Origin of the sequence: Stutzerimonas stutzeri, from assembly GCF_018138085.1 — a bacterium.
GTDB lineage: Bacteria > Pseudomonadota > Gammaproteobacteria > Pseudomonadales > Pseudomonadaceae > Stutzerimonas > Stutzerimonas stutzeri_AI.
Window position 1 is genome coordinate 4,496,629 of the sequence record NZ_CP073105.1, and the last position, 458,878, is coordinate 4,955,506.

At 63.4% G+C, this 458,878-nt stretch carries 406 protein-coding genes, 3 tRNA genes, 1 other RNA gene and 12 pseudogenes (2 of these 422 running past the window's edge); 222 read left to right on the forward strand and 200 right to left on the reverse strand.

Going from position 1 to position 458,878, the window contains the following annotated elements:
• The 4 genes from KCX70_RS20600 to KCX70_RS20615 all read left to right on the forward strand — a co-directional run.
• On the forward strand, window positions 1-132 hold the end of the coding sequence (locus KCX70_RS20600; RefSeq protein WP_212618662.1) for a twin-arginine translocation pathway signal protein. 405 nt of this gene lie to the left of the window's left edge; only the last 132 of its 537 coding nucleotides appear in the window; its start codon lies off the left edge, out of view; its stop codon occupies window positions 130-132.
• Window positions 133-172: 40 nt separating this feature from the next.
• Complete coding sequence (locus KCX70_RS20605; RefSeq protein ID WP_212618663.1) at window positions 173-1,768, forward strand: GMC family oxidoreductase; 1,596 nt, start codon at window positions 173-175, stop codon at window positions 1,766-1,768.
• A 98-nt stretch (window positions 1,769-1,866) separates the two neighbouring features.
• Window positions 1,867-2,349, forward strand: a complete 483-nt coding sequence (coaD, locus tag KCX70_RS20610) for a pantetheine-phosphate adenylyltransferase (protein ID WP_102846855.1) — start codon at window positions 1,867-1,869, stop codon at window positions 2,347-2,349.
• A 137-nt stretch (window positions 2,350-2,486) separates the two neighbouring features.
• Entirely contained in the window at window positions 2,487-2,738 is a 252-nt protein-coding gene (locus tag KCX70_RS20615; RefSeq protein WP_021206077.1) for a YfhL family 4Fe-4S dicluster ferredoxin, read from the forward strand.
• Window positions 2,739-2,974: 236 nt separating this feature from the next.
• On the opposite strand, the gene KCX70_RS20620 is transcribed toward KCX70_RS20615, so the two are convergent.
• Together KCX70_RS20620 and mutM are read right to left on the reverse strand one after the other, a co-directional pair.
• Window positions 2,975-3,316, reverse strand: a complete 342-nt coding sequence (locus KCX70_RS20620) for a hypothetical protein (protein WP_021206078.1) — start codon at window positions 3,314-3,316, stop codon at window positions 2,975-2,977.
• Window positions 3,317-3,429: 113 nt separating this feature from the next.
• The gene (gene mutM, locus KCX70_RS20625) at window positions 3,430-4,242 is read right to left on the reverse strand and encodes a bifunctional DNA-formamidopyrimidine glycosylase/DNA-(apurinic or apyrimidinic site) lyase (protein WP_212618664.1); all 813 of its coding nucleotides are present in this window, start codon (window positions 4,240-4,242) and stop codon (window positions 3,430-3,432) included.
• 263 nt (window positions 4,243-4,505) lie between these two features.
• Between mutM and KCX70_RS20630 the strand changes: the two genes are divergently transcribed.
• The 5 genes from KCX70_RS20630 (at window position 4,506) to KCX70_RS20650 (ending at window position 12,952) form a co-directional block, all read left to right on the forward strand.
• Window positions 4,506-5,045, forward strand: coding sequence for a type 1 glutamine amidotransferase domain-containing protein (locus KCX70_RS20630; protein WP_212618665.1), 540 nt, complete (start codon window positions 4,506-4,508; stop codon window positions 5,043-5,045).
• Between the two features lie 304 nt (window positions 5,046-5,349).
• The gene (locus KCX70_RS20635) at window positions 5,350-6,546 is read left to right on the forward strand and encodes a class I SAM-dependent rRNA methyltransferase (protein ID WP_212618666.1); all 1,197 of its coding nucleotides are present in this window, start codon (window positions 5,350-5,352) and stop codon (window positions 6,544-6,546) included.
• A 366-nt stretch (window positions 6,547-6,912) separates the two neighbouring features.
• On the forward strand, window positions 6,913-8,751 hold the full coding sequence (gene ilvD / locus KCX70_RS20640; RefSeq protein ID WP_102852503.1) for a dihydroxy-acid dehydratase: 1,839 nt from the start codon (window positions 6,913-6,915) through the stop codon (window positions 8,749-8,751).
• A gap of 1,051 nt (window positions 8,752-9,802) precedes the next feature.
• Window positions 9,803-11,338, forward strand: coding sequence for a nucleobase:cation symporter-2 family protein (locus KCX70_RS20645; protein WP_212618667.1), 1,536 nt, complete (start codon window positions 9,803-9,805; stop codon window positions 11,336-11,338).
• 222 nt (window positions 11,339-11,560) lie between these two features.
• The gene (locus KCX70_RS20650) at window positions 11,561-12,952 is read left to right on the forward strand and encodes a nucleobase:cation symporter-2 family protein (RefSeq protein WP_212618668.1); all 1,392 of its coding nucleotides are present in this window, start codon (window positions 11,561-11,563) and stop codon (window positions 12,950-12,952) included.
• Here KCX70_RS20650 and KCX70_RS20655 read toward each other — a convergent pair whose 3' ends face one another.
• On the reverse strand, window positions 12,953-14,071 hold the full coding sequence (locus tag KCX70_RS20655) for an NAD(P)/FAD-dependent oxidoreductase (RefSeq protein WP_212618669.1): 1,119 nt from the start codon (window positions 14,069-14,071) through the stop codon (window positions 12,953-12,955). It abuts the gene before it with no gap.
• 104 nt (window positions 14,072-14,175) lie between these two features.
• Here KCX70_RS20655 and KCX70_RS20660 point away from each other — a divergent pair, with 104 nt between their 5' ends.
• The gene (locus KCX70_RS20660; protein ID WP_021206086.1) at window positions 14,176-14,631 is read left to right on the forward strand and encodes a metallophosphoesterase family protein; all 456 of its coding nucleotides are present in this window, start codon (window positions 14,176-14,178) and stop codon (window positions 14,629-14,631) included.
• Between the two features lie 3 nt (window positions 14,632-14,634).
• Here KCX70_RS20660 and KCX70_RS20665 read toward each other — a convergent pair whose 3' ends face one another.
• The gene (locus KCX70_RS20665) at window positions 14,635-15,288 is read right to left on the reverse strand and encodes a YitT family protein (protein ID WP_212618670.1); all 654 of its coding nucleotides are present in this window, start codon (window positions 15,286-15,288) and stop codon (window positions 14,635-14,637) included.
• Between the two features lie 93 nt (window positions 15,289-15,381).
• Window positions 15,382-15,897, reverse strand: a complete 516-nt coding sequence (folA, locus tag KCX70_RS20670) for a type 3 dihydrofolate reductase (RefSeq protein ID WP_212618671.1) — start codon at window positions 15,895-15,897, stop codon at window positions 15,382-15,384.
• A gap of 153 nt (window positions 15,898-16,050) precedes the next feature.
• On the opposite strand from folA, the gene KCX70_RS20675 reads away from it, so the two are divergent.
• The gene (locus KCX70_RS20675; protein ID WP_212618672.1) at window positions 16,051-17,163 is read left to right on the forward strand and encodes a glycerophosphodiester phosphodiesterase; all 1,113 of its coding nucleotides are present in this window, start codon (window positions 16,051-16,053) and stop codon (window positions 17,161-17,163) included.
• Between the two features lie 83 nt (window positions 17,164-17,246).
• Here the strand turns inward: KCX70_RS20675 and KCX70_RS20680 are convergent, their stop codons facing one another.
• Entirely contained in the window at window positions 17,247-18,440 is a 1,194-nt protein-coding gene (locus tag KCX70_RS20680; protein WP_021206090.1) for a CaiB/BaiF CoA transferase family protein, read from the reverse strand.
• 246 nt (window positions 18,441-18,686) lie between these two features.
• On the opposite strand from KCX70_RS20680, the gene KCX70_RS20685 reads away from it, so the two are divergent.
• The 5 genes from KCX70_RS20685 (at window position 18,687) to KCX70_RS20705 (ending at window position 24,826) form a co-directional block, all read left to right on the forward strand.
• Complete coding sequence (locus KCX70_RS20685) at window positions 18,687-19,664, forward strand: Bug family tripartite tricarboxylate transporter substrate binding protein (protein ID WP_249121675.1); 978 nt, start codon at window positions 18,687-18,689, stop codon at window positions 19,662-19,664.
• Window positions 19,665-19,677: 13 nt separating this feature from the next.
• A complete protein-coding gene (locus tag KCX70_RS20690) occupies window positions 19,678-20,175 on the forward strand; it encodes a tripartite tricarboxylate transporter TctB family protein (RefSeq protein ID WP_212618673.1) in 498 nt (165 codons plus the stop codon).
• A gap of 24 nt (window positions 20,176-20,199) precedes the next feature.
• Complete coding sequence (locus tag KCX70_RS20695) at window positions 20,200-21,678, forward strand: tripartite tricarboxylate transporter permease (RefSeq protein ID WP_212618674.1); 1,479 nt, start codon at window positions 20,200-20,202, stop codon at window positions 21,676-21,678.
• A 274-nt stretch (window positions 21,679-21,952) separates the two neighbouring features.
• Entirely contained in the window at window positions 21,953-23,377 is a 1,425-nt protein-coding gene (locus KCX70_RS20700; protein WP_249121676.1) for a DUF2868 domain-containing protein, read from the forward strand.
• 75 nt (window positions 23,378-23,452) lie between these two features.
• A complete protein-coding gene (locus KCX70_RS20705) occupies window positions 23,453-24,826 on the forward strand; it encodes a GTPase/DUF3482 domain-containing protein (protein WP_212618675.1) in 1,374 nt (457 codons plus the stop codon).
• An 84-nt stretch (window positions 24,827-24,910) separates the two neighbouring features.
• On the opposite strand, the gene KCX70_RS20710 is transcribed toward KCX70_RS20705, so the two are convergent.
• Window positions 24,911-25,831, reverse strand: coding sequence for a DMT family transporter (locus tag KCX70_RS20710; protein ID WP_212618676.1), 921 nt, complete (start codon window positions 25,829-25,831; stop codon window positions 24,911-24,913).
• A gap of 84 nt (window positions 25,832-25,915) precedes the next feature.
• On the opposite strand from KCX70_RS20710, the gene KCX70_RS20715 reads away from it, so the two are divergent.
• The gene (locus tag KCX70_RS20715; protein ID WP_031310636.1) at window positions 25,916-26,830 is read left to right on the forward strand and encodes a LysR family transcriptional regulator; all 915 of its coding nucleotides are present in this window, start codon (window positions 25,916-25,918) and stop codon (window positions 26,828-26,830) included.
• 32 nt (window positions 26,831-26,862) lie between these two features.
• Here KCX70_RS20715 and phoU read toward each other — a convergent pair whose 3' ends face one another.
• From phoU to KCX70_RS20740, 5 genes are all read right to left on the reverse strand, one after another.
• Complete coding sequence (gene phoU / locus KCX70_RS20720; protein WP_021206099.1) at window positions 26,863-27,585, reverse strand: phosphate signaling complex protein PhoU; 723 nt, start codon at window positions 27,583-27,585, stop codon at window positions 26,863-26,865.
• A 106-nt stretch (window positions 27,586-27,691) separates the two neighbouring features.
• Entirely contained in the window at window positions 27,692-28,522 is an 831-nt protein-coding gene (pstB, locus tag KCX70_RS20725) for a phosphate ABC transporter ATP-binding protein PstB (RefSeq protein ID WP_021206100.1), read from the reverse strand.
• 97 nt (window positions 28,523-28,619) lie between these two features.
• Entirely contained in the window at window positions 28,620-30,290 is a 1,671-nt protein-coding gene (gene pstA / locus KCX70_RS20730; protein WP_102846842.1) for a phosphate ABC transporter permease PstA, read from the reverse strand.
• A gap of 75 nt (window positions 30,291-30,365) precedes the next feature.
• Complete coding sequence (locus KCX70_RS20735; RefSeq protein WP_212618677.1) at window positions 30,366-32,642, reverse strand: ABC transporter permease subunit; 2,277 nt, start codon at window positions 32,640-32,642, stop codon at window positions 30,366-30,368.
• A gap of 217 nt (window positions 32,643-32,859) precedes the next feature.
• Window positions 32,860-33,831, reverse strand: a complete 972-nt coding sequence (locus tag KCX70_RS20740; RefSeq protein WP_021206103.1) for a PstS family phosphate ABC transporter substrate-binding protein — start codon at window positions 33,829-33,831, stop codon at window positions 32,860-32,862.
• A 218-nt stretch (window positions 33,832-34,049) separates the two neighbouring features.
• On the opposite strand from KCX70_RS20740, the gene KCX70_RS20745 reads away from it, so the two are divergent.
• Window positions 34,050-34,451 (forward strand): acyl-CoA thioesterase, encoded by a 402-nt coding sequence (locus KCX70_RS20745; protein ID WP_102846839.1) that lies wholly within the window; start codon window positions 34,050-34,052, stop codon window positions 34,449-34,451.
• Window positions 34,452-34,468: 17 nt separating this feature from the next.
• Here the strand turns inward: KCX70_RS20745 and KCX70_RS20750 are convergent, their stop codons facing one another.
• Window positions 34,469-35,653, reverse strand: a complete 1,185-nt coding sequence (locus KCX70_RS20750) for a GGDEF domain-containing protein (protein WP_212618678.1) — start codon at window positions 35,651-35,653, stop codon at window positions 34,469-34,471.
• A 163-nt stretch (window positions 35,654-35,816) separates the two neighbouring features.
• Here KCX70_RS20750 and KCX70_RS20755 point away from each other — a divergent pair, with 163 nt between their 5' ends.
• Window positions 35,817-36,734, forward strand: a complete 918-nt coding sequence (locus KCX70_RS20755; RefSeq protein ID WP_180984038.1) for an AEC family transporter — start codon at window positions 35,817-35,819, stop codon at window positions 36,732-36,734.
• 75 nt (window positions 36,735-36,809) lie between these two features.
• Here the strand turns inward: KCX70_RS20755 and KCX70_RS20760 are convergent, their stop codons facing one another.
• From KCX70_RS20760 to recC, 4 genes are all read right to left on the reverse strand, one after another.
• Entirely contained in the window at window positions 36,810-37,595 is a 786-nt protein-coding gene (locus KCX70_RS20760; RefSeq protein WP_212620402.1) for a substrate-binding periplasmic protein, read from the reverse strand.
• A 121-nt stretch (window positions 37,596-37,716) separates the two neighbouring features.
• Window positions 37,717-39,564, reverse strand: a complete 1,848-nt coding sequence (recD, locus tag KCX70_RS20765; protein WP_212618679.1) for an exodeoxyribonuclease V subunit alpha — start codon at window positions 39,562-39,564, stop codon at window positions 37,717-37,719.
• A 403-nt stretch (window positions 39,565-39,967) separates the two neighbouring features.
• Window positions 39,968-43,516, reverse strand: a complete 3,549-nt coding sequence (gene recB / locus KCX70_RS20770; protein WP_212618680.1) for an exodeoxyribonuclease V subunit beta — start codon at window positions 43,514-43,516, stop codon at window positions 39,968-39,970.
• A complete protein-coding gene (gene recC, locus KCX70_RS20775; protein ID WP_212618681.1) occupies window positions 43,513-46,824 on the reverse strand; it encodes an exodeoxyribonuclease V subunit gamma in 3,312 nt (1,103 codons plus the stop codon). The genes recB and recC overlap by 4 nt, the downstream gene beginning before the upstream one ends.
• Window positions 46,825-47,048: 224 nt before the next feature.
• Here recC and KCX70_RS20780 point away from each other — a divergent pair, with 224 nt between their 5' ends.
• Together KCX70_RS20780 and KCX70_RS20785 are read left to right on the forward strand one after the other, a co-directional pair.
• The gene (locus tag KCX70_RS20780) at window positions 47,049-47,936 is read left to right on the forward strand and encodes a cache domain-containing protein (protein WP_102846833.1); all 888 of its coding nucleotides are present in this window, start codon (window positions 47,049-47,051) and stop codon (window positions 47,934-47,936) included.
• A gap of 156 nt (window positions 47,937-48,092) precedes the next feature.
• On the forward strand, window positions 48,093-49,787 hold the full coding sequence (locus KCX70_RS20785) for a Na/Pi cotransporter family protein (RefSeq protein ID WP_102846832.1): 1,695 nt from the start codon (window positions 48,093-48,095) through the stop codon (window positions 49,785-49,787).
• Between the two features lie 109 nt (window positions 49,788-49,896).
• Here KCX70_RS20785 and KCX70_RS20790 read toward each other — a convergent pair whose 3' ends face one another.
• Together KCX70_RS20790 and KCX70_RS20795 are read right to left on the reverse strand one after the other, a co-directional pair.
• Window positions 49,897-52,449 (reverse strand): TRAP transporter permease, encoded by a 2,553-nt coding sequence (locus KCX70_RS20790; protein WP_212618682.1) that lies wholly within the window; start codon window positions 52,447-52,449, stop codon window positions 49,897-49,899.
• 123 nt (window positions 52,450-52,572) lie between these two features.
• Window positions 52,573-53,538: a TAXI family TRAP transporter solute-binding subunit gene (locus tag KCX70_RS20795; RefSeq protein ID WP_212618683.1), complete on the reverse strand. Its 966-nt coding sequence runs from the start codon at window positions 53,536-53,538 to the stop codon at window positions 52,573-52,575.
• A gap of 371 nt (window positions 53,539-53,909) precedes the next feature.
• On the opposite strand from KCX70_RS20795, the gene KCX70_RS20800 reads away from it, so the two are divergent.
• Complete coding sequence (locus KCX70_RS20800; protein WP_249121677.1) at window positions 53,910-55,805, forward strand: sensor domain-containing diguanylate cyclase; 1,896 nt, start codon at window positions 53,910-53,912, stop codon at window positions 55,803-55,805.
• Window position 55,806: 1 nt separating this feature from the next.
• Here KCX70_RS20800 and KCX70_RS20805 read toward each other — a convergent pair whose 3' ends face one another.
• Window positions 55,807-57,213 (reverse strand): sensor histidine kinase, encoded by a 1,407-nt coding sequence (locus KCX70_RS20805; RefSeq protein WP_021206117.1) that lies wholly within the window; start codon window positions 57,211-57,213, stop codon window positions 55,807-55,809.
• A complete protein-coding gene (locus tag KCX70_RS20810; protein WP_212618684.1) occupies window positions 57,206-57,877 on the reverse strand; it encodes a response regulator in 672 nt (223 codons plus the stop codon). The genes KCX70_RS20805 and KCX70_RS20810 overlap by 8 nt, the downstream gene beginning before the upstream one ends.
• Window positions 57,878-58,055: 178 nt before the next feature.
• Between KCX70_RS20810 and KCX70_RS20815 the strand changes: the two genes are divergently transcribed.
• The 5 genes from KCX70_RS20815 (at window position 58,056) to KCX70_RS20835 (ending at window position 63,376) form a co-directional block, all read left to right on the forward strand.
• On the forward strand, window positions 58,056-59,318 hold the full coding sequence (locus tag KCX70_RS20815; RefSeq protein WP_212618685.1) for an OprD family porin: 1,263 nt from the start codon (window positions 58,056-58,058) through the stop codon (window positions 59,316-59,318).
• 35 nt (window positions 59,319-59,353) lie between these two features.
• A complete protein-coding gene (locus tag KCX70_RS20820) occupies window positions 59,354-60,328 on the forward strand; it encodes a Bug family tripartite tricarboxylate transporter substrate binding protein (RefSeq protein ID WP_212618686.1) in 975 nt (324 codons plus the stop codon).
• Between the two features lie 63 nt (window positions 60,329-60,391).
• Entirely contained in the window at window positions 60,392-60,835 is a 444-nt protein-coding gene (locus KCX70_RS20825) for a tripartite tricarboxylate transporter TctB family protein (RefSeq protein WP_021206121.1), read from the forward strand.
• Window positions 60,836-60,837: 2 nt separating this feature from the next.
• Window positions 60,838-62,352: a tripartite tricarboxylate transporter permease gene (locus KCX70_RS20830; protein ID WP_102852531.1), complete on the forward strand. Its 1,515-nt coding sequence runs from the start codon at window positions 60,838-60,840 to the stop codon at window positions 62,350-62,352.
• A 1-nt stretch (window position 62,353) separates the two neighbouring features.
• Entirely contained in the window at window positions 62,354-63,376 is a 1,023-nt protein-coding gene (locus tag KCX70_RS20835; RefSeq protein WP_212618687.1) for an AbrB family transcriptional regulator, read from the forward strand.
• A 76-nt stretch (window positions 63,377-63,452) separates the two neighbouring features.
• Here the strand turns inward: KCX70_RS20835 and KCX70_RS20840 are convergent, their stop codons facing one another.
• The 4 genes from KCX70_RS20840 to KCX70_RS20855 all read right to left on the reverse strand — a co-directional run bounded on the left by KCX70_RS20840 (window position 63,453) and on the right by KCX70_RS20855 (window position 66,256).
• On the reverse strand, window positions 63,453-64,682 hold the full coding sequence (locus tag KCX70_RS20840; RefSeq protein WP_102852533.1) for a nucleoside recognition domain-containing protein: 1,230 nt from the start codon (window positions 64,680-64,682) through the stop codon (window positions 63,453-63,455).
• 467 nt (window positions 64,683-65,149) lie between these two features.
• Window positions 65,150-65,320, reverse strand: coding sequence for a DUF1328 domain-containing protein (locus KCX70_RS20845; protein ID WP_003282841.1), 171 nt, complete (start codon window positions 65,318-65,320; stop codon window positions 65,150-65,152).
• Window positions 65,321-65,394: 74 nt separating this feature from the next.
• Window positions 65,395-65,631: a hypothetical protein gene (locus KCX70_RS20850; RefSeq protein ID WP_021206125.1), complete on the reverse strand. Its 237-nt coding sequence runs from the start codon at window positions 65,629-65,631 to the stop codon at window positions 65,395-65,397.
• Window positions 65,632-65,812: 181 nt separating this feature from the next.
• Window positions 65,813-66,256 carry a ferritin-like domain-containing protein gene (locus KCX70_RS20855; RefSeq protein WP_102852534.1) on the reverse strand — a complete coding sequence of 148 codons (444 nt, stop codon included), beginning with the start codon at window positions 66,254-66,256 and terminating at the stop codon, window positions 65,813-65,815.
• Between the two features lie 295 nt (window positions 66,257-66,551).
• Here KCX70_RS20855 and algB point away from each other — a divergent pair, with 295 nt between their 5' ends.
• From algB to KCX70_RS20870, 3 genes are read left to right on the forward strand one after another with little or no spacing between them, the layout of a single operon-like run.
• Window positions 66,552-67,898 (forward strand): sigma-54-dependent response regulator transcription factor AlgB, encoded by a 1,347-nt coding sequence (gene algB / locus KCX70_RS20860; RefSeq protein ID WP_212618688.1) that lies wholly within the window; start codon window positions 66,552-66,554, stop codon window positions 67,896-67,898.
• Window positions 67,895-69,682, forward strand: a complete 1,788-nt coding sequence (locus KCX70_RS20865; RefSeq protein WP_102852535.1) for a KinB sensor domain-containing domain — start codon at window positions 67,895-67,897, stop codon at window positions 69,680-69,682. Before algB ends, KCX70_RS20865 begins: the two co-directional genes overlap by 4 nt.
• Before the next feature lie 34 nt (window positions 69,683-69,716).
• Window positions 69,717-70,124 carry a DUF1330 domain-containing protein gene (locus KCX70_RS20870; RefSeq protein ID WP_212618689.1) on the forward strand — a complete coding sequence of 136 codons (408 nt, stop codon included), beginning with the start codon at window positions 69,717-69,719 and terminating at the stop codon, window positions 70,122-70,124.
• A gap of 7 nt (window positions 70,125-70,131) precedes the next feature.
• Here KCX70_RS20870 and KCX70_RS20875 read toward each other — a convergent pair whose 3' ends face one another.
• The 5 genes from KCX70_RS20875 to KCX70_RS20895 form a co-directional block, all read right to left on the reverse strand.
• Window positions 70,132-70,905, reverse strand: a complete 774-nt coding sequence (locus tag KCX70_RS20875) for an N-acetylmuramoyl-L-alanine amidase (RefSeq protein ID WP_102852537.1) — start codon at window positions 70,903-70,905, stop codon at window positions 70,132-70,134.
• Between the two features lie 143 nt (window positions 70,906-71,048).
• Entirely contained in the window at window positions 71,049-72,902 is a 1,854-nt protein-coding gene (locus KCX70_RS20880) for a GGDEF domain-containing protein (RefSeq protein ID WP_212618690.1), read from the reverse strand.
• Window positions 72,902-73,768, reverse strand: coding sequence for an endonuclease/exonuclease/phosphatase family protein (locus KCX70_RS20885; RefSeq protein WP_102852539.1), 867 nt, complete (start codon window positions 73,766-73,768; stop codon window positions 72,902-72,904). Before KCX70_RS20885 ends, KCX70_RS20880 begins: the two co-directional genes overlap by 1 nt.
• Window positions 73,769-73,772: 4 nt before the next feature.
• Window positions 73,773-74,402, reverse strand: a complete 630-nt coding sequence (locus tag KCX70_RS20890; protein WP_212618691.1) for a thiol:disulfide interchange protein DsbA/DsbL — start codon at window positions 74,400-74,402, stop codon at window positions 73,773-73,775.
• Window positions 74,403-74,585: 183 nt separating this feature from the next.
• Window positions 74,586-75,218 (reverse strand): c-type cytochrome, encoded by a 633-nt coding sequence (locus KCX70_RS20895; RefSeq protein ID WP_102852541.1) that lies wholly within the window; start codon window positions 75,216-75,218, stop codon window positions 74,586-74,588.
• A gap of 264 nt (window positions 75,219-75,482) precedes the next feature.
• On the opposite strand from KCX70_RS20895, the gene yihA reads away from it, so the two are divergent.
• Entirely contained in the window at window positions 75,483-76,121 is a 639-nt protein-coding gene (yihA, locus tag KCX70_RS20900; RefSeq protein ID WP_212618692.1) for a ribosome biogenesis GTP-binding protein YihA/YsxC, read from the forward strand.
• Window positions 76,122-76,316: 195 nt separating this feature from the next.
• Here yihA and gcvP read toward each other — a convergent pair whose 3' ends face one another.
• The 9 genes from gcvP to KCX70_RS20945 form a co-directional block, all read right to left on the reverse strand.
• Window positions 76,317-79,193: an aminomethyl-transferring glycine dehydrogenase gene (gene gcvP, locus KCX70_RS20905; RefSeq protein ID WP_212618693.1), complete on the reverse strand. Its 2,877-nt coding sequence runs from the start codon at window positions 79,191-79,193 to the stop codon at window positions 76,317-76,319.
• Window positions 79,194-79,298: 105 nt separating this feature from the next.
• Window positions 79,299-79,688, reverse strand: coding sequence for a glycine cleavage system protein GcvH (gene gcvH / locus KCX70_RS20910; RefSeq protein WP_021206137.1), 390 nt, complete (start codon window positions 79,686-79,688; stop codon window positions 79,299-79,301).
• An 83-nt stretch (window positions 79,689-79,771) separates the two neighbouring features.
• Entirely contained in the window at window positions 79,772-80,854 is a 1,083-nt protein-coding gene (gene gcvT / locus KCX70_RS20915; RefSeq protein WP_212618694.1) for a glycine cleavage system aminomethyltransferase GcvT, read from the reverse strand.
• Between the two features lie 139 nt (window positions 80,855-80,993).
• Window positions 80,994-82,610, reverse strand: coding sequence for an ABC transporter permease (locus KCX70_RS20920; protein ID WP_212618695.1), 1,617 nt, complete (start codon window positions 82,608-82,610; stop codon window positions 80,994-80,996).
• A 271-nt stretch (window positions 82,611-82,881) separates the two neighbouring features.
• Window positions 82,882-83,883, reverse strand: a complete 1,002-nt coding sequence (locus KCX70_RS20925) for an extracellular solute-binding protein (RefSeq protein ID WP_212618696.1) — start codon at window positions 83,881-83,883, stop codon at window positions 82,882-82,884.
• 100 nt (window positions 83,884-83,983) lie between these two features.
• Entirely contained in the window at window positions 83,984-85,204 is a 1,221-nt protein-coding gene (locus tag KCX70_RS20930; protein ID WP_212618697.1) for a 2-octaprenyl-3-methyl-6-methoxy-1,4-benzoquinol hydroxylase, read from the reverse strand.
• Window positions 85,205-85,278: 74 nt separating this feature from the next.
• A complete protein-coding gene (gene ubiH, locus KCX70_RS20935; protein ID WP_212618698.1) occupies window positions 85,279-86,457 on the reverse strand; it encodes a 2-octaprenyl-6-methoxyphenyl hydroxylase in 1,179 nt (392 codons plus the stop codon).
• A 1-nt stretch (window position 86,458) separates the two neighbouring features.
• A complete protein-coding gene (pepP, locus tag KCX70_RS20940) occupies window positions 86,459-87,790 on the reverse strand; it encodes a Xaa-Pro aminopeptidase (protein WP_212618699.1) in 1,332 nt (443 codons plus the stop codon).
• 13 nt (window positions 87,791-87,803) lie between these two features.
• Entirely contained in the window at window positions 87,804-88,358 is a 555-nt protein-coding gene (locus tag KCX70_RS20945; RefSeq protein ID WP_212618700.1) for a YecA family protein, read from the reverse strand.
• Between the two features lie 123 nt (window positions 88,359-88,481).
• On the opposite strand from KCX70_RS20945, the gene KCX70_RS20950 reads away from it, so the two are divergent.
• The 4 genes from KCX70_RS20950 (at window position 88,482) to KCX70_RS20965 (ending at window position 89,823) form a co-directional block, all read left to right on the forward strand.
• Entirely contained in the window at window positions 88,482-88,691 is a 210-nt protein-coding gene (locus KCX70_RS20950; RefSeq protein ID WP_021206145.1) for a TIGR02449 family protein, read from the forward strand.
• Window positions 88,688-89,002 (forward strand): cell division protein ZapA, encoded by a 315-nt coding sequence (locus KCX70_RS20955; protein ID WP_021206146.1) that lies wholly within the window; start codon window positions 88,688-88,690, stop codon window positions 89,000-89,002. Before KCX70_RS20950 ends, KCX70_RS20955 begins: the two co-directional genes overlap by 4 nt.
• A gap of 33 nt (window positions 89,003-89,035) precedes the next feature.
• A non-coding RNA gene (gene ssrS / locus KCX70_RS20960) (6S RNA) lies at window positions 89,036-89,214 on the forward strand.
• A 6-nt stretch (window positions 89,215-89,220) separates the two neighbouring features.
• Window positions 89,221-89,823, forward strand: coding sequence for a 5-formyltetrahydrofolate cyclo-ligase (locus KCX70_RS20965; protein WP_212618701.1), 603 nt, complete (start codon window positions 89,221-89,223; stop codon window positions 89,821-89,823).
• Between the two features lie 44 nt (window positions 89,824-89,867).
• Here KCX70_RS20965 and KCX70_RS20970 read toward each other — a convergent pair whose 3' ends face one another.
• The gene (locus KCX70_RS20970) at window positions 89,868-90,017 is read right to left on the reverse strand and encodes a hypothetical protein (RefSeq protein WP_165788501.1); all 150 of its coding nucleotides are present in this window, start codon (window positions 90,015-90,017) and stop codon (window positions 89,868-89,870) included.
• A gap of 198 nt (window positions 90,018-90,215) precedes the next feature.
• Here KCX70_RS20970 and KCX70_RS20975 point away from each other — a divergent pair, with 198 nt between their 5' ends.
• Window positions 90,216-90,665, forward strand: a complete 450-nt coding sequence (locus KCX70_RS20975) for an EVE domain-containing protein (RefSeq protein ID WP_212618702.1) — start codon at window positions 90,216-90,218, stop codon at window positions 90,663-90,665.
• Between the two features lie 18 nt (window positions 90,666-90,683).
• Here KCX70_RS20975 and KCX70_RS20980 read toward each other — a convergent pair whose 3' ends face one another.
• Entirely contained in the window at window positions 90,684-91,088 is a 405-nt protein-coding gene (locus KCX70_RS20980; protein ID WP_021206149.1) for a flagellar basal body-associated protein FliL, read from the reverse strand.
• 179 nt (window positions 91,089-91,267) lie between these two features.
• Between KCX70_RS20980 and KCX70_RS20985 the strand changes: the two genes are divergently transcribed.
• On the forward strand, window positions 91,268-92,245 hold the full coding sequence (locus KCX70_RS20985) for an NADPH:quinone oxidoreductase family protein (protein ID WP_212618703.1): 978 nt from the start codon (window positions 91,268-91,270) through the stop codon (window positions 92,243-92,245).
• 77 nt (window positions 92,246-92,322) lie between these two features.
• Here KCX70_RS20985 and secB read toward each other — a convergent pair whose 3' ends face one another.
• The 3 genes from secB to KCX70_RS21000 form a co-directional block, all read right to left on the reverse strand.
• On the reverse strand, window positions 92,323-92,817 hold the full coding sequence (secB, locus tag KCX70_RS20990) for a protein-export chaperone SecB (protein ID WP_021206151.1): 495 nt from the start codon (window positions 92,815-92,817) through the stop codon (window positions 92,323-92,325).
• Window positions 92,818-92,904: 87 nt separating this feature from the next.
• Window positions 92,905-93,159: a glutaredoxin 3 gene (gene grxC / locus KCX70_RS20995; protein ID WP_102852556.1), complete on the reverse strand. Its 255-nt coding sequence runs from the start codon at window positions 93,157-93,159 to the stop codon at window positions 92,905-92,907.
• Between the two features lie 2 nt (window positions 93,160-93,161).
• The gene (locus KCX70_RS21000) at window positions 93,162-93,575 is read right to left on the reverse strand and encodes a rhodanese-like domain-containing protein (protein ID WP_021206153.1); all 414 of its coding nucleotides are present in this window, start codon (window positions 93,573-93,575) and stop codon (window positions 93,162-93,164) included.
• A 143-nt stretch (window positions 93,576-93,718) separates the two neighbouring features.
• Between KCX70_RS21000 and gpmI the strand changes: the two genes are divergently transcribed.
• The 4 genes from gpmI (at window position 93,719) to KCX70_RS21020 (ending at window position 98,801) form a co-directional block, all read left to right on the forward strand.
• On the forward strand, window positions 93,719-95,254 hold the full coding sequence (gene gpmI / locus KCX70_RS21005; protein ID WP_212618704.1) for a 2,3-bisphosphoglycerate-independent phosphoglycerate mutase: 1,536 nt from the start codon (window positions 93,719-93,721) through the stop codon (window positions 95,252-95,254).
• Between the two features lie 107 nt (window positions 95,255-95,361).
• Window positions 95,362-96,615, forward strand: a complete 1,254-nt coding sequence (locus tag KCX70_RS21010) for a murein hydrolase activator EnvC family protein (protein ID WP_212618705.1) — start codon at window positions 95,362-95,364, stop codon at window positions 96,613-96,615.
• 35 nt (window positions 96,616-96,650) lie between these two features.
• Window positions 96,651-97,988 carry a S41 family peptidase gene (locus KCX70_RS21015; RefSeq protein WP_212618706.1) on the forward strand — a complete coding sequence of 446 codons (1,338 nt, stop codon included), beginning with the start codon at window positions 96,651-96,653 and terminating at the stop codon, window positions 97,986-97,988.
• Between the two features lie 117 nt (window positions 97,989-98,105).
• A complete protein-coding gene (locus KCX70_RS21020) occupies window positions 98,106-98,801 on the forward strand; it encodes a divergent polysaccharide deacetylase family protein (RefSeq protein ID WP_102852758.1) in 696 nt (231 codons plus the stop codon).
• A 9-nt stretch (window positions 98,802-98,810) separates the two neighbouring features.
• On the opposite strand, the gene KCX70_RS21025 is transcribed toward KCX70_RS21020, so the two are convergent.
• The 7 genes from KCX70_RS21025 to hisB all read right to left on the reverse strand — a co-directional run bounded on the left by KCX70_RS21025 (window position 98,811) and on the right by hisB (window position 103,812).
• Window positions 98,811-99,557, reverse strand: a complete 747-nt coding sequence (locus KCX70_RS21025; RefSeq protein ID WP_102852560.1) for a substrate-binding periplasmic protein — start codon at window positions 99,555-99,557, stop codon at window positions 98,811-98,813.
• 294 nt (window positions 99,558-99,851) lie between these two features.
• Window positions 99,852-100,598, reverse strand: a complete 747-nt coding sequence (locus KCX70_RS21030) for a substrate-binding periplasmic protein (RefSeq protein WP_212618707.1) — start codon at window positions 100,596-100,598, stop codon at window positions 99,852-99,854.
• Between the two features lie 81 nt (window positions 100,599-100,679).
• The gene (gene hisF, locus KCX70_RS21035; RefSeq protein WP_021206160.1) at window positions 100,680-101,450 is read right to left on the reverse strand and encodes an imidazole glycerol phosphate synthase subunit HisF; all 771 of its coding nucleotides are present in this window, start codon (window positions 101,448-101,450) and stop codon (window positions 100,680-100,682) included.
• 91 nt (window positions 101,451-101,541) lie between these two features.
• Window positions 101,542-102,285: a 1-(5-phosphoribosyl)-5-[(5-phosphoribosylamino)methylideneamino]imidazole-4-carboxamide isomerase gene (gene hisA / locus KCX70_RS21040; protein ID WP_021206161.1), complete on the reverse strand. Its 744-nt coding sequence runs from the start codon at window positions 102,283-102,285 to the stop codon at window positions 101,542-101,544.
• 35 nt (window positions 102,286-102,320) lie between these two features.
• On the reverse strand, window positions 102,321-102,581 hold the full coding sequence (locus tag KCX70_RS21045; protein WP_212618708.1) for a DUF2164 domain-containing protein: 261 nt from the start codon (window positions 102,579-102,581) through the stop codon (window positions 102,321-102,323).
• Window positions 102,581-103,219, reverse strand: coding sequence for an imidazole glycerol phosphate synthase subunit HisH (gene hisH / locus KCX70_RS21050; RefSeq protein WP_021206163.1), 639 nt, complete (start codon window positions 103,217-103,219; stop codon window positions 102,581-102,583). The genes KCX70_RS21045 and hisH overlap by 1 nt, the downstream gene beginning before the upstream one ends.
• Window positions 103,219-103,812 carry an imidazoleglycerol-phosphate dehydratase HisB gene (gene hisB, locus KCX70_RS21055; protein ID WP_019341947.1) on the reverse strand — a complete coding sequence of 198 codons (594 nt, stop codon included), beginning with the start codon at window positions 103,810-103,812 and terminating at the stop codon, window positions 103,219-103,221. The genes hisH and hisB overlap by 1 nt, the downstream gene beginning before the upstream one ends.
• A gap of 186 nt (window positions 103,813-103,998) precedes the next feature.
• On the opposite strand from hisB, the gene panM reads away from it, so the two are divergent.
• The 18 genes from panM to KCX70_RS21145 all read left to right on the forward strand — a co-directional run bounded on the left by panM (window position 103,999) and on the right by KCX70_RS21145 (window position 123,589).
• Window positions 103,999-104,397, forward strand: coding sequence for an aspartate 1-decarboxylase autocleavage activator PanM (gene panM / locus KCX70_RS21060; protein WP_212618709.1), 399 nt, complete (start codon window positions 103,999-104,001; stop codon window positions 104,395-104,397).
• A 148-nt stretch (window positions 104,398-104,545) separates the two neighbouring features.
• Window positions 104,546-106,768, forward strand: coding sequence for an AsmA family protein (locus tag KCX70_RS21065; RefSeq protein WP_212618710.1), 2,223 nt, complete (start codon window positions 104,546-104,548; stop codon window positions 106,766-106,768).
• Window positions 106,769-106,779: 11 nt separating this feature from the next.
• Complete coding sequence (gene mutY / locus KCX70_RS21070; RefSeq protein WP_212618711.1) at window positions 106,780-107,847, forward strand: A/G-specific adenine glycosylase; 1,068 nt, start codon at window positions 106,780-106,782, stop codon at window positions 107,845-107,847.
• Window positions 107,844-108,116 carry an oxidative damage protection protein gene (locus tag KCX70_RS21075; protein WP_021206168.1) on the forward strand — a complete coding sequence of 91 codons (273 nt, stop codon included), beginning with the start codon at window positions 107,844-107,846 and terminating at the stop codon, window positions 108,114-108,116. The genes mutY and KCX70_RS21075 overlap by 4 nt, the downstream gene beginning before the upstream one ends.
• A gap of 170 nt (window positions 108,117-108,286) precedes the next feature.
• Window positions 108,287-108,362 (forward strand) — tRNA-Phe (locus tag KCX70_RS21080).
• Window positions 108,363-108,476: 114 nt separating this feature from the next.
• Window positions 108,477-109,931 (forward strand): N-6 DNA methylase, encoded by a 1,455-nt coding sequence (locus KCX70_RS21085; RefSeq protein WP_212618712.1) that lies wholly within the window; start codon window positions 108,477-108,479, stop codon window positions 109,929-109,931.
• The gene (locus KCX70_RS21090; protein WP_212618713.1) at window positions 109,928-111,130 is read left to right on the forward strand and encodes a restriction endonuclease subunit S; all 1,203 of its coding nucleotides are present in this window, start codon (window positions 109,928-109,930) and stop codon (window positions 111,128-111,130) included. The genes KCX70_RS21085 and KCX70_RS21090 overlap by 4 nt, the downstream gene beginning before the upstream one ends.
• 24 nt (window positions 111,131-111,154) lie before the next feature.
• Window positions 111,155-112,147, forward strand: a complete 993-nt coding sequence (gene rhuM, locus KCX70_RS21095) for a virulence protein RhuM/Fic/DOC family protein (protein ID WP_212618714.1) — start codon at window positions 111,155-111,157, stop codon at window positions 112,145-112,147.
• A gap of 65 nt (window positions 112,148-112,212) precedes the next feature.
• Complete coding sequence (hsdR, locus tag KCX70_RS21100) at window positions 112,213-114,546, forward strand: EcoAI/FtnUII family type I restriction enzme subunit R (RefSeq protein ID WP_212618715.1); 2,334 nt, start codon at window positions 112,213-112,215, stop codon at window positions 114,544-114,546.
• Window positions 114,524-114,823 carry a DUF3325 family protein gene (locus tag KCX70_RS21105; protein WP_212620404.1) on the forward strand — a complete coding sequence of 100 codons (300 nt, stop codon included), beginning with the start codon at window positions 114,524-114,526 and terminating at the stop codon, window positions 114,821-114,823. The genes hsdR and KCX70_RS21105 overlap by 23 nt, the downstream gene beginning before the upstream one ends.
• Before the next feature lie 140 nt (window positions 114,824-114,963).
• Window positions 114,964-115,731 carry a substrate-binding periplasmic protein gene (locus tag KCX70_RS21110; protein WP_249121679.1) on the forward strand — a complete coding sequence of 256 codons (768 nt, stop codon included), beginning with the start codon at window positions 114,964-114,966 and terminating at the stop codon, window positions 115,729-115,731.
• 224 nt (window positions 115,732-115,955) lie between these two features.
• A complete protein-coding gene (locus KCX70_RS21115; protein ID WP_212618717.1) occupies window positions 115,956-118,013 on the forward strand; it encodes a BCCT family transporter in 2,058 nt (685 codons plus the stop codon).
• 248 nt (window positions 118,014-118,261) lie between these two features.
• On the forward strand, window positions 118,262-119,035 hold the full coding sequence (locus KCX70_RS21120; RefSeq protein ID WP_212618718.1) for an ABC transporter ATP-binding protein: 774 nt from the start codon (window positions 118,262-118,264) through the stop codon (window positions 119,033-119,035).
• A gap of 14 nt (window positions 119,036-119,049) precedes the next feature.
• The gene (locus KCX70_RS21125) at window positions 119,050-119,805 is read left to right on the forward strand and encodes an ABC transporter substrate-binding protein (protein ID WP_212618719.1); all 756 of its coding nucleotides are present in this window, start codon (window positions 119,050-119,052) and stop codon (window positions 119,803-119,805) included.
• 61 nt (window positions 119,806-119,866) lie between these two features.
• Window positions 119,867-120,562, forward strand: coding sequence for an ABC transporter permease (locus tag KCX70_RS21130; protein WP_212618720.1), 696 nt, complete (start codon window positions 119,867-119,869; stop codon window positions 120,560-120,562).
• Window positions 120,559-121,248, forward strand: a complete 690-nt coding sequence (locus KCX70_RS21135) for an ABC transporter permease (RefSeq protein WP_021206176.1) — start codon at window positions 120,559-120,561, stop codon at window positions 121,246-121,248. The genes KCX70_RS21130 and KCX70_RS21135 overlap by 4 nt, the downstream gene beginning before the upstream one ends.
• Before the next feature lie 151 nt (window positions 121,249-121,399).
• Complete coding sequence (locus KCX70_RS21140) at window positions 121,400-122,287, forward strand: D-hexose-6-phosphate mutarotase (RefSeq protein WP_021206177.1); 888 nt, start codon at window positions 121,400-121,402, stop codon at window positions 122,285-122,287.
• A 222-nt stretch (window positions 122,288-122,509) separates the two neighbouring features.
• Window positions 122,510-123,589 (forward strand): FAD-dependent oxidoreductase, encoded by a 1,080-nt coding sequence (locus tag KCX70_RS21145; protein WP_212618721.1) that lies wholly within the window; start codon window positions 122,510-122,512, stop codon window positions 123,587-123,589.
• A gap of 5 nt (window positions 123,590-123,594) precedes the next feature.
• Here the strand turns inward: KCX70_RS21145 and KCX70_RS21150 are convergent, their stop codons facing one another.
• The 5 genes from KCX70_RS21150 to purE all read right to left on the reverse strand — a co-directional run bounded on the left by KCX70_RS21150 (window position 123,595) and on the right by purE (window position 126,797).
• A complete protein-coding gene (locus KCX70_RS21150) occupies window positions 123,595-124,299 on the reverse strand; it encodes a uracil-DNA glycosylase family protein (RefSeq protein ID WP_212618722.1) in 705 nt (234 codons plus the stop codon).
• A complete protein-coding gene (locus KCX70_RS21155) occupies window positions 124,283-124,813 on the reverse strand; it encodes a DUF3299 domain-containing protein (RefSeq protein ID WP_212618723.1) in 531 nt (176 codons plus the stop codon). The genes KCX70_RS21150 and KCX70_RS21155 overlap by 17 nt, the downstream gene beginning before the upstream one ends.
• A gap of 53 nt (window positions 124,814-124,866) precedes the next feature.
• Window positions 124,867-125,118 carry a GlsB/YeaQ/YmgE family stress response membrane protein gene (locus KCX70_RS21160; protein WP_025243550.1) on the reverse strand — a complete coding sequence of 84 codons (252 nt, stop codon included), beginning with the start codon at window positions 125,116-125,118 and terminating at the stop codon, window positions 124,867-124,869.
• A 101-nt stretch (window positions 125,119-125,219) separates the two neighbouring features.
• Window positions 125,220-126,305 (reverse strand): 5-(carboxyamino)imidazole ribonucleotide synthase, encoded by a 1,086-nt coding sequence (locus KCX70_RS21165; protein ID WP_212618724.1) that lies wholly within the window; start codon window positions 126,303-126,305, stop codon window positions 125,220-125,222.
• The gene (gene purE / locus KCX70_RS21170) at window positions 126,306-126,797 is read right to left on the reverse strand and encodes a 5-(carboxyamino)imidazole ribonucleotide mutase (RefSeq protein WP_021206183.1); all 492 of its coding nucleotides are present in this window, start codon (window positions 126,795-126,797) and stop codon (window positions 126,306-126,308) included.
• A gap of 252 nt (window positions 126,798-127,049) precedes the next feature.
• On the opposite strand from purE, the gene adhP reads away from it, so the two are divergent.
• The gene (gene adhP, locus KCX70_RS21175; protein WP_212618725.1) at window positions 127,050-128,072 is read left to right on the forward strand and encodes an alcohol dehydrogenase AdhP; all 1,023 of its coding nucleotides are present in this window, start codon (window positions 127,050-127,052) and stop codon (window positions 128,070-128,072) included.
• Window positions 128,073-128,106: 34 nt separating this feature from the next.
• Here adhP and KCX70_RS21180 read toward each other — a convergent pair whose 3' ends face one another.
• Window positions 128,107-129,033: a LysR substrate-binding domain-containing protein gene (locus KCX70_RS21180; protein ID WP_212618726.1), complete on the reverse strand. Its 927-nt coding sequence runs from the start codon at window positions 129,031-129,033 to the stop codon at window positions 128,107-128,109.
• A gap of 191 nt (window positions 129,034-129,224) precedes the next feature.
• On the opposite strand from KCX70_RS21180, the gene aspA reads away from it, so the two are divergent.
• Complete coding sequence (gene aspA, locus KCX70_RS21185) at window positions 129,225-130,649, forward strand: aspartate ammonia-lyase (RefSeq protein ID WP_021206186.1); 1,425 nt, start codon at window positions 129,225-129,227, stop codon at window positions 130,647-130,649.
• Window positions 130,650-130,691: 42 nt separating this feature from the next.
• On the opposite strand, the pseudogene KCX70_RS21190 reads toward aspA, so the two are convergent.
• A pseudogene (locus tag KCX70_RS21190) lies at window positions 130,692-132,147 on the reverse strand (PLP-dependent aminotransferase family protein).
• A gap of 95 nt (window positions 132,148-132,242) precedes the next feature.
• Between KCX70_RS21190 and KCX70_RS21195 the strand changes: the two are divergent.
• Genes KCX70_RS21195 through KCX70_RS21205 form a run of 3 tightly spaced genes read left to right on the forward strand, consistent with a single transcriptional unit; the run spans window position 132,243 to window position 134,034 of the window.
• Window positions 132,243-132,902: an FMN-binding negative transcriptional regulator gene (locus KCX70_RS21195; RefSeq protein WP_212618727.1), complete on the forward strand. Its 660-nt coding sequence runs from the start codon at window positions 132,243-132,245 to the stop codon at window positions 132,900-132,902.
• A complete protein-coding gene (locus KCX70_RS21200; protein WP_212618728.1) occupies window positions 132,892-133,335 on the forward strand; it encodes a GNAT family N-acetyltransferase in 444 nt (147 codons plus the stop codon). The genes KCX70_RS21195 and KCX70_RS21200 overlap by 11 nt, the downstream gene beginning before the upstream one ends.
• A 12-nt stretch (window positions 133,336-133,347) precedes the next feature.
• Window positions 133,348-134,034 carry a GNAT family N-acetyltransferase gene (locus tag KCX70_RS21205; RefSeq protein WP_212618729.1) on the forward strand — a complete coding sequence of 229 codons (687 nt, stop codon included), beginning with the start codon at window positions 133,348-133,350 and terminating at the stop codon, window positions 134,032-134,034.
• A gap of 3 nt (window positions 134,035-134,037) precedes the next feature.
• On the opposite strand, the gene KCX70_RS21210 is transcribed toward KCX70_RS21205, so the two are convergent.
• Complete coding sequence (locus tag KCX70_RS21210; RefSeq protein ID WP_021206191.1) at window positions 134,038-134,859, reverse strand: helix-turn-helix domain-containing protein; 822 nt, start codon at window positions 134,857-134,859, stop codon at window positions 134,038-134,040.
• 152 nt (window positions 134,860-135,011) lie between these two features.
• On the opposite strand from KCX70_RS21210, the gene KCX70_RS21215 reads away from it, so the two are divergent.
• Both KCX70_RS21215 and KCX70_RS21220 read left to right on the forward strand, forming a co-directional pair.
• Window positions 135,012-136,457: an alanine/glycine:cation symporter family protein gene (locus KCX70_RS21215; protein ID WP_212618730.1), complete on the forward strand. Its 1,446-nt coding sequence runs from the start codon at window positions 135,012-135,014 to the stop codon at window positions 136,455-136,457.
• 69 nt (window positions 136,458-136,526) lie between these two features.
• The gene (locus KCX70_RS21220; protein WP_212618731.1) at window positions 136,527-137,519 is read left to right on the forward strand and encodes an asparaginase; all 993 of its coding nucleotides are present in this window, start codon (window positions 136,527-136,529) and stop codon (window positions 137,517-137,519) included.
• Between the two features lie 181 nt (window positions 137,520-137,700).
• Here KCX70_RS21220 and KCX70_RS21225 read toward each other — a convergent pair whose 3' ends face one another.
• The 3 genes from KCX70_RS21225 to nudE form a co-directional block, all read right to left on the reverse strand.
• Window positions 137,701-140,568 (reverse strand): ATP-binding protein, encoded by a 2,868-nt coding sequence (locus KCX70_RS21225; protein WP_212618732.1) that lies wholly within the window; start codon window positions 140,566-140,568, stop codon window positions 137,701-137,703.
• Window positions 140,569-140,691: 123 nt separating this feature from the next.
• Complete coding sequence (cysQ, locus tag KCX70_RS21230; RefSeq protein ID WP_021206194.1) at window positions 140,692-141,507, reverse strand: 3'(2'),5'-bisphosphate nucleotidase CysQ; 816 nt, start codon at window positions 141,505-141,507, stop codon at window positions 140,692-140,694.
• Entirely contained in the window at window positions 141,504-142,070 is a 567-nt protein-coding gene (nudE, locus tag KCX70_RS21235) for an ADP compounds hydrolase NudE (protein WP_212618733.1), read from the reverse strand. The genes cysQ and nudE overlap by 4 nt, the downstream gene beginning before the upstream one ends.
• A gap of 120 nt (window positions 142,071-142,190) precedes the next feature.
• Between nudE and yrfG the strand changes: the two genes are divergently transcribed.
• Together yrfG and KCX70_RS21245 are read left to right on the forward strand one after the other, a co-directional pair.
• Complete coding sequence (gene yrfG / locus KCX70_RS21240; RefSeq protein WP_102846813.1) at window positions 142,191-142,871, forward strand: GMP/IMP nucleotidase; 681 nt, start codon at window positions 142,191-142,193, stop codon at window positions 142,869-142,871.
• 201 nt (window positions 142,872-143,072) lie between these two features.
• A complete protein-coding gene (locus tag KCX70_RS21245; protein ID WP_212618734.1) occupies window positions 143,073-145,166 on the forward strand; it encodes a PAS domain-containing protein in 2,094 nt (697 codons plus the stop codon).
• Window positions 145,167-145,276: 110 nt separating this feature from the next.
• Here KCX70_RS21245 and fdhD read toward each other — a convergent pair whose 3' ends face one another.
• From fdhD to KCX70_RS21270, 5 genes are all read right to left on the reverse strand, one after another.
• On the reverse strand, window positions 145,277-146,101 hold the full coding sequence (fdhD, locus tag KCX70_RS21250; protein ID WP_212618735.1) for a formate dehydrogenase accessory sulfurtransferase FdhD: 825 nt from the start codon (window positions 146,099-146,101) through the stop codon (window positions 145,277-145,279).
• Between the two features lie 40 nt (window positions 146,102-146,141).
• On the reverse strand, window positions 146,142-146,381 hold the full coding sequence (locus KCX70_RS21255; protein WP_249121680.1) for a formate dehydrogenase subunit delta: 240 nt from the start codon (window positions 146,379-146,381) through the stop codon (window positions 146,142-146,144).
• Window positions 146,382-146,456: 75 nt separating this feature from the next.
• Window positions 146,457-149,300 (reverse strand): formate dehydrogenase subunit alpha, encoded by a 2,844-nt coding sequence (gene fdhF, locus KCX70_RS21260; protein WP_212618737.1) that lies wholly within the window; start codon window positions 149,298-149,300, stop codon window positions 146,457-146,459.
• Between the two features lie 15 nt (window positions 149,301-149,315).
• Window positions 149,316-150,878 (reverse strand): formate dehydrogenase beta subunit, encoded by a 1,563-nt coding sequence (locus tag KCX70_RS21265; RefSeq protein ID WP_212618738.1) that lies wholly within the window; start codon window positions 150,876-150,878, stop codon window positions 149,316-149,318.
• Complete coding sequence (locus KCX70_RS21270) at window positions 150,875-151,369, reverse strand: formate dehydrogenase subunit gamma (RefSeq protein ID WP_212618739.1); 495 nt, start codon at window positions 151,367-151,369, stop codon at window positions 150,875-150,877. The genes KCX70_RS21265 and KCX70_RS21270 overlap by 4 nt, the downstream gene beginning before the upstream one ends.
• Window positions 151,370-151,708: 339 nt before the next feature.
• On the opposite strand from KCX70_RS21270, the gene KCX70_RS21275 reads away from it, so the two are divergent.
• Both KCX70_RS21275 and KCX70_RS21280 read left to right on the forward strand, forming a co-directional pair.
• Window positions 151,709-152,797 (forward strand): substrate-binding domain-containing protein, encoded by a 1,089-nt coding sequence (locus tag KCX70_RS21275; protein WP_212618740.1) that lies wholly within the window; start codon window positions 151,709-151,711, stop codon window positions 152,795-152,797.
• Window positions 152,798-152,941: 144 nt separating this feature from the next.
• The gene (locus KCX70_RS21280; protein WP_243391823.1) at window positions 152,942-153,394 is read left to right on the forward strand and encodes a hypothetical protein; all 453 of its coding nucleotides are present in this window, start codon (window positions 152,942-152,944) and stop codon (window positions 153,392-153,394) included.
• Between the two features lie 102 nt (window positions 153,395-153,496).
• Here the strand turns inward: KCX70_RS21280 and KCX70_RS21285 are convergent, their stop codons facing one another.
• The 4 genes from KCX70_RS21285 to KCX70_RS21300 all read right to left on the reverse strand — a co-directional run bounded on the left by KCX70_RS21285 (window position 153,497) and on the right by KCX70_RS21300 (window position 158,439).
• The gene (locus KCX70_RS21285; protein WP_212618741.1) at window positions 153,497-153,940 is read right to left on the reverse strand and encodes an acyl-CoA thioesterase; all 444 of its coding nucleotides are present in this window, start codon (window positions 153,938-153,940) and stop codon (window positions 153,497-153,499) included.
• A 58-nt stretch (window positions 153,941-153,998) separates the two neighbouring features.
• Window positions 153,999-155,162: an iron-containing alcohol dehydrogenase gene (locus tag KCX70_RS21290; protein WP_212618742.1), complete on the reverse strand. Its 1,164-nt coding sequence runs from the start codon at window positions 155,160-155,162 to the stop codon at window positions 153,999-154,001.
• A gap of 245 nt (window positions 155,163-155,407) precedes the next feature.
• Window positions 155,408-157,198 (reverse strand): acyl-CoA dehydrogenase C-terminal domain-containing protein, encoded by a 1,791-nt coding sequence (locus KCX70_RS21295; RefSeq protein ID WP_212618743.1) that lies wholly within the window; start codon window positions 157,196-157,198, stop codon window positions 155,408-155,410.
• 2 nt (window positions 157,199-157,200) lie between these two features.
• A complete protein-coding gene (locus KCX70_RS21300; RefSeq protein WP_212618744.1) occupies window positions 157,201-158,439 on the reverse strand; it encodes a 3-hydroxyacyl-CoA dehydrogenase in 1,239 nt (412 codons plus the stop codon).
• A 102-nt stretch (window positions 158,440-158,541) separates the two neighbouring features.
• Between KCX70_RS21300 and KCX70_RS21305 the strand changes: the two genes are divergently transcribed.
• Window positions 158,542-159,453, forward strand: a complete 912-nt coding sequence (locus KCX70_RS21305) for a LysR family transcriptional regulator (RefSeq protein ID WP_212618745.1) — start codon at window positions 158,542-158,544, stop codon at window positions 159,451-159,453.
• Window positions 159,454-159,749: 296 nt separating this feature from the next.
• Here KCX70_RS21305 and KCX70_RS21310 read toward each other — a convergent pair whose 3' ends face one another.
• The 6 genes from KCX70_RS21310 to KCX70_RS21335 all read right to left on the reverse strand — a co-directional run bounded on the left by KCX70_RS21310 (window position 159,750) and on the right by KCX70_RS21335 (window position 164,891).
• Window positions 159,750-160,625: an alpha/beta fold hydrolase gene (locus KCX70_RS21310; protein WP_249121681.1), complete on the reverse strand. Its 876-nt coding sequence runs from the start codon at window positions 160,623-160,625 to the stop codon at window positions 159,750-159,752.
• Window positions 160,626-161,345: 720 nt separating this feature from the next.
• Window positions 161,346-162,557, reverse strand: a complete 1,212-nt coding sequence (locus KCX70_RS21315; protein ID WP_212618747.1) for an aldose 1-epimerase family protein — start codon at window positions 162,555-162,557, stop codon at window positions 161,346-161,348.
• A 144-nt stretch (window positions 162,558-162,701) separates the two neighbouring features.
• A complete protein-coding gene (locus KCX70_RS21320; protein ID WP_212618748.1) occupies window positions 162,702-163,265 on the reverse strand; it encodes a histidine phosphatase family protein in 564 nt (187 codons plus the stop codon).
• 131 nt (window positions 163,266-163,396) lie between these two features.
• Window positions 163,397-163,819, reverse strand: a complete 423-nt coding sequence (locus tag KCX70_RS21325) for an HPF/RaiA family ribosome-associated protein (protein ID WP_021206214.1) — start codon at window positions 163,817-163,819, stop codon at window positions 163,397-163,399.
• 181 nt (window positions 163,820-164,000) lie between these two features.
• Window positions 164,001-164,582, reverse strand: a complete 582-nt coding sequence (locus tag KCX70_RS21330) for an Sbal_3080 family lipoprotein (RefSeq protein ID WP_212618749.1) — start codon at window positions 164,580-164,582, stop codon at window positions 164,001-164,003.
• Window positions 164,583-164,666: 84 nt separating this feature from the next.
• Window positions 164,667-164,891, reverse strand: coding sequence for a hypothetical protein (locus tag KCX70_RS21335; RefSeq protein ID WP_212618750.1), 225 nt, complete (start codon window positions 164,889-164,891; stop codon window positions 164,667-164,669).
• 237 nt (window positions 164,892-165,128) lie between these two features.
• On the opposite strand from KCX70_RS21335, the gene KCX70_RS21340 reads away from it, so the two are divergent.
• Complete coding sequence (locus KCX70_RS21340) at window positions 165,129-165,296, forward strand: hypothetical protein (protein WP_212618751.1); 168 nt, start codon at window positions 165,129-165,131, stop codon at window positions 165,294-165,296.
• Window positions 165,297-165,337: 41 nt separating this feature from the next.
• On the opposite strand, the gene KCX70_RS21345 is transcribed toward KCX70_RS21340, so the two are convergent.
• Entirely contained in the window at window positions 165,338-166,972 is a 1,635-nt protein-coding gene (locus KCX70_RS21345; RefSeq protein WP_212618752.1) for a methyl-accepting chemotaxis protein, read from the reverse strand.
• A 307-nt stretch (window positions 166,973-167,279) separates the two neighbouring features.
• Between KCX70_RS21345 and KCX70_RS21350 the strand changes: the two genes are divergently transcribed.
• Window positions 167,280-169,301, forward strand: a complete 2,022-nt coding sequence (locus tag KCX70_RS21350) for a methyl-accepting chemotaxis protein (protein WP_212618753.1) — start codon at window positions 167,280-167,282, stop codon at window positions 169,299-169,301.
• Here KCX70_RS21350 and KCX70_RS21355 read toward each other — a convergent pair.
• From KCX70_RS21355 to KCX70_RS21375, 5 genes are all read right to left on the reverse strand, one after another.
• A complete protein-coding gene (locus KCX70_RS21355; RefSeq protein ID WP_212618754.1) occupies window positions 169,298-171,223 on the reverse strand; it encodes a RecQ family ATP-dependent DNA helicase in 1,926 nt (641 codons plus the stop codon). The two genes, KCX70_RS21350 and KCX70_RS21355, sit on opposite strands and share 4 nt — an antisense overlap.
• A 337-nt stretch (window positions 171,224-171,560) precedes the next feature.
• Window positions 171,561-172,163: a nitroreductase family protein gene (locus KCX70_RS21360; RefSeq protein ID WP_212618755.1), complete on the reverse strand. Its 603-nt coding sequence runs from the start codon at window positions 172,161-172,163 to the stop codon at window positions 171,561-171,563.
• A 236-nt stretch (window positions 172,164-172,399) separates the two neighbouring features.
• The gene (locus KCX70_RS21365) at window positions 172,400-173,941 is read right to left on the reverse strand and encodes a phosphoenolpyruvate carboxykinase (RefSeq protein WP_212618756.1); all 1,542 of its coding nucleotides are present in this window, start codon (window positions 173,939-173,941) and stop codon (window positions 172,400-172,402) included.
• Between the two features lie 156 nt (window positions 173,942-174,097).
• Window positions 174,098-174,991: an Hsp33 family molecular chaperone HslO gene (hslO, locus tag KCX70_RS21370; RefSeq protein WP_212618757.1), complete on the reverse strand. Its 894-nt coding sequence runs from the start codon at window positions 174,989-174,991 to the stop codon at window positions 174,098-174,100.
• 123 nt (window positions 174,992-175,114) lie between these two features.
• Complete coding sequence (locus KCX70_RS21375) at window positions 175,115-175,510, reverse strand: RNA-binding S4 domain-containing protein (protein WP_021206225.1); 396 nt, start codon at window positions 175,508-175,510, stop codon at window positions 175,115-175,117.
• Window positions 175,511-175,612: 102 nt separating this feature from the next.
• On the opposite strand from KCX70_RS21375, the gene KCX70_RS21380 reads away from it, so the two are divergent.
• Both KCX70_RS21380 and rimK read left to right on the forward strand, forming a co-directional pair.
• Window positions 175,613-176,080: an ATP-dependent zinc protease gene (locus KCX70_RS21380; RefSeq protein WP_021206226.1), complete on the forward strand. Its 468-nt coding sequence runs from the start codon at window positions 175,613-175,615 to the stop codon at window positions 176,078-176,080.
• On the forward strand, window positions 176,077-176,982 hold the full coding sequence (gene rimK / locus KCX70_RS21385) for a 30S ribosomal protein S6--L-glutamate ligase (protein WP_021206227.1): 906 nt from the start codon (window positions 176,077-176,079) through the stop codon (window positions 176,980-176,982). Before KCX70_RS21380 ends, rimK begins: the two co-directional genes overlap by 4 nt.
• A 100-nt stretch (window positions 176,983-177,082) precedes the next feature.
• On the opposite strand, the gene KCX70_RS21390 is transcribed toward rimK, so the two are convergent.
• The 5 genes from KCX70_RS21390 to KCX70_RS21410 all read right to left on the reverse strand — a co-directional run bounded on the left by KCX70_RS21390 (window position 177,083) and on the right by KCX70_RS21410 (window position 184,238).
• Window positions 177,083-178,402, reverse strand: coding sequence for an ATP-binding protein (locus KCX70_RS21390; protein WP_212618758.1), 1,320 nt, complete (start codon window positions 178,400-178,402; stop codon window positions 177,083-177,085).
• 91 nt (window positions 178,403-178,493) lie between these two features.
• Window positions 178,494-179,231: a two-component system response regulator OmpR gene (gene ompR, locus KCX70_RS21395; RefSeq protein WP_212618759.1), complete on the reverse strand. Its 738-nt coding sequence runs from the start codon at window positions 179,229-179,231 to the stop codon at window positions 178,494-178,496.
• A 103-nt stretch (window positions 179,232-179,334) separates the two neighbouring features.
• A complete protein-coding gene (locus KCX70_RS21400; RefSeq protein WP_212620405.1) occupies window positions 179,335-180,690 on the reverse strand; it encodes an HlyD family type I secretion periplasmic adaptor subunit in 1,356 nt (451 codons plus the stop codon).
• A gap of 4 nt (window positions 180,691-180,694) precedes the next feature.
• Window positions 180,695-182,866: a type I secretion system permease/ATPase gene (locus KCX70_RS21405; RefSeq protein ID WP_212618760.1), complete on the reverse strand. Its 2,172-nt coding sequence runs from the start codon at window positions 182,864-182,866 to the stop codon at window positions 180,695-180,697.
• A gap of 22 nt (window positions 182,867-182,888) precedes the next feature.
• The gene (locus KCX70_RS21410; protein ID WP_212618761.1) at window positions 182,889-184,238 is read right to left on the reverse strand and encodes a TolC family outer membrane protein; all 1,350 of its coding nucleotides are present in this window, start codon (window positions 184,236-184,238) and stop codon (window positions 182,889-182,891) included.
• 298 nt (window positions 184,239-184,536) lie between these two features.
• Here KCX70_RS21410 and KCX70_RS21415 point away from each other — a divergent pair, with 298 nt between their 5' ends.
• A complete protein-coding gene (locus KCX70_RS21415; protein WP_212618762.1) occupies window positions 184,537-197,808 on the forward strand; it encodes a retention module-containing protein in 13,272 nt (4,423 codons plus the stop codon).
• 69 nt (window positions 197,809-197,877) lie between these two features.
• Window positions 197,878-198,207: a tryptophan synthase subunit beta gene (locus tag KCX70_RS21420; RefSeq protein ID WP_212618763.1), complete on the forward strand. Its 330-nt coding sequence runs from the start codon at window positions 197,878-197,880 to the stop codon at window positions 198,205-198,207.
• Here the strand turns inward: KCX70_RS21420 and KCX70_RS21425 are convergent.
• Together KCX70_RS21425 and lapG are read right to left on the reverse strand one after the other, a co-directional pair.
• Window positions 198,172-200,154, reverse strand: coding sequence for an EAL domain-containing protein (locus KCX70_RS21425; protein WP_102846796.1), 1,983 nt, complete (start codon window positions 200,152-200,154; stop codon window positions 198,172-198,174). The two genes, KCX70_RS21420 and KCX70_RS21425, sit on opposite strands and share 36 nt — an antisense overlap.
• A gap of 9 nt (window positions 200,155-200,163) precedes the next feature.
• Window positions 200,164-200,859, reverse strand: a complete 696-nt coding sequence (lapG, locus tag KCX70_RS21430; protein ID WP_212620406.1) for a cysteine protease LapG — start codon at window positions 200,857-200,859, stop codon at window positions 200,164-200,166.
• Between the two features lie 228 nt (window positions 200,860-201,087).
• Here lapG and KCX70_RS21435 point away from each other — a divergent pair, with 228 nt between their 5' ends.
• From KCX70_RS21435 to gshA, 3 genes are all read left to right on the forward strand, one after another.
• Window positions 201,088-203,409 (forward strand): Tex family protein, encoded by a 2,322-nt coding sequence (locus KCX70_RS21435; RefSeq protein ID WP_212618764.1) that lies wholly within the window; start codon window positions 201,088-201,090, stop codon window positions 203,407-203,409.
• Window positions 203,410-203,412: 3 nt separating this feature from the next.
• Window positions 203,413-203,802 (forward strand): PaaI family thioesterase, encoded by a 390-nt coding sequence (locus KCX70_RS21440; protein ID WP_102852621.1) that lies wholly within the window; start codon window positions 203,413-203,415, stop codon window positions 203,800-203,802.
• 117 nt (window positions 203,803-203,919) lie between these two features.
• Window positions 203,920-205,500 (forward strand): glutamate--cysteine ligase, encoded by a 1,581-nt coding sequence (gshA, locus tag KCX70_RS21445; RefSeq protein WP_212618765.1) that lies wholly within the window; start codon window positions 203,920-203,922, stop codon window positions 205,498-205,500.
• Between the two features lie 868 nt (window positions 205,501-206,368).
• Here gshA and argA read toward each other — a convergent pair.
• From argA to KCX70_RS21465, 4 genes are all read right to left on the reverse strand, one after another.
• The gene (argA, locus tag KCX70_RS21450; RefSeq protein ID WP_212618766.1) at window positions 206,369-207,670 is read right to left on the reverse strand and encodes an amino-acid N-acetyltransferase; all 1,302 of its coding nucleotides are present in this window, start codon (window positions 207,668-207,670) and stop codon (window positions 206,369-206,371) included.
• Window positions 207,671-207,767: 97 nt separating this feature from the next.
• Entirely contained in the window at window positions 207,768-208,922 is a 1,155-nt protein-coding gene (gene argE / locus KCX70_RS21455; RefSeq protein WP_212618767.1) for an acetylornithine deacetylase, read from the reverse strand.
• 99 nt (window positions 208,923-209,021) lie between these two features.
• Window positions 209,022-210,287 carry an inorganic phosphate transporter gene (locus tag KCX70_RS21460; RefSeq protein WP_212618768.1) on the reverse strand — a complete coding sequence of 422 codons (1,266 nt, stop codon included), beginning with the start codon at window positions 210,285-210,287 and terminating at the stop codon, window positions 209,022-209,024.
• 38 nt (window positions 210,288-210,325) lie between these two features.
• Window positions 210,326-211,003, reverse strand: a complete 678-nt coding sequence (locus KCX70_RS21465) for a TIGR00153 family protein (RefSeq protein ID WP_102846792.1) — start codon at window positions 211,001-211,003, stop codon at window positions 210,326-210,328.
• 104 nt (window positions 211,004-211,107) lie between these two features.
• Here KCX70_RS21465 and KCX70_RS21470 point away from each other — a divergent pair, with 104 nt between their 5' ends.
• Window positions 211,108-212,472, forward strand: coding sequence for an inorganic triphosphatase (locus KCX70_RS21470; protein ID WP_212618769.1), 1,365 nt, complete (start codon window positions 211,108-211,110; stop codon window positions 212,470-212,472).
• A gap of 810 nt (window positions 212,473-213,282) precedes the next feature.
• Window positions 213,283-215,082 (forward strand): GspE/PulE family protein, encoded by a 1,800-nt coding sequence (locus KCX70_RS21475; RefSeq protein WP_212618770.1) that lies wholly within the window; start codon window positions 213,283-213,285, stop codon window positions 215,080-215,082.
• Between the two features lie 228 nt (window positions 215,083-215,310).
• On the opposite strand, the gene KCX70_RS21480 is transcribed toward KCX70_RS21475, so the two are convergent.
• Window positions 215,311-216,018, reverse strand: a complete 708-nt coding sequence (locus KCX70_RS21480) for a murein L,D-transpeptidase catalytic domain family protein (protein ID WP_021208730.1) — start codon at window positions 216,016-216,018, stop codon at window positions 215,311-215,313.
• A 221-nt stretch (window positions 216,019-216,239) separates the two neighbouring features.
• On the opposite strand from KCX70_RS21480, the gene KCX70_RS21485 reads away from it, so the two are divergent.
• From KCX70_RS21485 to KCX70_RS21500, 4 genes are all read left to right on the forward strand, one after another.
• Window positions 216,240-217,904, forward strand: a complete 1,665-nt coding sequence (locus tag KCX70_RS21485) for a L,D-transpeptidase family protein (protein WP_212618771.1) — start codon at window positions 216,240-216,242, stop codon at window positions 217,902-217,904.
• 211 nt (window positions 217,905-218,115) lie between these two features.
• Window positions 218,116-222,486: a PAS domain S-box protein gene (locus KCX70_RS21490; protein ID WP_212618772.1), complete on the forward strand. Its 4,371-nt coding sequence runs from the start codon at window positions 218,116-218,118 to the stop codon at window positions 222,484-222,486.
• A 62-nt stretch (window positions 222,487-222,548) separates the two neighbouring features.
• A complete protein-coding gene (locus tag KCX70_RS21495; protein WP_102852631.1) occupies window positions 222,549-222,860 on the forward strand; it encodes a DUF2388 domain-containing protein in 312 nt (103 codons plus the stop codon).
• 86 nt (window positions 222,861-222,946) lie between these two features.
• Window positions 222,947-223,372: an OsmC family protein gene (locus KCX70_RS21500; protein WP_021208734.1), complete on the forward strand. Its 426-nt coding sequence runs from the start codon at window positions 222,947-222,949 to the stop codon at window positions 223,370-223,372.
• Between the two features lie 70 nt (window positions 223,373-223,442).
• On the opposite strand, the gene KCX70_RS21505 is transcribed toward KCX70_RS21500, so the two are convergent.
• Window positions 223,443-224,546 (reverse strand): TRAP transporter substrate-binding protein, encoded by a 1,104-nt coding sequence (locus KCX70_RS21505; protein WP_102852632.1) that lies wholly within the window; start codon window positions 224,544-224,546, stop codon window positions 223,443-223,445.
• A 195-nt stretch (window positions 224,547-224,741) separates the two neighbouring features.
• Between KCX70_RS21505 and KCX70_RS21510 the strand changes: the two genes are divergently transcribed.
• The 4 genes from KCX70_RS21510 to KCX70_RS21525 all read left to right on the forward strand — a co-directional run bounded on the left by KCX70_RS21510 (window position 224,742) and on the right by KCX70_RS21525 (window position 228,130).
• A complete protein-coding gene (locus tag KCX70_RS21510; RefSeq protein WP_212618773.1) occupies window positions 224,742-225,287 on the forward strand; it encodes a TRAP transporter small permease subunit in 546 nt (181 codons plus the stop codon).
• Window positions 225,280-226,656, forward strand: coding sequence for a TRAP transporter large permease (locus tag KCX70_RS21515; protein ID WP_212618774.1), 1,377 nt, complete (start codon window positions 225,280-225,282; stop codon window positions 226,654-226,656). The genes KCX70_RS21510 and KCX70_RS21515 overlap by 8 nt, the downstream gene beginning before the upstream one ends.
• A gap of 60 nt (window positions 226,657-226,716) precedes the next feature.
• Complete coding sequence (locus KCX70_RS21520; protein ID WP_392602943.1) at window positions 226,717-227,979, forward strand: methyltransferase; 1,263 nt, start codon at window positions 226,717-226,719, stop codon at window positions 227,977-227,979.
• Between the two features lie 75 nt (window positions 227,980-228,054).
• Window positions 228,055-228,130, forward strand: a tRNA-Thr gene (locus KCX70_RS21525).
• 929 nt (window positions 228,131-229,059) lie between these two features.
• On the opposite strand, the gene KCX70_RS21530 is transcribed toward KCX70_RS21525, so the two are convergent.
• Entirely contained in the window at window positions 229,060-230,118 is a 1,059-nt protein-coding gene (locus tag KCX70_RS21530) for a phage portal protein (protein WP_212618775.1), read from the reverse strand.
• Window positions 230,118-231,872 (reverse strand): terminase ATPase subunit family protein, encoded by a 1,755-nt coding sequence (locus KCX70_RS21535; RefSeq protein ID WP_212618776.1) that lies wholly within the window; start codon window positions 231,870-231,872, stop codon window positions 230,118-230,120. Before KCX70_RS21535 ends, KCX70_RS21530 begins: the two co-directional genes overlap by 1 nt.
• 149 nt (window positions 231,873-232,021) lie before the next feature.
• Between KCX70_RS21535 and KCX70_RS21540 the strand changes: the two genes are divergently transcribed.
• From KCX70_RS21540 to KCX70_RS21660, 26 genes and pseudogenes are all read left to right on the forward strand, one after another.
• Entirely contained in the window at window positions 232,022-232,882 is an 861-nt protein-coding gene (locus KCX70_RS21540; protein ID WP_212618777.1) for a GPO family capsid scaffolding protein, read from the forward strand.
• A 30-nt stretch (window positions 232,883-232,912) separates the two neighbouring features.
• Window positions 232,913-233,920 carry a phage major capsid protein, P2 family gene (locus tag KCX70_RS21545; RefSeq protein ID WP_212618778.1) on the forward strand — a complete coding sequence of 336 codons (1,008 nt, stop codon included), beginning with the start codon at window positions 232,913-232,915 and terminating at the stop codon, window positions 233,918-233,920.
• Window positions 233,921-233,923: 3 nt separating this feature from the next.
• Window positions 233,924-234,631, forward strand: a pseudogene (gene gpM, locus KCX70_RS21550) (phage terminase small subunit); the annotation flags it as partial.
• 228 nt (window positions 234,632-234,859) lie between these two features.
• Complete coding sequence (locus KCX70_RS21555; protein WP_212618780.1) at window positions 234,860-235,324, forward strand: head completion/stabilization protein; 465 nt, start codon at window positions 234,860-234,862, stop codon at window positions 235,322-235,324.
• A complete protein-coding gene (locus KCX70_RS21560; protein WP_045158032.1) occupies window positions 235,324-235,533 on the forward strand; it encodes a tail protein X in 210 nt (69 codons plus the stop codon). The genes KCX70_RS21555 and KCX70_RS21560 overlap by 1 nt, the downstream gene beginning before the upstream one ends.
• Complete coding sequence (locus tag KCX70_RS21565) at window positions 235,524-235,982, forward strand: hypothetical protein (RefSeq protein ID WP_212618781.1); 459 nt, start codon at window positions 235,524-235,526, stop codon at window positions 235,980-235,982. The genes KCX70_RS21560 and KCX70_RS21565 overlap by 10 nt, the downstream gene beginning before the upstream one ends.
• Window positions 235,966-236,289: a phage holin, lambda family gene (locus tag KCX70_RS21570; RefSeq protein WP_207619083.1), complete on the forward strand. Its 324-nt coding sequence runs from the start codon at window positions 235,966-235,968 to the stop codon at window positions 236,287-236,289. Before KCX70_RS21565 ends, KCX70_RS21570 begins: the two co-directional genes overlap by 17 nt.
• Window positions 236,286-237,101, forward strand: a complete 816-nt coding sequence (locus KCX70_RS21575) for an N-acetylmuramidase domain-containing protein (protein ID WP_212618782.1) — start codon at window positions 236,286-236,288, stop codon at window positions 237,099-237,101. Before KCX70_RS21570 ends, KCX70_RS21575 begins: the two co-directional genes overlap by 4 nt.
• A complete protein-coding gene (gene lysB / locus KCX70_RS21580; RefSeq protein WP_212618783.1) occupies window positions 237,098-237,541 on the forward strand; it encodes an Rz-like lysis system protein LysB in 444 nt (147 codons plus the stop codon). The genes KCX70_RS21575 and lysB overlap by 4 nt, the downstream gene beginning before the upstream one ends.
• Window positions 237,456-237,647, forward strand: a pseudogene (gene lysC, locus KCX70_RS23365) (Rz1-like lysis system protein LysC); the annotation flags it as partial. The gene lysB and the pseudogene lysC, both read left to right, overlap by 86 nt.
• Window positions 237,644-238,132: a phage tail protein gene (locus KCX70_RS21585; RefSeq protein WP_212618784.1), complete on the forward strand. Its 489-nt coding sequence runs from the start codon at window positions 237,644-237,646 to the stop codon at window positions 238,130-238,132. The pseudogene lysC and the gene KCX70_RS21585, both read left to right, overlap by 4 nt.
• The gene (locus tag KCX70_RS21590; protein WP_045158161.1) at window positions 238,129-238,581 is read left to right on the forward strand and encodes a phage virion morphogenesis protein; all 453 of its coding nucleotides are present in this window, start codon (window positions 238,129-238,131) and stop codon (window positions 238,579-238,581) included. Before KCX70_RS21585 ends, KCX70_RS21590 begins: the two co-directional genes overlap by 4 nt.
• Before the next feature lie 74 nt (window positions 238,582-238,655).
• Window positions 238,656-239,189: a phage baseplate assembly protein V gene (locus KCX70_RS21595; RefSeq protein WP_212618785.1), complete on the forward strand. Its 534-nt coding sequence runs from the start codon at window positions 238,656-238,658 to the stop codon at window positions 239,187-239,189.
• Window positions 239,186-239,539 (forward strand): GPW/gp25 family protein, encoded by a 354-nt coding sequence (locus KCX70_RS21600; RefSeq protein ID WP_212618786.1) that lies wholly within the window; start codon window positions 239,186-239,188, stop codon window positions 239,537-239,539. Before KCX70_RS21595 ends, KCX70_RS21600 begins: the two co-directional genes overlap by 4 nt.
• Window positions 239,536-240,447 carry a baseplate J/gp47 family protein gene (locus KCX70_RS21605; protein ID WP_212618787.1) on the forward strand — a complete coding sequence of 304 codons (912 nt, stop codon included), beginning with the start codon at window positions 239,536-239,538 and terminating at the stop codon, window positions 240,445-240,447. Before KCX70_RS21600 ends, KCX70_RS21605 begins: the two co-directional genes overlap by 4 nt.
• Window positions 240,447-241,061 (forward strand): phage tail protein I, encoded by a 615-nt coding sequence (locus KCX70_RS21610; protein ID WP_212618788.1) that lies wholly within the window; start codon window positions 240,447-240,449, stop codon window positions 241,059-241,061. The genes KCX70_RS21605 and KCX70_RS21610 overlap by 1 nt, the downstream gene beginning before the upstream one ends.
• A gap of 1 nt (window position 241,062) precedes the next feature.
• The gene (locus KCX70_RS21615; protein ID WP_212618789.1) at window positions 241,063-242,811 is read left to right on the forward strand and encodes a phage tail protein; all 1,749 of its coding nucleotides are present in this window, start codon (window positions 241,063-241,065) and stop codon (window positions 242,809-242,811) included.
• Window positions 242,812-242,824: 13 nt separating this feature from the next.
• Entirely contained in the window at window positions 242,825-243,412 is a 588-nt protein-coding gene (locus KCX70_RS21620; RefSeq protein ID WP_212618790.1) for a phage tail protein, read from the forward strand.
• A 152-nt stretch (window positions 243,413-243,564) separates the two neighbouring features.
• On the forward strand, window positions 243,565-244,755 hold the full coding sequence (locus tag KCX70_RS21625; RefSeq protein ID WP_212618791.1) for a phage tail sheath protein: 1,191 nt from the start codon (window positions 243,565-243,567) through the stop codon (window positions 244,753-244,755).
• Between the two features lie 47 nt (window positions 244,756-244,802).
• Complete coding sequence (locus KCX70_RS21630; RefSeq protein ID WP_045158052.1) at window positions 244,803-245,318, forward strand: phage major tail tube protein; 516 nt, start codon at window positions 244,803-244,805, stop codon at window positions 245,316-245,318.
• Between the two features lie 84 nt (window positions 245,319-245,402).
• Window positions 245,403-245,732 carry a phage tail assembly protein gene (locus KCX70_RS21635; protein WP_212618792.1) on the forward strand — a complete coding sequence of 110 codons (330 nt, stop codon included), beginning with the start codon at window positions 245,403-245,405 and terminating at the stop codon, window positions 245,730-245,732.
• An 8-nt stretch (window positions 245,733-245,740) separates the two neighbouring features.
• Window positions 245,741-245,863: a GpE family phage tail protein gene (locus KCX70_RS21640; RefSeq protein ID WP_045158054.1), complete on the forward strand. Its 123-nt coding sequence runs from the start codon at window positions 245,741-245,743 to the stop codon at window positions 245,861-245,863.
• Window positions 245,853-248,438 carry a phage tail tape measure protein gene (locus KCX70_RS21645; RefSeq protein ID WP_212618793.1) on the forward strand — a complete coding sequence of 862 codons (2,586 nt, stop codon included), beginning with the start codon at window positions 245,853-245,855 and terminating at the stop codon, window positions 248,436-248,438. The genes KCX70_RS21640 and KCX70_RS21645 overlap by 11 nt, the downstream gene beginning before the upstream one ends.
• A 6-nt stretch (window positions 248,439-248,444) precedes the next feature.
• A complete protein-coding gene (locus KCX70_RS21650; RefSeq protein ID WP_125864933.1) occupies window positions 248,445-248,885 on the forward strand; it encodes a phage tail protein in 441 nt (146 codons plus the stop codon).
• Window positions 248,882-250,135, forward strand: coding sequence for a phage late control D family protein (locus tag KCX70_RS21655; RefSeq protein WP_212618794.1), 1,254 nt, complete (start codon window positions 248,882-248,884; stop codon window positions 250,133-250,135). Before KCX70_RS21650 ends, KCX70_RS21655 begins: the two co-directional genes overlap by 4 nt.
• A 32-nt stretch (window positions 250,136-250,167) precedes the next feature.
• Window positions 250,168-250,398, forward strand: coding sequence for a hypothetical protein (locus KCX70_RS21660; RefSeq protein ID WP_212618795.1), 231 nt, complete (start codon window positions 250,168-250,170; stop codon window positions 250,396-250,398).
• Window positions 250,399-250,461: 63 nt separating this feature from the next.
• Here KCX70_RS21660 and KCX70_RS21665 read toward each other — a convergent pair whose 3' ends face one another.
• From KCX70_RS21665 to KCX70_RS21680, 4 genes are read right to left on the reverse strand one after another with little or no spacing between them, the layout of a single operon-like run.
• The gene (locus KCX70_RS21665) at window positions 250,462-251,298 is read right to left on the reverse strand and encodes a DUF3037 domain-containing protein (RefSeq protein ID WP_212618796.1); all 837 of its coding nucleotides are present in this window, start codon (window positions 251,296-251,298) and stop codon (window positions 250,462-250,464) included.
• Window positions 251,298-252,038, reverse strand: coding sequence for a HipA family kinase (locus tag KCX70_RS21670; protein ID WP_212618797.1), 741 nt, complete (start codon window positions 252,036-252,038; stop codon window positions 251,298-251,300). Before KCX70_RS21670 ends, KCX70_RS21665 begins: the two co-directional genes overlap by 1 nt.
• Before the next feature lie 54 nt (window positions 252,039-252,092).
• Window positions 252,093-252,737: a BRCT domain-containing protein gene (locus KCX70_RS21675; protein ID WP_212618798.1), complete on the reverse strand. Its 645-nt coding sequence runs from the start codon at window positions 252,735-252,737 to the stop codon at window positions 252,093-252,095.
• A gap of 57 nt (window positions 252,738-252,794) precedes the next feature.
• A complete protein-coding gene (locus KCX70_RS21680) occupies window positions 252,795-253,142 on the reverse strand; it encodes a helix-turn-helix domain-containing protein (protein WP_212618799.1) in 348 nt (115 codons plus the stop codon).
• An 84-nt stretch (window positions 253,143-253,226) separates the two neighbouring features.
• On the opposite strand from KCX70_RS21680, the gene KCX70_RS21685 reads away from it, so the two are divergent.
• The 20 genes from KCX70_RS21685 to KCX70_RS21780 all read left to right on the forward strand — a co-directional run bounded on the left by KCX70_RS21685 (window position 253,227) and on the right by KCX70_RS21780 (window position 267,130).
• Window positions 253,227-253,490 (forward strand): DNA-binding protein, encoded by a 264-nt coding sequence (locus tag KCX70_RS21685; protein WP_212618800.1) that lies wholly within the window; start codon window positions 253,227-253,229, stop codon window positions 253,488-253,490.
• A 29-nt stretch (window positions 253,491-253,519) separates the two neighbouring features.
• A complete protein-coding gene (locus KCX70_RS21690; RefSeq protein ID WP_212618801.1) occupies window positions 253,520-253,993 on the forward strand; it encodes a YmfL family putative regulatory protein in 474 nt (157 codons plus the stop codon).
• 82 nt (window positions 253,994-254,075) lie between these two features.
• Window positions 254,076-254,333: a transcriptional regulator gene (locus KCX70_RS21695; protein WP_045158062.1), complete on the forward strand. Its 258-nt coding sequence runs from the start codon at window positions 254,076-254,078 to the stop codon at window positions 254,331-254,333.
• Window positions 254,330-254,686 carry a hypothetical protein gene (locus tag KCX70_RS21700; protein ID WP_125875864.1) on the forward strand — a complete coding sequence of 119 codons (357 nt, stop codon included), beginning with the start codon at window positions 254,330-254,332 and terminating at the stop codon, window positions 254,684-254,686. Before KCX70_RS21695 ends, KCX70_RS21700 begins: the two co-directional genes overlap by 4 nt.
• A gap of 83 nt (window positions 254,687-254,769) precedes the next feature.
• Window positions 254,770-255,003: a hypothetical protein gene (locus KCX70_RS21705; RefSeq protein WP_033996905.1), complete on the forward strand. Its 234-nt coding sequence runs from the start codon at window positions 254,770-254,772 to the stop codon at window positions 255,001-255,003.
• A 19-nt stretch (window positions 255,004-255,022) separates the two neighbouring features.
• Window positions 255,023-257,740, forward strand: a complete 2,718-nt coding sequence (locus tag KCX70_RS21710) for a toprim domain-containing protein (protein ID WP_212620408.1) — start codon at window positions 255,023-255,025, stop codon at window positions 257,738-257,740.
• A gap of 44 nt (window positions 257,741-257,784) precedes the next feature.
• A complete protein-coding gene (locus KCX70_RS21715) occupies window positions 257,785-257,928 on the forward strand; it encodes a hypothetical protein (RefSeq protein WP_155397245.1) in 144 nt (47 codons plus the stop codon).
• 50 nt (window positions 257,929-257,978) lie between these two features.
• Window positions 257,979-258,251: a hypothetical protein gene (locus KCX70_RS21720; RefSeq protein ID WP_102839363.1), complete on the forward strand. Its 273-nt coding sequence runs from the start codon at window positions 257,979-257,981 to the stop codon at window positions 258,249-258,251.
• Between the two features lie 11 nt (window positions 258,252-258,262).
• Complete coding sequence (locus KCX70_RS21725) at window positions 258,263-258,655, forward strand: hypothetical protein (RefSeq protein WP_212618802.1); 393 nt, start codon at window positions 258,263-258,265, stop codon at window positions 258,653-258,655.
• Window positions 258,656-258,729: 74 nt separating this feature from the next.
• A complete protein-coding gene (locus KCX70_RS21730; protein ID WP_212618803.1) occupies window positions 258,730-259,170 on the forward strand; it encodes a hypothetical protein in 441 nt (146 codons plus the stop codon).
• Window positions 259,167-259,340, forward strand: coding sequence for a hypothetical protein (locus KCX70_RS21735; protein WP_197861484.1), 174 nt, complete (start codon window positions 259,167-259,169; stop codon window positions 259,338-259,340). The genes KCX70_RS21730 and KCX70_RS21735 overlap by 4 nt, the downstream gene beginning before the upstream one ends.
• On the forward strand, window positions 259,337-259,540 hold the full coding sequence (locus KCX70_RS21740) for a hypothetical protein (protein ID WP_197861483.1): 204 nt from the start codon (window positions 259,337-259,339) through the stop codon (window positions 259,538-259,540). Before KCX70_RS21735 ends, KCX70_RS21740 begins: the two co-directional genes overlap by 4 nt.
• Window positions 259,530-259,748 (forward strand): hypothetical protein, encoded by a 219-nt coding sequence (locus KCX70_RS21745; RefSeq protein ID WP_197861482.1) that lies wholly within the window; start codon window positions 259,530-259,532, stop codon window positions 259,746-259,748. Before KCX70_RS21740 ends, KCX70_RS21745 begins: the two co-directional genes overlap by 11 nt.
• On the forward strand, window positions 259,745-260,986 hold the full coding sequence (locus KCX70_RS21750) for a phosphoadenosine phosphosulfate reductase family protein (protein ID WP_212618804.1): 1,242 nt from the start codon (window positions 259,745-259,747) through the stop codon (window positions 260,984-260,986). Before KCX70_RS21745 ends, KCX70_RS21750 begins: the two co-directional genes overlap by 4 nt.
• Window positions 260,979-261,185, forward strand: a complete 207-nt coding sequence (locus KCX70_RS21755) for a DUF7696 family protein (RefSeq protein WP_197861480.1) — start codon at window positions 260,979-260,981, stop codon at window positions 261,183-261,185. Before KCX70_RS21750 ends, KCX70_RS21755 begins: the two co-directional genes overlap by 8 nt.
• 78 nt (window positions 261,186-261,263) lie before the next feature.
• Window positions 261,264-261,473 carry a DUF4224 domain-containing protein gene (locus tag KCX70_RS21760; protein WP_197861479.1) on the forward strand — a complete coding sequence of 70 codons (210 nt, stop codon included), beginning with the start codon at window positions 261,264-261,266 and terminating at the stop codon, window positions 261,471-261,473.
• On the forward strand, window positions 261,470-262,612 hold the full coding sequence (locus KCX70_RS21765) for a site-specific integrase (protein WP_045158070.1): 1,143 nt from the start codon (window positions 261,470-261,472) through the stop codon (window positions 262,610-262,612). Before KCX70_RS21760 ends, KCX70_RS21765 begins: the two co-directional genes overlap by 4 nt.
• Before the next feature lie 944 nt (window positions 262,613-263,556).
• Window positions 263,557-264,885, forward strand: a complete 1,329-nt coding sequence (locus KCX70_RS21770) for a flippase (protein WP_212618805.1) — start codon at window positions 263,557-263,559, stop codon at window positions 264,883-264,885.
• Entirely contained in the window at window positions 264,882-265,937 is a 1,056-nt protein-coding gene (locus KCX70_RS21775; protein WP_212618806.1) for a nitroreductase family protein, read from the forward strand. The genes KCX70_RS21770 and KCX70_RS21775 overlap by 4 nt, the downstream gene beginning before the upstream one ends.
• An 8-nt stretch (window positions 265,938-265,945) precedes the next feature.
• Window positions 265,946-267,130, forward strand: a complete 1,185-nt coding sequence (locus tag KCX70_RS21780; RefSeq protein WP_212618807.1) for a polysaccharide pyruvyl transferase family protein — start codon at window positions 265,946-265,948, stop codon at window positions 267,128-267,130.
• A 214-nt stretch (window positions 267,131-267,344) separates the two neighbouring features.
• Here KCX70_RS21780 and KCX70_RS21785 read toward each other — a convergent pair whose 3' ends face one another.
• From KCX70_RS21785 to coxB, 6 genes are read right to left on the reverse strand one after another with little or no spacing between them, the layout of a single operon-like run.
• The gene (locus KCX70_RS21785; RefSeq protein ID WP_021206981.1) at window positions 267,345-267,950 is read right to left on the reverse strand and encodes a DedA family protein; all 606 of its coding nucleotides are present in this window, start codon (window positions 267,948-267,950) and stop codon (window positions 267,345-267,347) included.
• 3 nt (window positions 267,951-267,953) lie between these two features.
• Complete coding sequence (locus KCX70_RS21790; RefSeq protein WP_212618808.1) at window positions 267,954-269,234, reverse strand: c-type cytochrome; 1,281 nt, start codon at window positions 269,232-269,234, stop codon at window positions 267,954-267,956.
• Window positions 269,215-269,844 carry a cytochrome c oxidase assembly protein gene (locus KCX70_RS21795; RefSeq protein ID WP_212618809.1) on the reverse strand — a complete coding sequence of 210 codons (630 nt, stop codon included), beginning with the start codon at window positions 269,842-269,844 and terminating at the stop codon, window positions 269,215-269,217. Before KCX70_RS21795 ends, KCX70_RS21790 begins: the two co-directional genes overlap by 20 nt.
• Entirely contained in the window at window positions 269,841-270,266 is a 426-nt protein-coding gene (locus KCX70_RS21800) for a hypothetical protein (protein WP_021206978.1), read from the reverse strand. Before KCX70_RS21800 ends, KCX70_RS21795 begins: the two co-directional genes overlap by 4 nt.
• Window positions 270,263-272,791: a cytochrome c oxidase subunit I gene (gene ctaD, locus KCX70_RS21805; RefSeq protein WP_212618810.1), complete on the reverse strand. Its 2,529-nt coding sequence runs from the start codon at window positions 272,789-272,791 to the stop codon at window positions 270,263-270,265. Before ctaD ends, KCX70_RS21800 begins: the two co-directional genes overlap by 4 nt.
• Window positions 272,788-273,795 carry a cytochrome c oxidase subunit II gene (coxB, locus tag KCX70_RS21810; protein ID WP_102846782.1) on the reverse strand — a complete coding sequence of 336 codons (1,008 nt, stop codon included), beginning with the start codon at window positions 273,793-273,795 and terminating at the stop codon, window positions 272,788-272,790. The genes ctaD and coxB overlap by 4 nt, the downstream gene beginning before the upstream one ends.
• Window positions 273,796-273,920: 125 nt before the next feature.
• Here coxB and KCX70_RS21815 point away from each other — a divergent pair, with 125 nt between their 5' ends.
• Window positions 273,921-274,607, forward strand: coding sequence for a DUF2238 domain-containing protein (locus KCX70_RS21815; protein ID WP_249121683.1), 687 nt, complete (start codon window positions 273,921-273,923; stop codon window positions 274,605-274,607).
• A gap of 1 nt (window position 274,608) precedes the next feature.
• On the opposite strand, the gene KCX70_RS21820 is transcribed toward KCX70_RS21815, so the two are convergent.
• On the reverse strand, window positions 274,609-275,016 hold the full coding sequence (locus KCX70_RS21820; RefSeq protein WP_021206974.1) for a VanZ family protein: 408 nt from the start codon (window positions 275,014-275,016) through the stop codon (window positions 274,609-274,611).
• A gap of 367 nt (window positions 275,017-275,383) precedes the next feature.
• On the opposite strand from KCX70_RS21820, the gene KCX70_RS21825 reads away from it, so the two are divergent.
• The 7 genes from KCX70_RS21825 (at window position 275,384) to KCX70_RS21855 (ending at window position 283,918) form a co-directional block, all read left to right on the forward strand.
• Entirely contained in the window at window positions 275,384-276,505 is a 1,122-nt protein-coding gene (locus tag KCX70_RS21825) for an ABC transporter permease (protein ID WP_249121748.1), read from the forward strand.
• Window positions 276,502-277,290: an ABC transporter ATP-binding protein gene (locus tag KCX70_RS21830; RefSeq protein ID WP_102846781.1), complete on the forward strand. Its 789-nt coding sequence runs from the start codon at window positions 276,502-276,504 to the stop codon at window positions 277,288-277,290. The genes KCX70_RS21825 and KCX70_RS21830 overlap by 4 nt, the downstream gene beginning before the upstream one ends.
• 1 nt (window position 277,291) lies before the next feature.
• Window positions 277,292-278,230 carry an MlaD family protein gene (locus tag KCX70_RS21835; protein ID WP_212618812.1) on the forward strand — a complete coding sequence of 313 codons (939 nt, stop codon included), beginning with the start codon at window positions 277,292-277,294 and terminating at the stop codon, window positions 278,228-278,230.
• Window positions 278,227-278,850, forward strand: coding sequence for an ABC-type transport auxiliary lipoprotein family protein (locus KCX70_RS21840; RefSeq protein ID WP_212618813.1), 624 nt, complete (start codon window positions 278,227-278,229; stop codon window positions 278,848-278,850). Before KCX70_RS21835 ends, KCX70_RS21840 begins: the two co-directional genes overlap by 4 nt.
• A 115-nt stretch (window positions 278,851-278,965) precedes the next feature.
• Window positions 278,966-280,042, forward strand: coding sequence for an HlyD family secretion protein (locus KCX70_RS21845; protein WP_212618814.1), 1,077 nt, complete (start codon window positions 278,966-278,968; stop codon window positions 280,040-280,042).
• Window positions 280,039-282,789: a ribosome-associated ATPase/putative transporter RbbA gene (gene rbbA / locus KCX70_RS21850; protein WP_212618815.1), complete on the forward strand. Its 2,751-nt coding sequence runs from the start codon at window positions 280,039-280,041 to the stop codon at window positions 282,787-282,789. The genes KCX70_RS21845 and rbbA overlap by 4 nt, the downstream gene beginning before the upstream one ends.
• 1 nt (window position 282,790) lies before the next feature.
• Window positions 282,791-283,918 (forward strand): ABC transporter permease, encoded by a 1,128-nt coding sequence (locus KCX70_RS21855; RefSeq protein WP_212618816.1) that lies wholly within the window; start codon window positions 282,791-282,793, stop codon window positions 283,916-283,918.
• Here the strand turns inward: KCX70_RS21855 and KCX70_RS21860 are convergent.
• The gene (locus KCX70_RS21860) at window positions 283,915-284,175 is read right to left on the reverse strand and encodes a hypothetical protein (protein ID WP_212618817.1); all 261 of its coding nucleotides are present in this window, start codon (window positions 284,173-284,175) and stop codon (window positions 283,915-283,917) included. The two genes, KCX70_RS21855 and KCX70_RS21860, sit on opposite strands and share 4 nt — an antisense overlap.
• A gap of 329 nt (window positions 284,176-284,504) precedes the next feature.
• Between KCX70_RS21860 and rfbB the strand changes: the two genes are divergently transcribed.
• From rfbB to dctM, 9 genes are all read left to right on the forward strand, one after another.
• Complete coding sequence (gene rfbB / locus KCX70_RS21865; RefSeq protein WP_212618818.1) at window positions 284,505-285,575, forward strand: dTDP-glucose 4,6-dehydratase; 1,071 nt, start codon at window positions 284,505-284,507, stop codon at window positions 285,573-285,575.
• Window positions 285,572-286,444: a glucose-1-phosphate thymidylyltransferase RfbA gene (gene rfbA / locus KCX70_RS21870; protein ID WP_102852652.1), complete on the forward strand. Its 873-nt coding sequence runs from the start codon at window positions 285,572-285,574 to the stop codon at window positions 286,442-286,444. Before rfbB ends, rfbA begins: the two co-directional genes overlap by 4 nt.
• A complete protein-coding gene (rfbC, locus tag KCX70_RS21875; protein WP_021206963.1) occupies window positions 286,441-286,986 on the forward strand; it encodes a dTDP-4-dehydrorhamnose 3,5-epimerase in 546 nt (181 codons plus the stop codon). Before rfbA ends, rfbC begins: the two co-directional genes overlap by 4 nt.
• Entirely contained in the window at window positions 286,983-287,894 is a 912-nt protein-coding gene (gene rfbD, locus KCX70_RS21880) for a dTDP-4-dehydrorhamnose reductase (protein WP_102846772.1), read from the forward strand. The genes rfbC and rfbD overlap by 4 nt, the downstream gene beginning before the upstream one ends.
• Window positions 287,895-287,981: 87 nt before the next feature.
• A complete protein-coding gene (locus tag KCX70_RS21885; protein ID WP_102852654.1) occupies window positions 287,982-289,781 on the forward strand; it encodes a sensor histidine kinase in 1,800 nt (599 codons plus the stop codon).
• A gap of 1 nt (window position 289,782) precedes the next feature.
• A complete protein-coding gene (locus KCX70_RS21890; RefSeq protein WP_212618819.1) occupies window positions 289,783-291,174 on the forward strand; it encodes a sigma-54-dependent transcriptional regulator in 1,392 nt (463 codons plus the stop codon).
• A gap of 533 nt (window positions 291,175-291,707) precedes the next feature.
• Window positions 291,708-292,703: a C4-dicarboxylate TRAP substrate-binding protein DctP gene (dctP, locus tag KCX70_RS21895; RefSeq protein WP_102846770.1), complete on the forward strand. Its 996-nt coding sequence runs from the start codon at window positions 291,708-291,710 to the stop codon at window positions 292,701-292,703.
• Between the two features lie 217 nt (window positions 292,704-292,920).
• Window positions 292,921-293,547, forward strand: coding sequence for a TRAP transporter small permease (locus KCX70_RS21900; protein ID WP_102846769.1), 627 nt, complete (start codon window positions 292,921-292,923; stop codon window positions 293,545-293,547).
• Window positions 293,547-294,827 carry a C4-dicarboxylate TRAP transporter large permease protein DctM gene (dctM, locus tag KCX70_RS21905; protein ID WP_102852656.1) on the forward strand — a complete coding sequence of 427 codons (1,281 nt, stop codon included), beginning with the start codon at window positions 293,547-293,549 and terminating at the stop codon, window positions 294,825-294,827. Before KCX70_RS21900 ends, dctM begins: the two co-directional genes overlap by 1 nt.
• 73 nt (window positions 294,828-294,900) lie before the next feature.
• Here dctM and KCX70_RS21910 read toward each other — a convergent pair whose 3' ends face one another.
• The gene (locus KCX70_RS21910; protein ID WP_102852657.1) at window positions 294,901-295,509 is read right to left on the reverse strand and encodes a 2OG-Fe(II) oxygenase; all 609 of its coding nucleotides are present in this window, start codon (window positions 295,507-295,509) and stop codon (window positions 294,901-294,903) included.
• A gap of 149 nt (window positions 295,510-295,658) precedes the next feature.
• Here KCX70_RS21910 and KCX70_RS21915 point away from each other — a divergent pair, with 149 nt between their 5' ends.
• On the forward strand, window positions 295,659-296,435 hold the full coding sequence (locus KCX70_RS21915) for a DUF2059 domain-containing protein (protein ID WP_212618820.1): 777 nt from the start codon (window positions 295,659-295,661) through the stop codon (window positions 296,433-296,435).
• On the opposite strand, the gene KCX70_RS21920 is transcribed toward KCX70_RS21915, so the two are convergent.
• Window positions 296,432-297,370 (reverse strand): alpha/beta hydrolase, encoded by a 939-nt coding sequence (locus KCX70_RS21920; protein WP_212618821.1) that lies wholly within the window; start codon window positions 297,368-297,370, stop codon window positions 296,432-296,434. The two genes, KCX70_RS21915 and KCX70_RS21920, sit on opposite strands and share 4 nt — an antisense overlap.
• 86 nt (window positions 297,371-297,456) lie before the next feature.
• Between KCX70_RS21920 and KCX70_RS21925 the strand changes: the two genes are divergently transcribed.
• Complete coding sequence (locus KCX70_RS21925) at window positions 297,457-298,038, forward strand: DUF6436 domain-containing protein (protein ID WP_212618822.1); 582 nt, start codon at window positions 297,457-297,459, stop codon at window positions 298,036-298,038.
• A gap of 36 nt (window positions 298,039-298,074) precedes the next feature.
• Here the strand turns inward: KCX70_RS21925 and KCX70_RS21930 are convergent, their stop codons facing one another.
• The 9 genes from KCX70_RS21930 to KCX70_RS21970 form a co-directional block, all read right to left on the reverse strand.
• Complete coding sequence (locus tag KCX70_RS21930) at window positions 298,075-298,971, reverse strand: ABC transporter permease subunit (RefSeq protein ID WP_212618823.1); 897 nt, start codon at window positions 298,969-298,971, stop codon at window positions 298,075-298,077.
• A gap of 76 nt (window positions 298,972-299,047) precedes the next feature.
• The gene (locus KCX70_RS21935) at window positions 299,048-299,944 is read right to left on the reverse strand and encodes an ABC transporter permease subunit (RefSeq protein WP_212618824.1); all 897 of its coding nucleotides are present in this window, start codon (window positions 299,942-299,944) and stop codon (window positions 299,048-299,050) included.
• Window positions 299,941-301,092 (reverse strand): polyamine ABC transporter ATP-binding protein, encoded by a 1,152-nt coding sequence (gene potA, locus KCX70_RS21940; RefSeq protein WP_212618825.1) that lies wholly within the window; start codon window positions 301,090-301,092, stop codon window positions 299,941-299,943. The genes KCX70_RS21935 and potA overlap by 4 nt, the downstream gene beginning before the upstream one ends.
• 102 nt (window positions 301,093-301,194) lie before the next feature.
• On the reverse strand, window positions 301,195-302,280 hold the full coding sequence (locus tag KCX70_RS21945) for a polyamine ABC transporter substrate-binding protein (RefSeq protein WP_212618826.1): 1,086 nt from the start codon (window positions 302,278-302,280) through the stop codon (window positions 301,195-301,197).
• Window positions 302,281-302,534: 254 nt separating this feature from the next.
• Window positions 302,535-303,632 carry a polyamine ABC transporter substrate-binding protein gene (locus tag KCX70_RS21950; protein ID WP_021206948.1) on the reverse strand — a complete coding sequence of 366 codons (1,098 nt, stop codon included), beginning with the start codon at window positions 303,630-303,632 and terminating at the stop codon, window positions 302,535-302,537.
• A 93-nt stretch (window positions 303,633-303,725) separates the two neighbouring features.
• Window positions 303,726-303,896, reverse strand: coding sequence for a hypothetical protein (locus tag KCX70_RS21955; RefSeq protein ID WP_212618827.1), 171 nt, complete (start codon window positions 303,894-303,896; stop codon window positions 303,726-303,728).
• Window positions 303,896-305,254: an aspartate aminotransferase family protein gene (locus KCX70_RS21960; protein WP_212618828.1), complete on the reverse strand. Its 1,359-nt coding sequence runs from the start codon at window positions 305,252-305,254 to the stop codon at window positions 303,896-303,898. The genes KCX70_RS21955 and KCX70_RS21960 overlap by 1 nt, the downstream gene beginning before the upstream one ends.
• Before the next feature lie 72 nt (window positions 305,255-305,326).
• On the reverse strand, window positions 305,327-306,685 hold the full coding sequence (locus KCX70_RS21965) for a glutamine synthetase family protein (RefSeq protein ID WP_021206945.1): 1,359 nt from the start codon (window positions 306,683-306,685) through the stop codon (window positions 305,327-305,329).
• A gap of 45 nt (window positions 306,686-306,730) precedes the next feature.
• Entirely contained in the window at window positions 306,731-307,477 is a 747-nt protein-coding gene (locus KCX70_RS21970; protein WP_102852662.1) for a gamma-glutamyl-gamma-aminobutyrate hydrolase family protein, read from the reverse strand.
• Between the two features lie 251 nt (window positions 307,478-307,728).
• Here KCX70_RS21970 and KCX70_RS21975 point away from each other — a divergent pair, with 251 nt between their 5' ends.
• Window positions 307,729-309,105 carry a glutamine synthetase family protein gene (locus KCX70_RS21975; protein ID WP_212618829.1) on the forward strand — a complete coding sequence of 459 codons (1,377 nt, stop codon included), beginning with the start codon at window positions 307,729-307,731 and terminating at the stop codon, window positions 309,103-309,105.
• Window positions 309,106-309,176: 71 nt separating this feature from the next.
• Here the strand turns inward: KCX70_RS21975 and KCX70_RS21980 are convergent, their stop codons facing one another.
• Together KCX70_RS21980 and KCX70_RS21985 are read right to left on the reverse strand one after the other, a co-directional pair.
• The gene (locus KCX70_RS21980) at window positions 309,177-309,527 is read right to left on the reverse strand and encodes a VOC family protein (protein ID WP_212618830.1); all 351 of its coding nucleotides are present in this window, start codon (window positions 309,525-309,527) and stop codon (window positions 309,177-309,179) included.
• Window positions 309,528-309,871: 344 nt separating this feature from the next.
• Window positions 309,872-310,414 (reverse strand): DinB family protein, encoded by a 543-nt coding sequence (locus tag KCX70_RS21985; RefSeq protein ID WP_212618831.1) that lies wholly within the window; start codon window positions 310,412-310,414, stop codon window positions 309,872-309,874.
• Window positions 310,415-310,674: 260 nt separating this feature from the next.
• On the opposite strand from KCX70_RS21985, the gene KCX70_RS21990 reads away from it, so the two are divergent.
• Together KCX70_RS21990 and aguA are read left to right on the forward strand one after the other, a co-directional pair.
• The gene (locus KCX70_RS21990) at window positions 310,675-311,331 is read left to right on the forward strand and encodes a TetR/AcrR family transcriptional regulator (protein ID WP_212618832.1); all 657 of its coding nucleotides are present in this window, start codon (window positions 310,675-310,677) and stop codon (window positions 311,329-311,331) included.
• 357 nt (window positions 311,332-311,688) lie between these two features.
• A complete protein-coding gene (aguA, locus tag KCX70_RS21995) occupies window positions 311,689-312,804 on the forward strand; it encodes an agmatine deiminase (RefSeq protein WP_212618833.1) in 1,116 nt (371 codons plus the stop codon).
• A 186-nt stretch (window positions 312,805-312,990) separates the two neighbouring features.
• On the opposite strand, the gene KCX70_RS22000 is transcribed toward aguA, so the two are convergent.
• The gene (locus tag KCX70_RS22000) at window positions 312,991-313,989 is read right to left on the reverse strand and encodes a GGDEF domain-containing protein (protein ID WP_212618834.1); all 999 of its coding nucleotides are present in this window, start codon (window positions 313,987-313,989) and stop codon (window positions 312,991-312,993) included.
• 141 nt (window positions 313,990-314,130) lie between these two features.
• A complete protein-coding gene (desA, locus tag KCX70_RS22005; RefSeq protein WP_212618835.1) occupies window positions 314,131-315,321 on the reverse strand; it encodes a delta-9 fatty acid desaturase DesA in 1,191 nt (396 codons plus the stop codon).
• 446 nt (window positions 315,322-315,767) lie between these two features.
• Between desA and KCX70_RS22010 the strand changes: the two genes are divergently transcribed.
• The 9 genes from KCX70_RS22010 (at window position 315,768) to KCX70_RS22050 (ending at window position 327,664) form a co-directional block, all read left to right on the forward strand.
• Entirely contained in the window at window positions 315,768-316,154 is a 387-nt protein-coding gene (locus tag KCX70_RS22010; protein WP_021206935.1) for a response regulator, read from the forward strand.
• A 43-nt stretch (window positions 316,155-316,197) separates the two neighbouring features.
• Window positions 316,198-318,600 (forward strand): PAS domain S-box protein, encoded by a 2,403-nt coding sequence (locus KCX70_RS22015; RefSeq protein WP_212618836.1) that lies wholly within the window; start codon window positions 316,198-316,200, stop codon window positions 318,598-318,600.
• Complete coding sequence (locus KCX70_RS22020) at window positions 318,597-318,986, forward strand: response regulator (protein ID WP_021206933.1); 390 nt, start codon at window positions 318,597-318,599, stop codon at window positions 318,984-318,986. Before KCX70_RS22015 ends, KCX70_RS22020 begins: the two co-directional genes overlap by 4 nt.
• Window positions 318,979-320,619 (forward strand): diguanylate cyclase, encoded by a 1,641-nt coding sequence (locus tag KCX70_RS22025; RefSeq protein ID WP_212618837.1) that lies wholly within the window; start codon window positions 318,979-318,981, stop codon window positions 320,617-320,619. The genes KCX70_RS22020 and KCX70_RS22025 overlap by 8 nt, the downstream gene beginning before the upstream one ends.
• 150 nt (window positions 320,620-320,769) lie before the next feature.
• Window positions 320,770-323,637: an ATP-binding protein gene (locus KCX70_RS22030; RefSeq protein WP_212618838.1), complete on the forward strand. Its 2,868-nt coding sequence runs from the start codon at window positions 320,770-320,772 to the stop codon at window positions 323,635-323,637.
• Window positions 323,634-324,023 carry a response regulator transcription factor gene (locus KCX70_RS22035; protein WP_021206930.1) on the forward strand — a complete coding sequence of 130 codons (390 nt, stop codon included), beginning with the start codon at window positions 323,634-323,636 and terminating at the stop codon, window positions 324,021-324,023. The genes KCX70_RS22030 and KCX70_RS22035 overlap by 4 nt, the downstream gene beginning before the upstream one ends.
• Window positions 324,020-325,159, forward strand: a complete 1,140-nt coding sequence (locus KCX70_RS22040; RefSeq protein ID WP_212618839.1) for a YaiO family outer membrane beta-barrel protein — start codon at window positions 324,020-324,022, stop codon at window positions 325,157-325,159. The genes KCX70_RS22035 and KCX70_RS22040 overlap by 4 nt, the downstream gene beginning before the upstream one ends.
• Window positions 325,149-326,267 carry a HEAT repeat domain-containing protein gene (locus tag KCX70_RS22045; RefSeq protein ID WP_212618840.1) on the forward strand — a complete coding sequence of 373 codons (1,119 nt, stop codon included), beginning with the start codon at window positions 325,149-325,151 and terminating at the stop codon, window positions 326,265-326,267. The genes KCX70_RS22040 and KCX70_RS22045 overlap by 11 nt, the downstream gene beginning before the upstream one ends.
• Window positions 326,264-327,664, forward strand: coding sequence for a glycosyltransferase family 2 protein (locus KCX70_RS22050; RefSeq protein ID WP_021206927.1), 1,401 nt, complete (start codon window positions 326,264-326,266; stop codon window positions 327,662-327,664). Before KCX70_RS22045 ends, KCX70_RS22050 begins: the two co-directional genes overlap by 4 nt.
• A 157-nt stretch (window positions 327,665-327,821) precedes the next feature.
• Here the strand turns inward: KCX70_RS22050 and KCX70_RS22055 are convergent, their stop codons facing one another.
• On the reverse strand, window positions 327,822-329,315 hold the full coding sequence (locus tag KCX70_RS22055; RefSeq protein WP_021206926.1) for an aldehyde dehydrogenase: 1,494 nt from the start codon (window positions 329,313-329,315) through the stop codon (window positions 327,822-327,824).
• A 203-nt stretch (window positions 329,316-329,518) separates the two neighbouring features.
• On the opposite strand from KCX70_RS22055, the gene KCX70_RS22060 reads away from it, so the two are divergent.
• A complete protein-coding gene (locus KCX70_RS22060) occupies window positions 329,519-330,829 on the forward strand; it encodes an aspartate aminotransferase family protein (RefSeq protein ID WP_212618841.1) in 1,311 nt (436 codons plus the stop codon).
• A gap of 61 nt (window positions 330,830-330,890) precedes the next feature.
• Here the strand turns inward: KCX70_RS22060 and rpmG are convergent, their stop codons facing one another.
• Window positions 330,891-331,046 (reverse strand): 50S ribosomal protein L33, encoded by a 156-nt coding sequence (gene rpmG / locus KCX70_RS22065; RefSeq protein ID WP_014854577.1) that lies wholly within the window; start codon window positions 331,044-331,046, stop codon window positions 330,891-330,893.
• An 11-nt stretch (window positions 331,047-331,057) separates the two neighbouring features.
• Window positions 331,058-331,294, reverse strand: a complete 237-nt coding sequence (gene rpmB / locus KCX70_RS22070) for a 50S ribosomal protein L28 (protein ID WP_019339373.1) — start codon at window positions 331,292-331,294, stop codon at window positions 331,058-331,060.
• A 602-nt stretch (window positions 331,295-331,896) separates the two neighbouring features.
• Here rpmB and KCX70_RS22075 point away from each other — a divergent pair.
• Complete coding sequence (locus KCX70_RS22075) at window positions 331,897-332,682, forward strand: IclR family transcriptional regulator (protein ID WP_392604265.1); 786 nt, start codon at window positions 331,897-331,899, stop codon at window positions 332,680-332,682.
• Between the two features lie 87 nt (window positions 332,683-332,769).
• Here KCX70_RS22075 and KCX70_RS22080 read toward each other — a convergent pair whose 3' ends face one another.
• Window positions 332,770-333,351, reverse strand: coding sequence for a TetR/AcrR family transcriptional regulator (locus KCX70_RS22080; RefSeq protein ID WP_102852681.1), 582 nt, complete (start codon window positions 333,349-333,351; stop codon window positions 332,770-332,772).
• A 100-nt stretch (window positions 333,352-333,451) separates the two neighbouring features.
• Between KCX70_RS22080 and KCX70_RS22085 the strand changes: the two genes are divergently transcribed.
• Window positions 333,452-334,366, forward strand: a complete 915-nt coding sequence (locus KCX70_RS22085; RefSeq protein WP_212618842.1) for an alpha/beta fold hydrolase — start codon at window positions 333,452-333,454, stop codon at window positions 334,364-334,366.
• Between the two features lie 409 nt (window positions 334,367-334,775).
• Here the strand turns inward: KCX70_RS22085 and KCX70_RS22090 are convergent, their stop codons facing one another.
• The 4 genes from KCX70_RS22090 to gabD all read right to left on the reverse strand — a co-directional run bounded on the left by KCX70_RS22090 (window position 334,776) and on the right by gabD (window position 341,081).
• On the reverse strand, window positions 334,776-335,918 hold the full coding sequence (locus tag KCX70_RS22090) for an acyl-CoA dehydrogenase family protein (RefSeq protein ID WP_212618843.1): 1,143 nt from the start codon (window positions 335,916-335,918) through the stop codon (window positions 334,776-334,778).
• 12 nt (window positions 335,919-335,930) lie between these two features.
• A complete protein-coding gene (locus KCX70_RS22095) occupies window positions 335,931-337,127 on the reverse strand; it encodes an acyl-CoA dehydrogenase family protein (RefSeq protein WP_212618844.1) in 1,197 nt (398 codons plus the stop codon).
• Window positions 337,128-337,173: 46 nt separating this feature from the next.
• Window positions 337,174-339,279, reverse strand: a complete 2,106-nt coding sequence (locus KCX70_RS22100; protein WP_212618845.1) for a 3-hydroxyacyl-CoA dehydrogenase NAD-binding domain-containing protein — start codon at window positions 339,277-339,279, stop codon at window positions 337,174-337,176.
• A 353-nt stretch (window positions 339,280-339,632) separates the two neighbouring features.
• Window positions 339,633-341,081 (reverse strand): NADP-dependent succinate-semialdehyde dehydrogenase, encoded by a 1,449-nt coding sequence (gene gabD / locus KCX70_RS22105; RefSeq protein ID WP_212618846.1) that lies wholly within the window; start codon window positions 341,079-341,081, stop codon window positions 339,633-339,635.
• 327 nt (window positions 341,082-341,408) lie between these two features.
• Between gabD and KCX70_RS22110 the strand changes: the two genes are divergently transcribed.
• Window positions 341,409-341,485, forward strand: a tRNA-Arg gene (locus KCX70_RS22110).
• A 68-nt stretch (window positions 341,486-341,553) separates the two neighbouring features.
• Here KCX70_RS22110 and KCX70_RS22115 read toward each other — a convergent pair.
• The 3 genes from KCX70_RS22115 to KCX70_RS22125 form a co-directional block, all read right to left on the reverse strand.
• On the reverse strand, window positions 341,554-342,861 hold the full coding sequence (locus KCX70_RS22115) for a CitMHS family transporter (RefSeq protein ID WP_212618847.1): 1,308 nt from the start codon (window positions 342,859-342,861) through the stop codon (window positions 341,554-341,556).
• A gap of 76 nt (window positions 342,862-342,937) precedes the next feature.
• Complete coding sequence (locus tag KCX70_RS22120) at window positions 342,938-343,267, reverse strand: AtuA-related protein (RefSeq protein ID WP_212618848.1); 330 nt, start codon at window positions 343,265-343,267, stop codon at window positions 342,938-342,940.
• Entirely contained in the window at window positions 343,267-344,619 is a 1,353-nt protein-coding gene (locus KCX70_RS22125; protein ID WP_212618849.1) for an acyclic terpene utilization AtuA family protein, read from the reverse strand. The genes KCX70_RS22120 and KCX70_RS22125 overlap by 1 nt, the downstream gene beginning before the upstream one ends.
• A gap of 100 nt (window positions 344,620-344,719) precedes the next feature.
• Here KCX70_RS22125 and KCX70_RS22130 point away from each other — a divergent pair, with 100 nt between their 5' ends.
• Both KCX70_RS22130 and KCX70_RS22135 read left to right on the forward strand, forming a co-directional pair.
• On the forward strand, window positions 344,720-345,592 hold the full coding sequence (locus KCX70_RS22130) for a LysR family transcriptional regulator (protein ID WP_212618850.1): 873 nt from the start codon (window positions 344,720-344,722) through the stop codon (window positions 345,590-345,592).
• Window positions 345,593-345,752: 160 nt separating this feature from the next.
• The gene (locus KCX70_RS22135; RefSeq protein WP_102852704.1) at window positions 345,753-346,121 is read left to right on the forward strand and encodes a PH domain-containing protein; all 369 of its coding nucleotides are present in this window, start codon (window positions 345,753-345,755) and stop codon (window positions 346,119-346,121) included.
• Between the two features lie 171 nt (window positions 346,122-346,292).
• Here the strand turns inward: KCX70_RS22135 and KCX70_RS22140 are convergent, their stop codons facing one another.
• Both KCX70_RS22140 and KCX70_RS22145 read right to left on the reverse strand, forming a co-directional pair.
• Window positions 346,293-346,682: a response regulator gene (locus tag KCX70_RS22140; protein ID WP_212618851.1), complete on the reverse strand. Its 390-nt coding sequence runs from the start codon at window positions 346,680-346,682 to the stop codon at window positions 346,293-346,295.
• Entirely contained in the window at window positions 346,679-348,853 is a 2,175-nt protein-coding gene (locus KCX70_RS22145) for a PAS domain-containing sensor histidine kinase (protein ID WP_212618852.1), read from the reverse strand. The genes KCX70_RS22140 and KCX70_RS22145 overlap by 4 nt, the downstream gene beginning before the upstream one ends.
• 332 nt (window positions 348,854-349,185) lie before the next feature.
• Between KCX70_RS22145 and KCX70_RS22150 the strand changes: the two genes are divergently transcribed.
• Window positions 349,186-349,581, forward strand: coding sequence for a PH domain-containing protein (locus KCX70_RS22150; protein ID WP_212618853.1), 396 nt, complete (start codon window positions 349,186-349,188; stop codon window positions 349,579-349,581).
• Between the two features lie 319 nt (window positions 349,582-349,900).
• Here KCX70_RS22150 and KCX70_RS22155 read toward each other — a convergent pair whose 3' ends face one another.
• The 10 genes and pseudogenes from KCX70_RS22155 to KCX70_RS22200 all read right to left on the reverse strand — a co-directional run bounded on the left by KCX70_RS22155 (window position 349,901) and on the right by KCX70_RS22200 (window position 361,251).
• Window positions 349,901-350,626, reverse strand: coding sequence for a DUF4198 domain-containing protein (locus tag KCX70_RS22155; RefSeq protein WP_212618854.1), 726 nt, complete (start codon window positions 350,624-350,626; stop codon window positions 349,901-349,903).
• A gap of 23 nt (window positions 350,627-350,649) precedes the next feature.
• A pseudogene (locus tag KCX70_RS22160) lies at window positions 350,650-352,775 on the reverse strand (TonB-dependent siderophore receptor).
• Window positions 352,776-353,315: 540 nt separating this feature from the next.
• Entirely contained in the window at window positions 353,316-353,774 is a 459-nt protein-coding gene (locus KCX70_RS22165) for a heme-binding protein (RefSeq protein ID WP_249121684.1), read from the reverse strand.
• 25 nt (window positions 353,775-353,799) lie between these two features.
• Window positions 353,800-354,972, reverse strand: coding sequence for an alpha-hydroxy acid oxidase (locus tag KCX70_RS22170; RefSeq protein ID WP_212618855.1), 1,173 nt, complete (start codon window positions 354,970-354,972; stop codon window positions 353,800-353,802).
• Entirely contained in the window at window positions 354,962-355,975 is a 1,014-nt protein-coding gene (locus KCX70_RS22175) for a 2-hydroxyacid dehydrogenase (protein ID WP_212618856.1), read from the reverse strand. The genes KCX70_RS22170 and KCX70_RS22175 overlap by 11 nt, the downstream gene beginning before the upstream one ends.
• A gap of 12 nt (window positions 355,976-355,987) precedes the next feature.
• Entirely contained in the window at window positions 355,988-356,908 is a 921-nt protein-coding gene (locus KCX70_RS22180) for a dihydrodipicolinate synthase family protein (RefSeq protein WP_212618857.1), read from the reverse strand.
• Between the two features lie 58 nt (window positions 356,909-356,966).
• Window positions 356,967-358,475 (reverse strand): tripartite tricarboxylate transporter permease, encoded by a 1,509-nt coding sequence (locus KCX70_RS22185; RefSeq protein ID WP_212618858.1) that lies wholly within the window; start codon window positions 358,473-358,475, stop codon window positions 356,967-356,969.
• A 33-nt stretch (window positions 358,476-358,508) separates the two neighbouring features.
• Window positions 358,509-358,976, reverse strand: a complete 468-nt coding sequence (locus tag KCX70_RS22190; protein ID WP_212618859.1) for a tripartite tricarboxylate transporter TctB family protein — start codon at window positions 358,974-358,976, stop codon at window positions 358,509-358,511.
• A gap of 34 nt (window positions 358,977-359,010) precedes the next feature.
• Window positions 359,011-359,988, reverse strand: coding sequence for a Bug family tripartite tricarboxylate transporter substrate binding protein (locus tag KCX70_RS22195; RefSeq protein WP_212618860.1), 978 nt, complete (start codon window positions 359,986-359,988; stop codon window positions 359,011-359,013).
• A 111-nt stretch (window positions 359,989-360,099) separates the two neighbouring features.
• Window positions 360,100-361,251 carry a mandelate racemase/muconate lactonizing enzyme family protein gene (locus KCX70_RS22200; RefSeq protein WP_212618861.1) on the reverse strand — a complete coding sequence of 384 codons (1,152 nt, stop codon included), beginning with the start codon at window positions 361,249-361,251 and terminating at the stop codon, window positions 360,100-360,102.
• Between the two features lie 225 nt (window positions 361,252-361,476).
• Here KCX70_RS22200 and KCX70_RS22205 point away from each other — a divergent pair, with 225 nt between their 5' ends.
• From KCX70_RS22205 to KCX70_RS22230, 6 genes are all read left to right on the forward strand, one after another.
• Window positions 361,477-362,523, forward strand: a complete 1,047-nt coding sequence (locus tag KCX70_RS22205; RefSeq protein ID WP_212618862.1) for a LacI family DNA-binding transcriptional regulator — start codon at window positions 361,477-361,479, stop codon at window positions 362,521-362,523.
• Between the two features lie 114 nt (window positions 362,524-362,637).
• A complete protein-coding gene (locus KCX70_RS22210) occupies window positions 362,638-364,347 on the forward strand; it encodes an IlvD/Edd family dehydratase (protein WP_336512535.1) in 1,710 nt (569 codons plus the stop codon).
• 60 nt (window positions 364,348-364,407) lie between these two features.
• Window positions 364,408-365,109, forward strand: coding sequence for a fumarylacetoacetate hydrolase family protein (locus tag KCX70_RS22215; RefSeq protein ID WP_249121685.1), 702 nt, complete (start codon window positions 364,408-364,410; stop codon window positions 365,107-365,109).
• A gap of 108 nt (window positions 365,110-365,217) precedes the next feature.
• Window positions 365,218-366,381, forward strand: a complete 1,164-nt coding sequence (gene ampC / locus KCX70_RS22220) for a class C beta-lactamase (protein ID WP_212618864.1) — start codon at window positions 365,218-365,220, stop codon at window positions 366,379-366,381.
• A 141-nt stretch (window positions 366,382-366,522) separates the two neighbouring features.
• Window positions 366,523-366,753 carry a hypothetical protein gene (locus KCX70_RS22225; protein WP_212618865.1) on the forward strand — a complete coding sequence of 77 codons (231 nt, stop codon included), beginning with the start codon at window positions 366,523-366,525 and terminating at the stop codon, window positions 366,751-366,753.
• Between the two features lie 278 nt (window positions 366,754-367,031).
• Window positions 367,032-367,862, forward strand: coding sequence for a phosphatase PAP2 family protein (locus tag KCX70_RS22230; RefSeq protein ID WP_212618866.1), 831 nt, complete (start codon window positions 367,032-367,034; stop codon window positions 367,860-367,862).
• A 64-nt stretch (window positions 367,863-367,926) separates the two neighbouring features.
• Here the strand turns inward: KCX70_RS22230 and KCX70_RS22235 are convergent, their stop codons facing one another.
• From KCX70_RS22235 to KCX70_RS22245, 3 genes are all read right to left on the reverse strand, one after another.
• Window positions 367,927-368,364: a YqaA family protein gene (locus KCX70_RS22235; protein ID WP_212618867.1), complete on the reverse strand. Its 438-nt coding sequence runs from the start codon at window positions 368,362-368,364 to the stop codon at window positions 367,927-367,929.
• 212 nt (window positions 368,365-368,576) lie between these two features.
• Window positions 368,577-368,819: a hypothetical protein gene (locus KCX70_RS22240; RefSeq protein WP_021206911.1), complete on the reverse strand. Its 243-nt coding sequence runs from the start codon at window positions 368,817-368,819 to the stop codon at window positions 368,577-368,579.
• A gap of 99 nt (window positions 368,820-368,918) precedes the next feature.
• On the reverse strand, window positions 368,919-369,347 hold the full coding sequence (locus KCX70_RS22245; RefSeq protein ID WP_212618868.1) for a DNA methylase: 429 nt from the start codon (window positions 369,345-369,347) through the stop codon (window positions 368,919-368,921).
• Between the two features lie 377 nt (window positions 369,348-369,724).
• Between KCX70_RS22245 and KCX70_RS22250 the strand changes: the two genes are divergently transcribed.
• The 3 genes from KCX70_RS22250 (at window position 369,725) to KCX70_RS22260 (ending at window position 373,279) form a co-directional block, all read left to right on the forward strand.
• Window positions 369,725-370,678: a TAXI family TRAP transporter solute-binding subunit gene (locus tag KCX70_RS22250; protein ID WP_212618869.1), complete on the forward strand. Its 954-nt coding sequence runs from the start codon at window positions 369,725-369,727 to the stop codon at window positions 370,676-370,678.
• Window positions 370,679-370,847: 169 nt separating this feature from the next.
• On the forward strand, window positions 370,848-372,881 hold the full coding sequence (locus tag KCX70_RS22255) for a TRAP transporter permease (protein ID WP_212618870.1): 2,034 nt from the start codon (window positions 370,848-370,850) through the stop codon (window positions 372,879-372,881).
• Complete coding sequence (locus KCX70_RS22260; protein WP_212618871.1) at window positions 372,878-373,279, forward strand: DUF1850 domain-containing protein; 402 nt, start codon at window positions 372,878-372,880, stop codon at window positions 373,277-373,279. The genes KCX70_RS22255 and KCX70_RS22260 overlap by 4 nt, the downstream gene beginning before the upstream one ends.
• A gap of 113 nt (window positions 373,280-373,392) precedes the next feature.
• Here KCX70_RS22260 and KCX70_RS22265 read toward each other — a convergent pair whose 3' ends face one another.
• The 4 genes from KCX70_RS22265 to KCX70_RS22280 all read right to left on the reverse strand — a co-directional run bounded on the left by KCX70_RS22265 (window position 373,393) and on the right by KCX70_RS22280 (window position 378,694).
• Window positions 373,393-374,577 carry a PepSY-associated TM helix domain-containing protein gene (locus tag KCX70_RS22265; RefSeq protein ID WP_212618872.1) on the reverse strand — a complete coding sequence of 395 codons (1,185 nt, stop codon included), beginning with the start codon at window positions 374,575-374,577 and terminating at the stop codon, window positions 373,393-373,395.
• A gap of 66 nt (window positions 374,578-374,643) precedes the next feature.
• Window positions 374,644-377,118 (reverse strand): TonB-dependent siderophore receptor, encoded by a 2,475-nt coding sequence (locus KCX70_RS22270; RefSeq protein WP_212618873.1) that lies wholly within the window; start codon window positions 377,116-377,118, stop codon window positions 374,644-374,646.
• Between the two features lie 119 nt (window positions 377,119-377,237).
• Window positions 377,238-378,179 (reverse strand): FecR domain-containing protein, encoded by a 942-nt coding sequence (locus tag KCX70_RS22275; RefSeq protein ID WP_212618874.1) that lies wholly within the window; start codon window positions 378,177-378,179, stop codon window positions 377,238-377,240.
• Window positions 378,176-378,694, reverse strand: coding sequence for a sigma-70 family RNA polymerase sigma factor (locus KCX70_RS22280; protein ID WP_212618875.1), 519 nt, complete (start codon window positions 378,692-378,694; stop codon window positions 378,176-378,178). The genes KCX70_RS22275 and KCX70_RS22280 overlap by 4 nt, the downstream gene beginning before the upstream one ends.
• Window positions 378,695-378,845: 151 nt before the next feature.
• Here KCX70_RS22280 and KCX70_RS22285 point away from each other — a divergent pair, with 151 nt between their 5' ends.
• On the forward strand, window positions 378,846-379,370 hold the full coding sequence (locus tag KCX70_RS22285; RefSeq protein ID WP_212618876.1) for a DUF3617 domain-containing protein: 525 nt from the start codon (window positions 378,846-378,848) through the stop codon (window positions 379,368-379,370).
• Between the two features lie 41 nt (window positions 379,371-379,411).
• Here the strand turns inward: KCX70_RS22285 and KCX70_RS22290 are convergent, their stop codons facing one another.
• Window positions 379,412-379,768 (reverse strand): NADH:ubiquinone oxidoreductase, encoded by a 357-nt coding sequence (locus KCX70_RS22290; RefSeq protein WP_102852728.1) that lies wholly within the window; start codon window positions 379,766-379,768, stop codon window positions 379,412-379,414.
• 92 nt (window positions 379,769-379,860) lie between these two features.
• Between KCX70_RS22290 and KCX70_RS22295 the strand changes: the two genes are divergently transcribed.
• The gene (locus KCX70_RS22295; protein WP_212620411.1) at window positions 379,861-380,826 is read left to right on the forward strand and encodes a CobW family GTP-binding protein; all 966 of its coding nucleotides are present in this window, start codon (window positions 379,861-379,863) and stop codon (window positions 380,824-380,826) included.
• Window positions 380,827-380,833: 7 nt separating this feature from the next.
• Here the strand turns inward: KCX70_RS22295 and KCX70_RS22300 are convergent, their stop codons facing one another.
• The gene (locus KCX70_RS22300; protein ID WP_021206899.1) at window positions 380,834-381,208 is read right to left on the reverse strand and encodes a DUF3301 domain-containing protein; all 375 of its coding nucleotides are present in this window, start codon (window positions 381,206-381,208) and stop codon (window positions 380,834-380,836) included.
• Between the two features lie 88 nt (window positions 381,209-381,296).
• Window positions 381,297-381,704 carry an SMI1/KNR4 family protein gene (locus tag KCX70_RS22305; RefSeq protein ID WP_021206898.1) on the reverse strand — a complete coding sequence of 136 codons (408 nt, stop codon included), beginning with the start codon at window positions 381,702-381,704 and terminating at the stop codon, window positions 381,297-381,299.
• A gap of 206 nt (window positions 381,705-381,910) precedes the next feature.
• Between KCX70_RS22305 and KCX70_RS22310 the strand changes: the two genes are divergently transcribed.
• The 5 genes from KCX70_RS22310 (at window position 381,911) to KCX70_RS22330 (ending at window position 388,982) form a co-directional block, all read left to right on the forward strand.
• Window positions 381,911-384,166, forward strand: coding sequence for an ATP-binding protein (locus tag KCX70_RS22310; RefSeq protein WP_392604268.1), 2,256 nt, complete (start codon window positions 381,911-381,913; stop codon window positions 384,164-384,166).
• Between the two features lie 13 nt (window positions 384,167-384,179).
• The gene (locus KCX70_RS22315) at window positions 384,180-384,668 is read left to right on the forward strand and encodes a response regulator (protein WP_102852732.1); all 489 of its coding nucleotides are present in this window, start codon (window positions 384,180-384,182) and stop codon (window positions 384,666-384,668) included.
• Between the two features lie 67 nt (window positions 384,669-384,735).
• Complete coding sequence (locus tag KCX70_RS22320; protein WP_212618878.1) at window positions 384,736-387,135, forward strand: response regulator; 2,400 nt, start codon at window positions 384,736-384,738, stop codon at window positions 387,133-387,135.
• Entirely contained in the window at window positions 387,135-387,698 is a 564-nt protein-coding gene (locus KCX70_RS22325; protein WP_212618879.1) for a biliverdin-producing heme oxygenase, read from the forward strand. The genes KCX70_RS22320 and KCX70_RS22325 overlap by 1 nt, the downstream gene beginning before the upstream one ends.
• Window positions 387,699-388,178: 480 nt before the next feature.
• Complete coding sequence (locus KCX70_RS22330; RefSeq protein WP_003118436.1) at window positions 388,179-388,982, forward strand: inositol monophosphatase family protein; 804 nt, start codon at window positions 388,179-388,181, stop codon at window positions 388,980-388,982.
• Between the two features lie 174 nt (window positions 388,983-389,156).
• Here KCX70_RS22330 and KCX70_RS22335 read toward each other — a convergent pair whose 3' ends face one another.
• The 6 genes from KCX70_RS22335 to dsbD all read right to left on the reverse strand — a co-directional run bounded on the left by KCX70_RS22335 (window position 389,157) and on the right by dsbD (window position 396,147).
• Window positions 389,157-390,869: a hypothetical protein gene (locus KCX70_RS22335; protein WP_064481052.1), complete on the reverse strand. Its 1,713-nt coding sequence runs from the start codon at window positions 390,867-390,869 to the stop codon at window positions 389,157-389,159.
• A 325-nt stretch (window positions 390,870-391,194) separates the two neighbouring features.
• A complete protein-coding gene (locus KCX70_RS22340) occupies window positions 391,195-392,112 on the reverse strand; it encodes a c-type cytochrome (protein ID WP_003289353.1) in 918 nt (305 codons plus the stop codon).
• Window positions 392,109-392,756 carry a c-type cytochrome gene (locus KCX70_RS22345; protein WP_003289355.1) on the reverse strand — a complete coding sequence of 216 codons (648 nt, stop codon included), beginning with the start codon at window positions 392,754-392,756 and terminating at the stop codon, window positions 392,109-392,111. The genes KCX70_RS22340 and KCX70_RS22345 overlap by 4 nt, the downstream gene beginning before the upstream one ends.
• 57 nt (window positions 392,757-392,813) lie before the next feature.
• On the reverse strand, window positions 392,814-393,590 hold the full coding sequence (gene dsbG, locus KCX70_RS22350; RefSeq protein WP_003289357.1) for a thiol:disulfide interchange protein DsbG: 777 nt from the start codon (window positions 393,588-393,590) through the stop codon (window positions 392,814-392,816).
• A complete protein-coding gene (locus KCX70_RS22355) occupies window positions 393,587-394,402 on the reverse strand; it encodes a TlpA family protein disulfide reductase (protein WP_023444733.1) in 816 nt (271 codons plus the stop codon). The genes dsbG and KCX70_RS22355 overlap by 4 nt, the downstream gene beginning before the upstream one ends.
• Entirely contained in the window at window positions 394,402-396,147 is a 1,746-nt protein-coding gene (gene dsbD / locus KCX70_RS22360) for a protein-disulfide reductase DsbD (protein WP_023444732.1), read from the reverse strand. The genes KCX70_RS22355 and dsbD overlap by 1 nt, the downstream gene beginning before the upstream one ends.
• Window positions 396,148-396,335: 188 nt before the next feature.
• Between dsbD and KCX70_RS22365 the strand changes: the two genes are divergently transcribed.
• The 3 genes from KCX70_RS22365 (at window position 396,336) to KCX70_RS22375 (ending at window position 399,840) form a co-directional block, all read left to right on the forward strand.
• Window positions 396,336-397,031 carry a response regulator gene (locus tag KCX70_RS22365; protein WP_003289360.1) on the forward strand — a complete coding sequence of 232 codons (696 nt, stop codon included), beginning with the start codon at window positions 396,336-396,338 and terminating at the stop codon, window positions 397,029-397,031.
• Complete coding sequence (locus tag KCX70_RS22370; protein WP_003289361.1) at window positions 397,028-398,362, forward strand: sensor histidine kinase; 1,335 nt, start codon at window positions 397,028-397,030, stop codon at window positions 398,360-398,362. The genes KCX70_RS22365 and KCX70_RS22370 overlap by 4 nt, the downstream gene beginning before the upstream one ends.
• 89 nt (window positions 398,363-398,451) lie before the next feature.
• Window positions 398,452-399,840: an MBL fold metallo-hydrolase gene (locus KCX70_RS22375; protein WP_023444731.1), complete on the forward strand. Its 1,389-nt coding sequence runs from the start codon at window positions 398,452-398,454 to the stop codon at window positions 399,838-399,840.
• Window positions 399,841-399,895: 55 nt separating this feature from the next.
• Here KCX70_RS22375 and KCX70_RS22380 read toward each other — a convergent pair whose 3' ends face one another.
• Genes KCX70_RS22380 through KCX70_RS22395 form a run of 4 tightly spaced genes read right to left on the reverse strand, consistent with a single transcriptional unit; the run spans window position 399,896 to window position 401,934 of the window.
• Window positions 399,896-400,678: a sulfite exporter TauE/SafE family protein gene (locus KCX70_RS22380; RefSeq protein ID WP_003289367.1), complete on the reverse strand. Its 783-nt coding sequence runs from the start codon at window positions 400,676-400,678 to the stop codon at window positions 399,896-399,898.
• Window positions 400,679-400,732: 54 nt separating this feature from the next.
• Window positions 400,733-401,158 (reverse strand): YeeE/YedE family protein, encoded by a 426-nt coding sequence (locus KCX70_RS22385; RefSeq protein WP_003289368.1) that lies wholly within the window; start codon window positions 401,156-401,158, stop codon window positions 400,733-400,735.
• Window positions 401,159-401,167: 9 nt separating this feature from the next.
• Window positions 401,168-401,599 (reverse strand): YeeE/YedE family protein, encoded by a 432-nt coding sequence (locus KCX70_RS22390; RefSeq protein WP_003289369.1) that lies wholly within the window; start codon window positions 401,597-401,599, stop codon window positions 401,168-401,170.
• Window positions 401,596-401,934 (reverse strand): ArsR/SmtB family transcription factor, encoded by a 339-nt coding sequence (locus KCX70_RS22395; protein WP_003289371.1) that lies wholly within the window; start codon window positions 401,932-401,934, stop codon window positions 401,596-401,598. Before KCX70_RS22395 ends, KCX70_RS22390 begins: the two co-directional genes overlap by 4 nt.
• Window positions 401,935-402,121: 187 nt before the next feature.
• On the opposite strand from KCX70_RS22395, the gene KCX70_RS22400 reads away from it, so the two are divergent.
• Window positions 402,122-402,571, forward strand: a complete 450-nt coding sequence (locus KCX70_RS22400) for a hypothetical protein (protein ID WP_003289372.1) — start codon at window positions 402,122-402,124, stop codon at window positions 402,569-402,571.
• Window positions 402,568-403,317 (forward strand): MBL fold metallo-hydrolase, encoded by a 750-nt coding sequence (locus KCX70_RS22405; RefSeq protein WP_003289374.1) that lies wholly within the window; start codon window positions 402,568-402,570, stop codon window positions 403,315-403,317. Before KCX70_RS22400 ends, KCX70_RS22405 begins: the two co-directional genes overlap by 4 nt.
• Before the next feature lie 510 nt (window positions 403,318-403,827).
• Here the strand turns inward: KCX70_RS22405 and KCX70_RS22410 are convergent.
• A pseudogene (locus KCX70_RS22410) lies at window positions 403,828-404,133 on the reverse strand (tyrosine-type recombinase/integrase); the annotation flags it as partial.
• On the opposite strand from KCX70_RS22410, the pseudogene tcmP reads away from it, so the two are divergent.
• Both tcmP and KCX70_RS22420 read left to right on the forward strand, forming a co-directional pair.
• A pseudogene (gene tcmP / locus KCX70_RS22415) lies at window positions 404,131-404,934 on the forward strand (three-Cys-motif partner protein TcmP); the annotation flags it as partial. The pseudogenes KCX70_RS22410 and tcmP sit on opposite strands and share 3 nt — an antisense overlap.
• Window positions 404,935-404,991: 57 nt before the next feature.
• A complete protein-coding gene (locus KCX70_RS22420) occupies window positions 404,992-405,624 on the forward strand; it encodes an HAD family hydrolase (RefSeq protein WP_003292660.1) in 633 nt (210 codons plus the stop codon).
• Between the two features lie 86 nt (window positions 405,625-405,710).
• Here KCX70_RS22420 and KCX70_RS22425 read toward each other — a convergent pair whose 3' ends face one another.
• On the reverse strand, window positions 405,711-406,601 hold the full coding sequence (locus KCX70_RS22425; RefSeq protein ID WP_003292661.1) for a cation transporter: 891 nt from the start codon (window positions 406,599-406,601) through the stop codon (window positions 405,711-405,713).
• A 92-nt stretch (window positions 406,602-406,693) separates the two neighbouring features.
• Here KCX70_RS22425 and cadR point away from each other — a divergent pair, with 92 nt between their 5' ends.
• Window positions 406,694-407,098, forward strand: coding sequence for a Cd(II)/Pb(II)-responsive transcriptional regulator (gene cadR, locus KCX70_RS22430; protein ID WP_003292662.1), 405 nt, complete (start codon window positions 406,694-406,696; stop codon window positions 407,096-407,098).
• Between the two features lie 122 nt (window positions 407,099-407,220).
• Here the strand turns inward: cadR and KCX70_RS22435 are convergent, their stop codons facing one another.
• The 3 genes from KCX70_RS22435 to KCX70_RS22445 form a co-directional block, all read right to left on the reverse strand.
• Window positions 407,221-408,594, reverse strand: a complete 1,374-nt coding sequence (locus tag KCX70_RS22435; RefSeq protein ID WP_003292663.1) for a heavy metal sensor histidine kinase — start codon at window positions 408,592-408,594, stop codon at window positions 407,221-407,223.
• Window positions 408,591-409,265, reverse strand: a complete 675-nt coding sequence (locus KCX70_RS22440) for a heavy metal response regulator transcription factor (RefSeq protein ID WP_008569962.1) — start codon at window positions 409,263-409,265, stop codon at window positions 408,591-408,593. The genes KCX70_RS22435 and KCX70_RS22440 overlap by 4 nt, the downstream gene beginning before the upstream one ends.
• Window positions 409,266-409,585: 320 nt before the next feature.
• On the reverse strand, window positions 409,586-410,905 hold the full coding sequence (locus KCX70_RS22445; RefSeq protein WP_014822255.1) for an OprD family porin: 1,320 nt from the start codon (window positions 410,903-410,905) through the stop codon (window positions 409,586-409,588).
• Window positions 410,906-411,744: 839 nt separating this feature from the next.
• Between KCX70_RS22445 and KCX70_RS22450 the strand changes: the two genes are divergently transcribed.
• Genes KCX70_RS22450 through KCX70_RS22460 form a run of 3 tightly spaced genes read left to right on the forward strand, consistent with a single transcriptional unit; the run spans window position 411,745 to window position 417,595 of the window.
• Entirely contained in the window at window positions 411,745-413,052 is a 1,308-nt protein-coding gene (locus KCX70_RS22450; RefSeq protein ID WP_008569960.1) for a TolC family protein, read from the forward strand.
• A gap of 8 nt (window positions 413,053-413,060) precedes the next feature.
• On the forward strand, window positions 413,061-414,407 hold the full coding sequence (locus KCX70_RS22455) for an efflux RND transporter periplasmic adaptor subunit (protein ID WP_015275575.1): 1,347 nt from the start codon (window positions 413,061-413,063) through the stop codon (window positions 414,405-414,407).
• A gap of 17 nt (window positions 414,408-414,424) precedes the next feature.
• Entirely contained in the window at window positions 414,425-417,595 is a 3,171-nt protein-coding gene (locus KCX70_RS22460) for a CusA/CzcA family heavy metal efflux RND transporter (RefSeq protein WP_015275576.1), read from the forward strand.
• A 638-nt stretch (window positions 417,596-418,233) separates the two neighbouring features.
• Here KCX70_RS22460 and KCX70_RS22470 read toward each other — a convergent pair.
• A complete protein-coding gene (locus KCX70_RS22470) occupies window positions 418,234-418,563 on the reverse strand; it encodes a hypothetical protein (protein WP_023444715.1) in 330 nt (109 codons plus the stop codon).
• A 377-nt stretch (window positions 418,564-418,940) separates the two neighbouring features.
• Here KCX70_RS22470 and KCX70_RS22475 point away from each other — a divergent pair, with 377 nt between their 5' ends.
• Window positions 418,941-419,861, forward strand: a complete 921-nt coding sequence (locus KCX70_RS22475; RefSeq protein ID WP_008569956.1) for a cation diffusion facilitator family transporter — start codon at window positions 418,941-418,943, stop codon at window positions 419,859-419,861.
• Between the two features lie 214 nt (window positions 419,862-420,075).
• Here the strand turns inward: KCX70_RS22475 and KCX70_RS22480 are convergent, their stop codons facing one another.
• The 3 genes from KCX70_RS22480 to KCX70_RS22490 are packed head-to-tail and all read right to left on the reverse strand — an operon-like array spanning window position 420,076 to window position 421,653.
• Window positions 420,076-420,537 (reverse strand): methyltransferase family protein, encoded by a 462-nt coding sequence (locus tag KCX70_RS22480; RefSeq protein WP_003292672.1) that lies wholly within the window; start codon window positions 420,535-420,537, stop codon window positions 420,076-420,078.
• A gap of 4 nt (window positions 420,538-420,541) precedes the next feature.
• Window positions 420,542-421,222 (reverse strand): DsbA family protein, encoded by a 681-nt coding sequence (locus KCX70_RS22485; RefSeq protein ID WP_008569955.1) that lies wholly within the window; start codon window positions 421,220-421,222, stop codon window positions 420,542-420,544.
• Complete coding sequence (locus KCX70_RS22490; protein ID WP_003292674.1) at window positions 421,219-421,653, reverse strand: disulfide bond formation protein B; 435 nt, start codon at window positions 421,651-421,653, stop codon at window positions 421,219-421,221. Before KCX70_RS22490 ends, KCX70_RS22485 begins: the two co-directional genes overlap by 4 nt.
• 209 nt (window positions 421,654-421,862) lie before the next feature.
• Here KCX70_RS22490 and KCX70_RS22495 point away from each other — a divergent pair, with 209 nt between their 5' ends.
• Window positions 421,863-422,822, forward strand: a complete 960-nt coding sequence (locus KCX70_RS22495) for an arsenic resistance protein (RefSeq protein WP_003292675.1) — start codon at window positions 421,863-421,865, stop codon at window positions 422,820-422,822.
• Window positions 422,823-422,847: 25 nt separating this feature from the next.
• On the opposite strand, the gene tnpC is transcribed toward KCX70_RS22495, so the two are convergent.
• Together tnpC and KCX70_RS22505 are read right to left on the reverse strand one after the other, a co-directional pair.
• Window positions 422,848-423,210: a Tn3 family transposase post-transcriptional regulator TnpC gene (tnpC, locus tag KCX70_RS22500; protein ID WP_003292676.1), complete on the reverse strand. Its 363-nt coding sequence runs from the start codon at window positions 423,208-423,210 to the stop codon at window positions 422,848-422,850.
• Window positions 423,207-423,383 (reverse strand): hypothetical protein, encoded by a 177-nt coding sequence (locus KCX70_RS22505; protein ID WP_003292677.1) that lies wholly within the window; start codon window positions 423,381-423,383, stop codon window positions 423,207-423,209. Before KCX70_RS22505 ends, tnpC begins: the two co-directional genes overlap by 4 nt.
• Window positions 423,384-423,446: 63 nt before the next feature.
• Here KCX70_RS22505 and KCX70_RS22510 point away from each other — a divergent pair, with 63 nt between their 5' ends.
• Window positions 423,447-423,695: a hypothetical protein gene (locus KCX70_RS22510; protein ID WP_101153433.1), complete on the forward strand. Its 249-nt coding sequence runs from the start codon at window positions 423,447-423,449 to the stop codon at window positions 423,693-423,695.
• A 158-nt stretch (window positions 423,696-423,853) separates the two neighbouring features.
• On the opposite strand, the pseudogene KCX70_RS22515 reads toward KCX70_RS22510, so the two are convergent.
• Window positions 423,854-424,192: pseudogene (locus tag KCX70_RS22515) on the reverse strand (tyrosine-type recombinase/integrase); the annotation flags it as partial.
• A 272-nt stretch (window positions 424,193-424,464) separates the two neighbouring features.
• Between KCX70_RS22515 and phnC the strand changes: the two are divergent.
• From phnC to KCX70_RS23485, 7 genes and pseudogenes are all read left to right on the forward strand, one after another.
• Window positions 424,465-425,292: a phosphonate ABC transporter ATP-binding protein gene (phnC, locus tag KCX70_RS22520; RefSeq protein WP_003118432.1), complete on the forward strand. Its 828-nt coding sequence runs from the start codon at window positions 424,465-424,467 to the stop codon at window positions 425,290-425,292.
• Window positions 425,289-426,152 carry a phosphate/phosphite/phosphonate ABC transporter substrate-binding protein gene (gene phnD / locus KCX70_RS22525; RefSeq protein ID WP_010466255.1) on the forward strand — a complete coding sequence of 288 codons (864 nt, stop codon included), beginning with the start codon at window positions 425,289-425,291 and terminating at the stop codon, window positions 426,150-426,152. Before phnC ends, phnD begins: the two co-directional genes overlap by 4 nt.
• A gap of 8 nt (window positions 426,153-426,160) precedes the next feature.
• Window positions 426,161-426,988 carry a phosphonate ABC transporter, permease protein PhnE gene (gene phnE, locus KCX70_RS22530; RefSeq protein WP_010466252.1) on the forward strand — a complete coding sequence of 276 codons (828 nt, stop codon included), beginning with the start codon at window positions 426,161-426,163 and terminating at the stop codon, window positions 426,986-426,988.
• An 8-nt stretch (window positions 426,989-426,996) separates the two neighbouring features.
• Window positions 426,997-428,007, forward strand: a complete 1,011-nt coding sequence (ptxD, locus tag KCX70_RS22535) for a phosphonate dehydrogenase PtxD (RefSeq protein WP_003118429.1) — start codon at window positions 426,997-426,999, stop codon at window positions 428,005-428,007.
• Entirely contained in the window at window positions 428,001-428,870 is an 870-nt protein-coding gene (locus KCX70_RS22540; protein ID WP_003118428.1) for a LysR family transcriptional regulator, read from the forward strand. The genes ptxD and KCX70_RS22540 overlap by 7 nt, the downstream gene beginning before the upstream one ends.
• A gap of 107 nt (window positions 428,871-428,977) precedes the next feature.
• Window positions 428,978-429,283 (forward strand): annotated as a pseudogene (locus KCX70_RS22545) (IS5/IS1182 family transposase); the annotation flags it as partial.
• A gap of 33 nt (window positions 429,284-429,316) precedes the next feature.
• Window positions 429,317-429,739: an MBL fold metallo-hydrolase gene (locus tag KCX70_RS23485; RefSeq protein WP_336512536.1), complete on the forward strand. Its 423-nt coding sequence runs from the start codon at window positions 429,317-429,319 to the stop codon at window positions 429,737-429,739.
• Here KCX70_RS23485 and KCX70_RS23370 read toward each other — a convergent pair.
• Window positions 429,732-429,920 carry a hypothetical protein gene (locus tag KCX70_RS23370; protein WP_225030852.1) on the reverse strand — a complete coding sequence of 63 codons (189 nt, stop codon included), beginning with the start codon at window positions 429,918-429,920 and terminating at the stop codon, window positions 429,732-429,734. The two genes, KCX70_RS23485 and KCX70_RS23370, sit on opposite strands and share 8 nt — an antisense overlap.
• A 189-nt stretch (window positions 429,921-430,109) precedes the next feature.
• The gene (locus KCX70_RS22555; RefSeq protein ID WP_034064884.1) at window positions 430,110-431,705 is read right to left on the reverse strand and encodes a 2Fe-2S iron-sulfur cluster-binding protein; all 1,596 of its coding nucleotides are present in this window, start codon (window positions 431,703-431,705) and stop codon (window positions 430,110-430,112) included.
• A 140-nt stretch (window positions 431,706-431,845) separates the two neighbouring features.
• Here KCX70_RS22555 and KCX70_RS22560 point away from each other — a divergent pair, with 140 nt between their 5' ends.
• The 6 genes from KCX70_RS22560 (at window position 431,846) to KCX70_RS22585 (ending at window position 434,956) form a co-directional block, all read left to right on the forward strand.
• Complete coding sequence (locus tag KCX70_RS22560; RefSeq protein WP_034064865.1) at window positions 431,846-432,253, forward strand: DUF1924 domain-containing protein; 408 nt, start codon at window positions 431,846-431,848, stop codon at window positions 432,251-432,253.
• A 10-nt stretch (window positions 432,254-432,263) separates the two neighbouring features.
• Window positions 432,264-432,788, forward strand: coding sequence for a diheme cytochrome c (locus tag KCX70_RS22565; protein WP_003302071.1), 525 nt, complete (start codon window positions 432,264-432,266; stop codon window positions 432,786-432,788).
• A gap of 150 nt (window positions 432,789-432,938) precedes the next feature.
• Complete coding sequence (locus KCX70_RS22570) at window positions 432,939-433,499, forward strand: RNA polymerase sigma factor (protein WP_003302070.1); 561 nt, start codon at window positions 432,939-432,941, stop codon at window positions 433,497-433,499.
• Window positions 433,492-433,920 (forward strand): anti-sigma factor family protein, encoded by a 429-nt coding sequence (locus KCX70_RS22575; RefSeq protein WP_003302068.1) that lies wholly within the window; start codon window positions 433,492-433,494, stop codon window positions 433,918-433,920. The genes KCX70_RS22570 and KCX70_RS22575 overlap by 8 nt, the downstream gene beginning before the upstream one ends.
• On the forward strand, window positions 433,917-434,381 hold the full coding sequence (locus tag KCX70_RS22580; protein ID WP_003302067.1) for a periplasmic heavy metal sensor: 465 nt from the start codon (window positions 433,917-433,919) through the stop codon (window positions 434,379-434,381). Before KCX70_RS22575 ends, KCX70_RS22580 begins: the two co-directional genes overlap by 4 nt.
• A 92-nt stretch (window positions 434,382-434,473) precedes the next feature.
• Entirely contained in the window at window positions 434,474-434,956 is a 483-nt protein-coding gene (locus KCX70_RS22585; protein WP_033937765.1) for a hypothetical protein, read from the forward strand.
• A gap of 13 nt (window positions 434,957-434,969) precedes the next feature.
• Here KCX70_RS22585 and KCX70_RS22590 read toward each other — a convergent pair whose 3' ends face one another.
• From KCX70_RS22590 to KCX70_RS22600, 3 genes and pseudogenes are all read right to left on the reverse strand, one after another.
• Window positions 434,970-436,685 carry an LTA synthase family protein gene (locus tag KCX70_RS22590; RefSeq protein WP_234455018.1) on the reverse strand — a complete coding sequence of 572 codons (1,716 nt, stop codon included), beginning with the start codon at window positions 436,683-436,685 and terminating at the stop codon, window positions 434,970-434,972.
• Between the two features lie 231 nt (window positions 436,686-436,916).
• Window positions 436,917-437,351: pseudogene (gene istB, locus KCX70_RS22595) on the reverse strand (IS21-like element ISPst3 family helper ATPase IstB); the annotation flags it as partial.
• Window positions 437,350-437,553, reverse strand: a pseudogene (locus tag KCX70_RS22600) (integrase); the annotation flags it as partial. The pseudogenes istB and KCX70_RS22600, both read right to left, overlap by 2 nt.
• 380 nt (window positions 437,554-437,933) lie before the next feature.
• Between KCX70_RS22600 and KCX70_RS22605 the strand changes: the two are divergent.
• From KCX70_RS22605 to KCX70_RS22620, 5 genes and pseudogenes are all read left to right on the forward strand, one after another.
• On the forward strand, window positions 437,934-438,194 hold the full coding sequence (locus tag KCX70_RS22605) for a hypothetical protein (RefSeq protein WP_152987112.1): 261 nt from the start codon (window positions 437,934-437,936) through the stop codon (window positions 438,192-438,194).
• 26 nt (window positions 438,195-438,220) lie between these two features.
• Window positions 438,221-438,466, forward strand: coding sequence for a hypothetical protein (locus tag KCX70_RS22610; protein ID WP_152987111.1), 246 nt, complete (start codon window positions 438,221-438,223; stop codon window positions 438,464-438,466).
• An 81-nt stretch (window positions 438,467-438,547) separates the two neighbouring features.
• Window positions 438,548-439,768, forward strand: a complete 1,221-nt coding sequence (locus tag KCX70_RS22615; RefSeq protein ID WP_058076430.1) for a hypothetical protein — start codon at window positions 438,548-438,550, stop codon at window positions 439,766-439,768.
• A gap of 284 nt (window positions 439,769-440,052) precedes the next feature.
• Window positions 440,053-440,323: pseudogene (locus KCX70_RS23375) on the forward strand (integrase); the annotation flags it as partial.
• Window positions 440,278-440,826, forward strand: coding sequence for a nitroreductase family protein (locus KCX70_RS22620; protein WP_235569949.1), 549 nt, complete (start codon window positions 440,278-440,280; stop codon window positions 440,824-440,826). The pseudogene KCX70_RS23375 and the gene KCX70_RS22620, both read left to right, overlap by 46 nt.
• 231 nt (window positions 440,827-441,057) lie before the next feature.
• Here KCX70_RS22620 and KCX70_RS22625 read toward each other — a convergent pair whose 3' ends face one another.
• The 15 genes and pseudogenes from KCX70_RS22625 to KCX70_RS22690 all read right to left on the reverse strand — a co-directional run.
• The gene (locus tag KCX70_RS22625; RefSeq protein WP_249121686.1) at window positions 441,058-441,858 is read right to left on the reverse strand and encodes an MBL fold metallo-hydrolase; all 801 of its coding nucleotides are present in this window, start codon (window positions 441,856-441,858) and stop codon (window positions 441,058-441,060) included.
• Between the two features lie 8 nt (window positions 441,859-441,866).
• A complete protein-coding gene (locus KCX70_RS22630; protein WP_023082831.1) occupies window positions 441,867-442,688 on the reverse strand; it encodes a sulfite exporter TauE/SafE family protein in 822 nt (273 codons plus the stop codon).
• Window positions 442,689-442,795: 107 nt separating this feature from the next.
• Window positions 442,796-443,245, reverse strand: a complete 450-nt coding sequence (gene cynS / locus KCX70_RS22635) for a cyanase (RefSeq protein ID WP_004350204.1) — start codon at window positions 443,243-443,245, stop codon at window positions 442,796-442,798.
• A 25-nt stretch (window positions 443,246-443,270) separates the two neighbouring features.
• Complete coding sequence (locus tag KCX70_RS22640) at window positions 443,271-444,176, reverse strand: ABC transporter ATP-binding protein (protein ID WP_023082833.1); 906 nt, start codon at window positions 444,174-444,176, stop codon at window positions 443,271-443,273.
• A complete protein-coding gene (ntrB, locus tag KCX70_RS22645; protein ID WP_004350202.1) occupies window positions 444,166-445,017 on the reverse strand; it encodes a nitrate ABC transporter permease in 852 nt (283 codons plus the stop codon). The genes KCX70_RS22640 and ntrB overlap by 11 nt, the downstream gene beginning before the upstream one ends.
• On the reverse strand, window positions 445,014-446,420 hold the full coding sequence (locus tag KCX70_RS22650; protein WP_042924922.1) for an ABC transporter substrate-binding protein: 1,407 nt from the start codon (window positions 446,418-446,420) through the stop codon (window positions 445,014-445,016). The genes ntrB and KCX70_RS22650 overlap by 4 nt, the downstream gene beginning before the upstream one ends.
• A 27-nt stretch (window positions 446,421-446,447) precedes the next feature.
• Window positions 446,448-447,785 carry an FAD-dependent oxidoreductase gene (locus tag KCX70_RS22655; RefSeq protein WP_023082835.1) on the reverse strand — a complete coding sequence of 446 codons (1,338 nt, stop codon included), beginning with the start codon at window positions 447,783-447,785 and terminating at the stop codon, window positions 446,448-446,450.
• Window positions 447,782-448,921, reverse strand: coding sequence for an acyl-CoA dehydrogenase family protein (locus KCX70_RS22660; protein ID WP_023082836.1), 1,140 nt, complete (start codon window positions 448,919-448,921; stop codon window positions 447,782-447,784). The genes KCX70_RS22655 and KCX70_RS22660 overlap by 4 nt, the downstream gene beginning before the upstream one ends.
• Before the next feature lie 22 nt (window positions 448,922-448,943).
• The gene (locus KCX70_RS22665) at window positions 448,944-449,492 is read right to left on the reverse strand and encodes an OsmC family protein (protein WP_023082837.1); all 549 of its coding nucleotides are present in this window, start codon (window positions 449,490-449,492) and stop codon (window positions 448,944-448,946) included.
• 213 nt (window positions 449,493-449,705) lie between these two features.
• Window positions 449,706-451,298 (reverse strand): sigma-54 interaction domain-containing protein, encoded by a 1,593-nt coding sequence (locus KCX70_RS22670; protein ID WP_031668848.1) that lies wholly within the window; start codon window positions 451,296-451,298, stop codon window positions 449,706-449,708.
• A gap of 119 nt (window positions 451,299-451,417) precedes the next feature.
• Window positions 451,418-451,531: pseudogene (locus KCX70_RS23385) on the reverse strand (GlxA family transcriptional regulator); the annotation flags it as partial.
• A gap of 458 nt (window positions 451,532-451,989) precedes the next feature.
• Window positions 451,990-453,684 (reverse strand): TniQ family protein, encoded by a 1,695-nt coding sequence (locus KCX70_RS22675; RefSeq protein WP_023121733.1) that lies wholly within the window; start codon window positions 453,682-453,684, stop codon window positions 451,990-451,992.
• 294 nt (window positions 453,685-453,978) lie between these two features.
• The gene (locus KCX70_RS22680; RefSeq protein WP_023121734.1) at window positions 453,979-455,643 is read right to left on the reverse strand and encodes a TnsD family Tn7-like transposition protein; all 1,665 of its coding nucleotides are present in this window, start codon (window positions 455,641-455,643) and stop codon (window positions 453,979-453,981) included.
• Window positions 455,644-455,658: 15 nt separating this feature from the next.
• Window positions 455,659-457,119, reverse strand: coding sequence for an AAA family ATPase (locus KCX70_RS22685; RefSeq protein ID WP_003118400.1), 1,461 nt, complete (start codon window positions 457,117-457,119; stop codon window positions 455,659-455,661).
• On the reverse strand, window positions 457,116-458,878 hold the 3' portion of the coding sequence (locus KCX70_RS22690; RefSeq protein WP_003290891.1) for a Mu transposase C-terminal domain-containing protein. The gene runs 406 nt beyond the window's last position; the window shows 1,763 of its 2,169 coding nt (coding positions 407-2,169); its start codon lies beyond the right edge, outside the window; the stop codon is at window positions 457,116-457,118. Before KCX70_RS22690 ends, KCX70_RS22685 begins: the two co-directional genes overlap by 4 nt.

The window sequence follows — 458,878 nt, forward strand, 5'->3', positions numbered from 1 at the left end:
CGCTGGGAAAACAGCTCGATCGACCTGTTCAAGCAGGGACATGCCTCACTTCAGCAGATGATCCTGATGGCCTGGTATGGCCGTCCGGAATCCTGGGCGCGCTGCGGTTATCCCGGCCCGCCGACCGTCTAGATCGAACAGCTGCCAACGCCGCCCGCATCAAGGAGAACAGATGCCCGTTTCCGACCCGATCGCCGAAGGTATCGCCCGCGGCTGGAAGACCCATGACGGTTCGCGACTCGAGCACGACGCCACGCTCGAAGCTGACATCGCCATCGTTGGCAGCGGTGCCGGCGGCGGCACCAGCGCCGAAATACTCAGCGCGGCTGGCTACCGGGTACTGCTGATCGAAGAAGGTCCGCTGCGCAGCAGCCGTGACTTCGACATGCAGGAACCGACCGCCTATGCCTCGCTCTATCAGGAAGCCATCGGCCGCACCAGCCGCGACGGTGCCATCACCATTCTTCAGGGCCGCGCAGTGGGCGGGTCGACCCTGGTGAACTGGACCTCCAGCTTTCGCACGCCACCGGCCACGCTCGAGCACTGGGCCCGCGAGCACGACGTCCGAGGGCTCTCCGAGCAGGACCTGGCGCCCTGGTTCGAACGAATGGAGCGCCGCCTGGGTGTCGAGCACTGGCAGTTGCCACCCAACGCCAACAACCAGGTGATCCGCGACGGCTGCGAAGCCCTCGGCTACAGCTGGGCGGTGATCCCACGCAACGTGCGCGGCTGCTGGAACCTGGGCTACTGCGGCATGGGCTGTCCGACCAACGCCAAGCAATCGATGCTGGTGACCACCATTCCCGCGATGCTCGAGAGCGGCGGCGAACTGCTCTACCTGACCCGCGCCGAACGCCTGGTGGTCGAGCGTGATCGCGTGACCGCGCTGGAATGCGTGGCCATGGACCCGCTGTGCGTCAGCCCGAGCGGACGGCGGATCAGGGTCCGCGCGCGGCACTACATCCTGGCCGGCGGTGGCATCAACACGCCCGCCATCCTGCTGCGCTCGGATGCGCCCGACCCGCATCATCGGCTCGGCAAACGCACCTTCCTGCACCCGGTAAATTTTTCTGCCGCGCAATTCGAGACGGTGATCAACCCGTTCTACGGCGCGCCACAGTCGGTCTATTCCGATCACTTCCAGTGGCGCGACGGCGCTGGCGGACGGATGTCCTACAAACTCGAGGTGCCGCCCGTGCATCCGGCCCTGGCGGCGACGCTGCTCGGACGCTTCGGCGTAGACAATGCCCTGCGGATGGAGCAGCTGCCACACACCAACGCGATGATCGCCCTGATGCGCGACGGCTTTCATCCGGACAGCGCCGAAGGCCAGGTCCAGCTGCGCAACGACGGCTCGCCGACGCTCGATTATCGAATGACCGACTACACCTGGGACGGCATCCGCCGTGCCTATCACAGCATGGCCGAGATTCAGTTCGCGGCCGGCGCCAAGGCGGTCCTGCCGTTGCACAGCGACGCCGACTACGTGACCCGCCCGGAGCAGGCGCGCCAGTTGATCGACGGCCTGAAGCTGGAACGCTATCGCACCCGACTCGGCAGCGCCCACGTCATGGGAGGCTGCGCCATGGGTGAAGATCCGCGCCAGGCGGTGGTCGATAGTCTCGGGCGGCACCATCAATTGGCCAACCTGTCGATTCATGACGGCTCGCTGTTCCCCACCAGCATCGGTGCCAACCCGCAGCTGTCCATCTACGGACTGGCCGCAAAGCTCTCGAGTCAACTGGCCGAACGATTGAAAAATCCGTGAACGGCAGTGCTACGGCGGCATCCGGCGGTGATCCGCTTTGACGCTGCCGTGACCGAGCCGCTACCATCCACCCCCCACGCATGCGTCAGGACGCCGCGATGAATCGAGTGCTGTATCCGGGAACCTTCGATCCGATCACCATGGGCCACACCGACTTGGTCGAGCGCGCGTCGCGCCTGTTCGATGAGGTCATCATTGCGGTCGCTGCCAGTCCTAACAAGAATCCCTTGTTTCCGCTCGAACAGCGTGTAGCTCTGGCACAGGAAGTCACCTCGCACTTGCCGAACGTGAAGGTGCTGGGCTTCTCCACGCTGCTGGCGCATTTCGTCATCGAGCAGAAGGCCAACGTGCTACTACGCGGTCTGCGCGCAGTGTCCGATTTCGAATACGAATTCCAGCTGGCGAACATGAACCGGCAACTGGCGCCCAACGTCGAAAGCCTGTTCCTGACGCCCTCAGAAAAGTTTTCCTATATTTCCTCGACCCTGGTCCGCGAGATCGCGCGTCTTGGTGGCGATGTCTCCAAGTTCGTTCACCCCTCGGTGATGAAGGCGCTGACCGAGCGCTACGCCTCGCGCTAACGCCTCGGCGGCAGCGCCGAGGGCAACCGCTGGCCGGAGCGTATGCACTGTCGCGTGCACCGGCCGGACGGATGCGGCAAAATTGGCGCGTCGTTCTTACCTGCGCTGCGGCCGACGCCGCAGCTGGAGTTAGCTGGATGTCCCTGATAATCACCGATGACTGCATCAACTGCGACGTGTGCGAGCCCGAGTGCCCGAACAGCGCGATTTCCCAGGGTGAGGAAATCTACGTCATCGATCCCAACCTGTGCACCGAATGTGTCGGTCACTACGATGAGCCGCAATGCCAGCAGGTCTGCCCGGTCGATTGCATACCGCTGGACGCGAACAACGTCGAGAGCAAGGACGAGCTGATGCAAAAGTACCTGATCATCACCGGCAAGGCCTGACCGGCCAACCCGCACCCGCCCGACGCCCGGCCGACGCCCGGCCAGAGCGGCATCGTTCCTATCGCATACGCAGCACGCCGGTGACACCAGGTCCCGGAAGTCCGAGCCGCTGCCGCCTGCGCGCGTCACGCCCTAGCCCGTATCCGAAAGGAACCTCAGAAACGACACGGCTCCGCACGCGGTAACGCGGCGGAGCCGTGGGTGGACGGATCGCGATGCGATCGTCGAAGCCTGGATCAGTCCTGGCGGTTGTAGCCGACGCGGGTGCAACCCAGGCAGCGGGCGAAGGCCGCGGCGCCGGGCTCGACGACCAGCGCCTTGCCGGTTTCCTTGATGCCGCCGCCCATGGCGCTGAACGGCAGGCTGACCACGAACAGGCCGGCGCCGATGGCCGTTGCCGCGATCAGCAACGGGCGCGCGATGAACAGATCGCCGACGATGGAAAACGCCTTCGGCGCCTCGACGGTGTACATCGGATCGCCGCTGGCATTCTGCTGCACCGACTGCGCCTGAGCGGGAATCGCCAGCAGACCGGTGGTCAGGGCCAAGACAACAGCGGTGGAGCGAAACAGATTCATGATGTGGTCCTTCAGCTGGGCGGAACGAGGCAGATGATTGTTGTGCCGGTCACTATAGCAGCGGCCGCCACTTATTGATCGTGAACGCCGTCAATGCCTGCGCAGTGGCCGCATCAACGCTGGCAGCGGCCGCAATAGACACTGGCCCGCTGCCCCAGGCGAATGTCGCGCAGGGTCGAACCGCACTGTCTGCAGAATTCGCCGGCCCGCCCGTAGACGAACAGCTCCTGCTGAAAATAACCGGGCTTGCCGTCGCCACCGACGAAATCACGCAGTGTGGTGCCGCCGCGCTCGATGGCATACGCCAGGATGCGCTTGATCTCGGCCGCCAGCTTCAAATAACGCGCCCGCGACACCGCACCGGCAGCCCGTCGGGGATCGATCCCCGCCGCGAACAGCGCCTCGCTCGCATAAATGTTGCCGACACCGACCACCACTGCGTTGTCCATGATGAACGGCTTGATCGCCATGCTCCGCCCGCGCGACAGCTGGTACAGGCGTTCGCCATCGAAGGCATCACTGAGCGGCTCCGGGCCCAGGTTGGCCAGCAGCACGTGGCTCAGCGGGTCCTCGCTCCAGAGCAGCGCGCCGAAACGGCGGGGATCGGTGTAGCGCAGCGCCATTCCCGATTCGAGCACGATGTCCACGTGCTCGTGCTTGGCCGCCGGCAGATCCGCCGGTACCAGCCGCAGGCTCCCGGACATGCCGAGATGGGCGATCAGGGTGCCCACTTCAGCTTTGATCAGCAGGTATTTGGCGCGCCGCTCCACGACCACGATGCGCTGCCCCGACAGGCGCGCATCGAGATCGTCCGGAATCGGCCAGCGCAGGCGTCGTTCGCGGACGATGACGCGGCTGACACGCTGGTCGACCAGATGGGCTTCGATCCCGCGGCGGGTGGTTTCGACTTCAGGAAGTTCAGGCATGGGAGCTATCGGACAATGAACCGGAGATGACCTTATCAGCACTGGCAACACGCCGTCAGGCTGCTTCCGGCTCGCCGTGGTCGTCTGTTACCCGGCGGGGTCGAGCGGCGGTTACGCGCGGCGGCCGGGCAAGGCCCCGGCCGAAGCAGGCGGCAACGGTGAGCAGATCGCCAGGGCCAAAGGCGGCGAACTTTGGCCGAGAACATGGTCGGATTTCAAGTAGCGCCAATCTGGACCGCTATCGAAATTACGAGGAGGACGAAATGGCAGAGTCACTTAAAGGCAAGCACATTGCGGCGCTGGTAACCGACGGATTCGAGCAGGTGGAATTGACCGGACCCAAGGAAGCACTGGAGAAAAATGGCGCCACCGTCCACATCGTGTCGGCGAAGAATGGCGAAGTGACCGGCTGGAACCATACGACGCCAGCGACCAAGTTCCACGTCGACAAAACCTTCGACACCGTTCACATGGAAGACTATGACGCCGTGCTGCTCCCCGGCGGCGTGGTCAACTCCGATACCATCCGCACCGACGACATGGCCCAGGAGCTTGTGCGTGACGCCGCCCGCGCGAACAAGACCATCGCGGTCATTTGCCACGGCGCCTGGCTGCTGGCCTCGGCGGACCTGGTCAAGGGCAAGAAGATGACCAGTTGGCCCTCGCTGACCGACGACCTGAAGAACGCTGGTGCCGATTGGGTCGACGAGCAGGTGGTGGTCGACGGCCATCTGATCAGCAGCCGCAAACCGGACGACATCCCAGCCTTCAGCGAGGCGCTGATCAAGGCATTGACGGCGTAGAAGCGGCCGTAGGCTTCACGCCCGTGTAGGAGCAGGTTCTACCTGCGACCGGACAGCGCTCCTGCGTCACGCTGGTCGCAGGCAGGGCCTGCTCCTACAGGTGGGCTTCAGGCGGCAGGCAAGCCCGAAGCCCGAAGCCCGAAGCCCGAAGCCCGAAGCTAGCGTAGGTGGCGTCCTTTACCTGGGACCGGCTCGATCATCTTTTTTACAAACCCACGATCACAGGCCCGTCCAGCCTCAAGCCTCCAGCGCTTTTATCGGCTTTTCTCCCTATAATCCCGCCCTTTTACCCGGAGCCCTCCCGATGACCCTGCCCAGCCTGCGCCTCAAAGCCAACGCCGATCGCCGACTGCGCGCCGGTCACCTGTGGGTCTACAGCAACGAGGTGGACACCGCCGCCACTCCGCTGAGCGGTTTCGCCGCCGGCGACCAGGCGATCCTCGAAGCCGCGGGTGGCAAGCCACTGGGCATCGTCGGGGTTTCACCGAACAACCTGATCTGCGCGCGCCTGCTGTCGCGCGATCTGAAGCACAGCCTGGACAAGTCGCTGCTGGTGCATCGCATCCAGGTGGCCCTGTCGCTGCGCGATCGCCTGTTCGATCAGCCTTGCTACCGCCTGATCTACGGTGACTCGGACCTCCTACCAGGCCTGGTGGTGGACCGTTTCCATGATCACCTGGTGGTGCAGTTGGCCTCGGCGACCATGGAGCGCAACAAGGATGCCGTGCTCGAAGCGCTGGTGCAGGTGCTCAAGCCCCGCGGCGTACTGTGGAAGAACGACTCCAGTGCGCGCGACGCCGAAGGCCTGGAACGCTACGTCGATACCGCCTTTGGTGTGGTCCCGGAATGGGTCGCGCTGGAAGAGAACGGCGTGAAGTTCGAGGCCCCCGTCCTGCAGGGTCAGAAGACCGGCTGGTTCTACGACCACCGCATGAACCGCGCGCGCCTGGCGCCCTACGTCAAGGGCAAGCGCGTGCTCGACCTGTTCAGCTACATCGGCGGCTGGGGCGTGCAAGCCGCGGCGTTCGGCGCCAGTGAAGTGTTCTGCGTCGATGCCTCGGCCTTCGCGCTGGATGGCGTCGAGCGCAATGCCGCGCTCAATGGCGTCGCGGAGAAAATGACCTGCGTCGAGGGCGACGCCTTCGAGGCGATGAGGGAGCTGAAGAACGCCGAGGAGCGTTTCGACGTGGTGATCACCGACCCGCCGGCCTTCATCAAGCGCAAGAAGGACATCAAGAATGGCGAAGCCGCGTACCGTCGCCTCAACGAAAACGCCATGCGCCTGCTGAACAAGGACGGCATCCTGGTCAGCGCTTCGTGCTCGATGCACCTGGAAGAAGACAACCTGCAAAACATCCTGCTCGGCAGCGCACGGCATCTGGATCGCAATATCCAGCTGCTGGAGCGCGGCAGCCAGGGACCGGATCACCCGGTCCACCCGGCTATTCCCGAGACGCGCTATATCAAGAGCATCACCTGCCGGATTCTGCCGAACAGTTGACCGGCGGAGCGGACCTCAAGTGGTGGATGTAAACAGCGACATCCACCCTACGTCACCTTTCCGCCGCGCCGTGCATGCGTAGGGTGGATGGCCACCCGTGGAAGATCGCGAGGCGTCATCGGTCGAGGCCACCACACCGCCAACCGCCGAAGCCCGACCATCAGCCTTCCCCGACTCCGCAACCGCGCGTAGAATCGGGCCATTCCTCGCCAGCATCCCCCGGCGGGCCCATGAGCCCAGGCCGCCCGAGCGATACCCCGCCTCGATCCGGCCCCTCCGCACGCACGGTCACCTACCGTTGCACGCGGCACAGGTGACGCTCACCATAAGCACTACTCGACCAGCTGATTAGCCGCAGGAACCGTCATGCCCGATTACCGCTCGAAAACCTCCACGCACGGCCGCAACATGGCCGGTGCCCGCGCGCTGTGGCGCGCCACCGGCATGAAGGACGAAGACTTCAAGAAGCCGATCATCGCCATCGCCAACTCCTTCACCCAGTTCGTGCCCGGCCACGTGCACCTGAAGGATCTGGGCCAGCTGGTCGCCCGCGAGATCGAGAAACACGGCGGTGTGGCCAAGGAATTCAACACCATCGCGGTCGACGACGGCATCGCCATGGGCCACGACGGCATGCTCTATTCGCTGCCCTCGCGCGAGATCATCGCCGACTCGGTGGAGTACATGGTCAACGCGCACTGCGCCGACGCCATCGTTTGCATCTCCAACTGCGACAAGATCACTCCCGGCATGCTGATGGCCGCGCTACGCCTGAACATCCCGGTGGTGTTCGTCTCCGGCGGCCCGATGGAAGCCGGCAAGACCAAGCTCGCCAGCCACGGCCTGGACCTGGTCGATGCCATGGTCATCGCCGCCGACGAAAGCGCCTCGGACGAGAAGGTCGCCGAATACGAGCGCAGCGCCTGCCCGACCTGCGGCAGCTGCTCCGGCATGTTTACCGCCAACTCCATGAACTGCCTGGCCGAGGCCCTGGGCCTTGCCCTGCCGGGTAACGGCTCGACGCTCGCCACCCACAGCGACCGTGAGCAGCTGTTCCTGCGCGCCGGCCGCACCGCGGTCGAGCTGTGCCAGCGCTACTACGGCGAAGGCGACGAGTCGGTGCTGCCGCGTAACATCGCCAGCCGCCGCGCGTTCGAGAACGCCATGACCCTCGACATCGCCATGGGCGGCTCGACCAACACCATCCTGCACCTGCTGGCTGCCGCTCAGGAAGCCGAGGTCGATTTCGACCTGCGCGCCATCGACGCGCTGTCGCGCAAGGTGCCGCAACTGTGCAAGGTCGCGCCGAACATCCAGAAGTACCACATGGAAGACGTGCACCGCGCCGGCGGTATCTTCTCCATCCTTGGCGAACTGGCGCGCGGCGGTCTACTGCACACTGACGTGCCCACGGTGCACAGTCGCAGCATGGAAGAAGCCATCGCCCAGTGGGACATCACCCAGACGAGCGACGAGGCTGTGCACACCTTCTTCAAAGCCGGTCCGGCCGGTATCCCGACGCAAACGGCGTTCAGCCAGTCGACCCGCTGGGACACCCTGGATCTCGATCGTGCCGAAGGCTGCATCCGGAGCGTCGAGCACGCCTATTCCCAGGAGGGCGGCCTCGCCGTGCTCTACGGCAACATCGCCCTGGATGGCTGCGTGGTGAAAACCGCCGGCGTGGACGAATCCATCCACGTCTTCGAAGGCACGGCGAAGATCTTCGAAAGCCAGGACAGCGCCGTGAAGGGCATCCTCAATGACGAAGTGAAGGCCGGCGACATCGTCATCATCCGCTACGAAGGCCCAAAAGGCGGCCCGGGCATGCAGGAAATGCTCTACCCGACCTCGTACCTGAAGTCCAAAGGCCTGGGCAAGGCCTGCGCCCTGCTCACCGACGGCCGCTTCTCCGGCGGCACCTCGGGCCTGTCCATCGGCCATGCCTCGCCGGAAGCGGCTGCGGGCGGTGCCATTGGTCTGGTGCAGGACGGCGACAAGATCCTCATCGACATCCCCAACCGCAGCATCCAGCTGCAGGTCAGTGATGAAGAGCTGTCCCACCGCCGCATCGAGCAGGACAAGAAAGGCTGGAAGCCGGCTCAGCCGCGCGCGCGCAAGGTGACCACGGCGCTCAAGGCCTACGCCCTGCTCGCCACCAGCGCCGATAAGGGCGCAGTACGCAACAAGGCCATGCTCGAAGGCTGACCGGTCCCCTCCTTCGTGTGCGCGGCCTCCGCTCGGAGGCCGCGCACACGAATCGCAAACCGAATCCCATCCGCTGGGGACGGCCGAACGGCGCGCTAGCCGAGGAGCCGTGCCCCTTCGCGGTCAAGACCGCTCCCACGGTTCCGGTGGAATGCCCGACCTGTAGGAGCGGTCTTGACCGCGAAAAGGGCCGCTCATGGCTGCGGAGTTCCTGATAGTTCGCCGCGCTCTGCCTGGACAAGCCTGCCTCTCCGGCTGGAGACGGCCGAACAGCGCGCCAGCCGAGGAGCCGTGCCTATTCGCGATCGAGACTAGGCGTCCCCAACCGCTCCCACGCTTCCGGTGGAACGCCTGACCTGTGGGAGCGGTCTTGACCGCGAAAAGAACCCACTCATCGCTGCGGTGTTCTCGATGGTTCGCCGCGCTCTGCCTGGACAAGCCTGCCTCCACCGGCTGGGGGCGGACGAACGGCACGCTAGCCGATGAGCCGTGCCTATTCGCGGTCGAGACCGCTCCCACATTATCCGGTGGAACGCCTGACCTGTAGGAGCGGTCTTGACCGCGAAAAGAACCCACTCATCGCTGCGGTGTTCTTGTTGGTTCGCTGCGTTTCGCCTGGACAAACCTACCTCTCCGGCTGGGGGTCGCCGAACGGCGCGCTGGCCGAGGAGCCGTGCCTATTCGCGGTCTAGATTAGGCGTCCCCAACCGCTCCCACGCTTCCGGTGGAACGCCTGACCTGTGGGAGCGGTCTTGACCGCGAATAAAAGGCGCGTTCGTGGCTTTTGATCGCCCCACTCGCTCCAGCATTTCACGCAGCACCGCCCCGCCTTAGCCGACAAAAACGTGAACCACGTCACAACCGGTCGTCGGTTCGTGGCCCTCGTTTTGAATTCCTAAAAGGCCGCCGACCGCCCTGGTTAGCGCCTTAGCGGAGTTGACTGCACCTGCGAAGAAACGTCGGGGATAAAAATGTATACAAAGTGGTAGTCAATCTTTAACGCAATTGTCTACATTAGTCGCACAAGAACAACAGCGAGAAAGGGATCGACATGACAGCCTCATCCGCAAAACCATCATCTCCTGAAAAGCGTCCGGAAGATGAGAACCTGGGTATCGGCGCCAATCTGGCCTACGGTCTGCAGCATGTGCTGACCATGTATGGCGGTATCGTCGCGGTGCCCCTGATCATCGGCCAGGCGGCCGGTCTGGCCCCGGCGGACATCGGCCTGCTGATCGCCGCCTCGCTGTTCGCCGGCGGGCTCGCGACCCTTCTGCAAACCCTCGGCCTACCGTTTTTCGGCTGCCAGCTGCCGCTGGTACAGGGCGTCTCCTTCGCCGGCGTGGCGACCATGATCGCCATCATCGGCAGCGATGGCGCCGGTGGGATTCCCGCCGTGCTCGGCGCCGTGATCGCCGCCTCGCTGATCGGCCTGATGATTACCCCGATCTTCTCGAGAATCACCAAATTCTTCCCACCGCTGGTCACCGGAATCGTCATCACGATCATTGGCCTGACGCTGATGCCAGTCGCAGCGCGCTGGGCGATGGGCGGCAACAGCCAGTCGCCCGAGTTCGGCAGCACGGCCAACATCGGCCTGGCCGCCTTCACGCTGGCAACCGTGCTACTGCTTTCCAAGCTCGGCAGCGCCAGCATCTCCCGACTGTCGATCCTTCTGGCGATGGTGATCGGCACCCTGGTAGCGGCCTTCCTCGGCATGACGGACTTTTCCGGCGTGCTCGTAGGGCCGATGGTCGCGATGCCTCAACCGCTGCACTTCGGCATGCCGGAGTTTCACGTGGCGGCGATCCTGTCGATGCTGATCGTGATCATCGTGACCCTGGTGGAAACCTCGGCGGACATTCTCGCGGTGGGCGAGATCATCGGCACCAAGGTCGACTCCAAGCGGCTAGGCAACGGCCTGCGCGCCGACATGATTTCCAGCAGCCTGGCACCCTTCTTCGGCTCCTTTACCCAGAGCGCCTTCGCACAGAACGTCGGCCTGGTGGCGGTAACCGGCGTGAAGAGCCGCTACGTGGTCGCCACGGCCGGACTGATCCTGGTGACGCTGGGCCTGTTGCCGGTGATGGGTCGGCTGATCGCCGCCGTTCCCACTGCAGTGCTCGGCGGCGCGGGCATCGTGCTGTTCGGCACCGTCGCGGCGGCCGGCATCCGGACGCTGGCGCAGGTGGAATATCGCAACAACATGAACCTGATCATCGTCGCCACGTCGATCGGTTTCGGCATGATTCCCATTGCCGCACCGACCTTCTATCACCAGTTTCCGGCCTGGTTCGAAACCATCTTCCATTCCGGGATCAGCTCGGCGGCGATCATGGCCATCTTGCTGAACCTGATCTTCAACCACCTGAAGGCCGGCAACTCGAATCAGCAGTCCGTCTTCGTCGCCGCCAGCGAACGCACACTGCGCTACCAGGACATCGCCAAGCTCCACGACGGTGATTACTTCCGCGACGGCAGGCTGTTCGATGCGCAAGGCAACGAAGTGCCAGTACTGGGCACCGGCAACCATGGCGACGCCACCGCACCAGCCACCGGGGCAGTGAAGAGTCCGGCAGGTCACTGACCAGGCCGCATCGCCACGCCCAGCCGATCTGGAGGATGCCCGCGCAATGCGGGCATCCTGCTGCACAGCGATGGTTCCTGTGCGCCCCGTAGCAACCCTCTCTGGGCGTACCTCGGCCCGCAACCTCAACGCACGGCAATCCCGCTGCTCCAGACGCAGCGGGCACTGTCCGTGCATCGTTGCAGTCAGTAAACTCGCGCGTTTTCCCCGCCAAGGACGATCATGAACGCCCTCGACCCGCGCCCTGCCAGCGGCACCCCGACCGATCTGCTGTACCGACTCGATGATCGTCCCAAACCCTGGATCGCCTTTCTCGCCGCGTTGCAGCATCTGCTGGCGATCATCGTGCCGATCGTCACGCCCGGCCTGCTGATCTGCCAGGCCATCGGCGTGTCACCGCGCGACACCAACATCATCGTGTCCATGTCGCTGGTAATTTCCGGCATCGCCACCTTTCTGCAATGCAAGCGCTTCGGCCCGCTCGGCGCCGGGCTGCTGATCGTGCAGGGCACCAGCTTCAACTTCGTCGGCCCGCTGATCGGCGGCGGCGTGTTGCTGGTCAAGCAGGGCACGCCGGTCGAAGGCGTGATGGCTGCGATCTTCGGCGTGGTGATCGCCGGCTCGTTCATCGAAATGGGCGTCTCGCGCGTGCTGCCGTTCGTCAAGCGGCTGATCACACCGCTGGTGACCGGCATCGTGGTCTTGATGATCGGCCTGACGCTGATCAAGGTCGGCCTGATCAGCATGGGCGGCGGCTTCGCGGCCATGGGCGACGGCACCTTCGCCAGCCGCGAAAACCTGCTGCTGTCCGGCGTGGTGCTGGCCGCCATCGTCGTGCTCAACCGCGTGCCGGTGGTGTGGATGCGCAGCTGCGCGATCATCATCGCGCTGGCCATCGGCTATACGCTGGCCGCTTACCTGGGCCGCCTGAACTTCGCCGGCATGCACGAGGCCGCATTGTTCCAGGTGCCGATGCCGCTGCATTTCGGCCTCGGCTTTTCCTGGAGCCTGTTCATTCCCATGGTGGTGATCTACCTGGTGACCTCGCTGGAAGCCATCGGTGATATCACCGCCACCAGCAAGATCTCGGGCCAGCCGGTCGAGGGGCCGGTATGGATGCAGCGGATCAAGGGCGGCGTGCTGGTCAACGGCGCCAACTCGCTCTTGGCCGGCCTGTTCAACACCTTCCCCAGCTCGGTATTCGCGCAGAACAACGGCATCATCCAGCTGACCGGCATCGCCAGCCGCTACGTCGGCCTATGGATTGCCGCGATGCTGGTGGTACTCGGGCTGTTCCCGGCCGTCGCCGGCGTGTTGCAGGCGGTGCCCGAGCCGGTGCTCGGCGGCGCCGCGCTGGTGATGTTCGGTGCAGTGGCCGCGGCCGGCATCAACATCATAGCCGGTGTGCGGCTGGATCGCCGTGCCCTGCTGATCATCTCGGTTTCGCTGGCGCTGGGACTGGGCGTTTCCCAGGTGCCGGAATTCCTGGCGAACCTGCCGGCGGCGCTGCGCAACGTGCTCGAATCCGGCGTCGCCACCGGCGGTATCTGCGCGCTGCTGATGAACTGGTTCCTGCCCGAATCGCCGCCGAACGAGGAGCAGGAGCCGGTCTGATCAACCGCTTCGCGCATCCTCGGCGAGGCGCTGGCAGACCTCGTCGGCAATCGCCAGGGCGGCAGTCAGCCCCGGCGATTCGATGCCGAACAGATTCACCAGGCCGGCCACGCCATGCGTCGCCGGCCCGTCGATACGGAAGTCCGCCGCCGGCTCGCCGGGGCCGCTGATCTTCGGCCGAATGCCGGTATAGGCCGGCTGCAACGCACCGTCCGGCAGCCCCGGCCAGTAGCGGCGGATGGCGGCGTAGAAACCTTCGGCGCGCTTCTCATCCATCGCGTAATCGAGACTGTCGACCCACTCGACATCCGGGCCGAAGCGCGCCTGGCCGCCGAGATCAAGGGTCAGGTGCACGCCCAGTCCGCCGGGCTCGGGCAGCGGGTAGACCAGGTGGCGAAACGGCGTGGCGGCCGCCAGGCTGAAATAGCTGCCTTTGGCGAAATAGCGCGACGGCACGCAATCGGCCGCCAGCCCCTCGGTGCGGGCAGCAATCACCGGTGCCGCATTCCCGGCGCAGTTGATCACGCTGGTGGCGAGCAGCGTCATGGGCTCGTCGCCGCCGACCTCGACGCGCAGCCCCGCCTCCGTCACGACCATCGCCGCGACCGGCGCATGCAGCGCCAGCAACGCCCCGGCGGCCTCGGCATCGCCCTGCAGCGCCAGCATCAGTGCGTGACTGTCGACAATACCGGTGCTCGGCGAGAGCAGCCCGGCGACGGCGTTGAGCTGCGGCTCCAGCGCCTGTAGCTGTGCGCCGTCGAGGCGTTGCAGATCGTCCACACCATTTGCCTGTGCATGGGCCTGCAGCGTCTCGAGGCCGGCCAGCTGCGACTCGTCCGTGGCGACGATGAGTTTTCCGCAGCGGCGATAGGGCACGCCGTGGCTGTCACAGAAGGCATAGAGCGCATCGCGTCCGGCCACGCACAGCCGCGCCTTCAGCGAGCCTTGCGGATAGTAGATACCGGCGTGGATCACTTCGCTGTTGCGCGAACTGGTGCCTGTGCCGATAGCGGCCTCGGCCTCCAGAATCACCACTTCACGTCCGGCCTGCGCCAGCGCCCGCGCCACCGCGAGCCCCACCACACCGGCACCGATAACCACGCAATCGACCCGCTCCATTGACTCGCTCCTCTCGTTCGGCGGTCGCCAGCCTGCCGCAATATCGAACCGCCGCCAAGCCTCGCTTGCCTATAGTCAGGTATCCAATCGACACCGGAGGCTCCATGCGCATCGGCGTGATATCCGACACCCACGGCCTGCTGCGGCCCGAAGCGCTGGCGGCTCTGCGCGGCTGCGAGCGCATCATCCACGCCGGCGATATCGGCAAACCCGAGGTGCTGGATGCGTTGCGCGCCCTGGCACCGCTCGATGCGATACGCGGCAATGTCGACAGCGGCGACTGGGCCGCGTCGGTTCCAGAGCACCTCGACCTGGAAATCGGCGGGCTGCGCATCCACGTGACCCACGACGTCAAGGCGATGGGCGTCGACCCGATTGCAGCGCGGGTCGACGTCGTCATCGCCGGGCATTCGCACCAGCCGAAGATCGAAGAGGTCGATGCGGTGCTCTACCTCAACCCCGGCAGTGCAGGCCGTCGGCGTTTCAAGCTGCCGATAAGCCTGGCCTTGCTGGACATCGAAGACGGCCAGCCGCGTGCGCAGCTGGTGACCCTGGGCTGAGCGTCAGCTGACGCCCATGTAGCGATCGGCGCGGTGGTTGACCGCCAGCACCAGGTTCAGGGCCACGGCGCCGAGCACCGACAGGGCGACCTTCTCCGGCGGCACGATGAACACGGCAGCGAGCACGATCAACGCATCGATGGCCATCTGAAAGGTGCCGGCGCGCAGGCCGATACGCGCCTGCAGAAAGAGCGCCAGAATGTTCAACCCACCCAGGCTGGCCTTGTGCCGGAACAGCATCAGCAGCCCGACGCCCATGGCGAAGCCGCCGAACAGCGCGGCGTAGTAGATGTTCAGTTCGGCGAAGCGGATCCACTGCGGGGTCAGCTCCGCCAGCAGCGACACCAGCCCCACGGCGATCACCGTGCGCAGGGTGAAGCCCCAGCCCATGCGCCAGATCGCCAGCAGATAGAAGGGGATGTTCAGGGTGAAGAACACCAGCCCGAAGGACCAGCCGGCGAAATACTTGAGTAAAAAGGCCAGCCCGACCGTGCCGCCGGTGAGCAGGCCGGCGTGGCTGTAGAAGGCGATGCCGAGCGCCACCATGGCGGTGCCGAGCAGCATCGCCAGCGCATCCTCCCAAAGCGGATGGCGCACGAAGATCGCGGCGATGCGCTCGGCATCGGCCGGCAGCGCGTCGGTTCTGGGGTTCTGCATGTGATCGGTCTCGTGGCGAGCGGAGGGAAAGCATAGGCGCTGGCGCCAGGTGAAGACTTGGCGCCGGTCAAGATCAGCGTGGGGGAGCCGGGCTCAGCGCCGCTGCCAGGTCTCGAAGCGGTACGCCGGCGCATCGCCCTCGGCCGGGTGGGCCTGGCTGTCGACGCGCTCCCATTCGGCTTGGTCATAGTCCGGGAAGAAGGCATCACCCTCGGGACTGGCTTCGATGCGGGTCAGGTAGAGCCGCTGCGCCTGGGGCAGCGCCTGGGCATAGAGCTGCGCGCCGCCAATCAGCATTAGCTCGTCGACGCCCTGCTCGCGCGCCCATTGCTCGGCGCGAGTCAGCGCCGAGTCGAGATCGGTGAAGGTTTCGGCACCCTCGAGTTGCAGGTCAGGCTGACGGCTGACCACCAGATTCAGGCGACCTGGCAGCGGGCGACCGAGTGAATCCCAGGTCTTGCGGCCCATGATGATCGGCTTGCCGAGGGTCATGGCCTTGAAATGCTTGAGATCGGCCGGCAGGTGCCAGGGCATCCTGTTGTCGAGCCCAATCACATGGTTGTCGGCAAGCGCCGCGATCATCGCGAGGGGAAGAGTGGTCTGATTCATGGCGGCGAGAATAACAGAGCATCCGAGGGGCAGTCAGCGCCGTCAGATACACGTCAGCATCATCGAACGGTCACAACTGCTTTACCGAAGCGTCAATCGGTCGTCATCGTCAGGCTTCAGGCTTACCGCTCCCCTTCCATGGAGACGCCCGCAATGGCCCGCCACAGCCGCACTACACTGCGCCACCTGTTCGCCGCCTGCAGCCTGCTGCTGCCGATCGCCGCCTTCGCCGCCACGCCCGACGCCTCGGTCGCAGCGCAGAACGGCCGCGGCGAGCCCCATCCGCTGATCATCGCCCACCGCGGCGCGAGCGGCTACGTGCCGGAGCACACGCTCGCCTCCTACGCGCTGGCGATCCTGCAGGGTGCCGACTACATCGAACCTGATCTGGTGATGACTCGCGACGGCCAGCTGGTCGCCCGTCACGACAATGAACTGGGGCTGACCACCGATGTGTCGCAACATCCCGAGTTCGCCGACCGCAAGCGCACGCAGATGGTCGACGGCGTGGCGCTCACCGGCTGGTTCAGCGAAGACTTCACCCTGGCAGAACTGAAAACGCTGCGCGCTATCGAGCGCATCCCGGCGATTCGCCCCGGAAATGCCCGGCTGGACGGGAGCCTGGAGATCCCGACCCTCCAGGAGATCATCGATCTGGTGAAAACCCTGCAGCTGAGCGAGCACCGCCGCATCGGGCTGTACCCGGAAACCAAACATCCGACGCACTTCCAGAAGCTCGGCCTGGCGATGGAAAAACCGCTGGTGCGTATCCTCCATCGCAACGGGTACGCCGGCCGCAACGCGCCGGTGTTCATCCAGTCGTTCGAAGTGGAAAACCTCAAGACGCTCCGCGGCATGACGCAACTGCGGCTGGTCCAGCTGTTCGGCGGCGGTCAGCCCTACGACCAGCAAGTGCGCGGCAGCGACCTGACCTATGCGCAGATGGCCACCGCCAGCGGGCTCAAGGCGATCTCGCGTTACGCGGCGGGCGTCGGCCCGGAAAAAGGCTACATCATCCCGCGCGACGCCAACGGCAACCTCGGCCAACCTACCGACTTCGTACCGAACGCCCATGCGGCAGGCCTGAAAGTGCACCCGTACACCTTCCGTGCCGAGAACGCGTTCCTGCCGACCGACCTGCGCAAGGGCGACTCGCCCGCCGCGCGCGGCAATGTCGAGGCCGACATCCAGGCCTTCCTCGACGCTGGCATCGACGGGCTGTTCATCGATCAGCCGGACATCGCGGTGAAAATGCGCGGGCAATAGCACCAGCGGTATCCGCCCGGCCAGGACGGCCGGGCATCGTTGCATCCGGGCGATATTCGTAATGATTGGCGCTGCCGAGCCCGTCAGCCGATCACGCCCGCCTGGCGCAGCCCGGCCAGTTCCGCTTCGCTCTTGCCGAGCACACGGCTGAGCACGCTGTCGGTGTGCTGGCCGTGCAGCGGCGGTGCGGTCGGCGTCACCGTCGGGGTGCGCGACAGCCGCAGCGGGCTGCGCACCATGCGCACCTCGCCGGCCAGCGGATGCTCGGCGCTGATGACCAGATCGCGGTAGCGCGCCGGTTCGGAGTCGAACGCCTGCGCCACGGTCTTGACCTCCCCCACCGGAATACCTCGCTCGCGTAGCGCGGCGATCAGCGTCGCGCTGGTCCAGCCCTTGAACGCGGCCTGCAACAGCGGCAGCAGCGCATCGCGATGCTCGGTGCGACCCCGGTTCTGAGTGAAACGGGGATCGTCATAGAGCTCCGGACGGTCGAGCACGTCCTGACAGAGCCGCCGGTATTGCTCGTCGTTGCCCACCGCCAGGGCGATGCGCCCGTCAGCGGTGTTGAACAGCTGGTAGGGCACGATGCTGGGGTGCGCATTGCCGAAGCGCTGCGGCACCTTGCCGGTGTTCAGGTAACCGGTGGCGATGTTGGCGAGAAAATGCATCGCGCTGTCGGACAGCGCCACGTCCACCGCCTGGCCGCGGCCGGATTTCTCCCGCTCGTACAGCGCGGCCAGGATGCCCTGCACCGCATTCATGCCGGTGACCAGATCGATGAAGGCCACCCCGAGGCGCATCGGCTCGCCGTCCTTTTCACCGGTGATGGACATGAAGCCGCTCTCGGCCTGGATGATGAAGTCGTAGCCCGGACGATTCTCCAGCGGATTGTTCTGACCGTAGCCGGTGATCGAGCAGTGGATCAGCCGCGGGTTGATCGCCGACAGCGCCTCGTAGTCGAGCCCCAGCCGCTTGAGGCTGGCCGGAAGGAAGTTGTCCACCACGACGTCGGCCTCGGCGGCGAGATCGAGGATCAATTGCCGGCCCGCGGGGGTGCGCAGGTCGACCGCAAGGCTCTGCTTGTTGCGGTTGGCGGTGAGGTAATAGGTCGAGATGCCCTGCACGGCTGGCGGCATCCAGCTGCGGGTGTCGTCACCACCGTCCAGGCTCTCGATCTTCCAGACTTCCGCACCGAGATCGGCCAGCGCCATGGTCGACCAGGGCCCGGCGAGGATACGTGTGAGATCGAGAACCTTGATGCCTTGCAGAACGCTCACCGGCGTCTCCTTTTCCTGTTGATCGGACGCAGCCGAAGGTGGCCCAAGCCAATCCAAACCACAACCGCCGGCCCCCAACCTAGTGTTCGATTACCGCACAGGATTTGGTGCGCAGCGGTAACCAAGGCAACGCCATCCTTTAAGGTGCTGGTGTCCGAACCGGCGGTCGATCGACCGGAGCTGATGTCCCGCCGTTCACCTTGCCGCTCGCGGCCCCAAAACAATTACAAAACGGAAGGATTTTCCATGACCTCGATGTTCAAGCGCGCCGTTTGCCTGCTGGCGCTGAGCGCCACGCTCCCACTCGCCTCCCTCACCCATGCCGCGGACTGGCCGACCGATAACGTCCGTCTGGTGGTGCCCTACGCGCCCGGCGGCACCACCGACATCCTGTCGCGCAAGGTCGCCGATCTGCTGCAGAAGGAGATCGGCACCGTGGTGGTCGAGAACCGTGCCGGCGCCGGCTCGACCATGGCCACCGGGCAACTGGCCCGCGGCGGCCGCGGCTCCGACCACACCATTCTCATGGCCTCGCCCGGGCACACCATCGGCCCGGTGATCTACAAGAACCTGCCCTACGATCCGGTGAAGGATTTCACCTTCATCCGCAACGTCATCGAGATCCCCAACGTGATGGTGGTGCCGGCCGACAGCCCCTATCACTCGGTAAAAGAGTTCATCGATGCCGCCAAGAACAAGGAGATGACCTTCAGCTCCTCCGGCGTCGGCAGCTCGATCCACATGTCCGGCGAGCTGTTCAAGACCATGACCGGCACCAAGATGACCCACGTGCCTTTCCGTGGCAGCGGTGAAGCCCTGCCGGCACTGCTCAGCGGCGATGTCGACGTCTCCTTCGAGAACATGCCCACCGTGCTGCCGCACATCAAGTCCGGCAAGCTGCGTGCGCTGGCGGTGACCTCGGCCGAGCCCTCGCCCTACCTGCCCGGCGTCGAGCCGCTGTCGAAGCTCGGCGCCGACATGGGCCTCGGCGATTTCGTCACCACCGCCTGGTTCGGCCTGATCGGCGATGACAGCCTGCCGGATGATGCGGTCAAGACGCTGCAGACCGCTCTCGACAAGGTGCTCGACGACCAGAGCTTCAAGGATTTCGTCGCGCAGATCGGCGGCGAGACGGCCAGCGAAGAAGGCGACGCCTTCCGCGATTATGTCGCCAAGGACGTCGAACGCTGGCAGCGCGTCGCCAGCCAGGCCGAACTCAAGTAAGGCGGAGAAGACAATGACTGCTGCCGCCGCCAGCCGCCCGCGCTGGGCCAACGTCAACACCCTGCTCGGCGCATTCTGGCTCGCGGCCGCGCTGGTGTTCCTGTTCTACCTGGTGCCGAACTTCATCGAGGAGGCGCCGATGGTCGACAACCCCATGCAGTCGCCCCGCTGGCTGCCCAGCGTGGCCGGCTGGCTGGTGGCGGTGCTGTCGCTGGCGTTGATCGTAGAGGGTTGCCTGCGGCCGCCACGGCCAGTGCCAGACCAGGCCAGCGAACGGGCGCCGGCCTGGCGCCCGCTCTTGATGCTGGCCGGGCTGGCCGTCTACTGGCTGCTGTTCGAGCCGCTGGGCGCCATCGTTGCCGGCATCCTCGGCACCCTGCTCCTGTTCATCGCGCACCCGGTGCGCAAGCCCTGGCTGTATGTGCTGGCCATCGCCCTGCCGTGGCTGGTCAGCCTGCTGTTCATCCACGTGCTCAACGTCCCGCTGCCCTCCGGCACGCTCTGGGACTGATCCGCCCCTTTCGCGAGTGACCGCATGGAACACTTTTCCGAAGTCCTGAGTCTGTTCCTCAGCGTCGACAACTTCATCGCGATCGGCATCGGTGTGCTGATCGGCGTGGTGGTCGGCGCAATTCCCGGTTTGACCGCCACCATGGCCGTGGCCCTGGCGCTGCCCTTCACCTTTTCGCTCGAGCCGGTGACCGCCATCCTGCTGCTCGTGGGCATCTACAAGGGCGGCATGTACGGCGGCTCGATCACCGCCATTCTGATCCACACGCCCGGTTCGCCCGCGGCAGCCTGCACCCTGCTCGACGGCTACCCGTTGGCGCAGCAGGGCAAGGCGAAGAAGGCGCTGCAGATGGCGCTCTACTCGTCATGCATCGCCGACGTGCTGTCGAACCTCGCGCTGATCCTGTTCGCCTCCTACCTGGCGAAGATCGCCCTGAACTTCGGCCCGCCTGAGTTCTTCTGGCTGATCTGCTTCTCGCTGACCATCATCATCTCGATTGCCGGCGAGTCGGCGATCAAGGGCCTGATCGCCGCCGCGCTGGGCGTGATCGTGGCCTCCATCGGCATGGACGTGGTCTACGGCAGCCAGCGGCTGACCTTCGGCAACTACAACCTGATGGACCGGGTCAATTTCGTGCCGTTGCTGATCGGCCTGTTCGCCGTGCCAGAGGTCATCGACTTCTACCTGAAGAAGGCGGCACCGCACATCAAGGCAGCATCGAGCGGCGCCGGTCTGACCCTCAAGGAGCTCAAGGCCAGCCTGAAAACCATCGTCCGTGGCTCGTTCATCGGCGTGATCATCGGCGCCGTGCCCGGCACCGGCGCGACCGCCGCGGCATTCATTTCCTACAGCGAGGCCAAGCGCCGCTCGCCCAACCGCGGCAATTTCGGCAAAGGCGAGCTGGAGGGCGTGGCAGCCTCGGAGTCGGGCAACAACGGCGTGGCCGGCGCCACACTGATCCCGCTGCTGTCGCTGGGCATTCCGGGTGATGTGATCACGGCGATCATCCTCGGCGCCTTCATGATCCACGGCCTGACACCGGGTCCGGTGCTGTTCCAGGAAAACCTGACGCTGGTCTACGCGCTGTTCTGCGGAATCATGCTGAGTTCGGCAGTGCTGCTGCTCGTCGGCCATGGCGTGATCAAGTACTTCTCGCTGGTCGCCGACATTCCCAAGGCGATCCTGCTGCCGATCGTGCTGATGTTCTGCGTCTACGGCGCGTTCGCGGTGAACAACAGCACCTTCGATATCGGCTTGATGCTGCTGTTCGGCGTGGTTGGCTACGTCTTCAACCGCACCGGCTTCGCCACCGCCCCCTTCCTGCTCGGTTTCATCCTCGGGCCGATGTTCGAGGACAACCTCCGGCGCACCCTGCTGATCGGCCGCGGCGACCCGATGATCTTCTTCCGCGGGCCGATCACCTGGCTCTTTATCGTGCTCACGGCGCTGTCGTTGATCTTCGCCGTGCGCCGCTACTGGCAGGAGCGCATCAAGACCGACTGACCGCGGGCGGTCGGTTCACACCTAAGCGGGGCGGCACGCCGGCCGCTCCCTGGCGGTTGGCGATGACCTGCAGCGTCTCGCTGACGTTGAACGGTACGATCAGCAGCTCGCACCAGCCCCGCAAGCCGTCAGGCCACCGAGCCAGTAGGAATATTGATCTTCGACATTGGCCTGGAGTCCAAGAGAAAGACACCGCGCAAGCGCGGGCTCGGACGTTCACGCGTCCGACCGGCAGCGGTTATGCTCTGAACCGAGCCCCTTGACGAGAATCCGCGTGCCCCAAGCTCCCCTGCCGCCGCTTGACCCTCTCGACCGCCTCTGGCTGACCGAAGCCGTGCGTCTGCGTGAAGAACATGCCGGCCCCTTGGACGATGCCGAAGCCAATCGCCAGGCGCGCGCGCAAGGCGGCGAGCTGCCCGCGCTGATCGAGCATCGCGCGCTATGGCTGGCGCGCCGTGACGGGCTGGCCGAAGCGCTGCGGCACTGGCGGCAAGGGGCGAAGCTGGCGGGCATCGCGCTGGTGCTGCTGGCACTGTTCACCGGTGCCGGGCTGGCACTGGCGGCACTGGGCGACGGTGTGCGGTCGGTCAACGTGTTCTGGGCGCTGGGCAGCCTGCTCGGGCTGAACCTGCTGACCTTGCTCGGCTGGCTGCTGGGATTTTTCCTCGCCGGTGACAGTGGCGCCGCACTGGGACGATTGTGGCTGTGGCTCAGCCAGAAGCTCGCTCGCGACGCCCGTGCCGTGCAGCTGGCGCCGGCGTTGCTGGCGGTGCTCGACCAGCGCCGCCTGGGCCGCTGGCTGCTGGGCCTCGGCGTCCACGGGCTGTGGCTGGTGGCCATGGGCAGCGCCCTGCTGACGCTGCTGGCTCTGCTCGCCACGCGGCGCTACGGCTTCGTCTGGGAAACCACCATTCTGGGCGACAGCACCTTTATCAACCTGACCCAGACGCTCGGCACGCTGCCCTCGCTACTGGGTTTCAGCGTGCCGGACATCGAACAGATCCGCGCCAGTGGGGCGCTCGACAGCGGCGCCCTGGCCGGCACCGCCTCGGCCGGTGGCACCGAGACCGCCCGGCAAAGTTGGGCCGGCTGGCTGGTCGGCGTGGTGCTGGTCTATGGCCTGTTGCCGCGCCTGCTGCTGGCAATCCTGTGCCTGTGGCGCTGGCGGCGCGGCCGTGCCCGGCTGCGCCTGGATTTGCAATTGCCGGCCTATCGCCTGCTGCGTGAACGCCTGCAACCGCCTAGTGAGCGCCTCGGGGTCAGCGATGCGGCGCCGCAGCAGTTGCACGCACCCAGCGCCGGTGCGCAACTGGACGGCAGCGAGGGCGCCGTGCTGGTGGCCATCGAGCTGGACCCGAGCCACCCCTGGCCACCCAAGCTGCCGAAGACCGTGGCCGATGCCGGCGTGCTGGACGATCGCGAACAACGCCGCCGACTGCTGGAGCAACTCACCCGCTTTCCGCCCCAGCGCCTGGCCATCGCCTGTGATCCGCGCCGTTCGCCGGACCGCGGCACGCTGGCGCTGATCGGCGAACTGAGCCGTTGCGCGGCGCAAAGTCGCGTCTGGCTGCTGCAACCGCCCGCGGGCGAAGCGCTGGACAGCCATCGACTGCAAGACTGGCACCAGGCACTGGACAGCGTTGGACTGCCTCATTCGGGCAGCGCACCCATGACCTGGCTGGAGACTGGCCATGATTGATCAGCTTGGTTCGATTGCAGAAGGCGCCGCTCAGCGCATCTGCCGCCTCGCAGACGTTAAAGCGGAGTCGCAGTCATGAGCACACCGCTGAAACTCGCCCTGGTCGGCCACACCAATGTCGGCAAGACCTCGCTGCTGCGCACCCTGACCCGGGATGTCGGCTTTGGCGAGGTGTCCCACCGGCCGAGCACCACCCGTCACGTCGAAGGCGCACGGCTGTCGGTCGACGGCGAACCGCTGCTCGAACTCTACGACACGCCCGGCCTGGAAGACGCCATCGCCCTGCTCGACCATCTGGAGCGAATCGAACGGCCCGGCGAGCGGCTCGACGGCCCGGCCCGTACCGCGCGGTTTCTCGATGGCAGCGAGGCGCGCCAGCGTTTCGAGCAGGAAGCCAAGGTACTGCGTCAGCTGCTGGCCAGCGACGCCGGGCTTTACGTGATCGACGCACGCGAGCCGGTACTGGCCAAGTACAAGGACGAGCTGGCGGTGCTGGCCGGCTGCGGCAAACCCCTGCTGCCGGTGCTCAACTTCGTCGCGCAACCCGGGCATCGAGAGGAACAGTGGCGTGAGGCATTGGCGCGGCTGGGCCTGCACGCGCTGGTGCGCTTCGACAGCGTGGCACCACCGATCGATGGCGAACGCCGGCTGTATGAAAGCCTGGCGCTACTCCTTGAGCAGTCGCGGCCCAAGCTGCAGCGGTTGATCGACGACCATGAAGCCCAGGCCGCGGCGCGGCTGGCCGAAGGTCACCGGCTGATCGCCGAGCTGCTGGTCGACGTCGCCGCCTGCCGCCGTAGCGTTGCGGCGCAGCCCGACCTCGAGCGCGGCGCCATCCGTGAGCTGCACGACGCCGTGCGGTCCCGCGAGCAACGCTGCGTCGAATCCTTGCTGCGGCTCTATGGCTTCCGCCCACAAGATGCGGCGGCTGCCGATCTGCCGCTGCTCGACGGCCGCTGGGGTGACGACCTGTTCAACCCCGAGACGCTCAAGCAGCTCGGGGTGAAGATCGGCGGCGGGATGGCGGCCGGCGCGGCGGCTGGTGCCGGGGTCGACCTGATGGTTGGCGGCATCACGATGGGCGCGGCGGCGCTGCTTGGGGCGCTCGCGGGCGGTGGTGCGCAGACCGCCAGGCATTACGGCAACCGCCTTCTAGGGAAGCTCAAGGGCCAGCGCGAACTCACCGTCGATGATGCCGTGCTGCGGCTGCTTGCCCTGCGCCAGCGGCGGTTGCTGATTGCCCTCGCCGCCCGAGGGCATGCCGCGATGGAGGCGATCCGCCTGGAAGCGCCGGACGACAAGGCCTGGCGTGAGGGCAGGCTGCCCGAGGCGTTGCATCGTTGTCGCGCCCATCCGCAATGGTCGTCGCTGAACCCCGGCGCCCGTCCCGAGCAGGCCGAGCGGCAGCAGCAATTGGCAGAGCTGATCATCAGTTTGCAGAAGAGCTAGCCAACAACCGCAGCTTGGAGGGTGGGTTCGTAGCTCATCCGGCCACTGCAAGAACTCGCCTTGATCGGTGCCCGCAGCCGGCGATCAGCTGCGTGCCGGCAGCCCGCTTTCGGCTGCGACCGGTGCCTCCGAACGGCCGAACAGTAAGGTCCCCAGTGTCGCGATCATGATCAACAGCCCGCCGATCCAGCCCTGCACGTCTAGCCGTTCGCCCAGCCAGAGCCCGGCAATGAGGGCGCCGAACAGCGGCTCCGAGCCCATCAGCAGCGACACCCGCGTCGCGCTGGTACGGCCCAGCGCCAGGTTCTGCACGTAGAGCGCAAACAGCGTGGCGAAGCCGACCAGATACAAGGTCGCCGCCCAGAACGCCGGACTCTGCGGCAGTGCCGGCAGGCCTCCCGGTAGCGCCAGGCCCAGCAGCAGGCAGCCCGACGCCACCACTGCGCTCTGTACCGCCGTCAAAGCCAGCGGCGGCACCTCGAGACCGGCCGTCAGACGTCGCGTTAGGCAGACCAGCACGGCACGCAACAGCGCCGCCGCAAGCATCAGTCCATCCCCCAGATTGAGCGCTATCGCCGCCCCGCCTGTCAGCAGCCAGACGCCAGCCAGCGATAGCGCGCAGGCGGCAAACAGCAGGTTGCTCGGCCGCTGGCGCAACATCGCCCATTCGACGAACGGGGTGAACACGACGCACAGGCTGATGAGGAAGGCCGCATTGCTGGCCGTCGTGAGCATCACGCCCCAGGTCTCGCAGAGAAAGATGCACAGCATCACCAGGCCCAACGGCAGGCCCGGACGAATCGCGCGCCGCCCGTCTCCGCGCAACTGGGGCAGCAGCACAATGAACGTCAGCCCGAAGCGAATCGCCAGAAAACCCAGCACCGGATAGAACCACAGCGCCTGCTTGGCCACCGCATAACTGCTGCCCCAGATAACCGCCACCATCAGCAACATGGCATCGGCCAGCCAGAGCTTGCGTCGCACCGCACCTTGCCAATCTCTCATGCCGAACTCCTATCCGAATGCACGGATTGTCCACTGATGTGCTGCGGTCGATAATCCAGCAATACGGAAAAGGACTTGTTCGGCATGAGAACAAATGAGAGGGCTTCGTTGTTACCCGGTATGGCGGTGTTCGTGCGGGTGGTCGAGGCTGGGAGCTTCTCCGCGGCGGCCCGTCAGCTGGGAACGACCGCCTCCGCGGTCAGTCGCCAGGTGGCGCGCCTGGAGCAGGAGCTGTCGCTACGACTGATGGAGCGCACCACGCGGCAATTGCGGCTCAACGAAGCCGGCAGCGAGTTCTACGGCCATTGCCGCTCGATGCTGGATGCCGCCGACCAGGCTCTGGCCATCGGCGAGCGCCTGATGAGTAGCCCGCGCGGGCTGGTGCGCCTGAGCGTGCCCAAGGCCTACGGCAAGTTCGTGATCAGCCCGCTGATACCGGGCTTCCTGCGCCGCTATGCCGACGTAGACGTGCATTTGCAGATCAGCGACCAGAGCCCGGACCTGATCGAAGACGGCTTCGACCTGCTGGTGAAAGTCACCGATCAACCGCCCGAAGACCTGGTCGGCAAGCCGCTCGGGGCGGTGCGTCAGCTGCTGTGCGCGAGTCCGGCCTACCTGGACCGGCAGGGCACGCCGCAGCATCCACAGGAATTGCTCCGCCACAATTGTGTTTACCTGGGCGAGCACGCGGGCGACAACCGCTGGCATTTCAGCGATGGCGAGCGGCAGGAGATGGTGACGGTGCGCGGTCGCTATGTCTGCAATCACAGCGAAGCGAGACTGGAAGCGGCGCTGGCCGATATCGGCGTCACGGTGCTGCCACATTTCACTGCGGCCCAGGCCTTGGCCGACGGACGCTTGCGCGAGGTGCTGCCGCACTGGCGCTACACCGGATCCTATCAGGGCGCGGCCTGGCTGCTGTGGCGGCAGAACCAGCACCTGCCGCCGAAGCAACGGGTGCTGATCGATTACCTGAGCGAGGCGCTGGCATCCTGCTGACCAGGAGCTGTAGAACCAGGCCTCGACGCTGGTCAGTCGCGCTTGGCGACTTCCTCGGCCATCCGGGTCAGGCCCAGGTGGCGGACGTCGGTGCCGCGCACCAGGTAGATCACCATCTCGGCGATGTTGCGGGCGTGGTCGCCGATTCGCTCCAGCGAACGCAGCACCCAGATCACGCTGAGCACGCGTGAGATCGAACGCGGATCTTCCATCATGTAGGTGACCAGCTCACGCAGCGCGGTCTTGTATTCGCGGTCGACGGTCTTGTCGTACTGCGCCACCGACAACGCCAGATCGGCGTCGAAGCGGGCGAACGCATCCAGCGCCTCCTGCACCATACGGCGAACCTGATCGCCGATATGGCGGACCTCGACGTAGCCGCGCGGCGATTCGCCGTCTTCGCACAGCTCGATGGCGCGGCGGGCGATCTTTGTCGCTTCGTCGCCGATGCGCTCCAGGTCGATCACCGACTTGGAGATGCTGATGATCAGACGCAGGTCCGAGGCCGCTGGCTGGCGTCGAGCAAGGATGCGAATGCACTCCTCGTCGATGTCACGCTCCATGTGATTGATCTGATCGTCGACGTCACGCACCTGCTGCGCCAGCCCGGAATCGGCTTCGATCAGCGCGGTGACCGCATCGTTGACCTGCTTCTCCACCAGGCCACCCATGGCCAGAAGATGGCTGCGCACCTCTTCCAGCTCGGCGTTGAACTGCTGGGAAATGTGCTGGGTGTGGCTGTCTTTACTGATCATCTCAAGCTCCTAAAAGCCGCTGGAGGCTAAAGGCTGAGGGCTGAACGATACGGAGTCGCCTGTCGTCCAGCCTTCAGCCTCGAGCGCTGTTGTCGTCTGTCGACCGTTAGCCATAACGACCGGTGATGTAGTCTTCCGTCTGCTTCTTGTCGGGATTGGTGAACAACGTATCGGTGTCGCCGTACTCGATCAGCTTGCCCATGTACATGAACGCCGTGTAGTCGGAGACCCGCGCGGCCTGCTGCATGTTGTGGGTCACGATGACGATGGTGTACTTGGCCTTGAGCTCATAGATCAGCTCTTCGACCTTCAACGAGGAGATCGGGTCGAGCGCCGAGCTTGGTTCATCGAGCAGCAGCACTTCGGGTTGCACGGCGATGGTCCGGGCGATGACCAGACGCTGCTGCTGACCACCGGAAAGGCCCAGTGCGGACTCGTGCAGGCGGTCCTTCACCTCGTCCCACAGTGCCGCGCCCTTGAGCGCCCACTCGACGGTTTCATCGAGCACGCGCTTCTGCTTGATGCCCTGGATGCGCAGGCCGTAGACGACGTTCTCGTAGATGCTCTTGGGGAACGGGTTTGGCTTCTGGAACACCATGCCGACGCGACGACGCAGGTCGGCCACGTCTTCGCCCTTGCGGTAGATGTTGTGGCCGTCGAGGTTGATGGCGCCCTCGATGCGGCAGCCGTCGACCAGGTCGTTCATGCGGTTGAAGCAGCGCAGCAGCGTGGACTTACCGCAACCGGACGGACCGATGAAGGCCGTCACGCGCTGACGCGGGATGTTCATGCTGACGTTGTAGAGCGCCTGCTTTTCGCCGTAATAGAGGCTCAGGTCGGGCACTTCGATGGCCACGGCTTCGCTGGCCAGGCTCAGCGCGCGCTTGTCGCGACCCAGCGCCGAGATGTCGATGGAATGCGTCTTTGCTTGTGACATGGGTGTCTCCGTAGTCGCTGGAGGCCAGAGGCTCGAGGCTGGACGCGGTCGGTGCCGCATGTCGTCCAGCGTCTGGCCTCCAGCGCTTTATCGGGCGTTAATGATCAAGCGCTTTGTATTTTTCGCGCAGGTGATTACGAATCACCACCGCACTGAGGTTCAGCGTCGCGATGACCAGCACCAGCAGCAGCGCCGTCGCGTATACCAGTGGCCGCGCCGCCTCGACGTTGGGGCTCTGGAAGCCGACGTCATAGATGTGAAAGCCCAGGTGCATGATCTTCTGATCGAGGTGCAGGTAGGGGTAGTTGCCGTTGAGTGGCAGGGTCGGCGCCAGCTTGACCACGCCCACCAGCATCAGTGGAGCGACTTCGCCGGCGGCACGCGCCACCGCGAGAATCAGGCCGGTCATCATGGCCGGGCTGGCCATCGGTAGCACTACCTTCCATAGCGTTTCGGACTTGGTCGCACCGAGCGCCAGCGAGCCTTCGCGCAGGATCCGCGGAATCCGCGCCAGGCCTTCCTCGGTGGCGACGATGACCACCGGCAACGTGAGGATTGCCAGGGTCAGCGAGGCCCACATCAGGCCGGGCGTACCGAATACCGGCGCCGGCGCCGCTTCGGGATAGAAGATGCGGTCGAGCGAGCCGCCCAGCACGTAGACGAAGAAGCCCAGGCCGAACACGCCGTAGACGATCGACGGCACGCCGGCGAGGTTGTTCACCGCGATGCGGATGATCCGGGTCAGCACGCCCTGCTTGGCATATTCACGCAGATAGACCGCGGCGATGACACCGAACGGGGTCACGATCACTGCCATGATCAGGGTCATCAGCACGGTGCCGAAGATCGCCGGGAAGATGCCACCTTCGGTATTCGCCTCACGCGGCTCGTCGCTGACGAATTCCCAGACCTTGGCGAAGTAGAAACCGATCTTGTCCGGCAACGACATGGCATTCGGACGATAGGCACGGACGATCTTGCCGAGGCTGAATTCGCGCTGCTGACCATCCATGGTGCGCATGGTGATGCTGTCGCGGTTGAAGTCGCTATGCAGGGCGCGTAGCCGGCCCTCCAGCGCCTGGTAGTCGGCGTCCCAGCGAGCTCGCTCGGCATCCAGTTCGGCCTGGGCATTGGCGTCGAGCTCGTCATCGAGTTCCAGCTTGCGAGTCTTCAGGCGCAGACGCTCGAGGCCATGGTTGATGTGGCCGATGTCGACCTTTTCCAGCCGTGCGATCTGAGCGTAGAGGTCATCGACGCGGTCGATGCGCTGCTGCAGTTCGTTCCAGGCATCCGCGCCCTGGGCGATCAGTCGGCCGCTCTCCTTGATGTTCAGCAGTTCGCCGTAGAAATTGCCCCATTCGCGGCGCTCCAGCACCACCAGATCGGCCGGTTTGCGCGACTGGCTCAGCCACTCGCCGATCACCCAGGAAAAGTCGGCGCCATAGACATCGCGGTTTCCGACCTTGAGCAGTTCGCGCGTCATGAACTCGCCGCCCTCGACATTCACCGGCAAGCCACTGGCGGCCAGACGTGCGCGCGGCACCTCCTCGGCCTGTACCACCTCCCCGGCGACCAGCCGCGGCTCACTGCCAGGCACTTGGTAATCGGCGACGATGACGTCAGCCGGCCAGAAGTGCTCCAGACCGCGCACGGCGATCACAGCCAGCAGGCCGAGGGTCATGATCACGGCGATGGACACGGCGCCGGCGTTCATCCAGACCCAGGGAGTGCCGCTCTTGATCCAGGTGTTCAGCGAATCCTTTTTCACGGATCGATACCTTTGTCGAAATCTTGTCGCAGCCGTCACCGGCTGCGTCTCTGCGCGTCCTTGGACGCGCTTGCATTAAAGGCTGGCGTACTTGCGCCGCAAACGCTGGCGGATCAGCTCGGCCAGGGTGTTCATCACGAAGGTGAACATCAGCAGCACCATGGCGGCGAGGAACAGCACGCGATAGTGGGTGCTGCCCACTTCCGACTCGGACATTTCCACCGCGACGTTGGCCGCCAGGGTGCGCATGCCTTCGAAGATGTTGGCTTCCATGATCGGCGTGTTGCCGGTGGCCATCAGCACGATCATCGTCTCGCCCACCGCGCGGCCCATGCCGATCATCAGGGCTGAGAAGATGCCCGGGCTGGCCGTGAGCAGCACCACGCGAGTGAGTGTCTGCCAGGGTGTCGCGCCCAGCGCCAGGGAGCCCAGGGTGAGGCTTTTCGGCACGCTGAACACGGCATCCTCGGCGATCGAATAGATTGTCGGGATCACCGCGAAGCCCATCGCCAGCCCGATCACCAGGGCATTGCGCTGATCGAAGGGAATGCCCATCTCATGCGACAGCCAGTGGCGCATGTCGCCGGCGAACAGCCAGTTCTCCAGATGCCCGCTGATGGCCAGCGAACCCCAGCCCACCAGCAGGATCACCGGAATCAGCAACACCGCTTCCCAGCCATCCGGTACGCTCAGGCGGATGCGCTCGGGCAGCCGGCTCCAGAACCAGCCGGCCAGCAGGATGCCCACCGGCGTCAGCAGCAGCAGGCTGAAGATGCCGGGCAGGTGGCTTTCCAGATAAGGCGCGAGGAACAGACCGGCGAAGAAGCCGAGGATGACCGTCGGCAGCGCCTCCATCAGCTCGATCACCGGCTTGACCTTGCGGCGCAACGTCGGTGCCATGAAGTAGGCGGTGTAGAAGGCCGCGCAGATCGCCAGCGGTGCTGCCAGCAGCATCGCGTAGAAGGCCGCCTTGAGGGTTCCGAAGGCCAGCGGTGACAGGCTCAGCTTGGGCTCGAAATCGCCGGTCGCCGAGGTCGACTGCCAGACGTAGTCGGGTTCGGGATAGCTCTCATACCAGACCTTGCCCCACAACGCGCTCCAGGAAATCTCCGGGTGCGGGTTATCGATCACGAAGCGTTGCAGCTGGTTGCCGGACTCGACCAGCAAACGTGTGGCGCGCGGCGACATTGCCGCGACTGCCGCACCCTCGGCGACCTGCTGGGTCAGCAGGGTGCGATGCGCCGTGCTGTGGAAGACGCCGAGCTTGCCGCTGGCATCGAGCGCGAGAAAGCCCTTGCGCCGTTCTTCCGGAATGATCTGCCGGATCGGCTGATCACCGAGCTGGAAGTTACGCACGTTCTTCAGCTCGGCCTGCCCGTCGGCGCCGCGCACCATGAACCATTGGCCGATACCGCCGGACGAATCGCCGACCATTAGCGAAATGCCACCCAACAGCCACGAGACGGTCGTGATCTCACCCTTGCCAGCGAGCAATTTGTAGCGTCCGTTGAGCTGCTTGCGGCGCAGATCGAACACGTCGATGCTGGCGTTGCCGCTGAGCGCGAACAGCCACATGTGGCGCGGGTCAATGCGCAGCGCCTTGATCGGCTCGGACAATTGCGGCAATTGCAGACGCTGTTGCTCGAGGCTGGTTTCACCCGTCAGCAGGTTCTCCGTGGCGGCGATCCGCAGGGCCTGCAGCTCACCCTCGGTGGAGCCTGCGACGATCAGGGTCTTGCCGTTCAGGCTGATCGCCGCGTGGGTGATCGGGCGGCCCTGCGGATCGAGCTGCAGCGGCGCCTCGCCGAAGGGATAGTCGAGCTGCGGCGTGATGGTCTTCTGGCCGTTCGGATAGCTGACCTTGTAGTTGTGTTCAGCGACCAGTACCTGGCCATTGTCCAGGCCGAGCACGATCCGGCGATTGCCCGGCGTATCTTGCCCCGCCGAAACGATATGACTGCCGGCCGGGACGGGTAGCTCGACACTGCGCAGCAGTTCGCCGGTCTGGACGCTGAAGAAGCGAGCCTGACCGTCGTTGCCCAGGCGCAATGCAACCTGGTTCTGTTCCTCCACTGCCAGCAGCAGCGGCTCTCCCGCCGTGGCCAGCCAGGCGGGCTGTTGCGCCTTGCGGGCCTCGAGTTCGGCGCCCTGGAACATGGGCGCCACCACCTGGGCGAGATAGAAGAAGATCAGCGTGATGGCGCCGAGCACGGCGAGCCCACCGATGGAGACGTACCAACGCGCCAGGTTGTCTTTCAGCGCACGGATGCGACGCTTGCGTTGCAGCGCCGGGGTATTGAAATCCAGCCGTTGCACATCGGAATTCGCGCTCATGGTCTCACTATCGTTCATGCGAAGGTCCCTGGCCGCTAAGGCCGCTTAACTGCGCCGCGCCCGGGGCGCGAGTCGTTTTCACTGGCTGCCGAGGGCTCGGTCGGGCGCCTAATCTAATCAAGCTGTGTGACAGAAAAATTACAGCGAGGTGACGCGACAACGCCCACCAGCGCAAATTGCGTGGCGGGCGTCCTGCTAGGCTGACGGTGAGCGCCGTCAGTCCGGCAAAGGGGTCTTAGCCTTCCAGACCCAGATCTTTCAGCGTCTTGTCGATGACTTTCTTCGGCAGCGGGATGTAGCCGTCCTTGACCACCACTTCCTGACCCTGCTTGGACAGCACCAGCTTGAGGAACTCGGTGTCGAGCGGGCTCAGCGGCTTGTTCGGCGCCTTGTTAACGTAGACGTAGAAGAAGCGAGCCAGCGGGAACTTGCCAGCCAGTGCGTTCGCTTCGTTGGCCTCGAAGGCCTCGCCGCCCTTGGACAGCGGTACGGCACGGACGCTGGAGGTCTTGTAACCGATGCCCGAGTAGCCGATGGCGTTCAGGGTGCTGGAAATCGACTGTACCACCGAGGCCGAACCCGGCTGCTCGTTGACGTTGGACTTGTAGTCACCCTTGCACAGCGCTTCTTCCTTGAAGTAGCCGTAGGTGCCGGATACCGAGTTGCGACCGAACAGCTGGATCGGCTTGCTCGCCCATTCGCCGGTCAGACCGAGGTCGCCCCAGGTGGTGATGTCCTTCTCGCCACCGCACAGACGCGTGCTGGAGAAGATGGCATCGACCTGCTCGATGTCGAGGCTCTTGATCGGGTTGTCCTTGTGCACGAACACGGCCAGGGCGTCGATGGCGACCGGAACCGCAGTCGGCTTGTAGCCGTATTTTTCTTCGAAGGCCTGGATCTCGTTGTCCTTCATCGGACGGCTCATCGGGCCCAGGTTGGCGGTGCCTTCGGTGAGCGCTGGCGGCGCAGTGGAAGAACCGGCAGCCTGGATCTGGATATTGACGTTCGGGTAGTTACGCTTGAAGTCTTCGGCCCACAGGGTCATCAGGTTGGCCAGGGAGTCGGAACCGACGCTGGACAGGTTGCCGGAAACGCCAGAGGTTTTTTCGTAGCTCGGCAGCGCCGGGTCGACCGCGGCGATTGCATTCGCAGCCCCTACACCAGCGGCAACGAAGGTCAAGGCCGCCATCAAACGATTCAGTTTCATTCCATGCTCCTAGCAGGGGGTGTGTCAGTGTTTGCAACGGAGGCCATTGTCTGGAGGCCGTGTGAACACTCTATGAACTGAATATGACAATCTGGTGACGAAACTGAACTTTAGACCAGCTTGGTCGCTGCCACCCTCGACAGCCGTTATACTCGCCCCGGCCCGCACTACCGCGGACCTTTCGCGCTAGAACAACAAACGCGCCGCGAGTCGACCCGATGAAAGAATACGAACAGGAAGATCCGATACCCCAGGGCGACCTGGCCCTGCAGCTTACCGCCCTGCCGCGCGAAACCAATGGCTTCGGCGACATTTTCGGTGGCTGGCTGGTCTCGCAGATGGATCTGGCCGGCACGGCCATGGCCAGTCGCGTGGCCGCCGGCCGCGTCGCGACCGTGTCCATCGACCGCATGGCCTTCATGGTGCCGGTGGCGGTCGGAGCCCAACTTTCGTTCTATACCCAGACGCTGGAAGTCGGACGCAGCTCGATTCGCATGCTGGTGGAGGTCTGGAGCGATGACCCCCTGTCCAGCGAATGGCGCAAGGTCACCGAAGCGGTATTCGTCTTCGTCGCCATCGACGGCAGCGGCCGCACCCGTCCGGTGACGCCGCGCCGCTGAGCCTCGCGCCTACCTGGTTACCGGGCGAGCAGGTAGCCGTTCTTGCCGGCCTGCTTGGCTTCGTACAGGGCCGCGTCGGCGACCTGATACAACTGCTCGGCATTCTGCCCTGACCGCCACATGGCAATTCCGATGCTGGTGGTGACATAAGCGCTCCGGGGCGATGCCGGGTGCGGCACCGCACGCTCGGCGAGGGCCGCCAGGATCTGCCCGGCAATGGCCTGCGCCGCCTGTGCATCGCAATCGAGCAACAGCAGTGCGAACTCCTCCCCGCCCACGCGCGCTGCCAGATCCATCGGCCGTCGCGAGAAGCGGCCCAGCACTTCAGCAAAGACGCGGATCAGCGCATCACCGGCCGGATGGCCAAGGCTGTCGTTGTAGGCCTTGAAGTTGTCCAGGTCGAGGAGCAGCAATGCCAGCGGCTGACCATCACGGCGCGCCTGCAACAGCGTCTGCCTGAGTGCGGCATCGAAGCTGCGACGGTTGGCCAGGCCGGTCAACGAATCGTGCTGCGCGACCCAGCCGAGCAGTTGTCGAACCAGGAACTGCTCGCGCTGCGAGTACTCATGGACATAGCGGCTGATGGCACCGATCGCCAGCAGCAGCAGGTAATAGCTGACGGAGATCCAGTGCACCCTCATCTCGTCAGACGAGAGAATCAGCGCGGCCATCAGCACATCGATCAGCACGATGGCGGTGGCACTGGCCAGCGCTCGCCAGAAGGTGATGCCCAGAAAGAAGAATGAACAGACGATCAGCAGACCGGCGCCATAACGAAAGGCCATGGCCGGCTGCATGATCTCGTACTGGATGTCGATGCGCGCCGCGACGGTCCCGACCATGACCAGGAACAACGGAAACAGCCGATTGGCGACGACGCGCAAGCGCCTGTGGAACAGCGATATGGCGAGTACGGCGATACCCGGCAGCATCTCCAGCAAGCGCAGCAGGGTGAGCTCGCGCAGCCAGCCCGCGTCCGGCTGGGCCAGCAGGTGCCGCTCGGCATACAGATAACCGCCGACCACCATGATCAGCAGAAAGGCGCCCAGCCGCTGCGCCAACCGTGCCTGGCGATGCAGATAGCGACGAAATTCCCGCTCCAGATCCGGCACGAACAGCAGACGGCGAAACCCCACCAGCAGTTGCCTGCCATAGGGCGTATCGCGGAAATCCTCGGCGGATTGCTGTTCTAGGTTTTGCATCGTGGTCGCTCATGTGCCGGCAAGCCATGATATCACTTGGACATCACTGCAACCGATTTCCCGATGAACGCGAAGGGCAGTGGACTCATCCTGGCGCCGCAGCCAACGGCTCGCTTGCCGATGCCGCCGGGAGGCTCCACTATCGGTTCACCTACACAGTTGGATGTATCGCGTGACTGCTCTATTGCTCGCCCTCTGGCCCCTGTTCGCCCTGATCATTGCCGGCTATTTCCTGCGCCTGCGGGAGTTCCCGAGCGAGGCCTTCTGGCCTGGAGCCGAACGGATCAACTACTTCGTTCTGTTTCCGGCGTTGCTGTTCAGCAGCCTGGCCACCGCGCCGCTGGGCAACCCCGCACTGCCGCGCCTGGCCGGCGCGGTCATGCTCGGGCTGGGCCTCGCGTGGGTGGGCTTGCTGCTCTTGCGGCGCCTGCGCGGCTGGCCCGCGGCGCGCTTCGGCGCTTTCGCCCAAGGCGCCCTGCGCTTCAACACCTATTTGGGCCTCGCGGCGGTGGGCAGCCTGTTCGGCAAGGAGGGCCTGGCCATGGCGGCGCTGATGCTGGCGCTGATGGTGCCGACCGTGAACGTGATGTCGGTCTGGGCGCTGACCGCCGAGCGTGGCGTCAGCGTACGCGGCCTGCTGCTGCCGATCGTGAAGAATCCATTGATCCTGGCTTGCGTGGCCGGCGCCCTGGTCAACCTCTCCGGTCTGGGCCTGCCTGGCGGCACCGACCGCCTGCTCGGTCTGCTCGCGGCCGCCAGCCTGCCGCTGGGCCTGCTCTGCGTCGGCGCGGCGCTGAAGCCCAAGGAACTCGGTGGCGAAGTCCCGGCACTGGGCTGGAACAGCGCCGCGCGCCTGCTGGGCGTTCCGCTGCTGGCGTATGGCGTGGCGCGACTCATCGGCCTGCCCGGGATGGAGACGACCATCCTGGTGCTGTTCTTTGCCCTGCCCACCGCGCCGACCGCCTACGTACTGACCCGTCAGCTGGGCGGCGACAGCCACCTGATGGCGGGCATCATCACTCTGCAAACCTTGCTGGCCGCTGCCAGCCTGCCGCTGATCCTGACGTTGCTCGACGGCTGACCATCACACCCGCACGGCAGCCAGGCGACCAGCATCCAAGTCATGCCGACAGCTGCTCGGCAGACAGGGTCGCTGCTAGCGGACCTTCTCGGGCGGCGGCACCTCTGCCAGCGCGTCGTCGGTCAGGATGGAGTCGATCAGCCGCTGATAGTCCCCGCTGGCCCGCAAGGTCGCCAAGCCCTGGTTGAATCGCTCGATCAAGGCTTCGGCACCCGCGCGGCTGCGCGGAACGATGAGATGCATCGTCTGCCGGCCCAGGACCGAGCGAGAGATGTGGAAACGTTGGAGAGGGGCGCCGGTCGCCAACAGCGCGTAACGCCCCAACAGCAGATCCGCTACGAACAGGTCGTCACGACCGAGCAGCAACAGCTGTGCGCACTCGGCCAGGCCAGGCGGCGAATGGCGTATCAACAGGCCCTGCTCGACCTGCGTCTGCAGGTCTCCAGGCAGTTGCCAACCCAGCGGGTGGCACAGCCTCAACCGACCGCTATGGGCGAGCTGCTCCAGCTCGAGCGCATCGTCCGCCCGGCTGAACAGGCGTTGCTCGGATACATAAAGGGGCGCTGAGTAGAGAAAATCGCGCTCGCGCTGCTCGGCTCGGATATAGGGGAAAGTGGCGTCGTATTCGCCGCGATGGGTCATCAGATAGCCCCGCTTCCAAGGTTGCCAGGCAAGCGACGAGGGCATTCCGCTCTGGGCGAAGGCCGCCTGCACCACCTCGGACAGCACGCCGGCCCCCGCGAGCGACTTTCCGGTGAGCGGAGCATAGTCATCGCCAGTCACCAGCTGCACCTCTGCGCCATGAGCGCCGACGCTGAGTGCCAGGCTCAGCAGCACCCCAAGGCTCCAGTGTCCCGTCATCGACACGATCGATCTCCCTCTGAGCGGCTGACGCACCCTACCCGAATCAATCTCATACGTCTGCACAGCCGATGCCAAGTTTGAAGGACGCGGCGGTGCCGGCCTCGAGCAGCTGCGTTCATCAGAACAGGCTGAGCTGATCACCTGCTGGCACGCTGATGGATGCCGGTGTGCCAGGCGCCGTGGTCGCGCGCTTCTCATCGCCCAAGCTTAGTCGCTCGGCAAGGCCGGCGGCACGCTCGGCACGGGTGCTTACGGCCTCGGCCAACCGCGCCGGCAATGCCCAGATTTCCACCTTGCGCTTGGCCCGGGTGATCCCCGTGTAGAACAGCGAGCGTGTCAGCAGCGGGCTGGGTTGTTCCGGTAGCGCCAGCAACACCTCGGCGAATTCCGACCCCTGGCTCTTGTGCACGGTCATGGCGAAGGCGCTGTCGTGGCTGGGCAACCGCGCCGGGGCGAAGCCGCGGTAACCCTCGTCGCCCTCGAAGAACACCCGCAGGCCCTGCGCGGTTTTCAGGCACAGGCCGATGTCGCCGTTGAACAGGCCCAGCGCGTAGTCGTTCTGCCTGACCATCACCGCTCGCCCTGGATACCAGCGTTCCCGTGCCGGCACGCCAAGGCGCCGTTTGAAGCGCGCTTCCAGCGCCTCGTTGATGCCGGTCACACCAAACGCGCCTTCGCGCTGGGCGGTCAGTGCACGAAAGCCGTTGAAGGCGTCGAAAGCGGCCGCCGGTTCACCCTGCCGTGCGGCCTGCAGATAGGGCGCGTAGCCCTTTTCCAGTCGTTCGATCAGCGCCGCGGAGCTGGGCGTTGCATTCCAGGCAAGATCGGCGCGGTTCTCCTGCAGCAGCGCGACCGTGCCCTTGGCGTCGCCGCCGTTGATGCGCCGCGCCAACTCGCCGATACCGCTTTCGCCGGCGAAGCGGTGGCTGTGAGTGAGCAGCACCACCGCATCGCCAAGCCGCGAGTTCGGCATTTCGGCGGGCACGGGCTGACCGGTGATGCGCTCCAGATCGGCCGCCGCCTCGGCATCGAAACCGCGCCCTTCGCAGAGTTCGGCGAACACCGCGCCGGCTTCCACGGCGGCCAGCTGGTCCTTGTCGCCCAGCAGGATCAGGCGCGCCTTGGATGGCAGCGCGGCGACCAGCTTGGCCATCAACGCCAGATCGACCATCGAGGCTTCGTCCACCACCAGCACGTCCAGCGCCAGCGGGTTGGCCGCGTCGTGCCGCACGCGCGGGCTGTCGCCGCGACTGCCGAGCAGGCGATGCAGCGTGCGCGCCTCGTCCGGCAGGGCTTGCTTGATCGCTTCGCTGACCGGCAGCTCGGCCTTGGCGTTACGGATCGCTTCGGCCATGCGCGCCGCGGCCTTGCCGGTAGGTGCGGCAAGGCCGATGGCCAGGCGCTCGCCGCCGGGCTGCTCGAGCAATGCCGCCAGCAGGCGCACCACGGTAGTGGTCTTGCCGGTGCCGGGGCCGCCGGAGATCACGGCAAGGCGTCGGCGAACAGCCTGCGCGGCGGCCAGGCGCTGCCAGTCCGGGCTCTGTTGATTGAAGGCGAACAAGCGTGCCAGGCTGTCGCTCAGCTGAACTTCATCGACCTCAGGCGCATCCGCCGCCCGAGCCAATAGCTGCTCGGCCAGTTGCTGTTCATAGGCCTGATAACGGGCCATATAGAGTCGATTGCCGACCAGGGTGAGCGGCGCATAGTCACCTGGCGCACCGATAAGCGAGGAGGCCCCCAGCTGCGCTCGCCAGGTAGAAAGCGGCGGCAGGCTCACATCCTGTTCCGGCCATGGGCGTTTGCCCGCCAACCGTTCAAGCGGCAGGCAGACATCGCCATTGGCCAGCGCCTCGCAGCACAGCGCAGCGGCAAGCAGCACCGGTTCGGACGCCTCCGGTTCGAGGCGCTGCAGGCTGGCGACGAAGGCGCGTTCCAGTGGGCCGAGCGGCACATCGGTGAAGGTCATCGGGTGCTCCTGATAAATGCTGCGGCTGTCCGCAAGTCCGATTCGCGGTCAAGACCGCTCCCACGAAAGCATGGCCGCGAAACCACCGCACCCACCCCGTGGGAGCGGTCTTGTCCGCGAAAAAACACCATCACCGCCCACCCCAACCAATCAGCCCAGTCGCGCACAGCCAGCCCACCACACGCACCCTGTGGGAGCAGTCTCGCCCGCGAAAAAGCGCCACCACCGCGTTCCAAACCATCAGCCCAATCGCCCATAGCCAACCAACCACATGCTCCTTGTGGGAGCGGTCTCGACCGCGAAAAAGCGCCACCACCGCGCTCCCAACCAATCAACCCAGTCGCCCACAGCCAGCCCACCACACGCACCCCGTGGGAGCGGTCTTGACCGCGAATAAGCGACATCACCGCCCCACCTCGAACAACCGATCCAGTGCATCGAGCAACGCATCGTCCGGCCGTGCGAAATACACGCCGGCTTCGGGCATGCCGCGCAGGAACAGGTAGAAGGCACCGCCCAGCTGCGCGTCGCGGAAATCCGCCAGGCGCTGGCGCAGGAAGCGCCGCAGTGCGACCAGATAAATCAGGTATTGCAGGTAGTAATGCTCACCGGCGAGCGCCTGCAGCAGCCGCCCGCCGCCGTAGTAACTGGCGTCCGGGCCGAGCCAGTTGGACTTGTAGTCGGCGATGTACCAGCGGCCGTCGTGCTCGAAGGTCAGGTCGATAAAACCCTTGAGAAAGCCCTTGAGGCTGTCGAACTCCAACCGCGCCGCCGCCTCGCGCAGAGGCTCGGAGAGGCCGTTGGCCGGATCGGTCAATAGGTTGCGCAGCCGCGCCACGTCCAGGTCCTGCACCGGAAAGGTAAAGCCCAGCTCGGGCAACCGCCTGGCCGATTGCAGCGCGGCGAGGGTCAGTCCGGCGCCGTCCAGATCGGTTTCGAGCACCTTTTTCAAATGGCTCGTGGCGATCTCCCTCCACTCCAGCGGCAGGCCGTAGGCCTGCAATGCGGGCTCGACCAGCGCCTCTAGTTCGCCCTTGCCGCGCGCCCAGTCTTCGAGGATGGCGTGCAGGCAGGTACCCGCCCGCGCACCACGGGGAAAGGCAAAGAAACCGCTGCCCGGCTCGCCGGCATCGGGGATGGCCAGGGCGTCGCGGTCCGGTGCCTCCATATGCATGCCGGCCGCCAGACCCGAGAAGCTGCCGATGCGCCAGGCGCTATAGAGATTGCGGTTGAGCTGCGACAGCCGCTCGGGCGGCGCCGCCCGTCCCGGTCCCTGGGCGCTGGCCTCGCGCGATTCCAGCGGCAGGCAGGCCATATGGCCGCCGCCCCCCTGCACCAGCCGTTCGATGGCCAGGCGCAGGCTGCCGCCGTTGAGGTCGGCCAGATGACTACCCAACTCGCTCAACGGTTGCTCACCCGGCAGTTCGCGACCGTGCAGCAGCCAGGCCAGTGCGCTGGTGTGCAAACCTTCCTCAGCCAGGCTGCCGTCCTTCTTCGGCTTGCACAGATTCACAGGCCCCCAGTGCAACCAGAGCCGATCGCGGGCGCGGGTCAGGGCGACATAGGCCAGGCGCAGCTGCTCGGCGAAGACCTCTTCCCGGGCACGTTCGAGATTGTCTTCCAGAGCGTCGCTGCCCAGGTCCAGCAGCGGCTGGCCGCTCGCATCGTGGCAACGGGCACTGTCGCGGTTCTTGCCGAGCAGCTTGCCGTCCCATAGGAACGGGCAGAACACCAACGGGTATTCCAGGCCCTTGCTGGTGTGGATGGTGACGATCTGCACCCGCTCGGCATCGCTTTCCAGGCGCAGCAGGGCCTCCTCGCCGGCGCCTTCGCTGCCGCGCTGGGCATTGAACCAGGCAAGCAGCGGCTCCAGCCCCGGCCGTAGCAGGCTCTCAGCCTGCAACAATTCGCCCAGATGCAGCAGATTGGTAAGCCGCCGCTCACCATCCACCCGCGCCAGCAGCCGCTCAGCCACCGCCTGCTCGTCGAGCCAGGCGCGAAACACGCGCATGAAACCCTGCTGCTGCCAGAGCTGGTGATAGCGTTCAGCGGCTTCGCGTTCGGCGTCCCACTGTTGCTGATCGTCCTGGCAGCGAGCGAGATCGGCAGCGCTGCGGCCCAGCAGGCGTGTGGCCAACGCATAGCGCAGCAATCCTTCGCGACCGGGTTCTGCATAGGCGGCGAGCACTGCGGCCAGTTCGCTGGCTTCTTCGCTGCGCCAGACGCTGTCGCGGCCCCGACGCACGCTGGGCACGCCGCGCGCGGCCAGCTCTTCGGCAATCATCCCGGCCTGCCGATGACTGGCCACCAGTACGGCGATATCGCCGCCCTTGAGCGGGACGAACTGGCCATCCTCGTCGAAGCCTGATTGACCTTCGGCGGCGCCCGCCAGTTGCAGGGCAATACGCCGCGCGGTGTCGCTCGCGGCCAACTGTGCGGCCTCGCCCTTGCCCAGCGGATCGTCACCGAGCCAGACCAGCGACAGCGGCGCCGCCTCGCCCTCATCCACCAAGCGCAGTTGCGCGCGCGATTTTTGTGCGGCGCCCACCGGCGGGTACCGCAGATCGCCCTGCGCGAACGGCTGCGGATGGTCGAACAGCTGGTTCAGTGCGGCGATCAGCTCGGGCGTGGAGCGGTAGTTGGTCGGCAGGTTGAAGGGCTCGCGATCGGCCTGCAGCTTGGCCGTCATATAGGTCGCCAGGTCCGCGCCGCGGAAGGCATAGATCGCCTGCTTGGGGTCACCGACGAAGCACAGCGACGCCTCGCTGGCCTTGGCATAGATGCGGTTGAAGATGGCGTACTGGATCGGATCGGTGTCCTGGAATTCGTCGATCAGCGCCAGCGGATAGGTGGCGCGCAGCGAGGCCGCGAGGTCTTCACCGACCGGGCCCTGCAGCGCCTGATCGAGGCGATTGAGCAGATCGTCGAAGGCCAGCAGCCGCTGCGCCGCCTTGCGCTCGGGCAGCTCACGGTTGAGCCGCTCCAGCAGCGCAACCTGCAAGGCGATCAGCCGTTGCTTGCCGGCCGGCAGCGCCTCGGCGACCTGATCGGCCAGTTCGTCCAGCGCATGGGCCAGCTCGCAGACGGGCGCGTCATGGCCCTTCTTGCAGGCCTTGCTCAAGGCCCGCACGCCGAACTTGGCCGCGCCCTCGGGCAGGTCGAACATCACCGCCGGGTCGGCAAAATAGGCATCCAGCTCCGCCTGCCAGGGCGCGAACTTGATGGACTTGTGCGTGCTCTGGCTGAGCCCGCCGTGGGCCAGCAATTCGCCGACCCAGGCGGTGCCCGCGCTTTTCCATAAATCAGCGGCACGTTGCCAGGCGGCTTCAACCGGACGCAAATCGGCGGCGACCGGCGCCCCCTGTGGCTCGACCCGCAGGTAGGGCTTGCCCAGGTGGCTACGCAGGCGCTGGCGCAACCACACGGGCGTGATGCGGCTCTTGGCGAGGAAGCGCGCCCAGGCCGGATCGGCGTCGGCCAGTTCGCTGCGCCAGGCATCGGCCAGCAGCGCATCGATGATCTCGCGGTCGTCGGCGGTCAGCTCGCTGTCGAAATCGCCACCGGCCTCGAAGGCCGCGTCCTGCAGAGCGCGCTGGCAGAAGCCGTGGATGGTGAAGATCGCCGCCTCGTCGAAGCCATGCACGGCCAGCAGCAGGCGTCGGCGCGAGGCTTCGTCCGGGTAGCGCGCATGCAGGCGATTGAGGAAGTCATCATCGCTCGGCGTACCGTCATAGACCGCCAGCAGATCGGCCAAACGCGCACGAATGCGTTCGCGCAGCTCGGCTGTCGCGGCGGTGGTATAGGTGACCACGAGGATCTGTCCCACCGACAGCCGCCGTTCCAGCAGCAGACGCGCGTAGAGCGCGGTGAGCGTCCAGGTCTTGCCGGTGCCGGCGCTGGCCTCGATCAGCGAGCGACCATCGAAGGGCGAGTCGAGCAGGTCGAGTTTCATGCTTCCTCCTCTTCCTCAGCCAACGCGTCCAGCGCCGGGCCGATCAATTCCTGAGCCAGCGTTTCAAAGCGCTCGTCCAGCGGATCGCGATCACGGAAGGCCAATGCATTCCAGGGGTCCACAGATTCGGCGGCGATGGGGCTGAATTCGGCGCCGAGCCAGGCTTCGCGGGCGCGCTTGCGGGCGCAGTCGAGCGGCTCACTGCCACGGCTCGGCTTGCGATAGCCGCGGGCAAAGGCATGACTGCTGCGCGGTAACAGCGGCAGCGGCTCGCGGATGGCGCAGCGATAGGCCGCGAGCCAGGGTTCGAGCAGCTCGGCGGCATTGGCCAGCGGCCCGAGTTGCCAGTCGCCGGCCGGCGACAGCATCAGGCTGTGGCGCTCGATACCGGGCGTCGCGGACAGGTTGAGCAGCAGGTGACGCAGCCAGAACGGCGGCAGGTCCCATTCGCCGAGCTTGCCGAGCTTCCAACTGAACAGCCCGGCCGGGGTCACGCCGTCGAGCCAACCATGAATGCGCACGCCCGCCAAGGTGATGTCCACTGGCAGCGGCTCAGGCACCGCCTCGGGGCGCAGTTCAAACAGCCGCGGCGCGAACGCCCGCACCGGCCCGCGCAGCTTTCCCCACAGCGCCTGACCCAATTCGCCCGTCGGCAACCAGCCGGCGGCACAGGCCATTCGGCGTTCATTTTCATCGCTCCAGCCGTGCTCCATGGCTTGCAGCGACAGACGTCGCAGGCCATTCCAGGCGGGCATTTCCAGATCGAACGGCTCGTCGCTGGCGAGCGATTCCTGATCGTCGGCCAGGCGCAGACCGAGGCGCTGCTCGAGCAGGAAGCGCGGCGGATGGCGGAAGCATTGCAAAAGCTGTGAGGGTTCGATGGTCAGCCAGGCTTCGTCAGGCTCGGCGAGCAGGCTGGCGAATGGCTGCGGCTGGGTCAGCGGCGGTTCGGCCAGGCGCTGGGCGGCGCGGAACCAGGGCAGCGAGAACCCGGCGCAGGGCGCGTCGCCGAAGTTGCGCGGCGAGAACGGCTGTAACGGATGCGCGACGAGAATCTTCTCGCTGGCCTTGGGCTGTTTCGGCTGCGAGGCATCGGTGCTGGCAGGATCGCGGGCAAGCCCGCTCCCGCAGACGGCAGTCAGGTCGACGGCTTCCAGCACTTCGCTGAGCAGCACCGATGGCGGCAGCACGGCGTTGTCGCGCGGGTCGCGGCCGACGTAGGACAGGTACAGCGCCTCGCGCGCCGAGAGCAGGGTTTCCAGCAGCAGATAACGGTCGTCCAGACGCCGCGCCCGGTCACCACGGCGTGGATGCCGGCCGATCAGGTCGAAGCCCGACGGCGGCGTACGCCGTGGGAAGGCGCCATCGTCCAGGCCGAGCAGGCAGACCACGCGAAACGGCAAGCTGCGCATCGGCACCATGGTGCAGAAGGTCACCGCGCCAGTGAGAAAGCCCGAGGCGCCACCGCCCTGTTGCAGCGCGGCGCTGAGCTGCTGATGCACCAGCTCCAGCTCGATGGGCCGCGTCAGGTCAGCGGCCTGGGCCTGGTCACGCAATGCCGCGCAGGCCTGGGATAACAGCAGCAGCGTGTCGCCCGCTTCACGCTCGTCGAACAGGGTGTCGATCAGCACTTGCAGATCGTCCGCCCATTCAGCCAGCGGACGCGGCCGGGCCAGCTGGTCGGCCAGAACGCCGAGACGTTCGACGAACCCCACCAACCGACCGAGCAACTGCCCACGGGCGCCTTCCAGCGCATCCAGCGGCCAGTGTTCGCCGAGCAACGGTGCATTGTCCCCGGCCAGTTGCGGCGGTGCGGCGAAGCCCAGGAGCAACCGGTCCAGCCCCTGGCGCCAGGTAAAGGCCGATTCGTCCGGCAGACCGAGACGGGCACGCTGGCTGCCGTCGCGGCCCCAGCGCACACCGGCTTCGCGCAGCCAGTCGCGTAATAGCGGCAGGTCTTCGCTTTCGATACCGGCGCGACGGGCGATGGCCGGCTGCTCCAGCCAGGCGAGGATTTCTTCGGCGGCGAAGCGGCTCTGGGCCAGCAGTAGCAGCTCAAGGAAGGCCTCGATCAGCGGCACTTCGGCGCGCAGGCTGCGGTCGGCCAGGCTGTAGGGAATCCGCGGACGGCCCTCGCGCGGGGCGAACACGGCTTCGATGAAGGGCGCGTAGCGTTCGATGTCGGGGGTCAGCACCACGACCTGATCGGGCGTCAGCGCCGGGTTGGCAGCGAAGCGCGCCAGCAACTGGTCATGGAGGATCTCCACCTCGCGCAGCGGCGAGTGGGCGATATGCACTTCCAGCGAGCGGTCTTTCTCGGTCAGCGTGATGCGCTCATCGGGCTGCCGGGTACGCAGGCGCAGGATGTCGTTCTGCAACGCGTGCAGCAGGCTGTCGTCGCGCAGGTCTTCGTCCTCGGAATACAGGCCGAATTCCTGGCTGCCTTCGCTGGCGGTGAGGCTGAACAGCGAATCGAAAAAGTCGCGCCCCTGCTTGCCGAGACTGGCCAACAGCGGATGGCCGACGTCCAGATACCAATCGTCAGCGCCGCTCTCGGGCTGCCGCGCCAACTCACGGATATCACGTATCTCGCCCCAGGCCTCGCGGCTCGGGTTGAGCGCGCAGACAACCACGTCGATATGTCGTGCCAGGCCGTCGAGCACGCGCAAGTGGTGCGGCGGCAGGCTGCTGATGCCGAACACCAGCAAGCGTTCGGGCAAGCCCGGCAAGGGTTCGTCGCTATAGAGGCGTTGCAGCAGGTCGCCGAGCAGCCGCGCGCGATGCGGATGGCCGTCCTTGGTCAGCTCACGCCAGAGCAGCGCCTGCCAGGCTTCGTCCGGGCCGAGATCGAGGGTTTCGCCGCGCTCCCAGGCGGCCAGCCAGTCGTCGCGATAGAGCAGGTACTGATCGAAGACGTCGGCGATCTTGGCCGCCAGCGACAGCCGCCGGCGCTCATCGCCGTTATCGAGGTATTGCGCCAGGCGCGGCGCCATCTCGAGGTTGGCCGGCTCGCATAACCAGCCGTAGACCCGCCAGGTCAATGTGGTGGGCGAGAACGCCGACTGCTCCGGCAAGCTGCCCAGCACGGTGCGGCTCAGGTCCCAGACGAATTTCGCCGGCAGCTGCATGTCCAGCTGCATGGCGATGCCCTGCTTGCGCGCCAGCTCCAGCGTCAGCCAGCGCCCCATGCCCTGGCTCGGCACCACCACCCGCGCCGGGGCGAAGGGGTCGGCGAGCGGCTGGGCGAGCAGGCGCGTGGCCAGTTCACCGAGGGTTTCCAGGTCGGGGGCGTGGTAGAGATTGAGCATGGCGGCAACTTCGGCTGGATCAGCGGCAGAGGGTAGCAAGTTCCGGCGAGCTCGCGGGGCGTGCCGCCGATCGCCGGTGCGGCGTTTTTTCCTACTCCTTTCGCAGGAACCCAACGGTCCTTGTGATCAATATCAATCCCCCTACGCGCCATAGGATATTCCATAGCAGGCAGACCCCAAGTATCTCTGCAGCCTTTCGCCTGCCTCAGGCCAGGAGCAAATCAATGAAGCTGAATAACCGGAACCTGCTGATCCTTTCACTGGGCGCAGCCCTCTGCGCCAGCCCGCTGACCTACGCCGCCAGCGATGCAGCCCCGACCAAGGGCTCGGTCGAACGTAGCCATGCGCGCCAGGCCAGCGCTCTGCTCGACCGCGCCGCCGCACATCTACAGGCCAAGGGGCCGGATCAGGCGCTCGCCGCGTTCAACGACGATCAGGGCGGCTTCGTCGATGGCCAGCACTATGTCTTCGTGCTGGACACGGACGGCACCATGCTGGCCAACGGCGCTTCACGCGCGCTGGTCGGACTCAACGTGATGAGTCTCAAGGACGCCGCCGGCGCGCCCTTCATCCGCGAGATCGTCGAAGGTGCCAAAACCGCCGACAGCGGCCAGGTCAATTACCACTGGCGCAATCCCGCCGATAACAAGGTGGAGAACAAGACCAGCCTGTACCGCAAGGTCGGCGACCGGATCATCGCGGTGGGCTACTACATCCCGCGCTCGTCCGCCGAGCAGGCGCAAAAGATGCTCGACGAAGCGGTCGCGCTGGTCAAACGCTCGGGCGGCGAGGCTGCGTTCAAGGCGTTCAACGATCCACAGGGTGGCTTCGTGATGAACGACGAGTACGTCTTCGCCATCGGCCTGGACGACGGTAAATACCGTGCCAGCGGCGCCTCGCCCAACCTGGTCGGCGTCGATGTGCGGGAAATCACCGATGCCGCCGGTACGCCGCTGTTCAAGCAGATGATTGCGCTGGCCAAGGACAAGGGCACCGGCACGGTCGATTACGTCTGGCGCAACCCGGCTACCAACGCGGTCGAGAAGAAGCACACCCTGATCCGCCGGGTAAATGACGTATTGCTCGGCGTCGGCTACTACTCGTCGAACTGAGCGACGCACCGCGCCAGCGATGCCATTGATGTGACAGCGTCGTGAACGGCCGACTGCCGAAGATGGTCCACGTTATATAACCCACCGCCCTGCATAGCCCCAGGCGCGGTGGGTGCCGTAAGCATTGGATCATTCACTTATCGGAGGCCGTGCCTGATGCTGACGCTGTTGCACTTGCTGTCCTCCATCGCGCTGCTGGTCTGGGGCACGCACATCGTGCGCACCGGCATCATGCGAGTCTATGGTTCGCACTTGCGGCGGTTGCTGGGCCGCAGCATGGCCAATGCGCCGCTGGCGTTCACAGCGGGGCTCGGCGTCACCGCGCTGGTGCAAAGCAGCAACGCCACCGCGCTGCTGGCGATCTCGTTCGTTGCCCAGGGACTCATGGCGCTGCCCACCGCCCTGGCGATCATGCTTGGCGCCGATGTCGGCACCGCCCTGATGGCGCGTGTGCTGACGCTGGATCTGTCATGGCTGTCTCCGCTGTTCACGCTGGTCGGGGTCTGCCTGTTCCTATCGCGCAAACAGACCCGTGCCGGCCAGCTGGGGCGTGTGCTGATCGGTCTCGGCCTGATTATCCTGGCGCTGCAACTGATCGTCGCCACCGCCGAGCCCATCACCGAGGCGCGCGGCATGCGCGTACTGTTCTCCTCCCTGGCTGGCGATACCCTGCTCGCAGTGGTCGTGGGCGCAGTCTTCGCGTTGCTCTCCTATTCCAGCCTGGCCGCCGTACTGCTCACGGCGACACTGGCCAGCGCCGGCCTGATCAGCCTGCCCGTGGCACTCGGCGTGGTCATTGGGGCCAACGTCGGCAGCGGCCTGCTCGCCTGGCTCAACGCGACGCCGCAACCGGTACCCGCGCGCCGAGTGGCGCTGGGTAATCTGTTGTACAAGCTCGCCGGGCTGTCCGTGTTGCCGTTCCTGCCGATGCTGGTCGAGGCGATGGCGACGCTCGGCCTCAGCGGGCAGACCCAGGTCATCGCCTTTCACCTGACCTACAACGTGCTGCGCTGCCTGCTGTTGCTTCCCACGGTGGGGCCGATGGCTCGGCTTTGCGAGCGCCTGCTGCCGGAACGCGTACTCGATGGGGGTATCGCCCAGCCACGTCACCTCGACCCCACGGCGCTGGACACACCGACCCTGGCGCTGGCCAATGCCACCCGGGAAACCCTGCGCATCGGCGATCTGGTGGAAACTATGCTGGCGCGCCTGCTCGAGGCCCTGCGAGAGGACCGCCCGGAGCCGGGGGAAGAGATCCGCCGCCTGGACGATGACGTCGACGCCCTCTACAGCGGGGTCAAGCTATACCTCGCGCGCATGCCGCGCGAGGACCTGGCCGAACAGGAAAGCCGACGCTGGGCGGAGATCATCGAGCTGGCAATCAACCTGGAGCAGGCCGGCGACATCATCGAGCACATGCTCGGCAAAGTGCAGAACCTGAAGATTTCCAAGCGCCGATCCTTTTCCGATCGCGGCCTGGACGAACTCAGCCAGCTGCATGCGTTGCTCAGCGCCAACCTGAGCCTGGGCCTGTCGGTGTTTCTGTCCGGGGACTCGCACAGTGCCCGCCAGCTGTTGCAGCAGAAGCGCCAGTTCCGCAAGCGTGAGCGAGAGCTGGCCCATGCCCACGTGCATCGCCTGCATCAACAAGTGGTGGAGAGCATCGAAACCAGCGCCGCGCATCTGGAGTTGATCGCCGACATGAAACGTCTGAATTCCCTGTTCTGCAGCGCGGCCTATGCGGCGCTGGAGAGCTCCGGCAGCGGGCGGACGCGCGTGACGAACGACTCCCAGACCACACTTGACGCTCGGCTGACGGACCCGCAACTGCCGCCCGGCAAACCGGCCTGACCCGCATCGAGCCGACGACCAAACGCGGCTCGAACAGCTCTCACGTCGATGCGAAAAAAACCCCGGCGATGCGAGGCATGGCCGGGGTCGGGTTAGCGGTGCCGTGCGATCACTCGCGCTTGCGCCGCCGTTGCATCCAGACCACCAGGGCGAACAGCAGCAGCGCCGGCAGCCACATCCATTCCTTGGCTACGCGATCGGTGGGCGCGCGCACGGCGAGAATCTCCTGGTCGAACTGCAGACCCAGTTCGGCGGCGGGGCTGCCGAAGGTCACGCTGTCGATCAGCACCTTGCCGTCCTGTTCGTAGGTCATCAGGCCGAGCTTTTCCAGCTTCTCTTCGCCGGTTTCGCCGTCCGGAATCGCGACCAGCAGACTGAAGTCACGCACGTCACCAACGGCATCCTCACCGCGGATACGCAGCCGTAGCTGGCTGTCCTCATCGACCATTTCCAGCGCCTGCACCAGTTGCGCGGGCGGAATGTCGCGGTAAGGGTCGTGCACAATATCCATCCAGAAGCCCGGACGGAACAGGGTGAAGGCGATCAGCAGCAACAGGATGTTTTCATACCAGCGGCTGCGGACCAGGAAGTACCCCTGGGTGCCGGCGGCGAATATCAGCATCGCCAAGGTCGCGATGATGAAGATCACCACGCCGTGCCAGAAGTCCACGTCGATCAGCAACAGGTCGGTATTGAAAATGAACAGGAACGGCAAAGCAGCGGTACGCAGGCTGTAGTAGAACGCCACCACGCCGGTCTTGATCGGATCACCCTTGGACACCGCGGCAGCGGCGAACGAGGCCAGGCCCACCGGAGGCGTGACGTCGGCCATGATGCCGAAGTAGAAGACGAACAGGTGCACCGCGATCAGCGGCACGATCAAGCCACTCTGCTGCCCCAGCGCCACCACCACCGGCGCCAGCAGGCTGGACACCACGATGTAGTTGGCGGTGGTTGGCAGGCCCATGCCGAGGATCAGGCTGAGAAATGCCGTGAGCAGCAGCATCAGCATCAGGTTGCCCATCGACAGCAGCTCGACCAGATCGGCGAGCACCAGGCCGACACCGGTTTGCGACACCGCACCGACGATTATGCCCGCCGCCGCCGTGGCAATGCCGATACCGATCATGTTGCGCGCGCCGGCGATCAGGCCCTCGCGAAGGTCGACCATGCCATCCATGAAGGTACCGTGCTGATGGGTACCATCACGGCGCATCCAGCTGAGCAGCGGGCGCTGGGTCAACAGAATGATGATCAGGATCACCGAGCCCCAGAACGCCGACAGCCCGGGCGACAACCGCTCGACCATCAGGCACCAGACCAGGACCACCACCGGCAGCAGGAAATGCAGGCCGGACAGCAGAACAGGACGGGTTTCCGGCAGTTTTTCAAGCGGTGCGTTGGGATCCTCCGGTGGCAGCGGCGGGTTGCTCGCGGCGACCTTCAACAGGCCCAGATACACCGCCACCAACAGCGCTCCGATTACCCAGATCGCCGCGTCGCCCAAGGCCGGCTTCAACCAGCCGAGGCCGTAGTAAACGGCCAGCGAAATGCCTGAAATCAACGCGACGCCAAAGACGAACCCGATCAGACGCTGCATCCATGGCTTGGCCACGTTGGCCCGCGGAAGCGCGGTGAGACCCAGCTTGAGCGACTCGAGATGAACGATGTAGGCCAGCGCGATGTACGAGATCAGCGCCGGCAGGAAGGCGTGCTTGATCACCTCGACATAGGGAATGCCCACGTACTCGACCATCAGGAACGCCGCGGCGCCCATCACGGGCGGCATGATCTGGCCGTTCACCGAGGAGGCCACTTCCACCGCGCCGGCCTTTTCGGCCGAGAAACCGGTGCGCTTCATCATCGGAATGGTGAAGGTGCCGGTGGTCACCACGTTGGCAATCGAGGATCCGGAAATCAGTCCGGTCATACCCGAAGCCACGACCGCCGCCTTGGCCGGTCCGCCCCGGAAATGGCCAAGCATGCTGAAAGCCAGCTGGATGAAGTAGTGACCGGCACCGGCACGTTCGAGCAGCGCACCGAACAGGACGAACAGAAAGACGAAACTGGTGGACACACCGAGAGCGATGCCGAACACGCCTTCAGTGGTAATCCACTGGTGGTTGGCCAGGGCCGTGAAGCTCACGCCACGGTGCGCCAGCAGGCCGGGCATGTACGGACCGGCCAGGCTGTAGCCGAGAAAGATCAGGGCGATGACCGCCAGCGCCGGGCCGAGTGCACGGCGGGTCGCTTCGAGCAGCAGGGGAATGCCGACGCAGGCGGTGACCAGATCCATGGTCGTCAGGTTGCCGGGACGCTGGGCCAGTTGCTCGTAGGCGAAGTAGAGATAGCTGGCACTGGCAGCGGCGATCAGCCCCAGTGCGACGTCAACCAGCGGAACGCGGTCGCGTGGCGAACGCTTGAACGCAGGGTAGGCGAGAAAGGCCAGGAGCAGCGCGAACGCCAGGTGGATCGCCCGGGCCTCGGTGTTGTTGAACACACCGACGCGCAGCATGAAGGGCAGCGGCGAAGCGATCCACAGCTGGAACAGCGACCAGAGCAGCGCCAGCGCTGCAATCAGCTTGGCCATGGCGCCTTCGGGGATGCGCCCGCCGACGTCTTTGGCGATCAGCTCTTCCGTGGAAAGTGATTTGTCTTGCATGAAATGAGGCCTGTTTTTCAGGTAACGGAAACCGCGAGAACCCGTGGCATACGCTCACGGGTTCTCAGGCGAAAGCCGCGTACGGCAGACTTGCCGCATCGGTGCAGCAAGCCTAGAAGGCCGTTACATCCAGCCACGTTCCTTGTAGTAACGCACGGCACCTTCATGCAAGGGTGCGGACAGGCCGACCTTGATCATGTCTTCGGCTTTCAGGTCCTTGAATGCCGGATGCAGGCGCTGGAAGCGCTCGAGGTTCTCGAACACCGACTTGACCAGCTTGTAGACCACGTCAGCGTCCACCTTGGAGGTGGTCGACAGAACGGCTTTGCCACCGATCGAAGGCGTGGCGCTGTCGTTGCCCTTGTACATGCCACCAGGGATTTCCGCCTTGGTGTAGTAGCTCTTCTCGGACAACAGCTTGTCGATCTCCGGGCCGGTGATGGGCACCAGAACGGCGTCGACGGTGGTGGTGGCTTCCTGGATCGCACCGTTGGGGTGACCGACGAAGTAGGTCATCGCATCGATGTTGTTGTCGCCCAGTGCGCTGGCCTGCTCGGCCGGTTTGAGTTCGGCGGCGAGGGCAAAGACCGACTTGTCCCAGCCCTTCTCGGCCATGATTTCTTCGAGGGTGTCACGCTGACCGGAACCGGGGTTGCCGATGTTGACGCGCTTGCCCTTCAGGTCGTCCAGGCCCTTGATGTTGGCGTCGCGGCGCGCCAGCACGGTGAAGACTTCGCTCTGCAGCGAGAAGACCGCACGGATGTCATCCATCGCGCCTTCATTCTTGAACGGCTCCAGGCCTTTCATCGCCTTGTACTGGTGGTCCGACTGCATGATGCCGAAGTTGAATTCGCCGCTGCGCAGGCCGTTGACGTTGGCCACGCCGCCACCGCTGGCGGGCGCATTGCACTTCAGATCCTCGGCGTTACGGTTGACGAAACGGCAGATCGACTGACCAGCGACGTAGTAGACGCCCGTCTGGCCACCGGTACCGATGGTCACGAATTGCTCTTGTGCCTGAGCCACACCGCCCAGCCCAGTTCCCGCCAAAGCGGCGGAAAATATCCATGCCAAGGATTTGCCTTTCATGGATTCACTCCTTATTGGTTGTTTTGGATTGTCTCGCACGGCCTCGTGAGCCAGGGGCGAGAAGTGGGGAGTCTAGCAGGCCATCGGATTTCGCGAGTCACGGCAGCTGCATTCGCTGGCGAAAAAGCGCCTCCGGCCGGTCATACCGTTGCTGCCTGCTATCTGACTCGCCCGCCCGTCGAGCGTTCCGGCAGGCAGCATGCCGCATGCGTCAACGCCGGTGATGATTTCGATCAAGCGGTTCGTCCGTCGCAGGGGCCTGGCGCTGGCATCGAGACGACATTCGCCGTATCGTTTTTGACGTCAGAAGCGCGACATCTCAACGACGGGCGACCTCCTGGGCGTCCGCGAAACTGCATAAGGTTCAGCGAATGCGTTGCCATCCCTCGTCGCTCGTTGCGTTCTTCGTTCTGCTGATGGGCTTTTGTGGCCTGGCGGCGGCGCAGCTCAAGCCGACGATGGCAAGCCAGAACCTTCATGGGCTCCAGGCGGGCGCCATCGAGTACCTGCCCGGGCATCCGGACGCCGACTTCGAAAGCGTCCGTGGCGCGGCCTGGGGCTGGCAGCCACTCGAGCGGCCCAACCTGCAGCGGCAACTCGACGGCGTGTGGCTGCGCTTCGCCCTGCGCAACCCCTCCGCCCGGGCGGGCACTTGGTATTTCAGCCTGAAATGGCCGGTTCTGGACGAGGTACGCGTGCAGCTGTATTACCCGGAACGCGACCAATGGGGCCCGCCGATGCGCGCCGGGGATACCTTGCCGATGCGGGAGCGGCCACGGACCGATCACAACTTCGTTTACCCGCTGTCGCTGCATGCCGAAGAAGACGCCGTGGTCTACGTGCACGTACGGTCGCGCGAGTTGATCGCGCTGCCGATGACGATTGCCGACGAAACGGGGTTCCTCGCCGGGAAAATCGCCGATGTGGCGATGATCAACCTGTTCTTCGGCGGCATGCTGGTGATCCTGCTCTACAACTGCAGCCTGTTCGTGTTCACCCGCGACCTCAGCTATCTGCTGTATGTCACCTACCTGCTCAGTGCGCTGTTCTACGTGCTGACCATCACCGGCTTCGGCCAGCTGTTTCTCTGGCCTGAGGCGCCGAAGTTCTCCCATCGGTTCTACGGCCTGTCGGCGACGCTGTGTTTCTTCACGCCGCTGGTGTTCGCCAGCCGCTTCCTGAATATCCGCCGCTACGGTGGCTGGGTCTGGCAGGTCACGCTGCTGTTGATCGGCTACTGGGGCACAGTGTTGCTGGCGATCCTGTTCGCACCGGCGCTGACGCGCTACCTGGCGATCGAGACGATGGCACTGGTCCATTGCGGCCTGACCATCGCGGTGACCGTCACCTTGTGGATTCGCGGCAATGCTTCAGCGCGCCGATTCACCATCGCCTGGGCGACGCTGCTGGTGTTCACCGTCGCCCATCTGCTGGCCCTGGAAGGTCTGCTGCCGCTGAATATCTGGACCCTCAACGGTCAGTTGATGGGCATGTTCGTCGAATTCGTGCTGTTGTCCATGGCACTGGCCGAGCGCATCAACCACGAGCGAGAGCGCCGCATCGAGGCACAGAACAGCGCCCTGCACACCTCCGAGGCGCTGGCGCAGGAACGTGAGTCGCGCCTGCGGGCACAGCAGGAGGCGCTGCAGTTGCAGATGCGCGCCAACGAAGTGCTCGAAGCACGAGTGTTCGAACGGACCCGCGCGCTGGAAGAAGCCAAGCGCGGGCTGGAAGCGGTCAACGCGCAGCTCAAGCGGATGAGCACTACCGACGCGCTGACCCAATTGGCCAACCGCGGCCACTTCGACCTGACCCTCGACGAAGAGATCCGCCGTGCGCAACGCCTCGAGCAGCCGCTGTCGGTACTGCTGCTCGATATCGACCATTTCAAGCAGATCAATGACACCTACGGGCACCCGTTCGGCGACGAGTGCCTGCGGCAGGTGGCCGCCACGCTCAAACAGCACGGCCAGCGTGCCGGCGACCTGGTGGCGCGCTACGGCGGGGAGGAATTCATCATCGCGTTGCCCGGCATCGACAGTCACCGGGCCCGGCAGCAGGCCGAACGGATCCGGGCAGCGATCGCCGAGCTGCACCCCACCCATGGCGACCGCCGTCTCGACCTGACCATCAGCATCGGCGTGGCCATACTGCAACCGCCAATGTCCCGTACACCGGCGCAGCTGCTTGCAGCCGCCGACGCCGCGCTCTATCGCGCCAAGCGCAACGGACGCAACCAGGTGGTGGTCGCGGACGAGGTGATCTGACTCAATCAGTGCTCGGCGGGAAACGCAACCTGACCAGCAACCCGCCCAGGGCCCCTTCGCCCAGTTCGATGGTGGCGCGATGGGCCCGGCTGATCTCACCGACGATCGCCAACCCCAGCCCGGCGCCCTGCCCCTGTTGTTGCACGCGGTAGAACCGAGCGAACACCTTCTCGCGTTCCTCCGGGGCGATGCCGGGTCCGTCGTCTTCGACTTCCAGCACGCCTTCATCACCTACGCGCAACACCACATTGCCGCCGTTCGGCGTGTGAGCCAAAGCATTGTCCAGCAGGTTGCTGAGCAACTCGCTGAGCAGCGTCGGCTCGCCATGGATCCATACCGGACGGTCAGCTTCGAGCGCCAATGAGACGCCTCGTTTATGCGCCAGCGCCGCCATCGCCAACCCCAGCTCACGGGCCAGCCGGCTCAGATCGAGGCGCTGCGCGCCGCCCTCGGCGATCGCCTGCGCGCCGCTTTCGATGCGCGCCAGCGACAGTAACTGGTTGGCCAGATGGATGACCCTATCGGTATGCGCCCCGGCTTCTTCCAGCGTTTCCTGCCAGCGTTGCGGCTGCTGCTCGCGCAGGCCCAGCTCGATGCGCGCCTTGAGTGCGGCCAGCGGCGTACGCAATTCGTGGGCGGCATCAGCGATGAATTGCGCCTGTCGCTCGAACTGGCCACGCAGGCGCTCGGTGAAATGATTGAGCGCGGCCACCAATGGCCTGAACTCATGCTGAACGGCGACCAGCGGCAACGGACGCAAATCATCCGGCTGGCGCAGCTCCACCGCTTCGCTGAGTTTGCCCAGTGGTCGCAGCGCGGCGCTCACCGCCAGCCAGACCAGCAGCAGCGCGGTGATAGCCAGCAGCCCCACCCGCCAGAGCGTATCGGTGAGCAGGCTGCGTGCCATGCGCTCGCGGGCGCCGAGGGTTTCGGCGACGCGAATTTCGGCGATGCCGTTCAGCTCCGGCTCGCTGACCGGCTGCAGCAGGCTGACCAGGCGCACGCCCTCACCGCGGAACTCGCCGTCGTAGAAGCGCGCCAGCGCCGGGTAGTCGTCGGTGCGAGGCACGCCCGCTCCCGGCGCCGGCAGGTCCTCGTAGCCGCTGACCAGCCGGCCGGCGGTGTCAAGCACCTGGTAATAGATGCGCCCGGCACTGTCGTAGGCGAAGGTGTCGAGCGCCACATAAGGCACGTTGGCGCGCAGCTTACCGTCGCTGGCCACCAGCCCCTCGGCGATCGCCCGCGCCGAGGCCAGCAGGGTGCGGTCGTAAGCCGAGTCGGCTGCCGCGCGGCCGTTCCAGTAGGCACTCCAACCGCTGAAGACCAACAGCAGCGCCAGCAGCACCGCCAGGCGACGCAGCAGCCCGGTACGCAGGCTCCCGGCGCGCGAAGGCGCCGCTTCAGGCATCGGCGGCCTCCAGCAGGTAGCCCAGGCCACGGAAGGTGACGATGCGCACCGCGCTGCCCTCGAGCTTCTTGCGCAGGCGATGGATGTAGATTTCGATGGCGTCGGCGCTTGCATCCTCGTCCAGACCGAAGACCTGCGCCGCCAACTGGTCCTTGCTCATGACTCGCCCGGGCCGGGCGATTAGCGCTTCCAGCACCGCCTGCTCGCGCGAGGTCAGGGTCAAGGGCTGGCGATCGAGGCTGAAACGGCGGGCGTCCAGGTCATACACCAGCGCACCACAGCTCTGCTGGCGTTCGCCGCCGGCCACGCTGCGCCGCAGCAGGGCCTTGACGCGCGCTTCGAGCTCCGACAACTCGAACGGCTTGGCCAGATAATCGTCCGCGCCGAGGTTGAGCCCATGCACGCGGTCGGTCACTTCGCCGCGCGCGGTGAGCATGAGCACCGGCAGCGTCTTGCCGCGCTCGCGCAGGCGCGCCAGCACCTGGAAGCCGTCCATCCGGGGCAGCCCGACGTCGAGAATCGCTAGGGCGTAATCCTCGGTCGCCAGAGCCAGATCGGCCGCCACCCCGTCATTCAGCAGATCCAGCGTCCAGCCGGCCGCGCGCAGCGCCTGCGCCACGCTTTCAGCGAGTTGGGGATGATCCTCGACCAGAAGTATCCGCATTGCCTGTCCTCTGCCACACACGGAACGGGCCGCCAGTGTAGCGACACGGCACGCCGCACGCTGCTTTCACGCCTGAAAGCCTGGCGAAAGTTTCGCCGCCTAGGATCGCCATCAGGTGGCTCGAACCACCTGGTGCGGCACAACGCCGCCACAACAAAAACAATAGTGGAGATACAGGATGCTGACTGCCGTCAGAACCAACCCCGTACAGGCTCGTCTCGCCCTCGCCATTGCAGCCGCCTCGTTGGCGCCCCTGGCCCAGGCCGATTTCATCGAAGACAGCCATGCGACCCTGCAAACCCAGAACATCTACCTCAATCGCGACTTCCGCGAAGGCACCGGCCAGTCCAAACGCGAAGAATGGTCGCAGGGCTTTCTGCTCAACATCGAATCGGGCTTCACCGAAGGCACCGTTGGCTTCGGCCTCGATGCCATGGGCATGTTGGGCATCAAGCTTGATTCGGGCGGCGGCCGCACGGGTACCGATCTGCTCCCAGTGCATGACGACGGCAGCACCCCGGACGAGTTCAGCCGCCTGGGCCTGACCGCCAAAGCGAAAATCTCCGAAACCGAGCTGCGCTACGGCAGCCACATCCCCGAAACCCCGGTGGTCAAGGCCAGCGACAGCCGCACCCTGCCCCAGGTGTTCGAGGGCGCCACGTTGGAATCCCGCGAGCTGGCCGGCCTGACCCTCACCGGCGGGCGCCTGGACAAGGTAATCGACCGCGCCTCGACCAATTCCCAGGATCTGCAGCTGAACAACAAGAATCGTCGCTTCGACAGCGCCGCCGAAGCCGATCATCTGACCTACGTGGGAGCGAAATACGATTTCAGCGAACGCTTTACCGGCACCTACTATGCCGCCGAGCTCGATGACATCTATCGCCAGCACTTTTTCAACCTGCAGGCCGTACAGCCGCTGGGCAAGGACTCGGCGCTGACCGCCGACCTGCGCCTGATGATCAGCGATGACACCGGCGCCGCGAATGCCGGCAAGATCGACAACCAGGCCTGGAACGGCGTGCTCGGCTACAGCCTCGGTGGCCACAAGGTCAGCCTCGCCTACCAGCAGATGAACGGCGATACCGGCTACGCCTACATCGATGGCGGCGACCCGTACCTGGTCAACTTCGTGCAGATCAACGACTTCGCCAACGCCGACGAGCGCTCCTGGCAGGCCCGTTACGACTACAACTTCGCCTCTATCGGCGTGCCTGGCCTAACCTTCCTGACACGCTACATTTCCGGCGACAACGCCGAGTACACCGGCGGCAGCAACGGCAGCGAATGGGAACGCGACATTGAACTCAAATACGTGGTGCAGACGGGGCCGTTGAAAAACGTCGCCGTGCGCATGCGTAACGCCATGTTCCGCTCCGATTTCGCCCGCGACGCCGATGAAAACCGCCTGATCGTCAGCTACAGCCTGCCGATCTGGTAAAGCCGTCCACAATAAGAATGAAAAGGAGACACCCCATGAAAACTGCTATCCGCCGCATCGCGCTGCTCTCGTCCTGCCTGGTCCTGTCCAGCCAGTTGTTCGCCGAACCCAAGCGCCCCGAATGCATCGCCCCGGCCAAGCCCGGCGGCGGCTTCGACCTGACCTGCAAGCTGGCACAGAGCGGCCTGAAGGACGAAGGGCTGCTCAAGGCGCCGATGCGCGTCACCTACATGCCGGGCGGTGTCGGCGCGGTGGCCTACAACGCCGTGATTGCCCAGCGTGCCGATGACCCGTCGACTATTACCGCGTTCTCCAGCGGCTCCCTGCTGAACCTGGCTCAAGGCAAGTTCGGCCGTTACGACGAGACCAACGTGCGCTGGCTGGCCGGCATCGGCACTGACTATGGCGCCATTTCGGTACGCGCCGACGCGCCCTACAAGAACCTCGACGACCTGATCGCCGCGGTGAAGAAGGACCCCGGCAGCGTGGTCTTCGGCGCCGGCGCCACCATCGGTGGCCAGGACTGGATGCAGACCGCACTGATCGCCCGCGCCGCTGGCGTCGATCCGAAGAAACTGCGCTATGTCGCCTTCGAGGGCGGCGGCGAGACCCTGACCGCCATGCTCGGTGGCCACGTGCAGGTCACCAGCAGCGGCCTGGGTGAAGTCGCGCCACAGCTCGAAGCGGGCAAGATCCGCGTGCTCGCGGTGCTGTCCGACGATCGCCTGCCCGGCAAGCTGTCGAACCTGCCGACCGCCAAGGAGCAGGGCTACGACATCAGCTGGCCGGTGATCCGCGGCTTCTATATGGGCCCGGAAGTCAGCGACGAGGACTTCAACTGGTGGAAGAGCCAGTTCGACACCCTGCTCGCCGATGAGGATTTCGCCAAGCTGCGCGAGCAGCGTGACCTGTTCCCGCTATCGATGACTGGTGACGAGCTCACCGCCTTCGTCAACAAGCAGGTCGCCGACTACAAGGAACTCGCCGCCGAGTTCGGTCTGGTCAAGTAACACCCCACGGGCCTGGGGTTCCGGATGGAACCCCAGGCCCGCTCCCCTCTCGAGGTAACCACCATGTACGTTCGTGTTTTTGCGGCGGCCTGGCTTCTCGCCTGCGCCGGCCTTGCGCTGCTCGCCTGGGGCTTCGAGGCGCCGTTCGCCTACGACCCGGTCGGCCCGCGCGCCTATCCGCTCCTGCTGTTGTTCCTGATGGCCTGCGGCGCGCTCTGGCTGCTCTGCAAACCACACGGCGATCCTACGCCCCCGTTCGATTGGGCGAAGGCTCGACGAGCGACGCTTTGCGTACTGGTCCTGGTGGCCTACGCGCTGCTGTTCGAGCCGCTTGGCTTCGTCATTACCACGGCGCTGGCCGCCTTTGCCCTGGGCCTGCTGTTCAACGGTCGCCTGTGGCCCAGCCTGCTCAGTGGCGTGCTGATGGGCGTGCTGCTCTACGGCCTGTTCGACCTGTTGCTTGATGTGCCGCTGCCGCTCGGCGTGCTGCGCTTGCTGGAGAGCTGAAAATGGAAACCTTGAATTTCTTGATGCAGGGCTTCGATGTCGCCACGCGACCGATGAACCTGCTGGTGGCACTGTTCGGCGCCTTTGTCGGCACCATCGTTGGCCTGCTGCCAGGGCTGGGCCCGATCAACGGCGTGGCCCTGCTGCTGCCGCTGGCCTTCGCCCTGGGCCTGCCACCGGAAACCGCGCTGATCCTGCTGGCCGCCGTATACCTGGGCTGCGAGTATGGCGGGCGTATTTCGGCCATCCTGCTCAACGTTCCCGGCGACGCCGCGGCGGTGATGACCACCCTCGACGGTTATCCGCTGGCGCGCCAGGGTAAGGCTGGCATCGCCCTGTCGCTGTCGGCGGTCAGCTCCTTCATCGGTAGCATCATCGCCACCTGCGGCGTGGTGCTGTTCGCCCCGCTGCTGGCGAAATGGGCGGTGGCCTTCGGCCCGGCGGAATATTTCGTGCTGATGATCTTCGCCATCGCCTGCCTCGGCGGGATGGTCGGCGACAAGCCGGTGAAAACCCTGATGGCCGCGCTGATCGGCCTGGGCCTGGCGACCGTCGGCGTGGACGCAACCACCGGTGTCTACCGCTTCACCTTCGGCAGCGTCAGCCTGTCGGACGGCATCCAGTTCGTCATCGTGGTGATCGGCTTCTTCAGCGTCAGCGAAGTGCTGCTGATGCTGGAAAAGACCCACAGCGGGCAGAAAGCGGTCAAGGCCAGCGGGCGTCTGCTGTTCAACTTCAAAGAGTTCTGCATGACGTTCTGGACCATGGTGCGCAGCGCCCTGGCCGGCTTCGTCATCGGCACCTTGCCGGGTGCCGGCGCCACCATCGCCAGCGCCATGACCTACATGAGCGAAAAGCGCATGGCCGGCGACACGGGCAAGTTCGGCGAGGGCGACCTGCGCGGCCTGGCCGCACCGGAAGCGGCCAACAATGCCTCCGCCTGCGGTTCGCTGATCCCGATGCTGACCCTCGGCGTGCCGGGCTCGGGCACCACCGCGGTGATGATCGGCGCGCTGACGCTGTACAACATCACGCCCGGCCCGCTGTTGTTCGAACAGCAACCCGACGTGGTCTGGGGCCTGATCGCCTCGCTGTTCATCGGCAACGTGATTCTGCTGGTGATGAACATTCCGCTGGTCGGCCTGTTCTCCAAGATGCTCAGCGTGCCCAACTGGGTGCTGGTGCCGGCCATCACGGCGATCAGCCTGGTCGGCGTCTATTCGGTGCACAGCACCACGTTCGACCTGGTGCTGATGGTCGGTCTCGGCGTGTTCGGCTACCTGCTGCGCAAGTTGGAGTTTCCGCTGTCGTCGCTGATTCTCGGCTTCGTGCTCGGCGAGATGATGGAAGACAACCTGCGCCGCGCCCTGTCGATCTCGGCCGGTGACCTGGGCATCCTCTGGGGCAGCCCGATCACCCTGATCCTCTGGGCGCTGGCCGCTCTGATGCTGGCCATGCCGGGCCTGCGCTGGTGGCGCCAGCGCCGCCGTACCAAGCTGAACGAGGCGCACGTCTGAGATGCCGCGCTGGCTTCCGGGGTGGTGGGCGACGCCGCTGGTCGGCGCCCTCGGCGGCTGGCTGGCAAGTCTGGCGAACTGGCCGCTGCCCTGGATGGTCGGCTCGCTGCTGGCAGTTATCGCGGTGCGTTGCAGTGGCTGGCTGATCGCCGAAGTGCCTCGTGGCCGGCAGACCGGGCAATGGTTGATCGCCAGCGCCATCGGCCTGCATTTCACCAGCGACGTGATGCAGCAGGTGGTCGAGCATTTCGGCGTGATCCTTGCCGGCGCGCTGGGCACTCTGTTGCTGAGCCTGATCGGTATCTTCATCCTGCTGCGCAGCGGCACGGACCGCGCCACGGCATTCTTCTCCAGCATGCCGGGCGGCGCCAGCGAGATGGTCAACCTGGCGTCACGGCACGCCGCGCAACCGGCCATGGTCGCCGCGGCCCACAGCATGCGGCTGTTGCTGGTGGTGTTGATCATTCCCGCCGTGTTCACCTGGAGCCTGCCGCCGGTGGACGCCCCGCCGCCGGCACCGGTCAGTTGGCCCTGGCTGGCCGTTCTGCTACCGGCTGGCGGGCTGCTGGCGTTGCTGTGGAAGAAGCTCGATCAACCCAATCCCTGGATGCTCGGACCGCTGACGGTGTGTGCCGTCGCCAGCGCCGTCTTCGACCTGCATCTGGGTATGCCGCAAGGCGTCGGCCAGTTCGGTCAATGGCTGATCGGCTGCTCCCTGGGTTGTCACTTCGATCGACCGTTTTTCCGCACAGCCCCTCGCTTCATGCTGCGAATCCTGCTGTTCACGCTGCTGGCGATGCTCGCCGCGGCAGGCCTGGCCGAAGCGCTGGGTTGGGCCGCCACGCTGAACCAGACGTCGCTGATGCTGGGAATGATGCCGGGCGGCATCACCGAGCTGTGCCTGACCGCCGAGGCGCTGCAACTGTCCGTTGCGCTGGTCACGGCGCTGCAGGTGTTGCGGTTGTTTCTCGTCATGTTCCTGGCCGAGCCGATCTTCCGGCTTTGGCAACGGGCTACGCATTGACCCGCCGATTGGCGGGTTCTTTCTAAAGGTTCCCTAGAAGCAAAAAACGTTGCGCTGATCGCTTGGCGACCCCGATTCAACCGAAGAACCAGTAGCAGACCAGGATCGCCGCCACGATGCCGGCGAAATCCGCCGCCAGCGCACATCCCACCGCATGCCGCGCCCGCTGGATGCCGACGGCACCGAAATACACCGCGAGCACATAGAAGGTCGTCTCGGTGCTGCCCTGTACCGTCGCAGCCACCAGCGCCGGGAAGCTGTCGACGCCTTGGCTCTGCATGGTCTCGATCAGCAACGCCCGCGCGGCGCTGCCGGAGAAGGGTTTGACCAGCGCGGTCGGCAGCGCATCGACGAAGCGGGTGTCCCAACCCACCATTTCGACCAACCAGCGAATGCCGTCCAATCCGAAATCCAGCGCGCCGGATGCCCGCAACACCCCGATCGCGCAAAGCATGGCAATCAGATACGGCAGCAGGCTCTTGGCGACGTCGAAGCCATCCTGCGCACCTTCGACGAAGCTTTCGTAGACCGGCACCTTGCGCAGCGCACCCACTACGATGAAGGTGATGATCAGACCGAACAGGGTCAGGTTGCCCAGCAGCGACGACAAGGAAGCCAGCGCAGTGGCCGAGAGCCCGGCGAGCAGCGCCATGAAGCCGCCAAGCAACAGCGCGCCGGGTATGAAATAGGCCAGCACCACCGGATCCCAGATTCGCAGCCGTTGCACCAGCGCCACGGCCAGCAAGCCCGCCAGGGACGACGCGGTGGTGGCGAGCAGGATCGGCAGGAACACCAGCGTCGGATCCTCGGCGCCCTGCTGCACGCGGTACATGAAGATCGATACCGGCAGCAGCGTCAGCGACGAGGTATTGAGCACCAGAAACAGGATTTGCGCGTTGCTCGCCACGGTCTTGCTGGGATTAAGCTCCTGCAATGCACGCATGGCCCGCAAGCCAATGGGCGTGGCGGCGTTATCCAGTCCCAGGCCGTTGGCGGCGAAGTTCAGGGTGATCAGCCCCAGCGCCGGATGTCCGGACGGCACCTCGGGCATCAGGCGGCGAAACAGCGGGCCCAACAGACGCGCCAGCAGCTCGATCAGACCGGCTTTTTCGGCGATACGGAGAAAACCGAGCCAGAGCGTCAGGGTGCCGAACAGCACGATCATGATCTCCACGGCCAGCTTGGCCATGGCGAACAGACTTTCCACCAGCGCAGCGAACACCGTTGCATCGCCACCGAGCAGCCAGCGCCCCAGCGCGGCTACCGCGGCAACCAGAAAAAAGCCCAGCCAGAGGCCGTTGAGCATGTGGTTCTCCAACGTAATGACTGCGCGCGATGATAGCGGTGCAGCAGGAGAACGGCCATGCAACGGATCGATGCGTTTAGGCGCGCAAGACGCGCACGGCTGAGCGGCACGCGAATAGGCATTCGCACGCGCGAAATGATTTGGCTTTGATGCTTCAGGTCGACGTCCCCGGCCGGGGACGTCGCACACCAGAATCACAAGCCAAAGGTGGCAGCGCCACCTTTGGTTGCCTTCGCCGAACCTGGTCCTCGAAGGAGGTACTCCTTGTACCCCTAGGTCGCTCCATGAAACAGAGCGTCCCGACCCCTTGGTTCTCCCGCTGCGCGGGCTGATGGGCAGTCAACCAGTGCCTACCCAATTCTGCTGCAAGTCCACGCTGTTCTCTTGCGAAGACTCATGAAAAGCTGGCATCCCGCCCGTGTCGCCTCCGTAGGTTGCCGCCGCCCTCTCGGGCGGCGTTTATTGCATCAGACGCGCGGACCGCGGCCTCGCCCGAAAATCAGCGAAGCGACGAACAGCACCAGGAACACCACGAACAGGATCTTGGCGATGCCCGTCGCAGTACCCGCGATACCACCGAAGCCCAAGACCGCAGCGATGATGGCAATGATCAGGAACGTAATAGCCCAACTCAGCATGGTGTAACTCCTCTTCGGTTCAGGACATCTTCAGCGGGACCGATATCTGCAACAATCAGCTCGCGGCTCTACCACTAGAAAACCCAGCGTTGCTCCGACCGCACCTGCACGTAATCAATCGTCTTCGGCGCAGGGCCGGTCTGCACGATCCCTACTGGTTGAGCGTCATACATGTGGATTCGTTCCGCTGATTCATGCTGCGTCTGGCTGAGCGGTTGCGACATCGGCCGCTCCGCACCAACGATCAGAGTGACCACAGCGGCGGTAAGGAAACCTTTGCCTACCAGTGAGAAGCGTGCTTGACGATTCATCCTCAACTCCTTCTAAGCATGCGGTGCATGTCTGTTCTTGAGGGTTATGTTGCAGGCCTCATGCCAGCCTTAATTAAAAAATTTCCCTTTTATAAACAACGACTTACGGACGATAACTCTAGAGGTGCCAGTTTATATTGCACGATGCCTGCAAGTGGCACCGGGCGATTTGCACGACGACCTAATCCTCACGCTTGGCCGCGCCATGATTGAGCGCATGGATGCGCTCATGGCAGGCCCGTAGCTTGGGCAGTTCGATGGCGAGCAAGGCCCTGACGTCGGGCTCGGCGGTTTTCAGGGCGTCTTCGAACGCGGCGAGAATTCGCTCCTCCGTCTGGTCAAGCTGGTCGATGTAAACCGCATCGGCGTGACCTAGCCGTGCCTTGGCGTCGGCATACACTTCACGAAGCTTGCCCGCCGTGGTGCCGCCGCTGGCCGGTCGCTCCTGGTGGGCGGCGACCTTCACTGACAGGGCCTGGATGACGTGGGTCTTGGCTTGCGCCATATCCCGGAACAGGTGCTGCAATTCGACGTCCTGCACGACATCGAGCGCATGCTGGTAGAAGTGCTGACCGTCACGGGTGATTTCGATCAGCTCGTTGAGTTGGGTCATGTTCTGGCTCATGGGTCCTCCGGTACGGCTGCAATGCGCCCGGCTGATAGCCGGTCAAGCGCGTTCCAGAACATTGCCGCAAGCCACGTGCCAGCCTTCACGATTGTGAAGTCCCTTTATAATCAGCAACTTGAATACCCGCTTCGGCTAGCGGGAGATTGCAGGGTGCAGGAAATGGCCATCGCCACCGTGCAACTTGCAAGACTTTCCGTAGACTAAAGCAATCGCCAACTCGACTCGGCATTCCGGGCTACCGTTCGGCTCACGCACGGAACTCGCCAACACAGCCTTTACCTATGGAGCTTTCATGGACCAAACGACCGACGCTGGTGGCCGCGTTCTCCTGGTGGATGACGAGGCCGCGATACTGCGTACTTTTCGTTACTGCCTCGAGGATCGCGGCTATACGGTGGTAACGGCTGCCAGCGCCTCCCAGGCTGAGGCGATACTGCAACGCCAGGTTTTCGACCTCTGCTTTCTCGACCTGCGTCTGGGCGAGGACAACGGTCTAGATGTGCTGCAGCAGATGCGCGTGCTGGCGCCCTGGATGCGGGTGGTGATCGTGACCGCGCATTCGGCGGTCGACACTGCCGTGGACGCCATGCAGGCAGGCGCAGCGGATTATCTGGTCAAGCCGTGCAGCCCGGAACAGCTACGGTTGTCGGCAGCCAAGCAACTGGAAGTCCGGCAGATGGCGGCGCGCCTGGAAGCCCTGGAAGGCGAGGTGCAGAAGCGCAGCGACGCGCTTGGCTCCTATAGCCCGGCGATGATGAGCGTGCTGGAGACCGCCCGGCAGGTGGCCGACACCGACGCCAACATCCTGATCCTCGGCGAATCAGGTACCGGCAAGGGAGAGCTGGCGCGCGCCATCCACAACTGGAGTCGGCGGGCAAAGAAGGCGTTCATCACCATCAATTGCCCGTCCCTGTCGGCGGATCTGATGGAAAGCGAGCTCTTCGGACACAACCGCGGTGCCTTTACCGGCGCCACGGAAAGCACCCTGGGGCGCGTCAACCAGGCCGACGGCGGAACCCTCTTCCTCGACGAGATCGGCGACTTTCCCCTGGCGTTGCAGCCGAAACTGCTGCGATTCATCCAGGACAAGGAATACGAGCGCGTCGGTGATCCCGTTACGCGACGGGCCGACGTGCGCATCCTCGCGGCCACCAACCTGAACCTCGAGGAAATGGTCCGTGAAGGGCGTTTTCGCGAAGACCTGCTGTATCGCCTGAACGTCATCACGCTGAACCTGCCACCCATGCGCGAGCGACCCGAAGACGTCGTGGCCCTCGCCGAGCGCTTCCTGGCCTTCTTCGTCAAAAGCTACGGCCGGCCGGCGCGGGGCTTCAGCGATGCTGCCATCGCAGCGTTGAGGTCCTATCGCTGGCCCGGCAACGTGCGCGAACTGCGCAACGTGGTCGAGCGCGCCAGCATCATCTGCCCCCAGCCCATGATCGAAGTCAGCCATCTCGGCCTGGCCGATCAGAACATCAACAACGCACCGCGTATCGGCGAGGCGCTCAGCCTGGAAGAGCTGGAGAAAGCGCATATCTCGGGCGTCCTGAGTACCAGCGACACCCTTGAACAGGCCGCACGAATTCTGGGCATCGACGCCTCGACGCTGTACCGAAAGCGCAAGCAATACGGCCTATGAAACTTCAGATGAAGCTGAGAACCCGTCTTTTTCTGGGATTCTCGGCGCTGATGACGGTAGCGCTGCTGGGATTGCTGCTGGCGCTGGTCAGCGTCGTGCAGATGGCCAAGAGCCAGGAAAAGCTCATCCGCGAAAACTTCGGCATCATAGAGATCAACCAGCAACTGCGTCAGTCGTTGAGCAACCATCTGCTGCTGCTGGTGCGCGGACAACGCGACGATGATGCACTGACCGAAGCCCGTACCTCGTTTCAGGCGGCGCTTGCCCAAGGCCTGTCGCAGGCGGCGCGACCCGATGATCGCCACGCCTATCAAGCCATCGGCGAGGCCTATGCTCGCTTTACCGATGAGCTGGACGCACCGTCCGCGCCGCAGGCATCGCTACTCGAAGACAATGCGCTCAGCCAGGCCTTCAACCATGTGCGCGAACTGATGGTCGACATGCAGCAAAGCGCCTATGATCAGATCCGCGATACCGAGATACGCAGCCGGGAGCGGGCGCAGCTGCTCGCCGGCCTGCTCGGCCTGACCGGCATGGCGGTGCTGCTGATCGGCTTCGTCACCGCGCACAGCTTCGCCCGTCGCTTTGGCGATCCCATCGAGCAGCTGTCCAGCGTGGCCGACCAGATCGGGCGCGGCGATTTCAACATCAGCTTGCCCGCCTCCCCGATCGCCGAACTGTCGTCCCTGATCCGCCGCTTCGGCCTGATGGCGCAAGCTCTGCACGACTTCAAGCAGACCAATGTCGAGGCGCTGGTCAACGGCCAGCAGCGCTTGCAGGCACTGCTGGACAGCATCGACGACGGCTTGCTGATCATCGACCGCCAGGGCCGCCTGGAGCATGCGAACCCGGTCGCGCAACGTCAGCTGGCGTGGGAAAGCGAGCACCTGGGCTCGACCCTCGGGCAGGCGCTCGGCTATCCGGAACTGGACGAAGCCGCCCGGCAGGTTCTGGATGACAAGCCGCTGTCCGGGCCACCGGAGGATCTGGTGATCGAGGCCGACGGCGAGCGCCGGCTGCTGTCGTGGCGCATGAGCCCGGTCAATCACCACGACGGGCGGATCAGCGGCGCGGTCATGGTGCTCCACGACGTCACCGACCAGCGAACCTTCGAGCGCGTGCGCAACGAGTTCGTCTTGCGTGCCTCGCATGAACTGCGCACGCCGGTAACCGGCATGCAGATGGCGTTCAGCCTGCTACGCGAACGGACTCACTACCCGGAAAGCAGCCGTGAAGCCGACCTGTTCAGCACGGTATACGAGGAGATGCAGCGCCTGGTCACGCTGATCAATGACCTGCTGAACTTCTCGCGCTACCAGAGTGGCCAGCAGAAGCTCGAACGGGTTCCCTGCGAACCGGCAGAGCTCCTGGAGCAAGCGCGGCAGCGCTTCCAGCCCACCGCGGCGCAGAACGACATCGACATCAAGCTGGAATTGCAGACACCCCTGCCCAGTCTGCTGCTCGACCGGCAGCAGATGGAGCGGATGCTCGACAACCTGCTCAGCAATGCGCTGCGCCATACGCCGGATGGCGGCGAGATCCGCCTGCTGGCGAGGCATCACGGCGAACGGGTGATCCTCAGCGTCGAAGACAATGGCGAAGGCATTCCCTACAGCCAGCAGGCGCGCATTTTCGAGCCCTTCGTACAGATCGGCCGCCGGCGAGGCGGTGCCGGACTGGGCCTGGCCTTATGCAAAGAGATTGCGCAGCTGCATGGTGGTCGCATCGGCGTGCATTCGCGAATCGGTCACGGCACCATCTTCTATATCGCCCTGCCGATCTGAACCTGCGGGGCTGGAAGAATAACAAGGAGCCCCGATGCCCAGTCGCAACCCCAGCGCCGAACAACTGAAACGCTTCGCCCAGCGGATGCCAGCCGGCGAACCGATCCTCATGCTCAACCTGCTGCGCTTCAACCAGCAAGCGGCTTATCCGGCAGACAGCGACCAAGCCTCATGCAGCGGCCAGGAGGCCTACGCACGCTATAGCCGCACGGCCATACGCAAGGTGCGGGCGGCGGGAGGCGATGTTCAGGTGGCGGCCTCCGCTCAGATGGCATTGATCGGGCCGGAGGAGGAACACTGGGACGAAATGCTGCTGGTGCGCTATCCCTCGCCGGAGGCCTTCCTGGCGATGCTGGCGGACGAGGAATACCGGGCGGCAACCCTCCATCGCACCGCTGCGCTGGCCGACTCGCGGCTGATCGCCTGTTCTCCCCGCGCCTGAGGATGCGTCAGGGCTGCACCGCGAGCGCTGCGAGAATCGCCGCGGTTTCAGCGTCCGGCTCGCCGTCGAAGCGCGTCGGACGGTATTTCATCTGAAACGCCGCGATCACGTTGCGGGTTTCCAGGTCCAGATGGCCGTGGCCAGGCACCTTGTACCCCTGCTTGGCGAGCTGCGCCTGAAACCAGGCGACGTCTGGAAGGTTCGTCGCGAACAGGCTTCGCTGATGCGCAACGGTGGCGGCGTCCGGCCAACGGATCAGGCCGGCATCCGCCAGCCGTTTCCAGGGGAACAGCGGACCGGGATCGACCTTGCGCTGCGGCGCGATATCGCTATGTCCAACGATGGCGCCGGGCTTCAATCCATGCCGCTGCATGATGTCTTTCAGCAGCACGATCAGGGCATCGATCTGCTCGTCTGAATAGGGGTACCAGAGCCGCCCGCGCTCACTCTCGACATAGCCGCGATTGACCAGCTCGATACCGATGGAGCTCGAATTGAGCCAGGTCCGCCCGTCCCATTCGCTTTCACCGGCATGCCAGGCACGTCGGTTCTCGTCCACCAGTCGGTAGATGGTCGCCGGCGCCTCGCCAATCAGGTAATGGCTGCTGACATCGTGACCCTTGAGGATGTCCAGCGAGCGCTGCAAGTCGCTGGAGGTGTAGTGAATGACGATGTACTGCGCCCGGCTGTCCTGGCCCAGTGAGGTATAACGGGTATCGATACGCGGACCACTGGCACAGCCGGCCAGGACGATCATCGCGATCAGGATCAAAGCTCTCATTTGGCACCTCTGTGTCGACAGCGAAATGACGCAGACTGCGGCCTGCTCTCGTGCGGCGCACGCTTGCACAGGCCCGCAGATGGCGCTGGACGGAATGGCTGGAAAGTATAGCGAGACGGTGCGGACGGTCCCAGACCGTTTGGTCAGCCTATCTCGATGCGGTTACGCCCGCCTTCTTTCGCGCAATAGAGCGCACGGTCGGCACGCTCGAACACCTGCTCGGCGGTTTCCTGCGCAGCGAAGCTGGCAATTCCGGCCGAGAGCGTGACCTGGATCCGGGCGCCCTTGAAGTGGAACGGGCAGCTCTCCACCCCGGCTCTCAGGCTATCGAGCAGCCGCTGGCCGGCCTCGAGCGGTGTCTCGGGCAACAGCAGGACGAACTCCTCCCCACCGAAACGCGCGATGAAATCGGTTTTGCGCAACCGCTTGCTCAGCTCGTTGGCGATGATCTTGAGCACTCGATCGCCTGCCAGGTGGCCAAAACTGTCGTTGATGCGCTTGAAATGATCGATGTCCAGCACCGCGAGCAGCAGCAGGCCGCCGTAGCGCTGCTGACGCGCCACCTCCAGCTCCAGGCGCTCGTTCCAGGCGCTCCGATTGGGCAATGCGGTGAGCGGATCGTGCAACGCCTTCTGCCGCTGCTCCTCGAGATGCTCGCGCATGCCGGTGGCCGCCTGCTCCAGGCTGGCAACGCGGCCGACCAAGGTGCTGAGCCGCTCGGCCAACTGCTGCTCGTGCTCGCCGCGCTGGCCCTCGTAGGTATCGACGGTTTCCAGCAGTCCATCGAGCCGGGCCTGAACCGCTTGCTTCAGGCTGGGCAGATCCTTGGCTTCGAGCATGCTGCTCTGCAGGCCATCCACTTGCTGGCGCAACTCCTCATCCAGCGCCTGCGCGGCTTCCTTGCTCTGCACATGCCCTTCTCGGGCCGCGCTGAGGCTGTGCTGCATGGTCGCCAGACGCTCGTTCAGCAGCGTCAGATAGCTCTCGAACTCCCGCTGGCCCTGATCGGCCACCGCGATCATCAACTGCGCCAGATCGTCCAGGACCGGCACCAGCTCATACCAGTTCAAGCCCTTCTCGATCCGCTCACGCAAGCCAGCAGCCTGTAGCTTATGGTGCTCGGGAAGCTGAAGGTCTTCGAGAAGCCCGATCAGGGTCGACTCCACCCGCTCGGCGATGGCGCTGTAGGCCTGCTCCGGCGAGTGGGGCAGCAGATACGGGTCGGCCTGCTGCTCGTGCGTTGCAGCTTCTTGCTCTATCGCGGCAGCCGTTGCTTCGGGCTGCGCTGCAGCCAGGGCTGCGACATCTGCAGGGGCGTCGGATGCCGCGGTGTTGGCAGGCGTGTCAGGCTGAGCCTCCGCCTGCTGTGCGATGTTGGGTTGCGCCTCCGTCACTGTCTGCGGAAGCGACGTTTCATCGACTGGCAGCGGCGGCAGCGGCTCGCTTGCTGGCGTTGCCGCCGTTTCGGCGGCACGTTCACGTTGCCCGAAAAGGCGGCCGAGCAACCCTACGGATGTCGGCGCGTTCCCTTTCTGCGACGTTAGTGCCTGCTGCTGGAATGTCCCAAGGTCTTCCAGCAGTCCAGGCAGCTCGCGCGATTGAGCCGCACGCTCGCCGAGCCCACGCGAAAAGGTTTTCAGTGGCTTGCGAATCTCGCTGGGCAGCGGCAGATCGAGCAATTGTGAAGCCAGCCGATCAAGCGCCTCGGTCAGCCGTTTCAGACGGTCTTGCTTGCTGCGCTCGGTCGCCAGGACTGCACGCTCGAGCCGGGGCACCAGAGCGCCCAGGCGCTCGTCCTGCACCTCGTCGCGCAGCACATCGCGCAGCTCGCGCATGCATTGGTCTACGGCGGGATCGGCACCGTCGACCGCGAAACTGCTGCGTACCAGGCTGCGCCGAAGCAGGTCCAACCGCGTATTCCAACGGTTTTCGAGCTGCTCCTGCTGTTCCAGTGAGTGCAGGTATTTTTCTTTCCAGCGTTGCGCGTCGTCGCTCATCAAGTCCTGTCCGTAGGTACCGGCAATGCGTCAGTGTGCAGGGCCTCAGGCAAGCGAATCTCCACCGCCACCGGCAGGTGGTCGGAACTGGCCTGCGCCAGCACGTCGACGCGCTCCAGCGTCAACGTGGGGCTCAGCAGTATGTGATCGAGACAGCGCTGCGGGCGCCAGCTAGGAAAGGTCGCCTGGATCTGGGGGGCTTGCAGGCCCAGGTCGCGTAACGGCGAATGCTCCAGCAGATCGCTGGCATGGGTGTTCATATCCCCCATCAGCACCTGATGCCGGTAGCCGCCGATCAGCTCGCGAATGTAGGCCAGCTGGCGCGTCCGTACCCCGCCACCCAGCGCAAGATGCATGACCACCACAACCAGCGCATTCTCGCCCTCGCCAAACCGCAGCAGGATGGCGCCGCGCCCGGAAGGACCGGGCAGCGGATGATCCTCCAGGCCCTGCGGCTCGAGGCGGCTGAGCACGCCGTTGCTGTGCTGGGCGAAGCGGCCGAGATTACGGTTCAGTTGCTGATACCAGTAAGGGAATGCGCCGAGCTGGGCGAGCTGCTCGACCTGGTTGACATAGCCGGAACGCAAGCTGCCGCCATCGGCTTCCTGCAAGGCCACCAGATCGTAGTTGCCGAGCAGATCGCCGATGCGCTGCAGATTGCTGGCGCGCCCGGCATGCGGCAGCAGATGCTGCCAGCTGCGGGTCAGGTAATGATGGTAACGCTCGGTACTGATGCCGACCTGGATGTTGAAGCTCAACAGCCGTAAACGGCCGTCGCAGGGAAGCCCGCTGGCGTCGAGGCAGAGCGGGTTGACCCGCGCTTGGCGGGGCCCGGCCAGGCGCGGTGAGCTCCAACGCCGTAACATGGGCTTACCGCGCTGCGCGTTCTTTTTCGATCAGGTAGTCGGCCACTTCCAGGGCGCGCTCCGGGCCACCGGCGGAACCGATGTCGAAGCGATACTTGCCGTTGACGATCATCACCGGGACACCAGTGATCTGATAGGCCATGGCCAGCTTCTTGGCCTGCTCGGCACGGCTCTTGACCCCGAACGAGTTGTACGCCTTCAGGAACGCGTCGGCATCGACGCCCTGCCCGGCCAGGAACTCGGCCATTTTTTCCGGCGTGTCCAGCTTGTTGCCCTCGCGGTGATAGGCGTTGAATATCGCATCGTGCACTTTCTGCTCGACATCCATCGACTCCAGCGCCAGGAACATCTGCCCGTGGGCATTCCAAACGCCGCCGAACATCGCCGGGATACGCTTGAAGTCGACATCATCCGGCAATTGCTTGATCCAGGGATTGATCGTTGGCTCGAACTGGTAGCAGTGCGGGCAGCCATACCAGAACAGCTCGACGACTTCGATCTTGCCGGGCTCGGACACCGGGACCGGGTTCTTCAGCTCGACGTATTCCTTCCCGGCCTGGAACTCTGCCGCGTTGGCGGCAAAACCGAACAGGCTGGCGGTAACGAGAATGGCACTGAGAACAAATTTGCGCATGTTGACTCCTTGACGTGAACAACTGACCGATAGCGCCACAGGCTGCAACATATGGTGCCCTCTCGCCAGCGCTTTTCGACGCTTTTCAATATCTTGACAATCATTGTAGCGGTGGCAAAACAAAAAAAAGGCGTTCAGGTACTCGACCTGAACGCCTTCTTCAGCCGGCCGCAGCCGACGCTGTCAGTGCAGACCCTGGATGTAGCTCGACAGGGCTTCGATGTCCTTGTTGCTCAGCTTCGACGCGATGGTGCGCATGATCATGGCGTCGCCGTCGTTGGTGCGCTCGCCTTCACGGAAAGCCGTCAGCTGCTTGGCAGTGTAGGCCGCATGCTGGCCACCCAGATGAGGGAATCCGGCCAGATTGTTACCCACACCGCTGGGCGAATGGCAACCGGTGCAGGCCGGCATGCCCTCTTCTACCTTGCCACCGCGGAACAGCTTCTCGCCTTGCGCGACCAGAGCCGGATCGGCCATGCCGACGGTCATCTTCTGGCTCGAGAAATAGGCGGCGATGTCTTGCAGGTCCTGGTCACTGTACGGCTCGAGGATACCGGTCATTTCCAGCACCTTGCGGCCAACGCCGGGCTCGGCTGTCGGGCTGGATCCCGCCTTGATGTCCTGCAGCTGCTTGAACAGGTAACGCTCACCCTGGCCTGCCAGTTTCGGGAAGTTCGGTGCGGCGCTGTTGCCGTCGGCACCATGGCAAGCGCCACAGACTGCAACCTTCTCCTGACCGGCTTCGGCATTACCAGCCGCATGGGCGATACCGGTGATGCCAAGGGTCAACAGCAGACTCACGAGTACTTTGTTCATCAGCTCATCCAACTACGGCTAAGGGTTAAAAGACAATCTTATTCGGCAAGCCGACCGCGTGGGCCATGGCAATTGCTCGTTAGAGGTGGCAACTGATCCGGCTTCCCGGCGGTGCAATCGCCGGCGTCTGTCGATGCCGGCGCAACCGCAATTCCGGGCTCGTTCAAGACCAAAGCGCACACAAAATCTGCGGCATTATATACTGGCGTTCTTGAAACGGAAATGAACCATTGCCGCACCCTTCGCGCACCTACCGGAATGCCCATGCCCCCGAAAAACCCGATCCTCGGCCTCTGCCAGCAAGCCACCTTCATGACCAGCGCCGCCAAGGTCGACCAGTGCCCGGCTGACGAGGGCCTTGAAGTCGCCTTCGCCGGCCGATCGAACGCGGGCAAGTCCAGCGCGTTGAACACCCTGACCCACGCCAGCCTCGCGCGCACCTCGAAGACTCCTGGGCGCACCCAGCTGCTCAACTTCTTCCGCCTCGACGATCATCTGCGCTTGGTCGACTTGCCCGGATACGGCTACGCCAAGGTGCCGATTCCGTTGAAGCAGCATTGGCAGCGCCACCTCGAGGCTTATCTGAGCAGTCGCGAGAGCCTGGCCGGGGTATTCCTGATGATGGACATCCGCCACCCGCTGACCGAGTTCGACCGGATGATGCTCGACTGGTCGAGCGCCAGCGAGATGCCGCTGCACATCCTGCTGACCAAATCCGACAAGCTCGCCTTCGGTGCGGCGAAGAACGCACTACTGGCGATCCAGCGTGATATTCGCAAGGGCTGGGGAGATGGTGTCAGCGTGCAGCTGTTCTCCGCGCCGAAGCGTCAGGGGGTCGAGGAGGCGCAGCTGATGCTGGCTCAGTTACTTGGACTGATGGGTGAGGAGCAGGTCGAAGGCTAGAGGCTGGAGGCTGGAGGCTGGAGGCTGGACAGCGTGGCTTGGACTCGAGGAACGTCGCGCTCGATAGTTCGCGGGCCAGACCCCAACCGAAGCCAACACGGCGTATAGGCATCCATCACCCATAGCGCTTAGGGCTGGAAGCTGGAGCCGGCTCGTCCAGCCTCCAGCCTCAAGCGCTTTTATCGGCTTTGCGCTTTAACTCCGATAGTCCTCGATCGGTACGCAGGCGCAGAACAGGTTGCGGTCGCCGAACACGTTATCGACCCGATTCACCGCTGGCCAGTACTTGTGCGCCTGGGTGTGCGCGCTGGGCGTTACGCCCTCGGCAATACTGTACGGGCGCTCCCAGGCGTGGGTTACATCGGCCAGGGTGTGCGGGGCATGCACCAGCGGGTTGTCTTCCGCCGTCCAGGCACCATCCTCGACCTTGGCGATTTCGGCGCGGATGCTCAGCATCGCCTCGACGAAACGATCCAGCTCCGCCTTCGACTCGCTCTCGGTCGGCTCGATCATCAGCGTGCCCGGCACCGGGAAGGACATGGTCGGCGCATGGAAGCCGTAGTCGATCAGGCGCTTGGCGACGTCCTCTTCGGTAATGCCGGTCTGCGCCTTCAACGGCCGCAGATCGATGATGCACTCATGCGCCACACGGCCGTTGCGACCGCTGTAGAGCACCGGGAAGGCATCACCCAGACGCATCGCCAGGTAGTTCGCGCTGAGAATGGCGACTTCGGTGGCATCGCGCAGCTGAGGGCCCATCATCGCGATATACATCCAGCTGATCGGCAGGATACTCGCGCTGCCCCAAGGCGCGGCGCTCACCGCACCGTTCTCGGGGTTAGGGCCTTGCAGCTCGATCACCGGGTGGTTGGACACGAAGGGTTGCAGGTGCGCCTTGATGCCGATCGGGCCCATGCCAGGACCGCCGCCACCGTGGGGTATGCAGAAGGTCTTGTGCAGGTTCATGTGCGAGACGTCCGCGCCGATGTCGGCCGGTCGCGCCAGGCCGACCTGGGCGTTGAGGTTGGCACCGTCCATGTAGACCTGGCCGCCCTGGGCATGAATCGCCTCGCAGATCTCGCGAATGCCCTCTTCGTAGACCCCATGGGTCGAGGGGTAGGTGATCATCAGGCAGGACAGCTTGTCACCGGCCTCCGCGGCCTTGCGTTTGAGGTCCTCCAGATCGACGTTGCCTGCCTTGTCGCACTCGACGATGACCACGCGCATGCTGACCATCTGCGCCGACGCCGGGTTGGTGCCGTGCGCCGAGGACGGAATCAGGCAGATGTCGCGCTGCCCTTCGCCGCGGCTTTCGTGATACTTGCGGATGGCGACCAGCCCGGCGTACTCGCCCTGGGCGCCGGAGTTGGGCTGCATCGAGATCGCGTCGAAGCCGGTGATGGCGCAAAGCCAGGCTTCCAGCTCGTCGATCATCAGCTTGTAGCCCTGGGCCTGCTCCTGCGGTGCGAAGGGATGCAGGTTGGCGAATTCCGGCCAGGTGATGGGGATCATCTCGCTGGTGGCGTTGAGCTTCATGGTGCATGAGCCGAGCGGAATCATCGCCTGGTTCAGCGCCAGGTCCTTGTTTTCCAGCTGCTTGAGGTAGCGCAGCATCTCGGTTTCGCTGTGGTGGCTGTTGAATACCGGATGACTCAGGTAGCCGCTGCTGCGCTGCAGCTCGGCCGGGATGCCGCTGACGACGTCACCGGCGTCCAGCGTGGCGATGTCCAGGCCATGATCGGCACCGAGGAACACCGCCAGCAACTGCTCCACGGTCTGCTCGTTACATGTCTCGTCGAGACTGACGCCCAGCTTGCCGCGGCCGAGGATGCGCAGGTTGATTCGTGCGGCCCGGGCGCTTTCGAGAATAGCGGTCTGGGCGCCGCCCACCTCGAGGGTCAGGGTGTCGAAGAAATGCTGGTTGAGGCGCTTGATGCCGTGCCGCTCCAGCGCGCTGGCCAGAATAGAGGTCAAACGATGGGTGCGCTGGGCGATGCGCTTGAGGCCCTCGGGGCCGTGGTAGACCGCGTAGCAGCTGGCGATATTGGCCAGCAGCACCTGGGCGGTGCAGATGTTGGAGTTGGCCTTCTCACGACGGATGTGCTGCTCGCGCGTCTGCAGCGCCATGCGTAGCGCCGTGTTGCCGCGGGCATCCTTGGACACTCCGATGATGCGGCCGGGCATGGCGCGCTTGAACGCGTCACGCGTGGCGAAATAGGCCGCATGCGGGCCGCCGTAGCCCATCGGCACGCCAAAGCGCTGGGTCGACCCGAGCACCACATCGGCACCGAGCTCGCCAGGCGGCGTCAGCAGCAGCAGGCTGAGCAAGTCGGCCGCGACACAGGCCAGCGCCTGCTTGGCATGCAGCGCTTCGATCACCGGACGCAGGTCGCGGATCTCGCCATGGGTATCGGGGTATTGCAGCAGCGCTCCGAACACGTCGTGCGCGGCGACATCCTCGATCGGGCCTACGACCAGCTCGAAGCCGAAGGCCTCGGCACGGGTCTGCACCACCGAAAGCGTCTGCGGATGGCAGTTCTCATCGACGAAGAAGCGGTTGCTCTTGTTCTTGGCCATGCGCCGCGCCAGCGTCATGCCTTCGGCCGCCGCGGTCGCTTCGTCGAGCAGCGAGGCGTTGGCCAGATCCAGCCCGGTAAGATCGATGGTCAACTGCTGGAAATTCAGCAGCGCCTCCAGGCGACCCTGGGCGATTTCCGGCTGATAGGGCGTGTAGGCGGTGTACCAGCCCGGGTTCTCCAGCACGTTGCGCAGGATTACCGGCGGTGTGATGGTGCCGTGATAGCCCATACCGATCAGGCTGGTCCACAGCTGGTTCTGCTCGGCATAGCCACGCAGCTTCGCCAGCGCGCCTTGCTCGTCCAGCGCCGGCGGCAGTGCCAGCTCGCCCTGCAAGCGAATCGCCGGCGGCACGGTCTGCTGCACCAGCTCGTCGCGACTGGACAGACCCAGCGCATTGAGCATGGCTTGCTGTTCAGCCGCATCGGGGCCGAGGTGACGACGCAGGAAGGCGTCGGGTTGCTGGAGCTGGGAAAGGCGCGGCACTTGGGACATCACGGCTTCTCTCGAAAAAGTAAAAAGCCCCGTCATGCAGGCGGAATGAAAAACGACTTCGCTCGGTTTTTCACGCCTGCAACGCGGGGCTCTTGAATGGAACGCTTAGGCTTCGGCGTCGCAGGAGGCCTTGTAACCCTCTGCATCGAGCAGCTTGTCCAGTGCCGAGGCATCACTCGGCTGGAGGCGGAAGAACCAGCTGCCGTAGGGTTCGCTGTTGACCATTTCGGGCGAGTCGGTGAGCTGCTCGTTGATGGCGATCACCTCCCCGGAGATCGGTGCATAGATGTCCGAAGCGGCCTTGACCGACTCTACTACGCCCGCCTGCTGCCCCGCCGCCAGTTGCTGGCCGACCTCCGGCAGTTCAACGTAAACCACGTCACCCAGGGCTTCCTGGGCGTGATCGGAAATGCCGACGGTCACGCTGCCGTCCGCTTCGAGACGGGCCCACTCGTGGCTGGCGGCGTAACGCAGATCGCTGGGAATGTCGCTCATTCGTATGTCCTCAAAAAAGCTGTCGGTATTTGCGGGCACGAAGCAGGCTTGGCGACCCGCTGCAAGGAAGCAGTCGGCCGAATTTACACCAGTACTTTGCCGTGACGCACGAAAGTCGGCTGCACGACGCGCACGGGATACCACTTACCACGGATTTCGACTTCGGCACGATCGCCGGCGGCGGCCGGAACCCGCGCCAAGGCGATTGATTTGCCAAGCGTAGGCGAAAAACTGCCGCTGGTGATTTCGCCCTCGCCAGCGCCATTGACGCGGACGATCTGATGCGCGCGCAATACGCCACGCTCCTCAAGCACCAGACCGACCAGTTTCGGCCGGTCGCTCATGGCCTTCTCGGCCTCCAGGGCCGCACGGCCGATGAAGTCACGCTCGGCCGGCTCCCAGGCCACGGTCCAGCCCATGTTGGCCTGCAGGGGCGAGACATCCTCGGTCATGTCCTGGCCGTAAAGATTCAAGCCGGCCTCCAGGCGCAAGGTGTCGCGGGCGCCCAGACCGATCGGCGATATACCGGCGCCGACCAGCTCACTGAGGAAGTCCGGCGCCTGCTCGGCCGGCAGGATGATTTCCAGGCCATCTTCACCGGTATAGCCGGTGCGACCGATGAACCAGTCGCCGGCAGCGCGGCCGTTGAAGGGCTTGAGCTCATGGATCAGCGCCGCTCGCGGTTGATCGACCAGCTCGGCCGTCCGGACTCGCGCTTGCGGCCCCTGGATGGCCAGCATCGCCAGCTCGGAGCGCTCGGTCACCTCGACGGCGAAACCCTCGGCCTGCGCCTGCATCCAGGCCAGGTCCTTGTCGCGCGTACTGGCATTGACGACCAGCCGGTAGCCCCAGTCGGTGAGGTAGACGATCAGGTCATCGATAACCCCGCCACGCTCGTTGAGCATCGCGGTGTACAGCGCCTTGCCCACCTGACCGAGGCGATTCACATCATTGGCCAGCAGACGTTGCAGATAGACTTTGGCGTCGGGGCCGGCGACGTCGACCACGGTCATGTGGGACACGTCGAACACGCCACAATCGCGCCGCACCTGGTGATGCTCTTCCACTTGGGAGCCGTAGTGCAGGGGCATGTCCCAGCCGCCGAAATCGACCATCTTGGCGCCAAGTGCGAGATGCTGATCATAGAGGGGAGTACGCTGACCCATGGGTTTCTCCTTCCGGGCAGGTCGCCGAAGCGGCGTGGCTGAAGCTATTAGAGGTCGGACGAAAGTCCGACGTTTTTTGAATGGCGCGCATTGTAGCCCCAAGGTCGAGGCAGGTCACGACGAGGCGATCGACTGAGCGTCAACCGACTCGCCGGGCCGAGCGGCGGATCAGAAGAATGACCGGCAGGAGCCCGACCAGCACCAGTGTGAGCGCTGGCAACGCGGCACGTGCCCATTCGCCCTCGCTGGTCATTTCGAAGATTCGTACCGACAACGTGTCCCATCCGAATGGTCGCATCAGCAGGGTAGCCGGCATTTCCTTCAGTACGTCGACGAACACCAGCAGCGCGGCGCTCAGCGTGCCGGGCAACAGCAACGGCAGGTAGATTCGGAAGAAAAGCGCCGGCCCGCCGACGCCAAGGCTACGCGACGCCTGAGGCAGCGACGGGCGAATCCGGGCCAGCGCGCTTTCCAGCGGGCCGAACGCCACGGCCATGAAGCGAATCAGGTAGGCCAGCAGCAACGCCCCGAGACTGCCGAGCAGGATCGGCTTGCCTTCGCCACCGAGCCACGCCGACAGCGGTATGACCACCTCGCGATCCAGGTAGCTGAACGCGAGCATGATCGACACGGCCAGCACCGAGCCCGGCAGCGCATACCCCAGATTCGACAGCCCTACCGCGGCCTTGACCGAGCGCAGCGGTGCCTGGCGACGGGCGAAGGCCAGCAGCAACGCCACCGCCACCGTAATCGATGCCGCCATCAGGCCCAGATAGAGCGTATGCAGGATCAGCCCGGTGTAGCGCTCGTCGAGATCGAAGCGCCCGCGCTGCCAGAGCCAGACCAGCAACTGCAGCATGGGTACGACGAACGCACAGAGAAACACCAGGACGCACCAACCGCTGGCTGCCAGCGCTTTGAAGCCGCGCAAGCGATAAAGGACCGCCGATCGCGCCCGGTCATTGGCCGGCCTGGCAGCCCCACGCGCGCGCCGTTCGCCATAGAGCACCAGCATGACCGCAAGCAACAGCAGGCTGGCCAACTGGGTGGCGCTGGTCAGGCTGAAGAAGCCGTACCAGGTCTTGTAGATGGCGGTGGTAAAAGTGTCGTAGTTGAATACCGCCACCGCCCCGAAGTCGGCCAGCGTCTCCATCAGAGCAAGCGCCAGGCCGGCGCCGATCGCCGGTCTCGCCATCGGCAACGCGACGGTCCAGAACGCCTTCCAGGGCGACTGCCCGAGCACCCGCGCCGCCTCCATCAGCCCTTTGCCCTGCGCAATGAACGCCGAACGGGCAAGCAGGTAGACGTAGGGGTAGAACACCAGCACCAACACGACGATGACCCCGCCCGTGGAACGGACCCTGGGAAAGCGCACCCCACTGCCGAACCATTCGCGCGCCAGCGTCTGCACCGGCCCGGCGAAATCCAGCAGGCCGATGAAGACGAACGCCAGCACATAGGCGGGAATCGCGAAAGGCAGCATCAGCGCCCAGTCCAGCCAGCGCCGTCCGGGAAACTCGCACAGCGAGGTCAGCCAGGCCAGGCTGACCCCCAGCAGGGTGACGCCAAACCCGACCCCCAGCACCAGCGCCAAGGTGTTGCCGAGCAATCTGGGCATCTGCGTTTGCCACAGGTGCGCCCAGATACTGGTGTCGATGTCGCTCCAGCTGAACAGCAGCACACTCAGCGGCAACAGCACCAGCGCAGCGACAGCAAAGGAAATGGGATACCAACGGTGCTCGACGGGGTGGGACACACAAGCCTCGAACCTAGAAAAGACAACGCCCCGGCAGACCGGGGCGTCGAGTATAACGGCAGCGCCCGCTGCCAGGGCCAGTGAGCGGCGGTCGAAGCCGCTAGCGCGCTACCTGCCTTATCCGGCCGGCTGGCGCAGTTCACCGCTGAGAAATCCGCCCAGTGATCTGTTGACGCCCGAGGCCTGTGGGAGCGGTCTTGACCGCGAGCCTTTCAACTCAGCCCCACCGCGCCACGCCCGGCTGGGCGGGTACTTTGCTCGCCGCTACGGATTAGTTCCAGCCGGCACGATCCATCAGCATGATGGCTTCGGCCTGCCGGCTGCCGGCAACTTCCACCGGGATGGTGTCCGCTTTGAAATCACCCCATGCGGCGACCTCAGCCGAGGGTTTCACGTCCGGGTTGGCCGGAAATTCCATGTTGATATCGGCGAAGATGCTCTGCGCCTCGGGCGTGGTCATCCATTCCACCAGCTTGCGCGCCGCCTCTGGATGCGGTGCATGCTTGGTCAGGCCGATGCCGGAGAGGTTGACGTGAACACCGCGGTCCTGCTGGTTCGGCCAGAACAGCCGGGCTTTCAGATCCGGCTGCTGGGCGTGCAGGCGCCCGTAGTAGTAGGTGTTGACGATACCGACGTCGCACTGGCCAGCGTCGACGGCCTGAATCAGCGCCGTGTCGTCGGCGAACACGTCGGTCGCAAGATTATTGACCCAGCCCTTGACGATCTCTTCGGTTTTCTCGGCACCGTGGGTTTCGATCAGGGTCGCGGTCAGCGACTGGTTGTAGACCTTCTTGCTGGTGCGCAGGCAAAGCCGGCCTTCCCAGTTCTCGTCTGCAAGGGCTTCGTAGGTGCTCAGCTCGCTCTGCTGAACCCGCTCGGGCGAGTAGACGATGGTCCGTGCGCGCAATGAAAGACCGGTCCAGGCGTCGCTCGAGGAGCGGTACTGGGCGGGGATGTTGGTTTTGACCACGTCGGAGTTCAGCGGTTGGAGGATGCCCATCTGCTCGGCTTGCCAGAGGTTGCCGCCGTCCACCGTCAATAGCAGATCCGCCGGCGTATTCTCACCCTCGGCCTTGATCCGGGCCATCAGCGGCGCTTCCTTGTCGGTGATGAACTTGACCTTGGTGCCGGTCTTAGCGGTGTAGGCGTCGAACACCGGCTTGATCAATTCGTCGATTCGCGAGGAGTAAACCACTACTTCATCGGCAGCTTGTGCCACGTTCGACAGCGCCATGAGCGCCGCGGCGGCGAGTAAACCTTTGCTTGCCTGCATGGATTTAGCCTCTTGTTTTGATGAAAGAGGCTAAATAGTAGTGAATGTCATTTACTTTCTCAACGCGACAAATGTTGCAAGGAGCGTGGCCGCGCGCCCTTCAGTATCGCGCCAGCTCCGGCAGATCGCCGCTCAGACCCAATGCCTGCCGTACGAACAACGCCTTGGCTTCGGGCAGCGCCTGGACGCCTTTCAAACCGGCGTTACGCAACCAGCGCAGCGGGAGCGCATCGGCCTGGAACAAGCGCTCGAAGCCCTCCATCGCAGCCATCATCGCCAGGTTATGGGGCATCCGCCGACGCTCGAAACGCGCCAGCACCCGGAGATCAGACAGGGATGCGCCACGGTTCAGGGCCGCCAGCAGAACCTCGGCCAGCACCGCCGCGTCAAGCAGACCAAGATTGACCCCCTGGCCGGCCAGTGGATGGATGGTGTGCGCGGCATCGCCGATCAGTGCCAGCCCCGGCTGCACATAACGCTTGGCGTGGCGCTGGCGCAACGGAATGCAGAGCCTCGGGTCGACCTCCAGGACGTCGCCCAGGCGGTATTCGAAAGCCCGCCCCAACGCCTGGCGAAACGCCTCATCGTCCAGGGCCATCAGGCGCTGCGCCTGGTGCTCGGTCACCGACCAGACGATCGAGCACCAATGCGGATCGCCCTCGCGCTGCAACGGCAGGAAGGCCAGCGGGCCGTCATCGGTAAAGCGCTGCCAGGCGGTCTGCTGGTTGGGCTCGGCGCAACGCACACTGGTCACGATGGCGTGATGCAGATAGTCCCATTCGCGCGTCTCGCAGCCGGCCAGACGGCGGACCGCCGAGTTGCCGCCGTCGGCCGCCACCACCAGGCCCGCGCTGAGCTGCTGCCCGTCGGCAAGCGTCAGAGTCCAATCCCCTTCGTTCTGGCGCAGCTGTTCCAGCCGCGCATTCGGTACCAGCTCGACCGAGCCATCGGCCGTCAACGCGTCGAGCAAGGCGTCCTGCACGACACGATTCTCGACGATATGGCCGAGCACCTCGGCATGCACCGATGCCGCCGAAAAATGAATCTGCCCGGTTCCGGAGCCATCCCATACGCGCATGTCGGTATAGGGACTGGCACGGCGACCGGCGATGCCAGACCAGGCACCGACGCGCTCGAGAATTCGCTGGCTGGCCGCTGATAGCGCGCTGACACGCGGCTCGAAAGGGTCGCTGGGCGCGAAGGGCTGCACCCTAAGCGGACCGGCGTCGACCAGCTTGATGGTCAAGCCAGCGTCTCGCAGTGCCAGTGCCAGGGTGCTGCCGACCATCCCGGCGCCGACGATGATGAGGTCCGCTTGCATCTCTGCTCTCCTGAGCGCCGCGTGAGCGGCATGTCTAATGGATCGGCTTGCTCGAGCTCGGCGAAGGCACGCACTCAGCGCTCGCGCACGCCCAACCCCATCGCCTGCCGAGCGAACCAGGCCTTGGCCGGCGGCAACAGATCGAGCCCCAGCAGACCAAGATTGCGTCCGGCAACGGATAAAAGCGCGGAGCCAGCGAACAGCCGCGTCAGCCGGTCGGAAAAACCGACGGTAAGCCACTGATCCGTACGTTGCCGCCGGTGGTAGGCCTGTAGCACGCCGATATCGCCGAGCTTTGCCGATCCGCTCAGCAACGCGGCCGCAAGCGCCTCGGTGTCGCGCAGGGACAGGTTGTAACCCTGCCCGGCGATCGGGTGCAAACTGTGCGCGGCGTTGCCCAGCACCACCAGCCCGGAGCGCACCTGCTCCTCGGCCTCGATCAGCATGAGTGGGTAAAGATGCCGCGCACCGACCTGCTGAAAGCCGCCCAGACGATAGCCGAAGGCCTGTTGCAACTCGTCGAGAAACGCCGCTTCGGGAAGCGCGGCCAGACGCGCCGCGTCTTCCTCGGGCCGGGTCCAGACCAAAGCGCAACGATTGTCCTGCAGCGGCAGCAGCGCCATGGGCCCGTCATCGGTGAAGCGTTCGAACGCCTGCCCGCCATGAGGTTTACCCGGGGTCACATTGGCGATCAGCGCCGACTGATCATAGGGGGTGGTCTTGATTGCTATACCGAGCTGCTCGCGCAAGGCCGATCGACCACCATCGGCGAGCACCGCCAGATCGCAGTCCAGCACTTGGCCTGTGGTCAACGTCAGTCGATAGCCGCCCGCGACCGCCTGCATCTGCTCGACCTCCGCCGGGCAATGACGGGTCACTGCTTCATCATCCAGCGCCTGCCACAGGCAATGGCCAATCCAGGCGTTCTCGACCACGTAGCCCAGCGCCGGCACCTGCTGGTCGCTGGCGTCGAGGCGGGTCGCCCCTGCGCGACCGCGGTCGGACACGTGAATGTGAGTGATCGGCTCGGCGCGCTCGGCAATCCGCTCCCAGACGCCCAGGCGCTGATAGATCAGCCGGGTGCCGTAAGAAAGCGCCGTGGAGCGCGCATCATAGCTAGGCTGATATTCGCTGCCGGGCTCGAACGGCTCGATCAGCGCAATGTTCCAGCCACGCGCTTTCGCGCCTTGCTGCAAGGCCAGCGCCAGGCTGGCACCAACCAGCCCGCCTCCCACTATGGCCAAGGTGCCCATGCTAGGCCACCTCGGCCGCAGCCGACATCAGGGCCTCTATTTCTGCAACTGTCTTCGGCACGCCGCCAGTCAGGATTTCACAGCCGGTTCGGGTCACCACCACATCGTCTTCGATGCGTACACCAATGCCGCGCCACTTCTTGGCCACGTCCTGGTTGTCGGCGGCGATATAGATGCCCGGCTCGACGGTCATCGCCATACCGGGCTCCAGCACGCGCCATTCGCCGCCGACCTTGTAGTCGCCGACGTCATGCACATCCATGCCCAGCCAGTGGCCGGCGCGATGCATATAGAAGGGCTTGTAGGCTTCGGAAGCGATCAGATCCTCGACATCGCCCTGGAGCAGGCCCAGATCGACCAGCCCCGCCGTGATGACGCGAACCGTCGCCTCGTGCGCTTCGTTCCAGTGCTTGCCTGGTGCGATGTGCTTGAAGGCCTCCTCGTTGGCCGCCAGCACCAGCTCGTAGATGGCCTTCTGTTCCGCCGAGAAGCGACCGCTGACCGGAAAGGTGCGGGTGATGTCGCTGGCGTAGCAATCGATCTCGCAGCCGGCATCGATCAGGACCAGATCACCGTCCTTGAGCACGGCGTCGTTCTCGCGGTAATGCAGGATGCAGGCATTCTTGCCAGCCGCGACGATGGAGCCATAGGCCGGCATCTTCGCCCCGCCCTTGCGGAACTCGTAATCCAGCTCGGCTTCGAGATGGTATTCGTAGAGTCCGGCGCGGCTGGCCTGCATGGCACGCACGTGGGCCCGGGCGGAAATCTCAGCCGCCGCCCGCATCACCTTGACCTCGTTCGCCGACTTGTACAGGCGCAGGTCGTGTAACAGATGATCGAGGGCGACAAACTCGTTAGGCGGCTGGGCACCCTGGCGGGCCTTGGAGCGAATGGTGTTGATCCACTCCATCAGACGGTGATCGAACTCCTGATTGCTGCCGATGGCGTAATAGACACGCGAACGCCCCTCGATCAGGCCGGGAAGAATGTCGTCGATATCGCCGATGGGGAACGCATCATCAGCGCCGTATTCCGCGACGGCACCGTCCTGGCCCGCCCGCAAGCCGTCCCACAATTCCCGCGCTGGGTCGCGCTCACGACAGAACAGCACGTACTCGCCGTGCTCGCGCCCCGGAATCAGCGCGATGACCGCCTCCGGCTCGGGAAAGCCGGACAGGTATTGGAAGTCGCTGTCCTGACGGTAGATATGTTCAACGTCGCGATTGCGGATATACATCGGCGCAGCCGGCAGGATCGCGATGCTATTGGGTTCCATCTCGGCCATCAGCGCCTTGCGCCGACGGGCATATTCCGCTTTCGGGATACGGGTCATGGCAGGCGAATCCTCAATGCAGGGAGGGCTTGGGCGTCGGCGGTACTGGCTTGGCGCACTCGGTGAACAAGAGCAATGGCGCAACGCGCAGATACTCCATGACTTCCATGTAGTCACTCTCGCCGTCTTCGGATTCGTCCAGCGAATCCTGAATCTGCGCGATCGCCGCCATGTCCTGCAGCACCTCCATGGCCTCGCGGCTCAGCGCACGGTCACCGGCGATCAGGCCGAAGCCCGCCAGGAAACTTTGGCACCATTGGCCCAGGGCGAGCGTGCGTTCGGCGAGCGGCGCGTCGTCGGACGGCAGCAGCAAGACGATGGCGATGTCGTCGCCGGCTAGCTCACCCTTGACCATTTCCTGCAAGCCGATCAGCGCCTGACGCACCGGCTCCTCCGGCTCGGCACCGAGCAGCTCGGCCGCATCGACCAGCCAGGCATCGACATCGAAACCGGCGCCGGCACAGCTGCGCCCCAGCAACAGGCCATGCAGCTCGGCGGGTGTGACGGGTTGGGCACTGCTGGTCAGCAAAGTGGAAAAAGCGGCGTACGGCGTATTCTGAATGGGCATTGGCAGCTAGGCGCGCGGAGGCGCTAATGTCTAGAATGAGACTTCGTATCCTAGCACCGGCATACGAGCCAAGACCATCGAAGCCGGATGCCCCGACGCTCGCGCCATTTACCCGGAAATCCCATGGAAGACGCCGATCTGCAATTGCTGACCGCCAAGCTGGAACAGCTGATTCAGCGTATCGAGCAACTCAAGGCGCAGAATCACCTGCTGCTTCACAGCGAGCGGGCATGGCGCGAGGAGCGCGCTCATCTGATCGAGAAGAACGAAATGGCACGGGTGAAGGTCGAATCAATGATTTCGCGCCTGAAAGCCCTGGAGCAGGACTCATGACCCAGCCGAATACCGTTACCGTGCACATCATGGACAAGGAATATTGCATTTCCTGCCCGCCCGAAGAACGCAGCAACCTCGAAGGCGCCGCCCACTATCTGGATCGCAAGATGCGTGAAATCCGCAGCAGCGGCAAAGTCATCGGCGCCGATCGTGTCGCGGTGATGGCTGCACTGAACATTACTCACGAACTGCTGCACAAGCATGACCGACTGGACGCCGAAGCCAACAGCGCCCGCGAACACGTCCGCGTGCTGCTCGAGCGGGTCGACACTGCACTGGCCACCGATCCAAACCCATCCGGCAACTGATGAACGGCAAACAGATTGCGTTATAATCCCGCCCACTCCCTGGCATGTTCGCCAGTCGGCGATGACCCTCTCCCGATAAGCAACACCATGGAGGCTACACGTAGTGCCGGTGTGCATGTCCGCCTGACGGAAAGCCTTAAGGTACTCTGTAGTCGCCACCTTGAACTCTCGGGTTCAAGGGCCTACGCGGGCAGCGGCATGCTGGGGAGCCTCATTTCATGATCGTAGCCGAAGGCCTTTCACGCCCGGCGCTGCGACGCCAATTGCGGCAAGCTCGCCGCCAGCTCACCGCCGCGCAACAGCGGCGGGCCGCCAAGTCGCTCTACCGGCAGCTGGCCCAGCACCCACTGTTTCGGCGCGCTCGCCATATTGCCTTGTACCTGCCGAACGACGGCGAGATCGATCCCCGCGCCTTGCTGCTCGAAGCGCAACGACGTGGCAAGGCGACCTACTTGCCCGTGCTCAACGCCTGGCCACGCACACGCATGGTGTTTCAACGCATCATGCCGAATGAACGCCTGAGGTCTAATCGATTCGGTATCGACGAGCCGATGTATCGACCGGCTCGACAGCGCCCCATCTGGACACTCGATCTGGTCTTGATGCCGCTGGTAGGGTTCGACGAGCAAGGCGGACGTCTGGGCATGGGCGGCGGCTTCTATGATCGCAGCCTGGCCTATCGTAAAAGGCGCAAAAATGGTCACAAGCCGACACTTTTAGGTCTTGCGCATGAATGCCAGAAGGTCGATCGATTGCCATTGGCAAGCTGGGATGTGGCGCTGCAAGCGACCGTCACGGATAACGGTTGGTATGCAAGTTAAGGCGGGAATCAGGGAGGCACGCCGCGTCCATGCGGCAAGTCAGCTTAGCGCTGCAGTTGCTGGGAATGACTGATCGGAACGGCCGACGGTGTATTGTCGGTACGCTCCCAAAGCCCCTGCGTATAGCCTGTCGTTACAACGCCGAGACCAAAGATCAGCACCAGGACCCAAAGAATATCTGGTTTGCGTTTCATAGTTTTTCGCCTCCCCCTGCCAGGCGAACAGTCTGTAGTCGAGTCAGTATCGTTTTCGTTTTTTAGACTCGACAATGCCAACCTCAAGCGCGGCATTCTCCGTCATGCCTCGGTGCAGCGCAAATAAGCGCTACCACCGATTGTCGGGGATTTTTGCGTTTGAGAACCCTTCCAAGCAACCAGCTGTGAGCAAAGACCATGCCGTACTGGCTGATGAAGTCCGAACCGGACGAATTTTCCATTCAGGACCTGGAAAAAATCGGTGTTGGCCGCTGGGATGGCGTGCGCAATTACCAGGCGCGCAACTTCCTGCGACAGATGGCCGAAGGCGACCGCTTCTTCTTCTATCACTCGAGTTGCGCGACTCCCGGGATAGCTGGAATCGGTTCGATCGAACGCAGCGCCTATCCCGACCCGACCGCTCTCGACTCTGGGAGCGATTATTTCGACGCTCGCGCCAGCGCTGCCAAGAATCCCTGGAGCGCTGTGGATGTCGCCTTCGTCGAGCGATTCGACAGCACTCTGACACTGTCCCGATTGAAAGCAGAACCGGCGCTCGAACAGATGCCGCTCGTGCACAAGGGGAGCCGGCTATCGGTAATGCCCGTCAGCGACAGCGAGTGGCGCGCCATTCTGGCCATGCGCTGAGGTCTCGGGCGCCCCTGCTTACTGGATGATCAGGTTGTTGAACAGGAGGTCCTCGACCAGGGGCTTGCCTTCCTCCTGCGTAAGTACCGCCTGTACCTGCTTGAGGGCCTCCTGGCGCAGCGCTTCCTTGGCCTCGACCGTCCCAAGGCTGGCATCGGTCTGCTGCGAAAACAGCGTCACCAGCTGATTGCGAATCAGCGGCTCGTGGTGCTTGACCTTCTCCTCCGCCTGGCTATCGCTGACACGCAGCGCGATATCGGCCTTGTAATACCTGAGCTTGCCGTCCGAGCCGTAGTTGCCGACCAATGCCGGCACCAGCGCGTAGTAGATGACTTTCGGCGCAGCCTCATCGGCCTCGGACGCCTCTGCCAGGGCCGGCAATGCCATACAAAGAGCGAAAAAAACTAGAAGGATGCGCTTCACAGGACAACTCCATGGGGACCGGCCACCAGCATAACCAGTGCCGAGCGCGGACCCAAGCTCGGCCTTATGTACCGCCATCAGAGCGGACCATGCTCATTGCGCCGAATGGGCAGGCTCCTAGACTGAACGCATTCAGAAAAGGGCCATTAGCCTCATCTCAAACGACAAAAGGAAATCCGATGAAAGCCGTTCTGTGCAAAGCCTTCGGCCCGGCCGAAAATCTCGTCATCGATCAGACCGACAGCCCCCAGGCCAAGAAGGGCGAGGTACTGCTCGACGTGCATGCCGCCGGCGTCAACTTTCCAGACACGCTGATCATCGAGGGCAAGTACCAGTTCAAACCGCCACTGCCATTCTCGCCAGGCGGTGAAGCGGCCGGTGTGGTCGCCGCCTTAGGCGATGGGGTCAGCCACCTGAAAGTAGGTGATCGCGTGATGGGCCTGACGGGCTGGGGCAGCTTCGCCGAGCAGGTCGCCGTACCGGCTGACAATGTGCTCCCGGTACCGCCAACGATGGATTTCGAAACGGCCGCCGCGTTCAGCATGACTTACGGGACCTCGATGCACGCCTTAAAGCAGCGTGCCAACCTGCAGCCGGGTGAAACCCTGCTGGTGCTCGGCGCTTCGGGCGGCGTCGGCCTCGCGGCCGTGGAGATCGGCAAGGCGATGGGGGCCAAGGTCATCGCCGCCGCCTCTACCGCCGAAAAGCTGGAAGTCGCAAAGCGTACCGGCGCCGATGAGCTGATCGACTATTCCAACACCAGCCTCAAGGAGCGCCTCAAAGAGCTGACCGGCGGCCAGGGTGTGGATGTGATCTACGACCCGGTAGGCGGCCAGCTGTTCGAAGAAGCATTTCGCAGCATCGCCTGGAACGGCCGCATGCTGGTGGTCGGGTTCGCTGCCGGCGACATCCCTTCGCTCCCCGCTAATCTACCTTTGCTCAAAGGTGCTTCGCTGGTCGGCGTGTTCTGGGGGACCTTTGCGCGGCGCCAACCGCAGGATAACGCGGCCAACTTCAAGCAGCTGTTCGCCTGGCACGCTGAAGGCAAGCTCAAGCCGCTGGTTTCGCAGACCTTTGCCCTGGAGCAGGCTGCCGAGGCAATCAATACGTTGGCCCAGCGCAAGGCCGTGGGCAAGCTGGTCGTGAAGGTACGCTAACGCGGGAAGCGGGGAAGCGCAGGGTGCCGTGAACTTCGACATCACCCTGCGCTTCTGCCGTTTGCAGCGAGCGACTATCAGTGAGCAGTGGCCGGCGCTTCACCGCCCTGCTGCATGCGCGCCATTTCTTGCGCGTAAAGCGCATCGAAGTTCACCGGAGCCAGCATCAGTGCCGGGAACGAACCGCGGGTGACCAGGCTGTCCAGCGTCTCGCGCGCGTACGGAAATAGAATGTTGGGGCAGAACGCACCCAGGGTATGGCTCATGGCTTGCGCCTCGAGGCCCTTGATCAGGAAGATGCCAGCCTGCTGGACCTCAGCGATGAAGGCCACTTCTTCACCGGTCTTGACCGTGACCGACAGCGTCAGCACCACTTCGTGGAAATCGTTTTCAAGCGACTTCTGCTTGGTGTTCAGGTCCAGCGCAACGCTCGGGTTCCATTCCTGGCGGAAGATCTCCGGGCTTTTCGGCGCCTCGAAAGAAAGATCACGGACATAGATCCGCTGCAGCGAGAACTGTGCGCCCTGCTCTTGCTGACCTGCCGCCGCGCCATTGTTTGCTTGTTCAGTCATGTGAAGCCTTCTTGTTGTGCATGTCGTTATGGAAATCGCCTCGCCAGCGCCGACGCGCGTCAGCGGACTGGCAGGCGTTGAAACCGGTCAGGCCTGCAGCAGCGCATCCAGCCGACCGGCACGCTCCAGCGCGTGCAGCTCATCGCAGCCACCGACGTGTGCGTCACCGATCCAGATCTGCGGCACCGAGGTACGCCCGGCCTTGGCCGCCATTTCCGATCGCAACGCAGGCTTGCCATCCACGGGAATCTCCTCGTAGTCGACACCCTTGTGTTCGAGCAGGTTTTTGGCACGGATGCAATACGGGCACCAGGCGGTGGTATAGATGACGACCTTAGGCATAGTTACTTGACCACTGGCAGGTTTTCGCCGCGCCAGCTGGAAATCCCTCCAGACAGCTTGGCGGCATTGAAGCCCGCCTTCTGTAGCTCACGGCAGGCTGTTCCGGCATGCTGGCCCATGGCGTCGACGACCACAATCGTCTTGCCCTTGTGCTTTTCCAGCTCGCCCAGACGGCTGACCAGCTTCTCGTAGGGAATGTTCAATGAATCAACGATGTGGCCGGCATCGAACTCCTTCTTCGCGCGCACGTCCAAGACCACGCCTTCGTCGCGATTGACCAGGCCGGTCAGCTCGCGGTTGCTCAGACTCTTGCCGCCCTTGCGCGCTTCGGTGATGGCGAGAAGCGCCAGCAGCACCAGAAAGATGCCAACTAGAACGTAGTGGTTGGAGACGAATTCAATCAGGTTAGCGACCATCAATTGGGTACCCGGGGGATAAAATGCGGGCCAGTATACACAGCCGCACAACCGGGCTGAACCCTGCCAATCGTGACGTCAAACCGGCCAGCCAGTAGACTGGCCGCCATTTTTTCGCCCCCCCCGTGCAAGGAGCCCGTGATATGCCTGCCGCGCCCAAACCCTTGGTATTGATGATTCTCGACGGCTTCGGACATAGCGACAGCCCTGAATTCAACGCCATCCACGCAGCCAACAAGCCGGTCTATGATCGGCTGCTCGCCAGCCAGCCGCACGGCCTGATTTCCGGCAGCGGCATGGATGTCGGCTTGCCGGACGGGCAGATGGGCAACTCCGAAGTCGGCCATATGAACCTGGGTGCGGGTCGAGTGGTATATCAGGACTTCACCCGCGTGACGAAAGCCATTCGCGACGGCGAGTTCTTCGAGAACCCGAACATTTGCGCGGCAGTCGACAAGGCCGTCGCCGCTGGCAAGGCGGTACATATCCTGGGCCTGCTTTCGGACGGCGGCGTTCATAGCCACCAGGACCATCTGGTCGCCATGGCCGAGCTGGCGGCCAAACGTGGGGCGGAACATATCTACCTGCACGCTTTCCTCGATGGCCGCGACACACCGCCGAAAAGCGCTCAGCACTCCATCGAACTGATGCAGGCCACCTTCACCCGCCTTGGCAAGGGCCGGGTCGCCAGCCTGATCGGCCGCTACTTCGCGATGGACCGGGACAATCGCTGGGATCGCGTCGAACAGGCCTATCACCTGATCGTCGAGGGCAAGGCGGAGCATCATTCCGACTACGCGGTCGACGGTCTGATAGCCGCCTACGAACGCGGCGAAACCGACGAGTTCGTCAAAGCCACCACCATCGGCGAGCCGGTGCGCGTGGAGGATGGCGATGCCGTGGTGTTCATGAACTTCCGCGCCGACCGTGCACGCGAGCTGACGCGTTGCTTCGTCGAGCCCGGCTTCGATGCGTTTCAGCGTACCCGCGTGCCGCAACTGGCCGGTTTCGTCATGCTCACCCAGTACGCGGCCAGCATCCCGGCGCCGTCGGCCTTCGCTCCCGAGCCGCTGACCAACGTGCTCGGTGAATACCTGGCCAACAACGGCAAGACCCAGTTGCGCATCGCCGAAACCGAAAAATATGCCCACGTCACCTTTTTCTTTTCCGGCGGCCGTGAGGAGCCTTTCGCGGGCGAAGAGCGGATTCTGATCCCGTCACCGCAGGTCGCCACCTACGACATGCAACCGGAAATGAGCGCACCCGAGGTGACCGACCGCATCGTCGAGGCCATCGAGCAACAGCGCTACGACGTGATCATCGTCAACTACGCCAACGGCGACATGGTCGGCCATACCGGCGTGTTCGAGGCCGCGGTAAAGGCCGTCGAATGCCTGGACAAGTGCATGGGCCGCATCGTCGAGGCACTGGACAAGGTCGGCGGCGAGGCGTTGATCACGGCGGATCACGGCAACGTCGAACAGATGGAAGATGCCATGACCGGCCAGGCTCACACCGCTCATACCTGCGAGCCGGTACCGTTCATCTATTACGGCAAGCGCAAGCTGAAGGTTCGCGAAGGCGGTGTGCTCGCCGACGTGGCGCCGACCATGCTGACGCTGCTCGGTCTGCCGGTACCCACCGAGATGACCGGTCGCTCGATCGTCGAACTGGGCTGATAGGCGATAGCTGGAAGCAAGCTTCTGTTCCCGCCCAGGGCTTCAAGCTTCCAGCTGCTTTTTTAGGCATACTACGGCGGTCGTCAAACGCTCGGTTACGCCCCTCTATGTCTCGCATGATTCTCGCCCTCGCGCTGTTCTGTCTGCTTGGCTCAGCCACAGCGGACGAGCGCGCCGACGCCCGCAAACAGATCGAAGCGGCACGCAAGGACGTGGCCGAGCTCCAGAAGCTGCTCAAGCAGATCGAGCAGGAGAAATCCACGGTCCAGAAGCAGCTGCAAAGCACCGAGAGCGAGATGGGCGAGCTGGAAAAGCAGGTCGACTCGCTGCAGCAGGAAATCGACCGCAGCGAAGCGGAACTCGAACGCCTCAACGAGGAAAAGACCACGCTCGAGGGCGCTCGCACGGAGCAACAGCGGCTGATCGGTATCCAGGCGCGGGCCGCCTACCAAAGCGGTCGCCAGGAATACCTCAAGTTGCTGCTCAACCAGCAGAACCCGGAAAAATTCAGCCGCACCCTTACCTACTACGACTACCTCAGCAAGGCCCGTTTCGAACAGCTGGCGGAGTTCAACGAAACCCTTCGCCAACTGACCAAGGTCGAAGCCGGCATCGAGGCGCAGCAAGCGACGCTCGCCGAACAGCAGGACGGCCTGCAACAACGCCGCGCCCAACTCGCCGAAGTACGCAAGGAGCGCCAGCTGGCGCTGGCCAAGCTCGATCAGGACTTTTCCAGCCGCGACCAGAAACTCAAGGCGCGCAAGCAGGAACAGGCGCAGCTCGAACGCGTTCTGCAGACCATCGAGCAAACCCTTGCACGCCAAGCACGCGAGGCTGAACAGGAACGGCAGCGTGCACTGGCCCAGGCCCGCGAAGAAGAGGCGCGCCAGCGGCAGGCCGGCCGACCAGCGCCAGCCGGCCCGCTCGTTTCAAGCGCCGGCAGCAGTTACGGCGGCCCGTTCGCCAGCGCCAAGGGCAAGCTGCCCTGGCCGGTGGATGGTCGCCTGGTAGCCCGCTACGGCACTCCTCGTGGCGGCGACGCTCGAACCAAATGGGACGGCGTGCTGATCGGTGCCGCTGTCGGCACCCAGGTACGCGCGGTGCATGGCGGTCGGGTGGTATTCGCCGATTGGCTGCGCGGTGCCGGACTGCTGGTGATCCTCGACCACGGCAATGGCTACCTGAGCCTGTACGGCCATAACCAGAGTCTGCTGCGCAACGCCGGAGAAATCGTCAAGGCGGGCGAGCCGATTGCAACTGTTGGTACCAGTGGTGGGCAAGAGTCCGCCGCCCTGTATTTCGCCATTCGCCAGCAGGGTCGCCCGAGCGATCCGGCACAATGGTGTCGTGCACAAGGATAGTGTCCTCGGCGCACCCCTCACAATTGGAGTCAAACATGCTGCACCTGTGCCGTTTCGCCCAACCCTCTACCCTGGCCCTGTCCATTTTGCTGGGAATGTGCGCTAACGCCTGGGCCCAGCAGCCGCCTGCAGAGCTGACGCCAGCGCCAGTCGCATTGGACAAGCCGAGCAGGAAGGCACCGTTGCCGCTGGACGAGCTGCGCACCTTCGCCGAGGTGCTGGACCGGATCAAGGCGGCATACGTCGAGCCGGTCGACGACAAGACCCTGCTGGAAAATGCCATCAAGGGCATGCTCAGCAACCTCGACCCGCACTCTGCCTACCTCGAACCCGAGGCCTTCGCAGAACTCCAGGAAAGCACCAGCGGCGAGTTTGGCGGTCTCGGCATCGAGGTCGGTGTAGAAGATGGCTTCATCAAGGTCGTCTCGCCAATCGACGACACCCCCGCTTCGAAGGCCGGCATCGAGGCCGGCGACCTGATCGTCAAGATAGACGGCAAGCCCACCAAGGGCATGTCGATGATCGATGCGGTCGGCATGATGCGCGGCAAACCCGGCAGCGCCATCTCGCTGTCACTGGTGCGCGAGGGCGGCAAGCCCTTCACGGTCAAGCTCACGCGCGCAGTGATCAAGGTCAACAGCGTCAAGAGCCAGATGCTCGAGCCCGGTTATGGCTACCTGCGGGTCACCCAGTTCCAGATCAACACCGGAGAAGAGGTCGGCAAGGCCCTGGCACGCCTGCGCAAGGAAAACGGCAAGAAGCTCAACGGGCTGGTGCTGGACCTGCGCAACAACCCGGGCGGCGTCCTGCAGGCGGCGGTCGAGGTATCCGACCACTTCCTCACTGACGGCCTGATCGTCTACACCAAAGGCCGCATCGCCAACTCCGAGTTGCGCTTCAGCGCTGACCCGGCCGATGCCAGCGAGGGCGTCGCCCTGGTGGTGCTGATCAATGGCGGAAGTGCATCGGCGTCGGAGATCGTCGCCGGCGCCCTACAGGACCACAAGCGCGCGGTGCTGATGGGAACGGACAGTTTCGGCAAGGGCTCGGTACAAACCGTGCTGCCATTGAACAACGATCGTGCTCTGAAGCTGACCACCGCGCTCTACTACACGCCGAACGGGCGCTCCATCCAGGCGCAGGGTATCCAGCCGGATATCGAGGTCGCCCGCGCCAAGCTCACCCGCGAGCAGGCCGTCGAAGGCATTCGCGAAGCGGACTTGACCGGGCATCTGGGCAACGGCAACGGCGGTCCGGAGCGCCCCAGCAGCGCACCGATCGCTAGCGACTCGGCACGCCCTCAGGATGAGGACTACCAGCTCGGCCAGGCACTGAATCTGCTCAAGGGGTTGAACCTCACCCGCGGCCAGTAACGGATGCTCCGATATGCCCTGGCGGCACTATTGGGGATTCTCACGCCGCTGTTGGTGATCGCGGCGCCGTACAAGCCTTCGGCCAGCGACGAGCAGCGCCTGGCCAGCATCGCGCAGATGCCCAAGCTGACGCTGATTATCGACGACCTGGGCCAGAGCTTGCGTCAGGACCGGCGGGTTCTGGCCCTGCCCGGCCCCGTCGCCATGGCGATCCTGCCCGATACCCGCCACGCGACGACGCTGGCGAAGCAGGCCCGAACCGCTGGAAAGACCGTCATGCTGCATTTGCCGATGGCGCCTGCCGGCGGCCCCTACGCCTGGCAGCCGCCGTTGCCGGAGGCGGAGCTGATCGGCCGCCTCAACAGTGCGCTGCAGAAGGTTCCTGGCGCCAGCGGCATCAACAATCACATGGGTAGCCAGATGACTGGTCTGCGCGCGGCGATGTCGACCCTGATGGGCGAACTGCAGCGCCGTCATCTTTTCTTTGTCGACAGCCGCACCAGCAGCGCGACGGTTGCTGCGGCCGCCGCGCAGCGCATCGGCCTGGCCAGCCTGTCGCGCGATATCTTCCTCGACGACGATCCCAGCCCCGCTGCGGTCGCCGCGCAGTACCACGCGGCTCTCGAGCTGGCACGCAAGCAGGGTTCGGTGGTGATCATCGGGCACCCGCACCCGAGCACGCTGGCGCTGCTGGAACGGGAGCTACCGCACCTGCAGGCTCAAGGCATCGACTGGGTGGATATCGGCCAGATGATCGCGACGCGCGGCAACCGGGCCATGGGTGCCCACGGCGTGCACGGCATCTATCGCTAAGGCAGTCGATCAGAGATAACGACGCATAATGGCGTCGATGGCGCCGTCGCCCTTCATCTCGTTCAACGCTTTTTGTAGCCGCGTAACAACTTCGTCCGGTGTCTGCTTGTTCAGCGCGAGGAATAGCTGCGCGTCGTTGAAGCGCAGAACCGTCGTCAGTCCACTCACCCCTTCCTGCTTGGCCAGGTAGGGTCCGACCGGATCGGTCGTCGCCCAAAGGTCGATTCGTCCCTTGAGGAGCTTGCCGATGTTTTCCTGGTCACGTAGCGAATTGATCGGATCCAGGCCTTTGCTTTCCAGGTGCTGACTCACCGCGTCGTTCTTGTATGCCCCGATCCGATAGGGCTGCGCCTGCTCGAGCGAGCTCAGACGCAGCGAACTGCCGGGCGGTCCCAGCAACACCCAGCCGGTGCTGGTGAGCGGTCCGACCCATTTGAACAGCGGCTCACGCTCCGGTGTGTAAGTGGTCGAAAACAATCCCTGGTCCGGCTGCTCCAGCACCTGGTTATAGATGCGCTCCCAAGGGAAACGCAGCGTCATGCTGTAGGCGATTCCGGCGCGCTTGAACATCTCGCGAACGATGTCCGCATTGATGCCGCTGATGTTGCGCTCGGCCGCATAGTTCTTGCCGTCGGCTGCCATATTGAACGGCGGAAAGTTCTCGGTCAGCAGCACCACCTTGTAGTCGTCCGGCAAAGCTGCCCTGACTGACGCTGCCATCAGCATCAGCAAACCGGCCATTAAAATCCGTCTCATCACACCCCCAACTGCGCAAAAACCCTCAGAGCGACGTTCGCCGACAGATGTCGAGCGCAGTCGCTTCATTAGGTGTAGCAATCGGCAGCGAGAAAGCCGCGTGACCAGCCGCGAAATGAGACGGGGCGCACATTTCAAAGCCAGTATTTCGCCATTACAGGCGCGAGCGGAGCCCGTCATGAGCCTTCGCGTGGCGAGCGGGCGATTTGCACCGCAGAGGAAGGTCGGCAAGCCTGCTGTAAACGCCCCCAATCCACAGGCGTTCCAGCTGCCATTGCCAAGCTGACGCCAGTCTTAGAGATAGCGCCCGGTAATGCTGTCCAGCGTGCCGTCTGCGCGCATCTGCTCCAGCGCGGCCTGAAGCTTCTTGACCGTCTCGTCGGAGACCTGCTTGTTCAGCGCCAGATAAAGCTCGGCGCTATCGAAGCGCAGCACTCGCTTGAGCCCGGTCACGCCCTGCTGCTTAGCCAGAAAGCGCCCTGCGGGATCACCTGTCGCCCAAAGATCGATGGACCCGTTTTGCAGCTTTTCGACGTTTGTCTGATCGCGCAAAGCCAGCGAGGGCTCAAGCCCCTGCGCCACGAGGTGCTCACCGATGGCATCGCTCTTGTAGGCGCCGATTCGGTACTGCCTGGCCTGCTCCAGGCTGCTGAGCTCGATTCCGCTGTCGGCACGCGCCAGCAGTACCCAGTCATCCGGCCCGATCGGCCCCACCCAGTTGAATAGCGCTTCCCGCTCGGGTAGCCGGGCGGTGACGAATACGCCGTAGCCGGGCATCTCCAGCGCCATCTTGTAGATCCGCTCCCACGGGAAGCGCAGCGTCAACGTGTAGTCGACCCCTGCGCGCTTGAACATTTCCCGGACGATATCAGCCGCGATCCCGGTGATGTGCTCGTCCCGGGCGAAGTTCTTGCCATCGACCGCCATGTTGTAAGGCGGGAAGTTCTCCGTCAGGAGATTGATCGGCTCCGAAGCAGCCTGTGCTGCACCGGCCCCCAACGACAGGCTGGCAGCCAGCGCGACTAGCGTGGTCTTGAACATGGTGACTCCCTGATGAAGCGGCAGCCGCGGCGCGTCCACGGCTGTGTTCCTGATGAATATTGAGCGCTTTACCGGGTGCGGTCAGCGCATCACGATGCCGCAGCTGGCCATGTAGGCCTTGGCTTCCGGCACGGTGTATTCGCCGAAGTGAAAGATGCTCGCCGCGAGCACCGCATCGGCCTTGCCTTCGAGGATGCCATCGGCCAGATGCTGCAGATTGCCGACGCCACCCGAAGCGATGACCGGAATATGCACGGCCTCGCTGATCGCGCGAGTCACGCCGAGGTCGTAGCCGCTTTTGACGCCGTCCTGATCCATGCTGGTAAGCAGAATCTCGCCGGCCCCCAACGCCTCCATCTTCTGCGCCCAGAGCACGGCATCGAGGCCGGTCGGCTTGCGCCCGCCATGGGTGAAAATCTCCCAGCGGCCGGGCTCGCCGGGCTTCGATACGCGCTTGGCGTCGATGGCGACGACGATGCATTGCGAGCCGAAACGATCGGCGGCCTCGCCGACGAACTCCGGGGTGAACACCGCGGCGGTGTTAATCGAGACCTTGTCTGCGCCGGCGTTGAGCAGGTTGCGGATATCCTGCACGCTGCGCACACCGCCGCCTACGGTCAGCGGGATGAACACCTGACTGGCCATGCGCTCGACGGTGTGCAATGTGGTGTCGCGGTTATCGACGCTGGCGGTGATGTCGAGAAAGGTGATCTCGTCGGCGCCCTGCTCGTCGTAGCGTCGAGCGATTTCCACCGGATCACCGGCATCGCGGATGTTCTCGAACTGGACGCCCTTGACCACGCGGCCGTTGTCCACGTCGAGGCAGGGGATGATGCGTTTGGCCAGGGCCATTGGACTTTCTCCGAAAGGGCTACAGGCCGCAAGCTGCAGGCTACAGGCGAAAAGCTAAGCAGCCTGTCGCCTGCGGCCTGCAGCCTGCAGCCTACTCGTCTTTAAACTTGAGATCGCAGAGCGCCTGCGCTTCGGCGACATCGAGCGTGCCCTCGTAGATCGCACGGCCGGTTATGGCACCGACGATCCCGCGTGCGTTGGTATCGAGCAGCTTCTGGATATCGCCGATGTTGTGGATGCCACCAGAGGCGATCACCGGAATGCGGCTGGCATTGGCCAAGGCCACGGTGGCCTCGACGTTACAGCCCTGCATCATGCCGTCCTTGGCGATGTCTGTGTAGACGATCGCCGAGACGCCGTCAGCCTCGAAACGACGCGCCAGATCCACCGCCTGCACGCTGCTGACTTCGGCCCAGCCGTCGGTGGCGACGAAGCCGTCCTTCGCGTCCAGCCCAACGATTACCTTGCCGGGGAAGGCGCGGCACGCTTCGCCGACGAATTCCGGCTGCTTGACCGCCTTGGTGCCGATGATCACGTAGCTGACGCCAGCGCGAACATAATGCTCGATGGTGTCCAGCGAACGGATGCCACCGCCGATCTGGATTGGCAGATTCGGATAGCGCTTGGCGATGGCCGTGACAACCTCGCCATTGACCGGCTGCCCTTCGAAGGCACCGTTGAGGTCGACCAGATGCAGGCGACGGCAACCGGCCTCGACCCACTTGGCAGCCATCGCCACCGGATCATCGGAAAACACCGTCGCGTCGTCCATCAGGCCCTGTCGCAGACGCACGCAGGCGCCGTCCTTGAGATCGATGGCGGGAATAATCAGCATGGCTAGAACCTGTTCAAATCGGTATCGGTTAAAGGTCAGCTCTTCTCGAGCGCCCACAAGTCGCTTTCGATGCTCTCGAACCTTTCCTTCAGGTGCGTCTGCACGTCGGAAATCGCCTTGTTGTAATACAGCGGAGCGATTTCCCGCGCGAACAGATCAAGCACCTCCTGCGCCTCGAACGAGCCAAGCTCCAGCTCGAAACGGTCTTCCAGAAAGCGCTTGATGATCTGTTGCGCGGCCTGCTCCTGAGCGGAATCCAGCGTCAAGACCGGTGCCTTTGGCTTGGCCCGGCTCATTACCAGCGCCCATCCCAGGCGGCGAAATTCTGCAGCAGCTGCAGGCCGTGGGTATGGCTCTTTTCGGGGTGGAACTGCACGGCGAAGCGCGAGCCGTCGGCCAGTGCTGCGGCGAAAGGCTTGCCGTACCGACCACGGCCAACGACCTGCCGCGGCTGAGCCGCCTCGACGTAGTAGCTGTGCACGAAATAGAAGCGGCCGTCGGCGGGAATGTTGTGCCAAAGCGGATGGCTGACCGCCTGCTCCACCTCATTCCACCCCATATGCGGCACCTTCAGCCGCTCGCCGTCCTCGGTCAGATCCTTGCCAAAGAAGCGTACCTGGCCGGGAAACAGGCCGATGCAATCGACACCGCCGTTCTCTTCGCTGCGCTCCATCAGCGCCTGCATGCCGACGCAGATACCGAGGAACGGCCGATCGACGCTTACCTCTCGGACCAGTTCGTCGAAACCCAGCCGACGAATCTCGGCCATGCAGTCGCGAATCGCGCCGACGCCGGGAAACACCACGCGATCGGCCTCGCGGATGATTTGCGCATCGCTGGTGATCAACACCCGGCCGGCGCCTACGTGCTCCAGCGCCTTGGCAACCGAATGCAGGTTGCCCATGCCGTAATCGATGACTGCAACGGTCTGCATTACAGGCAACCCTTGGTCGAAGGCATCTGACCGGCCATGCGCTCGTCCAGCGTCACGGCCATGCGCAGCGCGCGGCCGAACGCCTTGAACACGGTTTCGATCTGGTGATGGGTGTTGTGCCCGCGCAGGTTGTCGATGTGCAGGGTGACCAGGGCGTGGTTGACGAAGCCCTGAAAGAATTCCTGGAACAGATCGACATCGAAGCCGCCGACGGTGGCGCGGGTATAGGGGACGTGCATCTGCAGCCCAGGCCGCCCGGAGAAATCGATCACCACGCGCGACAGCGCTTCGTCCAGCGGCACATAGGAATGCCCGTAGCGGGTCATGCCCTTCTTGTCGCCGACAGCCTTGGCAAAGGCCTGGCCGAGGGTGATGCCGACGTCTTCCACCGTGTGGTGGTCGTCGATATGCAGATCACCCTGACACTCGATGTCGAGATCGATCAGACCGTGACGGGCGATCTGGTCGAGCATGTGCTCGAGAAAAGGCACGCCGATGGCGAAGCGGCTCTTACCAGTGCCGTCCAGATTGATGGTGGCCTTGACCTGGGTTTCCAGGGTGTTGCGCTCTACGCAAGCCGTACGTTCGGACATCAACAGCTCCGCTGATCGTGGGGCGAAAAAGGCGGACATTATAGGCGCAAACCCTGCCAGGGGGATATCTGCCCGGCACGCCCGCCGACGTACAAGCGAATGGTGGCCGAGCGGCGGTGCAGCCTCGTGCGCCGACACGCCGGCACGGTTATGCTTGCCGGCGAACACACAGCGCATCAGGTCAGCATGCCCGTATCTATCGAACACATAACCGAGCCCAGCCAGCAGGACCGTATCGATCTGGCGAAAATCTTTGCCGATGCCCCAGCCTGGCTACTGGCACCTTACGCCGATGCCGCCGCGCTGATCGAGGCGGGATTGACCGAGCGCAGCCTGATCGCCGGCCGCTTCAACGATCGCCTGCTCGGTGCCGCCCTGCTGCAACGCGGCGCGAACCACTGGCGGCTGTCGCACCTTTGCGTGCGTCAGGTCACCCGCCGCCGCGGTGTGGGCAGACGAATCCTCGAGGAAAGCCAGCGCCTGGCTGGCGAAGCGGGGACGAACCTGCACCTGGCAGCACCGCTCGAACAGCTCGAGGCGCAGGCCCTGGCCGCACGAACGCACCTGCCGCTGGACCCGATCTAGCACCTCGTTCGGCGATGCCTGTCCGACGCGACGGGGCGGGCGGCAGGAACCCCGGCGCCAGCCGCCACTCCAACGCCCACCGCGGCGAAGCCGCGGTTCGTGACGCTATACTCGCTGCTTTTGAAATACCAAAACAAAGGACCTGTCCATGAAAGCGCTCGGCAAGATTCTGGGCCTGGTAATCCTCGGGTTGCTGCTCCTCATCGTCGCATTGGGCTTTGCCCTGACACACCTGTTCGACCCCAACGACTATAAGGACGAAATCCGCGCGCTTGCCCGCGACAAAGCCGGTCTCGAGCTGGATATCGGCGGTGACATCGGCTGGAGCCTGTTCCCCTGGCTAGGCCTGGAACTGCACGACACCACGCTGGCCAGCGTGCGGACGCCCGAACAGCCATTCGCCGACCTGCGCATGCTCGGCCTCTCCGTCCGCGTGCTGCCACTGTTCAGCCGTGAAGTGCAGATGAGCGACATCACCCTCAACGGCCTCAACCTGACCCTGACCCGCGACGAAAAGGGCCGAGGCAACTGGGAAGGTGTCGGCCGACCCAGCGACAAACAGGCGCAGCCCGACGACACGACGGCAGCCGAGCCGAGCAAACCCGCCACCGAAACCCCGGACGCCAGCCCTCGACGCCCACTGCAGCTGGATATCGACAGCCTGACCATTAGCGATGCCCGGGTGGCTTATCACGATGTGCAAAGTGGCCAGCAGTTCAGCGCCGAGGGCATCGAGCTGACCACGGGTGCCATTCGTGAAGCCACCTCGATTCCGGTCAAACTCAACGCCTTCTTCGGCAGCAATAAGCCAGTGATGCGCGCACGGACCGAATTGCAGGGTTCGCTGCGCTTCGACAGCAAACTGCAGCGCTACCAGCTCGAGGACCTGCGCCTGAGCGGCGAGGCTTCCGGCGAGCCGCTGAAAGGAAAGACCCTCTCGTTCAGCGCCCAAGGGCAATTGCTGGCCGATCTGGCGGCCGACATCGCCGAATGGACCAGCCTCAAGTTCACCGCCAATCAACTGCGTGGGCTGGGCGAGCTGAAAGTGCGCGACGTGCAGGACCAACCAAAGCTCGCCGGCACCCTGACCATCGCCGCGTTCAACCTGCGTGAGTTCCTCGACAACCTCGGCCAGCAGCTCCCACCCATGGCTGATAGCACCGCGCTGAGCAAGGTAGAACTGGTCACCCGAATCGACGGCAGCTCGACCAGCCTGAGCCTTGAAGACCTCAACCTGAAACTGGACGACAGCGCCTTCACCGGGCGCATCGCGGTCAGCGACTTCGCCAAGCAGGCCCTGCGAGCCGAACTCAAGGGCGACCAGCTGAATCTCGATCGCTACCTGCCGCCCCCGGCCAAGCAGGCCTCCGCCGACACGGCACGCAAGAGCGAAGTCGAAACCACCGAAGCCGCGGCGGTCGGCAGTGGCACCACGCCGCTGCCAGACAAGCCGACCCAGCACGCCTGGAGCGACGCGCAAATGCTGCCGGTCAATGCGCTGCGCAGCCTCGACACGCAGATCAAACTGGACATCGGCAGCCTCACGGCGATGAAACTACCACTCGACAGCTTCGCGCTGAGGGCACGCAGCGCTGGCGGCCTCCTGACACTGGAGGAGCTGCGCGCAGGCCTGTACAACGGACGCCTGGAAGCCTCGGCCAGCCTCGACGTCCGACCGCCGGTGCCGCTGCTGACCAGTCAGACTCGCCTCGCGCGCGTCCCGGTCGAACGCCTGCTGCAAAGCCAGGGCGAAAAGGTGGTGATCAAGGGCCTGATGAACCTCGATGCCGATCTGCGCAGCCAGGGCAACAGCGAGAAGGCGTGGATCGATAACCTCAACGGCAAGATCGGCTTCATCGTCGACAACGGCGTGCTGGTCGACGCCAATCTCGAGCAGCAGCTCTGCCATGCCATTGCCACGCTCAACCGCAAGCCGCTGGCCGGTGAACCACGCAGCAAGGACACACCGTTCCGCGAGCTCAAGGGCAATCTGACCCTGCGCGACGGGGTCGCCAGCAACCCGGATCTGAAGGCCAGCATTCCCGGCCTGACGGTGAACGGCAACGGTGATCTCGATTTGCGGGTACTAGGCATGGACTACCGCGTCGGCATCGTCATCGAAGGCGACAAGGGCGACATGCCCGATCCGGCCTGCTCGGTCAACGAGCGCTACGTCGGCATCGAATGGCCGCTGCGCTGCCGCGGTCCGCTGGAGCTGGGCGCCAAGGCCTGTCGCTTCGACAAGGACGGCCTCGGCAAGATCGCCGCCAGGCTCGCAGGCGAAAAGCTCAACGAGAAGATCGAGGAGAAACTGGGCGACAAGGTCAGCCCGGAATTGAAAGACGCACTCAAGGGCCTGTTCAAGCGATGAACCGGCCAGCCATGAGCGACGAACAGTTCGGCGCAGCCGTTCTCGATTGGTACGACCGACACGGCCGCAAGGATCTGCCCTGGCAGCAGGCCATTACGCCATACCGGGTCTGGGTCTCGGAGATCATGCTGCAACAGACCCAGGTCAGCACCGTGCTCGGCTACTTCGACCGTTTCATGGACGCCCTGCCGACGGTCGAAGCCCTGGCCAGCGCGGCCGAAGACGAAGTGCTGCATCTGTGGACCGGCCTCGGCTACTACAGCCGCGCGCGTAATCTGCACAAGACCGCCAAACTGGTCGTCGCCGAGCACGGCGGCGAATTCCCACGGTGCGTCGAGCGCCTCGCCGAACTGCCGGGTATCGGCCGCTCCACCGCCGGCGCCATCGCCAGCCTCAGCATGGGGCTGCGTGCACCGATCCTCGACGGCAACGTCAAGCGCGTACTGGCCCGCTATGTCGCCCAAGATGGTTATCCAGGCGAACCGAAAGTGGCCAGACAACTCTGGGACGTGGCCGAGCGTCTGACTCCGCAAACACGCGTCAATCATTACACCCAGGCGATGATGGATCTCGGTGCGACACTCTGCACGCGCAGCAAACCCAGCTGCCTGCTCTGCCCGCTGAAGGCTGGCTGCCGGGCGCATCTACTCGGTCGCGAAACGGATTACCCAGCGCCCAAGCCGCGCAAAGCGTTACCCCAGAAGCGCACGCTGATGCCGCTGCTGGCCAATCGCGAAGGCGCCATCCTGCTTTATCGCCGCCCTTCCACCGGGCTGTGGGGCGGCCTCTGGAGCCTGCCGGAACTGGAAGACCTGACCGCACTCGACCTACTCGCCGAGCGTCACGCCCTGGAGCTGCAACAACACCGGCAGCTACCGGGCCTGACCCACACCTTCAGCCACTTCCAGCTGGCCATCGAGCCCTGGCTGATCAGAGTCAAGTCCACGCGCGACGCCGTGGCCGAGCCAGACTGGCTCTGGTATAACCTCGCCACCCCGCCGCGACTGGGGCTCGCCGCCCCGGTGAAGACGCTGCTCAAGCGCGCCGCCGCCGAACTGAACGCAGGAGAGATGTCATGACCCGCACCGTGAACTGCCGCAAGTACAAAGAGCCACTGCCAGGCCTGGACCGCCCACCCTATCCGGGCCCGAAGGGCGAAGACATCTATAACAACGTATCGAAGAAGGCCTGGGACGACTGGCAGAAACACCAGACCATGCTGATCAACGAGCGCCGGCTGAACATGATGAACGCCGAGGACCGCAAGTTCCTCCAGGCCGAGATGGACAAGTTCTTCTCAGGCGAGGATTACGCTCAAGCCGAAGGCTACGTCCCGCCGAGCGAGTGATCTGCCATCGAAGCGGGTCCTGCCCTGCGCAAGGCTCGCTTCCACGATGAGTTATCGACCTAGAAACGCTCGCAAACGATACGTCACAACGCTAAACGCCCGTTCTGACTAAATATTTTCCTGACCGCGCTTGACAGGCAAAAGCCAAATCCGTCTAATAGCGCCCCGTTGCCCAGGTAGCTCAGTCGGTAGAGCAGGGGATTGAAAATCCCCGTGTCGGCGGTTCGATTCCGTCCCTGGGCACCACTAATACCGAGAAACCCCAAGCGAAATTAATCTCCTTGGGGTTTTTTATTGCCTGCGATTTGTGCCAGCGGCCCGCTATGATCCAGCCGGCACTTCACGGAATAGCTGCCCGCCATGTTTGAACAGGCTTTCAAGAATATCGATGACATCCTGCACAAGGATGCCGGCTGTACCAGCGAGCTCGACTACACCGAGCAAACCTCCTGGCTGCTTTTCCTCAAGTACCTCGACGCGCTGGAGCAGGAAAAAGCTGTGGAGGCACAGCTTGAGGGCAAGTATTACCTGTACATTCTCGACCCTGAATACCGTTGGGAGCGCTGGGCGGCGCCCAAGACCGCGAATGGCCAGATCGACCACAACAGCGCCCTGACCGGCGATGACCTCAAGGATTTCGTCAACAACAAGCTGTTCCCCTACCTGCATGGCTTCAAGCAGAAGGCCGAAAGTCCGGACACCATCCAGTACAAGATTGGCGAGATATTCGGCGAGCTGAAAAACCGTATCCAGAGCGGTTACAACCTGCGCGAAGTGCTGGAGATCGTCGACGGCCTGCGCTTCGGCTCACAGACCGAGAAACACGAGCTCTCGCACCTTTACGAAGTCAAGATCAGAAACATGGGTAACGCCGGGCGCAACGGCGGCGAATACTACACGCCGCGCCCGCTGATCCGCGCCATGATCAAGGTGGTCGATCCGCACATCGGTCAGCGAATTTACGACGGCGCGGTCGGCTCAGCAGGCTTTCTCTGCGAAGCCTTCGATTACTTGAGCAGCCAGCCGAACCTGACCACCCGCCAGCGGGAAACCCTGCAAAAGCACACCTTCTACGGCAAGGAGAAAAAGAGCCTCGCCTACGTCATCGCCATCATGAACATGATCCTGCATGGCATCGAAGCACCGAACATCATCCACACCAACACCCTGACGGAAAACCTCAGCGACATTCAGGACAAGGACCGCTTCGACATCGTGCTGGCCAATCCGCCGTTCGGTGGCAAGGAACGCAAGGAGGTCCAGCAGAACTTCCCGATCAAGACCGGCGAAACCGCTTTCCTGTTTCTCCAGCACTTCATCAAGATCCTCAAGGCCGGCGGCCACGGCGCGGTGGTCATCAAGAACACCTTCCTCAGCAACAGCGACAACGCCTCGGTCAGCCTGCGCAAACTGCTGCTGGGAAGCTGCAATCTGCATACCGTGCTCGACTGCCCGAGCGGCACCTTCCAGGGCGCGGGCGTCAAGACCGTGGTGCTGTTCTTCACCAAGGGCGCGCCGACGCGCAAGGTCTGGTACTACCAGCTGGAACCTGGCCGCAATATGGGCAAGACCAACCCGCTAAAGGATGCTGATCTGGCTGAGTTTATCGAGCTGCAGAAGACCTTTGCCGATTCGCCGAAAAGTTGGAGTTTGGATGTGTCTGGCCTTGACCAAGCGAGCTACGACCTATCAGTAAAGAATCCTGACGGCGGTGCGGATGTAGCGCATCGCAGCCCGCAGGCGATCATGAATGAAATTGCGGCGCTGGATATGGAGAGCGCGCAAGTGTTGGTAAAGATCAGGAGGCTGCTTTGAAAAAGAGCTGGCCAACTGAGCAACTTGTAAATCTCTGTGAAATGTTCGCTGATGGCGACTGGATTGAATCTAAGGATCAGTCAGTTGATGGTATTCGAATAATCCAGACAGGCAATGTTGGAGAGGGCATTTTCAAGGGTCGGGACGACAAGGCGCGATACATCTCTGAGCCAACTTTTAAACGCTTACGCTGCACAGAAATCTTTGAAGGTGACTGCCTCGTCTCCAGATTGCCCGAGCCTGCTGGACGGAGTTGCATACTGCCTGACACTGGCGAACGAATGATTACTTCCGTTGACTGCACAATAGTTCGCTTCAATACCCAGAAAATCATTCCAGCTTTTTTTAATTTTTATTCCCAGTCGCGCGAATATTTGAAGGCGATTGATTGCCAAACAACAGGCACCACGAGAAAGCGGATCAGCAGAAGCAAGTTAGGGTGTGTACTCACCCCCGTTCCACCCCTCTCGGAGCAACAACGCATCGTCGCCATTCTCGACGAAATCTTTGACGGTATCGCCAAGGCTCGCGCCAACGCTGAAAAAAACCAGCAAAACGCCCGCAAACTTTTTGAAAGTCACTTGCAATCAAAACTTGCCAAGCAGCCGGACTGGGAAGGAAAAACACTCAAACAGGTTTCTCTGGATTTTGGCCGGGGAAAATCAAAGCATCGCCCTCGCAATGACCCGAGACTTTATGGCGGGCCTTACCCCTTTATTCAGACTAGCGATGTTCGTGGATGTGAACACCTGATCACCGACTTTACCCAGACTTACAGTGAAGCCGGCCTAGCCCAAAGCAAGCTATGGCCAAAGGGCACGCTGTGTATAACCATCGCCGCAAATATTGCTGAAACCGGAATTTTAGGTTTTGACAGCTGCTTTCCAGACAGCGTTATTGGTGTTGTGGTTGATCCTACTCAGACTAGCAACAGCTTTCTTGAGTACTTACTGCAGTCGGTAAAAGCCAGCTTGAAAGCCAAAGGCAAAGGCAGCGCACAAGACAATATCAATCTCGCCACCTTTGAAAACGAACCCTTCTATTTCCCTGATTTGGCCGAGCAAAAGCAGATTGTCGATCAGTTGAGCGACTTGAATGCAGAGGCCCAACGCCTCGAATCCATCTACCAGCAAAAACTCGCCGCGCTCGACGAACTGAAGCAATCCCTGCTACACCAAGCCTTCAGCGGAAAGCTATAACTGCATCGACGCACGGAGCAAACGATGGATAAAGCACAACAGGAGCTGGTGATCTTTCAGGAAGCGGGCCAGCCGGTCGAGGTTCGGCTGGATGCCGGGCGCGATACGGTATGGATGACTCAGCGACAGATGGCGGAGCTGTTCGAGACCTCGAACGATAACATCAGCCTGCACCTGAAGAATATCTTTGCCGATGGTGAGTTGGTCGAGGCGGCAACTACCGAGGATTCCTCGGTAGTTCGCCAGGAAGGCAAGCGGCAGGTCAGCCGCGTGGTGAAACACTACAACCTCGACGCCATTATCTCGGTGGGCTATCGGGTCAGCTCCAAGCGTGCCGTGTCATTCCGCCAATGGGCCACACGCTTGCTGCGCGAACACCTCACCCAAGGCTACACCCTCAATCGCCAACGCTTCGAGGCCAATGCCCTGGAGCTAGAAGCCGCACTGCAGCTGGTGAGAAAGGCGGCGCAAAGCCCTGAGTTACTCAGCGACACCGGCCGGGGGCTGGTTGATATCGTCACCCGTTACGCGCAGACCTTCCTTTTGCTTCAGCGGTATGACGAGGGCCTGCTGACCGATCCGCCTACCATCGCCGGCGGCGCGCTACCTACGCTGGGCGAAGCACGCCAGGCGCTGGCTCGCCTGAAAGCGGAGTTGATGGCCCGCGGCGAAGCCACCGAGCTATTCGCTCTGGAACGCGGCGACGGACTGGCTGGCCTGCTGGGCAGTCTGGATCAGACTGTTTTCGGCGAGCCGGCCTATCCCAGCGTGGAGGCCAAGGCTGCGCATCTGCTGTATTTCGTGATCAAGAATCACCCATTCGCTGACGGCAACAAGCGCAGCGGTGCGTTTCTGTTCGTGGACTTTCTCAACCGCAATGGGCGCTTGCTGGACACTACCAACCAGCCAGTGATCAACGATATCGGCCTTGCCGCCCTCGCTTTGCTCGTAGCCGAGTCAGACCCGGCGCAGAAAGACACGCTGATTCGCCTGATCATGAACATGCTCGCGGGTTGATTCCGCCTTCTAAACCCACGCCGCAGAGGGTTAAGCTCCGGGCATGATGCCAAAAGGATATTGCCGTGAACGAAGCTGAAACACGCGCCGAACATATCGACCCCGCCTTGCGTGAAGCCGGCTGGGGCGTCGTCGATGGCAGTCGCGTACAGCGCGAGTTTCAAATCACCCATGGTCGCATCCAGGGTGCGGGGCAACGCGGCAAGGCGGAGATTGCCGATTACGTGCTGGTATACCGCAACACTCAGCTGGCTGTGATCGAGGCGAAAGCCTGGGACAAGCACTACACAGAGGGCGCAGCCCAGGCCAAATGCTACGCAAAGAAGCTGGCGATTCGCTTCACCTACGCAACCAATGGCCAGCGTATCTACGCCATCGACATGCTCACCGGCGCAGAAGGCGACTTGCTCAGCTTCCCCACGCCGGAAGAACTGTGGAACCTGACGTTTGCCGAGCACAACGAATGGCGCGAGCGCTTCGCGGCCATTCCGTTCGAAGACAAGGGCGGCACCTGGGGTGCGCGCTACTATCAGGACATTGCGATCAAGCGAGTGCTGGAAGCAATCGCAGCGCAGCAGTCGCGAATCCTGCTGACGCTGGCGACTGGTACAGGCAAGACCTTTATCGCCTTTCAGCTGGCCTGGAAATTGTTCAGAAGTCGCTGGAACCTCAAGCGCGACGCCCAGCGTCAGCCACGCATTCTGTTCCTGGCGGACCGCAACATCCTTGCGGATCAGGCTTACAACTCGTTTTCTGCCTTCCCCGAGGACGCGCTGGTGCGTATCGCGCCGGATGAAATTCGCAAAACGGGCAAGGTGCCAAAGAACGGCAGCATCTTTTTCACCATTTTCCAGACCTTCATGAGCGGACCGAATGGCACGCCGTACTTTGGCGAGTACCCGGCGGATTTCTTCGATTTCATTATCATCGATGAATGCCACCGTGGCGGCGCCAATGACGAGGGCAACTGGCGCGGCATCCTTGAGTACTTCGCGCCAGCGGTTCAACTCGGCCTGACCGCCACGCCCAAGCGCAAGGACAATGTCGACACCTATGCCTACTTCGGCGAGCCGGTGTATGTGTATTCGCTGAAGGAAGGCATCAACGACGGTTTCCTCACGCCGTTCAAGGTCAAGCAGATCGCTACAACGCTTGATGAGTACGTGCATGTGCCAGGCGACGGAATAGTCATCAAAGGCGAGGTTGAGGCGGGACGGCGCTATCTCGAGGCGGACTTCAATCGAGTCATCAAGATCCCGGAGCGGGAGGCCTATCGGGTCAAACTGTTCATGGAGCAGATCGCGCCAAACGAGAAGACGCTGGTGTTCTGCGCCACCCAACAGCATGCGCTGGAAGTACGTGACTTGATCAACCAGATGAAGCGCAGCAGCGAGCCGGACTACTGTGTGCGGGTGACCGCCGATGATGGTGCGCGAGGGGAAGAACACCTGCGGCATTTTCAGGATAACGAGAAGACCATACCAACCGTTCTCACGACGTCGCAGAAGCTCTCCACCGGCGTGGATGCGCGCAACGTCCGCAATATCGTGCTGATGCGGCCAGTGAACAACATGATCGAGTTCAAGCAGATCATCGGTCGTGGTACGCGCTTATTCGATGGCAAGGATTACTTCACCATCTATGACTTCGTGAAGGCTCATCACCTGTTCAGTGATCCCGAATGGGATGGCGAACCGATAGAACCTGCCGAAACCCGAGGCGTCGGCACCGGAGAGAACAGAGGTGGCTATGAGAGCGAACCCAGGCCGCCCAAGCCGCCGCGCGATCCACGCCCGGACGTGATCGAGGTTCGACTCAGCAACGGCTCGGTGCGCCGCATCAAGAGCATGATGGCGACGTTGTACCTCGGCGCCGATGGCAAACCGATGTCTGCCGCGCAGTTCCTGGAAAGCCTGTTCGGCAATCTGCCAGAATTTTTCAACGACGAGGATGAGCTACGCGGGCTATGGAGCACCCCGGATACTCGCAGTTTCCTCCTGCAAGGCCTAGCTGAACGCGGCTTTAGCAACGAGGTATTGCATGAGATGCAGCGCATCATCGACGCAGAGCATAGTGATCTGTTCGATGTGCTGACGTACGTCGCCTTCTCCACCGAACCGCAGACCCGAGAGGAGCGCGCCAGCCGAGCTCGCAGCACGCTGCATAGGCAATTCACAGACAAGCAAGCAGCCTTTCTTGACTTCGTACTGTCGCAATATGTGAAGGAAGGTGTGGAGGAATTGGGACCGGAAAAGCTCTCCCCTTTACTGAAGCTTCGCTACAAGAACGCGCTTAACGATGCAGTTGCGGATCTAGGTAGGCCGGAGCTGATCAAGAACTTGTTTTTTGGCTTCCAGAAGCATCTTTATCTTGCGGATGGAAGCGGCATCCAACCGTAGCGAGTCCGCTCCCCCATCTGTTCGATTACCAAGACCCCGCTGCCCTTGCGAATCAGGTAGCGCGCGTTCAACTCGTTGGAAATCTCGCCGAACAACGCGACGACTCTGCGCGGCGCTGTGCCTGTCGCTAGCCCTGGCATTGCTGCTCGCTGCACAGGGCGGTGGCTTCGGCACGCTCCTCTGGCTGCTCCTGGCTAGTGCCGCGGCGGTCAGCCTGGCGATGACCCTGAGCTGGGCTCCCACGGCGCTGCGCCTGTTGCTCAAAGCGTTCTGGTAGATCTGCTGGTTAAGTCTCGGCCCGCTCTGGCCGCTTTGACTTAATTCTCGGCTAGGCTGATAGCTGCGTGATCGCGTGGATGCCAGATGACCGCGCCGCGACCGCCAGGTACGGCCGAACAAGACGCAAGGAGCCATGCAGTGCAGAAGACTCTCTCGATCCTCGTGATCTGGCTATCGCTGGCTACCGTCACGGCCAGTGCAGCGCCCTGGCACTTCGTGACAGAGGACTTCCCACCGTTCACTTATCCGGCCAAACGCTCTTCCAGCAACGGAGCCGAGGGCCCCTTGGTGGAGATCGTGCAGGCGGTTTGTCTGCGCTTGCAGCAGGACTGCACGATTACGCTGTACCCCTGGCGACGCGCGCTGCTATTGGCCGAGCAAGGCCAGGCCGACGGCATCTTCACCCTGGTGCGATCGCCCAAGCGCGAACAGCTGTTTCATATCAGCCGCATGCTGGTGACCTCTCGTTACAGCGTCTTCGCCCGCAAGGACAGTGCCTTCGTCTATCACCAGCCAAGCGACCTGGCCGGACGGCTGATCGGTGTCTACGGTCCCTCCGGGACGTCCTATACCCTTTCCGAACGCCTCAAGGCGGTGCCCGACGTGCGCTTGCATCTGACAGCGGACAACCGCCGCCTGTTACGTATGCTGCAGTCCGGGCGCTTCGGACCGGAAGGCCTGGCGGTGCTCAACGAGGACGTGGCCTGGCATCTGATCGAAGACGAGCAGCTCGATGGCTTGCGCGAAGCGGGCGAGCTGGGGCCGATCGCCTACGGCATCGGGCTGTCGCGCAAGACTGTGAGCGAGGCTGAGTTCAGCGCATTCGAACGGGCGCTGGACGAGATGATCGCCGATGGCACGGTGCCCGCGATCCTGCGCCAGCATCAGCTGGAGCCGGCGTACTGAAGCGGCCGGCTGACAACAGCGAACTCGTCCCGGCAAGCATTGGCCAGCACCGCCGCCTGCAGGTCGACCCGCTCCCGCGGGCATGTCGAGCGGTGTTTTTCTCGTGACGATTCAAAGCAGCGTGAGCATTTCGCCGCAAACGGTCGTCTACCCCTTATTGCCACCGCGTCTTCGGGAGCCACTGCGCGTCCGTCCCACTCGCCAATCAGAGGCCAGAACGACACATGGAAGCCGACAAGAAGTTGCCACGAGCCATAATCCTGTTTCCGGTATTCGTCCCTGCAGTGGTCGTCACGCTGCTGCTGGTGGTCGGCACGATCAGCAACCCGGATCTTGCCGGCGAGGTGTTCAGCGCGACGCTGGCCTTCATCACCACCAACTTCGGCTGGTTCTACATGCTGTCGGTGGCGTTCTTCCTGGTATTCATCGTCGGCATCGCGATGACGCCCTGGGGCAGCATCAAGCTCGGCCCCGACCACGCGGAGCCGCAATACAGCTTTCCCGCCTGGTTCGCCATGCTGTTCTCGGCCGGCTACGGCATCGCGCTGTTGTTCTTCGGGGTAGCCGAGCCGGTATTGCATTACGCCTCGCCACCCGCTGGCGCCGCACAGACCGTGGACTCGGCCAAGCAGGCGATGCAGATCGCCTTCTTTCACTGGGGCTTTCACATCTGGGCGATCTACGGCCTGACCGGCCTGGTGCTGGCCTACTTCTCGTTCCGCCATGGCCTGCCCCTGTCCATGCGTTCGGCGCTGTATCCGATCATCGGCGAACGCATCAACGGGCCGATCGGCCATGTGGTGGACGTCTTCGCCATTCTCGGCACACTGTTCGGCATCGCGACCACGCTGGGCCTGTCGGTCACTCAGATCAATGCCGGCATCAACTACCTGTGGCCCGACATCCCCGTGAGTATCGGCGTGCAGATCATCGCGATCGCCATCATCACCGCGCTGGCCATCTGCTCGGTGGTGGCCGGGCTGGACAAGGGCGTGAAGAACCTGTCGCTGCTGAACATGATCCTGGCGATCGGTCTGATGCTGTTCGTGTTCCTGGTCGGACCGAGCATTTTCATCCTCGAAACCTTTCTGCAGAACACCGGCAGCTACCTGAACAACATCATCGAGCGCACCTTCAATCTGCAGGCCTATTCGCGTAGCGACTGGATCGGTAACTGGACGCTGTTCATCTTCGGTTGGACCATCGCCTGGTCGCCCTTCGTCGGGCTGTTCATCGCCAAGATCAGCCGCGGCCGGACGATTCGCCAGTTCGTCTTCGGCGTGATGTTCGTGCCGACCATCTTCACCTTTCTCTGGTTCTCGGTGTTCGGCGATACCGCTCTGCACCTGATCATGGTCGAGGGCTACACCTCATTGATTACCGACGTACAGGCGGACAATGCGATCGCACTGTTCAAGCTGTTCGAACTGCTACCCATGACCTCCATCGCCTCGTTCCTGGCGGTGCTGCTGATCATCACCTTCTTCGTCACCTCTTCGGATTCCGGTTCCCTGGTCATCGATTCCCTGGCCGCAGGCGGTGCGAGCCATACGCCGGTCTGGCAGCGCGTGTTCTGGGCCTCCGCCGAGGGCGTGGTGGCGGCGACGCTGTTGCTCGCCGGTGGTCTCAGCGCATTGCAGACCATGACCATCGCCAGCGCCCTGCCGTTTGCCATCATCATGCTGATCGCCGCGCTGGGCATGTGGCGCGCGCTGGTGATCGAAGGGCACCACGAAACCAGCCTGCAGAGCCACATGCAGACCACGCGCCTGGCCAGCAATGCCGGACCCGGTCTGTGGAAGAAGCGCCTCGCCGGGCTGGTCAGCTTCCCCAGCCGCGAACAGGTCGAGGACTTCATGGGCAGCACCGTGCTCAAGGCCATGCGCCGAGTGCAGCGTGAGCTTGGCGGCCAGGGCTGGAACGCCGAAGTGCACAGCGACGACGCCAACGCCCGGGTCTACCTCGAAGTCGTCAAGGACGACCAGCTGGACTTCATCTACGAGATCCGCATGGTCGGCTACGCAATGCCCGCCTTCGCCCTCTCGGAAGGGCCGGATGCCGAGCAACAGTACTACCGCGCCGAGGTATTCCTGCGCCGCGGCGGGCAGCATTACGACATCTATGGTTACGGCCAGCAGGACATCATCAGTGACATCCTCGATCAGTTCGAGAAGTACCTGCATTTCCTGCATATTTCGCCCGGCAGCCTGCCGTGGCGGATGCAGGAGCACGACGAGATGCTGGACAGCGAACCGGACCTGCCCAAAACCGAGCAGCCATAGGCACATGCCGACGTGCGACGCTAGAGCTTGTGCAGGGATTTCGACCGAAGTCGACAAATTCATCTATACATAGAAGGGCAACGCAATCAGGCCCGCCGCCCGTGACCGACCGGTCACAAACCTCGGCTTGGCGCATGCCCCAGCCCATGCTAGGTTTGCGCCTCGCCAGGAAGGCGAGCAGTCGGCCGGAGCGCAATTTACATAGAAAAAGGACCAGGCAACGCTCGGGTCCGAGAAGAGGAAGCTCAATGGCCGAGGCCATCCCAGCACTGGAAATCCGCAATCTGCACAAGCGCTACGGCGATCTGGAAGTACTCAAGGGCATCTCGCTGACTGCGCGCGACGGCGATGTAATTTCCATACTCGGCTCGTCCGGCTCCGGAAAATCGACCTTCCTGCGCTGCATCAATCTGCTGGAAAACCCGAACGAAGGCGAAATCATCGTCGCTGGCGAACAGCTACGGCTCAAGCGCGCCAAAGACGGCGACCTGGTGGCGGCCGACGGCAAGCAGATCAACCTGATGCGCAGCAAGCTCGGCTTCGTGTTCCAGAATTTCAACCTCTGGCCGCACATGAGCGTCCTCGACAACATCATCGAAGCGCCGCGACGCGTGCTGGGCCAGAGCAAGGCCGAAGCCATCGAAACCGCCGAAGCGTTGCTGGCCAAGGTCGGCATCGCCGACAAGCGGCATGTCTATCCCAACCAGCTCTCCGGCGGCCAGCAGCAACGCGCCGCCATCGCCCGCACCCTGGCGATGCAGCCGCAGGTCATCCTGTTCGACGAGCCGACTTCGGCGCTCGACCCGGAAATGGTACAAGAAGTGCTTGCCGTGATCAGGTCATTGGCCGATGAGGGTCGGACCATGTTGCTGGTCACCCATGAAATGAACTTCGCCAAACAGGTTTCCAGTGAGGTGGTTTTCCTCCATCAGGGCCTGATCGAAGAGCAAGGAACGCCGGAGCAGGTGTTCGACAACCCCCAATCGGCACGCTGTAAACAGTTCATGTCCAGCCACCGCTAATGGAGCAACACCGAATGAAAAGCTATAAGAAGATTCTGCTGACCGCCGCCGCCACCCTGATGCTCGGCGCCAACGCCTTTGCCGCCGACAAGCTGCGCATCGGCACCGAGGGCGCCTACCCGCCGTTCAACCTGATCGACGCCAGCGGCCAGGTGGTCGGCTTCGACCTGGACATCGCCCACGCCCTCTGCGCCAAGATGGAAGTCGAGTGCGAAGTGGTCACCTCCGACTGGGACGGCATCATTCCCGCGCTGAACGCCGGCAAGTTCGATTTCCTCGCCGCCTCCATGTCGGTCACCGAAGAGCGCAAGCAGGCCGTCGACTTCACCGACCACTACTACACCAACAAGCTGCAGTTCGTGGCGCCCAAGTCCGTCGACTTCAAGACCGACGAGAGCTACCTCAAAGGCAAGACGATCGGTGCCCAGCGGGCCACCATCGCCGGCACCTGGCTGGAAGACAACATGGACGACGTCGTCGACATCAAGCTCTACGACACCCAGGAAAACGCCTACCTCGATCTGGCCTCGGGCCGAGTCGACGCCATCCTGGCCGACTCGTTCGTGCAGTGGGAATGGCTCAAGAGCGATGCTGGCAAGAACTTCGAATTCAAGGGCAAGCCGGTGTTCGACAACGACAAGATCGCCATCGCAGTGCGCAAGGGCAACGACGAGCTGCGCCAGAAGCTGAACAAGGCGCTGGCGGAAATCCGGGCCGATGGCACCTACGAGAAACTGAACGCCAAGTACTTCCCTTTCGACATTTATTGATCCGTCTGAATCAAAGCCCGGCCGCCAATCTGGCAGGTCGGGCTTTGGTGTTTGAGCCCATATGATTCCCGACCTTCATGGATTCGGTCCGGCGCTGGCCGCCGGCACCTGGATGACCATTCAGCTGGCCCTTGCATCCCTCACGCTGGGGCTGGTGCTCGGCCTGCTCGGCGCGCTTGCCAAGACCTCACCCTATGTCGCCCTGCGCTGGCTCGGCGGCACCTATTCGACCATCGTTCGTGGCGTACCCGAGCTGCTCTGGGTACTGCTGATCTATTTCGGCACCATCGGCCTGGTGCGGGGCATCGGTGAGATTTTCGGCATCGACAATCTGGCCCTCAACCCGTTCGCGGCCGGCACCATCGCCCTCGGCCTGTGTTTCGGCGCCTATGCCACGGAAGTCTTCCGCGGCGCGCTGCTGGCGATTCCCAAGGGGCATCGGGAAGCCGGCCTGGCGCTCGGCCTGGGCAAGCGGCGGATCTTTCTGCGGCTGATCCTGCCGCAGATGTGGCGCCTGGCCCTGCCCGGCCTGGGCAACCTGTTCATGATCCTGATGAAGGACACCGCGCTGGTATCGGTGATCGGTCTCGAGGAGATCATGCGCAGTTCGCAAATCGCCGTGACCGCCAGCAAGGAGCCCTTCACCTTCTTCCTCGTCGCGGCCTTTATCTACCTGGGCCTGACCGTCATCGCCATGACCGCCATGTACTTTCTCGAGAAACGTGCCGGCCGCGGCTTCGCCAGGAGTACCGCATGAGCTGGGACCTGTTCATCAAGTGGCTACCGAGCTTTATGGAAGGCGCCTGGCTGACACTGCAGCTGGTCGGCGTTTCGGTCGTTGCCGGATTGATCCTGGCGCTGCCGCTGGGCATCGCGCGCTCGTCGCGTATTCTGGCGATACGCGCACTGCCTTACGGATACATCTTCTTCTTTCGCGGCACGCCGCTGCTGGTGCAGCTGTTCCTCGTCTACTACGGCATGGCGCAGTTCGAAGTCGTGCGCGAAAGCGTGCTCTGGCCGTATCTGCGTGAACCCTACTGGTGCGCGATCATCACCATGACCCTGCATACCGCAGCGTACATAGCCGAGATTCTGCGTGGCGCGATTCAGAACGTGCCAGCCGGGGAAATCGAAGCGGCGCGCGCGCTCGGCATGTCCAGGCGCCAGGCGCTGTGGCACATCATCCTGCCACGGGCGGCACGCATCGGCCTGCCCGCCTACAGCAACGAAGTGATCCTGATGCTCAAGGCCAGTGCGCTGGCCAGTACCATCACGCTGCTGGAGCTGACCGGCATGGCGCGCAAGATCGCCGCGCGCACCTACATGCACGAAGAAATGTTCCTCACCGCGGGCCTGATCTATCTGGTCATCGCCTTCGCGCTCATGCAGGGTTTCAAACTGCTGGAGCGCTGGCTGCGCGTCGACGCCTGCCAGGGGCGCTAGCGCCGCAACGAGCCAAGCCCGGGCCGCGCAGGCGCCGGGCGTCGGCCCGCCCCGCTTTCCCGCCCCCGGTGACCGATTTCGCCCCGTGGCGGAAATCCTGCGGCGCCGGCCGAGTCAGAACGCCCGATCTCCCTTGCCTACGAGAACAGCCATGTCCGTCGACATCCAACGCATAGAAATGGATCAACTCGCCTGCTGGCGCATCCGCAATGGAGCGGCCGAAGTGCTCGTCGCCGAACAGGGTGCGCAAGTGCTCAGCTACCGCCACGGCGATGCACCGATCATCTGGCTCAGCGAAGACGCCGCCTTCGAGCGCGGTCAGGCGGTGCGCGGCGGAGTACCGGTGTGCTGGCCCTGGTTCGGCGACCTAGCGCGCAACCCGGAGCCGGTGCGCAATGCCTATCAGGGCAGCGCCCCCGCGCCGGCGCACGGGCTGGTACGCAACACCGACTGGCAGCTGCGGGACACGCGTAGCGACAGCGACAGCGCCACGCTGGAATTCGCCTGTGACACCGGCAGTCTTCCCGGCTGGCCGCATGCGGTCGAACTGAGCCTGCAGATCCGCCTGGACGAGCGTCTGCACCTGACGTTGAGCAGCCATAACCAGGGCCCGACGGCTGTCGCGCTGAGCCAGGCGCTGCACAGCTACTTCGCCATCAGCGACATTCGCCAGGTCGCGGTAGAAGGCCTCGACGGTCGCCCCTATATCGAGACCCTGGAAGCCTGGCAGCGACGCCAGCAAGAGGGCGATTTGCGCTTCGACAGTGAAACCGACCGCATCTACCTCGACCTGCCGCCAGTGCTATGCCTGCGCGATACGGGCCTTGGCCGCCGAATCATCCTGGAAACCCGGGGTTCGCGCTCGGCTGTACTGTGGAACCCCTGGATCGACAAGGCCCGGCGTCTGTCGCAATTCGCCGACGATGCCTGGCAGCGCATGCTCTGCATCGAAACGGCCAACGTGATGGAGGATATGGTCGTGCTGGAAGCGGGAGCCCGCCACAGCCTGAGCGTGGCGATCGGCGTCGAAGCCCTGTAGCGCCCTCCATGTCGCTCCCGCCGAGCGAAGAAGAATCAGGCGTCCAGGCGTATCGAATCTATACTGCAACACGGGCACTCCTCGCCGCGCGGGCTACCGGTGGCGAGCGGTGTTGCCCAGCCTGCCGGTTGCATTGCTCTGGAGGACTCTTGTCATGGAAGTCACGCTGACGCCCCCCAGCCAACCCGCCCCCTGCCTGCATCAGCACCGCACTGATGCGTCATGAACAATGACTTCGATCTGCTGTTGGCCGGCGCCGGCCACAGCCACCTCGGCGCACTGCGCCAATGGGCCAGCCGCGAACGTCCGGTAGGTCGCATCGGCCTGGTCTCGGCCGAGCCACACGCCTGGTATTCGGGCATGATGCCTGGCCTGATCGCCGAGCACTATCAGCTCCGCCAATGCCGCGTCGCACTGCCCAAGCTGTGCGCCGCCGCGGAAGTGGAATTCATCCAGGGCACGATGGTCGCGCTGCTGCCCGAAGCGCCCGAGCTGCTCCTGGCAACCGGCGAGACCCTGCGCAGCACCTGGATGTCGCTCAACCTGGGCTCGTTGCCCTGGCTGCCCGAGCAATCGGGCGACGGCATGGAGCTGCTCTCGGTCAAGCCCTTTGCCGATTTCATTCGCCGCTGGCAGCAATGGCAGGAAACGCCGGAGGCTGTGGCCATCCTCGGTGGCGGTGCAGCCGGCGTAGAACTGGCCTTGGCGATGGCCGAACGGCTACCGTCGGTCCACCTGTTCACCGCGAGCGACCTGCTTGCCGGACACCCGCCGCGCCTGCGCCGCCTGGCGCTGCGACATCTGCAAGCGGCCAGAGTCCAGGTACACGAACAGACACCGATCCAGGCGGTGCATGGCAATACCCTGATCGGTGACGGCCAGATCCGCTGGCGAGGCCGGCGGCTGGTCGTCGCCACGGGGCCCAACCCCATCGACTGGCTGCGCGATTCCGGTCTGCGCCTGGATGCTCGTGGCTTCATAGAAGTCACCCCGGCGCTGCAAAGCCGCTCGCATCCGCACGTGTTCGCCAGTGGCGATTGCGCCAGCCTGCCAGGCGCCGAGCGCAACGGCGTGCATGCGGTACGTCAGGCAGCGGTGCTTGCCACCAACCTCGGCAGGGCGGCGATCGGCCAGTCGCTGCGCCATTACCATCCTCAGCCCCACTGCCTCGCACTGCTGGCGGATGGGCACCGCGGCGCCCTGCTGAGCTGGGCCTCCCTGACGGCCGATGGCAGGTGGCTGGGGTACTGGAAAGACCGTATCGACCGCGGCTTCATACGCCAACTGGGTACCGATGCCTGAACGGCTCAACCCAGCAGCTGCTGCAAACGCGCCTCGAGAAGGGCCGGAAACCGGTCGAACCAGACGCGATTGCGCGGCGAAGGATGCGGCAATGGATACAGACGAAACGCCCGCGCAGCGCCCTGCTCCGTTGCCAGCTCGATCTCGAAGTACTGGGTGAAGCGCTCGTCCCGGCGCCAGAACGCCTCGAGCTGCTGGCGCACCTCGCGTTCCTGCGCCAGGCCGAACCAGAGGAAGGCTTCGCGGCCGAGCGTGACGATGTCGCGGCCGTGCCAGTTCTCGATAAGCAGCTGTTGCATGAGCGGCTGGAAGCGCCGTTTGACCGCCATCGACCAGGCGCGATTGCCCAGCGGCTTGTAGGGCACCGTGTTGACCCAGAAGAATTCGTGGCCAAGCACGCGGCCAGCCTCGAAATCCGGCATGTCTTCGCCATGCAGATGCCGGTAGAGCACGCGGCGCACCAATTGCCCGCCCGCGCCGATGAACGGCTCACCGTGGCGAACTTCCTCGCGGCCGGGGTCGCGCCCAAAGAAGGCGACGGGCGCATCGACGCGGCCAAGGCCAACGATCGGCTCCAGCGGATCCTTGTCGAATCTCCGGTAGACCTCGACGTCGATGCCTTCGGTCCTGGCCGCCAGCGCGCGGAAGGCCTCACGCTCGGCCTGATCGAGCTTAGCCGAGGCCGGCCGCCGCTCAGAGGTCGCTTTCATCGACCACTGTCACCTGGTCCGCCGCGATCACATAGGCGGCGTCAGCCATGTCGTTGCTGACCGACTCGATCTGCAACCTGCCGTTCACCCAGAGCGGAGCATAGATATCGTCAAGGGTGATCCCCTGCGGATAGCGGACCATCACGATCTGATTGGGCGGTGGCGGCGGCACGTGGATACAGGCGCCGGGATAGGGCACCAGGAAGAATTCGGTACTGCGCCCCTGTGCGTCGGTCTCAAGCGGGACCGGATAGCCGCCGAGGCGAACCTGCTTGCCCGCCAGCGACGGGACGGTCTTGGCCGAATACATCACCGCGGGCAGCCCCGCGTCCTGTTTGAGCCCTCCCTGGTCACTGAAACCACGGGATTCCGGAGAGTCGTGCTCGATTTCCAGCATCTCCTCCAGCGCCTTGCGATCCTCCGCGGGCATCAGCTCGAGCCAGTCGAGTTCAGCCGGGGCGGCGTGAAGCAACGGGGTGAAAGACAGCAACAGGAATAGAAATAGCGGGCGCATGAGAACCAAGTGCTGAGGGAACGGGGCCGCAACAGGGCGCGGCCCCGTACGGGTCAGTGCTTACGGCTGGTCACCATGCCGTAGATCACCAGCAGGATGATCGCACCGACCACCGCACCGATAAAGCCTGCACCCTCGCCCGCCTCGTAGAGGCCCAGAGCCTGGCCGCCGTAAGTGGCCAGCAGCGAGCCGCCGATACCCAGCAGGATGGTCATGATCCAGCCCATGCTGTCGTTGCCGGGCTTCAGGAAGCGTGCGATGAGGCCTACGATCAGGCCGATGATGATGGTTCCGATGATGCCCATTGGCGATCTCCTCAAGTCCGAAAATATGCGTTACGTATTCTCGGACAGGAGGCGAGCTAGCCAGTTCGCCAGCGATTCGATCAAGCCAGACGATCGGAGGATCAATCGCGGCCGATCAGTGACTCGACAGCCGTGATCTGCCGGTCCAGCGTGGCGCGATCCGGGCAGCGCAGCGTGGCGTGGCCGACCTTGCGACCGGCCTTGAATGCCTTGCCGTAGTGGTGCAGGTGGCAATCCTCGATGGCGATCACCTTCTCGACCGCAGGCACTTCATCAATGAAATTGATCATCGCGCTTTCGCCCAGCTTGGCCGTCGAGCCCAGCGGCAGGCCGGTTACGGCGCGCAGATGGTTTTCGAACTGGCTGCACTCGGCGCCTTCGATGGTCCAGTGACCGGAGTTGTGCACCCGCGGCGCGATCTCGTTGGCTTTCAGGCCACCGTCGACTTCGAAGAACTCGAAGGCCAGCACGCCGACGTAGTCGAGCTGCTTGAGCACGCGACCGACATAGTCCTCGGCCAGCGCCTGCAGTGGATGATTGCTGCTGGCCACCGACAACCGCAGGATGCCGGCTTCATGGGTGTTGTGGACCAGCGGGTAGAAGCAGGTCTCGCCGTCACGGCCCCGAACGGCGATCAGCGAGACCTCGCCACTGAAGGGCACGAAGCCTTCAAGGATGCAGGGCACGCTGCCCAGCTCGGCGAAGGCATTGGCGACATCGGCCGGTTTGCGCAGGACCTTCTGTCCCTTGCCGTCGTAGCCCAGGGTGCGCGTCTTGAGTACGGCCGGCAGGCCGATGCTGGCCGCGGCGGCGTCGAGGTCGGCCTGGGACTGGATATCGGCAAACTCCGGCGTGGGGATACCGAGATCCTTGAACATGGACTTTTCGAACCATCGGTCGCGGGCGATACGCAGCGCCTCGGCGCTCGGGTAGACCGGCACGAACTGCGACAGGAAGGCGACGGTCTCGGCCGGCACGCTTTCGAACTCGAAGGTCACCAGGTCGACCTCGTCGGCCAGCTGGCGCAGGTGATCCTGATCGCTGTAGTCCGCCCGCAGGTGTTCGCCGAGGGCGGCGGCGCAGGCGTCCGGGGCAGGATCGAGGAAGGCGAAGTTCATCCCCAGCGGGGTCCCCGCCAAGGCGAGCATGCGGCCCAGCTGGCCGCCACCGATTACGCCGATCTTCATTTACGCGTCCCTCGGGTCCGGGTTGTCGAGCACGGTCTGGGTCTGTTCGTCGCGGAATGCCTTCAGCGCGGCGTGATATTCGGGGAATTCATGGCCGAGGATACTGGCCGAGAGCAGCGCCGCGTTGACCGCGCCCGCCTTGCCGATGGCCAGGGTGGCGACCGGCACACCGGCCGGCATCTGCACGATCGACAACAGCGAATCCACACCTGAAAGCATCGAGGACTGCACCGGCACGCCGAGTACCGGCAGGTGCGTCTTGGCCGCGCACATGCCCGGTAGGTGAGCGGCGCCGCCAGCACCGGCGATGATCACGCGCAAGCCGCGCGCTTCGGCCTGTTCGGCGTACTGGAACAACAGATCGGGCGTGCGGTGCGCGGACACCACGGTGACTTCGTGCGGAATGCCGAGCTTCTCCAGCATGTCTGCGGTGTGGCTCAAGGTGGACCAGTCGGACTTGGAGCCCATGATCACGCCTACCAGTGCGGTCATCGTCGTGCCTCTCTTCGGCGCCTACCGGCGCATCAGGAACAACGGCCGCGCTGAAAACAGCGCGGCCGTGCAGGTACATGGCCGGAACCGGTCCGACCGAAGGCCGCGCAGTATAGCGCAAGCCCCCGTCCGCCGGCACCCGCGACCGTGTGTCCGGCCCCCTTGTCGATCGCAGCGGGAATTGCTCGGCGTCAATTGTGGGAGCACGGCCGCGGCGCAGACTGGCGGCTCCCGAGGCAAAGGAGATTCCCCATGAACCAGACCATGAAAGCCGCCGTGGCACATGCCTTCGGCGAGCCGTTGCGCATCGAGGAAGTCAAGGTGCCACTGCCCGGCCCAGGGCAGATCCTAGTCAAGATCGAGGCCTGTGGTGTGTGTCACACCGACCTGCACGCCGTCGAGGGCGACTGGCCGGTGCGCCCGTCGCTGCCGTTCATTCCCGGTCATGAGGGCGTCGGCTATGTGGCCGCCGTTGGCAGCGGCGTCACCCGCGTCAAGGAAGGCGATCGGGTCGGCGTGCCCTGGCTGTATACGGCCTGCGGCTGTTGCGAGCACTGCCTGACCGGCTGGGAAACGCTCTGCACCGAGCAGCAGAACACTGGTTACTCGGTCAACGGCGGCTACGCCGAGTACGTGCTGGCCGATCCCGACTATGTCGGCATCCTGCCCAAGCAGGTGGCGTTCGATGAAATCGCGCCGATCCTCTGCGCCGGCGTCACCGTGTACAAGGGCCTGAAGGTCACCAACGCCCGTCCGGGCCAGTGGGTGGTGATTTCCGGCATCGGCGGGCTCGGTCACGTGGCCGTGCAATACGCCAAGGCCATGGGCCTGCACGTAGCCGCCGTGGACGTCGACGACGCCAAGCTGGAGCTGGCCCGCACGCTCGGCGCCAGCCTGACGGTCAACGCGCGCCATGAGGACCCGGTCGCCGTGATCCAGCGCGACATTGGCGGTGCCCACGGCGTGCTGGTGACCGCCGTGTCCAACAGCGCCTTCGGTCAGGCCATCGGCATGGCCCGGCGGCACGGCACCGTCGCCCTGGTCGGCCTGCCGCCAGGCGACTTCCCGACGCCGATCTTCGATGTGGTGCTCAAGGCCATCAGCATCACCGGCTCCATCGTCGGTACCCGCGCGGACCTGCAGGAGGCGCTGGACTTCGCCGCCGAAGGCCTGGTCAAGGCAACCATCCACCACGGCAAGCTGGACGACATCAACCAGATATTCGACCAGATGCGCGCCGGGGCCATCGAAGGACGAATCGTGCTGGGCATGTGACGCCACGCCCGGACGCGCCAAGCGCGTCCGGGTCTCAGCCGGGGGTTACAGCCTCCGCCCACTGCCCCGCGCCGCTTTCCAGCTTGCGCCAGAGCAGCCGTACCGGCGCCTTGCGCACCAATGCGCAGCGATATAGGCGTATCTCCAACGGCACCCGCCAGTGCTCGCCGCCGCAGATTACCAGTTCGCCGCGCTCCAGCTCGGCGGTCACCGAAAGCCGGGGCACCCAGGCCAGCCCCAGCCGTTGCATGGCCATGCTTTTCAGGCTGTCGGCCATCGCCGTTTCGTACACGGTGGTCGAGCGCAGCCCACGCTGGCGCAGCAGCAGATTCACCGAACGACCCAGCGAGGCGCCGGCGCTGTAGGCCAGCAGCGGCACGGTCTGGCCACTATCCGGATCGAACAGCGGCCTGCCTGCCTCATCGACCGCGCAGACCGGCACGATCTCGGTGCGCCCCAGCGCCAGCGACGGAAACAGCTCCGGATCCATCTGCAGCGTGGCATCCGGATCGTAGTAGGCGAGGATCAGGTCGCAGGCGCCTTCCCGTAGCGAATGCACCGCCTCGCCGACGTTGGTGGCCACCAGCCGGCTGTTGACCGGTACGCCGTCCTGACGCAGGCGAGCCAGCCATCCTGGGAAGAACCCCAGCGCCAGCGAATGCGCGGCGGCGATCTGCAGCACCTCGCCGCGCTGCCCTTCGAGGTTGTGCAGGTAGTGCACCACTTCGCCCAACTGCTCGACCATGTTGCGTGCCGTGACCAGGAACAGCTGCCCCGCCTCGGTCAGCTCGATCGGCGTCCGGGCGCGGTTCACCAAGGTCAGGCCCAGCGTATTTTCCAGGCTGCGGATGCGCCGGCTGAACGCTGGCTGGGTGACGAAGCGCCGCTCGGCGGCTTGGGAGAAGCTTCGCGTTGCGGCCAGGGCGACCAGATCTTCCAGCCACTTGGTTTCGATGTTCATGGGCGCTCCGGGCAGCCGAGGTAGGGGCGATCGTATGCGGCAATAACGCTCGCCAGCGAAGCGACGTCACATGCTTCGTATGCCGATCATGCATGACCCAGCTTTTAACGGCATTGGCCGAGATCGGGCCTCAAGGCCTATGGTAGCGGCCTTCGCGGCATATGCCGCTTTTCTCTCGGATGAGAACCCTCATGTCCTCCGCTGCATCGTTCCGCCTCGAAAAAGACCTGCTTGGCTCCCTCGAAGTACCCGCCGACGCCTACTACGGTATCCAGACGCTGCGCGCGGTGCGCAACTTTCACCTTTCCGGCGTACCGCTGTCGCATTTTCCCAAGCTGGTGGTCGCACTGGCGATGGTCAAGCAGGCGGCGGCCGACGCCAACCGCGAGCTCGGCCACCTCAGCGACGCCAAGCACACCGCCATCAGCCAGGCCTGCGCGCACCTGATCCGCGGCGAGCATCACGACCAGTTCGTCGTCGACATGATCCAGGGCGGCGCCGGCACCTCGACCAACATGAACGCCAACGAGGTGATCGCCAACCTTGCGCTGGAATACATGGGCCACGCCAAAGGCGAATACCGCTACCTGCACCCGAACAACGACGTGAACATGGCGCAGTCGACCAACGACGCCTACCCCACCGCCATCCGCCTCGGCCTGCTGCTCGGCCACGACACCCTGCTGGCCAGCCTCGACAGCCTGGTGCAGGCGTTCGCCGGCAAGTCGACCGAGTTCGCGCACATCCTCAAGATGGGCCGCACCCAGCTGCAGGACGCGGTGCCGATGACCCTCGGCCAGGAATTCCGCGCCTTCGCCACCACCCTTGGCGAAGACCTGGAGCACCTGCGCCTGATCGCCCCGCAGCTGTTGGTCGAGGTCAACCTCGGCGGCACCGCCATCGGCACCGGCATCAACGCCGACCCCAGCTACCAGGCTTTGGCCGTGCAGCGCCTGGCAACCATCAGCGGCCATCCGCTGAAACCGGCGGCCGACCTGATCGAAGCCACCTCCGACATGGGCGCCTTCGTCACCTTCTCCAGCATGCTCAAACGCCTGGCGGTCAAGCTGTCGAAGATCTGCAACGACCTGCGCCTGCTCTCCAGCGGCCCGCGCACCGGCATCAACGAGATCAACCTGCCTGCGCGTCAACCCGGAAGCTCGATCATGCCGGGCAAGGTCAACCCGGTTATCCCTGAAGCGGTCAACCAGGTGGCGTTCGAGGTCATCGGCAACGACCTGGCGCTGACCATGGCGGCCGAAGCCGGGCAGCTGCAGCTCAACGTCATGGAGCCGCTGATCGCCTTCAAGCTGTTCGACTCGATCCGCCTGCTGCAACGCGCCATGGACATGCTGCGCGAGCACTGCATCGTGGGCATCACCGCGAACGAAGACCACTGCCGACGCCTGATGGAAAACTCCATCGGCCTGATCACCGCGCTAAATCCCTACATCGGCTACGAGAACGCCACCCGCATCGCCGGCCAGGCGCTGCTCAGCGGTCGCGGCGTGCTGGAGCTGGTGCGCGAGGAGCAGTTGCTGGACGACGCCACCCTGGATGACATCCTGCGCCCGGAAAACATGATCGCGCCGCGACTGGTGCCGTTGCGTCAGTGATCGTAAGCAGGCCGCCTCGCCCGAGCGCGGCGGCCTGTCACCTCAGAGCCGCCAGGCGCGCCGCAGCGCCTCCAGCGCCTGCTCGATCGCTGCCTCGGGCACGGCAGCGAAGCCCAGCACCAGCCCCGCTCGTTCATCCTCCGGGGTGGCGCTGTCGGGCAGCCAGTAGCGGCTCAGCGCCGACATTTCCACGCCAACCCGGTCCGCCGCAGCGATCAGCTCGCGCTCGCGAGCCAGGCTATCGACCCTCACGCACAGGTGCAGCCCGGCATGCACCGGCGGTAGCGTCGTGCAGCCCTCGATCGCGCTCGGCCAGCCGGCCAGCAAGGCATCGCGCCGAGCCCGGGCCGCAGCCCGCATGCGCCGAATGTGCCGCTGGAAATGGCCGGCCGCGATGAATTCGGCCATCACCGCCTGCCGAGTGGCGCATGTCCAGCGCGCGGCGGCGGGCGAAAGCCTCGGCCAGCGCCGGTGGCAACACCAGATAGCCCAGGCGCAGCGCCGGAAAGGCGATTTTGCAGAAGGTACCGACATACAGCACGCGGCCTTGCCGATCGAGGGCGGCAAGCGGGGCCAGTGGCGTACCGCTATAGCGGTACTCGCCGTCGTAGTCATCCTCGATGATCAGGCCGTCATTGCGCTGCGCCCACTCCAGCAGCTCCAGCCGCCGCGCCAGCGACAGGGTTACCCCGGTCGGGTACTGATGCGATGGCGTCACGTAAACCAGCTTGCAGCCCGCGATCCGCGCCAGCTCGGCGGTGTCCAGGCCGTCGCTGTCTACCGACACGCCACGCAACTGTGCCCCAGCGACCGCCAGCGCGTGGCCGGCGGCGCGGTAGCCGGGATTCTCCACCGCCACTTGCGCACCGGGGCTGACCAGCAACTGTGCGCACAGGCTGATGGCCTGCTGTGCGCCGCTGGTGACCACCACCTGCGCCGGATCGCAGTACAGGCCGCGGCTGTTACGCAGGTAGGCTGCGATCAGTTCGCGCAGCCGCAGGTCGCCGGCCGGGTCGCCATAGCCCAGCCGCGCAGGCGACGGCTTGCGCCAGAAACGTGCCGTCAACCGCGCCCAGGTTTCGAAGGGAAACAGGTCGAAGGCCGGTACGCCGACCCGGAACGCCCGCGGCGGACCATTCAAGGGAGGATTCAGGTGATGCTGCTGCAACAGCTGTAGCGCGTTCGTCTGCGCGCTGCCGGCCTGCGCTATCGGTAGCGGGGCGGCCGTCGCACCCAAGCCGGCGACAAAGGTGCCCGCGCCGACGCGGCCCTCGACGTAGCCTTCGGCGTACAGCTGATCGAACGCCCGCATCACCGTATTGCGCGATATCCCCAGCAGGCCCGCCAGATCACGGCTCGCCGGCAGCCGCGTGCTTCCAGGCAGACGCCCATCGAGGATGCGTTCGCGCAGCGCCTGATAGAGCTGACGCGCCAGGCCGCGCTGCGGGTCGAGGCGAATGCCGGACAAATCGACCGACAACGGCGGTGCAGACGGCATCGGCATGGCGAATGGCTCCATGAAACTGACGAGAAATGGATCTTACAGCAGACCAATGGTCTGCCTAGCATGGCTCATCACCCAGGAGCCAGACGATGTACACCCCAACCGCCTTTCGCCAGAACGATCTCGCGACGCTGCATCGACAGATGCGCGACAGCCGCCTGCCCACCCTTGTCAGCCATGGCACGCAGGGCTTGCTCGCCAGTCATCTGCCGTTGCTGCTGGACCCGGACGAGGGCCCCTTCGGCACGCTGTACGGACACTTCGCCCGGGCCAATCCGCAGTGGCGCGACCTCGCCGAAGGCCAGCCGGTGCTGGTGATATTCCATGGCCCGGACGCCTATGTCAGCCCGTCCTGGTATCCCAGCAAGGCCGAGCACGGCGAGGTGGTGCCGACCTGGAACTACATCAGCGTGCAGGCGCAGGGGCGCGCAGAGGTATTTGACGACAGCGAGCGCCTGCTGCAACTGGTGAGCCGACTCAGCGCGCAGCATGAGGCCACGCGCGAGCGGCCCTGGGCGGTAAGCGATGCGCCCAGCGCCTATATCGCCAAGCAGCTACGCGCCATCGTCGGCTTCGCCCTGCCGATCGAACAGTTGCAAGGCAAGTTCAAGCTCAGCCAGAACCGCAGCCAGGCCGACCAGGCCGGCGTACGCGAGGCGCTGGCGAGCAGTAGCGATAGCCGCGACCGCGAACTGGCCGCCCACATCAGCGATCGTCAGCCCACCCCAAGGAAGCCGTATGAGCATTGATATCCGCCCCGTCACCGCCGAAGACCATGCTGCCTGGCTGCCCTTGTGGCAGCGCTACCTGGACTTCTACCAGAGCACGGTAGCCGAGCAGACCAGCGCCACGACCTGGCAGCGCTTCATCGACCCCGCCGAGCCCATGCATGCCGCGCTGGCGTGGCAGGACGGGCAGGCCGTCGGTCTCGTGCACTTCATCTATCACCGTTCCTGCTGGACCACCGGTGACTACTGCTACCTGCAGGACCTGTTCGTCAGCGCCGGCCTGCGCGGCGGCGGCATCGGGAGGCGCCTGATCGAGCACGTCTATGCCCAGGCTCGCGCCGCGGGTGAGTCGCGCGTGCACTGGCTGACCCACGAAACCAACCACGACGCCATGCAGCTCTACGAGCGCATCGCCGATCGCTCGGGTTTCATCCAATACCGCAAACTACTCTGAACAGGCGCCACCATGCCCCAGCCCAACCCAACCGACTGGCAGCCCGTGCCGATCCCGCCCCGTGCCGCACTGATAGGGCATTACGTGCAACTCGAACCGCTGTGCTTCACGCGGCACGGCGATGAGCTCTGGGCGGCGCTGCAGGGGGTCGACGACCCAGCGCTGTGGGACTACCTGCCCTATGGCCCGTTCATTGAGCGCGGCGCATTCGACGCCTGGCTGGATGGCTGCGCCGCGACCGTCGATCCGCTGTTCTTCACCGTGATCGACCGGAGTCACCAGCGCGCGGTCGGGCTGCTGAGCTTTCAACGCATCACACCGGCACACGGCTGCATCGAGATCGGTCACGTCGTCTTCGGCCCCGCGATGCAACGCAGCCAGGCATCGACCGAGGCCGTCTTCCTGCTCGCCAGGCTTGCCCTGGGCGAGCTGGGCTATCGCCGCCTGGAATGGAAGTGCAATGCCGACAACGCCCGCTCCATGCGCGCCGCCACGCGCCTGGGTTTCAGCTACGAAGGGTTGTTTCGCCAGCACATGGTGATCAAGGGCCGCAACCGCGACACCGCCTGGTTCGCGATGCTCGACCACCAGTGGCCGGCCTGCTGCGAAGCGTTCGAACGTTGGCTACGCGCGGACAACTTCGACGCCCAGGGACAGCAGCGGCAACGCCTGGAAATTCTCCGACGGAATCTGCGCTAGACCCTACTCGATCTCGAACAAGCCGTCGCGCAGGGACACCGACGCCAGTCGCGCGCGGATTTCCGGGTCGATACGCGGGTCGTCCAGGTCATAGAGCATCACCTGGCGGTAGGCGTTGACCCGGTTGATCTCAGTACCCAGATATTCCCAGACCACGCGGGTACAGGCCGGAGTGCGCCGATCCCCGCTCGACACGCCGGTCTTCAGGCCATTGAGGCGGCTGATACGGCTCTTGAAGCTGGGGATCAGGATGGTCTGGCTCATCTCGTTGTCGGTCAGTGACTCGTAGTCGATGAGGAACAGGCGGTCCTGCAAATAGAAGGCGGCGCCCAGGTAGCGGCAGCGTACGACTCCGTCCTCCTGTTTGGGATTGTCGGCGCGCGACTGTTCCTGGCGCTCCTGGCGTTCGAAGACGAAGCTGCCGCGATCCTCGCGCAGATGCACCAGCGACAGCAGGATTTGCCCCGGCACCGACATGCAGTTGGCGTATTCGAAGTAGTAACCGCAGTAACGGGCCAGGCTATTGGCGTTGTCGCGCATCGGCTGGAACAGCTCGAGCAGCGGATCGCTGGCGGCGATGCGTTCCTGGTCGTGCTGACGCAGACCGATCAGTTGCGCGAACTGCTCGCCGGGCAGACTCAACTCGTAGCTCTCGACCCCGAAGAAATCACAGATACGCTTGAGGTTGTGCGCCGTCGGGCGGCTCTGGCCGTTCAGGTATTTATTGAACTGGGCGCGGTTGATCGCGAGCTTGCGGCAGACCTCGGCGATCGAGCGATAGTGGCTGCAGAGCAGCTTGAGGTTGGCGCCAAGGTGGTTGTCCATGCGGGGTTCCGGGTGATGCGAGCGGCGCAATTCTAGCATCAACTCGCGCCAGCTCGCCGCGATCCGCGCAATTGCATGAGGATCAGCTCTGGCCAACCATTCCAGGGCTGTGTTTCAACATTTGTCACAACAACAAGAGAGACCCTTCCGTCATGCTCGATTTACTCAACGATCTCATCTGGAGCAAGCTGCTCATCGTGATGCTGATAGGCCTCGGCCTGTTCTTCACCATCGCCTCGCGCTTCGTCCAGTTTCGCTACTTCGGCAGCATGTTCCAGATCTTCGGCGAAGCCTTCAAACGCCAGCCCGGACAGCTCAGCTCGTTCCAGGCGCTGATGCTCAGCGTCGCCGGCCGCGTCGGTGCCGGCAACATCGCTGGCGTCTCGGTCGCCATCATGCTCGGCGGGCCGGGCGCGATCTTCTGGATGTGGATCGTCGCGCTGGTCGGCATGGCCACCAGCTATTTCGAATGCTCCCTGGCGCAGCTGTACAAGCGCCGTGAACCCGACGGCGGCTATCGCGGCGGCCCGGCGTTCTACATCCAGCACGGTCTCGGCCAGCGCTGGCTGGGCATCGTCGTATCGCTGCTGCTGCTGGTGACCTTCGGCTTCGGCTTCAACGCCGTGCAGTCCTACACCGTTGCAAGCTCGATGAACGACACCTTTGGTGTCCCCACCTTCGTCAGCGGCATCGTGCTGATGGTGGTGATCGGCCTGATCATCTTCGGTGGCATCAAGCGCATCGCCAAGTTTGCCGACGTGCTGGTACCGGTGATGGCGTTCTCCTACATCGCCATGGCCATCTTCGTCATCGGCAGTAATGCCGGCGACATTCCGGAGGCTTTCGGCACCATCTTCCGCAGCGCCTTCGGCCTGGAGCCGGCGTTTGCCGGCGGCATCGGCGCGGCGATCATCATGGGCGTCAAGCGCGGCCTGTTCTCCAACGAGGCCGGTCTGGGCAGTGCGCCGAACGTGGCGGCAGTGGCCGAGGTCAAGCACCCGGTCGCGCAGGGCATCGTCCAGTCGCTCAGCGTGTTCATCGACACCATCGTGCTGTGCAGCTGCACCGCGCTGATCATCATCCTCTCCGGTGTGTTCGAGCCGGGGAGCGACATGGCCGGCGTGGTCCTGACGCAGACCGCCGTAGCTGCAGTGGTCGGCGAGTGGGGCCGGGTCTTTATCAGCGTCGCGCTGCTGCTGTTCGTGTTCACCACGCTGATCTACAACTACTACCTCGGCGAGAACGCACTGGGCTTCTTCACCGCCAAGCGCTGGCCGGTGCTGGTGTACCGCATCATGGTCATCTGCCTGGTGATGTGGGGCTCGATCCAGGACCTGGGCACGGTGTTCGGCTTCGCCGACGTCACCATGGGGCTGCTGGCGATCTGCAACCTGATCGCGCTGGCGCTGCTGTTCAAGGTCGGCCTGCGCCTGATGCGCGACTACGACAGCCAGCGTGATGCCGGCGTCGAGCAGCCGGTGTTCGATCCGAAGCACTTCTCCGATCTGGACCTGGACCCGAGCGTCTGGCCAGCCCAGGGCACCCGTGAGACACCTGCCACGGGAACGGCAACCGCTTCCCCGGCGCAGCAGCGCTAAGCGCACGAAGCGGGTACGAACTGGGGTACAGACAGGGGGCTTAGCCCCCTGTTTTTATAGGAGACCAACATGGTGGCTTCCAGAAACATTCTGGTGTTGTACACCGGCGGCACCATCGGCATGCAGCAGAGCGCCGAAGGCCTGGTGCCCGCATCCGGCTTTGCCGACCGCTTGCGCGAGCAGCAGGCCCTGCAACCGCAGCTGACCCTGCCGCACTGGCAATTCCGCGAACTGCTGCCACCGATCGACAGCGCCAATATGCGCCAGGAGAATTGGCTGGCCATGGTCGTGGCCATCCGGACCGGCGTCGAAGAGGACGGCTGCGATGGCGTGCTGGTGCTGCACGGCACCGATACCCTGGCCTACAGCGCCGCCGCCCTGAGCTTCCTGTTGCTGGGCTTGCCGGTGCCGGTGGTAATGACCGGTGCCATGCTGCCGGCGGGTGCTCCAGGCAGCGACGCCTGGGACAACCTGTTCGGCGCGATGCAGGCGCTGCACGCGGGTGTCGCGCCCGGCGTGCACCTGTATTTCGCCGGCAAGCTGATGCATGGCGCCCGCGCCAGCAAGCTGGGCACCGCCAGCCTCGATGCCTTCGGCGTGCCGACGCGGGTGCGCCAGGGGCAACGCGCCGCGGCCATCCCCGCCACGCTCGACTACCGTCAGCCGCGACAACCGGTCAATCTGGCGGTGCTGGCACTGTATCCGGGGATCCAGGCAGCCCAGGTGCGCACGCTGCTTGGCAGCGGCGTGCAGGGGGTGCTGGTCGAATGCTATGGCAACGGCACGGGCCCGGCGGATGATGCCGCGCTGCTGCAGGCATTGCAGGACGCGCACCAGCGCGGGATCGTGCTGGCGGCGATCAGCCAATGTCCGCAAGGGCACGTGGAGTTCAACATCTACGCGACCGGCAGCCAGTTGGCGGCCAGCGGTCTGGTCTCCGGTGGCGGCATGACCCGCGAGGCCGCGCTGGGCAAGCTGTTCGCGCTGCTCGGCGCCAGACTGTCGCAGACGGAAGTCGAACACTGGTTCGCCCTCGATCTCTGCGGCGAGCGCGCCGACTGAAAGCGCCAATGAGCGTCGATGAAGAGCACCGATGAAGAGCGCCGCCACGGCGCCTTCCGGGCTTCCCGGCCTTCCCGGCCTTCCCGGCCTTCGCCAGTATCTGATTTCTACTCGAAACCGCGCTGCCCCGTAGAGCGGGCTCGCTGCCGGGCACGCCGGAACGCCTATCCCGACGAGCCGCTCAGCTCGGGATCAGGTCCAGCGCCTGAAGATGATCACGGACGCGTCGACGCAGCTCGTTCAGATCAAGCGGCTTGCCCAGCCGCTCCTGACAGTCGAGCCCTTCGTCGGCCTGGCTCGCTGCGCTCAGCACTATCACCGGCAGTCGGCGCGTCGCCGGCGCCTGGCGTAGCAACCGCAGCAGTTGCTCGCCGCTGAGCTCGGGCAGGTTCAGGTCCAGCAGCAGTAGGTCCGGCGGATCGGCCAGCACCCGTTCCAGGGCCAGGCGGCCGTTGCCGATCACACTGACTTCTCCCAGATCGGCCAGCGCCTTGCGTACCAGCAGTTGGCTGGCCGGATAGTCTTCGACATACACAATCCGCGGGCGCTCGTGCAGCCGCGGCTCGCCCTGCGGCTCGAACGCAGGCAGGGCGATCCAGAAGCGGCTGCCGACGCCGGGGGTGCTCTTGACGCCGATGCTGCCGCCCATCAGCTTGGCGTACTCCAGGCACAGCGACAGGCCGATACCGGCGCCCTGGATATTCGAACTCTCGCGGCCCAGGCGTCGGAACGGCTCGAACATTTCCGCATGCTGGTCTTCGTCGATGCCCAGGCCGGTGTCCTCTACGATCAGGCGCACCTGCCCTGCCAGCGTTTCCACGGCCAGGCGAATCCGCCCGGCCGGTCGGTTGTACTTGATCGCATTCGACAGCAGGTTGAGCAGCACTTGCCGCAGCCGCCTCGCCTCGGCCATCACGTCGACCGGCGCGGCTGGCAGGTCGAATGCGAGCTGCAAGCCGTGACGCCGGACATCGAGCGTCACCAGCTCGGCGCACTCACGCATCAGCGCGGTGACTTCGACAGGCTCGAGCAGCAGCCGCGGCCGCTCGGCCTGCAAGCTCGACCAGTCGAGAATGTCGCCCAGCAGCTGGTTTAGATGCCGGCTGGCCAGCAGGATCTCATCGAGGTAGTCGACGGCCTGGGAATCGGCTTCTGGCGAGCAGTCCATGCGCATCAGCTGGGCAAAACCGAGGATGGCGTTGAGTGGCGTGCGCAACTCGTGGCTGATGCTGGAGATCAGGTGGGTCTTGGCCTGGTTCGCGGCCTGGGCCTGCTGGGTCGCCAGGCGCAGGTCTTCCTCGCCGCGCTTGATCGCATCGATGTCCACGTGGGTGCCGGCAATCAGGATCGCCTGACCGGTCACCGGATCGCGTTCGAGCACGCGGCCACGGCTGAGCAGCCAATGGTACGTACCCAGGGCGTCGACGAAACGGAACTCGCTTTCGTAGCGCAGCCTGGCGCCGTCGCGGTGCATACGCTCCAGCTCGGCGCGGACCTGCGGCACATCCTGCGGGTGGATGCGCCGCAGGAACTGCGCTTCGCTGAGCTGGGCCGCGGGCAGCCCGAAACGCGCCGGCAGGCGACCACGCAACTGCATCGTGCCGCTGCGCATGTCCAGCTCCCAGAGGCTCTCGGTGGCGCTTTCGAGCACCAGTTCGAGGCGCTCTTGCGCCTGGCTGCGCTGCGCCTCGCTGGTTTCCAGCCGGCCGCCGAGGGCCAGGGTGTGCTGGCTCAGCTCATCGAGCTCGCGGATATCGGACGCCGCCGGCTGCGGTCGCCATTGGCCCGATCCGATGGCCGCCATCATCCGCGAGATGCCGGCAATGGGTGTCAGCAGCGCCTGGCTGAGCCGCCGCGCGCGTAGCCAGATAAAAGCGAAGAACAACAGGTAGAACAGCAGCAGGCCGCCAATCAGCAGGTAACCGATCTGCTGGAAACGGCTGGCCAGCGCATTGGTCTGGCTGAACAGCTGGGCTTCATCGACCACGGCCAGCAGATGCCAACCGGTCTGCGGCACCGTGGTCCAGGCGACCAGCCGCGGTTCGCCGTCCAGCGTCAGGCGCATCACGCCGTCTTCCTGGGTCGCGACGGCCCTGGCCAGCTCGCGGGTGTGTTCGCGGCGATCGAGGCGGAAATCCTCCGGCTTGAAGACTTCCCGGCGCACGGCTTCGTCGTAGGAATGCTCGGTCAGTTCGTCGAGGCCGAACTCACGCTCGCCCGCTTCTGGCAGGGCCATGATGCTCAGGTCACGGCTGACCAACAGGGCATAACCGCCCCAGGGCACCCGCAGCGCGCCGATCTGACCGATGAGCCCGTTGACCGTGACGTCCACGCCGCTGACGCCTTCGAGGAAATCGCCGCGATACACCGGCGCGATGGCCGACATCATCCAGCCCTGCCCGGCCGGATCCAGGTAGACATCGGTCCAGACGATCTTGCGCGACGGGTTCTGCCAGGCGTTGGCCAGGTAGTAGAAGTTGTAGGTGGGGATGTCTACGTCGGGCGGGTATTGCTGCGCCGTGTCGAACCAGGGGTAGATGTGGTTGTAACTGTCCCAGCTGTTGAAATAGACGCTGGCGATCAGTGGATTGCCGGCGTGCAGATCCTTCAGCAGCGGGTCGAGGCGGTGCAGCCGGGCGACCTTCTGCAGGTCGTGTTGCTCGGCGGGGGTGATGGCCGAATAGAAGCTCGCCGCGCCGCCGTGGTCTTCCGGGCTGTAGCGGCTGCCGCTGGCGGTGAGTTGCAGCGGATACGGCGCAACCGGAGCGTCCGCCGACAGGGCTCGCGCCGTGGCGCTTCGCAACAGCTCGGTGGAGCGCGCGACCTGCTGCAACTGCTGATCGACGATGCGCGTCTCTTGCGCTACCGCCATTCGCAGGTCGCCGAGAGCGGCCTCGCGCAGGTAGTCGATCTGCGCCTCGCGGATGGCATTGTTGGTCAGCAGGTAGGTGGCCACGAGCACGCATTCGACCAGCACCAGCGGAATCAGCGCGGTCTGGACGATGACGCGCCAGATCCATTGACGTATTCCGGTGGGCGTTTTCGACACTGCGCAGCTCCTGCAATCGGGCTCAAGCGCTTGGCCTGGCCACGGCGGGAAATCCTAGCATGGCGGCCGTCGCGGTCCGCTTGACCGCAAACAGGCCGGGCCTCGGCCTGCCGCGACGGCGCGCTAGCGGTTCGCCAACTCGATCAGCTCGCCACGCCACGCCACGCCACGCGGCAACGCCAGGAACGACGGGTTGAGGTAGCTTTCACGCGCTTCGTAGGTGAGCGGCGCGCCGCTGACATCCAGCACCTCGCCCCCGGCGCCCTCCAGCACACCCTGGGCGGCGGCGGTATCCCACTGCGATGTGGGCGCCAGGCGCGGGTAGCAGTCGGCAGCGCCCTCGGCCAGCAGGCAGAATTTCAGCGAGCTGCCGACGTTGGCCAGTGACAGGTTGCCAAAGCGCTGGCGCAAGCCGTCGAGCAACTGCTCCTGCGCCGGGCTCGAATGCCGACGGCTGGCCACCACGGTGAATGACTCGATCGGCTCGGGGCGCACCCGCATTGGTTGCGCAGCGCCATCGGCCTCCGCCCGCCAGGCGCCGAATTCGCCGCCACCGTAGTAGCAGCGGCCATTGGCCGGGACACCCACCACGCCGAACAGCACCTTCCCGCCTTCGATCAGCGCCACGTTGACGGTGAACTCCTCGCTGCCGGCGATGAACTCCTTGGTCCCGTCCAGCGGATCGACCAGCCACCAGCGGGTCCAGCCGGCGCGCTCGGCCAGGCTCAGCGCGCAGTCTTCTTCGGACAGTACCGGGATACTCGCATCCAACGCCTGCAAGCCAGCGGCGAGCACATGATGGGCCGCCATGTCCGCGGCGGTGACGGGCGAGGCATCGGCCTTCTCGTGCACCCGCACGTCATTGCGCCAGTACGGCAGGATGGCCTGCCCGGCGTCGCGAACCAGATCGATGACCCGCGTCAGATAAGGATGGCTCACTGGCTGAACTCCCCTCGCTCGATCAACAGATCGCGCGCCAGATACAGCGCAGCCAATGCGCGGCCCTCGCTGAACTGCGGATTCCGGATCAGGCTCGACAGCTCGCGCAGGTCGATCCGGTCGACCCGCATCGGCTCGGGTTCATCGCCGGGCAGGTGTTCGGCATACAGATCGCGCGCCAGCACCACCTGAATCTTCTGGCTCATGTAACCGGGCGAGAGCGACAGCTCGGTGAGCAGCTCCAGACGGCGCGCGCCGAAACCGGCTTCTTCCTTGAGTTCGCGGTTGGCGGCATCGAGCACGTCTTCACCCGGCTCGATCAACCCCTTGGGCAACGACAGCTCGTAGCTGTCGGTGCCGCCGCAGTACTCCTCGACCAGCAGTGCCCGTCCGTCGGTCTCCAGCGCGACGATCATCACCGCGCCGTAGCCGGTACCCTGCCCGACCAGCCGCTCGTAGGTGCGTTCGACGCCATTGGAGAAGCGCAGCTGCAGCTCCTCGACGCGGAACAGACGGCTGGTGGCAACGATCTCACGAGCAAGTACGGTAGGTTTCTGGCGCATGGGGGATATCCTTGAAACGCGAGCCGCAATCATAACCCGCCTTTCCGTCGGCACCGTGAACGCTTTGCATCGAGCCGACCGCTGTCGCACCATTGCGTCAACGCCAAAGAAGAGTCCGCCATGATCGATTCACTGCCCTGGTCCGAAATCGACACCGTTTTGCTGGACATGGACGGTACCCTGCTGGATCTGCACTTCGATAACCACTTCTGGCTCGAATTCCTGCCCCAGCGCTACGCCGAACTGCACGGCATCAGCCCGGCCATGGCCGAACTGGAACTGGCGCCGCTGTTCAACGAGCACGAGGGCAAGCTGACCTGGTATTGCCTGGACTTCTGGACCCGCGAGCTGAACCTGCCGATCCGCGAGATGAAGCGCGAAATCGCCGACCTCATCGCCCTGCGACCGGCGGCGGATGAGTTTCTCGCCGCCCTGCGCGAGGCGGGTAAGCGGGTGGTGCTGATTACCAACGCCCATCGCGATTCGCTGTCGCTGAAGCTCGAGCGCGTCGAACTGGCCCCCTGGTTCGATCGCCTGATCAGCTCGCATGACTACGGTTTCCCCAAGGAGCAGGCGCAGTTCTGGTACGCCCTGAAGGCGGACCTGGATTTCGATCCAGCCACATCCCTGTTCATCGACGACAGCCTGCCGGTGTTGCGCAGCGCCCGTGAGTTCGGCATCGCGCACCTGCTGGCGATCCTCGAACCGGACAGCCGGCGCGGCCAGAAAGACACGGAAGAATTTTCCGCCGTCGACGACTACCAGACGCTGATTCGCAACCTGCAAGGCTATCCAGCCTGAAACAGCGGTTAGGCTGACTTAATTGCGCTGCCCGGAGGTCGCCTTTAACTCGGCGAGAGTCGGCAAGGCTGGTTAGGATGGCGGGGTGTCCGAACGGACAACACAACGAAGACGGGCCGCTGGCCGCGTCACGATAGGTGGATCATGCCCCGTACCTGTGGCGCATCGGGCAGAACGCCGCCGCGCATCGATGGATGACCTATGGCTGTAGACGCAGGGCGCTGGCCCCCCGGAACCAGTGAAATGAGCGAGCGCATCCGTCGTCACGACTGGAGCGCGACGCCGCTGGGCCCGATCGAAGGCTGGCCCGTCTCGCTGCGCAGCCTGCTCGACACCTTGCTCGACGCGCCCTTGCCGATGTGCGTGCTATGGGGCGAGAGCGGTCTGCAGCTGTACAACGATGCCCATGCGCGGTTGATCGGCGCTCATCATCCTGCTGCGCTAGGCACGCCCGTCGCCGTCACCTGGGGCCCGGTATGGCCGGAGCTGATCGAGGCGCGCGAGCGCAACGAACTCAGCCACGCCTGCCTGCTGCGCAACCATCGCCTCTCGAGCGATGGCACCTCGCAAGGTGCCGCGGCCTGGTTCGACCTGGCCCTGAGCCCGATCCGCGACGGCGAGCGCATCGCCGGGCAACTGTTGTGCCTGCGCCCCAGCGACGAACAGGCGCTACGGCGCAGCGAAGCGGAGATGCGCATGATCACCGATGCGCTACCGGTGCTCATCGGCTACATCGATCGGCATGAGCGCTTTCGCTTCAACAACCGCCACTATGAAGACTGGTTCGGCTTCTCCCCCGAATCCCTCTACGGCAAATCCGTACGCGAGGTGATCGGCGAACAGGGCTATGCGCTGCGACGCGCGAACATCGAGGCGGCGCTCGCCGGTCAGCCCAGCAGTTTCGAAGCCGACAGCCCGCACCGCGACGGCCGGCCGCGCCGTTCCCTGGTGCAATACCTGCCGCGTAGAGACGACACGGGGCAGGTCCAGGGCTTCTTCGTCCTGGCCCAGGATGTCACCGAGCGCTGGCAGGCCGAGCAGGCGCTGCGCGAACTCAACGAGACGCTGGAAAGCCGGGTGCAGGAGCGCACCGAGGCGCTGGCCGAAGTCTACGAGCGTCTGGTCGCCGAGATGGCCAGCCGTCAGCAGGCGCAGGAGGCCCTGCGCCAAGCCCAGAAGATGGAGGCGGTCGGCCAGCTGACCGGCGGCATCGCCCACGACTTCAACAACATGCTCACCGGCATCATCGGCGGGCTGGACCTGATCCAGCGCTACAACCAGTCCGGACGCCACGGCGAAACCCAGCGCTTCATCGACGCGGCGATGAATTCGGCCAACCGAGCCGCCGCCCTGACCCATCGGCTGTTGGCCTTCGCCCGTCGGCAACCGCTGAACCTCAAGCGAGTCGATCTCAACGAGCTGGTCGACTCGATGCGCGACCTGATGGTGCGGACCCTGGGCAGCCATATCCTGGTCGACACCCTGCTCGAATCCGACCTCTGGCCGGCGAGCAGCGATGAAAACCAGTTGGAGAGCACGCTTCTCAACCTGGTGATCAATGCCCGCGACGCCATGCCCGACGGTGGCAGCCTGTACATCGCGACGGCCAACGTGCAGTTGCAGCGTCAATCGGAAGTCGGCGACCTGGCTCCGGGGCGCTATGTCAGCCTCAGCGTGATCGACAGCGGCTGCGGCATGTCGCCCAAGGTGCTGGCGGCGGCGTTCGAACCTTTCTTCACCACCAAACCCATCGGCCAGGGCACGGGCCTGGGGCTATCGATGATCTACGGTTTCGCTCGCCAGGCCGGCGGTCATCTGCAGATCCGCAGCGAGCTCGGCAAGGGCACCGAAGTGACCCTCTATCTACCGGCGCATCAGGACGTCACCCCGGTGCCGGACCCGAGCGAGCCGGAGCAACAGACCCCGCCGATGTCGCAGGGCGAGACCGTCCTGGTGGTCGAGGACGATCCTGCGGTGCGGGCCCTGGTGCTGGACGTGCTGGACATGCTCGGCTATCGCGCGCTGGAAGCCGCCGAGCCCAACGCCGCGGTGCACATTCTGCGCAGCGGCGAGCGCATCGACCTGCTGATTTCCGACGTCGGCCTGCCGGGCATGAACGGCCGGCAGCTGGCCGACGTGGCCCGCCAGCACCGGCCCACGCTGAAGGTGCTGTTTATCACCGGCTACGCCGAGCAGGCCGCCAGCAGCGGCTTTCTCGACATTGGGATGGACATGATCAGCAAGCCATTCTCCATCGATCATCTGGCGACGCGGGTGCGCGATATGTTGGCGTGAAGGGCGCAGTGCAAGGGCTCGCGCTCGACACCATGGCCGCGGCTCGCCGGTTCACCTCGACCGCTAAACCGCCAAGGGCACGAGGCGTCAGGCCACGAACCTTTGGCGCGCTATTGCCCGGGACTGTAGACCCGCGGCGCGCTGTGGTGCGGCAGGTGGATCAGGTTGAGCCGGTGCTGGCGCGCCCAGCGCACGCAGAGATCGGTCGGTGCAGAAAGACTCACCAGCGTCGGCAAGCCCGCACGCACGGCTTTGTGGATCAGCTCCAGGCTGCAGCGGCTGGTGACCACCGCGAAGCCTCGGCGGCCGTCACGGCCCTCGCGACGCAGCGCGCCGATCAGCTTATCCAACGCGTTGTGCCGACCGATGTCTTCGCGGCACAGCACGATGTCGCCGTGCTCGTCGACGAACAGCGCGGCGTGCAGTGCACCGCTTTGCCGCGCCAGCCGTTGCGCATCGTTGATCCGCGCGCGCAGCTCGTGCAGATGCGCGGCGGGCGGCAACGGACCGGGCATCAGCGGGGTCAACTGCGGCAGCGCCTGGTCGATCGCCTCCACACCGCACAGACCGCAACCACTGGTGCCGGCCAGATTGCGGCGCTGCTGCTTGAGCGCCCAGAACGCGCGATTGCCGATCTCGACTTCGGCGCTGAACGCCTCGCCACGACGGCTGAGCTGGATGTCATAGATCTCGTCGAGGCCGCTAACCAGCTCGCCGCTGAGACTGAAGCCGACGACGAAGTCCTCCAATGCGCTGGGCGAGACCATCATCACCGCATGGCTGATGCCGTTGTAGGCGATGGCCAGGGCACACTCCTCGGCCAGCACCGCGTCGCCGGTCTGCGCGGCGTCATCCAGCTCGACATAGCGGTAGGCCTGCGGCTCCGGGTTGGTAACGGGCGAGCCGGCGTCGGTAAGAGGGGCAAGACGGGGCATGTGGCGAGATCCTGACGGCGAGCCTGTAAGGATATTCGACTCAGGCATGCACCTGCGGTTCTATCTGCTCACGCAGCCCGCGCAGCGATTGCAGGGCGAACTCGCTCAGCCCCTCGCCGCCATTGGCGTCCAGATGGGCGTAGAGCGCGGTGCGCATCTGCGGGTCCCACTGGCGCCTGAGGTGCTGGGCAAAATCGACGCGCGCCTGGGCGGGGTCGGGTTGGGAGACGAAGAAGGCGCCGATCTGGTTGGCCATCTTGATCAGTTGCGTGGCATTCATGCCCATCTGCACACCTCGATGCGCTGAAGAGAAAACAGGAGCCACCGGCGGGCCGCAACGGCCGGCCGGCGGGTTTCACAGCTGGGTGACCTGGATCCGCGGCAGGAACTCGACCTGCTCGCGGGTGAAGGCCTCGAACTCCTGCTGCCATTGTGACGGCGTCTCGACCTTGTGCACCTGCACCGCGGTGACCTTGTACTCCGGACAGTTGGTGGCCCAGTCGGAGTTGTCGGTGGTGATCACGTTGGCGCCGGATTCCGGGTGGTGGAAGGTGGTGTACACCACACCCGGCTGCATGCGCTGGGTGACCTTGGCGCGCATCACCGTCTCGCCGGCCCGGCTGTTGATGCCGACCCAGTCGCCGTCCTTGATGCCACGGTCCTCGGCGTCCACCGGGTGCAGTTCGAGGATGTCCTCGGCGTGCCAGGCGCCGTTGGCGGTGCGGCGGGTCTGCGCGCCGACGTTGTACTGCGAGAGGATGCGGCCGGTAGTGAGCACCAGCGGACGCTTGCGCGAGGTGCGCTCCTCGGTCGGGATGAACTCGGTAACCATGAAGCGCCCTTTGCCGCGCACGAAGGCATCCTCGTGCATGATCGGCGTGCCTTCCGGCGCCTCGTCGTTGCACGGCCACTGGATACTGCCCATGCGGTCGAGCTTGGCGTAGCTGACGCCGGTGAAGGTCGGGGTCAGGCGGGCGATCTCGTCCATGATCTGCGACGGATGGGTGTAGTTCATCGGGTAGCCGAGGGCGTTGGACAGCGCCACCGTCACTTCCCAGTCTTCCTTGCCGGCCAGCGCCGGCATCACCTTGCGCACCGGCGAGATGCGCCGCTCGGCGTTGGTGAAGGTGCCGTTCTTCTCCAGGAACGAAGCGCCGGGCAGGAACACGTGGGCGTACTTGGCGGTTTCGTTGAGGAACAGGTCCTGCACCACCACGCACTCCATGGCCTTGAGCGCATCGGTGACATGCTGGGTGTCGGGGTCGGACTGCGCCGGGTCTTCGCCCTGCACGTAGAGGCCCTTGAAGGTGCCGGCGTGGGCCGCGGCGAGCATGTTCGGGATCCGCAGGCCCGGCTCGTCGAGCAGACTGACGCCCCAGGCGGCCTCGAACTGCGGCCGTACCACCGGATCGGAGACGTGGCGGTAGCCGGGCAGCTCGTGGGGGAAGGAGCCCATGTCGCAGGAGCCTTGCACGTTGTTCTGCCCACGCAGCGGGTTCACCCCGACGCCCGGACGGCCGATATTGCCAGTGGCCATGGCCAGGTTGGCGATCGCCATCACGGTGGACGAGCCCTGGCTGTGCTCGGTGACGCCCAGGCCGTAGTAGATCGCGGCGTTGCCGCCGGTGGCATACAGGCGTGCGGCGGCGCGCACCTCGGCAGCCGGCACGCCGGTCAGCTCCTCCATGGCCTCGGGGCTGTTGCGCTGCTCGCTGACGAAGGCACGCCATTGTTCGAAGGCCTCGGCCTCGCAGCGCTCGGCGACGAAGGCTTCGTTGATCAGGCCCTCGGTGGCGATGACATGGCCCAGGCTGTTGAGCAGGGCGACGTTGCTGCCGGGACGCAGTTGCAGATGATGCTCGGCCTTGATGTGCGGGCTGCGCACCAGGTCGATGCCGCGCGGGTCGGCGACGATCAACCGCGCGCCTTCACGCAGGCGGCGCTTGAGCTGCGAGCCGAACACCGGGTGGCCGTCGGTGGGGTTGGCGCCGATCACCAGTATCACGTCGGCGGACAGCACCGAATCGAAGTCCTGGGTACCGGCGGACTCGCCGAGGGTGACCTTGAGACCGTAGCCGGTCGGCGAGTGGCAGACCCGCGCGCAGGTATCGACGTTGTTGTTGCCGAAGGCGGCACGCACCAGCTTCTGCACCAGGTAGGTTTCCTCGTTGGTGCAACGCGAGGAGGTCAGCCCGCCGACCGAGTCCCGGCCGTACTGCGCCTGGATCTCCTTGAAGCGCCTGGCGGCATAGCCGATCGCCTCGTCCCAACTCACCGGGCGCCAGGGTTCGCTGATGCTGTCGCGGATCATCGGCGTCTTGATGCGGTCCGGATGGGTGGCATAACCCCAGGCGAAACGACCCTTGACGCAGGCGTGGCCGTGGTTGGCGTGGCCGTTCTTGTTCGGCACCATGCGCACCACTTCGTTGCCCTTGACCTCGGCGTTGAACGAGCAGCCCACGCCGCAGTAGGCGCAAGTGGTGGTCACGCTGCGCTCGGCCTGGCCCATCTCGATCAGCGATTTCTCGGTCAGGGTGGCGGTCGGGCAGGCATTCACGCAGGCGCCACAGGACACGCACTCGGAATCGATGAAGCTCTCGTCCTGGCTGGCGGCTACCCGCGAATCGAAGCCACGGCCATCGATGGTCAGGGCGAAGGTGCCCTGCACTTCTTCACAGGCCCGCACGCAGCGGTTGCAGACGATGCACTTGGCCGGGTCGTAGGTGAAATAGGGGTTGGATTCGTCCTTGGGCTCGGCCAGGTGCGTCTTCACCGGGTCGTAGCGCACCTCGCGCAGGCCGACCACGCCGGCCATGTCCTGCAGCTCGCAGTTGCCGTTGGCCGAGCAGGTCAGGCAATCGAGCGGGTGGTCGGATATGTACAGCTCCATGGTGCCGCGGCGCAGTTCGGCGAGCTTGGGGCTCTGCGTGCGGACCTTCATGCCCGGCTCTACCGGGGTGGTGCAGGACGCCGGATAACCGCGGCGGCCTTCGATTTCCACAGTGCACAGGCGGCAGGAGCCGAACGGCTCCAGGCTGTCGCTGGCGCACAGCTTGGGCACGGCGATGCCGGCCTCTTGCGCGGCGCGCATGACCGATGTGCCAGCCGGCACGGTGATGGCGGTGCCGTCGATTTCCACCGTTACCGGGGCGCCGGTGCGGGCGGGAGTGCCATAGTCGAGTTCACGATACAGGGCCATGTCTATGCCTCCGGATCAGCGGGCTTCGGCGGTGTCGCCGAAATCCTCGGGAAAGTGGTTGATGGCGCTCAGCACCGGATAGGGCGTCATCCCGCCGAGGGCACAGAGCGACGCACCGAGCATGGTGTCGCAGAGGCTCTTGAGCAGCTCGATACGGCCCGGCTGCGGGCCTTCGGAACGGGCGACGATGATCTGGTCGAGCAGCTCCTCGCCACGGGTAGAACCGATCCGGCAGGGTGTGCATTTGCCGCAGGACTCGATGGCGCAGAATTCCATGGCGTAGCGCGCCATCTCGGCCAGGTCCACCGTGTCGTCGAACACCACGATGCCGCCGTGGCCGAGCACCGCGCCGAGGGCGGCGAAGGCCTCGTAGTCCAGCGGGGTATCGAACTGCGACTCCGGCAGATAGGCACCCAGCGGGCCGCCGACCTGTACCGCACGGATCGGCCGGCCGCTGGCCGAACCTCCACCATACTCATATAGCAGCTCGCGCAGGGTGATGCCGAAGGCCTTCTCGATCAGGCCGCCGCGGGCGATGTTGCCGGTCAGCTGGATCGGCAAGGTGCCGAGCGAGCGGCCCATGCCGTAGTCCTTGTAGTAGGCGCCGCCCTTGTCGAGGATGATCGGCACCGAGGCCAGGGAGATCACGTTATTGATCACCGTCGGCATGCCGAACAGGCCCTCGATGGCCGGCAGCGGCGGCTTCGGCCGCACGGTGCCGCGCTTGCCTTCGACGCTTTCCAGCAGCGCGGTTTCTTCGCCACATATATAGGCGCCGGCGCCGCGGCGCAGCTCCAGGTGAAAGGCCTTGCCGCTGCCGAGCACGTCGTCGCCCAGGTAACCGGCGGCATAGGCGCTGGCGATCGTCGCCTTGAGCGCCGCCTCGGCATGCGGGTATTCGGAGCGCAGGTAGATGTAGCCCATGGTGGCGCCGACGGCGAGACCGGCGATGGTCATGCCCTCGATCAGCACGTAGGGGTCGTCTTCCATCACCATGCGGTCGGAGAAGGTGCCCGAGTCGCCTTCGTCGGCGTTGCAGACGATGTATTTCTGCGCCGCCTCGCAGCCGAGCACGGTGCGCCACTTGATGCCGGTGGGAAACGCCGCGCCGCCACGGCCGCGCAGGCCGGACTCGGTGACTTCGGCGACGATCGCCTCGGGCGTCATGGTCAGGGCGCGTTGGAGCCCGCGATAGCCATCGTGGGCGATGTAATCTTCCAGCGACAGCGGATCGGTGATGCCGGCGCGGGCGAAGGTCAGGCGCTCCTGGCGCTTGAGGTATTCGATCTCCTCGGTCAGGCCCTGGCCCAGCGGATGCTCGCCGCCCGTCAGGAAGCCAGCATCGAACAGCCCCGCGACGTCCCTGGCCTTGACCGGGCCATAAGCCACGCGGCCTGCGGCGGTGGCGACCTCGACCAGCGGCTCTAGCCAGAACAGCCCGCGCGAGCCGTTACGCACCAGTTTCACTTCGATATTGCGCGCCGCGGCCTCGGCAACGATGGCCTGGGCCACCTTGTCGGCACCCAGGCTCAGCGCGGTGGCATCACGCGGCACATAAACGGTGATGGATTCGCTCATGCGCGCATCTCCTGTTCAGCCAACAGTTCCAGCAGGCCCTCGGCATCGACGCGGCCATGCAGCTCGCCGTTGAGCATGGCGTTCGGTGCGCAGGCGCAGTTGCCCAGGCAGTACACCGGCTCGAAAGTGAGGCTGCCGTCTTCGCGGGTCTCGCCGAGCGGCAGGCCCAGTTTCGCCTCGAGTTCGGCCGTCAGGGCCTTTACCCCCATCGACCGGCAGGCCTCGGCCTGGCACAGCTTGAGCACCTGGCGGCCCGGCGGCGTGGCGCGGAAATCGTGGTAGAAGCTGACCACCCCGTGAACCTCGGCGCGTGACAGGCTCAGGTCCTCGGCGATCAGCGGCAACAGCTCCGGTGGCACCGCGCCAAGGCGGTCCTGGATGTCATGCAAGATGGGTAACAGCGCGCCTGGCCGACCGCGGTGGACGGCCAGTACCTCACGGGCGACGGCCTGGCACTGCTCGGGAGCGAAGCGCTGGGGAAGAGTGGCCATGTTCTATGCTCCAGCCGGCGGCTATACCGGTACTGTCGGGAGACAAGCGCCATCAGAGCTTGTAAATAAATCTGCTGCGTTCGGCATCTCGCATTTCGGCGGTGCTCGCAATGCTCATGTATTTCAATACATTCCGCTTGCTGCGCTCCGGCGAAGCGCAATCTGCCTTCACTCGCGACGATTTCTTCACAACCTCTCACGGTTGATGGAAGCTTATCCCAGGCGGAACCCAAGGGGCTCGCCACATATGAATTGAAGTTCTTATACTTGGCCGCAAAGCGCCCATGTGCGGCACATTATCATGGGCTTTCAGCCGAACAAATATGAAGTAGAGAGCATATGATCCGCATCGAAATCCAGCCACGCTGGCGTTTCCATCAGCGCGACGGCAGCAGCCTCGACCCCCAGGGGCTGGAACTGCTGCAAGCCGTGCACGACACCGGCAAGCTGACCGAGGCCGCCGCCCGCGTTGGCTATTCCTATCGCCATGCCTGGAACCTCCTCGGCAAATGGCAGGCCTTCTTCGGCAGCCCACTGATCGAGCTGGAACGCGGCAAGGGTGCACGCCTGGCACCGCTCGGCGAGAAGCTGCTGTGGGCCGACCAGCGCATCCGTGCGCGGCTGTCGCCGCAACTGGACAACCTGGCCGGCGAGCTGGAACTGGAACTGAATCGGGTGCTGCAGGCCAGCAACCCCGGCCTGCGTATCCACGCCAGCCACGGTTTCGCCGTAGCGGCGCTGCGCGAGTGGCTGGAGCGCGACCCCAGTTGGCAGTGGGACGTACAGTTTCGCAGCGGCAGCGAGGCGATCATCGCCCTGCATCGCCACGACTGCGAAGTGGCCGGCCTGCATGTGCCGGCCGGCCCGCTCGGCGCGCTCAGCATGAACCGCATCCAGCCCTGGCTGCGCCCCGACCAGCGGGTGATCACCTTCGTCGTGCGCACCCAGGGGTTGATGCTCGCCCCCGGTAATCCGCTCGGCATCGAGGGGCTGGCGGACCTGGCGCGTGGCGAGCCGCGCTTCGTCAACCGCGAACCGGGTTCGGGCACGCGCCTGTTGTTCGAGGACCTGCTGCGCCGCGACGAGCTGGACAGCGCCACGATCAGGGGTTTTCACAACGAGGAGTTCACCCATGCCGCAGTGGCTGCCTACGTGGCCAGTGGCATGGCCGACGTCGGCTTCGGCGTCGAGGCGGCGGCGCGCCAGTTCGGCCTGACCTTCCTGCCAATGGCGCGCGAACACTACTGCCTGCTGTGCCGCGAGGACAGCCTCGAGCTGCCGGCCATGGGCGCGCTGCTGCGGGTGTTGCAGAACCCCGAGTTCCAGGCGCGCATCAGCCAACTGCCCGGCTACGCCTTGAGCCGTCCCGGCGAGGTGCTGCCGCTGACCCAGGCGCTGGAGCAATGGAGTCGCGAGAGCCTGCTTTGAGCGCTCCCAAACTCGGCTGAATCGTGAGCCGTCTCACAAAGCCAACAAGCGAACAACCGAAACGGGAACTCGGCGCGAGCTCGCCAGTCTATGGCGCAAATCTCGCCGCAAGGCGGCTCTGTCCTCGAGGTGTCTATGAAGTCCATGCAGTTGCTCCTCCTCTCCCTCGGCCTGACCTGTGGCGGCTACGCCCTGGCGGGCAACACCGACGCGGCCGTGGGCGGCGCGCTGGGAGGCGTCTTGGGCACGGTCGTCGGTGAGCAGCTGGGTGGTTCGACCGGCGCGACCATCGGTGCCGGTGTCGGCGGTGCCGCCGGAGGCATGGTCGGTGCCGACAAGCGCAGCCGTACCGAGGCGGCCATCGGTGGCGGTCTCGGCGCCGCGGGCGGTAACGTCATCGGCCAACGTGTTGGCGGCAGCACCGGGGGCCTGATCGGTGCGGCATTGGGCGGAGGTGCCGGTGGAGCGCTCGGCAACGAGTACGGCGACGATGACGACTATCGCGGCGACCGGCATTATCGTGACGATCGTCGGTACTACGGGCACCCGGGTAAAGCCAAGGGACACTGGAAGCACAAACACAAGCATCACCACTAAGCCAGCCGCTCCGCAGCGCCGCGCATCGCGGGACTGCCATTCATCACAGCGACACGGCCGAGAAGTTCGGCCGTTCAGCTGGTCTACCCGCAGGGCCGAGACTTACTCGGCCATCATTACCAGCGCTTCCAGCGCCTGGCGCAAATCACTCGGGATCGGTGTCGGCCGGTTGCTGGCACGATCCACGAACACATGCACGAAGCGTCCCGCCGCACAGGCCTGCGCTTCGCCTGCCTTGAATATCGCCAGCTCGTACTGCACTGAGCTGTTGCCAAGTTTGCCGACCCGCAGGCCGACTTCCAACGCATCGGGAAAGGCGATGGAGGCGAAGTAGTCACAGGACGAGCTGACGACGAACCCCACCACCTCGCCTTGGTGAATATCCAGCCCGCCACGCTCGATCAGATAGGCATTCACCGCGCTGTCGAAATAGCTGTAATAGACGACGTTATTTACGTGGCCGTAGATGTCGTTGTCATGCCAACGCGTGGTGATCGACTGGAAATGTCGGTAATCGGCGCGCAGGTGCTGCGGTTGTTCGGCCATCTGGAGAATCCTTGTTCAGCAAACCGGCACACCGCAGGCGAAGCGGTGCGCCAACGAGTCAATAAGCGGCGCGGTAGATGGCCAGGGCATCGGCCTCGGTCACTTCGCGCGGATTGTTGACCAGCAGGCGCTGTTGCAGCATCGCCTCCTTGGCCAGCTGCGGCAACATATCTTCCGGCACGCCGGCATCGCGCAGGCGGGTCGGCAGGCCGACACGCGCGCTCATCTGCTCGAATTCCTGAATCAGCTGCTCGGCATAGGTGGACGGGTCATCCGTACGCAGCCGATCACCGAGGATGATCGGTGCCAGCTCGCCGTAGTGCGTGGTCGCGGCGCTGACGTTGAAGCGCAGCACCTGTGGCAACACCAGCGCGTTCGACAGGCCGTGCGGAATATGGAAATTGCCACCCAGCGGATAGGCCAGCGCATGCACCGCCGCCACCGGCGCGTTGGCAAACGCTTGGCCGGCCAGACAGGCGCCGAGCAGCATGGCCTGGCGCGCCTCGCGGTTGCTGCCGTTGTGCACGGCCTCGTCGAGATTGGCGGCCAGCAGGCGCAGCGCCTCGCGGGCCAGCAGGTCGGACATCGGGTTCTTCTTCAGCGCGCTGGTGTAGGCCTCGATGGCGTGCACCATGGCGTCGATCCCAGTGGCAGCGGTCACGGCCGGCGGCAGGCCGAGGGTGAGGTCGGCATCGAGCAGCGCCAGATCCGGCAGCAGCAGTGGCGAGACCACGCCCATCTTGGTCGTCTCGCCGGTGGTGATGATGGCGATCTGCGTAACCTCGGAACCGGTGCCGGCGGTGGTCGGCACCTGGATCAACGGTAGGCGCTGGCCCTTGGCATTTCCGACGCCGTAGACGTCCTGCAGCGTCTGCTGGCAGGCAGGATGCGCCAGCAGCGCCACCAGCTTGGCCACGTCCATCGAGCTGCCACCACCGAAGCCGATCACCAGATCGGCCTTGGCTGACCGGGCCTGCTCCACAGCCGCCAGTACGATGTGCTCCGGCGGGTCGGCGACCACCTGATCGTAGACCGCCACGGCAAGCCCCTCGGCCTCGAAGCCCGGCAACACCTCATTGAGCAGGCCGAAACGGGTAATGCCCGGATCGGTTACCACCAGCACCGAGCGCGCCCCACGTTCTTTGCAGAGGCTGGCCAGCCGGCGCGACGAGCCGGGCTCGCAGATCAATTGGGCGGTTGTGGCAAAGCTGAACGGATGCATCGGTGCCTCCTGATTGTTTTGATTCGGGGTTGAGAGAGCAGCAGATCAAAAGCCCCCTCACCCCAGCCCTCTCCCCCAAGGGAGAGGGGGTAGTTCTGTGTACCTGTCGAGCAAGGTGGCAACCAAGCCAACAGCCCTGCCCGATCTCACCACGTAGTTGTGCCTAACGCCGTCCAGGCCCCTCCCCTCTGGGGAGAGGATTGAGGCGCCCGGCGTAGGGGTGAGGATGGGCGCCTCGGCCTCACTCAAAACGCAAAATCCGCCTCCGGCAACGCCATCAAACACCCCGCCCCGCCCTGGATCGCTTCCCGGTGCGCACTCGCTCGCGGCAATACGCGACGCAGGTAGAAGTCCGCGCTGGCCAGCTTGGCCTGGTAGAAGGCCTCTTCACCGGCACCCTGCTCCAGCGCATCCTGCGCGCGCGCCGCCGCCTGCAACCAGAGCCCGGCCAACAACACATAGGCCGAGTACTGCAGGAAATCCACCGACACCGCCCCAATTTCCTGAGGGTCGCGGCCGGTGGCAGCGATGATCTCGGCGCTCAGTTCGCGCCATTCGCCGATCCGCGCCTGGAGCTTCGCCGCCATGTCCCGCAACGCCGGGCGATCAATCTGCTGGTCGCAAATCTCGCTGAACTCCGCCTGCAACGCCGACAGCTCCGCGCCGCCGTCACCGAGCAGTTTGCGGCGGATATAGTCCAGCGCCTGGATGCCGTTGGTGCCTTCATAGAGCTGGGTGATGCGGCTGTCGCGCATCAGTTGCTCCATGCCCCACTCGCGGATGTAGCCATGACCGCCGTAGACCTGCACCCCGAGGCTTGCGACTTCCTGGCCCATGTCGGTGAAGAAGGCTTTGACGATGGGGATCAGCAACGCCGCGCGCTTGCTCGCCGCTTTGCGGTAGCTCGGCTCGGGATGGCCGTGTTCGAGGTCCAGCTGGCGCGCACAGTACGCCGCCAACATGCGGCTGCCTTCGACCAGTGTCTTCTGCGTCAGCAGCATGCGCCGCACATCCGGGTGGACGATGATAGGGTCGGCGACCTTGTCCGGGTGCACCGCGCCGGCCAGCCCGCGCGACTGCAAGCGCTCGCGGGCATAGGCCAGCGAGCCCTGATACGCCTGCTCTGCAATGCCAAGCCCCTGCAACCCGACCTGGAAGCGCGCGTCGTTCATCATGGTGAACATGCACGCCAGGCCCTGGTTCGGCTCGCCGACGATCCAACCGGTCGCGCCATCGAAGTTCATCACGCAGGTGGCCGCGCCCTTGATGCCCATCTTGTGCTCGATGGCACCGCAGCTCAGCGCGTTGCGCTCGCCCGGCGTGCCGTCGGCGTTGGCGATGAATTTGGGCACCAGCAGCAGGCTGATGCCCTTCACCCCGGCCGGCGCATCCGGCAGCCGCGCCAGCACCAGGTGCACGATGTTCTCGCTCATGTCGTGCTCGCCGCCGGAGATGAAGATCTTACTGCCGCTGACCCGGTAGCTGCCGTCCGCCTGGGGTTCGGCCCTGGTGCGCAGCAACGCCAGATCGGTCCCGGCCTGCGGCTCGGTCAGGCACATGGTGCCGCTCCAGCTGCCGCTGACCAGCTTTTCCAGATAGGCGTTCTTCAGCTCGTCGCTGCCGTGCTTGTACAGCGCCAGCACCGCGCCTTCGGTGAGGCCCGAGTAGATGCGGAAGGACAGCGAGGCGCCCATCAGCATCTCGTGGAAGTTGCACGCCACCAGCTGCGGGAAGCCCTGCCCACCGTACTCGGTTGGCCCGGTCATGCTCGCCCAGCCGTTGTCGACGTACTGCTTGTAGGCCTCGACGAAGCCCTGCGGCGTGCGGACTTCGCCGTTTTCGAGGGTCACGCCTTCCTCATCGCTGTTGCGATTGAGCGGCGCGATCTCACCGCCGGTGTAGCGCGCGGCTTCTTCCAGCACGCCGTCGATCAGCTCGCGGTCCAGGCCGTTGCCGAGCAGCTCGCAATGAGCGCTGGCGTCGAACAGCTCGTGCAGCACGAAGCGCATGTCACGCAGGGGCGCCTTGTATTCCATGCTCAGGCCTCCTTCTTGTAGTCGACGAAGCGACCACCGAGCGTGGCCAGGCTGTCGATCAGCTCGGCAGGCTGCCAGTGCGCGCCGTGCTGCTCGGCCAATGCATTGAGGCGATCACGAATGGCTGGCAGGCCCTGCCGATCGGCCCAGGTCATCGGCCCGCCGACTTCGGCCGGGAAGCCGTAGCCGTACAGATAAACGGTATCGATATCGGCACTGGACTCGGCCATGCCTTCCTCGAGGATCTTCGCGCCTTCGTTGACCAGCGCCAGCAGGCAGCGCTCGAGAATTTCCTCCGAGCCGATCTCACGACGCTGATAACCGAGGCGCTCGGACTCGCGCTGCACCAGCGCATCCACTTCCGGGTCGTGCTCGGCCTGGCGGCTTCCCTCGGCGTAGCGGTAGTAGCCCATGCGCGACTTCTGGCCGAAGCGGCCCAGCTCGCAGAGGCGGTTGTCGACCTGCACTTCCGCCTCGTCCTGCCCTTTGCCGGCCAGTTCGCGGGCCCGCCATTCCAGGTCGATGCCGACCACGTCGTACATGCGGAACGGCCCCATGGCGAAGCCGAAACCCTGCAGCGCGGCATCCACCTGATGCGGGTAGGCGCCCTCGAGCAGCATCATCCGTGCCTCGCGCACGTAGGTGGCGAGCATGCGGTTGCCGATGAAGCCCGGGCAATTGCCGGCAATCACGCTGACCTTGCCCATGCGCTTGCCGAGTTCGGTGGACGCCTCGAGCACGGCTTTGGACGTCTTCGCGCCGCGGACAATTTCCAGCAGCTTCATGATGTGCGCCGGGCTGAAGAAGTGCAGGCCCACGACCTGCTCCGGGCGCCCGGTGACCGCAGCAATGGCGTCGATGTCCAGCGCCGAGGTGTTGCTGGCCAGGATGCCGGCCGGCTTCACGATGCCGTCCAGCTCGCGGAAGATGTTCTGCTTGAGTTCGAGGTTCTCGTACACCGCCTCGATTACCAGATCCACATCCGCCAGCGCCTGGTAGTCGGCCGCCTTGCTGATGCAGGCGCGACGCGCTTGGGCCTGGGCTTCGTCGATGCGGCCCTGACGGACGTTGTGCGCGTAGGTATCGGCGACCACGCCCAACGCCTGTTCGAGCATCTCAGGATTGTTGTCCAGCCACAGCACCTGCACACCGGCGTTGGCCAGGCTCATGACGATACCGCGGCCCATGGTGCCCGCGCCGATCACGGCGGCGGTCTGGATATCGAAGCGGGTTTGGCTCATTGCAGCTGTCCTCGTCGCAAGGCGGAAAAAACTGGAGACCAACCATAGACGAAGACGCTACTATTTTTGAAATTTAGTCTTGTGATGTTTCAGATTCACCAAATGAATATCTACAACTTCGACCTCAACTTGCTTCGCGTCCTGGACGCCCTGCTACGCGAACGCAACGTGTCTCGCGCCGCCGAGCGGCTTTCGCTCAGTCAACCGGCCGTCAGCAACGCCCTGAACCGTTTGCGCGAACTGCTCGATGATCCGTTGCTGGTTCGGGTAGGGCGCGCCATGCAGCCGACGCCGCGCGCGCTGAGTCTGGAGGCGCCGATTCGCGATGCGCTGCAACAGATCGAACATACGCTGAATGCCGGCGACTTCTTCGATCCCGCCAGCAGCCGCCAACGCTTCGTCATCGCCGTGACCGATTACGTCGAGTTGATCTGCATGCCAGCGTTGATGGCACATCTGGCGCGCGTGGCGCCCGGCATCCAGCTGTCGATTCAACACCTGACTCCGAGCCTGCCCGCGGCGGCGCTGGATGATGGCGAGCTGGACCTGGTGCTGGGCCGTTTCGTCGAGGTGCCGACGCGTTTTCACGCTCGCCGCTGGGCCAGCGAAACGCTGCAGGTCGCGGTGCGCAAGAGCCATCCGTTGGTTGGCGACAGCCTGGATCTCGACGGATTCCTCCGTCTGCGTCACCTCTGGGTCCATGGCGGGCAGACGCGCGGGATGGTCGATCAATGGCTGGAGGAGCAGGGCTTGAGCCGGGACGTCGTGTATACCACCCCGAACTACCTGCAAGCCGCACATATCGTCGCCAGCAGCGACCTGGCCGCGGTACTCCCGACAGCGCTCGCCCGGCACTTCGCCAAGCTGCTGCCGCTGCAACTCTTCGATCTGCCGTTCGATCTCGGTGCCTTCCAGCTGGACATCGTCAGCGTGGCCCAGCGAGAGCGGGACGCGGCGCTACAGTGGCTGATCGAGCAGATCGCGGCGATAACGGCTAGCGGCACGGTGCGATGACACGGCGCCTGAAGGCCAGACTTTCCTGCAGGCAACAAAAAACCCGCCGAAGCGGGTTTTTCCTGACCATTCCGAATCCTTCCGGTTGCCGTCCTGGCGATGGTCGATCCTCCTTGATCCTGAGCGCGTCCTGCACTTCAGAGATGGGCATAGATTAGGCTTCGGATGGTCTTGGCTAAATAGCCGATCGCTGCGATCCGTGTAAGCCTTTCGCTATAGTCGCAACCAATTAGCCGTTTCGCTGTCGTGCCGGGCTGCGAAACGGACTGTCAAAAGGACCGATCGGCAGCCCGCGATCACCGTTCCAGGAACGCCAGCAGGTCCTGGTTGAGGCGGTCCTTGTGGGTGTCGGCCAGGCCATGCGGCGCGCCCGGGTACACGATGAGCTCGGCATTGCGAACAATGGCCGCCGATGCCCGGGCAGCGGTGTCGATCGGCACGATCTGATCGTCGTCGCCATGGATCACCAGCGTCGGGACATCGAATTTCTTCAGGTCCTCGCGGAAATCAGTCGCGGAGAAGGCTGCGATCGAGTCATAGGTATTCTTGTGGCCGGCTTGCATACCCTGTACCCAGAAGGACTGGATCAAGCCCTGCGACGGTTTCGCGTCGGGCCGGTTGTAGCCGAAAAACGGCCCCGAAGCGATATCCAGATAAAGCTGCGAACGGTTGTCCAGCGAGGCCTGGCGCAGCCCGTCGAAGACGTCCAGCGGCACGCCATTCGGATTGCTGTCGGTCTTGAGCATCAACGGCGGGACCGCGGCGACCAGCACGGCCTTCTTCACACGCCCCGTGCCGTGGCGACCGATGTAACGCGCCACCTCACCGCCGCCGGTGGAGAAGCCAACCAGGGTGGCGTCCTTCAGGTCCAGTGCCTCGAGGACCGCCGCGAGATCGTCGGCGTAATGGTCCATGTCGTTGCCATCCCACGGCTGGCTGGAACGGCCATGGCCGCGGCGGTCATGGGCAACGACCCGATATCCCTTCGACGCCAGGAACATCATCTGCGACTCCCAGCTGTCCGAATTCAGCGGCCAGCCGTGGCTGAAGGTAACCACCTGGCCGTCACGCGGGCCCCAGTCCTTGTAGTAGAGGCTGACGCCATCGCGAGTGGTGACGTAGCTGCCGGACAAAGCGTTGGCTGCCGTTTGGGTAGAAGTCGATGCGCTCATGATCTGTTTCCTCGGTAGTCGATGGCTAGGGGCGGCAAGCGGTGTGCTCGCCGGTGAAGCCATGTTGCCAAGGGCAGATTACGTTTCGGATGCATAGCGTCCGCAAAAAGCGACAGATCGTCTAAATCAAACCAGACGCCTGTGATGATCGCCTTGCTCGCTTCTTCAGACCTGTGCACTCCCGAAGCAGTCGACCCATTCGCGGTCAAGACCGCTCCCACAAGAGCCGCGCGCTATGCGCATGGCCTCACCTGCAAACACAACTCTCTGTAGGAGCGGTCTTGACCGCGAGCTTTTCAGCGGAGCCTCGCTATCAATGGGCTGAACCTGAAAAAGCAAAAACCCGCCGAAGCGGGTTTTTTCTGACCGTACCGAATCCGTTCGAGTGCCGTCCTGGCGATGGTCGATCATCCTGATCCTGAGCGCGTCCTGCGCTTCAGAGTGGGTGTAGATTAAGTACTTCCGGCCCTGAGCTGAAGCGGCGATCGGCGCAGCTTTTTGTAAGCCTTTGGCTATAGCTGAGTGAGCCGTGTTTGGGCGATAGAACATGGACTCCGCTTGAGCGTCCGCGGGCAAACCGAGCACGGCAGACCAGAAGACCCGGAACAGAGCGGCGCATCGGCTCAGTCGGATATGCTTGGCGACCCGTGACCACCATTCCTAACGCAGCAGACGAGGCGCTCCCCGCTTTTCCGTCAATAACCTTGCACTGAGTGCGTATTAGTTCTTGTCCAGGTCCACCAACGGCTCCTGCCTGACCTCGCTCTGGCGACCGGCCTGGATCGTCTCGATGCGCTTGCGGGCGTCCGCAACGGCCGCCTTGCTCGCCAGCAGCTCGTAGCGCACATGAAAATGCTTCTGCTCGCCGGGTTCGATAGTCGGTACCAACCCGAGCGGGCGCTGGTAGGCGCGGTTGTAGGAATAGCTGGTACCGGGTTCCAGTCCGGTGACATAGCCCTGCTTTTCGGTATCGGTGTTCTTCCACAGCGAGAACACCGGTAGCTCACGCGTGTTGAAACCGACAGTGACGCCCAGCTCGGCATCGCGGTCGTGCAGCATCGCCAGCGTTTCGCCCTGGGCATCGGCGTAGGGCACGACGTTGTAGACGGTTTCATCGTAGTCAGGCGTCGGGCCACGATAGGTTTGCCAGTCACCGAGCTCCTTGCCGGCCTTGGCATTGAACGGCGAGACCTGCTTGACCGGCGCGACGAAGCGGGCGCCCTGCTCCAGCAACGGCATGCCGAAGTTGCTGTGGTACAGCGCCTGGTATTCCTTGGCGTAGTCGCCCTGATTGGTCAGGGTGTCGTGCAGCGAGAAACCGCTGCGGCCGGGTTCGGTGCTCAGTTCGGTCATGATCGCGAAGTCGACCTTCTTGAAGGCCTTTTCCTGCAGCTCGCCGCGCAGCCGAATCGCGTAAGGCGGCTTTTCGTCGATCTCCAGCACTACCCGAGACGCCGGAATGTTCGCCGCGCGACCGTGCAGGGTGAGCAGCTCGCCGTTGTCTTCGCCGGGATGGCCGACCCACTCGTAGCCGCAGCGGGTGACCAGTTCGTTGAAGCCCTCCAGCCAGCCCAGGCCGCCTCGTGCGTTGAGTTCGATGAACGCGGGGTTGACCACCTCGTCCACCGGCGAGCCCCAGCCCAGGCGCACGTCTCCGGCCACCGCCTCGAGCACGTTCATGCCGCGGTTGGGGACAACCGTCATCTTCATCGTGCCGTTGTCGATCACGATCAGGCTGACACCTTCCTCGCGCCCGCCGTGCAGGCTGCGCATGCTGACCGAAAAGGGCTTCGCCGTCTTGATGCCGAGCTCGTCGCTGGTAACCTGCCAGTTGCGCGCGGGGGTATCGGCATCGATCAGCACCTGCTCCCAGGCCAGAGCGGGATTGGCCAGGCAGATGCCCAGGCCACACAGAAGTCGCAAACGAGTCATGAGATCACCTTTTATTGTTGTGGAAACGTTTCAGTACGTTAGCTGAAACGTTTCAGCTTGCAAACCGAAGTGTATTAGCGCAGCCAAAGCGCGCTGAAGCCGCTATCGGAATGGAAGGCGCCGCGTCGGGCACCGTTGGTGCGATCAGGATCGCCTGGAGTAGCGGCTCGGGTGCCAGTAGCCGGACAACAACGGCATAACCGGCCCATGCCAGCCGCGCCGACGTAATTCCCGGGCGATCAGTGCGTTCATGACCTTGTGTCCCATGAGCAGCACGCAGTCGTGGGCATGCGCCAGTTCGATGAGCTTGTCCGCAGCCGCGCGGGCCCGGCGCCTCGATTCGCTCACCGGCTCGGTGTGTCGCGCAAATCCGAAAAACCACGCCGTACGAAAGGTGATACGCCAGAAGCGCGAGGGCATCAGGGGGAACGACCAGTCTGGATAAGGCAGGTGCGCTTCGGCAAACAGCGGATCAGGTTCGGCACGGCAATCGCAACCGAGTCCGCTGCGCGACTCCACGCAACGCATCAAGGAACTGCAAACCACCGCGCCAGCCGAGTTGGCGAGCCGGCATAGCGCTTCGGGTCGCTCGGCGACCACGACACTGGCGGCGTTGTAGCGCTCTACCCAGTCCTTCATGCCAGCCGGCGTACTCCACGAGCGGGCGCGGTGATCAGGCCGCCCATGACGCACCAGGATGATTTGCATGAGAGGCACCGAGAACGAAGAGGCTGTTTGGAACGCACCGGCAGCGGCGCGTTCCAGGCATTGCGAAGGGTTGCCCGCTTTGCGCCGCGATTACGCTGGCAAAGGCCCGGCAGCACGCCGGGGCCGGGGCATCACTTGTCGAGTTCGTCCTGCTTTTCCAGGAAGTCTTCTTCGAGCATGGCGTCCTTGACCGCCTGTGGTTGTTCGTCGAGCAGCGGGTCATTGAGCTCGCCGCCGGACATCACCTTGGTATCCAGCTTGCCCATCAGATGCTCCAGCGCATGACGCATCTTTTCGGCGGCACCGTCGACAGCCAGTTGCAGCGACTCGGCCTTGTGCGTCACCGATAGGGCTTGATGGCCCTTCGGGCGAGCCTCGATCTGGCAGCGCTTGTCGTCGGCACCGGCCTTCTGGGCATTCTCGTCGCTGACATGGACTTCGATACGGGTGAGGAAATCGTCGAAGCGCTCCAGCCGCTCCTCTACGGTCGAACCGACCCATTCGTGCAGTTCCACACTGCCGGGGATTTGATGGCTGTTGACTTGAACATGCATACGACTACTCCTGGTTGATGACGTACCTATTAAGCTTCGAGGCGCCGACACCGTCGAGGTTCAGCGGCTTCGTTTAACAAGGATTGTCGCCCACCCCCGCCAGCGGCCCGTCTGACGCAGGTCAGGGAAGCTGCGCAAATACGCCCGCCTCGTAGCAGCGCGTCCTTTCCCGGATTTGGAGCTAGTCGGCCATTACCTCCCGGTAGCGACGCTGGTACTCCTCGTAGGAGAGCTGTTCGTCCAGCAGGCGCCGGAGTTGATCCTGCCGGTAGGCGGCCTTGCTCATGGGTGCATGCGTGATCGCAACGGGAGCAGCCACGCCGAGGCCTGCAGCGCCCGTGGGGAACAGTTGCTGCGTCAGCTCGGCGATCTTGCTTTCGGCGTTGATGAATTTGTCCGGGCGTCCGCCGCCCCAGCGGGCGTCATATTCGGCCTGGCCCACCTGGCGGCCGTTCTCAAAAACACGGATATCGGCATAGTTCATGTACAGCAACAGATCCCAGCGCCAGGTTCCGGTGAATGTCGTACTGAGCGGGCAGCGCCCCGGGTCGCTGCCCGGCGCCAGCTGCCGCGTCCTGAAGCCCTTGTCGCGAAGCAGCTGCTGGTAGGTGGTGCTGAAGCCCGCACGCAGGCCAGGAGCCGGGATGGTACAGATTTCGGGGACCAGCCCCGTCGAGAGCGCGGCGGGGGTGACGGTCTGCTTGATACTGCAACCGGTGACTGCCAGCAGGGTGAGGGGCAACAACAGTTTGGCGGCGCGCATGGGACGTCCTGTCGAGGTGAGAGTGACGTCATTGTGCCACCAGTGCGTCACGCCGATATAGCGGACGCGCCCTGCTCCTTCAGTTCACGCGGCCGACTCAAGCAAGGCGACCCTCTCGGGGGTTTCCAGGCGTACATCATGGATACGCGAGGTATCCAGGCCGATCACCGGACGCAGCTCCCCGGACGCCAGTGCCTCGCGCATCCGCAACGGCTCGTCAGCCCTCGTCAGCGATGGCCAGAGCGCACTGAGCGCAGCGACAGTGGCGACCAGGACGGAACGATGGAGCAGCTGGCGGCGCGTTTGCATGGGCGAGTCTCCGGATCGATCAGCATTCGACGTTGAGTATGGTCGAGGCCGGGCGATCCGCAGGCCAGAGGGCGCGGCAGAGCTTTTCCGATTGTTTCAGCGAAGCCTTCGCCCTGTCGTCGGGCCGGTATCGCAGTAGTGGCAATATGCCTCTAATTCGGTTTTACTGCGCACCGTCATCGGCCCCATTCCGTCGAGACCACCCCGCAGCTGCGACACGCAACCTATCGACCCAGCATGACCCATCGCCCTCAGCATCACCTGCCCCCCGCAGCAACATCGCAGCGTCGCCGAAGACAGCGGCTGATCAGCCTCGCCTATGGCCTGGGTTTGCTGCTGGTGTTCCTGCTCAGCCTGTTGCTGCTGCCCAGCGATACCGGCCTGGGCAAGCTGCTCTGGGGCTGAGTGAGGGAGGGCGCGTCGCCGTCACCTGAGCGCTCGGCAAGTCAGACGCGAAAGCGGCCCACCAGCGTGGCCAGACTTTGTGACAGTGCCGAGAGCTGCTGGCTCGCCTGCATGCTCTCGGCCGAATTCGACGCAGCCTCGTTGGATAGCTCGCGGATATCGGTGATGTTGCGCGCGATCTCCTCGGTCACGCTGCTTTGCTCCTCGCAGGCCGTGGCGATCTGCGCGGCCATGTCACTGATGCGCTGCACCGACGCGGTGGTATCGGCCAGCACCTGATCGACGCCAGCAGCACGCTCGACGCTGTCGCGGGCCTTGTCGCTGCCGGTATGCATCGCCTGCACCGCCTTGGCCACGCCACTCTGCAAGCGTTCGATACGCAACTGGATGTCCTTGGTCGATTCCTGGGTCCGCGCCGCCAGGGCGCGGACTTCATCGGCCACGACGGCGAATCCGCGTCCCTGCTCGCCGGCCCGTGCCGCTTCGATGGCGGCGTTGAGCGCCAGCAGGTTGGTCTGTTCGGCGATGCCGCGGATCACTTCCAGGACCGCCCCGATGCTGGCGGTCTCGTCGGCCAGCGCTTCGATTGTTTGCGAGGTGCTTTCCACTTCCTGCGCCAGCTGGCGGATCGACTCGATGGTGCTGCCGACCACCGCCGCACCCTTGCGCGACTGGCTCTCGGCATCGCGCGCCGCATCCGAGGCGCTCTGGGCGTTCTGCGCGACCTCATGCACAGCGGCGCTCATTTCGGTGGCGGCGGTACTGACCTGGTCGACGGCGGCATGCTCGCTGCTGATCAGGCGATCGTTGGTCGCAGCCATGCCGGCCATGCCCTGCGCCGCCGCATCGACCTTGCCGGTCACCTGCCCGACCTCGGCAATCAGCGGCTGCAGCTTGTCGAGAAAGCGATTGAAAGCCTTACCCAGCTGGCCCAGTTCATCGGCAGAGCGCACCTCGAGCCGCGTACGCAAGTCACCGTCGCCCTCGGCGATCTGCTGGACGCGTTCGAGCAGCCGGCGCAGCGGCTTGAGCACCACCAGCGGCAGACCGAGCACCAGCAGCATGCAACCGAGCAGGCCGATCACCAACAGGGTGCTCTGCTGCGTCTGGGTGCTGCCACCCTCGGCGATCGCCGCCGCGCCAACGACATTGGCGGCCTCGTCTTCCAGGTTGCCGAGCTGATCGATGGCGTCGCGCATACTGTCGAAGCGTGCCTCGCTGTCGCCAAAGCTCAGCGCACTGGCAGCCTGGGGATCGAGATCGATCTGGTCGATCACCCGCTGCGAAACGTCCGACCACTCAGCGAACCCGCGATTGAACCGCTCGACCAGCGCCATGGCCTCTGGCCCCGGCTGCATGGCGGCGTACTTCTGCACGCGGTCATAGGCCTGCTTGAGGTTGTCCGCATGGCTGGCCTTGAGCGCCTGGGTATGGTCACCCGCATCGCTGTCGAGCAGGCTGCGCTCGGCGACGAAGGCCTGGTAAAGGTCGCGGTCGGCATTGAGCAACAGGCTGATGGCCGGCAGATGCCGTGTGGCCAGGACCTTGCTGGAGTCGACGACATGATCGATGCCGCGCATGCCGAACAGGCCCATCAGCACCAGCAGCAGGGCCAGCGCGCCGATGGGCAGGGTGATTTTCCAGCGGAATCCGAGATCGGTGAGAAAGCGAGACATGACGTCGCTCCAAGAGGGGACTGTCTCGGTTATCGGCCGGTCGTCTCGTCACGCGAGGCCGGTCGTCGAATGGGCACATCCGCGGCGGTCTGCCGGCTGCTGTCGACGCCTACGACTTTGGTACGGATACCAAGGTTGCATGGCGAACGCCCGCGGGGCGGCCGATAACGTGAACGACGGCCTCGGCGCCCAACGGTATCCAGATCGAGCCTGGCGTTGCCGAAAACGAAGTAGCCCTGCACGCGATTGCTCGCCATACAACGAGCGCGCGGGGTTTGCGCTTCACCCCTTCACGCGAGTACTGCCCATGCTTTCCTTATCCCGTTTCAAGCCAGGCAACAGACACACCGACGGCACCCTGAGCCTGCTCAGCACGGCGCAGCAACTCGCGCAAAAGCTTGCCGACCTGAAGTTCGATCCGACCTATATCGCCGGCTTCGTCTCTCCACATGTCAATCTGGACGAGGTGGCGCGGCAGGTCTCGCAACGCTTCCCACGGGCGGTCATCAGCCTGTGCACCACCTCCGGCGAGCTCTCCAGCGAGAACCAGCGGCTCTACTGCGCGACCGGCGCGCAGTGGGATCGCGCGGTGCTGCAACTGTTCGACGCCAGCGTGATTGCCGCAGCGGAAATCGTGCAGGTGCCGCTGGAGTGCGAGGACATCCGCAACGGCGCCCAGCGCATGAGCATGGCGCAGCGGATCGCCAAGCTCAGCGCCTCGATCAAGCGCCTGCAGGTGTCGATGAAGATCGACTACCGCGACACTCTGGCGAATATCTTCTTCGATGGCCTCTCGGCGTCGGAGTCCTTCTTCATGGAAGCCCTGTACGAATCCGGGCGTTTTCCCTGCCTGTTCGTCGGCGGTTCAGCCGGCGGCAAGTTGGACTTCCAGAAGACCCAGTTGCACGACGGCAAGCGCAGCTACCAGAACCACGCGCTGATTGTCTTCCTCAAGTGCGCCCGCGATGTGCGCTTCGGCGTGTTCAAGAGCCAGAACTTCGAGCCCACCGCGCTCAGCCTGAGCGTGCTCAGCGCCTCGCTGGAAGACCGCTACATCAGCCAGGTGGTCGATTCCCGTGGCAACATCCGCACCATGGTTCAGGCGCTGTGCGAGGCGCTCAAGTGCGCCCCGAGGGAGCTGGAGCAACGACTCGCCGACTATTCCTTCGCCATCCGCGTCGGCGAGGAGGTGTTCGTCCGCTCGATCTCGCAGATCGACTTCGCCAACGAGCGCGTGCACCTGTTCTGCGACGTGGCGCCCGGCGAGGAGCTGATCATGGTCAAGCGCACCCCGCTGGCCGAGGCCACCCGCCGCGACTATCAGAGATTCATGCGCAACAAGCCCGGCAAGCCCCTGGTAGGCATCCTCAACGACTGCATCCTGCGCCGCCTGAACAATGAGCAGGCACTTGGCGGCATGGACCCGGTGTTCGACGACGTGCCGGTCGCCGGATATTCCACCTTCGGTGAAATTCTCGGCCTCAACCTCAACCAGACGCTGACCGCGGTGTTCTTCTTCCGAACCAGCGGCAAAGAAGAATTCCACGACGACTACACCGACAACTTCATCGCCTACCACGGCGAGTTCAAGGCCTTCTTCCTGCGCCGGCAGATCAAGAAGCTCACCGGCCTCAGCCAGGTGGTGGTCAAGCAGATCGAGCAGTTCAAGCGCCAGGACTACAGCAGCGCGGTGGACGTCAATGGTCTGGACGAGCACATCCGCCCGGTGTTCCGCGGACTGGCCGACCTTGGGCAGGTGCTGTCCCAGGCCGATCATGAGCGCCGGTCCATGTCCGAACAGCTGAGCCAATGCGCCAACGAGCTGCACGGCTCGATGGATGACCTGACCTTGAACATCAACCAGCAGGGCACGGTGATCGAGCAAGCCGGCTCATCGGTCAAGCAGATGGTTCATCAGGCCGACGAAGTGGTTGGCAGCGCCCGCGACCTGGCGCAGTCCAGCCAGCGTATCCAGTCGGTGGTGCAGACCATTCAGCAGATCGCCGGGCAGACCAACCTGCTGGCGTTGAACGCGGCCATCGAGGCCGCACGCGCCGGCGAACAAGGTCGCGGCTTTGCAGTGGTCGCCGACGAGGTGCGCAAGCTGGCCGAGATCACCGGCAAGAATGCCGAGGAGATCGGTACCGACATCGACCGGCTGGCCAGTGAGATCCGCGCGGTGGCGCAGCACATCGAGACCCAGTCGGCCGGCATCGGCTCGCTCACCGGACTGCTCGATGCGCTGGAGAATTCCAGCAACCTCACCGCGGGCACTTCACGCCAGACCAAGGGCGTCGCCGACCGGCTGATCGGCCTGACGGCGCGCTAGCCTGCCAGCCGCGCGCGTACCTCGGCATAGGGGTATGCCTCCAGCGAGGCGAATCCCGGGAGCTGGCGGGCCTTGAGCTTGGTGAACAGCGGCACGCTGATGCCGCAGAGGAAACGCGTCCGGCATTCGACGCTGGGCGCATGCCCCTTGAGCTGCCGGTAGCGCTGGTCGAAATCGGCGCAGCGGGCGTCCAGATCTATCTCCGCAAGCGGCGCCAACGCTGGCGGTGCCGGGAGTTGTGCGACCTGCCCGCGGCAGACCGAGCAATGCCCGCAACGCTGGGGTGCCTGGCGATCGCCGAAGTACTCCGCCAGCCGCTGGCTCAGGCACTCGGCGGACTCGAACAGTGCCAGCATGTTGTCGATGCGGGTGATTTCGCTGGCTTCGTGCTGCTTGAAATAATCGTGCAGCTCGCCACTCAGCGCCTCGGCATCGAAGCTCGCATCGAGTAGTGCATAGACCTCGGTCATCTGCTTGCTTTCCAGCTCGATCCAGCCTTTCTCCTGGAAGTACTCCAGCGCCTTGACCACGCGCGCGCGGTCGGCGCCGTGCTGCTGATAGAGCGCATCGAAATCCAGAGTGCACCACGTCCGGGCCCGCGCCGAGGTGTGCACGATGGCCTCGACGAACTGCCGCCGCTCGCCCTCGAATTTCGCCACCAGCGCATCGGGCTCGAGCAGGTATTTGAAGCGATACTCGGCGAAATAGGCGAAACGCGGGGCGATGATGCCCTTGAGCTCGAGCTGCACCAGCAAGGTCTTCAGCGGCAGCTGGCGGATATTGCTCTGGTCGGACAGCTGGTTGAGCATCAGCTCCCATTGCCCGCCCGCGCCTGCCTGGCGCAATTCCTCGAGCACGCAACGGATACCCTCGCGTTCCGGCGTGTCGCCATAGACGAAGTTCTGCAGCACGCTGAGGCTGTCGCGGTTGGCCAGCACCAGACAGTCGGACGGCTGCCCGTCACGCCCGGCACGGCCGATTTCCTGGCTGTAGTTCTCGATCGATTTGGGCAGGTCGTAATGCACCACGTTGCGGATGTCCGACTTGTCGATGCCCATGCCGAAGGCGATCGTGGCGACGATGCAGTTGAGCTCACCGCCCATGAAGCGACGCTGGATCGACTCGCGCAGCTCGTGGCCCATACCGGCGTGGTAGGCGCTGGCGGGAAAACCGCGCTGACCCAGGTGTTCGGCGACCTGCTCGGCGGTCTTTTGCTGGGTGACGTAGACGATGGTCGGCTGGCCGGCCTTGTCTGCCAGCCATTCCACCAGCCGCCGCTGCTTGCCGAAGCCGCTGACCGGCTCCACCAGCAGGTTGAGGTTCGGCCGATAGAAACCGGTGGTCACCACGTCCTGCGCTGTAATGGCGAACTTGGCTTGCATGTCGGCGATCACCGGCGGCGTCGCCGTGGCAGTCAGCAGCAGCGTTTGTGGAATGTTGAACTGACGCTGATAGTCGGGAAGCTTGAGGTAATCCGGGCGAAAGTTGTGGCCCCATTCGGAAATGCAGTGCGCCTCGTCCACCACCAGCAGCGAGATCGGCACCTGGCTTATGAAGTGGCGGAAGCGCTCGTTCTTCAGCCGCTCCACCGAGATCATCAGAATCTTCAGCTCACCCGACTTGGCGCGGGCCATGGTCTCGCTCGCCTGCTCGCGGCTCTGCGCCGAATCGATGCTGGCCGCGGCGATGCCGTGCCGGTGCAGGAAGGCCAGCTGATCCTGCATCAGCGCCAGGAGCGGCGAAACCACCAACGTCAGGTGCGGCAGCAGCAGTGCCGGTAACTGATAGCACAGCGACTTTCCGGAACCGGTGGGAAAGATCGCCGCCGCCGAGCGCCCGGCCACCACGGCGCGAATGGCTTGCTCCTGGCCGGGACGGAAGCCGTCGTAGCCGAATGTCTGGGCGAGGGTCTGTTCGATCATGCGAGGTCACTCCTTTGACTGGAGTTCGGAGGGTAGCAAGGTGCGGGATGCGTAGGGTGGATCACGCTTCACCGATCCAACCAGACACACAGCACTGGCGTCACGGTGGATGTGAAAAGCGTCATCCACCCTACAGCCCGGAAGGCAGCAAGGCGCGGGACGCGTAGGGTGGATCACGCTTCACCGATCCACCACACAGACAGCGCTGACGTCACGGTGGATGTGAAAAGCGACATCACCCCGACGCGCTGGCGGGTCGGGGAATGGAAGCGCGCCGCCGCGGAACGGGCCGCGGCGGCGCGAAGAAAAGGACGCTCCGTGCGCCCCTTCAGATTGCTCAGAAACGGTCGCGGATGATCACTTCATCGAACGGCAACTTGCCGATACGCGGCTTGGGCTCGGCGGCGCGCTTGCCGACCGCAACCATCATCGCGATGACGTGATTGTCCGGCAGGTTGATCAGCTTGGCCACGGCGTCGAAATCGAAGCCGTCCATGGGGCAGGAGTCCAGGCCCTTACCACGGGCGGCAAGCATCAGGGTCTGAGCCATCAGGCCGCAACTGCGCATGGTTTCGTCGCGCTGAACCTGCGGCTTGCCACGGTAGTAGGTGTCGATGGCGCCAGCCATGTAGTCCTGCACCTCGGGCGGCGCACCCTCCCAGACGCGGCGGACATTCTTCTCCCAGCTATCGACCTGGGCGCAGACCACGACCAGCATCGAGGCATCGGTCATCTGCGCCTGATTCCAGCCCACCTCGCGAATCTGCGCGCGCAGTTGCGGGTCGCTCACTTCGACGAAGCGTACGTGCTGCAGGTTGAAGGCCGAAGGCGCGAGCAACGCCAGCTGCAACAGCTCGTCCTTTTCTTCGCGGCTGAGCTGGAAGGTCGGGTCGTAGGCTTTGACAGCGCGGCGGGTCTGGATGGCTTCTTCGATCTGCATGGCGTAGCTCCGATTGACTGAAAACGTGGCCGCTATGCTATGCGCCGACGTGCAGCGAAACCATCCGTCTTGGTTGATGGAAGTTATCAACCGAACCGATAAGAGGGATTGCGTCGGCCTCCTGCAGCATGGGCTCGCCGCGCTCGCCGCCGACCACGCCGGGGCGACCGAGCCGGCAGAACGCCGCCCACGAAAAAGCCGCCCGAAGGCGGCTTTTTCAGTGCCACACCCGCCGCTTAGAGCTGCGGCCCGGCGGCCTTGATGGCGTCGGAAACGTCGAACTTCTTGAAGTTCTCGATGAACTTGTTCGCCAGTTCCTTCGCGGCTTCATCGTAGGCGTTGGTGTCGGCCCAGGTGTTGCGCGGGTTGAGCAGCTGGGTATCGACACCCTCGACGGCCTTCGGCACGTCCAGGTTGATGATCGGCAGATGCTCGGTCTCGGCACCGACCAGGGCACCGCTCTGAATCGCGGCGATCACGGCACGGGTCGTCGGGATGTTGAAGCGCTTGCCGACACCGTAGCCACCGCCGGTCCAGCCGGTGTTGACCAGGTAAACCTTGGAGCCGAACGCCTGGATGCGCTTGATCAAAAGCTCGGCGTAAACGCCGGCCGGACGCGGGAAGAAGGGCGCGCCGAAGCAGGTGGAGAAGGTCGACTTGATGCCGCTGCCCGAGCCCATCTCGGTAGAACCGACCAGCGCGGTGTAGCCGGAGAGGAAGTGGTAGGCCGCCTGCTCTTCATTGAGGATGGACACTGGCGGCAGAACGCCGGTCAGGTCGCAGGTCAGGAAGATCACCGCGTTGGGCTCGCCGCCCAGGTTCTTCTCGGAACGCTTCTCGACGTACTCCAGCGGGTAGGCGGCACGGCTGTTCTGGGTCAGGCTGTCGTCGGTGTAGTCAGCGGCGCGCTCGTCGTCCAGCACGACGTTTTCCAGCACGGTGCCGAACTGGATGGCTTTCCAGATCACCGGCTCGTTCTTCTCGGACAGGTCGATGCACTTGGCGTAGCAGCCACCTTCGATGTTGAACACGACGCCAGTGCCCCAGCCGTGCTCGTCGTCGCCGATCAGGTAGCGCGACTCGTCGGCCGACAGGGTGGTCTTGCCGGTCCCGGACAGACCGAAGAACAGGGTGACGTCGCCGTCTTCGCCGATGTTGGCGGCGCAGTGCATCGGCAGCACGTCGGCTTCCGGCAGCAGGTAGTTCTGCACCGAGAACATCGCCTTCTTCATTTCACCGGCGTAGCGCATACCGGCGATGAGGACCTTCTTGGCGGCGAAGTTGATGATCACGCAGCCGTCGGAATTGGTGCCGTCGCGTTCCGGCACGCATTCGAAGTTGGCGACGTTGAGCACTTGCCACTCGTCCTTGCCGGACGGGTTGTACTGCGCCGGATTGATGAACAGCTGGCGGCCGAAGAGGTTCTGCCAGGCGGTGGCGGTGGTCATCTTGACCGGCAGGTAGTGACCCTCGGAAGAACCTACATGGACGTGGGAAACGAAGTGATCCTGAGCCTTGTTGAAGGCCTCGACGCGATCCCACAGGGCATCGAACTTGTCGGCGGGGAACGGACGGTTGATCGGCCCCCAGGCGATCGAAGCCTGAGTGCTGGGCTCTTCGACGATATAGCGATCAGCTGGCGAACGACCGGTCCGGTGACCGGTTTTCACGACGAGCGCGCCGTTGGCGGCCAATTCACCCTCACCGCGCTTGATGGCCTCTTCGACCAGTTGAGCGATGCTGATATCGATGTAAACGGCGTTATTGGCTTGCGTCATGAGTTCCCCGTCGGCCCTGGGCCGATTCCTCCATGCTGTTGTAGCCCACCCGACGACGGACTACATCGAAAAAAGTGCGCGCGATTATGACAGAAAAGGCGCAGCGGAGGGTATGAGGGCGTAATGGCGAAAAGGTTCTACGCCCCCCTGCCTTTTTTAGTGCCGCGTACCGGAGGGACCCGCCGTCCCCGCGCCTGCGAATAGCTGGGCGATATCGGCCGCATCGAAGCGATAGCTGTGGTTGCAGAACTGGCAATCGATGGAGATGGCACCGCCCTGCTCTTGCAGCAAGTGCTCGGCATCCTGCTGGCCGAGGCTGATGATCGCCATGGCCGAGCGCTCGCGCGAGCAGCTGCAGCGGAACACGATCGGTCTCGGCTCGAACAGCCGAACCTGCTCTTCGTGATAAAGGCGATGCAGGATGGTCTGGGTGTCGAGGCCGAGCAGCTCCTCGGTCGACAAGGTATCGGCCAGGGTGCGTAGATGCTGCCAGCTGGCCTCGCGCTCTTCGCCGTCACGGATGCGATCGGCCGGCAATTGCTGCAGCAGCATGCCGCAGGCGCGGCGGCCGTCGGCAGCGAGCCAGAAGCGCGTGGGCAGTTGCTCGGAGGACGCGAAATAGCTCGACAGGCTTTCCGCCAGGTTGACCCCGTCGAGGGCGACGATCCCCTGATAACGCTGCCCATTGGCAGGATCGATGGTCATCGCCAGCACCCCGTCGGGCATCAGCTCGGCCAAGGTTGTGCCCGGGCTCAGCAGCGTTTCGTCGTAGCGGGCGATGCCGCGCACTTCCCGATCGCTGGAGCATTCGACCATCAGCAACGGCACCGCGCCGGTCGAGCTCGCCTGCAGGACGATCAAGCCGTCGAATTTGAGCGTGCCGACCAGCAGCGAGGCGGCAGCAAGCAGCTCGCCGAGCAACTGCGCCACAGGCTCCGGATAACTGTGCTTGGCCAGCACTTCGGCGTAGCTACGCTCGAGCCCGACCCATTCACCGCGCACATCGGTGTCATCGAAGAGGAAACGTTGGGTGTAATCGAAATCGAGCATGGGCATGACCAGGGCAATGAAGGAATGATTGGTTCGGGCAGGTACGGCGTCCGGAGAACCATCCCGGATTAAAGAAGGGACCGCATTCTAGGTCCAAAGTGACGGCCGTCCAACCGGACACGGTCACCCCGCATCCGAACGAAAACGCTGCAAGGCGCGCCGTTGTTTCTTGCTCGGCTTGCCATCGGTTTCCACACCCAGGCTGCCAGCCTTGCGCATGGCCGCGGCGTGTTCGCGGCGGGCCAGGCTGTCGGGCGTTTCCTCATATAACAGCTGTGCCTCGGGCGCGCCCTTGCGCACCGCCGACAGCGCCCTGATCACCACGGTGCGCTCGTCGTAACCGGCGCGAATGACCAGCTCCTCGCCAAGCTTGGGCTCCTTGCTCGGTTTGCAGCGTTCGCCGCGGCAATGCACCTTGCCGCCCTCGATGGCTGCCTTGGCCAGCGCCCGCGTCTTGAAGAAGCGCGCCGCCCACAGCCATTTGTCCAACCGGACCTTGCCGTCGTCTTTCTCACTCATCGTTCAACTCTGCGTGGCGTCTCGTTGTCATAGGTTCGTACAGGTAGATGCGGTTGTCATGCACCCCGTCTAGAATGCGCGGAAATCTACTGGATACAGCTTTTGAACAGTCCCGACCCCCAGACAATCATCGGTTTGCGCGAATGGATCGCCCTGCCTGAGCTCGGCGTGGTCGGCCTGCGTGCGAAAATCGACACCGGCGCCAGCACCTCGGCATTGCACGCCACCGACATCAGCGAATTCGAACGCGGCGGCGAGCGCTGGGTTCGTTTCACCGCGCATCTGGGCACGCTGGTACAGCGACGCCATCGCTGTGAAGCGCCGGTGGTGGCACGCAAGACGATCAAGAGCTCCAACGGCCAGGCGCAGACGCGCTATGTGGTGCGCACGCTGCTGGCGCTGGGCTCTCACCTGTGGCCGGTGGAATTCACCCTTACCTGTCGCAAGACCATGCGCTATCGCCTGTTGTTGGGGTCAAAAGCCCTGATGGACGGCAAATGGCTGGTCGACCCTGCACGCACCTACGTGCAGGAAAAACCCCAGACCCTTACCTCTCCCGGTGCCCAATGAAAATCGCCGTGCTGTCGCGCAACCCACGCCTGTATTCGACCCGCCGCCTGGTGGAGGCCGGCCAGCAACGTGGCCACGAGGTGGTCGTCATCGACACCCTGCGCGCGTACATGAACATCGCCAGCCACAAACCGCAGATTCATTATCGCGGCCGCCCGCTGGAGGGCTTCGACGCGGTGATCCCGCGGATCGGCGCCTCGGTTACCTTCTATGGCTGCGCCGTGCTGCGTCAGTTCGAGATGCAGGGCGTGTTCCCGCTCAACGAATCGGTCGCCATTGCACGCTCGCGCGACAAGCTGCGCTCGCTGCAGTTGCTGGCGCGCCGCGGCATCGGCCTGCCGGTGACCGGCTTCGCCCACTCACCCGATGACATCGCCGACCTGATCCAGATGGTCGGCGGCGCGCCGCTGGTGATCAAGGTGCTTGAGGGCACCCAGGGCATCGGCGTGGTCATGTGCGAAACCGCCACCGCCGCGGAATCGGTGATCGAGGCCTTCATGGGTCTGAAGCAGGACATCATGGTCCAGGAGTACATCAAGGAAGCCGGCGGCGCGGACATTCGCTGCTTCGTCGTCGGCGACAAGGTGATCGCGGCGATGAAGCGTCAGGCCAAGCCCGGCGAATTCCGCTCCAACCTGCACCGCGGCGGCACCGCCAGCCTGATCAAGATCACCCCGGAAGAGCGCATGACCGCCATCCGCGCCGCCAAGGTCATGGGCCTCTCCGTGGCGGGCGTCGACATCCTGCGCTCCAACCACGGCCCGCTGGTGATGGAGGTCAACTCCTCGCCGGGTCTCGCCGGCATCGAGGAAACCACTGGCAAGGACGTGGCCGGGCTGATCATCCAGTACCTGGAGAAGAATGCCGGACCGCATCTGACCCGGACGAAGGGTAAAGGCTGACCCGGGCTGGAGGCTGGAGGCTGGAGGCTGGAGGCTGGACAGCTTCTGAACGAGCACTGAACCTCGCCAAGCTTTCCAGCCTCAAGCGCTCGTATCGGCTTTACGTCTTTATCGCATCCCTCGGCAACAACAACCCCAACGGCAGACTGACCCGCGCCTCCAGTCCGCCGCCTTCGCGGTTGCGCAGTTCGATCACGCCGCCATGCTGCGAGGCGATGCGCTTGACGATGGCCAGCCCGAGTCCGGCGCCCTGCCCGCCGCGTGCGCGATCGCCGCGAATGAAGGGGTTGAAGATCTCGCCCAGCTCCTGCGGATCGATGCCGGTGCCGCGGTCAAGCACGCTGAGCACCACATAGGGCGCGCTGCTGTCGCCCGACACATGGGCGGCGACCTCGACGCCATGGCCGCCGTAGCGCAGGGCGTTCTCGATCAGGTTGACCAGCAGGCGCTTGATCGAAACCCGCCGCAGCGGCAGCGGCGGCATCGGCTCGACACACAGGCGCACCTGTTCGCCATGCTGGTTGTAGGGCGCGACCACCTCACGCACCAGTTCGCCCAGGTCCAGGCATTCCAGCGGTTCGTCGCTGCCGTCACGGACAAAGGCGAGAAACTGGTCAAGGATCGCGTTCATGTCCTCGATGTCGCGCACCATGTCGTCGGTCAGTTCGGTGTCGTTGGGCATCAGTTCCAGCGAAAGGCGCAGGCGGGTCAGAGGCGTGCGCAGGTCGTGGGATACGCCGGCCAGCATCAGTTCACGCTCTCGCCCCGCCTGCTCGACGTCTTCGGCCATCTGGTTGAAGGCGCGATAGACCTCGGTCATCTCGCTTGGCGTGTCGCTGATGGGCAGCCGCACACGGCGGCCCTTGCCGATCTGCCGCGCCGCGTAAACCAGCCGCTTGAGCGGTAGATTCAGCTGGCTGACGAAGATCCACGCAGCAGCGGTCGATAGCAGGCCGATGCCCAGGAACCAGCCGAGCACGCTCCAGATCCGCTGCCCACGCAACGGATAGGCATACAGGGGCACCTGCAACCAGTCCGGCCCCAGGCTCGGCGCCCGCACCCAGATCGCCGTCTGTGGCTGGATGCGCACCCGCACCTCGGTATCTGCGCCCAGCTCGAGCTGCATCTGGCGCTGGAAGATCTCGGTGTACGGCCAGTGGTATTCGCTGGGCGGCACCTCGTCCTCGACGACCCGCCGCACCCCGGCGGCCTCGGCGATACGCTCGCGGCTCTGCTCGTCGGCCGCCCAGTAGGCGCGCAGGGTCAACGCCGCACCGTGGCTGTACTGGCGATCGACCATGACGTCTTCGTTCATCATCAGGTACACCAGCATCAGTACCTTGGAGAACAGCACGACGATCAGCACCATCCACAGGGTGCGTGCGAAAAAGCTTTGCGGGAACCAGAGCGGGGTTTTCATAAATAAAAGCCGACAAGAACGCTAGAGGCTTGAGGCTGGACGGAAAAGCGCCATCGTTCAGCCTCAGGCCTCCAGCGCTTTGATCGGCTTTTCAGCCCTTGTTGCCGTCCGGCACGAACACATAGCCGACGCCCCAGACCGTCTGGATGTAGCGCGGCTTCGACGGATCGGGCTCGATCAGGCGACGCAGGCGGGAAATCTGTACGTCGATGGAACGCTCCAGCGCGTCCCACTCGCGGCCGCGTGCCAGGTTCATCAGCTTGTCGCGGGTCAGCGGTTCGCGCGCATGCTGCACCAGGGCCTTGAGCACGGCGAACTCGCCGGTGGTGAGCATATGCACCTGGTCGCCCTTCTTCAGCTCGCGGGTGCCGAGGAAGAGCTCGTAATCGCCAAAGGTAACCGTCTCGTCCTCGCTGCCCGGCGCCCCTGGCACCTGCGGCGCCTGCCGACGCAGGACCGCCCGGATCCGCGCCAGTAGCTCACGCGGATTGAACGGCTTGGCCAGGTAATCGTCAGCGCCCTGCTCCAGACCATGAATGCGGCTGGCCTCATCGCCCTTGGCGGTGAGCATGATGATGGGGATCTGGTTGCCGGCGGCCCGCAGCCGTGCGCAGGCGGAAAGACCATCCTCACCCGGCATCATCAGGTCCAGCACCACAAGGTGGAACAGCTCGCGGCTGAGCAGACGGTCCATCTGCTCGGCGCTTTCCACGGTACGCACCCGGTAGCCCTGCTCGTCGAGAAACCGCTCGAGCAGACGCCGCAGCCGTGCGTCGTCATCGACAATCAGGATCTTTTCGCCTTCGCTGGCGGGCGCAGTGCTGCTCATGGGAACTCCCCGGGAAAATCGTCGATGCATTATGCGCATAGTCAGGACTGCGCACCTGACAGCCATTGTTAGCAGATTTTTCGCCGTAAGGCAGGCGTCGCGCTCAACGCTCGCGCAGAGCTTCGGCGCGAGCGCGGATGATCGGCTTGAGCAGGTAGCTCAGCACGCTCTTGTGACCGGTGATGATGTCCACCGAGGCGACCATCCCGGGGATGATCAACAGTGGCTTGTTGTCGCTACCCAAGTGGCTCTTGTCGGTGCGCAGGTGAATGAGGAAGAAACTGTTGCCCTCATCGTCGGTGACGCTGTCGGCGCCGATGTATTCGAGCCGCGCCTTGAGCCCGCCATAGATGGTGTAGTCGTAGGCGGTGAACTTGACCACCGCCTCCTGGCCCGGATGCAGAAAGGCAATGTCCTGGGGACGGATCTTTGCCTCGATCAGCAACGTGTCGTCCAGCGGGACGATTTCCATGATGTCGCTTCCCGGCTGGACCACGCCACCGACCGTATTGACCATCAACTGCTTGACCACGCCGCGCACCGGCGAGGTGACCAGCGTGCGGCGCACCCGGTCTTCCAGGGCTTTGCCGGTCGACTGAAGCTTCGTCAGGTCCGTGCGCGCTTCGTTCAGCTTGGTCAGCGCTTCGCTGCGATAGCGCCCACGCGCCTCGCCGATCTTGTTGTCGATTTCCTTGATGGCCGCTTCAGCACGCGGCATGGCGAGCGTCGTCGCGTCCAGCTGGCCACGGCTCTCGACTTCAGCACGCTTGAGGCGCAGCACCTCCACCGGTGAGATCGCGCCAGACGCGACCAGAGGCTCCGACATGTCGATTTCCTTGCGCAACAACGCCAGGCTGCTACGGAACTGGTCTCGCTTGGACGCCATCTCGCGCAGCTCCTGACGACGCTGAACCAGCTGCTCCTCGAGACCGCCGATTTCATCGCGCAGTTGCTGCTGGCGGCTTTTGAATAACGCCAGCTCATTGGAGGCGAGCGACGGTGCCTGGGCGACGATGTCAGCCGGGAAGTTCGGCTCCCTCCCTTCGACTTCAGCGGTCAGCCGCTCGACACGCAAGGTCAGTGCGTTGGCGTCGGCGGTCGTTTCGCCCACGTTGGACGCGAAGCGAGTGTCGTCCAGTTGCAACAGCGGGTCGCCCACATCGACGATCTGCCCTTCGTGCGCATAGAGCTCGGCGACGATGCCGCCCTCCAGGTTCTGAATCTTCTGCAGCCGCGACGACGGGATGGCCTTGCCTTCGCCGCGGGTCACTTCGTCAACGATGGCGAAATGCGCCCAGGCCAGCGCAAACAGCAGAAACGCTAACAAGCCCCAGATCGTCAGCCGCACAATGCGCGGCGCGTCTTCGACTAAGGCCTTGCGAACCTCGGGCAACGGCTCGGTGGATGCGCCGAACAGACCGCCAACACCGGCACGAACCAATGGCGGCACTTCAGGCAGGCGCTTAGCTGACACGGATCTGCCCCTTCTTCAAGGCTTCGAGAATGACCGGCTTGGGCCCGTCGGCCACGATCTGGCCGCGGTCGACGATGATCAGCCGATCCACCAGCGTTAGCATCGAGGTGCGGTGGGTCACCAGCAGCAAGGTCTTGTCGCCGATCACGCCGGCGATCTGCTGCTTGAGACGATCCTCGCTGGTGTTGTCCAGCGAACTGGTCGGTTCGTCGAGCAACAGGATCGGCGGGTCGAGCAACAGCGCGCGCGCGAGGACCACCGCCTGACGCTGACCACCGGACAGCTGCTGCCCACGCTCACCAACCTGCAACTGGTATCCCTTCGGATGAAGGCGCGCAAACTCATGCACGCCGGCACGCTCCGCGGCCTGCAGGACCTGATCGTCCTCGACGTAACGCGCGCCCATCACCAGGTTGTCGCGCAGCGTGCCGGCGAAAAGCTGCACGTCCTGGGGGACGTAGCCGATGTTGTGCCGCAGATCGCTGACGTCGAGCTGACGCACGTCGACCCCGTCAACCAGCAGATTGCCATCGCTCGGCTGGTTGAGCCCGACGATCAGCTTGGCCAGGGAGCTTTTGCCCGATCCGCTGCGCCCGATGATGCCGACCTTTTCGCCAGGCCGAATAGACAGGCTCACCTGGTTTAGCGCCGTTTGTTGCTGATCCGGATAACTGAAGTCGACCTGCCTGAACTCTATCGCCCCCTGCAGCGCTTCGCGCTTGAGCGGCCTCTCACCGGCCTGGCGCTCCTGCGGCAGCGCCATCATGTCGTTGACCGAACGCACGGTCACCTTGGCCTGCTGATAACGGGTCAACAGGCCCGCCACCTGGCCCAACGGACCTAGCGCGCGGCCGCTGAGCATGTAACAGGCGATCAGCCCGCCCATGCTCAGCTGGCCGGCGATGATCTGGTAGACACCGAGCACAATCATCACCACGCCGGCCAGTTGTTGCAGCGCCATGGTCGAATTGAGCGCCAGGCTCGAGAGCATCTTGGCGCGCAGCTCCAGACGCCCCAGCGTGCCGATGGTCTGTTCCCACAGGTACTGGCGCTCGCTTTCGGCGTTGTTGACCTTCACCGCGTCGAGCCCACTCAGGGTCTCGATAAGCCCCGACTGGCGCTCGGCTGACAGCGCCATGCTGCGCTCGAGCGTATCGGCGAGCGGGCGCTGCAGGGCGAGGCTGATACCGGCAGCGAGCGGAAAGGCCATCAGCGGGATCCAGGCCAGATGCCCGCCGATCACCGCTATCACCGCAATGATCAGCAGCGTGAACGGCAGATCGATCAGACTGGCCAACGTCAGCGAGGCGAGGAAATCACGCAGCGACTGAAATTCATGGATGTGCTGGGCAAAGGTGCCGACACGGGCGGGCCGATGGGTCATACGCATACCGGCGATGCGCTCGAACAGCGTGGCCGAGATGATCAGATCGGTCTTCTTGCCAGCCAGATCCAAGCACAGCCCACGCAGCGTCTTGAGGACCAGATCGAAGAAGAACGCACCGCCCACACCGATAGCCAGCACCCAGAGGGTCGCCTCGGCTTGGTTCGGCACGACGCGGTCATACACGTTCATCACGAATAACGGCGTGACCAGGCCAATCAGGCTGATCATGAAACTCGCCGCAATCGCATCTGCATAGAGCCAACGAGAGCGCTTGAGGGTGTCGCGGAACCAGTGGCGCGCCCGTGGGACCAGTTCGCCTTGGTCAAGGTCGAACTTGTGCTGCGGCTGGGCAAAGAAGGCCTGACCGGCGTAATCCTCTTCGAGCAGTTCGCGGGCGACGAGGATCTCGCCGCCCTCGGTCTCGCTCGGCATCAGCCGAGCGCGGCCATCGGCGTGCCAGCCGATCAACAACGCGCTGCGACCATCGCCCAGCAGCAACAAGGCGGGTAGGACGAGCACTGGAATCTGGCCGAGTTCGCGGCGCAGCCAGCGGCCACGCAACCCCGCCCTGGCCGCTGCGCGTGGCAGCAGTTCGGGCGTGAGCCGCTGGTTGGCGAGCGGCAAACCAGCCGTCAGCGTTGCCCGGCTGGCCGCCTTCTGATGGCAGGCGCAAAGCGACAGCAGGCTGTCGAGCAACGGATCGTCATAGCGTCCACGCGGATCATGACGTGTAACTTCAGGGCCCGTTTCGGCCGACTGCTGTAGCTGACTCATAGCCGGCCCCCAGGGCGCCTCGTTAGTTCATTGCAGGCAGTTGAACCCGCGCCTGAACCTCGTCCATCGGCACGGCAGCCATGGGCGCCACGACACCCTGGCTCTGAAGCAGAGAGCCGGTTACCGCCTTGATGCGGTATTGGGTCAAGGCCTCGGTGAAGCGCACATCTTCAAGACGGCGCGCGGCGGTGAACATTTCGTTCTCGCTATCGAGCAGGTCGAGCAGGGTACGCTCGCCCAGGGTGAACTGCTGCTGGTAGGAGTCGCGCACTCGGCTGCTGCGGTCGACATAGTCCTGAGCGATCGGCAGCTGCTGGCGCGCGTTAGACAGCGCATTCCAGGCCAGGCCCAGCTCTTCGGTCAGCAGACGCAGCGCGTTGTTACGGATATCCATTGCCTGGTCGGCCTGATGCGCACGAGCGCGCAGCTCGGCTTTGTTACTGCCACCGGCGAACAGGTTGTAGCGCATACGTACCATTGCCTGCCACTCGTTCTCATGCCCCGGCACACCATCGATGTTGTCGTTGGCACCCGTGCTCAGCTCAAGCGCGAAACGCGGATAGAACGCGGACTTCGCGGCCGCCATCTGAGCCTCGGCAGCATTTATATCGGCCTCGGCCGAGCGCAGTTGAGGGTTGTCGGCCAACATTTTGTCGCGGGCCGATTCGAAGGTTTCCGGAAGGTCCGCCAGGATCGGAGCCGGCATGTCGAGCTGCTCGGGGGACTGACCCACCACGCTGATGAAGTTGACGCGCGCATCGTCCAGGTTCGCCTGCTCGGTCAGCAGATTGTTCTTCGCTTGCGCGAGACGCGCTTCGGCCTGATCCAGATCGGCCATGCGGCCGACGCCGCGCTGACTGCGCAGGTTGATCTGATCGAAGATGCGCTCATGGCTGCGCAGATTGTTTTCCGCCAAGCGGACCAGTGCCTGACGGCGCAATACGTCCAGGTAGACCTGAGCCACTTCCAACGCGGTGCGCTCGGTATTACCCAGCAACTCCAGGGCCCGAGAGTTGACCACCGCGCGGTTACGCTTGACCTCGCTGGAGGTGGCGAAACCGTCGAACAACATCTGCTCGACGCTCAGGCGCGCTTCGCTGCGGGTCAGCGTCTCGTAATCATGATCGCCGCTGGCGCGCCCACTGGGATTATCGGTGCCTTCCCGACCATAACCACCGACCAGATCGACGCGAGGCATGTAACCGCCTTTGGCTGCGCGCAGCTCTTCTTCGGCAGCCAGTCTGGCGTTCACACCTGCGCGTATCTCAGGGTGGGACTCCAAGGCGCTGCGCATCGCCTCTTGCAGGGTCTGCGCCTGGGTGGCGAACGGCAGGGCAACAGCCAGGGGGAGCAGGACGAGCGCGCGTTTCATGGAGATAATCCTTCGAAAAAACAGCTGACGTTGGGCCAGGCGGAACGGACATCAGCGGCTTAGATCGAGCCGTTACACCCCTTCACGTCACAGCGGCAGATAAATGTCAATAATTACCGTGCTAGCACAGTGACATCATGGCGTGCATTGTTTAACATCACGCTATGGGGGGTCAATAGTTTGACCTACCGTTTGTCGCCACACCAACGTCGCCATTTTTTTGTCGAACGGACTCGTCTATCTGGCTAAATGCTATCAGCCTCCAGATATGGCCACACTTACTTTCGGAGCAACGGTCATGAGCAATGCTTACGCTGTTATCAAGAGCCTGACAGGTCAGGTATTCGCCGTATCAGCCGAAGGCGTTCGCCGCCAGGTTTTCGAAGGTGAGGCCATCTTTCCTGGAGAGCGGTTGGAAACGGACGTAGCAGGGTCGGTTACGTTGCAACTGCCGAATGGAGAAGAGTTGACGCTGGGTAGTTCGGCGACTTGGCAGGCCGGCGAGTTTGCCGAGGCCGATGCGGCGCAGGCGAACAACCAGCCTGTCACCGATCTGGAACAAGCCATCGCCGATGGCTTCGACCCCACCACACAGCTTGACCCCACTGCAGCAGGGCCAGGCGCCGGCGGCACAGGCGGTACAGGAGGCGGTGGCCACAGCGCTGTCATGCTCAGCGAGACAGCTCAGCACGTCGAAGCGGTGACCGGATTTGCAACCCAAGGTTTGCCGGCGACCAGCCAAACCCAACCCGGCATCAATGACATTTCAGCGGCCAACCTGGCACGCGATACCGATGTATCAGCACCGACCGTAAGCTTGCTTACCGACAGCGGGAACCCGACAGACAGCATCACTAACAACGGCGCTCTGAACATTGGCGGTATCGAAACCGGCGCGACCGTAGAGTACAGCACCGACGGCGGCAAGACCTGGTCGTCGAGCTTCACTCCGGCCGAAGGCGACAACACTGTCTCCGTCCGCCAGACCGATGTGGCGGGCAATACCTCGGGTGCCACCACCGTCAGCTTCGTGCTCGATACCCAGGTCGCGGCACCTAGCGTTTCACTGACTAGCGACACTGGCACCAGCGGCTCGGACGGCATCACCAATTCCGGTGCTCTAACCATTGGCGGCACCGAAGCTGGCGCCACGGTTGAATACAGCACCGATGGCGGTAACAACTGGTCGTCGAGCTTCACACCGGTCGAAGGCAACAACACCGTCTCCGTCCGCCAGACCGACGTGGCTGGCAACACCTCCGGCGCCACCACCGTCAGCTTCGTGCTCGACACACAGGCGCCGAACCTGGCCATCAGCATCGATCCGATCACGGCTGACAACACCATCAATGCTTCCGAGCGCGCCGGCGACATCGTCACCGTGACCGGCAAGGTCACTGGCGAAGTGGCGATCGACGACGTGGTCGTCCTGAGCGTTGGCACCAGCCAGTACGAAGGCAAAGTCATCGGCCTGGGCAACGGCGAGCTCGGCTTCAGCATCAACGTCAGCAGCGGCGATCTGGCCGACAATACGGCGATCAGCGCCTCGGTAAGCCACACCGACGCGGCCGGCAACACCGGTTCGGCTGAAGCCGACCGCACCTACGCGGTCGACACCAGCGCCCCGAACCTGGCCATCAGCATCGATCCGATCACAGCTGACAACACCATCAATGCTTCCGAGCGCGCCGGCGACATCGTCACCGTGACCGGCAAAGTTACCGGCGAGGTGGCGATCGACGACGTGGTCGTCCTGAGCGTTGGCACCAGCCAGTACGAAGGCAAGGTCATTGACCTGGGCAACGGCGAGCTCGGCTTCAGCATCAACGTCGGTAGCGGCGATCTAGCCGACAGCACGTCGATCAGCGCCTCGGTAAGCCACACCGATGCGGCCGGCAACACCGGTTCGGCTGAAGCCGACCATACCTACGCGGTCGACACCAGCGCCCCGAACCTGGCCATCAGCATCGATCCGATCACGGCTGACAACACCATCAATGCTTCCGAGCGCGCCGGCGACATCGTCACCGTGACCGGCAAGGTCACTGGCGAAGTGGCGATCGACGACGTGGTCGTCCTGAGCGTTGGCACCAGCCAGTACGAAGGCAAAGTCATCGGCCTGGGCAACGGCGAGCTCGGCTTCAGCATCAACGTCAGCAGCGGCGATCTGGCCGACAATACGGCGATCAGCGCCTCGGTAAGCCACACCGACGCGGCCGGCAACACCGGTTCGGCTGAAGCCGACCGCACCTACGCGGTCGACACCAGCGCCCCGAACCTGGCCATCAGCATCGATCCGATCACAGCTGACAACACCATCAATGCTTCCGAGCGCGCCGGCGACATCGTCACCGTGACCGGCAAAGTTACCGGCGAGGTGGCGATCGACGACGTGGTCGTCCTGAGCGTTGGCACCAGCCAGTACGAAGGCAAGGTCATTGACCTGGGCAACGGCGAGCTCGGCTTCAGCATCAACGTCGGTAGCGGCGATCTAGCCGACAGCACGTCGATCAGCGCCTCGGTAAGCCACACCGATGCGGCCGGCAACACCGGTTCGGCTGAAGCCGACCATACCTACGCGGTCGACACCAGCGCCCCGAACCTGGCCATCAGCATCGATCCGATCACGGCTGACAACACCATCAATGCTTCCGAGCGCGCCGGCGACATCGTCACCGTGACCGGCAAGGTCACTGGCGAAGTGGCGATCGACGACGTGGTCGTCCTGAGCGTTGGCACCAGCCAGTACGAAGGCAAGGTCATCGACCTGGGCAACGGTGAGCTCGGCTTCAACATCAACGTCGGTAGCGGCGATCTGGCCGAAAATACGTCCATCAGCGCCTCGGTAAGCCACACCGATGCGGCCGGCAACACCGGTTCGGCTGAAGCCGACCGCACCTACGCGGTCGACACCCAGGCACCGGCAATTACAGCCGGTCAGCAGTTCACCTATGACGAGAACCAGTCGGCGAATGCAGTGATCGGCAGTGTCAGTGCGCAGGATGCCGTAGGCGTGGTTGCCTTCCGCTTCGCCGATAGCGGCGACGACACGAGCGCTGACGGCTATTTCCGGATTGACAGCCAGGGCCGCATTACACTGACCCAGGCGGGCGCCGCGGCCGGCGTCAATGACTTCGAGCAGGCACCTAATAGCCATGACTACGCTATCGAAGCCATCGACGCCGCTGGCAATGTCTCCGCCGCCAACGTAACGCTGTCCGAAGCCAACCTGAATGACAACGCGCCGCAGGCCGCTGACGACTCACTGAAGGCCGTCGAAGACACGCCGGTAACCTATCTGGCCAGCGAGCTGCTGGGTAACGACAGCGATGCCGACGGCAATGGCCTGACCATCGCAAGCGTCACCAATGGCACAGGCGGCACCGTCGTGCTCAACGCCGATGGTTCGGTGACGTTCACGCCAAATACCAATTTCAACGGCACGGCTGATTTCACCTACACCGTCAGCGATGGCGACCAGGTGTCTGTGCCAGCGACCGTGACGGTCGAAGTTGCCGCGGTCAATGACGCTCCGGTTGCCGGCGCCTCGCTGGGGCAAGGCTCCGAAGACAGCGGCGTGGTAACAGGCCAACTGACGGCGAGCGACGTCGACGCTGGAGACAGCCTGAGTTTCAGCCTCAACGACACTGCCCCGGCTGGTTTCGCCCTGTCCAGCAACGGCAGCTGGACGCTGGACACCAGCGATGCCGCCTACCAGTACCTGGCCAAAGACCAGACGCTGACCCTGCAGGTACCCTTTACCGTTACCGACGCAAGCGGCATCAGCAGCAGCGACAACCTCACGCTGGTCATCACCGGCACCAACGATTTGCCGGTAGCCCAGGCGGCCAGCGCCAGTGCACTGGAAGGCGGAGCGACCTCAGCTGGAGCGGTCGCCAACGCAACCGAAGGCGCCATCCTCACGCTGACCGTGACCACCACGACGCCCGGCGAGGCCGTCTCGTTCAATTGGGCGTTCAGTGCCGCCGACTATCTGCCTTACAACGACTTCGCGTTCGTCCAGGTCAACGGCGAGCCGGTCGAGCTGCTGAGCAGTGTCGCGTCCGTCGGCAATTACGGCAGCAGCGGCACGCAGACCTTCAACCATGCGTTCGCAGTACCGGGCACCTACACGCTCGTCATAGGGGTCGCCGACGCCGGTGACACGGTAAACGACTCGCGGCTGGTGCTCAGCGACCTGTCCGGCAACGCAGTGCTGACCAGCAGCAGCGGTGCAGTCATCCAGACCAGCAGTGGCTGGCAGCTGACTTCGAGCGGCGCCAGTGGCCAGACGCTGGTAGAACAGATCAACTTCGGCACGGTCAGTGGCCAACTGCAAGCCAGTGACGTCGACAACAGCGCCAAGCTCAGCTTCGACCTACCCGGAACTGCGCCGGCCGGCTTCGTGCTGAACGCCGACGGCAGCTGGACCTTCGATGCCGCCGACCCGGCCTACGACAGCCTCGCCGATGGCGAGACGCTCACGCTGGTCATTCCCTACCGCGTCACCGATGACCAGGGTGCCAGTGGGCAGAGCAGCCTGACTCTGACGATCACCGGTACTAACGATGCGCCGATTGCCAGCGCCAGCAGTGCTGCCGTCGACGAAGATGGCGCCATCAACGGAACGCTCAGCGCCAGTGACGTCGACCACGGCGCCGGCCTGGCGTACAGCCTGAGCGATCCGGCCCCTGCCGGCTTCGTGCTGAACGCCGACGGCAGCTGGACCTTCGACGCGTCCAACGCCGCCTACCAGCAGCTGGCTGCGGGCGACAACCTGACGCTGACCATCCCCTACCAGGTGACCGACGAACTGGGTGCCAGCAGCGCCAGCACCCTGACGCTGGTCGTCAATGGCGTGAACGACGCTCCGGTGGTGAGCGCGGCGGTGACCGGCGAGACCCACGAAGATGCCGGCCCGTTGGTCGTCAACCTGCTGGCCAACACCTCGGACGTCGACCGCGGCGCGACCCTCAGCGTCGCCAACCTGACCGAAACCAGCGGCAATGACACCCGCGGCGTGACCTTCGATGCGGCCAACGGCACGCTGACCATCGACCCACAGCAGTACGGCGACCTGTCCGCCGGGCAGACGCTGACCTTCACCTACACCTACGACGTGATCGACAGCGAAGGCGGCGTCACCCCCACCAGTGCGAGCGTTTCCGTCGAAGGGCGCAACGACGAACCGGTGGTCACCGACACCAGCCTCAAGGTTGACGAACAAAGCACCGGCGCGGCGCTGAACATCGCCGCGCCCACCGACATCGACGCCAACGACATCCTGACCATCCAGGTGACCGGCCTGCCCGACCTCGGCCAGGTCACGCTTGCCGACGGCACCGCCGTGCAGAACGGCCAGTCGCTCACGCTCGCCGAGTTGCAGGGGCTGAAATATGACGGCCCGGCCGATTACCTGGCCGGCCAGACCGTCGGCAACTTCAGCTACAGCGTCAGCGACGGCACCACCGCCGTGGTCGGCACGGTCGCGCTGAGCGTCACGCCGGTGAACGATGCCCCGGTGGCAAACGATGACCTCGGGGCCATCAGCGGGCTGAAGGGCGCTTACTACGCCTATCGCGACGGCGCCGACGGCCCCAACCTGAGCAACCTGGCCGGGGTCACGGCCTTTATCGCCAGCCACCAGCCGAGTGCCACCTTTGTCGCGACGTCGCTGAACTACGGCAACGGGGTGACCACCAACCTGGGCGCCGACGGACAGCTGCAGAAATTTCTCGGCGCCGATGCCGCCTCGTTGAATACCGACCCGGCGAACAGCTCGGACGCCATCATCCAGCTGACCGGCAACCTGGAGCTGGCAGCCGGCACCTACCAATTCCGCGTCTTTGCCGACGATGGCTTCAGCATTCGGGTCGACGGCGTCGTGGTCGCCCAATACGACGCCAACCAAGGCGCGACTCGACGGGAATTCGCCACGTTCGACATCGGCGAAAGCGGTGCGCATGGCATAGAAATCGTCTACTGGGACCAAGGCGGCAGCGCCAAACTGCTGGTCGAACTGCGCGAGCAAGGCGGTAGCTACAGCGTGCTTGGCGGTACGCAACTGAGCCATACCGGCGACAGCACGCTGACCGTCGACGAAGACACCGCCCTTACCATCGACCCGGCCACCTTGCTCGGCAACGACCTAGACGTCGATGGCGACACCCTGACCATCACCGCGGTAGGCAATGCCGTCAACGGCAGCGTCACGCTGCTTGCCAACGGCCAGGTGGTTTTCACCCCCGCATCGAACTTCAACGGAACGGGCTCGTTTACCTATACCGTCAGCGATGGCCATGGCGGCAGCGACACCGCGACCGTCACGGTCGGTGTCCGCCCGGTCAACGACGCGCCGACTACCGCTGACGCGGCGATCAGCACCGCCGAGGGCACGCCTGTAGTGGGCAGCGTCAAGGCCAGCGACCTGGATGGCGACGTCCTCACCTACGCCCTGCAGAGCACCGCCGGGCACGGCAGCGTAGTGCTGAACGCCAGCACCGGCGTTTACACCTATACGCCAGCGGGCGATTACAACGGCGCCGACACCTTTACCGTGCGGGTCAGCGACGGCAAGGGCGGCTATGCCGACAGCGTTGTCAGCCTTGTAGTCACACCGGTCAACGACGCCCCGACGGTGCAGCCGATCGCCCTGCCGGCCATCGATGAGGACAACAGCCTTACCATCACCACGGCGCAGCTACTGGCCAATGCCCAGGACATCGACGGCGACACCCTGAGCATCGTCGGGCTGCAGCTCACCGGCGGCAGCGGCGTGTTGACCGACAACGGCGACGGCACCTGGACCTTCACCCCGACCGCGGACTGGAACGGTGAAGTGAGCTTCAGCTATGGCGTCAGCGACGGTAGCGTGACCGTAGCGAACACCGCGACGCTCACCGTCACGCCGGTGAACGATGGCCCGAGCACGTCCAACGCCCAGCTGACCACCGCCGAAGACCACTCGGTCAGCGGCACGGTCGTCGCGCAGGATCCCGAAGGCAGCGCACTGAGCTACACCATCCAGAGCGGTGTTGACCACGGCAGCCTGTTGCTGAACACGGTTACTGGCGCCTACACCTATACGCCAAACGCCAATTACAACGGCACCGACAGTTTCACGCTGCGCGTTTACGACAGCAAAGGCGCCTATGCCGACAGCGTGGTGAACGTCGAGATTACGCCGGTAAACGATGCCCCGAACGTACAGCCGATCACCCTGCCGGCCATCGAAGAGGACGGCAGCCTCACCTTTACCGCTGCTCAATTGCTGGCCGGCGCCAAGGATGTCGACGGCGACAGCCTGAGCGTCGTCGACCTGCAGCTGAAGGGCGGCAATGGCACCCTGACCGCCAACACCGACGGCAGCTGGACCTTCACGCCCACAGCGAACTGGAACGGCAACGTCAGCTTCAGTTTTGGCGTCAACGACGGCACCGTCACCGTCGCGAACAGCGCCAGCCTGGCGGTGGCCGCCGTCAACGATGCGCCGACCACTGCCGACGCTCAGCTTCAGACCGACGAAAACACCTCGGTCAGCGGCCAGGTAAGTGCGCAAGACATCGAGGGCGACACGCTCACCTACACCATCCAGAGCGGCGTCGCACATGGCTCGCTGCTATTGAACACGGTCAGCGGCGCCTACACCTACACACCCAACCAGGGCTACAGCGGCGCTGACACATTCACCTTGCGGGTTTACGACACCCAGGGCGGCTATGCCGATAGCGTCGTCAGCGTCGAGGTCACGCCGGTCAACGACGCACCGGACGTGCAGCCCGTCACGCTGCCGTCGATCAACGAAGACGGCAGCTTGACCTTCTCCGCCACCGAACTGCTGGCCGGCGCACAGGATAGCGATGGCGACACGCTGAACATCGTCGATCTACAGCTTGCCAGTGGCGATGGCGCCCTGACCGATAATGGCAACGGCACCTGGACTTTCACCCCCTCCGCCAACTGGAACGGCAGCGTTGGCTTCAGCTACGGCGTCAGCGATGGCACGGTGACGGTGGCGAACAGCGCCAGTTTGACCGTGAATGCGGTCAACGACGCGCCCGTTGCCGTCGTCGATGCCTTCACCACGTCGGAAGACGTTCCGCTGCGCATTTCGCTGAGCGACCTGCTGGCCAACGACACGGATGCCGACGGCGACCCTGTGTGGGTCTTCTCGGCTGGCAATCCCCAGCACGGATCGCTCAGCTTCATCGACGGCAAGCTCGTTTTCACGCCGGACCCTGAGTTCAGCGGTACGGCGTCGTTCGACTACTCCATTACCGACGGCCATGGCGCTGTGGACTCGGCAACGGCCTATGTCATCGTCAATCCGGTCAACGACCCCACCCAGACACAAGCTGATATCGCGCACGGCGCAGAAGACGGCGCCGCGGTGACCGGCAACGTACTGAACAACGATGTGGATGTCGATGACAGCCTGAGCGTGGCGACCTTCAACATAGCGGGACAGGCGTACACAGCGGGCGCCACGGTCGCACTGTCGGGTGTCGGCACCCTGACACTCGAGGCCAACGGGGCCTACCGCTTTACGGCCGAGCCAAACTGGCATGGCACTGTTCCGACAGTGACGTACACCACCAACACAGGCGTCTCGAGCACGCTGGACATCACCATCGATCCGGTCAACGACGCCCCTGTCGCGAACACCGACAGCTTTGTCACCCAGGAAGACGTTCCGCTGACCCTCTCGCTTTCGGACCTCACCGGCAACGACACCGATATCGACGGCGACACCCTGTCGGTCGTGTTGGTAAGCGCGCCGCAACACGGCACGCTCGGTTTCGCCAATGGTGCCTTGACCTTCACCCCGGACGCGAACTACAGCGGTCCCGCCTCGTTCACCTACACCGTTTCCGACGGCAAGGGCGGCCAGACGCAGGGAGCGGCCAGCATCACGGTCGGCGCGGTTGCGGACGCGCCAACGCTCGAGCAGGCGGCAAACGCCGAGCTGCCAGCCGCCACGGGCCTGCTGCTGCAAAGCTGGAGCGGATTGGCATTGGGCGGCAGCGGTAGCGGAGCCAGTCCGGCGACGCTGAAATCCACCCTCGATGCCGCAGGCACACCTGACAGCAGCGCCACCGTAGCCGATGCGCAGCTGCCAAACGTAAATGCCGGCGTCGCCAACAAGCTATCCGGCCTCGTTTATCTGGAAGCCGGCCATACATACAGCTTCAGCGGCGTCGCCGACGACAGCCTGGCGCTGGTCGTGGGCGGCACGACGGTCGCGACGGCGACCTGGGGCGGCAGCAAGGGCCAGTTCAGTGGCGACTACACGGTCACCGAGAGCGGCTATTACACGCTCGTGGTCTATCAACACAACCAGGACGGCGCGGGCAACCTCGACGTGAACGTGCAGGTCGACGGCGGCGCTACGCAGAATCTGTCCAGCCTGGCGCTCTATGCCAGCACCGCAGACCTGGCTGGCGAAAACCTGCGCCTGTCCGAGCTGCACGGCGCGGACGGCCAAGGCTACTACCAGCTGTACGGCTACAACGAAGGGGCCGAAGACACCGCCATTCCACTGTCGCGCCTGAACGCCGCACTGGTCGACGGGGACGGCTCCGAGACGCTGGCAGTGGAGATCGCACAGATCCCGAGCGGCGCAAAGCTGAGCGACGGCAAGCATGAATTCACCGCAACCGACGCGCTGACCAGCGTGGATGTGAGCGGCTGGAACCTGAGCAGCCTGACCGTCACGCCGCCGGCTGACGCCGACGCGAACTTTACCTTGAAGGTCATCGCAACGGCGACCGAATCCACGGGCGACAAAGCCAGCACAAGCCTGGACCTGCCGGTGACCGTGCATGCCGTCAACGATGCGCCCGGCTTGCTGGACAGCAGCATATCGATGCCGGAAAACCTGACGTTCGGCAGCACGGTTGCCGACCTCACCGACCGCTTCACCGGAACCGATCTGGATCGCGACGGCGATGCGTTGACCTACAGCATCACTGGCGGCAACGGAAACGGGCTGTTCAGCATCGATGCCGCTACCGGCGTTATCACGCTGGCGACCGGCAAGTCGCTCGATTACGAGACGGCCATACAGCATGAGCTGCAGGTCAGTGTCAGCGACGGCAAGTCCTCAGCGAATGCGACCGTTACGGTCGACGTCACCAATCTGAACGACAATTCGGTAATTCTGGTCGATGCCGACAACACGCAAAATCGGGTAACCGAGAACGCAGCAACCGGAACACAAGTGGGCGTCACGGCACTCGGCACTGACGCGGACCGCGGCACCACGATCAGCTATAGCCTGGTCAACAGTGCCGATGGCCGGTTTGCCATAAATGCCACGACCGGGATCATCACCGTTGCCGATGGCAGCAAGCTCGACTACGAGAGCGCCGCCAGTCACACCGTCACAGTCACGGCTACCAGCTCCGACGGCAGCGTCGAAAGTGCTGACTTCACCGTTGCGGTCAGCAACCTCAACGACAATGCACCGGCTATCAACGATGCTACTGTGACCCTGGGCGAGAACGTGGCCGCTGGCACTCTCGTGGCCAGTGTCAGCGACAGCTTCACCAACACCGACCTAGACCGTGATGGCGACGCTATTACCTACAGCATCACAGGCGGCAATTCTGCTGGCATCTTCGTCATCGACGCAGCCACCGGGGCTATCAGCATCGCCGCCGGCAAAACTCTCGATTACGAGACAGCAAATGAGCACGTCCTGACAGTTACCGCCAGTGATGGCGCGCTCTTCGATACCGCAAACATCACCGTCAACGTAAACAACCTGCCAGACACGCCTCCGGTGGTAACGGCATCCTCAGCGCTGGTCTCCGAGACCGGACTGAAAAGCGCTACTGATACAGACACCAGCAACGTGGCCAGCGGAAAGATCGCTATCACCCACGACTCAGCTACCGTTGTGACGCTCATATCACCCACCACAACCGGGCTGAAGTCGGGGGGGACTGACATTACTTGGAGCCTCAGCAGCGACGGCAAGACATTGACGGGCAATGCAGGTACAGATAAAGCCATCGCCATAACCATCGACAATCAAGGCAACTATTCAGTTAGCCTGCTGAAGCCTATCGACCATCCGGATACCGCGTCTGCAGACGTGCTCAACCTTAGCGTCGGGGTTAAGGTCAAAGATGCGTACAACAATCAGTCGACCAATGCTCTGACCGTACAGATCCAGGATGATGTACCGACCGCCTCTCCCGGCGGCGTCACCATCAGCATTCCGGTGAGCAGCATTAACGTCTCCGGCCTGGAAGCCGGCTTCGTCAACCCGACGTCCACTGGTGGCGGCACGTCCGGCCTGACCCAGGCCAACACGGACAGCGACAGCTACATCGACAAGATCAACTGGGGCGGCAGCAGCGGTTCGGGTTACACCTTCACAGACAACGAGACCTATCGCACTTCTGGTCCTAGCCTGCCCAACAGTGATTTCAAGGTAGGGACCCTCACGCACAACAATTTCCCTGTCAGCTCTAACGATTCAGTGCTCAGCACTGTGGGCTTGCGGGTGAAACTTACCGTCATGATTGATGGGGTGCCGACCATGATCGAACACACCGTCAACCTGCGCCACACGGAAACCCCGAATAACTACAACACCCAGGACCCGGTGAACGATGACATCATCCGCCTGGACAACTCTACGTTGGTCAAGCAGTTCACTGTGGGCGGACGCACCTTCGAATTTGAGATCAAGGGTTTCCTTGATCCGAAGACTGGTGATGTAGTCACAACCATCTACACCACAGAAAACGCAGCATCGACATTCGACATCTATGCCGTTGTGAAATCCACGGATGGCCTGCCACTTAACAGCGGAGATGTTTCCGCCAATGCAGCCACTGGCGCCGACGGCAGTGTGGAAGCCGCGGGAAGTAACACCGTCATCGAATGGACCGGCGCAACCATCAACTCCGATGGGTCCTCCACCATTAGCAACGACTTCGGCACGTTTACTGGCTGGTCGGATGGACGCTATCGTTTCGAAGTCAGCCGCACTGCTCGCGACGACTTCAACGCCGATCAGGTCGAGAACCTCAAATTTGGTTATGTAGTTATCGACGGCGATGGCGATAGGGCTAGCTCAGAGGTAACAGTGACCCTCAACGGCGAGAAAGTCGTACCCTACGCGCCGGTCGTCAATCGGGACGCTCAAACCACGGTACTCAGCGGCGACGCTGGCACCGAATCCACTGCCAGCCTTGGCATTGACGCAGGACGCGACATTGAAGGGGCATCGATCAAGTTCACTGCCACCGACGACGCCTCACTAAATGGTCAACCAGTCAAGGGTAACGTCCTGTTTAGCGGCGCGTCGGAAAGCGTCGCCCTAACGTCCGGTGGCATGGCCCTGGTTTATCGTGCCAATGCTGATGGCAGCCTAGATGCCGTCAAGCAAGGTACGAACGATGTGGTATTCAAGGTCACCGGCGACGTTGCTAAGGGCACCTACTCAGTAGAGATGGTCGGAACCCTTGATCAAGCAACCAAATTCAGCAGCAACACTGCCAACCTGAGCTTCTTTCAGCAAAATGGTCTAGCTCAAGCGAGCACCGGCACAGCGGACTTAAGCGTATCGCTGAGTGGAACGGGGGGTACTCCATACTGGAGTGACAACCGTCTAGGTATAGATGCCCCTGGGACTAGTGGAAATGAAAATAGGGCATTTAACTATCGATCCAACAGCGAAACCCTAAAAATTAACTTTGCTGTTATCGAAGGAATTTCTGTTTCATCAGTGGAGCTGGGGACAAGAAGTTTTAACAATGGCGAGCAGCTGCAGTACAGAATAAACGGTGGGGCCTGGCAGACTATCGAGAGTAACACTTGGTCTCCAAACGTGACGATAAACAGCAACAATGCGATCTCCACATTGGAGCTTCGTGCTGGAAACAACGATTCGGAGTTTTCCATCGACTCGGCGCGTGTCAGTTACACAAAAATCATCACAGCCGACGAGAGTTCCAACATCACACTGAGCCTGGGCGCCACCGTCACAGATGGTTCTGGCGATAAGGCATCGACCGACTTCAATGTGGTGATTGATCCGGATCACAGTCTGCAAGGCACCACTGGTAACGACTCGCTGATGGGTAGCGATCTAGCTGATACCCTCCGCGGCGAAAGCGGCGATGATCAGCTCAACGGTGGCACCGGTAACGACCTGTTGGTCGGCGGTGCCGGCGACGACATCCTGATCGGCGGGCTGGGCGAAGACCAGCTCACCGGCGGAAGCGGAGCCGACACCTTCACATGGAGAGCCGGAGACCTGGGCAAGGACAGCATCCTCGACTTCAATGCCACCGAAGGAGATCGCATCGACCTGCGCGATCTGCTCCAGGGCGAAAACGACGGCAACCTCCTCAGCTATCTGCGAGTGGACACTACCACGTCCACCTTGCAGATCAGCACCACCGGCGTCCTGAATGACACCGGCAGCAATGCCGACGTCACCATCAAGCTGGAAAACGGCGGCGCCGCGGTCGATCTGTCTTCGTATGGCTCGAATCCTACGGACATCATCAATTCGCTGGTTGCCGACCAAATCGTCAAGGTCGATCACTGAAGGTGACGCACGGATACCCGCCGCGAACCGCTGGCGGGTATCGTCGCTACTCCCATACGAGGATGCCGAGTGTTCTATATCACGCGTGATTCCAGCGGACGGCTGCTGCGGGTCGAGCCGTCGCCCTTCGACGACATGGCCGGCGAACTGCCGGACGACGACAGCGAAGTGCGCGCCTGGCTTGCCGCTCAGGATAGTCTTGCCCACTTGCGCCAGAGCGATCTGGAGATGGTGCGGGTACTGGAGGACTTGATCCACGCCTTGATCGACAAGGGCGTGCTGCGGATCACCGACCTACCGGATTCGGCTCAGGCCAAGCTGGCAGGGCGGAGCCGGGCGCGTGATGCGCTCGGCGCGACTCGCTTATTGGTCGACGATGACGATACCGGCCTGATCTGAGCGGCTGTTCTCTTCGCTCAACGGAGCCGGATTGCCCAGCAGCCGGCCCTGGCCACCTTCGAAGCCCAGCTCACGCAGCGTCAGCCATTCGCCTTCGGTCTCGACCTGCTCGGCAATAAGCGGCAGGTCAATGCTGTGCGCGGCGCGCTGCATCGCCTGGATGAACAGGTGGTTGTCATTCTCGGCATCGACGCCGCGGATGTAGCTGCCATCGACCTTGAGGTAGCCCAGTCCGAGCCGCGCCAGGTTGCCGATCATGCTGAACCGCCCGCCGAAGTGCTGGATGCCGAGGCCGAATCCCAGTTGGTGCAGGCGTCTTGCCAGCGACTCGAGGCTCGCCTGGTCCGGCAGCTGGGCTTCGTCCAGTTCGAGCGTGAGCAGGCCAGCGACATCACTGTGCTGCGCCAGCAATTCGAATACCCGCTCGCGCGCTGCGGGTTCGCTGAGGGTAGCCCCGCCCAGGCTGATCGCCAGCGGCGTATGCTTAAGTTCAAGCGTTGCCAGCGCCTTCCTGAGCATGGCCAGGTCAAGCCGCGAGGTCCAACCGAAGCGCTCTAACCACGGCAGGAAGCGCGCCGCGGAGATCACATTACCCTGGTGATCGACCAACCGCGCCAGCACCTTGCCATGGATCAACTGCTGCGGTTCGACCGCACTCATCACCGGCTGGACATACAGTTGCAGCAGGCTGTTTTCCAGCGCGTTGTCGAGTAGCTGGTACCAGTCGCGGTGCTGCTCGGTCACCGGGGCGGTTTGCGTCGCTTCGTAGCAGGCCCAGCCTTGGCGCGCCTGGCTTTCGGCCTGCGCCAGCGCCTGATCGAGCGCGGCATAGAGCGCTGCTTCGGTATGGTCCTGGGAGAAATGCGTCAAGCCAATGTGGGCTACCGGCAGACAATCGCTCAGGCCAGTCTGCTGTAACGTGGCCAAACCATGGGCGAGTTGCTCAGCGAGCCGTTCGGCTTCCAGCGTATCGAGGCCCACGGCCAGCAGGGCGAACTCACCGCCGCGGGTGCGCCCGATCAGGTAGCGGTCACCGGTCACCTGGCGCAGTTGCGCGGCCACCGCACGCAGCAGTTCATCCGTGCGGGCGCCGCCGAGCCGCTGGTTGAGCCCGGCAAGGTCGTTGATGCGTAGCAGGAACATGTAGCCGCTGCCGGCCAGGTCCTCGCCGCACAGACGTGCCTGCAATTGCATGTCAAAGTGGCGGCGGTTACTCAGCCCGGTCAGCCCATCATGGTAGGCCTCGTCGCGCAGGCGTTCGCTTCGCCGGGCCTCTTCATCGAACAATGCTTTGAGCTTCTCGACCATCAGGTTCATGGCCAGTACCACGCGACGCAACTCCGGCGTGGCGGGAAGCTGCGGCACGCTGAGGAACTCCCGGCGGGTGATGGCCTGGGATTGCGCGACCATGTCGTCGAGCGGACGGAGTTGCCGGCGCAACAACAGCGCGCCGAGCACGGCGCTGACCATACCGCACAATAGCAGCCAGCCGAACATGCCAAGAGTGCTCTGCCACAGGCGCGACACCGCGAACATCGGATGGCTCACCACCTCGACCCGTGCCACCTGCTGCCAGCCACGGCTGACGATGGCCTCACCGCCCTCGGGTTGCAGGTCGATGAGCCGAACGAACCACTGCGGCGCGCTGCCCGCATCCGGCTCGGCCTGACGCTCGATCATCGGCTGCTCGCTGTCCAGCGCGACCACGCGAATCGACTGGTAGTAGCCGCTGTCGAACAGCGAGCTGACGACCAGCTCGACCATTGCCGGATCGTCGATGTTGGCTGTCAGCGACAGCCCCAGCGCGGTGGCTGCATCCTGCGCGTGAGAGCGCAGTTGATTGGCGTACTGGCCGCGCGAGCTTTCCAGACTGACCACGAAGCTGCCAGTGAAAGCGGCCAGCAAAAAAAGGCAGATGGCCAGTAACAGCTGTTTGAACAGGGACATGTTGAACTCCTAGGATCCAGAGTCGTCTGGAAAACCTTCCTTGTGCATCTTTTTCAACAGGTCCTGCCAGCGCGAGAGCCTCTTGCTATCGCTGACCTGCCTGTCTCCGCTACGGCCGGGCAACCACAGGCCCTCGCCGTTGAACGCATATACCGGCACCAGATCGGTACGCTGGGTAGCCGGAAGGATGCCGCCTACCAAATTATCCAGCACTACGGGTACGGCGCTGGGTTGCTCGTAGTAAGTCAGCACCATGTGCGCCTGATTGAGGCGAATCGCCTTGACGTAGGTGATGCGCAGCTTTTCGGCGGAGATGCCGAGCCGCCGCAGAGTGATGTACTTGGCGATGGCGTAGTCCTCACAATCACCTCCACCGATGCGCAGCGCCTCGACCGGCGTTGCCCAGTAATCGCCCTGCCCCCATAGCGCGCGGTCATCCTCGAAGCGCAGCTGCACGTTGAAGAAAGTGTTCACCGCTCGCAGCTGGTCGTACTCTGCGGCGCCCGTCTGCTCGGTCAGCAACGATTGCCAGGCCAGCAGGCGGTTACGCCCCTCTCCGAGCGGCCCGTGCCGCTGCTCGGCGACACTCAGGATGCGACCGAAATCCCAATCGCCGGTGGCCGCCCAGCCGAGCCGAACCAGTCCTAGCACGGCCAGCAAGACGAGGGGATATCGGAGGGCGAACAGCCGCACCTGGCCGGACATGAGGGCGAACTCTTGGTCAAGGAACAGCGTAAGCAGGCTCCGCCAATGATGGCGCAGTGCCATTTAAATATCTCGATGGTGGCGGCATGACCGCCAAAAGACAAGCGCCGCGATGTCTGGCGCGACGGCTGGCAACGGGGTATGCCGAGCGCCCGAAGCAACGGATCGCCGGTTATACTCCGCGCTTTTCTGGCCGGTCGGCCGTCATTTCCGCCCGCAGGACATCCAATGAACAGTATCAATTCCCGCATCGCCGCAGAACTGGGCGTGCGCCCGCAACAGGTTGCCGCCACCGTGGCGCTGCTCGACGAAGGCTCCACCGTGCCCTTCATCGCCCGCTACCGCAAGGAAGTCACCGGCAGCCTCGACGACACCCAGCTGCGCTTGCTCGAAGAGCGCCTGCGCTACATGCGCGAGCTGGACGATCGCCGCGCGTCGATCCTCGCCAGCATCGAAGAGCAGGGCAAGCTCACCCCCGGACTCAAGCGTGAGATCGATCTCGCCGACACCAAGACCCGCCTCGAAGACCTCTACCTGCCCTACAAGCAGAAGCGCCGCACCAAGGGCCAGATCGCCCTGGAAGCCGGCCTCGGCGAGCTGGCCGATGCGATTTTTGCCGACCCCGAGCTGAACCCGGAAAGCGAAGCCGCGCGCTTCGTCGATGCCGAGAAGGGCTTCGCCGACACCAAGGCCGTGCTCGAAGGCGCCAAGTACATCCTTATGGAGCGCTTCGCCGAGGATGCCAACCTGCTCGCCAAGTTGCGCGATTTCCTCAGCCACAACGCCACCCTGAGTGCGCGTGTGGTGCCGGGCAAAGAGAACGAAGGGGCCAAGTTCAGCGATTACTTCGAGCATGACGAGCCGCTCAAGAGCGCGCCGTCGCACCGTGCCCTGGCGATCTTCCGCGGGCGCAACGAAGGTGTGCTGAGCGTCAGCCTGAAGGTGGGTGACGAAGCGCCCGGCACCATGCACCCGGGCGAAGTGATGATCGGCGAGCGCTTCGGCATCACCAACCGTGGCCGCGCGGCGGACAAGTGGCTCGGCGAAGTGGTGCGCTGGACCTGGAAGGTGAAGCTCTACACTCATCTGGAAACCGACCTGCTCGGCGAGCTGCGCGACAAAGCCGAGGACGACGCTATTGGCGTTTTCGCCCGCAACATGCACGACCTGCTGCTGGCCGCGCCGGCCGGCCCGCGCGCCACTCTGGGCCTCGACCCGGGCCTGCGCACCGGCTGCAAGGTTGCGGTGGTCGATGCCACCGGCAAGCTGCTGGATACCGCCACCGTTTACCCACACGCCCCGCGCAACGACTGGGACGGCACCCTGGCCGTACTGGCCAAGCTCTGCGCCAAGCACTCCGTCGACCTGATCGCCATCGGTAACGGCACCGCCAGCCGCGAAACCGACAAGCTCGCCGCCGACCTGATCAAGCAGGTGCCGGGCCTCAAGCTGACCAAGGTGATGGTCTCCGAAGCGGGCGCTTCGGTGTATTCGGCATCGGAGCTGGCGGCCAAGGAGTTCCCGGATCTGGACGTTTCGATCCGCGGCGCGGTGTCTATCGCCCGTCGCCTGCAGGACCCGCTGGCCGAACTGGTGAAGATCGAGCCGAAAGCCATCGGCGTCGGCCAGTACCAGCACGACGTCTCCCAGCTCAAATTGGCACGCTCGCTGGATGCCGTGGTTGAGGACTGCGTGAACGCCGTCGGTGTCGACGTCAACACCGCCTCGGTGGCGCTGCTGGCGCGTATCTCCGGCCTGAATACCACACTGGCGCAGAATATCGTGGCCTACCGCGACGCCAACGGCGCGTTCAAGGCACGCAGTGAGCTGAAGAAAGTGCCGCGTCTGGGCGACAAGACTTTCGAGCAGGCCGCCGGCTTTCTGCGTGTGATGAACGGCGACAACCCGCTCGACGCGTCCGCCGTGCACCCGGAAACCTATCCGCTGGTCAAGCGCATCGCCCAGGACACCGGCCGCGACATCCGCTCGCTGATCGGCGACTCGGCCTTTCTCAAGCGCCTCGACCCGAAGCAGTTCACTGATGAGACCTTCGGCCTGGTCACCGTCAGCGACATCCTTCAGGAGCTGGAGAAGCCCGGTCGCGATCCTCGCCCCGAGTTCAAGACCGCCGAATTCCAGGAGGGTGTGGAGAAGCTCAGCGACCTCACGCCCGGCATGGTGCTCGAAGGTGTGGTGACCAACGTGACCAACTTCGGTGCCTTCGTCGATATCGGCGTACATCAGGACGGCTTGGTGCATATCTCCGCGCTGTCGGAGAAGTTCGTCAAGGACCCGTACGAAGTGGTCAAGGCCGGCGACATCGTCAAGGTCAAGGTCATGGAGGTGGACATCCCGCGACAGCGCGTGGGCCTGTCCATGCGCATGAGCGATACCCCGGGCGAGAAGGCGGACACCATGCGCGGCGGTGGCAACAACCGTGGCGGCCAGGCGCGCGGCGAGCGCAAGCCGAGCAAGCCGGAGACGAAGCCGGCACCAGCCAACAACGCCATGGCCGCGCTGTTCGCCAATGCCAAGAGTCTGAGGAAATAAGCCGTGAGCGCAAAAGCCGAAGCGATCGGCAGCAGCAGCGCCTTCGGGCGCCTGTTGGGCCTGGAGATTCTCAAGGCCGAAGGTGGCGAGGCCATCCTCAGCCTGAAGATGCATGACGGTCTGCGCAACCTGCACGGCAAACTGCACGGCGGCGCGCTGTTCTCATTGATCGATACGGCCATGGGTCAGGCGAGCCACAGCCTGGGCGATGGTTCGCCGAACAGCGTAACCCTGGAATGCAAGGTCAACTACATCCGTCCGGTGACGGACGGTGAACTGATTTGCCGCGCCTGGGTGGTGCATGGCGGGCGGCGCACTCAGGTGCTGGAGGCCGAGGTTCATCAGGGTGAAAAGCTGGTGGCCAAGGCACAATCGACCTTCGCCTGCCTCTAAAAGCGGCAGGCAACACGCTACGAGCGTCAACTCAGCACATCGAGCCCGCTCTTGTGGCTTGAAGCTTGTCGCTCGCCGCCCCATATTGTGCCGACTGATGCGTGAAGGAACCCAAACTTGAGCGACCTCCTCTCCCACCGCCTGGCACTGTTGGCCGAGCATCCAAACCTTCCGCTGCTCTCGCAATGCCTGCATGGGATCGAGCGGGAATGCCTGCGCATCGACAACGACGGTCAGCTGGCCATGACCCCGCACCCGCGGGCACTGGGTTCGGCACTGACGCACCCGAAGATCACCACCGACTATTCCGAGGCGCTGCTGGAATTCATCACCGGCACCGAAACCGACCCGGGCCGGACGCTGGACGAGCTCGATGCCATCCATCGCTACACCTATAGCCGGTTGGACAGCGAGTTTCTCTGGAGCCCCTCGATGCCGGGGCTACTGCCAGAAGAAGCGCAGATACCCATCGCCGAGTACGGCAGTTCCAACATCGGCCGGCTCAAGTACGTCTATCGCCAGGGCCTGGCGCTGCGCTACGGCAAGACCATGCAGTGCATCGCCGGTATCCACTACAACTTCTCGCTGCCCGAGGCACTGTGGTCCGTACTGCAGGCCGACGAGCAGGATGGCCGCTCGCCGCGGGATTACCAGTCCTGGCGCTATATCGCCCTGATCCGCAATTTCCGTCGCTACAGCTGGCTGCTGATGTACCTGTTCGGCGCTTCGCCGGCGCTGGATGCGTCCTTCATGCGTGGGCGGGCGCACCAGCTCGAACAGTTCGACGACGAAACGCTCTACCTGCCTTACGCCACCAGCCTGCGCATGAGCGACCTGGGCTACCAGAGCAACGCCCAGGCAGGCCTCACGCCCTGCTACGACGACCTGCCCAGCTACACCAGCAGCCTGCACAAGGCGGTCTCCACGCCCTACCCCGAATACGCGGCGCTGGGCACCAAGGACGCCGAGGGTAAGTGGCAGCAGCTCAATACCAACATTCTGCAGATCGAGAACGAGTACTACTCGAACATCCGGCCCAAGCGTGTCACCGGCACCGGCGAGCGCCCGCTGCATGCGCTACGTGCGCGCGGTATTCAGTACATCGAAGTGCGCTGCCTGGACATCAACCCGTTCCTGCCGCTGGGCATCGACCTTGGCGAAGCGCGGTTCCTCGATGCCTTCCTGCTGTTCTGTGCGCTGCAGCAGAGCCCCTGTCTGATCGAGGGCGAATGTCGGGCCAGTAGCGATAACTTCCTCAAGGTGGTCAAGCAGGGGCGCGAGCCGGGCCTGGAATTGAGCCGTTGCGGCGAACCGGTCAGCCTGCAGCAGTGGGCCAGCGAGCTGATCGGCCAGATCAGCCAGGTCGCCGAACTGCTGGACCGCAGCCAGGGCAGCGACGAGCATATCCGCGCGATCGCCGCGCAACAGGCCAAGGTCGACGACAGCAGCCTGACCCCCTCGGCCCAGGTACTTGAAGCGATGCGCCGCCACGGCGAAAGCTTCAGCCAGTTCGCACTGCGTCAGACTCGCCAGCACGCCGAAGACTTCCGTAGCCGCGCACTGTCCGATGCCGACGTGGCCTGGTTCGACGAAGCGGCGCGCAGCTCACTGGCGCAGCAGACCGAGATGGAAGCGGCGGACACTCAGGATTTCGACAGCTTCGTCGAGGAGTATCAGCGGAGTTTGACGCAGCTGTAGCTTGGAAGCGATTCAGTGCGGCCGGGTGGGGCTGGACTTGCCCCCATTCGCGGTCAAGACCGCTCCCACTTGCGCCGCTGTGCTTGGCTGAGAGGGCTGCCTCAGGCTTTGGGCTTTAGCCGACCAATTACCGGTAGAAACCGATTCAACGCATCGCCGAACCATGCACGGCGCCAAGGTGATTGGCTGAAGCACCTCGGCGGGTTTCACCCACCCTACGCCAGCGCTGCGTGAAGCGACTTGTGGGAGCGGTCTCGACCGCGAACAGATCGGGGGCCGATGCAGAGCCATTCGCGGTCAAGACCGCTCCCACTCGCGCCGCTGTGCTTGGCTGACTGGGCTACCTCAGGCCGTGGGCTTTAGCTCACTACTAACCGGTGGAAGCCGACTCAACGCATCACCCCACCATGCGCGGCGCCAAGGTGGTTGCTGAAGCACCTCGGCGGGTTTCACCCGCCCTACGTCTGTGCTGCGTGAAGCGAGCGAATTGTGGGAGCGGTCTTGACTGCGAACAGATTGGGCTCCGATGCAGAGCCATTCGCGGTCAAGACCGCTCCCACTTGCGCCGCTGTGCTTGGCTGACAGGGCTGCTCAGGCCGTGGGCTTTCAGCCCGCCACTTACCGGTGGAAGCCGACTCAATACATCGCCGCACCGTGCGCGGCCCCAAGGTAATTGGCTGAAGCACCTCGGCGGGTTTCACCCGCCCTACGTCTGTGCTGCGTCAAGCAAATTGTGGGAGCGGTCTTGACCGCGAACAGACCGGACGCCGATGTAGAGCCATTCGCGGTCAAGACCGCTCCCACTCGCACCTCTCCACCCTTCTCTCACATCTCTCCGCTAGCCTCTGCCTTGGCTGGCAGGTCTGCCTCACAGCGCCTTCTCGAATATCTTCGAATTGCGCTGGAAGTTGTAGAGCGAGGCCCGCGCGGCCGGTAGCCGCTCCACGCCGCTGGGCTCGAAGCCGCGTTCGCGGAACCAGTGCGCCGTGCGGGTGGTGAGCACGAACAAGGTTTTCAGGCCCAGCGCACGGGCGCGCGCTTCGATACGTTCGAGGAGCTCGTCGCCGCGACCGCCATGGCGGTATTCGGGGTTCACGGCCAGGCAGGCCAGCTCGCCGGCGTCCGAATCGGCGATCGGGTAGAGCGCCGCGCAGGCGATGATCAGGCCGTCGCGCTCGACGATGCTGAACTGCTCGACCTCGCGTTCCAGCACTTCGCGCGAGCGGCGGACCAGAATGCCCTGCTCTTCCAGCGGCGTGATCAGGTCGATCAGCCCACCGACGTCCTCGATGGTTGCCTCGCGCAACTGCTCGAACTGCTCCTGGGTCACCAGGGTGCCGTCGCCACCGTCGCGGGTGAACAGCTCGTTGAGCAGCGAACCGTCCTCGGCATAGCTGATCACATGGCTGCGGCGCACGCCGCCCTTGCAGGCCTGTGCGGCGGCATCGAGAAGCTCGGCCTGGTAGGTGCCGGCGAGGCGCTCGACATAGGCCGGGATCTGCGGCGGACGCAGCTCACGTACGAGCTTGCCGCTTTCGTCGCGCAGGCCGCGTTCGGCACCGTAGAGCACCAGCTTGTCGGCCTGTAGATCGATGGCGGCGCGGGTGGCGATGTCTTCGCAGGCGATGTTGAAGATTTCCCCGGTCGGCGAATAGCCCAGCGGAGACAGCAGCACGATGGTGCGCTCGTCGAGCAGCCGGCCAATGCCCTTGCGATCAACGCGACGCACTTCGCCGGTGTGCTGGTAGTCGACCCCATCATGCACACCGATCGGCCGCGCCGTGATGAAGTTGCCGCTGGCCACACGCAGCCGCGCGCCCTGCATCGGCGAGGCCGCCATGTCCATCGACAGCCGGGCTTCCAGGGCGATGCGCATATGGCCAACGGCATCGATCACGCATTCAAGCGTCGCCGAGTCGGTGATACGCAGGTCGCGGTGGAAACGCGGCTCGATGCCGCGGGCGGCCAGCCGCGCTTCGATCTGCGGCCGCGAGCCGAACGCTAGCACCAGGCGCACGCCGAGGCTGTGCAGCAGCACCAGGTCGTGAACGATGTTGGCGAAGTTGGGGTGCTCCAGGCCGTCGCCAGGCAGCATGACGACGAACGTGCGGTCGCGGTGCGCATTGATATAGGGCGAGGAGTCGCGGAGCCAAGTGACGTAGTTGTGCATTGCAAAAGCCTTCAGTAACAGCTCGTTCAGTCCGGGAGTCGGTTCGAGTGGGGGTGCGGGAGCAGGGTCATGCTGCGATCAATCGCCAGACCTGCTCCTATCCTCGGCCCGGTTGCAGGCAATAGTGTTCTATCATCCCGCGCAGCAACCTCACAGTGGGTTCGATTCGGTCCAGTTCCAGATACTCGTCCGGCTGGTGGGCGCAAGCGATGTCGCCGGGGCCAAGCACCAGCGTCTCGCAGCCAAGCTGCTGAAGATAAGGCGCTTCGGTAGCAAAGGCCACCGCCTCGGCGGCATGACCGGTGAGCCGCTCGGCCAGCCTGACCAGTTCGGCGTCCGCCGGCTGATCGAATGCCGGCACGCAGGGGAACAGCGGCGCCAGGTCGATCTTCACCTGATGCCGGTCAGCCACCGGTCGCAGCCGCCCGGCGATTGCGTCGCGTAGCTGCTCGGGCTCCATGCCCGGCAACGGCCGCAGGTCGTACTCGAGCGAACACTGCCCGCAGATCCGGTTGGGGTTGTCGCCGCCATGAATGCAGCCGAGGTTTAAAGTCGGTTGCGGCACGTCGAACAGCGGGTTGTTGTATTTGCTCTGCCATTCACGGCGCAGCGCCATCAGCTCGCCCATGACCTCATGCATCGCCTCCAGCGCGCTGTGGCCGTAGGCCGGGTTGGAGGAGTGCCCGCTCTGCCCATGGATCTCGATGCCCTCCATCATGATGCCCTTGTGCAAACGCACCGGGCGCAGGCCGGTCGGCTCGCCGATCACCGCCGCACGCCCCAGCGGCCGCCCGGCCTCGGCCAGCGCACGGGCGCCGGACATCGAGCTCTCTTCGTCGCAGGTGGCGAGGATCAGCAACGGTTGCTTGAACGGCTTATCGAGCAGCGGCAGCACGGCTTCGATGATCAGCGCAAAGAAACCTTTCATGTCGCAGCTGCCGAGGCCGTACCAACGGTCATCGGCTTCGCGCAGTCGCAGCGGCTCGGCCGTCCACAACTCAGCGTCGAAGGGCACGGTATCGCTGTGTCCGGCCAAAACCAGCCCACCCGGCCCACTGCCGTAGCTGGCGAGCAGGTTGAACTTGCCCGGCGTGATCTGCTGTATCTCACAGGCGAAGCCGAGATCGCTCAGCCAGCCTGCCAGCAGGTCGATCACGGGGCGGTTGGTCTGATCCCAATGCGCTTGCGTGCAGCTTACCGAGGGAGCTGCGATCAGCGCGGCGAACTGGTCTTTGAGCGAGGGGATGGGCACCGGCGACCTCCAGAAAGACGACTACGAAGGCACCCAGTGAAACATGAAACGCACCGCCGCAGCCTCACCGATGAGGGAAAAGCTGCGGCGACGATTGGTTCAGACGAAGATCGCCTTGAGGATGGTGAAGAACAGGATGGCCAGGAACGCCCCGGCCGGCAGGGTGATCAGCCAGGACATGAAGATCGAGCCGACCACTCCGAGATTCAGTGCGCCGATACCGCGCGCGATGCCGATGCCCAGCACCGCGCCGACCAGGGTATGCGTGGTCGATACCGGCAAGCCGATGGCAGAGGCGCCGACCACCGTGGTCGCGGTGGCCAGCTCTGCGGCGAAGCCGCGGCTCGGGGTCAGCTCGGTGATTTCCTTGCCGATGGTGGCGATCACCTTGTAGCCGTAGGTCGCCAGACCGATGACGATACCGATGGCGCCGAGCAGCAGTACCCAGCCCGGCACCGCCGATTTGGCCGCGATTTCTGCCGCACCGCCGGACTGGATGACGCCGACCACGGCTGCCAGCGGGCCGACCGCATTGGCCACATCGTTGGCGCCGTGGGCGAAGGCCATGGAACAGGCAGTGAAGATCATCAGAACGGCGAAGACCTTTTCCACGCTGGCGAAGTGAAAGGTACGGTCCGCTTCCTCGTCCACCTTGATCCGCGACAGCAGCGCGACGCCGATCAAGGCCACCAGCACGCCGATGGCGAATGCCAGCAGCATGCCCTGACTGCTGCTCAATGTCAGACCGACATGCTTGAGGCCCTTGGTCACCGTCATCAACGCGACCATGAAGCCGGTGAGGAACATGTACAGCGGCACGAACCGTTTCGCGTTGAGGAACGGCTCGTCAGTATTGATGATCAGCTTCTGCACGCTCATGAACAGGCCGAAAGCGACGATGCCCGAAAGCATGGGCGTGACCACCCAGCTGGCAACGATCGGGCCGATCGCATCCCAATGCACGGCATCGACGGATATACCCACTGCGGCAAAGCCGATCACGGCACCGATGATCGAATGCGTGGTGGATACCGGCCAGCCCTTCATGGTGGCGACCATCAGCCAAGTGCCCGCCGCCAGCAACGCCGACATCATGCCCAGCACCATCAGATCAGGCGAAATGACTTCCGCATCGACGATGCCGTTCTTGATGGTCTCGGTGACTTCGCCGCCGGCCAGGTAGGCGCCGCAGAACTCGAAGATCATGGCCACGATGATGGCCTGCTTGATGGTCAGCGCCCGCGAACCGACCGAGGTGCCCATGGCGTTGGCGACGTCGTTGGCACCCACGCCCCAGGCCATGAAGAAACCGAAGGCGCAGGCAAGGATCAGGAGTACGAAGCCGTATTCCGAAATAAATGACATAAGAATTACCTGTTGAACCCAGAAAGGACGCTGGCGCCTCAGCGCGCCAGCAATTGTTCCAGACGGTTGCCGACACGCTCGGCACGGTCGGCCACGTCACCGATCCATTCGATGATCTTGTAGAGGAACATCACGTCGACTGGAGGCAAGTCCTTTTCCAGCTTGAACAGGGCACGGCGCACCGTGATCTGCATGCGGTCGGTTTCACGCTCGATCTCCTCGAGCTCCTCGACCATCTTTTCCACCAGCGTGGCTTCACGACCGCTGAAGCCGGTTTCGAGCAGCGAATCCAACTCCTTGAGTGCCTTGAGCGCCTGGCAACTGGCATCGACGCTGCGCTGAACGAAGGCCATCATTTCTGGCTGCAACGCCAGCGGGATGGTCATGCAGCGGCCCAGCATCAGGCCGGCGATGTCCTTGGCGCGGTTGGCAATTTTGTCCTGTACACTCAGCAGCTCCAGCAAATCCGAGCGCGGAACCGGCAGGAACAGGCTTTTGGGCAGGTGCTGACGAACGCTCTTCTTGAGCTTGTCGGCCTCGTTTTCCAGTCGGGCCATCTCTTTCTGGATCTGTTCGACCCGTTCCCAGTCTTCTGCCGTGATCGCCTGGAACAGCGGAACCAGGTTGGCGGCACATTCGTGAGACTTGGCCATATGCTGTTGCATCGGACCGATAGGCGAGCGTCCGAACAGGCTGACGAAAGGATTGATTGGCATAGGGAACACCCCGGCTTCAGAAGGCGGCAAGTATACGGATGACCTCAAAGGGCCGCCACCAAGTGACGTTGGTCACACTCAAACATAGGCATCATCTGGGCATCATGCAGAAAGAAACCGAAATCAAACTGCGCGCCAGTCGCGAAACCCTGCTGGCGCTACGTGAGCATCCGCTGCTGAAAAAGCGCAACAAGAGCGGCTGGCAGCGGCATGAACTATTCAACCAGTACTACGACACGCCGGAACGCGAGCTGGCGCAGGCCAAGGTCGCGCTGCGTCTGCGGCGCGACGGCGAACAGTTCATCCAGACGCTGAAGAGCCGAGGCCAGAGCGTGGCCGGCCTGTCCGAACGCAACGAGTGGGACTGGTACCTGGACAAGGCCAAGCTGGATGTGAAGAAACTCGCGGACGACTGCTGGCCGGCCAGCCTGGCCGAGCTGGACAAGAAGACGCTGAAGCCGATCTTCACCACCGATTTCGTCCGCGAAAAAGCCGAGATCGCCTGGGGACGCGGCAAGTCGAAGGTGGTCATCGAGGCGGCACTGGACCTGGGCAAGGTCGTCGTCGGCAAGCGGAGCGAGGAAATCTGCGAGCTGGAGCTCGAGCTGCGCCAGGGCGAACCCGAAGCGCTGCTGGAGCTGGCCACCGAGCTGGCCGCCGACCTGCCGCTGATGCCCTGTGACATCAGCAAGGCCGAACGCGGCTACCGCTTGTACGATGCCGACAGCTACTCGCTGAGCCTGCCGGCGCCGCAGGTCGAGGCCGGCATGCCCTTGGACGACGCCTTCGCCGCGCTGGCCTGGTTCCTGCTCGGCAACAGCCAGCGGCTGGCTGAGCAATACCGCTACAACGGGCATTGGAAACTGCTTGGTGAGTGGCTGCAGCAACTGATCGAGCTGCGTGCCCTGCTCGGCAGCCTTGGCCAAGCCGCACCGCGCGCCAGCAGCCGCGAACTGCGCGAGCGGCTGGACGCGCTGATCCAGGACTGGCGCCCGCGCCTCGAAGCGGGCCAGGACGATGAAAGCGTCCGCCAGGCCGCGCCGGCCGACTTCGCCGCCGAATTGGCGCAACCGCGCTGGGGCCTGTTCTCGCTGAGCGCCTCGCTGTGGTTGCTACAGCGCGCATGGACTGCCGAGCGCAACAACCGCGGCAACCGCCAGGGCGCTGCCGAGCTGGGCAGTTGGTTGCCCCGCCTGCTGGCCGAGGAAACTCAGGCACTGCAACTTCCGCGCTATCAGCAACAGCCCGAAGACCTGGCTGAACAGCGCCCGCGCATGGAGCGCCTGCTAGTCTGGCTGCATCTGGCCCGCGCCACGCTGGAACTGCCGGAAACCGACCGTCTGTACGGCGAGCTGGCCAAGCTCTACGCGTTGTCGTCGCAGCCGCTTGGCGACGAGGTGCTCGATGCGCGAGTAGACCAGGCCCATAGGGTATGGACCCTCAAGCCGTGGAAGCTGTTGATGAAGTAGAGGGCTGGGGCCGGCGCGTGATCGGTCCACCGACGGCGCTGGTTTTGCCTTCAACCGCTAAGTCCCGCGCGGTCCTCTTCGCGGTCAAGACCGCTCCCACCAGAAGCTCAGCGTTTAGCCTGATGGCCAGTAGCGGTTCAGCCTGGCCCCCTGTGGGAGCGGTCTTGACCGCGAAAAAAGGGAGCAAGCGGCTGAGGTCTGCGACTTGCCGGAACGGCCGCAACCAACGGTGCCGGTTTTGCCTTCAACCGCCAAGTCCCCTGCGGTCCTCTTCGCGGTCAAGACCGCTCCCACCAAAGCTCAGCGTTTAGTCTGACGGTCGGCCGCTCACCAGAAGCTCAGCGTTAGCCTGATGGCCGGTAGCGGTTCAGCCTGGCCCTGTGGGAGCGGTCTTGACCGCGAAAAAAGGCGAGCAAGCGGCTGAGGTCTGCGGCTTGCCGGGCCTGCCGCGGCCAACGGTGCCGGTTTTGCCTTCAACCGCCAAGTCCCCTGCAGACCTCTTCGCGGTCAAGACCGCTCCCACCAAAGCTCAGCGTTTAGTCTGACGGTCGGCCGCTCACCAGAAGCTCAGCGTTTAGCCTGATGGCCGGTAGCGGTTCAGCCTCCCTGTGGGAGCGGTCTTGACCGCGAAAAAAGGCGAGCAAGCGGCTGCGGTCTGTGACTTGCCGGAATGGTCGCAACCAACGGCGCTGGTTTTGCCTTCGACGCCTAAGCACCGCCGCCATCAAAACTGCGCGACGGGCACCGCAAAGATGCAGCTTGCCGCAGACAGTATGCGGTTTTATCGGCAAGCTTGGCCTCTGTTTCCGCATGATCGAAAGGCCTCTACTTGTGCTGAATGCTCCCGCCCAGGACCGTTTCCTCGACCTCAACGACCTATTGCGCGAACTCGTCGCCCAAGGGCGCCTACCGCAGGACGCTGCCGAGCAATGCATGGCCCTGCGGCGCCGCGCGTCGAACGCCCAGCAGCACCCGCTGGAATTCATCGCCGCGCAGCAGCTCGATGACCTGGCGCGCCCGGGCAAGAAACTTGACCTCGAGACGCTCACGGTCTGGCTCGCCGAGCAGGCCGGGCAGCCCTATCTGCGCATCGACCCGCTGAAGATCAACGTGGCCGCGGTCACTCCGCTGATGTCCTACGCCTTCGCCCAGCGCCACAAGATCCTCGCCGTGGCGGTGGACAACTCGGCGGTGACCATCGCCAGCAGCCAGCCGTTCGTCAAAAGCTGGGAAGCCAACCTCACCCACGTGCTCAAGCGGCCGATCAAGCGAGTCGTCGCCAATCCGGTCGACCTGCAGCGCTTCACTGTCGAGTTCTATCGCCTGGCCAAGTCGGTCAGCGGCGCCACCGCCACCGACCAGAAGGTCAGCGGCGCCGGCAACTTCGAACAGCTGCTCAACCTCGGCGCCAGCGATCAGGAGCCGGATGCCAACGACTCGCACATCATCAACATCGTCGACTGGCTGTTCCAGTACGCCTTCGACCAGCGCGCCAGTGATATCCACATCGAGCCGCGCCGCGAACAGGGCACGGTGCGCTTTCGCATCGACGGCGTGCTGCACAACGTCTACCAGTTCCCGCCGCAGGTGGCGATGGCGGTGGTCAGCCGGTTGAAGACCCTGGGCCGAATGAACGTCGCGGAAAAACGCAAGCCGCAGGACGGCCGGGTTAAGACCAAGACCCCGGACGGCGGCGAGGTGGAGCTGCGCCTGTCGACGCTGCCGACCGCCTTCGGCGAAAAGATGGTGATGCGCATCTTCGATCCGGAAGTGCTGCTCAAGGGCTTCGACCAGCTGGGCTTTTCCGCCGAGGACCTGCGCCGCTGGCAGAGCATGACCGGCCAGCCCAACGGCATCATCCTGGTCACCGGGCCGACTGGCTCGGGCAAGACCACCACCCTCTACACCACGCTCAAGCAGCTGGCGACGCCCGAGGTAAACGTCTGCACCATCGAGGACCCGATCGAGATGATCGAGGGCGCGTTCAACCAGATGCAGGTACAGCACAACATCGACCTGACCTTCGCCAGCGGCGTGCGCGCGCTGATGCGCCAGGATCCGGACATCATCATGGTCGGCGAGATTCGCGATCTGGAAACGGCGGAAATGGCGATCCAGGCCGCGCTCACCGGGCACCTGGTGCTGTCGACCCTGCATACCAACGATGCGCCAAGTGCCATCACGCGATTGCTGGAACTGGGCGTGCCGCATTACCTGCTACGTGCGACGTTGCTGGGCGTCATGGCGCAACGTCTGGTGCGCACCCTGTGCCCGCACTGCAAGGCGCCGGTGCAGCTGGACGCCGATGACTGGCAGGCCCTGACCAAGCCCTGGAACGCCCCACTGCCGAGCCATGCACAGCAAGCGGTGGGCTGCATCGAATGCCGCGACACCGGCTACCGTGGCCGTGCGGGCGTCTACGAAATCATGTTGCTCAACGACGCGATCAAACCCTTGATCACCGCCGACACCGACCTCATCGCCTTGCGTCGTCAGGCCTTCAAGGACGGCATGCACAGCCTGCGCCTGTCCGGCGCGCAGAAGATCGCCGCGGGGCTGACCACGCTGGAGGAAGTGCTGCGGGTGACGCCGCAGAGTGAGCAGAAATAGAAAAAACAGGCTGGAGGCTGGAGGCTGGAGGCTGGAGGCTGGAGGCTGGAGGCTGGAGGCTGGAGGTGATTGTAGGGTGGAGGTCGCTTTTTACATCCACCACAACTCCGCCGGTGGATCGGTGAAGCGTGATCCACCCTACGCCGCCCGCAGTTTGGAAAGTCTTACCCGACCACTCGGAACGCCTTTTTCGTTCAGCCTTCCAGCCCCAGCGCTCCTGTCAGCCGTTTACCCCTGCCGCGCCGCCAGGATCGTCGCGACCCGCGCGGGTTTGCAGTTCAGGTAGGCCGAGGATTGCAGCCACTGCTGGTCCGGGTACCAGGAAAACATGAACTGCCCGCCTTTCAGGCTATCGACCACCATGCGCGCCACTTCCGGGCGCACCGCGGGGCAGCCCTGACTGCGGCCGATGCGGCCCTGGGTTTCGATCCAGGCGGGATTCACGTACTCGGCGGGGTGGATCACGATGGCCCGCTCACGCGCCAGATCGTTCACGCCGGGCTCGAGCCCGTCCATGCGCAGCGAGTAGCCGTGCTTGCCGCTGTAACTTTCGGCGGTGCGGAACAGACCGATGCTCGACTGGTGACTGCCGAGCACGTTGGAGAAGCGCGTAGCCAGGTTTTCGCCGGACTTCTTGCCATGAGCAACAAAATCTTCCAGCAACAATCGCCGCTGTTGCAGGTCGAAGATCCAGAGCCGTCGTTCCGACGACGGCAGCGAGAAGTCGATTACCGCAAGCCGTTGCGCGGGACTGGCACCGTTGTTGACTGCGCACTGCATGGCCGCGACGGCATGGGTGAGCACCTTGCGGTTCAGCGTGGGCGCCAAGGGTGCCAGGTCGTCGACCATTGGCTGGTAGGTGGGAGTGGCCGCCAGGAGCGGCGTCGACAGAAATAGGCCTGCGACGAGTAAAAGGCGTCGGAACGAAACCATCATGTGTTGAAATACCTCATCGACGCCAAGGCCGAACGTGCCTCGACTGGCGTCTCACGCACTGCCGGCATGAGTGGCAGCGAAACAGGTCAGGCGGGAGCCGACAGGGCTTCCACACGGCTGACAGGTCATTTTGTGGTGGTCCGCAAGGGCTTGGCTTTCCAAAACCGCAGCGGATTGAGCCGCGGAGTCTAGCAGTCGCTTGGATGCCCGGGAGTGGAGCGTTGTACAAAAAACATGCATTTCGTCTGGTTATCCTGGGGTTACTCGCTCCTTTGCTGGCGTTGGCACAGCCCGCCGACGACCCGCCCAGCCCGATTCACCAGGCCCTGCAAACCCTGACCAGCAGCTGCGAAGGCCCGCTCGCCGAGATCGGCCAGACGGCAGTGCAGCCGCTCGAAGCGCTTTATCGCCGGCACCGTTTCGAAGCGCTCTGGACCTCCTACGCGCAACTCGACAAGCTGCTCGGGCAGCTCGACGCACTGGTCGACGACGGCCTGAATCCGGCGATCTATCATCCCGAGGCCATTCGCCGGGCCATGCAGACCGCCACGAGCGAACCGCTGCATCGCGAGTGCAGCGACATTCTCGCCACTCACGCCTACCTGCTGGCGCTACGGCACTTGAGACATGGGCGCCTGCCGCAGGATCGGCTGGAGCCGGTCTGGCGCAGCCCTGATGCCGCGGCACCGCAGCAGGACGACCCGCTGCTGGAAATAGCTGACAACGGCCTGACGGACCTCGAGGGGGCTTTCGACAGGGCGCGGCCGACGCTCGAGCAGTATCACAACCTGCGCCAGGCGCATGCGCGGCTGCGGGCCGAACCGCCGCGGCAATGGTTGCCGATTCCGGCCGGCCCGACCCTGCGCCCCGGCATGTCGGACCCTCGTGTGCCGCTGCTGCGCCAGCGCCTGGCCAGCGACGGCTATCTGCCCGCTGCCGTCCCGCCGACCGATTCCGAAATGCGCTATAGCGCTTCGATCGAGCAGGCGCTCAAGGCATTCCAGCGTCTTCACGGGCTACAGGACGACGGCGTGCTGGGCAATGAAACCCGAACCGCGTTGAACGTGACCCCGACCGATCGTCTCAACCAGCTGAAGATCAATCTCGAACGGTTCCGCTGGCTGTCTAGCGATATCGAGGCGCGCTCGCTGTTGGTCGACATTGCCGGAGGGCGGGTGATCTTCTTCAACGGCAACCGTCCGCAGTGGGAGACCCGCAGCCAGGTCGGCCGCAATACCCGCCAGACTCCGGCGATCAAATCGAACGTTACCCGCCTGACCCTAAACCCGACGTGGACCGTACCGCCGACCATCCTGCGCGAGGACAAGCTGCCGACGATCCGTGAGAACCCGGACTATCTGGCCAGCCACAACATGCAGGTGCTCGACTATCAGGGCAAGGTGCTGGACCCGACGCAGGTCGATTGGAGCAACCCCGGCAGGATCATGCTGCGGCAGGCAGCCGGGCCCGACAATCCGCTCGGACGGCTGGTCATTCGCTTCGCCAACCCTTTCTCCATCTACCTGCACGACACGCCGAGCCAGGGCCTGTTCGAACGCTCGCAACGAACCTTCAGCTCTGGCTGCGTCCGGGTCGAATCGGTGATGCAACTGGTCGATCTGCTACTGACCGAAGGCGAGCAGGACCGCTTCGATCGGCTGCTCGCGACGGGACAGACTCACGAGTTCGGCCTGGCCAAGCCCACGCCTATCCTGCTGGCCTACTGGACCGCCGAGGCCGACAGCACCGGGCAGGCTCGCTACCGGCCCGATGTGTACGGGCGCGATCCTGCCCTGTTGGCCGCATTGCAGGCCGCCGATCGCGGTCGGTTGCTCGAAGGTCCGCCAGACGGCGCCGCCCGCCACGCCCCAGCGAGCGGTGAGTGATCCACAGGCCCCGCGGCGAACGACCGGACCGGCGGCACTGGCCGAAGCTCCCTCGGGCGCGGTCTACTTGCGATGAATCCCGCACCAGACACCTTTCGCCGCGCCGTGCGCCAGTCAATAATCAGGTAACACCGCTACACGCCGATGCTCGGGTCTTACGGCTGGGCACGACATTCTTGCCGTCATGGATAGCCGAGCAGAACACGTGAACATGGAGAAAGCAGACAACACCGTCAGCGAGGCCGCGCGCCTGGCAGCACTTGGCCGTTACGACGTCCATACGCCAGCGCAGGCGCCCTTCGACGATTTGGCAGCGCTTGCAGCGGATCTCTGCGACTGCTCCAGCGCCGCCATCGTGTTCCTCGAAAAGGATCGTCAATGGATCAAGGCGGCTTTCGGTAGCGTCCAATCCGCCGTTGGCCCAGCTCAGGCGCTGTGCGCACGCGTGATCGACAGCCATCGGCCACTGGTGATCGAAAACCTCGCCAATGATCCGTGCAGCCCCTCGTCCACGGGCTTTTTTGCCGGGGTTGCCCTGCGCAGCCCGGACGGTGTGGCGCTCGGCGCGCTCTGTGTGATGAACGAGGTTGCCAGCGCATTGACCGAGCGGCAGGTTGCGCGCCTTCAGATGCTGGCTCGGCAGATCATCGCCCTGCTGGCACGCCCCCAAACCGACAAGCACGACGAGCACTCGCGGCGCGACGGCGACGCCCAGCCCGGTGCGGACGCGGCTTCGGTTCGCGAGGCCGACGAGCGCTATCGCGCGCTGGTGGATCTGAGCCCACAGGTCATCTGGCAGTGTGACGCCGGTGGTTCGCTGATTTTCTGCAATCGCTACTGGTGCGATTTCACCGGCCTGTCGGCCAGCGATTCGGCCGGCTGGGGCTGGCTGAAGGGCGTGGCGCCGGATCACCGGGATGCGGTGCTGCAGCAATGGCACTCGGCACTCAAGAGCGGCAAGTCCGGCAGTTTCGAGGTCCCCCTGCTTGCCGCCGACGGTTCCGCTCGCTGGTTCCAGGGTTGTGGCGCGCCAGTCTATGACCGCGACGGCAACCTGCTGCACTGGGTACTGGTGGCGCAGGACATCGACGAACGCCGCCGCGCCGAGACCGAGCGTCTGGAAAGCGAGGCCTTCACGCGTCTGCTGCTGGACTCGGCCAGCGAGGGCTTCTACTCGGTAGACACCCACGGCTTCGTCACGCTATGCAACCAAGCGTTCATTGAGCTACTTGGCTTCCCCAGCAGGGATCAGGTACTCGGCCGCCAGCTGCATCAGGTCATCCACCACAGCCATCCGGATGGCTCGCCCTATGCAGTGGCGGACTGCCCGATCCAGCGCACCGCCAGCACCGGTGAGCCCGCCCACGTGGCCTACGAGCTGTTTTTCCGCCAGGACGGCAGCAGCCTGCCGGTGGAGTACCGAGTCGCCCCGCTGTACCGCGACGGTGTATTGCATGGCGCCATCTGCACCTTCACCGACATCAGCGAGCGCACCCGCAGCGAGGCGCAGCAGGCCTATCTGCTGGACCTCAGCGATCACCTGCAGGACGCCGATGGTCGAATCGACCTGTCCGACCTCATGGCCGAGCAGTTGGCGCCACTGATGCAGGTCGACTGCATCGCCCTCGGCCGTCTCGACGAGCAGGGTGGCGTGCATATCAACGGTCGCTGGCCGCACACCGAACAGACGGATGGCGCGCCCTGCTCCCTGGGCAGCTGTGCCGGCATTCTGCGCCTGCGCATGGCCCAGGGACTCATCGTGCCGTTCGAGGACCTGCTCGACGAAGCCGACTGCCGTGACGAATGCGGCGCCTTGCACGACCACCTTGGCTACCCCAGCCTGCTGCTGGCACCCCTGCAGGAACCGACCTCGCACTGCGCCTTCCTGCTGTTCGCCAGCCATCAATCGCGGCCCTGGAGCCAGGCCGACATTTCCCTGGTGCGCGAAGTGGCCGAACGCATCCGCGCCGCTGGCGACCGGGCCCGCGCGCGCAAGGCACTGCTGGAGGCCGAGCAACGGGTCAGCCTGGCCAACGAAATCGCCTCGATCGGCGTCTGGGACTACGACTACCAGCGCAACACCCTGCATTGGGATGGGCAGCTCAAGGCGCTGGCCGGTGTGGCGCCGAACGAGCCGGCCCTGTCGGTCGATGAGTTTCTCGCCCGTGTTCACGCCGACGATCGGCGCTCGCTGATCGAAGCCTTCCGCAACGCGCTAGAGGGTGTCAGCGACGGTGAGCTGAATCTGGATTATCGAGTCTACGATGAGCGCAACGATCAGTTCCGCTGGCTGGCCAATCGCGGCCGGCGCTTGATCGATGCCGATGGCCGGGTGCGCATGCTTGGCACGGCCCGGGATATCACTACCGAACGCAACGCCGAACTGAAGCTGCTGCGGATGAACGCCCTGCTCGAAGAGCAGATACGCGAACGCCAGGTGACCGAGCAGCGACAAACGGTACTGATGGAGCTCGGCGATCTGCTGCGAGGCCAGCCGGACAGCATTACCATCGTGACGGCGGCGGTGCGCGCACTGGGCATGAGCCTCAACGTCACCCGCGCGGCCTTCCTGACGGTCGACCCGGGCGGTCAGTACGCCACGATGGAGCGGTACTGGAGCGACGGTGCGCTAGGCGACTTCAGCGAACGCATGTGCTTCGCAGACTACGGCGACTTCGTTTACGACCTGCAGAACGACGAGCTGGTCGTGGTCGATGACGTCCTCCATGACACCCGCACCGCCGCGCAGGCGGCAAGCCTGCGCCTGCGACGTATCCAGAGCCTGGTCTGCGTGCCGCTGCAGGAACAGGGGCGCCTGATCGCCGCGCTGATCCTGCTGCAGGACCGCCCACGGCAGTGGGCCGAAGACGACATTTCCTTCATCCGCGAGGTCGCTGACCGCGCCTGGACCGCGGACGAGCGAATGCGCGCCGAACGGGCACTACGCGCCAGCGAGGAACAGTTCCGAACCCTGGCTGACAACATGAGCCAGTTCGCCTGGATGGCCGACCCCTCCGGGCGCATCTACTGGTACAACAAGCGCTGGTACGACTACACCGGTACCACGCTGGAAGCTATGCGCGCGCTGGGCTGGCGATCGGTGCACCACCCCGACCATCACGTGCGGGTCAGCGCCTCGATGAAACGCGCCGTGGCCATCGGTTCGGTCTGGGAGGAAACGTTCCCATTGCGCGGCAAGGACGGCCAGTACCGCTGGTTCCTTTCGCGCGCGGTGCCGATTCGCGATGATTTCGGCCAGGTTACCCGTTGGTTCGGCACCAATACCGACATTACAGCCCAGGTCGCTGCCGAAGAGGCGCTGCGCGAGCTCAACGACAACCTCGAACGGCGCGTGGCCGAGCGAACCCGCGAACTGGCCGAGATTAACCATCTGCTGCACGTGGAGATGAGCGAGCGCGAGCGTGCCGAGGAAACCCTGCGCCACGCGCAGAAGATGGAGGCCATCGGCCAGCTCACCGGCGGCCTCGCCCACGATTTCAACAACATGCTGACCGGTGTGCTGGGCGCGCTCGACTTGATCCAGCGGCGGGTCGCCAGTGGCCGGGTAAACGACCTGACCCGCTACGTCGATGCCGCCACCAGTTCGGCCAACCGCGCCGCCGCACTGACTCACCGTCTGCTGGCGTTCGCCCGGCGCCAGTCACTGGATTCGCAGCCGGTGGACGTCAACCAGTTGGTACAGTCCATGGAGGACATGCTGCGCCGCACCATGGCCGAGCACATCGAGTTCGCCATGTACCTGTTACCCGATCCGTGGCTGGCTTACACCGATGCCCATCAGCTGGAAAACGCCCTGCTGAACCTGGTGATCAATGCACGCGATGCCATGAGTGACGGCGGCCGGATCATCATTCAGACCGGTTGCGTACGGATCGGCACGTCACAGCCCGACGGTCCCGAGCAGGGTGACTACGTGACCCTCAGCGTGGCCGACACGGGTTCGGGCATGCCGCCGGAAGTGGTGGCCAAGGCGTTCGATCCTTTCTTCACCACCAAACCAATCGGCCAGGGCACCGGCCTGGGCCTGTCGATGGTCTATGGCTTCATCAAGCAGACCGGCGGCCATGTACGCATCGACAGCTCGCCTGGAGAAGGCACGCTGATCACGCTGTTCCTGCCGCGCAACCAGCAGTCTCTGGAACCGCGACAGGGGCACGGCAGCGAGCCCGGGCCGATACAGGGCGCGCACCCCGACGAAACCATACTGGTCGTGGAGGACGAAGCCGCCGTCCGCATGCTGGTGGTCGAGGTACTGCAGGAGCTGGGCTACCGCGTCGAACAAGCGGTGGATAGCGCCAGCGCACTGCCGCTGCTGAAAAGCGACCAGCGTATCGATCTGCTGGTCAGCGACTTCGGCCTGCCGGGTATCAACGGTCGGCAATTGGCCGAGATCGCCCGTCAGCAACGCCCGGAACTGCCCGTGCTGTTCATTACCGGCTACGCGCCGAATGCCGAGGTGCGAGGCGAGTTCCTCGCGCCCGGCATGGATATGCTGCCCAAGCCCTTCAGCATCGAAGCCCTCGGCACCAAGGTCCGCCAGTTGCTCGAGCGTAATGAGTGAACCGAGGAACTCTGTCGGCCGCCGCACACTCTTTAGTTGAGAATCAAGCGGAGGCACCAAACATGCGCAAGACCCTACTGACGGCAGCAATTACCTTGAGTGTTCTTCCTTTTGGCGCGGCAATGGCGGACAGCAGCTTCGTTAGACAGGTCCTGTCTTCGGGCGCGACCACTGCCTCCACCTACATGACCTTCCATGACGACAAGCTGGTCGCTGCGGCGCGCGAGGACGCTGGCAGCTTCGTCGCCAGTGACGGCGCGATACGCGGGCCCTACCTCGAAGCCATGCTGCTGAAGGTGCGCAGCGAGCAGCCGGCGCTTCAGGCCAGCGACATGCAGCTGGCGAACGCCATTCTCGCCGCCGAGCAGCAGTAAGGCTCCGGACCGGCTGGCCGCCCGGCATACGTGCGGCCAGCCAGCAGGCCGACCGGCATCCACACACCCACAGCATCGGAGGCGACATGAAAAAAACCGCATCGGCCGTCTGGCAAGGTGATCTGAAAAGCGGCAAAGGCACCATCAGCACCCAGAGCGGGGCACTGAAGGACAACCCTTACGGCTTCAATACCCGCTTCGAAGGCGCACCAGGCACCAACCCCGAAGAACTGATCGGCGCGGCCCATGCTGGCTGCTTTTCGATGGCGCTGTCGATGATGCTCGGTCAGGCTGGCTTGACTGCCGAACGCATCGACACCACCGCCGAAGTGACGCTGGACAAGGATGGCGAAGGGTTTTCGATCACCGCCATCGCGCTGACGCTCAAAGCCAAGGTACCCGGCGCGGATGAAGAGCGCTTCCAGCAGATCGCCAACCAGGCGAAGGAAGGCTGTCCGGTTTCCAAAGTCCTCAACGCGCAGATCAGCCTGAACGCGACGCTGGAAAGCTGAAGGTCCGTGAATACAAAAACGCCGCCCAATGGGCGGCGTTTTCGTTTCGGCCAGCGGCCGGCGGCTCGGGTCAGCCGCGGATGTTGTAGATGTCCTTCTCGTTCAACTCGGCATATTCGTACAGACGCTTGAGGTAGGCGCTCTGCTGGTCCCAAACCTTCTTGGCCACCGGATCGGCGGCCGCGGAGGCATCGACCACTTCGGCAGCGACTTCCTTCAGGCGCGCCAGCACCTCATCGGGCAGACGCTTCACTTCGACGCCCTGCTCGCGCAGCTGCTCCAGCGCTTCCATGTTCTTGGCGTTGTAATCGTCGAGCATGTCGCCGTTCACCGCGCGCGCAGCCGAACGTACGATCGCCTTGAGGTCGTCCGGCAGGGTTTCCCAGGCCTTCAGGTTGACGTCCAGCTCGAAGGTCACGTTCGGCTCTTGCCAGCCCGGGGTGTAGTAGTACTTCGCCGCCTTGTGCAGGCCCAGCGCCAGGTCGTTGTATGGCCCAATCCACTCGGTGGCGTCGATGGCGCCGGTCTGCAGCGCGGTGAAGATTTCACCGGCCGGCATGTTGACCACGGTACCGCCCATCTTGGTCAGCACTTCGCCACCCAGGCCCGGGGTCCGCATCTTCAGGCCCTTGAAGTCATCGACCGAATTGATCTCCTTGTTGAACCACCCGGCCGTCTGCACGCCAGTGGCGCCGCAGGCCATCGGCAGCACGCCGTAGGGTTTGTACACCTCTTCCCACAGCTGGATACCGCCGCCGTAGTGCAGCCAGGCATTCATTTCCTGCGCGTTCGGGCCGAATGGCAAGGCGCAGAAGAACTGTGCCGCCGGAACCTTGCCCTTCCAGTAGTAAGGCGCGCCATGACCCATTTCGGCGGTGCCGCGGGAGACGGCATCGAAGACTTCCAGTGCCGGGACCAGCTCACCGGCGGCGTAAACCTTGACCGTCAGCCGGCCACCGCTCATTTCGTTGACCCGCTTGGCGAAGTTTTCCGCGCCGACGCCCACACCGGGGAAATTCTTCGGCCAGGAGGTGACCATCTTCCAGTGGAATTTCTCGGTATCGGAGGTGCCTTCGGCTTTGCCCGCGGTCTTCTCGGCTTCCTTGTTGCAACCGGCCAGAGCGGTTGCGGCCAAGCCAACGCCAGCGGCGGCCAGAATTTGACGACGTTTCATGGATGACTCCTTGTTGTTGTAATGCTGAATATCGGGACCCCGAACTCAGGTGGTTCTAGCTATCATATGGCTATCTTTCGCTCAAGCTTCGTGACTACGTACCGCGACTACGTACGTAGTACTGCCGGTTGCGACACTGTAACGCAGCCACCTAGAATCGCCGGCCGTCTGGGCCATAACAATAAAGGATCTGCAATGTCGAAACATGCCCCCCCACTGCTCGGTCTCGCCAGGGCGATCGATGCGGTGAACGCCCGCTTCGGGCAGGCTTGCGCCTGGCTTACCCTGTTTCTGGTCATCGGTACCGCGGTCGTGGTCGTGCTGCGCTACGGCTTCGGCATCGGCGCCACCGCGCTGCAGGAAGCCGTTCTATACGCCCACGCATTGGTGTTCATGGGCGCCGCGGCCTGGGTACTGCAGCGCAACGGTCACGTCCGCGTCGACATCTTCTATCAACGCTTCAGCCCCCGCTACCAGGCCTTGGTCGAGGTGCTCGGCACGCTGCTTTTCCTCCTGCCGGTCTGCCTGTTTCTCGGCTGGGCCAGCTGGGATTACGTGACCAACTCCTGGGCGACGCTGGAGAGCTCCAGCGAGACCGGAGGCCTGCATTTCGTCTACCTGCAGAAAAGTATCATCCTGATCCTGGTCGTCTGCCTGGCGCTGCAGGGCATCGCCGAAATCATCAAGGCTGGCTACATCATGACGGGTCGCCTGCCGGCCCCGGAGGTGAAGCATGGCTGAGCTGATGGCGATTCTCCTGTTCGTCTGCATCTGCGCAGCCCTGATGGCCGGCTACCCGGTCGCCTTTACCCTTGGCGGCGTGTCGCTGCTCTTCGCCGGCCTCGGCATCGTCACCGGCACCTTCGATGCCGGCTACCTGAGCGCCCTGCCCAACCGCCTGTTCGGCATCATGAACAACCAGACGATGCTGGCCGTGCCACTGTTCGTCTTCATGGGTGTGATGCTGGAAAAGAGCCGGGTCGCCGAAGACCTGCTTGAATCCATGTCACGCCTGTTCGGCACGCTGCGCGGCGGCCTGGCGATCTCCGTGTGCGTCGTGGGCGCGTTGCTCGCGGCCAGCACCGGCATCGTCGGCGCCACGGTAGTGACCATGGGCCTGATGGCCCTGCCGACCATGCTGCGCCGCGGTTACGACCCGGCCATCTCGACCGGCACCCTCGCCGCCACCGGCACCCTCGGGCAGATCATTCCGCCGTCGATCGTGCTGGTTCTGCTGGGCGACGTGATGTCCAGCGCCTACCAGCAGGCGCAGCTCAAGCTCGGCATCTTCTCGCCGAAGACCGTCTCGGTCGGCGACCTGTTCGTCGGTGCATTTCTGCCAGGGCTGCTGCTGGTCGGGCTGTACATCCTCTACATCATCGGTGTGGCGATCTTTCAGCCGAAGAAACTGCCGGCGCTACCGCAGGAGGAGCTCGGCCCGATCGAATGGGGCAGGCTCGCCAACGCACTGGTTCCACCGCTGCTGCTGATCAGCGCAGTGCTCGGCTCGATTCTCGCGGGCTACGCGACCCCCACCGAGGCAGCCGCGCTCGGTGCCCTCGGCGCGATGATTCTGGCGGTGTACAAGCGCCAGCTCAACTTCGTCCAACTGCGCGAAGTCGCCTACGGCACCACCGAAATCAGCGCCATGGTGTTCCTGATCCTCATCGGCGCCTCGCTGTTCTCGCTGGTCTTCCGCGGTTTCGGTGGCGAGGTGCTGATCGAAGACGTGTTCGCCCAGCTGCCCGGCGGCGTGCTCGGCGCCTTCTTCGTGGTGATGCTGGTAATCTTCCTGCTCGGCTTCATCCTCGACTTCATCGAGATCACCTTCGTCGTCGTCCCGATCGTCGGGCCTGTGCTGCTGGCCATGGGCCTGGACCCGATCTGGCTTGGAGTGATGATCGCGCTGAACCTGCAGACTTCGTTCCTGACGCCACCCTTCGGCTTCGCCCTGTTCTACCTGCGCGGCGTGACCCCGAAATCGGTGCCCACCAGCACCATCTACAAGGGCGTCATACCCTTCATCCTGATCCAGCTGCTGCTCCTGGTCATCGCCTACCAGTTCCCTGGCCTGGTCACCTGGCTGCCAGAGCAGGTCTACGGCAAGTAATCCGGCAGACGCCCGTTGCGACGGGCGTCTGGCTTTTCGGCCAGGGGTTTCGGCGCGATCATGAGCCACAGCCGCCAGCCCCGAGCCGTCATGCCCAGCCACCCGTTCAGCCTCTCGGAACTCGCCGACCGCTTTCAGCGGCTCGACGCGTTCCTGCTCCGCCATCAGGCATTGTGGCGGCCTCGCCCCTTCACCCACCGACGCCTCGACTGGGAAGCCGACCATCCAGCGCTAGCCGAATGGCTGCGCGGCCGCTCCCTGGCGCAAGCCGAGGCGGTACACAACCACCCGACCCACCTCACGGCTCCCGCTCCGTTTCCGCAGCTGGCCGCTCAAGTCGCCAGCCTGACCGAGCTGGAGCCGATAGCTCATGCACCGGACGCAGTGGCCGATCCTCGACAGTCTGTCGATGTACCCGGGCGCAAATGGCTGCAGATACAGGCTTTCGGTTCGGCGCTCAGGTTTCACGAGCGCCCGCAGCACTGGCTCGATTGGTGCGCCGGCAAGGGCCATCTGGGAAGGAGCCTGGCCCTGCATGGGGACGCGGTGACCTGTCTGGAGTGGGACCCGGCACTGGTCGAGGCCGGGCAGCGTCTCAGCGTGAAGCTGGGCATCGACGCCGAGCACCGGCAGCAGGACGTCATGCATGACAGCGTGACCGCGCGCCTCGGCCCAACCGTAACCCCGGTGGCCCTGCACGCCTGCGGCGACCTGCATGTGCGCCTCATCGAACAGAGCATTGCCTGGGGCTGCCGGCAGCTGGCAATCGCACCCTGCTGCTACAACCGCATCCAGGGCGACCACTACCGCCCACTGTCGAACCGCGCCGCGCAATCGGCCCTCTCGCTGTCGCGCGACGATCTCGGACTCCCGCTCAACGAAACGGTCACCGCAGGAGCCCGCGAACGCCGCCAGCGCGACCAGTCGATGGCCTGGCGGCTGGGCTTCGACCTGCTGCAACGTGAACTGCGCGGCGTCGACCAATACCTGCCAACGCCCTCATTGCCGGCAAGCTGGCTGAAGAAAGACTTCGAACACTATTGTCGGGATCTCGCAGCGCTGAAATCGCTACCCCAACCGGCGCCCCGGGACTGGCCTACGCTCGAAAGCCACGGCTGGCAACGCCTCGCTGAAGTACGCAACCTCGAGTTGCTGCGCGGGCTGTTCCGCCGGCCACTGGAGCTCTGGCTGGCCCTCGACCGTGCATTGCTGCTGGCGGAAAACGGCTACGCCGTCCATCTCGGCACCTTCTGCCCGGCCGAGCTGACACCGCGCAACCTCATCCTGGTGGCAGAGCTCGTCCACCCACACGCAACCACTTGAACAAAGCCGTGCAAACAACTGGCAACAAACGGTTTACTCGCCGCGAGCAATGGCTATAATGGCGCCCATCTTTTCGCCGGTATAGCTCAGCTGGTAGAGCAACTGACTTGTAATCAGTAGGTCCCGGGTTCGACTCCTGGTGCCGGCACCACGAATACCAAGGCTTCCAGCCCGATCAAGGCTGATGCCGACGCAGGCTAGCGTAACAAGCCACGTAACAAGCAGGACCGACGCGTACATGCGCGTGCGCCCCACACGTGAGGCTGTTTTCTCAGGTAGTGGGGGGTCTGCAGAAAGAGTAATTTCCGTAACATCGACCGGGAAACGGGCGCAAAGCCCTGATCTGCAAGGCTTTTCCGGCGATGGGAAAAGGTAACTTCCAAGTAACATAAAGGTAATCTGGTTACTCTTTTATAGGGTGATATCGGGCCTCTAAAAAAGCCTTGAAAATCAGCACCTTAGAAAAAATTACCTTTTTGATTACCTCTAAGTTACCTCCCTTTGTAATCTCAGAAGCCCCGAACGACGCGGCCTCCAGGGTCGCTCTGCAACCAGATTGCAGAAATTACTCTTTCTGAAAATCGCCCCCCATAAGCCCATCCCCCGGATACAGCTCGGGAGCGTCCAGAACCGCTCTTCCTGCAGGGAAACGCAGGGTTTTGCTCTACCTCATACCCAGCCATCAGCCCACTGCCTGGGCCGCATAGAGCTGTCCGCAGGCGCGCAGAAAAAAAGACACATTTAGCCCGGGGGCGTGGCGGGGGGACGAGCGCGCGCGCCGGGTGCTGGATGACTCCCGGCGGCGTGTCTGCCGCCGGGGTCTCCGGGTCATCAACGAGGGATGAAGTAGGCGATGTTGCCGACGGTCATCAACCAGCGATGGGTTGTGCTGTCGACGGCTATGTCGCCGGGGAAGAGGATCATGCTGTACATGTATCGTTCTCCGGTCAGGGGAGAGGTCACAGTCGATGTGAGGTGTAACTGTCCTGACTTCGTATTTAGTGGTGGTGGCCACCGAGCTGACGAATCCAGGCGAAAAAAAAGCCGCCTCATGGGCGGCTTGCTTCGTGCGGGAGCGGTTCAGCTGACGGTGGCCGGCAGCTCATAAGGGTTAAACCGCACCACCTCCTCCCCCAGCCAATCGTTGATCTGCCGCAGCCGGGCCTGCTCCGGCTCCAGCTCGTTGACCGCCCACACCTGGGACGCTTCCCGGATCGAACCGAAGCCCCCCGCGTTCTGCGGTACCACGCCCATGAGCTGAGGCGGGATGCGCAGCATCGCCAGCTGGTCGTCGCGGCTGATGTTCTTGATCGCACCGAAGTCATCCTTCGCCGCCACCTCGCTGATGGGGATCAGCTGCAACCCGTCTTTCTTGCCGTTCGGCGCGTACATGAACAGGTTGCGGAAGTTGCCAGGGCCCTTGCTGTTCTTCATCGCGTTACGTAGGTCGGTGACGAAGTCCTCGTTTTGCGCCGCGTCGGTCATGTACAGGATGAAGCCGGCATGGCTGCCGTTCTGGTAGTACTTGCGCCGGAACAGCGTGGCGCTCTCGTTGAGCAGCGCGCTCTGCAGCGCCGGCAGCCACTCCGGCAGCCCGTAGATCTCTTGGTTGATATCCGCCACCCGCAAATGGCAGATGCTGCCGGTCTTGAACTCGTGCTCGTCCTTCCAGCCGCGCACCTGGTAGTAGGTCGCAAGGTCGGTACCGCGCCGCATGTACTTCGCCAGGCAGGGCTGCAGGCCGATCGCCTGGCGCAGCATGTTGTCGCGCTTCTCCAGGTACAGGTTGCCCGACCAGCCCCAGTCCATGACGATTTGCTCGAAGGCCGCCCGGCTGAGCAGACGGTGCGGGATGAAGGTGCGGGCCAGCGCGTTGCGCTTGAAGATCAGGCCCGACTGTAGATAGACGCTCGCCTTCGACGACTTCGCCAGTCCGTCCAGCGAGACCGGCGGCTCGTACCAGCGGCCATTGGCCCAGCATTCCAGGTAGTCCAGGATCTCGCGGCCATCGAGCACTGGCATCGGATCGCCAAACGTGAAGGCCATCGACTGGCCGCCCTCACCATTGGCCAGCACCTCGCCCTCGCGCACCTGGTCAGTGGTGGCCACCTGCTGGTTACGGTTGCGACGTTTGCTCATCAGTAAATCTCCATGATGCCGGTGTTGGCCACGGTCTGGCCCTCCAGCGGCTCGTTGTGCAGTGCGTGGAAAAGCGCCCAAGCCAGATCGGCGTGGCCCGTGTGTTCATTGCGCCCGGCGGTATAGGTGAACTGGCGCCCTCCCGGCGTAACCGTCTTGCGGATGGCCATCAGCGACGACGCCAGGTCAGTCCAGCCGGCGTCGAATTCCAGCCGGCCCTTGCTGATCACGTCCCAGGCCTTCATCACCAAGCGCGTCTTCACCTCAGGGCTGTAGGAGAAAGTCTTCAAGCCCGGGAAGAACTGGCGCACCAGCTGCGCCACCGCGCTGCCCAGACCGGTGGTGTCGATGCCGATGTAGGTCACCCAGTAGCGGCGCGTCACCTGGCGGATCGTCTCGGCCTGGGCGTTGAAGTCCATCCCGCGGAACTGATGCCGTTCCAGGACGCGGAACTTGCCGCCCGGTACCAGCGGTGGCGCCACTACGATCAGGCCGGCGGAATCGCCAGACTCGGCCGGGTCATAGCCCACCCATACCTGCCGATCGGCAAACGGCCGCATGGCCATCGGCTGGTAGTCCGTCCACACCGACCAACTGTCCACCATGCACGGCTGCAGCAGGTTGAGCGGGAAGATGCTCGCCCCGTCGTCGACGAACTGGCACATCAGCAGGTTCTGGAAGGCCGCCGCGTCGTACTCCAGGCGCAGCTCGTCGATATCGAACAGGTCGCAGCCACGCTCTTCGGCGTCCAGGATGGTGACGATCTGCCGCCAGATCCGGTCCTCGCACAGCCGCCCCTGCTGCAGCACGTCGTGGCTCACATCCAGCTTGAGGTGCTTGGCCGCCGGCTTGCCCTTGTTGAAGCGCTCGCCCGTCCAGAACGAATAGGCCTCGTGCGCCATCGAGCTGGGCGTCGAGAAATAGGTGCGCCGGTACTGCTTCTGCATGGCCATGCCGCTGGCCACCTTGTTCAGCTCGTTGAACTTGAACGTCCAGAAGAATTCGTCGAAGTAGAAATTGCCGTGGTAGCCCTGGGCGGTGCGCGCATTGGTACCTAGGAAGTGCATCTCGGCGCCGTTCGGCAGAATGATGGGGTCGCCGGTGAGTTCAACCCCGACCGTGTCGCGGGCGAAGGCCTGGATATACGCCTTGAAGATATGCGCCTGCGCCTTGCTGGCCGACAGGAAGATCTGGTTGCGCCCGGTGGTCAGCGCATCGATCAACGCCTCGCGGGCGAAGTAGAACGTCGCGCCGATCTGCCGGCTCTTGAGAATGGCCCGAGTGCGCTGGTTACCTGCTCGGTACCAGTCTTTCTGGTAGTCGAAGCACCCGTCGAGGAACGCCTCGACGAGCTTCTCGACCATCTCCTCTGTGATGTCGTTGCGCTTGGGTTTACGCTTCTCCCCGGCGTTGCGCTTGGCCAGCTCCGGGTTGAGGTCGGTTTCGGTACCACCGTCCTGATAGCGCTGGATTCGGGCCTGCCGCTCCATTTGCCGGTGGAGCAGGTCGATCTCCTTGTAATCCGAGCCGCTCTTCGGTTCCTTGAGGATCAGCTGCACCAGGCGGGCCTCGGTTGCCGCCTGGATGCGCTCCAACGGCGTAGCCCGGTCCCACTCGTCCCGGGTCTTCCAGCTGTGCAGCGTCTTCTCCTTCTCGCCGAGCAGCTCGGCGATCTCGCAGACGCGGTAGCCCTGCCAATACAGGTGCTTGGCGTGGCGGCGGTGATCGGTAGGGAGTTCGACGATAGCGTTCATGGCGCCGATGCTGCCGCTCGCGCGCGCGAGCCCCTACCGGCGCGTCCTGTATCGCTCTGTCCTACACGCCAACCGCGTTGCCGCGCCCCCGCCGGGTGCCGACCATGCCCTCAACGAAAGGCCCACAGCCCCGGATTGAGGAAAGCCCCATGGCCGCAAGCAACCCCACCGCCAAGAAGTACCGCAGCAAGTTCTTCCGCGTCGCCGTCGAAGGCGCCACCACCGACGGCCGCACCATCGAACGTCAATGGCTGGTGGATGCTGCCGAAACCTACAACCCGAACACCTACGGCGCCCGCGTCTGGCTGGAGCACTTCCGCAGCCTGCTGCCGGACGGCCCGTTCAAGGCCTACGGCGACGTCGTCGCCCTGAAAACCGAAGAAGTCGAGATTGCCGGCAAGAAGAAGCTGGCCCTGTTCGCCCAGATCGAGCCGACCGCCGACCTCATCGCCCTGAACAAGGCGCGGCAGAAGATCTTCACCAGCATCGAGATCCGCCCGAAGTTCGCCGACACCGGTCGCGCCTACCTGGACGGCATCGCCGTCACCGACACCCCAGCCAGCCTGGGTACCGAGATGCTCACCTTTAGCGCCCAGCACCCCGACGCCAACCCCCTCAAGGCGCGGAAGAACGACCCCGAAAACCTGTTCTCCGAAGCCATCGAAGTTGCCCTCGAATTCGACGAGGTCACCGACAGCGAGAGCAAGGTCGCCGGTCTGTTCTCCCGCGTGATGGAAGCCCTCGGCAAGAGCAAGGACAAAGCCGACAAGGACGACGCCCAGTTCTCCGAGCTGACCGAAGCGGTTGAGGCCCTCGCCTCGCACGCCCAGGAACAGGGCGCAGCCTTCACCGCAGAACAGAAGGCTCGCCAGGAGCTGAGCGCCAAGGTCGACAAGCTCGAAACCGAGCTGGCCGACCTGGTCACGCGCCTCAGCGATACCGAGGACCACAGCCAACAGCAGCGCCCACCCGCCACCGGCGGCGACGGCAAAGCCTTGGCCAAGTTCTGACCCATCACCAGCGCCCACTCGGAGCACACCATGCGTAACGAAACCCGAATCGCCTACAACGGCTACCTGGCACAGGTAGCCAAGCTGAACGGCGTCGACAGCGCCGCCGTCAAGTTCAACGTCGAGCCCAGCGTGCAGCAGAACCTCGAGACTGCCATCCAGGAATCCACCGCCCTGCTCGGCCGCATAAACGTCATCGGCGTAATGGAGCAGTCGGGCGAGGCCCTGCTGCTGGGCGTCAACGGCCCGATCGCCAGCCGTACCGACACCGCAGGCGGCAACCGCCGTAACCCTGGCGAGCATCAGGCTCTGTCCAAGGACGACTACACCTGCAAGCAGACCAACTTCGACAGCGCCTTCCGTTACGTGCTGCTCGATGCCTGGGCCAAGTTCCCGGACTTCCAGACCCGCCTCACCGCGGCCATCGCCCAGCGGCAGGCCCTTGACCGCCTGATGATCGGCTGGAACGGCGTCTCCGCCGCCGCGGCCACCAACGCGGCAACCTACCCGCTGCGCCAGGACGTCAACATCGGCTGGCTGCAGAAGATTCGCACCAAGGCTCCGGATCGCGTGCTCGATGAAGGCGCCACCGTAGGCAAGGTCACCGTCGGCACCACCGGGGACTACAAGACCCTCGATGGTCTGGTCTTCGATGCCGTCCAGATGCTGGACCCGTGGCACCGCAGCCACCCTGACCTGATCGTCATCGTCTCGCGCAACCTGATGCACGAGAAGTTGCTGGCCGCGGTCGAGAAAGGCGCCACCTCCAACCAGGAAGAGAACGCCGCACAAGAGATCGTCACCCGCGCCCGGCTGGGCGGCCTGCCGATCGTCGACGCCCCCTACTTCCCGGACGGCACCGTGCTGGTCACCACCCTGAGCAACCTGTCGATCTACTGGCAGGAAGGCGCCCGCCGCCGCCACCTCAAGGACGAGCCGGAATACGACCGCATCGCCGACTACCAGTCCTCCAACGACGCCTACGTCGTGGAAGACCTCGGCCTGGTCGCCCTGGTCGAGAAGATCGAGAAGGTGTAAGCCATGAGCCTGACCCTTGCCCAACGTAACCAGCTGCGCAAGCGCGCAGCCCAGGAGGCGGCAGCCGCCGCTCCCGCCACGCTCATGGAAGGTGCCACCAGCTACGAGGTAATGCTGGCCAAGCTGCAACAGGACCAGTTCCGCCTCAAGCAGGTGCAGTCGACGGAGGGCAAGGCGAAGCTCAAGGTCGAGCTGCTGCCGGATTACGTCCCCTACATCGAGGGCGTGCTCTCGGCAGGCCAAGGCGCCCAGGACGACGTGCTGGTCACCGTCATGGTCTGGCGTTTCGACGCCAGCGACTTCGACGGCGGCCTGCAGATCGCCGAGTACGTGCTGCGCCACCAGCTGGTGATGCCGGATCGCTTCAACCGCACCACCGGCTGCCTGGTAGCCGAGGAAGTCGCCACGGCGGCGCTCAACGCCCAGAAGGCCGGCAAACCCTTCCCGCTGGTAACCCTCAACCGCACCGCCGAGCTCACCGCCGACCAGGACATGCCCGACGAGGCCCGCGCCAAGCTGGTTCTCGCCCAAGGCCGCGCCCAGTTGGCCCAGCTCAACTACGACGCCGAAACGCTCACCCCGGACGAACGGGCCTGGCTGCAGTTCGGCATCGACCTGCTCAAACGCGCCATCGAGCTGCACAACAGCTGCGGTGGCAAGAAGGATCTGGAGCGCGCCGAGCGCCTCCTCAAGAAACACGCGGAAAGCGCGCCTACCGATACCGGTACCGGCGAGCCCCTGGCAGACGATCAGCCCCAGCCCGACCAGGCCAAGGGCGCCGAAGCCGACCAGGGCGCTCCGGATGCCAGCACCGGCACCGGCGAGCCCTCCGCTAACTGAGCGTCCCCACGCACCCGGCGGCTCGGGGCGGATCGACAGGTTTTCTCCTTGGCCTCGTCGTGAAGCCCCGACCACCGCCGACCCATTCGAGCGATAGGCATGAGCGGATTTATCGCCACCGGCACCACCACCGCAGAGCACACGATCGAGAACGACGCCTTCTGGCCGGCGATCGATTGCCTCGACCTGCGCGCGGCCATGCGCCTGGACGCCAGCGTCACCCCCGAGCGCATCGAGGTCGCCGCGATCAACGCCATGATCGAGGCCAACCGCGAGCTCGACCTGTACCGCCGCGCCCGTACTGAAGAAGGCCATGCCACCCTGGCCAACGTGCCGGCACCGCAGATCAAGGGCGAAAGCCAGCTGCTGCACCTATACCGCCGCACCATCTACTGCCGCGCCACCGCCGAACTGGTCGAGCGCTACCGCAGTTTCGACGCCACCAACAGCGGCGAGCAGAAGGCCACCGAGGACAGCACCAACATCGACGAGCTGCGCCGCGACGCGCGCCACGCCCTGCGCAGCATCCTCGGCATCAGCCACACCACGGTGGAGCTGCTCTGATGACCACCGTGATCGCCAACCAGGGCGACACCGTCGACGCCATCTGCTGGCGGTACTACGGCCGCACCGCCGGAGTCACCGAGGCCGTCCTCGACGCCAACCCCGGTCTCGCCGATCTCGGCCCCGTAATCCCCCACGGCACCGCTGTCACCCTGCCGGATGCCGCCCCGCAAGCCGAACAACGCCAAGTGGTGAACCTATGGGACTGATCTACCTCGCCCTCTACAAGGGCCGCGGCACGCTGTTCAACCGCCTGGTTCGCCTCTGGACGCGCTCCAAGTACAGCCACTGCGAGCTGGTCCTGGCCGATGGTCGCTGGCTGTCCGCCTCGGCCATGGACGGCGGCGTGCGCGCCAAGCACATCGAGCTGAACCTCGAACACTGGGACCTGATCCCGCTGCCCTGGGCGGACTATCGCCAGATCGCCCGAGTGTTCCGCGCCAACGCCGGGCAGGGCTACGACTTCTTCGGCCTGTTCGGCAGCCAGCTGCTGCCGGTCGGCCTGCACAGCCGGCGCCGCTGGTTCTGCAGCGAGTTCTGCGCCGCCGCGCTCGGCTTCCCCATGCCCCAGCGCTACAGCCCGGCTCAGCTGGGCGAAGTCGCCCAGCACATCAACACCCTCACGCTCAACGGACAGTGGAATGAAGCGCATGCATGACCAACCGGAAACCCTGGCGCGTCTGGCCGCTTGGGTACAGGAAAACTACCCCATCATCTACGCCGCGGCGCTCTCTATGGGCATCGCCGGCTCGCGGCTGATGCTCGGCGGCGGCTCGCTACGCCGGATCGCCATCGAGTCCGTCGTCTGCGGCCTGATCACCCTGGCCGCCAGCAACGGCCTGGCGCTGTTCGGCATCCCGCTGGATGCGGCCCCGTTCTTCGGCGGCATCATCGGCCTGGTCGGCGCCGAAGGCGTCCGGGCCGGCGCCAAGCGCCTGTTCGAGCGCAAGGTGGAAGGCGTATGAGCGAGCTGCTGATCATCGGCTCGCGCGGCCTCGCCGTGCGCAACCTGCAGGCCGCACTCACGCTGGCCGGCTTCGCTGTGGCCGTGGACGGCGACTTCGGTGAGCAGACCGAGCGCGCCGTTGTTGCCTTTCAGCGCCGCGCCGGTCTGGTGGACGATGGCGTCGCCGGCCCGAAGACACTGGCGGCGCTTCACGGCTACGACACCTCGCGCTACCTCAAGCGGAAGGACCTCCAGCAGGCTGCCGACCGCCTCGGCGTGCCGCTGGCCAGCGTTATGGCCGTCAATCAGGTGGAGAGCCGCGGCGAGGGCTTCGCCAGCAACGGCCGACCAGTGATCCTGTTCGAGCGGCACGTGATGTTCGAGCGCCTGCTGGCCTACGGCGTCGGCGCCGCACAGGCGGACGCACTGGCCGCCAAGCATCCCGCCCTGATCAACCGCAAGTCAGGCGGCTACATCGGCGGTACCGCCGAGCATCAGCGTCTCGCCCAGGCACAGCAGATCCACGCGGCCGCCGCGCTCGAGTCCGCCAGCTGGGGCCTGTTCCAAATCATGGGCTACCACTGGCAGCGCCTCGGCTACCTGGATGCCCAGCACTTCGCGGACACCATGGCCTTGAGCGAGGCCGCCCAGCTCGACGCCTTCGTCACCTTCATCGAAACCGATCCGGCGCTGCATAAGGCGCTCAAGGCACGCAACTGGAAGTCGTTTGCTCGGATCTACAACGGCCCGAACTACGCCCGCAACTTCTACGACGTGAAGCTCGCCCGGGCCTATGCCCAGTTCGCCGGCGAGCAGGAGCGCGCGGCATGACCACCGCCCGCCAGCTCCTGTACGGCCTCGCCTTGGTCGCCGCGCTCTGCCTGCTGATCTGGATGCAGCAGCAGCGCATCGACTCCGCCCAGGCGCAGGCGGATCTCGCCAGCGAGCGCCTGAAGACCGCCCAGCAGCGCAACGCCAACCAGGCCGCCACCATCACCCGCCTCACTGGCGAGGTCGCCACCCAGCGCCTCGACCAACTCGCGTTGCAGCAGACGCTCAGCGACCTGCGCCAGGCCCAGGCCACCGATCAGCTCAAGAAGAAGGAACGCCGCCGTGAAGACTCAACCCATGCGACTTGGGCTGCTCAGCCTTTGCCTGATGCTGCTCGCCGCCTGCACGAGCGCCCCGCCATCACCGGAGCCGCAGGTTACCGTCAGTGGCTGTCCCGTCGTGACGCGCTGCACGCTGACCCCGGCGGCGCCGGCCAGTAACGGCGAGCTGAGCGACGACGGCGACTACCTCATGGCCGCCTGGGGCGAATGCGCCGCGAAGGTGGACATCATCGTCGACCACAACGAACGAGGCGCCCGGCCATGAACAAGCCCAGCGCCTTGCGCGCACACCTGCTCGCCGCCGTGCCCGAGCTGCACAAGAATCCCGACCGCCTGCTGGTGTTCATCGACAACGGCACCATCCGCAGCACCGCGGCGCCTGGGCTCTCGTTCGAGTACAGCTACACGCTCAACATCATCCTGACCGACTACGCCGGCCACCCGGACGCCGTGGCAATCCCCCTGCTGGCCTGGTTGCTGGTCAACCAGCCCGAGCTGCTCACCAACCTGGAGAAGGGCGAGACTGCCATCGCCTTCGAGGCGGACGTCCTGGACAACAGCAAGGTCGACCTGTCGCTCAAGCTGCCGCTCACCGAGCGGGTGATCGTCAAGAAGCAAGACGACGGCAGCCTGCAGGTCAACCACCCCAACGAGCCCGAGCTGTTCGAGGAGACCTTCACTCTCGACGGCCTGCGCCTGGAGACCCCAAGCGGCGAAGTGATCGCCCAATGGGGCGCGCCCACGCCATGACCGACAACCTGCACGCCCTGGAAGATTGGGCCGGCGTTCTGCTGGCCCGGCTGGAGCCCGGTGCCCGCCGCCAGCTCAACCAGCAGATCGGCCGCGAGCTGCGCCGCAGCCAGCAGCAGCGCGTGGCCAGCCAGCGCAACCCGGACGGCACCCCGTACGCTCCACGCAAGCCCCGCAAGCTGCGCGGCAAGGTCGGACGCATCAAACGTCAGATGTTCACCAAGCTGCGCCAGGCCGCGCACCTCAAGCTGCGCAGCACCCCGGACGCCATCGCCATCAGCTTCATGGGGCGCGTGGCCCGCATCGCCCGCGTCCACCAGTACGGCCTGCGCGACCGTCCCGATCGCGGCCAGGCCGAGGTGCAATACGAGCGCCGCGAGCTGCTCGGCTTCACCGATGCCGACCTGGAATTGATCCGCGACCAGCTCCTGGAACACCTCACCCGCTGACCTCACCCTGTAGCACCCCGCGCTACAGGCTCAGCACCGTGCGCCACGCGCGCGCGAGCCGCAGCATCAGCGGCATGAACATTGCCGACCTCGCCCGCCTGCTCGAAAACATCGTCCGCTTCGGTACCATCGAAGCGGTCCAGATGCAGCCGCCTCGCGTCCAGGTGAAAAGCGGCAACATCACCACCGCCTGGCGCCCCTGGTTGAACCTGCGCGCCGGGGCCGATCGCGAGTGGGACCCGCCCACCATCGGCGAGCAGGTGGTGCTGCTGAGCCCATCCGGCAACCTCGCCCAAGGCGTGGCGCTGACCGGCCTGTTCTCTGACCTGATCCCGGCCAACGGCGACCGCGAAGGCCTGCACCGCCGCACCTACCGCGACGGTGCCGTCATCGAGTACGACAGCATCGCCAAGCGTCTGCTGGCCGTCCTGCCGGCCGGCGGCCAGGCCCAGCTCACCGCACCGGGCGGCGTCACCATCCTCGGCAACGTCGATATCGCCGGCACCGTGACCGTCAGCGAAGACGTGCTCGCCGCTGGCATCAGCCTGGTCAACCACGTACACGGCGGCGTGCAGAGCGGCCCGAGCACAACGGGAGCGCCGCAATGATCGGCCTCGCCGCCACCACGGGCCGCGCCATCACCGGCGCTACGCATCTGGCGCAATCCATCGCCGACGTGCTCACCACGCCGGTCGGCAGCCGAGTGATGCGCCGCGAATACGGCAGCCTGCTGCCGGACCTGATCGACGCCCCCTTCAATGACGCCACCCGCCTGCAGGCCTACGCCGCCGTGGCCATGGCACTGATGCGCTGGGAACCGCGCATCCGCCTGAACCGCGTGCAGCTCAGCCTCGGCGAGCAGCCCGGCCAGGCCTACCTGGACGTGGAAGGCAACCATATCGACACCAACGAGCCGCTCAGCCTGCGCGTGCCGCTCACCCTGGGAGCCGCCGCATGAGCACCTTTATCCCGATCGATCTCGCCCAGCTGCCGACCCCCGACGTGGTCGAGCCGATCGACTACGAAGCCATCCTCGCCGAGCGCAAGGCCTTCGCCATCAGCCTCTGGCCAGCCGACAAGCAGGCCGAGGTCGCCGCCACCCTGGCGCTGGAATCCGAGCCGCTCACCAAGCTGCTGCAGGAGAACGCCTACCGCGAAACCATCTGGCGGCAGCGCGTCAACGAAGCCGCACTGGCCGTCATGCTGCCGTTCGCCAAGGGCGCGGACCTGGAGCAGATCGGCGCGCGCTTCAACGTGGCCCGCCTGATCGTCACCCCGGCCAGCCCCAGCGCCGTGCCGCCAGTTGCGGCGGTAAAGGAAGAGGACGAGCCCCTGCGCGAGCGCATCCAGATGGCCATGGAGGGGCTGAGCACCGCCGGCCCCCGCAACGCCTACATCTTCCACGCGCGCAGCGCCGATGGCCGTGTAGCCGACGCCTCCTGCATCAGCCCCAACCCGGCCGAGGTCATCGTCACCGTGCAGAGCGCCCTGGGCGACGGCAGCGCCGATCCCGAGCTGCTCGCCGCGGTGGACGCCTACCTCAGCGACGAAGACCGCCGCCCGGTCGCCGACCGCCTCACCGTTCAAGGCGCGGAAGTGCTGCCCTACAGCGTCAACGCCGTGCTCTACCTCAACACCGTCGGCCCCGAGGCTGAGCCGATCCGCGCCGCCGCCGAGGCCCGCGGGCTCGCCCTGGTCAGCCAGCGCCGCCGCTTGGGGCAGGAGATCAACCGTTCCGCCCTGGACGCCGCCCTGCACATCGAGGGCGTCAAGCGCGTAGTGCTGCCCGGCTGGGTCGACGTGGTCGCCACCGAAACCCAGGCGCCGTACTGCACTGGCTTCATCGTCACGGTGGCGGAGGCCTGATGGCGAGCCTCGGCCTGCTACCACCCAACGCCAGCGAGCTGGAGCGCCTCGCCGCCGAGGCCCTCGCGCAGATCGAGCGCGTCCCGGTACCGCTGCGCCAGCTTTGGAACCCAGACACCTGCCCGGTGGAGCTGCTGCCGTACCTCGCCTGGGCGTTTTCCGTCGATCGCTGGTCCAGCGCCTGGCCCGAGCGCGCCAAGCGCGACGCCATTAAGGCCGCGTTCTTCATCCATGCCCACAAGGGCACGATCGGCGCGCTGCGCCGGGTCGTCGAGCCGCTGGGCTACCTGATCGAAGTGCGCGAGTGGTGGGAGGAGCAGCCGCTCGGCACGCCCGGCACCTTCCGCCTGCTGGTCGGCGTGCTGGATACCGGCATCACCGAAGAGATGTACCAGGAACTGACCTGGCTGATCGACGACGCCAAGCCCGTCAGCCGCCACCTGGTGGGCCTGGCCATCGGCCTGGACATCACCGGCACGGCCTACATCGGCGCCGCGCTCACCACTGGCGACGAACTCACCGTCTACCCACCCGCATCGCGTGACATCGAGGTCGGCGGCACGCTGGCCTGGGGCGCGCGAGAACACGTCATCGACACCATGGACATCCGCTGATATGGCAGACCAGAACTCGCAATACATGGCCATGCTCACCGCTGTCGGCGAGGCCAAGCTGGCCAACGCCACCGCCCTGGGCGTCAACCTGAACATCACCCAGCTCGGCGTCGGCGATGCCAACGGCGCCGAACCGATGCCGAGCCGCACACAGACGGCGCTGATCAACGAGCGCCGCCGGGCACCGCTCAACCAGCTGAGCATCGACCCGAACAACAGCGCGATCATCATCGCCGAGCAGGTCATCCCCGAGCACATTGGCGGCTGGTGGATTCGCGAGATCGGCCTGTATGACGAAGCGGGCGACCTGATTGCAGTCGCCAACTGCCCGCCGACCTTCAAGCCCGAACTGGCCCAGGGCAGCGGCCGCACCCAGGTGGTGCGCCTCAATATCCTGGTGAGCAGCACCCAGAACATTCAGCTGAAAATCGACCCGAGCGTGGTGCTAGCGACGCGCAAGTACGTCGACGACCTGACCGTCCGGGCCTCGCAGGCAGATGCCGAGGCTGGAACGGACAACAGCAAGATCATGACGGCGTTGCGCGTCTGGCAAGCAATTACCAAGCGGTTTTCGTCGCAGACGCAGGCCGAGGGCGGAACTGACAATGAAACACTGATGAGCCCACTGCGGGTTTTTCAGGTAATGACAAAATACGGGCTCGGCTCCACTACGGCGCCGCTTCTTACGACGGTGGGCGACACCAATACGCCGTCGGGTCTGTATCGGGTCGACGGCACCGCTGTCGGTCTTCCTATCGCGGAGCCGGGTTTCGTCGAAGTACGGCGTGGCGGTGCTGGCCTGGTAAGCCAGCGCTATTACTCGCGCAGCAGCCAGCGCGCGTTTTTCCGGCGCGCCAATGGTTCGTTGGGTGCATGGGAGGAGTTCATGCACTCCGGCACGGCGGCAACGCAGGCCGAGGCCGAGGCCGGATCGATAGCCGATCGTTGGATGAGCCCGCTTCGGTCGCTTCAACTGCTCGCCAAGTATGGATTGGGCGGGGCTTGCGCTACGTGGCCACATGCCACGCTCAACGTCTACACACAGGCCACCGGCTTTTACCGCGCCACAAGCGGCGTGACCGACGGCCCTTACAGTGCCTACTGGGGGGTTCGTGTAGAAAAAGCCCCCGATGGCAGCTACGTACGGCAGAGCCTTTGGGATCTGAACAAGGCGAGTGGTTACTACGAGAGGACCATCAGCAACGGGAACCCAGGCCCCTGGATTGAACTGTCGCATAGTGGCAACGCGGCGTCGCAGGTCGACGCAGAGACCGGCACGGATAATTCGAAGTGGATGAGCCCGCTGAGGGTCTTCCAAGCCATCGCGAAAATCGTCGTGCAAGCCACGGAAACAGTGATCGGCGTCGCCAAGGTCGCAACGCAGGCGCAGACCAATGCTGGCACCGATGACGCCACCATCGTGACCCCAAAAAAGCTGCGCATGGGCATCGCCTACAGTTTCGGGACGAATGGCTATTTTTTCCTGCCGAGCTGGCTTTTTGGCTTTGGCCTGCAGTGGGGCGAGGTACCGAATGTTGCGGCTGATGGCGTGCAGAGCGTTTCTTTCCCTGTCGCCTTTGTCACTGAGGTCTTTGGGATGCTGGCGAACCTGAAAACCGAGACGCCAGGAACGCAGCCGACTGCCGTCTACAGCATTCCGACGAGCGTTTCTGGTGGCAAGGTGGTGCGGGACGTAAGCACATCGCCTTATGCAACCGGGCCAATTTTCTGGCTAGCGCTTGGGCGCTAGATAAGGGGGGATCATGCGTTACTACAGCAAAAAAACCGGCTCAACCTATCTCGCTGGCATGCACGATGGTGCTATGCCGGACGATGCGGTCGAAATATCCGAGGAGCGATATCTCACGGTGATCGCTAGTCCCGATCCCGCCAAGGTACGTGGGCATGACTTGGAGGGGTTGCCGATCCTTATCGACCCGCCGCCGCTTGTCCCTAGCGCCAGTGCACTGTGCGAGCACATCGACTTCGCCGCTGATGCCGCCCGAGCGGCAGTGGTCGGCGACCCCACGAGAACAGTGGAATACGAACGCGCAGCAGCCGAAGCGGCTCAGTTCAAAGCGGCGGGTTATCCAGCCGAAAACGTGCCCCGCACCGTCGCCGCCTGGGCCATCAACGGCCGTACGGCGCAGCAGGCCGCAGACAGCATCCTGGCCGAGGCCGCGGCGTACACCGAGGCGCTGTACGTCATCCGCGAAACACGGCTGGCCGCCAAGGAGCAGATCCGCGCGCTGATGGCCGCCGGCGAGGTCGAGCAGGCGCAGCAGCTGGCCGAGCAGACCATCGCTGCGATCGAGGCGGCAGTGGCAGGCGTCGGCAACGCCGCGGCGTGATTCATTGCTGGAAGAACAGCCCCGCAAGCCGGGGCTTTTTCTTGTCCGTGCTGTAGCCAACTTCGCTACACAGCCCGCCGCGTGCGCCCCTTGCGCGCGCGCGTCACCCTCAAGGCTCACTGATCCGGCACTCGCCCAGGAGCCTCAACCCCATGGCCACCGAATACCATCACGGCGTCCGCGTCCTCGAAATCAACGAGGGCACCCGCCCCATTCGCACCGTTTCCACCGCCGTGGTGGGCATGGTCTGCACCGCGTCGGATGCTGATGCGGTCAAGTTCCCCCTCAACAAGCCGGTGCTGCTCACCGACGTGCTCTCCGCCTCCGGTTCCGCCGGTGAGCTGGGCACCCTGGCGCGCAGCCTGGATGCCATCGCGGACCAGGCCTCGCCGGTCACCGTTGTGGTGCGTGTGGCCGATGGCGAAGGCGTCGACGATGCCGCGAAGGAAGCTGACCAGGTCAGCAAGATCATCGGCGGCGTGAGCGCCACTGGCGAATACCAGGGCATGAAGGCGCTGCTGGCGGCGGAGGCCCAGCTCGGCGTCAAACCGCGCATTCTCGGCGTGCCTGGGCTCGATTCGCTGCCGGTCACCACCGAGCTGGTGGCGATCGCCGAGAAGCTGCGCGGCTTCGCCTATGCCAACGCTTACGGCTGCGAAACGGTATCGGACGCCATTGCCTACCGCGCCGGTTTCGGTGCGCGTGAGCTGATGCTCATCTGGCCGGACTTCGTCTCCTGGGACACCGTGGCGAACGCCAACGCACCGGCCAGCGCCATCGCCCGCGCCCTGGGCCTGCGCGCCAAGCTGGACGAGCAGGTCGGTTGGCACAAGACCCTCTCCAACGTGCCGGTCAACGGCGTATCGGGCCTGAGCAAGGACATCTACTTCGACCTGCAGAACCCTGCCACCGACGCCGGGCTGCTCAACGCCGACGAGGTCACCACGCTGATCCGCCGCGACGGCTTTCGCTTCTGGGGCTCGCGCACCTGCAGCGCCGACCCGCTGTTCGCCTTCGAGAACTACACCCGCACCGCCCAGGTGCTGGCAGACACCATGGCCGAGGCGCACTTCTGGGCGGTGGACAAGCCCATGCACGCCTCCCTGGTGCGCGACATCGTCGAAGGCATCAACGCCAAGCTCCGCGAGCTGGTCCGCAACGGCTACCTGATCGGCGGCGAGTGCTGGTACGACGAGGCCGCCAACGACGCCACCACGCTCAAGGCCGGCAAGTTGTACCTGGACTACGACTACACCCCGGTACCGCCGCTGGAGAACCTGCTGCTGCGCCAGCGCATCACCGACCGCTACCTCGTCGACTTCGCCGCCGCCGTCAACGCCTGACCCCATTCACCCGCGCGGCCCAGGCCGCGCCGTAGGAGAGCCCAGCCATGGCCCTGCCCAAGAAACTCAAGCACCTCAATCTGTTCAACGACGGCAACAGCTACCTCGGCATCGCCAAGGCCGTCACCCTGCCGGTTCTCGGGCGCAAGCTGGAGGCCTACCGGGGCGGCGGCATGGACGGCCCGGTCAAGGTCGACATGGGCCACAGCGACGACGGCCTGCAGCTGGAGTGGACCCTCGGCGGCTGGGACCTGATCGCCGTGCGCCAGTTCGGCGCTACCCGGGTCGACGGCGTGCAGCTGCGCTTCTCCGGCTCGGTGCAGCGCGACGACACCGGCGAAGTCAGCGCGGTGGAGATCGTCACCCGCGGCCGGCATGAAGAGATCGACTTCGGCGACGCCGAGCCCGGCGAAGACACCGAGCACAAGATCACCACCGCCCTGACCTACTACAAGCTCAGCGTCGACGGTGAGGTCCTCATCGAGATCGACCTGCTCAACTTCGTTTACATCGTCGACGGCGACGACCGCCTGGCAGAGCACCGCAGGGCCCTCGGCATCTAAGCCGTGCACAGCCAGCGCCCCCCTTTCCGCAATCCGTCAGCAGCGCCCCTGCTTGCGGCCCCAACGCACCCAAGGAGCAACCCCATGGAAACCACCGAGACCACCGCCGAAAAGGCCAAGAACCCCAATGAGACCGTCATCCCGCTCGACACCCCCATCAAGCGCGGCGAGACCACCCACGACAGCATCACCCTGCGCAAGCCCATGAGCGGCGAGCTGCGCGGCGTCACCCTGGTCGACCTGGTGCAGATGGACGTCCTCGCGCTGCGCAAGGTGCTGCCGCGAATCAGCACCCCCAGCCTCACCGATCACGAGGTCGGCGCAATGGACCCGGCCGACCTGATGGCCTGCGGTGTCGCGGTGTCCGGTTTTTTGCTGCAGAAGTCGGCGAAGGAAGCTGCCCTCGTTGCGTAGAAGACGCCATGGCCGACCTGGCCGTGGTCTTTCACTGGGCGCCGGCGGACATGGACCCGCTGGCCCTTTCTGATCTGATCGAATGGCGCGAGCGGGCCAGAACACGCTGGGAGCTGAAGCATGGCCAATGACTTGAAGATGGAGGTGATCCTCCAGGCCATTGACCGAGCCACCCGGCCGATCCGCGCCATCACCCAGGGGAGCGTCGGCCTCGGCCGCGCCCTCAAGGACTCCCGCGACCAGCTCAAGACGCTGCAGGAACAACAGCGCGACGTCAGCAGCTGGCGCACCCTGCGCACCGCGAGCGAGCAGACCGAAACCGCCCTGCAGGCCGCCCGCGAGCGCGTGAAGGCCCTCGGCAAGGACCTGGCTGCCACTGGCGTGCCCACCCGGCAGATGACCCGCGACCTCAAGGGCGCCATCCGCGAAGCCACCGCCCTCAAGCGGCAACACCAGGAGCAGCAGGTGCAGCTCCAGGGCCTGCGCAACAAGCTCGGCGCCGCCGGCATCAGCACGCGCAATCTCAGCCAGCACGAGCGCGACCTGCGCCAACGCATCGAGCAGACCAACCAGACCATCACTGAGCAGGGCCGGCGCATGCAGCGCCTGACCGCGCAGACCAAGCAGCTCGCACTGGCCCGGTCTCAGTACGACAAGACCCAGCAGCTCGCCGGCAGCATGGCCGGCGCCGGTGCAGGCTCTGCCGCTGCAGGGGCCGCAATGGGCGTACCGGTGCTCAGCACCGTGCAGAGCTACATGGGCTTCGAGGACGCCATGGCCGGCGTGGCCAAGCAGGTGGAAGGCGCCCGCGACGGCAATGGGCAGCTCACCAGCACCTACTTCGAGATGGCCGACGCCATCAAGGCCATGGCCGAGCGCATCCCCATGGCCACCACCGAAATCGCCGCCCTGGTCGAAGGCGCGGCGCGCATGGGCGTGTCCGGCAAGGACAACCTGCTGGCGTTCGCCGAGGTGGCCGCCAATGCCGCCACCGCGTTCGAGCTGCCGGCCGACCAGATCGGCGAGAACCTCGCGCGCATCGCTGACCTGTACAAGATCCCGATCCAGAACGTCAGCCAGCTGGGCGACGCCATCAACTACCTGGACGACAACGCCAAGTCCAAGGGCGCGGACATCATCGAGGTGCTGCAGCGCACCGCCGGCGTCACCGCCTCGGTGGGCATGAGCTACAAGGACGCCGCCGCGCTGGGCTCCACCTTTCTCACCCTGGGCGCCACCGCTGAGGTGGCCGGCACCGCCACCAACGCGATGATCCGCGAGCTGGCGATCGCCACCCAGCAGCCCAAGCGCTTCCAGGCCGGGCTCAAGGCCCTCGGGCTCGAGGCCGAGGCGCTGCAGAGCGGCATGGCCGAGAACGCGACGGGCACGCTGCAGCAGGTCCTGGACGCCATCAACAAGCTGCCCAAGGCCGAGCAGCTCGGCGTCACGACGCAGCTGTTCGGCAAGGAGTTCGGCGACGACGCCGCCAAGCTGGCCCAGAACATCGGCGAGTACCGCCGGCAGCTGGACATGGCCAACTCCACCGCCGGCTCGGGCTCCATGCAGCGCGAAGCGGACATCCGCGCCGAATTGATATCGGCACGCATGGACATGGCCAAGAACCGCGCCTTCAACCTCTCGGCCACCCTGGGCGAGACCCTGCGCCCCACGCTGGTGGAGCTGTTCGAGAGCTTCAACAGCGTGATCGGCCGCGTGACCGACTGGGTCGAGGCCAATCCGGAACTCGCCGGGCAGATCATCAAGACCGTGGCCGGCGTGGCAGCGCTGGCCGCTGGCTTCGGCGCCGTCACCCTGGGCCTGGCCAGCTTCCTCGGCCCGTTCGCCATGGCGCGCTACGCGCTGACGCTATTCGGCATCAAGGGCGCGAGCCTGGGTACCGTTCTGCTCAACCTGGGCAAGGTCGTCCTGCCAATGGTGGGCAAGGCGATCCTGTTCATCGGTCGCGCGCTGATGATGAACCCCATCGGCCTGGCGGTGACCGCCATCGCGGCCTCGGCCTACCTGATCTACCGGAACTGGGAGCCGGTCAAGGCGTTCTTCCTCGGCCTGTGGGCGGAGATCAAGCAGGGCTTCGCCGGCGGCCTCTCCGGCATCGCCACGCTGATCCTCAACTTCTCCCCGCAGGGGCTGTTCTACCGCGCCTTCGCGGCGCTGATGACCTACTTCGGCGTGGAGTTGCCGGCCAAGTTCTCGGATTTTGGCGGCATGCTCCTGGACGGGCTGGTCAACGGCATCAAGAACAAGCTCGGCGCCGTCAAGGCCGCGATCGGCAGCGTCGGCGACAGCACCGTCGGCTGGTTCAAGGAGAAGCTGGGCATCCACTCGCCGTCGCGCGTGTTCGCCGAGCTGGGCGGCTTCACCATGCAGGGCCTGGAGCAGGGGCTGGTGGGCGGCCAGGGCGGCCCGCTGGGCGCCGTCACCGCCATGGCCAAGCAGCTGGCAGCAGCCGGGGCCGTCAGCTTCGGCATGAGCGGCCCGGCAATGGCCATGGACAACCGGCCGCCGCTATCCGCCGCAGCGAGCAGCGCGCCCATGGTCGTCCAGGGCGACACCTACCAGATCACCATCCACGCGGCACCCGGTACCGACACCGCAGGCCTGCGCCAGATGTTCAACCAGCTGCTGGACGAGCGCGAGCGCGGCAAGGCTGCCCGCGTGCGCTCGGCCTTTGGCGACCAGGAGTAACACCCCATGATGATGGCCCTCGGCATGTTCGTGTTCAGCCTGGAGACCCTGGCCTACCAGGAGTTCCAACGGCAGACGGACTGGCGCCACGGCTCCACCAGCCGCATCGGTACCAACCCGGCGCGCCAGTACCTCGGCCGCGGCGAGGACAGCATCACCCTGCCCGGCGTGCTGCTGCCCGGCCTGGTCGGCAGCCCGCTCAGCCTCGACACCCTGCGCATGATGGCTGACACCGGCAAGGCCTGGCCCCTGGTGCAGGGCGACGGCCGCATCTTCGGCCTGTGGGTTATCGAGTCACTCAGCGAGACGCGCACGCTGTTCTTCCGTGACGGCGCCGCGCGCCGCATCGAGTTCAACCTCAAACTGAGCCGCATCGATGACGGCCGCGTCGATCTGCTGGGCAGCCTCACCGGCAGCGTCGGCGGCATTCTGCGGGGGCTGCTGTGAACGTGCTCAGCCAGGCCGGCGCGCTGCTCGGTGACGCGGCCAACCGCTACCGCGAGGCGACGTCCTATCCCAAGCCGATCTGCCGCGTGGTGGTCAACGGCCGCGACATCACCCTCGACATCGAGCAGCGCCTGGTCAGCATCGAGCTGACCGACAACCGCGGCATGGAGGCCGACCAGCTCGACATCACCCTCAGCGACCACGACGGGCTGCTGGCCATCCCGCCCCGGGGCGCAACCGTGCGCCTCTGGCTGGGCTGGAGCGATACCGGTCTGGTGGACAAGGGCAGCTACACCGTGGACGAAACCGAGCACAGCGGCGCGCCGGACGTGCTCAGCATTCGCGCCCGCAGCGCGGACCTGCGCGGCGGCCTCAAGGTCAAGCGCGAACGCAGCTGGGACGGCGCCAACCTGGGCGCGATCATCGCCTCGATCGCCTCCGCCCATGGCCTCGCCCCCGTCGTCAGCCCCATCCTGGCGGCCATCGAGCTGCTGCACCTGGACCAGGCAAACGAGAGCGACGCCAACCTGCTCAGCCGGCTAGGCCTGCAACACGACGCCATCAGCACCGTGAAGGCCGGGCGCCTGCTGTTCATGCCGGCCGGCAAGAGCACCACAGCCAGCGGCCTGAGCCTGCCCCACGTCACCCTCACCCGGGCCGACGGCGACCAGCACCGCTTCCTGCAGGCCGACCGCGACAGCTATACCGGCGTCAAGGCGTACTACTACGAGATCAACAGCGCGGAGAAGAAGGAGGCCATCGCCGGCGGCGGCGACAACCTCAAGGAGCTGCGCCACAGCTACACCGACCAGGCCAGCGCCCTGCGCGCCGCGCGCGCCGAGTGGGGCCGCCTGCAGCGCGGTACCGCCACGCTCAGCTACATGCTGGCCAAGGGGCGCCCGGAGCTGACCCCCGACCAGACCTACAGCCTGCTCGGCATCAAGGCCGAGATCTCGGCCATCGTCTGGCTGGGCGGCAACCTGCGCCACAGCTTCACGCCGGACAGCTACACCACCAGCCTGGAGCTGGAATCCAAGCTGCCCGATGGCGATGACGTGGATCTGCTGGCCGATCACGACGGCGACTACACCGGCGTCGTCGCCTGGTACCGCGAGGAGAAAACGGGCGAGCAGAAGAAACTCACCGCCGGCGACCAGACCAAGCCCAAGCGCCTGACGCACCTCTACGCGAGCAAGTCCAATGCCCAGCGGGCAGTGGATCGGGAGTGGCAGAGGATGCAAGCGGAGTGATTGAATGGGACTCCAATCAAGGAGCAACGCCCATGACCGACAGCCGCAACCCTTATGCCGACTGGCCACGCCACGTTTACCTCTTTGTCTGCGTACGCGACGGAGGCGGAATAGTGCAGTCGGCCCACTCGGTAGCCGAGTTACACGGAATTTCCATAGATGAGTTGAAGGCGGAATGCCGCAGGGCCGGTGAGGAATTTATCGCCCAGGACGGCCAGCTCGGATTGCCAGAACAACGGGTCTACGACTGGGCGCGCAGCTGAGCAACTATCAATTCGCAGGCATAAAAAAGGGCGCCAATTGGCGCCCTCGGTTTTAGCCAATTGTTAGTGCAATCTTTGAACGCCAGCGGCGTCTTCCATTCGTTGAATGTAATCCACCTTGTCCTTCTGGCTGCGCAGGTTGAATATGAAGTCCGACCCCTCGCTCAGAAGATCAATAGCTTCGGATTTATCTTTTTCATCTGCTGCACTAGCCGAGTAAACCGCATAGCACTTTGTTTCTTTACCAAGCTCTAGCTTTGCCTTTGCCATAACAAACGACTTGAGCCCGGCTTCTTTGAACTTAACCGACGCATCACGCGCACCAAGATCGATTGTTTCAGTGATGTGGTAAACGCCGTTCTTTAATGCGAAGTCAGCGCGCAAGCTGGACTTCTCGGAGATCGGGAACTTCTCGACGATACGGTGGTTGAAAATATCGTCCACAGAGTCACTGAACAGGTCGTGCTGGCGGAAGATGCTGCGTAGGTTAGTAATTATGCGTGCGCCGCGTTCTCTGGTGATAACCGGGCGAGGCGGGATCACCAACTCATTCATCAATAGGCTGATTTTTAAGTTCGCTTCTTCTCTAGTCGCAGCACTGAAACAACCCAAAGTGCTTAACTGATAAGAATCAGGCAATATTAATTTTAAAAATTCAAATCTACTTTCTATCTCTTGGCTCTCCGGCACGCTTTTACTGAATATCTTTTGCAGCATGGACTCGATATTCTTCAAATCGTTTCCGGAAATTGCGCCATCTACGGCGCGAATCTTTCTAATAGATTCGCATAGATTCACGACAATGGAGTCAGGCATAAACGCAACCAGACCAATATTAATGGTCTCATTGCGCTTACGGTCGGGCGTGAATTGTATAAGGCTGTATTTAATAATATTCATCACTTAAGCGCCCCCTTGATCGTCTCGCAGCGGATGGCCCGTGCATCACTCTTCCACCAGGCCACTGCTGTCGCCACATCAACACCGTGCTGCCACTCTCCCGGCATGGCGCCTACCGGACCGTCGATCCAGTCAGCTGGCAAGCCCTGAATCGCACTGAGCACCTTCTCTGCTGAAGCAAGATCGAAGCCATACAGTGTATCCAGAAACGTTCTCACCTGCCTTGTTTTGCTTTCCGGCGTGAGATACAGATCAAGCGCTGCCCCGTGAGCCAACCAGGCGAGGCTGTAATCGAAAGCCAGCATCACTACGCCCTCCAGGCTTGTCCTGAACAGCAGGTTTTTAAGATGCCTGTCGCTGTTGTTCACAAACATATCGAAAGCGTAGATGGCTGAAAGCCGCTCGCGCAGGTTAAGAATGCGCTTGTCCATTTCTCCGGACGCCAGTTCCATCACGCATTGGTCAGCATCCAGCGTTCCGCCCTCGATCCTTGATCCGAACCACATCCGACCATCCAGCCCGTGCAAAATTTCCATCGGTGGAGTGTGGATCCGGCAGGTGTTGGAAAGATGACCGCACAACCACTCGGTAGCCGGCACGAACTCCGCACCAGGAGCGACCTGCTTGAAGGCATAGTCGAGGCCATCGTCACACTTACAGAAACCGCCCGCGTGGAACGTCCCGGCTTTCTGCGGGTAGACGTTCTCGACGTTCAGCTTCACCAGGTTCTGTTGAATCAAGGGGTACTGCTCCCTGCTCTGCTCCGGCGACTTCTTACGCGATCAGCATTTCCATCATCCGAACAACGCGCGCTGCCAGTGGTCTTCGCCGACGATTGCGATAGGCGCACCGGCCTCCCGCAGCTCGACGGCCTTCATGATCTTGGTGCCGTAGGTGGCGTGCCGCCATTGGTCGTTGCCAACACTGCCAACGACCAGGTAATGGATTTTTTTGCTGACGCCACCGCCTATCACACCGCCGCGTTCGAGGATCAGCTCCTCACACGCCTTGCGCGGGCCATAGGCCATGGTGCCGGTGAATACGAAAGCCTTGTCCTGGAACACCAGCTCAGGGGCGGGAAGATTGAACGGCAAGTCCGTCGGCGCGGTGAAGGCCTGGGCGGTTTGCTCCGGCTTGCTGACATCAAGCCCGGCGAAGCTGTGCAGTAGATGCATCAGATCGGCCGATTCGTCGGCATCTAGCACGCCGTCCTGCAGCATGGCGCTGATGCGCCGGTAGAGCAGGTTGACTACGGGATCCTCAAGGTGGGCCAGGTTGCTTTCGATCCAGCCCTTGAGGAAGCGCGCCTCGTCGATGTTCACCACGCCATCCGCAACCACGCCGGCGGCGAGGCCCACCAGAGCATCGGCGCTGCGCCGGTCAATGCGGGCTTCGTTGAAGAAACGGCTGGAGGTGAATTCCAGATGCAGGTCGACCATTCAGAGCTCCTTTCAGACCAGGCGGGGTCTGCAGTTCCATTGAGAGTGGTTGGTGGGCTAGGGCTTGTCCGCCAGCGGTGAATTGCCGCTGGCGCTGGCGATAGAGGACGAGAGCAACAGAAAGGCATCCTGCTGTTGCTTGGGCATGTTCCGGAAGGCTTCAAGCAGCTGGGCTTCATGGTTGTCGAGGCCGGCCGCGGCCTGCTCAACACGCACGCCAGTAACCACATAAAGCACATCGACGCCCGTCTGAGCCACAGCAGCTAGGTACCTGCCATCAGGGCTCCCCGCACCTTTTTCGTAGTTGATCTGCGTCGTTTTGCCCACGCCGCCGATCGCACCGAGATCGGTTTGGCTGAGTTTCAGGCGCGACCGTTCTTCCTTCAGCCGCTCGCCAATGGTCATATTTTTGAACCTCAAGCATTGACAGGTTCAAATAACTGAACCAATATCCGCTTCACATCACACGAAATCACACGAATTTGAACTATGCCGAACGGATACCCCAGCGAGCAAGCGCGCAACGCTGCGCGTGAACGCCTCAGCAAGCTCGGCCTGACCGCCAAGGAATGGGCCGAACAGAACGACATCACCCCGTCCACGGTTTACGCCGTGCTCAACGGGCAGAAGAAGTGCCTGCGCGGTGAAGCCCACCGCGCCGCCGTACTGCTCGGCATCAAGGAAGGCGTAGTAGCCGGCGAAGCGCCGCGTTATGGGCGCCGCAAGACTGACTTCGCTGTGATTCCAAAGTAATGGCAAACCCCAAGGCGAGAAACGAGAAGATGAAGCACGCGATCCTCGACAGCCGGCGCAAGGTGGTCAGCGCCATCATCGCCGCTTACCCCGGCGGCCGTGACTGCGCCGCGGCCCGCCTGGGCCTGGAAATCAAGAAATTCGACAACCACGCCTACGAGAGCGCGGGCCACCGCCCGCTGACCGACGAGCAGATCCTGCTGCTCGAGCAGCAGATCGGCACGACCTACCTGCCCGAGTACATCGCCGCCCAGTACGGCGGTGTGTTCGTCCCGCTGCCAGCCGCCGAGGAGCTGGACAACATGGAGCTCTACCACCGCGCCGTGGATACCGCGAAGCGCCGCGGCCGCGTGGACCTGATCATCGCCAAGGCCCTGGAGGACGGAGCGATCGACGAAGGCGAAGCCAACGCCATCCTCGATGCCCACCGCCGCTACGTCTCTGCCCGCCACGCGGAGATAGCGGCAGTCATCGTTCTGCATACCTGCAACGACAAAAAATAAGTGCTGTACGGCCGCTGCCACGGCCGGGGGGGAAGGGATTTGAGCGTTTACAAGCTGGTTTGCCCGGCATGCGGAGAGCGGATTGCGCATTCGCAACTCCGAGGGGCAAACACCGACATTCCGCACCATCTATGGCCAGTGCATGAATCTGGCCTGCGGCTTGGTGCTCACGGGCTCGATGAGCTGGGACTACCAGATCAATACCTCGGGCATGGACAAGCCGAGGGTGGTGCTGCCGATTGCGCCATCCGTGGCGAAAATGCAGGCGTTGCGTGACAGCCGGCCTGCATCCGATCAACCCGATCTGTTCGATCAGCCACTCAAGGAAGCACACGCATGAGCCACGATACCTCTGCCAAGGATTACCGCAGCAGCATGCAGGCCGCCGCCAAGGCCTACCTCCTGCGCCATCAGGATGAGCACCTTGCCGACGATGAGCGCCTCTATGACCGCGCGTGCCGCTATTTGGTTCAAGGCCTGGACGTGCCTGCGTTCATGGCGCCGCGGCTGGTCCATCTGGCGATGACCGAACTGGCGTCCCGCGTGGCCATCGACTGGGCCCAGGGCTGCGACGAAACCCGCGTGTGTCTGGTGCTTGTTCGTAGCGGGGAACGGGCCTTCATCCCCACCCGCTATCTACCGCTGCGTTTGCAGCCACCCGCGGCACTGCCGGCTGCAGCAGCCGCGCACTGACCACTACCCCCTGAATCACCGTTACCCAGACCCGCCTGCCAGCGGGTTTGGGGAAGTTGCACCCGAAATTCGAGGTTGCCGCCATGCAACAAGCCATTGCCATCCAGCTGGACATGCCCAAGCCCGTGGCCGAGGCCCTGCTCAGCAGCCTGCGCTGCGAGCTGCGCCGTGGCCTGACCGAGCACTGGTACGACGATCGCTACCGCACCGTGCCGGAGTTCCTGCGCAGCCGCCGCATCCTCGATGACTACCCGGCCCTCGCCGGCCACAAACGCACCATCGGGGCGCTGAAAGCCGCCCTGGGCGCCAACCAGTAAGGCCAGCCACACCATGCAGATGAAAGAAACCCTACGGGCCGAGGTGCTGCGCCGCATCGAGCGCGACTTCGGCCTCCAGCACATGGCCGGCACCAACTACATGCGCAAGGGCAAATGCCCGGCGCACAACTGCGGCAAGAAGACCCTCTACACCTTCCACGACTCGCCCTGGATGCTGATCTGCGGCCGTCCGGAGAAGTGTGGCCACCGCGTCCACGTCAAAGAGCTGTATGACGACCTGTTCAACGACTGGAGCAAGACTGCCCCGGCCACCGCCCAGGACCCGATGGCCACGGCCAGCGCCTACCTGCAGTTCGCCCGCGGCTTTCGCCTGGAGCTGATCGCCGGCTGGTACAGCCAGGAGAACTACTGGAGCCGCGACATCAACGCCGGCAGCGCGACGGTGCGCTTCCCGCTGGAAAAGGGCGGCTACTGGGAACGGCTGATCGACCGGCCGGAGCGCTTCGGCAAGCAGAAGGCCCGCTTCAAGCCGGGCGAAAGCTACAAGGGCGTCTGGTGGTGCCCGCCGTCGCTCAACCTGGTCGAGGTCGAGGAGCTGTACATCGTCGAGGGCATCTTCGACGCGATCGCGCTGCTGCACCACGACGTCCCTGCCGTCTCGATGATGAGCAGCGCGCCGCTGCCCGAGCAATCGCTCAAGGCACTCAAGAACGCCTGCCATGAGGCGGACAAGCGCCTGCCGCGCCTGGTCTGGGCGCTGGATAACGAGCCGGTCGCCAAGGCCAACATGCGCCGCTGGGCGAAGGAGGCCCGCGCCCTGGGCTTCAAGTGCGAGGCGGCTGTCATCCCGCAGCGCGGCGCCAAGAAGGTCGACTGGAACGACCTGCACCAGCGCTGGGCCTTCATCGACGGCGACGAGGAGCGCGCCAAGCGCATCGAGCTGGACATGGCCGAGGCCCGCCACCAGGGCGCCCTGCTGCTGGCCGAGTCGGCCGAGGAAAAGGGCCTGCTCATGTACGAATGGGACGAGCGCAAGGAATTCCACTTCACCTACCGCTCGCGCCTGTACTGGTTCAACCTGGACATGGAGAAGTACGAGCGCACCGCCCGCGAGCTTGACGGCTCCGAGCACCACGACGACCAGCTGCTCAACGACAAGCAGCGCCGGGACAAGGCCTTGCGCCAGAGCGCCGCCGTGGTGCGCATCGCCAACTGCTACTTCGACGCGCTGTATTACATGCGCAACGAGGTGACCGACGAGGCCTGGTACTACTTCCGCGTCGAGCGGCCCGAAGCGCCCACCATCAAGAGCACCTTTACCGCGGCGCAGATCGCCTCGGCGCCGGAGTTCAAGAAGCGCCTGCTCAACGTCTGCAACGGGGCCATGTTCACCGGCACCCCGCAGCAGCTGGAGCGCATGCTTGGCTACCAGCTCGACAGCCTCAAGACCGTCAACACGATCGACTGGATCGGCTACACCCGCGAGCACGGCGTCTACGTGTTCAACGATCTGGCGATCGCCGGCGGCAAGGTGCACAAGCTCAACGAGGAGGACTTCTTCGACGTCGGCTCCCTGAGCATCAAGTCGCAGAGCCTGTCGCCAGTGCTCCACATCAATGCCGACCTGGCCGACTACGACGAAGAGTGGTTCGACCTGTTCTGGCGCTGCTTTGGCGTGCGCGGCGTGGTGGTGCTGGCCTGGTGGCTGGGCGCGCTGTACGCCGAGCAGATCCGCCAGCTGCACAAGTCCTACCTGTTCCTGGAGCTGATCGGCGAGGCCGGCGCGGGCAAGACCACCCTGGTGGAGCTGCTCTGGAAACTGACCGGACGCACCGAATACGAGGGCTTCGACCCGTCCAAGGCGACCCCGGCCAGCCGCGCGCGCAACTTCGCCCAGGTGGGCAACCTGCCGGTGGTGCTGATCGAGTCCGAGCGCGAGCAGAAGGAAGGCGCGCCGGTGAAGCACTTCGACTGGGACGAACTCAAGACCGCCTACAACGGCCGCAGCGTTCGCTCTACCGGTGTGAAGAACAACGGCAACGACACCCGCGAACCGCCGTTCCGCGGCGCCCTGCTGATCGCGCAGAACAACGCCGTCAACGCCTCCGAGCCGATCCTCCAGCGCCTGGGCCATGTACACCTGACCCGCGAGCACCAGACCCCGGAAACCAAGCTCCATGCCGAGCGCCTGGAGCGCATGCCGGTCGAGCAGCTCAGCGGCTTCATCATCAAGGCGCTCAAGCCCGAGGCGCAGGTGATGAAGCTCCTGGACGAACGCACGTCCGGCTACGAGCAGCAGCTGCTGGCACTGCCGGGCATCCGCACCGTGCGGATCGCCAAGAACCACGCCCAGCTGCGCAGCCTGGTGGACGCCCTGCAGCTGGTGGTGCCGCTCAGCGACGAGCGCGCGGCCCAGGTGCATGCCGAGGTGGAGCGCATGGCGCAGGAGCGCCAGCAGGCCATCAACGCTGACCACCCGCTCGTGCGCGAATTCTGGGACATGGTCGAGTTCCTCAATGGCCCTCTGAACGAACCCGGCGGCCGGCTGAACCACTCCCGCAAGTCGGCCTTCTTCGCCATCAACCTCAACGAGTTCGTCGAGATGGCGGCCAACAAGCGCCAGCAGCTCCCGAACCTCAGCGAGCTCAAGCGCCTGCTCAAGACCAGCAAGTCGCCGAAGTTCATCGAGACCAACAAGCCCATCAACTCGAACATCGCCACCGACGGGATGAATACCGCCAAGACCGTCCGTTGCTGGCTGTTCCAGCTCGTTTGACCCGCCGGCGCGGCAACGCCGGTACCAACCCAAGGAGAAGCACCATGCCAATGAACGACAACGACGACCTCTACAGCCCCAGCCGCCGCGAAACCCTGCTCACCCTGCTGGGCAGCGGCGTGACCCTGGCGGTACTGCTCGCGGCCGGCTACCTCGCCCCCAACCTGCTGGCCCTGGCGGCCCGCTAACCACAGCGCCCAGGCGCGGCAACGCCTGGGCCTTACCAAGGAGAAGCACCATGCAACTGAACGTAGAACGCGGCGCCCCGATGACCGGCAAGACCATCCGCCTGCGGCAGAAAGCCCGCGAGGCCGGGCAGGACGAGCACCAGATCATCCACGGCAACGCCTACGACCTTGCCGACCTGGAGCTGCTCGTGCGCCACCGCATCGGCCGCGGCGCCAGGGTCATCTGCATCGACGAGTGCAGCGAGGAGCAGATCGATCGCCTGACAGCCCTGCAGCGGCGGCTGCCGTCCGAACTGACCATCCACGCCGTTGTGGCGAACTGAGGAGCAGCACCATGAAAACGAGCGAAAAGCTTCGAGACCTCGACCTGCTGTTCACCTTCGAGGATCTGGCCAAGGAGAAGGGCTGGCCGGTCGAGCGCAACGACCAGGACAACGCATTTGCTGATGCCCTGACTCAGCGCGCATGGGAGGCATTCGAGGCCGCGCATGGCCCGCACGGCCGCAAGGAAGGCCAGCAGCTCTACGCCGAGATCAAGAAGTCCAGCAAGTACGCCGGCCAAGCTGCGCTGTGCCGCTCCAACGGCTACGGCTACCCCTTCAAGGTGCGCATCGTCCACGACGGCGGTGGCGACTACTGCGTCAAGGGCGGTGTGGGCGGCCAGTACCGCCTGGCTGACGTGAACCTGTACGTCCTCGAGGACGGCAAGAAGATCCGCGTCCGGTAACGCTCGCCCCAGAAACAAGAAGGCCCCGGTGAGCGGCAACTCACCAGGGCCAGACCAACCCAAGGAGAAGCACCATGCAAGCACAACCCCCCGAAGTCAGCGCTGAGCAGGCTACCACGCCGCGCTACGACACGATCGTTATCCGTGGCGCGCTCGGTAAGGAAATCCCCCGCACCGTCGATGGCGGTGAGGTCGTTAGCTGGGCCCGCGGCCATGAGCTGGCTGCGGGCGACGCCCTGCTGGAGTTCGTCAATTACGTGGCAGACGGCGACTGTGGCATCGGGCCGGAGCTGAGCGCCAAAGCACGCAAGGCTTTGGACCTGATGGAGCGCCGCAGCGCGCAGGGCTGGGACGCGGACGAGGAGCCAGAAGATTGGCAAGCCGCGGTTAACCGCGCGGCACACCAGGCCCGCGAAGTGTTCTGCGACTCCCACGACGACGCCACTCAAGCGATTGAATACATGAAGGCGTTGCTGCAACAGGCCGCTCCGGTCGTGCAAGGCGGTGACGCATGAAGCCCTGCACCATCGGCAAACGCCACAGCTGGACCTTCGTCCGCAACGTCGTGACCAGCCACCTGAACGGCCGTTTCGGTCGCATCACCAAGCGCGGGCTCTACCGCTGCGAATGCGGCGCCGCGAAGTACGGCAAGCCCGGCCACCAGGCCGAAGGTGGTGCCCAATGACCAACCGCACCCGCCCGACCATGGCCAGCCACCGACTGGACCTGCCCAGCATCTGCGACATCTGCAACAAGGCCCGCTCCACCCGCAAGCACGCTGCCTGCAGCCGCATCCGCCAGCAGCGCAAGCAGGAAGAGTGGGCCAGCTACATGGGCAACGTCGCCGCGAAGAAAGCCCAGGGAGGCCGCCGCTATGCCCGTTGAAATCCGCACCCGCTTCACCACCGGCACCTACGTGGCCACCGTGCGCGGCGACAAGCGCACCGCCAGCAACACCATGGGCGCCCGCTGGGCTGCGGAAGGCATGGCCCGCAAGTTGAGCCTCGATCCGTCCCTCCTGGTCGAGCAACAGCGCGACCTGATCGACGGGAAGGACCGAGTGACCTTTATCCATCCAGGAGAGCCGGCATGAGTTCCCTTCGCCAAGGCGACATCTTCGCCGCCGGCGCGCAGCGCCTGCAGATGACCGAGAGCATCGAGCTGACGATCCAGTCCCTCCAGGCCTACGGCGCCGATCACGATCACTGGGGCATCGCCTGGTCGGGTGGGAAGGACAGCAGCGCCACCCTCACCCTGATCATCTGGCTGATCGACACCGGCCGGATCAAGCCGCCGAAGACCCTCACGGTGTTCTACGCGGACACCCGCCAGGAGCTGCTTCCCCTTGCCAATGCAGCCAGCCAGATCATGGATGAGCTGATAGAGCGTGGCATCCGTGTGGAGGTGGTCACCGCGCCCTTGGACAAGCGCTTTATGGTCTACATCCTCGGCCGTGGCGTGCCGCCACCGAATAACAACACGCTGCGTTGGTGCACGCGCCAGATCAAGATCGACCCGATGGCCCACGCGCTGGAGCAGCGCCTGGCTGCCCTGGACGGTAACGTCCTGATGATCACTGGCGTGCGCCAGGGTGAAAGCGCGATCCGCGACAAGCGGATCGAAATGAGCTGTGGAAAGGACGGTGCCGAGTGTGGCCAGGGGTGGTACCAGAAGGTGCTACCCGAGGCCAAGGGCCTGAAAGGTCGCCTCGCTACCCTGGCACCGCTACTGCATTGGCGCGTCTGCCACGTCTGGGAATGGCTCAAGCATTGGGCGCCGCAGGTCGAGTTCGGCGATTGGCCAACGGCGACGATCGCTGATGCCTACGGCGGCGACGAGGCCGAGGAAATCAACGCCCGAACGGGCTGCACTGGCTGCCCGCTGGCCAGCAAAGACAATGCGCTCGACACCATTCTGCTCAACCCGGCCTGGGCGTACCTGGCGCCGCTTAAGCAGATAAAGCCGTTGTGGCGTGAATTGCGTGAGCCGCAGCATCGGCTGCGCAAGGCCGGCGCCGAGCGTTTGAAGGATGGCAGCATCGCAGCCAACCCCCAGCGCATGGGGCCGATCCTGCTGGAGTCGCGACTCATGGCGCTGGAGCGCCTGCTTGGCATCCAGAACGAAATCAATGAGGCCGCGCGGCGCCTCGGCCGCCCCTTGGTGGACATGATCAATGCCGAGGAAGAGGCCCGGATCCGTGAGCTGATCGCCGCCGAAACCTGGCCGGACGGCTGGGACGGTGATGAGCCGGTCGCCACCACGCCACTGGACAAGGTGTATGCGGACGGTTCGGTCCAGCCGCTGCTGTTCCTGGAGGTGGCGCATGCCTGAGCAAGACAGCAGCCAGCTCCGGCTGGAATGCGAGGCCAGAACTTGGCTTCGCAAGGGCTACACCACGGCAGAGCGCATCACCGAACTCACTGCGCTGATCGCCAAACATCGAGGCACCGCCGGCGCAGCAAAGCTGATCGAGGAGATGCGCCGGCAGTGGGCTTGCCGTAGCGAGTGGCTGGGAGGGCAACATGGCTAGCGGACCGAGGCGAGAAGGCCGGAGCCGCAATTCTCGGCGATGGCCACCGGCCAGCAGCAGTAAACTGGAGGCCCGCCCATGAGCGAAGCCTCCAGCGTGTTGACCTTCGACGACCTCAAGCGCATCACCGGCTACGCTCGCCGGGCCGACGTGGAGCGGGCGCTGCACGAGCAGGGCATCCGTCTGTTCCGCGGCCGCACCGGGCCGTGGACCACGGTGGATCTGATCAACCAGGCCGGCGGGCTGAAAGCCGGCACCCAGGAGCAGTACGGCGTCGAGATCCTATGAGGCGAGCAAGGAAGCACAACCCCCACATCCCACCGCACATTGATCAGGCCGCTATCCCAGCGGCCGTTTTCTTTGATCACCGGGGCAAAGGCAGCTGGTACACCCTGCACCGCGACGAAGCCGGCCGGCAGCGCCGGCAGAACATCGCCAACAGCTCGGCCACACTTGGCGAGCTGCACCGAATCATGGAGGTGCGCAACGGCGTGGACCGGGAGAGCCTCAACTTCCTGTGCCGGGAGTACCACGACAGCGCAAAGTTCAAACGGCTGGCTCCGAAGACCCAGGAGAGCTACAGCTGGTCGCGCGACGTCCTGGTCAACATTCCCACCAAGCTCGGCAAGCCCCTCGGCGAGCTGGCCGTGCGCAAGTTCACCCCTGCACTGATTCAGCGGCTTATCGATCGGATCGCCGACGAGGGTACGCCGTCGAAGGCGGCCCACGCGCTGCGGTACCTGCGGCTGGTGATGCAGTGGGGCCGCAACCGCGGCTATCTGGACAGCAACCCCGCCATGGGCATCGAGGCGCCGGTCGAGCGTAAACAGCGCCGCCTGCCGTCGCTCGAAGTGATGCAACGCCTGATCGACCGCGCCCGCGAGCTGGGCCAGCTGAAACGCGGGCAGAAGGATGCGGTACCGCCGCACCTGAGCTACGTCATGGAGCTGGCCTACCTGTGCCGGCTGCGCGGCATCGAGGTCGTCACCCTGACCGACGCCAACGAGCTGGCCGAGGGCATCCTCACCAACCGGCGCAAGGGCAGCCGCGATAACGTGGTCACCTGGACGCCGCGGCTGCGCGCCGCCTGGGATGCCGCGAAGGCGCGACGCGCCCAGGTGTGGAAAGCCCGGGGCACAGCGGTGCCAGTCCTCCCGGAGAAGCGCTTCATCATCACCGCCGACCACGGCGGGCCGCTGGGCAAGTCCGGCCTGGACACCGCCTGGAACCGCTTCATGCGTAACGCGATCGCGGCCGGCGTCATCACGGCGGAGCAGCGTTTCGGCCTGCACGACCTCAAGCGCCGCGGCATCACCGACACCCCTGGTACCCGGGCTGACAAGCAGGAAGCCAGCGGCCACCGCGACGAGTCCATGCTCGACATCTACGACCTGAGCGTCCCGAAGGTCGCCCCCTCCGCTCTCTGATCCCGCCAAAACCTGCGTAACAAGCGCGCCGGGCTCCGCAAGGAATCCGGCCACTAGCGCTGCGCTTACGTAACAAGCCCGCACCTAAGTGCCTGACCAGCAACCCGAAAAGGGTTTTCTTGTAATCAGTAGGTCCCGAGTTCGACTCTTGGTGCCGGCACCATACGAAACAACGAAAAAGGCTCACCTCCGGGTGGGCCTTTTTTGTTTCGGGCTTGCATCAAACGCCATCGCCAAGCGCGGGCTTGTGCCTGGCCTGGGTACGGAAGCGGGTCCGCTCTCGCCTGCACATCCAGCTGCCGCACAGCGCGCCAATAGCGACCAAGTACAAAAAAGCCCCGCATCGGCTGATGCGGGGCTTTTCTGTTCTGCGGGCTGAGTCCTGTCCCTCTGGCTGCTCCGAGCAGCGATTCCTGAACGCCATCCTGGCGCTTGCGAGGCCCTTCGCGGCAGCCTTGCCACAGCCCGCGGTATGCAGGCTGGGTGCTGTGCTAGGCGCTTCCTGACGCGGGACGGGTCAGGGAGCGGCCAGCAGCGGCACCGAGGTTAAGAGCGGGCGTGATGGCAAAAGTTCCACTTTTGAGATGAAAAAGCCATCAGGTTAATCCGATGGTCTTTCCGTGGCGCCTGTGACCCCGGTCTCAATCGGGCCGATCTGTCGCCGCTTCCGATCGCCGGCGCGCTCTATGTTGCAGCGTGGACACGCTACGCCAGGTTCCACGCCGACATGCGTGCAGTCCCCGTGCGCCTTGGGCTGCAGAGATTTGGGTCGGCGATTGGTGGGCGGCAGAAAGCGCCGTTCGACGTGGCTGAAACTCGGAACGAGCCGATCGGCTGTCGGAACATGCCGGGCTAAACGCTGTCAGCTATCCGTCGCCACTCCAGCGCAACTGAAAGGCAATGCTTGCCGCCACGGAGCCAGCCTTGAGGAGCCAGGCCACCTGATGACAGCAATCAAGACGATATTCGACAAACTCAAGCTCTACCTCTTCAACGCCTCCTGGATGATGGCGGAGCGGTTGCTGAACATCGGCGTGGGTTTTCTCATGGCGATCGTGCTGGCCCGCTACCTGGGGCCGGAGCAGTTCGGCATTCTCGCCTATGCCATTTCCATGACCGCCATCTTCGCCTCTGCCGGCCACATGGGCTTGGCGGGACTGGTGGTGCGCGAGGTGGTCAAGCAGCCGGCGGCAGTGCCGGAGACGCTGGGCACCACCTTCATGCTCAAGCTGACCGGCATGACCCTCGGCTTTCTGCTGATCCTGATCTACGCCTCGCTGTTCGAGGAGATCGGCGGGACCGAGTTCTGGATGTTGCTGATCGTTGCCTCAGCGATCTTTTTCCAGACCTTCGATGTGGTGGAGTACTGGTTTCAATCGCAGGTGCAGGCCAAATACCCGGCCATCGCCAAGTCCAGCGCGATCCTGCTCTCGGCGGGTCTGAAACTGCTGATGGTAATCAGCGGCGCCGGTGTGGTGGCCTTTGCCTTTGCGCATACGGCTCAGTTCGTGATGGCGGCGCTGATCCTCGCGTTGCTCTACAAGGGCACCACGCGCGTCTCGCTGATGAGCTGGAAAGCCAGTTTCGCGCGGGCGCGGGAGTTGCTCAGCCAGGGCTGGATCATCTACCTCGGCTCGATATTCGCCGTGATCTATATGAAGATCGACCAAGTGATGCTCAAGTGGATGGTCGGCGCCGAGGAAGTGGGCGTCTACGCCGTCGCCGCGCAGCTCTCGGAGGCCTGGTATTTCCTGCCGACCGCCATCGTCGCCTCATTCTTCCCCAAGCTTATCAAGCTGCACGAGGCCGACCCGGCCCGCTTCAACCAGCGTTTCCAGCAGTTGCTCGATCTGCTGTTCGTCCTGGCCATTGCCGTTGCGCTGCTGGTGTCACTCGTCGCCGGACCGCTGATTTCCCTGCTGTTCGGCAGCGAGTACCAGAACTCCGCATCCATCCTCACCATCCATATCTGGGCAGGCGTGTTCATCTTCATGCGCGCGGCGTTCAGCCGGTGGATCCTGATCGAAGGCGCGTTGATGTTCTCCCTGATAACCCAGGGCCTCGGCGCGCTGGCCAACGCCGGTCTGAACGCGCTGCTGATTCCGCATTACGGCGGTGAAGGCGCGGCGATGGCGACCCTCATTTCCTACGCCGTCGCTTCGTACGCTGCGCTGTTGGTGCACAGCAAGACGCGCCCGGTCTTTCTCATGATGACCAAATCGATGGTCAGTCCCGTCCGCTATGCATTCAAAGCCGTAGGAGCCGCCCGATGAGCCTCATGTCCCTAGCCAGAGCCCTGCCTGAGCCGGTCAAGGTCGCGATCAAGGCGACCCGGGACACCACCGGGCTGGCCCTGGTCCGGCTGTTTTCCAGCAGCGGCTTTCTCGCCTCGCTGTATTACTGCTTCGTCAGCCGCGAATTCGACCGCGAGCATCGTGCGGTGCTGCTCGGACGCCTGAATTTCGCCCGGCGGATGCGGGGCAAGGGCGAGAACGACGCCTTCCTGCGACGCAACGTCCATCGGCTGGAGAAGGGCCTGATCATGCGTCCGCGGCGCGCGACCTTTGCCGAGGATTACATTGGCCCGACCGTGCGTTGCTTTGCCGACGCCGCCCAGGCCGGTGTCGCCAAAGGTCAGCAACGCTGGGCCAACGATGTGCTCACCGACTACTTCGGCGCGGTCGGCAATACGCCGCGTATCGATTCGGCCAGGCAGGCGTTCGCCGGCATCCACAGCGACGAAGCCAACCGCTGCGTGCCCTACCCGCACAGCCAGCTGCCCGAGTGCCCGGTCAGCTACGAGGAGCTGATGGTGCTGTTTCGCCGCCGTCGCTCGGTGCGCTGGTATCAGGACAAGCCGGTCAGCAACGAGCTGCTGGAACAGGCGGTGCGGGCTGCCGCGCTGGCGCCATCGGCCTGCAATCGCCAACCGTTCCGCTTCTACGTCAGCAACGGCAAGGAAAAGGCCGCCAGGGTCGCCAAGTGTGCCGGCGGTACGGCGGGCTTTCATGACAACCTGCCATGCGTCATCGCCGTGGTCGGCGATCTGGGCTGCTACCCCGAGGCGCGCGACCGCCACGTTGTCTATATCGACGGCTCGCTGGCGGCGATGCAACTGATGCTGGCGCTGGAAAGCCTGGGCCTGTCGAGCTGCTCGATCAACTGGCCGGACGTCGAGGAACGCGAGCGCCAACTGGCAAAGATTCTGGGCCTGGCCTACCAGGAGCGCACCGTGATGCTGCTCGCCGTGGGTTACGCCGATCCAACGGGAGGGATTCCTTATTCGGACAAGAAGACCGAGACAGACTTGATCGTATACAACTGAGGTAAGCGATGATTATCGAGATCAGAAAAGCAGGCTTCGTCAATAAAGGCGCTGAGCTGATGTTGCATGCGGCGCTGCAGAAGCTGAAGGCCCGGTATCCAGACGCTACCTTCGTCATGGCCCCGACCCCGAAAAAGGCCGAGCAGCCGTTTCGCAAGCTGGTCCAGCTGGGCTTCTATCCCAAGGCCTGGCTGTGGCGCTACGGCATACAGTGGGGCACCTTGGCCAACTTCGCGCCGCGCCAGCTCCGTGAGATGTATGGCGTGGTGCTGGATAAAGAGGTCGATGTGGTCATCGACGCAGCCGGCTTCGCCTACAGCGATCAATGGGGCGAGGCCCCCTGTGCCGAGCTCGCCCAGTCGGCCAGGCGCTGGAAGAAGAACGGCACCCGCGTGATCCTCATGCCCCAGGCACTGGGCCCGTTCAAGTCGGAGAAGAACCAGGCGGCAATGAAGACCGTGGTCGCGAATGTCGACCTGATCTTCCCGCGCGAGCGCGTGTCTTACGAGCACCTGACCAACCTGGTCGGCGAGCAGGCGAAGATCAGGCAATCGCCGGACTTCACCAACCTGATCACAGGCGTGTTGCCGGCGAATTTCGATGTCGAGCAGAACCGCTTCTGCATCGTGCCCAATTGCCGGATGCTCGACAAAACCGATCAGAAGACCCGCGACGCCTATCTGCCGTTTTTGATCAGTTGCACGCGCTACCTGCTGGAAAAGAACGCCAAACCCTTCGTGCTGGTGCATGAGGGCAAGGATGACCAGCGCTTGGCCGATGAGCTGTCGGCGGCGGTGGGCGGCATTCCGATCGTCAAGGAAAGCGGCGCGCTGGAGATCAAGGGCATCCTCGGCGCCTGCAGCGGCACCCTGGGCAGCCGCTTCCATGGTCTGGTCAGCGCCTTGTCTCAAGGCGTACCGGCGCTGGCGACCGGCTGGAGTCACAAGTACCAGATGCTTTTCGAGGACTATGGATTTCCCGAAGGGCTGGTTCAGGTCACCACCGATGAGGCGGAAATCAAGCGCAAGATCGACCTGGTGATCGACGAAAGCGAGCGGATCAGGACACTGATTCAGGCACGCACCGATCAGCTCAAGCAGCAGTCCGAGCAGATGTGGCAGGACGTCTTCGCCGTCATCGATCAGTGCGAGCGCATCCGCCAAACGCATCCGCAGGCCGCCGGCGCGGCCTGACCGCTACGGCGCGACCGGCGCTGGGTGTTGCGCATCCTTCACCCGGCCGGGCATGCCGTTGTCGGAGGCTTCAGCCCAGCGGCACACAGCAATAGAACGGACGAGGCGTGGGCGCGCTGGTGTTGCCAGCACGCGGCGGGCTAAAGCCCACCCTACCCGGGGCTGCGATACGTGCAGGGCTACGCCCCGCTTCATTCCGCCCGCCGCCATCCGTTCAGTCACGTCGGGCGAGCCGCTGGCGGATCAGGCGATAGAGGTAGTAGAGCACCATCAGCACCACGATTGCGGTGGACACAGGGTTGAGATACGCCTGGACCTTTTCGTACTGCGATTCGAGCAGGAAGCCGGCCAGCGCCAGCAGCGCAGTCCAGATCAGCGAGCCCAGTGTCGAATAGAGCAGGAACAGCGTCATCGGCATGCCGACGATACCCGCCGGCACCGAGATCAGCGTGCGCACCGCCGGCATCAGGCGCCCGAAGAACACCGCGCCCTTGCCGTGCCGATCGAACCAGGCACCGGCCTTGTCGACATCCTCCGGCGACAGCGTCAACCAGTGCCCCCAACGGCGCGCCAGCCGTTTCATGCGCTCGGTACCGAGCTTGGCACCGGCGTAGTACCAGGGCAGCGCACCGACCACCGACCCGGCCGTACCGACCAGGACCACCGCGATGAAATTGAGCTCACCGCGCGCCGCGACGAAGCCCGCCAGCGGCATGATCAGTTCCGACGGAATGGGCGGGAAGATGTTTTCCAGCAGCATCAGCACGAACACGCCGATGTAGCCGAACGCCGAGACGATTTCCACGATCTTGTCGAACATCGGTTACCTCTGCTGTTGGGATGAAATTTCCCGCGCCTGGGATTCGGCGAGGGTCGACGCGGGTTCGTTGCTGGCATCCGCTGACAGCGCCGGCGCGGCGGCTGCCGGCAGTGATGCGTAGTAGTCGGCCAGCGCCTGCATCTGCTCCGGCGTCAGCCGCTGCGCGGCGCTGTGCATGATACGGGCGTACGCCGTGCCGCCACGCTTGCCATCGTTGAACAGCGCCAGCTGCGCCTTCAGGTAACCGGCATATTGGCCAGCGATGTTCGGGTACATCGGGTTACGCGGGCTGTTCTTCGGGCCGTGGCAGTGCACGCAGGACGGGACGCCGCGCTCTGGTACACCGCGCTCGGCCAGTGTTAGGCCGCGGGCGAGCACGTCGGGTGCAGGCTTCGGGGCCTTGGTTCGGCTGGCGGGCGGCAGCTCGGCGTAATGCCCGGCCAGGGCTTCAAGCACCTCCGGCTCCAGACCGGCGGCAATCGGTTGCATGACGCCGCTATAGCGCTCGCCACGGGCATAGGCCTGTAGCGCGCCGAGCAGATAGGGCTCGCTCTGCCCGGCCAACCGCGGGAAGGCGCCTTCGCCTCGGCCCCCGCCGTCTTCGCCATGACAGCGGTTGCAGTTGGCCAACACCGGACCGAGCGGGTCCTCGAGCCGCCGCAGATGATCGGGCGTGACGGGTTCAGCCGCGCTGCGCCCGCCCAGCGCAAGCTGTCGATAGCGTTCGGGCGACATGCTCGGCAGCGCCTGGAGGAAGGCCACCATGGCCCAGACCTCATCGTCCCTTTCCTGCGCGGGCCAGGCCGGCATGGCGGTGTATTTCACGCCATGCTTGACGATCCAGAACAGCTCCTGCGGCTCCCAGTGTTCGATCCGCGGCGGCAGGAACGGCGGCTCGGGCGTCATCTGCTGGACGATCAGCGAACGTCTCTCACCCGGCGCGCCGTGGCAGGCCAGGCAGCCGGTGTGATAATGCCCGGCGCCCTTGAGTACCAGCGCCGGATCGTCCAGCGGCGGCACCTCGATGCCCATCGACTGGGTGCTGACTGCGCGGCGCATGGCGTAGTGCAGTAGCCAGCCCGTCGCCTTCCAGTGCCCGGAACTGGCGCCGATCGGGACCAGCCCCAGCGAGACCAGCACGAAGGCGCCGCTGCCGGCGAGCAGCGTCAGCAGCGCGACGGCCGCCACGACGCGCTTCCAGGAGCCGCCGGTTAGCCAGCACAGCCAGCGCCGCAGGGGCGCCAAGCATCGCCGGACCATGCGTTTAGCTGACTGAACAGGCATTGCGCTTGTCCTGTAGAAGGCCGAACAGCAGGTACAACCCGCCGATCAGGTAGGCGCTGCCGCCAAAGGCCAGCATGATCACGCCGCCCATCTGCTGGTCTTCCAGCGGGCTCAGGCCCGAGAGCGCCGATCCGGTGTGCTGGTAAAGAGGTCGCCCCGACATCGCCAGCAGCACGCCCAATAGCGTCATGTGCATCGAGGTCAGCAGCAACCCTGCGATGCCGGCCAGCGCCCGCCGATGCCGCACGCCACCGAACCCCGCGAGCCACACCAGCAGGCCGGCAACCAGGTAACTGCCCTGCTCCAGCAGCTCGGCCCCGGCCGAGGTACGCGCCGCATGGTGCAGTGTCGGCATGTGCCAGGCCCAGACCACGAACAGCTCGATCACCGAAGCCAGGATCGGCGAGAACAGAATCGGCAGGCGAGCGGAGAAGTCCAGCCGACCGCCGGCCAGCCCGATCGCCAGCAACGGCGCGGCGACCGCGACCACCAGCATGTGCATCAGCATGTGCCCGACGAACAAGCGATCGGCCATAGCGGGCAGCGGGCCAAGCCAGACCGCACCCAGGGTCGCCAGGCCGAGCATCAGCGAAAGCGGCCGCCAGATCATGCGCAGCTCCTGATGAAAACCACACACAAGGCCACGAAGATCGTCGCGACGAAACTCAGCCCGCTGAGCAACAAGGTCGAGAACCCCAGGAAGCGGTGGCGATCGCCCGGCGTGTCGAAATCATGCGGCGCCGTGGCGTGGCCGAAGGAGTGCTTGCGCCAGCCGCGCCAGCCGGTCAACGCGATGCCGGTCAGCGCAACGAGCGTCAGCACACCGATGGCCAGGCGAATATCGCCCAGCTCGCCGTCACGGCCTGCCACCTTGGCGCACCACACCGAGGTCATCAGGTACGACAGCAGGAAGTGCGCCGCCCAGATGACCGGGCTGAAGGTGATCAACCAGAGCGAGTCGCGCTCCTGCGGTGGCGCTTCTGGCGCCTGTCGCTCGCCGCTGCGTGGCTGTTCGCTCAGGTTCTCGCTCATAACACCTCCGGAAAGCCGGCAATGACCGCCACGGTGGCGCCAATGGTGATGAACATGAAGTGCCAGAACAGCGCAACGTTGCGGATATCGATGTCGTGTACCGCGGTCATCCGCCCCGCCGCGCGGCGCGCCAGGCAGTAGAGCTGCATGATCAGGCCGATCGCCAGGTGCAGCAGGCACCAGAGCACCAGCACCCAGACCGTGGCGGGATAGACGTGAGTGGTCGGGTCGAGCCCGCTGAAATGCGGTCCGGCCCACATCGAGTACGCGCCGGCCAGGGTGCAGACGGCCGCCAGCCCCAGCGAGCCATAGAAGCCGGCGGCCTGATCATGGGCGTTGCAGCGCCGCGCCAGCAGCGTCAGCGCCCAGGACGCGGCGATCAGCCCCAGCGCCAGCAGTAGCCAGAACACGCCCAGGCCGGCCGCTTCTGCTGGCGGAAAATCCTCATGCACGGTCCAGAAAAAGAAATAGCCGAACACCAGGCTGCCGAAGGCGCTCATGTCGCCGATCATGGTGATGAAGGTGGCCCACCAGCCCACCGACTGGGCGCCCGAGGCATAGAGCGGCACCGTCACGCCCAGGCCGATGTCTTTCTGCGGCTTCTCCGGGATCACCGCCGTGCCGGTCCACAGCCATATCAGGATGGTGACCAGCGCCAGGCCACCGCTGACCAGCGCCGCGACGTACCAGCTATAGGTAGCGAAGATGAACAGGCCACCGGTGAAGATCGCCGCCCACATACTCAGGAAAGTCGGCCCCGGCACGCGCAGACACTGGATCGGCTCGGCATCGATGATGCTGCTGATCAGTGTCTCGCGTTTGCCTTCCTCGGCATCGGGCAGATAGAAGCGCCCGGCGTCGACGTCCTGCATCAGGTTGGGCTGATCCCACAGCGGATAGCGGCTCTTGATGATCGGAATCGATCGCGAACCCCACGGCATACCGGGCATTTCCGCCAGCCATTCGAGCGTCCCGGCATGCCATGGATTGCGTTTGCTGTAGGGCTGCTTGCCCTTGGGCCGCAGCACGTCCCAGACCAGCACCGCAACGCCGCCCGCGAGGATGAAGGCGCCCACCGTGGAGACCATGTTCAGCACATCGAAGCCCATGCCTGGCGCATAGGTGTAGACCCGCCGCGGCATGCCGAGCAGACCGGTGAAGTGCATCGGCAGGAAGGCGATATTGAAGCCGATGAACATCAGCCAGAAGGCGATGCGCCCGAGGCGATCGGACAGCGTCTTGCTCATCGCCAGTGGGAAGAAGTAATAGAGCCCGGCGATCACCGGGAACAGCATGCCGCCGATCAGCACGTAATGCAGGTGGGCGACGATGAAGTAGGTGTCGTGCGCCTGGAAATCGAACGGTGCCAGCGCCACCATCACACCGGTCAACCCGCCCAGCACGAAGATAGCCAGCGCCCCGGCGACGAACAGCATTGGCACCGATTTGACGAAGCGCCCCGCCAATGCCGTGGCCAAGAAGCAGAAGATCTGCACGCCGGTGGGAATCGCCACTGCTTCGGACGCCGCCGAGAAGAACGCCAGCGAGATGCCTGGCATCCCGGTGGTGAACATGTGGTGCACCCACAGCCCGAAGCTGATGAAACCGGTGCCCACCGCGGCCAGCACGATGAAGGTGTAGCCGACGATGGGCCCCTGAGCGGCGGTGGGCACGATGGTCGCCACCAGCGCCACCGCCGGCAGGAAAATGATGTAGACCTCGGGGTGGCCGAAGATCCAGAACAGGTGCTGCCACAGCAGCGGATCGCCGCCGCGGGTGTGATCGAAGAACGGCCAGTCGAAGGCACGCTCCAGCTCGAACAGCAGGTCACCGGCAATCAGCGGCGGGAAGGCGAACAGGATCATCCCGGCGACCACCAGGATGTACCAGGAATACAGCGGGATCAGGTTGATGCGCATGCCCGGCGGCCGGGTTTTCAGCACGCCGACGATCAGCTCCACCGCCGCCGCGATCGACGAGACTTCAATGAACGACAGCCCGAGCAGCCAGATGTCCGCGCCGAGCCCGTCCTGATAGGTGGTGGTGAGCGGCGGGTACATGAACCAGCCGCCCTGGGGCGCGACGCCGAAGAAGATCGAGCCGCAGACGAACACGCCGCCGATGATGAAACACCAGAAGCCGTAGGCGGACAGCCGCGGGAACGGCAGATCCCGCGCCCCGAGCATCTGCGGCAGGATTAGGATCGAGAAGGCCTCGAAGATCGGCACGCCGAACAAAAACATCATCACCGAGCCGTGCAGCGTGAAGACCTGGTTGTAGGTGTCGGCGGACAGCAGGTCGTTGTTCGGCACCGCAAGCTGAGCGCGGATCAGCATCGCCAGCACGCCGGCGAACAGGAAAAACAGGAAAGAGACTCCGGTGTACCAGAGCCCGACCTCGGTGTTGTTCACCGCCGACCAGTAGCGCCATCCGGTGGGCGTCTTCCAGGCCGCGGCCAGGCGTTCGGCCTGCGCCTTGGCGCGGGCCTCCTCCTGTGGGTCGCGGTACTCGATCGGCTCGCTCATTGGAGTCCGCTCAGGTAGTGCGCCATGGCGTTGAGCTGCGCCTCGGGCAGCATGCCGAACGCGGGCATCTTCACATCAGGCTTGATGGCGCTGCTGTGGCCGATCCAGCGCTCGAAGGCGTCGACATCGGCCGGCAGCGTGCCGGCAGCCAGGCTCAGGCGGCTGCCGACGTGGGTCAGGTCGGGCCCGACCGTGCCGTCGGCTTCGGTGCCGCGCACCTGATGACAGGCACCGCAGCCGTTGGCCAGAAAGGCCTGCTGACCGGCCTGCTGCAATTCGTCAGCGGGTCGCTGCGCCGGTTCAGCCTGCTCGGCGAGCCATCGATCGAAGGCCTCCCGCGTCATCACCACCACGGCGAAGTTCATCAGCGCGTGTGAGGTGCCGCAATATTCGGCGCAGGCGCCGCGGAAGGTGCCGGTCTCGGTCGGCTCCAGCACCAGTTGATTGGTGCGACCGGGGATCATGTCGACCTTGCCGCCCAGCGAAGGAATCCAGAACGAGTGAATCACGTCCGGGCTGGTCAGGCTGAAGGCCACCCGCTCGCCCACCGGCAGGCGAACCTCATTGGCCAGCTCCACCGCCTCACCCGTCGCGGTCCGGTAGCGCACCCGCCACCACCATTGCTCGCCCGACACATCGATCCGCAGGGCGACGTTTTCGGAAGAGCTCAACTGCGGCATCAGCATCAGCCCGTAGACGAGCAGCCCGGTCAGCAGCACCACCGGAAAGATCACGCCGCCGCCGATGATCAACCAGCGCGCACCCCGAATGCTGTGTGCTTCGGGGTGCGCATGGGTGGCGTACAGGGCAATGCCCATCACCACCAGCCAGATCGCCAGCGCACCGCCAGCCAGCCACCAGAACAGCGTGGCGATGCTTTGCGCACCGGTGCCGGCCGGGGCGAGAGCCGATTGCTGCCCGTCACAGCCCGCCAGCGTCAGCAGTGCTAGCCCGAGGCTGGCGCCGGACAGCGGGACAAGTAGATGGCTGTGGATGGATGGCATGGGCCGCCTCGCTGGAGTATCAAGGGTTGTGACCCTTCGCGGTCGCAAAAGGTTGGCCAATGACCGATTCCACCTTCTGCGGGACCCTCTCGCCGCTGCGCTGGTCCTATGCATGAGCCGGAAATATGGGAGAGGAGATCATGGAGACCGAGCGCTACCCGCGACGCTATGTGCTAGGCCTGGCCGGCCTGTTTCTGCTGTTCTGGGCGGCCCTGGCGATTGCCCCCTACGACCGCCACGACTGGTTGCTGGAAAACATGCTGGTGTTCGGACTGGTCGCCGCCTTGCTGCTGGGCCACCGTCACTACTCACCCTCGCCCAGCGCCGCGACGCTGATCTTCCTGTACCTGTGCATCCATCAGCTCGGGGCTCACTACACCTACGCCCATGTGCCCTACGACGCCTGGTGGCAGGCCCTGACTGGCGAGAGCCTGAACCGCCAACTGGGCTGGGATCGCAACCAGTACGATCGCCTGGCGCACTTCAGCTACGGCCTGTTGCTGGCCTATCCGATACGCGAGGTACTGATCCGCCTCGGTCTACGCCCCGGCCTGTGGAGCCTGGTGCTGCCGGTGGACATCGTGCTTTCGACCTCGGCGGTCTACGAGCTGATCGAATGGATCGGCGGCGAAATGCTCGGCGACGGACTGGGCCGTACCTTTCTCGCCACGCAGCATGATCGTTGGGACCCGCAGAAAGACATGGCGGTGGCGGTGGTCGGCGCGCTGATCGCCATGCTCGCCACCGCAGTGCTCGTCAGGACGCGCCATGTCAACGCTGGCGCGGGCAGCCAGGCGAACGCCCAGGCTTAGGTCAGGGCCGTTCCGGGCTGCCGAGGTGCTCGCCAGCCTCGGGCACCTCGGGATCGGTGGTCACGCCGATCCGGCGCAGATACCACTGGTACGCCAGGGACGAACAGCCCCAGCCCAGCAGGACGCCCAGCGTGTTGGCCAGCATGTCGCCGAAAGACGGCTCACGATTGGGCAGGAATTCCTGCCCCATCTCGATCAGAAAGGCCACGCTCAGGCTCGCGGCGATCGACCAGAACAAGCGCCACTGTGGAAAGGCCAGGCGCAGCGAAAACATCAGCGCGGCAAAGCCGAGCATGTGATGCAGCTTGTCCTGCTGGTCGAAAACCTGCGGGACCGGCTCGGGGCGCAGCCCGCTGAAGATGATGATCGCCATGACCGCGATGAACGGCAGCAAGCGCAAGTAATTCATAGGCAAGCGATAGCCTCGCTGAATCGGAGAAAAAACCGGGATGGATGGCAGGGCCCGAAGCGCGGGCGTGCTGAAGACAGCGGCAAAGGCGGCGTAAGATAGCAGCCTTCGCCGAGCGTACCGAGCATAACCGTCGGCGTGCACGCTATGGAGGGTCAAAGCGATCGATAGTTCGTATGCACCTGAAAAACATCCGACCAGGCCGACCAACTGCCGCCGCATGCGGCCGGAACGGCCAAACGTAACCGCGCCATCGAGGTCGAACTGATAGCATCAGGTCATATCGCGACGATCGGCGCCTGTACCGCTCACGCCCTCTGCACTTAGGGATACCAACTTGACGCACCCCACTTCGCTGGCCGGCAGTCTGCAGCGACAACCCGCCCAAGACGCCGGCGCCGCCACGCTCAGTGTGAAAGGTGACTGGACGCTGCAGCATTATGCGGCGCTGCGCGGCGAGGTCGAGCGAGCGCGCCGCCAGGTGTCCGACGCCGATCAGGTCGAACTCGATGCCATGGGCGAGCTGGATACGGCCGGCGCCGGGTTGCTGGTCGAGTTGCTCGGTCCGGCTCGGGTCGCCCGCCTCGACGAATGGGCTCCGCAGCTGGCCAGCGAACGCCAGGCGCTGCTGCGGACCGTCGCCGCCGCGCTGGACCAGCCCGAAGCCGAGCAGGCACCGGAAACCAATGGCCTGGCCGACGTCCTGGCCCACATCGGTCGCACCGTGGCGGGCGTCTGGAACCAGCAGCGCACCCTGCTCGGCTTCATCGGCCTGACCCTGCAGACACTGGTCATGCAGCTGCCCCGCCCGCGACGCTGGCGCATTACCGCGCTGGTCGCGCAGATCGAGCAGACCGGGCTCGACGCGATCCCCATCGTCGCCCTGCTGACCTTTCTCGTTGGCGCCGTCGTGGCCTTTCTCGGCGCCACGGTGCTGGCCGATTTCGGCGCGACCATCTACACCGTCAACCTGGTGGCTTTCTCCTTCCTGCGCGAGTTCGGCGTGCTGCTGGCCGCGATCCTGCTCGCCGGGCGCACTGCCAGCGCTTTCGCCGCGCAGATCGGCGCGATGAAGTCCAACGAGGAGATCGACGCCATCCGCACCCTGGGGCTGAGCCCGGTGGAGCTGCTGGTCCTGCCGCGGGTACTGGCGATGCTGATCACCCTGCCGATCCTGACCTTTATCGGCATGCTCAGCGGCATCGCCGGCGGGCTGGTGGTCTGCTCGCTGGCGCTGGACATCTCGCCGACCATGTTCTTCACCATCCTGCAGCGTGACATTCCGCTCAACCACTTCCTGGTCGGCCTCGGCAAAGCGCCGGTGTTCGCCTTCCTGATCGCGGTGATCGGCTGTCTGGAGGGCTTCAAGGCCAGCGGCAGCGCGCAATCGGTGGGCGAACACACCACTTCCAGCGTGGTGCAGTCGATCTTCATGGTGATCCTGTTCGATGCCGTGGCTGCACTGTTCTTCATGGAGATGGGCTGGTGAGCGCCGACGATCCCGTGATCCAGGTTCGCGGCCTGGTCAACCGCTTCGGCAAGCAGGCGGTCCACGTCAACCTCGACCTGGACATTCGCCGCGGCGAAATCCTCGGCGTGGTCGGCGGCTCCGGCACCGGCAAGTCGGTGCTGTTGCGCAGCATCGTCGGCCTGCGCCGGCCCAACGCCGGCAGCGTCAAGGTATTCGGCGAAAACCTGCTGAAACTCTCGACCCAGCGGCGCTCGGAAGTCGAACGGCGCTTCGGCGTGCTGTTTCAGGGCGGTGCATTGTTCACTTCGCTCAACCTGCAGGAAAACGTTGCCCTGCCGCTGATCGAGCACGCCGGCCTCAGGCGCGCCGATGCCGAGCACCTGGCACGGCAGAAGCTGGCGCTCGCCGGCCTGCCACCGGAGGCGGCCTGCAAATATCCCGACGAGCTTTCCGGCGGTATGGTCAAACGCGCCGCCCTGGCCCGGGCGCTGGCGCTGGACCCGGAGGTGCTGTTTCTCGACGAGCCCACCGCCGGCCTCGACCCCATCGGGGCGGCGGCCTTCGACCAATTGATCCTGACCCTGCGCGATGCCCTGGGCTTCAGCGTGTTTCTGGTGACTCACGACCTGGATACGCTCTACACCATCTGTGACCGCGTCGCGGTGCTGTCACAGAAACGCGTGCTGGTGGTCGACACCCTCGAGAGGGTCGCCGCCACCGACGATCCCTGGATCCGCGAATACTTTCACGGCCCACGTGGCCGCGCCGCGCAGGATGCTGCGCTGAAGCTGGAGATGCCCTGAGATGGAAACCCGTGCCCATCATGTACTGATCGGACTGTTCACCGTGGTCGCGGTCGGCTGCGCGCTGCTGTTCGCCCTCTGGCTGGGCAAGTCCAGCATGGACCGCGAATACAGCTACTACGACATTGGCTTCAGCCAGGCCGTCAGCGGCCTGTCGAGCGGCAGTTCGGTGGAGTACAGCGGCATCAAGGTCGGCGATGTCGTCCAGCTGTGGCTGGAGCCGGACGATCCGCGCAAGGTCCGCGCGCGCATCCGGGTCTATGGCGGTACCCCGATCAAGTCCGATACCCAGGCGCGCCTGGCCCTGGCCAACATCACCGGCAGCATGGTCATCCAGCTGCACGGCGGCACCCCGGAAAGCCCGCGTCTCAAGGGCGATCCGGACAACCCGCCGCTGATCGTCGCCGACCCTTCTTCACTCAGCGCGCTGCTGGAGAACGGCGAAGACCTGATGAGCAACATCAACAATCTGTTGCTCAGCGCCAACCAGATCTTTTCCGAAGAGAACACCACTCGCCTGAGCCGTACGCTGGAGCACCTGGAACAGGCCACCAGCGTGCTGTCCGACCAACGCGGCGACCTGGCGCAGACGCTGCAGCAGTTCAACCAGCTGAGCCAGCAGGCCAACACGGTGATGGGTGAGCTGTCGAGCCTGGCGCGCAACGCCAACGGGCTGCTCGACGAGCAGGGCCGCAGCGTGCTGGACAGCGCGGCACACTCGATGAAAGCGCTGGACCGCACCACCGCGCGCCTGGATACGCTGCTCGAGGACAACCAGGGCGCTCTGAACAACGGCATGCAGGGCTTCAACGAACTGGGCCCGGCGATCAACGAACTGCGTACCACCCTGGGCGCGCTGCGTCGGGTCACCCAGCGTCTGGAAGACAACCCCAGCGGCTTCCTGCTCGGCCGCGACAAACTGCAGGAGTTCAACCCATGAGCCTTCGCCATTCCCTGTCGCGCTTCGCGCTGCTCGGGCTGTTCAGCCTGCTCGCGGCCTGTTCGGTGCTACCCGAAGCCGAGACCTTGCGGATCTTCCTGTTGCCGACCGCCCCGGTCGAGCCTCAGGCCAGCGAGCCGACCCGGCAACAGGCGCTGCGCATCAACACGCCGCAAGCCAGCCGCATCCTCGCCAGCCAGCGCATCGCCGTGGTCCCGCAAGGCAACGAGATCAGCGCCTATGGTGGCGCACGCTGGAGCGATGCCGCTCCGGTGTTGCTGCGTGACCGCCTCATCGAGGCCTTCCAGCGTGACGGCCGGATGCCGTCGGTGAGCAACGAAGACGCCAATCTCTATGCCGACTACAGCCTGCACAGCGATCTGCGCGCCTTCCAGAGCGTCTATGTCGACGGCAAGCCGGTGAAGCCGGTGGTGCTGATCACCCTCGACACCCGCCTGGTCGACCGCAACACCCAGCACACGCTGGCCAACCGGCGTTTCGAGGTCCGCCAGCCGGCAAGCGACACAGGCATCGAGCAGGTGGTGGAGGCGTTCGGCAAGGCCAGTGACCGGCTCAGCCGCGAGGTGGTCGACTGGACGCTGGCCAATACCCAGCAGTAAACCGAGCAAATTCGCTGATCGTGGTGGTTACTCGCAGCAAAATTGATCCAGGTAGGCATTGGCGTAACCTTTAACGCCTAACATGGTGCCCGGACCATCGCTGCGGGAGCCATTCATGAGTCAGCCATCCAGCCGAACCCTGTTCAAGGCCCTGGCCGTTCTGGCCACGCTCGTCGTGGTCGGCCTGGTGCTGTGGAATGAACTACGCCCCAGCGGCCTGGGCGAGGGCTTCGCGGCGGGCAACGGGCGCATCGAAGCCACCGAGATCGACGTGGCCACCAAGAGCCCGGGCCGAGTGCTGGAGATCCTCGTCGACGAAGGCGATTTCGTTCAGCCCGGCCAGGTCCTGGCGCGCATGGACACCGAGGTATTGCAGGCGCAGCTCAACCAGGCGCGGGCGCAGCTTCGCCAGGGCGAGAATGCCATCCTCACGGCGCAGGCCCTGGTCGCCCAGCGCGAAAGCGAGAAAGCCGCGGCCGAAGCCGGAGTGGCCCAGCGCCAGGCCGAGCTGACCGCCGCCCGCAAGCGCTATCAACGCACCGAAACCCTGGTGGCGCGTAACGCCATGCCACGCCAGCAGCTCGACGATCATCTGGCCGCCATGCAAAGCGCCGAGGCTGCGCTGGCGGCGGCGCGCTCCCAGGTCCTTTCGGCGACGGCGGGTATCGCCGCGGCGCGCTCGCAGGTCATCGAGGCGCAATCGGCGGTCGAGGCGGCACAGGCCGGCGTCGATCGGCTGCAAGCGGATATCCGTGACAGCGAGCTGAAAAGCGACCGCCTGGCGCGGGTCCAGTATCGGGTGGCGCAACCCGGCGAAGTCCTCGGTGCGGGCGGCAGGCTGCTCAATCTGGTCGACCTGGCCGACGTCTACATGACCTTTTTCCTGCCCGAGCGCCAGGCCGGCCGCGTGGCCATCGGCGCGGAGGCGCGCCTGGTGGTCGATGCGGCGCCGCAATACGTGATACCGGCGCGGATCAGCTACGTTGCCAGCGTGGCGCAGTTCACCCCCAAGACGGTGGAGACCGAAAGCGAGCGCGAGAAGTTGATGTTCCGGGTCAAGGCGCGGATCGATCCGCAGCTGCTCAAACGCCACATGGAGCAGGTCAAGACCGGCCTGCCGGGCATGGCCTATCTCAAGCTGGACGCCGATGCGCAGTGGCCGGACCAGTTGCAGATCAACGTCACGCCATGAGCGCGCCGCTCGAACCGGTCGTCGAGGTCGCCGGGGTCAGCCTGCAATACGGTAAGACCCGTGCGCTGGATGACCTCAGCCTGAGCCTGCCGGCGCAACGCATGGTCGGCCTGATCGGCCCGGACGGCGTCGGCAAATCCAGCCTGCTGGCCCTGATCGCCGGCGCTCGCAAACTTCAGCAGGGCTCGATACGGGTGCTTGGCGGCGACATCGGCGATCCTGCGCATCGTCGCACGGTCTGCCCGCGCATCGCCTACATGCCGCAAGGTCTGGGCAAGAATCTCTATCCGACACTCACGGTGTTCGAGAACCTCGAGTTCTTTGGCCGCCTGTTCGGCCAGGCCGCCGACGAGCGTCGCTGGCGCATCGCCGAGCTGACGCGCAGCACGGGCCTGGCGCCCTTCGTCGACCGTCCGGCCGGCAAGCTGTCCGGCGGCATGAAGCAGAAGCTCGGCCTATGCTGCGCGCTGATTCACGATCCCGACCTGCTGATCCTCGACGAGCCCACCACGGGCGTCGACCCGCTCTCGCGAGCCCAGTTCTGGGAGCTGATCGGGCGCATCCGCGCCGACCGCCCGCAGATGAGCGTACTGGTGGCCACCGCCTACATGGACGAAGCGCAGCGCTTCGATCACTTGGTGGCCATGGACGCAGGGCAAGTGCTGGCCACCGGTAGCCCGGACGAGTTGCTGGCGCGCACGGCCAGCGACACCCTCGAGCAAGCCTTCATCCGCCTGCTGCCGGAGGCCAAGCGCAGCCGTCACCAGGCGCTGCAGATCCCTGCGCGTGAGCACAGCGAGGGCATCGCCATCGAAGCCCACGACCTGACCATGCGGTTCGGTGATTTCGTCGCGGTGGACCGGGTCAACTTCCGCATTGAGCGTGGCGAAATCTTCGGCTTCCTCGGCTCCAACGGCTGCGGCAAGAGCACCACGATGAAAATGCTCACCGGTCTGTTGCCCGCCAGCGCAGGCGATGCCCTGCTGTTCGGCAAGCCGGTGGACCCGCGCGACATGCGGACCCGCCAGCGCGTCGGCTACATGTCCCAGGGTTTCTCGCTGTACAGCGAACTGACCGTGCGGCAGAACCTGGATCTGCATGCGCGGCTGTTCCATCTGCCGGTCGCCGAGCGCCAGCCGCGGGTCCAGGCCATGCTCGAGCGTTTCGACCTGATCAGCGACGCCGACAGCCTGCCGGACGCCCTGCCGCTGGGCGTACGCCAGCGCCTGTCGCTGGCGGTCGCCGTGCTGCACAAGCCGGAGATCCTGATCCTCGACGAGCCCACCTCGGGCGTCGATCCCATCGCACGCGACGGCTTCTGGGCATTGCTGGTCCAGCTGTCCCGCGAGGACGGCGTGACCATCTTCATCTCGACTCACTTCATGAACGAGGCGCTGCGCTGCGACCGCATCTCGTTGATGCACGCCGGGCGGGTACTGGACAGCGACACGCCGCAGGCGCTGATGGCCAAGCGCGGCCTGCCGACGCTGGAAGCCACCTTCATCGCCTATCTGAAAGACGCCGTGGCGCAAGGCGATGCCGACCCGCCGCAGGCGAGCGCGACCGTCGCCGGTGCCGAGCGGCCTGCGCAACTCGCCAGCAGTACCCGCGCGCTGCAAGCGCGGTTCAGCCTGCGCCGTCTGCTGAGCTACAGCCGGCGCGAAGCCATGGAGCTGCGCCGCGATCCGATCCGCGCGACCCTGGCCATGCTCGGCAGCGTCATGCTGATGTTCATCATGGGTTACGGCGTCAGCTTCGATGTCGAAAACCTGACTTATGCCGTGCTCGACCGCGACCAGACCACCACCAGCCAGCATTACCTGCTGAACATCGCCGGCTCGCGCTATTTCGTCGAGAAGCCACCCCTGGCCAGCCACGACGAACTCGACCGGCGCCTGCGCAGCGGCGACATCAGCCTGGCCGTGGAAATCCCGCCGGGCTTCGGCCGCGACCTCAAACGCGGCGCCATGCCGCAAGTCGCGTTCTGGATCGACGGCGCCATGCCGATGCGCGCCGACACCATCAAGGGCTATGTGCAGGGCCTGCACCTGAGCTATCTGCAACAGCTGGCACGGGAAAACGGCGTCAGCGGACAGCTCTCGCCGGTCGACGTGGCCATCCGTTATCGCTACAACCCCGATGTCCAGAGCCTGCCGGCCATGGTCCCGGCAATGATTCCACTGTTGCTGATGATGATCCCGGCCATGCTCACCGCGCTGGGTGTGGTGCGTGAGAAAGAGCTGGGCTCGATCACCAATTTCTATGTCACCCCAACCACCCGTCTCGAGTTTCTGCTCGGCAAGCAGCTGCCCTACATTGCGCTGGGCATGATCAACTTCGCCACGCTGGTACTGCTGGCGGTGTTGGTCTTCGGCATTCCGATCAAGGGCAGCATCTTCACGCTGTGCCTCGGCGCGCTGCTCTACGTGGCCTGTGCCACGGGCCTCGGCCTGCTGATGTCGTCGATCCTCAACAGCCAGATCGCCGCCATCTTCGGCACCACCATCGTGACCCTGCTGCCCGCTATCCAGTTTTCCGGACTGATCCATCCGGTCTCGGCGATGGAGGGCGTCGGCGCCTTTCTCGGCAAGCTCTACCCCACCAGCCATTTCCTCATCATCAGCCGCGGCGTGTTCTCCAAGGGCCTGGGCCTGATCGAGCTGTATCCCTATTTCATTCCGATGCTGCTGGCCATTCCGCTGCTGACCCTGCTCAGCATCGCCGGCCTGCGCAAGCAGGAGGCCTGAAATGGAACGCCTGCGCCGTACGCTCGGCAACATCGTCCAGCTCGGCTTCAAGGAGCTGCGCAGCCTCTACCGCGATCCGGCAATGCTGGTCCTGATTCTCTATTCGTTCACCCTGGCGATCTACGAAGGCGCCACGGCAATCCCCGAGGCGCCGCATCGTGCAAGCATCGCCGTGGTGGATGAAGACCGCTCGCCGGCCTCTTTGCGTATCGTCAACGCCTTCCAGCTGCCCTACTTCATCGAGCCCAAGGCCATTAGCTTGCAGCAGATGGACCGCGGCATGGATGCCGGCCTCTACACCTTCACCCTGAACATTCCGCCAGACTTCCAGGCCGACCTGCTGGCCGGCCGGCAGCCGACCCTGCAACTCAACGTCGATGCCACCCAGGTAAGCCAGGCCTTCACCGGTGCCGGGCATATCCAGCAGATCATTGCCAGCGAGAGCGCCGAGTTCATCAGGCGTTACCGCAGCAGCGACGCCTATCCGGTCGAGGCGGTGGTGCGCACGGCCTTCAATCCCAACCTGAGCCGTGCCTGGTTCGGCGCGGTGAACGAGGTGATCAACCAGATCACCATGTTGGCGATCATTCTCACCGGCGCCGCACTGATCCGCGAACGTGAGCACGGCACCATCGAGCACCTGTTGGTGATGCCGGTGACTCCCTTCGAAATCATGGTCGGCAAGGTCTGGGCGATGGGATTGGTGGTCCTGGCCGCAGCCGCGTTCGCCCTGCGCTTCGTCGTCGAGGGCTGGCTGGAGATACCGATTCAGGGCTCGCTGCTGTTGTTCGCGGCGGGCGCCGCGCTGCACCTGTTCGCCGCCACGTCGATGGGCATCTTCTTCGGCACGATGGCGCGCTCCATGCCGCAGTTGGGCTTGCTGGTGATCCTGACGCTGATTCCGCTGCAGATTCTCTCCGGCGGCGTGACCCCGCACGAGAGCATGCCCGAGGCGGTACAGCACATCATGCTGGTGGCGCCGACCACGCATTTCGTCGAACTGGCCCAGGCGATCCTGTTCCGCGGCGCCGGCTTGCCGGTCATCTGGCCGCAGCTGTCGGCCCTGCTGGCAATCGGTGCGGTGTTCTTCCTCGGCGCGCTGTCCCGCTTGCGGGTGTCCTTGCGCTAGCTGTCGGCCATGGTTTCGCCGGCCCCATCCGTGCCGCCATCGGCAGGCGCATCGAGGCCGAACGCGGTCAGCTGCTGGCCGAACGCCGATTGCACCGCCGCGACGCGGGACACCATGCGCCGGCTGGCGATGCGTACGGCCGGATCCTCGCTGGCCATGAGCTCCAGCGAAAAGCAGGTAATGGCTTCCGAGAGCTGCGTAACGCTCTGTGTGGTAAGGTTCAACAGCTCAGCGAGCTGGCCGTGACGGATAGGCATTCCATTGCTTCCGGTGGAAAAAGTCGACGCGATAGTACTCAATTGCGTCGGTCGCGCCATGCATCCGTTCGCCATTCGCTGAATTTTTTTCCGCAGCGTCGCGAGCCGGCCCCGGCGGACGGCTGAGGTCATGGCGCCATCTGCTGCGCGGCATCGCCCGGGTCCGGGGTGCCGAGGCCGCCCTCTTCGGTCGTCGCTGCCGCCCGGGTTTTCCCCACGGTGCTGCGCGCGGCAATCCCGGTCTGGGAATTTTTGTATTTTCGACAGGTCTATCCTGCCGACATGCCAAGAGCCTGTTGCTCTGTAGCGCGCCAAGGAAGCCTTCAATCATGCGCATTCTCGTTACCGGCGGAGCCGGATTCATCGGCTCTGCTCTGATCCGCCACCTCATTCTGGACACCGAGCACAGCGTCCTCAACCTGGACAAGCTGACCTACGCCGGCAACCTCGAGTCGCTCGCCGAAGTGGATACCAGCGATCGTTATCGGTTCCTGCAGGCCGACATCGCCGACCGTGAGCGGGTGAGCGAGGCGCTGCTGGAATTCCAGCCGGACGCCATCATGCATCTGGCCGCCGAATCCCACGTCGACCGCTCCATCGACGGCCCGGCCGAATTCATCCAGACCAACATCGTTGGCACCTACCAGCTGCTCGAAGCCGCACGTGCCTACTGGCAGACGCTGCCGGTCGAGCGTCGCGAGGCGTTCCGCTTCCATCACATCTCAACCGACGAGGTGTATGGCGACCTGCACGGTGTCGACGACCTGTTCACCGAGACCACGCCCTACGCGCCGAGCTCGCCCTATTCGGCCAGCAAGGCTTCGTCAGACCATCTGGTCCGCGCCTGGCAGCGCACCTACGGCCTGCCGGTACTGATCACCAACTGCTCGAACAACTACGGCCCGTATCACTTCCCCGAGAAGCTGATCCCGCTGGTGATCCTCAACGCACTCGATGGCAAGCCGCTGCCGGTGTATGGCAACGGTACCCAGGTCCGCGACTGGCTGTTCGTCGAGGATCATGCGCGTGCGCTGTTCAAGGTGGTCAGCGAGGGCAAGGTCGGCGAGACCTACAACATCGGCGGGCACAACGAGCAGAAGAACATCGACGTGGTGCGCGGCATCTGCGCCCTGCTCGAAGAGCTGGCACCGCAGAAGCCGGCCGGCATCGAGCGCTTCGAAGACCTCATCACCTTCGTCAAGGACCGTCCCGGTCACGACCTGCGCTATGCCATCGACGCCAGCAAGATCGAGCGCGAACTCGGCTGGGTCCCGCAGGAAACCTTCGAAACCGGCCTGCGCAAGACCGTGCAGTGGTACCTGAACAACCTCGAATGGTGCCGTCGCGTTCAGGACGGCAGCTATCAACGCGAGCGCCTCGGCGCCCTGGAGACCGCATGAAAGGAATCATCCTCGCCGGAGGCTCCGGCACCCGTCTGCACCCCATCACCCTGGGCGTATCCAAGCAGCTGCTGCCGATCTACGACAAGCCCATGGCCTACTACCCGATATCGGTACTGATGCTCGCCGGGATCCGCGACATTCTGGTCATTTCCACCCCGCAGGACTTGCCGCAATACCAGAACCTGCTGGGCGACGGCAGCCAGTTCGGCGTCAACTTCAGCTACGCCGAGCAGCCCTCGCCGGACGGCCTGGCGCAGGCCTTCCTGATCGGTGAAGAGTTCATCGGCAACGACTCGGTGTGCCTGATCCTGGGCGACAACATCTTCCACGGTCAGCACTTCACCGAGAAGCTGCAGCGCGCCTCCCGCCAGGAAAAGGGCGCGACCGTATTCGGTTACTGGGTCAAGGACCCGGAGCGCTTCGGCGTGATCGACTTCGACGAGACCGGCAAGGCCCTGTCCATCGAGGAAAAGCCGGCCAAACCCAAGTCCAGCTACGCGGTGACCGGCCTGTATTTCTACGACAACGACGTGATCGAGATCGCCAAGTCGATCAAGCCCTCGCCGCGCGGCGAGCTGGAGATCACCGACGTCAACATGGCCTACCTCAAGCGCGGCGATCTCAATGTCGAGCGCTTCGGCCGCGGCTTCGCCTGGCTCGACACCGGTACCCACGACAGCCTGCTGGAAGCCTCGCAGTACGTGCAGACCATCGAGCACCGTCAAGGCCTGAAGGTCGCCTGCCTGGAGGAGATCGCCTACCAGCACAAGTGGATCGACCGCGAACAGCTATTGCAACGCGCCGATGCCCTGGGCAAGACCGGTTACGGTCAGTACCTGTTTAAGTTGGCCGGTGAAGACGCATGAAGGTCATCGAAACCAGCATTCCCGACGTCCTGATCATCGAGCCCAAGGTGTTCGGTGACGAGCGTGGCTTCTTCTACGAGAGCTTCAACGCGGCCGCTTTCGAAGCGGCCACCGGGCTCAAGCGCCAATTCGTCCAGGACAATCACTCCAAATCCCAGCGCGGCGTGCTGCGTGGGCTGCACTATCAGATCCAGCAACCGCAGGGAAAGCTGGTGCGGGTCGTTGCCGGTGAGGTGTTCGATGTCGCGGTCGACCTGCGCAAGAGCTCGCCGAGCTTCGGCCGCTGGGTCGGTACTCACCTGAGCGCGCAGAACCAGCGCCAGCTGTGGATTCCGGAAGGCTTCGCGCACGGCTTCGTGGTGCTCAGCGAGAGCGCCGAGTTCCTCTACAAGACCACCGACTACTACGCGCCGGCCCATGAGCGCTCGTTGCTCTGGAACGATCCGCAGATCGGCATCGACTGGCCATTCACCGAGCCGCCGCAACTGTCGCAGAAGGATATCGACGGCAAGGTGTTGAGCGAGGCGGAGTTGTTCGCATGAAAATTCTCATCACCGGCAGCAAGGGGCAACTGTCTCAGGCACTGCAGCGGGCGCTAGCCGGTGAAGGGAAGGTGCTTGCGCTGGGCCACAAGGCACTCGACCTGGCCGAGCCGGCACAGATCCGCCAGCAGATTCGCTTGCTCAGCCCTGACCTGATCATCAACGCGGCAGCCTACACCGCGGTCGATCCGGCACAGGACAATCGCGAACGGGCCTTCGCGGTCAACGCCGTCGGGCCCGGAGTGCTGGCCGAGGAAGCCGCGGCGCTCGACGTACCGCTGATCCACTACTCCACCGACTATGTCTTCGACGGGCGCAAACCCGGCCCTTACGAAGAGACCGATCAGCCCGCTCCGCTCAGTGTCTACGGGGCGAGCAAACTGGCCGGTGAGCAGGCGATTCAGGCGGTGGGCGGCAAGCATCTGATCCTGCGCACCAGCTGGGTCTACTCGCTGCAAGGCAGCAACTTTCTGCTGACCATGCAGCGGCTGCTGCAGGAGCGAGATTCGCTGTCGGTGGTCGCCGACGAGATCGGCGCGCCGACCTGGGCCGACACCATTGCCACGACCACGGCGGCCATGGTGAGCAAATGGCGGGCAGGAACCGGCGGCCCGGACGGCCTGTACCATCTGACCGCCATCGGCGAGACCTCCTGGTATGGCTTCGCCTGCAGCATCGCCCAACATCTGCAACAGCAAGGCCTGCCTCGGGCCAGGCTCGAACCGATCCTGTCCTGCAACTACCCTACGGCGGCGCAGCGGCCGCTCAACTCGCGCCTGAGCTGCGCACGCCTGCAACGCGAGTGGGGCATCGAACTGCCCGATTGGGAAACGGCGCTGCATCGTTGCCTGGCGAGTTCATACGGTGCCCAGGCCGATCAGGCCATGCCCTCCGTACAGAGCGTCTAAGCCAGGGCCGGCAGCCGCCCCTCTTCATCGCGGCGCCCGCGCCAGGTCGAACGTGCATAATGTCGCCCGAATCACAGGCGCATCGGCATGACACCATCCCTACCTCCTCGTCGCCCACGCTGGCGCAATCTGGCTCTGCTCGCACTGCTGCTGGCGCCGCTGCTGTGGCCGCTGCAACAACTGGCCGAGCGCTACTACAGCAACGAGCTGATCGAGCAGAACCGCCAGACCCTCGATCTGTACGTCGCCAACCTGCTCGGCTCGCTGCGCCGCTACGAGGTGCTGCCACGCATCCTCGGCGACCTGCCGACGCTGCGTACGGCTCTGCGCGAACCGGCCAGCCCGACCGCGAAGGATCAGGCGAACCGTCTGCTGGGCCAGTTGCGCAAGGAGACCGGCGCCGACGTCATCTACCTGATGGCACCGGACGGCGAAACCCTGGCCGCCTCCAACTGGAACGACGAGGACAGCTTCGTCGGGCGGAATTTCGCCTTTCGTCCCTATTTCCGCGAAGCCATGGCCGGCAACCTGGGCCGCTTCTTCGGCCTCGGCACCACCTCGGGCAAGCGTGGCTACTACTTCGGCGCGGCCGTGCGCGATGGCGACCAGGTGCTCGGCGTGCTGGTGGTCAAGGTGGATCTGGATCATACCGAGACCCTGTGGGGCAGCACGCCCGAACAGCTGATGGTTACCGACAACTTCGGCGTGGTGATACTGACCTCCAGGCCGGAATGGCGATTTCGTGCCAGCCGGGCGCTGGATGCCGACGAGCGTGAGCAGATCGCCTCAGAACGCCCCTATCCGACCCTCGATCCGCGACTGCTGACGCTGGACATAGACGCCTGGCTGATCCAGAGCCGCGAGCTCAAGGAAACCGGCTGGACGGTGCGCATCCTGGCGCCGATAAGTCTCGTCGAACGTCCGGTGCAAACCGTCGTGGCCATCGGCGCCGCCACCCTCGCGGCGCTGTTGCTGCTGCTCGGTCTGCTCATGCAGCGCCGCCGCCACTACCTGGAACGTATCGCCCTGGATGCCAAGGCGCGGCAGCAGCTAGAGCGCCGTGTGCAGGAGCGCACCCAGGATCTGGAGGCGCTGAACAGCCGCCTCAAGGAAGAAGTGCTGGAACGCGAGCAGGCCCAGCAGGAGCTGGTCCGCGCCCAGGACGAACTGCTCCAGGCCGGCAAACTGTCGGCGCTGGGCACCATGTCGGCGAGCATCAGCCATGAGCTCAATCAGCCACTGGGCGCGATTCGCAGCTACGCGGACAACGCCGGCGTGCTGCTCGATCAACAGCGCAACGAGGAAGCCCGGGACAATCTGCGCTTGATCAGCGAACTGACCGCGCGGATGGCCTCGATCATCGCCCATCTGCGAGCGTTCGCACGGCGCGATCGGCATGCACCTGAACGGGTCGCCCTGCAACCGGCACTGGACGACGCGCTGGCATTGCTGGCCAAGCGAAGGCAGGCCATGGGCGTCGAGCTGATCCGTGACCTGCCGGACGCGACGCTGTGGGTCCAGGCCGGCGAGACCCGCCTGCGGCAGATCCTGTCCAACCTGCTGGCCAACGCCCTCGACGCGCTTAACGAACGCCCGCCGGTCCGGCGCATCTGGCTGCGCGCCGAGCGCCAGGATGACGGCGTGCTGCTGACCTTGCGCGACAACGGTCCGGGGTTTTCCGCCACCGCGCTGCAACGTGCCCGCGAGCCCTTCTTCACCACCAAGACCAGCGCTCAGGGGCTCGGCCTGGGACTGGCCATCTGCGATACCCTGACACGGACCCTGGGAGGAGAGCTGACCCTGGCCAATCACCCTGAGGGCGGCGCCCAGCTCAGTCTCTATCTGCGATCCGCCGATCCCGGCGTCGCCTTTCCCAGCGAGGACTAGCATGACCAGTCAGATCGACCCGCAATATCAGGTAGTCCTGGTCGACGACGATCCCCACCTGCGCAAGGCGCTGAGCCAGACGCTCGATCTCGCCGGGCTCAAGGTACTGAGCCTCGGCGACGCTCGCGGCCTGCCGACGATGCTGCCAGCGGACTGGGCCGGCGTGGTGGTCAGCGACATTCGCATGCCCGGGCTCGATGGGCTTGAACTGCAGCAGCAGCTGCGGGCGCTGGACAGCGAACTGCCGGTGCTGCTGATCACCGGCCATGGCGACATCCAGCTGGCGGTACAGGCCATGCGCGCCGGGGCCTACGATTTCCTCGAGAAACCTTTCCCCAGCGAGGCCTTGCTCGATGGCGTGCGCCGCGCCCTGGCCCTGCGCCAGTTGGTGCTCGACAACCGCAGCCTGCGCCTGGCGCTGGCCGACCGCCAGCAACTCTCGGCCCGCCTGCTGGGCCAGTCACCGGCCATGCAGCGCCTGCGCGAGCAGATCGGCGCCCTCGCCGGAACCCAGGCCGACGTGCTGATCCTCGGCGAAACCGGCGCCGGCAAGGAAGTGGTGGCCCGCGCGCTGCACGATCTTTCCAACCGCCGGGGCGGGCCCTTCGTCGCCATCAATGCCGGCGCGCTGGCCGAGTCGGTGGTCGAGAGCGAGCTCTTCGGCCACGAGGCCGGCGCCTTCACCGGCGCGCAAAAACGTCGCATCGGCAAGTTCGAGTTCGCTAACGGCGGCACCCTGTTTCTCGATGAGATCGAGAGCATGAGCCTCGACGTGCAGGTCAAGCTGCTGCGTATGCTGCAGGAGCGAGTGGTCGAGCGCTTGGGCGGCAACCAATCGATCGCGCTGGACATCCGCGTCATCGCCGCCACCAAGGAAGACCTGCGCCACGCGGCCGACCAGGGGCGTTTCCGCGCCGACCTCTACTACCGGCTGAACGTCGCCCCGTTGCGCATCCCGCCGCTGCGCGAGCGTAGCGAAGACCTGCTGTTCCTGTTTCAGCACTTTGCCGAAACCGCGGCCAGCCGGCATGGCCTGCCGATTCGCGAGCTGCGCCCGGAACAACGGGCCCAGTTGCTCCGGCACGCCTGGCCGGGCAACGTGCGCGAACTGCAGAACACCGCCGAACGCTTCGCCCTGGGTCTCGACCTCGGCCTGGAAGACCCGGCCCTGCACGCCGAAGGGGCTCCGGCCACCACCGCCACGACGCTCAACGAGCAGGTCGAAGCCTTCGAGCGTGCGCTGATTGCCGCGGAACTGTCGCGCCCACACAGCTCGCTGCGCAGCGTCGCCGAAGCGCTCGGCCTGCCGCGCAAGACGCTGCACGACAAGCTGCGCAAGCACGGCCTGGTATTCAACGATGCTGGCGGAACCTCGCCGGATGAGGATGACTAGCTGGCGGATTTCCGCCACATGCTGGAGCCCGCCCTAGCTGCCCGCATCTGCCGACCAATCCGCTGCCGGTCATGCTCGCGGTGATGAAATAGCCCGACGCCAGGCTCTCCCAGCGAGCCCGCAGGCATTCGCCGAAGACGAAGCCGGGCTTGTTCAATGATGAATTTCAGCGGCCGGCAACGCCGAGTAGAGTTTCCCGCGATGCGTCGATCGGATCGATGAAGGGAGCCGACCGGCAGCCGGTGCGATTTGCCGCTGCGGTCTTCGGCGGTGACCGGCGAACATGGCAAACCTGCGGGCCAGACGGGCTGGCTGAGAAATATTCGTCAGTATTTTGCCATCATGCGGGTAAACTTCCGCGTTACGGGTGGCAGCGCCTTGTGCATTTGGCACAAGCCTTGCTCTCCCTAACACGATGAACCGGTGGCACGAGCCGGGCGCATGTTGCTCATGACGCCTAGACTTGTCTTGCTGGTTACAGCCGAGCCTCGCTGCGATGCACAGGCTCACTTCACAACAAGAGGAAAACAACAATGTTCAAACTGACCGCCACCGCGCTCGCCTGCGCCCTGTCCCTAGGCATGGCCACGCTGGCTCAGGCCGCAGACCCGATCATCATCAAGTTCTCCCACGTCGTCGCCGACAGCACGCCGAAGGGCCAGGGCGCACTGATGTTCAAGAAATTGGTCGAGGAGCGTCTGCCCGGCAAGGTCGAGGTGCAGGTCTACCCGAACTCCTCGCTGTTCGGTGACGGCAAGGAAATGGAAGCGCTGCTGCTGGGCGACGTCCAGCTGATCGCGCCTTCGCTGGCCAAGTTCGAGCAGTACACCAAGCAGCTTCAGGTATTCGACCTGCCGTTCCTGTTCGACGACATGGCCGCGGTCGACCGCTTCCAGAAGAGCGACAAGGGCCAGGCTCTGCTGACCTCCATGGTCGACAAGAACATCACCGGTCTGGCGTACTGGCACAACGGCCTCAAGCAGCTGTCGGCCAACAAGGAGCTGCGCGAGCCGAAGGATGCGCGTGGCCTGAAGTTCCGCGTACAGGCGTCCCAGGTGCTCGAGGAGCAGTTCAAGGCCGTGCGCGCCAACCCGCGTAAGATGAGCTTCGCCGAGGTCTACCAAGGCCTGCAGACCGGCGTCGTCAACGGTGCCGAGAACCCCTACTCGAACATCTACTCGCAGAAGATGCACGAGGTTCAGAAGCACATCACCGAGTCCAACCACGGCTTGCTGGACTACATGCTGATCACCAACACCAAGTTCTGGAACGGCCTGCCGGACGACGTGCGCTCGGAACTGAACGAGATCATCGGCGAGGTGACCGTCGAGGTGAACAAGCAGGCTGATGACCTGAACAAGCAGGCCAAGCAGCAGATCCTCGATGCCGGTACGACTGAAATTCTGGTCCTGACCCCGGAAGAGCGTGCCAAGTGGCGTGAAGCCATGCAGCCGGTCTGGAAGAAGTTCGAAGGCGAAATCGGAGCTGACCTGATCAAGGCCGCCGACGCTTCCAACAAGGCCGAGTAAGCGTCACCGGAGGGCGGCCAGCCGCCCTCCACCCCCGTTGCGGTACTGACAGCGCACCGGAGACACGCGACAAACCGGCGCAACGACGGATCGATCTCCGCCGCTACGCCACTACAACAAGCGTGTCCTGATCCTGTCGCCCGGTTACCAGACCGGCTTATGGCGCACAGTGCGTACGCCCATCGAATCCAATGCATTTCATCGGGAGATGTCATCCATGAACGCCCTCTGGCGCGTCTGGGACCACTTCGAGGAAGGCTTTATCGCCTTCTTGCTGGCCGCCATGACTCTGGTGACCTTCGTTTATGTGGTCTTGAACAACCTCTACACCGTTTTCTATTCGCTGGGGGACACCTTTCCCGCCGCGGAAGACTTCTTCTTTGCCCTCGGCGATTACATCATCGGCCTGGCGCAGTCCATGACCTGGAGCTCGGCGCTCACCCGGGCACTGTTCGCCTGGCTGATCTTCTCCGGCCTGGCCTATGGCGTGCGCACCGCCGGCCACATCGGCGTCGATGCGCTGGTCAAGCTCGCCCCGCGCAATATCCAGCGCTACATCGGCGTGATCGCCTGCCTGTTCTGCCTTGGCTACGCCGGCCTGCTGACCGTGGCGAGCTTCGAGTGGATCCAGACCCTGTTCACGGCCGGTATCGGCGCTGAAGACCTCGGCCATATCGGCGTCAAGCAATGGCAGATCGGCATGATCGTGCCGATCGGCTTTGCCATGGTCTTCATTCGATTCGCAGAGATTCTGGTGCGCATCCTGCGCAACGAGCAGACCGGACTGGGCCTGGCCGACGAAGCCGCCGAGGCGGCCCGGCTCGGTGAAGAGGAGCCGAAGTAATGACTATCCTGTTCCTCTTCCTGGCGCTGTTCGCGCTGATGTTCATCGGCGTGCCGGTGGCCATCTCCCTTGGTCTGGCCGGTTCGCTGACGATCATGTTCTTCAGCCCCGACTCGGTGCGTTCGCTGGCGATCAAGCTGTTCGAAACCTCCGAACACTACACCCTGCTGGCGATCCCGTTCTTCCTGCTGGCCGGTGCCTTCATGACCACCGGTGGCGTGGCCAAGCGCCTGATCGATTTCGCCAACGCCACCGTCGGCCACATCCGCGGCGGCCTGGCCATCAGTGCGGTCATGGCGTGCATGCTGTTCGCCGCGCTGTCCGGCTCGTCCCCGGCCACCGTGGCTGCGGTCGGTTCCATCGCCATCGCCGGCATGGTGCGCTCCGGCTATCCGCAGGCCTTCGGCGCCGGCATCGTCTGTAACGCCGGGACGCTGGGCATCCTGATCCCGCCGTCGATCGTGATGGTGGTTTACGCCGCCGCCACCGAAACCTCCGTGGGCGCGCTGTTCATGGCCGGTGTGGTGCCCGGCATTCTGCTGGGCCTCGGGCTGATGGTCGCGATCTATATCGTCGCGGTGAAGAAGAAGCTGCCGGCGATGCCGCGAGCGACCTTCCGTCAGTGGCTGTCTTCGGCTCGCCAGGCACTGTGGGGACTGCTGTTGATGGTGATCATCCTCGGCGGCATCTACTCGGGCATGTTCACCCCAACCGAAGCTGCGGCCGTGGCGGCGGTGTATTCGGCGTTCATCGCGCTGTTCGTCTACAAGGACATCACCCTTCGCGACTGCCCACGGGTGCTGCTGGAGTCGGGCAAGCTGACGATCATGCTGATGTTCATCATCGCTAACGCCATGCTCTTCGCGCATGTACTGACCACCGAGCAGTTACCGCAGCAGATCACCGCCATGGTGCTCGAAGCCGGACTGCAGCCGTGGATGTTCCTGCTGGTGGTGAACATCGTGCTGCTGGTTGCCGGCGCCTTCATGGAGCCCTCGGCAATCATCCTGATCCTGGCCCCGATCCTGTTCCCGATCGCCATACAGCTGGGCATCGACCCGATTCACCTGGGCATCATCATGGTGGTGAACATGGAAATCGGCCTGATCACCCCGCCGGTGGGGCTGAACCTGTTCGTCGCTTCGGCGGTGACCGGCATGCCGGTCACCCAGGTGATCCGCGCCGTGCTGCCGTGGCTGGCGCTGATGCTGGCGTTCCTGGTGCTCATCACTTACGTGCCGATGATTTCCCTCGGGTTGCCAAGCCTGTTGGGGATGTAGCCGCATCGCTCCGATTGCTGTTCTTGCCCGGCCTAGCGCCGGGCTTTTTCATGCGCCATCGTTTGCTGTCTCGTCAGAGCGCCAGCACGTCCACCGGCCGCCGGCGAAACCAGCCGGTCAAGGACAGGCGATCGGCCTGGGTCACCAGCACCTCGTGAGGAAAATCCCCCGACAGGAACATCAGCAGGTCGCCAGCCAGCGGCGGAATATCGAGGCTCGAGCCGTCGGCGAAATGCATGCGCAACTCGCCACCATCGGCCGGCTGCCAGTCCGGATTGAGGTAGATGACCGCGGTGACACAGCGGCTGTCATCGTCGCGAAAACGATCCAGATGGGTCTGATAGAAGGCCCCCGGCGGGTAAAGCGCGAAGTGGCATTCGAACTCCTCCAGGCCGAGGAACAGCTCGCGATTGAGCGTCTGGCGCAGTTCATCCATCAGCGCCAGATAGGCATCACACACCTCTGCCTGCCCTTCTTCCAGCCAGTGGATATGGTCGCCGCGGATGCCTTCGCGCACCGCCTGCTCCTCGCCCCGCCCGACACCGGCCGGTGCCAGCGTCCCTTCGGCATAGCGTCTGCGGCACTCGTCGGCCAGCTTTTGGGTCACATCATGTGCAAGGAAGGCACTCTGCAACGACCAGCCGCGTTCGGCCAGGTCATCGATGATCGTAGAGAACGGCAAGGAAGGTGACTCCAATGGGTCGAATGACGTTTCCCTGCGGCCCAGGCGGGCCCGCGGAAACAGCGCTGAGTCTAGCAGCAGGGCTTTCGCTCCTCGACAACCCCGGGTCGCGACGCCGAAAATAAACCGCCCGCCACAGAGGAGCTTTCATGCGCGCCCTTATCGCTTGTGTATTACTCGCCTTCAGCCTGAACGCCTTGGCCGATAGCTACGACGAACTCTACGAGGCGGCGGGCTGGACCGAACAACGCGCCAATTTCTCCGATGCCCTGACGGCCGCCCAGCAGCGCTACAAGAGCAGCCTGCCGCCGGCGGTCTATCAAGCGCTGGTAACCAACAGCAACCGCCGCTTTGCGGTGGACGCCGTCGATCAGCGCGCCAAACGAGCCCTGCGCCAGCACCTGGCCGATCCACAGCCGGCACTTGAGTTCTTCCAGTCGCCGCTGGGCCACAAGGTGGTCGCGGCAGAGGTTCTGGCCGGCCGCCGCGAGCAACTCGCTCGCTACGAAAACGGCTTGCCGAGGATGCAGGCCGGCAGCAATCGGCAGCCGTTGATCCGCCACCTGGCACAGGCGTTACCGGCCGCCGAGGCGGGTGCCGAGGTCAGCCTGGCGCTCGCCGGCGTCGCCGCCGACAGCCTCAGCCAGATGATCCCCGGCCTGCTCGGCGGTGGTCAGGCCCAGGGACTGCTGGAAAGCCAGCGCGAGCGCCTGCAGCAGCAGGTCGAGAGTGACCTGGACAACACGCTGCTGTTCATCTATCGCGACCTTTCCGATGCCGAGCTGGAAGAGTTCGTCCAATTCGCTCAGTCCGACGCGGGGAAACGCTATTACCAGGCAGCGCTGCAAGCGCTGCGTGCCGGTCTGGCGGTCGGCACGAGCGGCAGTGAAACCCAGGCGCGAGCCGCCGGCGCGATCCGCTCCTAGCTCAGGCGATCACCGAGGAACTCGAAGTAATCGCGGCGTATCGCCTCCCGTTCATTGACCAGATGATGGCGCGCGTCGGGCAGGTACAAGACCTCCGGCGCGGTGAACTTGCGCTCCAGCACCGGCAGGTTGTAGCGCCAGTCCACGGTCATGTCCGCTTCGCCTTGAACGATGAGCGGGCTGTGTGGACTGCGCCGTGCGCCCTCGATGCGGGGAATCCATCGCGACAGCGCGCCGACCCAGGCGGTTGGCAGGGTGTCCGGCTGCAACGGGTCGCTGGAGCGGACAAACTCGAGGAATGCCGGATCGCTCGAGTTCTCGCTGAACTGCCTGGGGATCTGCTTGACGAAGTGCCGCATCACCTCATAACTGAACCTCGACCAGCGCCAGGCACGCGGCCGCACCAGCGGCGCCAGCAGAATGCCGCGCCCCAGCCGCGGGTCATCCGGGTGGGCCAGCAGGTAGTCCAGCGCGATCGCAGCCCCCGTACTCTGCCCCAGCAGGTGCCAGGGACCAGGCAGCCGCAGCGTCTCGGCTTCGCGCATAAGGCCGGCCAGCACCGCCTGGTATTCATCGAACTCGTTGATGCTCGCTCGCGGCCCACTGGACAGCCCGTGCCCGGGCAGGTCGCAGGCCAGCACCGCGAAGCCCATGCTCAGGCCCCAGTCGACAACGTGCTGGTAGAGGCCCATGTGGTCGTAGTAGCCGTGCAGGATGAACAGCGTGGCGACCGGTTGAGCCGGGCACCAAGCCTGCGCGGCCACCTGGTAGCCATGGACCGAAAAGCAGCCCAGGCGGTGCTGGAGGTCGCGGTGCTGTGGCAGATCGAGGCCGTAGTAGGCCTGGTAAGAGCATGCCGCGGCGCTGAGCGGTGTGCCGGCGGCGAGCGGTTGCAGCTGCGCGCGGAGCGTATCGGGATCGATTGGCGAAGACATGACGGGCTTTCTGGCTCGAATTGAAGCGAATCTTCAGCTCTGTAACGCGACGTGGCAAGCTGGCGCCTCCGCTGAAGGGTGCCGAGATGTCAGTACGCAACAAATATCTGATCGCAGCGCTGATCGCCCTGCTCTGGGCTGGCGCCATGCTGGCCGCTTTCCGCTGGTTCGAGGCCCGATACCTGCGCCCCTTCGATAGCGAAAGCACGCAGTTGTTTTCTGGCGATAGCCTGGCGCTGCCCGACACCCTGCAAGACGACGCAGCGGTCCGTGTGGTGCACTTCTGGGACCCCGCCTGCCCCTGCAACGCCGGCAATCAGCAGCATCTGGCCGAGCTGCTTGAACGCTTCGGTGATCGGGGCGTGCACTTCTACGCATTGCAGCGTCCCGGCAGCCAGGGCCGTCTACCCGATCAGCTGGCCGGCTTGCAGGCGCTCGATGCCCTGCCCGGCTCGCAAAGCCTGCCGGCCAGCCCCGCCGTCGGCGTCTGGGATGTTAAGGGACAGCTGGTCTATCTGGGCCCCTACAGCGAAGGCGCCGTGTGCAACTCCAGCAACAGCTTCATCGAACCCATCCTGGAGGCGGTACTGGCCGGCCGCCCGGTCAAGGCCACGCATTCGCTGGCGGTGGGCTGCTTCTGTGACTGGGGCCCGCCAGGGTCGGACTGACCACTGGCGAACCCGCATCGGCCTTGTGGCCGCGACTCAGCTATGCGCGGACGGCGGCGTGATGACGCTGCTATCGACCGTCGACCGCCAGTTCTGCTGCGCGCCCTCGTCCATGGCCTGACGCATGGCGCGAGCCCGGCGCTTGTCGGCACGGCGGCTGATGTACCAGGCGATGAAGGTCGCCACCGATACCACCAGCAGGATCAGGCTGGCCACGGCGTTGATCTCCGGCTTCACGCCCAGCCTGACCGCGGAAAAGATCTCCATCGGCAAGGTGGTCGAACCGGGCCCGGAGACGAAGCTCGCCAGCACCAGATCATCGAGCGACAAGGCGAAGGACAGCATCCCGCCAGCCGCCAGGGACGGCGCGATCATCGGCATGGTGATCAGGAAGAATACCTTCCACGGCCGTGCGCCGAGGTCCATCGCCGCCTCTTCGATGGACTGGTCCAGCTCACGCAGACGGGCCATCACGATCACCGCGACATACGCCGAGCAGAAGGTGGTGTGGGCGATCCAGATGGTCACGATACCGCGCTGGGCAGGCCAGCCGACCAGTTGCGCCATGGCCACGAACAGCAGCAGCAGCGACAGACCGGTGATCACCTCCGGCATGACCAGCGGCGCGGTTACCAGGCCGCCGAACAGCGCGCGTCCGCGAAAACGCGGGATGCGGGTCAGCACGAAGGCAGCCATGGTGCCGAGCGCCACGGCCGAGCCGGCGGTATACAGCGCAATTTCCAGCGAGCGCATCACCGCGCCCATGAGCTGGCTGTTGTCCAGTAGGCCCACGTACCACTTGATCGACCAGCCGCCCCAGACCGTCACCAGGCGCGACGCGTTGAACGAATAGATGACCAGCAGCACCATCGGCAGGTAGATGAACAGCAGCCCCAGCACCAGCATCAGGTTGGAAAAACTGTAGCGCTTCATGGTCTGCCTCCCAGTTCCCAGGGTGTGCGTGGGCTCGGGGAGCCGGTCGAACGGGGCAGCCCGCAGCTCGGACGAGTCATAGCTTGCCCTCCAATTCCTTGGTCTGGTTGCGGTTGAACAGGATGATCGGCACCAGCAGGATCACCAGCATCACCACCGCCAGCGCAGAGGCCACCGGCCAATCACGGTTGTTGAAGAATTCCTGCCAGAGCACCTTGCCGATCATCAGCGTCTCCGGCCCGCCGAGCAGTTCCGGAATGACGAACTCACCTACCACTGGAATGAACACCAGCATGCAGCCGGCAATGATGCCGTTCTTCGACAGCGGCACGGTGATCTTCCAGAACGCGCTGAGGTTGCTGGCGCCCAGGTCGGAAGCGGCCTCGAGCAGGCTGAGATCGTGCTTCACCAGGTTGGCGTACAACGGCAGGATCATGAACGGCAGATAGGAGTAGACCACGCCGATATAGACCGCCAGGTCGGTATTGAGAATCTGCAGCGGCGTGTCGATCAGCCCCAGGTTCTGCAGCAGGCCATTGAGGATGCCGTTGCTGCTGAGAATCCCCATCCAGGCGTAGACGCGAATCAGAATGGCGGTCCAGGTCGGCATCATGATCAGCAGCAGCAGGACCGTTTGCAGGTCCTTGCGCGCCCGCGCGATGGCGTAGGCCATGGGATAGCCGATCAGCAGGCACATCAGGGTGCTGAAAAAGGCGACCCGCAACGACCCGGCGTAGGCGGCCCAATAGAGGTCGTCCTCGCTGAGGAACACGTAGTTGCCGAGGTTGATCAGCACCTGCAGTTGCTGGTCGGCGTAGGCGAAGATGTCCGTATACGGCGGAATGGCCACGTCGGCTTCGGAAAAACTGATCTTCAGCACGATGGCGAACGGCAGCAGGAAGAACAGCATCAGCCAGACGAAGGGTACGCCGATGACCAGACGGCGCCCGGCATTCAATGTTGGGCGGCTCATGCTTGCAACACCACGCCGCTGTCGTCCCACCAGTAGACGAACACCTGTTCTTCCCAGGTCGGCAGTTTCACATGGCGCTCGGCGTTGGCCATGAAGGCCTGGAGGACGCCACCGCCCGGCAGCTGGATGTAGTAGACCGAATGCCCGCCCAGGTAGGCGATATCGTGCACGACGCCCTTAGTCCAGTTGTAGCCGGGACGCTCCAGCTCGGGCAGTTCGGTGCCAATCAGCAGCTTTTCGGGGCGGATGGCATAGGTGATCTGCTTGTCCTGGGCGCGGGTACTGATGCCGTGGCCGACGTAGATCGGGTTATTGAGGCCTGGGCTGGCGATGACCGCATGGTCCTCGACGTCCTCGATCAGCTCACCGTCGAACAGATTGACGTTGCCGATGAACTCGCAGACCAGGCGGCTCGCCGGCGTCTCGTAGATGTCCATCGGGCTGCCGACCTGGGCGATCCAGCCGAGGTGCATGATGGCGATGCGCTCGGCCATGGTCATGGCCTCTTCCTGATCATGGGTAACCATCACGCAGGTTACCCCGACCCGCTCGATGATCTGCACCAGCTCGAGCTGCATCTGCGAGCGCAGCTTCTTGTCCAGCGCGCCCATGGGCTCGTCGAGCAGCAGCAGCTTCGGCCGCTTGGCCAGCGAGCGGGCCAGCGCCACCCGCTGGCGCTGGCCACCGGATAGCTGGTGCGGCTTGCGCCTGGCGTACTGGGTCATCTGCACCAGACTGAGCATCTCATCGACCCGCGCCTTCACCTCATCCTTCGCCAGCCCATCCTGCTTGAGGCCAAAGGCGATGTTCTGCTCCACGCTCATGTGCGGGAACAGCGCGTAGGACTGGAACATCATATTGATCGGCCGCTCGTAGGGCGGCATGTCGGTGATGTCCTGCCCGTCGAGGAAAATGCGCCCGTCGGTAGGGCGTTCGAACCCTGCAAGCATGCGCAGCAGCGTCGATTTACCCGAACCCGATCCGCCCAGCAGCGCAAAGATCTCGCCCTGGTGGATGTTCAGCGAGACATCGTCGACGGCCACCGTTTCATCGAACTTCTTGGTGACGCGGTCGATTTTCAGCAGCACCTGCTTGTTCTGGCTCTCGCCGGAGAGGGCCTTCTTATAAGCGCTGGAGGCTACGGCCATACGCGAACTCCCGAATGAAAATATGCACCGGACGGTGCCGGAAAAACCTGTGTGTTGGAGGCGCGGCGATTGGCCGAAGCAGGATCGCCACGCTCGGCGTCGCTATTGGCCAGACTTGACCTTGGTCCAGCTGCGCGTCATCAGACGCATGATCTTGGGCGGCAACTCAGCCGATACATAGAGCCGGTCGAGCACCTCCTGCGGCGGGTAGACCGAGGGATCGTTACGCACTTCCTGATCCATCAGCTCGCCGGCCTTGAGATTGGGATTGGCATACCCGACGTAATCGCTCACCGAGGCGATGACCTCCGGCTTGAGCAGATAGTTGATGAAGGCGTGCGCCTCGTCGACGTTCTGCGCATCGCCCGGGATGGCCAGCATGTCGAACCAGAGGTTGCCGCCTTCCTTGGGAATCGAATAGGCGATCTCGATGCCTTTGCCCGCTTCGTCGGCACGCGCAGCGGCCTGGAACACGTCGCCGGAGAACCCGGCAGCGATGCAGATGTTGCCGTTGGCCAGGTCGGACACGTACTTGGACGAGTGGAAGTAACGCACGTAGGGGCGGATCTCCAGCAACTTGGCTTCCGCCTTGGCGTAGTCCTCCGGATTCTCGCTGTTGGGATCCAGCCCGAGATAGTTGAGTACGGCTGGAATCATCTCGTCGGCCGAGTCGAGAAAGGCAATGCCACACGCGGCGAGCTTCTTGGCATTTTCCGGCTCGAACAGCACGGCCCAGGAGTCGACCTTCTCGACACCCAGGGCAGCGGTCACCTTTTCGACGTTGTAGCCGATGCCGTTGGTACCCCAGAGATAGGGCGCCGCATAGGCATTGCCCGGATCGTTCTTTTCGAGCTGCTTGAGCAAAGCCGGGTCGAGGTTCTCCCAGTTCGGCAGCTTGCTCTTGTCGAGCTTCTGGAACGCACCGGCACGAATCTGCTTGCCGAGGAAATGGTTGGAAGGCACCACGACGTCGTAACCGGTTCGGCCCGCGAGCAGCTTGCCTTCCAGAGTTTCGTTGGAATCGAAGACGTCGTAGACAGGCGTGATGCCGGTCGCCTTCTCGAATTCTTCCAGCGTCGTTTCACCGATGTAGTCCGACCAGTTGTAGATATGTACGGAGGCAGCCTGGGCCGAGGCGGCACCGCTGACGGCAACGGCGACGATAAGCGACTTCAGTGTCGAGCGCATGGAATAGTCCTCTTGTGACAGCCGCCAGGGCTCAGCGGGGCGAAAGGCGGGCTGTTTATTTGAAAAGCCTCTAAAAATCAACAGGAAACACGCAACTGGCAATGCGGCCATGCTCCGAGAACAGCAGTGCGAGGTGACCTACTGTGGAAACCACGAGCGCCATGCCTGGCATCCTCATCAATGACCGGCGACGGCTCGTCGCCTGCCGCGCCATTGCGAGCAGGCCCGAAGACCTGTTCGCAACGGTGTGACGCTTAACGTCCCGATTTGATCTTGGTCCAGCTCCGAGTCATGGTGCGCTGGGTCTTGGGGTCCAGATCGGGGAAGGTGTACAGCTTCTTCAGCACGGCCTGGCTCGGGTAGACGCCCGGATCGGTGCGGATCGCCTCGTCGACCAGTGGCGTGGCGGCCGCGTTGCCGTTGGGGAACTGCACATAGTTGGTGATAGACGCCATCACGTCCGGCTTCATCAGGTAGTTGAGGAAGACGTGAGCGTTATCGATGTTTTTCGCATCCGCCGGGATGGCCAGCATGTCGAAGAAGGTGCCTGCGCCTTCCTTGGGGATGTTGTAGCTGACCTTGACCTTGCCGCCGGCTTCCTCGGCGCGCGCCTTGGCCTGATAGACGTCGCCGGAATAACCGATGGCGACGCAGACGTTGCCGTTGGCCAGGTCCGAGATGTACTTGGAGGAATGGAAGTAGGCCACGTCGGGGCGGATCTGCATGAACAGATCCTCGGCCTTCTTCAGCTCGTCGCGCTTGGTGGTGTCTGGCTTATAGCCGAGGTAGTGCAATGCGGCCGGAAGGATCTCGGTCGGCGAGTCGAGGAAGGAGACGCCGCAGGATTTCAGCTTTTCCATGTTCTCCGGCTTGAACACCAGGTCCCAGGAATCAACGGGCGCGTTCTCGCCCAGTACCGCTTTGACCTTCTCCGGGTTGTAGCCGATGCCGATAGTGCCCCACATGTAGGGTACGGCGTACTGGTTACCCGGATCGCTGGGCTGCAGCGCCTCGAGCAGGTCCTTGTCGAGATTTTCCCAGTTCGGCAGCTTGCTCTTGTCGAGCTTCTGGAATACGCCAGCCTTGATCTGCTTGGCCAGGAAGGGGTTGGACGGGACGACCACGTCGTAGCCCGAGCTGCCGGCGAGCAGCTTGGCTTCGAGCACTTCGTTGCTGTCGAAGACGTCGTAGACGACCTTGATGCCGGTTTCCTTGGTGAAGTTCTCCAGGGTGTCCTCGGCAATATAGTCGGACCAGTTATAGACGTGCAGTACCTTGTCTTCGGCCTGGGCGGCGCCAGCGACGGTACCGGCCAGCGTCATTGCAAGGAGTGTCTTGGCAAAGGGTTTCATCCGTGTAGCTCCTGTTGTGATCGTTTGTATTGGGGCTAGGGACAGGTCACGAAGGACCGGCGTCGAGCGCCGGATCCCATCACGCCTGGACAACTAGTGCGGCGGTACCGGCATCGACACACCCCTCGGCAGGTCAGGCCAGAACACGCGCGCAGTCTGGCAAGGTCGGTGGCGTTTTTTCAACCGCCCGGACACGTTTTGCAGGCGATCGGCCAGCACTGAAACCACCAGGCCCGCGATCCGCGGCGCCAGCGCCACGATCATCACCCGCGCGCATCCTTGAGGGTCGCATCGAGGCACAGGCGAACCTTGTCGATCAGCTCGTCGATCTGCGCTTCGTTGATCACCAGCGGCGGTGAAATGATCATGGTGTCACCGACCGCACGCATCACCAGACCGTTACGGAAGCAGTGCTCGCGGCAGAGCATGCCCACGCCCGGATCGGCGAAACGCTCGCGGGTCTTCTTGTTCTTCACCAGTTCCAGCGCGCCGAGCATGCCGACGCCACGGGCCTCGCCCACCAGCGGGTGCTCGACCAGCTCGCGCCAGCGAGACTGCAAATAAGGTGCCGTCTTGCTTTTAACCCGCTCGACGATCTGCTCTTCGCGCATGATGCGGATGTTTTCCAGCGCCACCGCGGCCGCCACCGGATGCCCGGAATAGGTGAAGCCGTGATAGAACTCGCCGCCCTCGTTGAGGGTGTGCACTACTTCGTCGCGCACCACCACGCCACCCATGGGCAGGTAGCCGGAGGTCAGGCCCTTGGCGATCGGCATCAGGTCCGGTGCGTTGCCGTAGTAGTCGCTGCCGAACCATTCGCCGGTGCGGCCGAAGCCGCAGATCACCTCGTCGGCGATGAACAGAATGTCGTAACGGGCGAGGATCTCGCGGATCTTCGGCCAGTAGCTGTCCGGCGGGATGATCACCCCGCCAGCACCCTGGATCGGCTCGGCGATGAAGGCGGCGACCTTGTCTTCGCCGATTTCCAGAATTTTCTGCTCGAGTTGCTGGGCCACGCGAACGCCGAATTCGTCCGGATCGAGATCACCGCCCTCGCCGAACCAGTAGGGCTGGTCGATGTGCTCGATTCCCGGGATCGGCCCGTCGCCCTGTTCGTGCATGGCCTTCATGCCGCCGAGGCTGGCGCCGGCGATGGTCGAACCGTGGTAGCCGTTCCAGCGACCGATCACCACCTTCTTCTGCGGCTGGCCCTTGATCGCCCAGTAATGGCGCACCATGCGCAGCACCGTGTCGTTAGCCTCGGAGCCGGAACCGGTGAAGAAGACATGGTTCATGCCTTCCGGGGCGATCTCGGCGATGGCCTTGGCCAGTGCCAGCGCCGGCGGGTGGGCGGTCTGGAAGAACAGGTTGTAGTAAGGCAGCTCACGCATCTGCTTCGTGGCGGCCTCGACCAGTTCTTCACGGCCATAACCGAGGTTGACGCACCAGAGCCCGGCCATGGCGTCGAGGATCTTGTGGCCTTCGCTGTCCCAGAGATACACACCCTCACCGCGGGTAATGATCCGTGTGCCCTTGGCGTTCAGCGCCTTGAAGTCGGTGAACGGCGGCAAGTGATGGTCGCGGCTCAGGGCTTGCCATTGCAGGGTTTGCGAATCGCTCATCAGTCACCTCTTGGCCATATTCGTTGCGTTATTGGTGGATGAGAAAAGCGTCATCCACCCTGCGGTTGTTCGTTACACCGAGAGCATCAGGAATTCCCGCTCCCAGGAACTGATGACACGGTGGTAGTTCTCCTGCTCGGCGCGCTTGACCGCGACGTAGCCGGTGATGAATTTCGGACTCAGGTATTTCTCCAGTTGCCGACAGGTCTCCATGCGCTCGAGCGCGGCCTCCAGTGTCAACGGCAGGCGCAGGTTGCGCCGCTCGTAGCCGCGGCCCTTGACCGGCTGGCTCGGAGTCAGCTCCTCGACCATGCCGATGTAGCCACACAGCAGGCTGGCGGCGATGGCCAGGTAGGGATTGGCGTCGGCGCCCGGCAGGCGGTTCTCGACGCGGCGGTTCTGCGGATCGGAATCCGGGACGCGCAGGCCGACGGTGCGGTTCTCTTCGCCCCATTCGACGTTCACCGGCGCCGAGGTGTCGGGCAGGAAGCGGCGGAAAGAGTTTACGTTCGGTGCGAACAGCGGCAGCAGCTCGGGAATGTATTTCTGCAGGCCGCCCACATGGTTCAGAAACAGCTGGCTCATGGTGCCGTCGCTGTTGGAGAAAATGTTGCGCCCGGTCTCCAGGTCCACCACGCTCTGGTGCAGGTGCATCGCGCTGCCCGGCTCGCCGGTCATGGGCTTGGCCATGAAGGTGGCGGCGACGTTGTGCTTGAGCGCCGCCTCACGCATGGTGCGCTTGAACACCAGGATCTGGTCGGCCAGGTGCAGCGCCTCGCCATGACGGAAGTTGATTTCCATCTGCGCGGTGCCTTCCTCATGGATCAGGGTATCCAGATCCAGGCCCTGGGCCTCGCACCAGTCGTACATGTCTTCGAACAGCGGGTCGAACTCGTTAGCCGCGTCGATGGAAAAGGATTGGCGGCCGGTCTCCTGGCGGCCCGAGCGGCCGATCGGCGGCTGGAACGGCAGGTCCGGGTCCTCGCAACGCTTGGTCAGGTAGAACTCCATCTCTGGCGCGACGATGGGCTGCCAGCCCTTGTCGGCATACATCTTCAGGACACGTTTGAGGATGTTGCGCGGCGAGATCTCGATGGGGTTGCCCATCTTGTCGTAGGTGTCGTGGATGACCTGGGCGGTGGGCTCGATGGCCCAGGGCACGAGGAAGACGGCGTCCGGGTCGGGCCGACAGAACATGTCGATGTCGGCCGGATCGAGCAATTCGTAATAGATGTCGTCTTCGACGTAATCGCCGGTGACCGTCTGCAACAGCACGCTCTCCGGCAGGCGCATGCCCTTTTCGTCGAGAAACTTGTTGGTGGGGGATATCTTGCCGCGGGCGATGCCGGTCAGGTCGCTGATCAGGCATTCCACCTCGGTGATCTTGCGTTCTTTCAGCCAGCCGGTGAGCTGGTCGAGCTTGCTGGACATAACGACCTCAGAGATTAGTGAAACGAGCGCCGTGCCGGCCCGCGCTCAGCGCCGTCCTGCGCGTTCCCGGCATGCGCGGGCAAAGCCCTCGAACAACGCCAGGTAATAAGGATGTTCATGCACCTTCCATTCCGGATGCCACTGCACGCCAAGGGCAAAGCTCTGCGCACCCTCGACGGAAAACGCCTCGATCAGGCCATCGGGTGCCAGCGCTTCGATGCGCAGGCCCTTGCCGAGCCGCTCGACCCCCTGGCCGTGTACGGAATTGACCTCGATCTGCGGCGGAAGTCCGAGCTGTTCGAGCACACCACCCGGCTGAACGTGCAGCGCATGGCTGATGCCGTACTGCACCTCTACCGGATCCTCGGTGCGCTCACGGTGATCGGCATAGGGGCCGACCTCGTGAACCCGCTGGTGCAGACTGCCGCCGAACGCAACGTTCATTTCCTGAAAACCTCGGCAGACGCCGAACACCGGGACGCCCGCCGCGACCGCCGCGCGAATCAGCGGCAGTGTCAGCTGATCGCGCGCGGCATCATGGGGCGTGCCTTGCGCACTGGCCTGGCCACCGTAATGATGGGGTTCGACATTCGATGGCGAGCCGGTAAACAGCAGGCCGTCTACGCTATCCACTAGTGCAACAGGATCGATCAGGTCGCCGAGTGCCGGGATGACCAGCGGTATACCGGCTACAGCCGCCGCGCGCAGGTACTTGTCGCCAGCGATGTGGAAACTGTGGAGGCCTATCTGCCTGGTACAGGCCGAAACGCCGATCAATGGCACGCGAGGCATGGGATACTCGTCTTTCCGGATGGGGCTCATCGGAGAGTAGTCTTGTTCGTTTTTATAGACAATAGCCGAGCAATCTCGCTTCGGAAAGTGCCTTCAGCGATTTGTGCTTTTTCGCTGAATCACCCCAGAAACGCCCACAGCGGGCCTCAATGGGGCATTTCGCGGGGCTATTGACAGCGACAAGGCTTTTCGATTGACTCCAAACCAAGCCGTTTGATGATTGAAATTTTTAACAATTAAGGTGCTTCATCATGCTCCCGCCGCCGCGTGCCGTTCAGCTCAACGAAGCGAACGCATTTCTCAAGGAACACCCGGAGGTCCAGTACGTCGACCTGCTGATCGCAGACATGAACGGTGTCGTTCGAGGCAAGCGCATCGAGCGCGCCAGCCTGCACAGGGTTTATGAAAAAGGGATCAACCTGCCGGCCTCGCTCTTCGCCCTCGACATCAATGGCATCACCGTGGAGAGCTCTGGCCTGGGCATGGACATCGGTGATTCGGACCGGACCTGCTTCCCGATTCCCAACACATTGAGCAACGAACCCTGGCAGAAGCGCCCCACCGCGCAGCTGCTGATGACCATGCACGAGCGTGACGGCTCGCCGTTCTTCGCCGATCCGCGCGAGGTGCTACGCCAGGTAGTGAGCAAGTTCGATGCACTCGGCCTGACCATTTGCGCCGCCTTCGAACTGGAGTTCTACCTGATCGACCAGGAGAACGTGAACGGTCGCCCGCAACCACCGCGTTCGCCGATCTCCGGCAAGCGCCCGCACTCCACGCAGGTCTACCTGATCGATGACCTCGACGAATACGTCGACTGTCTGCAAGACGTTCTCGAAGGGGCCAAGGAACAGGGCATTCCTGCCGATGCCATCGTCAAGGAAAGCGCACCGGCACAGTTCGAGGTCAACCTCCATCACGTCGCCGACCCGATCAAGGCATGCGATTATGCGGTGCTGCTCAAGCGCCTGATCAAGAACATCGCCTACGACCACGAGATGGACACTACCTTCATGGCCAAGCCCTACCCGGGCCAGGCCGGCAACGGGCTGCACGTGCATATCTCGCTGCTCGACAAGAACGGCAACAACATCTTCGCCACCAGCAATCCGCTGGAAAGCGAAACCTTGCGCCACGCCATCGGCGGGATTCAGCAGACCATGGCCGCGTCGATGGCCTTCCTCTGCCCCAACGTCAACTCCTACCGCCGCTTCGGCGCCCAGTTCTACGTGCCGAATGCGCCGTGCTGGGGCCTGGATAACCGCACCGTTGCGTTGCGGGTGCCGACCGACAGCCCGGACGCCGTGCGCATCGAGCATCGCGTTGCCGGCGCCGACGCCAATCCGTATCTGCTACTGGCGAGCGTTCTGGCCGGCATCCATCACGGCCTGACCAACAAGATCGCGCCGGACGAGCCGATCGAAGGCAACTCCTACGAACAGGTGGAGCCGAGCTTGCCGACCAACCTGCGCGATGCCCTGCGCGAGCTGGACGACAGCGAGATCATGGCGCGCTACATCAGCCCGCAGTACACCGACATCTTCGTCGCCTGCAAGGAGAGCGAGCTGGAAGAGTTCGAGCACTCTATCTCCGACCTGGAATACAACTGGTATCTGCATACCGTCTGACCGGAGCCCGCCGTGTTGCGGGCCCAGCCCCCGCTACGCAGCCGTGATAAGCGGCTGCCGGGCGGAGGCAGCTACTGGTGCTGGAGGATATTGATCAGCTTGCCCAGCGGGTCCCTGACGAAGAACCGCCGAACGCCCCACCCCTCGGTGACGGGGCCATACACCAACGGGACGCCCGCGTTCTGCATCCGTCGCAGGGCCTCGTCCAGGTCATCCACCTCAATGGACAAGTCTGGAACCGGCGTGTCCGAGCCGCCCTGGCTCGCGAAGCTGATCTGCGGGCTCATCTGGGACGTGCTGGTGTAGGTCCGGATCCAGCCATGATCCATGGCCAGTTCGAGCCCGAGCAAGTCCTTGTAGAAAGCGTGCGCAACGGCCGGATCGGCGACGGTAACGTTGGCGACGATACGGTTTACCTTCATGCGGACTCCTCTCGATGGGCGATGCGGGGCGATCAGCGCGCGTGCCGCGAATCTCACGCCGCTATGTAATTGATTGAAAGCGGCCTGCTGCTCGGCGGATGGACAGGCTCGCGCGATTCGACAAGCCACAGGCCATTTTCTCCAGGGGTTCATGGACGTGGCGAACAACCTCCTGCGGCGCCGCTCAGCGTATCGATCGCAACGAAACGATGGCGGTCGGAATCAACCTGAAGCCCGTCCTATCACCCAGAAACCATTCAACAGCTGGCGCAAGCTTCAAGTCGCTAGCTGCGGGCAAAGCGCCGGATGCGCCGCAAAGGAGAAAGGCCCTGGCAGCACGACGGTCATGCAGCGCCCTCGTCCGGTATCAGCACCAGCAGGTCGGTAACCTCGACGGTCTTACCTGCCTGGGACAGCAGCGTGGTGACCTGACCACGATGGTGAGTTTGATGATTGAAGAAGTGCAGAACCAAGCTCGAAAACCGTCTGTTGGCGGGAACCCCTTTGGTGTTGCGATAGGCGAGGACGCGATCCAGATCATCGTCCGACAGCTGGCTGACCCAATCGCTGATTCGGTGATCCAGCCAGAACCTCTGCTCGGACAAGGCCGCGAAGTCGTCGAACAGTATCTGGTCCAGGCTGCGCGGGTCCGGCAGCTCGACGATCTCACGCAACGGGACCAGGCAGGCCGGATGTGCGGCGAATCGTTTCAGCCAAATGATATCGGCAATCAGGATGTGGTTCAGCGTGCCCAGGATCGAGCCAAAAAAGGCGCCACGGTCCTGGGCCAGTTCATCCGCGCCTAACTCACCCGCCGCCGTGTAGATCTCCGCGTTCATCCACTGGTTGTAGGACGCCAGCAATTCAAAGTGTGCTTTCAAGCTCATCAGGGTTTCGTCTCTTCCAGCGGTTACGCATCACAGGAGGTATCTAGCCTCTCGGCCAGGGCGTTCCGGTGTCGGCGACCTGGCGTCCCGACTCCGTTCGGACTGCCTGCTTCGGCCTCTGTAGTTATAGACGAGGTCGCGGCCGGTGCATGTCCCGGCTCGCTTGCCGGCGCGCTGGCGCAGGCCTGTTCCGGGTGCGACAGGTGGCGACTTGGCCGTACCCGTTGCATCCGTCGCCGCCCTGGCATCCAATAGCATCCATGAGCGCCATCCCCTCCCCAAGCATTCCCACAAGCCGCAAGCCTCGCGCCAGCAGCCAGGCGCGGATCGCGCAGATTCTCGCGGCCGCCCGTGAACTGCTCGCCGAAGCCGGCGTGGCCGGGATGTCGATCTACAGCGTGGCGGAGCGGGCGGCGATTCCGCCGTCTTCGGTCTACCACTTCTTCCCCAGCGTGCCGGCACTGCTCGAAGCGCTGACGGCCGACGTGCATGCGGCCTTTCGGGTCAGCCTCGGGCAACCGATCGATCATCAGGCGTTGCAAGGCTGGCAGCACCTGGCGCGGCAGGTCGAACGGCGCATGTTGGCGATCTACGATCGCGACGCCGCGGCCCGGCAGTTGATCCTCGCCCAGCACGGCTTGGCCGAAGTCCTCCAGGCGGACCGGCAGCACGACATCGAACTCGGCGAGCTGATGCGCGCCCTCTTTACCCGACATTTCCAATTGCCAGTACTGCCGGATGACGTCGAGGTATTCGCCCTCGCGCTGGAACTGGGCGATCGGGTTTATGCGCGCTCGGTGCATCAACACGGTCGAATCACTGAACGGATGGCCGAAGAAGGCATGCGCGTGCTCGATGCCTATCTGGGCCTTTATCTGCCGCCATGCCTGCCAAAGCGGGACCAACCGCTCAACTGATTACCGATAATTATCGGCTTAAACGGCGGGCGAGATCTTCCATACTGCGATTCTCGCTTTTCAGACAGATAATTATCGGCTAGATTGGCGAGACCCAACGCAAAGCTCAGTCAGATCAGCAGTGACGAGGTTCCCATGACCGCTACCATCGGTGTCGCGGCGACCTTGCTGCTGGGATTCGCCCGGCGAGACGCAGGGCGGGCACTGTACCTACGGGCTTTTCGTTACCAATCGGACCAGCCGTTCGCTGGGATCTCGGCTGAATCCCGTTCGTCGCGGTCAGATGTCCGCACACCGAAGAGAGGGCAGCCGCGTGTGCTGGCCCGGAAAAAACGCCGTTCATTCGCAGGTAAGACGATGACCACGCTGACCACTACCCCACGCTCCGACGATTTTCACATGCCTGCCGAATGGGCCCTGCACAGCCAGACGTGGATGGTCTGGCCGCAGCGTCCGGATAACTGGCGCGACCAGGCTACGCCGGCACAAGCGGCGTTCACCACTGTAGCCAAGGCGATCGCGCGCTTCGAGCCGGTCACTGTCTGTGCCACCGCAGCCCAATTCGTCGCGGCACGCGAGCAGCTCGACGATCCGCGCATCCGCGTGGTGGAGATCAGCAGCGACGATGCCTGGGTGCGCGATACCGGTCCGACCTTCGTGATCAACGGAAAAGGCGGCCTGCGCGGGGTCGACTGGACGTTCAACGCCTGGGGCGGCTTGAACGGCGGGCTCTACGAAGACTGGCAGCGCGACGACGAGGTCGCGCTCAAGATTCTAGAAATCGAGCGTTGCGATCGCTACCGCACCGAAGGCTTCGTGCTTGAAGGCGGCTCGATTCATGTCGACGGCGAAGGCACGCTGATCACCACCGAGGAATGCCTGCTCAATCGAAACCGCAACCCCCACCTGGGCCGCGAAGAAATCGAACGCATGCTGTCCGACTACCTGGCGATCGACAAGGTGATCTGGCTGCCGCATGGCCTGTTCAACGATGAAACGGACGGGCACGTGGATAATTTCTGCTGCTTCGTGCGCCCGGGCGAGGTGCTGCTGGCCTGGACCGACGACACCGAGAATCCCAACTACCCGCGCTGCCAGGCCGCCATGCGTGTCCTGGAACAGGCAACGGACGCCTGGGACCGCCCACTGGTCGTACACAAGATGCCGATTCCCGGGCCGCTGCACGCGACCGAAGCGGAATGCGCCGGCGTCGTACCGCTGGCGGGCAGTCAGCCGCGTGATCCCTCGATCCGCCTGGCTGGCAGCTACGTGAACTTCCTGATCGTCAACGGCGGCATCATCGCGCCGTCGTTCGGCGACCCACTGGATGGCGAAGCCGAGGCCATCCTCAGCCGGCTCTTTCCGCAGCATCAGGTCGTCATGGTACCGGGCCGCGAGATCCTGCTGGGCGGCGGCAACATTCACTGCATCACTCAGCAGCAACCTGCCGCGTCGAGCCGCGCTCCGGCGTAGCATCGGGCAATGATGCCGGCAGCATGCATTTCAGCGCGGCTCTGCTGGGCGGGCTGCCGGCTCCGAGGCTTGGCGATCGACGCGGATCAAGGCGCTGCCGGCCGGTTCACGCAATGCCATCGTGCCGCGGCTAGCCAGGATGGATGGCAGCGCGCGGCTCCCGCCCAGCTCGGCGCGCAGAGCGGATCAGGACACGATGACCTGGTTCTTGCCCAGGCGCTTGGCGGTATACATCGCCGCGTCGGCCCTGGCGAACAGGGCGCTGAGATCCGGATCACTGGCCCTGAGGTAGGTCACGCCCAGGCTGATGGTGACGCCGAAGCGCTGGCCGTCAGGGCTGGTGAACACCAGTCGCTGGATTTCACGCTGCAACCGTTCGGCAATCTGCTCGGCCAGATCGGGCTGGCAACCGGGCAGCAGCAAGGCAAACTCCTCGCCGCCAATACGGCCAAACAGGTCGCCGCGGCGCAGCACGGACGAGCCGCATTGCGCCACGCGCTGCAACACCTGATCGCCCATCTGATGGCCGTGGGTATCATTGATCCGCTTGAAGTCGTCGATATCGAGCAGCTGGAAGGCCAGCGGGGACGCGTATTGCCGCGCCATGTCGAATTCGCGCTGAGCACATTCGAAGAAGTAGCGGCGGTTGCTGCTCTGCGTCAGCACATCGATGGTGGCCAGGCGCTGCAGTTCACCTTCGAGCTGCTTCTTTTCGGTGATGTCTTCGGCAATGCCGACGATGATCGGCCCGTGGGCGCTGTCCGCGTTGCGTGCGATGAAACACTTGTCGCTGAGCCAGCGTAGCTGGCCGTCGGCACGGATGATGCGGTATTCGCGCGCTTCGACAGCGCCCGTGTCGAGCACCTCAAGCATGCTGCGCTGCGCGTACTCCAGATCATCCGGATAGATGCTGTTACGCCACTCGCCAAAATCGGCCAGCAGCAGCGCGGCCGAGCGACCGAATACCTGCTCATACGCGGGACTGACGTAGATGATCCGCTGCGCCTGCCAGTCGAAGGCCCACAACACCGCGTTGACGGCCCCCATCAGGGTGCTGAATAGCTGCTCGCGCTCGCTCAACCGCTCGACTTCAGCGCGAGCATGCATCAAGGCCAACAAGGTCTGCGCCTCGGATGGAGGGAGAATGCCTGCCCCCACTTCGCTTCGCTGGTTCACGAACTTCATAACTGCGTTCTCACATGGCGCCAGGCACCAACGGAAAGCCGCAGGGGCAACTGTCGCGAAAGCATCGGAATGCCAATCAGAGAGCGTCTTTCGAGCAAAGTTCCAGCCGGCGCGCCCGCCAGTGAGCGCGCCGATCGGAGGTCATGCGTGGGCGACAGCCGGTCTCAGCGAATAGGTTCGCAGGTGCTCGGCGAACTCGCGCAACGACTGAATACCGCTGGCTTCGGCGTCCTGCACCCACTGCTTGATCGCGGCGAGCATGTCGTGCCCGTTGGCGCTGGTCCGCGACCAGATCTGCTGCAAGGCCAGGCGTCGCTCGTAGATCACCCGCAGTGACTGACTCTGCTCGAGGATCACGGCGATACGAGCGTGTTGCTCTTGCTGCAGCAGGCTCGGCTCACGCGAAAGCAGGCGCTTGGCACGGCGGAATTGATGGCGCACCGATGCATCGGCGCGCTCGAGTTCCAGGCGTACCAACGGTTTAATCACCAGCCGGCGATACTGCGCCATGATCTGAAAGCGGTTGTTGAGGATGGCCATGGCGCTGTCCATGTCCAGCTGCGGCTTGGCCGACACGCGGTGAGCGATCGGTGCGGTGCGGTTGACCTTGGCCAGCCCGAACAGGCTGAACAGCTTGATCCAGGCCCAGCCGATGTCGAACTCCCACTTGCGTACGGACAACTTGGCCGAATTCGGATAGGTATGGTGGTTGTTGTGCAGTTCTTCGCCGCCGATGAGGATGCCCCACGGCAACAGGTTGGTCGCGGCATCGCGGCACTCGAAGTTGCGGTAGCCCACCGCATGGCCCAGGCCATTCACCACACCGGCGGCCCAGAGCGGAATCCAGATCATCTGCACCGCCCAGACGGTCAGCCCGATCACGCCGAACAAGGCCAGGTCGAGGCCGAGCATCAGGACGATGCCGAGGTTGGGAAAGCGCGAGTACAGGTTGCGCTCGATCCGGTCGTCCGGGCAGTTCTTGCCATAGATGCGCAGGGTCTCTTCGTTCTTCGCCTCTTCCATATACAGCTCGGCGCCGCGCCGCAGCACGGTGCCCAGCCCCTTCTGTACCGGGCTGTGCGGGTCGTCCGGCGTTTCGCACTTGGCGTGGTGCTTGCGGTGGATGGCGGTCCACTCGCGGGTATTCATCGCCGTGGTCAGCCACAGCCAGAAACGGAAGAAATGCTTGAGTCCGCCATTGAGCTCCAGCGAGCGGTGGGCGGAGTAGCGATGTAGATAAACGGTGACGGCGACGATCGTCACGTGGGTCAGAAGCAAAGTGGCCGCAACCACCTCCCAGGCCGTAAGGTCGAGAAAACCGGTGTACCACATAGTGTTGCAGCCTCGCAGCGAAGAAAACACGCGTCAGCCATTGCCGACGCCGGGACATTATCGACCCATGCCGGCGCATTACCGCACCCGCCCGTCGCACAGTGCGACTTTTAACCGCCCACGGCAACCGTCCGATCGTCAACGGAGGTTTCGCCGGCCGGCTTGCCCTGTCTAGCGCGCGCCTCCCAGCGACTCGTGAAGCGCAGACGGCGCGCAAGGGAAATTCTGGCCACAGGCGAAGTCGAAAGCTGAACGGACCGCCTCGATCACGTCGCACACCCGGGCATGGCCGGACCGGCCCCTTTCGCGGACGCGCTCGCTACATCTAGCGCTTGCGTGCGTTGCCGGCAGTCCGGCTATTTTTTCTCGCACGCTGCGCCAACGAACGAGCAAGATGGCAAACTGCCGCCTTTTGAATGGTCGAAGCATCGTTACCGGAGACCCGCATGACCGTGCTCAAACGGATACTTCACGTGGAGGACGACCCCTCTATCCAGGCCGTCGTGAAGGTGGCCCTGGAGGCGATCGGCGGCTATCAGGTGCTGTCCTGCTCATCCGGCACGCAGGCACTGCAGGAGGTCGAAGGCTTCGTTCCGCAGTTCATCCTGCTCGATGTGATGATGCCCGGCATGGGCGGTACGGAAACCCTGGCCAGGCTTGCGGAGCGGATCGATCTGGCGCAGATACCCGTGGTGTTCATGACGGCCAAGGTCCAACCGGGTGAGGTCGAGCACCTGCGTAAGCTCGGCGCGCGCGACGTGATCGTCAAGCCATTCGACCCGATGCGCCTGGCCGGCCAGATCCAATCCATCTGGGACGCCGACGGCCTGTAGCCGCCGCGACCAGCCCCTTCAATCCAGCGAGACAGGTCCGCAGATGGAACCACCGAAGTCGACCGCGGCGCCCACGCCTCCCCGCGAACTGTCCCGTCTCGCTGCGCTGCTACGCTACGAGATCCTCGATACGCCCGATGAATCGGCCTTCGATGATTTCGCCCAGCTGGCCGCCTATATCTGCGACACACCGATCGCGCTGATCTCGCTGGTCGATGATCACCGTCAGTGGTTCAAGAGCCGAGTCGGCCTCGACGTCAGCGAAACCCCGCGTGACATCTCGTTTTGCACACATACCATCGAAGGCTCTGGCGTCTTCGAGGTTGAAGACGCTCAGCGGGACCGGCGCTTTCGAAACAACCCGCTGGTAACTGGCGATCCGCACATCCGCTTCTACGCAGGCGCGCCGCTGACCACACCGGATGGCTTCAACCTGGGCACCCTCTGCGTGATCGATCGTCAGCCGCGCCGGCTCAGCGAGGCCCAGCGCGGAGCACTGGCACGCCTGAGCCGGCAGATCATGCGGCTGTTCGAGGAGCGCCTGCAGGCCCACCGCTACGCCGAGCAGGCGGCGATGCAACAAGCGCTGCTAAACAGCGCGGCGAGCGCGATGCTGGTCACCACCGCCGAGGGCCGTATTTCAGGCGTCAACCCGACCGCCGAGCGCCTGTTCGGCTACCCCGAGCAGATGCTGATCGGCCAACCGCTGACCACCACGCTGTTTCCTGCGGACGCGCTGGCGCGCCGGGCGCGCATCCTCGCCGACGAACTGGGCGAACCGGTCGAGCCGGGCTTCGCCGTGCTGACCGCGCCGCTGCTCGAGGGGCGCCGCGAAATGCGCGAATGGCGACTGCTACACCGCAACGGCGGCAGCGTACCGGTGCTGCTGAACGTCTCGGCCATACATGACGAGCGCGAGCTGCTGCGCGGTTACATCGTCAGCGCCTACGACCTGGCGCATCAGGAGCGCCTGCAGCTGCGCCTGCAGCAGATCGCCGCGCAGGTTCCGGGCATGCTGTTCCAGTTCTGCTGGCGGCCCGACGGCAACAGCTCGTTTCCCTACCTCAGCGAGGGTGCCGAGGAGATCTTTGGCTTGAGCGCGGCCGAGATGGCCCATAGCATCGGACCGATCTACGGGCAGGTGCATCCGGATGATCGCGAGCACGTATTGGTGAGCATCCGCCAGGCCGCCTCGACCTTGACGCCCTGGCACTTCGAGCACCGGATCAACCACCCGCGCAAGGGCACGATCTGGGTCGAGGCACGCGCCACACCGATGTGCCAGGCCGACGGCTCGGTGCTCTGGCACGGCCTGGTAACCGACATCACCGAACGCAAGGCCGATCAGCTGGAGCTCGACAAGCAGCAGGAAATGAATCGACGCCTGCTCGAAGCCCTGTCCGAAGCCGTCGTCGCCTGCGATGCCAACGGCAACCTGACCCTGTTCAATCACACCGCGCGCCGCTGGCACGGGCTCGATGCGCAGAAGCTCGACCCGGAACAATGGCCGGACGTCTACCACCTCTATCAGGCCGACGGCGTGACGCCCATGGCGCCCGACGAGGTCCCGCTGATGCGCGCCTTGCGCGGCGAGCACATTCGCAACGCGGAGATGGCCATCGTGCTGCAGGGCAGCGCGCGCCACGTGTTGGCCAATGCCGACCCGATGTACGCCTCCAACGGACAGCAGAGCGGGGCGGTGGCGGTGATGCACGACATCACCGATCGCAAGCAGGTCGAGAATCTGCAGCGCGATTTCGTCTCGACCGTCAGCCATGAACTGCGTACGCCGCTGACCTCCATCACCGCGTCGCTGGGGCTGATTTGCGGTCGGGTGATCGGCGACGTGCCCGAGCATCTGCAGGAGCTGCTGGACATCGCCCACCAGAACAGCCAACGCCTGAGCGCGCTGATCGATGACCTGCTGGACATCGACAAGCTGTACGCCGGCAAGATGCGCTTCGAGCTGCAGTGGCAGCCGCTGCTGCCGTTGCTGGAACAGGCCCTGCGCAGCAATCAGGGCTACGCCGAAAGCTACGCTGTGAGCATCGTGCTGGGCGATTGTCCGGCCGTTTCGATCGAGGTCGACACCATGCGTCTGGAGCAGGTGCTGAGCAATCTGCTGTCCAATGCCGCCAAGTATTCACCCTCTGGCGAGGTGGTGACGCTATGGGCCGAGCCGGTGGCCGGTGACAAGGTGCGCGTCAGTGTGCGTGACAAGGGCCCGGGCATTGCCGATGCGTTTCGCCAGCGGATATTCAGCAAGTTCGCCCAGGCGGACGCCTCCGATACGCGCCAGCAGGGCGGCACCGGGCTCGGCCTGGCGATCAGCAAAGAGCTGATCGAGCACATGAACGGGCGGATCGGCTTCGATTCGATTCCCGGCCAAGGTGCCTGCTTCTGGTTCGAACTGCCGTGCCGCCAGCTGTCCGAGCCGCTGCCATGAAGCGGTTGCAGCGCGTTCTGCATGTCGAGGACGTCCCCTCCATCCAGGTGGTGACCCGGATCGCGCTGGAAAAGCTCGGCGGCTACGAGGTGCTCAGCTGCGCGTCCGGGCAGGCGGCGCTGGCCGAGGTCCAGGCGTTCGCACCGGACCTTATCCTGCTGGACATGATGCTGCCGCAGATGACCGGCCTGGAGCTGCTGGCCCAGATGAGCGTCCTGATCGACCTGCGCAAGACACCGGTGGTGCTGTTGACCGGCCAGTCTGACGAGGCGGCTGATCCCGAGGAGCTGCGCCGGCTCGGTGTCCGTAAACTGCTGCACAAGCCCTTCAACCCCCTACAACTGGCTGCACAATTGGAAGATGTATGGAACGCCGAACATGACTGACGGCACCCAGCAGGCGCTGCACGACCAACTGCACGCGTTGAACGAGCAATTCGCCAAGCGCCTGGACACGGAACTGGCCGAGCTCGGGCAACGTGCCGAGCGCTTGTCCAGTGCCCGCGAGCAGGAACAGCGCCGACAGCGGATGCTTGATCTGCACGAGCGCCTGCACCGCCTGGCCGGTAGCGCCGGCACATTCGGTTTCAGCGCGCTCGGTGAGCAGGCGCGGGTGCTGGAGCAGCGAGCCGAGCGCTGGCTGGAAGCCGCCAGGCCCAGCGGCCAGGCACTCTCCGAATTCATCCAGGCCGTCCAGCAACTGGCCTCTGCCACCCAGGCCGGTGAGCCCCAGCAGACCCTGGCGGAGCCCTCGGCCGTTGCCGACAGCCGACCGGCCAGTTGCCGCATCTACCTGCTCGAGAGCGACATCGAAGCGGGACAGGAGATGTGCCGGACGTTGGGCAATTTCGGCTACGAGATGCTGCTCTTTCCGGATATCGCGCTGCTACAGACAGCTGTCCAAGGGCAGTTGCCAGATGCCTTGGTGGTCAGCCAGCATGCCGCTGAGCTCGATGCGGTGAGCGAGCTGCAGCAAAGCCTGGAGGTACCGTTGCCGCTGCTGGTGATCGGCCATCAGGCCGACTTCGACAGCCAGCTGGCCGCGGTGCGGGCGGGCGCGAAGGGCTATTTCACCCGACCGCTGGACGTCACGCAGCTGGAAAACACTCTCGAGAACTGCCTCAACCTGCAGCTGAGCGAGCCGTATCGGGTGCTGATCGTCGACGACGACGCCGATCTTGCCAGCCGTTACAGCCTGGTGTTGCGCAATTCTCAAATGCTCGTGCAGACCCTGACCGACCCCAGCCAGCTGTTCGAGGTCATGCGCGCATTCAACCCGGAAGTGGTGCTCCTGGACATGAACATGCCCGATTTCACCGGGCTCGAGCTTGCCCAGATGATTCGCCTGAATGATGAATGGTTACGTGTGACCATCATCTATCTGTCCGGCGAAACCGACATCAATCGGCAGATGGACGCATTGCTCAAGGCCGGCGACGATTTCATCACCAAGCCGATCAGCGACAGTGCGCTGACCGCCGCGGTGTTCTCCCAGGTGCAGCGGGCCCGGGCGCTGAGCATGGCGCTGTCACGCGACAGCCTTACCGGCCTGCTCAAACATGCCGACATCAAGGAACAGGTGGCGCTCGAGGTGGAACGCTCGCTGCGCTGCGGCAATCCGGCGAGCGTGGTGATGCTCGACCTGGATCACTTCAAGCAGGTCAACGACCGCTACGGCCATGCCGCTGGCGACAACGTCATCCGCGCACTGGCCAACCTGATGCGCCAGCGCCTGCGCCGCATCGACAGCATCGGCCGCTACGGTGGCGAAGAATTCGTCGCCGTGTTGCCCGACTGCCCGGCCGAGCAGGCGAAGCGGATCTTCGACGAAATCCGCGAGCACTTCGCCGCGCTCAGCTTTCATGCCGGCGGACGCGCCTTCAGCGTGTCGCTCAGCGCCGGGATCAGCCAGACCGATGGCCAGGCCAGCGGCGGCGAGCTGCTCGAACGCGCCGACCAAGGCTTGTACCTGGCCAAGGACCAAGGCCGCAACCAGGTGATGGTCGCCGTGCAGTCCTGACGAACGGCACCCCGGAATAAACAAGCGAACCGTCGCTGGCCGGGAGACTCCAACTACACTGCGACATACCGATGGCCGCTTGCGCGACCCGACACGCCTCGCCGTGCAGGGCCGTTGCCTATTCCGACAACCGGCGAAAGGAGTACCGGTTTGCCTTCAAGAACACAGGTCAACTGGCACTGGTTCGCCTTGCTGATTGCCTTCATCCTGCTCGTCGCCCTGGGCTGGCAGGGCAAGCAGACCCAGCAAGCGGTGCTGGACAGCAACCTGTCGGTCAGCCGCAGCCTGCAGATCATCACCGCGACCCAGTCGATGCTGTCCTCGCTACAGGACATCGAGACCGGTGCGCGGGGTTTCGTGCTCACCGGCCAGCCGGCCTACCTGGAGCCGTACGAATTCGGCCTGCGCGCCATCGAGCAGCGGCGCCGCGAGCTGCAGGCCCTGCTCGACGGCCGCACCTTTCCTGATCAACGCTGGTTTGCCCAGCTCGACCGCAATATTGCCGACCGCCTGGTGATCGCCGCCGGCAATATCCAGGCGCGGCGTGACCTCGGTCTGCTGGAGGCCGCCGAGCATCTGCAGCAGTCCGGCGGCAAGGAAATCATGGACCGTCTGCGGGCGCTGCTGGGTGCTGCCGAGGGCTATGAGCGTCGGCAACTGGCCGCGGCCAATCGCGCGGTGGCCGATACGCTTGCGCACAGCCGCCGGCTGGTGGTGATCGGCAGCCTGCTGGTCTCACTACTGTTCCTCGCCGCACTCTGGGCTATTCGCCGCAACCTGCAGATCCGCCAGGCCCTGGCGCAACAGGCGCAGGCCGGCCAAGCGCGGCTGGGCGCCCTGCTGCAGGCGATTCCGGACGACCTCTATGCAATCGACAGCCAGCGGCAGGTCTCGGCGCTGACTCGGGCCAGCGATCAGCGTGGGCCGGCGCCGGCGGCCATCGAACCGCTGCTGGCCGAGCTGGTGCAGCAGGCCGACCAGGCGCAACGACGCAGCCAGACCACCTGGTGCGAGCTGGACCATCGCCGTACCTTCGAAGTACGCCTGGCGCCGACCGGACTGGGCGACCACTTGGCCATAGCCCGCGATGTCACCGAGCTGCAGCGCAGCCGCGACAACCTCCAGGACCAGAAGATGTTCCTGCGACGGGTCGTCGACACCGATGAAAATGCCATCTTCGTGCGTGACGAGCAGGGCCGCTTCCTGCTCTGCAACAATGCCTTCGCCGCCCTGCTCGACCGCCCGCCACGGGCCATCGAGGGCCGCCGCAGCGAGGAAATCCCCGGCGCCGAGCGGCTGTTTCCGCTGCTACAGGGCGAGGGCGAGCTGCGCTGCGGTGGCGGCGAGCTGCGCATCAATGAAATCGGCCTGGTCGACGCGCATGGCGAGGAGCGCTGGCTGCAAGTGGTCAAGCGGCCAATGGTCATGCTCAACGGCGCCTGCCACGTGGTCACCGTCGCGGTGGACATGTCTCCGCGCCGCCGCATGGAGCAGATGAAGACCGAATTCATCTCCACTGTCAGCCATGAGCTGCGCACGCCGCTGACCGCCATCCGCGGTGCGCTGGGCATGCTGGTCGGCGGCGTCGCCGGGGCAATTGACGACGGCGCACGCCCCCTGCTGGACATCGCGCACAAGAACAGCGAGCGCCTGGTGCGGCTGATCAACGACATTCTCGACATCGAGAAGCTCGAAGCCGGGCGCCTGCCGTTCCACTTCGTGCGCAGCGATGCGCAGCTACTGACCGAGCAGGCCCTGGCAGACCTCAAACCCTACGCCGATAACCACGGCGTGCGCCTCGAATGGTGCGCGCCGGACGGCCCGACGCGCACCGAGGTCAGTCTCGATCCGGACCGTTTCGCCCAGGTGCTGGCCAACCTGCTGTCCAATGCGATCAAGCATTCGCCCGCCGGCGGCAACGTCAGCGTGGCCCTGCGCAATCAGGAAGACAACCTGGAGATCAGCGTCCAGGACCAGGGGCCGGGCATCCCGGAGAGCTTTCGCGCTCGGATCTTCGAGCGCTTCGCCCAGGCCGACTCCTCCGACGCGCGCAAGCGCGGCGGCACCGGGCTCGGGCTGGCGATCACCCGTTCGCTGGTGGAGCAGATGCACGGGCTAATCGGCTTCGAGTCCGAAGAAGGTCGAGGTGCGCGGTTCTGGCTGCGGTTACCGCTGGCGCCCGAGCAGGCCGACGACGCCTCGGCAGCCGTGGCGCAGTCCGGCGTGGCACAACAGTCTTCGCGGGCGCGCATCCTGGTACTGGAACCCGACACTGCGGCGGCCGAGCGGCTGGCCAGCGCGCTGCAGCAACAGGGCTACCAGACCCTGGTCGCCGAAACCGCCGCGGCGGCGCGCGAGTTGCTGGCCGAATTCAGCGTCCAGGCGCTGACCCTCAGCCCGGTACTAAGCGACGAGGACAGCATCGCCTTCCTGCAGAATCTGCGCAGCCAGAGCGCCTTTCGCCATCTGCCGGTGCTCATCGTCAGCCTGCAGCCGCAGCGCCGCGACAACGACGACGGCACGCTGCGCGGGGGTGCGGTCGGGGTGATCGACTGGCTGCACAAGCCGGTCGACCCATCACGGGTCATGGACGTGGTGAGCGCCTGCATCGGCAGCCGTGGCGCGCGTCCGCGCATCCTCCACGTTGAGGACGACGAGGACCTGCAGGCGCTGCTGGCGCGACTGGTCGCACCGCTGCAGATCGACCTGGACGGCGCCGGCAACCTGGCCGAAGCGCGCGCACTGATCGAGCAACAGCACTTCGACCTGGCAATCATCGACCTGATGCTGCCCGACGGAGACGGCAGCGAACTGTTCGACGAACTGGCCCGACGCGAGCCCCCGCCGCCGGTGATCATCTTTTCCGCGTTGGACGCGCCGGTGCACGACAGCCGCCTGGCCTTGCGCCAACTGGTCAAGTCCCGGCACAACGGCCGCGAACTGGCTGCCCTGATCCAGCAGCTGCTGCAACACTGGCCACCTGGCCACACCCGAGATTCCGAAGAGGTCAACGCATGAGTGTTTCCGCGAGCCAGCGAATCCTGATGGTAGAGGACGAAGAGGACATCGCCTTCCTTATCCGTTTCATGCTCGAACGCCACGGATTCAGCGTCGAGCACGCCGCCGATGGCCGCCAGGCGCTGGAAAGACTCAGCACTGGCAACCCGCCGGACCTGACGCTGATGGACATCATGCTGCCCTACCACGATGGCCTGGAGCTGATCGAACGTCTGCGCGCGCAACCGGGTTGGGAAAGCGTGCCGGTGCTGATGCTCACCGCCAAGGCGCGCGAGGTGGACATCGTCCGGGCGCTGGAATTGGGCGCCGACGATTACGTGACCAAGCCCTTCCAGCCGGAGGAATTGCTGGCGCGTATCCGCCGCCTGTTGAGGAAGGCTCGATGAGCTGGCTGCGCGCGCTGGCCCTGGCGCTGCCCACCCTTCTCGCGCCGACGCTGGTGCACGCCGATCTGGCCACCGCGCAGCGTCAGGTCGATGCACAACAGCTCGACGCCGCCGAGGCGACGCTCGAAGCCCACCTTGCCCAACAGCCTGACGACAATGAAGCGACGTTCCTGCTGGCACGTGTTCGCGCCTGGCGGGGCGTGCCCGAGCAGGCGCTGCCCCTGTACGAGCAGTTGCTGCAACGCGAACCGGACAATGCCGACTACCTGCTGGGTCAAGGCCAGGCGTTGCTCTGGACCGGCCGCCCACAGGCAGCGCTGGTCCCGCTCGAGCGGGCCGCGACGCTGGCACCGGACTACGCACAGGTCCAGCAGGTGATGCAGCAGGCTCGCGCGGCGTTGACGTCACCGATAACAGCAACCGCCCCAGCCGCCATCGCACCGACGCAACGCCGTCACGAGCTGGAGCTGTCGGCCCGACAGGACTGGCTGGACAGCGGCTTCGACAACTGGCGCAGCCAGCGTCTGGATTACGCGTCGACGCAACCGGAAGGCCTCGGCTGGTATGGCGCCCTGGTGAATGAGCAACGCTTCGGCGAGCGGGACCAGGGCGTCGAAGCGGGCGCGGTCGTCGCCCTCGATGACAACTGGATTTTGCAGCCGGAGGTCGGGTATCAGCCATCGCCTTATTTCCTGCCCGAGTGGCATGCCGATGTGCGCCTGCAACGGCGCCTGCCGGCGGGTTTTCTCGGCGCCGTCAGTGTCAGGCGCACCGAATACGAAACCACGCGGGTCGACCGGCTGGCGCTCAGTGGCGAGCGCTACTGGAATTCGTGGCGCGCCGGTTACACCCTGAACGTGACGGACGTGGCCAATGCCGGCACGCCGATCGGACACGACCTGGCACTGGATTACTACTACGCCGGTCTCAGCTATGCCGGCCTACGCCTGACCGTTGGTGAAGAAGAGGCGGTCGAGGAGCAGCAACTGATCACCAGTGATGTCCGTGCCATCAGCTTGCAAGGCCGCCATTGGCTCGACAGTCGCTGGGCGCTGAGCTGGGAAGTGGGCCAGCATCGCCAGGGCGATTACTACACGCGCCGCTGGCTGCAACTCGGGCTGCGGCATGCCTTCTGAACTCAACTGTCCGGCCTGGCTTTGCACAGCGCCCCGCAGCGCCTGGCTGGCGATCTGGCCGGACGACGGCATGCTGCAGCTGGCGCTGTATTGCGCCCTTGGCCTGGGCGGCCTCACCGTGCTGGTGATGCTGCAGGTGCTGTTGCTCGGTGAGTTCGCCCGGCGCCGGGCCATTCGCCGCCAGCAATTCAACGAGCAGTGGCGCCCATTCTTCGCCTTGTGCAGCCTCGGCGAGCAACTCCCCGAGCCGGTGCCGACGCTACCTGCCAATCGCCAGCTGTGGTTCTTGCTGCAATGGAACCGTACCCAACTGCAATTGCGCGGGACCGCACGAGAGCGGATGAACAAGGCACTCGTCGCGCTTGGCATGGATCGACAGGCGCGAACCCTGCTGCGCGGCCGGGGCCGTGGCAAGCTGATCGGGCTGACCTGCCTGCGGCATCTGGCCGATCCTGCGCACTGGGAAGCGGTGCAGGCCCTGCTGCTGAGCCGCAACGCCATCGTCTCACTGGCCGCCGCCCAGACGCTGATCGCCATGGATGCGCCGCGTGCGATGCAACTGATCCTGCCCGCCGCCGTGACGCGCCCCGACTGGGCCTTGCCGCGCCTGGCCAGCCTGTGCCAGCAGGCCGGTGAACAGGCCGTTACCCTGCCCCTGCTGATCGCCCTGACCGGCTCCGAAGATCCAGGCCGCGAGCGGCTAGTGAGTTTGCTGGTCTACGGCGATCCCCGCCATGCGGCGCCCTGGGCGCGTGCGCGTCTGGAGGAAAACGTGGCGCCCGAGCAGCTGCAGGTCGCGCTGCGCTGCTTGCAGGAACTGGCCGACCCGCGCGACCGTGAACGCTTGATCCGCACGCTGCAGCATGACCACGCCGACGTGCGGCTGGCCGCGCTCTGGGCGTTGCACAAGCAGGCGCGCAGCGACGACACCGCGTTGTTCCTGCCGCTGCTGGGCGACCCCAGCTGGTGGGTTCGGCAGGCGGCCGCGGACAGCCTGGCAACGCTTCCCAACGCCACGCCCGAGCGGTTGCAAGGGCTGCTCGAGCGCGTCGAGGACCGCTACGGCCAGGATGCACTGCGCCGTGCGATCGCGGAGGTCAGACGTTGAACATCGACTGGCTCTGGTGGCTGCAACTGGGCTTCATCCTGTATTTCCTGCTCCTCAACGGCATGTACCTGCTGCTCAACGTGCTGTCGATGGTCAGCCTGATGGGCTATATCCGTCGACGCGCCGAAACTGGCGAGATCGCGCCCTACCTCGGCGTGGAGCCGCCCGTGTCGGTGCTGATGCCGGCCTTCAACGAGGAGGCGACGATCCGGACCTCGGTGCGCTCGATGCTGCAGTTGCAGTACCCCGAATTCGAAGTGGTGGTGATCAACGATGGCTCGAAGGACAACACGCTGACGGTGCTGATCGAGGAATTCGAGCTAGTGCCGCACCCCGAGCCGCTGCGCCAGGCGGTCGCGCATCAGCCGGTGCAGGCGATCTACCGCTCGCGGCGCTACGCCAACCTGCGGGTGATCGACAAGGCCAACGGCGGCAAGGCCGATGCCCTCAATGCCGGCATCAACGCTGCACGGCACGGTCTGTTCTGTGGCGTCGACGCCGACTCCATCCTCCAGCGCGACAGCCTGTTGCGCGTGGTCCAGCCCTTTCTCGAAGATGAGCGCACCATCGCCGCCGGCGGCACGGTGCGCATCGCCAATGGCTCGGAGGTGCGCGGCGGCTTCCTGATCCGCGCCGGGCTGCCGAGCAACTGGTTGGCGCGCTTCCAGATCGTCGAATACCTGCGCGCGTTTCTCTTCGGTCGTCTCGGCTGGTCGCCGATGAACGCGGTGCTGATCATCTCCGGCGCCTTTGGCCTGTTCGACAAGGAGCGGGTCATGGCCGTAGGCGGCTATCGCACCGACACCGTCGGCGAGGACATGGAACTGGTGGTTCGGCTGCATCGTCATCACCGTGAGCGTCGCATTCCCTACCGCATCCGCTACCTACCCGATCCGATCTGCTGGACCGAATGCCCGGAAGACATCGGCACCCTCGGCCGCCAGCGCAGCCGCTGGCAACGCGGGTTGGCGGAAAGCCTGGGCCGTCATGCGCGGCTGGCTTTCAGCTTTCGCGGCGGCGCCCCCGGCTGGCTGGCGTGGCCATTCATGGCGCTGTTCGAATGGTTGGGGCCGCTGATCGAATTGATCGGTTACGGCTTCATGATCGGCGGCTTCGCCCTTGGCGTGGTGTCCTACGCCGCGCTGGCGGCCTTTCTGCTGGTCGCCATCGGCATGGGCATCCTGCTGTCGGTCAATGGCCTGCTGCTGGAAACCATGTCGTTCCGCGTTTACGAACGCCGCCGCGACATGCTGCGGCTGTTTCTCATGGCCGTGCTGGAAAATTTCGGCTACCGCCAGCTGAATACCCTCTGGCGTTGCCGCGGGCTCTGGCAGTGGTTCTCCCGACGCAAGCACCAATGGGGCGCCATGCGCCGCAGCGGGCGGTGGGGGCAGTAGAGAAACCAAAAAAGCGGCTCGACCGTAGGGTGGATCACGCTTCACCGATCCACCCTACGTTCGAATCGAAGCCGCACGCAGGTGTCACGGTGGATGTAAAAAGCGACATCCACCCTACCGAAGCTTTTCCTTTCGGCGTCAAGCTTCAAGCTGTTTCTTACAACTTGATCCAGGTCGCCTTCAGCTCGGTGTACTTGTCAAAGGCATGCAGTGACTTGTCGCGACCGTTACCCGACTGCTTGAAGCCGCCAAACGGCGCGGTCATGTCGCCACCGTCGTATTGGTTGACCCACACGCTACCCGCCCGCAGCGCCTTCGCCGTCAGGTGCGCCTTGGAAATATCCGCCGTCCACACCGCAGCGGCGAGGCCGTACGGGGTGTCGTTGGCGATGGCCACCGCTTCGGCCGCCGTGTCGAAGGTGATCACCGACAGCACCGGGCCGAAGATCTCTTCCCGCGCGATCTTCATCGCGTTGCTGACACCATCGAAGATGGTCGGCTCGACATAGAGCCCGCCGGTGTCCTGCATGGTGCGTTGGCCGCCGATCAGGACCTGGGCGCCGTCATTGCGACCGGCTTCGATGTAGCCGAGCACGGTGTCGAGCTGCTGGGTGTCGACCAGCGCACCGACGTTGGTCGCCGGGTCCAGCGGGTTGCCCGGCTTCCAGCCCTTGAGCGCCTCCACCACCATTGGCAGGAAGCGCTCCTTGACCGAGCTCTCGACCAGCAGCCGCGAGCCCGCGGTACAGACCTCGCCCTGGTTGAAGGCGATGGCGCTGGCCGCGGACTGCGCTGCGGCCTGCAGATCCGGCGCATCGGCGAAGACGATGTTCGGGCTCTTGCCGCCCGCCTCCAGCCAGACGCGCTTCATGTTCGATTCGCCGGCATAGATCATCAATTGCTTGGCGACGCGGGTAGAGCCGGTGAAGACCAGCGTGTCGACGTCCATGTGCAACGCCAGCGCCTTGCCCACGGTATGCCCGTAGCCCGGCAGCACATTGAGCACGCCTGCCGGAATGCCCGCCTCGATGGCCAGCTGCGCCACGCGAATGGCCGTGAGCGGCGACTTCTCCGACGGCTTGAGTATCACCGAGTTACCCGTGGCCAACGCCGGACCGAGTTTCCAGCAGGCCATCATCAGCGGGAAATTCCAGGGCACGATGGCCGCCACGACACCCACCGGCTCGCGGGTCACCAGACCCAGCTGATCGTGCGGCGTCGCGGCCACCTCGTCGTAGATCTTGTCGATCGCCTCGCCCGACCAGCGCAGGGCATTGGCCGATCCCGGGATATCGATATTCAGCGAATCGCTGATCGGCTTGCCCATGTCCAGGGTTTCCAGCAGCGCCAGTTCCTCGGCATTGGCCTGGATCAGGTTGGCGAAGCGGATCATGGTCGCCTTGCGCTTGGCCGGCGCCATGCGCGACCAGGCACCGGATTCGAAAGCCATGCGCGCACTGATCACGGCGCGATCGGCGTCGGCCTCGTCACAGCTCGCCACCTGCGCCAGCACGCGGCCATCGACCGGACTGATGCAATCGAAGCTGGCGCCGGCGCTCGGTGCGGTGTATTCGCCCTGGATGAAGGCCCTGCCTTCGATGCGCAGGTCACGGGCGCGCTGTTGCCAATCGGCGAGTGTCAGGGTGGTCATGGAGAATCCTCGGTAAACAGTCGACTAATCAGAAAGGCACCCTAAACCAGGGGCGCCAGGCCTATCAATATTTTTTACGCGGCGACAGGTTTCCACCTTGTTTTGTTCGTTTTATTAAACATAGACTCGCCGAAACCGCTGGCCACGCGTGAAGACCATCGTGTACCAGCATAGCCGCCAAAACAGCCCTGCCGGAGCGCGCCATGACCCACGAGTCCGTCGAACACTTCTGGATGCCTTTCACCGCCAACCGCCAGTTCAAAGGCAACCCGCGCCTGCTCGAGCGTGCCGAGGGCATGTATTACACAGACACCGACGGGCGCCAGGTGATCGACGGTACCGCGGGGTTGTGGTGCTGCAACGCCGGTCACGGCAGGCGCGAGATCACCGAAGCGGTGAGCCGGCAGATCGCCCAGCTGGACTTCGCGCCGACCTTTCAGATGGGCCACCCGCTGCCGTTCGAGCTGGCCGAGCGGCTCGCGCAGATCAGCCCGGCCGGGCTGAACCGGGTGTTCTTCACCAACTCGGGATCCGAGTCGGCCGATACCGCGCTGAAGATTGCCCTCGCCTATCAGCGGGCGATCGGCCAAGGCAGTCGCACCCGGCTCATCGGTCGCGAGCTGGCCTACCATGGCGTCGGCTTCGGCGGTATTTCGGTGGGGGGCATGGCCAACAACCGCAAGGCGTTTGGCGCGCTGTTGCCCGGGGTCGACCACCTGCCGCATACGCTCGATCTGCAACGCAACGCCTTCAGCCGCGGCTTGCCGGAGCATGGCGCCGAAAAAGCCGACGAACTGGAGCGCCTCGTCACCCTGCACGGCGCGGAGAACATCGCGGCGGTCATCGTCGAGCCGATGTCCGGCTCGGCCGGTGTGATTCTGCCGCCGCAGGGTTATCTGCAACGCCTGCGCGAGATCACCCGCAAGCACGGCATCCTGCTGATCTTCGACGAGGTGATCACCGGCTTCGGCCGTGTCGGCGAGGCCTTCGCCGCGCAGCGCTGGGGCGTCACGCCGGATATCCTCACCTGCGCCAAGGGGCTGACCAACGGCGCGATTCCGATGGGCGCGGTGTTCGTCGACGAACGCATTCATGAGGCCTTCATGCAGGGTCCGGAAAGCGCCATCGAGTTCTTCCACGGCTACACCTATTCCGGTCATCCGGTGGCCTGCGCCGCAGCGCTGGCTACGCAGGACATCTATCAGCGCGAAAACCTGTTCCAGAAAGGCATCGAGATCGAAGCCTACTGGCAGGACGCCCTGTTCAGCCTGCAAGGGCTGCCGAACGTGACGGACATTCGCACGGTCGGCCTGGTTGCCGGTATTCAGTTCGCGGCGCATGCCGACGGCGTCGGCAAACGTGGCTACGACGTGTTCCGCCAGTGCTTCGCCGACGGCCTGCTGGCGCGCGCCAGCGGCGATACCATTGCCCTGTCGCCGGCGCTGATCGTCGAACGCGAGCATATCGACGCCATGATCGAGCGCCTCGCCGACGCCATCCGCAAGGCCGCTTAACCGGAGCCCAGAAACGAAAAAACCCGCCAACAGGCGGGTTTTTCCTTCAAGGGCCGACCAATTACTTGATCTTGGCTTCCTTGTAGATCACGTGCTTACGCACGACAGGATCGTACTTCTTGATTTCGATCTTGTCGGGAGTAGTGCGCTTGTTCTTGTCGGTGGTGTAGAAGTGGCCGGTACCGGCGCTGGACACCAAACGGATCAGGTCACGCATGATAGTTCTCCTTAAACCTTTTCGCCGCGAGCGCGGAGTTCAGCCAGAACGGCGTCGATGCCGCGCTTGTCGATGACGCGCATGCCCTTGGCGGTCAGGCGCAGACGGACGAAGCGGTTTTCGGACTCGACCCAGAAGCGATGATGCTGCAGGTTCGGCAGAAAACGACGACGGGTTTTGTTGTTCGCGTGGGAAATGTTGTTCCCGGTTACCGGACCCTTACCGGTAACTTGACAGACTCTCGACATGCCTCAGCCCTCTAAAACCACATGCCCAACCCGGCATGGGTTGGCCGCTTGAATTCACTTGTCTTTCGGCGCTCAGCGCCACGTTTCATTGGGGTCTTACCGGCTACGCGGCAAGCGAAGAAACCGGGCCCCTAGAAAAGAGCGCTGCTTTATATCAGAAAGCCCCCCGAGCAACAAGCGCGGAGTGACTTTTCCCTGAGCGCACCGCTTGCGGTCGATCGCCGGTAGACCGCGCCGGGGCACCTTTGCGCGACTTTACCGTTCGTCGGCTAAAAAGTTTGCGGAATAGATGAAACGAACTTTCCGACGACGCCACCAGGAGCACCGTCGTCCAGCGACCAGGCTCCGACCGCTCCAGGCGCTTCCGGTAATGAATAGCCAAACACTGCAAACGCGCACCGACGCAAACTAGCGAATCACGATTTTACTGTGCGAAATTAAGCGTTGGATTTTTCGACTACTATGAAACAATGTTTCCCACCACAGGGCAGGACTTTCCTTCCCTCGCCACGGTTGCAAGCGCCTGCCGGGGCCGTACTGCCGGCCTCGAGGCGATCTGCTATCGTTCGCGCCCGCTGCCCACTACCGGAAAGACCGACACCATCATGAGCGACGCTGAAGACATCGAGAACCCCAAAGACCGCAAGTTCGTCGAGGCGCTGTCTCGCGGGCTGGACGTGCTGCGCGCTTTTACCCACGGTTCGGTGGTGATGGGCAATCAGGACATCGCACGGATCACCGGGCTGCCCAAACCCACCGTGTCGCGCATGACCTATACCCTGACCAAGCTTGGCTACCTCAGCTATTCCCAGCAGTTGGAAAAATATCAGCTCGACTCCGGCGTGCTGGCGCTGGGTTACGCCTACGTCTCCAATCTGCGCGTTCGCCAGCTGGCCAAGCCCTATATGGACGAGTTCGCCCGGCGCACCAACACCTCGGTCGGCCTGACCTGCCGCGACCGCCTGTCGATGATCTACGTAGAAAATTGTCGGCCTGCCGAGGTTTCGACGTTGCGCATGGATGTCGGCGTGCGCCTGCCATTGGCGACGACTTCCGCAGGCCGTGCCTTTCTCGCCGCCACTCCGGAAAAGGAGCGTGAGCACCTCATGGCCGCGCTGGAAGCCAAGTACGGCGATGAATGGCCCGCCATGAAGCAATCGCTGGAAGGCTCCTTCGACGAATTCCGCCGGCACGGCTTCTGCCTGTCGCTCGGCGACTGGGACCGCAACGTCAAGGCAGCCGGGGTACCGCTGCACCTGGCTGACGGCAGCATCATGGCGCTGACCTGTGGCGCGCCCTCGTTCCAGCTCAGCGAGGAAACGCTACGCGGCTCCCTGGCCCACCAGCTGGAAATGCTTGCCCGCGATATCGAAAGCCTGGGCGTCTGATCGCTCGCTCGGCGAGATCAGGCCGGAGCGAGATGCGCTTGGCTCAAGCCGACCGTTCAGCGCAAGGCTGACGGCCAGCCCTCGCAGTCACTGCGCTCTGACGCTCGCCCAGGCGATATCGGCAAGCAATTCGCGACAATCGGCCAGCGCGGTGCGTGAGCGCCCGGCCAGCCAGTTGCGGGCCATGTCATGACAGGGCCCGATCACCACGGCCAGGAAACAGTCGCCGGGCATTCGTCGAAAGGCGCCGCTGTCGCGGTGTCGCCGCAGGATCGTGCTGACCCGCTCGCCATGCGCCTGGTTGACCTCACGCAGCCGCTCGCCCATCTCCCCGGCCTCGACCCGGCCACGGTTGTGCAGCACGAAGCGCGCCCAGTCGGGGTTCGCCACCACCCAGTCGATGTAGCTGGTCACGAACAGCTTCACGCACGCCTCGGCATCCAGCGTCTCGATCAGCCCGCCCTCCAATAGCGCGGCGTATTCGCCGATACCTTCCAGATACAGCGCCGCAATGATCCGCTCGCGGTTGCCGAAGTGGTGGTAGAGGCTGCCGATGCTGGCGCCGGAGCGGTCGCGAATCATCTCGATGGTGGTCGCCTCGACCCCAAACTCGGTGAAACAGGCGAGCGCGGCCTGCAGGATTTCCTGTTTACGGCTACTGCGGGCCATCCAACCTCCAAGGCGAACTAGAATAATTTTCTAGAATTATCTTCTGCTGTTCGTATACTGCATTGCTCGCGACAAACCCAAAAGAGCGGAGAACAACAAGATGGCGACGATACAGGCAGAAGAGCGCTCGATCGACAACGGCAACGGCCACTTGATTTCCAGTTACTGGTACCAACCGAACGCCGCGCCGCGTGGTGCTGTGCTGATCGCACCGGCTATGGGCGTCAAGCAACGCTTCTACGCCGCGTTCGCCACCTGGCTGGCTACTCGTGGCTATCTGGTCGTCACCTTCGACTACCTCGGCATGGGCCGTTCCCGCCGCATTCCGCTGCGCCAGCTTCAGGTGGATATCCTCGACTGGGCCCGCCACGACTGCAGTGCGGTGCTCGCGGCGGTAGGTAACGCTGCTGGTGAGCTGCCGATCTACTGGGTCGGCCACAGTGTCGGTGCGCAGATCCTGCCGCTGGTGGAAGGTCATCAGCGGCTTACGAGAATCGTCACCATCGCCGCGGGCAGCGGCTACTGGCGCGAGAACAGCCCGCAGATCCGGCGCAAGGCATGGCTGCTCTGGCACGGCCTGGCGCCGACGCTCACAGCCATCGCCGGGTACTTCCCGGGGGATCGCATCGGCGCCGTTGGCGATCTGCCAGCCGGCGTCATTCGCCAATGGCGGCGCTGGTGCCTGCATCCCGACTATCTGGTCGGTGTTGAAGGCGAGCCGATACGCCAGGCCTTCGCCGCGGTCCGCACGCCGCTGACGTCGCTCTCGTTCAGCGATGACGAAATGATGTCGGCACGCAACACCGAATCGCTGCACGGCTTCTATACCAGCGCGCCAAAGACCATGCGCCGGATTACGCCTAGCGAAGTCGGCGCCGATCGCATCGGCCATTTCGGCTTCTTCCGCGATGCGTTCAAGCCAACGCTCTGGTCGGAACACCTGCTGCCGGAGCTGGAGCAGGAGCTGGAGCAGGACCACAAGGATCAGGCGGCTGCGCTGGCAACGGCGACATAACCGCTTTGGCCATCCGCAACATTCAAGTGAACCGCGATATCCGCCCTGCGTCACGCCGACATCGTAGGGTGGATCACGCTCCACCGATCCACCGCAGCAACGCGCCCTCGATCCAGCCGAGTGGATGTAAAAGGCGACATCCACCCTACCGAGCTGCGGAGCTGGAGCAGACAAGCCGTAACCAGCCGACTGCTCTCGAGCGCCGGTAAGTTAGCGGAACGCAGGACCGCGGGAACGCAAGGCTGCCCTAGTGGCTCGACCATCCTGGGCCCTTTTCGCGAGCAGCGCTCGCTCCTACAGGAGCGAGGCCTATACGCGGCGGCATGTGGGGCAGCAGCGCTGGCGGTGCGGAGATGTCAGGAAAGCAAAACCGGGCCATGGGCCCGGTTGCTGTGCTGCGGTCAGGCGATCACGCCACCTGCATCAACTTCGCGTACGCCTTCAGGTGGTGGTCATCGTCACCGAACTGGTGGGCGATCATCACCAGGCGCTTGGCGTGGTGGGCGAGGTTGTATTCCCACGTCATGCCGATGCCGCCGTGCAGCTGGATCGCCTCCTCGGCCACCTTGCGCGCAGCGCGGGCGCAGATGTATTTGGCGGCGGCGATGATGCGGCGGCGGTCGTCGTTGTCTTCACCATCGGCAAAGGTGGCGGCGAGGATCGCCATGCTGGTGGCCTGTTCCAGCTCGGTCTGCATGTCCACCATGCGATGCTGCAGGACCTGGAACTTGCCGATCGGCACGCCGAACTGCTTGCGCGTCTTCAGGTAGTCCAGGGTCAGCTTGCAGGCTTCATCCATGCTGCCCAGCGCATCGGCACACTGCGCGGCGATGGCGCGGCCCTGCTGATAACGCAGCGCCGGGAGCGCGTTGCCGACTTCGCCGAGCAGCGCATCGGCGCCGACCTGCACGTCGTCGAGGAACAGCTCGCAGCCCTTGCGCCCATCGATGGTCGGGTACACGCGACGGCTCACGCCCTGAGCACTCGGATCGATAAGGAACAGGCTGATGCCGGCCTCGTCGCGGCTGTTACCGGCAGTACGCGCGGAGATGATGATCTTCCCGGCGCTGTGCCCGCCAATCACCACAGCCTTGCGACCAGAAAGACGATAGCCGCCGTCCACCGCCTCGGCTTTGGTCTGCACGTCGTTGAGGTTGTAATGGCTCTGTGGCTCGTCGAGCGCGACCGCCAGCTGCAGCGAACCGGCCGCCACCTGGGGCAGCAGATCTTCTTTATGCGCGTCGCTGCCCAGCTGATTGAGCAACCCGCCGCCGAAGATCACCGATTGCAGGTAAGGCTCCAGCGTCAGGCCGCGCCCCAGCTCGGTCATCACCAGCATGGTTTCCACACCGCCGCCGCCAAAGCCGCCAATTTCTTCGGAGAACGGCACGGCGGTCAGGCCCAGCTCGCCCAGCTGCGCCCAGAACTCGGCGGAAAAGCCCAGCTCCGACTCGCTGAATTTCTCGCGCTGCTCGAACGGGTAGGCGTCGCGCACCAGACGCGCCGCGGTGTCTTGCAGCATTTGCTGCTCTTCAGTCAGTTTGAAGTCCATTGCGGTGCCCCCTTACAGCTCGAGAATCATCTTCGAGACGATGTTCTTCTGGATTTCGTTGGAGCCGCCGAAGATCGACAGCTTGCGCATGTTGAAGTAATCACCGGCCAGCGACGCGCTGTAGTCGGCGTGCAAGAGCTGGCCGTCGTAGTCCAGTTGCAGTTCTTCTTCGAGGAACGGCAGCGCGTAGGGGCCGATCACCTTGCGCAGCAGGCTGGTGATGGCCTGGCGGATTTCGGTGCCCTTGACCTTGAGGATCGAGGACTCGGCACCGGGCACGCCGCCCTCCTTCGCCGCGGCGAGGATGCGCAGGGTGCTCATCTCGATGGCCATCAGCTGCATTTCCACCTCCGCGACCTGGGCGCGGAACAGCGGGTCTTCGAGCATCGGCTTGCCGTCGCAGACTTCCTTCATGGCGATGCGCTTGAGGTGCGCCAGCGCCGCCTTGGAGGCGCCGATGCCGGCCAGGCCGGTGCGCTCGTGGGTCAGCAGGTACTTGGCGCAGGTCCAGCCCTGGTTTTCCTCGCCGACGAGGTTTTCCACCGGTACGCGGACGTTGTCGAAGAAGACTTCGTTGACCTCGTGGTCGCCGTCCAGGGTGATGATCGGCCGCACGCTGATGCCCGGCGTGCTCATGTCGATCAACAGGAAGCTGATGCCGCGCTGCTGCTGGGCTTCAGGGTCGGTACGCACCAGGCAGAAAATCATGTTGGCGTGCTGGCCCAACGTGGTCCAGGTCTTCTGGCCGTTGACCACATAGTGGTCGCCGTCACGCACGGCGCGGGTCTTCAGGCTGGCCAGGTCGGAGCCGGCGCCCGGCTCGGAATAGCCCTGGCACCACCAGTCTTCACCGGAAAGGATGCGCGGCAGGTAATAGTCCTTCTGCTGCTGGGTGCCGAACTTGATGATCACCGGGGCGACCATGTTGACGCCGAAGGGCACGCTGCGCGGCGCGCCAAAGGCGGCGCATTCCTCGTCGAAGATGTGCTTCTCGACCGGGCCCCAGGTGGTGCCGCCCAGCTCCACCGGCCAACCCGGCGCGTACCAGCCGCGCTTGACCAGGATCTGCTGCCAGCGCTGGTGGTCTTCCTTGGACATGTGCTTGCCGAGCTTGACCTTGGCGGCGATGTCCGCGGGCAGCTCGTTGGTGAGGAAGGCGCGCACTTCATCGCGGAAGGCGAGCTCTTCGGCCGTGTAGTTGACGTTCATGGATGGATCCTCGATGTCCGATCGGCAGATTGCAGGCGGGCGGCGCTCATTGCCCGGCCTGCCATTCGGTGAAGGTGCGGCCTTCGGCGGCCAGTTTTTCCAGCAGCGGCGCTGGCTTCCACCAGTCGCCGCAACGTGCGTGCAGCTCCTTGACCCGCGCTAGCACCTTGTCCAGGCCGACGCTGTCGGCATAGAACATCGGGCCGCCACGGAAGGCAGGGAAGCCATAGCCGTTCAGGTAAATGATGTCGATGTCGCTGGAGCGCTGGGCGATGCCTTCTTCAAGGATCTTCGCGCCCTCGTTGACCAGCGCATAAATGGTCCGCTCGATGATGTATTGCTCGTCCAGCGCCTTTCGCTCGATGCCCTTTTCCCGCGACGCAGCTTCCAGCATAGGCGCCAGCTCAGGGTTCTCCAGCGGCGTGCGGTTGCCCGGCTCGTAGCGGTAGTAGCCGGCGCCGGTCTTCTGCCCGAGCATGCCGGCGGCGCAGAGCTTGTCGGAAACGGTCGGGAAATCCAGATGCGCCGGCAGCGTCGCGCGCTGGCGCTTGCGGATCGCCTGGCCGATGTCGAGGCCGGACAGATCACGCATGGCGAAGGGGCCCATGGCCATGCCGAAGTTGCGTAGCGCGCCGTCGACCTGCTGCGGCGTGGCGCCTTCCTCCAAGAGGAATTCCGCCTCGCGGCCGTACTGGAAGACCATACGGTTGCCGACGAAGCCATCGCAGACGCCGACCACCACCGAGACCTTCTTCAATTTCTTGCCGATGGCCATGGCGGTGGCGAGCACCTCGTGGCTGGTCTTCTCGCCGCGCACCACTTCCAGCAGCCGCATCACATTGGCCGGGCTGAAGAAGTGCAGGCCCACCACGTCTTCCGGGCGCTTGGTGAAGGCGGCGATGGCGTTCAGATCTAGGGATGACGTGTTGGACGCGAGGATCGCACCGGGCTTGCACACCGCGTCCAGCTGCTCGAACACCTGCTGCTTGACGCCCATCTCTTCGAATACCGCCTCGACCACCACGTCAACGTCGGCCAGCGCAGCGTATTCGGTGACGCCTTCGACCAGCGTGAGGCGCTTTTCCATCGCGTCCTCGGTGAGACTGCCCCGTTTGACGCTGGCCGCGTAGGTATCGCGGGCCCGCTGCAAGCCGCGCTGCAGCGCTTCTTCGTTGATTTCCAGCAGCTTCACCGGCACACCGGCGTTGGCGAAGCAGAGGGCGATGCCAACGCCCATGGTGCCGCCGCCTATCACCGCAGCGGTGTTGATCGCCCGCGGCTTCACATCGGCCGGCAGATTGTTGATCTTGCTCGCCTGGCGTTCGGCGAAGAAGGAATGGATCAGCGCGCCACGTTGCGGCGAGTTCAGGCATTCGGCGAACAGCTCGCGCTCGCGCTTCAGGCCTTCGGCCAGTGGCAGCTGGGTCGCCGCTTCGACTGCCGCAATGCAGCGCAGCGGCGAGAACAGCCCGGGCATGCGCTTGGCGACTTCGGCATGCTTGGCGCGGATCAGCGCCTCGTTGTCGGCGCCTTCCAGGCCGAACGTTTGCTCGCCGCTGCGACGCGGGCCGCGGTCGGCATTGAGCAGGCGGCGCGCAAAGCCGATACCCGCCTCGGCCAGCTCGCCGTCGAACAGCTCATCGACGATGTTGTGCTCGACGGCCTCAGCCGCGCCGATCGGCGTGCCGCTGACGATCATGTCCAGCGCCTTGGCGACGCCCGCCAACCGCGGCAGCCGCTGGGTACCGCCGGCGCCGGGCAGCAGGCCCAGCTTCACTTCCGGCAGCCCGACCTTGGCATCCTTGCGGGCGATACGGTAATGGCAGCCCAGCGCGACTTCCAACCCGCCACCCAGCGCAGTGCCATGAATGACGGCGACGCTCGGCTTGCTGCCGCCCTCGATGACCTCGATCACCTCCGGCAGGCTCGGTGCCTGCGGCGGATTGCCAAACTCCTTGATGTCGGCGCCGGCAATAAAGGTATTGCCCTCGCAGACCAGCACCACGGCGCGCACCTGCGAATTCGCCTCGGCGCTCTGAAAGGCCTGCAGCAGGCCTTCGCGCACGGCATGGCCAAGTGCATTGACCGGTGGGTTGTTGACCGTGATCAGAGCGATCTCGCCCTGAAGTTCGAGCCGTACGACATCCGTCATGGCAGGCCTCCGCGTGTGAAATGATGATTGGATTTGTAATTTCACGGAACTATGTTTCGCACAGCAGAATAGTCGAGTCATTTCTGCATGTCGAGAGTGTTGCGACAATCGCTTCGATCGGCAGCTGCCACAACGCTACGTAGCGCACCGGGCATCACCTCTTCGCCCATGTTCCCCAACCAATCGACGCGTCCAGCGGGAATCACGCGCCAATTCGCGTCCGTAATGACAGCAGACCGCGGCGCGATTAGGCTGCGGCGGATCGGTTTATTGACCAGCGGGATAAGCTGCCATAAACGAAAAAGGAGCCAGTCCCGAACGGGAACTGGCTCCTTTTGGCACCGCGCGGCGTTTTACAACCCCAGGCAGAGGTACTTGATCTCCAGGTAATCCTCGATGCCGTACTTGGACCCTTCACGCCCCAGGCCGGAAGATTTCACGCCACCGAACGGTGCCACCTCGGTGGAGATCATCCCGGTGTTGATGCCGATCATCCCCGACTCGATGGCCTCGGCCACGCGGAACACGCGACCCAGGTCCCGCGCATAGAAGTACGCGGCCAGGCCGAACTCGGTGTCGTTGGCCAGGGCGATGCCCTCGGCTTCGTCTTCGAAGCGGAACAGCGGCGCCAGCGGACCGAAGGTCTCCTCCTTGGCCACCTTGGCGTTGTGCGGCACATTGACCATCAGCGTCGGCTCGAAATAGCTGCCGCCCATCTGGTGCGCCTTGCCGCCGGTGACCACTTGCGCGCCGTTGGCGACGGCATCTTCGATGTGCTCTCTGACCTTGGCCGCCGCGCGGTCGTCGATCAGCGGGCCGATGTCGGTGCCCTCTTCCAGGCCATTGCCGACTTTCAGCTTCTCCACCGCCGCCTGGAATTTCTTGGCGAACTCGTCGTAGACGCCGTTCTGCACATAGATGCGGTTGACGCAGACGCAGGTCTGGCCAGCGTTGCGGTACTTGGACTGCATGGCGCCTTTCACCGCCTCGTCGAGATCGGCATCGTCGAACACCAGGAACGGCGCGTTGCCGCCCAGCTCCAGCGAAACCTTCTTGATCCCCGGTGCGCACTGAGCCATTAGCTTGGCGCCGACTTCGGTGGAGCCGGTGAAGGTGATCTTGCGTACGGTCGGGTTGGCGGTCAGCTCGTCGCCGATGTCGCCGGCCGAACCGGTGATCACGCTGAACACGCCCTTGGGAATCCCGGCTCGCTCGGCCAGCTCGGCCAGGGCCAGCGCGGAGAACGGCGTCTGGCTCGCCGGCTTGAGCACCATGGTGCAACCGGCCGCCAACGCCGGGCCGGCCTTGCGAGTGATCATCGCCGCCGGGAAATTCCACGGCGTGATGGCGGCGGTGACACCGATCGGCTGCTTGATGACGATGATGCGCTTGTCTTTCTGATGTCCCGGAATGGTGTCGCCATAGATGCGCTTGGCCTCTTCGGCGAACCACTCGATAAAGGATGCGGCATAGGCGATCTCGCCCTTGGACTCGGCCAGCGGCTTGCCCTGCTCCAGCGTCATCAGCCGACCCAGATCGTCCTGGTTCTCCATCATCAGTTCGAACCAGCGGCGCAGCTTCTGCGAACGCTCCTTGGCGGTCAGGTCACGCCAGGCCGGCAGCGCACGCTCGGCCGCCTCGATGGCGCGACGGGTTTCGGCGGCACCCATCTTCGGCACCGTACCGAGAATCTCGTTACTGGCCGGGTTGTTGACCTTGATGGTCTGGCCGCTGTCCGCGTCCTGCCAGGCTCCGTCGATATAGGCCTGCTGGCGGAACAGCGAAGTGTCTTTGAGTTGCATGGCAGTCTCCTGAGCGCCGGCGCGATGCCGGTGAGTGGGCCGGGGCCGTCTGGCCAATAAGAGGCGATTGGTGATGGAACCGCCTGAGCTACGTCAGAGCAAGAGGCAAGCGATGGGTTCCTATTGCTCGAAGGCGTTTGAAATCCCGAACAAATGCTAGGCCTATCGCTTGATAACAGGCAACACCATGTTCGGAAAAATTAACGCACCATAGCCCAACCTGATGGCCGGCAGGCAACTCAGCGCAGTCTACAGACCATCCACCGCATAGCCGCCGAACCGCCATGGACGACCGCCGAGGACATGCGTATGATTGCGCCCCGCAACGCATCCGTAGCTCAGCTGGATAGAGTACTGCCCTCCGAAGGCAGGGGTCGTGGGTTCGAATCCCGCCGGATGCGCCATATACAAACGAAAGGCCCCAGGTGAAAACCCGGGGCCTTTTTCGTTTCGCGTCACGCCATCACGACAATCAGATCTGCACCGCGCCGATCGCCAGGGCGAAGACCAGCATGACCAGGCTCACGCCCCAGGCCCAGAAGAAGGTGAAGGCGATGTGTTTGCGCAGTTCGACGCCGGCCAGGGCGAGCGCCAGGTAGACGCTCGGGACCACCGGGCTGATGGCGAAGCCGGTGTTTTCACCGATCAGCATGGCCCGCGCGACGGCCTCCAGCGGCACACCGGCGGCCACCGAGACGTCGCGGATCACCGGTAGCAGGGCGAAGTAATAGGCGTCCGGCGAGAAGATCATGCCCAGCGGGACGCCGAAGGCACCGATGATCACGTGCAGAAACTGCGCCGAGCCGGCGGGCAGGATGTCGATCAGCGCCAGCGCCATGCCGTCGGACATCTTCGCCCCCGACAACACGCCCAGCAGCACCGCCGCGGCCATCATCACCAGCACCATCTGCAGGGCATCCGAAGCGTGGGCCTTGAGGCGCTTTGCCTGGGCATCCAGCGAAACGAAATTGAGCGGCAGCGCGATGCCCAGGCCGACCATGAAGCAGGCATACAGCGGGAAGATACCGGTGAACAGGCAGGCTAGGATCGCGCCTGTCAGGACCACGTTGAGCCAGTAGCGCAGCGTCCTGGGCGACAGCGCATGCTCACGCGGCTCCGGCTGGGTCGGCGCGAAGTCGATCGTCGCCGCAGCCCCCAGTGACACCGGCCGGTTACGCTGAGCGCGACGGGCGAGCAGCACTGCAACGATCAACATGCAGCCCAGGCCGACCAGCTGTACCGGCAGCAACCCCAGCCACAGTTCGGTGGCATCCAGCCCGGACACCGCCGCAGCGCGGGCGGTGGTGCCGCCCCATGGCACCATGTTGCCGACCCCGGCGGTGGTGCCGACCAGGCACAACAGCATCGCCGGGCTCATGTTCAGCCGCCGATACAGCGGTAGCAGCGCCGGAATGGTCAACAGAAAGGTCGCCGCCCCCACGCCATCCAGATGCACCACGGCGGTGACGAGCACCGTGACCATGGCTACCGCCAGCGGCTTGCCGCCGGTGCTGCGGATCAGCAGATTGACCAGCGGATCGAACAGGCCGCGGTCGCGCATGATGCCGAAGAACAGAATGGCGAAGAGGAACAACGCCGCGGTCGGTGCGACGGTGATCAGTCCGCTCTTGATGAACTCGCCGATCTGCTGCGGGCTGAAGCCGGCCAGCAGGCAGATGGCGACGGGGATGGTGGTGAATGCCACCACCGGGCTGATCCGGCGCAGCAGAATCAGCACGATGATGCTGAGCATCATCAGAAAGCCCAGGGTCGTGATCATGTGGTTTGCCTCGTCTTGTTTTTATAGTCGGGACCGGCGTGCATCGCCGGCACTGGGGTACGACGGGTGGCAGCGGTCAGCCAGCCGGCGGCGCGGGCAAGCGCATCGACAGCAGCAGGTAGCTCAGGCTCTTGCCGTGCCGGTCGAGCCCGGGACTTCGGTTGACGCCCCCTTCCAGCGCATCCTCCAGAACGAAGTTCAGTACCCGCAGGTTGGCGAGCTCATAGTGGCGAACGTTGCTCGGCCGCCGCGTCGCGAAGTGCTCGGCGACGCGCTCGCAGGTCAACTCGCGCTGCAGCCAGGCGTAGTGCGCGTCGTTCAGCGGAAACACCGCGATGCTGAGGATGTTGCCCTTGTCGCCGGCACGGGCGTGGGCATAGTCGGCCAGGGTGACGAATGCGCTCATCAGTACCACTCCAGGGACGTTTCGATTTCATCGCGGGGGATCAGAAAGCTTTGTGTGGTAAGGCTTTCGCTGACATGCCGACGCACCCCGCCACCGCCCGCGGGACCATTGGTGTATAGCGACTCCACTTCGCCCAGCAGCGCGTCGATCAGGTCTCGGTCCGCGTGCATGAGCCCGACGCGAACACGGACGTCCTCCAGCTCCAGCGCGTGCTCCAGGCGCTGCGCCAGATATTCGCCACGACTGTCGTTGAACAGGCTGGCGACGCCGGACAGGTCGATCCAGGGCTCGATCTGCGGTGCCAGTTGCGCGAAGCGCTGCAACAACACGTCCCGCGCCAGCCGGGCGCGAGCCAGCGCCGCGGGGCCGGCATAGGAAATCTCCCCTTCGCCAAACCAGAGGCCGCGCAGGCCGACCAGCCCTTTGAGCGTTTCTGGCTGCGGATGCCCCTGAATACCGCTGACTTCCACACGGTTCTCTCCCTGCTGGCGAACGCAGGCCGTGCCCAGGTCGAGCACCACATCGGGAGTCAGGTAGCGGCGCGGGTCGTGGACCTCATAGAGCAGCTGTTCCTTGACGGTGCGCTCGCTGACGAAGCCGCCGCTGCCGCGGGTCTTGGTGATCACCAAGCTGCCGTCTTCACCGAGTTCGACGATGGGGCAGCCGAGGTTGGCCAGATCAGGAACATCCTTGATGCCCGGATGGGCGAAATAGCCACCGGTGACCTGGGTGCAGCATTCCAGCAGATGCCCGGCGACCGTGGCGATGGCCATCTTCGTCCAGTCATCACGCGCCCAGCCGAGCCCGTGGCGGGCGGGCCCGACGGCCAGGGACGGATCGGCAACGCGTCCGCAGAGCACGATCTGCGCGCCCTGTTCGAGCGCCTGCGTGATGCCGTCGGCGCCGGTATAGATATTGATCGAAACCCGTCCTGCGCTCGGCAGATCGGCAGGCAGCCAGGGCTCCAGCGCTGCGGCGTCAGCCTGCAACAGGTCGTCGCCCAGCACGCAGGCGATGCGCGTCTCGGCGTGACGTGCGCCGAGCAACCCGCGCAGTCGCCGCGCGGCAGCCTGGGGGTTGGCCGCACCGCCGTTGGAGATGATCGGTATGCGGTGCTCGAGGCAGATTTCGAGGATCGGCTCGATGAAATCGAACAGTCGCGCGGCGTAACCCAGGGCGGGATCGGCACGCTTGCGTAGCTGCGCTTCGGCCAGGGTGCGCTCGGCCAGCAGTTCGAGCATCAGGTAGCGTTGGCCGTTGCGACCGGCCAGATCCTTGGCGAGCCGCAGCGCGGCATCGGGACGGTCATTGGCAAAGCCGGCACCACAGCCGATGTGGATGGTTCTCGTCATAGGGCGCTCCACTGCGGTTTGCCTGCATGGTGGCGCTGCGTCATTCTTCTGTGAATTCGAAAGGTGCGATCAATTGATCCACTATTTTTATAGGTAAGCCATGAACGTCTCGTTCCGTCAGTTGCGTGCATTCGTCCTGATTGCCGAGAGCAGCAGTTTCACTCGCACCGCCGAGCTGCTGCATCTGTCTCAGCCGGCGCTTAGTTACACGATCCGCAAGCTCGAAGAATCGCTCGGTCTGCAGCTGCTGGCGCGCAACACCCGAATGGTCGAGCTGACCCCGGCTGGCCGGCATTTTCTGGCGCAGGCACGGCGGATGCTGCGCGACATGGAAGATGCGGTGCGCGATGCCCGCGAGACGCTGGCGCTGACCCGCGGCAGCATTCGTCTGGGCGCGCTGCCTACCGCCGCGGCGTCATTCCTGCCGCAAGCCATTGCCGCGTTCGCTCAGCTGCATCCGGGTATCGAGGTTCACCTGCGGGACGGCCGCGCTGGCGAGATTCTCGGCTGGTTGCAGAGTGGCGAAGTCGAGGCGGGAATCACGTCGTCGCCCGCCGAGGGCCTGAGCCTGAATTTCGAGCCGCTGCTGGACGATAACCTGGTGTTGCTGGTGCAAGAGGATGCCAAGCGGCGCTCGCAATGGCAGCGCCTGCCCTATATCGCACTCACACCGGACACCAGCATCCGCCCGCTGGCCAACGCCGCGCTCAGGCACCTGGGCATGCAACCGACCCCCGTCTGGGAAGTGGCACACATGAGTTCGGTGGTGGCGCTGGTGCGTGAGGGGCTGGGGTTTTCGCTGCTCCCGGCCAGTTGCGCATCGGTGTTCAATATCGAGCGATGCACCACGGTGCCGATAGAACAACCGGCACGGCGTTCGATTGGCCTGCTGGAAACCCGCCCGGTGTCACGCTCGCCATCGCTGACCGCGTTCATGGCCTTTCTACGCGAGCAGCTGGAAGCCCGGGTTTGAGCGAGTCTAAGGGTCACGCGGCCAGCGCAGGGAAAGGCGCTCGGATGGTCATCCATTCGCTGCTCGAACCTGAATGCGCTTGCGGTCGAAGTGGCACAGCCGTGGACAGTTCTGGTTTCCCTTGCTCAATATGTCGGCAAACCAGAACCGAGGCACGCCAATGATCGACTTCAACAATAAGGGCTTCTTCAAGCTCAAGCAGAACGACGAATACGCCGAGCGGGTCAGGTCCTTGCTGCTGGACGGTGAGCAAGTCATCGACGCCTACAAGTCGATGCGCGACGGCGTGGTGTTCACCACCCAGCGAATCATCGCGGTCAACGTGCAGGGACTGACCGGCAGCAAAAAGGACTTCACCTCGCTGCCGTACAAGAACATCGTCGCCTATTCGGTGGAAACGTCCGGCACCTTCGACCTGGACTCAGAACTGGAAATCTATTTCTCGTCGCTAGGTCAGGTGAAGTTCGAGTTCACCGGCAAGACCTCGATCGTGGAAATATCCAAGCACATATCGAAGCACGTGTTCTGAACCAACGGGCGGGCATTCGCCGCGCAGCGGTCAGTCCAGAAATCGCGGGTTCCACACCGCTTCCCAGAAGTGGCCGTCCGGGCCCTTGAGGTGGCCTCTGGGGCTTCAATAACTCAGCGCGAATCTCCTGAGCAAAGCGGGCGGCCAAGCCTGAGCATGCGGAATCACGACTTAAGGCAACGAGCGCTTCTGGCGCTTGGCTTCGGATGCGGCCAGCGTGATTTTCTGGCGCAGCTCGGATTCCGAATAAGGCTTGTGCAGTATGTGGCACTCGCTGAACTCAGCCGGTATTCGACTGGCGCCATATCCGGTGCTGAAAACAAACGGGATGGCGCGATCGCGAAGGACTTCAGCGACAGGAAAGACGAACTGGCCGGCCAGGTTGACGTCCAACATCGCCAGGTCCGCTTCCACATGTCGCGCCACATCGAGCGCCGTAGCAAGCCGTGCCACTGACGCGACAACTTCACAACCGAGCTCTTCCAGCATTTCCTCGATCAGCATCGCGACGGCGCCCTCGTCCTCGACGACGAGCACCTTGATTCCAACCAGCGAGGTCATGGGTCTTCGGCTCCGATGGGAATCGAAAAGCGGCACACAAACCCTTCAGTGGCGAAATCGGCTTCGAGTTCCCCTCCCAGATCCCGTTCGATGCAGCGTTCCATCAAACGGAAACCCAGCCCATACCGCCCAGTCTCGACCACCGTAGGCCCTCCTTGCTCACGCCAGAGGAAGCTGGCCCGGGTTTCGCTCGGGCACGCCTGGACATTCCAGGTCACTGACAGGGTGCCCGTCTCGGTCGACATCGATCCGTATTTGAGCGCGTTGATCGCCAGCTCGTTGAGCGTCATCGTGAGGCTGAGCGCTACTCGGGTATTGACCTCAATGGATGCACCGTCAATCCGAACGCGGCTAGGCTCATGGCCTACTATCGGCATCAACACTTCACGGACAAGCGAATCCAGCGGGGTGTCGCCCCAATGCCGCTTCGTTAGCAGATCATGTGCCCGCGACAACGCGAGCAGTCTTGCTTCGAACCGCTTGTGAGCATCGCCCGCGCTTTGCGCGTTCCGCGCCGTCTGGGCGGCCAGGGACTGCACGGTGGCAAGCGTGTTCTTGACCCGGTGGTTGAGCTCGTCAATCAGTGTCTTCTGCCGGTTTTCAGCCTGCTTTCGCTCGGTGATGTCGACAAGCATGTTGATCGCACCAATCAAGTTTCCATCCGCATCATGCAAGGGCGTCGGATAAGGAATGAACGGCACACGGGTACCATCCGGACGCTCGGCAATGGCCTCGACACCTCGTATTGCGCGGTTTTCCTTGAGCGCTATCGCCATCGGACATTCATGGTGCGCAAGCGGGCTTTCGTCAGTGTTGTATAGCCGCCACGTGACGCACCACATGTCACCCAGCTGAGGCGTTCGGCCAGACAATTCGACAGCCGCCTGATTGAAGAACGTAATGCGACCTTCTGCATCGGTTGTATAAACCGCCGCGGGCAATGCCTCGAGCAGGTCACGCAGGTGCCGTTCGCTTTCCCGAATTCGGTCCTCCATTCGCTGCGTCTGCGTGACATCCTGGATTATCCGTACGCCATAGCGAAAGCCACCGGATGGATCCCTTACCGACGAGCTATGAATATCCAGATAAACGAGTTCGCCATTAGGTTTGAAAGCACGCTTTCGAAGCACATAGCGATCAAACTCGCCGGTCACCTGACGGGCATAAAGCGCAGCATCCTGCTCAACATCGTCCGGGTGGGTGTAGTTCAGGAACGTCATTGCCAGAAGCTGCTCTCGGCTTCGATCGAGCATGGCGCAAAAGGCGTCGTTCACCCGCAGCAGGCGCCCATCTGCATCGGCCTCGGCGATACCTATCGTGGCCGCCTGATAGGTTGCCGAAAGTCGATCGTCGCTCTCGCGGCGCGCGGTCTCAGCCACGTGGACGTCGGTCATATCGATGGTGAAGCAACGGGTATTGAAGAGCTTGCCGTCTTCGAACCGCCCATTCGAAGTGATCTGGACGTGCTTGATCGTTCCGTCCTTGGCGCGCAGGCGTGCCGGATAACTCTTCAGGCAGTCGCCGCTGGCAAGCTTGCTGAGGATGTCACCGATGACGGGCGCATCCACATGAAACGCCGTTATGGGTTGGCCGATGTATTCGTCGGCCGTGTAACCTAAAAGCGATAACTCAGCCTTGTTGGCCCGCAGGATGATGCCTTGGGCGCTGACAATGTGAAGGCTGACTGCGCTGTTTTCGAAGAAGTCTTCCAGATCGGCGCTTTTGCGATGAAGCTCCTCAGCCATCGCGTGATACGTGGAGACATCCTGAAAGCAACCAATGGCTCCTTGAATGGCCCCCAGCCGATCTTCAAGTGGCCTGACATTTACAAGGGCCACGAACCGCGAGCCGTCTGGACGTTGAACGATCACTTCCGCATTGCGAATAGCCGCGCCGGTTTTGAGAGCCAACGCCATCGGGTAGTCGTCAAAAGCCAGCGGCGCACCGTCCAGTCCGAAAAGCCGATGCGAGCCGCAGAAGCGGTCACCCTTTACTCCAACTATGGGCGTTCTGCCCCATAACTCGGCCGCTTCGTTGTTGTATCTGACCAGCCATCCCTCACGGTTACAGAGATAGACCGCACCGGGAAAGACATCAATCGCGCGGGTATCTGACGAGACCAAGTGATCGTATTCACTTGGTCCCCTGGGAGGTTCTTCTTGCGTCAACATGCTGTAATCCTTAGTCCATCCTGACTAGACGCCTGTTGAAAGCAGGATTATGAAGGGACGATCCCGCCCTGAGCGAGCACGCCGATCCTCCATAACGTGTGGCGGAACACAGTTATCCAACGGTACTTCGTGGCAACTGCTCCGCTACGATCAGCTGAATAGCTCGTCGACGGTACATTGGCAGGAGGAAGGGGAGCAGGAAAACACGTACGGCGTTCGCTTGTCGACCTTAAGTCGACGGCCGACCGGTGCCCTGAGGCGTGCGTCGCGGCGCCAGGCAGTTCACTGTAGGCAACCCAGGCCTTTCGACGGCTCGGGGCACTCGAGCAGCGGTGGACACGAAAAACCAAGGCAAGGGCCACAGTGGCTACAACAAAAAAGGACTTTTCAAGCTCAAGCAGAACGAGGAATACACCGAGCGGACCAGTTCGCGGCTATTAGACGGTGAGCAAGTCATCGACGCCTACAAGTCGATGCGCGACGGCGTGGTGTTCACCACCCAGCGAATCATCGCAGTCAATGTGCAAGGCCTTACCGGCAGCAAGAAGGATTTCACCTCGCTGCCGTACAAGAACATCGTCGCTTATTCGGTGGAAACGTCCGGCACCTTCGATCTCGACTCGGAACTCGAAATCTATTTCTCGTCGCTGGGCCAGGTGAAGTTCGAATTCACCGGCAAGACGTCGATCGTGGAAATATCCAAGCACATATCGAAGCACGTGTTCTGAACCAACGGGCGGGCATTGGCCGCGCGTCGGTCAGTCCAGAAAATGCGGGTTCCACACCACTTCCCTGAGGCAGCCGTCCGGGTCCTTGAAGTACCCGGAATAGCGCCCCAAAAGGGGTCATGTGCCGGCTTGACGATGACGGCGCCCGCCACGTCGGTTAGGACGTTCGAGCTTCGTCAACAGCAAAAGCCCCAGGCCGGGCTTTTACACCAGGTCGAGCCCGTTCGATCTGGCGTTTAAGCTGCGTGGGCCCTGCAGCGAACCACCGAGAAAGTTTCAGCGCTGAGTTTGTTCAATTCGGTTTGCTGGGACGACGCTATTAATGCTCGTGCTTGGCGCTGACGAAGCTCAACGAGGAGAACATACCGCGCACTCGTGCGTCCGGGTCTGTGCTCGGCACGGTGGTGGAGGCGGCAATGACGTTGAGACCGTGGTTGCGCACGGTGATCTTCGCCTTGCCCTGCTTGTCGGTGGTCGCTGCCACCTCGTCCGGGTTGTTCACGTAGTCGGCGATCAGCTCGATATCGGCGGCCGGTTTCCCGTCAACCAGGATCTGCACGTCGAGTTCGTCACCTACCTCAACCGATAGCGGATCACGCTGCGGCACGATGGCCAGCTTGAGCTTGTCCAGCGCGGGAAGTGTTGCGCCTTCCTCCAGAACCGCCAGGCTGTACTTGTAGTAATGCCCGGAATCCAGCGCGCCGGGGACTTTCGTTTCGCCGACGTTGAGCCATTTCTTGTCCGGTGCTTGCGTCCAGTAGCCATTGTCCAGCGCCACGCTGAGCACCGCGGCGGGCTCCAGCGGCTTGAGGCGCGCATGGTCCTCGAGCCGCTCGACCGTGACAGGGATTCGACTGCCATGGTGGTTGGCAGCCCAGGCGCCTGAGATTTTCTTCGGGTCGAAGGCGTTGTCTTCAGCGCCGTGGCCGTAGATCACCTCGATGTTGCCGCGTCGCTCTTCGGTCCACATGCCGTGGGCGGCGGCCTGCCCGGCCATTAACGCGGCAATCAGTGCCATTGCGTATTTTGCGTGTTGCTTGTTCATCTTCTTTCCTTATGGATTCAGCGTTACAGATTCAGTGAGAGGCTCAGGCTGAGGTTGCGCGGCTCGCCCGGCATCACCCAGACGTTGCTATAGGAGCGCTCGTAGTAGGTGCGGTCGAAGGCATTGTTGAGGTTCACGCCCAAGGTCAGGTCCTGCGTGGCCTTGTAGCGCGCAAGCAGATCCACCGTGGTGTAACCCGGCAATTCGAAGCCGCTGTCCGCGACATTGCCGGAGCGGTCGCCGACATAATTGACGCCACCGCCAAGCTCCAGTCCTTTCAAACCGCCATCGAGAAACTCGTAAACACCGAGCAGGCTGCCGCTGTGTTCTGGCACGTTGAGCAGGCGGCTGCCCGATGCCAGCGTGTTGTCCTTCGTCACCTCGGCGTCGACATAGGCATAGGCGCCGATCACCCGAACCTCGTCGGTAAGCTGGCCGGTCAGTTGCAGATCGATACCCCGGCTGCGCACTTCGCCAGCGGCAATCTGGTAGGTCGAGTCAGCCGGGTCAGCGGTGAGCACGTTTTCCTTGGTCAGGTGGAAGGCAGCGACGGTCATGCCCAAGCGGCTGTCGAGCAGATCGAACTTGAAGCCCGCTTCGTAACCGACGCCCTCCTCCGGATCGAATGAAGTCCCGGTACCTGGCCGTGGCGCGCCGGTGTTGGGCTTGAACGACTGCGAGGCGTTGGCAAACACACCGACCTCAGGGGTGAGCTGGTAGAGCGCGCCGATGCGCGGCGTGATCTTTTCGTGAGTCTGCTCGGTGCGTGTGCCGGTTACTTCGTTGTCCAGCCGATGCTCGTAGTGGTCGTAACGCGCGCCGATGACGCCGAAAAGTTTTTCGCTCAAGCGCATCTGATCCTGCAGGTTCAGCGAACGGGAATGGACCAGTTCGTGGCGATCGGTACTGCGCCCGCCAGGGCCCACGCTGAACGGCGGTCGTGGCTGCCCGTAAACCGGCGCACGGATATCGATCGTCGAGATGGGACGGGTGCGCATCAGGCGCTCATCCTTGGCATAGCGCTCGTATTCCGTGCCGATCAGCAGGTTGTGCTCGATGTCGCCGGTATAGACCAGACCACGCAGCTCCAGCTGGGTGATGCTGTCCTGCCAGTCGAAGTCGCGGTAGCGGTACTCGCGGTTGAGGGTGCGGGCATCGTCGGCCAGAAAGCTTGCCTCGGTAGCGCCACCGTTCAGGCGTCCTTGCTTGTAGTGACTGGCCAAGCGGACGGTCCAGCTGGCATTCAGATCATGCTCGATCTCGGCCTGCAGACTTTCGTTGTTGTTGTCGATCTCGCCGTCATCGGGCTCACCGAAAAAGTCGGAACGCGAAACGCTGCCAAGGTGATCGTTGGGCGCAACCACACCGCGGTCGAATACCTGGCTGCTGCGGATCACCTCCGCTTGCACCAACAGGCGAGTCTGCGGTGACAATTCCCAGCTGAACGCCGGCGCAAAGAATTGCCGCTCGCTGGAGCGGTAATCACGGAAACTCTTGTTGTCCTCCACCGCCAGATTCAAGCGATAGAGCATCGTGCCCTCGTCATCCAGCAGTGTGTTCACGTCCAGGCTGCTGCGGTAGCGATCCCAACGACCGGCGCTCAGGTCCAACCGGGCGAACCGGTCGTTTTGTGGACGCTTGCTGACGATATTGATGGTGCCGCCTGGGTCGCCGCGGCCATAGAGACTGGAAGCCGGACCTTTGAGTACGTCGATGCGCTCGACGTTGGACGGATCCTGCGGGTTCATGTAGCCGCGGTTCACGCTGAAACCGTCCTTGTAGAACTCCGAGGTGGTCAGCCCGCGAATGCTGTATTCGTACATGGTCAAGCCGCCGAAGTCGTTCTGGCGGGCCACGCCGCCAGCGTAGTCCAGCGCTTTCTCGATACGGGGCTGCGCAGATCATCGAGCACCGTGGCGGGAATGACGCTGACTGCCTGTGGAACTTCATCCAGCGGCGTGTCCGTCTTGGTCGCGCTACCGGAGCGCCGCGCCTGATAGCGTCGGACACCTTCCCCGTCCTGATCAGCCATGACGAACACATCATCGAGCACAGTCGTATCGTTCTCCTGTGCAAACGTGGGCAGTGATGCCAAACCCGTAACCGCCGCAATCCCGATATACCTCGTTGGAACTCTGCACCTGCTCATAAGGCTTCCGTTAAGATGTTATACCATAACATTTGAACGAAGTGCTTAATCTCTGTCAAGGGCGTGAGCGCTTTGCAAAGCGCTCTTGAACCCTCAGGAGGATCTGGTGGTATGGATGAAGCCATGGCGGCATCGAGTCGGCTTTCGACGAGACGTTATGGCCCGGATCATTTCGGTGGAGCCGGCCAGGTCGAGCGCCAACCCGCTGTCATGCGCGACACTGCTGCGCGGCCAGAGCGCCGAACCCAGGCCGGGTTGCAGTTGATGAACGCTATGGTGCCGTGCTCGAATTCCTGCGCGATGATGCAGTCGCTGGAGAAGCCCAGCCCCTCGCGGTAGAGCCGCAACGACTCAACTCAAGGGTAATGACAGTGATGCGTGACCGCATGTCAGGCTCCGTTACGGGTTGAATCGGAGCCAGAGTAGAACAGTACCGGCGGATGGATCGCTCGTTCTACGCAGGCTGCGGACGCCCACGGACATGCGCGTTTATCAGCGAATCCCGCCGCGCGTCCTACAGCCAACCGGAGCCCGCTCGACTCAGTCGGCTCGGTCAAACGCCTCGGCACCCGCATGGGCAACGTGCGCGGCTTCGCTGCGGTGAACGCCGTGAACGGCAACCGCGCCGATGCAGAGGTCCTCCACGTAGAGCGCGATGGCGACCGCGCTGTAGCGAGCGTACCGCGCGCGCGACATCAGCGACGCCTCGTCGACCAGGCCACATTGCTCGGCGGCAATGGCCTGTTGAGCCTTTCTGATCGCACAGCGGGCGCTGTCGGGCGGGCTGCCGTCGAGCTTGACCAGGCCAAGTGGCTCGCCCGCGGTATCGACGACCGCGATGGACACCGCCCAGCCATTGCGTTCGGCCTCGGCACGCGCCGCGCGCAACGCCGTTTCCGCGCGCTGCATGCCGAGCTGAAAACGGTCCTCCAGCGGCGGAGGCCCTGCATAGATGGCGGCTTCTACGTCCCACAGCCCTGATAACAGTCCGCGTCCCATAAACCCTCCGCTACCGGCTTGCGCTCTATTTTTTGTTATGAACCAGACAATCCCTGGTGACATCCTCGATCCGGGTCAGCCCCAGCAGCGCCATGTCACGTTGCAGTTCGCTCGCCATCAAGTCGATCGCATGCGTCACCCCCGCCTCGCCGGCATAGGCCGCCGCGTAGTTGAACGGCCTGCCGATGAACACCATGCGCGCGCCCAGCGCCAAGGCCTTGAGTACATCCGTGCCGCGCCGGAAGCCGCTGTCGACCATCACCGGCAGCTCGCTGACAGCTTCGACGACACCGGGCAAAGCTTCCAGCGCCGAGAGCGTGCCGTCGAGCTGCCGCCCGCCGTGGTTGGAAACAATGAGTCCATCCGCGCCTGCGTCTCGGGATCGGCGCGCGTCGTCCGGATGGAGAATGCCCTTGACCACCAGCTTGCCCGGCCACAGCCGCCGGACCAGTTCGAGATAGCGCCAGTTGAGGTGGCTGCGACCCGAAAAGTCGCGCTTGACGTTGCCGGACAGGATCGCGACCCCGCGCGTGGCGTAGTTATTCTCGAAGTGCGGCATGCCGTGATTGACCAGCGTGCGCAGGAAGGTGCCGAACAGCCAGCGCGGCCGCACCAGCCCGTCGTAGGCCAGACGCAGGCTGGGCCGCAGCGGTGAACTGAAGCCCGAGCGGGTGTTGTTGTCGCTGTTGGGCGGCACCGGGTAGTCGACGGTGATCACCAGTTTGTCGAAGCCGGCGTTGCGCACGCGCTCGATCAGCGCCTCGATACCGGATTCATCACCAGGCAGGTAGGCCTGAAACCAATCCGTCTCGCCGTTATCAAGCACCTCCTCCATGCGGATCAGCGAGCTGCCGCTGAGGATCATCGGGATACCGGTCTTGGCCGCCGCCTGCGCCTGCACCAGGTCGCCGCGGTAGGCCGAGAGCGCGCTGATGCCCATCGGCGCGATGCCGATCGGCAAGGCGTAGCGCTGACCCAGCAATTCGGTTTCGAGCGAAATATTGGACACGTCCACCAGCGCCCGCGGCAGGAACGAATAAGCGTCGAAGGCGCTGCGATTGGCCCGGGCGGTGTGCCCGTCCTCGGCGACATTGGCGATGTAGCCGTAGATCGGCCGTGGCAGATGGCGCTTCGCCGCGCGATCGAGGTCATGCAGGTTGAGGATCGACGCCAGGCGTCGCGAGGGGTTACTGGGCATCTAACGACTGTTCCTGCTGTGCTGCTGAAAACCCGTTCGGGCGGGCCTCGGGATTGACCAGGTCCCGCGGGCGTTCGCCGCGCAAGGCCTGGCAGATGTTTTCCACCGCGCGATTGGCCATCGCTTCGCGGGTTTCATGGGTGGCCGAGCCGATGTGCGGCAAGGTCACCACGTTGTCCATGCGCAGCAGCGGAGACTCCTGCAGCGGCTCCTGTTCGAACACGTCGAGCCCCGCCCCGGCGATCAGGCCCTCGTCGAGTGCGCGGATCAGCCCGGCCTCGTCGACCACCCGGCCGCGGGCGATGTTGATCAGGAACGCCGAGCGCTTCATTGCTCGGCATTGTTCGTAGCCGAGCAGGTGCTCGGTCTGTTCGGTCAGCGGCACTGTCAGGCAGACGAAATCCGATTCGGCCAGCAGTTGCTCGAAGCTGCGCCGCTGCAGACCCCACTCGGCTTCCAGTTCAGGCTTGGGCGAAGCGTTGCTGTACAGCACCCGCATGTCGAAACCCCGCGCGCGGCGGGCGATGGCTCGGCCGATGCGCCCGAGCCCGACCAGACCGAGGGTCTTGCCGTGCACGTTGCTGCCGAAATGCGGCTCGCCGACATGCTGCGACCAACGCCCCTCGCGCACCATGTTCGCCAGTTCGACCAGACGCCGGGCACTGGCCATGATCAGCATGAAGCCGGTGTCGGCAGTGGTTTCGGTGAGCACGTCCGGGGTGTTGGTCAGCAGAATGCCGCGGCGGCTCAGCTCGGCCACCGGCAGGTTGTCGTAGCCCACCGAGATGGTGGCGATGACTTCCAGCTGCGGCGCCTCGTCGAGCAACGCCGAGCTGACCTGCAATTTGCCGCCGATCAGCCCGTGCGCCTGGCGCAGCGCGGTGGCGACGGCCTCGGGTTGCAGCTCCGGCGCTTCGAAATAGTCGACCTCGAAGGCTTCGCGCAAGCGCTGCAGGTGCGATTCCTTAAGCCGCCGCAGGGCGACGATTCGTTTCTTGTGCATCGGTCACTCCAGTCAGCTGTGTTTGAGTCCGGGCATGTCGAAGCCGGCGTCGCCAAGCAGCACGAGCAGTTCGGCGCACTGGTGCCCATCGAGCTCGACCAACGGCGCCCGCAGCCGCGCCCATTGCTCGTCGTCGCTGAACCGAGCGGTCGCCGCCTTGAGCGCCGCGATCAGCGGGAAGCGCTCGAAGATTTTACGGGTGCGTACCAGTGCGGCCTGCTGCTCATCGGCATCGGCGGCCTGCCAGCTCCTGGCGAGCCGGGCGATAGGGCCCGGATTGACGTTGGCCGTGGCGCTGATGCAGCCTGCGCCACCCGCGCGCAGGGTCTGCAGCAGAAAGGACTCGCTGCCGGCATAGACCTGAAAGCCGTCCGCGCCGAATCGCTCGATCACGGCCCGGGTGTTGGCCCAATCGCCGGAGCTGTCCTTCAGGCCGACCACATTGTTCGGGTAGGCCTTGCGCAGCCGCTCGATCAAGGCCAGCGACAGCGGCACCTGGGAAACCGGCGGGATGTGGTAGAGGTAGACGCGCAGACTGTCATCGCCGACCTGCTCGATCACCTCGCTGAAATAGCGGAACAGGCCCTCGTCGGACACGCCCTTGTAATAGAACGGCGGTAACATCAGCACCCCTTCAACACCCAGGGCAGTCGCGTGACGGGTTTGCGCCACGGTGTCCGGCAGTGCGCAACTGCCGGTGCCGGGCATCAGCCGAGCGGCCGGCACGCCTGCATCGATGAGCGCATCGAGCAGGCGGATCTTTTCTCCAGCGCCCAGTGAATTGGCTTCGGAGTTGGTGCCGAATACGGCCAGGCTCACGTCCTGCTCCAGCAGCCAGCGGCAGTGCGCAATGAAACGCTTGGTGTCCGGCGAATGATCCGCGCCGAACGGCGTGATGACCGGCGCCCAGACGCGCCCCTTGTCCTGACCCATGATGCTCTCCTCTTATTGTGTTGATCAGGCAGCCCACGACGAGCTGCCAGCCATGACCTCAGGCGAGGCGTGTACGACGACGCAAGGGTGCGAGCAGCCAGCGGAATACCGGCGTCGCCTGCAATATCGAGAGCAACGCGATGGACAGCAGCACCACGGCGATAGGGCTGGTCAGGAAGATGCGGTAATCGTCGTTGCCGATCAGCATCGACTGATGGAAGGCGTTTTCCATCACCGGACCGAGGATCAGGCCGATGACCATCGGCGCCGGTGAGACGCCGGCCTTGGCCAACCAGTAGCCGAACAGGCCGAAGCCGAGCATCAGCCCCACCTCGAACAGGCTGTTGTTGAGCGCATAGGCACCGATGATGCACAGCGCGATGATCGCGCAGGCGACGAAGCCGTCCGGAATGCGGGTGACCGCCACGCTGGCTTTGGTGAACATCAGGCCCACGCCAAGCAGACCGATGTTGGCGAAGATCACCGCCCAGATCAGCGTGTAGGTGACATCGCCATAGTCGGTCAGTAGGTTCGGCCCGGGCAGGATGCCCTGCACCATCAGCGCCCCGAGCAGGATTGCGGTGGCCGAGCTGCCGGGAATGCCCAAGGCGATGGTGGGAATCAGCGCACCGCCGACCACCGCATTGTTCGCCGCCTCCGGTGCCGCGACCCCGGCCGGATCGCCATTGCCGAAACGACTGGTGTCCTTGGCGAAGCGCTTGGCCTCGTTGTAGGCGAACCAGCTGGCGGTATCGCCGCCGGTGCCCGGAATCAGCCCCACGATCACACCGATGCCGCTCGAGCGCAGGATATTCGGCATCAACGCTTTCAGTTCGGCGAACTTCGGGATCAACCGGTCGGTAATGCGGCTGGCGACCTTGGCGGCGCCGTGTGAGTTCTCGATCAGCGACAGCGCCTGCGGTATCGAGAACAAGCCGATCAGTGCCACGGTGAAGCTGATACCGGAGAACAGATTGATGTTGCCGAAGGCCATGCGCGGCGTGCCGGTCATCAGGTCCATCCCCACGGTACTCACCAGCAACCCGACCGCACCGGAAAACAGCCCGTTGATCACCGATCCCTGCGCCAGCGAGCCGATGATGGTGATGCCGAGCACGGCGATGGCGAACAGCTCGATGGGGCCGAACTCGACCACGATGCTGCCGAGCAGCGGCGCCGCCAGCAACAACGCGATACCGCTGAGGGTGCCGCCGATGAAGGAGGCGAACAGGGAAATCCCCAGCGCCTTGCCCGCCTGGCCCTGCTGCGACATCGGGTAGCCGTCGAGCACCGTCGCGGCGGCGGACGGGGTGCCCGGCGTGCGCAACAGGATCGCGGCAATGGAACCGCCGTAGGAGGCGCCGACATAGAGCGAGGCGAGCATGCTCAAGCCGGTCGCGGTGTCCATGCTGAAGGTCAGCGGCAACAGCAGAGCCAACGCCATGGTGGCGGAGAGCCCCGGCATGGCGCCGACAAACAGCCCCAGCAGGATGCCGCCAAAAATCGCGGCGAAGTTGGTCAGGGTCAGCACGTTGACCAACCCCGTCATGACGATCGAACTTTCCACGGAAAAAGCCTCGTCGAAAATGGAAGGGAGCGATCAGGCGATCGCCGATGGCAACAGCGGTATGGGAAGCCCCAGAAACTGCACGAACACCAGGCATACCACTGCCACCAGCACTACCGTGCCGATCACGGCGAAGCGCACGGAGACGGTGCGGATCAGCACCAGCGCCAACGCCATGAACAGCACGGTGGCCAGCACATAGCCGAGCGTGGTGATGGCCGCGACGTAGGCAATTGCCAGCACGAAAACGAAGGCCGTCACCGCGTAACGTGGCGGGCCGGCGGGTGCTTCGCTGGCAACCGCTGGCGCGACCTCGCGTTGCCGGGCCGCGCGCCAGCGCAGCAATTCCGAACACACCATGGCCAGCGAGAACAGCCCCACCGTGACCGAATAGATCAGCGGCATCTGCGCTGCGGCTTCTGGATAGCCCTGCGCGTTGCTGAAAAACACCATCGCCAGGGCCATGCCAAAGAGTCCGAGTACCAGCCTGTTCATGTTCATGGGCGCCTCCCCTCGTCGCGTTCGGCCGATGGCTTCACTGTTGCTTGCCACCGACTTCGCTCCAGATGCCCTGGAATTCCTGCTCCATGTCCTCGAACATCTGGCCGTAGTCGTCGCCGGTGACGATGTCGATGTGCAACGCACGCTTTTTGGCATCAGCCAGGAATGCCTCGTCGGTTTTCAGCGCTTCGAAGGCGGCGATCAGCTGCTGGCGCGCTTCATCCGGAATCCCGGCCGGTGCGCTGTAGCCGCGCGAGGAGCCGGCGACCACGTTGATGCCCTTCTCTTTCAGGGTCGGCACATCGGGCAGGCTGTCGAAACGCTTGTCCGCGAACACCGCCAGCGCCTTCAGGTTGCCGCTCTTGATCTGGCTGTAGACGTTGCCGACGTTGTTGAAGCTGACGTCGATCTTGTTGCCCATGGCCGCGGTGGCCGAGGGGCCATCACCCTGGAACGGGACCTTCTTGAAGGACAGACCGGTGGCCTTCTCGATCACCAGCGTGGTGAAGAAGTCGTCGCCGCCCACGCCGGAGTTGCCGACGGTGATACGGCCGGGCTTTTCCTTGGCCGCCGCGAACAGGTCTTCGATGGTGTTGTAGGGACTGTCCTTGGCGACCACCGCAATGCCCGAGTCGGTCACCACGTTGGCGATCGGCGTCAGGTCCTTGATGTTGTAGGTGATGGCGTCGTTCATGATGTAGTTGGTCATCAGCATCGGCGTGTTGGTGATGCTGATCACCGTGCCGTCCTTCTTCGACTGCCGTGCCAGACGCGTCCAGGCGATCGCGCCGGTGGCACCCGGGATGTACTCGTTGACGAAATTGGCACCGAGTTTCTTGGTCAGGTAGGGCTGTACCAGCTGCGCCAGCACGTCGCTGCCGCCGCCCGGCTTGAAGCCCTGCAGCACGGTGACCTCGTCGCCGGCGACGTAGTCCGCCTGGGCCGCAAAAGGAACGGAAAACGCCGTGACGGCGGTCAAGACGGCTGCGGACAGTTGCTTGTTGATCTTCATGTCGCTCACTCCACGTTTCTTGTTGGATTTATCGTGTCTGGCCAGGCAAGCCCAGACGTGGTCAGGAGCGGCAACCGCGCGCCGCCGCCCCTACAGCGGGTCATGCAACGCTCATCGGTTGTTTTCGAGGGTCATCCAGGGTTGGCCGCCGGCTGCGATCGCATAGCGCGCAACGGCCTGCTCGTCGAAGTCGAAGCCGAGCCCCGGGGTCTGGTGCAGCTTGATGTAGCCGTCTTCCTGCTCCAGCTGGCGGTCGATCAGCCGGCGGAAGTTGAGGACCTGGTCATCCCAGAAGAACTCCACGTAACGCGCATTCGGCGTGGCGGCCACCAGCGGTGCATGCACGTCGTGGAACCAGTGCGGGTACATGGGCACGCCGTACCCGGCCGCCATCGCCGCGATGCGGCGCCACTCGGTGATGCCGCCGCAGACCACCGCATCGGTCTGCAGGATGGCGGCGCCGCCCTTGTCGAGCAGCTCCTTGTGGCGCCAGCGCCCAACCTCCACCTCGCCGGTGGCGATCGGAATCGGTGTGGCTCGTGCCAGCCGCGCATGGCTGTCGATGTCGTCGACCAGGAAGGGCTCCTCGACGAAGCTCGGTGCGTAGCGCTCGAAGCGGCGCACGTACTGCAGCGCCTGGGTGACATCGCTCCAGCCGTTGTTGACGTCGAGCATCAGTTCGATGTCCGGGCCGATGGCTTCGCGTGCTGCCGCCACCCGCGCCTCTTCTTCCTTGGGCGAGAGACGGCCGGTTTTCATCTTCACGGCCTTGAAGCCCAGCGACACGTAGTGCGCCATCTCCTCGCCGAGCAGCGTGGGGGTCTTGCCATCGAGGTAGTAGCCACCGCTGGCGTAGGCCGGCACTCGGTCAGCACTGGCCGCACCGAGATAACGGTGCAGTGGCAAGCCGGCGCTGCGTGCATTGAGGTCCCAAAGCGCGGTGTCGAGAATGCTGAGGGCACGCATGACCACACCGGCGCGGCCCTGCAACAGCGCTTCCTGGTACATCTCGCGCCACAGCGCCTCGACGTCCAGCGAGTCGCGGCCCAGCAGCACGGGCGCCAGCAGCTTCTCCACGGCGATCGGCAACAGCTCACCGCCGGCACTGCCGACGTAGCAGAAACCGATACCGCTGACGCCGTTGGCGCCGGTCACCTTGACCAGACCGTAGTCGCGAGCGTGCACCGTGCGGTTGGAGAATGAGGTGACCTTATCCAGCGGCACGCGAGCCGCACAAACGGAGATGGAGCTGATTTTTGCCATTGTTGTTCGTCCCGAATCTCTCGCTGCGTTGAAATGTAAGCGCTTTCATTTCATCTCTGGTGCCACCACTACAAGCTGTTGCAGTGGGAGTTTTAGAGGAAGTAAGCCACTGTGTAATCGCTTACATTTGAATAAAAATGCGATGTAAGCGTTTACAAAAACCTAGTTTCGGTTTTTCCTAATGTCAAACACCAATTTGTTCAGCGTAGGCACAAGGACTCTGAAATGGCTGACTCGGCCCCCCCTTTCCCCCCGTTGCAGACACGCGCCAGCCTGCAGGACGTCGCTCGTCTGGCGAACGTGTCGACGGCCACGGTTTCCCGGGTGATCAACGGCAGCGCTACGGTCAGCGATGACAAGCGCCAAGCCGTGCAGCGCGCCTGCGATGAGCTCGGCTACGTCCTCAATGCCGCCGCGCGAACCCTGGCGTCGCGTCGCAGCATGACCATCGGCGCGGTGGTGCCAACGCTGGCGACCGAGACCTTTTCCCGCACCCTTGCCGGTTTCCAGCAGCGCGTACACGAGGCCGGCTACACCCTGCTGGTCGCCAGTTTCGGCTTCGACTCGCACGTCGAGCTCAAGGAAGTTCAAACCATGCTCGAGCATGGTGTCGACGCCTTGATGGTGGTCGGTCGTACCCACGATCCGAAGATGTGGGAGCTGATCGAGCGCAAGCGTATCCCCTGCGTGCAGGCCTGGGCGCAGGACCACAACCGCCCCAGCGTCGGCTTCGACAACATCGCCGTCGCGCGGCAGATGGTCGAGCATCTGTTGTCACTCGGGCACCGTGAATTCGCGATGATCGTCGGCGAACCGGGGTTCAACGACCGGGTCGGCGACCGGATCGTAGGGACCCGTGCGCGCCTCGCCGAGGACGGTCTGGCGATTCCCGAGCAATGGCACATGGAAACCGACCTGACCCTGGAAGGCGCCATCGTCGCCATGCAGCGCCTGCTGCGCGGGCCGGCTAGACCCACCGCAGTGATCTGCGCCAACGACCTGCTGGCGTTCGGCGCCCTGCTGGCGGCGAAGAACCTGGGCGTACGGGTACCCGAGGAGGTCTCGGTCGTCGGCTTCAACGACTTCGATTACGCCAAATACATGTCCCCACCGCTGACCACGATTCGCGTAGACCTGACACAGATCGGCCACAACGCCGGCACCTATCTGCTCGAGGCCCTGGCCGGCAAGCGGCCGGCCGGTCTGATCGAGACAGCCACCGAACTGGTGGTGCGCGGCAGCTCCGGGCCGGCACCGTCCGGCGCCGGTTGAGTCCAGCGCCCCCCCCCTATCCTGGAGCCGATTGCTGCGGCGTCGATCCAACCACCGAGAGGAACGCCCATGAACAAAAATAACGGCAACTCCATCGAAGGCGCAGCGCAAGGCATGCGCAAAGGCCTGACCAACTATGGCGATGCGGAATTTTCGCTGTTCCTGCGCAAGGCCTTCATCAAAGGCGCCGGCTATTCCGACGATGCCCTGTCGCGGCCGATCGTCGGTATCACCAACACAGGCAGCGGCTTCAACCCTTGCCATGGCAACGCGCCGCAGCTGATCGAGGCGGTCAAGCGCGGGGTGATGCTGGCCGGCGGGCTGCCGGTGGACTTCCCGACGATTTCGATTCACGAGAGCTTCGCCCACCCCAACAGCATGTTCCTGCGCAACCTCATGTCGATGGACACCGAGGAAATGATCCGCGCCCTGCCGATCGACGCGGTGGTGCTGATCGGCGGCTGCGACAAGACCGTCCCGGCCCAGTTGATGGGTGCCGCCAGCGCCGGCGTGCCGGCCATTCAACTGGTCAGCGGCTCGATGCTGACCGGTTCGCACCGCGGCGTGCGCGTGGGTGCCTGTACCGACTGCCGACGCTTCTGGGGCATGTACCGTGGCGATGAGATCGATCAGCAGGAAATCACCGAGGTCAATGACCAGCTGGTGGCCAGCGTCGGCACCTGCTCGGTGATGGGCACCGCCAGCACCATGGCCTGCGTCACCGAAGCGCTGGGGATGATGCTGCCCGGCGGCGCCACGCCACCGGCGGTGACGGCCGATCGCATCCGCATCGCCGAGCGCACCGGCACCCAGGCCGTGGCGATGATTCAGTCGCGGATGACGCCAGACAGGATTCTCACCGAGCAGGCCTTCGAGAACGCGCTGATGGTGCTGCTGGCCATCGGCGGTTCGACCAACGCCATCGTGCACCTGTCCGCGATTGCCGGTCGCTGCGGCATCCGCATCGACATGGACCAGGTCGACGCGCTCGGCCGCAAGATTCCGGTGCTGGTCAATCTCAAACCGTCCGGCACGCATTACATGGAAGACCTGCACAAAGCCGGCGGGCTGGCCCCTGTGCTGCGCGAATTGCGGCCCTTCCTGCACCTCGATGCGCTGACGGTTACCGGACGCACCCTGGGCGAAGAGCTCGACGCCATCGCCGCCTTCCCACAGGAGGTGGTGCGCCCGCTGGACAACCCGATCTACCCGCAAGGCGGCATCGCCTTTCTGCGCGGCAACCTGGCACCGGACGGGGCGATCATCAAGCAGTCGGCCGCCAGCGCCGAGCTGATGGAGCATGAAGGTCGCGTGGTGGTGTTCGATGGCCTGGAAGATCTGGCCCAGCGCATCGACGACCCGGACCTGGACGTCAACGCCGACGACATCCTGGTGCTGAAGAACATCGGCCCGAAAGGCGCGCCCGGTATGCCCGAAGCCGGCTACATCCCGATTCCGCGCAAGCTGGCGCGTGCCGGCGTGAAGGACATGGTGCGCATCTCCGATGGCCGCATGAGCGGCACGGCGGGCGGCACCATCATCCTGCACGTCACGCCCGAAGCGGCGGTCGGCGGACCGCTGGCGCTGATCGAAAGCGGCGATCGCCTGCGCCTGAGCGTGGCTGAGCGCGCCCTGGATCTGCTGGTCAGCGACGAGGAGCTGGCACGCCGACGCGATGCGCTCGAACGACCGGAACCGCGTGAAGGCGACGAGCGCGGCTATCGCAAGCTGTTCCTCGACACCGTGACCCAGGCCGACAACGGCTGCGACTTCGACTTTCTGCGCAGCCTGGACGAAGCCGGCAGCGTGCCGCTGCGTAAATGAATTCACAAGCGTCGCCTCGCACCGGCGACGCGAAAACCACAATGACCTGGAGTCTAAGCAGTGAATTTGACTGATCCGAACGACTACCTCTTTACCCCCGCCATTCCCAGTCTCGCGATTGCCGGCAGCAGCCAGCGCTACCCGGTGCGGCGCGTCTACTGCGTCGGCCGCAACTACGCCGAACATGCCCGCGAGATGGGCCACGACCCTGATCGTGAGCCACCCTTCTTCTTCACCAAGCACCCGGACAGCCTGCTCCCCGATGGCAGCGTGTTCCCCTACCCGCCGGGCACCGAGAGCGTGCACCACGAGATCGAGATGGTGGTGGCCATCGGTCGCGGTGGTGCCGATATTGCGGTCGAGCAAGCGCTCGAGCATGTCTATGGCTACGCCGTGGGACTGGACATGACCCGCCGCGACCTGCAGGCCGAAGCCAAGAAAATGGGCCGGCCCTGGGCCGTGGCGAAGGGCTTCGACCATGCCGCGCCTTGCTCGGCACTGGTGCCGGCAGCAACCATCGGCCATCCGAGCGAGGGCCGCATCTGGCTCGAAATCAATGGCGAAACCCGCCAGGAAGGCGACCTCGCCTCGCTGATCTGGAGCGTACCGGAGGTGGTCGCCTATCTGTCGCGGCTGTTCGTCCTCGAGCCCGGCGACCTGATCATGACCGGCACCCCCGCCGGCGTCGGCCCGGTGCAGCGCGGCGATCGCTTGAGCGGCGGCGTTGAAGGCATCGGTACGCTGGACATCACGGTGGGCTGAACGCCCCGGCGCGTCGATACAACGACACCGACGACCTTGGGCAGGGCTTCTGCAAACGGCTGCTGGATGGTAGGTTTCGGACCCTTCAGCCGTGATCGAGGCCCCGTAATGCGCGTATCCAGAATGTGTCGGGCACGGCTGTTCGTCGTTGCGTTGCTGGCGGCGCTCAGCCGCCTGGCCGTGGCCGACGCGGATGTTGCCGACATCGACACGACGGTAACCGACGCCGCCCAGGGCGTGATGGTGCAACACGCGATTCCCGGTCTGGCGATAGCGATCACGACACAGGGCGAGCAGCGCTTCTACAACTTCGGTGTGGCCTCGAAGGCGACGCAGCAGCCCGTGACCCGCGACACGCTGTTCGAGATCGGCTCGGTCAGCAAGACCCTGACCGCCACCCTGGCGGCCTATGCCCAAACCCAGGGCAGGCTCGCGCTGACCGACAGCCCCAGCCGCTACCTGCCCGCCCTGCAAGATAGCCAGCTCGATAAAATCAAACTGATCGACCTGGCCACCCATACCGCCGGCGATTTCCCGCTGCAGCTGCCCGACGAGATTCGCAACGAACAACAACTGAGGGATTACTTCAGAGCCTGGCAGCCGCACTACGCAGCAGGCACACGGCGCGTCTACGCCAATCCCGGCATGGGTCTGTTGGGTATGGTTGCGGCCCGCAGCCTGGGGCTTTCCTATGTCGAGGCCTTGCAGACCCAACTGCTTCCGAAGCTTGGGATGAACAGCACCTATATCGACATTCCGCCCAGCGAAAGGGCGCGCTATGCCCAGGGCTACAACAAAGACGGCGACCCGGTCAGGCTGAACCCCGCGTTGCTGGCCAACGAAGCCTACGGCGTGAAAAGCACCAGCCGGGATCTGCTGCATTTCGTCGAAGCGCAGCTCGGTATTGTCGAAACGGACAGTTCGGTCAGACAGGCCATGGCGGCGACCCGAACCGGCTATTACCGGGTCGGAGCCATGACTCAGGCGTTGGTGTGGGAGCAGTACGACTATCCGGTCGCGCTGGACGATCTACTGACCGGCAACAGCAGCCAGATGGTGCTCGAAAGCCAGCCGGTGGAGGCGATCGCCCCGCCGCTGCCGCCGCAGGCCGATGCCTGGATCAACAAGACCGGCTCGACCAACGGATTCGGTGCCTATGTGGCCTTCATTCCGGCCAAGCAGCTGGGCATCGTCATCCTGGCCAACCGGTACTACCCGAACGAGGCACGGGTCAGGCTTGCGCACCGCATTCTGAGCGGGCTGGAAAAGTAGTGGCAGCTTGGGTGGGCAAAGGCGAAGCCCACCGCACTGCAACGCAGGCGCTACCGATCGGCCTCTGTGCGAAGGAGCTCGTCATCCATCGTGGAAATCGACTCAGCCCGTACTGAACGAAGACCCGGCGGCTGATCTTCGGTGCGAATTCCCAACGCCATCAGCAGCGTTTCCGTGACCTCCATGAAGGAATATCCATCGGCCCATATCTGCGTTTCACCGTTCAGCCTGTTATCCATTCTCTTCCACGTCCTGGCTGGCGCATCCGCCCAGCCGCTGAGTTTGATTGTTGTGTTCCGCCGTACCGGCGGTAGCAACTACAGCATCGAGCGTGCCACCTCCAAAAAAGAATTTATCCTTTATTATCAATAAGTTATATTTAGACGAATAAAAGGTTCCGTTGCACTTTGCACGAACTCATGCAGCGCCTCATGCGATGTGCACGTCTGCGCTACCGAGCGCGGCCAAATGCCCGGCAGCTTGTAGGGCGTGCGCGAACCGAGACGCCGCGCTATTCAACACGATGCTGACCGTCGCCTAGGTGAGGACGGATTTGTCGGCGCTTGACGCTTTCTTCACACGGCCTTGACGGTTCCTTGATCGCGCGGGCTTTAGGCTGCGGGCCCGATTCCTCTAATAGCGCTCGCGCCATGTCCAACCTCCGTTCACCGCTACGTTTCGCTCGGAATCCCGTCTGCTCGCAACCAGGCGCACGTCTGCTGCTGGCCGGCGTGTTGCTCTCCATCAGCGGTATCTGCTCGGCAGCGCCCTTGGGCGAGAGCCTCCTCTCTTGGGATCACTGGGCCGACTCGGCTGGTCGTGCGGCGCGCGACAGCGGTACCTGGATGCCGCTCGCGGGTGCCGTCGTCATCGCGGCTGGTGGCTGGGACCACCCGTGGCAGCGCTCGCTAAGCAAGCACCAGTACCTGTTCGGCGACGACGGCGAAGACGCCAGCAACCAACTGCTCAAGGCCAGCACCGTGCTCTATGCCACCAGCGTCGTGTTTGCCGCGCCCGACGATACGGCCTTTACCGACGCGCTGGACTGGAAGGCGGCGAACATCGCCACCTTCGTTGCCGGCAAGACCAGCGTCGATGAGCTGACCGGGCGACTCAAGAAAATCTCCGGGCGTGAACGCCCCGATGGGGTGGAGGACGACGCCATGCCGTCACGCCACAGCGCGACGAGCGCTGCCGAAACCGCGATGACGCGGCGCAACCTGGATTACATCGACATGAACCCGACCCTGCGCGATGCCGCCAAGATCGGTCTGCACGCCCTCGATGGGCTGACCGGGCTGGCCCGGGTAGAGGCCGATCAGCACTACCCGACCGACGTGCTGGCCGGCATCGCGCTGGGCAATTTCGTCTCCTCGTTCGCCTTCACTCTGCTGCTCGAGCGTGATGAGCCGCCCACATACCAGCTCAGCATGGTGCCCGCCCTCGACGGCTATGCGCTGCAGACCCGCATCCCCTTTTGAGAGACGCTCGGCATGCACCTGCCAGCCGCGGCGATAGGGGCACCCTCCCTGCAGCCGCTTCGGTTTACAGCCAACCGAGGGTGACGCCGGCGAGCAGCAGGTAGCGGCCGCCCTTGGCCAGGGTCACCAGTAGCAGGAAGCTCCACAGCGGTTCGCGCAGGGTGCCAGCGACCACCGTCAGTGGATCGCCGATGATCGGCACCCAACTCAGCAACAACGACCAGCGACCATAGCGGTGGTAGCGCTGCTGTGCCCGCTCCAGCTGCTGTTCGCTGACCGGAAACCAGCGCTTGTGGCCCAGCCGTTCGACCATCCGACCGAGCAGCCAGTTGAGCAGCGAGCCCAGCACATTGCCAAGCGTGGCCACTGCCAACAGCATGCCCGGCGAGGCACTGCCCTTGACCAGCAAACCGACCAGCACGGCTTCCGATTGCGCCGGTATCAGCGTGGCGGCGGCGAACGCGGCAGTGAACAGGCCGAAGTAGGCGGTCAGATCAGTCATTCGCCGTCAACCGCTCCCACGCAGCATCGATGGCGGGCTGGTCTTGTACCGGCAACGACGACGTCGAGCCCGCGTTTTGTGGGAGCGGTCTCGACCGCGAGGTTCTCAAAACCACACCGTTGCTATCTGCCCTGTAGACCAACCCAGTGCCACGTATCATGAGGCCGGCTTGAAGCCGGTCACGGGGCCTCGCGCTGGCGGCCAAATCCGACTCAACGGCCCGGTTGCGGGCGAAAACCAGGCACTGCGCCAGGGCGTTCCACGTGAGCGGCCGGCTGAGTGCAGTTGAGGTCGCGAAACGGTTGGCCATTGAGCAGCTCCCAGCCATGTCCGGGAGGGGTCTGTCGGCAGATGACGGTGCCATCGGCTTTGCTCTGCCACTGGTAATAGGGCGCGGGACCGGCTGCGGCCAGCGCAGACAGAAACAGGACGGACAGGGCAAGCAAGACACGCATGGCAGGCATTCGAAGGGGCGCTGGCGCCACTGTAACCGGATCGCCGGGCGACGCAAGCGCAACTGATCGCGGTAACCCCGTACGGCATGCAGCGCCGGTTCAGCGCCAGACCTTCCCGGCCTCCCGCATGAAGATTTCCACCGTTTTCGGCCCGACCCCTTCGAACTCGGCCAGCCGCTTCTCCAGGTCCCTGCGGTCCTTGCTCTGTTCGCGAAGGTTGCCCAGCTTGCCGCCGTATTCACTGTTGAGCTTGGCGCACAGCTTGAGCAGGCGTTCGGCAGTCGACTCGTCATAGCGCGTGTAATGACCCTCACCGAGCATGCGCACCAGCTCCCGCCTGCTGCAATGGCCTAGTTTGCCCGGCGTGTCGCGTCCATGTTCGTCGACGATCACCCGATAGGCTTCGGCGGCGATGTCCCGCTGGATGCGCTTGCCGAACAGGAAGCTGGCGATGAACCACTTGAACAGCTCGCCCTCGCCCTTCTCGATATCGATTCCCAGGTCCTTGCCGCTGATCTCACTGGCCATGCCGCCCCCGTTTTCTGTTGCACCGCGTCCTTACTGCGACGCCGGCGCGCCCGGCAGGTTTCTTCGCTTCGCCAAGTGACGATAAGCGGATTTCCGCCTATCACCGCGCCGGCATCGGCAGTTTTCCGCGCACCCGGAAGCCAAATGACGACGCAAGGCACGCGCCAGAGCCATCATCGCTACTGGCATGGTTCGTGCTGGTACCAACAGGCCCGATGCGATCAACGACAAGAACAGCCGCACAGCGCACCTCTGCCTTTTCTGCCAAGGCCAACCGTGTGTGTCTCGCCCCGTCTTGTCCGTCGCCCCACAATGGCTGCGGTTGATCGTCTATCGTCAGTTCTGCGAAACCAATAACAACGAAACGGAGAAACACCATGAAATTGACCAAGCAACTCGGCCTGCTCGCTGCTGCCGCGGCCTTCACCGCCAGCACCGCAGCGGTTGCCGCGCCGACCTTCATCAATATCCTGACCGGCGGCACCAGCGGCGTGTACTACCCGATCGGCGTGGCCATTTCGCAGCTGTACAGCAAAGGCATCGAGGGCTCGAAAACCTCCGTACAGGCGACCAAGGCCTCGGTGGAAAACCTCAACCTGCTGCAAGCCGGCCGTGGCGAGCTGGGCCTGGCGCTCGGCGACTCGGTCGCTGACGGCTGGAACGGCGTCGAAGACGCAGGCTTCAAGGCTCCGCTGAAGAAACTGCGCGCCATCGGTGGCGCCTACCCGAACTACATCCAGATCGTTGCCAGCAAGGAGTCCGGCATCAAGACGCTGGCCGACCTCAAGGGCAAATCGCTTTCCGTAGGCGCACCGAAATCCGGTACCGAACTGAACGCCCGCGCCATCCTCAAGGCCGCCGGCCTGAGCTATGAAGACATGGGCAAGGTCGAGTACCTGCCGTTCGCCGAATCCGTCGAACTGATCAAGAACCGTCAGCTCGACGCAACCCTGCAGTCGGCCGGCCTGGGCATGGCGGCGATCCGCGACCTGTCTTCGACCATGGCGTTGAACTACGTGGAAATTCCGCAGGATGTCGTCACCAAGATCGGCAACGACGCCTACCAGGCGGCAACCATCCCGGCCGGCACCTATGACGGCCAGGATGCTGACGTACCGACCGTGGCGATCACCAACATCCTCGTGACCCACGAGGGCGTCTCGGACGACGTGGCGTATCAGATGACCAAGCTGCTGTTCGAAAACCTCGATCAGTTGAGCAAGGCTCACTCCGCGGCCAAGGACATCAAGCTGGAAAACGCTACCAAGGCGCTGCCGATCCCGCTGCATCCGGGCGCCGAGCGCTACTACAAGGAAGTCGGCGCACTCTGAGTGCGTCCGGAGCGGCAGCGGCCGCTCCGACCCCGGTGGCGAGTGCATCCCGTACGCGCCACCGGATCCCCCGAACAATTTGCAGAGATGCTAGTAAAACCAGCGTGTGTTCACGGCAGGTTTTGTTAGCAGCTCTACGCGACCACGCTTTATCAGCTCGAGGCACTTCATGAGCGAATTACAACAAGAACAAGGCCTGGGCGGCAGCCCTGCCGGGTGGCCCAAGGCGCTGTTCTATGTCGCCCTGATGTTTTCCATCTACCAGATCATCATGGCGGCGTTTCATCCGGTATCGAGTCAGGTCCTGCGGGCGGGGCACGTCGGTTTCTTGCTGATGATCGTGTTCCTGAGCTTCCCCCTCCATGGCAAGGGCCGCCCCTGGCAACCCATGGCCTGGGTGCTGGCGCTGGCCGGCATGGGCACGGCGTTCTACCAGTGGTATTTCGAAGGCGACCTGATCCAGCGCTCCGGTGACCTGACCACGGCCGACTTCATCGTCGGGGTGGTGCTCATCGTCCTCGTGTTCGAGGCCGCGCGCCGGGTGATGGGCATCGCACTGCCTATCATCTGCGCGATGTTCCTCGCCTATGGCCTGCTCGGCCAGTACCTGCCGGGTGACCTCGCGCACCGCGGCTATGGCTTCGACCAGTTGGTCAATCAGCTGGCGTTCGGCACCGAAGGCCTGTACGGCACCCCAACCTACGTGTCCGCCACCTATATCTTCCTGTTCATCCTGTTCGGTGCCTTCCTTGAACAGGCCGGCATGATCAAGCTGTTCACCGATTTCGCCATGGGCCTGTTCGGCCACAAGCTCGGCGGCCCGGCGAAGGTGTCGGTGGTGTCGTCGGCCCTGATGGGCACCATCACCGGCTCGGGTGTGGCCAACGTGGTGACCACCGGCCAGTTCACCATCCCGCTGATGAAGCGCTTTGGTTACCGCGCCGCGTTTGCCGGCGGCGTCGAGGCGACGGCGAGCATGGGCAGCCAGATGATGCCACCCGTAATGGGCGCCGTAGCCTTCATCATGGCCGAGACGATCAACGTGCCCTTCGTCGAGGTGGCCAAGGCCGCGTTGATTCCGGCACTGCTGTATTTCGGCTCGACGTTCTGGATGGTTCACCTGGAAGCCAAGCGCGCCGACCTCAAGGGCCTTCCGAAGGATCAATGCCCGAGCGCCATGGCCGCCGTGAAAGAACGCTGGTATCTGCTGATTCCGCTGCTGGTGCTGGTCTGGCTGCTGTTCTCCGGCCGCACGCCCATGTTCGCCGGCATCATCGGCCTGTCGCTGACCGCCATCGTGATCCTTGGCTCGGCGATCATCCTGAAGGTCTCATCGTTCGGCTTGCGCATCGCCTTCTGGATCGCCCTGGGGCTACTTTGCGCCGCATTCTTCCAGCTGGGCATCGGGGTGATCTTCGGTGTCATCGCAGCACTGGTGGCAATCTGCTGGCTCATCAAGGGCGGCCGCGAGACCCTGCTGGTGTGCCTGCATGCACTGGTCGAAGGCGCCCGCCATGCGGTCCCGGTGGGCATCGCCTGTGCCCTGGTTGGCGTGATCATCGGCGTGGTTTCACTGACGGGTGTGGCCTCGACCTTTGCTGGTTACATCCTGGCGGTTGGCCAGGACAACCTGTTCCTCTCGCTGATCCTGACAATGCTGACCTGCCTGGTCCTGGGCATGGGCATCCCGACGATCCCCAACTACATCATCACCAGCTCGATCGCCGCGCCTGCGCTACTCGATCTCGGGGTGCCGCTGATCGTCTCGCATATGTTCGTCTTCTACTTCGGCATCCTTGCCGATCTCACCCCGCCCGTGGCGCTGGCCTGCTTCGCCGCCGCGCCGATTGCCAAGGAGACCGGGCTGAAAATCAGCATGTGGGCCGTGCGGATCGCCATCGCCGGGTTCGTGGTGCCGTTCATGGCGGTCTACAACCCGGCGCTGATGCTGCAGGGCGACAGCCTGTGGATGACCGCCTATATGCTGTTCAAAGCAGCGTTCGCCATCGGCCTGTGGGGTATCGCCTCGATCGGCTATCTACAGCGGCCGTTGGCTTGGTGGGAACGTGTGCTTGGGTTCGCCGCGGGTGTGACATTGATCATGGCGCTGCCGGTCACCGACGAGATCGGGTTCGGTATCGGTGCCTTGCTGCTGGCCCAGCACATCGTGCGAGCCCGCCGCGCCGGGCCGGCACTGGCATGATCGGTCTCTGCCTGGGTTTGGCCGGGGTGGTGTGGGCACAGGTGCCCACAGCCCACTTCACCCTGGCCTGGACCCACACGATCGAGAAGATCCGCTGGGAAGAAGATTACCGCGTCACGCCGGACGGGCTGCTGCTCGGTGAGGCGCGGGTCAAGGGTTCTGGTGCCGGGATGGAAATCCCCGATGGCGCCGAACTGCGTGACGGCACCTGGCACTACCAGCGCCAGCTCCCGCCGTTACAACCGCTGCGCTTGGGGCGAACCCCCGAAGCAGGGGATTTCCAACTGTGTTTCGACCAGCGTTGCCACGCGATGAGCGAATGGCTCGGCCCGCCAAAAGCGGACCGGCCCGCGCTGGAACTCTGGAGTTGCGCCGTGCAAGCGGACAGCTCCTCCTAATCGACCTCGTCACAGCCCAGTCGCGTGGCTTGAGCCGCGCCGGGGCTGCGATGGCCGTCGGTGGATCGGTGAAGCGTGATCCACCCTACGTGACTCAACGTCATAGCCGTCAATCAGATCGCTTGCAACGCCTCGTTGCGCTTGCTGGCCGCGATGCGCCTGGCGCGCAGCTTGCGCCACCAGATCACCACACCGGTTGCCGAAAGCACAGCGATCGCCAGGCCGAGGACGGCGATCAGGATGCGTCCGGGCAAGCCGAGAATTCGTCCGCCATGGATCGCCGGCTGCAACATGTAGAACTGCTCACCCAGCGTGCCCTGCCCCGGTATTTCCTGCCCCAGCAATCGACTGCCGTCACTGCCATGAAAGAACAGCCAAGCGTTGCCCTGGTCACTGTCGTGATCACCGAAGCCGGCACCGTAGAAGTTGTACTCGAAGCTGTAATACAGCTCGCCGATCGGCTCGCTCAGGCCCAGGTCGGCCGCGTGCTGCATGGCGAAGTCATAGGCCCGATGGAAGTCGTACCGGGTCACGCCCAGCTCGTCCTTGGGCAACTTGCCGCGCGCCGCGTAGACGCTCGGCTCCACCGGCGAGAATAGCGACACCACTGGTTTGAACACCTGTTCGGGCAGGTTCATCGCGATGCTGCTGACCGCCACCGGCGTGAGCAGCAACCACAGCCAAAGGCCGCCGGCACGATGCACGTCATGGTTGAGGCGCTGGCGCTTGATCTTCCAGGCCGTCCACCACTTGCCGAAGAACGGCCGCCCGCGAGGAAAGGTCAGCAGCAACGAGACGAAGCAGTCGAGGGTCCAGAAGATGGCCACGATGCCCATCAACCAGAGCCCCCAGTTTCCCGGCAGCGACAGGTTGTAATGAAACTCGAGCAGGAACGGCACCAGATTCTGCCGCGAGAAACAGCACTCGCCCCAGTAGCGCGTCCCGACCGGCTCGCCGGTCACGGCGTCGAGATAGTGCACCACCGGCCGCTCTTCATACGGCTTGCCGGTCGCCGGGTCATTGCGTGGCACCATTGCCATCAACGCGGCGTGCCCCGGCTCGTCCGGGAACTCCATGTACCAGACCTGCATCCGCGGATTGGCCGCCTCGACACGATCGACCAGGATGCCCGGGGCCAGCACAGGACCGCGGCTTTCGGTGCGATAGAACTCGGGGTTCAGCCACTCGTCCAGCTCATGGTGAAAGGCCAGAACGCTCCCGGTGATGCCGGCGAGAAACAGGAACAGCGCCGTGGCCAGGCCGATATAGCGGTGCAGAAGAACGAGAATCGGGCGCATCGTCGGTTTCCGTCTTTCAGATAGCAAAAAGCCGCCGGCCTTTTGAGCCAGCGGCTAGTTCTTCGATCAGAACTGATGAGTGATGGTCGCCACGACATTGCGCTCAGCACCCAGATAGCACGAGGACGCGCTGTAGCAGGAGGCAACGTAGTACTCATCGGTCAGGTTGTTGGCATTGAGCCGAACCGAGGTGCCGAGCAACCCCAATCTGCGCAGGTCATAGCCAATAGAGGCATCGAACAGAGTGTAGGACGGCACTTTGAAGTCATGCGCATCGTTACCCCAACTATAGCCGACATACCTCGCGCCGCCCCCTATGTTCAACCCGGAGAGAAGACCTTCGGCGAAGTTATAGTCGGCCCAAAGACTGGCCATTCGCTCGGGGGTCTGATACGGCGTATTGCCCTTGGCATTCACCACGGCACCGGACGTGTCGAAGGTAAAATAGTGCTTGCTGTATTCGACATCGTTCAGCGTGACACTTCCCAGCAAGCGCAGACGCTCCGTTACGCTCACCCGAGCTTCGAGTTCGACACCTCGCGATTTCATCCCGCCGACGCCTTTATAAAAGTTGTCAGTTACCAGGCTGTTTTCCTTGGCGAAGAGATTCTCCATCTCGATGGTGAAAAACGACAGGGTGTACAGATCATTACGACCGACTGGCTGAAACTTCACACCTGCTTCCCATTGCTTGCCGGTGGTCGGCTTGAGTATCTGGGCGCCACTGGAATAGTTGGAGGTCGGATTGAACGAAGTGGAATAGCTAAGGTAAGGCGATACGCCGTTGTCGAACGCATAGAGCACGCCGGCGTGACCGCTGAGCTTCTCGCCCTGATTCGCATCCTTGCCTTTGATGGCATCGTCGATCGAGACGTCGTACCAGTCCTGCCGCAGGCCGAAGGAGAAGTTCCAGTTGTCCAGTTCGATCAGATCCTGCACATAGAGGCCTGCCTGCTTCTGTCGGCGAAGCGCGTTACTGCTGGTGGCTGGGCCGGCCAAGTCGTTACTTGTATAGATGGGGTTGGCGATGTCCAGCGGGCTGACAGTGCTGTAATCGTATTCGTCGAGCGTCTTGTTCTTGGTGGACTGGTAATCCAGTCCGACCACGACCGTGTGCAGCACCGAACCGGTGCTGAAATCCGCTTGCAACATGTTGTCGACGATCCATGCGTGGAGACTTTCCTCGCCTCCGCTGAAGCCACGGTACAGAAGATTGCTGGTCGGACCATAGTAGCCGCTCTGCCAAACCTGGCTGTTTTCGACTTCTGCATCCAGATAGCGGAAGTTCTGTCTCGCGCTCCATACATCATTGAAGCGGTGCTGGAACTCGTAGCCGACCATCTTCTGGGTACGCTTGAACTCTTCGATATCCGGATCGCCCTCGAAAAAGCTGCCGGAAAGTCGTTCTCCGTTGCGCTTCTCCAGCGTTCCGGAAGCCGGCAGACTGCCGTGATAGCCGCCGTTGGGATCGTGCTGCAAATAGGCATAGAGGTTGAGGCTGGTGTCATCGTTGAGGTAGATCGCCAGGCTTGGCATCAGCGCGTAGCGAGTCTCCTCGACATGATCGACCTGGCTGTCGGCATCCTCGGATACGCCGAGCACGCGGTAAGCGATGTTCTCATTTAGCGGCCCGGTCACATCAAACCCTAGGCTCTTATAGTCATTGCTGCCGTAGGAGAGATCGATGCGCGCGGCCTCGGTGAATTGCGGCCGCTTGGTGGTCAGCGACGCCAGACCTCCAGGGTTGCTGCGGCCATAAAGGACAGACGATGGTCCCTTGAGTACGTCGATGCGCTCAATGAAATAAGGATCGATCTGCAAGCTGCTGTACGAGCCCGGGTCGCCCATGGATTTCAGGCCGTCAATGATGATGTTGTCCACCGACCCGTCATTGATCCCACGCATTGCCAGATAATCGTAGCGCCGCGTATTGCCGTAGGGATTACTGAGCACACCCGGGGTGTAGCGCACCGCTTCTGCGACAGTCATCGAGCCCTGTTTGTCGATCTGCTCCCGCGTCACCACCGAAACACTCTGCGAAGTACGTACCAGCGGCATGCTCGTTTTAGTCGCCACGCTGCTATGGGTGGCGTTGTAGCCTTCCATCTCGCCCAGGGCGTTACCCAAGGCAAAGCCTTCGACCACCATGGGCTTTAGTTCGACAGTCCCGGCCTGCTCCTGGCGCGGCGCCAGCGAGTAGGTGCCGCGCTCGTCGCGCACCGCCTGCAGCCCGCTCCCTTGAAGCAGCGCTTCGAAGCCTTCCTCGACGCCGTATTGGCCTTGCAGACCGCTCGATTGCCGCCCTTCGATCAGGCGCGCATCGACCGACAGCATCACCCCGGCTTCGCCGGCGAAGCGGCTAAGCGCGCTGGACAGCGGACCGGCGGGGATATCGTAGCCACGCACCGACTGCTGGCTGGCGGACTGTGCCCAGGCTGCCGGCGAGGCGGCGAGGGCTGCCAGCGGCAGGCAGAGCATGGCGGCGCGAACGGCTTGGGCGAGCGTACTGGGGCGGCGGAACGGAAGAGCGATGGAGCGCATGAGTCATCCTTTTTGCGAGGCAAAATCGTGATCGTTGCCGTTATGCCCAGCGACATGGCAAAAAGGGAACTGCGGATAAGAATTTTTTGCATTCGTGTTAATGAAACACTGAAAGCCCGTTACGCGGGTTCGAGGCTCACCCACCACGGCAGTCGGCGGTTGATGCGAAGCGCCAGCGTGTCCGCCAACACGTCCAGTACCCGATCGGTGTCTGCCAAGGGGTAAGCGCCCACCACGCGCAGGCCCGCCACACGCGGATCGCAACCGAGATAACCCTGGCGATAGCGCGCCAGCTCAGCGACGAACGCATCCAGGCGCAGGTTATCGGCCACCAGAACACCATCGGCCCAGGATTGGCGGCCCGACTGCACGGCGCGTTCGGGCTCGACGTGACGGCCATCGAAGGCGATCTGTCGGCCGCCGATGACGGTGCGCGAATGCCGTTGCCCGCTGGGCATGACCTCGACCGCGCCGTCGAACACACTGAGCTGAGTGCTGCCGTCACGTTGCACTACCGAAAACCGGGCGGCGGCGTGCGTCCGTAAGCTGCCTTCCGCCGTGCGCAGCACCAGCGGACGGGGCTCGGCCGCGGCCTGCATCAGCAGCTCGCCGCGGTACAACGAGAACTGACGGGTGCGCCCTTCGAAGGCGACATCCACCGCGCTGTCGGTGTTCAGCCACAGCCGCGAACCATCATCGAGCCGCCAGTCGCGCACTTCGCCAACGGCGGTGCGCTGGTCAGCCGTCCAATTTCGCCAAGGCATCGCACCCGCGACAAGCGCCAGCGCGCCGCCGCCGCAAAGGATCGACAGGGCTTTCAGCGCTTGTCGGCGTGTGGGTTGTCCCGATCGCAACAAAGCTGTGGTCGCGGGGTTGAAGGGATCGCCAGCCAAAGGCTCCAGACGTCCGCTGATCCGCTCCACCCGCTGCCAGGCCCGGGCGTGTTCCGGCGCGGCCAGCCAGGCACGCCAAGCCTCGCGGTCGGCCTCGCTGACCGAATCGGACTGCAGCACCGCAAACCACTGCGCCGCCGCCTGCAGCACCTGATAATCGAGGCTCATGGCTCCTCCTCGGCCAGCGTCAGGCAATGCAGCATGGCCTGCGCCATGTATTTCTTGACCATCCGCTCGGACACCTCGAGCTCGACGGCAATCGCCGCGTAGGTCAACCCATGCAACTGCGACAGCAGGAATGCGCGGCGCACCTTGTGCGGCAGCCGCGTAAGCATCGCATCGACCTGCATCAGCGTTTCGATAGTCAGCGCCTGGGATTCCGGCGACGGCATGACCGCCTCCGGCTGCAAGGCGAGCGCATCCAGATAGGCCTGCTCGATCTGCTTGCGGCGCCAGTGATTGATCAGCAGCCCTTTGGCGATGGTGTGCAGGTAGGCTCGAGGTTCACGTATGGCGTCCAGACCATGATTTTTGCTCAGCACGCGGACAAAAGTGTCCTGCGCCAGATCGGCAGCCTTCTGACTGCAGCCCAGCTGCCGCCGCAACCAGCCGTTCAGCCAACCCTGATGGTCGACATACAGCCGGTGCACCAGCGGATGCTTGACCATACCCTCGGTCGCCATGGTCGTACCCTTCGCCTTGAAAGATGTTAATGCTAACGCTTCTCATAAACACAAAGCTATGCCCCTCCGCATTTCATCGCGCTTAGCCAGGAGGCCTTCAGACTTCCCTGACTGGACTAGGCTTTCTGCATACCCACTTTGGAGTCTCGACATGAAACCCATCATTCCGCTCTGTACCGCTGCATTACTGCTCGGTGCGCTTCCCGTTCAGGCGCTGGAAATGCTGCCTGGGCTATGGGAATTTTCCAGCGACAACATTGAAGTAGACGGCACGCAGATGCCGGGCATGGCGGAAATGGTCGAGCAGATGAAGGGACTGCCGCCTGAGCAGAAGAAAATGATGCAAGAGATGCTCGCTGCCCAAGGCGTCGAGCTAGGCGCTGGCGGGGTGCGCATGTGCCTGAGCGAGGCTCAGGTAAAATCACGCGAGCTGCCGTTTCAGGACGAACCTGGCTGCAGCCAGGAACTGGTCGAACGAACCGACAGCCTGTGGAAATTCACCTTCGATTGCCCTGATGCCAAGGGCAAAGGCGAGACCCAGCTGATCAGCGAGCGCGAGGTGGTCAGCACGATCGAAAGCGACTATCAGGTCGGCACACAGCAGGGCAACAGCCGCATGCAGTCCCGTGGCAAATGGCTGGGCAAGGACTGCGGCTCACTCAAGCCGCGGACGTAGCGCAAGGTTTCACGTGGAACCTATGGATATCCTGTCCGGCGTTATTCCTTAACCCATTCACCGCCGCTGGTCTGTTCGCAGGCCGGCTGGAGGAAACGCGCGTCACTGGCGACCCCGTAATAGTGGATGTCCTGGCGATAGGGCATATTGGACACCTGGGCGTTGCGACAAACGCCGAACGCACCGGTCGGGCACTGCTCGACGAAGGTGACCTCGACCTGCTGATCCTTGAGCTGAGGCTGGCAAAAGCCGGATCGGAACAGCTCGGTCGGAATCGTGCGATTCTGTTGGCAGAGCTTTACCTCGATCCGCTCATCCTGGCTGTGTACAACGCAGCCCTCGGCCCACGCCTGACCGGCAATGCCCAGCGACAGCAACAGAAAACACATTGAACGCATCGAACCGCACCCTTGATCTGCCCGCCGAAACTCTAGCATGCAGGCCCTGAAATCACCTCCAACCCAGCCACCGAATACGCACCATGGCGCATATGCTGACCCACATACCTACCCATGTAATCTGCGGGCCGCTCGGCGCCGGCAAGACCAGCCTGATCCGCTCGCTACTGGCGCAGAAGCCTGCCGATGAACGCTGGGCAGTGCTGATCAACGAGTTCGGCCAGATTGGACTCGACGCCGCTCTGCTCACTACCGATGAGTCGGGGGTCAGCCTGGCCGAGGTCGCTGGCGGCTGTCTGTGTTGCGTCAACGGCGTGCCGTTTCAGGTCGGCTTGAGCCGCTTGTTGCGCAAGGCCAAACCGGACCGCCTGTTGATAGAGCCCTCAGGGTTGGGACATCCGGCCGAACTGCTGACGCAACTCGGCGAGCCGCCCTGGCACGAGGTGCTGGCGTTGCAGCCGTGCGTGACCGTGCTCGACGCCGCGGCGCTGGCGCGTGGCGAGCCGTTGCCGCCGAGCCAGCAACAGGCACTGCAGAGCAGTGGCTTGCTGGTGCTTAACAAGTATGAGCAGCTGGATCAGGCGGATCGTCAGCGCCTCGCCGCGTCGTTGCCGGCGTTACCCCTGCGCTGGACATGTGAAGGCGACCTGCCGATCGCGGAGCTGCCAGGCATCGGCGTCCGCGCCGGGCTGGCCGCTGACATTCCAGCGCCCCTGCCCGCTGCCGCCGGCGTAGCCGGTGGTGTCTGGCTGAATCCGCAACAGCCCGTCTGCCAGGGTCAGGGCAGCGCTGACGGCTGGAGCATCGGCTGGCGCTGGCATCCGAGTCAGTGCTTCGATCCGCAACGCATCACCCAGTGGCTCGGCAGCCTGGCGTGGCGCCGCGCGAAGCTGGTTGTGCACGGTCCCGATGGCTGGCACTCGGCCAATGCGCTGGCCGGCGAGCCGATGCGGTTCATGCCCAGCGAATGGCGCAAGGATTCGAGGCTCGAACTGATCTTCGCTGAACCGCAGGATGAAGAACGTCTGAAAGCAGACATGGCCGCCTGTCGGCTCTAGCGCAGGCTCACTCGTTGCGACGGCGCCAGTCGTCCAGCTGGATCACCCGGCCCGAATCCGGCGGCGCACGGAAAGGATGCGCCTCCATCTCGATCGGCCCCGGACGGGCGCCGAACATGACGATGCTGCCCTGATGGCGCTGCTCACCGGTAACGGTGAACTCGAAGCCGTAGATCCGTGCGAAACGGCGCTGCCCCCGCGCATCGCGAATCACACCCAGACGGCGAAACGCCACATTGCCATCCAACAGCTCGACATCCATCTTCTCGCAGTGGCGGCGCACCGCTGCCAGCGCGCGCTCACGAATGCCATGCGAATGCCAAAGCCAGGCGGCAGCTGTCAGCAGCAAGAGGAAAATGAACAGATTGCCGAGCGTCACCATGGCCGTTGCACCCGCTGGCAGACCGCCGCGACCGGCAGCTGCCGAACGGCCATCGGCACTACGCGCCCACAGGCCCGGACCAGGCCGCTCAACTTTCCAGCCAGACGTCGCGCGCCCAGTGCCACACCGATTCCCAGCTCTCGTCGGTCAGCTCGTGCTCGTTGCCGTCGAAGAGCATGACCTCACCCTCGAGATCGACCACGTAGTAATCCGGCCCGTCCTGGCAGATCGGCAGCAGGTCGCGCGCCACGCCCGCATCCCAGGCGTTTGCCGCCACTTCCGGCAGATAGGTGTGCGATTGCGGATCGACAGCGGTAACCGGTTCCAACCGGCCATATACGACGTCACTGACCGTCAGCAGGAACTCGCGCAGGCCGAACGGCAGATTGATCAGCAATTCTTCCTCGACCTCGACCAGGCGGTCATCGTCCGGCAGTTCCAGTGGCACCGGTACCGGCTCGTTGAGTTCACGCAGTTGCTCGATCACCTCTTCCATGACAGTCCCCCTTCTGCAGTCATCCGGAATGCGCCGTTTATACAAGCCCTCGCATTGGCTAGCCAGTACCAGTCGCGCTAAAGTGACCGCCGCTCGAAAAACCGGTGTGCCGGCGTCATGCAACCGCAATACGACTGGCAGCATCCGGTGACAACCGCAAGGATGCCTGCCCGCCGCGCCCGCTCGCCCGGGCTCGATTAGGAGACATCGTGGCATCCACCGCAGAAAACCACAGCCTCGCGATCGCTCAGTGTGGCGAAGAACCCATACATATCCCAGGCAGCATTCAGCCTCACGGCTTTTTGCTGGTGTTGCGCGAGCCTCAGCTGACCATCACCCAGGCCAGCGACAACGTCTCGCAATGGCTCGGCATCGACGCCCAGGCATTGCTCGGCCGTCCGCTCACCGAGCTGATCGGCGAATGTGGCTTCGCCGAGCGCCTGGCTGCGCTGGCCGAAGACGACCACAATCCGTTTCACCTGAGCGATATCAGTTTCACGCTGCCGGATCGCGGCGATCGTCCGTCGTTCGCCTTGATGGCCCACCGTTACGCGGGCCAGCTAATCGTCGAGTTCGAGTCCGCTGGTAGTTCCGGCAAGGCCTACGACACGCTCTATCCATTGATGCGGACGTTCGTGGTGCAACTGCAGGAAGCGCAGGAGCTCGAACTCATCTGCCAACTGGCCGTGCGCGAAGTCAAACGCATTACCGGCTTCGGTCGGGTCAAGGCCTACCGCTTCGATGCCCAGGGCAACGGCCTGGTGTTGGCCGAAGAAGCCGACGAGGGCTACCCGCGCTATCTCGGCTTGTGCTTCCCCGCCTCGGACATCCCACCGCAAGCGCGCCAGCTCTACCGCAGCAACCTGATCCGCGTGATACACGACGCCAACTATCAGCCCTCCCCGCTGGTGCCCGCGCTCAATCCGGACACCGGCAAGCCGCTGGACCTGAGTTTCGCCGCGCTGCGCAGCGTGTCGCCGGTGCACCTGCAGTACATGCGCAATATGGGCACCCTCGCCTCCATGTCGATCTCGATCGTCATTCGCGACCAGCTGTGGGGCATGATTTCCTGCCATGACGCCGCCCCGCGCCGCGTCGGCTACCAAACGCGTACGGCCTGCGAACTGCTGGGACGCATCCTGTCACTGCAGATCGAAGCGAAGGAAGCGGCAATGCTGGCCCAGCGCAAACTGGAACTGCGCCGCCAGACCGTTGAGCTGCTGTCGGCGATGGCTGACCAGGACAGTGTCATCGAGGGCTTCAGACATCTACCCTCGGTGGTGCTCGGCTTCGCCGACGCCGACGGCGCCGCGATCATCTCTGACGAGCGCCAGGAGACCGTCGGCGAGACCCCGCCTGCCGAACTGCTGACGGCCCTGACGCAATGGTTGTCGCAGCAGCACGAGCGGCTGGTATTCAGCACCGATAGCGTGACGCGTGACATCCCCACATTGCCGGAACTGGCCTCGCACTGCGCCGGTGTCCTGGCGATATCGATATCGCGGCTACACCCGCATTACCTGCTGTGGTTTCGCCGCGAGCGAATCCAGACGGTGAACTGGGCGGGTCAGCAGGACAAGCAGAGCGACGGTCACGGCGGCCTGTCGCCACGCAACAGTTTCGAAAGCTGGCGCGAGACGGTCAGCGGTTATGCCCAGTCCTGGCAGCCGGTAGAACTCGAAGGGGCGTTAGAGCTGCGTACTGCCGTGCTCGGCATCGTCCTGCGCAAGGCTGAGGAAATGGCGCAGCTGGCCGGCGAGCTGCGCGAAAGCAACAAGGAGCTGGAGTCGTTCTCCTACAGCGTCTCGCATGATTTGCGCGCACCGCTGCGGCACATTGCCGGCTACGCCGAGCTTCTCGGGGAGCTCGAAAGCAGCAAGCTCAGCGATCGCGGGCTACGTTTCCTCGACAACATCAGCGACGCGGCCCGTTTCGCCGGCACGCTGGTCGACAACCTGCTGAGTTTTTCGCAGATGGGCCGTGCGGCGCTGCGCCTGTCGGACGTCAACCTGCAGGCGCTGGTCGAGTCCATTCGTCAGGAAATGGCGCCGGATTGTGAAGGTCGCCAGATAGAATGGCGGCTCAATCCCATGCCGATCGTGGTCGCTGACGCCGCCTTCATCCACATGGCGCTGCGCAACCTGATCTCGAACGCCATCAAGTACAGCCGCACGCGCGAGCACGCCGTCATCGAGATCGGTGCCGAAGCTCGCGCCGAAGCGACCATCGTTTATGTCCGCGACAACGGCGTGGGCTTCAACATGCAATACGCCAGCAAGCTGTTCGGGGTCTTTCAGCGCCTGCATCGGATGGAAGAATTCGAAGGCACCGGCATCGGACTGGCCAGTGTGCGCCGGATCGTCGAGCGCCACGATGGCCAGGTATGGGCCACCGGCGAGCTGGGCCAGGGTGCCACCTTCTTCTTTTCGCTTCCAAGACTGAGCTATGCCTCACCCATTTAGTACAGGACTCTAGATGCTCAAACCGATTTTGTTGGTGGAGGACAATCCTCACGACCTCGAGCTGACGCTGGTCGCGCTCGAGCGCAGCCAGTTGGCCAACGAGGTGATTGTCTTGCGCGATGGTGCCGAGGCCCTCGATTACCTGCTGCGTCGCGGTGACCATACCGGCCGCGCCGACGGCAACCCGGCGGTGCTGCTGCTCGATCTCAAGCTGCCGAAAGTCGATGGACTGGAAGTCCTGAAGACCATTCGCGAGACCGCCGAACTGCGCAGCATCCCGGTCGTCATGCTGACTTCCTCGCGCGAGGAGCCGGATCTGATGAGGGCTTACGAACTCGGGGTGAACGCTTACGTGGTCAAGCCGGTCGAATTCCGGGATTTCGTCGCGGCCATCTCCGATCTTGGCATTTTCTGGGCGGTGCTCAACGAGCCTCCCCCAGGCTCGTTGCGGCTGCAGCGTCCGCGTCGAGAGCGCAACGATGGTGACGAGAAGCCCAGCTGAGCAAGCCACGGCTGCCGCTGACCCACAGCCCACTTCCAAGCAGTGCGAAGCCCGCGACAGTATGGTTATGCCATCGAGAACCCCTATCAACATCCTGTTCGTCGAAGACAGCCCACACGATGCCGAGCTGGCATTGATGACGCTCGAACGACACGGCTACGACGTCGACACCGAAATCGTCTTCGATCAAGCCGGCGTGGTCGAGGCACTGCAAACGCGGCGCTTCGACTTGATCCTGTCGGACTACGTCCTGCCTGGTTACTCGGGTAGCCAGGCGTTGCAGGAAGCCAGACAACGGGCTCCGGACACGCCGTTCATCTTCCTGTCTGGCGTCTTCGGCGAAGAGCACGCCGTCAACATGATGCGCTCAGGCGCCATCGACTATGTGCTAAAGCAGAACCTGGTGTTCCTGCCCAACGCCGTGGAACGTGCGCTGAGCGAAGTGCGGGAACGCCGCAGGCGCCTGCGCGCCGAAGAAGCGCTGCGTGAGGTCGAAGTCCGCGCCCGTCTGGCGATCGATGCGGCTGGCCTGGGCATGTGGGACTTCGAGCCGCAGAGCGGCACCTTGATCCTCGATCGCAGCTGCCGCGCCATGTTCGGCCTGGCGGCCGATGCAACGGTCGACATCCGCTTATTCGAATCCCTCTGCCATCCCGATGATCGGCAGCGCTTGCGCGAAGAAATCTGGGACACCCTCGCCGAGGGCGACGACAAGGAGTTCACGGTCGATTATCGAATCCTGCTCGACGACGGCCGGGTACGCTGGGTGGAGACTCGCGGCCAGGGCTTCTTCGAAAACGGCAAGCGCACACGCTTCATCGGAGTGGTGATGGACGTCACCGAGCAGAAGCTGGCAACCGAAGCGCTCAAGCGGATGAACGAAGCGCTCGGTGAGCGAGTCGAGGCGCGCACCCGCGAGCGCGACCGTACCTGGGAACTGTCGCGCGACCTGCTCGTGGTGATGTGCTTCGAAACCCGCGTGCTGGCACTCAATCCGGTCTGGGAAAGCACCCTCGGCTGGTCGCGCGAGACCCTCATCGACCAACCACTCTGGGCGCTGGTGCATCCGGACGATATCAGTTCGACACAGGCCGAAACCGAGCGGCTTCGCCGTGGCAACGTCACCGACCGCTTCGTCAACCGCATGCAGCATCGCGACGGCAGCTATCGCTGGCTGTCCTGGACAGCCGTGCCCGAAGGCGAAAGGATGTATGCGGCCGGCCGCGATATCACCAGTGAAATTGCCGCGGTCGACCGACTCGCCGCCGCGAACCGCGAGCTGACGGAGCAAATCAAGGAGCGCGAGCGTATCGAGGCCACCCTGCAACAGATGCAGCGCCTGGAGGCCGTCGGGCAGCTCACCGCCGGAGTCGCGCATGATTTCAACAACCTGCTGACGGTCATACTGACCAGCGCCAGCTTCCTCAAGAACGACCTGGAGCGTGGCGCCCCGCTGGGCAAATCGCTGGCTCGCCTGCAGTACATTCAAGATTCCGGCGAGCGTGGCGCCACCTTGACCAGCCAACTGCTGGCGTTCGCCCGGCGCCAACAGCTGGCACCCAAGGCGGTGGACCTCAACGACACCCTGGTCGGCCTGCTCAGCCTGTTGCACAGCACGCTGGGCGGTTCGGTAACCATCGAGACCGATACCTGCGCCGGGCTCTGGCACGCGTTGGTCGATCCCACCCAGATCGAAATGATCATCCTCAACCTGGCCATCAACGCGCGCGACGCCATGGGTTCTGGCGGCTGTCTGTCGCTCAGTACGGCAAACGCGGTGATCGACACGCCTGCGCTACGAGCCGAAGAACCCGGCCCCGGCGAGTACGTGGTGCTGTCGGTCAGGGATACCGGCTCGGGTATGAGCGATGAGGTCCTGCAGAAGGCCTTCGAACCCTTCTTCACCACCAAGGAGGTGGGCAAAGGCTCCGGCCTTGGGCTGGCTCAGGTGTTCGGCTTCGCCAAGCAGTCCGGCGGCGGCGCGCGAATCGAGACCGAGCTCGGCATAGGCACGACCGTCAAGGTATACCTGCCCCGGGTTCAGGCGCCGGAGCAGCCAGTTGGCGTACCGGAATGCCAGGCCAGCACGCCGATCGGCGACGCCTCCAATACCGTCCTGTTGGTCGACGACGACCACAGCGTGCGCGAAGTGACCGCACAGATGCTGATCAACCTGGGGTACTCGGTGATCCAGGCGGAGAGCGGCCGCATGGCCTTGCAGCTGCTGGAAGACGGCACCGCCGTGGACCTGCTGCTGGCAGACTTCGCCATGCCGGGCATGAACGGTGGCGAACTGGCTCGTGCCGTTCAATCGACTTATCCGGCATTACCCGTGGTATTCATCACCGGCTACGCGGAGCTGGGCGAGCTCGGCATGGGCAGCACCACCATCATCCAGAAGCCCTTCCGCGAGGAACAGCTGGCCAGCAAGGTCCGTAGCGCGCTCACCGAAGCGAGCCCGGCCTGATGTTATCGTTGCGCCAATGGGTCCGTGACAGCAGCGCTCCACTGCACGAGCGCGTCGACGCTGCATTCTCTCGCTTCGACCTGAGCGACAGGCATGAATATGGACGCTTCCTGCGCGCCCACGGCATGGCGCTGTTCGACCTGGAAGCGGCGCTGGAGCAAGGCGGGATCGAGCGTCTATTGACCGACTGGCCCGAGCGCCGCCGCAGCGCCGCACTCCGTGAGGATCTACAGGCGCTGGAACTCGGCATCCCGACACCGCTAGGCGTCGAACCGGGTTGGGACGAAGGCTGGCACTGGGGTGTCGCCTATGTGCTGGAAGGCTCGCGGCTGGGCGGCCGAGTCCTGTCTCAGTGTGTCCGAGAGGGCTTGGGCGACGCGCCACTGCGCTACCTCGCCCATGGCCAGGGAACCCCATTGTGGCCACGCTTTCTCGAGCAGTTCGAACAGCACGCCACATCAATAGACCGCGCTCAGTTGTCGGCCGGAGTTCGCGCAGCATTCGAACAGTTCCTGCACGCCGCCGCGCACGAATTGCAGGCGCTTGCACCGGCAGGATCCTGATACCAGCGCCATGGCCGCCCTGCACCGCGGGCGGGGCGCGCCGGTTGCGGAACAGAACGCCAATATCGGGCTAACGGCTCTCGCCATTGCGGAGCCGCAGCAGGCGCGGTGTGTGGTTGGCAACAACATAGATTGACACAAGCACCCTTGAAAACACTGAGGAAAACCGAGGCCTTAGGTGCCAGCCTCGACAACATAGTCTGACACAAGGCCACTGCCACATCGAACGAAGCCCCAATCCTGGAACAACATAGATTGACAAAAATATTTGACCATCCGTAGTTGAGCCCCTGGCTACCCAAGAATCTGTGCCTAGGCCGGTCTCTGTGCTGGCTGAGCTTTCGCGCTAGAAGCCTCATCTCATCCTCCCAGGCTCCATCCGCCACAGTCGCCGCTCTCGATCTACCCCTTCTGCCAAGAAGCATTTCGGGCAGAAGCGATTAATCTTTAAGGGCTAACCGATTAATGCAGGAGGTCCATATGAACGTCGTGGACTTGCTCGGCCCTGTCGTTGAGAGGGTTCTTTCCGCCGGAAAACTGCTGTCTTCAGAGTGGCACCGTATCGGCGGCCCCCGAGGCCACGGGGACAAAGCAGCTATCGACTCCGAGATTGAGGCTCAGCTACGTCTAGATCTGCTCGAGCTCCTGCATTGTGATTTCTGGGGTGAGGAAACTGGGACGCACATGACAGGTCACGAGTACTGTTGGGTAGTCGATCCGAACGATGGAACAGCGGACTTCCTACAACACCGTGCAGGGTCAGCCATCTCTGTCGGCCTACTTCACAATGCAATCCCTGTTCTAGGGGTGGTCTACGCCCCCATCGCACCGGATGGTGGTGAGGATTGCATCTCCTGGGCAGAAGGACTGCCAGCAATCATTCGCAATAGGCAAACAGTACATGCTCTGCTTGATCAACTGAGGTTGACGTCCAACAGCGTGGTACTGGTAAGCACTGCCGCAACAAGCAAACCTGAGCTCAACGCAGAGCTTTGTGCCCCGGCAGAGTTCATTTCAATGCCCAGCATCGCCTATCGCCTCGCTCGTGCCGCAGCTGGTGATGCTGTCGTGGGTACGTCTCTTGTACCTGTGTCAGCTCATGATGTGGTAGGAGGTCACGCACTACTGATCGGCGCAGGCGGCGTGCTCATTGATCAAGATGGCGGGCCGATCACCTATGAATCTGAAGAGCGAATGAAGGAGGTTTCCTTGCGCTGCTTCGGCGGAGCACCTCAAGCATGTCAAGAGCTTGTCACTAGGGACTGGAAGCGCCTGTTTCGCTAATAATGAGCTGAAAACTCGCACTCAACCGGTGTTGAAAGCAGGAAATCGTTTGCCAAGCGCGACTATATTCGAGAAGGCGCCCCTTGCGAGCGCCGTCATGCGAAGAGCCGGGAACCAACAGCTCTTAGCGCCCTACGCGCCGAGAGGAGCGTACAGACCAATCAGCCGAGTTTTCTAATCTTCCGTTTCGAACTCGAGTGCTTTTAGCACGCCAATGAGAGCCTGGTCGCAGCCTTCTGCAATATGGAAAAAATGAGCTCGAAAATTACCGTGGGTAGCACGGGCCTCGCGAATTGCGACCTCTTTTTTCTCATGGGTCGCGTGCCCGCGGATCTCATTGCGAAGCTCATGGAGCTTTTTCATAGGAGCCAGAAGTTGTTTGGCAGCCTCCTCACTCAGAGTGCTTCCAAGCAGAATTTCATGAAGAAGCTTCAGCGAGCGCCACACAGACTCTACTTCTCGCCCTTTTTCTTGGGCGATCTTTCGCAGAGGTTTATCTAGAAAGCCCTCCACCAGCAATTGGTCGAGCGCCAAGATTTCATCTCCCCATTCTTTCGGGGAGTCGGTAGCCGGGGCCAGTACGCTATCCATCAGTGCATCGCCTCTCCGGTTCCACCATTCCGGGCTAGCCTTATCCAGCGCTCTCACCTTATTTCTTAAAGAAGTTAAGGGGTCGTAGGTCGTGCACCACTGCCCCTCTATATCCGTCCGATGGGCTCGTGCCGAGATGGATGACTTCGGCCATTCGTTGAATGCCTTCCAGTAGTTTTGCTCTGCAATAGGAAGCTTGGCGAGGTCGCCGATGTAAACGTGGACTTGACCTGCCTCATTTATGTCGTACGACTTGATGTGCCAAGCTCCGCGGCAGGAGATGCTTCGGTCTTCGAGCGTGTATTTTTCTGGGTCCGCCTTGAAGCGCTGGAGAACCTCGGGCCTAAAGAATGCGGGAGATATCTGCCACGGCAGGTCGCTTTGCTCGAAGTAGCTGACGATATGAAGCGGGCTAGCGGACGTCTCGACATTGCGATCATTTTTGCGGTCGTAAATTTTGAAAACTGCATATTCCCGGTCAGGGTCACCTTCAAAATCCCTGCACCACGCCTCTTCCTGTTCAGCCAGGGTTGTTTGTGAGCGCACAACCATAGCGCCGTGCATAAAGCTGGCACGAGCGGCTGAACCGCCATGGTAAAAAAGATCCTCCCCATCGCGATGGTAGCGGCTTAGGTCATTCCAGCCGCTGAAGCTACCGCGAACGGTCCGCGTGAAGTCAAACTTGATAACCAGCGCTAGATCCGCGACTGCCATGTAGATGTCCAGATCTTTGCGAAGAATCGTTACGACTTCTCTACCTTCCAACTGCTCATCAATTGGAAGCGTCATAATCCGTATCACATCCTCGATATCCCCATTGCCGTCTAGGCGACAGTAGGCATTCCGCTCGGGGATATAGTGAATGTCTAGGCAGTGGACGAGTTTCTGGCTGACTTCAATTGGAGCCGGGCCTTTGTGCACTCCCGAAAAATATCGCCTTGTGACGAGCGTCTCGCCGCCAGAGAGGGCTGATACCCGGTCATTCGGAAATGGTGGCTCTAGGTATACGCGGTAACCTTCAGCTGCGCTCCAAGACTTTTGAATCTTCCAAGCTGCATCAGTGCAAAGCGACGTATTCTGAAGCGCGTCTCCGTCAACCGGTGTGACGTTAACGGTTGGTACTAGAGCTCCGACGATCAGTACCGCGGGAGCGGATGCATAGATGACGGTCTCATCAGCATGCGCATTCGTGACCAGGTACTGCGAGGCTTGTTCAGCATCCACGTACCAATGATCATCTGGATTCATTGGCGCGGTCGCGAGCGCTATTAGATCCTTGGCTTCAAATCGGCGCATCTTCCCTCTCGCACTACCATTGGTTCGGTAGAGCCTAATCTCCGCTCCGGCGCTGTACAGGTCAATCCCATAAAGGTTCGCAAGGTACCTTGGCTAACCACGGCAACGCTCTACTCTCTGAAGCCAATAGGCCCATGCACAGTCGACAGGCCTTGTCACATGCTGCTGTGTGAGGGTGACATGAGCGACCGCTAGTACCCGTTTTCTGCGCTTCACGACCGGCTGCAATCGGCCAAAAGCGGACAGCCCGGTAAGCTGCCCACCTAAGCCATGAGTTGAGATAATCGACCGCAAAACGCAGGTAGCGACACCAGCGCCTTGGCTGTCAGATACCCTTACCCAACATCTTGCCGTTAACGGTCTTGCCGTAAAGGTTCACGCCGTCATTGGCGTGGTACTTATCTCGAGTTTTCTCGACTGAGCCATCAATCAAGCGCGGGTCTTGCGGTCGCTCGTGGCTGTTCATGAAGGCCGCCACGTTCCAGGCGTCTTCATCTGACAGGGTGCCGCCTTTGCCCAGTGGCATGTTTTCCTTGATGAACGCCGCAGCCGTGTTGATTCGATGCATGCCAGCACCCCAGTTGAACGAGTCCGCCCCCCAGAGTGGCGGGAATACATAAAGGTCACCAGACTTCTGCCCTTCCCCGTTTGGCCCATGACAGACGGCGCACTGTGCGTCGTAGACCTGTTCTCCCTTCGCCAGGTCGTAGCCGCCTTCGGGTTGTGGCACTTCCGGATAGGCCCGACCGGGCAGCTCTTGCCCCGTGGGTGCTCCGGTTGCAAGCCAGTAGGAATAGGCTGAAAGCGCGGCGATAACGGGGCCGTCAGCCTCGGGTGCCTTGCCGTTCATACTGAACTGGAAACAGCCCTGAAGGCGCTCGGCATAGCTGTTCACCTTGTCGTTCTTCTTTCGGTACGCCGGGTACATGGTGTAGGCAGCCCAGAGCGGCGCAGAGTTGGCTTTCCGGCCTTGTTCGAGGTGGCAGTTCGCACAGGCCAGGCCGTTGCCCACATAGTCGGGCGCATGCGTCTTGGTATCGACGAATATGGCGCGCCCTTGCTGTACCAACTGCCCGTAGGCGTTGTCAGGCAGTTCGCTTTCCTTGGGCGGTTGGAAGTACTTGCTGCTGGCGGGATCACCGGCCCCGGTCAGGATCTGCGACTGATCTTCCATCGCGATGTCGTCCGCGAGCACCGGGAAGGCCAATGACATCAACAGCAGTGCGCTTGTATGGGGCTTCATTTGGCTGCTCCTTTGTCGGTCAGGCCTGCGAAGTATGTCGAGACCGCCATTACCTCGTCCTCGGTCAAGCTACGCGCGATGTGGCCCATCAAGTCGTTGGGGTCGTTCTTGCGGGTGCCCTGACGCCAGGCGGTCAACTGAGACGACAGGTACTGTGCCGACTGCCCGGCCAGCGGTGGGAAGGCGTCGCCGACGCCCGTTCCGCTGGGGCCGTGGCAGGCAACGCACTCGGGGATGTTGCGTTCCCAGGCGCCGCGCAGCGCAAGGGTTTCGCCAGGCCCGTCGACCAACGCGGTGCGGTCGATTCGCTCGACCTGCGGTTGCGGCTTGTCAGCCAGCATCGTCGAGACGGCCTCGGCTTCCTCACGGCTTAAGGCTGCCGCAATGGGCTGCATGATTGGATTCGCCCGCGCACCGGATGCGAAATCAGCCAGTTGCTTGCGCATGTAATTCGCCGACAAGCCGGCCAGACGGGGGAATCCCGCAGCGGCCATGCCTTCGCCCTCGGCGCCGTGGCAGGTAGCGCACGCCATCGCGGCGGTGTTGGCCCCGCCTTTGCTGTACACCGCAGCGGCATCCGCGGCGTGCGCGGACACCGAAATCGCAAGGAAGAGCCCGGCCAAGGGCCAGAGGGGGACGTTCATGTAGCCTCCAGATCATTCTTGTTATAGGTGCCGGTGCTGACTGACCGTGTCGTGTTGCTAGCGTTTGGACAACGGCCCCATGATGCCATTCAACGCCTCGGGACGAGGCGCGCCCTGATGCTGCTGCAGACGCCCTTGCTCATCTAGGTAATAGATAGCCGGGGTGGCCGAGGCGCCCATTTCGCCCATCAGGGTGAGGTTCGCCTCAAGCTGTTCATTCACCTCGGGCGCGATACGCTTGATGGCCTTGAGCGTGCTGGCCTTGCCCGCGGCCTCGTGCTCATTGAGCGCCGCCTCAGGGTCCTTCGCGGCCAGCAGTGCCGCGGATTTACCGGCGCTGTCCGGGCGCAGCATGCCGACCATCACGTGGCGAAGCTGAACGTCACCCGCTTCGACCCAGGGCCGCGCCTGTTTCCAGAACATATTGCAGAACGGGCAGTTCGGGTCGGAAAACATGTAGATAACCCGTGGCGCCTCAGCCGCGCCGTCAGCAATCCAGGTGCTGCTTTCGAGCCGCTGCCACATCTCGCTGCTCATCGGCTCATACACAAGCTTTTCCAGCGGTGCCTTGGTCAGGTCTTCGCCAGCGGAATCCAGCAAACTGCCGACCACGACATGATCACCGTCCGGTGTCAGATACAGCGCAATGCCCTGTCCGTTGTAACGCGCTGCGTAGCCCTTTAATCCTCCCGGCGCGTCGAAACTGCCGACCACTTTGGCTCCGCGCGCTTCAATGGCCTGAACCGCGGGAGGCAGCGTTTCGGCCAGCGCCCAGGGCGTCGGCAGTAAGGCGAGCGTTGAGATAAAAAACGAAAGTGAACGTACCGGTTTCATGGCTGGGTTTTGACCTCTAGTTGCTCAAGGGCGCGCGCCAGGCTGGCACGGGACAGTTCACCGAGATGGCTGCCAACTTGGCGTCCCTCGGCGTCATAAAAAAGCGTGGTGGGCAGCGACGCAGACCCTACGTGCTGGCCCAGACGACCGCCGGTGTCGAGCAGAACGTTTTCCAGACCGAGCCCTTCGGCTTCGAGGAAGTCGGCGATCAATCGCTCGCCCTCGCCCTGGTTGACGAAAAGAAAGGTCACGTCGGTGTTTTCTTGTTGCGCCTGCGCAAGGACCGGCATTTCACGCCGGCAGGGCGGGCACCAAGTGGCCCACAGGTTGACCACCAGCGGCTTGCCAACGTAATCCTGCAAGGCGACGGGTTTACCCCGGTTGTCCCGCAGGCCCATCTCAGGCAGTCGCGTGCCCTGCTCGAACGCGTGCAACGCAAAGGTCCCGAACCCCCAGCTGAGCACACCCACCAGCACCGCTGCGCCCAGCGGTCGGCGCAGCCCGCTGTCGCGCCAGGCCAGCCAGGAACCCAACAGAACGGCCACCAGCAAGCCCGGCCAGGCAATAAAACCGCCGTCACGTATGTCGATCACGCGCCAGGGCTCATCTCGGAAATGCTCGACGTACACCAGCACGAAGGCCAGCCGCGCGACCAGTAGCGCCACCAGCAGCAGCCTGAAGAGCTGTTGTTCCGGATTCCGCTCGCTGCGCCGCCCAACCCACCAGCCGGTCAGCATCGCTATAAACAGGCTCACCAGCATCAGCACATGTGGGACGGCAAGCGCCAATGGCCCCAGGTTGATCGTCAGCATCAGCCACGCTCCATTGTCTGGTTCCATCTGTTCAGAAACTGATTCGCATCGACCTCGCCGGTGATGCGCTGGGTTCGCCGCTCTTCCCCGTCCGGGCCGATGAAGAGCAGCGTCGGCGGCCCCATGACCTGATAGCGGTTCAGCAGCTCGCGACTGGCGGGATCGGTCTGCGTCACGTCCGGCCGCAGAATCCGCACGCCGGTGAGCGCTGCCTGCACCTGGGCGTCACCGAACACCTCCTTTTCCATGACCTTGCAGGACACGCACCAGTCGGCGTAGTAGTCCACCAGCACCCACTGGCCCGCGGCCCTGGCGGCAGCAAGCTCACGATCAAGGTCGGCCGGCTCGCTGAAGCCGACAAATCCGTGGGCAGGCTCAGCACCTTGCGAGGACGCAACGCCGCCTGTGAATACACCGAGCGGCCGCATGACATCCTGTGCGCCGCCAGCCGCTCCGAGCAGCAGCGCTACGCCCCAGACGCCGGCCAGCGACGCCACCGCGCGGCTGAGCGCCTGATGCCGCACCAGTTCCCGCGACAGGTGCAGCAGCCCGCTGGCACCCACAACCAGCAGCGCGCCCCACAGCCCTACCCAGAGCGGGTCGGACAACAGCGGACGAAGCACGTAGAGGGCGGCGACCAGAAATAGGAAACCGAAGGAAACCTTGACGCGATCCATCCACGGCCCAGGCTTGGGCAGGAAGCGATTGCCCACCGTCACCAGCAGCACCAGTGGCGTACCGATCCCCAGGCCCAGCGCGAACAGCACCAGGCCACCGTTCACGGCGTCGCCGCTTTGGGCGATGTACAGCAGCGCCGCGGCCAGCGGTGCAGTCATGCAGGGGCCCACCAGCAGCCCGGACAACACGCCCAACGCGCTGGCCCCGGCGAGGCTGCCGCCCCGGCGCTTGCGGCCGGCCTGCTCCAGCCGATCACGCAGGCCCGCCGGCAGTTGCAGTTCGAAGAAGCCGAACATAGGTAAGGACAGCAGCACGAACAGGCCAGCGAAACTTGCGATCAGCCACGGCTGCATCAGCCATCCCTGCAGATTCGCACCCAGTAGCGCCGCCACCACTCCGAGGGCGGCGTAAACCAGCGCCATGCTGAATACGTAGGCCCCAGCCAGCGCCATGCCGCGGCGAGGCCCGGCCTGGCTACCCACGACGATGCCGGCCAGGATGGGCAGCATCGGCAGCGAACAGGGTGCAAAGGCAAGCAGCAGGCCGAGTCCGAAGAAGATCAGCAGGCTCCAGCCCAGCGACTGCTGCTGTAGCCCGCTGGCCAGGGCCTGGTCGTCGGCCTGAACCGGCATGGACGGAGGGGTGCTGCTGCCGCCCAGCTCTACCGTGCGGCTTTGCGGCGGATAGCACAGGCCGGCATCGGCGCAGCCTTGCCAGCCGAGTTCAAGCGACGCGAGATCCGCATCGGGGAGCTGCACTTCCAGGCTGTCGCGATAGATTCGCGAATCACCAAAATACTCGTCATGGTACGGCTCGCCAGGCGGCAACTGGGGCTCGTTCCCCGGTGGCAGCCCTGCGAATCGCAGGCGCTCCTTGTAGAGGTAATAGCCGGGCGCAATATCCCAGCGCAGCACGGCGCCGCCAGCGTCAGGCTGCTCGACGTGCAGCGTGAACGCTTCATCCACGGGCAGAAAGTCCTGCTGCTTCTGACCGAAGGTGAACGGCGAAGCGTTCGCCAGCTGCACAGACCATAGGCAGCAGGCCAGAAAGATAAAAAGCGCTCGCATGCACAACACCCGATTACCAGATTCGACGGCGAGCTTGCCGACTCGGGATTAAGAGGCGATTAACGAGGCCTGGACACAACCTGTAAGGCCGAGCGACGTTGAGGCGCGAGCAACTCGGCGTACCATCTGCTAACGCGCCGTTAATCCAGGCGGACGATACTGACTGCTGCCTATCAAGCGATTCCCACATGCACGTACTGCTGACAGAAGACAACGCACTGATCGCCAGTGGCATCGTCGCCGGGCTAGAAGCCCAGGGCTTCAGCGTGGCCCATGCCGCTACGGCCGGGCAGGCCGACTCGCTGCTGCGCACAGCCAGCTTCGACCTGATGGTTCTCGATCTGGGTCTGCCTGACGAAGACGGCCTGCGCTTTCTGCAGCGCCTGCGCCGCCGCGGCCTCGAGCTGCCTGTGCTGATCCTGACCGCCCGGGATGCGGTAACCGAGCGGGTCTCCGGGCTTCAGGCGGGCGCTGACGACTACCTCGTCAAACCCTTCGACCTGCGTGAGCTCGCTGCCCGCCTGCATGCCCTACTGCGCCGCGCTGCCGGGCGGGCAACGCAGATGATCGAACACGGCCCGCTAAGCTACGATCCCGCCGCCTGTGCGGCCTTCATGGCAGGCGAACCCGTGGACCTGTCGCGCCGTGAACAGGCGCTGCTCCAGGCGCTACTGCAGAACCCCGGCCGCGTGCTATCGGCCGAGCAGCTCAAGGACGCCGTGTACGGACTGGGCGATGACGTCGAAAGCAACGCCCTGAATGTCCATATCCACCATCTTCGCCGCAAGCTGGGTAACGGCATCGTCGAAACCGTCAGAGGGATCGGTTATCGCCTGGGCCCGGCCGGCCATGCGTCGGCGTCCACCGAGGCACCCGACCCATGAGCTTGCGCCTGCGCCTGACCCTTACCCTCGGCTCGGCCTTCGTGCTGCTCTGGGCGCTGGCCGCGACCTGGATGCTCTTCGATGTTCGCAATCAGTTGATGCAGTCCCTCGATCAGCGCCTTGCTGCGTCGGCGCGGATGGTTGCGGGTCTGTTGGTGCAACTGCCGCAACCGCAACTGGGCGAAGGCGGTATCACCCGGCTGAGTGCGGAACAGCTTGGCATCGAAAACGGCCTGGCCTGCCAGATCAGCTCCTTGCGGGGTGAAATCCTGGCGCGCAGCCATGCGGCGCCAGACAGCACGCTCGACGCTCAGCGCACCGGCTTTCACGACCAGATGATTGGCGATACCGCCTGGCGTAGTTTCACCTTCATCCAGAACGGCATGCGCATCACCACGGCCGATCGCCTTGACGAGCGCACCGCACTCCAGCGCTCGGTGCTCCTGGCCGCGGCACTGCCGGTGTTCGTCGCGTTGCTGGGCAGCCTGATCGTGTTGTGGATCGGAATCGGCAACGGCCTTGCGCCACTCAGACGCATCCGCACGGCCCTGGCGCAGCGCAGCGCCGACTCGGTAGAGCCGTTGCACATCGAGCGACTGCCGCGAGAGCTGACGCCCCTGGTCGAAACCCAGAACCAGCTGTTCGCGCGGATCGCGCACATGCTCGAACGCGAACGTCGGCTCACCGATGACGCCGCCCATGAACTGCGCAGCCCGCTGACCGCCATCAAGACCCACCTGCAGGTCGCGGCCATGACCGAGGGCGATACCGCGAAACGGGCATTGGCCCAGGCCGAGGTCGGCACGGATCGCCTGCACCGGATCCTCGAACAGCTGCTCATGCTGGCGCGGGTCGAAGGTCGCGTGTCCTTCAATGACGGCCTCAGCTGCACGGCCCTCGACGTCGCGCAGCTGGCGATCGCTGACGCCAGTCAGCAGCCCGGGCCGCACATCGAGCTGTGCGGGGCGCAAGATGTCTGCCCTCACCCACTGGCGATGCCGCCCACCCTGGCGGTCGCGGCGTTGCGCAACCTGCTCGACAATGCCCGCCGCCATACCCGGCACGGCACAGCCATCCGCTTGACGCTCTCACAGCTGGATGAACGCCGGGTTCGCTTCAGCGTGCAGGATCACGGCCCGGCCATCCCGCCGGAAATGCTCGAGCGTCTGACGGAGCGCTTCTGGCGCAGCGGCGAAGGTGAAGGCAGTGGTCTGGGCCTGTCCATCGTCAAGGCGATCGCCGAGCGCTGTGCCTGCGATCTGCGTTTCGAGCCGCAGGCGGACGGCCTCATCGTCGAGTTGGTGGTCAGCCTGCAGGCTCCCGCTCCCTGAAGACGGCACCTCGATAACCTGAACGTCCAGCCACGCACACCGTCCGAATAGCTGACTGAGCAATCCGTTAACCATCGTCGGAGGTGGCAATGCTTGTTTTCGAACCTGTTTATACAGACGGCCTGGCGCAGATTTCCTATCTGGTCGGCGACAGCAAGGCCGCGGTAGCCGCGGTCATCGACCCACGCCGCGACATCGATATCTACCTGCAAATGGCCAAGGCGCGAGGCCTGCGAATCGCCTACGCCATCGAAACACATATCCATGCCGACTTCGTGTCCGGCGCCCAGGCGCTGGCGAAGCGCACCGGGGCACAGATCATCGGCGGTCGCGCGGATAACTACGAGTTCGAGCTTCGCCAGGTCAGCGGTGGCGAGACGATAGAGCTCGGGCAGGCCACGCTGCAGGTCATGCACACGCCCGGGCATACGCCTGAACATATCTCCCTGCAGCTGTTCGACGCCCAGCAGGGCGACCAGCCGATCGCGCTGTTTACCGGCGATACCCTGTTCAACCTGGACGTCGGGCGCCCCGACCTGCTGGGCGAAGGCAGCGAACGAAAGCTGGCCGGCGCGCTGTACCACACACTTTTCGATCACTACCTGCCCCTTGGCGACAGGATTGAAATCTACCCCTGCCACGGCGCCGGCTCGGCCTGCGGCAAGTCTATCGGCGACCGTCGCCACTCCACGCTCGGCAGCGAGCGTCTCTTCAACCCCGCGTTGCGCGAGCAGCGGAGCGAGGACGCGTTCATCGATTGGCTACTGGCGGACATGCCGGAACCACCCCGTCACTACGCGCGCCTGAAAAAACTGAACTTGCGCCCAGCGGTGCAGATAGAAGGCCCTGCCCTGCCGCCGCCCCTCGCCCCGTCCGACTTCGAGGCACTGGCCGCGCACGACATGCAGGTTGTGGACGTCCGCTCGATCCTCGCGTTTGGCGGCGGGCACGTGCCCGGGGCGGTCAACATCGCCCTGCGCAACGAGTTCGTGAACTGGGCGGGCCGGATGCTCGACGACGCTCGCCCGATCCTGCTGGTGGGCGAATCGGCCGACGATGTCCACCAGGCTGTCACCCAGCTCTACCGGATAGGCCTGGACGATATTCGCGGCTATCTGCGCAACGGCATGACGGACTGGCAGAACGCGGCGCTACCGCTGAACAGGCTTCAGGAATGGACGGTTCATGAACTGAATGCACGTCGTGAAGCGCCCGATGTACAGGTGCTGGATGTACGCAGCCCCCAAGAGGTTGCGGCGGGTCGGGTGCCTGGCGCCAGGCACATCTTCGTCGCGCACCTCGCCGACCGGCTCAACGAGCTGGATCCGGACAAGACCACCGTCACCTACTGCGGATCCGGCTATCGCGCCTCCATCGCTGCCAGCATCCTCAAGAAAGCCGGCTTTCGTGATGTGGCCAATGTCCCCGGTTCCTGGATGGCCTGGAAGGCGGCAAACCTGCCGGTCCAGGAAGGCTAAGGTCTTATCCGGTCGCGCGGCGCAGGTGTCTGGCTTGCCACCTGCGGGTGCGCGATCAGAAGGCGACTTGAAGCAGCAAGGCCGACGCGGCAACAGCCGCGACCAATCCGAAGCCCCGCTGCAGCAGGCGCCCGTCCAGGCGAGAGGAAACCGTGCGGCCGGCGAACATCCCGAGCACGGCACCGGCCGAGAATGGCAGCGCCACTGCCCACTGGATGCCACCCGTCAGCGCGGCGGACAACACGCCGCTGACCGACACCAGGCCGATGACCGCCAACGACGTGGCGGCAATCGAACGCATCGGCAGATCACTGAAGCGACTGAGCGCCGGCACCAGCACGAACCCGCCGCCGACCCCCAGCAAGCCGGAGAGGAAACCGGCCAAGGTGCCGGAGGCGGCGACGGTCGCTGCACAGCGTGAGGTCCAGTGAAAGCGGCCCGTCTGCGGGTTCAGCCGACAGGGCACGGCTCTCGGGGTCGTGTCATCGCTCGGCGGGCGCCTGAATGCCCTGAAGGCGACCCAGAACATCACCAGCGCAAACACCACGGCAAGCACATCGTGCGCTACCCGCGCGGCCACCCAGAGGCCGACGGGCGCGAGCAACACGCCACAGCAGGCCATCAGGGCCGCCGCCTTGTACCGGACAATGCCGTCCCTCAGACCAATCACTGCCCCGACCCAGGCCGCGAATCCGACCGCCATCAACCCGATTGGCGCGGCCTGATGCAGCTCGAGCCCGACCACGAAGATCAGCAACGGCACGGTGAGGATGCCGCCGCCGGCACCGGTCAGCGCCAGGACGAGGCCGACCAATAGCCCAAGCCCGATCTCAACCATCGTTGCGCTCCGGAAGCCTTGGATCACCTTTCGATTTAGAGCGACTGCAACCTATCACTGCGGCTTCCCTGAGAAGCGTGTCTGCAACTCGTAGAGCGCCATACCCGCCAACATGGCGAGGACAAAGATCAAGGGTTCGCTCCGACCACTCAAAAGCGTCGCGACCGCCGGACCCGGACAATAGCCAGCCAGCCCCCATCCCGCTCCGAATGCCAGGCTGCCCAGTACAAGAGGGCGATCGATCCGGGTGGCGGTGGGCATTCGCATGATATCTCCCAGCACCGCCCGGGACCGTTTGGAGGCGAAATAGAACCCGACACTGGCGACCGCAATCGCACCGCCCATAACGAACGCGAGCGAGGGGTCCCACGGCCCGGCCAGATCGAGAAAGGCGATCACTTTGGACGGATCGGCCATCCCTGACAGGATCAGGCCAAGGCCGAAAACCAGCCCCGCTACAAAGGCGCTCAGCAATTTCATGGCAACTCCTCAGCCCAGCAGGTGGCGGATGACGAACACGGTTAGAAAGCCGCTGGCCATGAACGCGGCCGTCGCGACCAGCGAGCGCGGCGACCGTCGCGACAACCCGCAGACGCCATGCCCGCTCGTACAACCGGAGCCATACCGCGTGCCGATCCCGACCAACACACCAGCCGCGATCAGCGTCAAGGTGCTCGCCTCTACTTCGATGTCTGGTTGCTCGAACGCGGCCTGAAACAGCACCGGCGCGATCACCAGCCCGGCAATGAATGCAACACGCCAGAGCACATCGCCTTTGCCTGGCCGCAGCAAGCCGCCGATCACGCCGCTGATGCCCGCGATTCTCCCGCTCAACAGGATAAATAAGGTCGCAGCAAGACCGATCAGCGCGCCCCCTGCGAGCGAGGACCACGGTGTGAAATGTGCCCAGTCAATCGTCATGCCGAGGGTTCCTCGCGTTCGGGATGCTGACAGTAAAGCCGGTAAAGCACCTGCATAACCTCCATCGCTTGAGGGCTGGCGATGCTGTAATGCACTTGCTTGCCCTCGCGTCGGGTGCTGACCAAGCCGTTATGGCGCAGCACCGTGAGCTGCTGCGACAGGGTCGGCTGCACAATGCCCGTCGCACTGGCGAGGTCACCCACGCAGTGCTCGCCCTGGGTCAGCTGGCAGAGCAACAACAGGCGGTCGGGGTTGCCGAGCACTTTCAGCAAGCCGCAGGCGTCCGCGGCACTGCGACGAAGCGTTTCGATATCGATTTCTGCCATGTGGGCCATTTTGTTCAGGTGGGTCAGGTGGATTTGACAATACGATTTATCAATATATATTTCAATAGATCGTATCAACACGGCAGCGGACGCCCGGTCGGAACTCGACCTCCCGCACACGCCCTACAATTATGCGGCATCGCTGTGACTTTCACCTCGCCGCGCCCACCCCGTCGGCGCGAACCTGGAGATCAACATGTCATCGATACAGCAAAACAGTACCAATCATGACCAGGCGGACAGGGTTCGCCGCTCAACGTCCCAACCTGTGAACCAGGAAATCGATCGGCAAACGGACGAGAACATTCGTCGATTCAGCGGGATGGGGCGAAGCGCAATCCTTCAGCGTATCGACGCCCTGGATCGCGAGTGGGACGTGGAACGCGTGCTCGAGGTCAATGCCTCCTCGCTCGCGCTGTCTGGCTTGCTACTTGGCCTGACAGCGAACCGAAAGTGGTTTCTGCTGCCTGGCGTCGTGCTGCCGTTTCTTCTGCAACACGGCTTGCAGGGCTGGTGCCCGCCGCTGGCGATCTTGCGCCGGCTGGGTATCCGCACGCGGGGCGAGATCGATCAGGAAAAGTATGCACTGCTCAGTGCGCTGGAACAGGCACCGCTGAACACTCACCACTCGCCGAGACCATCATGATATTTCGCCAGCTGTTCGAGCCCGTGTCGTCCACCTATACCTACGTACTCGGATGCGAGGACACCGGCCAGGCCGTGCTCATCGACCCGGTCATTTCCGCAACGGACCGCGACCTGGCCGAGCTGGCCAGGCTGGACCTGCAGCTGGCGTTCACCTTGGACACCCATATACATGCCGACCACATCACCGCCGCGCTGGAGCTGAAGAAGCAGACCGGCTGCCGTATCGCGGGGCCGGCTATCGATAAGTTGCCCTGCACGGATGTGGGCATTGAAGAAGGTGTTCCTTTCATCGTCGGCAGCCTGCAGTTCACACCCTTGCATACCCCCGGACACACCGACGGGCATTTTGCCTATCTCCTCGGTGATCGCCTGTTCAGCGGTGATGCGTTGCTCATCGACGGCTGCGGTAGGACTGACTTTCAGAACGGCAGCGCCGACGACCTGTTTCACAGCGTTAGAAACAAGCTGTTCACGCTGCCAGACGACACCCTGGTCTATCCCGGCCATGACTACAGCGGTCGACGAGTCTCGACCATCGCCCAGGAAAAGCAGCGCAACCCCCGACTCGGTGAAGCGATAACGTTGGAGCGCTTCCGCGACATCATGGCGGAACTGAACTTGCCCTATCCCGCGTTCATCGATCATGCCGTGCCGGGGAATCGCCAGTGCGGTGTCTGCCCACCCGACCTGACGGATAATTTCCGCCGCTATTGCGAACAGGTTGAGCACAGTCCTCAGGGTTGAGCACGTCATGCCAGCCCCCGTGAGGCCCGGGGAATCGATCACCGTTCGCAGCCTCCAGGCGACGTTACCAAGAATCCATTTCGCTACGTGAGGAATTGAATATGAAGAGCCCAGATCGACCCCGTTTCGGCGTGAGCGCAGACCGGCAATCGGGAAGCCGCCGCGTTCGCTATGTCGAAACCAACCGCCCAGATAGCCAGAACTGCACGATTTGCCAGCTGGATGAAGAAAACCCATCGCCAGTCGAGGCGTCTTCCAGCGCGCACGATACCGGTGAGCAGAAGCCCGGCGCCAAGTCGGAGCGGTAGGGCCTCCGACGCCCCTAGTGAACGCGGCTTAGCACAAATCCCTTGCGACGAGAGCTTTGGTCTCGCCAGCCCCCGCGCACGTACCACTTCGCCAATACGAAAAACGAACTAGGAACGAGCTAGGGATGTATCTCGGCAAACGAGCCAACGTCCGCTTTTGGCCAGTTAGCGACGGCCTGGCTTCGACCGTCGCTATGCATGGTCAAACCTCGGTCTGTTCCGCCATCTCTAGGGCATCATCGACCTCAATCCCCAGATATCGAACGGTGCTCTCCAGCTTCGTATGGCCGAGCAACAGTTGAACTGCCCGCAGGTTCTTCGTCCTGCGATAGATCAGTGATGCCTTCGTACGTCTTATTGTGTGAATGCCATACAGGGCTGGATCAGGGCCAATGGCTTTCACCCAACCTTTGACGATACGAGCGTATTGACGAGTGGATAGATGGTCTGAGATATGCAGCCGGCTCGGAAAAAGGCAATCCTCGCTGCGGGGCTGGGCATGATGTATGGCGATGTGCCGTTCCCTAAGATCAAATGGATTTTCCAGAATCTCAACAAAGCCGAGGTCCTGCTGACCTTCAATGTCGATTTTTTGGTTACGTATCTAGCCGACCGCCAAGCGAACCGGAAAGCCATTGCAAATATCGGCTTGGATCAGCATGTGCCATGGGACATGCTTAAACAGCTGAAGGCGCATCAGCCACGGAGCTGGCAATACCTGATCCAGCGCTATCTGTCCGAGGGGATCAAGCAGGAAAGCGGTGCCCAGTACATGACCGTCTTCTTCATTCGTCCGGCCGGCAGCAACCCGATGGCCTATTGGTTTATCCATCTGGCGAACAACTACCGCGCTAACGATGTGATGAAGAAGATCCACTGGAAATACGGCAACAACTTTTCCCATATGCTGTCGCCTTCCAGCTTTTTCAGCTACGACGCCAATCGGGATATCGCCGTGACAGGTCAGCACGATTTGCTGTTGGATGAGCATTATTTCGACGATGCTACCAATGACCGCATCCGAGGAGAACTTTCGGAGCTCTTGCCCAAACAGGTCTACGAGGTAGAACGGCAACCTTTTTTGGGCCTGATGAGCGGATTGACCAACTACACCATGGCTGACGAGCTTCGCGTAAAGCAGGCACTCGACATTGCTGTCGCGACCGGTGATCTGCTGGCGGTCGACAAGAACGGCAAAACAAGGCGTCGAAAAGGCACAAGCATCAAGTCGACAGATATCCTGATAGCGCCCCCGCAAAGACCCATCTTCTTCGTGCCACCTCTGAAGAAATCCAGTTCAGAAAACTGAGAGGGGCGGCATCGCTCTTCGGGTGGGCGGTTCGCCTCCAACGGTAGAGGTACCGGCATGATACAAGCAGTAGTTTTCGATGTGTTTGGCACGCTTCTCCAGATAGGTGAGCGCCGCCATCCTTTCCGCCAACTGATGCAGAACCTGCGGCTTCAGGGCAAAACACCAAGGCCGGATGACGCACGGACTCTGATGACTCGAAATCTGGGCTTGGCTGGAGCTGCCGATTATTTCGGTGCGCAGTTGAGCAACTCTGAGTTAGCTAGCCTTGAAAGCGACCTTTTCACCGAGCTGGCCAGCGTTCGCCTTTTCGATGATGCGTTGGAGTCGCTAAATCAGCTAAAGGACGCCGGCCTGAATCTCGCGTTGTGCTCCAATCTCGCAGCCCCATATGCGATTCCGGCCAAACTGTTACTGCCGTCGTTCGATGTTTACGGATGGAGCTTTGAGGTTGGGACAATAAAGCCTGAGCCCGCAATCTATCGTCAGATGATCGAACAGCTTGGCTGCGAAGCCTCCGCTATCGCAATGATCGGTGACACGTTGCAAGCCGATATGCTTGGTCCAATTGGGCAAGGCATGCGGGGCTACCACCTACAGCGTGAAGGAAAAGCCGATCAGTGCGGCTTCGTCTCGCTGATGGACTTTGCAGCCCACGTTCTGCAATACCCACCATCCGCCAACGGCTAAAGCGGCGTCGCCAGTTTTAGCTGACGCCGCTAGACCCGGATGGCTTACAGGCATGAAGACACCCTTTTTCTGTAACGGGAGCTCCTTCAACCCTTGAGCGCCAGAATACGCCGAGCGCCGTTGAGAACGATGAATCCCACGACGGTACCGATAATCAGGTCTGGGTAGTTGGACCCAGTCCAAGCGACGAGCGCTCCGGCGACTATGACGCCCATGTTGATGACCACATCATTGGCGGAGAATATCCAGCTCGCTTTCATGTGAGCACCACCTTCCCGGTGTTTGGAAATCAGCAGCAAACAACCCGTGTTGGCGAGCAATGCCAGGAACGCGACGGCCATCATTATCAGCGACTCGGGCTCGCTGCCGAATATAAAGCGTCTGATCACCTCTACGAGCACGCCGAGGGCCAAAATCAGCTGGAGCACACCAGCAAGGTGTGCAGCACGCACCTGCAGATTGACGCTGCGCCCAACCGCATAAAGGGCCAGGCCGTACACTGCCGCGTCAGCGAACATGTCGAGCGAATCGGCAATCAGACCCGCGGACCTGGCAATCAGGCCAGCAGTCATCTCTACCACGAACATGAAGGCGTTGATGCCTAACAGTAAACGTAGGGAGCGGGATTCCTGTGTAGAGTTCGCCGGATTCTCGGCGGCTTTGATCATCTCAGGGTCTGCCGCGACAGTTTTCTGAAGAGTGGCGCCTAGCCCTAACGTCGCCAGCTTTTTGGTTATGGGCTCAACGGCACTGTCATGCATGACATCTAACCGACGGTCCGACAGATCAAAAGTCAGCTTCCGAACTCCGTCCAAACCATTCAGCGCCAAGCGGATCATTCGCTCTTCTGATGGACAATCCATCTTGGGCACGGCGTAAACACTGACCCATTGCCCCGTCGTATCGGAAGGGTTTTGCATATCGGCATCAGCGGCTGGTGTCGCATCGCAGCCGCAGGGACCATCGGACTTGCTCATGATACGGCTCCACTTGAAATCGAAGATGGGATCATTAAAAGCCTTATAGCTACTATAAGGTCAATAACGCAGAGCCGATGAGGATTCACACGATGCGCATTGGTCAGTTAGCAAGGCTAATAGGGATTGATACACAGACGATCCGCTTCTATGAGCAGCAGGGCTTGTTGCCACCGCCTGATCGCCAGGCGAACGGCTATCGTGTCTACACCGAGAAGCATGGCGAGCGGCTAGCTTTCATCCGGCGCTGCCGAATCTTGAATCTGTCACTTCCAGAGATTCACGCACTCCAAAGCTACCAGGATGACCCTCGCCAGCCTTGTACGGCCGTCAATGCCTTACTCGATGATCACATTTCTCAAGTCAGATCCCAGATAACCGCTCTGCAATCACTCGAACGACAACTCGTTTCACTGCGGGCTAATTGCAACGATGGGCGGGAAGTTGAGGCTTGCGGCATTCTCGCCGGAATTAGCGAGGACGCATGCATTAAATGAACGGCGTTGGGGCTTGCGGGCCTGGTTACCCGGCCAACGCGCATGCCCTCGAAATGGTTGTTTGTCCCTGTGGTTTTTGCCCCTTCGTAGTGATGGCTGTCTCCGTGCGGTATCACTTTGAGTCAGGCCTGCCGAGGAAACGTGAGTTCAAACGTGGTCCGACCGTCTTTGCTGGCGACGGCCACGTGGCCTTTGTGGAGGTTCATCACTGAGCGGACAATCGCTAGCCCCAATCCTGCCCCGCGAGGTTGTATGCCGTTAACGCGGTAAAAGCGGTCGAACAGATGTGGGAGATGATCCGATTCGATAGTCGCGCCATGATTGGTGACAGCCAGCGAGACGATGTCTACGTCCTCCTCAAGGATCTTAAGTTCGACCGTACTGCCAGTATTTGAATGCCGCAGCGCGTTGGATAGCAGGTTGGAAATGGCCCGCTGGACCATAAGTCGATTTCCCAAAATCATGGCATCGCCCGTTACTGTCGTAGCGACTCCCGCTTCTTCGGCAAGGACTTCGAAGTATTCACATACGCGCCTCGCCTCGCTTCCTAAAGATAATTGTTCGAGCTTCAGTGCTGGGCTGGCGTGGCTGGCCTGGGCGAGAAACAGCATGTCTGACACGATTCGATCCATGCGTTCGAGTTCTTCAACCGACGACTCGATCACCTCCCGATAATGCTCCTTGCTTCGCTCACGCACCAAAGTCACCTGCGCCTTGCCTATCAGGTTGTTCAGCGGAGTTTTTAACTCATGAGCCACATCGTCCGAGAATTGTGACAGTTGCTGAACGCCGTCATCGAGTCGATGAAGCATTACGTTGAGGCTGTGCGCCAATGCCTGGAGCTCTTGCGGAAGCCGATCGGTGCGGATTCGAGGTGATAGATCCTGTGTAGATACCTTAGTCGCCAAGGCCCGGAACTTGCGAAGCGGCCGCAAGCCATTTTGGGCGATTAGCCATCCAGCCAATCCGATCAATATCAGTAGCATCGGCACGGTCACTAAGGCCGAGCGCAGGAATGCAGCCACCAGCCGTTGATCGGCACTGCGATCTTGCGAAAGTAAAAGCGTCATTGGAGCCAGTCCCGGGACTTGGATTTGCTTGCGCCCGGTTAGCATCTGCACGCCATCTTTCGTTGTCCAGCCAAGATAGTCGCCGTCCCTGCTCACGAGATCCAGCTGCTGCGGCGCATTGGCGAATCGGCCGATACTGAAAATGGGTGATTTCGCTGTATCGCCGATGACCGTAATCGAAAGGTTGTCATGGCCGAGTACGGTATCGCTCAATGCGTGTTGCCAGGAGCGGCCCATACGGGCTTTGGTGTCTTCGAGGAGTCCATGATCGATCTGAGAGAGCTTGGCCGTCACTTCCTCCTGGGCGCGCAGTTCCAGTTGGCGCACCAGTACCCAGTAGCTCAGTGCAATCAGCAGCGCGACCAAAGCGGCGCCGGTCAGTGTGATTTGAAGCGCGAGACGCGATGCGAGGCTGAGTGGCTTCAAGGCCGCGCCTCCAGCACGTAGCCCACACCCCGGATGGTGTGTATCAGGCGATCGCCGAAGGGTTCGTCCACTTTCATCCGCAGGCGACGAATCGCAACATCCACCACATTGGTATCGCAGTCGAAATTGATGTCCCACACCATGGCAGTTATTTCCGTACGCGTGAGGACTTCGCCAGTCCGGCGCATGAGCAGATGCAATAACGCAAATTCTTTGCTGGTGAGGTCGATACGCTGACCGCTCCGGTAAGCCCTATGCCGGGCCGGGTCCAGTTCGAGGTCGGCTACACGCAGGTTGCTCGGAAGTGTGACTGCCTCGCCTCGCCGCAACAGTGTCCGGATACGGGCAAGCAGCTCGGGGAACTGGAACGGCTTGACCAGATAGTCGTCGGCGCCCGATTCCAAGCCGCGGACTTTTTGCTCTAAGCGGCCATTGGCAGTCAGCATGATGACGCGTGTCTGCTTACGCCGCCTGATGAGTTCGAGAACCTCCCACCCATCCATGGTTGGCAGATTCACATCTAGCAGCACGATGTCATAGTCGTTCTGCAGTGCCAGGTGAAACCCATCGAGGCCATCACTTACGCAATCGACCAAGTAACCACATTCGATAAGACCCTGCTGCAAGTATTCCGCAGCTTTGATCTCGTCTTCGACAACCAGGATGCGCATGTTTTGAGGTAACTCGGCAAGGAGGTGCGCGGTAAGCGGAACCAAAAAAATCCATGTAGTAACTAGGTCAAGACGAAAGCGGCTTGGCTCTAGCGTGAAAGGCAGAGGCGAAAAGATCTGCCCAGGGAAGCGGGAAGCACTTTAACGCGGTAAAAGCCCTGTGAGGGCTATCTTGCGAATTTGTAATCTACCGGTCATTTGGTTGACCCGCAGCGCGAGCGGGTGCACCAAACGAAAAAAGGCGCCCTGATGGGCGCCTGAAACACATCTTCAAACCAAGGGAGCAAAACTAAAGAAGATGTGGTGTTGCTCATGGTGTTTCACAAGATCGAGAGAGGGTACTCGGCGATGAATCGGACCTCATCGAGGTCGGACTCGAAAGCAGTCGCCCGCGTGGTAGCCTGGCGCACCCGCAGAGACAAATCCTTGAGAGAGCCAGTCTGTACAACGTAGCGGGCTTCGACGTCGCGTTCCCAGCGGTTCTGTCCCGTCAGCGGCGCACCGTTATCGTCTTGGCGCATGTACACCTCGTTCGCGTTGCTGTAATCGGCGCCCCAACCGCGGGCGTAGCGGGTCATGAAAGTAAGCCCGGGTATGCCGTACTCCGCCATGTTCAGGTCGTAGCGCAGCATCCAGGACTGCTCTTTAGGTGAGTTGAAATCACTGTACTGAATGGAGTTGTTCAGGTAGATCGAGTCCGCCTGGCGCAAGTAGTCAAAGTCGTTGTTACCGTTGTTTCGCTGATACGACGCCGTGACGGTGTGCGCGCCGAAGGCGACACCCAGGCTGGAGCTCCAGATGTTGTTGTTGAACTCGCCCAGCAACTCACGGCCTTCGTCGGTTGCCTTGTAATAGTTGAAGCTGGCCAGCAGCGCGACGATATCGGAGAGCGGATAGGTGGCCGACGCACCGAAGTAATGCTGGTTCCAGGCATCTTTGAGGCGGCTGGTGTACAGGCTAAGACTGATATTTTCATTCACGCTGTAGTCACCGCCTGCGTAGCCGAGCCAAGGCGCGTCTACGCCCCCGCCGTAGAAGGTGACGAAGTCTTCGTTCATGTTACTGGTGTTGGGCTGGCTCATCGCGTGCAAGCGGCCTCCCTGAAGGGTGAGGTCGTCCAGCGAGTTGTTCACAACGGTGACACCCTTGAAAGACTCCGGCAGCAGCCGAGAGTCGCCGAAGTGCACGACAGGTGTAGTGGGAAATACATCGCCGGCCTTGATCTCGGTGTCCAGCAAGCGTGCTTTCACCGCGCCCCCCACCCGTGTGAAGTCATCCTCAGGATCGCCAGCGCTGTCGTGGGGAAGCAGGTCGATGCTGCCGCCCACACCGGAGCGCCCCGAACCGGAGTCGAGCTTGAGGCCGAGCATGGCGAAAGCGTCGAAGCCAATCCCTACCGAGCCTTGGGTATATCCGGACTCGAAGAAGGCCATCAATCCGTGGGCCCATTCCTCGGAGTAGCCATTGCCGGCGGCACTCTCACCGTCGCGAAAATCCCGATTGAAATAGAAGTTGCGATTTATCAGCGATAGCGTGCTGCCTTCGATGAAGCCCTCGGCTGTTTCCGATTGGGCAAAGACCGGGGCGCTGCCCAATGCCAGTGAAAGGGCTGTCAGCGAAAAAACGGCCTTTTTGCTCATGATGATGCTCCTTATGTACGGCAGGTCAGTGCTCGAATGACGCCTTTCGCCTTTTTGTTTTTAGCGCTTGGCCATGTTCTTCCCCTAGAGATGACGGCAGGATTAGCGGCAAATGACTATTTTGTAATCTGAGGAAGCCGAATCGCGCACTCCTTCGATTACAGATTTGTAATGTTGCGGTCACCAGGTCGTTATCCACACTTATTTAAAGTCACCACCCCATAGCCATCAGCTATCTCGCCGGCTTGGCAAGGCTGATAAAAACGCTTTCGTGTATTTGTCTACTAAATTCAGGGCGAATCACTATCGCAGTAGAGGCGCATGTGTTTCGCGTCTTGGCGGGGGTAGTTCTTATGATTGGATTCGACATCTAAACCAGGAAGTCATCGTTTTGCCTTGGATGAGAAAAATAGTTTTGCTGATGTTGCTAGCCTTGTTCCCATTGCAATCATCATGGGCAGTTGTTAGCACGAGCTGCAGTCATGAGGATGGTTCGGCAGCAAATCATCTTGGACATCACGAACATCCGCACGAGTCTCTGGGTACTGACGAGGAAGGATCGTCAAAAGCCGCAAAAAAAATCAGTCTGGATGGAGACTGTGTCTTTCATGGCGACCATATCAAGCCGCTTATAACGAAAGGGATCTGTCCTGGTTCGGTATTATCAATGAGCTTGAAACCGTTTCCTTCTGCTAGCTACGCATCGGCTGAAGCGGGGCGTCCTGAGAAACCTAATTGGCGCATCGGTGCAAAACCGGTGGGACGCCAAAGTAACCAGTAAGCGCCATTTATCTGTATCTGACGTCTCACCGAACCTTCCCTTTTTTTAGGAGATTTCGGTGCGAAAAGCTCTTTTCTCGCTGGGGTTGACGACGTTGTCGTGCAATCTCGCCTTTGCGCAACCCTTAGAGTTGCCGACCTTCACACAGACCTTACCTGTCGGTGTGTCAAATACATTCCCCGTTGAGTCTGTCGAATCCATAAGCTTTCTACGCGCCTTGGAACTCGCTAGCTCTGCAAGCCCTGAACTGGCTGTTGCAAGACGTGAGCTGGCTGCTTCTCGCGCATTAATTAGCCAAGCCGGAGCACGTCCGAATCCAATATTGTCCGCTAGCCAGGAGGGAATCCGGGGCGATGCCCCGGAGACCACGCTTGAACTGAGCCAAGAAATAGAGCTGGGTGGTAAACGTTCGGCTCGTATTGAGGCGGCGCAACGAGCCTTGGACGTAGCAGCTGCTGACCTACAGGACGCCCAAGCTCGACTGAGGGGGGCAGTGATGGGCGCGTACTACGATGTGCTTACTGCTCAAGAACGGCTGGACCTCGCTCAGGCTGCTTCAAAGCTTGCGAAGCAAGCAGTGAACGTGGCCAATCGACGTGTGAGGGCCGGCATGGTTTCTCCCGTAGAGGAAACCCGGGCGCGGGTTGCGGCTACTGGAGTGCAAGTAGAGCTTGCCCAGGCCACAGCTGAACTCGAAGCTGCGCGCACTCGGCTGGCGGCCAACTGGGGAAATCCACAGCCACGCTTTGAGCGAGTAAAAGAGCCGGCAGAGGCAGTGCCTCCTCTTCCCGAGCTAGCTGAGCTTTATAGCCGTTTGAACGATTCCGCCCAACTAACCCGCGCGCGTCGGGAGGCTGAAAGACGTCGGGCTGCGTTAAAGCTGGAAAGGACGAATCGCTTTTCTAACGTGACGGTTAGCGTAGGTGCCCAACGCTCAGATGAATATAACGGCACGCTGGGATTGGTGAGTATCTCGATGCCCCTGCCGTTGTTTGATCGAAACCAAGGCAACATCGGAGCAGCGCAGGAACGGGCCTACCAGGCGCAGGACGAGCTCAACGCCGTCCATATACGCCTGAAAAGCGAACTTTCCCAAGCGCACATGCGGCTGCGCACTGCTCGCCAGCAGTTTGAACTGTTGCGCAACGACATGCTCCCCAGTGCCCAAAGCGCTTATGAAGCTGCCAGCAAGGGGTTCGAACTTGGAAAATTCACGTTCCTTGACGTACTGGATGCTCAACGCACGCTTTTCCAAGCCCGATCTCAGTACCTGTCTGCGCTATCACAAGCTAACCAGGCGGCGGCAGAAATCTCGCGAATTGTCGGAGATGGGTCGGCCGTTATCACCTCGGCCACTCAGCCATAGGAATCCATATGAAAAGTAAATCGAATACATCTTCCTTGGCTGGTCACAAGAAGCAGATTTTTTGGATCGTCGTCATATTAAGCGTGGCACTTATGCTTGGCGGATTGCTTCTTCGCAGTAGTCCAGCTGTGCCCGATGCGGGCGACGCACATAGCGAGCATGGTGACGAATCGGAGCATGAGGATGAAGGGCATTCGGATGAGGATGCAGAAGCCGAAGGAGATCATGGCCATGATGAAGGAGGCGCCGATAGCGATCACGAGGTCGGTGCGGCAGAGAAAGATGAGCATGAAGATGAGCCCGAGGGAGCGGAGCATACTGAAACAGCAGAGGTAGAACTCTCAGAGACACAAATCCTAGCCGCCGGCATCTCACTGGCAACTGCTCAGCCCGCAAAGATAAAAAGCGCAATTGAGCTGCCTGGCGAAATTACATTCAACCAAGACCGCACAGCGCAAGTTGTGCCTCGTCTCTCAGGTGTCGTTGAAGCGGTCAAAGTCGATTTGGGCGAACAGGTGAAACAGGGGCAAGTACTTGCTGTGATCGCGAGTACAGACCTGTCGGAACGTAGAAGCGAGTTCTACGCGGCGCAAAAACGTCTTGCATTGGCTCAAAAAACCTATCGACGCGAAAAGGAGCTATGGGAAGAGCGTATTTCTGCGGAACAGGATTATTTACAGGCACAACAGGCTTTACGGGAAGCAGAGCTGACTGTTGCGAATGCAAACGCACAGCTACAAGCGCTTGGCAGTGATGCTGGCAAGCCAGACGCATTGAGCCGCTACGAACTCAGGGCGCCGTTCGATGGGATGATCGTTGAGAAGGACATCACGCTCGGTGAGTCAGTCAATACCGATGACCAGATATTCATCATTTCCGATCTCTCCACCGTGTGGGCAGATATCAGCGTTCCTGCCAATGCACTCAGCGCGGTACGAGTAGGCAGCAATGCCGTTATCGAGGCCACAGCATTCGAGTCCAGTGCCAATGGAACCGTTTCTTATGTCGGCTCACTTGTTGGTCAGCAAAGCCGCGCCGCTACCGCCCGGGTCACACTTCCCAACCCTGAAGGGGTTTGGCGCCCCGGCCTGTTCGTCAAAGTGCAGGTAGGCGCTGGCGAAGCATCCGTGCCAGTCGCAGTAAGTCCTGATGCGATCCACACATTGGAAGAAAAGCCGGTGGTGTTTGTACGGACCGACCATGGCTTTGCTGCTCAGCCAATCGTGAGTGGCCGCAGCGATAGTGACGCGGTCGAAATCAAGGAAGGCCTCCAGCCCGGAGCGCGCTATGCCTTGGATAACAGCTTCATCATCAAGTCCGAGCTTGGCAAAGCCAGCGCCTCGCATGCTCACTGATACGGAGTTATAGAATCGTGTTCGAACGTATCATTCGTTTTTCTATCGAGCATCGCTGGTTGGTTATGCTAGCCGTGCTTGGCATGGCAGCGTTAGGAGCTTACAGCTACCAAAAGCTGCCTATCGATGCTGTCCCGGATATCACCAACGTACAGGTGCAAATCAACACTGCGGCGCCAGGTTATTCCCCGCTGGAAGTGGAGCAGCGTATTACCTACCCGCTCGAGACGGTAATGGCTGGGCTGCCCAAGCTCGAGCAGACACGATCCTTGTCTCGATATGGACTTTCTCAGATCACAGTTATTTTTGAGGAAGGCACTGACATCTATTTTGCCCGCCAACTTGTGAACGAGCGCCTGGGAGGGGCCAAAGATCAGCTCCCAGATGGCGTCACTCCAACACTTGGCCCTATTTCCACTGGGCTTGGCGAAATCTATTTTTGGACGGTTGAAGCTGAGGAAGGTGCCACCAAATCGGACGGTACGCCGTATACCCCTGCTGACTTGCGTGAGATTCAAGATTGGATCATCAAACCGCAAGTCCGAAATGTACCTGGTGTTACTGAGATCAATACGATCGGAGGATATGCGAAGGAATATCAGATCGCCCCCAACCCAGACACTTTGCGGTCGTTTGGACTAACACTACAAGATTTGATCGAGGCGGTTGAGCAAAACAATAACAATCTAGGTGCCGGATATATTGAAAAGCGCGGCGAGCAGTATCTTGTTCGCGCTCCAGGACAAATGCAGTCTGTGGAGGACATCCGCGATACCCTTATTAGCAACGTTGACGGTACCCCAGTGCGTATCCGCGACGTTGCGACGGTCGAGGTTGGAAAGGAGCTCCGCACTGGCGCAGCCACCGAGAATGGCCGCGAAGTGGTACTAGGTACGGCCTTCATGCTTATCGGTGAAAATAGCCGAGTAGTTTCAAGGGCTGTCGACGACAAGATGAAAGAGATAAACCTTTCGCTTCCGGAAGGCGTAAAGGCAATTACTGTCTACGATCGAACTGTACTCGTAGACAAAGCTATATCCACCGTTAAGAAGAACCTCACTGAGGGTGCCATTCTTGTTGTGGTTATACTTTTTCTCTTCTTAGGCAATATCCGGGCGGCGATCCTAACCGCGCTTGTGATACCGCTTTCTATGCTCTTCACGTTCACCGGCATGGTAGCCAATCAGGTCAGCGCCAACCTGATGAGCCTAGGCGCATTGGATTTCGGCATCATTATCGATGGAGCCGTGGTGATTGTTGAGAACTGCGTGCGTCGACTTGCACACGCTCAGTCCCATCACGGACGGGCATTAACACTGTCCGAACGGCTTCATGAAGTATTCGCTGCGGCAAAGGAAGTGCGTCGGCCTCTATTGTATGGGCAGCTGATCATTATGATCGTGTATCTGCCGATATTCGCCCTTACAGGGGTAGAAGGTAAGATGTTCACGCCCATGGCGTTTACCGTAGTGACAGCGCTATTCGGGGCGATAATCCTTTCGGTGACGTTCGTCCCGGCGGCCGTTGCGCTCTTTATCGGTAAGCGGGTTACGGAAAAGGAAAACTTTCTAATCCGCAATGCTAAACGGGCCTACGCACCTGCGCTCGATGCGGTAATGGCCAACAAGCCAGCAGTGCTCACCTTTGCGGTAGTTGTAGTCATACTTTCTGGCCTCGTAGGGTCACGTATGGGCAGTGAATTCGTGCCTAGCCTCAACGAGGGAGACTTCGCTATCCAAGCCCTTCGTGTACCAGCTACCAGTCTTAGTCAGTCTGTAGAGATGCAGCAGCAGCTGGAGCGAAAGCTTATGGATGAGTTTCCGGAGATTGAACGCATATTTGCGCGAACTGGCACTGCGGAAGTGGCATCGGATGCTATGCCTCCAAATATCTCTGACGGGTACGTCATGCTGAAGCCACAAGAACAGTGGCCGGATCCAGGCAAGTCGCGTAATCAGCTCTTAAGCGAGGTGCAAGCATCCGCCGCTGAGTTGCCGGGCAATAACTACGAGTTTTCCCAGCCGATTCAGCTGCGTTTCAACGAGCTGATTTCCGGAGTTCGTGCCGCGGTAGCCGTGAAAATCTATGGTGATGACATGGACGTTCTTAACAGCACGGCGGCGGAAGTATCCGAGGTGCTAGGACAAGTACCAGGCGCTTCAGAGGTTACGGTCGAGCAGACGACTGGCCTTCCCATGCTCACGATTGATATCGATCGCGATCAGATCGCACGATACGGCCTGAGTCTAGATACCGTCCAGCAAGCGGTTGCAGTAGCTATCGGTGGCCGAGAGGCAGGCACCTTGTTTCAAGGAGATCGGCGTTTCGATATCGTGGTTCGTTTACCGGACGAGATACGCAGCGATCTCGCCGCAATTGAGCGGCTTCCAATTGCCCTTCCAAGGGAATTAAACAGCACCATAAGTTATATCCCCCTCGGCGAGGTGGCCACCCTGGATTTGGCCCCCGGTCCGAATCAGATCAGTAGAGAAGAAGGGAAACGGCGAATTGTCGTCAGTGCAAACGTCCGTGGTCGTGACATTGGATCATTCGTATCTGAGGCAGAACAGAAAATCCAGGCCCAGGTAGATATCCCGGCAGGTTATTGGATCGACTGGGGCGGTACCTTTGAGCAGCTTGAATCGGCAACGAAGCGGCTGCAGATTGTCGTCCCCGTGGCGCTGCTCCTGGTCTTCATTCTGCTTTTCATGATGTTCAACAATGTCAAAGACGGTTTGTTGGTCTTTACAGGGATTCCATTTGCGCTCACCGGAGGCATTGTTGCGCTGTGGCTCAGAGATATCCCATTGTCCATTTCAGCAGGTGTTGGCTTTATTGCTCTGTCAGGCGTCGCCGTTCTAAATGGCCTGGTAATGATCTCCTTCATCCGTAGCCTACGGGAGCAAGGTTTACCTCTGGACACTGCGATCCGCGAAGGTGCCCTTACCCGGCTACGACCGGTATTGATGACAGCCTTAGTGGCTTCACTCGGGTTCGTTCCAATGGCCTTGAATGTGGGTACCGGTGCAGAGGTACAACGTCCCCTTGCGACGGTGGTGATCGGGGGGATTCTCTCCTCAACGGTGCTAACGCTATTAGTTTTGCCGTTGCTCTACCAGATGGCTCATCGACGCGAAGACGAATTGGAGGAGCAAGAAATCGCGTTGGCCGCTGACAGAACAAGCTAGAGATTGGATGGCGGCACACAACGCCCCGTTCTTGCTAGCTAGCGAGAACGGGGCGCGTTAATTATCGGAGCGCAGTTTCATTAGCGGCGCAGCGGACAGCACAGCCTTTGTGGCGCAGTCTGATGCATCTAAGCGGTAAATAAAAAATTGCTCAGCGCTTAGTGCGTATGACTTTCGCTACATACGCGTCCTTGACCTGATGGCTTTCACCCACGGTGAGCTGACGAAGGATTATGCAAACAGCGACTGACCTGCCCCGGTCGGCAGCAAAGGGCGATAGCTACGACAAAGCCCTGGCTGGAACGATCAGCGGGCTGTGCAAGGCCGAGCTGACACCGTCAATCATGGGCGAACCGTGAGGCCTTTGAGATAGCGACCCAGACATGGGTGCGCTGTACGCCACAGCGTCTGTTCAGCTCACTCGGACATGATCCTTGCGAAGGCTAATAACAACAGATCAGGCAATGGCGGCCTGACTTAAACGAAACGGCTTATATAAATTCCGGGCGATTCGCTGGTAGCGATGTTGCGGGCAAGTTATGGAAACAAAAAAGCGCCCCGAAGGGCGCTTAGAGTGCAACTGCTTCCAAAGGAGATTGGAAGCTGCCGGAGGCGAATATCGTTCAGATATGAAGCGGTTAGTCAGCTTTGGTTTCTTTCTTGCTTTCCGTATTGTTCTGATCTTGGCGGGTATCCTTAATCTGTAATTCGTCTATTTTTCGTTTGGCGGATTCGGTTCCGTGAATTCGTTTTTGATCTGCTCGGAATTTTTCATTAAATTTAATTGAGCGGTCGTAACCATCTTCTGCATAAGACAATGCGGAGCCGCAGATTACCAAACCAACAACAATAGCTTTCAACAGATTCATAGGGCAGTCCTCGCTAAATTCAAAGGTGGCTTGCTGAGCTTTCTCGCTGAGCCCTGCAGGTTCGAATGAATTTTGCGTGATTGAAGTTAACAGCAGCATGAGCCAAGCATTACATTATTGAAATGTAATGCTTCCATTGCGCGGTGACATGAGCGCCTTGCTTCGTCATGTCAGCACCGAGGCGCACCAATCTGCAAGGGCCTATCCTACGAAAAGAATGATTGGAAGATTACAATTTTGTCATCTTCGGATTGACGCCGCATCATCTATCATTAGCGAGCAACGTCGTTTAACGTTTGAGAGGGATCGGCCAGTTATCGGCAAGTTTCAGACGATAATGCACGAACTCGCTTGAGAGTGGTCGCATTTCTGTCAGTGTGGTTTGGAAGGCCAGATGGTATTGGTGCTAGTATTATCTATTACTTTTTTGGGCTCCCTATCCTTGTCTTATGTTATTTAAGGACGGTTAAAAACCAATGGCTCACGAACATAACCATAACACCGAAGCCATAGGCGATAAGCGTTTAATCGCTGCCATTGGCGTTAATACTGTGCTAACTCTGGCACAAGTTGTTGGAGGAATACTTTCTGGCAGTTTATCGCTCATAGCTGACGCGCTACATAACTTGAGCGATGCCGCATCACTGGTTATTGCGCTCATCGCACGTAAAATCGGTCGCAAACCGCCAGATGCTTTTAAAACCTTCGGCTACCGACGCAGTGAAACCATAGCGGCTTTGATTAACTTGGTCACGCTGATTATCGTTGGTCTCTACCTCATCTACGAAGCTATAGGTCGGTTTTTTGCCCCACAGCCCATTGAAGGATGGACAGTGGTCGTGGTGGCGGGAATAGCCTTGATTGTAGATGTCGTCACGGCCTTGCTCACCTACACAATGTCTAAGAATAGCATGAATATAAAGGCGGCATTCTTGCACAATGTGTCGGATGCGCTGGCCTCCGTCGGTGTTATTATTGCCGGAACATTAATCCTTCTGTATGACTGGTATTGGACAGATACTGTACTGACGCTGATGATTGCTGGTTACGTGCTATGGCAGGGCTTTAGCATGCTACCTAAAACCATTCACTTGTTAATGGAGGGCGCACCAGAAGGAGTTTCCATCACTGATATAATCAATGTCATGGAGCAAGTGGACGACGTTGTGAGTGTTCACCACGTACATGTCTGGGAAATTGCCGAACATTCAACTGCATTGGAAGCTCACGTTGTCATCAAGAAGGCTAGCCTGCCCGAAATTGAACGAGTGAAGACTGATTTAAAACGTGTACTTCATGAGCGATTCAAAGTCAGCCACTCGACACTTGAAATGGAGCTAGACGGCAGTGTTTGTATCGACACCAGGCAGGCCGACAGTCATCGCAGCGAAGCATAAGCCTGCTTTGCGCTCACCGCTGTTGCTAGACAGTTATCTCGATATCAACGGAGTGAACTTGCGACATCACTCGTTGGCGCTATGTCTTCGACCAGAGACATGCTAGCGGCATGTGGCCAAAGCAGCTCGTCACGAGGAGATCAGGCTAGGTCGTGGCACCTTCGGCAGGCTGCCGCGACGAGCAAGCCCCGCCAGTCGCTACCGCCGCGGACGCTCAGAGCCAGCGGCGGACTCGTGCACGGTAGCGGGCAAATGATTCGCCGAACAATGTTTCCAGCGCCCACTCTTCGGCTGGGATCTGGAAACGGTTCATGTACAGCACGAAAGCAACTACGCCAAGCAGGGTTAGAGGCGAGGCCAAGACCAGCGCCCAAGCCGCCAGGATAATGGCAAAGCCTAAGTACATGGGGTTGCGGCTGTACCGGTAGATGCCAGCCTCCACTAATGCAGAAGCCTGCTGCGGCTGCAATGGATTAACCGTAGTACGCGCGCGGCGAAACGACAGGACGCCGGCGAGGCACACGCCGAGCCCCAGGAGCAGTATTGGCAAAGCGAAGGTCAGGCGCGCGGTCCATGCCAGTTCGAAACCCGGCAATTTGGTTCCCGACAAACCCATCAGCACAGCGATCAGGCCGGCCACGAGCAGCGGTGGCACGCGGTTTTCCAGCGCGCTCATAGTGTCATTCTCGTGCCTTGGCCACTTCGCTGTTCACCAACTGGCGCAGCGGCTCCGGGCCAAACTCGCTGAGCGCACGACCATTGACAAAAAAAGTCGGCGTGCCACGAACCCCAACGGCTTTAACGTCCTGCATGTCCGTTTCCAGCACGGCGTTGACGCCAGGCGTATGCATGTCCTGGCGGGCCTGTTCCAAGTTCAAACCGACGCGCTCTGCAGCAGCCCATGCCTGCGTTACCTTGGGGTCGTCGTGCCAACCGGGTTGGGCTTCCAGCACAGCCCCCAACACTTGTTCATGGAGATTTTGCTTACGCGCCGCCTCCAGCATTCGCGCCACCTCTTCGGAGCCTTGATGGAACAGTACATAGCGCAGCACCAAACGCACGTCTTCCGGGTTCTCGGCGAGGATCTGCTTCACATAGGGGTGGAAGGCGCGGCATGCCTCGCAGGAAGGGTCAAAGAATTCGACGATGGTCACTGGCGCTTGCGCCGGGCCGAACACTGGTGAGTGGAAGCGAACCAACTGGCCGCCGTTCTGTTTGGGTTGTGTCGCGGTCTCTTGGGCTGTCGAACCGGGAGCCTGGGCCTGTTGAGGCGATTGCGAGGGGGAATAGAAGAATGCGGCGGCAGCAAAGACGGCCAGGATCACGACACTGACGATCAGGACCACGGAACGGCGATTCATGGGGTGGTTCTCCGACGGATGATTATGAGCAGGATGGCGATAAGGATAAAAGCGAACAAGGCGAGTGCCGGCAGGGGCACCACGCCGAAGAGGGTCATTCCGGCGCCTGAGCAGGATGGACCAGTGGCCGTGCAGGGCTGGATCGGCTGTGGAATCAGCCCTGCATAGAGCAGCGTGTGAACAAATGCCAGTGCCGCACCGATAGCGGTCAGCGGCAGGGCATAGTGCCAGACGGTGAAATCCGAGCGGTAGCAGGCGATGGCCAGGATCACCGCCAGCGGAAACATGAAGGCACGCTGGAACCAGCACAACACGCAGGGTGCCTGGCCCATCACCTCACCAATGAACAGCGCGGACAGGGTCGATACCAGTGCGACCAGCCAGGTTAGCAGCAGCAGGTTCCAGGGCATGCCTGAAGGTTGAGGATTCATTGCGGTTAACTCCTGGCGATGGCGAGCACTTGCCTCAGACCCGCCATCCAGTTATTTCGAAACATCATGCATCCTCTTATCGGCAGGACTTGTTAGGACCGTTGCGGACTTCGCCCAACGGCAAAGCGAAAAGCAACCAGCCTCAACGCTGGGTTAAATCCGATGCCAGTGGGAGAATGTCGCCCTTGCGCAACAAGGGAAGATATCAGATGTCGCGGGACTGGCTGGAAGAACACCAGATAGCATTTTATTTCGCGGCGGTGGTGGCCGCTGCCATTGCAGGCCTGAGCTCTGCGCAATTCACCGGACTGACGGCCATGGCCATCACACCGGCGATTGCCGTGCTGATGTATGCCATGTTTCTGCAGATTCCTTTTTTGGAGCTGCGAGAAGCTTTTGCCAACCGCCGCTTCGTCGGTGCCTTGTTGCTGGCCAACTTCCTATTGGTGCCATTGATGGTGTGGCTGGTGACGTGGCCGCTCTCATCGAACAAGGCCTTGTTGGTCGGCGCGCTGCTTGTCCTGCTGACGCCTTGTATCGATTACGTGGTGGTCTTCACCCACCTGGGCAAAGGGGACTCTCGTCTGGTGCTCGCGGCGACGCCATTGCTGCTGTTGCTCCAGCTTCTGCTGCTGCCCCTCTACTTGCGGCTAATCCTTGGCCCCGAAGCCGGCACAGTGATCGAGCTGTGGCCCTTCGCAGAAGCCTTCCTGTTACTGATCGTCCTACCCTTGGTAGCGGCTGTGCTCACCGAATTTGGCGGACGCCGATCTCTGCTGCTTCGCGCATGGAGCGCAGGTTGGGCCTGGCTGCCAGTGCCTGCAATGGCCCTGGTTCTAATCGTGGTGGTGGGTTCGCAGATCGCGGCTGTCGTGTACCAACTCGACATCCTGGCGCCGTTGCTTCCGGTATACGGAGCGTTTCTACTACTCGCTCCGGCCCTCGGCGTACTCAGCTCCCGGCTATTTGGCTTGGAGGCTTCTGCCGCACGGGCAGTGGCCTTTAGCTCAGGCACTCGCAACTCGCTTGTAGTGCTTCCCCTGGCCCTAGCGCTCCCGGAGTCCATTCGCGCGCTGGCCGCGGCGGCTGTGATTACTCAGACACTCGTAGAACTGATTGGTGAATTGATCTACTTACGGGCGATTCCAGCCATGGTCAGAAACAGTTGAGCCTCGTCGAAATCGGCGAGAGCGCTCATGCCTCGTGCTGTGGAGCAAGATTGATCAGCGGCGCAATGATGAGCTGAGCGGAGCGCGCCCAAGAAACCAGTGCCTCAAGATCCATCTGTAGAGATTGGGCTTCTGTCCAGATACAAGCACTCTCGGCAGGCACCGTAAGAGCGATGCCCTCAACTATCGTCAGAGCCATCGCATGCAATCTCAGTAGCTCGTCGCGAATGGAGGTGATTCCACCCAGTTCCACCAAGCAGACGTCCAAGCGATCAACCAGCCGGAGCAGTTGAGAGGTGTCGAAGCTGTCGCGCAGGTTTTCCAACGCCACGGCGTCCACTTCGCCGTACGGTGTAAGGCGGAAGGATGCGGGAGGAATGTTGATCATGGCGTTTTCTCGGTATCTAGCTGGCTAGGTCTGATCACCCGCAGCGAGCCGGCAGCTTGTTGGAACACCGAGTCCTTGATCCAGGGCTCCGGTGGCCGGTTTAGCTTGAGGTTGAATTCGCCGAAGCGCTTGAGGTTGCTGGTCAGGTAGAGTGGTTGGGCCCCCTTCAGCATACATAGCGGAACTGGTGTAGACGACTAGCCCTGAGCTAGGCCTTGGGCTTTCAAGCAGCTCCAATGATCGGCACTGAAGTGCTAGGGAGCGGATTACTTCTAAAATTCTGGCTAACACGCTCACACTTAAAAACGCTTCTGGATATGCTGGAAAAAGGCAAGCCAAGCAGGCGAAAAATTGACACTAACTACTTTCAATACAATGGTTATTTCTTGGGATATAACTCTTCTAAAGATAATGCCGGTAAATACGGATTTGAAGAAAGCCCTGCTGAAATCAAGCAAAAAGTGAAAGAGCTTTTACTAATCTAGCTCGGTCGAACAAACTAGGTCTATTGCTCGTTGAGTGATCGTCTCTGAGCATTTTAACTGCTGCCGTTGCTGGCAGCCATGAGTCAAAAATTGCACTCAACGACAGGCAGCTTTTGGCCGGTTAGCGACGGTCTGACTTCGACCGTCGCAATATATGGTCAGACCTCGGTCTGCTCCGCCATTTCCAGAGCGTCATCGACCTCAATCCCAAGATATCGGACGGTGCTCTCAAGCTTCGTATGGCCGAGCAGAATTTGAATCGCCCGTAGGTTCTTCGTCCTGCGATAGATCAGCGATGCCTTCGTACGTCTCATCGTGTGTGTGCCATATATGGCAGGATCTAGGCCAATGGCTTTTACCCAGCCTTTGACGATACGAGCGTATTGACGAGTGGATAGATGGTCTGATGTATGCAGCCTGCTCGGGAAAAGGCAGTCCTGGCTCCGGAGCTGTGCTTGATGTATCCAGGCGGCGAGAGCAGACCGTGTTTCCCTAGTGTGCGCTCTCTTGCTTGGATGGCATTACGTTCTGGCCCAACGTTACTGTAGCGAATCCGCAGCAGTATCAATCAAAGCCTCCTGTATCCCGCGTGAAGAAAGACGCTACGTTGCGCCCGTTCTTCCACGGCTTCGCTTGCCGCCCCGCTACGGCAGATTCGAAGTATTCATCGAAATGTCATCCTTTAGAAGCAGTGCGTTAACAAGGAATTTCTACCCTTTGCATCGCGAACCGCAATTGTGCGGCCAGCAATATTGCGAAAGGTGATCAAATGACGCCCCATCCGATACAGGACGCCGTGCTGCGGGTCGACCGGTTGAGCGTCGTCTATCCAGGCGGCGTGACAGCCCTACGCGATACCTCGATTGCATTTCGGCGTGGTGAGTTCACCGTGCTGCTTGGTCTCTCGGGCGCAGGCAAGTCGACCTTGCTCCGTAGTCTCAATCGACTCGTCACGCCCACTGGCGGCAGTGTCACCAGCGAACTCGGTGAGCTCGGCAGCGGCTCGGCCTTGCGTCAGCATCGTCGGCGTACCGCCATGATCTTTCAGCACCACCAGCTAATCGAACGTCAAAGCGCACTGGCTAATGTGCTTACCGGTCGGCTGGCCTTTCACAACACGCTCCGCTCGCTGTTTCCTCTGCCGCGTGCCGATCAGGAGATTGCGCTCAGTTGCCTCGCTCGGGTCGGTCTGGCAGACAAGGCGCTAAGCCGGGTGGACAAACTGTCCGGTGGCCAGCAGCAGCGGGTAGGCATCGCGCGTGCGCTAGCGCAACAGCCGGCGATCATTCTGGCCGATGAGCCGGTAGCCAGTCTCGACCCGGCCACTTCGGTCCGTGTTCTCGGATTGCTGCGCGACATCTGCAAGGAAGACGGCATCACCGCCATCGTTTCGCTGCATCAACTCGAATATGCCCGCCGCTTCGCCGATCGCGTCGTCGGGCTGGCCGATTCTCAGATCGTTTTCGATGCCGCGCCCTCGGAACTCACCGATGCGCAGCTTGAGCGCATCTATGCAGGCCGCTCTACGACTCAGCCAGCGAATGCTCCGGCTGAACCACCTGTCATGCTCGAACCTTCACTGGAGATGTCCCGATGAAACGCTTATCCGCGCTCTTATTGACTTGCTTGCTGTCCGCTGTTTCAAGTTTGTCCGCCCTAGCGGCCGATGCCGATCCGGATGTGCTAAAGGTTGCCCTGCTGCCGGACGAAAACGCCTCCGAGCTGATCAAGCGTAACCAGCCGCTGAAGGATTATCTGGAAGAGCATCTGGACAAGAAGGTGCAGCTGATCGTAACCACCGACTATTCCTCGATGATTGAGGCGATGCGCTTTGGCCGTATCGACCTGGCGTATTTCGGTCCGCTGTCCTACGTCATGGCCAAAAGCAAAAGCGACATCGAGCCCTTCGCTGCCATGGTCATCGACGGCAAGCCGACCTATCGCTCGGTGATTATCGCCAATGTGGCGTCAGGCGTGAATGAGTATGCCGACCTTAAGGGCAAGAAGATGGCCTATGGTGACCGGGCATCGACGTCCAGCCATTTGATTCCCAAAACCGTGCTTCTTGAGACGGCCGATTTGACGGGTGGGCAGGACTACGAACAACATTTTGTGGGCACGCATGACGCCGTTGCCGTCAACGTGGCGAACGGCAACGCCGATGCGGGTGGGCTGTCGGAGGTAATTTTCAATCACGTAGCCGAACGTGGCCTAATCGATCCGAGCAAGGTGAAAGTACTTGGTTACAGCGGCGAATACCCCCAGTACCCCTGGGCGATGCGCTCGAACCTGAGCCCCGAGCTGAAAACCAAGGTGCGGGATGTATTCGTCGGTATCGACGATCCCGAAGTGCTGCGCAACTTCAAGGCCGAGGCCTTCGCGCCAATCACCGACGCCGACTACGATGTGATCCGCAACATGGGATCGCTGCTCGGCCTCGACTTCGCCACGATGTGAGCACCGATATGTCTACTCATTACGACGTGCAGGCGCTGCCTGCAGAGCAACGCGAGCACATCCTTCGAGGCTTCGGCCTCGGTTGGTGGCGCCAGCTGGGGCAGGTGGCGATTGTATTCGGAGTGGTGCTGTTGGCCTGCTGGTACGTGGGGCTGCTCGATGCCACCACGCTGCTGAACGGGCTGCCCTCCATCGCGACCCTGGCAGGCGAGGCCATGCCGCCAGACTTTTCGGGCTATCGAAGCTGGATTCGCCCCTTGATCGACACCTTGGCGATGAGCATCGCCGGTACGGCCATCGCAGTGGTGTTCTCGCTGGTGGTGGCCTTCGTTGCAGCGCGCAATACGGCGCCGCACCCCCTTGTGTTCGGTGTTGCCCGGGTGCTGCTCAATGCCCTGCGGTCGGTGCCGGAGCTGATCATGGGCATCATCTTCGTTGCAGCCGTAGGGTTCGGCGCCTTGCCGGGCGTGCTTGCCCTGGGTCTGCATTCGGTCGGCATGGTCGGCAAGTTCTTCGCCGAGGCCATCGAGCACGTCGACGAAGCGCCGGTGGAAGCCGCTCGGGCGGCGGGGGCTACGCCGATGCAAGTGCTGCTGCACGCGGTTTTGCCACAGGTGACGCCGCAGTTCGCCGACGTGGCGATCTACCGCTGGGAATACAACTTTCGCGCCTCCACCGTGATGGGCATGGTTGGCGCCGGCGGTATCGGCTTCGAACTCATGGGCTCGCTGCGCATCATGCAGTACCAGGAGGTTGCAGCAATCCTGCTGGTCATCCTGGCCATGGTCACGCTAGTAGACGCCTTCAGTGGCGTGCTGCGCAAACGTTTCAAATAGGACAAACCATGCTGCCGAAACTCGTTATAACTCACCGAGTACACGATGAGATCCTGCAACTGCTGGCGCCACATTGCGAGCTGATGACCAACCAGACCGACAGCACGCTGACGCGCGAGGAAATTCTGCGCCGCTGTCGCGATGCTCAGGCGATGATGGCGTTCATGCCCGATCGGGTCGATGCAGACTTTCTTCAAGCCTGCCCTGAGCTGCGTGTAGTCGGCTGCGCGCTCAAGGGCTTCGACAATTTCGATGTGGACGCCTGTACTGCCCGCGGGGTCTGGCTGACCTTCGTGCCTGATCTGTTGACGGTCCCGACTGCCGAGCTGGCGATCGGACTGGCGGTGGGGCTGGGGCGGCATCTGCGGGCAGCAGATGCGTTCGTCCGCTCTGGCGAGTTCCAGGGCTGGCAACCACAGTTCTACGGCACGGGGCTGGATAACGCTACGGTCGGCATCCTTGGCATGGGCGCCATCGGACTGGCCATGGCTGATCGCTTGCAGGGATGGGGCGCGACCCTGCAGTACCACGAGGCGAAGGCTCTGGATACACAAACCGAGCAACGGCTCGGCCTGCGCCAGGTGGCGTGCAGCGAACTCTTCGCCAGCTCGGACTTCATCCTGCTGGCGCTTCCCTTGAATGCCGATACCCAGCATCTGGTCAACGCCGAGCTGCTTGCCCTCGTACGGCCGGGCGCTCTGCTTGTAAACCCCTGTCGTGGTTCGGTAGTGGATGAAGCCGCCGTGCTCGCGGCGCTTGAGCGAGGCCAGCTCGGCGGGTATGCGGCGGATGTATTCGAAATGGAAGACTGGGCTCGCGCGGACCGGCCGCGGCTGATCGATCCTGCGCTGCTCGCGCATCCGAATACGCTGTTCACTCCGCACATAGGGTCGGCAGTGCGCGCGGTGCGCCTGGAGATTGAACGTTGTGCAGCGCAGAACATCATCCAGGTATTGGCAGGTGCGCGCCCAATCAACGCTGCGAACCGTCTGCCCAAGGCCGAGCCTGCCGCATGTTGAATCCGGTCTGGCTGAAGAGCCTGGTAGCGATCGTTCAAACAGGCAGTTTTCAGAGCGCGGCGAGGGCGTTGGGGCTGGCCCAGCCGACGGTGTCGCAGCACTTGCAGAAGCTTGAAGAGCAGGTCGGCGTAACGCTGGTGCAGCGCAGTCGTAGCGGCTGCCAGCCTACCACACGGGCGCTGGCCTTCATGCCGCATGCGACCGCCTTGCTCGACATGCACGCCCGGGCGCTAGAAGCCCTGCATGGCAATCGTGAGCGCGTCGGGGCCAGCTCCAACATCGGCACCTACCTTCTCCAGCCATTCGTGCGCAACTATCTGACGACCGCAAATGAGAGGGGCGAGGTGGATCTGCGCATCGCCGCCAACCCGGATGTGGCCGACCAGCTACTGGCGGGCCAGCTCGACGCCGCGATCATGGAATGGTGGCTACCTCACCCCGACTTCGAATACCGCCTCTGGCGGGTCGAGCCGCTGGTGCTTATCGTCAGCCCCGACCATGCGCTGGCTGAAGCAGGGTGCATAGAACGTGATCGTCTGGTGGACCTGCCGATGCTGGGAGGTGAACCGGGTAGCGGTACCGGACGGCTTCTGACCGAATACTTTGGCGAACTGGGCGTGCCTCGCAGCGGTATGCAGCTAGGCAGCACCGAGGCAGTCAAACAAGCAGTGAGGGCGGGACTCGGCGTGTCGTTGGTGATGGCTTCCGCAGTACAAGACGAAGTTCGCAGTGGCGCGCTGGTAGCTCTTCCCATCCCGGGGCTTGAAAAGCGTCTCCAACTGATCTGGCGCAAACCTCCCGGAAATCTGCACCCGCCGGGATTTGTGCGGCACTTATTGGAGGAGGCAGATCTAGCTGGATAAGGTGATGGATGGTTGCGATCCAGCGCTTGGCTTGTCAGCCTAGGGAAACTCTGAAAAAGACTTTCTGATTTGGCAAAATACCGCGACCCCACCCACCGAGTTTCCCGATGAAGCAGATGACCTTCGCCGACGCCGAGTACGCTGGCAAGCGCAAGCAAACCCGCAAGGAGTTGTTCCTGATCGAGATGGATCGGGTGGTGCCGTGGAAGGGCTTGATTGCTTTGATCGAGCCACATTATCCGAAGGGTGAAGGTGGCCGTCCGGCCTACCCGTTGATGGCGATGCTGCGTGTGCATCTGCTGCAGAACTGGTTCGGCTACAGCGATCCAGCGATGGAGGAAGCGCTGTACGAAACCACGATCCTGCGCCAGTTTGCCGGGCTGAACCTGGAGCGCATCCCCGACGAAACCACGGGGTGCTGCTGGTCCGCAAGTGACCCGCTGCGATTGAACGCCGGCGGCCAACCGGCGCTCACATCCGTAACCCTCACGGATTACGGAGGCACACGCATGCTGGTATTCGAGTCGATCTACACCGAAGGTCTGGCGCAGATTTCCTATCTGGTGGGCGACAGCAAGGCCGCCGTCGCCGCGGTGATCGATCCGCGGCGCGACGTCGAGGTCTACCTCGACCTGGCGCGCGACAAGGGCCTGCGCATCGCCTATGCCATCGAGACGCACATCCACGCCGACTTCGTTTCCGGCGCCCAGGCGCTGGCCGAACGCTGCGGCGCCGAGATCATCGGCGGACTACGCCTTCGGGCTGCGTCAGGTGGACGACGGCGAGGTGCTGGAACTGGGTCAGGTCAGCCTGGAAGTGCTGCACTCGCCAGGCCACACCCCCGAGCACATCTCGCTGCTGCTACGTGACAGCCAGCAGGGCGAAGCGCCCTTCGCGCTGTTCACCGGCGATACGCTGTTCAACCTCGACGTCGGCCGCCCCGACCTGCTCGGCGAGGACAGCACCAAGCAGCTGGCAGCGCAGCTCTACGCCACGCTGTTCACCCGCTACCTGCCGCTCGGCGAACGCATCGAGATCTACCCCTGCCACGGCGCCGGCTCGGCCTGCGGCAAATCCATCGGTGACCGTCGCCACTCCACCCTCGGCAAATGGCCAATCGCTTTTTCCACCGGCCAGAGGCACAGGTACTGCCGGATAAGGCTGCGCCGTTATCCACCCTACGCCCCGTCGATCACCCGATGCGCAGGGTGGAAAACGGCCAGCGGCCTTTCCCACACGTCAGTATTCGACTTGCAGTTCGGCGCTGCGCGGTTCGGCTTGGCAGGCCAGCGCCCAGCCCTGACGCACCTCGCTTTCGCTCAGCACCTGGTTGCTGCGCATGCTCACGCTGCCCTCCACCACCCGGCACTTGCAGGCGGCGCAGACACCCGAGCGGCACGCGCTCGGCGGTTGCAGGCCAGCCTGTTCCATGGCCTCCAGCAGCACCTCGCCGCGCGGCACGTCCAGCTCGTGACGGCGACCGTCGAGCGCGACCCGCAGGCGGCTGCGGCGCCCGCCCGGTGCGGCCGTCGGCGCTGCGGCGGCAAAGCGTTCCAGATGGATACGCGCCGCATCCACACCCCGCTCGCCCAGCGCGGCACCCGCGGCATCCATGAACGGTTGCGGCCCGCAGATGAAGGCGTCGGCGGCTGACCAGTCAGCGATCTTCGTGGCAATCGCCGGGCCGCTCGGCACACCCTGCTCGGCATCGAGCCAGATGCGCAGCTGCAGGCGATCGGGGTAACGCGCAGACCACTCGGCCAGCTCCTCGGCAAAGATCAGCGAGGCGGCATCGCGGCTGGCATAGAACAGCCGTACCTGCCCGCTGCCCTCGACCAGCGCCGCCTGCAGGATCGCCATCAGCGGCGTGATACCGCTGCCGGCGCCGAGCAGCAGCAGATCGTCATCCAGGTTGCGCGGCACGAACACGCCGGCCGGCGGCAGCGCCTCGATGCAATCGCCGGCCTGCAGGTTGTCCAGCAGCCAGTTCGACGCGCGGCCGCCGGGCACCCGCTTGATGGTGATGCGCAGCGCGCCATCCGCCTGCGGTCGCTGCGACAGCGAGTAGCAGCGCAGCAGCGCCGGCTCGGCAGCGGGCACCTTCAGCGTGAGGAACTGCCCCGGCTGCGCGGCAAAGCGTGCGCGCTGGGCGGCCGGCACCTGCAGGGTGAACGAGCAGCTGTCGGCGGTTTCGGCCTGGCGTGAGACGATGCGCAGACGGGTGAACTCCCCGGCGGCAGGCGCTGGCGCCGATGCGAACGCGGTCGCGACCGACGTCGTTGCCGGTGTCGACGTCGAAGCCGAAGGTGCAGTCGAAGCCGGCCCCGCCTTGGGCACGCCGCGCAGCATCGGCCATACCGACTTGCGGCGGAACAGCAGCACATAGCCGACATGCAGGCCGATCAGCCACAGCCCCAGATTGGCGAAGAACTCGTGCACCTCCTCGGCATCGCCCATCCAGCCGATGAAATCGATGTCGCTGGCAGCGCCGAAGACATCCGGCCCCACGCCCGGCAGGGCGGCCAGCACATCGCCGTTGTCGACCATACCCAGGCCGACCACGCTGGCAATGGCGAAACTGCCCAGCGCGCCGACCGTCAGCCACTTGCCGACGCTCGACAGGCCCGGCTTGCTCCGCTGGCCCTTCGGCGGCAGCAGCTGTGGGAAGCCGCGCAGGCGCAGCGGCACGATCAGCAGGCGCCACACCAACAGCGCCACCAGGCCGTAGCCCAGCCAGATATGCAGCGTCTCGGCGTCGTCACCGCTGAGGTAGGCGCCAAGAAAGAAACCGGCCAGCAGCCAGTGGAACAGACGGAAACGATTGAAAGCAGCCACGACGGCGATCCTCATTGAATGGATGCCGCCTTTGTATTCCTGCGAGCTGAAACGAAACTGAACGCCGCCAGCCGCTGCGGTTCAGCTTGGCGTAAGGCGGCGCGCCTAGGCTGCACTCATTCCCAACCGGAGAGCGCACCATGAAAGCCCGCTGGATCATCCTCCTGTCCTGCTGCCTGAGCCTGCCCGCCCTGGCCGAAACCGAACACCCACTGCTGCCCGGCTACGCCGCCCAGGCGCGTCAGGAGAATCCGAACTTCGCCGGTTTCTCCGCCGAGCGCGGCAAGGCGCTGTACTTCGCCGAGGAGCAGCGCAATGGCAAGACCATGAGCTGCACCACCTGCCACACCGCCGACCCGCGTCAGCCCGGCAAGACGCCGGCGCATCGCAAGGTCGATCCGCTGGCGCCGGCAGCCAACCCCGAGCGCTTCACCGACCTGAAGAAGGTCGAGAAATGGTTCCGCCGCAACTGCGACGACGTCTACGCCCGTGAATGCACCGCGCAGGAAAAAGGTGACTTCATCAGCTGGATCGACAGCATCAGATAAGGAGCCTGCCATGAAGATCGCACCCCTCGCTGCCGTCGCCGGGCTGGGCCTGACCCTGGTACTGGCCGGCCTCAGCTTCGCCGATGACGACGACCATCGAGAGCGCAAGGGCTACAAGCGGCCCAAGCGCCTGACGGTACCCAGCGACGCACCGCTGGTGTGGAAGGAAGAATGCGCGGCCTGCCACATGCTCTATTCTCCCGGCCTGCTGCCTGCCGATGCCTGGCGCGAGCAGATGCGCACCCTGGGCGATCACTACGGCAGCAACGCGTCGCTGGACCCGGTGCAGGAAAAGGAAATCCTCGACTTCCTGGTCCGCGCCTCGGCCGCCAACCGCCTACCGGTGGAGCCGTCACCCACCGCCGGCGAGCCGCCACGCATCAGCCAGACGCGCTGGTTCGAGCACAAACACGACGAGCTCAGCGAAGCCAAGTTCGCCCGCGAGTCGGTCGGCGGCCGCTTCAACTGCGTGGCCTGCCATCGCGACGCGGAAAAAGGCGACTTCGACGAGGACCGGGTGAAGATTCCGCGCTGAGACAAAAATAGCCGGAACATTTCGCCAACCGTTGCGTTATATCCCTGCGGCAACCCGGCCGGCAGCGCACGGGCACCGGTAAAAACCGAGGCGTTGGCAACGCAGCAGGTTTTAGCGGCGCCCTGCGCGGTCAACCCAGACGAGCGCTTAATGAACGACAGCGAACAGGACCTCATCCAGCAGGCCGCGCGTGGTGATCGCCAGGCGTTCGGCACGCTAGTGCGCGTCCATCAGGCGCGGGTCTTCCACTTCCTCCGTCGCCTGCTCGGCAGCGCCGACGAGGCCGCTGACCTGACTCAGGAAACGTTCATCCGCGCCTTCCAGGCGCTGCCCAGATGGCGCCCGGAAGCACGCTTGCAGACCTGGTTGCTGCAGATCGCACGCAATGCCGCGCTGGATACGCTGCGCCAGCGGCAACGCTACGTCGACGTGGCGCCGGAGGAACTGGCCGAGCCGGTCGATCCAGCGCCATCGCCGCTGAGCCGACTGCAGGCCGGTCGCGATCTGGCATTGCTGGAACGCTTGCTAGCCCGCCTGCCCCACGAACAGCGCGAGATCCTGCTGCTGCGCGAGGTGGAGGGGCTGGCCTACGACGAACTGGCCGCCACGCTGCAGCTCGCCGCCGGCACCGTCAAGTCGCGCCTGGCACGCGCCCGCGAGGCGCTGCTGCACGGCTATCGCCAGGCCAACGGAGGCACCCTCGATGACTGAGCATCTGGACATGGCGATCCTGTCCGCCTACCTCGACAACGAACTCGACGCCGCCGCACAGCGCCACGCCGCCGCCCACCTGGCGGGTTGTCCGCAGTGTCGCGCCACCCTGGCCGAACTCGACGGGCTCGGCCAGGGCTTGCGTGCGCTGGCCTGCCCGGAGTTGCCGGCCGAGTTGCAGGCGCGTCTGCAGCGGCCCTTCGCGCCGCCGCCCGTGCGCAGCTGGTGGGCCCGGCACTGGGCGCAGGGTATCGGCGCCGCGGCGTCGGTCCTGCTCGGCCTGCTGCTCGGCTATGCCCTGCCCGGCCAGCCGCCGGGCAGCTCACCCAGCCACGACCTGCTCGCCGTCCTCGGCAGCACCCCACCCGGCGCGCTCTGCGCGCGCCCCGAATTCTGCTACCTGAAGGTAAACCTGAAATGAGCAACACCACCCTGCGCAATGCCCTGGTCCTGTCCGTGCTGGTCAACGTCGGCGTGCTCGCCGGCCTTGGCTGGCAGAAACTCAGTCGCGATGGCCTGCCGATGCCCTCCGGCGCACCGACCGAGCTGTCGCGCGAGCTGCAACTGAGCGCCAGCCAGCTGCAGCGCTGGCACGATGCCGAGGCGCCGTTCCTGGCCTACCTGCGCGCCTCCAACGCCAGCCTCGGCGAACACCGCAACCGGCTGATCGAGGCGATCTTCGCCGAACAGGTGGACCGCACGGTGATCGACGCCGAGCAGGCGAAGATCGCCGAACTGCAGAACGAACAGCAGCGCCTGCTCATCGACCAGCTGCTGCAGGAGCGCGAGATCCTCGAACCGCAGCAGCGCGCGCGGCTCGCCCAGGTGCTCACGCAGCAGTCGTTCGGCGCCGACAGCATCGAGCAATTGCACCGCAAATGACGGATTGCACGGCGCGATGGAACAAAACCGTCGCGCCTGCGTTAGAACATCAGGAGCCGCACTTCGCCGGCTCGCTCAATGGAGTTCTATCGATGATCCGCAAACCTTACGCTCTCGCCCTCGCCATCATCCTCGCCGGCACCCTCGGCCACGCCGGCACCAGCCTCGCCGCCACCAGCCATGACCACGGCCACGGCGAAGGCGCGCCGGCGCTGCAACTCGATGCCGGCAAGCGCTGGGCCACCGACGCGCCGCTGCGCCAGGCAATGGGCACCATCAACAACGATATGCGCCAGGCGCTGCCGGCGATCCACGAAGACCGTCTGCCCGCCGCCCGCTACGGCGAACTGGCCGAGACGGTGCGCGGCCAGGTCGCCTACATGGTGGAGAACTGCAAGCTGAGCGCCGAGGCCGACGCGCAGCTGCACCTGATCATCGCCCAGCTGCTCGCCGGTGCCGACGCCATGAGCGGCGCCCCGGCCGGTCAGCGCGACGGCGCGGTGACGGTGGTCGGCGCGCTGGGCGACTACGCCACTTACTTCGCCGACGACAGCTTCAAGCCGCTGGAACACTGATCGACCGCCGCGCTCAACCCTTGTCCGGCCGTGCCGGCGGGGCCGCTTTCACCGCGAGCGGCACCTCGGCGGCCACCGCTTCCGACTCGCCCTCGCCGCTGCGATCTCCGCTGGTGTTGGCCAGCAGGCTGGCGGTGGCGGTCTGCAGGTAGGCGTGCAGCTGGCGCAGCAGCTGCGGCTGATCCTCGGCAGCGGCGATCCGCTCGCCAGCCGGTTCACCGCCCAGGCGATAGCGATACAGCCGCGCCGGCTGCTCCTTGGGCTGTACCAGCACCCGATCACCGCGGATCAGCGCCACGGTCTGGTCGCTGCCCGACGGCTTGACGATGCCGAAACCCGGATCGTCCGCCGGCAGGCTGAGCAAATCGCGGCCCCAGCATTGATGACGCACCTCGCCACCGAGGCGGCCCATGATGGTCGGCACCACGTCCACCTGCGTACCGACCACCTCGCGACGGCTGCCGAAACGCTCGGTGACGCCCGGGGCGATCAGCAGCAGCGGCACGTGGAAGCGCAGCAGGTCCATCTCGGTGACTTCCTCCGGCGCGCCGAAACCGTGGTCGCCGACCACCACGAACAAGGTCTGCTTGAACCAAGGCTGGTTACGCACCTTGTCGAAGAACTGCCCCAGCGCCCAGTCCGAATAACGCATCGCCGTCAGATGCTGATCCAGCGCGCCATGCCCCTCGACAGCAGCGACCGGCAACTGCTCGGGCAGCGCATACGGCGTGTGGTTGGACAGCGTCTGCAGCAGCGCATAGAACGGCGCGCCGTTATCCAGCTTGCCCAGCTCCTCGGCGGCGCGGGTGAACATGTCCTGGTCGGAAACGCCCCAGGTCGGGTCGGAAACCACCGGATTCACGTAGTCGTTGCGGCCGACGAAGCGCTTCATGCCCTGGTTGCCGAAGAACCCCGCCTGGTTGTCCCAGGCGAAATCGCCGTTGTAGACGTAAACGTCGTCGAACGCCCGCGCACCGAGCAGCTGCGGCAGGCCGGAGAAGCGATGGCCGCCTTCGGGCGTCTGCATCAGGTACTCGAAGCCCGGCAGGTTGGGAAAGCAGGCCATGCTGGCGAACATGCCCTGGTGGGTGTGGGTGCCGTTGGCGAAGAAGCGCTCGAACAACAGCCCCTCGCCGGCCAGGCGGTCGAAGTTCGGCGTGATGCCGTCGGCACTGCCGAGCGCGCCGACATAGCGGCCGGCGAAGCTCTCCATGAGGATCACCACCACGTTGCGCACCGCCAGCTGGCCGTCCGCCGGCGGCTGGAAGTCACGGCGCACCGGCGCCAGCTCGGCGTCCACCAGCCGGTCGTTGGCGGTCAGCAGCAGCTCGCGGGCGATCGCCTGCGCATCCGCAACCGGCAGTGTCGCCTTCCAGCTGTTGTCGCGATGGCTCGAGAAGCGGTTGCGCGCCGCATCGTAGAGCGACAGCGTGGCGTTCTGCCCGAGGTGGTTGGCGAAGGTCGAGGCGGTGGTGAAGGCATCGCCCCAGCGCAGCGGCGGGCCCTGACGCAGCGTGCCGCGCGCGGCCACCACGCTGACCACCAGCAACACGCCGAACACCGCGAACCGCGCCGGCCAGCTCGCGCCGCGGCGGGCCGGCGCGCTCGCCAGGCTCACCGGAGCGGCGCGGGTGCGGCGCTCCAGCCAGCCGAACAGCGCGAACAGCGCGGCGCTCGCCGCGAGCCAGGCGGCCAGCAGCCGCAGCACCGGGAAGCCGTGCCAGAGCATGCTCAGCACCGTCGCCGGGTCTTCCTGCAGGTACTGGTGTTGGCGCTGATGGAAAATTGACCCACCCTGCCGATTGAAATTTGACCCAGGGCGGATTGCTGATTTTGTTACCAGCAACTGTGGATAAGTCTACCAGCGCAGCTGCTGTTGCCCCCACTCCTTCGCTAGCCCAGTTCAGTTGTTTAAGACCTGCCACACGCAGCCATGTAGCAGGCCGTCGTCGCCATGAAATCAGAACGGCTCATCGTCCTCCGGTTCTTGGCCGCCCTTACGCTTTCGCTCCCGTGATTTGATCTTGGCCTGGGCCGCCAAGCTACTGTGTTGCAGGCGATAGGACTCGTTACCGGTTTCGACGATGTGGCAGTGGTGGGTCAGCCGATCCAGCAGGGCGGTGGTCATCTTGGCGTCGCCGAACACGCTCGACCATTCGGCGAAGCTCAGGTTGGTGGTGATCACCACGCTGGTGTGTTCGTACAGCTTGGACAGCAGGTGAAACAGCAACGCACCGCCAGCCTGGCTGAACGGCAGATAACCCAGTTCGTCGAGGATGACCAGATCCATGCGCAGCAGTGCCTGGGCGATCCGCCCGGCTTTGCCGTCGTGTTTTTCGCGCTCCAGCAGATTGACCAGATCGACCGTGGAGTAGAAGCGCACGCGCTTACTGAGCAACGTCGCACACACGGAGTTTGGTTAAGTCGCAGGCTCGAAGCTTGCTGTCGATGGCCAGATCGAAGAGAGCCAGATCCCGGGATCTTTCTGCAATTTGAAGCCTTACTCGGATGGCCCAGATATCTCTCAGTCGGAGTGGGGTTTTCTGCCCGACCAACTTACCTTTGTTCCAGGGCTGACGGCTACAGGTAGCAATGATGTTTCATGGCAAGTCCTCCACATGTGGGAGGGCAAGCATGGCTAGCCAGAGCAGTGGTCGCTAACCGGCCAGAAGGAGACCTCCGCTAGCGCCAAGTCTGCGCACTCAACTTGGAGTGGCCAGGTGCCATCAGTTAGAATCAGTGCTCATTTTACAGAGCAATGGAACGGTTGAGTGTGTTAGGGAAAGGCGCGGTTTTTGCTCTTGCTATCACCTTGGCAGGTTGTGGGCTAGTTCCCCGTACTGGAGAACCTTCTAGAGCACTTCAGTTTGCTGAGAATCTAAACCTCTCCGCAACGGATGAAAGCCGCGAGGAGTTTGAGACAAACGCAAAAGCTTCCGGGGCTGACCCTAATGGTTACCGTAACGAGCAGCTGGTCATGTCCGCCGTAACTTTAGATCCGTCCATGATCCTCCTATCTGGTTTCGCTCCAGCGTCCGCTAGCAGCCACTACCAAATTGCGGCGTGGGTTCCTGCCGACTTGGCTCCCTCCGGAGGAAAAGAGGCGGTTGCGGTAGCTGAAAAGGCCGTCAATCAGGCGTGGGCGGAAATTTCTGATAAGTCACCGGAAGAAAAGGCCGCTATCGCATCGAGGAAGCTTCAATACATTCTGGATGAGCCATATGGCGAAAACGGTTAACCGGTTCCTTTACCCAGCTAGTTGACATGGTGGCTGGTGTAACGCCTGAAAAAGAGCCTGCCCCTGTTTTTATGCAGCGCAATGGTGAGGTCTACGGCCCGCTGGTACTTGGTTTTGGTCGCTTGAATAGCTATAAGCAACTTGAAGAGCTAGAGCGCCTTTCCGAAACTCTCCCGGACTGGTTTTACATTTATAATCCGGGCGCGAGAAATTCAGTTCCTAAGTCGGTACTCAATAAGGGGGAGCATCTATATTTTGTGGCTCCGGATTAGGCGCTCATTAAGTGCTATTCATTATCTCTGCTGGCTCAAGGGATAGATAAGGGCTATTGCTCTTGGCAGGAACCAGTGTGGATGCTGATATTTCATCTATATATGCAATTGGATGGTTGTGTAATGGTAATAAAGCACGTAAAGAAAGTAGTCTTCCTGAGCATCGCGTTGAGCCTGGCCGGATGCTTCGATAGTGAAGTGGAATGTGATTCGTCAGTTACGAAAGAAAGAATAATCAAAGACTTTAAGGCGAGAATCCAAAAGGAAATGCCTGAAGGGGCAATGGATTACATTACGAATATAGAACTTGCCGAAATCGTAACACTCGCTGCAGACAAGAACGCGCAGTCTCGTTCCTGTGAGGCTAAAGTCGTCGTTCACACCAGCGTTTCAGAGCACACGGCATTCCAAGACATAAAATATGAGAATCAAACAGTTTCTGGTGGCGCTGAATCCACCAGAAGCCAATATTCTTACGCAGATACATTTAATTACATCGCGACGAATGTATATGGCCTTATCAAGGATACTTACGAGAGAGAAATCGCAAAGAAAAAGGGATTTGATTCTTATGCCGAGTATCAAGCATATACGTATGCTAGCGCCCGCTTGATAAGAAACGAGGCAGAACTGGTGCGCCTGGAAAAAACCATTTCTGAACTCAACGCGCAGCTCAAAGAGCTCTATCCAGTCGTTGCCGAAACTGAGAAGGCGATTGCCAGCGGTAGAAGCGTGTTATTAACAAACGAATACATGTCGATGCAGCCAGTTTTTATTAATACCGGCATGGTGGAAACCAAATTTTTCGACAAAAAAATAGTCTTTTCAGCCGAAGTCAAGAATACGTCAAAAATGACGGTCGACGGGATGTTTTTCTCTGCCGACATTTTCCTGAATGGTCAAGGTCGCGCGTTCAAGACTGATAAATTCACGAGCATTGAATCGGTCAAAGGACTTAAACCCGGAGAAACTCGCAAGGTGAAATTTTCCGTAAGCGGGGAAGAGGGTATTACGAATAACTTTTTGGAAACCACATCTTGGCAAGATGCAAAATCTGTGCAAATTAGATTGACCCCCAAGAGATATATGGATGCCAGTGGCCGTGAAAGCCTAATTGGCAGGTACCGTGATCATTTTGCTTTGAATGGCAAGGTTAAGGGGGAGCCAATAACTTGGGATAAGTATGCCGAAGTGGCATCTGCTCTTAGTCTAAATGAAGCGCGTCTAGTGACTGTGAAAAATCAAATCGAGAGTGATAAGGCTGTTGTTGGCTCCAAATCTATTGAAAAGCCTGCTGGTTAGCGCTTGAGCTCTTCGCTAAATAGGCCGAGTAGTATTTCATCCAAGAAAAAATGAATTGCATGAGTGTTTGAGCGCCGTAGAGAGAAAGCGTTGATGCTCCAAATCTCTTTCTGTTCATCGCATTCATGTCTAATCCACAAACAACAAGGGCCGCTGATGCGGCCCTTTTCTAGTAATCTTCAATCGCCCTGGTTTTACTAGACACAGAATGACCGCTTCTGGCCGGTTAGCGTCCCTTGCCCGAGCTAACCATCCTTGTCCTCCCGTATGCGGAGGACACTTCCATGAACATCATTGCTACGTACAGCCATCAGCCCTGGAACAAAGGAAAATTAGTCGGACAGAAGGCACCGCTGCCTGAGAGATATCTGGGCGATCCGAGTGAGACTGTAAATCGCCGAGAGAACCCGAGATCTGGCACTCTTCGATTTAGCCATCGACAGCAAACTGCGAGCCTGCGATTTAACCAAGCTCCGTGTGCGCGACGTTGCTCATGGCGAGCACTTGTCATCGCGAGCCATCGTAATGCAGCAGAAAACTCATCGCCCAGTTCAGTTGCCGAAAGCGCGGTAACCAAAGCGCAGCTTGCAAATGCAGCCAAACAGGTCGATGCCAATAGAAAGCTCGAACTGCTCGATGCCTCTCATTTCATATTGCTCTGCAGACTTTCCGACATGAGTGACTCGCACCTCCAGGCTTTACTGGCGCAGGAGGCTGCGGAGGGGCGCTTTTCAGACGACAGCGCTCAGATCGCTCAGCATCACGCCCGTGCACGTCGAATCAACCTGCACCGTTATGAGCGCAAGGATCTGGCTCATTGGATGGAGAAGCACGTCTATCTCGCTCTTGGCTCTCTGATCTCCCGCGCGGCGGCGCTGGGCATTGACGCCGTACCCATGGAGCATTTCGATCAGGCCTCGGTCGATGCAGCCTTTCAATTGCCACAACATGGGCTGACCGGCGTGCTCTTGGTCGCGTTGGGCTATCGCAGTCGTGACAACGGAGACGGTCCTGGAAAGTCGCGCTTGCCGGCTGAGCGAATATTCATGTTTCGCTGATGGCAGGAGGGTATGTCTGGCAGATGGGCGTGCATCGCTGATATCGACGAAGTTGTTTTGGCCCGTAGGATGCAAACGACAGCAAGTCCGGGCCTTATTCCGCCGGGGGCTCTCAACAGCGCTGTTGATTGCGGTCACGTAGTAGACCCGTCCGGGCGCACATGCTTTTCCGTAGCGGGGCGGCTACTCGCTTGGCAACTTGAGGCGAAGCGGCCTGATCCTATCCGCTTCTCAACGATCAGTTTGCAAGCCCCCTAGATTCGCACGCATGGATGGCCCCAAAAGGCGTGGGGCTGGAAGTGTCCGGTCGCGCTGGGTACGCATCTCGATAAACTCGGCCTCTGAAATGCCACTTCGCGCATGAATATTTGTCGAGCGCTGTTCAGCAACGGTGCACTCGACAATGGGCGCGCGGTCGCGAGGCGGGTAGTCGTGGCACATCATCATCTGAACATGCGCGGGCAAACTCAGCAGACGCTGGATGGAGCGATACAGTGTCTTGGCACTGCCCCCTGGGAAGTCGCAACGCGCTGTGCCGACGTCCGGTGGAAAAAGCGTGTCGCCAACGAACACGACCTCATTATTCACCAGGTAGGCGATATCGGCGGGCGTGTGCCCCGGCACGGCAAGCGCCTGCGTCCGCAGCGGACCGATGTAAAACATTTCGTCCGTGGCAAACAAGTGGTCGTATGGCCTCTGCTGGAACGGGCCGTACCGATCGACGAGCGTGCAGCGTACCTTCATGACCCGGCCGCTGATGCCGATACGCCCGCCAAGTTCGGCGCGCAGGTAGCTGGCGGCCGACAGGTGATCGGCATGGACATGGGTCTCCAGTAACCACTGGAGCTGCAGCCCCCTGGCCTGAATATAGGCTTTCACCTCATCAGCCATGTGCGTATCGGTCAGGCGGGTGACCGGGTCATAACCCAGCACTGCATCGACTACGGCGCATTGCGCCTGGCCTGGCGCATGAACTACATGGGTGAAGGTCGAGGTGACCGGATCGAAGAACGAGCGGATATCCAGAGTCATTAGGATTCTCAAGCAAGCAGGTGGGTAAGGCTGCGCGCGCCCAGCGCCAGGGCTACGCCAGCGGCAAGCGCGGCGAAACCGAGCTGAAGGGTGCGCGCCCTGAACTGCGCCGCCATCAGCCGCCCGGCTGCCATGCCGAGCGCGCACGCGCCGATGAACAGCCAACCTGCCGGGGGCACGACGATCCCGGCATGCAACGCCTGTCCGACACTGAACAGCGAAACCAGCGCGATGACCGCAAGCGAGGTGGCCACCACCCCTTGCATGCCGAGCTCGCAGTAGCGGCGCATGAACGGAACGATGACGAATCCACCGCCCACCCCGAGCAGCCCGGTGAGCAATCCGGCCGAGGCGCCAATCGCGCCAAAATGCATGAAGCAACGGGGCGTCCAGCAGAAGCGCCAGTTGTCCGGGGCCAGCCGGCACGGCTTGAACAGGGCAGCGTCAGCGATGCCGGATGCGATCGGCGTCATGCCCTGCGACCACTGCCGCACGGCGATGACGATCAGTACGAGGCAGAACAGCAGCATCACCGCGTCGGTCGGCAGCCTATGGGCGAGGCGGGTACCGAGCGATGCGGTGAGCACACCGATCGCCGCCATGAACAGCGCGGCCCGGTAGCGCACCAAACCGTGGCGCAAGCCATCGAGACTGCCCAGCAGTGCGGCGCTACCGATCGCCAGCAGGCCAAGCGGTACGGCCTGGTGCAAGTCCAGTCCCAGCACCATCGTCAGTGCCGGAACCGCCAGTACACCGCCGCCCGCCCCGGTCAGCCCCATGCTCAGGCCAACCAGCACGCCGGCGACGCCGCCAAGCAACAGTGGATCCATACGGGTTCTCCGCTGGGCAAGGATGAACGTCGGTTCGTCGCCGCAGCCGATGGCCGCGGCGCGCTGAACCTGCATACAGAAGTTCGAGGGGTCGGAAGGCCGCGCGGTCAGTAGCTCTTGTAGGGCAAGAACTTGCCCGACAGCACCACGTTCACGCGATCGCCTTTCGGGTCCGGCTGGCGCTGGATATCCATGGAGAAATCGATGGCGCTCATGATGCCGTCGCCAAATTCCTCGTGGATCAGCTCCTTGATGGTGCCGCCATAGACATTGACGATCTCGTACCAGCGGTAGATCAGCGGGTCGGTCGGCACGGCGGTAGGCAGCGAGCCCTTGTACGGCACGATCTGCAGCCAGGCCACGGCCTCGTCGGTGAGGCCGAACAGCTTGCCAAGCGTTTCGGCCTGGGACTTGTCGAAGGCCATCTGCCCGAGCAGGCCGGCGGTTGTCCATTCCTTGCTCTTGCCAATGGCCTCGGCGGCCTGGCTCCATTTGATGCCCTTGGTGACCTTGGCGGAGATGATCATCTCGGTAACTTGTGCGCGGTCGGTAATCATCGATCGGTTCCTACAGTAGGTGGAGTCAAACAGCGTGGATGCGGCGCAGCGGTTGCTGCGTTCGCGGGTCTGGCGGTGGTGGGTCGGTATCATCGAGGCCCGGGCGGACGATCAGCGGCTGGTCGCCGAGCACGCCTTCGCCACCTTGCTGGATGGTCTTGGAGCGACGCACCAGGAAGTCCACGAGGTGGTTGCGGATTCGGTAGAACTGCGGGTCGTGATGAATGGTCTCGCGGGTTCGCTCGCGCGGCAGCGTGTTGATGACGATCTCGGCGATCCGCGCGTTGGGCCCGTTGCTCATCAACATCACTTTGTCGGCAAGGAGGATGGCCTCGTCGACATCGTGGGTGATCATGAACACGGTCTGCCGGGTCGCCGCGCAGATCTTCACGAGTTCGTCCTGGATCACCCCGCGGGTCAGCGCATCGAGTGCGCCGAATGGCTCGTCCATCAGCAGCATCTTCGGCTCGACGGCAAAGGCCCGGGCGATGCCGACGCGTTGTTTCATGCCGCCGGACAGCTCCGCCGGTTTCTTTTGCGCAGCGCCGGTCAGGCCGACCATCTCGATAAAGCGTGCACCGTGCTCGGCAATCTGCTGGCGCGACCAGGACGGGTGTCGGGACTTCACGGCGAAGGCGATGTTCTGCTCGACCGTCAGCCAGGGCATCAGCGCATGCCCCTGGAACACCACACCACGGTCCAGACTCGGACCGGCGATTTCCTTGCCGGCCATGACGACGCCACCGCTGCTTGGCTCCTCCAGGCCGGCAAGCACATTGAGAATGGTGCTCTTGCCGCAACCGGAGTGGCCGATCACGCAGACGAACTCGCCTTGTTCCAGGCTGAAGTTGATGTTCTCGAATACGGGAGGCTGGCTTGGCTGATAACGCTTGCTCAGCCCTTCGACCTTGAGGAATGCTTTAGTCGACATAGGTCACCTTCTTTTGCAGTTGTGCGAAAAGGAGATCGAGCAGCATGCCGATGACACCGATCATCAGTACCGCGAAGATCACGTTGGCCAGCGAAAGGTTGTTCCACTCGTTCCAGACGAAGTAGCCGATACCGGTGCCGCCTATGAGCATCTCGGCCGCGACGATGACCAGCCAGGCGATACCCATGGAGATGCGCATGCCGGTGATGATGGTTGGAGCCGCGGCCGGCAGGATCACGCAGAAGGCCTTGCGCAGCGGCGATACCTCCAGCGTGCGTGCGACGTTCAGCCAGTCCTTGCGCACCCCGGCTACACCGAATGCGGTGTTGATCAGCATCGGCCAAATCGAGCAGATGAAGATCACGAACACTGCCGAGACCGATGAGTCGCGGATGGTGTAGAGCGCAATCGGCATCCAGGCCAGCGGCGAGATGGGCTTGAGCACCTGAATGAAGGGGTTAAGTGCCTGGTACAGGAGCGGCGACATGCCGATCACGAAGCCGAGTGGAATTGCTACGGCCAGTGCGATCAGATAGCCGAGCGCGACGCGCCCGAGCGAATGCGCAAGCTGGATACCGATGCCCTTGTCGTTCGGGCCGCGGTCGTAGAAGGGTTCGCTTAGCTGCTGGCCAGCCAGTTCGAAGAACTGCGCCGGCGTGGGGAAGCCGTCCTTCTTCGGCGCCTCGGCCGTTTGTCCCATGAGCGCGGCGTATTCGGCGTCTGCCGCGCTCACGTCGGTCTGCTGGGCGGGGGTATGGGTGGCGGTCTGCCAGACCAGCAACAGTGCGGCCAGTAACAATACCGAGACCAACGCCGCCTTCAGGCGAAGATGATTGTTCATGGTCGGGTCCTCATGCGTGGAATGTCGAAGCCGGCCAGGTAGTCGTCCGGGGCGGTCGGATCGTATGGCCTGCCCATCACCTCGAACGGCTTGTAGCCACTGGCCAGCTGAGCCTCGGCTTCGGCCATGCCCAGCGCAGCCATCTGCCGGCGTGCGTCGGTGAGCAAAAACACTTGCTCGGCCAGCGCGCTGTAATCAACATCCGTCTTCACGTAACCCCAGCGCTTCATCTGGGTCAGCATCCAGGTGGCCATGGAGTACCAGGGCATGGGGTCGAAGCCTGAGCGTTGCGGTTCGTTCTGTACCTGGCCCAGGCCATCGGCATAACGCCCGGAAAGCGCCTGGAGGATCACCGTCTCCGGCTGGTTGAGATAATTCGGCGTCGAGATCGCCTTGGCGATGGTCGGCAGCTGGGCCTTGTCCTGAGCCATGGCGGCGGCGTTGAGAATGGCGCGGTAGAGCGCGGCGAACGTATTGGGGTTTTCCTTGATGAAGGCTTCGGATACACCGAAGGAGCAGCAGGGATGGCCATCCCAAAGGTCCTTCGACAGCACATGGATGAAGCCGACCTGGTCATACACGGCGCGCTGGTTGAACGGCTCGGGGCCGAAGAAACCGTCGATGTTGCCGGCCCGCAGGTTGGCGATCATCTCGGCCGGCGGCGTTACCCGCAGCTGCACGTCGCGGTCCGGGTCCAGCCCGTGCTCGGCGAGGTAATAGCGCAGCAGGAAGTTGTGCATCGAATATTCGAAGGGAATGGCGAACTTGAAGCCTTTCCAGTTCTTCGGGTCGCGGTTTTCCTTGTGCTTGAGCGCCAGAACGATGGCCTGGCCGTTGATGTTCTGGATGGTGGCGACCCGCATCGGTTGCGGATTCGAGCCCAGGCCCATGCTGATCGCCAACGGCATGGGGGCGAGCATGTGTGATGCGTCCAGCTCGCCGTTGAGCATGTTGTCGCGCACCAGTGCCCAGCCGGCGGTCTTCTGCAGGCTTGCCGACAGGCCCTGCTCCTGATACAGCCCGAGCGGGTCAGCCATGATTAGCGGCGTGGCGCAGTTGATGGGGATGAAGCCGATCTTCAGATTGGTCTTTTCCAGCGGCCCGCGCTCATCGGCCATCGCCTGCAGTGACGTCAGCGGCAGCACGCTGGAGATGGCGGCCATTGCCGTGCCGACACCGACCGCCTGGAGAAAGCGCCGGCGCGTCACGTCGTTAGGGAAGAGCGCGCGCACCGCCGCGGCCTCGACGAAGTCCTGCGACAGCATTTCCCGGTCGCGCGAGCGTGCCAGTCGCGCCTGTTCCGCAGCGCGATCATGCGCTTCGGGGCTTTCGTGCTTTCCGCAGGCACAACCGGTCAGCGTGGCATGCTCCGAATAGGGGCGGAAGAAGTTATTGTCGCTCATGTCTGTACCCTCCAGTTTGGTCTGCAGTCACGCGGCGTCGGCGCGGCCAACCCGCAGCGTTGACGTAGTCGTGCCGTTGGTTCGTTGTTCCATGAGCAGAAAGCCATCGGTTTCCTGGACGACATGCCAATGCCCGTCTGCATGAGGCATGCCGTGCAGGGCGATCGGCAAGGAGGCGGTCTTCAGCCTGATGACGGGATCGCTGTGGCGATAGAGCGCGCCCGGCATGCCGGCGATATGGGCGGCGATGGCTCGCGCCTGACGGGCGATGGGTTCGATGAAGCGGCAGGGCATACCGCCAAGACTGATGCAATCGCCCAGGGCATAGATGTCCGGGTCGCTGGTCTGCAGCGTGGCGGGGTCGACGCTGATGCCGCGTGCGAAGTCCAGACCGGCCAGGCGCGCCAGGCGGGGTTCGGTGGCCAGGCCGGTAGCGGCGATCACCTGATCCACGTCACGGCGCTGGCCACAGCGAGTCAGCAGGCGCTTGCGGCCGTCGGCGAGCGAGGTCAGCGAGGCGATTTCGACGTCGCCGAGCAGCTCGATGCCCAACTGGCGTTGCGCGGCGTTCAGACGGCGGGCCGCCGGCTCGGGCAACAGGTTCGCCAGTGGTAAAGACTGACGATCCATCAGCGTGACCCGGTGACCCGCTCGCGCCAGGTCCTCGGCGATCTCACAGCCGATCATCCCGGCACCGATAACCGCCACGTCCTGGGGGCTGCGCTCGGCCAGCCGCGCCTGCAGGCCGGCCCAGCCGTGCAGGTGGTTGACGCGCCAGCAGAGCTCGGCCGGCAGCGCAACGGGCAGTGCGGGGCGGGCACCCTGAGCGAGAACCAGCCGGGTGTAGCTCAGGTTGCCGCGTGTGGTGCGCAGTTGACGGAGCCGTGGGGATAGGCCTACGGCGAAGGTTTCCGGCAAAAGGCGCACGCCAAGCCGAGCAGCGGCCTCGGCGGCGCGCTCGCGCACCAGCTTGTCGGCCGACTGACCGCGGCTGAGCGCAACGGACAGTTCGGGCTTGTGATAAAGGTCGCCCTTGCAACCGCTGACCAGCGTGATGGGGGTGCTCTGATCGATGGCGCGGATGGCTTCGATGACAGACCAGCCGGCCAGTCCGCCACCGACCACCACGATGCCTGTCTCGCGAGGCCCGACCGGCATCGCCACGGCAGCTGGCGCCTCGCGCATCACGTAGGGTTCGAAATCCAGCTTGGTCACGCCGCAAAGCGGGCATTCCCAGTCATCCGGAATGTCCTCGAAGCGGGTGCCGGGCGCCAGCCCGCTGTCCGGATCACCGAGCGCTTCGTCATAGATCAGGCCACAGGCGCGGCAAATGAACTGCCGCCAGGCTTGGGTGATTGCACTCATGCTGGCTGGGCCTCCTGCATCAGGCGGTTCATCTGGTAGCGCAGGTGCTTGATCGCCGGGGTAACGATCGCCACGAATTGCGCCTCGCGGATGCGTCGTTGTGGTCCGGCACTCATCAGGTAACCGCGCGCGCCTTGGTGAAGCAGGGCCGACTGGGTCGCACGCAGGGCCAGCTCGGCGCCTTGTACGCGCGCATCGAGCACGTCGAGCATGAAGTCCTTATCGGTTTCGTAAGGGGTGCGCACCAGCGCGGCGACCCGTGAATTGAGCTCGGCAAATTCGGCTTGGAGCACGTCGGGACGGTCATGAAGGAACTGGTTGACGTGCCCCAGTACCGGCTCGACCTCGTTCATCGCGTCCAGGCTGGCCTGCACCAGGCCGGTCGCCATTCCGACCTGCAGGAGGATGAAGGCGGCGCGGACGCGGTTGACGAAAGGGCCGGCGGGGTCGGCGATGAGCTGGTCTTCGCCGATGAAGTGATCAGTCAGGCGGATGCCCCAGGTGCTGGTGCCTTCCATGCCGGAAAATGCGGGGCAATGCCTGAGGTCGACCCGCTCGTCGAGATCGAGCAGAAACATGATCTCGTGGGAACGAGTACCGTCGGCGCGATCGACACCCGCGATCGCACCGCAGTATTGCCCGGGGGCGATGTGGCTGACCCAGGGCAGTGAACCGCTCACCCGATAGCCGCCTGGCACCCGCTGTGCGCGCAGCAGCATCGGCTCGATGCCGGCCATGGCCTTCATCGGGTTGGACAGTGCGGTACCGCCGAAGCTACGACCTTCGACGTGGTCGTTCAAGCGCGCCAGCAGAGCCGGGTTCGCCGATTGCTCCATGTACAGGCCGCAGACGTTATGGCACCAGGCGAGAAAGCCGGTGGACCCACAACTGCGGGCGATCTCGCTGTTAGCTGCTAGCGCTAGCCCAAAGTCGGCCCCGCGCCGGTCCAGATGCGCGCCGAACGCGCCCACCTCGGCGAGGCGCGCCATGATGTCCAACGGGTAGTAACCCTCCCGGTCGATACGGTTGGCGGCCTCGGCGAGAGGCCCGCTGGCTATCTCGGATACCCGCTGGAGCATGGTTTTGTCGTTTACGCTGGGTGTCAGCTCAGCAACGGGCGCGGCGACACTGTTCATGGCGACCTCCTCGATGCGTTGCTCAGTCGGCCAGCGCGATGCTGAACGGAATGGGATTGCGCATGCTATTGGCCACGGGCGAGTAGAAGTTGGCGTGCTTGACGATCTCGTCGAGCTCTTCGCGAGTGGCATCGCCCTCCACCAAGACCTTTACGCGAATCTCTTGGAAGCCCATTTGCTCCGGTTGCATCGGTGCACCGCCGGCACCCCACGCCGCTGGGTTGCCAATGTCGGCTTCCAGGAAGATTTCCAGCTTGCTCAGCTTGACCTGCTTCCAGGTGGCCACTGCTGTAATTCCTACGGCAAGACAGCCACCCAGCCCGGAGAGCACGATCTCGCCCGGAGCGGGCGCCGTGTCTTCACCGAACAGGTGCAGAGGCTCGTCGACCACAACGGCCTCGTGGTCACCGACATAGCTGAGGCTGCGGTACATGCCCTGCATGACCGTGCGGACCTTGTTAGTGCCGCGGCTGGCCGGGTTGTTGCGGCCCTTCTCGGCGAAGGCCATCAGGCCGTCTCGATCGATCGGTCGCAGGTAGGTTTTAACGGTGGTAGGTGCAGGTGCGTTCATGGTGCTCTCCATTCAGTTCATCAGTACCAACGCGATGTCAGTCCTGGCTGAATGGGATATCGCAACTGCCATGCCAGCTGTCGAAGATTTTAAAAATATCTTTACATTTCAGCCTGTTACGGGGTGCTAATTTGGTTTTGGTCTGATTTTTTCCTTCGCTGAACCGGAGTAGAGTCGAACACAATGTTGACATTGTCGACATTGTGTTCGGCTTCAGCGAATGGCTACCAATTTCTGCCAGCGGTAGTGGAACTGGCGCGCGGTCATGCCCAGCAGCTGAGCGGCGCGCGTCTTGTTTCCGCCACAGCGGTCCAGCGCCTGGCGCAGCGCATCGGCAGTATGGGAGGTCACCGAGACGTAAGGTCGGATGTCCTCAATATAGGCAGGGAGGCTGGGCGGTGACGTGGCCAGGGGAGGTGTCGGCGCAGCTTGCTCGTTCTCCCGTGGCAGGTAGCGGTCGACGTCCGCTGCGCTCAACAGGGCGTGGTCGGCTAGCAGCACCATTCGCTCAATGACATTGGACAGCTCGCGAATGTTGCCCGGCCACGCATGCCGCTGCAGGCGCTTAATCGCCTCGGCACTTAGGCTGACGTTTCGCTGGTTGGCCTGGTTGATCCGGTTGAGGAAGTGCAGCACCAGCACGGGGATGTCAGACCGGCGCTCAGCCAGCGAGGGCAGGCGTATCGGGATGACGTTTAGCCGGTAGTACAAGTCCTGGCGGAAGTTGCCGGCGGCGACTTCGGTCTCCAGTTCACGGTTAGTGGCTGCCACCAGCCGGACGTCGATGTGCAGCTCGCGCTTGGCCCCGAGGCGGGTGATGGTGCCCTCCTGCAGCGTACGTAGCAGCTTGGTCTGCATGGCCAGCGGAAGCTCGCCAATCTCATCGAGGAAAATGGTGCCGCCATCTGCCTGCTCGAACCAGCCGGCACGCGCCGTTTGCGCCCCGGTGAAGGCGCCTCGCTCGTAGCCGAACAACTCCGACTCAAATAGCGAATCGGGAATGGCTGCGCAATTCACGCGGATAAACGGCTTGTCCCGTCTGGGGCTGGACAGGTGCAATGCACGCGCGAACAGCTCCTTGCCGGTTCCGGACTCGCCGAGCAGCAACACGCTTGCGGTGGTATTCGCAACGCGCTCCAGTTCTGAGAGCGCGCGCAGCAGCTGGGGCGCGCTGCCGATAATCCCGTAGCGGCTGGAGCGGGTCTCCAGTGCCCGGGCCAGTAGGGCGTTGCGTTGTTCGAGCGCCTCGGTTTTTTCCCTAAGGTGTTCTTCCAGATGGAGGATCTGCCCGGCAAACGTCGCCAGGATTCTCAGGATGGTGAGGTCATCTGCCAATGGGCGTGCTCGGCTGCGGATGCGATGGCAGGCCAGTACGCCGATGGTGCGCTGGCCGATCTGGATCGGTAATGCGATATAGGAAACCGGCCCGGAAGGGAGGTTGTTACGCGCGACCATGCGGCCGAGAAACAGCGGATCGTTATCGATGTCCTGAACGATGATCAACTGACCTCGAGCCAGTACTCGTCCGGTTACACCTTCGTCTGGTGCGTAACGCCCGCGGCTGACTTCGTCTGCGGTCAGTCCGTAGGCATAGCGGATTCGGCTCGATTGGCCCGATTCGTCGAGCAACACGATTCGCCCGCGGTTCAACCCCAACAGTTCGGACAGTAGGTGAAGCATCTCCCTCATTACGGTCTCGGGAGAAAAGTCCCGCCCGGCCAGTGCGGTTACCTGCTGTAGCAGCAACATCTCTTGAGTCCGCCAGAAGGCGGGTGAACTCTCCGATTCTTTATCACTGCTGTTCATGATGGCCTTACCTTGTCTGACATAAGCGAAGTGTCAGTGGGCATTCGAAGCAATTTGCGGGCCCAGCTAACGACTTTCCCGCTAGCTGCAGATACCGGCGTTTGACTGGGTTTGCCGGGTCAAGCCGGCATACTCCGTACATCTCGCCTGACGGCCTGAGGCGGCACACCGAAGCCGCGGACGAAGGCTTCGCGTAGATGGCGCCGGTCGCGGAAGCCCGTTTCACGGGCGATGGTCTGCCAGCGCTTTTCAAATTCAGGCGGTGACAGGACAGCAGGCTGCGGTTCGCGAGCGACTACAGGCGCGGCGATAAAAGCATGAACTCGTCGTATCCGATCAACGGGCTTGAACCTCTCCTAGTTTCGTAGACGCCTGTGAACCACAAATTGAGCTTCGTGAACGCCCGCTTCTGGCCGGAAGCGGGCAGCGTAAATCAGGCGCCCAGAACGGATTCTATAATCACTCTATAATTGACTATAAAAGCCTATAATGCCCACTCTAGAGAGTTCTAGCCCCTTCATTGCGAAGCTGGAAAATTCCTTGCTCTAATGGTGCACCTACGGGGGCTGGCAGGCCTATTCAACCTCACCGGTGTGCGGCGGCCGAATACCAGCCATTCGATAGTGTGCCGAGCGGGTGGGTAATAGAGCAGGTCACTTTGAACCGAAACAGGGGCAGCGCCACAGGCCCCTCACTCACCGCTGCTTTTTTCCAGTTGCCCAGCTACAGCCTTATTCCGATAGTATGCAGTACCTCCCAGAACCCGGTTGAAGTCAGGAGGTCCCTGCCAATCCCTTGGTACACCAGTGGACTTAAGCAGGTTTTCTGAGTCCACGCCGTTTCTTAAAAACTCCTCCAAGTCCCACTCAAAAAAACTGACGAGGGTTTGAAAAATAGTGTTCGACACGCTGGAAACCAGACCCAGGCTTCCAGTGTTCATCGGAAGTTTTAGCCTCTTCATATCGGCAAGAGCACAAATTAGCCTTCTCAATCGAAAGTGCCAAACAGACTCCATGAGGAGTTCAGCCTGCTGAGAAGCCAAGGGGAATCTACGTTTACGTAATTTTGGGCAGGGAGGTAAACGCACGGGTAGGAGTTTCTGCAGATTACTGAGATTAACCCGCTTCTGTCCTTTGGAAATTCGATAAAGATCCTCAGCACCCGCTAGAAGAACGGCAGCAAACGCGCTGTCTCGGGGATCGCTAACCTCCTCGACTACTTCAGGTACGTGCTTTGGCGTACTGAGCTTCTCCATCAACCATGCGTTGTCGTGCTCCGTAAGCCAGCGGGTGGCTTGGTAAGCGTTATCCCAGAGATACCCCAAATCGACATTCGCTCGTACAGCCAAGATCGTGTCTATTTTCTGACGATGCTGCGCCTTCCTACCAAGCTGAGGCTTTTCCAACTTTAAACGTAATTTTGCACCTGCCGCGTGCTGAAGAATGAGTTCTTTCTGCAAGGCGGACTCAAAGTCATCCGCGCTCCCAAATAAATGCTGCGCAATGATCATATGCCGGGCGAGGGGCATATCCATCTGGCCATTGTAAAATCTAAACCGTATCCATTGATCGTGTTTACCTGCTTCATAAGCTTTGTCCATTCGAGACAGGGCTTCATCTCCATATTTCGTGCGGATACTGTCAAATAGTTTCGCAGTACCAACAAGGTTTCCGTGTACGAAACCTCGCTTTCTGCATTGTCGTACATAACTTGCACCTAACGTTTCACAACTCATTAGCGGAAACTTACGCTGCAGTACTTCGTAGGCGAACTGCGCAAAATTCTTTTCCAGCACAGTGCCCTGCCTAACTGTCGCAGGATCGAGAGCGCTCCAGCCGCATACACACGGATCAGTCGGATTTGGAAGTAGCCGAAGCTTACGGAAGAACGGGTGAGAGCATTTGGGGCACGCGTGAATCAGCGGCTCACCATGACGCCAGCAGACTGACACACCAGGCAAATGGTGTGAGCGATGCCAGTATGCGTACCCCGTTTCAAGCAGATCCTGCTGCACACAGGTGGAGCAGAGCTTAGCCTTCCCGTGGACCGCACCCTCTCGGCGGGGAATACGAGCCACCCCAAATAAACTGGAGCCTGCTGGGGCATTCTCCACCCCTTGGCTGACCCCTAGAAAGGGCCTGTAAGCTGGAAACATCGTATTGGTACAGATCAGCTCGTCGAGATTGCTTTCTGGATCACCAGGTAGTCTGGCAGCAAGCACTTCAATCTGCTTTGGCAGGAGCCCTACGCTGAAGGGTGCCGAGCCAAACAGGTCTTGGAAGGTTTCAGCTGCAGTCCTGTTACCTGAAAGGAAGTGGTAGCGCGTGATACGAGAATGCAACATCTCGTCCGGCATGGACATGGGGAAAAATAGCAGATCAGACATCGATAATTAACTAACGAGATAATGTTTGGAAGTACACGCATTCTGCGACGCGGCGTATTTTTAACACATAACATAAGGTTTTACAGAGTAAGTATATTAAAAGCACACGAAAATATGGCGAACAGGAGCCACACCAATTTTGCACTCTCACACTTTTTTGCGAAAAGCAGTTAACTCAGGTTTGCACCAGCAATATCATGAGCCACACCCTAATGAGGGTCTTACGAAGGCTCACACTTTCTTAAAAATATGTACGAAGAAAAGTGAAACAGTGCCGCGCAGTGGTGCACGTGACTACGGTCTGATGCAAGCAGTCCGATACAATGCTGACCGGGTTACGCTTCGCTGCTCGTCTGCCAGCTTCTCCTTGGCCCATTGCAGGCGACGAACGTGAAACTCCTCAATAGACTCGCACGTCTGCTCCAGTGCTCTGGCGCAAAGGGGTAGCTTGGAGAGTTGTTTCTCAAGGCGTGAAAGGACATGCAGCTCTCGCCCTATCCTAGCGCGAGAGATCAAAATAGGCTTTCCCGATCCTGCTCGAAGGCGCTGCGCACAGCACCTGATCTGTTCAGCAAGATTCGCGTCGAGAGTAGCGAATGTATCGGTGTTATCAGCGCGGCTTGTATGAGCACCTGCATGTTTGGCGATGCAGCCTGAGAGCCAGTTTCGATCATGGCGATACAGCCACATGTAATCTTTGCATTGGTGAGCTTGCAGGCCCCGATATTCAACCTCGAAAGTTGCTCGGCGCCTGAGGCGCTTGCTTTGAAATCTTGCGTCTTTCCAGACCTGCGAGCCGCCATCGACGGCACGAATGGTTCGATACACATACACTTGGGAGACTCCAAGCACAGAGGCGATCTGCCGAGCCTCGCACCCTGCAAGTGCTAGCTCCCAAACAGCAGCAGGTAAGCCTTCTAGCCCCTCTAGCAGGGCCTTAGAAAGTTTCGCTTTTGGGTAGCCGACACCAGTTGGCGATGATCGCTTAACAGCTGGCGTTGATGGTTTGTCGCTGCACTGGAGATGAGCCAGATCAACCCCAAGGGCGGTGGCCAGCACAATGTATTTGAGTGGGTGGTGCGTATGCCTTGGCCTCCGTAGCAGCTTGGTGACCCAAGTCGCGGGTAGATCTGCGGGTGACTCTCCTAGAATCGAGTATTCCCAAGCTGCAGGCAGAGCGTTGAAAACGCCGGCCATATGTGCGGCCAAACGGCATAGATCCAGCCGGTGCGATGCGCCATGGGTCAGGCCTAACTCTACAGCTCTTTGAACAAGGCAAGAGCGCACTGCAGTGGGTGAAAGAGGTTTGAGGTCTAGCGCAAGCAATTGCATTGATCGGAGCGCTATTTGACGCAGCACTGGATAAGCCTCCAGATCAGCATCGACCTGATATGAATGAGCTTGTACATCGTCTTCGTCAGGCAGGTGGAGCTGCCATGAGTTGCGGCTATACCAACTGGGATCCACCACCTTGAGCGAATGGCCGTGGTGGGGACATACCAATACACCGGGAAGCTGGTGAACACGGTGCCAGTACGCTGCGCCAACCCGAACGATATCCTCATTGAGGCAAGCAGGACAGAATCGTACTCTCGAAGCGACCTCGATCCGACTGGCGTTGACTCCTAATTTCAGCATCAGCCACTTGCCGGCCCCGGCCATTGAGGTACGAGCATGCCGCACCTGATCGTCGGTGAGAAAGGGCGCGTAATAGGGCAGAACGGTATGGCATGTAATTATTTTGGATACCGAGAGATCCGTGGCAGGTGGAAGTGACTCGGCTAAGTCACCCAATCGACAGGGAAACGCTACGTTCTGTGTGTATGAGATTGCAGCCCTATCGCCAGCGAAAGCGGCTTTTCGGCTATGCCCGCCACAAAGCCGGGCATAGCGGGATAGGACACTGTGAAGCGTCTCGTCGGGGAACGCAGCAGGGAAGAAATGGAATTTCAGCTCCATTACACGACCCTCGAATCATAATCGGCGGTAGGCCGGCGAGAACTCGAAGAGATCCCTGGTTATCCAGCCAGCTGACTTCAGTTCTGCAAGGGTGTCGGGATGCTCGCTGAACACCTTCGCTTCAGAAGCCTCCACGGCAACTGCTGAAGGCGCATTAGGTTTGCTCACAGTAGCTTCCGGTAACGCAGTATTTGCCCGTGCAGCTGGAGTTACGCCTCGAAGCAAAGCGAGACGGTCTGCTCGCCCAAGTCCGTTGAACGCCATCATTTCCATCAACTGCTCCTCTATGGGAAGCAGGTCGTCGAACTTGCGCATGCGACTAGGGTCGCGACTACGCAGAGCCGATAGCGCTGGCCTGAGTATTTGCATCTTGGAATTGCTTACTTTGACGATCGTCTCGGCAGTCAGACACTCGGAGCCACTCTGAATTGCATAGCGCTGGCTCAGCACCAATAACTTAACCAGGAAGTCAGTCACACCCTGGGTGTGCTCGTACAGCGCGTCAAAAATCTCAGGAGTCAGTTCAGCCGCCTGCTTGCACCACTGATAGCTCCAAAGGTTCTCGACCAGAAAACGCCACTCGTCATCCTCCTTCTCGAAGCGCTTGAACTCGATCATCCCCCCACCGCAACTGCGCCTGGCGACACGCATTACGTCCGAGAACAGACTGACCATCGAATTCGTCCCGATGAACACGACCGGGATACCGATATTGTTCACCAGGTGAAGGAAGAAATTCAGCATGCTTTCCTTACCCCCGGTCTTGGCCAGGTGAAGGTTCTGCAGCTCATCAATGAGCAAGGCGCCGATAAAAAACGTGCTGGCTACCTGTTCCATCTGCTGAAGCGCATCGTTGATATTTCGATGCCGGTGGCGCTTGTGGTAGTCCTGATCGCCGAGTGCCTGGCCAACCGCGTGGAAGAACTGCTGACAAAATCCAGCCAACGAGCCATCTCGTGGACAATCAAGCTTGAGCCAGGTGATCTGGGTGTGGACGAATTGCTGACCCTCATAACGCTCATGTCGGATCGTCTGAGGGTACAAGCTTAAAATGGCATGCAGTGCGGTGGACTTCCCAATACCACTCAGTCCCACAACGCTGAAAGTGTCAGCTGTTGATTTGAAAGCATCGTGATAGCGCTGAGCCCCTGACAAAGAATGCAGGTGCCTGACTGTGGAGGCGCTAGTTGGATTACGGCCAACATATCCACGACGGATCAGCAGAGATAACAGGGACTCTAGCTCTAGGTGCAGCAGAAACGGCTGCACAACCGTCCTCAAGCGATCAATACAGTGAATCCGCATTGCCCCGTCGAGCTCTAGCTCCTCAGGTGCTACCGGCTGGGGAAAATTTGATATCAGCTCGGCAGCCGCCGCTTCGTCAAGAATTGGTGGCAGCGCTTCGATCAGAGGGTTTCCCGCGTACTCAGTGATGGCCTGCTTCGTATAGCTCGCAAGAGCTTTAGCACCTCTCATTTGGGCTGCCCCGGGCGAACTCTTTTGAGTAAATCGATAACCTGCGCGGTGCGCGGCCCAGCGTACGACTCTCTGACAATGGAAGGGCTCTGAGCATCAGGTTGAACGGGATCCGCACGTATACCGTCAGGTACAGTCGCTTGCTCTCGCTCCAATAACCGCTCTTCCGTACGATTCTCGCGGATATTAGCCACTGCTTCAGCCTTAGAGCCGGCTGCGGGTTCAAGCTTTTTCTCGGCCATTGCATTGCCGACAATTTGCTCAACTTTATCGACCAAGCCAACTTGGCTTTCCCGTTCAGCTCGTTTGTGAGCTGGCGGCACTTGCCTGTAGGCCTCCAAGAGGTCGTAGATCTCGTCCGAGCGATAATCCGCATACTTCGCATCCGACCTCCGCAGGTCGCAACGCAGGAACTCCTTGTTCTCGTCCTGGATCCAGATGTGCGCCGCAGAGTTCGGATCAAACCAGCAATCAATCGCCCAGACGCCATTGCGACGCGCTTTTGCGAACCAGTTTTTTTCGATAGCCATCTCGCAGAGATAATGCATGCCGCGAAACAACACGCCACCTTTTTGGACGGTGGCCCTTTCCCGAGGCAGCAGATTGAGATAAATCAGCTCGTCAGGTCGCTTGTTAGGCTGGATAAGGTCGTTCTCTAACGCCCACCGCCAAATCCCCATCGGAGTGGGCTCCACGCCATCGTTCATCATCGCCTGGGTAAGACGATCCGGCTGTCGGTGGAAACGGTTGTAGTGAAGAATGCACTCGATGAGGACTTGGGTGAACTCCTTCAAATTCAGCGTCGCGTCGAGCCGATAATCACGCTCACCGCGTTCCTTCTCTCGGGCTGCTACTCCGCCGGGGAGCCACCTAATACCGGTTAAGTCGTTCAGGATGCCGAAGCGGCTCTCGACCATCGGTTTCCAATCCGGTCGGTATGGCGGGGCCGTCCCCATATCGATACCCAGGCCAGACGCGAGCCCCTCAGCAGCAGCCCCCAACATTTCACCTCTATCGGCGTAGATTTGATGTGGCAGATGACGACAGTCCCAATCCTCAGGAGTGATATCAACACCGTTTTGCGCGCAGAACTCCACCTTGGAGGTGAACGCGTTGAACAGCGCCTGTCGAGCTCCGTTCCAGCTAGGCCCCTCAAGGCCTACATAAAGGCCAACGATCATCCCTGAGAAACTGTCGACTACGATGTACACCACGGGGCGACCGATAAGCATTCGTCGGGAGTAGCTGTTGACCAAGTAAATGTCAGCGATGGTCGCGTCGATCTCGAATTGATGACAAGGACCTCTAAGCCAGTCGCGGACGGTACCGGATAATGGACGGCAATCCTTCAGCCACTTCGTCAACCCCATGCGTCCACGATCAGTCTCGGTATCATCAAAGAACTGCTTTCCCCAATAATTAAACTGGTTAAACGTCGGAATTTCAGATTGAGGAAGCAATACGACCTCGTTTTCGGGATTTTTAGAAAGCCGCTTCTCCGAATAATATTTATTGAGCATTTTGTTGTACGCGCTATCAATCGTCGACTTCTTGTTCTTTACGTAAAGCGCGTAACAAACTCGGATACACTTCTTGTCGATATCGCTTAGTAATTTGGCAGGCGACACTAACACCCCTTGAAACCTTGGCTTTCGTCCCGGCGGCTTATCAGCGGAGTAATTACGACTCCCAACACCTACAGCAGAATAGTTGTTAAGAAGCGCATTTCTTACTTGCCCGTAAAACCAGTATCGATACA

Bases quoted from the DNA above. Each gene is read 5' to 3' on its own strand.
- KCX70_RS20605 (WP_212618663.1), top strand. From the start codon at position 173: ATGCCCGTTTCCGACCCGATCGCCGAAGGTATCGCCCGCGGCTGGAAG.
- coaD (WP_102846855.1), top strand. From the start codon at position 1,867: ATGAATCGAGTGCTGTATCCGGGAACCTTCGATCCGATCACCATGGGC.
- KCX70_RS20615 (WP_021206077.1), top strand. From the start codon at position 2,487: ATGTCCCTGATAATCACCGATGACTGCATCAACTGCGACGTGTGCGAG.
- KCX70_RS20620 (WP_021206078.1), bottom strand. From the start codon at position 3,316: ATGAATCTGTTTCGCTCCACCGCTGTTGTCTTGGCCCTGACCACCGGT.
- mutM (WP_212618664.1), bottom strand. From the start codon at position 4,242: ATGCCTGAACTTCCTGAAGTCGAAACCACCCGCCGCGGGATCGAAGCC.
- KCX70_RS20630 (WP_212618665.1), top strand. From the start codon at position 4,506: ATGGCAGAGTCACTTAAAGGCAAGCACATTGCGGCGCTGGTAACCGAC.
- KCX70_RS20635 (WP_212618666.1), top strand. From the start codon at position 5,350: ATGACCCTGCCCAGCCTGCGCCTCAAAGCCAACGCCGATCGCCGACTG.
- ilvD (WP_102852503.1), top strand. From the start codon at position 6,913: ATGCCCGATTACCGCTCGAAAACCTCCACGCACGGCCGCAACATGGCC.
- KCX70_RS20645 (WP_212618667.1), top strand. From the start codon at position 9,803: ATGACAGCCTCATCCGCAAAACCATCATCTCCTGAAAAGCGTCCGGAA.
- KCX70_RS20650 (WP_212618668.1), top strand. From the start codon at position 11,561: ATGAACGCCCTCGACCCGCGCCCTGCCAGCGGCACCCCGACCGATCTG.
- KCX70_RS20655 (WP_212618669.1), bottom strand. From the start codon at position 14,071: ATGGAGCGGGTCGATTGCGTGGTTATCGGTGCCGGTGTGGTGGGGCTC.
- KCX70_RS20660 (WP_021206086.1), top strand. From the start codon at position 14,176: ATGCGCATCGGCGTGATATCCGACACCCACGGCCTGCTGCGGCCCGAA.
- KCX70_RS20665 (WP_212618670.1), bottom strand. From the start codon at position 15,288: ATGCAGAACCCCAGAACCGACGCGCTGCCGGCCGATGCCGAGCGCATC.
- folA (WP_212618671.1), bottom strand. From the start codon at position 15,897: ATGAATCAGACCACTCTTCCCCTCGCGATGATCGCGGCGCTTGCCGAC.
- KCX70_RS20675 (WP_212618672.1), top strand. From the start codon at position 16,051: ATGGCCCGCCACAGCCGCACTACACTGCGCCACCTGTTCGCCGCCTGC.
- KCX70_RS20685 (WP_249121675.1), top strand. From the start codon at position 18,687: ATGACCTCGATGTTCAAGCGCGCCGTTTGCCTGCTGGCGCTGAGCGCC.
- KCX70_RS20690 (WP_212618673.1), top strand. From the start codon at position 19,678: ATGACTGCTGCCGCCGCCAGCCGCCCGCGCTGGGCCAACGTCAACACC.
- KCX70_RS20695 (WP_212618674.1), top strand. From the start codon at position 20,200: ATGGAACACTTTTCCGAAGTCCTGAGTCTGTTCCTCAGCGTCGACAAC.
- KCX70_RS20705 (WP_212618675.1), top strand. From the start codon at position 23,453: ATGAGCACACCGCTGAAACTCGCCCTGGTCGGCCACACCAATGTCGGC.
- KCX70_RS20710 (WP_212618676.1), bottom strand. From the start codon at position 25,831: ATGAGAGATTGGCAAGGTGCGGTGCGACGCAAGCTCTGGCTGGCCGAT.
- KCX70_RS20715 (WP_031310636.1), top strand. From the start codon at position 25,916: ATGAGAACAAATGAGAGGGCTTCGTTGTTACCCGGTATGGCGGTGTTC.
- phoU (WP_021206099.1), bottom strand. From the start codon at position 27,585: ATGATCAGTAAAGACAGCCACACCCAGCACATTTCCCAGCAGTTCAAC.
- pstB (WP_021206100.1), bottom strand. From the start codon at position 28,522: ATGTCACAAGCAAAGACGCATTCCATCGACATCTCGGCGCTGGGTCGC.
- KCX70_RS20735 (WP_212618677.1), bottom strand. From the start codon at position 32,642: ATGAACGATAGTGAGACCATGAGCGCGAATTCCGATGTGCAACGGCTG.
- KCX70_RS20740 (WP_021206103.1), bottom strand. From the start codon at position 33,831: ATGAAACTGAATCGTTTGATGGCGGCCTTGACCTTCGTTGCCGCTGGT.
- KCX70_RS20745 (WP_102846839.1), top strand. From the start codon at position 34,050: ATGAAAGAATACGAACAGGAAGATCCGATACCCCAGGGCGACCTGGCC.
- KCX70_RS20750 (WP_212618678.1), bottom strand. From the start codon at position 35,653: ATGCAAAACCTAGAACAGCAATCCGCCGAGGATTTCCGCGATACGCCC.
- KCX70_RS20755 (WP_180984038.1), top strand. From the start codon at position 35,817: ATGTATCGCGTGACTGCTCTATTGCTCGCCCTCTGGCCCCTGTTCGCC.
- KCX70_RS20760 (WP_212620402.1), bottom strand. From the start codon at position 37,595: ATGACGGGACACTGGAGCCTTGGGGTGCTGCTGAGCCTGGCACTCAGC.
- recD (WP_212618679.1), bottom strand. From the start codon at position 39,564: ATGACCTTCACCGATGTGCCGCTCGGCCCACTGGAACGCGCCTTCGTC.
- recB (WP_212618680.1), bottom strand. From the start codon at position 43,516: ATGAAACTCGACCTGCTCGACTCGCCCTTCGATGGTCGCTCGCTGATC.
- recC (WP_212618681.1), bottom strand. From the start codon at position 46,824: ATGCTCAATCTCTACCACGCCCCCGACCTGGAAACCCTCGGTGAACTG.
- KCX70_RS20780 (WP_102846833.1), top strand. From the start codon at position 47,049: ATGAAGCTGAATAACCGGAACCTGCTGATCCTTTCACTGGGCGCAGCC.
- KCX70_RS20785 (WP_102846832.1), top strand. From the start codon at position 48,093: ATGCTGACGCTGTTGCACTTGCTGTCCTCCATCGCGCTGCTGGTCTGG.
- KCX70_RS20790 (WP_212618682.1), bottom strand. From the start codon at position 52,449: ATGCAAGACAAATCACTTTCCACGGAAGAGCTGATCGCCAAAGACGTC.
- KCX70_RS20795 (WP_212618683.1), bottom strand. From the start codon at position 53,538: ATGAAAGGCAAATCCTTGGCATGGATATTTTCCGCCGCTTTGGCGGGA.
- KCX70_RS20800 (WP_249121677.1), top strand. From the start codon at position 53,910: ATGCGTTGCCATCCCTCGTCGCTCGTTGCGTTCTTCGTTCTGCTGATG.
- KCX70_RS20805 (WP_021206117.1), bottom strand. From the start codon at position 57,213: ATGCCTGAAGCGGCGCCTTCGCGCGCCGGGAGCCTGCGTACCGGGCTG.
- KCX70_RS20810 (WP_212618684.1), bottom strand. From the start codon at position 57,877: ATGCGGATACTTCTGGTCGAGGATCATCCCCAACTCGCTGAAAGCGTG.
- KCX70_RS20815 (WP_212618685.1), top strand. From the start codon at position 58,056: ATGCTGACTGCCGTCAGAACCAACCCCGTACAGGCTCGTCTCGCCCTC.
- KCX70_RS20820 (WP_212618686.1), top strand. From the start codon at position 59,354: ATGAAAACTGCTATCCGCCGCATCGCGCTGCTCTCGTCCTGCCTGGTC.
- KCX70_RS20825 (WP_021206121.1), top strand. From the start codon at position 60,392: ATGTACGTTCGTGTTTTTGCGGCGGCCTGGCTTCTCGCCTGCGCCGGC.
- KCX70_RS20830 (WP_102852531.1), top strand. From the start codon at position 60,838: ATGGAAACCTTGAATTTCTTGATGCAGGGCTTCGATGTCGCCACGCGA.
- KCX70_RS20835 (WP_212618687.1), top strand. From the start codon at position 62,354: ATGCCGCGCTGGCTTCCGGGGTGGTGGGCGACGCCGCTGGTCGGCGCC.
- KCX70_RS20840 (WP_102852533.1), bottom strand. From the start codon at position 64,682: ATGCTCAACGGCCTCTGGCTGGGCTTTTTTCTGGTTGCCGCGGTAGCC.
- KCX70_RS20845 (WP_003282841.1), bottom strand. From the start codon at position 65,320: ATGCTGAGTTGGGCTATTACGTTCCTGATCATTGCCATCATCGCTGCG.
- KCX70_RS20850 (WP_021206125.1), bottom strand. From the start codon at position 65,631: ATGAATCGTCAAGCACGCTTCTCACTGGTAGGCAAAGGTTTCCTTACC.
- KCX70_RS20855 (WP_102852534.1), bottom strand. From the start codon at position 66,256: ATGAGCCAGAACATGACCCAACTCAACGAGCTGATCGAAATCACCCGT.
- algB (WP_212618688.1), top strand. From the start codon at position 66,552: ATGGACCAAACGACCGACGCTGGTGGCCGCGTTCTCCTGGTGGATGAC.
- KCX70_RS20865 (WP_102852535.1), top strand. From the start codon at position 67,895: ATGAAACTTCAGATGAAGCTGAGAACCCGTCTTTTTCTGGGATTCTCG.
- KCX70_RS20870 (WP_212618689.1), top strand. From the start codon at position 69,717: ATGCCCAGTCGCAACCCCAGCGCCGAACAACTGAAACGCTTCGCCCAG.
- KCX70_RS20875 (WP_102852537.1), bottom strand. From the start codon at position 70,905: ATGAGAGCTTTGATCCTGATCGCGATGATCGTCCTGGCCGGCTGTGCC.
- KCX70_RS20880 (WP_212618690.1), bottom strand. From the start codon at position 72,902: ATGAGCGACGACGCGCAACGCTGGAAAGAAAAATACCTGCACTCACTG.
- KCX70_RS20885 (WP_102852539.1), bottom strand. From the start codon at position 73,768: ATGTTACGGCGTTGGAGCTCACCGCGCCTGGCCGGGCCCCGCCAAGCG.
- KCX70_RS20890 (WP_212618691.1), bottom strand. From the start codon at position 74,402: ATGCGCAAATTTGTTCTCAGTGCCATTCTCGTTACCGCCAGCCTGTTC.
- KCX70_RS20895 (WP_102852541.1), bottom strand. From the start codon at position 75,218: ATGAACAAAGTACTCGTGAGTCTGCTGTTGACCCTTGGCATCACCGGT.
- yihA (WP_212618692.1), top strand. From the start codon at position 75,483: ATGCCCCCGAAAAACCCGATCCTCGGCCTCTGCCAGCAAGCCACCTTC.
- gcvP (WP_212618693.1), bottom strand. From the start codon at position 79,193: ATGTCCCAAGTGCCGCGCCTTTCCCAGCTCCAGCAACCCGACGCCTTC.
- gcvH (WP_021206137.1), bottom strand. From the start codon at position 79,688: ATGAGCGACATTCCCAGCGATCTGCGTTACGCCGCCAGCCACGAGTGG.
- gcvT (WP_212618694.1), bottom strand. From the start codon at position 80,854: ATGGGTCAGCGTACTCCCCTCTATGATCAGCATCTCGCACTTGGCGCC.
- KCX70_RS20925 (WP_212618696.1), bottom strand. From the start codon at position 83,883: ATGCAGGCAAGCAAAGGTTTACTCGCCGCCGCGGCGCTCATGGCGCTG.
- KCX70_RS20930 (WP_212618697.1), bottom strand. From the start codon at position 85,204: ATGCAAGCGGACCTCATCATCGTCGGCGCCGGGATGGTCGGCAGCACC.
- ubiH (WP_212618698.1), bottom strand. From the start codon at position 86,457: ATGGGCACCTTGGCCATAGTGGGAGGCGGGCTGGTTGGTGCCAGCCTG.
- pepP (WP_212618699.1), bottom strand. From the start codon at position 87,790: ATGACCCGTATCCCGAAAGCGGAATATGCCCGTCGGCGCAAGGCGCTG.
- KCX70_RS20945 (WP_212618700.1), bottom strand. From the start codon at position 88,358: ATGCCCATTCAGAATACGCCGTACGCCGCTTTTTCCACTTTGCTGACC.
- KCX70_RS20950 (WP_021206145.1), top strand. From the start codon at position 88,482: ATGGAAGACGCCGATCTGCAATTGCTGACCGCCAAGCTGGAACAGCTG.
- KCX70_RS20955 (WP_021206146.1), top strand. From the start codon at position 88,688: ATGACCCAGCCGAATACCGTTACCGTGCACATCATGGACAAGGAATAT.
- KCX70_RS20965 (WP_212618701.1), top strand. From the start codon at position 89,221: ATGATCGTAGCCGAAGGCCTTTCACGCCCGGCGCTGCGACGCCAATTG.
- KCX70_RS20970 (WP_165788501.1), bottom strand. From the start codon at position 90,017: ATGAAACGCAAACCAGATATTCTTTGGGTCCTGGTGCTGATCTTTGGT.
- KCX70_RS20975 (WP_212618702.1), top strand. From the start codon at position 90,216: ATGCCGTACTGGCTGATGAAGTCCGAACCGGACGAATTTTCCATTCAG.
- KCX70_RS20985 (WP_212618703.1), top strand. From the start codon at position 91,268: ATGAAAGCCGTTCTGTGCAAAGCCTTCGGCCCGGCCGAAAATCTCGTC.
- secB (WP_021206151.1), bottom strand. From the start codon at position 92,817: ATGACTGAACAAGCAAACAATGGCGCGGCGGCAGGTCAGCAAGAGCAG.
- grxC (WP_102852556.1), bottom strand. From the start codon at position 93,159: ATGCCTAAGGTCGTCATCTATACCACCGCCTGGTGCCCGTATTGCATC.
- KCX70_RS21000 (WP_021206153.1), bottom strand. From the start codon at position 93,575: ATGGTCGCTAACCTGATTGAATTCGTCTCCAACCACTACGTTCTAGTT.
- gpmI (WP_212618704.1), top strand. From the start codon at position 93,719: ATGCCTGCCGCGCCCAAACCCTTGGTATTGATGATTCTCGACGGCTTC.
- KCX70_RS21010 (WP_212618705.1), top strand. From the start codon at position 95,362: ATGTCTCGCATGATTCTCGCCCTCGCGCTGTTCTGTCTGCTTGGCTCA.
- KCX70_RS21015 (WP_212618706.1), top strand. From the start codon at position 96,651: ATGCTGCACCTGTGCCGTTTCGCCCAACCCTCTACCCTGGCCCTGTCC.
- KCX70_RS21020 (WP_102852758.1), top strand. From the start codon at position 98,106: ATGCCCAAGCTGACGCTGATTATCGACGACCTGGGCCAGAGCTTGCGT.
- KCX70_RS21025 (WP_102852560.1), bottom strand. From the start codon at position 99,557: ATGAGACGGATTTTAATGGCCGGTTTGCTGATGCTGATGGCAGCGTCA.
- KCX70_RS21030 (WP_212618707.1), bottom strand. From the start codon at position 100,598: ATGTTCAAGACCACGCTAGTCGCGCTGGCTGCCAGCCTGTCGTTGGGG.
- hisF (WP_021206160.1), bottom strand. From the start codon at position 101,450: ATGGCCCTGGCCAAACGCATCATCCCCTGCCTCGACGTGGACAACGGC.
- hisA (WP_021206161.1), bottom strand. From the start codon at position 102,285: ATGCTGATTATTCCCGCCATCGATCTCAAGGACGGCGCCTGCGTGCGT.
- KCX70_RS21045 (WP_212618708.1), bottom strand. From the start codon at position 102,581: ATGAGCCGGGCCAAGCCAAAGGCACCGGTCTTGACGCTGGATTCCGCT.
- hisH (WP_021206163.1), bottom strand. From the start codon at position 103,219: ATGCAGACCGTTGCAGTCATCGATTACGGCATGGGCAACCTGCATTCG.
- hisB (WP_019341947.1), bottom strand. From the start codon at position 103,812: ATGTCCGAACGTACGGCTTGCGTAGAGCGCAACACCCTGGAAACCCAG.
- panM (WP_212618709.1), top strand. From the start codon at position 103,999: ATGCCCGTATCTATCGAACACATAACCGAGCCCAGCCAGCAGGACCGT.
- KCX70_RS21065 (WP_212618710.1), top strand. From the start codon at position 104,546: ATGAAAGCGCTCGGCAAGATTCTGGGCCTGGTAATCCTCGGGTTGCTG.
- mutY (WP_212618711.1), top strand. From the start codon at position 106,780: ATGAGCGACGAACAGTTCGGCGCAGCCGTTCTCGATTGGTACGACCGA.
- KCX70_RS21075 (WP_021206168.1), top strand. From the start codon at position 107,844: ATGACCCGCACCGTGAACTGCCGCAAGTACAAAGAGCCACTGCCAGGC.
- KCX70_RS21085 (WP_212618712.1), top strand. From the start codon at position 108,477: ATGTTTGAACAGGCTTTCAAGAATATCGATGACATCCTGCACAAGGAT.
- rhuM (WP_212618714.1), top strand. From the start codon at position 111,155: ATGGATAAAGCACAACAGGAGCTGGTGATCTTTCAGGAAGCGGGCCAG.
- KCX70_RS21105 (WP_212620404.1), top strand. From the start codon at position 114,524: ATGGAAGCGGCATCCAACCGTAGCGAGTCCGCTCCCCCATCTGTTCGA.
- KCX70_RS21115 (WP_212618717.1), top strand. From the start codon at position 115,956: ATGGAAGCCGACAAGAAGTTGCCACGAGCCATAATCCTGTTTCCGGTA.
- KCX70_RS21120 (WP_212618718.1), top strand. From the start codon at position 118,262: ATGGCCGAGGCCATCCCAGCACTGGAAATCCGCAATCTGCACAAGCGC.
- KCX70_RS21125 (WP_212618719.1), top strand. From the start codon at position 119,050: ATGAAAAGCTATAAGAAGATTCTGCTGACCGCCGCCGCCACCCTGATG.
- KCX70_RS21130 (WP_212618720.1), top strand. From the start codon at position 119,867: ATGATTCCCGACCTTCATGGATTCGGTCCGGCGCTGGCCGCCGGCACC.
- KCX70_RS21135 (WP_021206176.1), top strand. From the start codon at position 120,559: ATGAGCTGGGACCTGTTCATCAAGTGGCTACCGAGCTTTATGGAAGGC.
- KCX70_RS21140 (WP_021206177.1), top strand. From the start codon at position 121,400: ATGTCCGTCGACATCCAACGCATAGAAATGGATCAACTCGCCTGCTGG.
- KCX70_RS21145 (WP_212618721.1), top strand. From the start codon at position 122,510: ATGAACAATGACTTCGATCTGCTGTTGGCCGGCGCCGGCCACAGCCAC.
- KCX70_RS21150 (WP_212618722.1), bottom strand. From the start codon at position 124,299: ATGAAAGCGACCTCTGAGCGGCGGCCGGCCTCGGCTAAGCTCGATCAG.
- KCX70_RS21155 (WP_212618723.1), bottom strand. From the start codon at position 124,813: ATGCGCCCGCTATTTCTATTCCTGTTGCTGTCTTTCACCCCGTTGCTT.
- KCX70_RS21160 (WP_025243550.1), bottom strand. From the start codon at position 125,118: ATGGGCATCATCGGAACCATCATCATCGGCCTGATCGTAGGCCTCATC.
- KCX70_RS21165 (WP_212618724.1), bottom strand. From the start codon at position 126,305: ATGAAGATCGGCGTAATCGGTGGCGGCCAGCTGGGCCGCATGCTCGCC.
- purE (WP_021206183.1), bottom strand. From the start codon at position 126,797: ATGACCGCACTGGTAGGCGTGATCATGGGCTCCAAGTCCGACTGGTCC.
- adhP (WP_212618725.1), top strand. From the start codon at position 127,050: ATGAACCAGACCATGAAAGCCGCCGTGGCACATGCCTTCGGCGAGCCG.
- KCX70_RS21180 (WP_212618726.1), bottom strand. From the start codon at position 129,033: ATGAACATCGAAACCAAGTGGCTGGAAGATCTGGTCGCCCTGGCCGCA.
- aspA (WP_021206186.1), top strand. From the start codon at position 129,225: ATGTCCTCCGCTGCATCGTTCCGCCTCGAAAAAGACCTGCTTGGCTCC.
- KCX70_RS21195 (WP_212618727.1), top strand. From the start codon at position 132,243: ATGTACACCCCAACCGCCTTTCGCCAGAACGATCTCGCGACGCTGCAT.
- KCX70_RS21200 (WP_212618728.1), top strand. From the start codon at position 132,892: ATGAGCATTGATATCCGCCCCGTCACCGCCGAAGACCATGCTGCCTGG.
- KCX70_RS21205 (WP_212618729.1), top strand. From the start codon at position 133,348: ATGCCCCAGCCCAACCCAACCGACTGGCAGCCCGTGCCGATCCCGCCC.
- KCX70_RS21210 (WP_021206191.1), bottom strand. From the start codon at position 134,859: ATGGACAACCACCTTGGCGCCAACCTCAAGCTGCTCTGCAGCCACTAT.
- KCX70_RS21215 (WP_212618730.1), top strand. From the start codon at position 135,012: ATGCTCGATTTACTCAACGATCTCATCTGGAGCAAGCTGCTCATCGTG.
- KCX70_RS21220 (WP_212618731.1), top strand. From the start codon at position 136,527: ATGGTGGCTTCCAGAAACATTCTGGTGTTGTACACCGGCGGCACCATC.
- nudE (WP_212618733.1), bottom strand. From the start codon at position 142,070: ATGCGCCAGAAACCTACCGTACTTGCTCGTGAGATCGTTGCCACCAGC.
- yrfG (WP_102846813.1), top strand. From the start codon at position 142,191: ATGATCGATTCACTGCCCTGGTCCGAAATCGACACCGTTTTGCTGGAC.
- KCX70_RS21245 (WP_212618734.1), top strand. From the start codon at position 143,073: ATGGCTGTAGACGCAGGGCGCTGGCCCCCCGGAACCAGTGAAATGAGC.
- fdhD (WP_212618735.1), bottom strand. From the start codon at position 146,101: ATGCCCCGTCTTGCCCCTCTTACCGACGCCGGCTCGCCCGTTACCAAC.
- KCX70_RS21255 (WP_249121680.1), bottom strand. From the start codon at position 146,381: ATGAATGCCACGCAACTGATCAAGATGGCCAACCAGATCGGCGCCTTC.
- fdhF (WP_212618737.1), bottom strand. From the start codon at position 149,300: ATGGCCCTGTATCGTGAACTCGACTATGGCACTCCCGCCCGCACCGGC.
- KCX70_RS21265 (WP_212618738.1), bottom strand. From the start codon at position 150,878: ATGAGCGAATCCATCACCGTTTATGTGCCGCGTGATGCCACCGCGCTG.
- KCX70_RS21270 (WP_212618739.1), bottom strand. From the start codon at position 151,369: ATGGCCACTCTTCCCCAGCGCTTCGCTCCCGAGCAGTGCCAGGCCGTC.
- KCX70_RS21275 (WP_212618740.1), top strand. From the start codon at position 151,709: ATGATCCGCATCGAAATCCAGCCACGCTGGCGTTTCCATCAGCGCGAC.
- KCX70_RS21280 (WP_243391823.1), top strand. From the start codon at position 152,942: ATGCAGTTGCTCCTCCTCTCCCTCGGCCTGACCTGTGGCGGCTACGCC.
- KCX70_RS21285 (WP_212618741.1), bottom strand. From the start codon at position 153,940: ATGGCCGAACAACCGCAGCACCTGCGCGCCGATTACCGACATTTCCAG.
- KCX70_RS21290 (WP_212618742.1), bottom strand. From the start codon at position 155,162: ATGCATCCGTTCAGCTTTGCCACAACCGCCCAATTGATCTGCGAGCCC.
- KCX70_RS21295 (WP_212618743.1), bottom strand. From the start codon at position 157,198: ATGGAATACAAGGCGCCCCTGCGTGACATGCGCTTCGTGCTGCACGAG.
- KCX70_RS21300 (WP_212618744.1), bottom strand. From the start codon at position 158,439: ATGAGCCAAACCCGCTTCGATATCCAGACCGCCGCCGTGATCGGCGCG.
- KCX70_RS21305 (WP_212618745.1), top strand. From the start codon at position 158,542: ATGAATATCTACAACTTCGACCTCAACTTGCTTCGCGTCCTGGACGCC.
- KCX70_RS21310 (WP_249121681.1), bottom strand. From the start codon at position 160,625: ATGAGCGCATCGACTTCTACCCAAACGGCAGCCAACGCTTTGTCCGGC.
- KCX70_RS21315 (WP_212618747.1), bottom strand. From the start codon at position 162,557: ATGACTCGTTTGCGACTTCTGTGTGGCCTGGGCATCTGCCTGGCCAAT.
- KCX70_RS21320 (WP_212618748.1), bottom strand. From the start codon at position 163,265: ATGCAAATCATCCTGGTGCGTCATGGGCGGCCTGATCACCGCGCCCGC.
- KCX70_RS21325 (WP_021206214.1), bottom strand. From the start codon at position 163,819: ATGCATGTTCAAGTCAACAGCCATCAAATCCCCGGCAGTGTGGAACTG.
- KCX70_RS21330 (WP_212618749.1), bottom strand. From the start codon at position 164,582: ATGCGCGCCGCCAAACTGTTGTTGCCCCTCACCCTGCTGGCAGTCACC.
- KCX70_RS21335 (WP_212618750.1), bottom strand. From the start codon at position 164,891: ATGCAAACGCGCCGCCAGCTGCTCCATCGTTCCGTCCTGGTCGCCACT.
- KCX70_RS21340 (WP_212618751.1), top strand. From the start codon at position 165,129: ATGACCCATCGCCCTCAGCATCACCTGCCCCCCGCAGCAACATCGCAG.
- KCX70_RS21345 (WP_212618752.1), bottom strand. From the start codon at position 166,972: ATGTCTCGCTTTCTCACCGATCTCGGATTCCGCTGGAAAATCACCCTG.
- KCX70_RS21350 (WP_212618753.1), top strand. From the start codon at position 167,280: ATGCTTTCCTTATCCCGTTTCAAGCCAGGCAACAGACACACCGACGGC.
- KCX70_RS21355 (WP_212618754.1), bottom strand. From the start codon at position 171,223: ATGATCGAACAGACCCTCGCCCAGACATTCGGCTACGACGGCTTCCGT.
- KCX70_RS21360 (WP_212618755.1), bottom strand. From the start codon at position 172,163: ATGCAGATCGAAGAAGCCATCCAGACCCGCCGCGCTGTCAAAGCCTAC.
- KCX70_RS21365 (WP_212618756.1), bottom strand. From the start codon at position 173,941: ATGACGCAAGCCAATAACGCCGTTTACATCGATATCAGCATCGCTCAA.
- hslO (WP_212618757.1), bottom strand. From the start codon at position 174,991: ATGCTCGATTTCGATTACACCCAACGTTTCCTCTTCGATGACACCGAT.
- KCX70_RS21375 (WP_021206225.1), bottom strand. From the start codon at position 175,510: ATGAGTGAGAAAGACGACGGCAAGGTCCGGTTGGACAAATGGCTGTGG.
- rimK (WP_021206227.1), top strand. From the start codon at position 176,077: ATGAAAATCGCCGTGCTGTCGCGCAACCCACGCCTGTATTCGACCCGC.
- KCX70_RS21390 (WP_212618758.1), bottom strand. From the start codon at position 178,402: ATGAAAACCCCGCTCTGGTTCCCGCAAAGCTTTTTCGCACGCACCCTG.
- ompR (WP_212618759.1), bottom strand. From the start codon at position 179,231: ATGAGCAGCACTGCGCCCGCCAGCGAAGGCGAAAAGATCCTGATTGTC.
- KCX70_RS21405 (WP_212618760.1), bottom strand. From the start codon at position 182,866: ATGAGTCAGCTACAGCAGTCGGCCGAAACGGGCCCTGAAGTTACACGT.
- KCX70_RS21410 (WP_212618761.1), bottom strand. From the start codon at position 184,238: ATGAAACGCGCGCTCGTCCTGCTCCCCCTGGCTGTTGCCCTGCCGTTC.
- KCX70_RS21415 (WP_212618762.1), top strand. From the start codon at position 184,537: ATGAGCAATGCTTACGCTGTTATCAAGAGCCTGACAGGTCAGGTATTC.
- KCX70_RS21425 (WP_102846796.1), bottom strand. From the start codon at position 200,154: ATGTCCCTGTTCAAACAGCTGTTACTGGCCATCTGCCTTTTTTTGCTG.
- lapG (WP_212620406.1), bottom strand. From the start codon at position 200,859: ATGTCCGGCCAGGTGCGGCTGTTCGCCCTCCGATATCCCCTCGTCTTG.
- KCX70_RS21435 (WP_212618764.1), top strand. From the start codon at position 201,088: ATGAACAGTATCAATTCCCGCATCGCCGCAGAACTGGGCGTGCGCCCG.
- argA (WP_212618766.1), bottom strand. From the start codon at position 207,670: ATGCACAACTACGTCACTTGGCTCCGCGACTCCTCGCCCTATATCAAT.
- KCX70_RS21460 (WP_212618768.1), bottom strand. From the start codon at position 210,287: ATGTCATTTATTTCGGAATACGGCTTCGTACTCCTGATCCTTGCCTGC.
- KCX70_RS21465 (WP_102846792.1), bottom strand. From the start codon at position 211,003: ATGCCAATCAATCCTTTCGTCAGCCTGTTCGGACGCTCGCCTATCGGT.
- KCX70_RS21470 (WP_212618769.1), top strand. From the start codon at position 211,108: ATGCAGAAAGAAACCGAAATCAAACTGCGCGCCAGTCGCGAAACCCTG.
- KCX70_RS21475 (WP_212618770.1), top strand. From the start codon at position 213,283: ATGATCGAAAGGCCTCTACTTGTGCTGAATGCTCCCGCCCAGGACCGT.
- KCX70_RS21480 (WP_021208730.1), bottom strand. From the start codon at position 216,018: ATGATGGTTTCGTTCCGACGCCTTTTACTCGTCGCAGGCCTATTTCTG.
- KCX70_RS21490 (WP_212618772.1), top strand. From the start codon at position 218,116: ATGGAGAAAGCAGACAACACCGTCAGCGAGGCCGCGCGCCTGGCAGCA.
- KCX70_RS21495 (WP_102852631.1), top strand. From the start codon at position 222,549: ATGCGCAAGACCCTACTGACGGCAGCAATTACCTTGAGTGTTCTTCCT.
- KCX70_RS21500 (WP_021208734.1), top strand. From the start codon at position 222,947: ATGAAAAAAACCGCATCGGCCGTCTGGCAAGGTGATCTGAAAAGCGGC.
- KCX70_RS21505 (WP_102852632.1), bottom strand. From the start codon at position 224,546: ATGAAACGTCGTCAAATTCTGGCCGCCGCTGGCGTTGGCTTGGCCGCA.
- KCX70_RS21510 (WP_212618773.1), top strand. From the start codon at position 224,742: ATGTCGAAACATGCCCCCCCACTGCTCGGTCTCGCCAGGGCGATCGAT.
- KCX70_RS21515 (WP_212618774.1), top strand. From the start codon at position 225,280: ATGGCTGAGCTGATGGCGATTCTCCTGTTCGTCTGCATCTGCGCAGCC.
- KCX70_RS21520 (WP_392602943.1), top strand. From the start codon at position 226,717: ATGAGCCACAGCCGCCAGCCCCGAGCCGTCATGCCCAGCCACCCGTTC.
- KCX70_RS21530 (WP_212618775.1), bottom strand. From the start codon at position 230,118: ATGAGCAAACGTCGCAACCGTAACCAGCAGGTGGCCACCACTGACCAG.
- KCX70_RS21535 (WP_212618776.1), bottom strand. From the start codon at position 231,872: ATGAACGCTATCGTCGAACTCCCTACCGATCACCGCCGCCACGCCAAG.
- KCX70_RS21540 (WP_212618777.1), top strand. From the start codon at position 232,022: ATGGCCGCAAGCAACCCCACCGCCAAGAAGTACCGCAGCAAGTTCTTC.
- KCX70_RS21545 (WP_212618778.1), top strand. From the start codon at position 232,913: ATGCGTAACGAAACCCGAATCGCCTACAACGGCTACCTGGCACAGGTA.
- KCX70_RS21555 (WP_212618780.1), top strand. From the start codon at position 234,860: ATGAGCGGATTTATCGCCACCGGCACCACCACCGCAGAGCACACGATC.
- KCX70_RS21560 (WP_045158032.1), top strand. From the start codon at position 235,324: ATGACCACCGTGATCGCCAACCAGGGCGACACCGTCGACGCCATCTGC.
- KCX70_RS21565 (WP_212618781.1), top strand. From the start codon at position 235,524: ATGGGACTGATCTACCTCGCCCTCTACAAGGGCCGCGGCACGCTGTTC.
- KCX70_RS21570 (WP_207619083.1), top strand. From the start codon at position 235,966: ATGAAGCGCATGCATGACCAACCGGAAACCCTGGCGCGTCTGGCCGCT.
- KCX70_RS21575 (WP_212618782.1), top strand. From the start codon at position 236,286: ATGAGCGAGCTGCTGATCATCGGCTCGCGCGGCCTCGCCGTGCGCAAC.
- lysB (WP_212618783.1), top strand. From the start codon at position 237,098: ATGACCACCGCCCGCCAGCTCCTGTACGGCCTCGCCTTGGTCGCCGCG.
- KCX70_RS21585 (WP_212618784.1), top strand. From the start codon at position 237,644: ATGAACAAGCCCAGCGCCTTGCGCGCACACCTGCTCGCCGCCGTGCCC.
- KCX70_RS21590 (WP_045158161.1), top strand. From the start codon at position 238,129: ATGACCGACAACCTGCACGCCCTGGAAGATTGGGCCGGCGTTCTGCTG.
- KCX70_RS21595 (WP_212618785.1), top strand. From the start codon at position 238,656: ATGAACATTGCCGACCTCGCCCGCCTGCTCGAAAACATCGTCCGCTTC.
- KCX70_RS21600 (WP_212618786.1), top strand. From the start codon at position 239,186: ATGATCGGCCTCGCCGCCACCACGGGCCGCGCCATCACCGGCGCTACG.
- KCX70_RS21605 (WP_212618787.1), top strand. From the start codon at position 239,536: ATGAGCACCTTTATCCCGATCGATCTCGCCCAGCTGCCGACCCCCGAC.
- KCX70_RS21610 (WP_212618788.1), top strand. From the start codon at position 240,447: ATGGCGAGCCTCGGCCTGCTACCACCCAACGCCAGCGAGCTGGAGCGC.
- KCX70_RS21615 (WP_212618789.1), top strand. From the start codon at position 241,063: ATGGCAGACCAGAACTCGCAATACATGGCCATGCTCACCGCTGTCGGC.
- KCX70_RS21620 (WP_212618790.1), top strand. From the start codon at position 242,825: ATGCGTTACTACAGCAAAAAAACCGGCTCAACCTATCTCGCTGGCATG.
- KCX70_RS21625 (WP_212618791.1), top strand. From the start codon at position 243,565: ATGGCCACCGAATACCATCACGGCGTCCGCGTCCTCGAAATCAACGAG.
- KCX70_RS21630 (WP_045158052.1), top strand. From the start codon at position 244,803: ATGGCCCTGCCCAAGAAACTCAAGCACCTCAATCTGTTCAACGACGGC.
- KCX70_RS21635 (WP_212618792.1), top strand. From the start codon at position 245,403: ATGGAAACCACCGAGACCACCGCCGAAAAGGCCAAGAACCCCAATGAG.
- KCX70_RS21640 (WP_045158054.1), top strand. From the start codon at position 245,741: ATGGCCGACCTGGCCGTGGTCTTTCACTGGGCGCCGGCGGACATGGAC.
- KCX70_RS21645 (WP_212618793.1), top strand. From the start codon at position 245,853: ATGGCCAATGACTTGAAGATGGAGGTGATCCTCCAGGCCATTGACCGA.
- KCX70_RS21650 (WP_125864933.1), top strand. From the start codon at position 248,445: ATGATGATGGCCCTCGGCATGTTCGTGTTCAGCCTGGAGACCCTGGCC.
- KCX70_RS21660 (WP_212618795.1), top strand. From the start codon at position 250,168: ATGACCGACAGCCGCAACCCTTATGCCGACTGGCCACGCCACGTTTAC.
- KCX70_RS21665 (WP_212618796.1), bottom strand. From the start codon at position 251,298: ATGAATATTATTAAATACAGCCTTATACAATTCACGCCCGACCGTAAG.
- KCX70_RS21675 (WP_212618798.1), bottom strand. From the start codon at position 252,737: ATGGTCGACCTGCATCTGGAATTCACCTCCAGCCGTTTCTTCAACGAA.
- KCX70_RS21680 (WP_212618799.1), bottom strand. From the start codon at position 253,142: ATGACCATTGGCGAGCGGCTGAAGGAAGAACGGTCGCGCCTGAAACTC.
- KCX70_RS21685 (WP_212618800.1), top strand. From the start codon at position 253,227: ATGCCGAACGGATACCCCAGCGAGCAAGCGCGCAACGCTGCGCGTGAA.
- KCX70_RS21690 (WP_212618801.1), top strand. From the start codon at position 253,520: ATGAAGCACGCGATCCTCGACAGCCGGCGCAAGGTGGTCAGCGCCATC.
- KCX70_RS21700 (WP_125875864.1), top strand. From the start codon at position 254,330: ATGAGCCACGATACCTCTGCCAAGGATTACCGCAGCAGCATGCAGGCC.
- KCX70_RS21705 (WP_033996905.1), top strand. From the start codon at position 254,770: ATGCAACAAGCCATTGCCATCCAGCTGGACATGCCCAAGCCCGTGGCC.
- KCX70_RS21710 (WP_212620408.1), top strand. From the start codon at position 255,023: ATGAAAGAAACCCTACGGGCCGAGGTGCTGCGCCGCATCGAGCGCGAC.
- KCX70_RS21715 (WP_155397245.1), top strand. From the start codon at position 257,785: ATGCCAATGAACGACAACGACGACCTCTACAGCCCCAGCCGCCGCGAA.
- KCX70_RS21720 (WP_102839363.1), top strand. From the start codon at position 257,979: ATGCAACTGAACGTAGAACGCGGCGCCCCGATGACCGGCAAGACCATC.
- KCX70_RS21725 (WP_212618802.1), top strand. From the start codon at position 258,263: ATGAAAACGAGCGAAAAGCTTCGAGACCTCGACCTGCTGTTCACCTTC.
- KCX70_RS21730 (WP_212618803.1), top strand. From the start codon at position 258,730: ATGCAAGCACAACCCCCCGAAGTCAGCGCTGAGCAGGCTACCACGCCG.
- KCX70_RS21735 (WP_197861484.1), top strand. From the start codon at position 259,167: ATGAAGCCCTGCACCATCGGCAAACGCCACAGCTGGACCTTCGTCCGC.
- KCX70_RS21740 (WP_197861483.1), top strand. From the start codon at position 259,337: ATGACCAACCGCACCCGCCCGACCATGGCCAGCCACCGACTGGACCTG.
- KCX70_RS21745 (WP_197861482.1), top strand. From the start codon at position 259,530: ATGCCCGTTGAAATCCGCACCCGCTTCACCACCGGCACCTACGTGGCC.
- KCX70_RS21750 (WP_212618804.1), top strand. From the start codon at position 259,745: ATGAGTTCCCTTCGCCAAGGCGACATCTTCGCCGCCGGCGCGCAGCGC.
- KCX70_RS21755 (WP_197861480.1), top strand. From the start codon at position 260,979: ATGCCTGAGCAAGACAGCAGCCAGCTCCGGCTGGAATGCGAGGCCAGA.
- KCX70_RS21760 (WP_197861479.1), top strand. From the start codon at position 261,264: ATGAGCGAAGCCTCCAGCGTGTTGACCTTCGACGACCTCAAGCGCATC.
- KCX70_RS21765 (WP_045158070.1), top strand. From the start codon at position 261,470: ATGAGGCGAGCAAGGAAGCACAACCCCCACATCCCACCGCACATTGAT.
- KCX70_RS21770 (WP_212618805.1), top strand. From the start codon at position 263,557: ATGACAGCAATCAAGACGATATTCGACAAACTCAAGCTCTACCTCTTC.
- KCX70_RS21775 (WP_212618806.1), top strand. From the start codon at position 264,882: ATGAGCCTCATGTCCCTAGCCAGAGCCCTGCCTGAGCCGGTCAAGGTC.
- KCX70_RS21780 (WP_212618807.1), top strand. From the start codon at position 265,946: ATGATTATCGAGATCAGAAAAGCAGGCTTCGTCAATAAAGGCGCTGAG.
- KCX70_RS21785 (WP_021206981.1), bottom strand. From the start codon at position 267,950: ATGTTCGACAAGATCGTGGAAATCGTCTCGGCGTTCGGCTACATCGGC.
- KCX70_RS21790 (WP_212618808.1), bottom strand. From the start codon at position 269,234: ATGCCTGTTCAGTCAGCTAAACGCATGGTCCGGCGATGCTTGGCGCCC.
- KCX70_RS21795 (WP_212618809.1), bottom strand. From the start codon at position 269,844: ATGATCTGGCGGCCGCTTTCGCTGATGCTCGGCCTGGCGACCCTGGGT.
- KCX70_RS21800 (WP_021206978.1), bottom strand. From the start codon at position 270,266: ATGAGCGAGAACCTGAGCGAACAGCCACGCAGCGGCGAGCGACAGGCG.
- ctaD (WP_212618810.1), bottom strand. From the start codon at position 272,791: ATGAGCGAGCCGATCGAGTACCGCGACCCACAGGAGGAGGCCCGCGCC.
- coxB (WP_102846782.1), bottom strand. From the start codon at position 273,795: ATGCCATCCATCCACAGCCATCTACTTGTCCCGCTGTCCGGCGCCAGC.
- KCX70_RS21815 (WP_249121683.1), top strand. From the start codon at position 273,921: ATGGGAGAGGAGATCATGGAGACCGAGCGCTACCCGCGACGCTATGTG.
- KCX70_RS21820 (WP_021206974.1), bottom strand. From the start codon at position 275,016: ATGAATTACTTGCGCTTGCTGCCGTTCATCGCGGTCATGGCGATCATC.
- KCX70_RS21835 (WP_212618812.1), top strand. From the start codon at position 277,292: ATGGAAACCCGTGCCCATCATGTACTGATCGGACTGTTCACCGTGGTC.
- KCX70_RS21840 (WP_212618813.1), top strand. From the start codon at position 278,227: ATGAGCCTTCGCCATTCCCTGTCGCGCTTCGCGCTGCTCGGGCTGTTC.
- KCX70_RS21845 (WP_212618814.1), top strand. From the start codon at position 278,966: ATGAGTCAGCCATCCAGCCGAACCCTGTTCAAGGCCCTGGCCGTTCTG.
- rbbA (WP_212618815.1), top strand. From the start codon at position 280,039: ATGAGCGCGCCGCTCGAACCGGTCGTCGAGGTCGCCGGGGTCAGCCTG.
- KCX70_RS21855 (WP_212618816.1), top strand. From the start codon at position 282,791: ATGGAACGCCTGCGCCGTACGCTCGGCAACATCGTCCAGCTCGGCTTC.
- KCX70_RS21860 (WP_212618817.1), bottom strand. From the start codon at position 284,175: ATGCCTATCCGTCACGGCCAGCTCGCTGAGCTGTTGAACCTTACCACA.
- rfbB (WP_212618818.1), top strand. From the start codon at position 284,505: ATGCGCATTCTCGTTACCGGCGGAGCCGGATTCATCGGCTCTGCTCTG.
- rfbA (WP_102852652.1), top strand. From the start codon at position 285,572: ATGAAAGGAATCATCCTCGCCGGAGGCTCCGGCACCCGTCTGCACCCC.
- rfbC (WP_021206963.1), top strand. From the start codon at position 286,441: ATGAAGGTCATCGAAACCAGCATTCCCGACGTCCTGATCATCGAGCCC.
- rfbD (WP_102846772.1), top strand. From the start codon at position 286,983: ATGAAAATTCTCATCACCGGCAGCAAGGGGCAACTGTCTCAGGCACTG.
- KCX70_RS21885 (WP_102852654.1), top strand. From the start codon at position 287,982: ATGACACCATCCCTACCTCCTCGTCGCCCACGCTGGCGCAATCTGGCT.
- KCX70_RS21890 (WP_212618819.1), top strand. From the start codon at position 289,783: ATGACCAGTCAGATCGACCCGCAATATCAGGTAGTCCTGGTCGACGAC.
- dctP (WP_102846770.1), top strand. From the start codon at position 291,708: ATGTTCAAACTGACCGCCACCGCGCTCGCCTGCGCCCTGTCCCTAGGC.
- KCX70_RS21900 (WP_102846769.1), top strand. From the start codon at position 292,921: ATGAACGCCCTCTGGCGCGTCTGGGACCACTTCGAGGAAGGCTTTATC.
- dctM (WP_102852656.1), top strand. From the start codon at position 293,547: ATGACTATCCTGTTCCTCTTCCTGGCGCTGTTCGCGCTGATGTTCATC.
- KCX70_RS21915 (WP_212618820.1), top strand. From the start codon at position 295,659: ATGCGCGCCCTTATCGCTTGTGTATTACTCGCCTTCAGCCTGAACGCC.
- KCX70_RS21920 (WP_212618821.1), bottom strand. From the start codon at position 297,370: ATGTCTTCGCCAATCGATCCCGATACGCTCCGCGCGCAGCTGCAACCG.
- KCX70_RS21925 (WP_212618822.1), top strand. From the start codon at position 297,457: ATGTCAGTACGCAACAAATATCTGATCGCAGCGCTGATCGCCCTGCTC.
- KCX70_RS21930 (WP_212618823.1), bottom strand. From the start codon at position 298,971: ATGAAGCGCTACAGTTTTTCCAACCTGATGCTGGTGCTGGGGCTGCTG.
- KCX70_RS21935 (WP_212618824.1), bottom strand. From the start codon at position 299,944: ATGAGCCGCCCAACATTGAATGCCGGGCGCCGTCTGGTCATCGGCGTA.
- potA (WP_212618825.1), bottom strand. From the start codon at position 301,092: ATGGCCGTAGCCTCCAGCGCTTATAAGAAGGCCCTCTCCGGCGAGAGC.
- KCX70_RS21945 (WP_212618826.1), bottom strand. From the start codon at position 302,280: ATGCGCTCGACACTGAAGTCGCTTATCGTCGCCGTTGCCGTCAGCGGT.
- KCX70_RS21950 (WP_021206948.1), bottom strand. From the start codon at position 303,632: ATGAAACCCTTTGCCAAGACACTCCTTGCAATGACGCTGGCCGGTACC.
- KCX70_RS21955 (WP_212618827.1), bottom strand. From the start codon at position 303,896: ATGATCGTGGCGCTGGCGCCGCGGATCGCGGGCCTGGTGGTTTCAGTG.
- KCX70_RS21960 (WP_212618828.1), bottom strand. From the start codon at position 305,254: ATGAGCGATTCGCAAACCCTGCAATGGCAAGCCCTGAGCCGCGACCAT.
- KCX70_RS21965 (WP_021206945.1), bottom strand. From the start codon at position 306,685: ATGTCCAGCAAGCTCGACCAGCTCACCGGCTGGCTGAAAGAACGCAAG.
- KCX70_RS21970 (WP_102852662.1), bottom strand. From the start codon at position 307,477: ATGCCTCGCGTGCCATTGATCGGCGTTTCGGCCTGTACCAGGCAGATA.
- KCX70_RS21975 (WP_212618829.1), top strand. From the start codon at position 307,729: ATGCTCCCGCCGCCGCGTGCCGTTCAGCTCAACGAAGCGAACGCATTT.
- KCX70_RS21980 (WP_212618830.1), bottom strand. From the start codon at position 309,527: ATGAAGGTAAACCGTATCGTCGCCAACGTTACCGTCGCCGATCCGGCC.
- KCX70_RS21985 (WP_212618831.1), bottom strand. From the start codon at position 310,414: ATGAGCTTGAAAGCACACTTTGAATTGCTGGCGTCCTACAACCAGTGG.
- KCX70_RS21990 (WP_212618832.1), top strand. From the start codon at position 310,675: ATGAGCGCCATCCCCTCCCCAAGCATTCCCACAAGCCGCAAGCCTCGC.
- aguA (WP_212618833.1), top strand. From the start codon at position 311,689: ATGACCACGCTGACCACTACCCCACGCTCCGACGATTTTCACATGCCT.
- KCX70_RS22000 (WP_212618834.1), bottom strand. From the start codon at position 313,989: ATGAAGTTCGTGAACCAGCGAAGCGAAGTGGGGGCAGGCATTCTCCCT.
- desA (WP_212618835.1), bottom strand. From the start codon at position 315,321: ATGTGGTACACCGGTTTTCTCGACCTTACGGCCTGGGAGGTGGTTGCG.
- KCX70_RS22010 (WP_021206935.1), top strand. From the start codon at position 315,768: ATGACCGTGCTCAAACGGATACTTCACGTGGAGGACGACCCCTCTATC.
- KCX70_RS22015 (WP_212618836.1), top strand. From the start codon at position 316,198: ATGGAACCACCGAAGTCGACCGCGGCGCCCACGCCTCCCCGCGAACTG.
- KCX70_RS22020 (WP_021206933.1), top strand. From the start codon at position 318,597: ATGAAGCGGTTGCAGCGCGTTCTGCATGTCGAGGACGTCCCCTCCATC.
- KCX70_RS22025 (WP_212618837.1), top strand. From the start codon at position 318,979: ATGACTGACGGCACCCAGCAGGCGCTGCACGACCAACTGCACGCGTTG.
- KCX70_RS22035 (WP_021206930.1), top strand. From the start codon at position 323,634: ATGAGTGTTTCCGCGAGCCAGCGAATCCTGATGGTAGAGGACGAAGAG.
- KCX70_RS22040 (WP_212618839.1), top strand. From the start codon at position 324,020: ATGAGCTGGCTGCGCGCGCTGGCCCTGGCGCTGCCCACCCTTCTCGCG.
- KCX70_RS22045 (WP_212618840.1), top strand. From the start codon at position 325,149: ATGCCTTCTGAACTCAACTGTCCGGCCTGGCTTTGCACAGCGCCCCGC.
- KCX70_RS22055 (WP_021206926.1), bottom strand. From the start codon at position 329,315: ATGACCACCCTGACACTCGCCGATTGGCAACAGCGCGCCCGTGACCTG.
- KCX70_RS22060 (WP_212618841.1), top strand. From the start codon at position 329,519: ATGACCCACGAGTCCGTCGAACACTTCTGGATGCCTTTCACCGCCAAC.
- rpmG (WP_014854577.1), bottom strand. From the start codon at position 331,046: ATGCGTGACCTGATCCGTTTGGTGTCCAGCGCCGGTACCGGCCACTTC.
- rpmB (WP_019339373.1), bottom strand. From the start codon at position 331,294: ATGTCGAGAGTCTGTCAAGTTACCGGTAAGGGTCCGGTAACCGGGAAC.
- KCX70_RS22080 (WP_102852681.1), bottom strand. From the start codon at position 333,351: ATGGCCCGCAGTAGCCGTAAACAGGAAATCCTGCAGGCCGCGCTCGCC.
- KCX70_RS22085 (WP_212618842.1), top strand. From the start codon at position 333,452: ATGGCGACGATACAGGCAGAAGAGCGCTCGATCGACAACGGCAACGGC.
- KCX70_RS22090 (WP_212618843.1), bottom strand. From the start codon at position 335,918: ATGGACTTCAAACTGACTGAAGAGCAGCAAATGCTGCAAGACACCGCG.
- KCX70_RS22095 (WP_212618844.1), bottom strand. From the start codon at position 337,127: ATGAACGTCAACTACACGGCCGAAGAGCTCGCCTTCCGCGATGAAGTG.
- KCX70_RS22100 (WP_212618845.1), bottom strand. From the start codon at position 339,279: ATGACGGATGTCGTACGGCTCGAACTTCAGGGCGAGATCGCTCTGATC.
- gabD (WP_212618846.1), bottom strand. From the start codon at position 341,081: ATGCAACTCAAAGACACTTCGCTGTTCCGCCAGCAGGCCTATATCGAC.
- KCX70_RS22115 (WP_212618847.1), bottom strand. From the start codon at position 342,861: ATGATCACGACCCTGGGCTTTCTGATGATGCTCAGCATCATCGTGCTG.
- KCX70_RS22120 (WP_212618848.1), bottom strand. From the start codon at position 343,267: ATGAGCGCATTCGTCACCCTGGCCGACTATGCCCACGCCCGTGCCGGC.
- KCX70_RS22125 (WP_212618849.1), bottom strand. From the start codon at position 344,619: ATGACGAGAACCATCCACATCGGCTGTGGTGCCGGCTTTGCCAATGAC.
- KCX70_RS22130 (WP_212618850.1), top strand. From the start codon at position 344,720: ATGAACGTCTCGTTCCGTCAGTTGCGTGCATTCGTCCTGATTGCCGAG.
- KCX70_RS22135 (WP_102852704.1), top strand. From the start codon at position 345,753: ATGATCGACTTCAACAATAAGGGCTTCTTCAAGCTCAAGCAGAACGAC.
- KCX70_RS22140 (WP_212618851.1), bottom strand. From the start codon at position 346,682: ATGACCTCGCTGGTTGGAATCAAGGTGCTCGTCGTCGAGGACGAGGGC.
- KCX70_RS22145 (WP_212618852.1), bottom strand. From the start codon at position 348,853: ATGTTGACGCAAGAAGAACCTCCCAGGGGACCAAGTGAATACGATCAC.
- KCX70_RS22155 (WP_212618854.1), bottom strand. From the start codon at position 350,626: ATGAACAAGCAACACGCAAAATACGCAATGGCACTGATTGCCGCGTTA.
- KCX70_RS22165 (WP_249121684.1), bottom strand. From the start codon at position 353,774: ATGGGACGCGGACTGTTATCAGGGCTGTGGGACGTAGAAGCCGCCATC.
- KCX70_RS22170 (WP_212618855.1), bottom strand. From the start codon at position 354,972: ATGCCCAGTAACCCCTCGCGACGCCTGGCGTCGATCCTCAACCTGCAT.
- KCX70_RS22175 (WP_212618856.1), bottom strand. From the start codon at position 355,975: ATGCACAAGAAACGAATCGTCGCCCTGCGGCGGCTTAAGGAATCGCAC.
- KCX70_RS22180 (WP_212618857.1), bottom strand. From the start codon at position 356,908: ATGGGTCAGGACAAGGGGCGCGTCTGGGCGCCGGTCATCACGCCGTTC.
- KCX70_RS22190 (WP_212618859.1), bottom strand. From the start codon at position 358,976: ATGAACATGAACAGGCTGGTACTCGGACTCTTTGGCATGGCCCTGGCG.
- KCX70_RS22195 (WP_212618860.1), bottom strand. From the start codon at position 359,988: ATGAAGATCAACAAGCAACTGTCCGCAGCCGTCTTGACCGCCGTCACG.
- KCX70_RS22200 (WP_212618861.1), bottom strand. From the start codon at position 361,251: ATGGCAAAAATCAGCTCCATCTCCGTTTGTGCGGCTCGCGTGCCGCTG.
- KCX70_RS22205 (WP_212618862.1), top strand. From the start codon at position 361,477: ATGGCTGACTCGGCCCCCCCTTTCCCCCCGTTGCAGACACGCGCCAGC.
- KCX70_RS22210 (WP_336512535.1), top strand. From the start codon at position 362,638: ATGCGCAAAGGCCTGACCAACTATGGCGATGCGGAATTTTCGCTGTTC.
- ampC (WP_212618864.1), top strand. From the start codon at position 365,218: ATGCGCGTATCCAGAATGTGTCGGGCACGGCTGTTCGTCGTTGCGTTG.
- KCX70_RS22230 (WP_212618866.1), top strand. From the start codon at position 367,032: ATGTCCAACCTCCGTTCACCGCTACGTTTCGCTCGGAATCCCGTCTGC.
- KCX70_RS22235 (WP_212618867.1), bottom strand. From the start codon at position 368,364: ATGACTGATCTGACCGCCTACTTCGGCCTGTTCACTGCCGCGTTCGCC.
- KCX70_RS22240 (WP_021206911.1), bottom strand. From the start codon at position 368,819: ATGCGTGTCTTGCTTGCCCTGTCCGTCCTGTTTCTGTCTGCGCTGGCC.
- KCX70_RS22245 (WP_212618868.1), bottom strand. From the start codon at position 369,347: ATGGCCAGTGAGATCAGCGGCAAGGACCTGGGAATCGATATCGAGAAG.
- KCX70_RS22250 (WP_212618869.1), top strand. From the start codon at position 369,725: ATGAAATTGACCAAGCAACTCGGCCTGCTCGCTGCTGCCGCGGCCTTC.
- KCX70_RS22255 (WP_212618870.1), top strand. From the start codon at position 370,848: ATGAGCGAATTACAACAAGAACAAGGCCTGGGCGGCAGCCCTGCCGGG.
- KCX70_RS22260 (WP_212618871.1), top strand. From the start codon at position 372,878: ATGATCGGTCTCTGCCTGGGTTTGGCCGGGGTGGTGTGGGCACAGGTG.
- KCX70_RS22265 (WP_212618872.1), bottom strand. From the start codon at position 374,577: ATGCGCCCGATTCTCGTTCTTCTGCACCGCTATATCGGCCTGGCCACG.
- KCX70_RS22270 (WP_212618873.1), bottom strand. From the start codon at position 377,118: ATGCGCTCCATCGCTCTTCCGTTCCGCCGCCCCAGTACGCTCGCCCAA.
- KCX70_RS22275 (WP_212618874.1), bottom strand. From the start codon at position 378,179: ATGAGCCTCGATTATCAGGTGCTGCAGGCGGCGGCGCAGTGGTTTGCG.
- KCX70_RS22280 (WP_212618875.1), bottom strand. From the start codon at position 378,694: ATGGCGACCGAGGGTATGGTCAAGCATCCGCTGGTGCACCGGCTGTAT.
- KCX70_RS22285 (WP_212618876.1), top strand. From the start codon at position 378,846: ATGAAACCCATCATTCCGCTCTGTACCGCTGCATTACTGCTCGGTGCG.
- KCX70_RS22290 (WP_102852728.1), bottom strand. From the start codon at position 379,768: ATGCGTTCAATGTGTTTTCTGTTGCTGTCGCTGGGCATTGCCGGTCAG.
- KCX70_RS22295 (WP_212620411.1), top strand. From the start codon at position 379,861: ATGCTGACCCACATACCTACCCATGTAATCTGCGGGCCGCTCGGCGCC.
- KCX70_RS22300 (WP_021206899.1), bottom strand. From the start codon at position 381,208: ATGGTGACGCTCGGCAATCTGTTCATTTTCCTCTTGCTGCTGACAGCT.
- KCX70_RS22305 (WP_021206898.1), bottom strand. From the start codon at position 381,704: ATGGAAGAGGTGATCGAGCAACTGCGTGAACTCAACGAGCCGGTACCG.
- KCX70_RS22315 (WP_102852732.1), top strand. From the start codon at position 384,180: ATGCTCAAACCGATTTTGTTGGTGGAGGACAATCCTCACGACCTCGAG.
- KCX70_RS22320 (WP_212618878.1), top strand. From the start codon at position 384,736: ATGCCATCGAGAACCCCTATCAACATCCTGTTCGTCGAAGACAGCCCA.
- KCX70_RS22325 (WP_212618879.1), top strand. From the start codon at position 387,135: ATGTTATCGTTGCGCCAATGGGTCCGTGACAGCAGCGCTCCACTGCAC.
- KCX70_RS22330 (WP_003118436.1), top strand. From the start codon at position 388,179: ATGAACGTCGTGGACTTGCTCGGCCCTGTCGTTGAGAGGGTTCTTTCC.
- KCX70_RS22335 (WP_064481052.1), bottom strand. From the start codon at position 390,869: ATGCGCCGATTTGAAGCCAAGGATCTAATAGCGCTCGCGACCGCGCCA.
- KCX70_RS22340 (WP_003289353.1), bottom strand. From the start codon at position 392,112: ATGAAGCCCCATACAAGCGCACTGCTGTTGATGTCATTGGCCTTCCCG.
- KCX70_RS22345 (WP_003289355.1), bottom strand. From the start codon at position 392,756: ATGAACGTCCCCCTCTGGCCCTTGGCCGGGCTCTTCCTTGCGATTTCG.
- dsbG (WP_003289357.1), bottom strand. From the start codon at position 393,590: ATGAAACCGGTACGTTCACTTTCGTTTTTTATCTCAACGCTCGCCTTA.
- KCX70_RS22355 (WP_023444733.1), bottom strand. From the start codon at position 394,402: ATGCTGACGATCAACCTGGGGCCATTGGCGCTTGCCGTCCCACATGTG.
- dsbD (WP_023444732.1), bottom strand. From the start codon at position 396,147: ATGCGAGCGCTTTTTATCTTTCTGGCCTGCTGCCTATGGTCTGTGCAG.
- KCX70_RS22365 (WP_003289360.1), top strand. From the start codon at position 396,336: ATGCACGTACTGCTGACAGAAGACAACGCACTGATCGCCAGTGGCATC.
- KCX70_RS22370 (WP_003289361.1), top strand. From the start codon at position 397,028: ATGAGCTTGCGCCTGCGCCTGACCCTTACCCTCGGCTCGGCCTTCGTG.
- KCX70_RS22375 (WP_023444731.1), top strand. From the start codon at position 398,452: ATGCTTGTTTTCGAACCTGTTTATACAGACGGCCTGGCGCAGATTTCC.
- KCX70_RS22380 (WP_003289367.1), bottom strand. From the start codon at position 400,678: ATGGTTGAGATCGGGCTTGGGCTATTGGTCGGCCTCGTCCTGGCGCTG.
- KCX70_RS22385 (WP_003289368.1), bottom strand. From the start codon at position 401,158: ATGAAATTGCTGAGCGCCTTTGTAGCGGGGCTGGTTTTCGGCCTTGGC.
- KCX70_RS22390 (WP_003289369.1), bottom strand. From the start codon at position 401,599: ATGACGATTGACTGGGCACATTTCACACCGTGGTCCTCGCTCGCAGGG.
- KCX70_RS22395 (WP_003289371.1), bottom strand. From the start codon at position 401,934: ATGGCCCACATGGCAGAAATCGATATCGAAACGCTTCGTCGCAGTGCC.
- KCX70_RS22400 (WP_003289372.1), top strand. From the start codon at position 402,122: ATGTCATCGATACAGCAAAACAGTACCAATCATGACCAGGCGGACAGG.
- KCX70_RS22405 (WP_003289374.1), top strand. From the start codon at position 402,568: ATGATATTTCGCCAGCTGTTCGAGCCCGTGTCGTCCACCTATACCTAC.
- KCX70_RS22420 (WP_003292660.1), top strand. From the start codon at position 404,992: ATGATACAAGCAGTAGTTTTCGATGTGTTTGGCACGCTTCTCCAGATA.
- KCX70_RS22425 (WP_003292661.1), bottom strand. From the start codon at position 406,601: ATGAGCAAGTCCGATGGTCCCTGCGGCTGCGATGCGACACCAGCCGCT.
- cadR (WP_003292662.1), top strand. From the start codon at position 406,694: ATGCGCATTGGTCAGTTAGCAAGGCTAATAGGGATTGATACACAGACG.
- KCX70_RS22440 (WP_008569962.1), bottom strand. From the start codon at position 409,265: ATGCGCATCCTGGTTGTCGAAGACGAGATCAAAGCTGCGGAATACTTG.
- KCX70_RS22445 (WP_014822255.1), bottom strand. From the start codon at position 410,905: ATGAGCAAAAAGGCCGTTTTTTCGCTGACAGCCCTTTCACTGGCATTG.
- KCX70_RS22455 (WP_015275575.1), top strand. From the start codon at position 413,061: ATGAAAAGTAAATCGAATACATCTTCCTTGGCTGGTCACAAGAAGCAG.
- KCX70_RS22470 (WP_023444715.1), bottom strand. From the start codon at position 418,563: ATGCTGCTGTTAACTTCAATCACGCAAAATTCATTCGAACCTGCAGGG.
- KCX70_RS22475 (WP_008569956.1), top strand. From the start codon at position 418,941: ATGGCTCACGAACATAACCATAACACCGAAGCCATAGGCGATAAGCGT.
- KCX70_RS22480 (WP_003292672.1), bottom strand. From the start codon at position 420,537: ATGAGCGCGCTGGAAAACCGCGTGCCACCGCTGCTCGTGGCCGGCCTG.
- KCX70_RS22485 (WP_008569955.1), bottom strand. From the start codon at position 421,222: ATGAATCGCCGTTCCGTGGTCCTGATCGTCAGTGTCGTGATCCTGGCC.
- KCX70_RS22490 (WP_003292674.1), bottom strand. From the start codon at position 421,653: ATGAATCCTCAACCTTCAGGCATGCCCTGGAACCTGCTGCTGCTAACC.
- KCX70_RS22495 (WP_003292675.1), top strand. From the start codon at position 421,863: ATGTCGCGGGACTGGCTGGAAGAACACCAGATAGCATTTTATTTCGCG.
- tnpC (WP_003292676.1), bottom strand. From the start codon at position 423,210: ATGATCAACATTCCTCCCGCATCCTTCCGCCTTACACCGTACGGCGAA.
- KCX70_RS22505 (WP_003292677.1), bottom strand. From the start codon at position 423,383: ATGCTGAAGGGGGCCCAACCACTCTACCTGACCAGCAACCTCAAGCGC.
- KCX70_RS22510 (WP_101153433.1), top strand. From the start codon at position 423,447: ATGATCGGCACTGAAGTGCTAGGGAGCGGATTACTTCTAAAATTCTGG.
- phnC (WP_003118432.1), top strand. From the start codon at position 424,465: ATGACGCCCCATCCGATACAGGACGCCGTGCTGCGGGTCGACCGGTTG.
- phnD (WP_010466255.1), top strand. From the start codon at position 425,289: ATGAAACGCTTATCCGCGCTCTTATTGACTTGCTTGCTGTCCGCTGTT.
- phnE (WP_010466252.1), top strand. From the start codon at position 426,161: ATGTCTACTCATTACGACGTGCAGGCGCTGCCTGCAGAGCAACGCGAG.
- ptxD (WP_003118429.1), top strand. From the start codon at position 426,997: ATGCTGCCGAAACTCGTTATAACTCACCGAGTACACGATGAGATCCTG.
- KCX70_RS22540 (WP_003118428.1), top strand. From the start codon at position 428,001: ATGTTGAATCCGGTCTGGCTGAAGAGCCTGGTAGCGATCGTTCAAACA.
- KCX70_RS22560 (WP_034064865.1), top strand. From the start codon at position 431,846: ATGAAAGCCCGCTGGATCATCCTCCTGTCCTGCTGCCTGAGCCTGCCC.
- KCX70_RS22565 (WP_003302071.1), top strand. From the start codon at position 432,264: ATGAAGATCGCACCCCTCGCTGCCGTCGCCGGGCTGGGCCTGACCCTG.
- KCX70_RS22570 (WP_003302070.1), top strand. From the start codon at position 432,939: ATGAACGACAGCGAACAGGACCTCATCCAGCAGGCCGCGCGTGGTGAT.
- KCX70_RS22575 (WP_003302068.1), top strand. From the start codon at position 433,492: ATGACTGAGCATCTGGACATGGCGATCCTGTCCGCCTACCTCGACAAC.
- KCX70_RS22580 (WP_003302067.1), top strand. From the start codon at position 433,917: ATGAGCAACACCACCCTGCGCAATGCCCTGGTCCTGTCCGTGCTGGTC.
- KCX70_RS22585 (WP_033937765.1), top strand. From the start codon at position 434,474: ATGATCCGCAAACCTTACGCTCTCGCCCTCGCCATCATCCTCGCCGGC.
- KCX70_RS22590 (WP_234455018.1), bottom strand. From the start codon at position 436,685: ATGCTCTGGCACGGCTTCCCGGTGCTGCGGCTGCTGGCCGCCTGGCTC.
- KCX70_RS22605 (WP_152987112.1), top strand. From the start codon at position 437,934: ATGTCCGCCGTAACTTTAGATCCGTCCATGATCCTCCTATCTGGTTTC.
- KCX70_RS22610 (WP_152987111.1), top strand. From the start codon at position 438,221: ATGGTGGCTGGTGTAACGCCTGAAAAAGAGCCTGCCCCTGTTTTTATG.
- KCX70_RS22615 (WP_058076430.1), top strand. From the start codon at position 438,548: ATGCTGATATTTCATCTATATATGCAATTGGATGGTTGTGTAATGGTA.
- KCX70_RS22625 (WP_249121686.1), bottom strand. From the start codon at position 441,858: ATGACTCTGGATATCCGCTCGTTCTTCGATCCGGTCACCTCGACCTTC.
- KCX70_RS22630 (WP_023082831.1), bottom strand. From the start codon at position 442,688: ATGGATCCACTGTTGCTTGGCGGCGTCGCCGGCGTGCTGGTTGGCCTG.
- cynS (WP_004350204.1), bottom strand. From the start codon at position 443,245: ATGATTACCGACCGCGCACAAGTTACCGAGATGATCATCTCCGCCAAG.
- KCX70_RS22640 (WP_023082833.1), bottom strand. From the start codon at position 444,176: ATGTCGACTAAAGCATTCCTCAAGGTCGAAGGGCTGAGCAAGCGTTAT.
- ntrB (WP_004350202.1), bottom strand. From the start codon at position 445,017: ATGAACAATCATCTTCGCCTGAAGGCGGCGTTGGTCTCGGTATTGTTA.
- KCX70_RS22650 (WP_042924922.1), bottom strand. From the start codon at position 446,420: ATGAGCGACAATAACTTCTTCCGCCCCTATTCGGAGCATGCCACGCTG.
- KCX70_RS22655 (WP_023082835.1), bottom strand. From the start codon at position 447,785: ATGAGTGCAATCACCCAAGCCTGGCGGCAGTTCATTTGCCGCGCCTGT.
- KCX70_RS22660 (WP_023082836.1), bottom strand. From the start codon at position 448,921: ATGAACAGTGTCGCCGCGCCCGTTGCTGAGCTGACACCCAGCGTAAAC.
- KCX70_RS22665 (WP_023082837.1), bottom strand. From the start codon at position 449,492: ATGAACGCACCTGCACCTACCACCGTTAAAACCTACCTGCGACCGATC.
- KCX70_RS22670 (WP_031668848.1), bottom strand. From the start codon at position 451,298: ATGAACAGCAGTGATAAAGAATCGGAGAGTTCACCCGCCTTCTGGCGG.
- KCX70_RS22675 (WP_023121733.1), bottom strand. From the start codon at position 453,684: ATGTCTGATCTGCTATTTTTCCCCATGTCCATGCCGGACGAGATGTTG.
- KCX70_RS22680 (WP_023121734.1), bottom strand. From the start codon at position 455,643: ATGGAGCTGAAATTCCATTTCTTCCCTGCTGCGTTCCCCGACGAGACG.
- KCX70_RS22685 (WP_003118400.1), bottom strand. From the start codon at position 457,119: ATGAGAGGTGCTAAAGCTCTTGCGAGCTATACGAAGCAGGCCATCACT.